This is a genomic window from Collinsella sp. i06-0019-1H4 (assembly GCF_042849575.1).
Taxonomy (GTDB): domain Bacteria; phylum Actinomycetota; class Coriobacteriia; order Coriobacteriales; family Coriobacteriaceae; genus Collinsella.
Window position 1 is genome coordinate 1668256 of the sequence record NZ_BAABYB010000001.1, and the last position, 461373, is coordinate 2129628.

386 protein-coding genes, 10 tRNA genes, 5 pseudogenes and 2 riboswitches (1 of these 403 only partly in view) are annotated in these 461373 nt (G+C 60.0%); of the genes and pseudogenes, 106 read left to right on the forward strand and 295 right to left on the reverse strand.

Annotated features, from left to right (window positions below; translation table 11 throughout):
- Positions 1–204 precede the first annotated feature (204 nt).
- The 3 genes from ACGHEN_RS07405 to ACGHEN_RS07415 all read left to right on the forward strand — a co-directional run bounded on the left by ACGHEN_RS07405 (position 205) and on the right by ACGHEN_RS07415 (position 3222).
- Positions 205–2121: a fructose-1,6-bisphosphatase gene (locus ACGHEN_RS07405; protein WP_390398530.1), complete on the forward strand. Its 1917-nt coding sequence runs from the start codon at positions 205–207 to the stop codon at positions 2119–2121.
- Between the two features lie 78 nt (positions 2122–2199).
- A complete protein-coding gene (locus ACGHEN_RS07410) occupies positions 2200–2595 on the forward strand; it encodes a GtrA family protein (protein ID WP_390398531.1) in 396 nt (131 codons plus the stop codon).
- Positions 2596–2814: 219 nt separating this feature from the next.
- Positions 2815–3222 (forward strand): GtrA family protein, encoded by a 408-nt coding sequence (locus ACGHEN_RS07415; RefSeq protein WP_035137329.1) that lies wholly within the window; start codon positions 2815–2817, stop codon positions 3220–3222.
- Positions 3223–3581: 359 nt separating this feature from the next.
- Here the strand turns inward: ACGHEN_RS07415 and ACGHEN_RS07420 are convergent, their stop codons facing one another.
- The 8 genes from ACGHEN_RS07420 to ACGHEN_RS07455 form a co-directional block, all read right to left on the reverse strand.
- A complete protein-coding gene (locus tag ACGHEN_RS07420) occupies positions 3582–4484 on the reverse strand; it encodes a DUF4430 domain-containing protein (protein WP_390398534.1) in 903 nt (300 codons plus the stop codon).
- On the reverse strand, positions 4474–10422 hold the full coding sequence (locus ACGHEN_RS07425) for a DUF4430 domain-containing protein (RefSeq protein WP_390398536.1): 5949 nt from the start codon (positions 10420–10422) through the stop codon (positions 4474–4476). The genes ACGHEN_RS07420 and ACGHEN_RS07425 overlap by 11 nt, the downstream gene beginning before the upstream one ends.
- Positions 10423–10889: 467 nt before the next feature.
- Positions 10890–12653 (reverse strand): ABC1 kinase family protein, encoded by a 1764-nt coding sequence (locus ACGHEN_RS07430; protein ID WP_390398539.1) that lies wholly within the window; start codon positions 12651–12653, stop codon positions 10890–10892.
- Between the two features lie 8 nt (positions 12654–12661).
- Positions 12662–13078 carry a hypothetical protein gene (locus ACGHEN_RS07435; RefSeq protein WP_035137332.1) on the reverse strand — a complete coding sequence of 139 codons (417 nt, stop codon included), beginning with the start codon at positions 13076–13078 and terminating at the stop codon, positions 12662–12664.
- Between the two features lie 148 nt (positions 13079–13226).
- A complete protein-coding gene (locus ACGHEN_RS07440; RefSeq protein ID WP_390398542.1) occupies positions 13227–14750 on the reverse strand; it encodes a C69 family dipeptidase in 1524 nt (507 codons plus the stop codon).
- Positions 14751–15116: 366 nt separating this feature from the next.
- On the reverse strand, positions 15117–15971 hold the full coding sequence (locus tag ACGHEN_RS07445) for a bifunctional 5,10-methylenetetrahydrofolate dehydrogenase/5,10-methenyltetrahydrofolate cyclohydrolase (RefSeq protein WP_390398544.1): 855 nt from the start codon (positions 15969–15971) through the stop codon (positions 15117–15119).
- A 2-nt stretch (positions 15972–15973) separates the two neighbouring features.
- Entirely contained in the window at positions 15974–16606 is a 633-nt protein-coding gene (locus ACGHEN_RS07450) for a cyclodeaminase/cyclohydrolase family protein (RefSeq protein WP_390398546.1), read from the reverse strand.
- A gap of 185 nt (positions 16607–16791) precedes the next feature.
- Positions 16792–17631 carry a zinc-ribbon domain-containing protein gene (locus ACGHEN_RS07455; protein WP_390398549.1) on the reverse strand — a complete coding sequence of 280 codons (840 nt, stop codon included), beginning with the start codon at positions 17629–17631 and terminating at the stop codon, positions 16792–16794.
- 363 nt (positions 17632–17994) lie between these two features.
- Here ACGHEN_RS07455 and ACGHEN_RS07460 point away from each other — a divergent pair, with 363 nt between their 5' ends.
- The 4 genes from ACGHEN_RS07460 (at position 17995) to ACGHEN_RS07475 (ending at position 22198) form a co-directional block, all read left to right on the forward strand.
- On the forward strand, positions 17995–18600 hold the full coding sequence (locus tag ACGHEN_RS07460) for a hypothetical protein (protein WP_390398551.1): 606 nt from the start codon (positions 17995–17997) through the stop codon (positions 18598–18600).
- A gap of 226 nt (positions 18601–18826) precedes the next feature.
- Entirely contained in the window at positions 18827–19420 is a 594-nt protein-coding gene (locus tag ACGHEN_RS07465) for a hypothetical protein (RefSeq protein ID WP_390398553.1), read from the forward strand.
- Between the two features lie 305 nt (positions 19421–19725).
- Entirely contained in the window at positions 19726–20490 is a 765-nt protein-coding gene (locus tag ACGHEN_RS07470; protein WP_390398556.1) for a hypothetical protein, read from the forward strand.
- Entirely contained in the window at positions 20474–22198 is a 1725-nt protein-coding gene (locus tag ACGHEN_RS07475) for a phosphatidylinositol-specific phospholipase C (RefSeq protein ID WP_390399401.1), read from the forward strand. Before ACGHEN_RS07470 ends, ACGHEN_RS07475 begins: the two co-directional genes overlap by 17 nt.
- A 94-nt stretch (positions 22199–22292) precedes the next feature.
- Here ACGHEN_RS07475 and ACGHEN_RS07480 read toward each other — a convergent pair whose 3' ends face one another.
- On the reverse strand, positions 22293–22562 hold the full coding sequence (locus tag ACGHEN_RS07480) for a hypothetical protein (RefSeq protein WP_390398558.1): 270 nt from the start codon (positions 22560–22562) through the stop codon (positions 22293–22295).
- A 167-nt stretch (positions 22563–22729) separates the two neighbouring features.
- On the opposite strand from ACGHEN_RS07480, the gene ACGHEN_RS07485 reads away from it, so the two are divergent.
- Positions 22730–23779 (forward strand): YhcG family protein, encoded by a 1050-nt coding sequence (locus ACGHEN_RS07485; RefSeq protein ID WP_390398561.1) that lies wholly within the window; start codon positions 22730–22732, stop codon positions 23777–23779.
- A gap of 63 nt (positions 23780–23842) precedes the next feature.
- On the forward strand, positions 23843–24631 hold the full coding sequence (locus tag ACGHEN_RS07490) for an ADP-ribosylglycohydrolase family protein (protein WP_390398563.1): 789 nt from the start codon (positions 23843–23845) through the stop codon (positions 24629–24631).
- A gap of 761 nt (positions 24632–25392) precedes the next feature.
- Here ACGHEN_RS07490 and ACGHEN_RS07495 read toward each other — a convergent pair.
- A complete protein-coding gene (locus ACGHEN_RS07495; protein WP_390398566.1) occupies positions 25393–26730 on the reverse strand; it encodes a hypothetical protein in 1338 nt (445 codons plus the stop codon).
- Positions 26731–26948: 218 nt separating this feature from the next.
- Between ACGHEN_RS07495 and ACGHEN_RS07500 the strand changes: the two genes are divergently transcribed.
- On the forward strand, positions 26949–28130 hold the full coding sequence (locus tag ACGHEN_RS07500) for a cation diffusion facilitator family transporter (RefSeq protein ID WP_271728960.1): 1182 nt from the start codon (positions 26949–26951) through the stop codon (positions 28128–28130).
- 110 nt (positions 28131–28240) lie between these two features.
- Here the strand turns inward: ACGHEN_RS07500 and ACGHEN_RS07505 are convergent, their stop codons facing one another.
- From ACGHEN_RS07505 to ACGHEN_RS07560, 12 genes are all read right to left on the reverse strand, one after another.
- Positions 28241–29230 carry a hypothetical protein gene (locus ACGHEN_RS07505; RefSeq protein ID WP_390398569.1) on the reverse strand — a complete coding sequence of 330 codons (990 nt, stop codon included), beginning with the start codon at positions 29228–29230 and terminating at the stop codon, positions 28241–28243.
- Between the two features lie 178 nt (positions 29231–29408).
- Entirely contained in the window at positions 29409–31076 is a 1668-nt protein-coding gene (locus tag ACGHEN_RS07510; RefSeq protein ID WP_346963872.1) for a formate--tetrahydrofolate ligase, read from the reverse strand.
- Positions 31077–31222: 146 nt separating this feature from the next.
- The gene (gene ruvB, locus ACGHEN_RS07515) at positions 31223–32290 is read right to left on the reverse strand and encodes a Holliday junction branch migration DNA helicase RuvB (protein ID WP_390398572.1); all 1068 of its coding nucleotides are present in this window, start codon (positions 32288–32290) and stop codon (positions 31223–31225) included.
- Positions 32290–32910, reverse strand: coding sequence for a Holliday junction branch migration protein RuvA (gene ruvA / locus ACGHEN_RS07520; protein WP_225093764.1), 621 nt, complete (start codon positions 32908–32910; stop codon positions 32290–32292). Before ruvA ends, ruvB begins: the two co-directional genes overlap by 1 nt.
- Positions 32910–33431 carry a crossover junction endodeoxyribonuclease RuvC gene (gene ruvC, locus ACGHEN_RS07525; RefSeq protein ID WP_117639774.1) on the reverse strand — a complete coding sequence of 174 codons (522 nt, stop codon included), beginning with the start codon at positions 33429–33431 and terminating at the stop codon, positions 32910–32912. Before ruvC ends, ruvA begins: the two co-directional genes overlap by 1 nt.
- 280 nt (positions 33432–33711) lie before the next feature.
- Positions 33712–35685, reverse strand: coding sequence for a hypothetical protein (locus ACGHEN_RS07530; RefSeq protein WP_390398575.1), 1974 nt, complete (start codon positions 35683–35685; stop codon positions 33712–33714).
- Positions 35686–35801: 116 nt separating this feature from the next.
- A complete protein-coding gene (locus ACGHEN_RS07535; protein WP_225093766.1) occupies positions 35802–36164 on the reverse strand; it encodes a desulfoferrodoxin family protein in 363 nt (120 codons plus the stop codon).
- A gap of 150 nt (positions 36165–36314) precedes the next feature.
- Positions 36315–39788 carry an SNF2-related protein gene (locus tag ACGHEN_RS07540; protein ID WP_390398578.1) on the reverse strand — a complete coding sequence of 1158 codons (3474 nt, stop codon included), beginning with the start codon at positions 39786–39788 and terminating at the stop codon, positions 36315–36317.
- A 136-nt stretch (positions 39789–39924) separates the two neighbouring features.
- Entirely contained in the window at positions 39925–43728 is a 3804-nt protein-coding gene (gene dnaE / locus ACGHEN_RS07545; RefSeq protein ID WP_390398580.1) for a DNA polymerase III subunit alpha, read from the reverse strand.
- Positions 43729–43906: 178 nt separating this feature from the next.
- Complete coding sequence (locus tag ACGHEN_RS07550; protein ID WP_390398583.1) at positions 43907–47533, reverse strand: UvrD-helicase domain-containing protein; 3627 nt, start codon at positions 47531–47533, stop codon at positions 43907–43909.
- A 3-nt stretch (positions 47534–47536) separates the two neighbouring features.
- Positions 47537–50686: a PD-(D/E)XK nuclease family protein gene (locus tag ACGHEN_RS07555; protein ID WP_390398586.1), complete on the reverse strand. Its 3150-nt coding sequence runs from the start codon at positions 50684–50686 to the stop codon at positions 47537–47539.
- Between the two features lie 184 nt (positions 50687–50870).
- Positions 50871–51170: a YerC/YecD family TrpR-related protein gene (locus tag ACGHEN_RS07560; RefSeq protein ID WP_022094855.1), complete on the reverse strand. Its 300-nt coding sequence runs from the start codon at positions 51168–51170 to the stop codon at positions 50871–50873.
- Between the two features lie 324 nt (positions 51171–51494).
- Here ACGHEN_RS07560 and ACGHEN_RS07565 point away from each other — a divergent pair, with 324 nt between their 5' ends.
- On the forward strand, positions 51495–51860 hold the full coding sequence (locus ACGHEN_RS07565; protein ID WP_035137358.1) for a phage holin family protein: 366 nt from the start codon (positions 51495–51497) through the stop codon (positions 51858–51860).
- A gap of 141 nt (positions 51861–52001) precedes the next feature.
- On the opposite strand, the gene ACGHEN_RS07570 is transcribed toward ACGHEN_RS07565, so the two are convergent.
- Positions 52002–52430, reverse strand: coding sequence for an Rrf2 family transcriptional regulator (locus ACGHEN_RS07570; RefSeq protein WP_022094857.1), 429 nt, complete (start codon positions 52428–52430; stop codon positions 52002–52004).
- A 252-nt stretch (positions 52431–52682) separates the two neighbouring features.
- Here ACGHEN_RS07570 and cysK point away from each other — a divergent pair, with 252 nt between their 5' ends.
- Both cysK and mnmA read left to right on the forward strand, forming a co-directional pair.
- Positions 52683–53621 carry a cysteine synthase A gene (cysK, locus tag ACGHEN_RS07575; RefSeq protein WP_250787430.1) on the forward strand — a complete coding sequence of 313 codons (939 nt, stop codon included), beginning with the start codon at positions 52683–52685 and terminating at the stop codon, positions 53619–53621.
- A gap of 178 nt (positions 53622–53799) precedes the next feature.
- Positions 53800–54903 (forward strand): annotated as a pseudogene (mnmA, locus tag ACGHEN_RS07580) (tRNA 2-thiouridine(34) synthase MnmA); the annotation flags it as partial.
- Positions 54904–54911: 8 nt separating this feature from the next.
- On the opposite strand, the gene ACGHEN_RS07585 reads toward mnmA, so the two are convergent.
- The 3 genes from ACGHEN_RS07585 to fucO all read right to left on the reverse strand — a co-directional run bounded on the left by ACGHEN_RS07585 (position 54912) and on the right by fucO (position 58884).
- Positions 54912–56285, reverse strand: coding sequence for a DNA-binding protein (locus ACGHEN_RS07585; RefSeq protein ID WP_147349606.1), 1374 nt, complete (start codon positions 56283–56285; stop codon positions 54912–54914).
- A 138-nt stretch (positions 56286–56423) separates the two neighbouring features.
- Entirely contained in the window at positions 56424–57443 is a 1020-nt protein-coding gene (locus tag ACGHEN_RS07590) for a M42 family metallopeptidase (RefSeq protein ID WP_390398590.1), read from the reverse strand.
- Positions 57444–57717: 274 nt separating this feature from the next.
- Complete coding sequence (gene fucO / locus ACGHEN_RS07595; protein WP_022094861.1) at positions 57718–58884, reverse strand: lactaldehyde reductase; 1167 nt, start codon at positions 58882–58884, stop codon at positions 57718–57720.
- A 415-nt stretch (positions 58885–59299) separates the two neighbouring features.
- On the opposite strand from fucO, the gene ACGHEN_RS07600 reads away from it, so the two are divergent.
- Positions 59300–59836 carry a hypothetical protein gene (locus ACGHEN_RS07600; RefSeq protein ID WP_117757906.1) on the forward strand — a complete coding sequence of 179 codons (537 nt, stop codon included), beginning with the start codon at positions 59300–59302 and terminating at the stop codon, positions 59834–59836.
- Between the two features lie 79 nt (positions 59837–59915).
- Here the strand turns inward: ACGHEN_RS07600 and ACGHEN_RS07605 are convergent, their stop codons facing one another.
- Positions 59916–60635, reverse strand: coding sequence for a YoaK family protein (locus ACGHEN_RS07605; protein WP_117757907.1), 720 nt, complete (start codon positions 60633–60635; stop codon positions 59916–59918).
- 253 nt (positions 60636–60888) lie between these two features.
- Here ACGHEN_RS07605 and ACGHEN_RS07610 point away from each other — a divergent pair, with 253 nt between their 5' ends.
- Positions 60889–63027, forward strand: coding sequence for a YgiQ family radical SAM protein (locus tag ACGHEN_RS07610; protein ID WP_390398594.1), 2139 nt, complete (start codon positions 60889–60891; stop codon positions 63025–63027).
- Here the strand turns inward: ACGHEN_RS07610 and ACGHEN_RS07615 are convergent.
- From ACGHEN_RS07615 to ACGHEN_RS07665, 11 genes are all read right to left on the reverse strand, one after another.
- On the reverse strand, positions 63024–63935 hold the full coding sequence (locus ACGHEN_RS07615; protein ID WP_390398597.1) for a CPBP family intramembrane glutamic endopeptidase: 912 nt from the start codon (positions 63933–63935) through the stop codon (positions 63024–63026). The two genes, ACGHEN_RS07610 and ACGHEN_RS07615, sit on opposite strands and share 4 nt — an antisense overlap.
- A gap of 50 nt (positions 63936–63985) precedes the next feature.
- Positions 63986–64207, reverse strand: coding sequence for a type II toxin-antitoxin system RelB/DinJ family antitoxin (locus ACGHEN_RS07620; RefSeq protein ID WP_117757910.1), 222 nt, complete (start codon positions 64205–64207; stop codon positions 63986–63988).
- Between the two features lie 215 nt (positions 64208–64422).
- Positions 64423–65790: an ATP-binding cassette domain-containing protein gene (locus tag ACGHEN_RS07625; protein ID WP_390398599.1), complete on the reverse strand. Its 1368-nt coding sequence runs from the start codon at positions 65788–65790 to the stop codon at positions 64423–64425.
- 3 nt (positions 65791–65793) lie between these two features.
- On the reverse strand, positions 65794–66852 hold the full coding sequence (locus ACGHEN_RS07630) for an ABC transporter substrate-binding protein (RefSeq protein ID WP_390398601.1): 1059 nt from the start codon (positions 66850–66852) through the stop codon (positions 65794–65796).
- 2 nt (positions 66853–66854) lie between these two features.
- Complete coding sequence (locus ACGHEN_RS07635; protein WP_187361854.1) at positions 66855–68609, reverse strand: [FeFe] hydrogenase, group A; 1755 nt, start codon at positions 68607–68609, stop codon at positions 66855–66857.
- A gap of 50 nt (positions 68610–68659) precedes the next feature.
- On the reverse strand, positions 68660–70492 hold the full coding sequence (locus ACGHEN_RS07640) for an NAD(P)-binding protein (RefSeq protein ID WP_117757914.1): 1833 nt from the start codon (positions 70490–70492) through the stop codon (positions 68660–68662).
- 256 nt (positions 70493–70748) lie between these two features.
- The gene (locus ACGHEN_RS07645; RefSeq protein WP_390398604.1) at positions 70749–72131 is read right to left on the reverse strand and encodes a 6-phospho-alpha-glucosidase; all 1383 of its coding nucleotides are present in this window, start codon (positions 72129–72131) and stop codon (positions 70749–70751) included.
- 3 nt (positions 72132–72134) lie between these two features.
- Complete coding sequence (locus ACGHEN_RS07650) at positions 72135–73751, reverse strand: PTS transporter subunit EIIC (protein ID WP_390398607.1); 1617 nt, start codon at positions 73749–73751, stop codon at positions 72135–72137.
- 99 nt (positions 73752–73850) lie between these two features.
- Positions 73851–74705: a PRD domain-containing protein gene (locus ACGHEN_RS07655; protein ID WP_271755783.1), complete on the reverse strand. Its 855-nt coding sequence runs from the start codon at positions 74703–74705 to the stop codon at positions 73851–73853.
- A gap of 18 nt (positions 74706–74723) precedes the next feature.
- Positions 74724–75254, reverse strand: coding sequence for a PTS glucose transporter subunit IIA (locus ACGHEN_RS07660; protein ID WP_390398610.1), 531 nt, complete (start codon positions 75252–75254; stop codon positions 74724–74726).
- A 444-nt stretch (positions 75255–75698) separates the two neighbouring features.
- Positions 75699–77942: a DEAD/DEAH box helicase gene (locus tag ACGHEN_RS07665; protein WP_390398613.1), complete on the reverse strand. Its 2244-nt coding sequence runs from the start codon at positions 77940–77942 to the stop codon at positions 75699–75701.
- 882 nt (positions 77943–78824) lie between these two features.
- Between ACGHEN_RS07665 and ACGHEN_RS07670 the strand changes: the two genes are divergently transcribed.
- The 4 genes from ACGHEN_RS07670 (at position 78825) to ACGHEN_RS07685 (ending at position 82462) form a co-directional block, all read left to right on the forward strand.
- The gene (locus ACGHEN_RS07670; protein WP_390398615.1) at positions 78825–81161 is read left to right on the forward strand and encodes a heavy metal translocating P-type ATPase; all 2337 of its coding nucleotides are present in this window, start codon (positions 78825–78827) and stop codon (positions 81159–81161) included.
- 147 nt (positions 81162–81308) lie between these two features.
- The gene (locus ACGHEN_RS07675) at positions 81309–81530 is read left to right on the forward strand and encodes a heavy-metal-associated domain-containing protein (protein WP_006235338.1); all 222 of its coding nucleotides are present in this window, start codon (positions 81309–81311) and stop codon (positions 81528–81530) included.
- 38 nt (positions 81531–81568) lie between these two features.
- Positions 81569–81841 carry a metal-sensing transcriptional repressor gene (locus ACGHEN_RS07680; RefSeq protein ID WP_055285698.1) on the forward strand — a complete coding sequence of 91 codons (273 nt, stop codon included), beginning with the start codon at positions 81569–81571 and terminating at the stop codon, positions 81839–81841.
- 147 nt (positions 81842–81988) lie between these two features.
- The gene (locus ACGHEN_RS07685; RefSeq protein ID WP_117839697.1) at positions 81989–82462 is read left to right on the forward strand and encodes a hypothetical protein; all 474 of its coding nucleotides are present in this window, start codon (positions 81989–81991) and stop codon (positions 82460–82462) included.
- 133 nt (positions 82463–82595) lie between these two features.
- On the opposite strand, the gene ACGHEN_RS07690 is transcribed toward ACGHEN_RS07685, so the two are convergent.
- The 5 genes from ACGHEN_RS07690 to gltB all read right to left on the reverse strand — a co-directional run bounded on the left by ACGHEN_RS07690 (position 82596) and on the right by gltB (position 93056).
- Positions 82596–83966, reverse strand: a complete 1371-nt coding sequence (locus tag ACGHEN_RS07690) for an amidohydrolase family protein (protein ID WP_390398619.1) — start codon at positions 83964–83966, stop codon at positions 82596–82598.
- Positions 83967–84454: 488 nt separating this feature from the next.
- On the reverse strand, positions 84455–85531 hold the full coding sequence (locus tag ACGHEN_RS07695; protein ID WP_390398621.1) for a hypothetical protein: 1077 nt from the start codon (positions 85529–85531) through the stop codon (positions 84455–84457).
- A 279-nt stretch (positions 85532–85810) separates the two neighbouring features.
- Complete coding sequence (locus ACGHEN_RS07700; RefSeq protein WP_390398623.1) at positions 85811–86518, reverse strand: hypothetical protein; 708 nt, start codon at positions 86516–86518, stop codon at positions 85811–85813.
- 353 nt (positions 86519–86871) lie between these two features.
- Positions 86872–88353 (reverse strand): glutamate synthase subunit beta, encoded by a 1482-nt coding sequence (locus ACGHEN_RS07705; protein WP_390398624.1) that lies wholly within the window; start codon positions 88351–88353, stop codon positions 86872–86874.
- Between the two features lie 5 nt (positions 88354–88358).
- Entirely contained in the window at positions 88359–93056 is a 4698-nt protein-coding gene (gene gltB / locus ACGHEN_RS07710; protein ID WP_124786022.1) for a glutamate synthase large subunit, read from the reverse strand.
- A gap of 521 nt (positions 93057–93577) precedes the next feature.
- On the opposite strand from gltB, the gene ACGHEN_RS07715 reads away from it, so the two are divergent.
- Positions 93578–94834 (forward strand): Nramp family divalent metal transporter, encoded by a 1257-nt coding sequence (locus ACGHEN_RS07715; protein WP_390398628.1) that lies wholly within the window; start codon positions 93578–93580, stop codon positions 94832–94834.
- A 472-nt stretch (positions 94835–95306) separates the two neighbouring features.
- On the opposite strand, the gene ACGHEN_RS07720 is transcribed toward ACGHEN_RS07715, so the two are convergent.
- The 6 genes from ACGHEN_RS07720 to ACGHEN_RS07745 all read right to left on the reverse strand — a co-directional run bounded on the left by ACGHEN_RS07720 (position 95307) and on the right by ACGHEN_RS07745 (position 97889).
- Positions 95307–95450 carry a rubredoxin-like domain-containing protein gene (locus tag ACGHEN_RS07720; RefSeq protein WP_117638060.1) on the reverse strand — a complete coding sequence of 48 codons (144 nt, stop codon included), beginning with the start codon at positions 95448–95450 and terminating at the stop codon, positions 95307–95309.
- Positions 95451–95539: 89 nt separating this feature from the next.
- A complete protein-coding gene (locus ACGHEN_RS07725) occupies positions 95540–96043 on the reverse strand; it encodes a flavin reductase family protein (protein WP_390398631.1) in 504 nt (167 codons plus the stop codon).
- 206 nt (positions 96044–96249) lie between these two features.
- Positions 96250–96720, reverse strand: coding sequence for an SsrA-binding protein SmpB (smpB, locus tag ACGHEN_RS07730; RefSeq protein WP_006235325.1), 471 nt, complete (start codon positions 96718–96720; stop codon positions 96250–96252).
- Positions 96710–97627: a hypothetical protein gene (locus ACGHEN_RS07735; RefSeq protein ID WP_161144814.1), complete on the reverse strand. Its 918-nt coding sequence runs from the start codon at positions 97625–97627 to the stop codon at positions 96710–96712. The genes smpB and ACGHEN_RS07735 overlap by 11 nt, the downstream gene beginning before the upstream one ends.
- 94 nt (positions 97628–97721) lie before the next feature.
- Positions 97722–97798 (reverse strand) — tRNA-Glu (locus tag ACGHEN_RS07740).
- A gap of 17 nt (positions 97799–97815) precedes the next feature.
- Positions 97816–97889 (reverse strand) — tRNA-Gln (locus ACGHEN_RS07745).
- 276 nt (positions 97890–98165) lie between these two features.
- On the opposite strand from ACGHEN_RS07745, the gene ACGHEN_RS07750 reads away from it, so the two are divergent.
- On the forward strand, positions 98166–98576 hold the full coding sequence (locus ACGHEN_RS07750) for a hypothetical protein (RefSeq protein WP_161144815.1): 411 nt from the start codon (positions 98166–98168) through the stop codon (positions 98574–98576).
- A 196-nt stretch (positions 98577–98772) separates the two neighbouring features.
- On the opposite strand, the gene ACGHEN_RS07755 is transcribed toward ACGHEN_RS07750, so the two are convergent.
- The 3 genes from ACGHEN_RS07755 to ACGHEN_RS07765 all read right to left on the reverse strand — a co-directional run bounded on the left by ACGHEN_RS07755 (position 98773) and on the right by ACGHEN_RS07765 (position 101093).
- Positions 98773–99132: an arsenate reductase family protein gene (locus tag ACGHEN_RS07755; protein ID WP_161144816.1), complete on the reverse strand. Its 360-nt coding sequence runs from the start codon at positions 99130–99132 to the stop codon at positions 98773–98775.
- Between the two features lie 92 nt (positions 99133–99224).
- Entirely contained in the window at positions 99225–100277 is a 1053-nt protein-coding gene (locus ACGHEN_RS07760; RefSeq protein ID WP_390398633.1) for a MupG family TIM beta-alpha barrel fold protein, read from the reverse strand.
- Positions 100278–100394: 117 nt separating this feature from the next.
- Positions 100395–101093 carry a PTS transporter subunit EIIC gene (locus tag ACGHEN_RS07765; protein ID WP_390398636.1) on the reverse strand — a complete coding sequence of 233 codons (699 nt, stop codon included), beginning with the start codon at positions 101091–101093 and terminating at the stop codon, positions 100395–100397.
- 171 nt (positions 101094–101264) lie between these two features.
- Here ACGHEN_RS07765 and ACGHEN_RS07770 point away from each other — a divergent pair, with 171 nt between their 5' ends.
- Positions 101265–102638 carry an ISL3 family transposase gene (locus ACGHEN_RS07770; protein WP_066660379.1) on the forward strand — a complete coding sequence of 458 codons (1374 nt, stop codon included), beginning with the start codon at positions 101265–101267 and terminating at the stop codon, positions 102636–102638.
- A 110-nt stretch (positions 102639–102748) separates the two neighbouring features.
- Here ACGHEN_RS07770 and rlmN read toward each other — a convergent pair.
- The 19 genes and pseudogenes from rlmN to ACGHEN_RS07865 all read right to left on the reverse strand — a co-directional run bounded on the left by rlmN (position 102749) and on the right by ACGHEN_RS07865 (position 125934).
- Positions 102749–103728: pseudogene (rlmN, locus tag ACGHEN_RS07775) on the reverse strand (23S rRNA (adenine(2503)-C(2))-methyltransferase RlmN).
- 64 nt (positions 103729–103792) lie between these two features.
- The gene (locus ACGHEN_RS07780; protein ID WP_390398639.1) at positions 103793–103930 is read right to left on the reverse strand and encodes a cysteine-rich KTR domain-containing protein; all 138 of its coding nucleotides are present in this window, start codon (positions 103928–103930) and stop codon (positions 103793–103795) included.
- Positions 103931–103949: 19 nt separating this feature from the next.
- Positions 103950–104681 (reverse strand): PTS transporter subunit EIIB, encoded by a 732-nt coding sequence (locus ACGHEN_RS07785; protein WP_390398641.1) that lies wholly within the window; start codon positions 104679–104681, stop codon positions 103950–103952.
- A gap of 57 nt (positions 104682–104738) precedes the next feature.
- Positions 104739–105662, reverse strand: coding sequence for an N-acetylmuramic acid 6-phosphate etherase (gene murQ, locus ACGHEN_RS07790; RefSeq protein ID WP_373160874.1), 924 nt, complete (start codon positions 105660–105662; stop codon positions 104739–104741).
- A 10-nt stretch (positions 105663–105672) separates the two neighbouring features.
- Complete coding sequence (locus ACGHEN_RS07795) at positions 105673–106524, reverse strand: MurR/RpiR family transcriptional regulator (protein ID WP_117778504.1); 852 nt, start codon at positions 106522–106524, stop codon at positions 105673–105675.
- A 204-nt stretch (positions 106525–106728) separates the two neighbouring features.
- Positions 106729–107310, reverse strand: a complete 582-nt coding sequence (locus ACGHEN_RS07800; RefSeq protein ID WP_390398644.1) for a VanZ family protein — start codon at positions 107308–107310, stop codon at positions 106729–106731.
- Between the two features lie 106 nt (positions 107311–107416).
- Complete coding sequence (locus tag ACGHEN_RS07805) at positions 107417–108022, reverse strand: recombinase family protein (protein WP_117629497.1); 606 nt, start codon at positions 108020–108022, stop codon at positions 107417–107419.
- A 177-nt stretch (positions 108023–108199) separates the two neighbouring features.
- Entirely contained in the window at positions 108200–110335 is a 2136-nt protein-coding gene (locus tag ACGHEN_RS07810; protein WP_390398645.1) for a ribonuclease R family protein, read from the reverse strand.
- Positions 110336–110470: 135 nt separating this feature from the next.
- Positions 110471–111391, reverse strand: coding sequence for a permease-like cell division protein FtsX (gene ftsX, locus ACGHEN_RS07815; protein ID WP_117778507.1), 921 nt, complete (start codon positions 111389–111391; stop codon positions 110471–110473).
- Positions 111378–112598, reverse strand: a complete 1221-nt coding sequence (gene ftsE / locus ACGHEN_RS07820; RefSeq protein ID WP_117775818.1) for a cell division ATP-binding protein FtsE — start codon at positions 112596–112598, stop codon at positions 111378–111380. The genes ftsX and ftsE overlap by 14 nt, the downstream gene beginning before the upstream one ends.
- A gap of 504 nt (positions 112599–113102) precedes the next feature.
- Positions 113103–114044, reverse strand: a complete 942-nt coding sequence (locus tag ACGHEN_RS07825; RefSeq protein WP_390398647.1) for a transketolase family protein — start codon at positions 114042–114044, stop codon at positions 113103–113105.
- 1 nt (position 114045) lies between these two features.
- Positions 114046–114876: a transketolase gene (locus ACGHEN_RS07830; RefSeq protein ID WP_117641059.1), complete on the reverse strand. Its 831-nt coding sequence runs from the start codon at positions 114874–114876 to the stop codon at positions 114046–114048.
- Between the two features lie 207 nt (positions 114877–115083).
- Positions 115084–115974 (reverse strand): YitT family protein, encoded by an 891-nt coding sequence (locus ACGHEN_RS07835; protein ID WP_390398649.1) that lies wholly within the window; start codon positions 115972–115974, stop codon positions 115084–115086.
- A gap of 165 nt (positions 115975–116139) precedes the next feature.
- Entirely contained in the window at positions 116140–117288 is a 1149-nt protein-coding gene (prfB, locus tag ACGHEN_RS07840; RefSeq protein ID WP_271806612.1) for a peptide chain release factor 2, read from the reverse strand.
- A complete protein-coding gene (gene secA / locus ACGHEN_RS07845; RefSeq protein ID WP_117641062.1) occupies positions 117288–120095 on the reverse strand; it encodes a preprotein translocase subunit SecA in 2808 nt (935 codons plus the stop codon). Before secA ends, prfB begins: the two co-directional genes overlap by 1 nt.
- A 308-nt stretch (positions 120096–120403) precedes the next feature.
- Entirely contained in the window at positions 120404–120817 is a 414-nt protein-coding gene (gene rpmE, locus ACGHEN_RS07850) for a 50S ribosomal protein L31 (protein WP_117638071.1), read from the reverse strand.
- A gap of 186 nt (positions 120818–121003) precedes the next feature.
- On the reverse strand, positions 121004–122812 hold the full coding sequence (locus ACGHEN_RS07855; protein ID WP_390398653.1) for an ATP-binding cassette domain-containing protein: 1809 nt from the start codon (positions 122810–122812) through the stop codon (positions 121004–121006).
- Between the two features lie 153 nt (positions 122813–122965).
- Positions 122966–123706: an ATP-binding cassette domain-containing protein gene (locus tag ACGHEN_RS07860; protein WP_117769450.1), complete on the reverse strand. Its 741-nt coding sequence runs from the start codon at positions 123704–123706 to the stop codon at positions 122966–122968.
- Positions 123707–123711: 5 nt separating this feature from the next.
- Positions 123712–125934 (reverse strand): hypothetical protein, encoded by a 2223-nt coding sequence (locus ACGHEN_RS07865; protein ID WP_117773355.1) that lies wholly within the window; start codon positions 125932–125934, stop codon positions 123712–123714.
- Positions 125935–126486: 552 nt separating this feature from the next.
- On the opposite strand from ACGHEN_RS07865, the gene ACGHEN_RS07870 reads away from it, so the two are divergent.
- From ACGHEN_RS07870 to ACGHEN_RS07895, 6 genes are all read left to right on the forward strand, one after another.
- The gene (locus ACGHEN_RS07870) at positions 126487–126999 is read left to right on the forward strand and encodes a DUF2975 domain-containing protein (RefSeq protein ID WP_006235293.1); all 513 of its coding nucleotides are present in this window, start codon (positions 126487–126489) and stop codon (positions 126997–126999) included.
- 9 nt (positions 127000–127008) lie between these two features.
- Positions 127009–127260: a helix-turn-helix transcriptional regulator gene (locus ACGHEN_RS07875; protein WP_006235292.1), complete on the forward strand. Its 252-nt coding sequence runs from the start codon at positions 127009–127011 to the stop codon at positions 127258–127260.
- A gap of 18 nt (positions 127261–127278) precedes the next feature.
- Complete coding sequence (locus ACGHEN_RS07880) at positions 127279–127986, forward strand: site-specific integrase (protein WP_255360342.1); 708 nt, start codon at positions 127279–127281, stop codon at positions 127984–127986.
- A 396-nt stretch (positions 127987–128382) separates the two neighbouring features.
- Complete coding sequence (locus tag ACGHEN_RS07885; protein ID WP_390398657.1) at positions 128383–128670, forward strand: ACT domain-containing protein; 288 nt, start codon at positions 128383–128385, stop codon at positions 128668–128670.
- A gap of 78 nt (positions 128671–128748) precedes the next feature.
- Entirely contained in the window at positions 128749–130167 is a 1419-nt protein-coding gene (locus tag ACGHEN_RS07890; protein ID WP_390398659.1) for a citrate synthase, read from the forward strand.
- A gap of 87 nt (positions 130168–130254) precedes the next feature.
- Positions 130255–131097 carry a Cof-type HAD-IIB family hydrolase gene (locus ACGHEN_RS07895; protein WP_117773361.1) on the forward strand — a complete coding sequence of 281 codons (843 nt, stop codon included), beginning with the start codon at positions 130255–130257 and terminating at the stop codon, positions 131095–131097.
- A gap of 98 nt (positions 131098–131195) precedes the next feature.
- On the opposite strand, the gene ACGHEN_RS07900 is transcribed toward ACGHEN_RS07895, so the two are convergent.
- The 6 genes from ACGHEN_RS07900 to ACGHEN_RS07925 form a co-directional block, all read right to left on the reverse strand.
- Complete coding sequence (locus tag ACGHEN_RS07900; RefSeq protein ID WP_082222915.1) at positions 131196–132101, reverse strand: IS3 family transposase; 906 nt, start codon at positions 132099–132101, stop codon at positions 131196–131198.
- Positions 132044–132619 (reverse strand): transposase, encoded by a 576-nt coding sequence (locus ACGHEN_RS07905; RefSeq protein ID WP_390398660.1) that lies wholly within the window; start codon positions 132617–132619, stop codon positions 132044–132046. Before ACGHEN_RS07905 ends, ACGHEN_RS07900 begins: the two co-directional genes overlap by 58 nt.
- A 21-nt stretch (positions 132620–132640) precedes the next feature.
- Entirely contained in the window at positions 132641–133435 is a 795-nt protein-coding gene (locus tag ACGHEN_RS07910; protein ID WP_390398661.1) for a Cof-type HAD-IIB family hydrolase, read from the reverse strand.
- Between the two features lie 209 nt (positions 133436–133644).
- Positions 133645–135465 (reverse strand): adenine deaminase, encoded by a 1821-nt coding sequence (locus ACGHEN_RS07915; RefSeq protein WP_117773365.1) that lies wholly within the window; start codon positions 135463–135465, stop codon positions 133645–133647.
- Positions 135466–135687: 222 nt separating this feature from the next.
- Entirely contained in the window at positions 135688–136899 is a 1212-nt protein-coding gene (gene tyrS / locus ACGHEN_RS07920) for a tyrosine--tRNA ligase (protein WP_035137437.1), read from the reverse strand.
- Between the two features lie 97 nt (positions 136900–136996).
- Positions 136997–138973 (reverse strand): U32 family peptidase, encoded by a 1977-nt coding sequence (locus ACGHEN_RS07925; RefSeq protein WP_158565399.1) that lies wholly within the window; start codon positions 138971–138973, stop codon positions 136997–136999.
- Between the two features lie 162 nt (positions 138974–139135).
- Between ACGHEN_RS07925 and ACGHEN_RS07930 the strand changes: the two genes are divergently transcribed.
- Positions 139136–141334, forward strand: a complete 2199-nt coding sequence (locus ACGHEN_RS07930) for a transglycosylase domain-containing protein (RefSeq protein ID WP_117773369.1) — start codon at positions 139136–139138, stop codon at positions 141332–141334.
- A gap of 183 nt (positions 141335–141517) precedes the next feature.
- On the opposite strand, the gene ACGHEN_RS07935 is transcribed toward ACGHEN_RS07930, so the two are convergent.
- From ACGHEN_RS07935 to yqeB, 24 genes are all read right to left on the reverse strand, one after another.
- Entirely contained in the window at positions 141518–141955 is a 438-nt protein-coding gene (locus tag ACGHEN_RS07935) for an arginine repressor (protein WP_006235280.1), read from the reverse strand.
- Positions 141956–142087: 132 nt separating this feature from the next.
- Positions 142088–143086 (reverse strand): glycosyltransferase, encoded by a 999-nt coding sequence (locus tag ACGHEN_RS07940; RefSeq protein ID WP_147344016.1) that lies wholly within the window; start codon positions 143084–143086, stop codon positions 142088–142090.
- 203 nt (positions 143087–143289) lie between these two features.
- Positions 143290–144114, reverse strand: a complete 825-nt coding sequence (truA, locus tag ACGHEN_RS07945) for a tRNA pseudouridine(38-40) synthase TruA (protein ID WP_117773373.1) — start codon at positions 144112–144114, stop codon at positions 143290–143292.
- 93 nt (positions 144115–144207) lie between these two features.
- Complete coding sequence (gene rplQ, locus ACGHEN_RS07950) at positions 144208–144675, reverse strand: 50S ribosomal protein L17 (protein WP_006235277.1); 468 nt, start codon at positions 144673–144675, stop codon at positions 144208–144210.
- 30 nt (positions 144676–144705) lie between these two features.
- Complete coding sequence (locus ACGHEN_RS07955; RefSeq protein WP_006235276.1) at positions 144706–145647, reverse strand: DNA-directed RNA polymerase subunit alpha; 942 nt, start codon at positions 145645–145647, stop codon at positions 144706–144708.
- Positions 145648–145679: 32 nt separating this feature from the next.
- The gene (rpsD, locus tag ACGHEN_RS07960; protein WP_006235275.1) at positions 145680–146276 is read right to left on the reverse strand and encodes a 30S ribosomal protein S4; all 597 of its coding nucleotides are present in this window, start codon (positions 146274–146276) and stop codon (positions 145680–145682) included.
- A 19-nt stretch (positions 146277–146295) separates the two neighbouring features.
- On the reverse strand, positions 146296–146700 hold the full coding sequence (gene rpsK / locus ACGHEN_RS07965) for a 30S ribosomal protein S11 (protein ID WP_006235274.1): 405 nt from the start codon (positions 146698–146700) through the stop codon (positions 146296–146298).
- A 14-nt stretch (positions 146701–146714) separates the two neighbouring features.
- Complete coding sequence (rpsM, locus tag ACGHEN_RS07970; protein ID WP_022094275.1) at positions 146715–147089, reverse strand: 30S ribosomal protein S13; 375 nt, start codon at positions 147087–147089, stop codon at positions 146715–146717.
- Between the two features lie 14 nt (positions 147090–147103).
- Positions 147104–147217, reverse strand: a complete 114-nt coding sequence (rpmJ, locus tag ACGHEN_RS07975; RefSeq protein WP_006363204.1) for a 50S ribosomal protein L36 — start codon at positions 147215–147217, stop codon at positions 147104–147106.
- Positions 147218–147367: 150 nt separating this feature from the next.
- The gene (gene infA, locus ACGHEN_RS07980; RefSeq protein WP_035137443.1) at positions 147368–147586 is read right to left on the reverse strand and encodes a translation initiation factor IF-1; all 219 of its coding nucleotides are present in this window, start codon (positions 147584–147586) and stop codon (positions 147368–147370) included.
- Between the two features lie 104 nt (positions 147587–147690).
- Entirely contained in the window at positions 147691–148479 is a 789-nt protein-coding gene (gene map / locus ACGHEN_RS07985) for a type I methionyl aminopeptidase (protein WP_006235270.1), read from the reverse strand.
- Positions 148476–149102, reverse strand: coding sequence for an adenylate kinase (locus ACGHEN_RS07990; protein ID WP_055252238.1), 627 nt, complete (start codon positions 149100–149102; stop codon positions 148476–148478). The genes map (ACGHEN_RS07985) and ACGHEN_RS07990 overlap by 4 nt, the downstream gene beginning before the upstream one ends.
- 18 nt (positions 149103–149120) lie before the next feature.
- On the reverse strand, positions 149121–150407 hold the full coding sequence (gene secY, locus ACGHEN_RS07995; protein ID WP_089573561.1) for a preprotein translocase subunit SecY: 1287 nt from the start codon (positions 150405–150407) through the stop codon (positions 149121–149123).
- A complete protein-coding gene (rplO, locus tag ACGHEN_RS08000) occupies positions 150401–150850 on the reverse strand; it encodes a 50S ribosomal protein L15 (RefSeq protein ID WP_006235267.1) in 450 nt (149 codons plus the stop codon). Before rplO ends, secY begins: the two co-directional genes overlap by 7 nt.
- A 3-nt stretch (positions 150851–150853) precedes the next feature.
- Complete coding sequence (gene rpmD / locus ACGHEN_RS08005; protein ID WP_006235266.1) at positions 150854–151036, reverse strand: 50S ribosomal protein L30; 183 nt, start codon at positions 151034–151036, stop codon at positions 150854–150856.
- Between the two features lie 2 nt (positions 151037–151038).
- Complete coding sequence (rpsE, locus tag ACGHEN_RS08010; protein ID WP_055252236.1) at positions 151039–151563, reverse strand: 30S ribosomal protein S5; 525 nt, start codon at positions 151561–151563, stop codon at positions 151039–151041.
- A 14-nt stretch (positions 151564–151577) separates the two neighbouring features.
- On the reverse strand, positions 151578–151946 hold the full coding sequence (gene rplR, locus ACGHEN_RS08015; RefSeq protein WP_006235264.1) for a 50S ribosomal protein L18: 369 nt from the start codon (positions 151944–151946) through the stop codon (positions 151578–151580).
- A gap of 75 nt (positions 151947–152021) precedes the next feature.
- Complete coding sequence (gene rplF, locus ACGHEN_RS08020) at positions 152022–152558, reverse strand: 50S ribosomal protein L6 (protein WP_006235263.1); 537 nt, start codon at positions 152556–152558, stop codon at positions 152022–152024.
- A 33-nt stretch (positions 152559–152591) separates the two neighbouring features.
- Entirely contained in the window at positions 152592–152990 is a 399-nt protein-coding gene (gene rpsH / locus ACGHEN_RS08025) for a 30S ribosomal protein S8 (RefSeq protein WP_006235262.1), read from the reverse strand.
- A gap of 119 nt (positions 152991–153109) precedes the next feature.
- Positions 153110–153295 carry a type Z 30S ribosomal protein S14 gene (locus ACGHEN_RS08030; RefSeq protein WP_022094280.1) on the reverse strand — a complete coding sequence of 62 codons (186 nt, stop codon included), beginning with the start codon at positions 153293–153295 and terminating at the stop codon, positions 153110–153112.
- A gap of 79 nt (positions 153296–153374) precedes the next feature.
- Positions 153375–153932, reverse strand: coding sequence for a 50S ribosomal protein L5 (gene rplE / locus ACGHEN_RS08035; RefSeq protein ID WP_006235260.1), 558 nt, complete (start codon positions 153930–153932; stop codon positions 153375–153377).
- Positions 153933–154253: 321 nt separating this feature from the next.
- The gene (locus ACGHEN_RS08040) at positions 154254–155567 is read right to left on the reverse strand and encodes a uracil-xanthine permease family protein (protein WP_390398670.1); all 1314 of its coding nucleotides are present in this window, start codon (positions 155565–155567) and stop codon (positions 154254–154256) included.
- 127 nt (positions 155568–155694) lie between these two features.
- Positions 155695–156738: an XdhC family protein gene (locus tag ACGHEN_RS08045; protein ID WP_390398671.1), complete on the reverse strand. Its 1044-nt coding sequence runs from the start codon at positions 156736–156738 to the stop codon at positions 155695–155697.
- 9 nt (positions 156739–156747) lie between these two features.
- Positions 156748–157542, reverse strand: coding sequence for a selenium-dependent molybdenum cofactor biosynthesis protein YqeB (gene yqeB, locus ACGHEN_RS08050; protein WP_089573559.1), 795 nt, complete (start codon positions 157540–157542; stop codon positions 156748–156750).
- 102 nt (positions 157543–157644) lie between these two features.
- Between yqeB and yqeC the strand changes: the two genes are divergently transcribed.
- Positions 157645–158382 carry a selenium cofactor biosynthesis protein YqeC gene (yqeC, locus tag ACGHEN_RS08055; RefSeq protein ID WP_349103053.1) on the forward strand — a complete coding sequence of 246 codons (738 nt, stop codon included), beginning with the start codon at positions 157645–157647 and terminating at the stop codon, positions 158380–158382.
- 79 nt (positions 158383–158461) lie between these two features.
- Here yqeC and hydA read toward each other — a convergent pair whose 3' ends face one another.
- From hydA to dpaL, 6 genes are all read right to left on the reverse strand, one after another.
- Complete coding sequence (hydA, locus tag ACGHEN_RS08060; protein WP_117758830.1) at positions 158462–159829, reverse strand: dihydropyrimidinase; 1368 nt, start codon at positions 159827–159829, stop codon at positions 158462–158464.
- 9 nt (positions 159830–159838) lie between these two features.
- A complete protein-coding gene (locus tag ACGHEN_RS08065; RefSeq protein ID WP_117854464.1) occupies positions 159839–160453 on the reverse strand; it encodes a nucleotidyltransferase family protein in 615 nt (204 codons plus the stop codon).
- A 177-nt stretch (positions 160454–160630) separates the two neighbouring features.
- Positions 160631–161581, reverse strand: coding sequence for a carbamate kinase (gene arcC / locus ACGHEN_RS08070; RefSeq protein WP_390398673.1), 951 nt, complete (start codon positions 161579–161581; stop codon positions 160631–160633).
- 14 nt (positions 161582–161595) lie between these two features.
- Positions 161596–162798: a knotted carbamoyltransferase YgeW gene (ygeW, locus tag ACGHEN_RS08075; RefSeq protein ID WP_055252229.1), complete on the reverse strand. Its 1203-nt coding sequence runs from the start codon at positions 162796–162798 to the stop codon at positions 161596–161598.
- Positions 162799–162999: 201 nt separating this feature from the next.
- Entirely contained in the window at positions 163000–164385 is a 1386-nt protein-coding gene (locus ACGHEN_RS08080; RefSeq protein WP_055252228.1) for a YgeY family selenium metabolism-linked hydrolase, read from the reverse strand.
- Between the two features lie 237 nt (positions 164386–164622).
- Positions 164623–165837 carry a diaminopropionate ammonia-lyase gene (dpaL, locus tag ACGHEN_RS08085; RefSeq protein ID WP_117583046.1) on the reverse strand — a complete coding sequence of 405 codons (1215 nt, stop codon included), beginning with the start codon at positions 165835–165837 and terminating at the stop codon, positions 164623–164625.
- A 277-nt stretch (positions 165838–166114) separates the two neighbouring features.
- Between dpaL and ACGHEN_RS08090 the strand changes: the two genes are divergently transcribed.
- Both ACGHEN_RS08090 and ACGHEN_RS08095 read left to right on the forward strand, forming a co-directional pair.
- A complete protein-coding gene (locus ACGHEN_RS08090; protein WP_117647522.1) occupies positions 166115–166768 on the forward strand; it encodes a transcriptional regulator in 654 nt (217 codons plus the stop codon).
- A 123-nt stretch (positions 166769–166891) separates the two neighbouring features.
- Positions 166892–167878: a hypothetical protein gene (locus ACGHEN_RS08095; protein WP_390398676.1), complete on the forward strand. Its 987-nt coding sequence runs from the start codon at positions 166892–166894 to the stop codon at positions 167876–167878.
- A gap of 37 nt (positions 167879–167915) precedes the next feature.
- Here the strand turns inward: ACGHEN_RS08095 and ACGHEN_RS08100 are convergent, their stop codons facing one another.
- A complete protein-coding gene (locus ACGHEN_RS08100) occupies positions 167916–169238 on the reverse strand; it encodes an ATP-binding protein (protein ID WP_118256646.1) in 1323 nt (440 codons plus the stop codon).
- A gap of 268 nt (positions 169239–169506) precedes the next feature.
- A riboswitch (SAM riboswitch) is annotated at positions 169507–169597 on the forward strand.
- Between the two features lie 8 nt (positions 169598–169605).
- On the opposite strand from ACGHEN_RS08100, the gene ACGHEN_RS08105 reads away from it, so the two are divergent.
- Together ACGHEN_RS08105 and xerA are read left to right on the forward strand one after the other, a co-directional pair.
- A complete protein-coding gene (locus tag ACGHEN_RS08105) occupies positions 169606–170139 on the forward strand; it encodes a hypothetical protein (RefSeq protein WP_118094452.1) in 534 nt (177 codons plus the stop codon).
- 421 nt (positions 170140–170560) lie between these two features.
- Positions 170561–171544: a site-specific tyrosine recombinase/integron integrase gene (gene xerA, locus ACGHEN_RS08110; RefSeq protein WP_118256648.1), complete on the forward strand. Its 984-nt coding sequence runs from the start codon at positions 170561–170563 to the stop codon at positions 171542–171544.
- On the opposite strand, the gene ACGHEN_RS08115 is transcribed toward xerA, so the two are convergent.
- Positions 171513–172064: a restriction endonuclease subunit S gene (locus ACGHEN_RS08115; protein WP_118256649.1), complete on the reverse strand. Its 552-nt coding sequence runs from the start codon at positions 172062–172064 to the stop codon at positions 171513–171515. The two genes, xerA and ACGHEN_RS08115, sit on opposite strands and share 32 nt — an antisense overlap.
- A 130-nt stretch (positions 172065–172194) precedes the next feature.
- Here ACGHEN_RS08115 and ACGHEN_RS08120 point away from each other — a divergent pair, with 130 nt between their 5' ends.
- The 5 genes from ACGHEN_RS08120 to ACGHEN_RS08140 are packed head-to-tail and all read left to right on the forward strand — an operon-like array spanning position 172195 to position 179753.
- On the forward strand, positions 172195–173694 hold the full coding sequence (locus tag ACGHEN_RS08120; protein ID WP_118256650.1) for a class I SAM-dependent DNA methyltransferase: 1500 nt from the start codon (positions 172195–172197) through the stop codon (positions 173692–173694).
- Positions 173684–175174, forward strand: a complete 1491-nt coding sequence (locus tag ACGHEN_RS08125) for a class I SAM-dependent DNA methyltransferase (protein WP_118256651.1) — start codon at positions 173684–173686, stop codon at positions 175172–175174. Before ACGHEN_RS08120 ends, ACGHEN_RS08125 begins: the two co-directional genes overlap by 11 nt.
- Position 175175: 1 nt before the next feature.
- Positions 175176–175715 (forward strand): restriction endonuclease subunit S, encoded by a 540-nt coding sequence (locus ACGHEN_RS08130; RefSeq protein WP_199586795.1) that lies wholly within the window; start codon positions 175176–175178, stop codon positions 175713–175715.
- A complete protein-coding gene (locus tag ACGHEN_RS08135) occupies positions 175712–176848 on the forward strand; it encodes a restriction endonuclease subunit S (protein WP_390398679.1) in 1137 nt (378 codons plus the stop codon). The genes ACGHEN_RS08130 and ACGHEN_RS08135 overlap by 4 nt, the downstream gene beginning before the upstream one ends.
- Positions 176841–179753 (forward strand): type I restriction endonuclease subunit R, encoded by a 2913-nt coding sequence (locus ACGHEN_RS08140; protein WP_118270246.1) that lies wholly within the window; start codon positions 176841–176843, stop codon positions 179751–179753. The genes ACGHEN_RS08135 and ACGHEN_RS08140 overlap by 8 nt, the downstream gene beginning before the upstream one ends.
- A gap of 224 nt (positions 179754–179977) precedes the next feature.
- On the opposite strand, the gene ACGHEN_RS08145 is transcribed toward ACGHEN_RS08140, so the two are convergent.
- Positions 179978–180712 carry a 3'-5' exonuclease gene (locus ACGHEN_RS08145; RefSeq protein ID WP_118256655.1) on the reverse strand — a complete coding sequence of 245 codons (735 nt, stop codon included), beginning with the start codon at positions 180710–180712 and terminating at the stop codon, positions 179978–179980.
- Between the two features lie 258 nt (positions 180713–180970).
- Here ACGHEN_RS08145 and ACGHEN_RS08150 point away from each other — a divergent pair, with 258 nt between their 5' ends.
- A complete protein-coding gene (locus ACGHEN_RS08150) occupies positions 180971–181096 on the forward strand; it encodes a hypothetical protein (RefSeq protein ID WP_255413317.1) in 126 nt (41 codons plus the stop codon).
- Positions 181097–181235: 139 nt separating this feature from the next.
- Here ACGHEN_RS08150 and ACGHEN_RS08155 read toward each other — a convergent pair.
- Positions 181236–181865, reverse strand: a pseudogene (locus tag ACGHEN_RS08155) (DUF4143 domain-containing protein); the annotation flags it as partial.
- A gap of 823 nt (positions 181866–182688) precedes the next feature.
- Between ACGHEN_RS08155 and ACGHEN_RS08160 the strand changes: the two are divergent.
- Positions 182689–183687 carry a hypothetical protein gene (locus ACGHEN_RS08160; protein ID WP_118256657.1) on the forward strand — a complete coding sequence of 333 codons (999 nt, stop codon included), beginning with the start codon at positions 182689–182691 and terminating at the stop codon, positions 183685–183687.
- A 364-nt stretch (positions 183688–184051) separates the two neighbouring features.
- Here ACGHEN_RS08160 and xdh read toward each other — a convergent pair whose 3' ends face one another.
- The 5 genes from xdh to ACGHEN_RS08185 form a co-directional block, all read right to left on the reverse strand.
- A complete protein-coding gene (xdh, locus tag ACGHEN_RS08165; protein WP_390398683.1) occupies positions 184052–186829 on the reverse strand; it encodes a selenium-dependent xanthine dehydrogenase in 2778 nt (925 codons plus the stop codon).
- Positions 186830–186841: 12 nt separating this feature from the next.
- Positions 186842–187321 carry a 4Fe-4S binding protein gene (locus ACGHEN_RS08170; RefSeq protein ID WP_117758825.1) on the reverse strand — a complete coding sequence of 160 codons (480 nt, stop codon included), beginning with the start codon at positions 187319–187321 and terminating at the stop codon, positions 186842–186844.
- Between the two features lie 11 nt (positions 187322–187332).
- Positions 187333–190332 carry a putative selenate reductase subunit YgfK gene (gene ygfK / locus ACGHEN_RS08175; RefSeq protein ID WP_390398685.1) on the reverse strand — a complete coding sequence of 1000 codons (3000 nt, stop codon included), beginning with the start codon at positions 190330–190332 and terminating at the stop codon, positions 187333–187335.
- A 149-nt stretch (positions 190333–190481) separates the two neighbouring features.
- Positions 190482–191837, reverse strand: a complete 1356-nt coding sequence (gene ssnA / locus ACGHEN_RS08180) for a putative aminohydrolase SsnA (RefSeq protein ID WP_195569018.1) — start codon at positions 191835–191837, stop codon at positions 190482–190484.
- Between the two features lie 195 nt (positions 191838–192032).
- On the reverse strand, positions 192033–193427 hold the full coding sequence (locus ACGHEN_RS08185; protein WP_055285183.1) for a uracil-xanthine permease family protein: 1395 nt from the start codon (positions 193425–193427) through the stop codon (positions 192033–192035).
- 352 nt (positions 193428–193779) lie between these two features.
- Between ACGHEN_RS08185 and ACGHEN_RS08190 the strand changes: the two genes are divergently transcribed.
- Positions 193780–194436 (forward strand): transcriptional regulator, encoded by a 657-nt coding sequence (locus ACGHEN_RS08190; RefSeq protein ID WP_233540197.1) that lies wholly within the window; start codon positions 193780–193782, stop codon positions 194434–194436.
- Between the two features lie 122 nt (positions 194437–194558).
- Here the strand turns inward: ACGHEN_RS08190 and ACGHEN_RS08195 are convergent, their stop codons facing one another.
- On the reverse strand, positions 194559–194936 hold the full coding sequence (locus tag ACGHEN_RS08195; protein ID WP_089572469.1) for a RidA family protein: 378 nt from the start codon (positions 194934–194936) through the stop codon (positions 194559–194561).
- Between the two features lie 298 nt (positions 194937–195234).
- Between ACGHEN_RS08195 and ACGHEN_RS08200 the strand changes: the two genes are divergently transcribed.
- Together ACGHEN_RS08200 and ACGHEN_RS08205 are read left to right on the forward strand one after the other, a co-directional pair.
- On the forward strand, positions 195235–197730 hold the full coding sequence (locus ACGHEN_RS08200) for a DUF3656 domain-containing protein (RefSeq protein ID WP_390398690.1): 2496 nt from the start codon (positions 195235–195237) through the stop codon (positions 197728–197730).
- Between the two features lie 15 nt (positions 197731–197745).
- Positions 197746–198405 carry an RluA family pseudouridine synthase gene (locus ACGHEN_RS08205; protein ID WP_233508892.1) on the forward strand — a complete coding sequence of 220 codons (660 nt, stop codon included), beginning with the start codon at positions 197746–197748 and terminating at the stop codon, positions 198403–198405.
- A 361-nt stretch (positions 198406–198766) separates the two neighbouring features.
- On the opposite strand, the gene ACGHEN_RS08210 is transcribed toward ACGHEN_RS08205, so the two are convergent.
- The 29 genes and pseudogenes from ACGHEN_RS08210 to ACGHEN_RS08350 form a co-directional block, all read right to left on the reverse strand.
- Positions 198767–199672, reverse strand: a complete 906-nt coding sequence (locus ACGHEN_RS08210; RefSeq protein ID WP_082222915.1) for an IS3 family transposase — start codon at positions 199670–199672, stop codon at positions 198767–198769.
- Positions 199615–200124, reverse strand: a complete 510-nt coding sequence (locus ACGHEN_RS08215; RefSeq protein ID WP_390396430.1) for a transposase — start codon at positions 200122–200124, stop codon at positions 199615–199617. Before ACGHEN_RS08215 ends, ACGHEN_RS08210 begins: the two co-directional genes overlap by 58 nt.
- Positions 200125–200217: 93 nt before the next feature.
- Complete coding sequence (locus tag ACGHEN_RS08220) at positions 200218–200964, reverse strand: DeoR/GlpR family DNA-binding transcription regulator (RefSeq protein WP_390398692.1); 747 nt, start codon at positions 200962–200964, stop codon at positions 200218–200220.
- Positions 200965–200967: 3 nt separating this feature from the next.
- On the reverse strand, positions 200968–202047 hold the full coding sequence (locus tag ACGHEN_RS08225; RefSeq protein WP_390398694.1) for a Gfo/Idh/MocA family protein: 1080 nt from the start codon (positions 202045–202047) through the stop codon (positions 200968–200970).
- 328 nt (positions 202048–202375) lie between these two features.
- Positions 202376–202681, reverse strand: a complete 306-nt coding sequence (gene rplX, locus ACGHEN_RS08230) for a 50S ribosomal protein L24 (protein WP_006235043.1) — start codon at positions 202679–202681, stop codon at positions 202376–202378.
- Positions 202682–202694: 13 nt separating this feature from the next.
- Positions 202695–203063: a 50S ribosomal protein L14 gene (rplN, locus tag ACGHEN_RS08235; RefSeq protein WP_006235041.1), complete on the reverse strand. Its 369-nt coding sequence runs from the start codon at positions 203061–203063 to the stop codon at positions 202695–202697.
- Positions 203064–203181: 118 nt separating this feature from the next.
- Positions 203182–203442 (reverse strand): 30S ribosomal protein S17, encoded by a 261-nt coding sequence (gene rpsQ / locus ACGHEN_RS08240; protein WP_006235040.1) that lies wholly within the window; start codon positions 203440–203442, stop codon positions 203182–203184.
- 16 nt (positions 203443–203458) lie between these two features.
- A complete protein-coding gene (rpmC, locus tag ACGHEN_RS08245; protein WP_006235039.1) occupies positions 203459–203674 on the reverse strand; it encodes a 50S ribosomal protein L29 in 216 nt (71 codons plus the stop codon).
- Between the two features lie 107 nt (positions 203675–203781).
- A pseudogene (gene rplP / locus ACGHEN_RS08250) lies at positions 203782–204177 on the reverse strand (50S ribosomal protein L16); the annotation flags it as partial.
- On the reverse strand, positions 204177–204887 hold the full coding sequence (gene rpsC / locus ACGHEN_RS08255; protein WP_006235037.1) for a 30S ribosomal protein S3: 711 nt from the start codon (positions 204885–204887) through the stop codon (positions 204177–204179). The pseudogene rplP and the gene rpsC, both read right to left, overlap by 1 nt.
- 6 nt (positions 204888–204893) lie before the next feature.
- The gene (gene rplV / locus ACGHEN_RS08260; protein ID WP_006235036.1) at positions 204894–205265 is read right to left on the reverse strand and encodes a 50S ribosomal protein L22; all 372 of its coding nucleotides are present in this window, start codon (positions 205263–205265) and stop codon (positions 204894–204896) included.
- Positions 205266–205279: 14 nt separating this feature from the next.
- A complete protein-coding gene (gene rpsS, locus ACGHEN_RS08265) occupies positions 205280–205540 on the reverse strand; it encodes a 30S ribosomal protein S19 (RefSeq protein WP_006235035.1) in 261 nt (86 codons plus the stop codon).
- Between the two features lie 32 nt (positions 205541–205572).
- Positions 205573–206403: a 50S ribosomal protein L2 gene (rplB, locus tag ACGHEN_RS08270; RefSeq protein ID WP_117583062.1), complete on the reverse strand. Its 831-nt coding sequence runs from the start codon at positions 206401–206403 to the stop codon at positions 205573–205575.
- Between the two features lie 179 nt (positions 206404–206582).
- Positions 206583–206870 carry a 50S ribosomal protein L23 gene (gene rplW / locus ACGHEN_RS08275; RefSeq protein WP_006235033.1) on the reverse strand — a complete coding sequence of 96 codons (288 nt, stop codon included), beginning with the start codon at positions 206868–206870 and terminating at the stop codon, positions 206583–206585.
- Entirely contained in the window at positions 206871–207497 is a 627-nt protein-coding gene (gene rplD / locus ACGHEN_RS08280) for a 50S ribosomal protein L4 (protein WP_006235032.1), read from the reverse strand.
- Positions 207498–207543: 46 nt separating this feature from the next.
- A complete protein-coding gene (gene rplC, locus ACGHEN_RS08285; protein ID WP_035137484.1) occupies positions 207544–208164 on the reverse strand; it encodes a 50S ribosomal protein L3 in 621 nt (206 codons plus the stop codon).
- A gap of 291 nt (positions 208165–208455) precedes the next feature.
- Positions 208456–209082 carry a histidine phosphatase family protein gene (locus ACGHEN_RS08290; RefSeq protein WP_390398699.1) on the reverse strand — a complete coding sequence of 209 codons (627 nt, stop codon included), beginning with the start codon at positions 209080–209082 and terminating at the stop codon, positions 208456–208458.
- 39 nt (positions 209083–209121) lie between these two features.
- Positions 209122–210276, reverse strand: a complete 1155-nt coding sequence (locus ACGHEN_RS08295; RefSeq protein ID WP_390398701.1) for a cation diffusion facilitator family transporter — start codon at positions 210274–210276, stop codon at positions 209122–209124.
- Positions 210277–210427: 151 nt separating this feature from the next.
- Positions 210428–211642, reverse strand: coding sequence for a hypothetical protein (locus ACGHEN_RS08300; protein WP_390398702.1), 1215 nt, complete (start codon positions 211640–211642; stop codon positions 210428–210430).
- 40 nt (positions 211643–211682) lie between these two features.
- Positions 211683–213407, reverse strand: a complete 1725-nt coding sequence (accD, locus tag ACGHEN_RS08305) for an acetyl-CoA carboxylase, carboxyltransferase subunit beta (RefSeq protein WP_390398704.1) — start codon at positions 213405–213407, stop codon at positions 211683–211685.
- Positions 213394–214737, reverse strand: coding sequence for an acetyl/propionyl/methylcrotonyl-CoA carboxylase subunit alpha (locus ACGHEN_RS08310; RefSeq protein WP_390398706.1), 1344 nt, complete (start codon positions 214735–214737; stop codon positions 213394–213396). Before ACGHEN_RS08310 ends, accD begins: the two co-directional genes overlap by 14 nt.
- 10 nt (positions 214738–214747) lie before the next feature.
- Positions 214748–215170: a 3-hydroxyacyl-ACP dehydratase FabZ gene (gene fabZ / locus ACGHEN_RS08315; RefSeq protein WP_390398708.1), complete on the reverse strand. Its 423-nt coding sequence runs from the start codon at positions 215168–215170 to the stop codon at positions 214748–214750.
- 9 nt (positions 215171–215179) lie between these two features.
- Positions 215180–215623, reverse strand: a complete 444-nt coding sequence (gene accB / locus ACGHEN_RS08320; protein WP_390398711.1) for an acetyl-CoA carboxylase biotin carboxyl carrier protein — start codon at positions 215621–215623, stop codon at positions 215180–215182.
- A gap of 3 nt (positions 215624–215626) precedes the next feature.
- Positions 215627–216874 (reverse strand): beta-ketoacyl-ACP synthase II, encoded by a 1248-nt coding sequence (fabF, locus tag ACGHEN_RS08325; RefSeq protein WP_390398713.1) that lies wholly within the window; start codon positions 216872–216874, stop codon positions 215627–215629.
- A gap of 39 nt (positions 216875–216913) precedes the next feature.
- Positions 216914–217687 carry a 3-oxoacyl-[acyl-carrier-protein] reductase gene (gene fabG, locus ACGHEN_RS08330; protein WP_390398715.1) on the reverse strand — a complete coding sequence of 258 codons (774 nt, stop codon included), beginning with the start codon at positions 217685–217687 and terminating at the stop codon, positions 216914–216916.
- A 30-nt stretch (positions 217688–217717) separates the two neighbouring features.
- Positions 217718–218644: an ACP S-malonyltransferase gene (locus ACGHEN_RS08335; protein WP_390398717.1), complete on the reverse strand. Its 927-nt coding sequence runs from the start codon at positions 218642–218644 to the stop codon at positions 217718–217720.
- Entirely contained in the window at positions 218632–219576 is a 945-nt protein-coding gene (fabK, locus tag ACGHEN_RS08340) for an enoyl-[acyl-carrier-protein] reductase FabK (RefSeq protein WP_390398719.1), read from the reverse strand. Before fabK ends, ACGHEN_RS08335 begins: the two co-directional genes overlap by 13 nt.
- 2 nt (positions 219577–219578) lie before the next feature.
- On the reverse strand, positions 219579–219815 hold the full coding sequence (locus ACGHEN_RS08345; RefSeq protein ID WP_117797419.1) for an acyl carrier protein: 237 nt from the start codon (positions 219813–219815) through the stop codon (positions 219579–219581).
- Positions 219816–219867: 52 nt separating this feature from the next.
- Positions 219868–220827: a 3-oxoacyl-ACP synthase III family protein gene (locus tag ACGHEN_RS08350; protein ID WP_390398720.1), complete on the reverse strand. Its 960-nt coding sequence runs from the start codon at positions 220825–220827 to the stop codon at positions 219868–219870.
- 176 nt (positions 220828–221003) lie between these two features.
- Between ACGHEN_RS08350 and ACGHEN_RS08355 the strand changes: the two genes are divergently transcribed.
- A complete protein-coding gene (locus tag ACGHEN_RS08355) occupies positions 221004–221780 on the forward strand; it encodes a biotin--[acetyl-CoA-carboxylase] ligase (RefSeq protein WP_158565175.1) in 777 nt (258 codons plus the stop codon).
- 115 nt (positions 221781–221895) lie between these two features.
- Here ACGHEN_RS08355 and rpsJ read toward each other — a convergent pair whose 3' ends face one another.
- The 10 genes from rpsJ to ACGHEN_RS08405 form a co-directional block, all read right to left on the reverse strand.
- Positions 221896–222204, reverse strand: a complete 309-nt coding sequence (gene rpsJ, locus ACGHEN_RS08360; protein ID WP_022094184.1) for a 30S ribosomal protein S10 — start codon at positions 222202–222204, stop codon at positions 221896–221898.
- Positions 222205–222264: 60 nt separating this feature from the next.
- Positions 222265–224364: an elongation factor G gene (gene fusA, locus ACGHEN_RS08365; protein ID WP_022094183.1), complete on the reverse strand. Its 2100-nt coding sequence runs from the start codon at positions 224362–224364 to the stop codon at positions 222265–222267.
- A 19-nt stretch (positions 224365–224383) separates the two neighbouring features.
- Positions 224384–224857: a 30S ribosomal protein S7 gene (gene rpsG / locus ACGHEN_RS08370; RefSeq protein ID WP_006235013.1), complete on the reverse strand. Its 474-nt coding sequence runs from the start codon at positions 224855–224857 to the stop codon at positions 224384–224386.
- Between the two features lie 74 nt (positions 224858–224931).
- Complete coding sequence (gene rpsL / locus ACGHEN_RS08375; RefSeq protein ID WP_006235012.1) at positions 224932–225309, reverse strand: 30S ribosomal protein S12; 378 nt, start codon at positions 225307–225309, stop codon at positions 224932–224934.
- Between the two features lie 439 nt (positions 225310–225748).
- Entirely contained in the window at positions 225749–230224 is a 4476-nt protein-coding gene (locus tag ACGHEN_RS08380; RefSeq protein ID WP_390398725.1) for a DNA-directed RNA polymerase subunit beta', read from the reverse strand.
- Between the two features lie 6 nt (positions 230225–230230).
- Positions 230231–233659, reverse strand: coding sequence for a DNA-directed RNA polymerase subunit beta (locus tag ACGHEN_RS08385; protein ID WP_231500742.1), 3429 nt, complete (start codon positions 233657–233659; stop codon positions 230231–230233).
- Between the two features lie 351 nt (positions 233660–234010).
- A complete protein-coding gene (locus ACGHEN_RS08390; protein WP_390398728.1) occupies positions 234011–234919 on the reverse strand; it encodes a UTP--glucose-1-phosphate uridylyltransferase in 909 nt (302 codons plus the stop codon).
- A gap of 313 nt (positions 234920–235232) precedes the next feature.
- Positions 235233–235610, reverse strand: a complete 378-nt coding sequence (gene rplL / locus ACGHEN_RS08395; RefSeq protein ID WP_006235005.1) for a 50S ribosomal protein L7/L12 — start codon at positions 235608–235610, stop codon at positions 235233–235235.
- 102 nt (positions 235611–235712) lie between these two features.
- Complete coding sequence (gene rplJ / locus ACGHEN_RS08400; RefSeq protein ID WP_117646079.1) at positions 235713–236234, reverse strand: 50S ribosomal protein L10; 522 nt, start codon at positions 236232–236234, stop codon at positions 235713–235715.
- A gap of 506 nt (positions 236235–236740) precedes the next feature.
- The gene (locus ACGHEN_RS08405) at positions 236741–237877 is read right to left on the reverse strand and encodes a pyridoxal phosphate-dependent aminotransferase (protein WP_390398732.1); all 1137 of its coding nucleotides are present in this window, start codon (positions 237875–237877) and stop codon (positions 236741–236743) included.
- Between the two features lie 93 nt (positions 237878–237970).
- On the opposite strand from ACGHEN_RS08405, the gene ACGHEN_RS08410 reads away from it, so the two are divergent.
- Positions 237971–238630 carry a hypothetical protein gene (locus tag ACGHEN_RS08410; protein ID WP_390398734.1) on the forward strand — a complete coding sequence of 220 codons (660 nt, stop codon included), beginning with the start codon at positions 237971–237973 and terminating at the stop codon, positions 238628–238630.
- Position 238631: 1 nt separating this feature from the next.
- On the opposite strand, the gene ACGHEN_RS08415 is transcribed toward ACGHEN_RS08410, so the two are convergent.
- The 5 genes from ACGHEN_RS08415 to ACGHEN_RS08435 all read right to left on the reverse strand — a co-directional run bounded on the left by ACGHEN_RS08415 (position 238632) and on the right by ACGHEN_RS08435 (position 245494).
- Positions 238632–239195 carry a uracil-DNA glycosylase family protein gene (locus ACGHEN_RS08415; protein WP_390398737.1) on the reverse strand — a complete coding sequence of 188 codons (564 nt, stop codon included), beginning with the start codon at positions 239193–239195 and terminating at the stop codon, positions 238632–238634.
- Between the two features lie 3 nt (positions 239196–239198).
- On the reverse strand, positions 239199–240575 hold the full coding sequence (locus ACGHEN_RS08420) for an alpha-amylase family glycosyl hydrolase (RefSeq protein WP_390398740.1): 1377 nt from the start codon (positions 240573–240575) through the stop codon (positions 239199–239201).
- A 153-nt stretch (positions 240576–240728) separates the two neighbouring features.
- Positions 240729–241925, reverse strand: coding sequence for an MFS transporter (locus ACGHEN_RS08425; RefSeq protein ID WP_390398742.1), 1197 nt, complete (start codon positions 241923–241925; stop codon positions 240729–240731).
- Positions 241926–242046: 121 nt separating this feature from the next.
- On the reverse strand, positions 242047–244407 hold the full coding sequence (gene feoB, locus ACGHEN_RS08430) for a ferrous iron transport protein B (RefSeq protein ID WP_390398744.1): 2361 nt from the start codon (positions 244405–244407) through the stop codon (positions 242047–242049).
- Between the two features lie 184 nt (positions 244408–244591).
- Positions 244592–245494: an alpha/beta hydrolase gene (locus tag ACGHEN_RS08435; protein WP_390398747.1), complete on the reverse strand. Its 903-nt coding sequence runs from the start codon at positions 245492–245494 to the stop codon at positions 244592–244594.
- A 243-nt stretch (positions 245495–245737) separates the two neighbouring features.
- Here ACGHEN_RS08435 and ACGHEN_RS08440 point away from each other — a divergent pair, with 243 nt between their 5' ends.
- The 11 genes from ACGHEN_RS08440 to ACGHEN_RS08490 all read left to right on the forward strand — a co-directional run bounded on the left by ACGHEN_RS08440 (position 245738) and on the right by ACGHEN_RS08490 (position 257711).
- Positions 245738–246301, forward strand: a complete 564-nt coding sequence (locus ACGHEN_RS08440; protein ID WP_022093882.1) for a PTS glucose transporter subunit IIA — start codon at positions 245738–245740, stop codon at positions 246299–246301.
- 181 nt (positions 246302–246482) lie between these two features.
- Positions 246483–247886 (forward strand): asparagine--tRNA ligase, encoded by a 1404-nt coding sequence (gene asnS / locus ACGHEN_RS08445; protein WP_390398749.1) that lies wholly within the window; start codon positions 246483–246485, stop codon positions 247884–247886.
- Between the two features lie 258 nt (positions 247887–248144).
- The gene (locus ACGHEN_RS08450; protein ID WP_390398751.1) at positions 248145–248927 is read left to right on the forward strand and encodes a hypothetical protein; all 783 of its coding nucleotides are present in this window, start codon (positions 248145–248147) and stop codon (positions 248925–248927) included.
- Between the two features lie 160 nt (positions 248928–249087).
- The gene (locus ACGHEN_RS08455; protein ID WP_390398753.1) at positions 249088–250068 is read left to right on the forward strand and encodes an ABC transporter substrate-binding protein; all 981 of its coding nucleotides are present in this window, start codon (positions 249088–249090) and stop codon (positions 250066–250068) included.
- A 204-nt stretch (positions 250069–250272) separates the two neighbouring features.
- Positions 250273–251196 carry an ABC transporter permease gene (locus tag ACGHEN_RS08460; RefSeq protein WP_390398755.1) on the forward strand — a complete coding sequence of 308 codons (924 nt, stop codon included), beginning with the start codon at positions 250273–250275 and terminating at the stop codon, positions 251194–251196.
- Positions 251189–251983 carry an ABC transporter ATP-binding protein gene (locus ACGHEN_RS08465; protein ID WP_022093887.1) on the forward strand — a complete coding sequence of 265 codons (795 nt, stop codon included), beginning with the start codon at positions 251189–251191 and terminating at the stop codon, positions 251981–251983. The genes ACGHEN_RS08460 and ACGHEN_RS08465 overlap by 8 nt, the downstream gene beginning before the upstream one ends.
- 335 nt (positions 251984–252318) lie before the next feature.
- The gene (locus tag ACGHEN_RS08470) at positions 252319–253086 is read left to right on the forward strand and encodes a mechanosensitive ion channel family protein (protein ID WP_117635370.1); all 768 of its coding nucleotides are present in this window, start codon (positions 252319–252321) and stop codon (positions 253084–253086) included.
- 94 nt (positions 253087–253180) lie between these two features.
- Complete coding sequence (locus tag ACGHEN_RS08475) at positions 253181–255100, forward strand: BMP family ABC transporter substrate-binding protein (protein WP_390398759.1); 1920 nt, start codon at positions 253181–253183, stop codon at positions 255098–255100.
- Entirely contained in the window at positions 255097–255807 is a 711-nt protein-coding gene (locus ACGHEN_RS08480; RefSeq protein WP_117639531.1) for a metallophosphoesterase, read from the forward strand. Before ACGHEN_RS08475 ends, ACGHEN_RS08480 begins: the two co-directional genes overlap by 4 nt.
- A gap of 232 nt (positions 255808–256039) precedes the next feature.
- A complete protein-coding gene (locus ACGHEN_RS08485) occupies positions 256040–256600 on the forward strand; it encodes an RNA polymerase sigma factor (protein WP_117583099.1) in 561 nt (186 codons plus the stop codon).
- Positions 256581–257711 carry a DUF4179 domain-containing protein gene (locus ACGHEN_RS08490; RefSeq protein ID WP_117635373.1) on the forward strand — a complete coding sequence of 377 codons (1131 nt, stop codon included), beginning with the start codon at positions 256581–256583 and terminating at the stop codon, positions 257709–257711. Before ACGHEN_RS08485 ends, ACGHEN_RS08490 begins: the two co-directional genes overlap by 20 nt.
- A 351-nt stretch (positions 257712–258062) precedes the next feature.
- Here ACGHEN_RS08490 and ACGHEN_RS08495 read toward each other — a convergent pair whose 3' ends face one another.
- From ACGHEN_RS08495 to ACGHEN_RS08555, 13 genes and pseudogenes are all read right to left on the reverse strand, one after another.
- Positions 258063–258713 carry an isocitrate/isopropylmalate family dehydrogenase gene (locus ACGHEN_RS08495; RefSeq protein ID WP_390398764.1) on the reverse strand — a complete coding sequence of 217 codons (651 nt, stop codon included), beginning with the start codon at positions 258711–258713 and terminating at the stop codon, positions 258063–258065.
- Positions 258637–259356, reverse strand: a pseudogene (locus ACGHEN_RS08500) (hypothetical protein). Before ACGHEN_RS08500 ends, ACGHEN_RS08495 begins: the two are co-directional and overlap by 77 nt.
- 312 nt (positions 259357–259668) lie before the next feature.
- Entirely contained in the window at positions 259669–260376 is a 708-nt protein-coding gene (rplA, locus tag ACGHEN_RS08505) for a 50S ribosomal protein L1 (RefSeq protein WP_117736544.1), read from the reverse strand.
- Positions 260377–260493: 117 nt separating this feature from the next.
- Positions 260494–260922: a 50S ribosomal protein L11 gene (gene rplK, locus ACGHEN_RS08510; RefSeq protein WP_022093893.1), complete on the reverse strand. Its 429-nt coding sequence runs from the start codon at positions 260920–260922 to the stop codon at positions 260494–260496.
- A gap of 120 nt (positions 260923–261042) precedes the next feature.
- Complete coding sequence (nusG, locus tag ACGHEN_RS08515; protein ID WP_006234984.1) at positions 261043–261579, reverse strand: transcription termination/antitermination protein NusG; 537 nt, start codon at positions 261577–261579, stop codon at positions 261043–261045.
- A gap of 3 nt (positions 261580–261582) precedes the next feature.
- Positions 261583–261921: a preprotein translocase subunit SecE gene (gene secE / locus ACGHEN_RS08520; RefSeq protein WP_117583102.1), complete on the reverse strand. Its 339-nt coding sequence runs from the start codon at positions 261919–261921 to the stop codon at positions 261583–261585.
- A gap of 76 nt (positions 261922–261997) precedes the next feature.
- A tRNA-Trp gene (locus tag ACGHEN_RS08525) sits at positions 261998–262073 on the reverse strand.
- Positions 262074–262086: 13 nt separating this feature from the next.
- Positions 262087–262236, reverse strand: a complete 150-nt coding sequence (rpmG, locus tag ACGHEN_RS08530; protein WP_022093895.1) for a 50S ribosomal protein L33 — start codon at positions 262234–262236, stop codon at positions 262087–262089.
- A gap of 279 nt (positions 262237–262515) precedes the next feature.
- Positions 262516–263706 carry an elongation factor Tu gene (gene tuf / locus ACGHEN_RS08535; RefSeq protein ID WP_117563790.1) on the reverse strand — a complete coding sequence of 397 codons (1191 nt, stop codon included), beginning with the start codon at positions 263704–263706 and terminating at the stop codon, positions 262516–262518.
- Positions 263707–263802: 96 nt separating this feature from the next.
- Positions 263803–263879 (reverse strand) — tRNA-Met (locus tag ACGHEN_RS08540).
- Between the two features lie 3 nt (positions 263880–263882).
- Positions 263883–263958: transfer RNA gene (locus tag ACGHEN_RS08545), tRNA-Thr, on the reverse strand.
- Positions 263959–263968: 10 nt separating this feature from the next.
- A tRNA-Tyr gene (locus ACGHEN_RS08550) sits at positions 263969–264050 on the reverse strand.
- 431 nt (positions 264051–264481) lie between these two features.
- Positions 264482–265315 (reverse strand): MurR/RpiR family transcriptional regulator, encoded by an 834-nt coding sequence (locus ACGHEN_RS08555; RefSeq protein WP_390398770.1) that lies wholly within the window; start codon positions 265313–265315, stop codon positions 264482–264484.
- A gap of 151 nt (positions 265316–265466) precedes the next feature.
- Here ACGHEN_RS08555 and ACGHEN_RS08560 point away from each other — a divergent pair, with 151 nt between their 5' ends.
- Positions 265467–266885, forward strand: a complete 1419-nt coding sequence (locus ACGHEN_RS08560) for a glycoside hydrolase family 1 protein (protein WP_390398772.1) — start codon at positions 265467–265469, stop codon at positions 266883–266885.
- A 9-nt stretch (positions 266886–266894) separates the two neighbouring features.
- Positions 266895–268295, forward strand: a complete 1401-nt coding sequence (locus ACGHEN_RS08565; RefSeq protein WP_117765110.1) for a PTS transporter subunit EIIC — start codon at positions 266895–266897, stop codon at positions 268293–268295.
- 532 nt (positions 268296–268827) lie between these two features.
- Here ACGHEN_RS08565 and ACGHEN_RS08570 read toward each other — a convergent pair.
- Positions 268828–268902 (reverse strand) — tRNA-Thr (locus ACGHEN_RS08570).
- Between the two features lie 223 nt (positions 268903–269125).
- On the opposite strand from ACGHEN_RS08570, the gene ACGHEN_RS08575 reads away from it, so the two are divergent.
- A complete protein-coding gene (locus ACGHEN_RS08575) occupies positions 269126–270466 on the forward strand; it encodes a DNA-binding protein (RefSeq protein ID WP_390398775.1) in 1341 nt (446 codons plus the stop codon).
- A 27-nt stretch (positions 270467–270493) separates the two neighbouring features.
- Here the strand turns inward: ACGHEN_RS08575 and ACGHEN_RS08580 are convergent, their stop codons facing one another.
- The 6 genes from ACGHEN_RS08580 to disA all read right to left on the reverse strand — a co-directional run bounded on the left by ACGHEN_RS08580 (position 270494) and on the right by disA (position 275999).
- A complete protein-coding gene (locus tag ACGHEN_RS08580) occupies positions 270494–271171 on the reverse strand; it encodes an NYN domain-containing protein (RefSeq protein ID WP_055285223.1) in 678 nt (225 codons plus the stop codon).
- A gap of 3 nt (positions 271172–271174) precedes the next feature.
- Entirely contained in the window at positions 271175–272089 is a 915-nt protein-coding gene (gene rlmB, locus ACGHEN_RS08585; protein ID WP_390398778.1) for a 23S rRNA (guanosine(2251)-2'-O)-methyltransferase RlmB, read from the reverse strand.
- A 187-nt stretch (positions 272090–272276) separates the two neighbouring features.
- Entirely contained in the window at positions 272277–273743 is a 1467-nt protein-coding gene (gene cysS / locus ACGHEN_RS08590) for a cysteine--tRNA ligase (RefSeq protein ID WP_390398780.1), read from the reverse strand.
- Positions 273744–273746: 3 nt separating this feature from the next.
- On the reverse strand, positions 273747–274241 hold the full coding sequence (gene ispF, locus ACGHEN_RS08595) for a 2-C-methyl-D-erythritol 2,4-cyclodiphosphate synthase (RefSeq protein ID WP_006234975.1): 495 nt from the start codon (positions 274239–274241) through the stop codon (positions 273747–273749).
- Positions 274231–274959 (reverse strand): 2-C-methyl-D-erythritol 4-phosphate cytidylyltransferase, encoded by a 729-nt coding sequence (gene ispD, locus ACGHEN_RS08600; protein WP_320677888.1) that lies wholly within the window; start codon positions 274957–274959, stop codon positions 274231–274233. Before ispD ends, ispF begins: the two co-directional genes overlap by 11 nt.
- Positions 274959–275999 carry a DNA integrity scanning diadenylate cyclase DisA gene (disA, locus tag ACGHEN_RS08605; RefSeq protein ID WP_369796797.1) on the reverse strand — a complete coding sequence of 347 codons (1041 nt, stop codon included), beginning with the start codon at positions 275997–275999 and terminating at the stop codon, positions 274959–274961. Before disA ends, ispD begins: the two co-directional genes overlap by 1 nt.
- 248 nt (positions 276000–276247) lie before the next feature.
- Between disA and ACGHEN_RS08610 the strand changes: the two genes are divergently transcribed.
- The 3 genes from ACGHEN_RS08610 (at position 276248) to ACGHEN_RS08620 (ending at position 278690) form a co-directional block, all read left to right on the forward strand.
- Positions 276248–276826, forward strand: a complete 579-nt coding sequence (locus ACGHEN_RS08610) for a manganese efflux pump MntP family protein (protein WP_195625126.1) — start codon at positions 276248–276250, stop codon at positions 276824–276826.
- Between the two features lie 172 nt (positions 276827–276998).
- On the forward strand, positions 276999–277385 hold the full coding sequence (locus tag ACGHEN_RS08615) for a multiprotein-bridging factor 1 family protein (RefSeq protein ID WP_390398782.1): 387 nt from the start codon (positions 276999–277001) through the stop codon (positions 277383–277385).
- Positions 277386–278690: a type II toxin-antitoxin system HipA family toxin gene (locus tag ACGHEN_RS08620; RefSeq protein WP_320677890.1), complete on the forward strand. Its 1305-nt coding sequence runs from the start codon at positions 277386–277388 to the stop codon at positions 278688–278690.
- A gap of 128 nt (positions 278691–278818) precedes the next feature.
- On the opposite strand, the gene ACGHEN_RS08625 is transcribed toward ACGHEN_RS08620, so the two are convergent.
- From ACGHEN_RS08625 to ACGHEN_RS08660, 8 genes are all read right to left on the reverse strand, one after another.
- A complete protein-coding gene (locus ACGHEN_RS08625; protein WP_390398785.1) occupies positions 278819–280276 on the reverse strand; it encodes an aminoacyl-histidine dipeptidase in 1458 nt (485 codons plus the stop codon).
- A 148-nt stretch (positions 280277–280424) separates the two neighbouring features.
- Complete coding sequence (locus tag ACGHEN_RS08630) at positions 280425–280946, reverse strand: PIN domain-containing protein (RefSeq protein WP_215694648.1); 522 nt, start codon at positions 280944–280946, stop codon at positions 280425–280427.
- Entirely contained in the window at positions 280943–281302 is a 360-nt protein-coding gene (locus tag ACGHEN_RS08635; RefSeq protein ID WP_390398788.1) for a type II toxin-antitoxin system RelB/DinJ family antitoxin, read from the reverse strand. The genes ACGHEN_RS08630 and ACGHEN_RS08635 overlap by 4 nt, the downstream gene beginning before the upstream one ends.
- Before the next feature lie 105 nt (positions 281303–281407).
- Complete coding sequence (locus tag ACGHEN_RS08640; RefSeq protein ID WP_390398791.1) at positions 281408–284050, reverse strand: ATP-dependent Clp protease ATP-binding subunit; 2643 nt, start codon at positions 284048–284050, stop codon at positions 281408–281410.
- Between the two features lie 192 nt (positions 284051–284242).
- Positions 284243–284932: a TetR/AcrR family transcriptional regulator gene (locus tag ACGHEN_RS08645; protein WP_055285228.1), complete on the reverse strand. Its 690-nt coding sequence runs from the start codon at positions 284930–284932 to the stop codon at positions 284243–284245.
- Positions 284916–289355, reverse strand: coding sequence for an acyl-CoA dehydratase activase (locus tag ACGHEN_RS08650; RefSeq protein ID WP_390398792.1), 4440 nt, complete (start codon positions 289353–289355; stop codon positions 284916–284918). Before ACGHEN_RS08650 ends, ACGHEN_RS08645 begins: the two co-directional genes overlap by 17 nt.
- Before the next feature lie 281 nt (positions 289356–289636).
- Entirely contained in the window at positions 289637–290185 is a 549-nt protein-coding gene (locus tag ACGHEN_RS08655; RefSeq protein WP_390398794.1) for a DUF2798 domain-containing protein, read from the reverse strand.
- Between the two features lie 310 nt (positions 290186–290495).
- Positions 290496–292064 (reverse strand): threonine/serine exporter ThrE family protein, encoded by a 1569-nt coding sequence (locus ACGHEN_RS08660; RefSeq protein WP_390398797.1) that lies wholly within the window; start codon positions 292062–292064, stop codon positions 290496–290498.
- 303 nt (positions 292065–292367) lie between these two features.
- Between ACGHEN_RS08660 and ACGHEN_RS08665 the strand changes: the two genes are divergently transcribed.
- Positions 292368–293489: an IS110 family transposase gene (locus tag ACGHEN_RS08665; protein ID WP_117846440.1), complete on the forward strand. Its 1122-nt coding sequence runs from the start codon at positions 292368–292370 to the stop codon at positions 293487–293489.
- Positions 293490–293915: 426 nt separating this feature from the next.
- On the opposite strand, the gene lysS is transcribed toward ACGHEN_RS08665, so the two are convergent.
- The 14 genes from lysS to ACGHEN_RS08735 all read right to left on the reverse strand — a co-directional run bounded on the left by lysS (position 293916) and on the right by ACGHEN_RS08735 (position 305224).
- The gene (lysS, locus tag ACGHEN_RS08670) at positions 293916–295880 is read right to left on the reverse strand and encodes a lysine--tRNA ligase (protein ID WP_346978581.1); all 1965 of its coding nucleotides are present in this window, start codon (positions 295878–295880) and stop codon (positions 293916–293918) included.
- A 79-nt stretch (positions 295881–295959) separates the two neighbouring features.
- Positions 295960–296430 carry a transcription elongation factor GreA gene (greA, locus tag ACGHEN_RS08675; protein ID WP_006234960.1) on the reverse strand — a complete coding sequence of 157 codons (471 nt, stop codon included), beginning with the start codon at positions 296428–296430 and terminating at the stop codon, positions 295960–295962.
- Between the two features lie 106 nt (positions 296431–296536).
- Positions 296537–296812, reverse strand: a complete 276-nt coding sequence (gene tatA, locus ACGHEN_RS08680; protein ID WP_158554565.1) for a twin-arginine translocase TatA/TatE family subunit — start codon at positions 296810–296812, stop codon at positions 296537–296539.
- Positions 296813–296924: 112 nt separating this feature from the next.
- A tRNA-Pro gene (locus tag ACGHEN_RS08685) sits at positions 296925–297001 on the reverse strand.
- Positions 297002–297050: 49 nt separating this feature from the next.
- On the reverse strand, positions 297051–297947 hold the full coding sequence (gene ispE / locus ACGHEN_RS08690) for a 4-(cytidine 5'-diphospho)-2-C-methyl-D-erythritol kinase (RefSeq protein ID WP_390398801.1): 897 nt from the start codon (positions 297945–297947) through the stop codon (positions 297051–297053).
- A 2-nt stretch (positions 297948–297949) separates the two neighbouring features.
- Entirely contained in the window at positions 297950–298246 is a 297-nt protein-coding gene (locus tag ACGHEN_RS08695) for a Veg family protein (RefSeq protein WP_117799674.1), read from the reverse strand.
- 130 nt (positions 298247–298376) lie between these two features.
- Complete coding sequence (dtd, locus tag ACGHEN_RS08700; protein ID WP_349088621.1) at positions 298377–298823, reverse strand: D-aminoacyl-tRNA deacylase; 447 nt, start codon at positions 298821–298823, stop codon at positions 298377–298379.
- Positions 298824–298826: 3 nt separating this feature from the next.
- Positions 298827–299468: an RdgB/HAM1 family non-canonical purine NTP pyrophosphatase gene (gene rdgB, locus ACGHEN_RS08705; RefSeq protein WP_118081031.1), complete on the reverse strand. Its 642-nt coding sequence runs from the start codon at positions 299466–299468 to the stop codon at positions 298827–298829.
- Between the two features lie 167 nt (positions 299469–299635).
- Positions 299636–300541: an IS3 family transposase gene (locus ACGHEN_RS08710; protein ID WP_082222915.1), complete on the reverse strand. Its 906-nt coding sequence runs from the start codon at positions 300539–300541 to the stop codon at positions 299636–299638.
- Positions 300484–300993 (reverse strand): transposase, encoded by a 510-nt coding sequence (locus ACGHEN_RS08715; RefSeq protein WP_390396430.1) that lies wholly within the window; start codon positions 300991–300993, stop codon positions 300484–300486. Before ACGHEN_RS08715 ends, ACGHEN_RS08710 begins: the two co-directional genes overlap by 58 nt.
- Positions 300994–301080: 87 nt before the next feature.
- Positions 301081–301806 (reverse strand): ribonuclease PH, encoded by a 726-nt coding sequence (gene rph, locus ACGHEN_RS08720; protein ID WP_195624931.1) that lies wholly within the window; start codon positions 301804–301806, stop codon positions 301081–301083.
- A 55-nt stretch (positions 301807–301861) separates the two neighbouring features.
- Entirely contained in the window at positions 301862–302746 is an 885-nt protein-coding gene (gene murI / locus ACGHEN_RS08725; protein ID WP_390398806.1) for a glutamate racemase, read from the reverse strand.
- Positions 302747–302797: 51 nt separating this feature from the next.
- On the reverse strand, positions 302798–303709 hold the full coding sequence (locus ACGHEN_RS08730) for an HAD family hydrolase (RefSeq protein ID WP_349088619.1): 912 nt from the start codon (positions 303707–303709) through the stop codon (positions 302798–302800).
- Positions 303710–303739: 30 nt separating this feature from the next.
- Positions 303740–305224, reverse strand: coding sequence for a Mur ligase family protein (locus ACGHEN_RS08735; RefSeq protein WP_390398809.1), 1485 nt, complete (start codon positions 305222–305224; stop codon positions 303740–303742).
- A gap of 432 nt (positions 305225–305656) precedes the next feature.
- On the opposite strand from ACGHEN_RS08735, the gene asnB reads away from it, so the two are divergent.
- From asnB to ACGHEN_RS08755, 4 genes are all read left to right on the forward strand, one after another.
- Entirely contained in the window at positions 305657–307525 is a 1869-nt protein-coding gene (asnB, locus tag ACGHEN_RS08740; RefSeq protein ID WP_390398811.1) for an asparagine synthase (glutamine-hydrolyzing), read from the forward strand.
- Positions 307526–307582: 57 nt separating this feature from the next.
- Positions 307583–307658: transfer RNA gene (locus ACGHEN_RS08745), tRNA-Val, on the forward strand.
- 119 nt (positions 307659–307777) lie between these two features.
- Positions 307778–308833, forward strand: a complete 1056-nt coding sequence (locus ACGHEN_RS08750; protein WP_390397795.1) for an IS1595 family transposase — start codon at positions 307778–307780, stop codon at positions 308831–308833.
- Positions 308834–308880: 47 nt separating this feature from the next.
- Complete coding sequence (locus ACGHEN_RS08755) at positions 308881–309096, forward strand: type II toxin-antitoxin system RelB/DinJ family antitoxin (protein ID WP_390397797.1); 216 nt, start codon at positions 308881–308883, stop codon at positions 309094–309096.
- Positions 309097–309818: 722 nt separating this feature from the next.
- Here the strand turns inward: ACGHEN_RS08755 and ACGHEN_RS08760 are convergent.
- The 12 genes from ACGHEN_RS08760 to ACGHEN_RS08815 form a co-directional block, all read right to left on the reverse strand.
- The gene (locus ACGHEN_RS08760; RefSeq protein ID WP_390398812.1) at positions 309819–311102 is read right to left on the reverse strand and encodes an aspartate aminotransferase family protein; all 1284 of its coding nucleotides are present in this window, start codon (positions 311100–311102) and stop codon (positions 309819–309821) included.
- 69 nt (positions 311103–311171) lie between these two features.
- Positions 311172–312152: an acetylglutamate kinase gene (argB, locus tag ACGHEN_RS08765; RefSeq protein ID WP_390398813.1), complete on the reverse strand. Its 981-nt coding sequence runs from the start codon at positions 312150–312152 to the stop codon at positions 311172–311174.
- Positions 312153–312232: 80 nt separating this feature from the next.
- Positions 312233–313501: a bifunctional glutamate N-acetyltransferase/amino-acid acetyltransferase ArgJ gene (gene argJ, locus ACGHEN_RS08770; protein WP_390398815.1), complete on the reverse strand. Its 1269-nt coding sequence runs from the start codon at positions 313499–313501 to the stop codon at positions 312233–312235.
- 137 nt (positions 313502–313638) lie between these two features.
- Positions 313639–314709, reverse strand: coding sequence for an N-acetyl-gamma-glutamyl-phosphate reductase (gene argC / locus ACGHEN_RS08775; RefSeq protein WP_196025791.1), 1071 nt, complete (start codon positions 314707–314709; stop codon positions 313639–313641).
- 257 nt (positions 314710–314966) lie between these two features.
- The gene (locus ACGHEN_RS08780) at positions 314967–315377 is read right to left on the reverse strand and encodes a pyridoxamine 5'-phosphate oxidase family protein (protein ID WP_055286773.1); all 411 of its coding nucleotides are present in this window, start codon (positions 315375–315377) and stop codon (positions 314967–314969) included.
- A 54-nt stretch (positions 315378–315431) separates the two neighbouring features.
- Positions 315432–315878, reverse strand: coding sequence for a pyridoxamine 5'-phosphate oxidase family protein (locus ACGHEN_RS08785; protein WP_390398818.1), 447 nt, complete (start codon positions 315876–315878; stop codon positions 315432–315434).
- 30 nt (positions 315879–315908) lie between these two features.
- The gene (locus ACGHEN_RS08790; protein ID WP_390398820.1) at positions 315909–316709 is read right to left on the reverse strand and encodes an energy-coupling factor transporter transmembrane component T family protein; all 801 of its coding nucleotides are present in this window, start codon (positions 316707–316709) and stop codon (positions 315909–315911) included.
- Positions 316709–318613, reverse strand: coding sequence for an energy-coupling factor transporter ATPase (locus tag ACGHEN_RS08795; protein WP_390398823.1), 1905 nt, complete (start codon positions 318611–318613; stop codon positions 316709–316711). Before ACGHEN_RS08795 ends, ACGHEN_RS08790 begins: the two co-directional genes overlap by 1 nt.
- A complete protein-coding gene (locus ACGHEN_RS08800; protein ID WP_055252299.1) occupies positions 318610–319200 on the reverse strand; it encodes an ECF transporter S component in 591 nt (196 codons plus the stop codon). Before ACGHEN_RS08800 ends, ACGHEN_RS08795 begins: the two co-directional genes overlap by 4 nt.
- 5 nt (positions 319201–319205) lie before the next feature.
- A riboswitch (FMN riboswitch) is annotated at positions 319206–319398 on the reverse strand.
- Between the two features lie 369 nt (positions 319399–319767).
- Positions 319768–321405, reverse strand: a complete 1638-nt coding sequence (gene groL, locus ACGHEN_RS08805; protein WP_390398826.1) for a chaperonin GroEL — start codon at positions 321403–321405, stop codon at positions 319768–319770.
- Between the two features lie 96 nt (positions 321406–321501).
- Complete coding sequence (gene groES, locus ACGHEN_RS08810; protein WP_022094351.1) at positions 321502–321795, reverse strand: co-chaperone GroES; 294 nt, start codon at positions 321793–321795, stop codon at positions 321502–321504.
- A 494-nt stretch (positions 321796–322289) separates the two neighbouring features.
- Positions 322290–323933: an amidohydrolase gene (locus tag ACGHEN_RS08815; protein ID WP_390398829.1), complete on the reverse strand. Its 1644-nt coding sequence runs from the start codon at positions 323931–323933 to the stop codon at positions 322290–322292.
- A 162-nt stretch (positions 323934–324095) separates the two neighbouring features.
- Here ACGHEN_RS08815 and ACGHEN_RS08820 point away from each other — a divergent pair, with 162 nt between their 5' ends.
- Positions 324096–325559 carry a M20 family metallopeptidase gene (locus tag ACGHEN_RS08820; RefSeq protein WP_390398831.1) on the forward strand — a complete coding sequence of 488 codons (1464 nt, stop codon included), beginning with the start codon at positions 324096–324098 and terminating at the stop codon, positions 325557–325559.
- Positions 325560–325651: 92 nt separating this feature from the next.
- Here ACGHEN_RS08820 and ACGHEN_RS08825 read toward each other — a convergent pair whose 3' ends face one another.
- The 13 genes from ACGHEN_RS08825 to ACGHEN_RS08885 all read right to left on the reverse strand — a co-directional run bounded on the left by ACGHEN_RS08825 (position 325652) and on the right by ACGHEN_RS08885 (position 337435).
- Positions 325652–326152: a DUF2752 domain-containing protein gene (locus ACGHEN_RS08825; protein ID WP_390398833.1), complete on the reverse strand. Its 501-nt coding sequence runs from the start codon at positions 326150–326152 to the stop codon at positions 325652–325654.
- Complete coding sequence (locus ACGHEN_RS08830) at positions 326145–326753, reverse strand: DUF4234 domain-containing protein (protein WP_390398836.1); 609 nt, start codon at positions 326751–326753, stop codon at positions 326145–326147. Before ACGHEN_RS08830 ends, ACGHEN_RS08825 begins: the two co-directional genes overlap by 8 nt.
- Positions 326754–326948: 195 nt before the next feature.
- The gene (locus ACGHEN_RS08835) at positions 326949–328262 is read right to left on the reverse strand and encodes a zinc-ribbon domain-containing protein (protein ID WP_271740116.1); all 1314 of its coding nucleotides are present in this window, start codon (positions 328260–328262) and stop codon (positions 326949–326951) included.
- A 150-nt stretch (positions 328263–328412) separates the two neighbouring features.
- Positions 328413–329435 carry a YitT family protein gene (locus ACGHEN_RS08840; protein ID WP_390398838.1) on the reverse strand — a complete coding sequence of 341 codons (1023 nt, stop codon included), beginning with the start codon at positions 329433–329435 and terminating at the stop codon, positions 328413–328415.
- Between the two features lie 205 nt (positions 329436–329640).
- Positions 329641–330156, reverse strand: coding sequence for an Asp23/Gls24 family envelope stress response protein (locus tag ACGHEN_RS08845; protein ID WP_271740112.1), 516 nt, complete (start codon positions 330154–330156; stop codon positions 329641–329643).
- A 44-nt stretch (positions 330157–330200) separates the two neighbouring features.
- Positions 330201–330578, reverse strand: a complete 378-nt coding sequence (locus ACGHEN_RS08850) for a DUF2273 domain-containing protein (RefSeq protein ID WP_233504040.1) — start codon at positions 330576–330578, stop codon at positions 330201–330203.
- Entirely contained in the window at positions 330571–331116 is a 546-nt protein-coding gene (locus ACGHEN_RS08855; RefSeq protein ID WP_390398842.1) for a hypothetical protein, read from the reverse strand. Before ACGHEN_RS08855 ends, ACGHEN_RS08850 begins: the two co-directional genes overlap by 8 nt.
- A 166-nt stretch (positions 331117–331282) precedes the next feature.
- On the reverse strand, positions 331283–332089 hold the full coding sequence (locus tag ACGHEN_RS08860) for a YebC/PmpR family DNA-binding transcriptional regulator (protein WP_117734266.1): 807 nt from the start codon (positions 332087–332089) through the stop codon (positions 331283–331285).
- A gap of 171 nt (positions 332090–332260) precedes the next feature.
- Positions 332261–334444: a DUF6020 family protein gene (locus ACGHEN_RS08865; protein ID WP_390398844.1), complete on the reverse strand. Its 2184-nt coding sequence runs from the start codon at positions 334442–334444 to the stop codon at positions 332261–332263.
- A 146-nt stretch (positions 334445–334590) separates the two neighbouring features.
- Positions 334591–335412 (reverse strand): prolipoprotein diacylglyceryl transferase, encoded by an 822-nt coding sequence (gene lgt, locus ACGHEN_RS08870; RefSeq protein ID WP_390398846.1) that lies wholly within the window; start codon positions 335410–335412, stop codon positions 334591–334593.
- Positions 335413–335521: 109 nt separating this feature from the next.
- On the reverse strand, positions 335522–335800 hold the full coding sequence (locus ACGHEN_RS08875; RefSeq protein WP_117847995.1) for a NifU family protein: 279 nt from the start codon (positions 335798–335800) through the stop codon (positions 335522–335524).
- Positions 335801–335976: 176 nt separating this feature from the next.
- The gene (locus tag ACGHEN_RS08880; RefSeq protein WP_390398849.1) at positions 335977–336501 is read right to left on the reverse strand and encodes a deoxycytidylate deaminase; all 525 of its coding nucleotides are present in this window, start codon (positions 336499–336501) and stop codon (positions 335977–335979) included.
- Between the two features lie 82 nt (positions 336502–336583).
- The gene (locus ACGHEN_RS08885) at positions 336584–337435 is read right to left on the reverse strand and encodes a type III pantothenate kinase (RefSeq protein WP_390398851.1); all 852 of its coding nucleotides are present in this window, start codon (positions 337433–337435) and stop codon (positions 336584–336586) included.
- Between the two features lie 202 nt (positions 337436–337637).
- Between ACGHEN_RS08885 and ACGHEN_RS08890 the strand changes: the two genes are divergently transcribed.
- On the forward strand, positions 337638–339341 hold the full coding sequence (locus tag ACGHEN_RS08890) for an OPT/YSL family transporter (RefSeq protein ID WP_390398854.1): 1704 nt from the start codon (positions 337638–337640) through the stop codon (positions 339339–339341).
- A 215-nt stretch (positions 339342–339556) separates the two neighbouring features.
- The gene (locus ACGHEN_RS08895; RefSeq protein WP_390398856.1) at positions 339557–340696 is read left to right on the forward strand and encodes a DUF389 domain-containing protein; all 1140 of its coding nucleotides are present in this window, start codon (positions 339557–339559) and stop codon (positions 340694–340696) included.
- A gap of 125 nt (positions 340697–340821) precedes the next feature.
- Here the strand turns inward: ACGHEN_RS08895 and ACGHEN_RS08900 are convergent, their stop codons facing one another.
- The 12 genes from ACGHEN_RS08900 to ACGHEN_RS08955 all read right to left on the reverse strand — a co-directional run bounded on the left by ACGHEN_RS08900 (position 340822) and on the right by ACGHEN_RS08955 (position 355653).
- On the reverse strand, positions 340822–341271 hold the full coding sequence (locus tag ACGHEN_RS08900) for a hypothetical protein (RefSeq protein WP_147344059.1): 450 nt from the start codon (positions 341269–341271) through the stop codon (positions 340822–340824).
- Positions 341272–341542: 271 nt separating this feature from the next.
- Entirely contained in the window at positions 341543–342502 is a 960-nt protein-coding gene (locus ACGHEN_RS08905; RefSeq protein WP_390398859.1) for a 3-hydroxyacyl-CoA dehydrogenase, read from the reverse strand.
- A 416-nt stretch (positions 342503–342918) separates the two neighbouring features.
- A complete protein-coding gene (locus ACGHEN_RS08910; protein ID WP_390398862.1) occupies positions 342919–347706 on the reverse strand; it encodes an acyl-CoA dehydratase activase-related protein in 4788 nt (1595 codons plus the stop codon).
- Positions 347707–347717: 11 nt separating this feature from the next.
- A complete protein-coding gene (locus tag ACGHEN_RS08915; protein WP_390398864.1) occupies positions 347718–348428 on the reverse strand; it encodes a TetR/AcrR family transcriptional regulator in 711 nt (236 codons plus the stop codon).
- Between the two features lie 285 nt (positions 348429–348713).
- Positions 348714–348839, reverse strand: a complete 126-nt coding sequence (locus tag ACGHEN_RS08920; RefSeq protein WP_022094649.1) for a hypothetical protein — start codon at positions 348837–348839, stop codon at positions 348714–348716.
- Between the two features lie 154 nt (positions 348840–348993).
- Positions 348994–349857, reverse strand: a complete 864-nt coding sequence (locus ACGHEN_RS08925) for an HAD-IIB family hydrolase (RefSeq protein WP_390398866.1) — start codon at positions 349855–349857, stop codon at positions 348994–348996.
- A 109-nt stretch (positions 349858–349966) separates the two neighbouring features.
- Positions 349967–351229: an MFS transporter gene (locus tag ACGHEN_RS08930; protein ID WP_117629937.1), complete on the reverse strand. Its 1263-nt coding sequence runs from the start codon at positions 351227–351229 to the stop codon at positions 349967–349969.
- A 100-nt stretch (positions 351230–351329) separates the two neighbouring features.
- The gene (locus ACGHEN_RS08935; RefSeq protein WP_158551690.1) at positions 351330–351992 is read right to left on the reverse strand and encodes a TetR/AcrR family transcriptional regulator; all 663 of its coding nucleotides are present in this window, start codon (positions 351990–351992) and stop codon (positions 351330–351332) included.
- A 74-nt stretch (positions 351993–352066) separates the two neighbouring features.
- Positions 352067–352405, reverse strand: a complete 339-nt coding sequence (locus tag ACGHEN_RS08940) for a P-II family nitrogen regulator (protein ID WP_099432138.1) — start codon at positions 352403–352405, stop codon at positions 352067–352069.
- A gap of 212 nt (positions 352406–352617) precedes the next feature.
- Positions 352618–353895 (reverse strand): ammonium transporter, encoded by a 1278-nt coding sequence (locus ACGHEN_RS08945; protein WP_390398869.1) that lies wholly within the window; start codon positions 353893–353895, stop codon positions 352618–352620.
- A 198-nt stretch (positions 353896–354093) separates the two neighbouring features.
- Positions 354094–355113, reverse strand: coding sequence for a putative ABC transporter permease (locus ACGHEN_RS08950; RefSeq protein WP_390398872.1), 1020 nt, complete (start codon positions 355111–355113; stop codon positions 354094–354096).
- A 3-nt stretch (positions 355114–355116) separates the two neighbouring features.
- On the reverse strand, positions 355117–355653 hold the full coding sequence (locus tag ACGHEN_RS08955; RefSeq protein ID WP_195445699.1) for an HD domain-containing protein: 537 nt from the start codon (positions 355651–355653) through the stop codon (positions 355117–355119).
- Between the two features lie 228 nt (positions 355654–355881).
- Here ACGHEN_RS08955 and ACGHEN_RS08960 point away from each other — a divergent pair, with 228 nt between their 5' ends.
- The 6 genes from ACGHEN_RS08960 (at position 355882) to ACGHEN_RS08985 (ending at position 362476) form a co-directional block, all read left to right on the forward strand.
- Complete coding sequence (locus tag ACGHEN_RS08960) at positions 355882–357663, forward strand: 1-deoxy-D-xylulose-5-phosphate synthase (protein WP_390398876.1); 1782 nt, start codon at positions 355882–355884, stop codon at positions 357661–357663.
- Positions 357664–358154: 491 nt separating this feature from the next.
- Complete coding sequence (locus tag ACGHEN_RS08965; RefSeq protein ID WP_195445704.1) at positions 358155–359150, forward strand: glutamate ABC transporter substrate-binding protein; 996 nt, start codon at positions 358155–358157, stop codon at positions 359148–359150.
- 138 nt (positions 359151–359288) lie between these two features.
- Positions 359289–359948: an amino acid ABC transporter permease gene (locus ACGHEN_RS08970; RefSeq protein ID WP_390398878.1), complete on the forward strand. Its 660-nt coding sequence runs from the start codon at positions 359289–359291 to the stop codon at positions 359946–359948.
- Positions 359945–360778, forward strand: coding sequence for an amino acid ABC transporter permease (locus ACGHEN_RS08975; RefSeq protein ID WP_195445706.1), 834 nt, complete (start codon positions 359945–359947; stop codon positions 360776–360778). The genes ACGHEN_RS08970 and ACGHEN_RS08975 overlap by 4 nt, the downstream gene beginning before the upstream one ends.
- Positions 360779–360814: 36 nt before the next feature.
- Positions 360815–361579 (forward strand): amino acid ABC transporter ATP-binding protein, encoded by a 765-nt coding sequence (locus tag ACGHEN_RS08980; RefSeq protein ID WP_195445708.1) that lies wholly within the window; start codon positions 360815–360817, stop codon positions 361577–361579.
- Between the two features lie 87 nt (positions 361580–361666).
- Positions 361667–362476, forward strand: coding sequence for a gamma-glutamyl-gamma-aminobutyrate hydrolase family protein (locus tag ACGHEN_RS08985; protein ID WP_390398881.1), 810 nt, complete (start codon positions 361667–361669; stop codon positions 362474–362476).
- Between the two features lie 96 nt (positions 362477–362572).
- Here ACGHEN_RS08985 and ACGHEN_RS08990 read toward each other — a convergent pair whose 3' ends face one another.
- The 11 genes from ACGHEN_RS08990 to ACGHEN_RS09040 form a co-directional block, all read right to left on the reverse strand.
- Positions 362573–364192, reverse strand: coding sequence for an ATP-binding cassette domain-containing protein (locus ACGHEN_RS08990; protein WP_390398884.1), 1620 nt, complete (start codon positions 364190–364192; stop codon positions 362573–362575).
- Complete coding sequence (locus tag ACGHEN_RS08995) at positions 364185–365108, reverse strand: radical SAM protein (RefSeq protein WP_390399406.1); 924 nt, start codon at positions 365106–365108, stop codon at positions 364185–364187. Before ACGHEN_RS08995 ends, ACGHEN_RS08990 begins: the two co-directional genes overlap by 8 nt.
- Positions 365102–365476, reverse strand: coding sequence for a hypothetical protein (locus tag ACGHEN_RS09000; RefSeq protein ID WP_390398887.1), 375 nt, complete (start codon positions 365474–365476; stop codon positions 365102–365104). The genes ACGHEN_RS08995 and ACGHEN_RS09000 overlap by 7 nt, the downstream gene beginning before the upstream one ends.
- Positions 365477–365497: 21 nt before the next feature.
- Positions 365498–366316: a hypothetical protein gene (locus ACGHEN_RS09005; RefSeq protein WP_390398890.1), complete on the reverse strand. Its 819-nt coding sequence runs from the start codon at positions 366314–366316 to the stop codon at positions 365498–365500.
- Positions 366300–367124: a hypothetical protein gene (locus ACGHEN_RS09010; protein ID WP_390398892.1), complete on the reverse strand. Its 825-nt coding sequence runs from the start codon at positions 367122–367124 to the stop codon at positions 366300–366302. The genes ACGHEN_RS09005 and ACGHEN_RS09010 overlap by 17 nt, the downstream gene beginning before the upstream one ends.
- The gene (locus ACGHEN_RS09015) at positions 367121–367846 is read right to left on the reverse strand and encodes an ABC transporter ATP-binding protein (RefSeq protein ID WP_390398895.1); all 726 of its coding nucleotides are present in this window, start codon (positions 367844–367846) and stop codon (positions 367121–367123) included. The genes ACGHEN_RS09010 and ACGHEN_RS09015 overlap by 4 nt, the downstream gene beginning before the upstream one ends.
- Before the next feature lie 341 nt (positions 367847–368187).
- On the reverse strand, positions 368188–368517 hold the full coding sequence (locus ACGHEN_RS09020; RefSeq protein ID WP_161194074.1) for a helix-turn-helix transcriptional regulator: 330 nt from the start codon (positions 368515–368517) through the stop codon (positions 368188–368190).
- An 8-nt stretch (positions 368518–368525) separates the two neighbouring features.
- Complete coding sequence (locus ACGHEN_RS09025) at positions 368526–369023, reverse strand: hypothetical protein (RefSeq protein WP_390398902.1); 498 nt, start codon at positions 369021–369023, stop codon at positions 368526–368528.
- 266 nt (positions 369024–369289) lie between these two features.
- Entirely contained in the window at positions 369290–369646 is a 357-nt protein-coding gene (locus tag ACGHEN_RS09030; RefSeq protein WP_390398905.1) for an Hpt domain-containing protein, read from the reverse strand.
- Between the two features lie 24 nt (positions 369647–369670).
- Positions 369671–371551, reverse strand: coding sequence for a diguanylate cyclase (locus ACGHEN_RS09035; RefSeq protein WP_390398908.1), 1881 nt, complete (start codon positions 371549–371551; stop codon positions 369671–369673).
- A 211-nt stretch (positions 371552–371762) separates the two neighbouring features.
- Complete coding sequence (locus ACGHEN_RS09040; protein ID WP_390398910.1) at positions 371763–372560, reverse strand: alpha/beta fold hydrolase; 798 nt, start codon at positions 372558–372560, stop codon at positions 371763–371765.
- 225 nt (positions 372561–372785) lie between these two features.
- Here ACGHEN_RS09040 and ACGHEN_RS09045 point away from each other — a divergent pair, with 225 nt between their 5' ends.
- The 3 genes from ACGHEN_RS09045 to ACGHEN_RS09055 all read left to right on the forward strand — a co-directional run bounded on the left by ACGHEN_RS09045 (position 372786) and on the right by ACGHEN_RS09055 (position 375679).
- Positions 372786–373562 (forward strand): radical SAM protein, encoded by a 777-nt coding sequence (locus ACGHEN_RS09045; RefSeq protein WP_390398913.1) that lies wholly within the window; start codon positions 372786–372788, stop codon positions 373560–373562.
- Between the two features lie 160 nt (positions 373563–373722).
- The gene (gene map, locus ACGHEN_RS09050) at positions 373723–374610 is read left to right on the forward strand and encodes a type I methionyl aminopeptidase (protein ID WP_390398916.1); all 888 of its coding nucleotides are present in this window, start codon (positions 373723–373725) and stop codon (positions 374608–374610) included.
- A 133-nt stretch (positions 374611–374743) separates the two neighbouring features.
- The gene (locus ACGHEN_RS09055; RefSeq protein ID WP_390398918.1) at positions 374744–375679 is read left to right on the forward strand and encodes a D-2-hydroxyacid dehydrogenase; all 936 of its coding nucleotides are present in this window, start codon (positions 374744–374746) and stop codon (positions 375677–375679) included.
- 31 nt (positions 375680–375710) lie between these two features.
- On the opposite strand, the gene ACGHEN_RS09060 is transcribed toward ACGHEN_RS09055, so the two are convergent.
- The 3 genes from ACGHEN_RS09060 to ACGHEN_RS09070 all read right to left on the reverse strand — a co-directional run bounded on the left by ACGHEN_RS09060 (position 375711) and on the right by ACGHEN_RS09070 (position 378180).
- Complete coding sequence (locus ACGHEN_RS09060) at positions 375711–376205, reverse strand: type II toxin-antitoxin system VapC family toxin (protein WP_390398920.1); 495 nt, start codon at positions 376203–376205, stop codon at positions 375711–375713.
- A complete protein-coding gene (locus tag ACGHEN_RS09065; RefSeq protein ID WP_390398922.1) occupies positions 376198–376578 on the reverse strand; it encodes a hypothetical protein in 381 nt (126 codons plus the stop codon). The genes ACGHEN_RS09060 and ACGHEN_RS09065 overlap by 8 nt, the downstream gene beginning before the upstream one ends.
- 216 nt (positions 376579–376794) lie before the next feature.
- Entirely contained in the window at positions 376795–378180 is a 1386-nt protein-coding gene (locus ACGHEN_RS09070; RefSeq protein ID WP_390398925.1) for a M18 family aminopeptidase, read from the reverse strand.
- A 161-nt stretch (positions 378181–378341) separates the two neighbouring features.
- On the opposite strand from ACGHEN_RS09070, the gene ACGHEN_RS09075 reads away from it, so the two are divergent.
- From ACGHEN_RS09075 to ACGHEN_RS09095, 5 genes are all read left to right on the forward strand, one after another.
- On the forward strand, positions 378342–379427 hold the full coding sequence (locus ACGHEN_RS09075) for a carcinine hydrolase/isopenicillin-N N-acyltransferase family protein (RefSeq protein WP_390398928.1): 1086 nt from the start codon (positions 378342–378344) through the stop codon (positions 379425–379427).
- Between the two features lie 140 nt (positions 379428–379567).
- Positions 379568–380647: a 6-phosphofructokinase gene (locus ACGHEN_RS09080; RefSeq protein WP_006234882.1), complete on the forward strand. Its 1080-nt coding sequence runs from the start codon at positions 379568–379570 to the stop codon at positions 380645–380647.
- A 458-nt stretch (positions 380648–381105) separates the two neighbouring features.
- A complete protein-coding gene (locus ACGHEN_RS09085) occupies positions 381106–382026 on the forward strand; it encodes a helix-turn-helix domain-containing protein (protein WP_390398929.1) in 921 nt (306 codons plus the stop codon).
- A gap of 561 nt (positions 382027–382587) precedes the next feature.
- Positions 382588–383826: an IS110 family transposase gene (locus ACGHEN_RS09090; protein ID WP_373094348.1), complete on the forward strand. Its 1239-nt coding sequence runs from the start codon at positions 382588–382590 to the stop codon at positions 383824–383826.
- A 208-nt stretch (positions 383827–384034) separates the two neighbouring features.
- The gene (locus ACGHEN_RS09095; protein ID WP_390398931.1) at positions 384035–384355 is read left to right on the forward strand and encodes a hypothetical protein; all 321 of its coding nucleotides are present in this window, start codon (positions 384035–384037) and stop codon (positions 384353–384355) included.
- 115 nt (positions 384356–384470) lie between these two features.
- Here ACGHEN_RS09095 and ACGHEN_RS09100 read toward each other — a convergent pair whose 3' ends face one another.
- The 7 genes from ACGHEN_RS09100 to ACGHEN_RS09130 form a co-directional block, all read right to left on the reverse strand.
- Positions 384471–387236: an FtsX-like permease family protein gene (locus tag ACGHEN_RS09100; RefSeq protein ID WP_390398932.1), complete on the reverse strand. Its 2766-nt coding sequence runs from the start codon at positions 387234–387236 to the stop codon at positions 384471–384473.
- A gap of 5 nt (positions 387237–387241) precedes the next feature.
- The gene (locus tag ACGHEN_RS09105) at positions 387242–387943 is read right to left on the reverse strand and encodes an ABC transporter ATP-binding protein (protein WP_138339534.1); all 702 of its coding nucleotides are present in this window, start codon (positions 387941–387943) and stop codon (positions 387242–387244) included.
- 85 nt (positions 387944–388028) lie between these two features.
- Positions 388029–389375 (reverse strand): cell wall metabolism sensor histidine kinase WalK, encoded by a 1347-nt coding sequence (locus ACGHEN_RS09110; RefSeq protein ID WP_147350664.1) that lies wholly within the window; start codon positions 389373–389375, stop codon positions 388029–388031.
- A 23-nt stretch (positions 389376–389398) separates the two neighbouring features.
- On the reverse strand, positions 389399–390088 hold the full coding sequence (locus tag ACGHEN_RS09115) for a response regulator transcription factor (RefSeq protein ID WP_238057755.1): 690 nt from the start codon (positions 390086–390088) through the stop codon (positions 389399–389401).
- 228 nt (positions 390089–390316) lie between these two features.
- Entirely contained in the window at positions 390317–390895 is a 579-nt protein-coding gene (locus ACGHEN_RS09120; RefSeq protein ID WP_238057754.1) for a methylated-DNA--[protein]-cysteine S-methyltransferase, read from the reverse strand.
- Positions 390896–391641: 746 nt separating this feature from the next.
- A complete protein-coding gene (locus ACGHEN_RS09125; RefSeq protein ID WP_390398936.1) occupies positions 391642–392667 on the reverse strand; it encodes an aspartate-semialdehyde dehydrogenase in 1026 nt (341 codons plus the stop codon).
- A 174-nt stretch (positions 392668–392841) separates the two neighbouring features.
- Complete coding sequence (locus tag ACGHEN_RS09130) at positions 392842–394230, reverse strand: aspartate kinase (RefSeq protein WP_390398938.1); 1389 nt, start codon at positions 394228–394230, stop codon at positions 392842–392844.
- 103 nt (positions 394231–394333) lie between these two features.
- On the opposite strand from ACGHEN_RS09130, the gene thrC reads away from it, so the two are divergent.
- Both thrC and thrB read left to right on the forward strand, forming a co-directional pair.
- Positions 394334–395851, forward strand: coding sequence for a threonine synthase (gene thrC / locus ACGHEN_RS09135; protein ID WP_390398939.1), 1518 nt, complete (start codon positions 394334–394336; stop codon positions 395849–395851).
- A 200-nt stretch (positions 395852–396051) separates the two neighbouring features.
- Positions 396052–396933, forward strand: coding sequence for a homoserine kinase (gene thrB / locus ACGHEN_RS09140; RefSeq protein ID WP_118081148.1), 882 nt, complete (start codon positions 396052–396054; stop codon positions 396931–396933).
- A 236-nt stretch (positions 396934–397169) separates the two neighbouring features.
- Here the strand turns inward: thrB and yihA are convergent, their stop codons facing one another.
- The 13 genes from yihA to ACGHEN_RS09205 form a co-directional block, all read right to left on the reverse strand.
- Positions 397170–397760 carry a ribosome biogenesis GTP-binding protein YihA/YsxC gene (yihA, locus tag ACGHEN_RS09145; RefSeq protein ID WP_390398941.1) on the reverse strand — a complete coding sequence of 197 codons (591 nt, stop codon included), beginning with the start codon at positions 397758–397760 and terminating at the stop codon, positions 397170–397172.
- Between the two features lie 37 nt (positions 397761–397797).
- A complete protein-coding gene (mtnN, locus tag ACGHEN_RS09150) occupies positions 397798–398538 on the reverse strand; it encodes a 5'-methylthioadenosine/S-adenosylhomocysteine nucleosidase (protein WP_390398943.1) in 741 nt (246 codons plus the stop codon).
- Positions 398539–398616: 78 nt separating this feature from the next.
- Complete coding sequence (locus ACGHEN_RS09155; RefSeq protein ID WP_390398944.1) at positions 398617–399714, reverse strand: serine hydrolase; 1098 nt, start codon at positions 399712–399714, stop codon at positions 398617–398619.
- Between the two features lie 316 nt (positions 399715–400030).
- Positions 400031–400849, reverse strand: a complete 819-nt coding sequence (gene pflA, locus ACGHEN_RS09160; RefSeq protein ID WP_117821045.1) for a pyruvate formate-lyase-activating protein — start codon at positions 400847–400849, stop codon at positions 400031–400033.
- A 186-nt stretch (positions 400850–401035) separates the two neighbouring features.
- Positions 401036–401890 (reverse strand): DegV family protein, encoded by an 855-nt coding sequence (locus tag ACGHEN_RS09165; protein WP_117821044.1) that lies wholly within the window; start codon positions 401888–401890, stop codon positions 401036–401038.
- 277 nt (positions 401891–402167) lie between these two features.
- Entirely contained in the window at positions 402168–403610 is a 1443-nt protein-coding gene (locus ACGHEN_RS09170; RefSeq protein WP_390398947.1) for a glycoside hydrolase family 32 protein, read from the reverse strand.
- Between the two features lie 101 nt (positions 403611–403711).
- Positions 403712–405163, reverse strand: coding sequence for a PTS transporter subunit EIIC (locus ACGHEN_RS09175; RefSeq protein ID WP_390398949.1), 1452 nt, complete (start codon positions 405161–405163; stop codon positions 403712–403714).
- A gap of 45 nt (positions 405164–405208) precedes the next feature.
- The gene (locus tag ACGHEN_RS09180) at positions 405209–406591 is read right to left on the reverse strand and encodes a family 43 glycosylhydrolase (protein WP_055310708.1); all 1383 of its coding nucleotides are present in this window, start codon (positions 406589–406591) and stop codon (positions 405209–405211) included.
- 184 nt (positions 406592–406775) lie between these two features.
- The gene (locus ACGHEN_RS09185; RefSeq protein WP_390398951.1) at positions 406776–407786 is read right to left on the reverse strand and encodes a LacI family DNA-binding transcriptional regulator; all 1011 of its coding nucleotides are present in this window, start codon (positions 407784–407786) and stop codon (positions 406776–406778) included.
- A gap of 301 nt (positions 407787–408087) precedes the next feature.
- Positions 408088–408339, reverse strand: a complete 252-nt coding sequence (gene grcA3, locus ACGHEN_RS09190) for an autonomous glycyl radical cofactor GrcA3 (protein WP_117583521.1) — start codon at positions 408337–408339, stop codon at positions 408088–408090.
- Positions 408340–408424: 85 nt separating this feature from the next.
- Positions 408425–410476 carry a formate C-acetyltransferase gene (gene pflB, locus ACGHEN_RS09195; RefSeq protein ID WP_022093918.1) on the reverse strand — a complete coding sequence of 684 codons (2052 nt, stop codon included), beginning with the start codon at positions 410474–410476 and terminating at the stop codon, positions 408425–408427.
- A 469-nt stretch (positions 410477–410945) separates the two neighbouring features.
- A complete protein-coding gene (locus ACGHEN_RS09200) occupies positions 410946–411962 on the reverse strand; it encodes a 2-keto-3-deoxygluconate permease (protein WP_390398953.1) in 1017 nt (338 codons plus the stop codon).
- A 108-nt stretch (positions 411963–412070) separates the two neighbouring features.
- The gene (locus tag ACGHEN_RS09205) at positions 412071–412820 is read right to left on the reverse strand and encodes an SDR family NAD(P)-dependent oxidoreductase (RefSeq protein WP_390398956.1); all 750 of its coding nucleotides are present in this window, start codon (positions 412818–412820) and stop codon (positions 412071–412073) included.
- Positions 412821–413109: 289 nt separating this feature from the next.
- Here ACGHEN_RS09205 and ACGHEN_RS09210 point away from each other — a divergent pair, with 289 nt between their 5' ends.
- The 4 genes from ACGHEN_RS09210 (at position 413110) to ACGHEN_RS09225 (ending at position 419386) form a co-directional block, all read left to right on the forward strand.
- Positions 413110–413559, forward strand: a complete 450-nt coding sequence (locus tag ACGHEN_RS09210) for a MarR family winged helix-turn-helix transcriptional regulator (protein WP_390398957.1) — start codon at positions 413110–413112, stop codon at positions 413557–413559.
- Positions 413556–415922, forward strand: a complete 2367-nt coding sequence (locus ACGHEN_RS09215) for an ABC transporter ATP-binding protein (protein ID WP_390398960.1) — start codon at positions 413556–413558, stop codon at positions 415920–415922. Before ACGHEN_RS09210 ends, ACGHEN_RS09215 begins: the two co-directional genes overlap by 4 nt.
- Positions 415922–417778 (forward strand): ABC transporter ATP-binding protein, encoded by a 1857-nt coding sequence (locus ACGHEN_RS09220; protein WP_390398963.1) that lies wholly within the window; start codon positions 415922–415924, stop codon positions 417776–417778. The genes ACGHEN_RS09215 and ACGHEN_RS09220 overlap by 1 nt, the downstream gene beginning before the upstream one ends.
- Before the next feature lie 576 nt (positions 417779–418354).
- A complete protein-coding gene (locus tag ACGHEN_RS09225) occupies positions 418355–419386 on the forward strand; it encodes a 3-deoxy-7-phosphoheptulonate synthase (RefSeq protein WP_390398965.1) in 1032 nt (343 codons plus the stop codon).
- A gap of 184 nt (positions 419387–419570) precedes the next feature.
- Here the strand turns inward: ACGHEN_RS09225 and ACGHEN_RS09230 are convergent, their stop codons facing one another.
- Positions 419571–421775, reverse strand: a complete 2205-nt coding sequence (locus ACGHEN_RS09230) for an FtsX-like permease family protein (protein WP_390398967.1) — start codon at positions 421773–421775, stop codon at positions 419571–419573.
- Positions 421765–422550: an ABC transporter ATP-binding protein gene (locus tag ACGHEN_RS09235; protein ID WP_304999771.1), complete on the reverse strand. Its 786-nt coding sequence runs from the start codon at positions 422548–422550 to the stop codon at positions 421765–421767. Before ACGHEN_RS09235 ends, ACGHEN_RS09230 begins: the two co-directional genes overlap by 11 nt.
- 148 nt (positions 422551–422698) lie before the next feature.
- On the opposite strand from ACGHEN_RS09235, the gene vsr reads away from it, so the two are divergent.
- The 3 genes from vsr to ACGHEN_RS09250 all read left to right on the forward strand — a co-directional run bounded on the left by vsr (position 422699) and on the right by ACGHEN_RS09250 (position 425795).
- Positions 422699–423688: a DNA mismatch endonuclease Vsr gene (gene vsr, locus ACGHEN_RS09240; protein WP_390398968.1), complete on the forward strand. Its 990-nt coding sequence runs from the start codon at positions 422699–422701 to the stop codon at positions 423686–423688.
- A 497-nt stretch (positions 423689–424185) separates the two neighbouring features.
- The gene (locus ACGHEN_RS09245; protein WP_158566328.1) at positions 424186–425115 is read left to right on the forward strand and encodes an AraC family transcriptional regulator; all 930 of its coding nucleotides are present in this window, start codon (positions 424186–424188) and stop codon (positions 425113–425115) included.
- 56 nt (positions 425116–425171) lie between these two features.
- Positions 425172–425795: an HAD family hydrolase gene (locus ACGHEN_RS09250; RefSeq protein ID WP_390398969.1), complete on the forward strand. Its 624-nt coding sequence runs from the start codon at positions 425172–425174 to the stop codon at positions 425793–425795.
- Between the two features lie 221 nt (positions 425796–426016).
- On the opposite strand, the gene ACGHEN_RS09255 is transcribed toward ACGHEN_RS09250, so the two are convergent.
- Positions 426017–426874, reverse strand: a complete 858-nt coding sequence (locus ACGHEN_RS09255; RefSeq protein WP_022095149.1) for a class II fructose-bisphosphate aldolase — start codon at positions 426872–426874, stop codon at positions 426017–426019.
- Between the two features lie 334 nt (positions 426875–427208).
- Between ACGHEN_RS09255 and ACGHEN_RS09260 the strand changes: the two genes are divergently transcribed.
- Entirely contained in the window at positions 427209–428012 is an 804-nt protein-coding gene (locus tag ACGHEN_RS09260) for a DeoR/GlpR family DNA-binding transcription regulator (RefSeq protein ID WP_390398971.1), read from the forward strand.
- Positions 428013–428076: 64 nt separating this feature from the next.
- Here the strand turns inward: ACGHEN_RS09260 and ACGHEN_RS09265 are convergent, their stop codons facing one another.
- The gene (locus ACGHEN_RS09265; protein ID WP_390398974.1) at positions 428077–429237 is read right to left on the reverse strand and encodes an FprA family A-type flavoprotein; all 1161 of its coding nucleotides are present in this window, start codon (positions 429235–429237) and stop codon (positions 428077–428079) included.
- 129 nt (positions 429238–429366) lie between these two features.
- Positions 429367–430353 (reverse strand): LacI family DNA-binding transcriptional regulator, encoded by a 987-nt coding sequence (locus ACGHEN_RS09270; protein ID WP_373204907.1) that lies wholly within the window; start codon positions 430351–430353, stop codon positions 429367–429369.
- 382 nt (positions 430354–430735) lie between these two features.
- On the opposite strand from ACGHEN_RS09270, the gene ACGHEN_RS09275 reads away from it, so the two are divergent.
- On the forward strand, positions 430736–431941 hold the full coding sequence (locus tag ACGHEN_RS09275; RefSeq protein WP_390398977.1) for a galactokinase: 1206 nt from the start codon (positions 430736–430738) through the stop codon (positions 431939–431941).
- Positions 431932–433560 carry a UDP-glucose--hexose-1-phosphate uridylyltransferase gene (locus tag ACGHEN_RS09280; protein ID WP_390398980.1) on the forward strand — a complete coding sequence of 543 codons (1629 nt, stop codon included), beginning with the start codon at positions 431932–431934 and terminating at the stop codon, positions 433558–433560. The genes ACGHEN_RS09275 and ACGHEN_RS09280 overlap by 10 nt, the downstream gene beginning before the upstream one ends.
- Before the next feature lie 242 nt (positions 433561–433802).
- On the opposite strand, the gene ACGHEN_RS09285 is transcribed toward ACGHEN_RS09280, so the two are convergent.
- The 6 genes from ACGHEN_RS09285 to ACGHEN_RS09310 all read right to left on the reverse strand — a co-directional run bounded on the left by ACGHEN_RS09285 (position 433803) and on the right by ACGHEN_RS09310 (position 439258).
- Positions 433803–434738, reverse strand: a complete 936-nt coding sequence (locus ACGHEN_RS09285) for a hexose kinase (protein ID WP_390398982.1) — start codon at positions 434736–434738, stop codon at positions 433803–433805.
- A gap of 341 nt (positions 434739–435079) precedes the next feature.
- Positions 435080–435604 carry a galactose-6-phosphate isomerase subunit LacB gene (lacB, locus tag ACGHEN_RS09290; protein WP_006234831.1) on the reverse strand — a complete coding sequence of 175 codons (525 nt, stop codon included), beginning with the start codon at positions 435602–435604 and terminating at the stop codon, positions 435080–435082.
- Positions 435605–435667: 63 nt separating this feature from the next.
- Positions 435668–436096 (reverse strand): galactose-6-phosphate isomerase subunit LacA, encoded by a 429-nt coding sequence (lacA, locus tag ACGHEN_RS09295; protein ID WP_006234830.1) that lies wholly within the window; start codon positions 436094–436096, stop codon positions 435668–435670.
- 310 nt (positions 436097–436406) lie between these two features.
- Entirely contained in the window at positions 436407–437396 is a 990-nt protein-coding gene (locus ACGHEN_RS09300) for a hypothetical protein (RefSeq protein ID WP_390398984.1), read from the reverse strand.
- Positions 437397–437700: 304 nt separating this feature from the next.
- A complete protein-coding gene (locus ACGHEN_RS09305; protein ID WP_089572387.1) occupies positions 437701–438039 on the reverse strand; it encodes a PTS lactose/cellobiose transporter subunit IIA in 339 nt (112 codons plus the stop codon).
- A 214-nt stretch (positions 438040–438253) separates the two neighbouring features.
- Entirely contained in the window at positions 438254–439258 is a 1005-nt protein-coding gene (locus ACGHEN_RS09310) for a LacI family DNA-binding transcriptional regulator (protein WP_390398986.1), read from the reverse strand.
- A 356-nt stretch (positions 439259–439614) separates the two neighbouring features.
- Between ACGHEN_RS09310 and ACGHEN_RS09315 the strand changes: the two genes are divergently transcribed.
- Positions 439615–441390: a lactose/cellobiose PTS transporter subunit IIB gene (locus ACGHEN_RS09315; protein ID WP_346976859.1), complete on the forward strand. Its 1776-nt coding sequence runs from the start codon at positions 439615–439617 to the stop codon at positions 441388–441390.
- Between the two features lie 66 nt (positions 441391–441456).
- Positions 441457–442896, forward strand: coding sequence for a 6-phospho-beta-galactosidase (gene lacG / locus ACGHEN_RS09320; RefSeq protein WP_390398988.1), 1440 nt, complete (start codon positions 441457–441459; stop codon positions 442894–442896).
- A gap of 266 nt (positions 442897–443162) precedes the next feature.
- Here the strand turns inward: lacG (ACGHEN_RS09320) and ACGHEN_RS09325 are convergent, their stop codons facing one another.
- On the reverse strand, positions 443163–444143 hold the full coding sequence (locus tag ACGHEN_RS09325; RefSeq protein ID WP_390398990.1) for a LacI family DNA-binding transcriptional regulator: 981 nt from the start codon (positions 444141–444143) through the stop codon (positions 443163–443165).
- A 305-nt stretch (positions 444144–444448) separates the two neighbouring features.
- On the opposite strand from ACGHEN_RS09325, the gene ACGHEN_RS09330 reads away from it, so the two are divergent.
- Positions 444449–446227: a PTS lactose transporter subunit IIBC gene (locus tag ACGHEN_RS09330; protein WP_271739414.1), complete on the forward strand. Its 1779-nt coding sequence runs from the start codon at positions 444449–444451 to the stop codon at positions 446225–446227.
- A gap of 75 nt (positions 446228–446302) precedes the next feature.
- Positions 446303–447724, forward strand: coding sequence for a 6-phospho-beta-galactosidase (gene lacG, locus ACGHEN_RS09335; RefSeq protein ID WP_390398991.1), 1422 nt, complete (start codon positions 446303–446305; stop codon positions 447722–447724).
- 505 nt (positions 447725–448229) lie between these two features.
- Here lacG (ACGHEN_RS09335) and ACGHEN_RS09340 read toward each other — a convergent pair.
- Positions 448230–448994 (reverse strand): DeoR/GlpR family DNA-binding transcription regulator, encoded by a 765-nt coding sequence (locus ACGHEN_RS09340; protein ID WP_390398992.1) that lies wholly within the window; start codon positions 448992–448994, stop codon positions 448230–448232.
- Positions 448995–449200: 206 nt separating this feature from the next.
- Between ACGHEN_RS09340 and ACGHEN_RS09345 the strand changes: the two genes are divergently transcribed.
- Positions 449201–450253, forward strand: a complete 1053-nt coding sequence (locus ACGHEN_RS09345) for an aldose epimerase family protein (RefSeq protein WP_390398995.1) — start codon at positions 449201–449203, stop codon at positions 450251–450253.
- Positions 450254–450748: 495 nt separating this feature from the next.
- A complete protein-coding gene (locus ACGHEN_RS09350) occupies positions 450749–451987 on the forward strand; it encodes an IS110 family transposase (RefSeq protein WP_373094348.1) in 1239 nt (412 codons plus the stop codon).
- Between the two features lie 152 nt (positions 451988–452139).
- On the opposite strand, the gene ACGHEN_RS09355 is transcribed toward ACGHEN_RS09350, so the two are convergent.
- Positions 452140–452622: a PTS system mannose/fructose/N-acetylgalactosamine-transporter subunit IIB gene (locus ACGHEN_RS09355; protein WP_390398997.1), complete on the reverse strand. Its 483-nt coding sequence runs from the start codon at positions 452620–452622 to the stop codon at positions 452140–452142.
- Between the two features lie 157 nt (positions 452623–452779).
- On the opposite strand from ACGHEN_RS09355, the gene ACGHEN_RS09360 reads away from it, so the two are divergent.
- Positions 452780–452855: transfer RNA gene (locus tag ACGHEN_RS09360), tRNA-Thr, on the forward strand.
- 192 nt (positions 452856–453047) lie between these two features.
- Here ACGHEN_RS09360 and ACGHEN_RS09365 read toward each other — a convergent pair.
- Complete coding sequence (locus ACGHEN_RS09365) at positions 453048–453653, reverse strand: hypothetical protein (protein WP_225093913.1); 606 nt, start codon at positions 453651–453653, stop codon at positions 453048–453050.
- Between the two features lie 24 nt (positions 453654–453677).
- On the reverse strand, positions 453678–454085 hold the full coding sequence (locus tag ACGHEN_RS09370; RefSeq protein ID WP_390398999.1) for a hypothetical protein: 408 nt from the start codon (positions 454083–454085) through the stop codon (positions 453678–453680).
- A 296-nt stretch (positions 454086–454381) separates the two neighbouring features.
- On the opposite strand from ACGHEN_RS09370, the gene ACGHEN_RS09375 reads away from it, so the two are divergent.
- Positions 454382–454630 (forward strand): hypothetical protein, encoded by a 249-nt coding sequence (locus ACGHEN_RS09375; protein ID WP_195404841.1) that lies wholly within the window; start codon positions 454382–454384, stop codon positions 454628–454630.
- A gap of 36 nt (positions 454631–454666) precedes the next feature.
- On the opposite strand, the gene ACGHEN_RS09380 is transcribed toward ACGHEN_RS09375, so the two are convergent.
- The 4 genes from ACGHEN_RS09380 to ACGHEN_RS09395 form a co-directional block, all read right to left on the reverse strand.
- Positions 454667–456304, reverse strand: a complete 1638-nt coding sequence (locus tag ACGHEN_RS09380; RefSeq protein WP_250787250.1) for an ABC transporter ATP-binding protein — start codon at positions 456302–456304, stop codon at positions 454667–454669.
- Between the two features lie 610 nt (positions 456305–456914).
- Positions 456915–457118: a hypothetical protein gene (locus tag ACGHEN_RS09385; protein WP_195404844.1), complete on the reverse strand. Its 204-nt coding sequence runs from the start codon at positions 457116–457118 to the stop codon at positions 456915–456917.
- Between the two features lie 819 nt (positions 457119–457937).
- On the reverse strand, positions 457938–458207 hold the full coding sequence (locus ACGHEN_RS09390; protein ID WP_390399000.1) for a radical SAM protein: 270 nt from the start codon (positions 458205–458207) through the stop codon (positions 457938–457940).
- A gap of 8 nt (positions 458208–458215) precedes the next feature.
- Positions 458216–459076, reverse strand: coding sequence for a PqqD family protein (locus ACGHEN_RS09395; RefSeq protein WP_390399001.1), 861 nt, complete (start codon positions 459074–459076; stop codon positions 458216–458218).
- Positions 459077–459421: 345 nt separating this feature from the next.
- Here ACGHEN_RS09395 and istB point away from each other — a divergent pair, with 345 nt between their 5' ends.
- Complete coding sequence (gene istB / locus ACGHEN_RS09400; RefSeq protein ID WP_271807471.1) at positions 459422–460216, forward strand: IS21-like element helper ATPase IstB; 795 nt, start codon at positions 459422–459424, stop codon at positions 460214–460216.
- 496 nt (positions 460217–460712) lie between these two features.
- On the opposite strand, the gene ACGHEN_RS09405 is transcribed toward istB, so the two are convergent.
- Positions 460713–461373: the 3' portion of a relaxase/mobilization nuclease domain-containing protein gene (locus ACGHEN_RS09405; protein WP_225093920.1), read on the reverse strand. The gene runs 275 nt beyond the window's last position; the window shows 661 of its 936 coding nt (coding positions 276–936); its start codon lies off the right edge, out of view; the stop codon is at positions 460713–460715.

Sequence of the window (461373 nt, forward strand, 5' to 3'; positions counted from 1 at the left end):
TCTCTATCGATCCCGGAGGTATGCGCCTACAAAAACGACCACATGTCTCCATTCAACCGCCATATCTACCTCGACTAAATCGATTTACCAAACCGTTCGGCCAACAATTTGACCTCACATCTCCAATCGAAACAAAAGCGGCGCATACTGATAAACGTTTGACGCTGTTTTATCAGTTTTACCAACCATATCGGAAGGTGCCTCATGGTCGCATTCGATCGCAATCCGCAAGACTTCAAGTATCTGCGCCTGCTGTCGAGACAGTTTCCCACCGAGCAATCCGCATTCACCGAGATCATCAACCTCTCGGCCATCCTCAACCTGCCCAAGGGCACCGAGCATTTTATGAGCGATGTGCATGGCGAATACGAAGCCTTTATGCACATCCTCAACAACTGCTCGGGTGTTGTGCGCGAGCATGTCGACGAGATCTTTGGCGACACGCTCTCCTTTGACGAAAAGGGCGAGCTGTGCACGCTCATCTACTATCCGCGCGAGAAGATCGATCTTGTCCGCAGCCGGCGCGAGGACTCGCCCACCTGGTACAAGACCATGCTCGACCAGCTCATTGTGGTTGCCCGCTCGCTTTCGAGCCGTTATACCCGCTCCAAGGTGCGTAAGGCCATCCCGCGCGATTACGCCTACATCATCGACGAGTTGCTGCACACGCATCCGGATGAGAACAACTACCGCGTGCGGTATCACGAGCGCATTATCGAATCCATTCTGGAGACCGCCAGCGCCGACGACTTTATCGAGTCGCTTGCTTCACTCATCAAGCGCCTCGCCGTCGACCACCTGCACTTGGTGGGCGACATCTTCGACCGTGGCGGCGGCGCGGCCAAAATTATGGACCGCCTGCTCACCTATCATTCGCTCGATATTCAATGGGGCAACCACGACCTGCTGTGGATGGGCGCCGCTGCCGGCGAGCCCGCCTGCATCGCCACGGTGCTGCGCAACAACCTGCGCTACGACAACTATGAGATTCTCGAGAACGACTATGGCATCTCGCTGCGCGAGCTTGTCGCCTTCGCCGACGCCACCTATACCGCCGGCGAGCCGATAAGCCCGCTGATCAAAGCCATTAATGTCCTGCTCTTTAAGCTCGAGGGCCAGATTATCCAGCGCCACCCCGAGTTCGACATGGCCGACCGCCTGCTGCTCGACAAGATCGATCACGACGCCGGCACAGTCACGCTTGCCGACGGCAGCGTGTGGCCGCTCACGACCAACGACTTCCCCACCGTCGATCCGGCGGACCCCTACACGCTCACGCCCGAGGAGCAGCACATCATCGACAAACTCGTGTCCGAGTTTGTCACCGCCGATCACCTGCATCGCCACATCGATTTCCTCTATACCCACGGCTCCATGTATAAGGTCGCCAACGGCAACCTGCTGTTCCACGGCTGCGTGCCGCTCAACGAAGACGGCACCTTTAGCAGCATGAACTGCCTGGGTACCTGGCACGCCGGTCGCGATTATCTCGATTTTTGCGACCGCATCGCCCGCCGCGCCTGGCGCGTGGGCGACCGCGACGCCCTCGACTGGATGTGGTACCTGTGGATCGGCTTTAACTCACCCGCGAGCGGACGCCTGGTGCGTACCTTTGAGCGCGCCTATATCGCCGATAAGAGCACCTGGGCCGAGCCGATGGACCCGTACTTCACGCTTACCAAGTCGCCCTCGGTCTGCGACGACATCATGCACGAGTTCGGCGTTGCCCCCATGGCTTGCTCGCCGACGGGGCACATCATCAACGGCCATACCCCGGTCAAAACTACCAAGGGCGAGCAGCCCATCCGCGCCAACGGTAAGCTGCTGGTCATCGATGGCGGCTTCTGCCGCGCCTACCATCCCAAGACGGGCATCGCCGGCTACACGCTTATCTCGAGCTCGCGCGGATGCCGTCTTAAGTCGCACCGGGCCTTTACGACGGTTGCCGAGGCGCTCACCCGCAACGTGGACATCGAAAGCGAGACCAACCGCTTTGACGAGGCCGACCGCCGCCGCATGGTCAGCGATACCGACACTGGCGCCAAGATCCGCAGCCAAATCCAGGACCTACGCCAGCTGCTCGATGCATATAGAAACGGTGCTATCGAGGAGCGCGTCTAGCTCCACCCGCGGGGATTGGCTAAACTTGCTGAGTTTGTCATCCCCGCGGCGCTCCGGCGCCACCCTAAGGCAGGTACCATGCAAAAACTCCTTGCGCAGATCATGAAGTTTGGCGTCGTCGGCGTCGTCGCCACGGTCATCGACTTTGGCATCATGAATCTGCTCCACTACGGTTTGGGCCTCAATATCCTGATCGCCAATACCAGCGGCTTTATCGTCTCGCTCATCTTTAACTACGTCGCGAGCATGAAGTACGTGTTTGCGCACAAGGAGGGCATGAGCCGCAACCGCGAGTTCATCATCTTTGTCGTGCTGTCCGTGATCGGCTTGGCGCTCAACGACGGCATCGTGCTGGCGCTCAACGCCGGCCTGGGGCTCGAGGCCAATATCGCCAAGATTTGCGCCACCGCGCTGGTCATGGTCTACAACTTTGTGACCCGAAAGATCTTCCTGGAGGGCGACGAGACCAAGTAGCTCGACCTCCTCGTTGCACTACGGGGCCCACGGACGATGCGCATCGAGTGCTGCGTTGTTCGTGGGCCCTGCTCGTTTGCGGGAAGATTTGCAACGTTTGCGGATTACCTCTTGAATATTTGGCGAGTTCGTATAGTTCTTGCCAAAGACCTTACGTTTCCCTTGCAAAAGCTCTAAAGTATCCTCTGCTCGATTCGTCAACGCATTGGATGTGATTACGTGCGCAAGGCACTGGCACAACCTCATACCAAGCAGTTCCTCAAGTTCGCTGTCGTGGGTCTTATCTCCTTTGGCATCGACTGGGGCATGCTCATTGCACTCGTCGAGCTGTTCCACCTCGACTTTTTGATGAGCACCACGATCTCGTTTATCACGTCCGTCGTGGTCAACTACTGGCTCAGCATGAAGTACGTGTTCGACCATCGCGAGGGCATGAGCCGCAAGCGCGAGTTTACGATCTTCACCATCCTGTCGGTGATTGGCCTGGGTCTCAACGATCTGTACATGTTTGTGGGCGTCACGTTTTTGAGCATCGGCTACCAGGCCATGAAGGCCATCGCCACGTTCCTGGTCACCTGGTATAACTACTTCAGCCGCCGCTTCTTCCTCGAGGGCGCAAGGTCGTAGATTGCCGAACATATGCTTGAACGCAAAGCCGGCTGGAACATCACGTTCCAGCCGGCTTTTTGTTTGCCGAGCTTTCTATAATTGCCGATAAGAGCGCACGAGACGGATCACGATGCCGAAATGGGACACGCTTTCCCATGGGCCTCCCCGGGGAAACCGCATCCCAGAATAGGACCTCAAAACGGGACACAGTTTCCCAATAGAACTCCAACCGGAAAGTGCATCCCAGAATTCAGCTCAAAAGTGGGATGCGCTTTCCGGTTGAGCCTTGATTGGGAAACTCCGTCCCATTCGCATCAAAAAACGGGCGGCCTGGATGTTTGTCCGAGCTGCCCGTTCCGTGCGTTATGTTGAGATCCCTAGCCTGTTACGTAATACCAGACGACGTTGTCGCCGTTGGAGAGAACGTAGTTGCTGCAGGCCGTCATGGGCGTCGAGCCGTTGACAGAGTACATCCAACCGCTCGTGCCGCCATACTGCTTCTCGGCCAAACCGCCGATCGCGGCGACATACGTGCCGTACGATGAGCCGTGTGCGTTGACGGAAAGCCCGAGCGCGCATAGGGCGTCGTAGACGGTGGCACCTTCGTTAAAGGTATAGGTGCCGCCGGCGGACACAGGATTGCCCACGGCACTCGACGTAACCGAGACCGACACAGTAACGTATCCAGACTCCTGCGAGCCACCCTGGCCGCCCGTGGAAGCGCCTCCGCCGTTAGAGGCCGTGGCCCCGCCAGACGACTGGCCACCGCCCGAAGAGGCACCGCCAGACGTGTTGGTCGTATCGGCAGCTCCGGTATTCTGAGAAACCGATGCTTCGCCAGACTTCTTGCCATCCTGCTCTTCGGACTTTTTGCCTTCCGAGTTTTTATCCGAGCTCTTGTTCGAAGACTCGGAATCGCCCTTGGCGTCACCCGAGTCCTTGGACTTATCTTTCGCATCGCCCGAAACCTTGGAATTCTTGGAGTCGGCCTTGCTAGAAGCAGCAGCCGAACCAGGCACCTTGGCATCATTGGCGACGACGCTCTCCCCCGTCACGGTCTGGACGATCCAATCAATGGACCAGGCGCCGCTCTCGGAGGGGTGGACAAAGCCCAGCGATACGACGATCAACGCGATACAAACCGCGGTCAGAGCGCCAAGCATCGCCTTGCGCCGCGGGGCGGACGCCGCCGAAGCGGCGCCCTTTTGCTTTGCATCGTCGAGCTGGATAAACGAGGAGTCGGGCTGCTGCCCGTTGGTCCCCTTGGGCTTATCGGGCATTACCGTCACCCTTGCCGCGCTTGGTCAGCATGAAGACGGCGATGAGCGCGAGGCCGATCACGCCGGCCGCGATGCCGACAATAGCGAGCGGGTTGAGGCCAGACTCCTGCGCGGAAGCCTCAGTGGACTTCTTGGCAGTGGTCGTGGAAGCGGATGCCTTGTCGGACTTGCCGTCCTTCTTGTCAGACTTCTTCTCGTCCTTCTTGTCGGACTTGTCGGAGTCCTTCTTGTCGGACTTGTTGTCCTTGGTCCCGCTCTTGGTCGACACCGTCGTCTTGGTCACCGGCTTCTGACCCGGGGCGACAGCGCCACCCTTCGAGCCGGAGCCAGTGCCCGCGCCGGTACCAGCACCAGTGCCGGAGCCGCTGCCACCGTTAGAGCCAGAACCGCCATTGCCGTCAGGGTTAACGGCGTTCTTGGTCCACTTGGCATACAGCGTCATATCGGCCGTCACCGGCGTGCTGAAGTCATACGCCTCCGTGCAAGCCTCATCGGTGTACCAGCCACCGAAGGTGTAGCCCTCACGCGTCGGATCGGCAGGCTTAACCAGCTTGCCGTCGGCCGTAGTCTGGAAATCGACCTTGGAACCCTCGCCAGTCTCGAACGAGACCTTAACGCCACCATTCAGCTTGAACAACGTGCCGGAATCGTTGATGTAGTAGAGGTTGCCCTTGGCGTCGCAGGCAATCGGCGAGTCGCAGTAGTTGTTGTGTCCCGTTGCGCTAAACGCACCGGTCGCCTGCGCGTCACCCAGCTTGTAGCGATAGACACCGCCGCCCGAGGTGTAGTTCACATAGTCGGAAGTCGCACCGTAGTTAACCGTGAAGTAGACATACGTGCCATCTGCCTGGGCGCTCACGAGCGGTGCACCCTTGATGCCGCCGATGGGAAGCGCGGAGCCATCAGCAGACGAAACCAACGTCGTAGCAAAGTCATTATCAAGGTCGACAATCGCCAGCGCAGAGCCACCGGAAACCTCGCCGCCGACAATCAGCTTGTTGCCATACAGCGTAGGCATGCAGGCGCATCCCGTAAGACCCAGGTCGACGACGCGCTCTTCGGAAATGCGCGAAGCGGCATCCGCATCACGCGAACTACCGTCAGAAATCGCCAAAACGTGCAGCTTGCCATCGCGCGAAATCAGATAAGCATGGCTACCGTCGGCGGAGAGCACACAGGAGGAGTTAACGATAGCCCCAACGGAAACGCTTCCAAGCACAGCGCCCGAAGACTTGCTGAGCATCTCAACGGTACCGGCGCTGGTGGGAACCAGAATAAAGCCGTCACCCACGGTAGCGCCCGTCCAGTAATAACCCTCATCGGCGTTGACGTGCTGCCAGGAAACGGCACCGGTCAGGATATTGATGCGCGTCAGATGGCCGTTGTTATACACGCCCTTACCATAGTCGACATCAACGGTGCCGACATAGAGATAGTTGCCATCGACCGTCAGCTGAGAATTCGACTGAGCAGTTTTGCTCACAGGGTCGGTAACCCAAACCGTCGTGAGCGTATCGGCCGTCAGAGCCTGGACCGCACCGCCATCGAGCGGGACGATGACCAAGCCGTTCGTATAAATCGGACGCGTCGTGTAGCCAATCGCAGTCTTAAGATTCGACTCGGCCAGCACCTTGCCCGACTCGGCATCGATCTTAAGCAGGCGCTTGTTGACGGCGAGATACACATTGCCGTTTACGACAATCGGCTCGCTCGCGTTGGGGTACGTGGCGCCCGAATAGGCCTTCCAATCAAACGTCCAAGAGCTTGCCAGCGCGCCCGTAGGCGTGGACACGTTCTCGACCACCGCATTGGAATTGCCGCTCCAGTCGGCTTTCCAATCGGTCGGGCGCGAAGCGCTCGGATCAACTACGACTTCATCGGGATTAGGAACGGTATCGCCAGCAGCATAAGCCCAGACGATCTTGTCACCCGACTTGAGCACATAGTCGCTATCGAGCTGAGACCCAGGAACGCCGTTGACAAAGAACGACCAAGCACCCGACAGCTCGGTGCCATCAAGCGGAGAGACAAGAGTGTGAACGCCCCAATAACCAAATTGGTCGTACATCTTGGACTTGACGCCAACGGCATCGAAGTAGGCAGCAGAGGCATCCTTGATCGTCGTGCCCTCGACAAACACCTGCATCGAAGGATCAGTCCAGCGCTGAGCCTTATCGTCCTTCTTGCCGATGATCTCCATCGAAACGGAGACCTGACCAGGCATGGTGCCGTCGGAGCCATAGACCCAAGCAATCTCGTCGCTTGCCTTAAGCGTATAGGCGCCCGCACCAACATCAACAGGCTTGCCATTGACAAAGAACTGCCAATATTTCCAGGTGTTTTCGTCAACCTTCTCGCTCGAGAGGGTCACGTTCTTTTCGAACGGCGAGGTCAGCGACTCGAGATACCAGCCAAACGAGCTCTCCCCCGTTTTGGCGCCAATGCCAGACTTTTTAAAGATCTGCTCGGAAAGGTCAGCAGCGGTTGTTCCCTCGTCCACGAGAGCTGTCGTAGGCTGTGCCCACGTCTGCCGGGCGCCCGAAGCATCCTGGCCGATAACGGTGCAGCTTACCGAAAGCTGATCGGCAGGAGCGGGGTCGTTGTACTTCGAGTAGTACCAGACGACGGAGTCGCCGGCCTTGAGCGTGTAGCCGCCGGCGCCGACCATGGAGGACTTGCCGTTGATGAACAGCTGCCAGTACGCTTCGGTCGTCGGGTCGTAGGCGAGCGTGCGGCCGGAGTCGAAGGGCGACGTGATCGAATTGAGCGCCCAGCCCCAGGAGCCGTTGGGGTCGTAGTCCGCCTTGAGGCCGGTCTGCTTGAAGAGCTGCTCGGAGAGGTCGGCCGCGGTCGAGCCCTTCTTCAGCGTAATGCTCTGAGCGGCGGCCCAGGTCTGCTGAGCACCCTTAGCGTCGGTGCCGACGACCGAACACGTCGCGGAAACCTGCGTGGAAACCGTGCCCGTGGGATCCTCGTACACGAGCTCGAGCGTGTCGCCATCGCTCGGGTAGTAGCCCGTGGCATAAGAGTTGGCAGCCTTGCCATTAATATCAAAACGCCAGTACTTATAGCCGGACGCCGTGTTTTCCATCGCGAGCGTCTGGGACTTATCGGGGTTCGTAACCGAATAGGGAACGCCGCCGTCCGTGCTATAGCTATAGCCGGCGTCGTCAAGCACCTTGGCAAAGATGTCCCAGGCAGACATTTTTTGGGTACTCGACCACTCAAACGAGGCCGTCGGCACCCAGTCCACAAGGTCATAGGACTGACCGACATCGTGCTTGCTTACGCCTACAACCCTGACGTTAACGGAAAGAGACTTTTCGTCGGAAGAATTAACGAGCCAAGCGGTGCTCTTGACATCGTTGTTGCCGGCGTTTGCCACGACATAGGCGTATTTGCCCTCAGCCGAGGCGGGAAGCGTGATCGCGCCGGTCGTTTCGTCGGCGCCAAACAGCTCGTGGGCATTTGTGCCCTCAGCGTCATCGGCGAGATACCAGCGGTAATCGACGAGGGAGCCCTCGGGGAGTGCCGTCTCGTAATCGCCCCAATCGCCCGTTGCCATGTAATTGGCAGTAGGGGTAAGCGTTCCGCCGACCTGTGCAAGGTTGCCGCTCGAAGCGACATTAACCGATGTCAGGGTATACGCCTTGGCATCTTCGCCCTTGACGATGGCATAACGCGTGGAGGCATAGTCGGTGTTGTAGCCACCGTCGACGATGCACTTGAGGTACTTGCCGACGTACTTTTGCGAAATTACGAACGACGGCCTGTGCGCGTTCTCATCCGTCAGCGTCGTGAACGGACCCTGGGCGCTATCGGCAATCTGCCACGTATACGTCAGTTGATCAGATGTAAGCTCGGCACCCTTTGTTCCTGCAGACGTCTTCTCGAATGCAGTAACACCGATCTTTTCGCCACTCTTGTAGACAAACTTGGCGTCATCGCTCTGATCGCCGACGATCTTTTTGAGATACGCCAGGAACAGCTCGTGCGAGCCTGCGGCCTTAACGGCCACAGCAGTAGTCGCCTCTACGGTGTTATCGCCCGCAGTGGCCGACACGCTCACCCAGCGCTTGGCGTAGTCATCGGGAATCGTAAAGCTGCTGTCGGTTTTGCCCTCGACCACATGCCAGTCGGTCTTCGCATCAAACGCAGAGGAAGACGGGTCGACAGAGGACCAACGCCACGTGTAGGTAACGCCCTCGGTAACCGGCTCAGACGAGTAATCGACCGCCTTGTAGGCGCACGCCTCAATCGTAGAGCCAGTGTCCTTGGCGCCCTTGCTCGCATTGGTAAATGCAACTGAATCGAGCGCCGTCGCGCCCTTGGGCAGAATGCGGCCCGCCTTGGTCTCACAGCTATCGGAGCCGGGGATACCCTTCTTGGCCTTAGCGACCACCTTGAGGTAGCGGTTCGCGCACTCCTTGGTAACCGTGAAGGTATCACCAGTTGCAACCTGCTCGAACGTGCCGTCAGCAGAATCGGCCACCCACCAAGAAAAATCGACCTTGTCGGAGCCATAGAGGTCAGTCGGCGTGTCGTAGTTAAGGTAGTAGGCGGCAGCCTTAATCGTGTCACCGACGTTAGCGTTGGGGACGTTCTCATAATCGTCGCCAAATTCGGCGCCGTTATAGGCGAGAACGATGTGGCCTAACGCGATCTGGTCACTCGCGGCAACAGGACCCGGCGTATTGTAGCCAACAGACGCGGGCGTCCCGAAAGAGCTGCTCGGACCGTACAGCTCCTGGCCATCGCCGACAACCTTAACGCGAATGTACTTGCCCGCAAGCTGCGAGGCGAGTTCGTCCGTAATCGTTAGCGACTGGCCGGTCTGACCGGGAATCACCTGATAGGCAGAGTCCTCGGCATCGCGCGTATCGGACGCAAGCCACTGATAGGTCCAGCCACCCTGCGCCGCAATACGCTTATTGGGGACCGCTTCGCCGTCGTAGGCATTCGCCCAAAGTGTAGTGCCAGGGTTCAGTATCTCGGCCTTGACGGACGAATACGAGCTCGAATCGTCTGCCGAAGACTGGATGAGGACATAAGACTTTGCATCCAGGGCCGTCTTGGTAGGAACGGGTGCCTTGATGGTGTTCGTCGCCGTCAGCTTTTGGTTGTTGGCGCCCTTGGTCGGGCCGTAGATGACGTTACCGCTTGCATCGGTAATGCGTACGCGCAGGCACTTGCCGTTAAGCTGAGTACGCAGGGCATCGTCCAAAACGATCGATGCGCCCGTCTGGCCCTCGACAGGAACAAATGCGGAATTGTCCGCATCGCTCTTGTTGCTGATGTCGGCAGCAAGCCACTGATAGGTGCAGCCCGAAGCGCTGGCGCGCTTGCTGGACGAAGTCCAAACATTCGCATAGAGCGTAGTATTGCTCTGGATAAAAGCGGTGAAGTTAGAGCCAGCCCAACGAGAAGGCGACTGGCTTTTTCCGACGCTGACACCATTATTCGAGGAAAACGTATCAGCGGCACGAGACGCGGCCTTGGCAACACTGGGCTCGCTGGCCACCGCAGTCGCGTCGCCGGTCTCGGCGGTGGTGTCAGACGCCTCGCTCGCCGGGGTGGCCGAAGCAGGGTCTGACGCAGCGGGGTCGTCCGATGCATCATCGCTCACGTTGTCAGGCGCGGCCGAACCCGTATCCCCAGTTTCGGAGGAGCCACCTGCAGCCGAATCGTTTGCGTCGGCAGCAGCCGCGGTAGTATCTGCAGCACCGTCCGTGGCCTGCGCGCCCTCGCTCGGCGTTGTGGCCTGAGCCACGGCCTCGGCAATGCCCTCGGCGCCATCGGCCCACAGCTGGGCCGGTGTGGTGCCAAAGGCCATCGCGAAGGCCAGGAATGCCACCAGGCCGCGCTTGGCTACGCCGCGCGCGATCGCCCCATGGCGGCGCAACGAGGCGCGCTTGCGCTCGTCCTCAAACATATCCATTTGTCCCCCATTGTCTGTACTTGGAGCGTTGCCCTGAGGCTGCCCCACGTCATCGCGCATGCTGCGCTCGAGTTCCCCCATCGGGGTCCCCCTTCCCTCCAGAGCCCTATGCACACCGGCGGCATACGCCGCAGCCGCATGCAAGATGGGAGGCGATCCGACTTAACCTTAACGGCTCGGGTACGTCGTCCGATCTGCGACGCGAGCATCCCGAGCCAAGAGGAATTACGGTTACTGGTACAGCCGGGGACTTGCACCCCGATTCTCCCAAATGCGCAGGAAAACCACGCATTCGTGCGTCTCCGCACCACCATCTAGGCCATTGATTATTACTGTCAGTATGGTATCACGCAAAAGGGCCCCGTACGCAGGCGAAGCCCAAGGTAAAAGCTATTGTTTGCGATAGATTAGGGCATGGATGGATCGCTGAGCAAAATGATCCGTTTTCCTCCGTCCCCCAGGGGTCATTAACGCTTGCCGCCGTGGCTGTTGCGCCAGATCTCGCGGCCCAGCATCAGCGCCAGCACCAGCGCACTCACGTAGCCCATAAAACCAATGACCGGGATACCGAACACAACCGGCTCGATGCGCGCGTAGTACACCACCGACGAGCCGATAAACAGGCCGGCAATCACAATTGCCATCGACATGCGGTCGATAATTCCACCCAGCTGTCGCAGCGCCTTATCGCTGCTCATGATCTGCGTGTTCACCTTAAGCTGGCCGCGTGTGAGCATGCGCGACGCCAAGCCCAGATACTCGGCCGCCTCGAGCGATCCTTTTGCCGCTCGGTAGCTACTCGCCGCGAAATCGCGACTCATGTCGCGCATGCGTGCGTAGGTACTCTTCTCGTTTTTGATATGCGTCTGGATGATCTGGATCATGTTGACGTTGGGCATATACTCGGTCAGCAAACCCTCGAGCGTCACCATGCCACGCGCGAACATCGTCACCACGCTCGGCAGCTCAACGTCATTCTTACGCGCGAGGTTTAACAGCGAGGTCAAAAACTCGCCGATATCCAGATCCTTCAGGTCAAGGCCCGCAAAGTCAGCCACGATAAAGTCCAAGTCGGACAAAAAGGCCGAATGGTCGAGCTCGGCCGAATCGCCGCGCGTCACGGCAAAGCGCATGAGCGAATCCTTGAGCTTGGGCACGTCGCCCTCGGCCACGGCAAAGATCATGTCCTTGACGATACCGCGGTCGTGGCTCGACATGCGCCCGACCATGCCCAGGTCAATAAAGTAAACGATGCCGTCCTTGAGGATGATGTTTCCCGCATGCGGGTCGGCATGGAAAAAGCCATCGTCGAGCACCTGCGTCGAATAGTCCTCGACGATCGCCGAGCCGATCTTTTCCAGGTCATAGCCCTCGGCCACCAGGCGCTCGGGATCGGCAATGGAGATGCCGTCGATGTAGTCCATGACCACGACGTGTTCGGTGCAAAGGTCCAGGTAGGATTTGGGACACGAAACGCCGTGCACGCTTTTGTGGAAGTCATAGAAATCGTTGAGGTTTTTGGCCTCGGCCAAAAAGTTGGTCTCCTCGCGAAATGAGGTCCACAGCTCTTCGACCACACCGTGCAGGTCAACAAACTGATCGGTGTTGACGAACTTGGAAACGATGCGCACCACCGAACGGATGATGTCGATGTCCTGCGCCATCACCTGCTGCGCACCGGGGCGCTGCACCTTAACGGCCACGTCCTCGCCTGTCACCAGACGGGCACGGTGTACCTGCGCGAGCGACGCGCTTCCGAGCGGGTTGGGGTCGATCGCGTCGAACATCTGCCCCAGGCGCTGGCCGTACTCCTCTTCCAGACAGCGGAGCACTACCTCATACGGCACCGGCTCTACGTCGGAGCGCAGGCGACGCAGCTCGTCGCAAAACCGCTGCGGCAAAATCTCGGACCGGTTGGCCAGGATCTGCCCCATCTTGACGAACATGGGGCCGAGCTCTTCGAGCAGACGACGCAGGCGCACCGGCGTGAGGTTATCCCATACGCGGTACTTTTTGATCAGGCGAACGATCTGCCCAATGCGTTCGCGGCGGCCTGCCGGCGTGAGCTGGTATTCCTCGTCCGGCGCCATCGCGTCGGGCTCTTCGGGAACCATATCGACAGCACGCGGCTTCTTGCGAGCGCCCGAGACGGCGGCATCGACCTCATCGACAACCGCCGCCTCGTCACCCAAGGGATCTAGATTGTTGTAATCGGTGGTGGAATCTGCCATCTGCGCTGCTACTCGGCCTCTTCGGTGTCCTCTGCATCGTCGGGCTCAACGGACTCGACGGGCACCGAAGTCACGTTGTCCTCGACCGAATCGACGATGTCGCGCACATGGGCCAAAAAGGCTGTGCGCTCGGGGGCGGTCATAACGCGGACGCGGGCCAGGATGAGCTCGTCGAGCACGCGCTGCGCCGCAGTCTCACCCTGCATGCCCAGACGCTCGGTCAGGTCGGAAATGGTGCCACCGGCCTGCTCGAACATGTCGGACACGCTGCGGGCGATATCGGGAGTGCCGGCGTCCTTGCGAACCTGCTCGCCTTTGGTATTGAGGTCGTCGAGGACCTTCTTGCCGCCCTCGACGGCAACGGCGGCGGCGCCGAAGCCCACGTTGATGGCACCGTTAACAAGCTGATCGAATTTCATAACCATGGTTGGCTCCAATCGTGAACAACTGCATTGGCCTTCTTGTACCCAAGATTGAGCGAACGACACAAAATCGTTTTGCCGCCAAGATAGAAATCGAGCGGGGCAAAGCCTTTGACGGCGTTTGCCCCGCTCGCTCGCTGCAAGGCCGTCTTTACCTTACGTTATCGTTCATCGCGAAGGAATTCTTCATGGCACAGCTCGTGGTGTAGAGCACCTTGCCCAACAGAGCATCGGTCTCCACGCGCACGAGCTCGGCAAAGGCCTCGTTGGCGCGGGCGAGCTCGGCAGGCACCTCAGTCTCGGGCAGTGCGGCTACGACAGCGTCAACGTCGTGAATCTGCTTGTGGCCCATGCCGCCGACCTTCTCCTGATAATCCTCGACCGCGCGACCACACTCGTGGAAACGAACATCGGCCAAGGCACCGATCAGGCGATTTGCCCAATAGAAATTCTCCGACGTCACGCGGGCCTGCGTGTCGGCATAGTACTCGGGCATGGTCTCGACATTGGCGTACAGCGGCACGAGCGCGTTAAACGAGTTAGAGCCAAAGGCCATCCACTGTACGGCGCGATACGCCGGCCGTGCATAGGGGCGCAGTTGCAGCACGGCGAGCTGACCGTTGCGGTTGATGCCGATGGGACGATAGGCGCCGCGCGTGGCGGGCGTGCCCTTGCTGCCGTAGCAGTCGTACTCCGTACCCTGGTAGTGGCTCGAAAGCACGTACTTGATATCCTCGATGGTCACCTTGCGCTCGGGCACGCGGCTCCAGGGGATATCGTCGCTCTCGGGCGTGTAGTCGGCCTCGGGACCGTCCCACACATCGCTGGGGTTGAGGCAGCGCTGCATATACCAGGCGCGCGGCGTGTTGTAGACGTGGTCGCTGTCGCTGTGCGAGCCAAAGGCCTCGCGCGGGTTAAAGACCGCAGCGGGACCGTCGCCCTCGACGCCCAGCGTCAGGTCCAGATGCCACTCGGCCATCCAGGAGCGCAGGTCGGCGGAGCACATATGGTCGACCTGGGCGCCCTCGGCATCGTCCAGGTCAAAGCTATCGATACCCAGCTGGTTAGGCATGGTCACATAGGCGTCATCGGGCACGCGCTTGGCGATCCAGTGGTGGCCGCCGATGGTCTCGAGCCACCAGATCTCGTCCACGTCACTAAAGGCGATGCCGTTGTTCTCGTAGGTGCCGTAGCGCTCGAGCAGGTCGCCCAGGATACGCACACCGTCGCGGGCGGACTTGGCATACGGCAGCACCAGGGTCACCATGTCCTCCTCGCCCAGACCGCCGGGCTGCGCCGGAACATAGCCGTCCTCGCCCTCGTTGCCCTTGGCGGGCACGTAGTCGACAAGCGGATCGGCGCCGCGGACGCGCTCGTTGGTGGTGAGCGTCTCGGTTGCGGACATGCCAACGTTGAGCTCGTTGAAGCCGGCCTCGGCCCAAATGCCATGACCCGGGACAACATCGGGAACGCTTGTGTAACGCATGGGGTTGACGGGCAGCTCAACGGTCAGGTGGCTCAGGACACTCGTGTAGACGCGCGGCTGCTCGTCGGGATGCACCACGCGCATACGCTTGGGCTCAAACACCCCGTTGGACGAGTCCTCGTTACGCGCGACCAGAGTCGACCCGTCGTAGCTCGCGTTCTTACCAACCAAAATCGTTGTGCACGGCATGCGCATCCTCCTTGAGCGAAGAAATCAAACGGCAACAGTGTATCGCTTCGACGCAAAAAGGGCGAAACCGCGGCCCCTCGAGACCCCCTCGGGACCCCTGTGGTCAAAAAATGCCAAATATGAGTACTGTCACCAATTTAGTAGCAGCAATTTCGCTGGACACAGGTGCCAATAATCTACATTTGTTCAAAAGCTGGACGATGTAATTCCTCATTGGTCCAATAAAATTGGCTCTCTATCGATAATAAATACCGATAGAGAGCCAAAATGACCTAAAATATATGTGACCATCTTTGCAACAGTACTCATATTTGGCATTTTTTGACCACGAGGTATATAACCGGCCCCTCAAACAGCCCAAAACGCCTATTTCGATGCACGCTCCGCCGCCTCAATCACGTGTTTGGCGAGAATCGCCGTCGTCACGGCGCCCACGCCGCCCGGCACGGGTGTGATGGCGTTAACGATCGGTTCCGCAGCATCGAAATCGACATCGCCGACCAGCTTGCCAGCGGCCTCGTCCCAGTTAATGCCCACATCGATAATCGTCTGGCCCTCACGGACCGCATCCGCGCCAATCGTGTGCGCACGTCCAACCGCGGCAACAACAATGTCGGCAGAACGGCACTCGGCAGCCAAGTCGCGCGTATGCGTATGGCACGTCGTCACTGTGGCATTGCGAGCCGTAAGCATGGCGGCAACGGGACGACCAATCACCAGCGATCGACCGACGACCGCGACCTTGGCCCCATCCAGCTCAACGTCGTAATGGCCCAGCAACGACAGCACGGCCTCGGCGGTGCAAGGAGCAAAGCCCTCGCCTCGCCCCGAAAGCGTGGTAAGCAGCGAGGCCGGCGTCATGGAGTCAACGTCCTTGACAGGATCGAGTGCCGCAGCAACTGCATCCTCGTCAAGTCCAGCGGGCAGCGGACGAAACATCAGGCAGCCATGAACAGCAGGGTCGGCATTGATGTCCTTAATAGCCGCCAGCAGCTCATCCTGCGAAACATCGGAGGGAAGCAATACGCGGCGAGCCTCAATACCGACCTTCTCGCAGCGTTTGAGGGCACCGCGCTCGTAGGACAGGTCGTCCTCGCGCTCGCCCACACGAACGATGGCCAGCGTCGGAACAACGCCGCGCTCGCGCAAAGTCATGCAGCGAGCAGCGAGTTCCTCAGTCAACGCGCGGGCAACGGGAGCGCCCTTCAGCAGCTCTGCCATGGCTATCCCCTCTTCCTTGCGGCATCGGCGGCGCGGCGCGCCAGAGCATCGGCGCGCGGCAGCCACGTATCGAGCAACTTGTCACATGCAGCCTCGAGCTCCTCGGCGCGGACACGATCTTTCATAGACGTGGTGTTCGCAAAGAGCGTCAAGCTCGCGCCCTGCATGGCGGCGCGGCAGAACACGGCACCGCATGCCACGTCGGACAGCAGCTGTCGGGAGCCCTTGTCCGCCATATCCTCGAGCAGCGCCAGCGCGCGGCCGCAGGCGTCCATAATGCGGTACGGCGGCATGGCTGCCACGTGCAGCGCATCCTGAATCGCGGCCGGTCGAGCCGAATCCTCGCGCGAAATACCGTATGCCGCAGACACCTGGCCGTACGCACGAACATCCTCGGCGACCAGACCCACAAGTTCCTGTGCCAACTCATCCGCCTGGGCAAACGCGTGCGTCAGATCGTCCGCGCGATCGGCAAGCGCGGGGTTCGCCGCGCCATAGCGAGCAACCATCCCGCACAGCGAGGCACCCAGTGCTCCCACAAACGCGCTCGCGCTACCGCCGCCGGGAACCGGCTCGCGTGCAGCCAACGCCTCGGCAAAACCGCGACAGGTTTTATCCATCATCTCTTGGCTCATCGAAACACCTCTGCCCACCGCGCCGGCCACCAAGGGCCGCACGCATAATAAAAAATGGGACAACGACGCCAGGAAGCGGTTGTCCCATTCATCGATCTTGTCCAAGCCAGTCTAGCCCATAAGACAAAGACTGTCAGGAGCTCTGGCTATCGGCGTTTCCGATTGCCGGCTATAGGCACGGATGCCTAATCCACCTGGAACGTCGGCAGCAGCGTATCGATAATCTTCGACCCCATGTCGCGGTTCGCGGTCGAGTACTCCAAATGCGCCGTGGCAATCGTCAAATCCGTGACGATCGTCTTTTCGTAAATGATCGTATCGTCCTCGCGCCACGAAATCACATACCAGTCGTCGTCTGCCGCAGTATAAAGGTCAGTCTTGCCCGAGGTGTTTTCGTGGGCAAACACCTCGCTCACAGTTTCGTCGTTGACGTTAGCGAAGCCAAACAGGTTGATCACAAAACCCGTCTCCGGATCCTCATACCTGGCGCCACTGCCGCTGGGAGTATCTTCCATCTCAAAGCGATTGGGAATCGACATGCTATAAGGATGCATGTCGTTCGTGTACGTATGCACGTCGGTCAGGTAATCGTCCAAATCAGCCGAACCGTAGTATGCCGACTCGTTCTCGGGAACGGCCTCGTCATCGGACGACGAGGATTCCTTAGACTTGGACTTGTCGCTCTTCTTCTTGGCAGAAGAATCTTTCTCGTCCGAAGACCCGGTATCGATCACCGAGATTTGCGTGTCAGAGCTCTTGGACCCGTTAAGCATCGTGAGCGCAAACACCGTGCCACCCCCAAGGAGTACCACGGCGGCACACGCCACCGCGATGACAACCGGAGCTTTGCTCTTAGACTTTTGAGGCGCGAGCGCGACCGGCGGCATCGACTGGGTCAGGCCCGGGGCAGAGGAAGGACCAGCGCCCGCGGACGTCGGCGCGGAACCGCCAGCCAGCGAAGCCCCACAGTGCGTACAAAACGTCGATCCATCAGGCACTTGCTGTCCGCATTTTTGACAGAACATCGTTCGACCTTTCGTGGTTTAGCTTTTGTCACAGCCAAGTCTATACGCCCCCACCCAGGGCGCTGTTGCGCAACATTGGGAGAATCAACCAAGCCGCACGCTTGCCCAGCGCAAGGCCCACCTTGCGGCAAGCCCGCACACGCAAACATGGGACATATGGCCCACCTTTCGAGACTCCCGGGTAGCACAAGCTGGGGCATATCTATAAGTAAGGAACCCGTTGGGGCACGGCCGCGCAACGGCCACAAGCGATGAACGGAGGCATAAGCCGCACAGTACACAGAGACATCCGCCGCCAGCGCAATCAGTACCCCAACAGCATGCGGCGCCGTGATGTCATCGGCAGACAAGGAGGACGCCACCATGAAGAAAAAGACCCTATCGATCCTTTCCCTGTGCATCGCCCTCTTTGCCGCACTCGCCCTTGTCGGCTGCGGCGAGAGCGGATCGGGCGGGGGCAGCAGCGCATCCAAGAGCGAGGGCAAGGAAAAAGCTCCCGTCGCCAAGAAGACCGACTTTATCTGGTTTAAGATCGAGATGCCCGAGAGCGTTGGCGTAAGCGACTCCGCCGGCAAGAACGCCGACAGGGTCCAGCTCACCTTCCCCGAAGACGAGAACGGTTCGGCCGATCGCTTTATCCCCGTTTGGAAAAAAGCGCTGACGGCAGAGGAATCCCACGCCGACCAGGCAGAAAAGAAAGGTGATACGTTCCAGTGGAAGGATGGCGGGTCCGTCGAGTATAACGGCAGGACGTGGCTCGTCGGAACGTACGCGGACAACAGCGGCGTCTCAACCCTCCTCTTTACCGACGTTGAGCCGGGAAGCGTCTACGTCCTCATCTCGAACTTCGATCTGCATAAGAAAGAAGCCGAGGCGCTCCTCAACTCCATCGAGTTTCCCGATGACATGGCGAAGGCAGTTGCCGAGGCACGCGAAGTCGAGATTTCGAGCATCGAGATCAAGCATTAGGGGATCGCACGCAGCATCGCATGCGCAGTCATTAAATGATCGGACGCCCAGCCAGGGGAGGATCGGATCGGCCGGCCCTCCCCTCTTTTGCGCCCGGACATATTGCCACTTGCCGGCGCAAATCCGGCCCTCAGAATGGGACACATGGCCCACCCTTACGAGCCGCTCGCGCGTACAGTAAAGGCAGGTAATCCATGGACGGTTACAGATCGAGGAGGACACGACCATGAAAAAGAAGGCCTTTGCGATTCTCACCCTCTGCATCAGTCTCTTTGCCGCAGTTGCCTTGGTGGGTTGCGGTGGCAGCGGCGGCGCTACCGGCAGCGGCGGTGGCGGTGGAGCGGAAAAGCCAGCCGTGGATATGAGGACCGACTTCATTTGGTTTAAGGTCGAAGTCCCCGAGGGCGTCGAAATCACGGACGTCGCAGGCGATACCGCCGACAGGGCCCAGTTTAAGTTCACCGAGAGCGAGCATGCCAGCGACCGCTTCATCCCCGTCTTCGATCCTGACAAGAAGGCCGATGAACTGTTTGACTACGAGGCAAAGTGGAAGGCCAACTCCGGATGGACCGAGAGCGATCCCGTTAAGTACAACGGCAAGACCTGGCGCAGCGCCTACTTTACGCACTCGGGCGGCGTGACGACCGAGTACTTCACCGACGTTGACGGCGGCAGCGTGTACGTGCGCATCGACAACGTCGAGGAACACAAGGACGCCGTCGAGACCATGATGGAGTCTCTGGAATTTGCCGACGACATCGCCAAGGCCAAGACCGAGGCCATGGACGTTAAGCTCGAGGATATCGAGACTAAACGCTAAGCGACTGGCGAGCGCAGCGGGAAACACGGGCGCAGCGTAAACAAGCGACGGTATCCCAGCGCTTCGTACCAAGGGAGGGCCGGTAAACCGACCCTCCTTTTCTTATGCCGGTAGCCGACGAACGCGAGGACGCCGGACGCCGGAACCGCCCCAAATGTGGCAACAGTACGAACACGACAAACACCCCAACACGTCCACCCGCCGATTTATTGCGCCGCGCAGACAATTAAACCGGCGTCTTTAAACATCTGGGCAGTATAGTGACCAAAACTATCGCATAACCGCACTCTGCGAATGGAGAAGTTATGACCGAACACCACGCCATTAGCCGTCGAGCATTCACGTTGGGCCTAGGACTCGCAGCATTGTCGCCATTTGTAAGCCTGCCCGAAACCGCGGGATTGGGCCTTCCCGTGCGCGCGGCATTTGCAGAAGACGCACCCACACCGGCGGCCACCCTCGACAAGTTCGTCATTCGCCTTCGCCCCGCGGGCTATTTTCGCACCGCGAGCGTCAACGAAGACGGCAACGTCATCGGCAACGTCTGCCACCTGTTTAATGACGGCACGTCCAGCAAGCTCATCCTTGAGCACGTAGAGACCGATACAGATAATAGAAATTGGTATGCCATCCGCACCCTGCTCAATTTCGAAGAGCACAAGAAGACGGGCTACAGCATTTGGTCGGTCGATGGCGACTCGGACAAAGATGGAAAGGTCATCCACGTATGGAGTGGCGAGCATGACGGCAAGCCCAGTCGCTCTTTTGCGTTCGACCGCCAGTCAAACGGAACCTACATCATCCGAGACCGCACAAACGAGAAAAAAGACATTAATTACCTGGCCATAGAAAAGGACGGCAAAGACCAAGACAACAACAAGATCTGCCACAAGAGGAAGAGTATTCCGTGGGAGCTCGAACTTGTCGGTTACGACAAGGGCGAGATCAATACCACGGTTAGAAGTATCGACTGGATCAAGTATAGCAGCTACGTCGACGGACCATGCTGGATGAAATACGTCGACGGCAACAAATTACCTCGACGAGCTGAGCATCCCGGGCACGCATGATTCAAGCACCTGCAGCGTCGACAACGACACCGAGCCCCAAACCTCGCTTGCAAAGTGCCAGCAGGATTACATCCCCACGCAGCTGCTCGAAGGCATTCGCTATTTTGATATCCGACTTGGAAAGAACAACGAGAACGGCGACCCCGGCATCGACCATGGAATATGCTACCTGCTCAAAAAAGACGGGGGCTTTATACATCTCTCCGATGTCATCGGTTACTTCAAAACATTTTTGAACGAAAACCCGTCAGAAGCGCTCATCATGCTGGTGTCACGAGGCAACGACGAAGCCACCGACGACAGTGTTACGACGGCTTTCGCCAATGTTATGGACAATAACTCCGATCTGTTCTATACGTCGAGCCATGTCCCCACACTGAACGAGGTGCGCGGAAAGATCGTCCTGCTGCGTCGATTTAAACTCGCCGGCGACAGCGTAGACGGCCACACGTGGGGCCTCGACCTCACCGAATGGGACGACAAAATCAAGGCGCATTCCGGAAAGTCCATGTGCCTCGTGAAATACGAGCAAGGCTTTGAGGCTGCGGGCAATACGGGCGACAAAGAGCCCTATAGCACAACGGTATATGCCCAAGACCATTACAACTGCACGGGGTCCAGTAAAATCGACTGGGTCGATATGGCCCTGAAGGCGGCGGCCGAGTTCAAGCGCAGCACCGTAGATATCACCGCCGCGGACGGGACAACGGTGCAGGCAACGGAGCGCTGCTGGTTTATCAACTACACGAGCTGCACGCAAAACAACCCTTTTACCGCAGCGCGAGTGGTCGACGAGCATCTGTACAAGAGCCCGTACATCAATCCCAGCGGCACCGGGGATACAAAGTCAGATTACCTCAAGCACATTGGCATCATCGCATCCGACTTTGTTGATGCGGCGCTGGCCCGGAGCATCTATCAGCGCAATTACGATACGGAGCACAAGCAGACGGCTTCGTACTATCTCCCGTACTATCTCCCGACCCGCATGCGCATGACGTACGGCGACTCGCTGAGCGATGCCTCGCTCCAGGATGGCAAGACCGTTGGCGAGGGTCATTTCCGCCTTGCCGACAGCAGCAAAGCGCTCAACGCGACAGCTTCGGGCGATGCGTTTGACATCAAATATGTGGATGTCGACGCCCTGGGCAACGAGACCGTTACGGGGCTGCAGGGCTCTGTGCCCATCGATATCGATCGACGCGCGCTGACGCCCCATTTTGAGGGACTCGAAGGCCTTAAGGCCGGCGAAGACGTGCGCGCCAAGATTGCGGCATCACTCGAGGGCAAGCTCGAAACCGATGCCTGCACGGCCCAGCTCGAGTTTGCGCACGACGCGAACGGCGCTCCGGGCACGGCAATGGCCGAGGGCGAAACATTTGCCGCAGGGACGTACTGGGTGCGCGCGAAAGGCCTTTTGGGCGACGCGGAACAAAACTACATACTCGCCAGCGATGGAGCCGTAAGCTTTACCGTAGCGGCCTCGGGCAGTGCAGGCGGCACGGACGGTGGCACGGGTTCCAACGCAGGCAGCGCCGACAAGAACGGCAAGGGCAACAAGAGCAAGGGCTCGGGCGGAAAACTCGCCGGCACGGGCGACGGCTCTGGCATCGCCGCCGGGCTCGCCGCTGCCGCCGTGGCGACGACGGTCGCCGGCGCAGCAATGCTTGCCAATGGCCGCGAAAGCGCTGGGGACGACAGCGAATAGGCAAGCCCGCCTTTTAGACACATCGACTCAATCGGGGGCGCAGGACACCGTTCTGTGCCCCCGATTTTTACCTTGGCCCGAACGCCGCCATGGGCTACATCACCATGTTCAGCGCGTTAACAAACTCCTGGGCCTTCGCACGACTGCTCAGACTAAAGACGCAAGCGGTTAACAGTCGATTGCGCAGGAAAACGTCGCGACCCTTGATCCTGTTAACGCCCGTGATGTCCTTAAGGTAGACAATCTCGATATGCTTGCCGCCGAAAGTGCCCTTCTTGAGCACCTCGATGCGGTTGGGGTAGATCCTGACGTCTTTAAACCCGCCCGAACCTTTGTCCTGGAACAGCAAGGTGTTGTTGTCCATGCGCGTCACCCCCATGGGGTTCGTTAAAACTGTCTCTATGGCCACATTTTAACCACCTCAAGGCCCCATGCGAAGATGTCAGACAGCACAGCAATTCGTGTCCGCGCGAGGCTTTAAACTAAATGCGATAAAGATGCATTCCACAAGAGGAAAGTGGGGCGACAGTGATGGGCGAACTGGTAAACCGTGGAGAATCGGCAATCGTGCCCGAAGGTTTTTACAAGCAGGTTTCCTCGATTCTCAACGCCGCTCGCGACAAGGCCTATACCGCCGTTAACTTTGCGATGGTTGAGGCATATTGGGAAATCGGCAAGAGTATTGTTGATGAACAGGGTGGAGAGGAGCGCGCAGCATATGGAGAGGCATTGATTGCGGGCCTCTCCAGAAGGCTTACAGCGGATTTCGGAAGAGGCTTTGGCATCGCAAACCTTCGCAATATGCGTCAGTTCTTTCTTGCGTTTCCAATTCGCGACGCACTGCGTAGCGAATTGAGCTGGACTCATTACCGCAGGCTGATGCGCATTCCCGACCCCGAAGCTCGCGCCTGGTACATGAACGAATGCGCTGACTCTCGCTGGAGCACGCGTCAGCTCGAGCGCCAGATCAACACCATGTTCCGCGAGCGCCTGCTTGCCAGCAAGGACAAGGAGGCCGCCGCCCAAGAAATCCAGAAGAGCGCCCCGGCTCGTCGCCCCGAGGATATCATCCGCGACCCATATGTACTGGAATTTTTAGGTTTCTCGGACGATACTGCGTTTCGCGAGAGCGATCCAGAGCAGGCGCTCATCACACATCTTCAGAAGTTCCTACTGGAGCTTGGCCGTGGCTTCGCTTTCGAGGCGCGCCAAAAGCGCATCACCTTTGATGGGCGCCATTTCTATATTGACCTTGTGTTTTACAACTATCTGATGCGCTGCTTCGTGCTTATCGACCTTAAGACGGACGATCTTGCGCACCAGGACTTGGGCCAGATGCAAATGTATGTGAACTACTACACGCGCGAGCTCATGAACGAAGGCGACAATCCGCCCATAGGCATCGTACTCTGCGCGGACAAAAGCGATTCGATTGTCGAGTACACGCTGCCCGAAGACAACGACCAAGTGTTTGCCGCCAAATACCTGCCGTATCTTCCAAGTAAGGAAGAGCTGGCGCGCGAGCTGAGTGCCGAGTACCGCGCCATCAACGAAGCGACTAATGGCGAAGCACAAGGATAGCAATACGTTGCGACCGACACCACCGATGGCGCTCCACATCACCTGGGATAAGAGGAGCTTTCCATGACAGACAGACCGAAAACAACACTGCGCGACTGCATCTATGGGCTCGCCGTCGGCGACGCACTGGGCGTTCCCTACGAGTTCAGGCCCCGCGGCACGTTCGAATGCACCGACATGATCGGCTACGGCACGCATGGGCAGCCCGCCGGCACCTGGAGCGATGACACGTCCATGACGCTTGCTACCTGCGACTCGATTAGGGAGCTTGGGCACATCGACACCGCGGACATGCGCGACAAGTTCGTAAGTTGGATTGCCCGTGGCGAGTATACGATCGACGGCGTTTTCGATTACGGCGGCACGACCGCCCGCGCTTTGCACACCGGCAAAGGAGGCTCCGGCGAGCGCGACAACGGCAACGGATCGCTCATGCGCATCGCTCCCCTAGCGTTCACCGATGCGACGGACAACGAGATCCGCGAGGTCTCGGCAATCACGCACGCCCACAGAACATCAACCGATGCATGCATCATATTTGTTGAGCCGATGAGGAATGTGATGAACGACGCGCTCCCCTCGTGGGCACTCCATCTGAAAGGCATGCCTGAGCAGGAGATCAAGTCAGGTGGCTTCGTGCGCGACACGCTTAAGGCAGCCACCTGGTGCTTCGTCAACACTAACAGCTACGAAGATTGCGTGCTTGCCGCCGTCAACCTAGGCGACGACACCGATACCACCGCAGCCGTTGCCGGCGCCCTCGCCGGCACGGTATACGGCATCGACGCAATTCCGCAGGAGTGGACCGACGCCTTGCGCGGTAAAGAGCTGATAGAGCAGTGTTTGTTTTAGGGCGCACTTACGATAGAAACTGACCAGGAGGCACCACGGAAAGAAAGATCGCAAATATAGACGAGTTCCAAGTGGACGAAAACGGGATTCCGCTATTTCCAGCAGGACTGAAGGAAGAAGCCAACCTCTATGTTCTCCCCGACGGGCGTTACCTCCCCTGCGGGGTCTACCGAACCGAAGATGGCGGCTCACTCATTTATGAGCCATCCGGGCTCAGCTTCTTCGGGCAGATGCTTGCTCAATTCAAAGAGTGCTAGGGGTTTGATTGCCCGTTAGATCGACACTGTTCCAAACCATGGAATGGGCAGGATGTCTCCCACCGCGGCCTGTGAGGTAAAATCTTGACTGCCGCGGAATCCGCCTGCGGGCAACGCTCCGATCTCCGATTGGGGTGAAGCCTATGAACTTGTTTCTTGAAATCCTGCGCCTCTCGATGTATGTGACCGGCATTGCCCGGAACCTCTACTCGATCTGGCGGGAATATAAGCAGTAACGGATAGCGAAGGGAGTCATAAAAAGGGCCGGTTGCAGCCGGCCCTTTAGACGATAATACCTGCGTTGCCCGCGCTTCCGAAGTGTGACTAGCTGAGGAGCGGGTTCCGCGGCACATCCTGATTCTACCCAGCGAGACGGCTCTTTTGCAGCCGCTCCACCGATTATTTACATCTGGCACCCTCAAACAATCAGACGACAGTCCGCACTCCTGCGAGCTGCCCCGTTCCTCTAGCTATCGGATCGCAGCGCCAACTGACACCACTCCCCTACTTACCAAATAGCGCACCCAGCAGGCCGCGACGTTTGGGCTTTTCTTCTCGGTAGGAACCCTCGGCAACCGCTGCCACCTGACGCGGCTGTTCGCCGTCTCCACGGCGCACGATCTGGTATAGGAAGGGCGATTTAACGTATTTGACCTCGATGGGCGTGGCGTGCACGGTGCTTTCTCCGGACAGATGCAGACTCGGGTTGAGCGGCGCCACCACATGCGTCTCACGCTTGTCGCTAAACACCGCCGCGGCCGCGCGGCCCGTCTGGCCGTTTACGGCAATGCGCACCTGCTCGCCATCGCGGCTGTCCGTCGCCGGGCGATCGACAAAGTAGACCGGCACCATCACCAGGCCGTCCTTATGCTTGCGAGCCTTGCGCGCCCAGGTGCGGATGCTCTTTTTATTGAGCCCCAGCACCGCCTCGGCATCGTTGCCGGCAATGTCGAGCGCCAGCTTATCAATGACCACCTGGTCCTTGGTAGACGCATCGACGGAGACAACGCGGAAGTCGCCTTCCTGCATAGCGGGATCGAACGGCCCAACCTTGGCAAAGTCCCACGGCTCCAAAATGCCCATAAGGCGAACGTCCAGGTAGTTTGCCCGCGGATACGCCCAGTCGAGCACCTCGTAGTACACCAGGGTCTCCTTGCTCAGCCCCTTGCCCGGGAAGGACGCCATCATGCGCAAATCCGCGAGCGCCATGGGGAAGTAGAAGAGCGACATGTCATTTTGAATCGCGTCTTCCACGTCGTGCCCGGCAAAGGCATCGGGATACTGGCGCACCAGCTGCAGCGCGTTGGCACGTGCCTGCTGCGGCGTTATCTCGCAAGGAATACCCTGCTCAGGCACGTACTCGGCACCAACGCCCATGGTCAGACGCTTGCTAAAGGTACCGGGCTTGAGTAGGTCGGCAACGCCGATCTTATTTCCGCAGGACGAGCACTCAAGCACGCGCTGAGTGGACTCGCCTTCAAAGGACGCTCCACAGAAGGGGCAGGGAATGCTCACGTGCGTGGCTTCTTGGAACTCCTGCGCCGTGCCGCGGTCCTCCCACAGCAGATGCTCCAGAACCGACTGATTGCGCCAGTGTGAATTAAAGAAATACCAGTCCGGGTCCTCCGGGCGCTCGAGCTGCGACACGTGGGTGAGCTTAAGCAGTCCATCGACAACCGTCAGTGGCGTATGGCGAATGCCCAGGGCGCTCTTGGGCTCCCCCGCATCGGCCTGCCACGGAACGACCGTGCCGCAATAGGCGCACTCAAAGCTGCGTTTAGCCTGGTGTGAGTACATAGGGCCGCCGCAGTTTTGGCATTTAATGGCAAACATCTCGTCCATAGAAACGTCCTCCTTTGCGCAGGGGCTGTCGACATTAAGTATGTCGGGCAGGCAGGCACATGCCCATACCCATGTGGCCCAAAATGGAGCACCCGGTCGGACAAGAAGGGCCGCTCGTTAGCTCCAGCAGACCATTACTGCATTTTCTGAGCACCGGCGCACGGTGCGCCCATGCGAGCTACACTATCCCCTTAACCATGATTGTGAGGACGATCGCCATGCTATTTGTAAATCGGCTGGTACATACGCTTGTTCCCGGCAGCGAGGGCGAGCCGGTCGATACGACTCGCCGTACCAACGCGGGCTTTGCCGCAAGCCTCATTTGCATTGGCCTCAACATTACCCTGTGTCTGGCCAAGGGCATCGCGGGCCTACTCGCCGGCTCCGTCTCGCTCATCGCCGACGCCTTCAACAATCTCTCCGATGCGTCGAGCAACATCGTGAGCCTGCTCGGATTCCGACTTGCCAGCCGCCCGGCAGACGAAGACCACCCCTATGGCCACGGCCGCTACGAATACCTCGCCGGTCTGGTTGTCGCCGTCCTCGTTTGTGCCGTCGGCATCAACCTGGTGCTCGAGTCCGTTACCAAGATCATCAAGCCCTCCCCCACCGCTTACACACTCGTTTCCCTTGCGGCACTGGCTACATCCATGCTCGTCAAGTTCTGGATGGCGGCGTTCAACCGCACGCTGGGCAATCGCATCGACTCGGAGACGCTCATCGCCACGGCGCAGGATTCCAAAAACGATGTCATCGCCTCGGGCTCGGTCTTGGCGGCGGCGCTCATTTCGCAAACGACCGGCTTTGACCTCGATGGCTGGGCGGGCCTGGGCGTGGGCATCTTCATTTGCATCAGCGGCATGGGCCTGGTGCGCGACGCCATCAGCCCGCTGCTGGGACAAGCGCCCGACCCCAAACTCGTCCAGGAAATCCGCGACAGGATCATGTCGTACCCCCAGGTCCTGGGCACTCATGACCTCATGGTGCACGACTACGGCCCCGGCCGCCAGTTTGCCAGTGCACACGTGGAAATGCCCGGCGAGGGCGATGCCTTTGAGCACCACGAGATTCTGGACACCATCGAACACGATATCAAACGCCAGATGGGCATCGCCATCACGTTGCACTGCGACCCCATTGCAACAACCGGCGATGACTTGCGCGGCTGGGTCAAGCGCGGCGTAGCGCAGATCGACCCCGCGCTTTCCATCCACGACTTGCACGAGCACGACGGCTTTGTTTCGTTTGACCTGGTGCGTCCCGACGGCTTTGACATATCCGACGAGGAGCTGCTGGAGCTCGTCACGCGCATCGTGCACGAGCGCAGGCCCGATGCATCATGCGTCGTCACGTTTGACTCCGGCTTTAGCTCGCCCGAGCGTCCGGCAGAGCAGCTGTAATCGACAGCAAAACGGGACGCAGGACCGCCGACCAGCGCGCCTATGCGCCCGGTCACGCGATCCTGCGCCCCGTTTTTGTTTGCACCGCTAAGGCTCTAGCCGCTCGGCCGCTAGCTTCCCTGTGCGCCCGAAATGCCGTTTTGTAGGGCGTTCCAGGCATCCGTCGCCATGTCTCCCAAGTTCTGCGCGGTATCGCCCAGGTTTTGTGCCGTATCGCCCAGCTCTTGCGCCTTGTCTCCCAATTCCTGCGCCTTATTGCTCAGGTCCTCCAGCGTGTTGGAGCTCGAGCTGTCCGTGGTGCCTTGATCGCCGGACGCATTGCCCGACGAGCCGTCCTTGCGCGTAAGCTGGACCTCCAGGTTGCCGTCAGCGTTGTAGTAGGCAGATGTGACGACCCAGTTGGCATCGACAACAGGCGTCGAGCCGTCGTCAGTCAGAATCACAGCATTCGAAAGATCGGCGCCGCGCGACTTGAGGAGCTTCTTGGCGTTGGACCAGTACTGCCCCGGGATATCGCTCAGATCGACGGTGCTAGACGAGGCGGACTCGGTTTGCTCGGCAGTGGTATCGGCCGTTGAGCTCCCCCGCTTGTTGAGCATGCCCGACACGATGGCAAACACAATCGAGAGGGCAAAGAAGATCGCCAGCACAATGAGGATCTTCTTGATCACACTCGACGAACGCGACGGCGCCTCTTCCTCGTCCTCACCATACTGCGGAATCGACTTGGGGTACTCACGATAAGGCTGGCGCGCATACGGATCGCGCGACTCATAACGAGGCTGGGACTGTGCCGTGCGCGGCATATACGTCGTCTGCTGAGGCTGCGGAATGGGATTTTGCGGCAGGTTATTATAAGCGCCTGCCGCCGCATTGCCATACGGGTCCGGCGTTGCATTGCCATACGGGTCCTGCGGTGCATAATCAAACGGATCCCGCGGTGTATCGCTATAGCCCATAACTCGTGTGGGTTCGGCGGACGCCTGCGTCGCATCGGGGGCAGCATTGCCGGGGTTCGACACAACGCGGGTCGCATCGGCGCTGCCGCCAGCCTGTGCGGAGCCATATCCGCCCATCACAGTCGTCTTGTCCTGGTCCATGCAACGTTTCCTTTCCGTCGCCTGTAAGCATCAAGTTATCCATGCATTCTACCCGCGCAAAAGCCTATGATGGGCAAAGGCCGTCGGTATCTACAAGACATGCGCGTGCCTAAGGATCAAAAAGCCCCGCCGGGCCTTGGGGCACGACGGGGCGGGCAAGCGGCTATAAGCAGCAGGCTTAGAACAGGCCGGTGATGTTGCCGTCGTTGTCGACGTCGATGTTCTCGGCCGCGGGGACCTTGGGCAGGCCCGGCATGGTCAGGACGCTGCCAGTCAGCGCGACCACAAAGTGGGCACCGGCGGAAACCTTGAGCTCGCGCACGGTGATGCGGAAGCCCTCGGGGGCGCCCAGCGCCTTGGCGTTGTCGCTAAAGCTGTACTGGGTCTTGGCGACGCACACCGGCAGGTTGCCAAAGCCGTTCTCGCGCAGCTCGGCGAGCTGACGCTTGGCAGCCGGCGTAAAGTCAACGCCGTCGGCGCGGTAGACCTTGGTGGCGACGGCCTCGAGGGCATCAGCAACATCGGCGCCGTCCTCGTAGGCAAACTTGAACTCGCTCGGCTGCTCAATCAGGCGCATGACCTCATCGGCCAGGTCGAGCGCACCCTCGCCGCCCTTGGCCCAGACCTCGGAAAGCTTAACGTTAACGCCGAGCTTCTGGCACTCGGACTCGATGAGCTCGAGTTCGGCCTCAGTGTCCGTCGGGAAGCGGTTGATGGCGACCACGCAGGGCAGACCGTAGACATTCTGAATGTTGTCGACGTGGCGCAGCAGGTTGGGCATACCGGCCTTGAGGGCCTCGAGGTTCTCGTCGTTAAGGTCGGCCTTGGCAACACCGCCGTTGTACTTAAGCGCACGGGCGGTGGCGACAATCACGACGGCGCTGGGACGAACGCCCGTCATGCGACACTTGATGTCGAGGAACTTCTCGGCACCCAGATCGGCGCCAAAGCCTGCCTCGGTAATGGCGACATCACCAAAGCGCATGGCCATACGCGTGGCCATGATGGAGTTGCAGCCGTGGGCGATATTGGCGAAGGGACCGCCGTGGACAAATGCGGGCGTGCCCTCGAGCGTCTGCACCAAATTGGGCTTGAGCGCATCCTTAAGCAGCGCGGCCATGGCGCCCTGAGCCTTGAGGTCGCGGGCGCGGACGGGCTCGCCGGCATAGCTGTAGCCGACGACAATCTCGCCCAGGCGCTCCTTGAGGTCGTTGATGCTCGTGGATAAGCACAGGATCGCCATGACCTCGGAGGCAACGGTGATATCGAAGCCGTCCTCGCGCGGCACGCCCTGAGCCTTGCCGCCGATGCCGTCGATAACATGGCGCAGCTGGCGGTCGTTCATGTCGACGACGCGCTTCCAGGTGATGCGCTTGACGTCGATACCGAGCTGGTTGCCCTGCTGAATATGGTTGTCGAGCATGGCGGCCAGCAGGTTATTGGCGGCACCGATAGCGTGGAAGTCGCCGGTAAAGTGCAGGTTGATGTCTTCCATGGGGATGACCTGGGCCCAACCGCCGCCGGCGGCGCCGCCCTTGACGCCAAAGACGGGGCCGAGCGAGGGCTCGCGCAGGGCCACAGCGCTCTTGACACCGCGACGGCGCAGGCCATCGGCCAGACCGATGGTCGTGGTGGTCTTGCCCTCGCCAGCGGGCGTGGGGTTGATGGCGGTCACGAGGACGAGCTTGGCCTGGTGATCGGTCGGCTCGTTGAGCAGCGAATAGTCGACCTTAGCCTTGTCGAAGCCGTACGGAATCAGGTGCTTTACGTCGACGCCGGCGTTCTTAGCCACCTCGGTAATGGGCAGCGGCGTGACGGAACGTGCGATTTCGATGTCAGTAGGCATGGGCGGTCCTTTCGTTACCGGATGAGAAAAAGACCAATTCAGCATAGCACGGGCGCGCAATAGTAAAACACCCGTAACCGATGAATGGCGATATGTTTATCCAATGCTCAGCGATAGCCTACAGACTAGCCAAAACAAACCCGACTCTAAACGGCTGGCTCGATACCCAAATGCTCAAAGGTGCGAAGCGTTGCCTGACGGCCCTGGGGCGTGCGAACCATCAAGCCGCACTGCAGCAGATAGGGCTCATAGACATCCTCGAGCGTACCCGGGTCCTCGCCCACCGCGCTGGCAAGGGTCGTCAGGCCCACGGCACGGCCGGAGAACGTCTTGGCGAGCGTCTCCAAGATGCGAATATCCATCCAGTCCAGACCAAGCTCATCAATCTCGAAGAACTCGAGTGCCTGACGGCAAATATCAAGCTCAATAGGACCGTTGCCGCGCACCTGCGCATAGTCGCGCACGCGTTTGAGCAGACGGTTGGCCAGGCGCGGCGTGCCACGCGAACGCGAGCCGATCTCGAGCGCACTCGGATGGTCTATCGTCACGCCCAAGATGGTCGCCGAGCGGGTCACGATCTGGGCAAGCTCCTCGACCGTGTAGTAATCCAGGCGATACGAAATGCCAAAGCGGTCGCGCAGCGGGCCGGTCAGCATGCCCGAGCGAGTCGTTGCCGCCACCAGCGTGAACTTAGGGATATCCAGGCGAATCGAGCGCGCCGCCGGACCCTTACCGATAACGATATCGAGCGCAAAGTCCTCCATCGCGGGATACAGAACTTCCTCGACCGAACGGTTGAGTCGGTGGATCTCGTCGATAAACAGTACGTCACCCGGCTGCAAGTTAGTCAGGATAGCCGCGAGGTCGCCGGTACGCGCAATGGCCGGGCCACTCGTCGTCTTGATCTGAGCGCCCAGCTCGTTGGCGATAACGGTAGCCAGCGTGGTCTTGCCCAGGCCCGGAGGACCCGAGAAGATCACGTGGTCGAGCGTCTCGCCACGGCTCTGCGCCGCCTCGATCAGCACGCGAAGGCTCTGCTTGATATGCTCCTGACCGCAGTAGTCGTCCAGGCGCTGGGGGCGCAAAGTGCGGTCGACATCGAGGTCTTCGGGCGTCAGCTCCGAGCCCACCCTGCGCTCACCGTGCGCCATGGATGCCGCCGGCGAGTTGCCGGGCGTCGCCCACAGGTCCTGAGAGTCATCGGCTTCCCACATCACGCATCCATTCCGAGTCGCTTAAGCGCCGCGCCGAGCAGATCCTCGACACGCATATCCTGCCCATCATACCCGCTCAGGGCAACCTCGGTCTCCTGAGGGCTAAAGCCCATGGAAAGGAGCGCCGCGCGGGCGTCATCGATCGCCGAGGGAGCGGCGGCGGGAACCGGCATCGCAACCTGACCGGGAATTACGTCGACCGGAACAAAGCCCTTGTCCTTGGCAAAGGTACTCTTGAGCTCCAAGATGAGGCGTTGGGCGGTCTTTTTGCCCACACCGGGCACCTTGGCCATGCCCTTGTCATCCTCGGCCATTACCAGGGAATACAGCTGTCCCACGGTATAGGTGGAAAGCACGGCAAGCGCCAGGCGTGGACCGACGCCCGAGACAGAAACGAGCCGATCGAACATCGTGCGCTCGTCCTTGGAAGCAAAGCCAAAAAGCGTCATGGCGTCCTCGCGCACCTGCATGCGGGTATAGAGGCGAACCTCACCGCCGGGCGTAGGCAGCGTGGCGGCAGTGCTGCCCGAAATACCGAGCTCAAAGCCCACGCCCGACACATCGACGACGGCCGAGCTCATCGTGGCCTCGATAAGCGTTCCATGGAGCTGGGAGATCATCAGTATCCGGTTCCTCTCTGTTGATAGAACTCGCCGCCGGTAAGCGCCCGGGTGCGGCTTAGGTTAACGTGACAGATGGCGCAAGCTAGGGCATCGGCGGCATGGTCTGGGTGAGGGTCGTGATCGAGCTGCGTGAGCGTGCGCACCATGTAGGCAACCTGCCGCTTGTCTGCGGCACCCGTGCCCACCACGGCCTGCTTAATCTGCATGGGCGTGTATTCGCCAATCTCGAGCGCGCATTCCGAAAGCGCCACGAGCGCGGCACCGCGGGCATGCGCCGTGGGGATGGCCGAGCGGACGTTAGCGCCAAAGTAGATGCTCTCGATAGCCGCGGTATCGGGACGGTAGCGTTCGACGACGCCCTTGAGGTCGTGGGCGATATGCGACAGGCGCACCGCGAGCGGGCTGCCCGCGCTGGTCTCGATACAACCGTAGGCACGGCAGCGAACCTCGCCACGTCGCTCCTCGATAATCCCCCAGCCCGTATGGGCCAAACCGGGGTCGATACCCAAAATGACCAAGCCAACCTCCCCTCGCCTTTTTTCCAAGCGCAAGGCAAGGCCCCGCGCATCGTTCACGAACGTCTGTTCTAGAATAACACAACGCTAGCCCTATAAGTCAGCCGAGATCGAATTGTAGGTTGAGCATACGCAAGCGAGCGCCCGCCAGAGCGAGCAAGGTGCCTTGAAAGAGGAGGGCATTGACCTGGTGGTCATGCCCGACGATTGAAAGGCAGATTGCCGCTCTGGCGGGCGCGCAGCGTCGACTCGTTACGCGGTTTGGTAAAACCGCGTAACCTTTTTAGTTCTGCGAGAAGAATGGGAACTGTCGGGGGTCTACCGGCGGATGCGGCATCGGACCACCCTGCGGTCCGCCCTGGCCGCCCATCATTTTTTCGATGGCGTCCTGGACCTCGCCCTCAAACCGCTTCATGCCCTCATGCAGACGACGCTGACCGTCCTCGGAGCGCAGCTCTTCCATCTGCTCGGGCGAAATACCCAACAGCTCGCCTAATAAGCCCATCATCTCGCCGCGCATACGGTCACTCGTATCGTCGTCGGCAAAGCGTCGCACCTCAGCGCGTGCCAGCGAATCAACCGTCATGCGCTCCTTGCCGTTGAGCCCCAGATCGGACCACGCAAGCATGTACGGCCAAGCGCGCTCGGCAAACGAACGGGCCGAGACGATCGGCACCGTCGGCAGCATGTGACGAGCAGCCTCACCTTGGCGCACGAGTATCAACAGCAGCGAGCAGGCCTCGGGCTTGCCGGCGGCCATCGGGATGTCGTCGAAAGGTCGATTGCGGTCTACGTGCGACTCAAGCGCACCATCGACCTCGCCCGGCTCAAGCCCGCCAAGCAGCTGCGCCGCGCGGTCGAGCATGTCGACCGGACCGTCAAGCGTCGAGAGCGCTTGCGCCAGCACGCGATCCATGCAATCCTCCACCGCGTTGAGCGTCACGAGCTCTTGGGGCACCACAGCCGAGGCGCGGTTGCGCACGCGCGCCACAAACTCGAGCGTCGATAGATACACGTCGCCAAAGGGCGCAAAGTCGCCCTGGTAGCCGCCGGACAACGCGGGCGCCGCCAGCGCGTACTCGGTCTTGGAAAGCGGGCTCAGCGCCATGGCGCCCAGCTCGAGCGCCGTATCCTCGAGCATCAGGCCCAGCGCACGCGAACGCAGGCGTTCGGCATCGCCCGCCGACACGTCGCGGTCGAGCACGCGCGCTGCATCCGGCGCATCGCGCTCGACGGTGCGAATGTGCAAGCGCTCAGCAATTGAGCGCACGGCAGAACAGCGGGCGGCCTCGGCCTCCTCCTGCGCCGGTGTAAAGATGCGATTGCGCCCCAGCACCAGGCCAATCACATTACGCGGACCCAAGGCATCGACGGCGAGCGCCGCCAATAGGGACGACGGCAGATCGCCCTCGAGCGCCACCACGGCACGCGACGCACCGCGGGCGCGGGCATTGTCGCGCACGGCAAGCACCAGCGCCTGCCACAGCCACTCCTCGGAGCGAAACTGGGGCAGCTCATGGTCCTCCAGGGCATCGAGCATCACGCCGCGCTGAATCTCCTGAACCAGCAGGCTCTCCTCAAAGCACGGCGCCTGGGCCACCACGCGACCGCAATCGTCGAGCACAAACGACCCGCCGGTATACACCGACTCGTCATAGGCACCGACCGGCGCCATGCAGGCAAACCACACACTGCGCTTGGACGCGATCTTGCGGTAGGCACCGCTGCGCACGGCGGCAATGGCGGCAGTCTCACGGTCGGTCATGTCAAACGCGTTGAACTGGAAATAGGCGATGAGGTCGACGCCGGTCGGCAGCATCTCGAGCTCGCGATCTAGGTCAAACACCACGGCGATGCGCACGCCGTCCACGTCAAACACCGGCGGTGCCCAACGCGCGTCGTTGCTCTCGCCACGCTGCAGGGCGATGCTTGCGCGCGCGGGCACCACGCGACCATCCTTAAGCATCATGTAGTCGAGCAGAGGCTGGCCCTCAAACGAAACCGCAGAGGGCACGATGCAGATCATGTCGAGCTCTTGGATGCGCTCGGCAACGCCCGTCAAGCCCGTCAGCATATCGTGCTCAAAATCGGCAGCGCCCACCAGGCTGCCCGGCATGGCGCCCATAAAGAGCGGGGCCGGAACGCACAGCACGCGCGCGCCGCGCTCATGAGCCAGGCGAGCCTGGTCCTCGATGCGGCCGCAAATGCCCTCGATGTCACCCAGGCGCATATCGATCTGTGCAAGTGCGAGCTTCATGGCCCAGCCTTTCCGTCGTAAATCGTCGTTGCCGTAGTAAAAGCGCCGGCCGCATAATGCAGCCGGCGCTCGCATGTGCATATGCTAGCTATGATACCCCGAGCGGGGGCGCGCTCCTAGAACGTCGCGGACCACAGCCCATGCAGGTTGCAGTAGGCATAGACGGTACCAGTCTTGGAGCCGCCAGCGAAAAACGTCGTGGGCTTCATGCCGGGCTCAAGGTAATGGACCTCCAGGCGGCCCTCGGCCTCAAGCGCGATCCACTCGATGTAGTGCTCGGGCAGCATGGGGTGCTCCGTCGAGCCCACGCGCGCGCGAATGACGTGGCCGTCGCGCTCGATCTCGACAACGGGCACATGCTTCTCGTGCGCCGCGTCCTCGGTGTTCGCCGTCAACTCCGTGCAGCCGGCAGGGGTCGCAACGTCGTCGCCAAGGGCAGCAACAAGCTTGCCATCGGAGTCCTTAAAGAATTTCGCCATGATGTTCTCCTTTGCTGATGTGCCAATGTACTTGATCCTTCTTATGCCCAAAGAGCGCCGGGCCATCCATGGCATTGCAAATGAACACATAACGGGCGAGAACGGTGGGGCGGCGCGTACTATCCGCCCTGGCGGCCCCACCCGAGCGGGTTAGCGACCGTCGCCACCGAGCAGCGCCAGAACATCCTCGCGCGTGAACAGCGCCGATGAGATGCCGTCGCCGCCGAGCACGCTGTTGACCAGATCGCGCTTGGACTCCTGCATCTGCATAATGCGTTCCTCGATCGTGTCCTTGGCGATGAGCTTGTACACGGTCACGGTGTGCTGCTGGCCAATGCGGTGGGCGCGGTCGGTCGCCTGGTCCTGCGCCGCCACGTTCCACCACGGGTCGTAGTGGATGACCACGTCGGCAGCCGTCAAATTAAGGCCCACGCCGCCCGCCTTGAGCGAAATCAAGAACACCGGCACCTCGCCCGCTTGGAACTGCGCAACCATCTTGGCGCGACTCTCCTTAGACGATGCGCCCGTAAGCTTAAGAAAGGCGATATCCTCCTTGACCAGGCGCTTGCCAATGATATCGAGCATGCCCGTAAACTGGCTGAACAGCAAGATGCGGTGACCGCCGTCAAGCGCGCCGTGAACGAGCTCCATGCACGTATCGAGCTTGGCGCTTCCCGCCTTGTAGTCCGCATAGTGCAGATGCGGGTCGCAGCAGATCTGACGCAGCTTGGTGAGCTCGGCAAGTACCTTGAGCTTGTCTTTCTTAAACTCCCCGGCCTCGCGGTGCTGCACTTGCTGGGCAATGCGGTCCTGGTTGGCCAGGTAGAGCTTGCGCTGCTCGCCGGTAAGCTGCGCCATCACCGTATCCTCGATCTTCTCGGGCAGATCGGCCACCACCTCTTCCTTGACGCGACGCAGCACAAACGGCGATACGAGCGCCTGCAGACGAGCGGCACTATCGCCCTCAGCATGCTCGACGGGACTCTCAAAGCGCTTGGCAAATGAGTCGCGCGTGCCCAGAAGACCCGGCATCAAAAAGTCGAAGATACTCCAGAGCTCGGACAGGCGGTTTTCGATGGGCGTTCCCGTCAAGGCAAAGCGCACGCCGGCCGGCAGGCGCTTGGCGGCGCGCGCCACCTGGGTGAGCGGGTTTTTAATGTACTGGGCCTCGTCGAGCACCACGCGGGTAAAGTCCTGCTCGATGTATTCGTCGATGTCGCGGCGCATGAGGTCATACGACGTCACGACCACGTTGTGCTCGGCTGCGCCGGCAATTTGCACGCGACGCTGGGCTTTGGCGCCCACGATGGCGCACACATCAAGCGAGGGGGCAAAGCGCTCCAACTCGGCAGCCCAGTTGTACACGAGCGACGCGGGGCATACCACGAGCGTGGGCTTGGTATCCCCCGCCTCCACGCGCGCCAGGATATGTGCGATCATCTGCAGCGTTTTGCCCAAGCCCATATCGTCGGCCAAGATGCCGCCGAGGCCCAAGTGCTCAAGCGAGCCGAGCCACTGATAGCCGTCGACCTGGTAGCCACGCAGCGTAGCCTTGAGCGAGGCGGGCACCGTAAAGTCCATCTTGCCGAGCGTGTCCAGACGCTCGACGGTGCGGCGGAACGCGGCGTCGCGATCGGCCTCGAGCGCCGGCGTGCGCGCGAGCATGCTGTCGACAAAAAGGGTGCTCGAGGCGGGAAGCGACACGCCGTCGAGCAGGTCGACGGCATCGACGCCCAGGTCCTCGGCAAGACCAAACGCGGCACGAGCGCCCTCGTCCAGGCGAACGATGTCACCGGACGTAAGGCGCGCAAACGTCTGGTGGCGCTTATACGAATCGAGATAGATGGCAAGGTCAGCCGCTGAAAGCCCGCTCGCACCCAGCTCGACGTCGAGCAAGTTGCTCTTGACGGTCGCACGCACCGAAAGCTTGGGCGCAGGACGGACCGAGATCTGGCGCAGGCGATCGCTGAGCATGATCTCGCCCAGTTCGGACAGGGCAGACAGGCCCTCGGTCAGCAAGTGGAACAGGCGGGCGTCATCGCGCTCCTCAAATGCCAGGCCGCCCTCGTAGAAATCGAAGTACAGGGCAGCCGTGTCCATAACGCGAAACTCCGCCACCGTATCGCGGGGCGGAACGCCGGGGCGTTGTTCTTCGAAGGGACTGCCCGGAGCACCAAGACTAAAGAGATCTGCCGACCAATCACCGTAGGTCACCGTAATCTTGCAGGTCACAAGACCATCGTCGACGCCAATCGCCATGGCAAAACTCGGCTCGGGTGCCACGGCGTCGAGCGCGGCGGGAGCGGTCAGGTCGGTATAGTCGCGCAAGATAGGCAGCGCCATGCGGCAGAACTCGCCCACCTGGTCGGCGGCGATATGGACCGGCGTGCGGCAGGGCAACAAGTGCGAAAGGAACGACGCCGCATGTTGGGCAAACGCCGTGTCGGTACGGCGCGCGCGGCGCGTATCGACCAGATAGGCTGCGTCGCTCGCGACAAAGCAATGCGTATCGGCCGGCAGGCGCAAGTCGTAGCTGCCTCCCGCCGCCGGTGCAATCTTGGCGGCAAGAAGCGGCGGGCGCTTAGCCGGGACTTCGCTCTCCCCCTGCGGCGACGACTCGACGGCCACCTCGTAGGAGCGATGCGTCGTCGTCCCCCGCGACCGAGCGGGCTCAAAGGACATGGTCCTGCCGCGCAGCAGGTCCAGCACGGACACGACGGAATACTCGGATACCGGCAACTGACGCTCGGCGACAAAGCCGCTGCGGGCAAAGTCATACGATGCCGAGCGCGAGCTCGTAATATCGCCTAGGTAGGCGACCGTCATTGCGATAAAGTCGAGCAGCTTTGTCGACACGTCATCGAAAGCCTCGGGCACATGGACAAACGTAAGCTTCTTGCCATAAGAGAACGTACCGCCGCGCACATAGGCATCGGCCATGCCGTCGATATCCTTAACCACGTAGGACACCGAACCGCAGCGAATGCGAAACTCGAGTGCCCAGTTAAAGCGATCGGCAAACAGCGGATTGTAGTACGGCACCAGCGAGGGCTCCAGCACCGCTTTGGGCGCATCGGGGTCGATGGTGCCGGCGAGCTTGCGACGCATGGCCACGAGCTCGTCCATGCGCGCGTCCGAAAGATCGGAAAGCGCCGCCACAAGGCTCGGGCTCGTGGGGACGGGTGCCGGGAAGGGAAAGTTGGGGTTGACCGCAGATGCGGTGGGCGCGGGGTGTGTGGGCTGCTTTGACTGTGCGGGCGGTGCCGTAAACGTGCGGACCGGCGTACGCAAGCCCTCGACGGGCTCGGCGCCACTGGCATCCAGATACGCCAGCGCCGTGGCGATAGCGTGCTTGCACATGCCGGAATAGCGGAAGGCGGCGGGGCAATCGCAGTCGTAGTCGACAACCTCGTGCTCGTCCATGTCGAGCGCCACGTGCGTCTTGTACAGGTCGCCGCGCGAGCCGCGCACCGTGCCCTCAATAGTCACATTTTTGGAGAAGCGCGAGCCGGAGTCCTCAAACGACAGCACGGCGCCGTTGAGCATGAGCGAGCGCCCCTTCATAAAGGTACTGCTGAGCGCCGCCTCCTTACGAAGCGCCTGCGCAAACGTCCCCTGCTCCATCACTTCCTCCAATCTCGCATGCCAAATAATTTTTTCTGGGACGGGGATGAAAAAATCATTCCCGTCCCAGAAAGACTGGTCTTCCGCCACACGTCACCCAAAATGATTTTTTAATCCCCGTCCCAGAAAAATCATCTTAGATCACCGTCACGCGGCCTTGGTTGCCCACGATGGCCTTTGCCTCTGCCAACAGCGGAATCGAGCGTGCGTTGACCTTGGCAGGCACCTCGGCACGCAGCACGCGCCCGTCCACCTGCTCGATAAAGATCTCCACGCGGTCGCCGCCCGGGTTGGCGGTAAGCACCGTGGCAAGACGCGCCATATTGCCCTGGCTAAAGCGGCTGTTGGGCACCATGACCTCAAACACCTTGGGTTTGTTGTTCTCTTCGTTAAGCTCCAGCGGCACGATCTCCTGCGCGATGATCTGGTCGCCGCGGTCCGAGCGCTCGAGCTTGCCCTTAATGCGCACAAACGCATCGGACAGCTGGGCACCGGTCTCGGGATCGACCTCGCCGTACAGGTACCCCTCGGCCTCCTTGTAGGTCTTGGGGAACACCACGACCGTGGCCTCGCCTTCCATGTCCTCGAGCTGCACAATACCCATGGGGTCGCCGTTTTTGGTCACGCGCTTGGATACGCTCGAGACCATACCGGCCCACCACAGCGCCTTGCCCTCGGGAATCTCCTGGTTGATGGTACCGCCCGTGGGGTTTTGCACCTCGTAGCCGGTGTCGATCTGCGAGAACGAGAAGTCGCGCGCTTTGCTGAGCGCATACTCAAACGGGCGCAGCGGGTGGTCCGAGACGTAGATGCCCAGAACCTCCTTCTCCTGGCTCAGCTTAAGGTGGCGGTCCCACTCCTGGCCGTCCGGATCGGGCACGCTCACCTCAAAGCCCGAGCCCTCGACATCGCCGAACATGTCGAAGAAGGACGTCTGGCCGCTCGCACGATCCTTTTGGCGCTTCACGGCGGCATCGATGATGTTCTCGGGGTTGTTCTTATCCACAAAGTGCATCATCTGGCGGCGCGGATACCCCGTGGAGTCGAAGGCGCCTGCCTTGATGAGCGATTCAATCACGCGACGATTGGCCTGGCTCGAGTCCACGCGCTCGACAAAGTCGTGCAGCGTCTTAAACGGGCCGCCCGCCTCGCGCTCGGCGATAATCGCCTGCGCCACGCCGGTGCCCACGCCGCGGATGCCGGCCAAACCAAAGCGCACGCCCTCCTTGGTAGCCGTGAACTCGGTACCGGACTCGTTGACATCTGGCGACAGCACGGGGATGCCGTCGTGACGGCACGCCGAGACGTAGTGCACGATCTTGTCGGTCTTGCCCGTATAGGACGTCAGAACGGCCGCCATGTACTCGTGCGGATAGTGCGCCTTGAGCCACGCCGTCTGCATAACCAGGATGGCGTAGCCGGCGGAGTGCGACTTGTTAAAAGCGTAAGATGCGAACTCGAGAACATCGTCCCAAATCTTCTGGGCGACCTCGCGCGTGTAGTTGTTCTTGATAGCGCCGTTCATCCAGTGGTCGTAGGTGGTCTCGTCCGAGCCATCCTCCCAGTGGAGCACCGTCGACGTGAGCAGCTTGATCTTCTTCTTAGCCACGGGTTTACGGATACGCGAGTCCGATTCGCCCTTGGAGAAGCCGCACATCTCGACGGAGATGAGCATAACCTGCTCCTGGTAGACCATGGTGCCGTAGGTTTCGCCCAGGATGTCGTCCAGACGGTCGTCGTAGGAGACGGCCGGCTCCTTGCCGTTCATACGGTTGATGTAAGACGAGACCATGCCGGCGCCCAGCGGGCCCGGGCGGTATAGAGCGATCAATGCCACGACGTGCTTGTACTCGGTAGGCTTCATGTTCTTGATCGTGGCCGTCATGCCGGCGGACTCGACCTGGAAGACGCCGGCGGTGTGACCGGAGCCCATGAGCTTAAAGATCTCGGGGTCGTCAAAGGGAATCTCTTCCTCTTTGATGTCGATGCCGAAGTTCTTCTTGATATTTGCCTTGGCCTTGGAGATAACCGTCAGCGTGCGCAGGCCCAGGAAGTCCATCTTGAGCAGGCCCATGTCGGCAACGGTATGGCCCTCGTACTGGGTAATCTCGACGCCGCCCTTGGTGTCGAGCTTGGTGGGCACGTGCTCGTTGACGGGGTCGCGGCAGATCAGAACGGCGCACGCGTGCACGCCCTCGCCACGGGTGAGACCCTCAATCGAGAGCGCCGTGTCGATGATGCGGCGGGCGTCGTCATCCTTTTTATAGGCCTCGGCAAAGTCGGGGTTAAACAGATCCTCTTTGCCGGGTTGTTTTTCGAGTACCTGCTTGAGCTTGACCTTGGGGTCGCTCGAGACCATCTTGGACAGGCGCTGGCCCATGTAGACCGGGTAGTCCAGAACGCGCGCGGCATCGTTGATGGCCTGCTTGGCCTTGATGGTCGAGTAGGTGATAACGTGGGTGACCTTCTCGGGGCCGTAAAGCTGGCGAACGTGCTCCACGACCTCGAGGCGCCGCTCATCGTCGAAGTCCATATCGATATCGGGCATCTCGGTACGCTGCGGGGACAGGAACCTCTCGAACATCAGGCCGTTCTCGAGCGGGTCGAACGCGGTGATGTTCATGGCGTAGGCGACGATAGCGCCGGCGGCCGAGCCACGGCCGGGGCCGACGCCGATGCCGTTGTCCTTGGCCCATTGCACGTACTCGGCGACGATCAAAAAGTAGGCGGCAAAGCCCTTGTCGCAAATGACCTTGTATTCGTACTCAAAGCGCTCTTTGATGTTGACGCCACCGATCTCGCGCGTGGCCCAGTCGTCACCATAGTGCTGGCGCAGGCCCTTCTCGCACTCGCGGCGGAACTGGCTCTCGTGCGTCTCGCCGGGATCGAGCAGTGGGAAGCGCGGCAGGATGATGGAGTCCCAGTCCAGCTCGACGTAGCACTTGTCGGCGATCTCGAGCGTGTTGTCGCAGGCCTCGGGGCAATACGGGAACATCGCCCGCATCTCCTCCTCGGTCTTCATGTAAAACTCCGAGCCGGTCATGCGCATGCGGTTGGGGTCGTCGACCTTGGCGTTCATGCCGATGCACATGATGACGTCCTGCACGGGCGCGTCCTCGCGGCGCAGGTAGTGGAAGTCGTTGGTGGCGATGACCTTGACGCCCACTTGCTTGGCAATATCGATGAGCGTGCGGTCCATCTGCTCGTCGGTCAGGCCGTTGTCGGTGGTAATGCCGTGTTCCTGAATCTCGATATAAAAGTCGCCGGGATCGAAGGTGTCGCGGAAGGTCTCGGCCCACTTGATGGCGCCCTCCATGTCACCGCGGTCGATGTATTTGGGAATGATGCCCGCGATGCAGGCGCTCGTGCAGATCATGCCCTTGGCATGGCGACGCAGGTTGTCGAGCGTCACGCGCGGCTTGTAGTAAAAGCCCTGCACAGCGGCCTCGGAGACCGTCTGCATCAGGTTGACGTAGCCCTCCTGGTCCTTGGCCAGAAGAATCATGTGGTAGAGCTCGGGCTTATGGTCGCGGGCGAGCGTCTCGTCCGGCGTAAAGTAGACCTCGCAGCCAAAGATGGGTTTGATGACCAGGGGCGGCTTGAGCTCGTCGATGTTGCCCTTCTCGTCCCACATGGCCATGTCCTTCACATACTGGGCATGCTCGCGCGGGCTTTCCTCGGGATCGGGCTCCACCAGCTCGTCGCGGCGGTCCTTTTCCAAGAAGGCCTTGTCGTGACTCCAGGTTTTGTACTCGGGCGTGTTGTGGTTAACGGCGTCGCAGGCCAGCGCCAGGTCGGGCACGCCATACATGTAGCCGTGGTCGGTAATGGCGACGGCGGGCATGCCCAGCTCAACGGCACGGTTGACCATATCCTGGATACGGGTTGCGCCGTCGAGCATGGAGAAAACAGTGTGATTGTGCAGATGGACGAATGCCATGTAATGAGCTCCGATGCGGGTTCGTGATCTTAGGGTTACGATTCTACCGCACAGCGCGGACGGCACCCGAACCTAGCCCAAACCCACACGGCTCCTCTTGCAGTTGCGGTGAAATGCGGACTGTTTGGCGGCTTTTTTGACCAAAACAGTCCGTATTCCACCGCAAGTTATCTGAGGACTAGAGGTTGTAGGTGACCACTTGAGGTTCGGCGGGATTGACGAAGATGGTTGGATTCGCCCGCTCCACGCGAACGAACTTGACGGTCACGACCTCAAAGCCCGCCTTGTGCAGAACGTCGGCGTAAACGCGCGCCTGCAAGGCGTGTTTCTCGAGCAGCTGCTCCGGCGTCTCATCCGGCGTGCCGCCCGTCTTGTAGTCGATGACCAGTGCGCGCGACGGATCCGCCGGGTCGGTTGCCAAGGCATCGATGGCGCCCTCGGCATAGGCGCCGTAGCGGGCGATATCCTCGTCCTCGCAGCCCAGCGAGAAGAACGGCACCTCGGCACGGATGCACGGCCACGCGAGCAGCTCGGCACGAACCGACGACTTGAGCCAGCGATCCAGAGCGACATCGAAGCGCTCGCGCTGTTCCGGCGTCAGGCGCCACAAGCGAGCCAGGGCGTCGGCACGCTCAACGGGCAGCGCATCGGCACCCATCTCGATGAGCCACTGGCAAGCGGCGTGGAAGGCCGAGCCCAGCGCCATGGGGTTGCCGGCGGGCTCAACGGCGGCCACGTCTGCATCCGTCATCTCCGAGCCATCCGACTCCGCATCATCGCCGGCCTCGTCCATGGGCACGTGTGCCTCGGCGGCACGATCTTCCGTCTCGGCATGAAGCGCCGCGGCAATTGACGAGTAGCTATACGAGTCACGCACCGGGAACGGACAGATGCCCATGCGCACGCCCACTGCCTGGGGATACACGAGCTCAAACGCATCGGGCTTGGGGTCGGCAGGACCGGGCACAGTTGAGCGCGCAGCATTATCAGCGACATCGACATCGCCGCGAACGAGCCTGCCCTCGGCATCCAGCGAAGCGTTAGCCTCAAACGCCTGCTCACCAAACGTAAAGTCCGCCAGCGAGATGAGCTCGTAGTCGCCCGGCTGGGAGTTGTCGAACACCAGACGGTCGCTATCGAGCTGCGGCATGTCCAGACTATCGGTCGGCAGGATGCGGCGCAGCACGTCGTAGGTCAGATCCGTCTCGACATCGAAGGTCGGCGCCATCACCTTGCCGCGGCTCACACCGGCATCCATCGCCAAGATCACCAGCTCGCCCGCTCGCGTCATGGCAACATAGAGCAAGCGGGCCCGCTCCTCGAGCGAAAGCTGCAGGTCGTCGTTGCGCAGGCGAGCAAATGCCTCGGCGGGAGAACCCGTCGCACAGACGTCCTCCATGAGCTCCGGCGGCAGCCACAGCGACGTACCCTTGCCCTTAAACGCGTGTTCAAACTGCTTTTTGACGTCATCGCCCTTCACGAAGGTTCCGTCGGCAAGCTTAACGCCATCGAAGCGCGCCGGCAGCGCCACGACTTGCGCTCCGCCCTCGACGCGACCCATCTGTGCCGCACCGGACGATTTGCGCACGCCAAAACACTCGGCAACCGCCACGACCGGATACTCCAGGCCCTTGGACGCATGCACGGTCATGATGCGCACCGCGCCGTCGCCCTCCTCGTTGAGGGCGCCCGGGGCCTCCTTGCCCGCCAAGAAGCGGTCGAAGGCGAGCGCGATGGAGCGCGGAGAATTGCCGAGCTCGGCCTCTGCCTCGGCCACGGCGTCGAGCGCCTTGAGCACGTTGGCGGCAATGGCCTTGCCCTCGGGGCCGCGCTGCGCCAGACGCACGAACCAGCCGGAGGCGTTGACCACATCGCGCGCGATGGCGGCGAACGAATCGCGTCCCACGCGACGAAGCGCGTAGCGCAGCACCTCGCGGGCACGCGTCACGAGCGGCAGGTTCTGCAAACCCGGCACATCGGAATCGCTCATGATGCCCACATCGATATTGCGGCGCGACGTCTCGCCCGTCTGCTCGTCGAGCTTGGTCGCCAGCGCCAGGAACTCCTGGGCGCCGAGTGCAAACATCGGCGAGGCCAGCAACGGCATAAGGCCTTGGGCCGTATCGGCCGGATTGGCGAGCGCGCAGACCAGGGCACGCACCGTCTGCACCTCGGCCGCCTGGGCAAAGACCGAGCCGCCTGCGATGACGCAGTCGAGTCCTTGGTCGCGGAAGGCCTGCGCGTAGACGTCGGCATTGGTCATGCGACCCAGCAGCAGCACCATGCCGCCCTGGGGCTGGCCGGCATCGGCAAGCGCATGGAATCGCTCGGCGATCGCACGGGCCTTGGCCTGCGTGCGCTCCTGCATACTGCCGCCGGCAACGAACAGCGCCTGGCGGCGCGAAGCCTTTGCCTTGAGCATGTCCTTGCGTTTGTCGCTCGGTTCAAGATCCAAGAACCCCTGCATCAAACCACCGGTGTCGCCGTCAAAGACGCGCGCCACATAGCGCAGCACCTCGTCGTGGCTGCGGAAGTTGCGCACGAGTTTGACGAGCTCGCCGGCGGGAGCATCGGACGTGGTGACCGTCTCGGACGCCGTCGTCGAACCCACCTTGCGCTCCTGGCGGCGAAACACCTCGACCTCGGCACCACGGAAGCGATAGATCGACTGCTGCGCATCGCCCACCGTGCACAGCGCGCGCTCGCCCGCACCCGTCAAATAGCGAATCAGATCGACCTGCATCTGGTCGGTATCTTGGAACTCGTCGATCATGACCATCTTAAAGCGGCCCTCATAGGCAGCTCGAATAGCCGGGTAGTCGCGCAGCGCCTCGTACGCCATGCGCAGCAGGTCATTGTTATCGAGCGCGGACTGGTCGGCCTTGAGCGCACGGTACTCCGCCTCTACGGCACGGGCAAGCCCCACCAGCGCATCGAGCGCCGGGCCGCCGCAGGCAAGCACGATATTGATAAACGCATCGGCGGCCTCGGCCTTGAGTAGCTCCACCTGCTCCTTAGGAAACGCCTTGCTCGCCCGAGGCATACTGCACGACATCATGAGTCGCGCCGCATCCTCCATGGTTTTGCCGCTCGCCTCAAACGCGTCGATGGCGTCGAGTGCCACCTGCGCTTTCTCGGTCGTGGCCTTGCTTGCGCCCAGCGCCGCACGATAGGCATCGGCAAGCGCCGAGGTGTCGGCCTGGCCGCGCGCCACGCACACATCGTCCATGCCGCCCGGAAGCTGGCTCGATAGCTCCAGCAAGTCGCGCACCAGGCCTTTGATGGTGGTACCGGCGCCAAACGTCCCGCCCTCGCCCGCCATGGGATACCAGGCGTAGAGGGCCTTAAGCGAAGTGGCGAGCTCGGGCGCGGCATCGGGCGCCGTCGCGCGCCCCAGCACATGCTCGACAGCCTGATCCATAAGCTCGTCGGTATCGGTGAGCACCGTGAACTCGGGATCGATGCCCAGCTCCAACGCATGCGCGCGCAGAATGCGCGAACACATGCCGTGAATGGTCGAGATCCAAGCGTCATCGACCGTCAGGGCCTCTTCGTCCATCCCCTCGTCGATAAGCGCACGGCGCACGCGGTCGCGGATCTCGGCCGCGGCGTCTTTGGTAAAGGTAATGGCGAGCACCTGGTCCAGATGCTCGACAAACGGACCGGATTCGGGCGAGAGCGCATAGACGATGCGGCGCGTGAGGGTAAAGGTCTTGCCCGAGCCGGCACCTGCCGAGACAAACAGCGGACGGTCGAGCGTTTTGACGACTTGCAGCTGTTGCGGCATCAAAGTCGAAAGATCCATGGTCTACACGTCCCTCCTTACAAACGTTCCTTCGTGGTTATACGAGCAGCGCGCATGCGCGGCCTGCGCCGACGTCGGATCGACAGCGGCGACGTCGCCCGCCTCGAGCTCGCGCAGGCGCTCGGCAATGCCGGCCTCCACGCGGTCGAGCAGCGCATCGAAGTCCATGTTGCCGCCCTCGCCCGGAAAGCCCTTCTTGAGGCCCGGGATGCGACCGTCGCCGCGCTCTTCCTCGAGCAACTCGGCACTTGCGGCACCACGCAGCGCGGGCTTGCCGCCCTTGGTCGAAAAATAGAGCGCAGCACGGGTATCTAGGCCCAGCGCCCGACGCATGGCCTGGGCGTAGATGAGTGTCTGGGTATGGGGCGGCAGCCAGCGCGGGTCGTCGATGGGGGCCTCGCCCGACTCCTCGTCGCGCACCGTGGGGTCGGCGAGCTTAAACTCCTCGACACCCGAACGATGCTTGTAGTCGATTACCACGGCGCGATTCTCGGCATCCACGTCAACGCGGTCGATGCGCCCACCGAGCGGCCAACCGGCATACTCGACCTGGAGCTCGTTGAACGCAAACTCCAGGTAGCGCGGCGCGAAGGGCGCGAGCGCCTCGGACTCGTAGGCGAGCACGCCCTCCAGTTGCGGCAAGATCTCGGCCGCCTGGCGCTCCTCCACTGGAGAGAGCGGCACCAGCGGGCCCTCGGTACCGCGCTTGCCGGCGTGCTCGGCCAGGGTCTCGGCAAAGACCTCGTGCAGCAGCTCCTTCGCGCGCGGCAGATTCATGGGCGTCACGCGCTCCATGCCCTCCTGCGGAAGACGTGCATGCAAGTGCTCCAGCACGTCATGGACAAAGTTGCCCTTCTCCATGTTGCCAAAGCCCGCATCGATGGACTGAGGTTTGACGCGATACGAGACGAACCAGCACAGCGGGCAGGTGGAATAGGCCTCGATCTGCGAGGCGGACGTCAGGCGCGGCACGAGCGGCGCGTCCTCGCCCTCGCCATCGCGACGACGCAGGACCAAATACGGCACGGCCTCGGCACTCAGATGCTGAGGGGCTTCACAGGTCACGCGCTCGCGCTTGAGACCTTCGCCTGCCGCGGGATCGAAGTCCCTTACGATATCACCCTCACCCACGCACTTCGCCTTGTCGGCGCCAGCGGCTTTAGCGTCACCAGCGGTCTTAGCGTCGTCAGCGATCTTAGCGCCGTCAGCCTCGGCATGCGCCCGCAACTCGGTCCACACGGCAGCCGGATAGCACTCGCGCGCCTGGCGATCGTGGGTCACACGGGCGAGCGTAACCGGGCCGCGTGACGCCTGCATCGCGTGGCCAAAGCGCGCGCGCAGCAAGGCCGCGGGCTCAAGCGTCACGCCCTCGCGACCAAGGCTCGCCGTCAGCGTGGCCAGCGGCCCCTCCTCGTGCGAGAGCGGATAGCTGTCCAGATCGACATCGGCAAACAGTACGGCATCGTAGCTGCCGGGGCGCAGAGCTGCCGCATCGGCAAGCGAAGCAAAACGAACCTGAGCACGTGGCGCACGGTCAACCTCGTAGGTCTCGTAATCGTAGGCGGTGCTACGCTTGTCCACCTTGGTGCGAATGCCATCGAGCACGGGCACGGTCGCGGCCTGCGACACGTCGAGCACGCGGGCGCCATTCATAAGGATGTCGATGGCGTGGCGCAGCAAGGCCACCTCCGCCTGGCGACGAGCCTGACCGTCAAGGCCTCCAAGGGCGCGATCGGGCAACGCCTCGGCAACGGCAAGCATGGCCTTGAGCGCCGTCACGGGCTTGTCACGCCACAGCGCCTGGAACACGTCCGAAACCACACACGGTACGTTCTTAAACCAGTTGTCGTCGCTCGCCGCCTTGCGCGCGCCCCTCACCTGGCCTTGGACACTCTGCAGCAGGCTCTTAACGCTCGCGGTAGTCTTGCTACGCGAGAGACGCATATTCTTATCGAAGGCACGGGCATTGACGGCATCAGCGCCCGAAAGCGGACTGTAGATCCAGTCGGTAAGCTCCGGCGCGGGCCACCACTCGGTCTTTGACGCCGTGCCCTCATCGGCGGTCTTCATGCGCTCGATCAGGCCGGCAAGCGCCGCAAACTGCCTGCCCGCAATGGATTGGGAAAACGCCGTGAACTCAGTTGTCTCGGCAGCGATATGGCGAGCCGCCAGACGAGAGGCGAGCTCACCGAACAGCTGGGGTGCCCGGGCAGAAACGACGAGCACGCGCACGGGGTCGGTGGGCATTGCAGTAGCTTTATCGGCCTTGGACTCCTTGTGCGCTTTCACCAACTTATCGACGGCGTCCGCATAGACATGAGCACGGGCATGGGGACCGGCGACCTCAATAAAGACAGGCTGAGCGGCAGTCCCGCAAGCGACATCAGACGCGACGGCGTCCTCCCCCAGCGGCGCAATCTCAAACAGCACACCGCGGGCATCAAATGCCGCGGCAAGCTCCTCGCGCATCGCCGCCTGCTCGCGGGCAAGCAGCACGACGACCTCTCCCCCATTGTTCGCCACGGCAGACAGCAGCTCGAGCAGACCGTGCGTAAACGACGTGATACCGCGCACGCATACGGCGCGAGTGCACGCCGGCAGGCTATCGGCCAGGACACTGGTCATAATGTCAGCTGCCTCGCAGGGCTCAACCATATCTCGACGGTCCAAACCGCCCGCGTAGGCGCGCAAAAGCTCGAACACACGAGCCTCGGCATCGCTTTTTGGCTCAGGCCGGCAGTTGTCGCCACGGCATCGTTCGGCACCCGTCCCCGCAACGCCCGGCAACACGTCGCGGGCCATGCGCGCGAGCATGCGCACTGTGCCCTGGCTGCGCGAAAGCGGCTGCAGAGCGGCGTCGTCGCGGCGGTCGATCATGTCCGAGAACAGCATCTGGCGCTGAAGGTTGTCCACAAAGCTGCGGCCATCGCCCATAAGCTCCCACAGCGAGCTGAGCCACGATGTGGGCGTCTTGTAGTCGACACCCAGTGAAACCCCGGCTTCCGCCGCATCATGGCGGCACAGGTCGAGCTCGGCAAATGTTGGCGCCAACAGAACAGCGCGCCCGTGGCGGGCAACCAGGTCGGCAAGCAGCGCCGACTCGGCATCGCTCAAATCCGTGCCGGCATTGGTGGTATAGATTCGAACAGGCATGGTCCTCCGCTCAAACCGTTCGCAATAATCAATGCATCCATCCTACCCGCCCAAGCGGACACATTGCCACCGCAGTTCCATCTTTTGGTACAAAGCAACCTGAACCCAACGCACCAGCCGATTGCAGGCATATAAAAACCGCCCCCGGAGGGACGGTTCTTCGTAATTCAATGTTGTCGCTGGCCTACTCGCCATCCTCCAACTTAATGAGGATCTTGCGGTAGCCACCGTACTCGCCGTTCAGCGCCTTTGAAACGCGGCTCACCGTGGTGGACGAAGCGCCGGTACGGGCCTGAACCTCAACATAAGGCTCGCCCTCGTCCAAATAGCGCGCAACCTGCAAACGCTGAGAAAGGTCGCAAATCTCGCGCGGCGTGCAGATATCGGTCAAAAACGCTTGGATATCCTTCTCGTCGTCCAAAAGGCTAAATGCGTGGACCAGCTGCTTGACATCAGGCTTGTCAAACATGTTCTCGATATTCATCGATCACCGCCAAACCCGCCAAAAGGCATCGAAGTTGATACTGACATCGGGCATCGTTCACCCGTTCTATGCAATAGGGCAACGCCTGTGGCTTTTGCCCGTAGCAGTGTAGCACACCACCAAACTAAAGCGACAAGACTCTCTGCCAGCGGCGCGTTTTTCAGGACGAACGCCGTTTAGAAACCATATGCGCACGTAAGCTCCACGAATATTTGAGACAATGGGCGCCCAAACACCGCGGCGCGCCCGCGCAACCATCCAGGTCGCCGCCGTAAGCCGCTTCACGCGACGCCAGCAATCCCGGCGCAAGAAAGGATTCACGCCATGCGCTTTATGCTTAACTGGCTCTTCACCTCGATCGCCATCGCGATCGCCACGTTCCTCGTCCCCGGTATCCAACCCTTCGGCTTTGCCGAGACCTGGGTCTGCTTTGCCTTTGTGGGACTGTTCCTGAACATTGTCGATTCGTTCGTCAAACCGTTCCTCACGGTCATCTCGCTGCCGCTCACGATCATTACGCTGGGCATTTTCCAGCTTGTCGTCAACAGCTTTATGCTTGAGCTCGCGAGTTACCTGTCGGTCAACCTGCTGGGCGTCGGCATCTCCATCGCCAGCTTTGGATCGGCCTTTATGGGCAGCATCCTGGTGTCCATCACGCGCAGCATCCTCGACAGCATCGCCGAGGACTAAAATGGCCATTCCGGCCGTGTCCGTCTCAACAGCCCAAAACGAAGGCCGCCCATCGCAAAAATGGGCGGCCTTCTTATTTGCCAAGTCTCAAAGGGCGAGAAAATCTACCATTTCCACCCCGTCCCCAAATGCAGGTGTGGGTTAGATGACGTAGTCGTAGCCATGGTTGGGAGCGACAAGTTGATCGAGCGTCACACCGTCGAGGTAGTCGTTGATGAGCTTGTCCAGGTTCTTCCACACGTCGAGCGTGGGGCACTCATCCGAACGCGAGCAGCCCTTGCAGTCGCCATCCAGGCAGGCGACCGGCGCCAGACTGCCCTCGGTCAGGCGCAAGATCTCGCCCACCGTGTATTGCTCGGGCGGGCGCGTGAGCACATAGCCGCCGCCCTTGCCGCGCATGCCCGAGAGCATGTTGGCGCGCACGAGCGTAGCCAAAATGTTCTCGAGATATTTCTCGGAAATCCCCTGTCGCGCCGCGATCTCTTTGAGCGGGATGCGACCGGCTGCCTGGTGCTCGGCCAGATCGACCATAACGCGCAGGGCATATCTGCCCTTAGTAGAAACCAACATGTATAGTGCTGCCTTTCGGTCATTTAGTCCGTAGAAATTCTAGCCGAAAAATTGGTTTTGAAAATACCTATTCCCGTCAAGCTGGTTAATCGACTCGTAATAATCTTCTATTTCCTATTGCGTTACTAGGCTTTAGTGCCTACTATGCTTGCCAACAGCAAACGAACAACCTATAAGGTTTGTGGGTTTCGCTGCTACACACACCGTAAAACCACACGGTATCCAGTCATTTGAACACTTTGGAGGTTCACCATGAGCAATGTTTACACGTCCATCGATCAGCTTATCGGCCACACTCCGCTTCTGGAGTTCACTCACTTTGAGGCCGATGAAGACCTCAAGGCCCGCGTGCTCGTCAAGCTGGAATACTTCAACCCCGCCGGGTCCGTCAAAGACCGCGTCGCCAAGAACATGATCGACGAGGCCGAGAAGGCCGGCAAGCTCGTGCGCGGCGGCGACTACACCATCATCGAGCCCACGAGTGGCAACACCGGCGTCGGCATCGCCTCGGTGGCGGCGGCCCGCGGCTACAAGGTGATCATCACCATGCCCGAGACCATGTCCGTCGAGCGCCGCAAACTTATGCAGGCATACGGCGCACAGCTCGTGCTCACCGACGGCTCCAAGGGCATGAAGGGCGCCATCGCCAAGGCCGAGGAACTGCAGAAGGAGACACCCAACAGCATCATCGCCGGCCAGTTTGTAAACCCCGCCAACCCCGCCATCCACAAGGCCACGACCGGCCCCGAGATCTGGGATGACACCGACGGCAAGGTCGACATCTTCGTCGCCGGCGTTGGCACCGGCGGCACCGTGACCGGCGTGGGCGAGTTCCTCAAGGAGCAGAACCCCGAGATTCAGGTTGTCGCCGTCGAGCCCGCCACTTCCCCAGTGCTCTCCAAGGGCCAGGCCGGCCCGCACAAGATCCAGGGTATCGGCGCCGGCTTTGTGCCCGACGTCCTCGACACCCAGGTCTATGACGAGATCATCCCCGTCGAGAACGACGACGCCTTTGCCACCGGCCGCGCCGTGGGCCACAAGGAGGGCGTGCTCGTGGGCATTTCGTCCGGCGCCGCCGTGTGGGCCGCACTGCAGCTGGCCAAGCGCCCCGAGAACGAGGGCAAGACCATCGTGGCGCTGCTTGCCGACACCGGTGAGCGCTACCTGTCCACGGCACTCTTCCAGGACTAGGGCCTCTCGTTCTTAGAACGAGTCCAAGGCACGCCGGCCTCCCCTCTCTTCTGGCAGCCTGAGCTCATCCCAACAGGGTGTCCCACGAGACGTCCGAACTTGATACAATGTCTGCGGCGCGGAACCAGCCTCCCGCGCCGCTTTTCTTTTTTGGCCACATGCCACCAAGGAGAACCTCCCCATGCACAACAAGCGCGTGCTCGTCGCCATGAGTGGCGGCGTCGATTCCAGCGTGACCGCGCATCTGCTCAAGCGCCAGGGCTACGAATGCGTCGGTGCCACCATGCGCCTCACCTGCCCCGCGCCCGATCCTGCAACGGGTATGAGCAAAGTCGACCGCGACATCGCCGATGCAAAGGCCGTCGCCGAGCACCTGGGGATACCCCACCACGTGCTCGACCTGCAGCAGACATTCGACCGCAACGTTATCGAGCGCTTTGTGACTGCCTATCAGAAGGGGCTGACGCCCAACCCGTGCATCATCTGCAACCGCCACATTAAGTTTGGCGCGCTGCTCGATGCGGCGCTGGACATGGGCTGCGACTACATCGCCACAGGTCACTACGCCAAAACGAGCCAGGCGTCCGACGGCACCTGGCAGCTGAACCGCGGCGAAGATCCCAAAAAGGACCAAAGCTACTTTTTGTATTCGCTCACGCAAGAGCGCCTGGCACGCACGATCTTTCCGCTGGCTGGGCTGGACAAAGAGCGCGACGTGCGCCGGATTGCCGCCGAGCAGGGCTTCATCAACGCCAAGAAGGCCGAAAGCGAGGATATCTGCTTTATCGCGGACGGCGACTACGCGGGCTATATCGAGCGCCGCTGCGGACATCCCGCTGCACCGGGCGACATTGTGTGGCGCGACGGCAGCGTGGTCGGACGCCATAACGGCGCGCTGCGCTATACCATCGGCCAGCGCAAGGGTCTGGGCGTCGCGATGGCGCATCCCGTGTACGTAACGGGCGTCGATGCCGCCAACAACACCGTACATCTGGGCGAGGCAGAGGACCTGACGGCCACGGCGCTCACGGCCAACGACTGGATCTGGAGCGCCCCTGCCGACCGCATGGAGGCCGAGCTGGATGCCGGCGGCATCCGCGTGGGCGCCAAGTACCGCTACCGACAGAAAGACCAGGCAGCGATCCTTACGTGCGACGAAGACGGGCAAATGTTGCTGACCTTTGACGAGCCGCAGCGCGCCATCGCCCCCGGCCAGGCTGTCGTTATATACCGCGGCGACATCGTCCTGGGCGGCGGCACCGTGACCGGCGCACTTAAGTAGCCGCGGGTTTATCGCTGCACGTGTCGAAGTACCTCAACAGCGGCACCAACCTCGATTATGCGACGCTCGAGGCCGCGGCGGATGGCCTCGAGTCGACCCTCCGCCGTGGCCCATTCGCTCTGCGAAAGAATCTCGATCGCCTCATCAACAAATCCGTTGAGCCGCGATGAATCGAACCAATCGAGCAAATCCGCAAGCGCCAGCTGGACGGAAGGGTCGGGCCCAAACGGCTTAGCGGAAAACCCAAACTCCCCAGCTGCGAGCACGGCAGTTGGCACGTTGTACCACAGGCAGTTGCCGCTATCGAACAGCGGAGCAGGTTTTATCTCCAGGGTGTCGACATTGCGGATGATGCCGAAGTTTCGCCAATGGCGGTCGCTGTTGGCCAAAAGGGCATCGCAGACAATCATCTGCGACATAGACCTTCTCACAGCGGCCTCATCGGCACCATGCTTGCCAAGGCAGCGACAGTATCGATCGTATGTCGAGTTTCCCCGCTGGCCACCAAGTGCGCCCTTAACGTAAACAGCCGGAACGTATTCCTCGCGGCCGTCAAGAAAATCCTCGCACAGGCACGCGGGGCCATCGAACATCCGCTCAACCGTATAAGGAACAAACTCGCCCTCCGACAGCAAGCGACGATGCAGAGCCGTTGCAACCGCCTCGTTAAAGGGCCGTTGGTCGTCCATGCCGCATCCCTTGACCAGAACGCGAACACCGTTGCGAATCATCCACGATTTAGGGAGCTCGCCCTCGGACGTGTTATCAGGATTTTTAAGACCGATGCCTTCCAGCCAACCCGAACGCTCTTCGGGTGCCGATCGCTCAAATTCGTTCTCAAAGTAATTGATGTTTTGCCATTTGAGTTCGGCGCAATCGGCCGGCCGCAGCCAATAGCAATCCGAAAGCGATAGGCCCAGGCACTGAACCGGCACCTCAATGCCACTGGCAATTCCCAGTTCACGATAGCGCGAGACGAGTCCGGGGCGGACGTCAGGCACCGACCGATGGCTCCACCACACGTTGAGCTCCCGTTTATTCACCGTAGGAGAAGAACTCGAGCACGTGCCAAACGGCATCCTCTGCGCATCGAGCACCTCGGCGATTTCGAAGGGAAACTCACGTGTCGGATCAAATGAGACATGCGCGACCTCATGGTCGGCCGACATCAGCGTAAACTTGCGCCCCACATCGGCCGCAGGACGGCGTCCACGTTTGCGGACCTTTTGATAAGCGAGCGCAGAATCATACTCAACCATCTTCCGTCCGCCCACAATATCGCACGCGAGCGTTCCCGATGCGGCAAGTTGCGATATGCGGGCTTTCGTAACGCCCAACAGGCGGGCGGCATCACCCATAGATAAGTACTCAGATGTATTCATATGCCGCATCACCTCGTTAAGTAATTTACGCGTTTAGTTAACATATTACATACATCATAATACTAAACGACCTAAGGCGAAAAAAGGCCCGAGAAATCGGGCCTTAGCGATTGGTCAGCCGAGTCGCAAACTACTTCCCTAGCGCTGGACGTAGGCGCGAACGAGCTCGTAGGTGTTGCGCACACCGTCGATGTGGCTGCGCTCGTAGTTGTGGCTCGCGTACACGCCGGGGCCGATCAGACCATGGCGAATGTCATAGCCGGCCGAGAGCGTGGCCTCGACGTCGGAGCCGTAGTGCGGGTACACATCGATGGCGTAATCGAGCTCCAGCTCGCGCGCGATGTTGGACAGCGTGGTTACCAGGTCGTAGTTGTACGGACCACCCGAATCCTTGGCGCAAATCGAAACCATGCGCTCGGTGCAGCCAAGGTCGTCGCCCACGCAGCCCATGTCCACGCTGATCATCTCGCGCGTGTCGGCCGGCACGAAGGCACCGCCGTGGCCGACCTCCTCGTACACCGTAAAGAGCAGCGATACCTTGCGCGAAAGCGTCACCTCGCCGCCAGCAACGGCGCGGGCCAAACCCAGCAGAATCGACGCCGACAGCTTGTCGTCAAGGAAGCGACTCTTAATGTAGCCGCTCTCCGTCACCATGGTGCGCGGATCCATAGCGATGATGTCGCCAGTCTGAATACCCAGCTCGAGCACATCGTCCTTGCTGTCAACGTTCTCGTCGAGCAGGATCTCCATGTTCTTCTCGATGGCCTTGACCGGCTCATCGGCCACATGCGCCGAAGGCTCGGTATTGAGGACCACGCCTGTGTAGACCTTGCCGCCACGCGTGTAGACGGTGCAGTTCTCGCCATCGGCCGTGGACCACTGGTGCCCACCGAGCGTCGTCGGACGCAGGCGGCCATTGTCCTTAATGGATCGCACCATGGCGCCAAGCGTGTCGACATGGCTCGCCAACACGAGCGGCTCACCCTCGCCGCCGAGCTCAACCAGCACATTGCCCTTATTGGAGCGCTCGGGCTCAAAGCCCATATCGCGCAGGGTTTCCATCAGATAATCAGTCGCCGCACGAGTAAAGCCCGTAGGCGAGGCAATAGAAGTCAGCGCCTTAAGCTGGTCAGTAATAAAACCAAGCGTAGAATCCATTTGGGACACCATCCACAACTCCAAAGTCAACATCCCGTAATCAGTAAAAGCCCCAACAACGATACCATCACGCACAAATATTTACCCAGCGAGATGACCCATCGAGCTCTTCCGAACAGCGCCCGCCACGACAACGAGCCGGCGGGCCCCGCCCGTTAGCCCCAGAATCTTTCCGCAGGACAGAAGGAGGCCCCGCCGCACGTAGTGCGCAGCGGGGCCTCCGACATGTCCGAGGACGATTCTGGGGCTAACGGGCGGGGCCCGCCGAACCAGGTTAGGCAGCCGGGCAGATCTTCTTGAAGAGCTCGATGACGTCGTCGAGCGTCGCCTCGCGCGGGTTGCCCGGGAAGCAGGCGTCAGCCATGGCGTCCTTGGCCAGGACCTCGATCTCGTCGGCCTTCATGGCCTCGCAGACATGCGGGATGTTCACGTCGGCGGAGAGCTGCTTGACGGCGGCGATAGCGGCGTCGGCAGCCTCGTCGGTACTCATGCCCGTGGTGTCAACACCCATGGCAACGGCAACCTTGGCCAGGCGCTCAGCGCAAACCGGCTTGTTGAACTCCATGGCAATCGGCAGCAGCATGGCGCAAGCGACGCCGTGCGGGGTGTCGTAGTGAGCGGACAGGGTGTGAGCCATGGCATGGTCGATGCCCAGGCCAACGTTGGAGAAGCCCATGCCGGCGACATACTGGCCAAGGGCCATGCCCTCGCGGCCGGAGCCGGGCTGGCCGGACTTGGCCTCGGCGACGGAGTCACGCAGGTTCTCGCTGATCAGCTTAATAGCCTCAAAGTGGAACATGTCGGAGAGCTCCCAAGCGCCCTTGGTGGTGTAGCCCTCGATGGCGTGGGTCAGAGCGTCCATGCCGGTAGAGGCGGTCAGGCCGGCGGGCATGGAAGCCATCATATCGGGGTCGACGACGGCGACCTCGGGGGCGTCGTTGGTGTCGACGCACACGAACTTGCGGACCTTCTCGGGGTCGGTGATGACGTAGTTGATGGTCACCTCGGCGGCGGTACCGGCGGTCGTCGGCACAGCGATGGTGAACACGGCGTGGTTCTTAGTGGGAGCAACACCCTCGAGGCTGCGGACATCGGCGAACTCGGGGTTGTTGATGATGATGCCGATGGCCTTGGCGGTATCCATGGAGGAGCCGCCACCGATGGTCACGATAGCGTCAGCCTCGGCGGCCTTGAAAGCCTCGACGCCGTCCTTGACGTTCTGGATAGTGGGGTTGGGCTTGATCTCGGAGTAGAGGCTCCAAGCAATACCGGCGGCGTCGAGCTCGTCGGTCACCTTAGCGGTAACGCCAAACTTGACCAGATCGGGGTCGGAGCAGACGAAGATCTTCTTGTAGCCGCGACGCTGGAGCTCGCCGGGGATCTCCTTGATGGCGCCGGAACCATGATAAGAAATGGTGTTGAGAACGAAACGATTAGCCATTGATAGCCTCCCATCGTGTGCGGGGCACCCATTACGCCCCGCGCTGCAAGTTCCATCCTAACGCTTTTGAAACAAAAAACGCGTGAGAACGTCAAAAGTGTTAAAGCGTTTCAACATAATAACGGAGCCCCAGTCCTTCCCTCCCGACAGCAGCGAAGGCTAGATTATAGGAGCAATCGCCCAAAGAATACGACCAACTCAGTCTATAAATTGTTTCTGTTTTAGCAATATATGTTTGACAATACGTTTATAAAAGGATACTTTATAGTAAACAAAATGCATGCAGCAAATAGCGTCATTCATTTTGTTAGAAATTGCCCATGCGGTTATTGCAGCTGCATGTGCCGCAACGTACAGCGCAATTCTCCGCACGAAGTAGAAGACGGTTCCAATTCGATCGAGGCGATGACGCGTGATGGCTACTGGTCCTAAATCGAGCAAGACGGCTACAAACGAATATCGAATCTCAATTGAAGGTAATCCTTATCCGCATACTCTGGCTCTCATCAACCCAGCGGGAGACAACCTCAACATCAAAAGACATGGGTTCACGGGTCCACTAGGACAGCTATCGAGTCTTAAATATACCGTTTATGACGATGCGAATGAAAAACTCTTCACTGTCGTCGACGGTGGCTTTAGCAACATGCCCAGGGTTGCGCTCATCATCGAACACAAGGAAGTTGCGGTGTTCGATTATGGTCTAAACAGACTTGAGATGAAGTGCGTAACGAACATACCGAATTACGCAATAAAAGGTAACTTCCTATTTGGAGATTACGATATATTCAGCCAACAGGAAGTGAAGCTATCTTCAGTTATCGTCCTTCAATGTGATAAACAATCGTGCTTTAGCATACAGGTTTTGGATAAAGCCGAATTAGCCGCCGCAATTGGAATACCTACAGCCATTGCCCTTCTTAGGGCTCGGATTGAAGAGCATCTCGAATAAATCGCAAAAAGCAGTTCGTAACAACATTCAGGAGCTAGATAGTTTTTCTGGCTCCTGAATGTTGTTACGAACATGCACCTTAGCGCTTAAGACTCGTGGTCTGCCAGTCAGCTACGATGCGGGCCCATTTCCTGTGCAAGTCGCGTTCGCGATCGATAAACATGATGGCAAACGCGATAAACAGCAGCATGCTCGCCACCGCAATGGCGTGCAGCCCCATGCGCTCGATGCACCAGTTGCCCAGCACGGCGCCAAACACAAAGGTGAAGATCACGCCAAAGTACAGCAGGCCGTTTTCCAAAAAGCCGCGCTTGTGGGTGATGATGTAATCGTCCACGTTTTGCAGGGCGTTGCGCAAGTTGCCGATGCACATGGTCGTAGCGATGCCGTGACCGTGGATCTTGCGGAAGCTCTCGACCTGCATGCCGCAGGCAAACGAGGTGAGGCAGTTGGCGAGCAGGTTGAAATTGCCGCCCGGGATAAAGCTCACGCCCAGCAAGATGACGGCTTCAAAGAACACCGTCACTTGGCGCCAGTGAATCACGCTGCCAAACCGTTCGTGTACCAGGTCGGCAAGCATAATGCCCACGGCAAACGACACCACAGGGAAGAAGTAGCGCCCCGCAAGTGCCCAATTGCCCTCCGAGATGCTCACGCCCACAAGCAGGATGTTGCCCGTCTGCGCGTTTGCGAAAACATGGTCGCGCCCAATGTACGAATACACATCCATAAAGCCGCCGGCGAGCGCCAGGATAATGCCCAGTTCGATGGACTCCGATATCTGTTTGGCACGCTGCATCGTCGTGCATCCTCCTTGTTGACGACCCTCTCGTGCGTTGGCGGAAACATAGCCGCCGTTCATACTGTAACCCATTGACAACATGGCGTGCGCGCGAGACGGCTCCTTCGACACGGGGATACACAGTCTGGAAACAAACGGCACCCGCATCGACGCGCCGATCCGCCAGCTCATGTACTCCACCAGTCTTTTTAGCCCCGTCCCAAAAAGACTGGTTACAATTACGTGCAGCATACTAACAACGGGAGGAATCGTGGCAAAAAAGCCCCAGGACGCTCAGCACAACCAGCACGGCAAGCATGCCCAGCGCGGCCAGCAGCAAAAGCGTGGCGGCAAGGCCCAGGGTGGCCACGCCACTCATGCCCAGGCAGCGCCCTCACGCCCCTGGCGTCCGGGCCGCGACAAGTTCCTCCCCGTCAACCGCGCCGACATGGATGCGCGCGGCTGGGACCAGTGCGACTTTGTCTACATTTGCGGCGACGCCTACGTGGACCACCCTAGCTTTGGTATGGCCATCGTCAGCCGCGTACTCGACGCGCACGGCTACAAAGTGGGCATCATCTGCCAGCCCGACTGGACCGACCCCGCCAGCATCACGGTGCTCGGCGAGCCGCGCCTGGGCTTTCTCGTCAGTGCCGGCAACATGGACTCCATGGTCAACCACTATTCGGTGACCAAGCACCGCCGCCACACCGACGCCTATACCCCCGGTGGCGAGGAGGGGCACCGCCCCAATCGTGCCGTCACGGTCTACGGCAACCTCATCCGCCAGACGTTCAAGGACGCCCCCATCATCATCGGCGGCATCGAGGCGAGTCTGCGCCGCCTGGCCCACTACGACTACTGGCAGGATAAGCTCAAGCGCTCGGTGCTGCTCGATTCGGGCGCCGACATCCTCATCTACGGCATGGGCGAGCACGCGATCGTCGAGATCGCCGATGCGCTCGACGCGGGCCTGCCCATCGATCAGATCACCTATATCAACGGCACCGTCTACCGCACCAGCTCGCTCGACGAGGTCTACGACTACGACCTGCTGCCCAGCTGGGACGACCTTGCCGCCGATAAGCTCAACTACGCGCGCAGCTTTAACGTGCAGCAGCAGAACATGGACCCCATCACCGGGCATCGCCTGGTAGAACCCTACCCCAACAGCGTCTATGTGGTGCAGAACCCGCCGTCCGCGACGCTTACCACCGACGAGATGGACGAGGTGGCCGAACTCCCCTACGCACGCGATTGGCATCCCGATTACGACGCAGCGGGCGGCGTGCCGGCTTTTGCCGAGATCAAGTTTTCAATCAGCTCCAACCGCGGGTGCTTTGGTGAGTGCTCGTTTTGCGCGCTGACCTTCCACCAGGGCCGCGTACTGCAGATGCGCAGCCACGACTCGATCATGCGCGAGGCCGAGCTGCTCACGCGCGATCCCGAGTTTAAGGGCTACATCAACGACGTGGGCGGACCGACGGCTAACTTTAGCCGCCCGGCCTGTGACAAGCAGCTCAAGCACGGCGTGTGCAAGAACAAGCGCTGCCTATGGCCGAGCGTGTGTAAGAACATGGTGGTCGACGAGAGCGGCTACACGCAGCTGCTGCGCGACCTGCGCCAGCTGCCGGGCGTCAAGAAGGTCTTCGTCCGCAGCGGCATCCGTTTTGACTACACCATGGCCGATGCCTCGGACGAGTTTTTGCGCGAGCTGCTGGAGCACCATGTCTCGGGCCAGCTACGCGTGGCGCCCGAGCATGTGAGCGACGCGGTGCTCTCCGTGATGGGCAAGCCGAGCCGCGCCGTCTACGACGCGTTCTGTCGCAAATTTGAGCGCTTGAACCGTGAATACGGACTCAAGCAGTACGTGGTTCCGTACCTGATCTCGAGCCACCCCGGCTCGACGATGAAGGAAGCGGTGGAGCTTGCCGAGGCTGTGCGCGACATGGGCTACATGCCCGAGCAGGTGCAGGACTTCTACCCCACCCCGTCCACCATGTCGACCTGCATGTACTACACCGGCGTGGACCCGCGCACCATGGAGCCGATCTATGTAGCGCGCGACCCGCACGAGAAGGCCATGCAGCGCGCGCTCATCCAGTATCGCAAGCCCGAGAACTACAAGCTCGTGCGCGAGGCGCTGGAAAAAGCCGGGCGTCGTGACCTGATCGGCTACACCAAGCATTGCCTGATCCGTCCCGTACCGCCGCGCCCGGGCGAGACGTCTGCTGGCGGTGGGCATGGCACCGGCAAGAAGGGCGGCAAGCCGCACGGTGACGCCGGCGCTGGCAAGGGGCCTAAGGGCAGCAAGGGTCACGGCGGCATGTCGCGCGCGCAGAACACCGCAGGCCGCAACCGCGCAGCTCAGGGGCGTCAGGGTGCCAACGGAGGCGGTCGCCGCAACTAGCGAAGTGGTGCACTCGCTGCGTCCATCCCACACGCTTGGCGCAGCGAGCGCATTGCCTCCACCAGGATCACGCCGGCGATCGCGACCGTGATTATCACGTCGAGCGGCGTGTTCACAAACCACAGCAGGCCCATGAGGTACGACCCGGCGTTAAAGGCAAAGTGCAGCAGAATCGTGTAGCGGAGCTTTCCGGTGGTCACGAGCACCCAGCCAAAGACCAGACCGGCGGCGCCGGCGTAGCAGCCCTGCACCCAGTTCATATGCATAAAGCCAAAGACCGCCGCCTGCAGCACAATCGCCGCGGCGATGCCTCGCTTGTCCGGCGCCGCCCAGGGCACCATGGCGCCGTCTTGCGCGTTCGCGCGGCGCCGGCGTTTCCAGAGCGGACGGCACTGCGGGTTAAACGCTCGGAGCGAAAACTCAAAAATGATACCGCGCACCAGCAGTTCCTCGCAAAACGGAGCGCCGAGCACCGTGGTCAGGACGGCCAGATAGCTCGTGTCGCCCATGCCCGTCTCCTCGACAAGCTCGCTGTAATCGGCCGCCGCCTCGGGCAACAGCGACAGCACGGCGTCGGTCACGTAGCCAACGACCACCTGCAGGGCAAGGCCGATCACGATAACGCAGGCGATGCGCCTCCATGCTTTGCCTGCTCCCCCGCCAAGCGGGCGCTCGCCCTGCCAGCGCACCATAAACGAGCGCGGCCACAGATAACGCCACCACAGCAGCGCCATCAAAAACGATACCGTCTGCGCGACGGCCTGAAGCAATTGAATGTCGAGGTCATCGATTGAAAAACCCATGAACACCGATGCGACGCCAAGGGCGGAGAACAAAACGACGCTCAGGGCTATATCGGCAGCGACGACGCCAAAACAGGCAAGCGCCCAAATCATCGCATTGAGCATGCCAACCTCCTCTCGACGGGTAGTCATATAAGAACGTCCCCAACGACTAGTCATTGGGGACGTTCTTCAACGACTAGTTGTTGGGGACAGTCTTTGCCGAAGGCCCCGTTGGGCGAGATGTCGAACGGAAAGGTGCCGCAACGATTGAACGCGGCGATAAACATGCGGATGGCGTTGGACGGCGTGGTGCCCACGAGCTGGGTTGCCGCCGCGAAGGCTGCCTTCTCCTCGGGCAAGACCTTCGCGACAACCGGGGTCATGTGTTCTGCCATGGCGCTTCCTTTTTGAAACGACGGTGGTGCGGATAGATGCGGGCCACGCGGCTGGGCGACGGGCTGTGAAGGCAACCCGATTGGCCCGCATCCGGAGTTTGTTTCTGCGGCGTTGGTATTACTTGGTATTCCTAAGTATTACCCCACAGATAGAATACCACACCCGACCCCATGGGGACGGAGGAAAACGGATCATTTTGTTGCTGAGTTAGTATTTAGAGCGTGATGATGTCCGAGATATCGAGGGCCTGAGCGTCGGAGGCGTCGCGTGTGGCGAACAGGAGTGTGCGGCCATCGAGGAGGTCGAGCACGACCTCGGCCGTCGCATCGCGCGCGGCGACATCCAGGCCGGTAAAGAGCTCGTCCAGAATCACCGCACCGCCCGGGCACAGCAGGGCGCGAGCGATTTCGACGCGTCGGCGCTGGCCGCCCGAAAGCTCGGCCGTACAAGCATGCACGTCGATTCCCGGCACCAGCAGGCGCAACAGGGCTGCGGCACTCGAGGCATCCACGCGTGCATCGGCGCACACGAGCACGTTATCCAAGGCAGAAGCGTCCTCGACCAGACGCGCATCCTGGAACATCATGGAGCACGGTGCGCATTCCCCCGCCGCCAGGGCAAGCAGCGTTGTTTTGCCAGCACCCGAGGCGCCCATCACGCAAGCGCGCCCGCCCGCGGGCACGTTGAGCACCAGACCATCCAGCGCCGGCGCCCAGGGCGCGCGATCGCCCACGGCAAGCGCAAGCTCCGCCACGTCGGCAGCGCCCGCACGACCGTGCAAGCCGCGTCCATGCGACCGTACCGCCGCACGCCATGCCACGGGCCCCGAAGCCCGCAGCAGCCACACCAGCACACGCTCGCATGTCCACGATGCCGCCACGACCAACACGGTCCAAGCCAACAGGTCAGCTGTCTCGATGAGCAGCTTTGCCTGATAGATGCACTCGCCTACAGTACCCACCGCCATGCCGATCAGCTCCGCGGCCACGCCGGCCTTCCAGCTCATGCCAATCACTGCCTGCGCGCACGAAAGCACAAACGGTAGAACTTCGCGCCAGGTATGGGCGCAAAACAGGCGCCAACCCCGTACGCCATGCAGGCGAAACATCTGCTCCAGCGGTTTGTTCACTTGCGCCAAGCCCTCGACCAGCGAGAAATACACGCCCGGCAGCGCCATCAAAAAAACAGCGGCGATGCTCACGCGCGCCGATCCCAGCCAAATGAGCAGCAGGACTACCACGCAGGCGACCGGTGTCGCCTTTACAAACGACAGCGCCGGAGCCACCAGGCGCGCAAACGCCCGCGACCGTGACGAAATCCCGGCAAGCACGCCACCACACACCGCGGCAAGCGCCAGCCCGCCCAGTATCCGCGCGCCCGAGCCCGCCAAAATCGCCCAGGTACCGCCATCGCACACCAGGCGCAGCAGCGCCAAGGCAACCGCGCCCGGCCCCGGTAAAATCAACGGCTGCGCCACCAGCGCCGCCGCAAAGATCCACACGGCAAGCCAAAAGGCGGCGACGGCACCCACTGCCGCCACCGCCTTCGCACGCTCAGTCATTTGTCGAGCAAACGCACGCACGGGCTACTCCATGTAGTAGAAATCGTCAGCCGGGAGCTTACCGCCCACGGCGCTCGCGTCCGCATCGGCCAGCACCTGTAGGTACCCACCGAGCGCCGCCTTCATATCTTTCCCCGTCTGACACACGAGCATGCACCCGGGAATCGCCTTTTCGGCAATCGTGGCATTATCCACGATGCCCGCATCGACCACGGCCTGAGCCCAGTCCGCCGGCGCCGCATTTACGGCCTCAACGCTCGCCGCATGGCAGCTCAAGAACTCCGCCACGGCCTCGGGATGCTCCTCGGCAAATGCACGGCGCACCACGGTCACGCCCGTCAGCAAACGGGAGCCCGTGTCACCCGCGAGCTCGTCCCACGCGTCGGTCAGGCTCACCGGTACCGACAGACTGCCCTCGCTCTTGGCGATGGCAGCGGTCTTGAATGGCTCCGGCAGCACGCCCACGGCGGACGGGTCGGCAAGCAGGGCCGACAGCACCTCGGTGGGCTCGCTCTTAAACTCGAGCGTCACTTGACCGGTCAGGCCCGCGCGCTCCAGCAGGTAGTTCATGACGTACTCCGGCGTGGTGCCCTTGCCCGTCATGTAGACGGTACGACCCGCCAGATCGCCAAACGAGGCCACGCCTGCGTCGCCCGTCACAACGTTCAGCACGCCCAGCGTGTTGATGTCGATGACCTGCACCGCACCCTCGGTCTTGTTGTAGAGCACGCTCGCCAAGTTGGCCGGCACCAGGGCAATGTCGATATCGCTCTGAATGACCTTGGGCACAATCTCGTCGGCCGCGGCGCTGATCGCAAAGTCGAACTCATTGTCCGTCTCGCCATCGGCAGCCTGGTCCATAAACCGCACCAGACCGATCGACGTCGGTCCCTTGAGCGAGGCAACGCGCACCTCGACCGACTCAGCGGCAGCGCCACTCGCCGCAGACCCAGCAGCCGAACCCGCAGAAGACCTCGCCCCCGCAGCTCCGCCGCCACAGCCAACCAGCGCAAGCGACAACGCGCCCGCGGCAAGCGCCGAGGCAAATCCCCGGCGCGACATTTCAAAATCAAACGCGCGCATCGCTAGCACGTCCCCTCGTTAGGCATCGTCCATGCGTGATGGTCGGTATGCAGCAATCCCTCGGCCAGCGGCGACAGCGGCGCACCCAAGAACTCGCGATAGCACGCCTGGACATCGGGATTCTCGTGCGAGAAGCGAATCTTGGCGTTCGCATCGAGGCCCCACAGTACCTGGCCGCGCTCGGCTGCCAGCTCACAGCCGTCATGGATGGGCTGACCGCCGCCACCGACGCAGCCGCCCGGGCATGCCATAACCTCAACGAAGTCATAACTCACGCGGCCGTCGCGAATCGCGTCGAGCAGACGGGCAGCGTTTCCCAGCCCGTGTGCCACGGCGACGCGCACCTTGGTGCCATCGATATCGGCCACGGCCTCCTTCCAGCCATCGAGTCCGCGCACGTCGGTAAAGAAATCGGCATCCGGGTTCTTGCCCGTCACCAGGTAATATGCCGAGCGCACGGCGGCCTCCATCACGCCGCCCGTGGCGCCAAAAATCACGCCCGCGCCCGTGCCAAAGCCCAGCGGCGTATCGAGCGGCTCCTCGACCAGCGTGTCGACGCTCACGTGGCTCGCGCGGATCATGCGCACCATCTCGCGCACCGTCAGCGCAACGTCCACGTCGGGCGCGCCGCCCTCGCCCATCATGCTCGGCAGCGCACACTCGGCCTTCTTGGCCGTGCACGGCATCACGGACACCACGAACAGACGCTCGGGCTCCACGCCCAGCACCTTGGCGTAGTAGGTCTTGGCAATAGCGCCGAACATCTGCTGCGGCGACTTGGACGTGGACAGGCTGTCAACAAACTCCGGATAGCGCGCCTTCACAAAGCGCACCCAGCCCGGGCAGCAGCTCGTGAACATGGGCCAGCCGCGGCTGTCGCCCTCGCCCTTGGCGGCCTTACCCAGGCGCTCGAGCAGCTCGGAGCCCTCCTCCATAATGGTGAGGTCGGCCGAGAAATCAGTATCGAACACGTACTCAAAGCCCACACGGCGCAGTGCGCAGGCCAGGCGCTCGACGGTGGCCTCCTCGCGCGGAATGCCGAGCTCCTCGCCCCAAGCGCTACGCACGGCCGGCGCGATCTGCACCAGCACGATCCTGTCGGGATCGGCGAGAGCGTCGAACACGGTCTCGGTGTCGTCACGCTCGCGCAGCGCGCCCGTCGGGCAATGCGTGATGCACTGACCGCATGCGGCGCAATCGGTCTTGCCGATCGGCGCACGCCCGCGGGTGCCCACGGCGGTGTGCGTGGCGCGGTTGGTCAGGTCCCAAATCCCTAAGCCCTGCACGCTCTCGCACACCTTGATGCAGCGCATGCATTTGATGCACTTGTCGTTATCGCGGATGATGGGGAAATCGAAGTCCCAGCCCTCGCGCGCCAGGTGCTGCTCGTACGGCAGATAGAAGATACCCAGGTCGTTGGCGATGGTCTGCAAGTTGCAGTTGCCACTGCGCACGCAGCTCGTGCACTGCGAATCGTGCTGGGACAGCAGCAGCTGCACGTTGGTGCGACGGGCCTCGCGGGCCTTGGGACTGTTGGTGTGGACCACCATGCCGTCGAGCACATAGTTGTTGCAGGCGGCAACCAGCTGGTCGCAGCCTGCAACCTCGACCACGCACACGCGGCAACCGCCGATCTCGTTTAGATCGCGCAGGTAGCACAGGGTGGGAATCTGGATGCCAACGGACTTGGCCGCGTCCAGGATCGTGGTGTGCTCGGGCACCACGACTTCGCAGTTATCGATAATGAGCTTGACCATATTGTGCGCTCCGTTTTCGCTGTTGTCGCTGACGGTGGTTTTGTTGGGTTCTACCATTCCAGGTTCCTCCCTCCGCGGAACGCGCCAAAGCCAAAGTGGTCGCAACGCAGGCAGCGGCTTGCCTCCTGGCGTGCCTCCTGCTCGGTAAGGCCCTGCTCGACCAGATTCCAATCGTGGATGCGCTCGCCCGCCTCGCGCTCGCCCAGCTCGCAGCGGCCGCACTCGTGCTTACCCTTAAACTGCACGGTCGGCAGCTCAACGTCGAGCTTGATCTTGTGGTCAAAGCCCAGGTAGCGGTCGATATTTGCCGAAGCAACGCGGCCGGCGTTGATGGCACGGATGACCGTGGCGGGGCCGGTCTGGCAGTCGCCGCCGCTAAAGAGGCCATCGAAGTTGGGCACGGCGCCGTCCGAATCGGTGACGACGCGACCCCACTTGCAGGCGATACCCATGTCCTCAAACGGCTTGGAATCGATGTCCTGGCCAATGGCCACAAACACGCGCTCGCAGGGAATGACGCGCTCGGGCGTGGCGGCGGCACGCGGGGCCGGACGCCCACGACGGGGCTCGCCGATGATCTGCGGCTGCACGCGCAGGCCACTCACGCGACCTTCCTCGCCCGTCTCGATAGCGAGCGGGGCGGTCAACTCCAGCACCTCGCAGCCCTCGGCCTGGGCGCCGGCGATCTCGGCGTCCTGGGCCGTCATGTCGCAGATGCGACGGCGGTAGACGATACTCACCTTTTCGGCACCGCAACGCACGGCAGAGCGCGCCACGTCCATGGCCACATTGCCGCCGCCGATGACGCACACGCGTTGGCCGCTCAGGTCGGGCAGCTCGTCGTCGCCGATGGCGCGCAGCATCTTGACGGCCGACTCCACGCCGAGCGCCTCTTCGCCCGGAAGGCCGAGCTTCTTGTCGCTGTGGGCGCCAATGGCCAGGTAGACGGCATCGAACTCATCGCGCAGGCGGGCAAGTTCCTCGCCGTTCACGGCGTGGTCGAGTTCCACGTCGATGCCGGCGCTCAAGATCCAGTCGATCTCGGCCTGCAGGCGCTCACGCGGCAGACGATAGCTGGGAATGCCGTAGCGCAGCATGCCGCCCAGGTGGTGACGCTGCTCAAAAATCGTCACCTTGTGGCCCATCACGGCCAGATAATAGGCGCAAGAAAGGCCGGCCGGGCCGCCGCCGATCACGGCGACGCGCTTGCCGGTGTTGTCCACTACATGGGGCTTGTGGTCGTTGAGGTCGCTGTGCTCAACGGCAAAACGCTTGAGAGCGAGGATGTTCATGGGGTCGTCGACCATGCCGCGACGGCAGTGCATCTCGCAGGGGTGCTCGCATACCAGGCCGCAGACGAGCGGCAGCGGGTTGTTTTTGCGGATGACTTTGACGGCGTCGGCATAGCGGCCGGCCTCGACCAGCGAGATGTACCCAGGGATGTCGACATGCGCCGGGCAGCCCGAGACGCACGGGACGCGCGCCTCGCGGTCAAAGCCGCAGGAGTGCTCGCGAATGTGGTGCTCAAAATCGTCGCGGAAGCCACGGATAGCCGTGAGCGCCATGGCGCCGGCCTCGTAACCGATGGCGCAGTCGCTCGAAAGATAGATGGTGCGGGCAGTGCGCTCAATCAAGTTGAGCGTGGACTCGTCGGCGCGGCCCTCGAGCACATCGGCGAGCAGATCGCTCAGCGCGCTCAGGCCCACGCGGCAGGGCGTGCACTTGCCGCAGCTCTGCGTCGAACACAGGTTGACGAGCGCCGCCGTAAACTCAACGGGGCACGGGGCGAGCGAACTCACCGCCAGACGACGTCCAAGCGCATCGTGCAGGTCGTCCATGACGGCCTGAGCGTGGCTGCGTTCCATTACGTGCAGTCGAGCCATAAGATCCCCTCTCACATGGCAGCCCGGAGGCGAGGCCGGGCGAAGTTGCTACACGCACAACACTGACCTATAAAATTGTTTGGCAGCGACACGGTTCGGCAGGCGGTATGAAACGTCGTCCTTAGCGGTGAAAACGAACATTTCCGCAGATAAATGCCATATTTGATAAAACGCGTTACCAAATGACAATGCCCCGCCCACGCAATCACGTGGACGGGGCATTGCTCCAGGTATGCGGTCAGCGACCCTGTTGCTTTTACTTAAGCTCGGGCCAGAAGTCCTTGTTGGCCTCGATCATGTCGTCGAGAACCTCCTTGGCGACCTTCATCGACGGCACGGTCTTGTTGAGCGTAAAGGCCTTGAGCGCCTTCTCGTACGAACCCTCGATCGTGGCCTCGACCACGAGCTTCTCGGAGTTCAGCTGCTGCATCATGAGGCCCTGCTGGAACAGAGGAATGTTGTCGCGGCTGATGACCTCGGGGCCATTCTTGCCAATGTAGGCAGGCAGCTCGACCATAGCGTCGTAGGGCATGTTGGGGATAGCGCCCTTGTTCTCGCAAATGACCAGGAAGCGCTGCTTGGTGTCGTTCTTCAGAGCGATAGCCAGATCGGCAATCCAGTCGCCGTGGCTGCCCGCATAGAACGTGCTCTCGTCGATCTCGCCCGTCTTCTCGTAGTGGTCGATGCCGTCGAAGAGGTTCTTCTCACGCGTCTCCTCAACCTCGTTAGCACGGGTGCGCTCGGGGTTGGAATGCTCGACGAACTCCTTCTGCTGCAGGTAGTAGTTCAGGTACGTGTTGGGCAGGTACTCCGGGAAGCACTCCATGATCTCGTACTCGCCCTTCCAGACGTAGTACCAGCTGCCCTTGGTGTGGCGGTTCTGCTCGGGGTGCTCGTCGGTGGCCTCCTCGGGCTTCTTGGACATCAGCGAGCTCATGCCCTTGAGGTACGAATCGGGCAGCAGAATCTCGTGCTCCTTGATGTACTCGCGCAGCTGCGGGAGCACCTCCTCGCCCTTGTGGCGGATCGAGGTGAACCAACCAAAGTGGTTGAGACCAAAGTAATCGTACTCGACATCCTTCTTGTCGATATCGAGCGCGGCGCAAACCACGTCGATGATCGCGATCGGCATGTCGCAGATGTTGATGATACGAGCGTTGGGGCGCAGGACGCGGCAGCCCTCGGACACGATGGCGGCAGGGTTGGAGTAGTTGAGAATCCAGTAGTCCTTTTTGGCGTACTTCTCAACGTCATCGATCAGCTCGACCATGGGGAAGATGGTGCGCATGCCATAGGCAAGGCCGCCGCAACCGCAGGTCTCCTGACCCACGCAGCCGTGACGCAGCGGAATCTTCTCGTCCTGCTCGCGCATGGCGTAGCCGCCCACGCGCATCTGGGCAAACACGAAGCTCGCATCGGTAAAAGCCGTCTTTTTGTCGGTAGTCACCGTGAGCTTGATGTCCAGGCCGAGGTCCTCGTGCAAAATCCAGTCCACGAGCACGCCAATCTTGCGCTGGCGCTCCTCGTTGATGTCGTACAGACGAATCTCGTCAACGTCGAGCTCGTCCTTGCGCAGGGCGATGGACTTGACGATGCCAGGGGTAAAGGTGGATCCGCCACCACACAGAGTAATGATCATTGTTTACTGCTCCTTCTCAATTGCGTTCTCGACCTTGTCGCGCATCTCGGCGACCTTCATGCCAAAGATGATCTGGATATTATTGCCGTTGCGGTTGATGCCGCTGTTGGGCACGTGGTTGATGAGGTCCTCATCGATGAGGTCCGGGTTCTTAACGTTCACGCGGAGACGCGTAAAGCAGTTCTCGAGCTCCTCGATGTTGTCCTTGCCGCCAAGACCTGCGACCAGGTCGGCAATACCTGCATCGACGCCCTCTGCGGGAGCCGCGGCAACGGCGCCCTGCTTCACTGCGACAGACGCGGCGGCCTCGCCCTCGGCAACGGACTCGGCGAGCTCGGACTCCTCCTCGCGGCCAGGCGTGTGGAGGTTGAGCTTCTTGATAAGGAAGGTGAAGAGGAAGAAGTACAGCGCGGCGTTGACGACTCCAAGCACCAGCATAACCGGCCAGTTGGTCTTATCGACGCCCAGGACCAGGTTGGAGACCACGATGTTGATGATGCCGCCTGCAGTCGAAGCGGGCACGGAGAGGACCTTGAGCAGGACCAGGAAGATGCCGGAAAGAACCGAGTGAACGACAAAGAGCACGGGAGCGGCAAAGACAAAGAGGAAGTCCATGGGCTCGGTCACGCAGGAGAGCACGGCGGTGATGATCAGCGGGATGATAACGGCCTTGGTCTTATCCTTGTTCCCCTTGTAGGCGGTGACGATAAAGGCGAGGCCGATGCCGATGTAGGGCCACAGATTGTTGAAGGTGTAGCTGTTGAAGTAGGTGCTATCGGAGAAGGGCTGACCCGTCATTGCCATCTCGGCAACACGGATGGGATAGGCGCCGGCGATAACCTGACCACCCAGCGTAAGGGTGCCACCCACATCGGAGAACTGGAACGGGGTGTAGATGAGGTGGTGCAGACCGGTGGGAACGAGCAGCTTGTTGAGCATGCCGTAGATAAACAGACCGATGTTGCCCGACTCCTTAATGATGCCGGCAACGGAGGAGATGGCACCCTGAACCGGAGGCCAAACGATGCAGAAGCCAGCGCCCATGATCCAGGAGATGATGATCATGATCAGGAACGGAAAGCGAACGCCCGAGAACATCGAAAGGGCAATGGGGAACTGCTTGTTCGAGTACTTGTTGAACACGGCGCCGGTGATGCAACCGAGAATGATGCCGCCGAACACGCCGGTATCGAGCACCTGGATGCCCATAACGGTGGCCTGGCCGGTTCCGGTAAGGCCGAGCATGCCGCTCGCATCGGCAAGAGAGCCGGTGGCGTTGAGCACGATGTTATTGGCCTGCAGGAACAGGAAGAACGACATCAGGGCGATCAGCGAAGCATGGCCCTTGTTCTTCTTTGCCATGGCGCCGGCGATGCCCACGCAGAACAGAATCGAGAGGTTGTTGATGATAAACATCAGCGACTGGTAGACAACGGCGCCCACAAGCTGGAACGGACCGGAGCCCAGTACGGGGACCACGGCGCAAATGGTCTTGTTGGTCAGAATGATGCCCACAATGAGCAGGATGCCGGCAACCGAGAGATACATCATCGGCTGGACGATCGACTTCGCGAACACCTCCAACGGCGCTTTGAAATTGAACTTCTTTTTTGCGGTCATAGCGGTACTCCCCTTCCTTTTCCGCAAATTAAGACAGATGTGCCCTGGACAAGACCGTGAGCCTTGCCTTATATCAATCGATGTGTGGGCACGTTATGCCTAGAGACCAGGTTCTCCAAGCAGGTTAACAATGTGATATGCGAGATAGCTCTTCTCGGCATCGGTAACGACAACGTTATAGGTAGACGACAAGTGGGCGGCTATGGCGTCCGCGCACGAGAATGCGCACGGATACGCCGTTTCATCGATTCGGAACAGCGCGTCGCCATTGATTTGCCCGGCCGTGGGGTCAAGCGCCCGCTGTGCGAAAAACTGCAGGTGGCGGACGAAACGCTCATAGGGCAACGAGGTGTCATCGAGGGTCGTAGCATAGCGCTCGGAAACAATCGCGAGCACGTCGCGAACAAGCTGGACCGAAACAATCAAACGGTCGGAGCGTTGCGGCATGGTGGCGTTGACGATATGCAAGGTAATGAAACCCTGCTCTTCTTCGCTCATCTGGATGCCCATATACTCCTTGATAATCTGCAGCGCACGGCCCGCAAGTGCATACTCCTTGCGATAGAACTGCTGGATCTCGAGCAGCAACGGATTCTCACAGGAGACGCCCTTGCGCTCGCGCTCCAAAGCAAGGCTGATATGGTCTGCGAGAGCAATGAGAATCTTGTCGTTGATATCAACATTGAGCTCTCGACGGAGCATCTGAACAATGTCCTCGGCAATCACGAGGTTGACGGTGGGGATGGACTCCAAAAGATGTGCCAAGCGGTCAATCGTACGCGAGTCCTGAGAAGTTCCCTCCTGCAACGCGTAGGTCTTTTCGATCGACGCCTCGTCGATGGCATCGCCGGCATGACGGCCAAAGCAGAGGCCTCGACCGATGACGATGAGCTCGGAGCCATCGTCCGAAGTGACCATTGCGACGTTGTTGTTAAAAACTCGCTTGATAACCACGGTACCCACCACAAAAATTTACTCGGAAAGCCAGATGACAGGCTCTTTAGCAGCAACAGGGCCGGAAGCATGCTCACGAAGAGTCGAGTTCTCCGAGCGCTCGCACACGATAACGAAGACCGTGGGATCGAAGCCGGCGGCGCGGACCGCGTCGAAATCGACCTCGACGAGGGGCTGGCCCGCGTCGACATGGTCACCCTGGGCAACAAGCGCGTGGAAGCCCTTGCCCTCAAGCTTAACAGTATCGATTCCGATATGCAGCATCACCTGAGCAGAGCTGTCGTCGGACATGATGCCCAGCGCGTGCTCAGTCGGAAACAGCGCCGCGACGGTGCCGGAAACAGGAGCGCACACCGTTCCCTCTTGGGGAACCACGGCAACGCCATCGCCCACGGCACGGCTGCTAAAAGCAGGGTCATTGGTATTTTCCAGATGAACAAGCTCGCCGGAAACGGGAGCGAGGATTTCGAACTCGGAAGCTGCAGTCTTCTGCTCATCCGAACCGCCCATCAGGCGAGAAAAGAAACCAATGGTGGCATGTCCCTTCATAAATATAGCCCAACCAAAATCAATCGAATGCGCCCCTTGAGACGCACGCGATCAAAGACTTTGGTTAGGCCCACGTCCAAGAGACTCGGTAACCTTCCGCATTTCTTTTCACTGAGGTTATTGTAGACAAGCCCAAAGCCGGAACAATCATTATGACCGGCGAACGGTATTTTTTCTCCGATAAACGGTATTTATGCGGCACTTAGGGACGTTCCTTTTCTGCCGGCACCCAGGGACACTCCTTGCTCTGGCCCCTTTGCACCAATCATGAGTTGCGGTGAAATAGGGGCTGAAAAGCCGCTCAAAAGGCCAAAACAGTCCGTATTCCACCGCAGCTTCAAAACGTTGGTGCATATGAACCTGTCCCCCTTGCACCAAAAAGGGCCCCGAGCAAAACATGCCCGGAGCCCTCTGGTCGCCTCGACTTACCGCGCGACACGTGTGTTACTTGCGCTTGCCGCCGCCGTCGCCGGGACGACGGGAGCTGCCGCCGCGCTTGCCGCCGCCGTCGCCGGGACGACGGGAGCTGCCGCCGCGCTTGCCGCCACGGCTGTTGCCATAGCTGCCACGGTTATCGCGACCGCCGGCGCGGCCGCCACGGGAGCCGGCCTGGTTGCCGCCGCGACCACCACGGTAGCCGCCGCGACGCTCTTCGCGGGTATCGTCGTAGTTGCGCCAGTCATCGCGACGATCGCGGCTGGCACGAGGGTCGCGACGATCGCGCGACTCATTCGAACGACCGGAGCCGCTGCGGCCACCGTTACCGCGGGCGCCTTCACGACGCTCAGTGCCGCGGCTACCGCGCTCACCACGGCCTTCGCCGCCACGGCGCTCATCACGGCCACCGCGCTCGCCATCGCGACCGGAGCGACGACGGTCGCCCGAGCCACGCTTGCCGCCGCGCGAACCGCGACCCTCGTCCTCGCGCTCAACACGACGACGACCGCCACGGTCCTCGTCCTCGCGGCGACGGCGGTGTGCCTCGCCCTGGAACTGCTTGGCACGGCGCTCGGCACGGTTGCCGCGCGGGGCCTGCTCGACGGCAGCAGCACCGCCGCGCTCCTCGGCAGCCACCTCGCGGGCCACGCTCTCAACGGCCTCGTCCACGCGAGCCTGAACGCCCTCGCGCACGCGGGTCTTGCCGCCGCGCTTGGGACGGCTCGGACGCTCGCCGTCGCCGCGACGCTCGTCGCGACCGCGGTTGGAACGACCGGCCACATCGCCGTAGTCATCGCCGTTGCGCTTGCCGTCGCGACGTGCCTGCTCAAGCTTTTTCTTGCTCTTAGACTTGCCGCGCTTGGTCTTCTTCTTCACCTTAAAGGCCGCAGGATCGCGCTCGGGATCAACGGCGGGCGGGTTGGGACCCACATGCAGGTCGCCGGCCTCGTAGATGTCGGCCGTCTTGTCCATGAGCTTCTCGATCTCGTAGAACTCATCGACATCCTGCTCGGTCACGAACGTGATGGCCCAGCCCAGCTCGCCGGCGCGGCCCGTACGGCCAATACGGTGGATGTAGTCGGTCGGCTCGGCCGGCACGTCAAAGTTCACGACATAGCGCACGTCGCTGATGTCGATGCCGCGGGCAAGCACGTCGGTTGCCACCAGCACGTCGACGGTACCGTCGCGAAAGGCCGAGAGCGCGCGCTCGCGCTGGGCCTGGCTGCGGTTGCCGTGGATCGCGGCGGCCTTGATGCCCTTACGCTCCAAGCGACGGCAGCAGCTGTCGGCGCGGTGCTTGGTGCGCATAAAGACGATCGTGCGCTCCGGGCCCTCCTTCTTGAGGAACTCGGGCAGCAAGTTGTTCTTAGCCTCGATGGACACCGGGAACACAAACTGGTCGACGGTGTCGGCGGTCGACGTGGCCGGCGCGATCTCCACGCGAGCCGGGTCGCTCACCAGATCGGTGATCTCGCCCACGGCCTCCTCGTCGAGCGTCGCCGAGAACAGCAGCGTCTGGCGCTCGGCCGGCGTCTCGCGCACAATGCGGCGGACGGCGGGCAAAAAGCCCATGTCGAGCATGCGGTCGGCCTCGTCGAGCACCAGCACCTTGACCTCGTCCAGGTGGCAGGCGCCCTGCTCAATCAGATCGACCAGACGGCCCGGCGTGGCGACCAGGATGTCGCAGCCGTACTTGAGCGCCGCGGTCTGGGGCTTGTAGCTCACGCCGCCCACGACGGTCACGGCAACATGGCCGGTGACGTCGGCGATCTTGCTCGCGACCTCGTCGATCTGCTGGGCGAGCTCGCGCGTGGGGGTGATGACGAGCATCGCGGGGCCGCGGCCGTTGCCCTCGGGCTTTTTAGCACCGCGACGGCGGTTGCGGCCGCTGCGCTCGCGCACAGGCTTGGGCGGAGCGATGTGCTCCAAGTTGTTCATGGTCGGCAGCAAAAAGGCAGCCGTCTTGCCGGTGCCGGTCTGAGCGGCGGCAAGCAGGTCGCGGCCCTCGAGCACCACGGGGATCGAGCCAGCCTGGACAGGTGTGGGCGCCGTGTAGCCCAGGTTCTCGATGGCACGAAGCATCTCGTCCGAAAGTCCCAGTTCGTCAAAGGCGGGCAGGTTCTCGGTCGCGGACTCGACGGTCTCGGCGGCGCTGGCCTCGTCGGCAGCATCGAAGGCAGCCTGGGTCATGGCCTCGCGGGTCTCGTCCAGAATCTCGGCGTCCGTGACGTCGGATACAGAATTACGCATATGTTGTTGTTCCTTATCTGCACGCGCAAGGGGCACGGCATGCGGCCGCGCGGGGCGTGCTTGGTAGTGCGCTAATACATACAAAAACGGGTGCGCACAGAGAGGACGTTGCTCAGCACGCTGGCGATCGCTTTGGCAGCCCTATCACGCGCCGTCCAGACGCAGCAGCACTAAGCGATGGAGCAGATTCGCCGCGGGTTAGTATACCCGTGCTTCGCATGCCCCCACGTAAACCACAGATGACGAGGCGGATGAGGTGGGCCTGGCCGATTGTCTCAATCTGTAACAGTTACGGGGCAAAACCGGTCCTTACTGTTACAGATCGAGACGTTCAGTCAGCCCCTTGGCTAACATCTAGATCTGTAACATCTACAGGCCGAATCTTCCTCTACGTGTTACAGATCGAGACAAACCCCAGCCCCGCGAAACAACATCTCAATCTGTAACAGTAAGGGGTCAAAAACCTCTCTTGATGTTACAGGTCAAGACATTTGAGTTGGCCGCGGGCGGTCTGTCTCGATCTGTAACAGTTAGAGGTCATTTTCCCTGCCAGATGTTACAGATTGAGACATTGAGTTTCCTGCCAACTGTTTGTCTTGATCTGTAACAAATACTCGGTAAAACGGGGTCTAGTTGTTACAGATCGAGACGTTAGTTTTCGGCCGATTTCTATGTCTCGATCTGTAACAGTTAGAGGTCATTTTCCCTGCTAGATGTTGCAGATTGAGATGATTGGTTGGGGCGGGCCATCGGCCAACCAACTACCCTCATCTGTAATGAAAAGTCATACATTCCAACTATTACTGGACACCCCCAGGGGGTATGGGTGTATAGTATCGGTTGGTTAACATTTCCGACACTACGTCACAGAAAGGAGAAGCCATGGCTCAAGATAAATTCGATGTGGACGGCATGACGTGCGCCGCATGCCAAGCGCACGTGGACCGTGCCGTGAGCAAACTCGACGGCGTCCAAAGCGTCGCGGTCAACCTGCTCGCCGGTTCCATGATGGTCGACTACGACCCCGCGCAGGTCTCCCCCGACGACATCTGCACCGCCGTCGACCGCGCAGGGTACTCGGCCTCGCCCGTCGACGCGGGCGACGCCGGCCCAAGCGGCAGCGCACAAGCCAGGACCGGCGCCGCCCATATGGAGTCGCCGACCAAAAAGCTGGAGGCCGCCGCCTCCGCCATGCGCACCCGCCTCATCGTCTCGATCGTATTCCTCATCCCACTGTTCTACATAGGCATGGGGCACATGCTTGGCTGGCCGCTACCCGGCATTTTCACCGACCACACCCACAGCATGACGCTCGCGCTCGCCGAGCTCGTCCTGCTCATTCCCATCGTCTACGTCAACGACGCATACTTTATCAACGGGTTTAAATCGCTTGCGCACGGCGCGCCTACCATGGACGCCCTCATCGCCGTCGGCGCCACCGCGTCCATCGCCTGGTCGCTCTATGCCATGTTCATCATGGCCGACCAGCTGGCCGCCGGGCAAATCCACGAGGCCATGATGACGGGCATGGACAACCTGTATTTTGAGAGCGCCGGTACCATCCTGTCGCTCGTCACCGTGGGCAAATACCTCGAGACGCGCAGCAAGTCCAAGACCGGCGGCGCTATCGAGGCGCTCATCGACCTAGCACCCAAGACCGCGACCGTCGTTGCCGATGACGGCACCGAAACCACCGTCGACGTCGACAGTATCCTTCCCGGCCAGGTCCTGCGCGTGCGCCCCGGCGAGTCCATCCCCGTCGATGGCGTGGTGCTCGAGGGCAGCTCGGCCGTGGACGAGAGCGCGCTCACCGGCGAGTCCATCCCCGTGGAGAAGACCGCCGGCGACACTGTCAACGCGGCCACGGTCAACCGCACGGGCTCGTTTACCTTCCGCGCCACGCGTGTGGGCGCCGACACGTCGCTCGCTAAAATCATCAAGCTCGTCGAGGACGCCAACGCCACCAAGGCGCCCATCGCCCGCATGGCCGATAAGGTCGCTGGCGTATTTGTGCCCGTGGTGTTTGTGATCTCGGCCGTGACCTTTGCGGTGTGGATGGCACTGACTGGCAGCGTGAACGAAGCGCTCACCTCCGCCGTGGCCGTGCTGGTGATCAGCTGTCCGTGTGCACTGGGCCTGGCCACGCCCGTCGCCATTATGGTGGGCACCGGCAAGGGCGCCGAAATGGGCATTCTGTTCAAGAGCGCCGAGGCGCTGGAGAACCTGCGCAGCGTGGGCACCGTGGTGCTCGATAAGACGGGCACGGTCACCCGCGGCAAGCCTGCCGTGACCGATATCGTGGTAGCCACGCGCGCTGACGGCTCGTCCGCCATGAGCGAAAAGGCGCTGCTCAAGCTGGCCGCCGCGCTGGAGCGCTCAAGCGAGCACCCGCTGGCCGAGGCGATTATGGCCGAGTGCGAGACACGCGGAATCGTCGCGCGCATGGTCGAGGACTTTGCTGCCGTGCCCGGTCGTGGCGTTACGGCGCACGAAGGGCGAAACGCCATTGCCGCTGGTAACGTGCGCCTGATGAACGAGTTGGGCGTTACCGTGCCCGCGGGTCTTGCCGAGCAATTTGCCGCCGAAGGCAAGACGCCGCTGTTCTTTGCCAAGAACGGCGAGCTTGCCGGCACCATTGCCGTGGCTGACAAGGTCAAGGAGACAAGCGCCGCAGCCATTTCCGCGCTGCGCTCACTCGGCGTCGACGTGCGCATGCTCACCGGCGACAACCGCGTCACTGCCGAAGCAATCGCCCGCCGCGTGGGGCTGAGCAGCGAACAGGTCATCGCCGACGTCCTTCCCGCCGACAAAGAGCGCCATGTGCGCGAGTTGCAGGACGCAGGCGGCATGGTGGCCATGGTGGGCGACGGCATCAACGACTCTCCCGCCCTGGCGCGCGCCGACGTGGGCCTTGCCATCGGCACCGGTGCCGACATCGCCAAGGAAGGCGCCGACGTGGTGCTCATGCGCAGCGACCTTATGGATGTTGCGCGTGCCATCGAGCTTTCGCGCGCCACGATCCGCAACATCAAGCAGGACCTGTTCTGGGCGCTGTTCTACAACGGCATCGGCATCCCACTCGCCGCAGGCGTGTTCTTCCCCCTCACCGGCTGGCAACTCTCGCCGATGTTTGGTGCCGCCGCGATGAGCCTGTCGAGCGTCTGCGTCGTGACCAACGCTTTGCGCCTGCGAACCTTTAAGCCCAAAGTGGCAAAATAGGCTCACCATTACGTCCATTTATAACGGGTTTTCCAGGTGCCCGAGATTGACCTGAAAGAGGAGCGACGCGTACTTTGGTACGCGAGCGACGGCTTGAAGGTCAAGGTCGGGTGCCTGGGAAAGCCGACACAACAGAGAGGAATACCCATGCGTTACACAATCAAGACTTCCGGCCTCATGTGCGGCCACTGCGACGCCACCGTCGAGACGGCGTTGCTCAACGTTGCCGGCGTGACCGACGCCGACGCCGACCACGAGACCCAGACCGTCCAGGTTGAGTGCGCCGACACCGTGACCGCCGAGCAGCTCGCTGCCGCCGTCGAGGGCGCCGGCGAGAAGTTCCACGCCCTGTCCGTAACCGCCGCGTAACGACTCACGCGCGCCCCGACCAGAAACGAGGACCCGCCATGATGGCAGACCACAAATCGGTGACCCGCATGCTCAAGACGGCACGCGGCCAGATCGACGGAATCTTGCGGATGGTCGATGAGGACCGTTACTGCGTCGATATTTCCACGCAGCTCATGGCCACACAGGCGCTCATTGCGCGCATCAACGCCGACGTGCTCAAGGCGCATATCGAGGGCTGTGTGACTTCGGCAATCGAATCGGGCGACGAAGACCTCAAAGCCGCCAAGCTCGCCGAGATCGAACGCGTCGTCGACAAGCTCTCCAAATAATTGGGGACATTGAGGGCAGACTTCTTTGCACCATCTTGGTGTATCGGGGATAGGTATGTTTGCACCACCTTGGTGTAGATTAACCTGTCCCCCTTGCTCTAAATCGGGTATAAAGACGTGCGGTATATCGAACGAAAGGCAATTCGCATGAATGACTTTATGAAGGGCCGCAACGGCGCCGACGAGCTCACCATCGTGATGGGCTTTACCGGCATCGTCATCGCAATGATCGGATCGCTCGCTCGCATCCAGTGGCTCAGCTGGATCGCCATCGCCGTCATCGTGATCGGCGTGCTGCGCGGCCTGTCCAAGAACATCGACGCGCGTCGCAAGGAGAACGCGGCCTTTGTCGCCGCGACCGCGAACGTCCCTGGCTTGGGCAAATTCGTCGCCAGCTTGGGCGGCGGCGCTGCGGCGGCCAACGCTTCGCGCACAGCCGGAACGAGCAAGGAAGACTTTGAGCGCGCCAAGCGCACGGCCAAGAAGATGTGGAAGGGCCGCAAAACCACGGCATACCTCAAGTGCCCCAACTGCGGCCAGATGCTCTCTGTTCCCAAGGGCAAAGGCAAGATCCGCGTCACCTGCCCCAAGTGCCACGCCAAGATGGAAACCCGCTCCTAGCGCCCGCACGCGGGACAAATTAATCAGGTTTGTTTGTCCCAAATCTTAAGTATTTGTTCGATAAAAAAGCCGAGGCCTCGTGTTGAGACCTCGGCTTTTTGCATGCGGTAATGGAGTTGTCCCTTTGTCACATCTACGCCACGCCGTCGCGGGCAAGCTCCTCAGCCAGCGCTGCGGCAGGCATGGCCATAATCGCGTCGAGCTCGGCATCCACCTCGGGGATGCGCTTCACCTTCAGCTTGCGCACCAGATTGCCGCGGCACATTACGTGTACCGGCTCACGCAGGGCACACAGATCATCGAGCGGATTCTTGCGCGTCACCAGGATATCGGCGGCCTTGCCGCACTCGATCGTACCGGTCTCGCCGCCCAGCCCCAGGAGCTCGGCATTGACCTGCGTGGCCGTATGCAGCGCAAAGGCGTTGCTCACGCCCACGTACTTGGCAAAATAGGCCACCTCGCGCCACATGTCGTACTGCGTCACGAACGGGCAGCTTGAGTCCGTGCCCAAGCCCACCTTAACGCCGGCATTCAGCGCCGCACGAGCACTCTCGATAATGCCCGAGCACACGATGTCGCCGTTCTTCTTTTGCGTATCGGTCGAATGGGTCTTTTCCGGGTCGAGCAATACAAACGGTAGCGCCGGGCTGATCGTGCAGGTAACGCTGGGCGCACGTCCCTCGAGCTGCGTGCCCGCGGCGCCACGGTACAGCTCCAGGATCTCGGGCGTCATCGGGGCACCGTGCTCGATCGTATCGACGCCGGCCTCAAGCGCGGCCTTCACGCCCTCGGTACTCTCGACATGGGCCATAACCGGCAGGCCCACCTCGTGCGCCGCCTTGCACGCCGCCGCGGCGACATCGAGCGGCATGCGCAGCACACCCGGCTCGCCCACCTCGGTCGCATCGAACACACCGCCCGTTACGAACAGCTTAATGACGTCGGCGCCGCGCGCATACAGGTCTCGCACCTGCTCGGCTGCCTCGACGGGGCTGTTGGCCACCTGGGCGAACAAGCCCGCGCCATGGCCGCCCGGCACCGTGACGCCCGTTCCCGGCGCTACCAGGCGCGGACCCTGATACTTGCCGGCGTCGATAGCGTCGCGCACGGCAATGTCGGCAAACAGCGGGTCGCCCGCGCCGCGCACTGTGGTCACGCCGCTTGCCAGCTGCTGCTGGGCACTGCCCTTGAGGATGCGGCGGACGATGGCACGGCCCACGGGATTATCGAGTTTCTTCATCAGCGCTCCCGCATCGCCGGCCGAGACAGGCTTGCCCGAGCCGCACAGGTGCACGTGCATATTGATGAGACCGGGCATGAGATACGCACCACCCAGGTCGATAACCTCGGCACCTGCAGGCGCCTGCGCCACAGCACTCGGCCCCATCCAGGTGATGACGCCGCGCTCAACAGTCACGGCCATATCGGGTTGCGGCTCCATATGCTCCGAACCATCCAGAATGGTCGCATTGATAAACAACGTGGAACGATCGGCAGATGCCATATCGAGCTCCTCCCTCACGATTAACTTGAACATTTGTCCATTATCACCCAGTGCGGCAGGGTTGCTGCGGACATATCGGTTAACGGAGAAAGGATGAGACACGGAGAACGGAATGCATTGCAGTCCCATCCCAGCGACATCCGGGAAATGTCTAGATCTGTAACAGGTAGACCGAGTTTTAGCAGCCAGATGTTACAGATCGAGATCTTTCGGCACCGCGTCCAACCTTTGTCTCGATCTGTAACAGTTAGAGCGGTTTTTGGCCGTTAGATGTTACAGATTAAGATATTCTCCAGCCCTGTCGTCAAACGTCTAAATCTGTAACAGTTAGACAGGTTTTCGGCCTCTAGATGTTACAGATTGAGATCTTTTAGCGGCAGCCAACCTTCTGTCTCGATCTGTAACAGCTACGAGGCCAAACGGCCCCTTGTTGTTACAGATCGAGACAAACTCGGCAGGAACAACCACATTCGCGTCAGTTGCACCCCTTAGCACCCATACCACTGACGCTTCCATCCCTCAGCCAAATCGGCCCGCTGCGAAATACCCGCCAGCCTCATCTTTTCAGCCAGCTTCCCCGGATTCTTGAGCTCATCAAACGTAAACCTCAGTACTTTATGTCCGAGCATCGTCAGATGGGACTCTCGCTGACGTTCTGCCACGAATGGGTCGACCGACTCCCGATCCCCACCATCCTGCAGGGTATACTTTCCCTTCCCGTCGAGCTCGCCGATGACACATGTCCCGTCCTCGAGCCTCCAGAAATAATCAACCCGAAACACCTGGCTCGAATCGAGCGGATCGCGAAACTCCACCTGCAACTCCGGAACCGGAAAACCGTATGCAATAAAGAACGCTCGGAACCGTGACTCGCCGCCGTTTTCGGACAGCCCGTCCGCATACGACGCGATCACCTGCGCCCTGCGATACCCGCGCCTGCCCTCGCAATCGGCGCGGAGGCGCTCGCACAAATCCCCACGTGATACACCTTTCGCCCTCAGTGCAGAATCGGCAATCGCCAACCCGTAGGAGAACGGCGCACGCAGCAAGCAATCCTCCACCGTGCGCCAAAACGACGTCACCCGCACGCCGTCGACTTGTTCAAGTGCGCCCGCCGCTTGCGGACGCAACAGCCGACATCCTGCGCTCAGCGGCACCGAGCAACCTGTCTTAACAAGATATCGTGGCCCAAGCAGATCATTCGGCACCTCCAAGCCCCACAAAAGTGCCGCGTCATAACCCCAAAACGCCCAATCGGGATGAAACTCCGCAAGCCCTTTGATGGTACGCAGCGTTCGCTCCGCCGGCGTCAGTACACCCCAATCATGTTGAAAGCAGAACAGGTACGGCTCGGGCTCCACAATATCATCGGTTCCCACATGACGCCGCAGCCACATGAGCTCAGCATTGTCGTGCGTCGCAAACAGCACGCCTTGTTCAGCCGCCTCCGTGAGCCTGGCAAGTATCCTATTCCGCGCCAAGGTGTTACGTGTTGCATGCCTGTATTTGAAAACGGTATTAGGCACTTCCATCACCACCACGTCAGACAAATGGACCATCGTCACCGTTGTCTCCGTTGACAAATGTCTTGATCTGTAACAGGAGGACCGATTTTTGGCCGCTAGATGTTACAGATTGAGACATTCCCCCAACCAGGTGCCAAACGTCTCGATCTGTAACAGTTAGACGTTCTCCAGGCCCCTAAACGTTACAGATTTAGACAAATCAGCAGCGCCCAAGCATTCGTCTTGATCTGTAACAGGTAGACCGGTTTTTTGTCCCTAAACGTTACAGATCGAGACATAAAGACAGAAGGCAAGGCAGGACAACGCCAGGTCCATCCCCTACTCCCATTCCTGTTCGTAGATGTTGAGCGACTTCACGTACCGCCCCCGGGCGCCCATGATGTCGCGGACCAGACGCAAGAAGAAGCTGATGCACGAGGTGTCAAAGCCGTCCTGCAGATCCTCGGGATGCGCCGCACCCGGCCCGTCGACCGCCGTGTCGTTCAGGCGCGCGATGTCATATAAGTAGAGCTGTCCCGCTGTAAGCCAGACATCGTCGACACAGGCGAGGCGCACCGCAATCGCGCCGTCGTTCCAATGCTCCTTTTGCACGATATGCGGGTCGTAGACATCAAAGCGATGATCGGTGCGTGTGTCCTTCAGCGCGACCATGCCGGACGCAGGATCCTTGTCCAAAATGCCAAAGCGAGAGAAGTACTGCGTGCCGCGCACCTGCTTAAGTCGCCCAAGCGAGGCAGGAGAAATTGACGCTGGCGGCTCATCCACATATAGCTCGAGCAGCGTCTTGCCATGGCGATAGGGGCGCTCAAACAGCAGCCAATCGGTAAACGCCATGTTGTAGGCCATGATTTCGTTTTGAGAAGGTTCCTCGCAATAGCTGAGCCACGGATCGACGATAATCTCGAACTGCTCGCGCGCCGGCTCCAGAAACTGAAACTTCCGCAGCATCCAAAAATGGGCCATGTCGGCAATATCGTTGCCGACGGCTTCAGCCAGCTCTGCTCGGTCAAAAACTTGGTCAGTCATGGCATCCTCCTCAAACTGATGGACCTCAATTTGAGCTTACGAGGAGGGTGGGCAGCCACTGTCGGCACGGGTAAAATAGGCCTCCGGCTGCAAACCAGATGCTAACCAAACACTTGGCGGGACACTTGACCGAATATGCGCGCCGCAAAGAAACGGCAGGTAGACATAGACAGCCGACCCGCCATTTTAAGCCAAACGCCCGCTGCCACCACAGAAACAACAGGTGGCCACAGCCCAAGAAGTCGGCAAATGAGCACCCACACGTCGACAAACGAGCAAATCGCTCGCAAAGAGTGTCCCCAACGACTAGACAAAAAATGACTAGTCATTGGGGACGTTCTTAAATGACTACTTTACAGCTCCAGCGCGTCGGCGACTTCAGCAGCGCAGGCCAGGGCGTCGGCCATAGCGTTCACCACGAGCGAGCTGCCGTTGCGAGCGTCGCCGGCAACATACACCGGCGCGGCATCCGCGGCGACGCCGTCGACACGCGCCGCAAGATGCGAGCCCTCGGCAGCCATCACCGGCAGCGGACGACCAGCGGTGGCAACAGACACGCCAACGGCGTCGAACACACCGTGCTCCGGGCCCGTAAAGCCGCAGGCGATGAGCACCAGCTGCGCCGGCACCTCGTGCTCGGAGCCCGCGATGCGCTCGGGCTTGCCAGCCGACCAATCCAGATCGACCACGCGCAGACCCACAGCCGCACCCTTCTTGTCCAGCAGCACCTCAAGCGTATCCACGCCCCAGGCACGTATCTCGCCACCCATTGCAGCGATAGCCTCCTGCTGGCCGTAGTCGGTCTTCTTCACGTTGGGCCACTGCGGCCAGGGGTTGCTCGCCGCGCGCGCATCAGGCGCCGCCGGCAAGAACTCAAACTGGCGCACGCTGCGCGCGCCCTGACGCACCGCGGTGCCCACGCAGTCGTTACCGGTATCGCCGCCGCCAATGACCACGACGTCCAGGCCGCGTGCATCGATGGCAGGCTCGCCGCCATCGAGCACCGAGACGGTCGAAGCCGTCAGGTAGTCCACGGCGTACACCACGCCCGGGGCATCAATGTTCGCAGCCGAAAGCCCACGCGGAGCACGAGCGCCGACAGCCACCACGACGGCGTCAAAGTCATCGAGCTTGGCGGTAACCTTGGGATCGCTCACGTCAGCACCCAGCTCAAACACAATGCCCAGCTCGCGCATGAGCGCCACGCGACGCTCGACCACAGACTTCTCGAGCTTCATGTTGGGAATGCCGTACATGAGCAGACCGCCCGGGCGGTCGTCGCGCTCAAACACCGTCACGCGGGCGCCGCGACGCGCAAGCTCCCATGCAGCCACCAGACCAGCCGGGCCGGAACCAACCACGGCAACCGTGGGTGCGTCCTCCCCTGCCGGCTCAAAGCGACGCGGGCCGCCGTTTGCCCACTCATGGTCGCTGATCGCGCGCTCGTTGTCGTGAATCGTCGTGGGCTGGCCGTCGACCGAGCCCAGGTTGCACGCGGCCTCGCACAGCGCCGGGCACACGCGGCTCGTGAACTCGGGCATGGGCGAGGTGAGTGACAGACGCTCGGCAGCCTCGTCCCAGCGGCCGCGATACACTAGCTCGTTCCACTCGGGAATCAGATTGTGCAGCGGGCAGCCGCTCGGACGTGCCTTGCCAAAGCTCGCGCCCATCTGGCAAAACGCCACGCCGCACATCATGCAGCGGCTCGCCTGGGCGCGACGTGCGTCGTCGTCGAGCTCCACGTACAGCGGATCGAAATCACGGCTGCGCTCCTCCACGGGGCGAAGCTCGTGGGTCACGCGATCGATATCAAGAAAAGCACCGGGCTTACCCATGGCACTTACGCCTCCTTCTTGGTCGAAGCAACAGAGCTGGCGGCCGCGGACGCAGCACCCGCAGCACCGCCCGCAATATCGAAGCGAGCGACATCCGCGGCGCTCGCGCGACCGGTCACGATGTCAAACGCCAGTTCCTCTGCCTGCGCATGTGTCTTGCCGGCAGCCTCGCTCGCGGCGACAATCGCCAGCACACGCTCGTACTCGGTCGGAATGACCTTCACAAAGTGCTTGCTCATCGTCTCAAAGCTGTAGAGCAGCTTGATGCCGCGCGGGCTCTGTGTCGCGTCCACGTGCTCCTGGATGAGCGCACGGACCTGCTCCAGCTCGCCGGCAGTCGGGGCCTTGAGCTCAACGCTCTCGTGGTTCACGCGGGCATCGAGCGTGCCGTACTGGTCAAAGACATAAGCCACGCCGCCCGTCATGCCAGCAGCGAAGTTCTGTCCGACCTCGCCCAAGATGAGCGCCAGACCGCCCGTCATGTACTCGCAGCCATGGTTGCCGCAGCCCTCGACCACCACGGTGGCACCGGAGTTGCGTACGCCAAAGCGCTGGCCCGCCAAACCGTTAATGAAGCCGCGGCCGCTCGTAGCGCCAAAGAACGCAACGTTGCCCACGATGATGTTTTCGTCGAACTTGTAGGTCGCATGCGGGTTGGGGCGCACCGACACCTCGCCACCCGAAAGGCCCTTGCCAAAGTAATCGTTGGCGTCGCCGCACACGTTGAGCGTAATGCCGCGCGGCAGGAAGGCGCCAAAGCTCTGACCGGCCGAACCATCGCAATCGATGGTGATGGAGCCGGCGGGCAAGCCCTCGGGATGCGCCTTGGTCACCGCGTTGCCCAGGATGGTGCCCACGCAACGGTTGACGTTGGCGATATCGGCGCGGAAGCGAATCGGACGCAGATGTGCGCGGGCGTCGGCCGTGTAGGGCACAAACAGCGTGGAGTCGAGCGTCTTGTCGAGCTCGCTGTCCGCGGCCATCTGGGGCAGGAAGTGACGGCCGTCGGCACCCGGGATGTGGGCACCGAACTCGCAGGTCGCGCTTGCCAGCACGGGCGTCAGATCGAGCAGGTTAGCCTTGCGGTTGCCCGGGACCTCGATCTGGCGCAAGCACTCGGGATGGCCGACCATCTCGTCGACGGTGCGGAAGCCCAGGCTCGCCATGACCTCGCGCAGTTGCTCGGCAACAAAGAGCATAAAGTGCTCGACGTGCTCGGGCTTGCCGCGGAAGCCGCGACGCAAGCGGCAGTTTTGCGTGGCGATGCCGGCGGGGCAGGTATCCTGCTGGCAGTCGCGCTGCATGAGGCAGCCCATCGAGATGAGCGGCATGGTCGCAAAGCCAAACTCCTCGGCGCCCAGCAGGCAGGCGACGGCAACATCGGTGCCGTCCATGAGCTTGCCGTCGGCCTCGAGCACCACGCGCGAGCGCAGGCCGTTTTGCAGCAGCGTCTGCTGGGCCTCGGCAAGGCCAAGCTCCAGCGGCAGACCGGCGTGCCAGATCGAATCGCGAGCAGCGGCACCCGAGCCGCCATTGTGGCCGCTGATCAAGATCTTGTCGGCAGCGCCCTTGGCCACACCGGTGGCGATGGTGCCGACGCCGGCCTCGCTGACCAGCTTGACCGACACGCGCGCGCCAGGATTGGCGTTCTTAAGGTCAAAGATGAGCTCGGCCAGGTCTTCGATGGAGTAGATGTCGTGATGCGGCGGAGGCGAGATCAGGCCGATGCCGGGCGTGGACTGACGGACCTCGGCAATCCAGGGGTAGACCTTCTTGCCGGGCAGGTGGCCACCCTCGCCGGGCTTGGCGCCCTGGGCCATCTTGATCTGAATCTCGAAGGCGCTGCACAGGTAGCGGCTCGTCACGCCAAAGCGCGCACTTGCCACCTGCTTGATCGCGGAGTTCTTGGAATCACCGTTAGCCAGCGGGGTCTCGCGACGCGGATCCTCACCGCCCTCGCCGGAGTTGGAACGGCCGTGCAGGCGGTTCATGGCGATGGCCATGCACTCGTGTGCTTCCTTGCTGATGGAGCCGTACGACATGGCGCCGGTGTTAAAGCGGCGGACGATGTTGAGCGTGGGCTCGACCTCGTCGAGCGAAACCGGCGTGCGGCCGCTGGCATCAAAGTCGAGCAAGTCGCGCAGACGCACGGCACGGCCGGTGCGGTGCAGGCGGGCGCTGTACTCCTTAAAGGTGTCGTAGCTGTCCTCACGGCAGGCGGTCTGCAGCAGGTAGACGGCCTGGGGGTCGATGAGGTGTTCCTCGCCGCCGAGCGGGCGCCACTTGGTCAGGCCCAGCGTGGGCAGCTGATCGGGAGCCGGGCTTTTAAGGATGGCGAGCGCAGCGTCATAGCGCTCGTTTTGCTCGCACTCAACGTCCTCGACACCCATACCGCCCACACGGCTCACCGTGCCGGCGAAGTACGCGTTGACGAACTCCGGAGTAAAGCCGACGGCCTCGAAAATCTGTGCGGAGTGATAGCTCTGCACCGTGGAGATACCCATCTTGGACATGATGGAGACGATACCCGCCGTCGCGGCCTTGTTGTAGTTGTCGATGCCCTGCTCGGCCGTCACGTCCAGGTCGCCGCGTGCTGCCAAGTCGCGGATGCACGCATGCGCATTGTACGGATAGATGCCGCTTGCGGAGTAGCCCACCAGCGCCGCAAAGTCGTGCGGGGACACGGCGTCGCCGCACTCCACCACGATGTCGGCAAAGGTACGCACGCCGGCGCGGATCAGGTGATTGTGCACGCAGCCCACGGCGAGCAGCGACGGCACGGGCACCTCGCCCGCAGCGGCACGATCGCTCAACACCACAATATTCACGCCGTCGCGGACCGCAGCCTCAACGTCCTCTGCAAGCTGCTTGAGCGCAGCCTGCAGCGCGCCCTCGCCGGCGTCGCGGCGGTAGACGGCACGGAAACGGCGGGTCTTAAAGCCCACGCGGTCGATGGCGCAGATGCGGTCGAACTCCTCCTCGCTCAACAGCGGACGCTCCAGGCGCACCAGCTGGCAGGCCGTACGGGAGTCCTCGAGCAGGTTGCCGTGGTTGCCCAGGTAGAGCGTGGTCGAAGTCACCATATGCTCGCGCAGGGCATCGATCGGAGGATTCGTGACCTGAGCGAACAGCTGATAGAAGTAGTCAAAGAACGAGCGCGTCTTCTTGGACAGGCAGGCCAGCGGTGCGTCGATGCCCATCGAGGCGAGCGGGGCCTTGCCCTGCTGGGCCATGGGACGCACGACCTCGTCGACGTCATCCCAGTGGTAGCCGAGCTTGGCCATACGCACGGCGGCGGGCACCTCGGCGTCCTCGGCGGGCGCGGGCGCGGCGGACTCATCGAGCGCGTCGACGGCCAGCGTCTCCTCGGCAATCCAGTCGTGGTAGGGCTTCTCCTTGGCATAGCGGGCGCGCAGCTCGTCGTTGTAGATCACGCGGCCGCGGGCAAAATCGACCTCGAGCATCTGGCCCGGTCCCAGGCAGCCGCTCGTCAGGATGTTCTCGGGGCGCACCTCGATGGTGCCCACTTCGCTTGCCAGCATAAAGCGGCCATCGCGCGTCACGTAGTAGCGGGCGGGGCGCAGGCCGTTACGGTCGAGGGCGGCACCCAGCGTGCGACCGTCGGTAAAGGCGATGGCCGCCGGGCCGTCCCACGGCTCCATGAGCATTGACTGGTAGGCGTCGTAGGCGCGGCGCTCCTCGCTCAGACTGTCGTTGTGGTCCCACGGCTCGGGCAGCAGCATGGATGCGGCACGCGTGAGCGGACGGCCGTTCATGACCAGGAACTCAAGCACATTGTCCAGAATCGCGGAATCGGAGCCCTCGCGGTTGATGATGGGCATCACGCGCTCAAGATCGTGCTGCAGCACGGGGCTGTACAGATTGGGCTCGCGGGCGCGAATCCAGTTGACGTTGCCCTTGAGGGTGTTGATCTCGCCGTTGTGGATGATAAAGCGGTTGGGGTGCGCGCGCTCCCAGCTGGGCGTGGTGTTGGTGGAGTAGCGTGAGTGGACGAGCGCCACGGCCGTCTTGACGGCGGCATCGTTGAGATCGATGAAGAAGCGACGCATCTGCGTGGCGACGAGCATGCCCTTGTACACGATGGTACGCGAGCTCATGGAGCACACGTAGAAGATCTTATCGCGCAGGGCAAACTCGGCGTCGGCCTTCTTTTCGATGGTGCGACGGCACACGTACAGGCGACGCTCAAAGGCATCGCCGGCGGGCGTGTCGTCCGGACGACCCAGGAAGGCCTGCAGGATAGTAGGCATGCAGGCGCGGGCGGTCTCGCCCAGATCGTGTGGGTCGACCGGCACCTCGCGCCAAAAGAGCAGCGGCACGCCGGCCTCGGCGCAGCCCTCCTCAAACACGCGGCGGGCATCCTCTACGCCCTTGTCGTCCTGCGGAAAGAACAGCATGGCCACGCCATAGTCGCCCTCTGCCGGCAGAATCTGGCCGCACTTTTGAGCCTCTTTACGGAAAAAGTGATGCGGAACCTGGAACAGGATGCCAGCGCCGTCGCCGGTGTTCTTCTCGAGTCCCGTGCCGCCGCGGTGCTCCAAGTTGACCAGAATGGACAGTGCATCGTCCAGAATCTGGTGATGGCGCTCACCGTTGATATCGGCAAGCGCGCCGATGCCACATGCATCGTGGTCGAATTCGGGGCGATAAAGGCCCTGCTGCTGAGCGGAATCTGCCTGCATCGCGATCCTCCCCTAGATATTTAGACAGTCAGTTGACTAGGCATACTAGGAGCATCGCCGGCCCGTTGTGTTTCCCGCCCGTTTCGAAACAATCGCGTAACGCGCGCCCTATGAGTGGACACCGCCGACCTCAAGGGCAACAACAAGGGCCCCAGGTTCGGCCTGTGAGCTCGCCGCTTCAAACATCTCAATCTGTAACAGGAAGACCCAATTTCGACGACCTACTGTTACAGATTGAGATATTTTTGAGAGACGGCTCCGAATGTCTCAATCTGTAACACGAAGGGCCGGTTTTGGCGGTCAGCTGTTACAGATCGAGATTTTCCATAGAACCATTTCTTCCTGTCTTGATCTGTAACAGCTAGGCCCAATTTCCATCCCTAGTTGTTACAGATCAAGACATTTCGGCAGCCCCCTTCCTCATCCTATTCAAATACAGCTATTTTGTTAGTCTTGGTTAACTTCGAGCCTAAAACGGGTATCCTTTGCGGCGTCAAGCAAACGGCACGCAGGAGCGCACCATGATTAACCATCTCAAACATCATTTTGGTTCCCGGCGCACCGGCGGTCACGGAGGCCTAGACATTGCACGGCATATCGGCCCCGGACTGCTCGTGACCGTCGGCTTTGTCGACCCGGGCAATTGGGCCTCCAACATGGCCGCCGGCTCGCAGTTTGGCTACGCGCTGCTGTGGATCGTCACGCTGTCCACGATCATGCTCATCGTGCTGCAGCACAACGCGGCGCACCTGGGCATCGCCACGGGCACGTGTCTTGCCGAGGCCACGACACGTTATCTCCCCCGCTTCGTTGGGCGCACGGCGCTCGCCAGTGCCTATCTCGCGACCATCGCCACCGCCATGGCCGAAGTCCTAGGTGGTGCGATTGCCCTTCAGATGCTCTTTGGCCTGCCCGTACGCGCCGGCTGCATCATCGTGGCGGCGGCATCGATTGCCATGCTCATGACAAGCTCCTACAAACGCGCCGAGCGATGGATCATCGCCTTCGTGGGCGTGGTAGGACTTTCGTTTTTAGCCGAGCTTGCGCTGGTCAAGGTCGACTGGCCGCAAGCCGCCGCAAGCTGGATCACACCCAGTATGCCCACCGGCTCGGCCGCGATTATCGTAAGTGTCCTAGGCGCGGTCGTTATGCCCCACAACCTCTTCCTGCACTCCGAGGTCATCCAATCCATGCACTTCGAAGGCCAAGGCGAGCAGGTTATCGAAGAACGTCTGCGCTACGAGCTCTTCGACACGCTCTTTTCGATGGGCGTGGGCTGGGCAATCAACTCGGCCATGGTCATCCTGGCCGCAACGACCTTCTTTGCGCACGGCATTGTCGTTGACGACCTCGCCGTCGCAGCGGCTACACTCTCCCCCATTCTGGGCCCGGCAAGCTCGACCATCTTTGCGGTGGCACTGCTGTTTGCGGGACTATCGAGTAGTGTGACGGCGGGCATGGCGGCGGGAACCATCACCGCGGGCATGTTCGATGAGGAATACGACATCCACGACCGACATTCCTCAATCGGGGTGGCGGCCTGTTTCGTCGGCGCAGTGGCGGCGTGCTTGGTCGTCCCAAATCCTTTTGAGGGTCTCATCTGGAGCCAGGCACTGCTGTCGCTTCAGCTGCCGATTACGGTCTTTGTGCTCATACGACTCACCAGTTCGCCCCGCGTCATGGGCAAATACGCCAACTCGCGCCCGCTCAACGCGTTGCTCGTAGGGATCGGCGCCATCGTGACGATTCTCGATGTCGTGTTGTTGACAGGGATGTAATGGGACGGGGCACCTACTCAGGCAAACGTCTCGATCTGTAACATCTAGACCCGCTTTTGATGTCTAGGTGTTACAGATTGAGATCTTTCCGAGGGACAGCTCCGTTTGTCTCAATCTGTAACACGTAGACCCCGTTTTCACTGTTAGATGTTACAGGTTGAGATCTTCTGCCGGACGGTTTTGGTTTGTCTCAATCTGTAACAAGTGGACCCAATTTCCGCTTCTAGATGTTACAGATCGAGACATTTCTTCAGCTCCAACCTTTTGTCTCAATCTGTAACAGATAGGCCCGTTTTGAGCCGCCACATGTTACAGATTGAGACAAACGGTCGGCCGGACTCACGTCAGACAGGATCGACTAACAGCAGCCGTGATCCCTTGGGGACGGATTAATCAAAAGGGCCCCGGCCGAGAATTTCGACCGAGGCCCTTGGACAGAGCTCTGTGTTGCTGCAAGTCGTGTGTCTACGAGCTACTCCTCGACGAGCTCAAACTGATCGGGACCGACGCCGCAGACCGGGCACACGTAGTCCTCGGGCAGCTCGGGCGTGTCGACCTCAACCTCGTAGCCACAAACGATGCACACGAACTTATACGTCTTCTTCTCCTCAGCCATGATGTTCTCCTCTCGAACGCGACTGGTGATGTACTTCATTTATCAGTATAGATTCTCAATAATATAATGCAAGTATTTTTAAAACATTTCTAGCCTTGATACGAGGACGCCTTCGGAGGCGTCTTGCCCTTCAGGACCTTATGGTAGTAATCGTAGGTGAGCGGCGTCTCGTCACTCAAGCGCTCGGCATCCTCGACCTCGCCGATAAACAGTAGATGTGTGCCAACATCCACAGTGTCGATCAAATGGCAGCTAAACAGGGCCGCCGCGTGCTCGGGCACATAGGGCATGCCCAGAGCCGTCTCGCGGGTCTCGTATTTGGCAAACTTGTCATAATCGCTGCTGGTGCGGAACCCAAAGTTACCGATGTAGAGCATATCGGCGGTCTGATCGATCACGGTCAGCGCGAACGCTTTGGCCGAAGCGATGACGCCCGAGGTGACGTTGTCCTTGTTCACGGCAACCAAAATGCGCGGCGGCATGGACGTCACCTGCACCGCAGTGTTGATGACGCAGCCGGCGCGCAGCCCGTCTGCCGCGGCGCTCACCACGTACAGGCCGCTCGGCATGGTAAAGAACGCAGTTTTGTCCATAACGATCACTCCCCTAGCTCGGGTTGGAACCTCATGGATGTATGTACCCACAAAAAAGGCAGCGCCCATAACGGACGCCGCCTTTGAAACATATGTGTCAGAACAGTAAGAAAGATGAGACACCCGCAGCTGCGGTGAAATAGGGACTGAATAGCCCCTCAAACAGGCAAAACAGTCCGTATTCCACCGCAACTTATATAGAGCGCCTAGCGGTTGCGTTCCTTGAGGGCGCGGTCGATCTCGCGTTGGACATCACGCTTGGCCATGTCCTCGCGCTTGTCGTAGAGCTTCTTGCCGCGACCCAGGCCCAGCAGCAGTTTTACGCGACCGTCGGTATTAAAGTAGAGCTCCAACGGAACCAGCGCATAACCACGGTTGCGAAGTTTGCCGTCAAGAAAGTCGATCTCCTTGCGGTGCAGCAGCAGACGGCGCCGACGGTCGGGATCGCGATTCCACACGCCACCATGGCTATAAGGGTGGATATGTAGGCCGACGAGCCAGCACTCCCCGCCACGAATCAGTGCAAAGGTATCGGTAATCTGGCACGCGCGCTCGCGAATCGACTTGACCTCGGTACCGCTCAGCTCAATACCGCACTCAAACGTCTCATCGATAAAGTACTCGTGATGTGCCGAGCGATTCTTGGAAATGAGTTTGCGCTCGCGCTTACTGGGCATCGCCGGCCCCCTTGGCTCCATCGGCGTTTGAGCCCGCAGTCTCGCGCTTTGCCTTGCGCTCGGCATTGAGCTCGGCATCGCTCTCGCGCACCAGTTTAATAATCGCCGCGCAGGCCTCCTCGCCCACCAAGTCGCGAGCACGCACCGTCAGGCGCGTCGCCTCCTGCTTGTCGCCGTCGCTTGCAGCATCGGTCGCGCACATAATCAGGCAGATGGCAATCTCGGCCGAAGGCGAGGTCGGAACGCCTTGCAGGGCCAGTTCACCCATCACGTGCTCGTCGCTCTCATCGGCGGCATCCGGATAGGTGGTATGGATCTTGTTGAGCAGGCGCGTCGTATGCGCATCGTTGGGCGCCAGGCGCAGCGCCAGACGCGCGCAGCCCACGGCAGCCGAAACGTTCTCGGTCTCGGGCTCCAAGAAGTACTGGCCTAGATTGGCGTAAGCGCGGGCGGCGCACTTGCCATCGCTTGCACGCTCCAGCACCGAGAACGAGAGCGATGCCCATTCCTGCTTGTCCTCGAGTGCGCGGAACAGCTCGGCCAAATCCAAGCGATAGTTGCAGTTCATGGGGTCCCAACGCACAGCCTGCATCAGGGCATTACGAGCGCTCACATAATCCTGCTGGCGAATGTAGGCAAACGCCATATCAGAGTACAGGCGGTCAAACGGCACCTCGACCTGCACGAGCTCGCGCGGATCCTTCTCCACGCGGCGATAGGCCAAGCGCTCAAACTTGCTATCGAAGCTAAAGTATTGACGCTTCTCCTCCGTCTTGCACTCAGCATCAATATACTCCTCGGCGAGCTCCACCAGACGCTCCAGCAGCGGCGTCGCCGTAGCCAGGTCGCCCTGCGCCAGATAGTTCTCGGCATACGTGATGTCTTGCAAGCTGATGGGCAGATCCATGGCTACTCCTCGATCTGAGCGAAACACGGCAGGCGCCGTATATACGGTCAATACACAAAACCCGGGTCTCTTACGAGGCCCGGGCGTTCAATTTTGGTAGCCCGTACCAGATTCGAACTGGTGATCTCCGCCTTGAGAGGGCGGCGTCCTAAACCGCTAGACGAACGGGCCATATGTAGCAAATGCAATGGCTGGGATGGAGGGAGTCGAACCCCCATTGACGGAACCAGAATCCGCTGTCCTGCCATTAGACGACATCCCAATGACTGCATCGCTGCGCTCGGCTGTGCCTTTGCGCAAGAAAGAAATATACGGGAAGTCTCGCCGTGACGCAAGCCCCAATTTTGACTTTTTTGAAATTCAGTCAAATTGGCCTAATTTAGTCCAACCCGTGAAGGACCTGTGAAGCCAACCGCTGTACACGAAGGGCAAAACGCCGTGAGCGGTAGCCGTCAACCGTTGGCAGATTCTACCGTGAAAACGATAGCACCAGGCAACACAATCGAAGTATCAATGATCGCGTAGATATCGAGGCGCCATGGACGAAGAGCTTGATTACCTATGGGAGACCCTGGGCCTCGAGATCACTGCCGACCTTTGGCCCGAACGGGACAAAATTCACCCCACGTTACGCCCCGCCATTACTGTGGTGCAGGCAAAATACCGCCGTGCATCCTTTTTAATCATGCGGATGTCATGGCACGCGGGACTCCCCGACCTTAAGCGAATCCAGGCAAGCCTCGTCGAGCTGTCCGGCATGCCGACCGTCATATCCGAGGCGCACCTGGAGCAGCGCCAGCGCGAGCGACTGCAACAGCAGCGGATTCCCTTTATCTGCCCCGGCATTCAGGCATATCTGCCCTTTATGGACGAAGAGTACTGGAGCGGCAAGCCCAACAAGCACGTAAAGGTCTACGATCCGCACGAATGGGCACAGCTGGCGGACTGACTGGGGCAGGCCCGCCGGCGGAAAGTGCGTCCCAGATTTCAAGCTCAAACTGGTCCCTACTTTCCTGTCGAGCCCTCAACCGGAAACCGTGTCCCGCAATCGAAGCTCAGAATGGGACGTGCTTTCCGCAACCGGCCACTTTGGGAAAGTGCATCCCATTCTGGAAGCGAATTCCGGGTCGCACTTTCCGCAGCCGCTACAGCAACGCCTCGGCCCAAGCCGATTCCCTAAAGCCGGGAATCGCAAAGTCGTCGCCCACCAGCAGCGGACGCTTGACCAGCATGCCGTCGGTCGCCAGCAGCTCGTAGCACTCCCGATCCGTCATGCCCGCATCCAGACGCGCCTTCAGGCCCAGCTCTCGATATTTCATGCCCGACGAATTAAAGAAGCGCCGCACCGGCAGCCCCGAATGAGCAATCCAGGTCGCAAGCTCATCAGCCGTAGGATTGTCCAAAACGATATCGCGGTCGATATACTCAACCCCATGTTCATCCAGCCATGCCTTGGCCTTCTTACAGGTCGAGCACTTGGGATATTCAACAAACAGTACGGTCATGGGAATCCTCCGAATATAGATCGGCCAACGCAGGCACACGCCACACGAGGCGCCTTCGTATGATGGGCCAATTGTAGCCCACGGGTCACACGCTAAACGAACCGTACCCCGAATCCGCGTTTGATGAACGGCAGCAGCTCCATTGCCTCGGGCGTGATATGGCCCGCAACGTTCATGCGCTCGTCACCGGGAAGATCGACCCGCGCAATCTCAAGCTCGCCTTCGTAGCGCCCATATCCGCTATTGCTCACAGCGATCGACCCCGCCTTTCGCGGCAGGCCGGCTCCGGCATCCGTCGACACGGAATCCGGCTTAAGCGTCGTACGTGACTCCTGAGACCTAAAGATGAGGACGCTCGAGTCGGGCCGGTCGTGATGAATCTGCCCGCGCACATAGGCATAACCGGGCTCAAGCTCGCATTGCAGGTCCACGTATCCGGCGGAAACTTGAGCAAACTGCGCCCAGCCCGCATCGGAAAGATCGGGGTCGCCGGCCAACACAATGTCGCAATCGGCGCCATGTGCAAGCTCAAGCATATTGAGAGCAACCTTTGACGCGCGACCGCGCTGTGCCTCGACCGTCGGCAGTCCCTCGAATACCGGCCCGCGAACGTTAGCATCACCCGGCACAAAAGCCATGATTTCGAATCCAAGCGCCGCAAGACGAAGATTCACCCGAGCAATGTCCTCCAGAGCTAAACCGGTATAAGGCTTGGGGTAAAAATTGTGGCAGGCGGCAAAACGAGTCACATCGGCGCCGGCTTCACGCCACGATGCGATTTCATCAGAACTCACTGTCGATGCATTGACCACAATGCGAAATACACCGGACAGCTCCGCGACCCGCTGGGCGCTAAAGCCATAGTCCAAACGAAGGTATTCCAACCCCAGATCGCGCAGGTCCTCGATGCGCTCAAGCCCGAGCAAATCGCACGTGCGAGGCCCCACATCGGCAATGAGCGCAATGCCGCGGGCGGAAAGCAGCGACAGCACATGACGGACCTTATCGGCATACGCCGCTCCCCCATCCTCGGGAATATGCAGCGAGGTGAACGCGTAGCGCGCACCCGCCGCGGCGCCACGCTCAATCGTCCGCTCAATATCCTGCAAAGGGCTGGAAAGATAAATTGAAATACCCGTTTTCACGCTTCAACGCTCCTTTAAAAAAGGCCGGCGGAGCAGTTAGCCCCGCCGGCACAACCATAGCATCAAGAAATCTGCCGCGCGCCGCGAGTTCTGAGCAACACGGCTCGCGATATCAAACTACTCGCCAAAGAACTCGTTGATCTTCTGCTCGTCGACGCCAAAGAACCACGTCAGGACAAAGCCGGCGGCATAGGCAAGCAGCATAGCGGCAACGTAGCCGAGCTGCTGGCCAGGAACGACGATCAGCAGGCCAAACAGACCGGAAACGCCCTGAGAAACCGTGCCGATGTGAAGCAGCGCCGCGAGCGCGCCACCAAATCCGGCACCCAGGCAGGCCGTCACAAACGGGCGAACGAGCGGCAGCGTAACAGCATACATCAGAGGCTCGCCCACACCCAGGATTCCAACGGGAATGGACTCGGCGACGTACTTCTTGAGTTTGGCGTTCTTGGTCTTAAAGTACAGCGCCAGACCGGCACCGACCTGGCCGCCGCCAGCCATCATAAGGATGGGCAGCAGGTAATTGATACCCTTGGTAGCGCCGTCGGGATCGTTGAGCATAGCGTGGATCGGCGTGAGCGCCTGATGCAGGCCGACGGACACCAGCGGCAAGAAGCCTGCCGACAGGATATAGCCGCCCAGGACGCCCAGCTTCTCGAAGATAAAGGTCAAAACGCTAAAGATGGCAGTCGTCAGCCATGCGCCAACCGGCTGGATGACGAGCATCAGAGCAAAGGCGCCGATGATGAGCACCAGCAACGGGGACAGGAACGTGTCGAGTGCGTTGGGCATAACCTTGCGAATCTGACGCTCCATCCAGGCAAAAAATGGCTCTTCGGTGGTTTCTGTGGGAGAGATTCCGGCATAGGCCCAGCTCAGCGGGCGAAAACAACGATCTGGAACTGAAACGGCCCCGGGAGGGGCCGTTTCCGCGTCATCCGCCTATGATTGCTAAGCCAAATTCAGACAACCGAAGAGGTGTGACGCATGAAGAGTCTACTACTTCTCGCCCTCGGTCTGGCCCGCACGGTCGTCCTGGGCGCGCGCATCGAGGCCGAGCGCATCGTCGTGAGCGTCCGGCCCTACAAGCGCGAGCAGCGCCGCTGCCCCGTATGCGGCAGGGCCTGCGACTTCTACGACATGGCGAACCGCGGGGCCCCCAGGCTGTGGAGGGCGATGGACCTGGCGCGCTCGGCCTGCTACCTGGAGTACGCGCCCTGCAGGGTGCGCTGCCCGGAGCACGGCGTGCGCACCGAGGCCGTCCCCTGGGCGCGGCACGGGGCGCGCTTCACGCGCGACTTCGAGGACTGGGTGGCGTGGCTGGCGGTCCGCTGCACCGCCTCGGCGGTCTCCGAGCTCGCCCGCGTCGAGTGGCACAGCGTGGGCGGCGTGTGCAGGCGCGTCTACGCCGAGCTGGAGGCCGCGCGCGGCGCCTCGAGGTTCGACGGCGTGCGCCGCATCGGCATCGACGAGACGTCGTACAAGAAGGGCCACAAGTACGTCACGGTGGTCGTCGACCACGACCGCGGCTGCCTCATCTGGGCGCACGAGGGCACCGGCAAGGACGTGCTCAACCTGTTCCTCGACGAGCTCACGCGCGAGCAGAGGCGCGCCATAGAGGTGGTGACCGCCGACGGCGCGAGGTGGATAAGGCAGCTGGTCAAGCGCCGCTGCCCCAACGCGAGGTGGGTCATGGACCCCTTCCACGTGGTCCAGTGGATGAACGACGCGCTCGACGCCGTGCGCTGCGAGGAGTGGAACGCCGCCAGGGCCGCCGCCAGGGCCGCCAGGCCCAGGCCCGAGGGCAAGCGCGGCAGGCCTGCCAAAGGCGAGCTGCCGCCCGAGGAGGTCAGGGCGCTCGAGGAGGAGGCGGCCTCCATCAAGGGCAGCCGCTACGCGCTCGTGAAGAACCCCGAGGACCTCACCGACGGCCAGAGGGCGAGGCTCGAGGCGCTCAAGAAGAGGGCCGGCTCGCGGCTGGTCAGGGCCTGGGAGCTCAAGGAGGACCTGCGGGCCGTCTTCCGGGCAGCCGACGGCTCCGAGGCCGCCGAGCTGCTCGACGACTGGATGCACAGGGCCGCCTACTGCAAGATCGCCAAGGTCGTCGCCGTGGAGAAGAAGGTGCGCCGCCGGCGCGACGACATCATCGCCGCAGTCGAGCTCGGCATCAGCAACGGGCGCGTAGAGGCCATCAACAACAAGATCAAGGTGACGGTGAGGATGGGCTACGGCTTCCGCAACACCGACAACCTCGTGGCCCTGCTCATGCTCAGGTGCGGCGACTGCCAGCCCCAGCTCCCGGGTCGCCCGGTGAAGGCGAGGAAGAAGGGCGTGAAGGGAGCGAAGAGCGTTGCTGCCTAGGCTAGCCCCTTGTCACACAAACTACCGAAGCCTCTAAAAAAGCCGATAACACATAGGTTTTTTGACCTAATGCGTTATCGGCTCTGCGTCTATGCGTCTGGCACTTTTAATCATTTTTTGAATTTATTATATGTGTTAGCTAACTGTCCACAAGCCGCGTTAATCTCTCTGCCATGAGAAACTCTTATAGTAACTTCAAGTCCTGCTTGCTCTAATTGATGTTTGAATGCAACTATTTCCCGTTTCTGTGGTGCTTTAATTCTTGAATTGCTTGTTGGGTTGTATTGTAACACGTTAATCATAACTTTTTTGCCCCGAAACCATTTTGCAAGTTGTCTTACATCTGAGGGCCGGTCATTTATACCCGGTAAAAGCAAATACGCAAAGACAATTTTGCGATTATGCCTTTCAGAATAGGATAAGGCTTGCTTAACAACATCTTCAATAGCATATATGCGCATGTGAGGAATAATACGATTTCTTGCAGATTGTGTTGCTGCGTGTAAAGATATTGTCAACTGAATTTTAAGATGTTCCTCGCGCAATTTTTTTAATTGATCGACCGGACCAACTGTTGATATGGTAATGCCGTCGGTTGGAAAGTTGAGCCCATATCTATCTCGGAGAATATGGATTGCTTTTATCAAGTTGTCATAATTGAATAAAGGCTCTCCCATACCCATAAAAACGATACGGTTTACTTTTCGACGCAACAATATAATCTGTTGTACGATTTCTGACGATGTTAGATTACGAACAAAGCCATTTCGCCCGGACTCACAAAAAATACAACCAACAGGACAACCGACTTGTGTGCTCACGCAAACAGTTCCACCATCTCGCCGCTTGATAAAAACCGTTTCAATGTATTTGTTGTCTTTCAGTTCGTAAACATACTTTTCAGTATCACTGCTTTTGCAAATATTTTTTACCAACATTGATAGATTTTTTTGCGTGGTAATTGCTTATATAATTCTTCATATAAGGCTTTTGCTTCATTCTCGCCAATAACTTCCGACATTTCTTTGTAAGTAAATCCGTATGGATCATTCCGTACTTCCGCAGGCGTATATTTAGGTAAACGTTTCATTTTTATATCCTTTCTTCTAAATAATAAAAGTTTGTTTTTCTGTATTTTTGATTACAATCTCTAATTATTCTACAACAATGATATGCGTCAATTTGCATTTAGGGCAGAAAAGAGGAAAATCTTTTAATACAGTATTATGAAATACTTGAACTCTCGTCTTTCCGTTACAAATCGGACATTTTATCCAATATTTTTTAAGCATTATATTTCACTCGTCCTTTTTACACAAAAAATGCACCAGCGATGAGAGCCGCGATCATGCCGCCCGCTGCGGGGTTGTACTGCGCATTGGTAAGCGGCAGCAGAATGGCAGTGGCAGGATCGGCCGCGCCAGGCGCAAGCAGGGGCATGGCACTGTTGGCGATACACATCATGCCGGCGATGCCGCCCAGCGCAGCGGAGCCACCAAACTCACGTGCCGCGTTATAGCCCACCAAGATGGGCAGATAGGCAAACAGGGCCCAGCCCATGGAACGAATGCCCTGGTACCACCACTCGCCCGCAAGCGCGCCTGCCGTCGAGACGTTAATGACGTTGCAGATACCGTTGATGAGGCCAGCCGCAATGATGCCGGGAAGCAGGGCGACGAAGACATTGGAAATCTTCTTGAGGAAGGCCTGAACCGGCTTGGACTCGTACTTTGCCTTCTGCGCGGCCTTGTTTGTGGCCGCAGCGTCAACCACGCTCTCGTCAGCAACGCCTTTCGCAAGGCCGGTGAGCTTGGAGAACTCCTCGAGCACCTTATTCACCTTGCCCGGACCCAGCACGATCTGCATCGTGTCGTCCTCGACCAAGCCCATCACGCCGTCGAGTGCCTTAATACCCTCCGTGTCGACGTTGCCCGTGTCTTTGACGGTCACGCGCAGGCGCGTCATGCACGCCGCGTTTGCCAACACGTTGTCTTTACCGCCCAAAAGGTCCAGCAGCTTTTGAGCCAGCTCTTTGTTCGTCATAACTCCTCCTTGTATTGGGTATCTCGTCTGGATGTCATATCAGCTCACGCCGCGCACCTATTGGGCATCGGCATTGCTCTTCTCATGGCCACTCACCGCAGCACGGACATGGCCTCTCGCTCGCTCAAGAGCTACCGCAGCCTGCTCGGCATCGCAGCCCAGCAGTACCGAGACAATAGCGGTTTTTACGTGGCCGCCGGCATCTGCAAGCGCCTGAATAGCGCGCTCGCGCGTGCAGCCGGTCGCCTCCATCACGATGTTCTGGCCGCGCACCACCAACTTCTCGTTCGTCTGCTGCACATCGACCATCAGGTTTTGGTATACCTTGCCGATCTTGACCATGGCACCGGTCGAAATCATGTTGAGAATGAGCTTTTGAACCGTTCCCGCCTTGAGCCTCGTTGAGCCGGTCAGTACCTCGGGACCGGGCACGGGTTCAATGGCAAGATCTGCGCTCTCCCCGATCTTCGACCCTTGGTTGCAGGCAATTGCGATCGTCTTGCACCCAGTTGCCTTGGCGTACACAAGGCCGCCCACCACATAGGGAGTACGACCGCTTGCCGCCAGGCCAACGACAAGATCCTTGTCCGAGAGCCCACGCCCCCGCAGGTCGCTCGCGCCAAGCTCCTCACTGTCTTCGGCACCTTCGACAGCCTTGATAAACGCCGTCTCGCCTCCGGCAATGAGCCCGACAATCAGATCGGGTGACACGCCAAACGTGGGCGGACACTCCGAAGCGTCGAGTACGCCCAGACGACCGCTGGTGCCTGCGCCCATGTAAAAGACGCGCCCGCCGCGCTCGAGTGCCTCAGCAGCCCAGTCGATTGCTGTGGCAACCTGGGGCAACACCTTCGTGACCGACTGGACGGCACGAAGATCCTCATCATTCATCGTCGTGACGATTTGCAGCGATGTCATCGTATCGAGGTCCATAGACCTTTGATTACGCTGTTCGGTCGTGAATTTTGTTAAATCGAGCATTTCATTCACCTCATCTTTCCTGTTTCTCGATGTAGTTTTGCTTAATGACATGCGTCGCCCGTTCGTAGTCGCTGGCAACGTAAGCAGCGTACAGGGCATCGACAACCATAAGCTGGGCCATACGCGAAGCCATGGCACCGCTGCGGACCAAGGGCTCACTCGCAGCGACGCCGAGCACGGCATCGGCCATGGTGGCAAGCTTGGATGATCCATCTACTTTGGTCACGGCCACAACGGGACAGTTGTGACGTTGGGCCTCGGCGGCGCAGTCCAGCACCTCTTGCGTCAAGCCCGAGTAGCTAAAGGCGATTGCCATATCGCCCTCATGCATGTTCTTGGCACACAAGAGCTGATCATGCCAGTCGTCGTACAGATGGCACTCTTTGTCGACACGCATGAGCTTTTGCGCCAGATCGTGCGCGACCAAACGAGAGGCACCGATACCGAACAGATTGACCGCGCGTGCCCGCTTAAGATAGGCCGCACATCGCTCCAAGACGGTGTAATCGAGCGTTCGCGCCGTCGCTTCGATCGTGCGCACGTTGCTTTTCATCACCTTCCCCACGATACGTTCGACGCTGTCATCCATGGAGATGTCCTCGAGGGCAACGTCTTTCTTGTCACCCAAGAGCGCCAGCTCGGCAATCAGTTCGCGCTGGAACTCCTTGTAGCCCGCAAAACCCAAGCGCTTGCAAAAGCGCAAAATGCTCGAGGGCGAGGAGAACGTGGCATCGGCAAGACCGCGGACGGACAGCCCGACCACCTCGTGCGGATGAGCGCTTACATATGCGATGACATTGCGTTCCGCCGGGCTCGCGCTGAGCTCACGCTCGCGAAGCCGCAAAAGCAATCCGTTTGCCATCTCAAACACCTCCGTTGAGAAGAATTAAAGACCAACGAACGATTCGTACCGGATATAAACAGCTTTTACGGTACATTGTGCCGCATCGTGGCGCACAAAGGACGAGCGTTCTACCGCTCGCCCCTCAAATCCGACCGCTCGGAAATACGCGCGACACAAAATAATTCAACAAGATCGCATTATCAAAAACGGGCTTGTTACCGGCTAGCGCCTCGCATGGGCGCCGATCGGCCGAGTCGCATGGCGCACCAACACCGCTGCCAGCAATACCAGCAGCATCGCGGTGACATAGCCCGCAGCATCGAATCCTAAGTCGACAACGTCGAAATGCCTGCCGGGAACAAAGATCTTATGCACCTGATCGCCAACGGAGCAGACGGCACAAAAGAGCAACACGGGCACGCAACGGGAGCATACGCTCCACGGACGCCTGGAAAAGCAAACCACGACCACCGAGGCGAACAATCCGACGAAGAAAAACTCTACGGTATGGGCAACGCGACGGACGTTCGTGCCCACCCACATGCGAATGGAAGCAAGTCGGCCAGACCGGACATTCGAAGCAGCCGAATCGGTGCCCCCGGTCATCCCGTTCTCGGTCTGAGCTTCACCCGCGACATCGGCAGCCTGTACGCCCGTAGCTTGACCCTCCACCACACGCGCGGTGGACTCGCCCAGCAACGACGTCTCCACCGCATTTTGCTCCGTCAGCACCCAGATGCCCACCAGCGTTGCAGTAAACAGAACGATCGCGGTCCATCCGATTATTTGTTTTACGCGCGCCAAGGGCCTACCTCCTTTTTTTTGAATATCAGCGAGTGTAGCCCCAAATGACATCGTCACCGTATCAAAATTTGAATCGCAACAGGAAGCGCCAAAGCGGCGCAAACCCCTACCCCGCCTCGCGCATCCAGCGATCGAACGTCCCCACGCACACGCCCAGGCACTTTGCTGCCTGGCTGCGGGTAATATCGCCTGCCTCATAGCTATCGCGTACCAGCTCAAACTGAGGAGGGCACGGCTTGCGAGGTCGACCGAAACGGACCCCTCGCGCCCGCGCCGCTGCAATCCCCTCCGCTTGGCGCCGATGAATATTCTCGCGCTCCACCTGCGCCACGTAGCTCAGCAGTTGTAGCACAATATCGGCAATCAGGGTATTGGTCACATCCGGCGCGCCGCTGGCCCTGGCGCGCGTGTCAAGCAATGGCATGTCCAACACCACAATGGCAACCCCGAGCTCCTTGGTAATGCGTCGCCATTCCTCAAGAATCTCGGAGTAATTACGGCCAAGTCGGTCGATAGAAAGCACCACCAGCACGTCCCCGTCTCCCAGGATGTGCAGCAGCTCGCGATACCGCGGGCGATCGAAGTCCTTGCCGCTCGCATGGTCGGCATAAATATTCGCCGAGCCCACGCCATAGGCGCCCAGCGCATCCAGCTGCCGATTTAGATTCTGATCGCGCGAACTCACCCGCGCATAACCATACACCGTCGCCATCTCATCCCCGCTTTCTTGTAAACCTGCCAAAAAGGGACAGGTTTATTTTGGTAGGTTTTACCTCTCGAATAGCAGGTAAGCGGGCGGCCGAGCAGACGGCAAGGTAGCCATGATCCAAATGCGGAGGGCGGCCCCGAAAGACCGCCCTCCGCTCTCCCGCCATGAGTCGAGATTTGGCTAATGAATAAGCTTAAAGTCCAAGTGCCCACGCGTGGTATTGACGCGCGAGACCTCGATAATCACACGCTGGCCCAGTTCATAGCGAGTCCCCGTGTCGGCACCTGTGAGCGTGAGCGCATCCTCGTCGAACTCGAACCACTCGTTGCCCAGGCTCTTAATTGAAACCAGGCCCTCGACCTGTGTTAGGTCCAAGCGCACAAAGAGGCCCATCCTGCTAACCCACGAGACGGATCCGGCATAGCGCTCGCCCAGACGGTCCTCATAGTACTGGGCAATCTTGATCTTTTGCGTCGCATGGCTGGCGGCATCGGCCGCACGCTCGGCATCGCTGCATGCGCGGCAAATCTGCGGCAGAATGCGCGGCAGCGACTCGCGCCCCTTGCCGATCAGCCGCGGCGTACGGACCAAGGCGTCCTTGCCGCCGAGCTGCTCATAGGCCAACTGCAGTTTGAGCACGCGGTGCACCACCAGATCGGGGTAGCGACGGATGGGGCTCGTAAAGTGGCAGTAGCACGGCGCGGCGAGCGCAAAGTGGCCCTCGTTGCGCGGCTTGTACAGCGCGCGCTGCATGCTGCGCAGAAGCAGCGTGTTGACGAGCGGTGCGTTGGCCGTACCGGCGGCAGCATCAACTGCAGCCTGCAGCTCATCGGGACTCCCCAGGGCAATACCGGCAGCACGGCGATCGTCGATGATGCCCAGCTGCGCCAGCGCAACGGCGGCACCGTGCAGGCTATCGGGGCTCGGATCCTCATGCACGCGATAGCAGGCCTCGATATCACGGTCTGCCAGCCACTCTGCAACGCACTCGTTGGCGAGCAGCATGGCTTCCTCGATAAGCGACGTGGCACACGAACGCTCGCGCGCCACAATCTGCACGGGTACTCCGTCCTCATCCAATAGAGCGCGAATCTCGGCCGTGTCAAAATCGACTGAGCCGCGGACGCGACGAATACGACGGCGAAGTTCGGCGAGTTCGTTGGCGGCGACAAGGAAATTGCCGAGGTCGACGTTGCAGCCGCGGGCGGCCTTCTCGTACGCAAGACCGCGCTCAAGCGCCTCCTCGCGCGAGGCCTCAGCAGCCGCAACATCCTCGGCCGCACCCTCCAGCACCCCATACTCCACCGCGCCGGCACGCACCAGCAGCGCCTCGGCGCCGTCATAGTCCATACGCACACGCGAGCGAATCACGCTGGGGTACGGATCGTAATGCCGCACGCGACCCTGCGCATCGAGTTCAATGTCAACGGTAAACGCAAGACGGTCCTCGTCAGGGCGAAGCGAACACAGGTCACAGGACAGGCGTTCGGGCAGCATGGGAAGCACGCGATCGGCCAGATACACCGATGTCGTACGATGGCGAGCCTCAAGATCGATATGCCCGTCCCAAGCCACATAGTGAGAAACGTCAGCGATATGCACACCCAGCTTGTAGCCACCCTCGGGCGTGCGCTCAAGCGAAATGGCATCGTCAAAGTCGCGCGCGTCGACCGGGTCGATCGTGATGACAAAGCGGTCGCGCAGATCGCGGCGGAGCGGGTCCTTAAGCGCCGCGGACACATCGAGCGAAAGTCCCTCGGCCTCGTCCAGCGCGGCCTCGGGATAGCTATCGGTATAGCCGTAACGCGCCATCACGTATTGAACGCCCAAATCGGGCGCGTCATCTCCGCCAATGCGGCGTTCGATCGTCACGGTGCCCGATTCCAGGCGCGTCGGGTAGGTCAAAATGCGCGCGACGACGGCATCACCCGGGTGGACGCCCAGACGATCCGTCGAGGTATCCTCGGGCAGAATGAAGAAGTCGGCCTTCAGGCGCGAATCGAGCGGCTCGATCACACCGAGCGGACCAGCGGTCTGGTACGTACCCACCACGCTTATGGCTGCGCGCTCAACCACGCCTTCGATCACGGCGCGCCGCTCACCGTGCGGGCTGTTCTTAATGCTCACGGCAACGGTATCGCCATCCATGATCTCGCGCTTACCGCGGCCCATAACCTTGTAGTCGCCGCTCTCGGTTATGACATAGGCGCCATGCTCATGGAGCTGCACGCGCCCGGTCAGGCTCGGACGGCGTTCGCTGCGCACCGGCCCGCGCTTATTGCGAGCTCCACGCTTATGCTTGTTATTGCGCCCCATGGCGCCTCCTTGCTATCGATGACGAACTCCAAAGAGTCTACCCAAATGATTCGCTTTCCTGCCGTCCCCTAGGGATCAAAAAACGGGCCGCCCCATAAGAGACGACCCGTTGGAAGGGATGAATTCCAGGCATGCCTACACGCGCAGGTAGCGGCGCATGGCTATGGCAGAACCAAAGAGACCGATAATCACACCGACCAGAATCAGCGCAGCATAGGTCACCAGGTAGTACTGCATCGGCAGGGCAAACGACATCCAGCCGATGCTCTCCTGCAGACGCGGAATCATCAGGTTGCGCAGCAGCTCCAGAACGCCGATGGAAAGCAGCGAGCCCAAAATAGCCTGCAGTACGCCCTCGGTGATAAACGGGCCGCGAATGAAGCCGTTGCTGGCGCCGACCAGACGCATAATCGCAATCTCACGACGACGCGCCGTGATGGACAGGCGAATCGTGTTGTTGATGAAGATGAATGCGATAAAGGTCAGAAGGCCAACGAGCACCACGGCGGCGATGCGGATGTAGTTGGTCACCTGGAACAGGCGGCTCACTTCCTCCTGGCCGTACAGCACGCTCGCGTTGACGTCGCCGTCATCCGCGATCTTCTGGAAATCGGCGTTCTTCTTGAGCTTCTCTGCCGTGCTCTCGACCTTGGACGGATCGTCCATCTCAATTGCAAACGAAGCCGGCAGCGGGTTCTGGCCATCGAGCGCGCTCATGGTGGCGTCGGCGTTGCCCGACATCTTGCTCGTATACTCGGCCAGCGCGTCGTCCTTGTCCTTATAGGTCACGGACTTGACGTTATTCCACGTCTTAAGCTCGGCCTCAAAAGCCTGAACATCGGCCTGATCGGCGTCATCGCTAATGAACGCGTTGATGACAACCTGATCCTCGACGGTGCCGATCACGGAGTTCAGCATCGCGGAGCCCATGATGAACAGGCCGATGATAAACAGCGAAAGGAAGATCGTGATGACGGCGCCGAGCGAGGTAGTCCAGTTACGGAAGAAGTGGCTGATTGCCTCTTTGAAGGAGTAGCCCACGTTAGTTGGTGCCATAGTTGCCGTAACCTCCCCTCTCCTGGTCGCGAATAACGTGGCCGCCCTCGAGGGCGATCACGCGACGGTGCATGCTATCGACCATCTCGCGGTCGTGCGTGGCGACGATCACGGTGGTGCCGGTGCGGTTAATACGCTCGAGCAGCTTCATGATGCCCAGCGAGATCGCCGGGTCGAGGTTACCCGTGGGCTCGTCGCAAATCAGCAGCGGCGGACGGTTGACCATAGCGCGGGCGACGGCAACGCGCTGCTGCTCGCCACCGGAAAGCTGGTCGGGCAGCGAGTCCATCTGATCGGCCAGACCGACCAGACGCAGCACCTCGGGCACCTGGCTGCGAATGACGCCCTTGGGCTTGCCGATGCACTGCAGGGCAAACGCCACGTTTTCGTAGGCGGTCTTTTGCGGCAGAAGCTTAAAGTCCTGGAACACGGCGCCAATCTGGCGGCGCAGGAACGGAACCTTGCGGTTCTTGATCTTCATGAGGTCCTGACCGGCAACCAAGATGCGGCCGCTCGTCGGCTTGACGTCGCGGTTGAGCGTCGACAGCAGCGTGGTCTTACCCGAGCCGGAATGACCGACCAGGAAGACGAACTCGCCCGGATAGATCTCGATGTTGATGTCGTCGAGTGCAGGCTTGTTGGGCTGTGCCGGATAGATCTTGGTGACATGCTCCATAAGGATGACGGGCTCGACACCGGCCTGCTTGGCCATCTTCTTGCGGCTGGCCTGCGGATCGATGGGTGCAAACACCGACGTAAAATCGGGGTTGTTGAGCGCGTTATCGAGGCTTGCGACCTCGGCTGCCTGATCGCTCTCGACCACCGGGGCAGCAGGCTGCGTGGGATCGGGAATAGCGGCAAAGAGGCCAGACTGCGCAGGCTGAGGAGCCGGTGTCGCAGGAGCCATGGGGTCGGGAATGCCGGCCATGCTAGGCTGCGGCGCGGCGGCGCCAGCCTGAGGCTGCTCCACGCGAGCGGTCACAGCCTGAACGGGCTCAAAACCCGCCGTGCCGGAAAGCGCAACATCGCTGGTGGGATTGTAGGCAAAGGGATCGGATGCCGGCTGTGCCTGATCTGCCGGCTGAGTGGGGGCCTGAGCAACAGGCTGGCCCTCTGAATCCGGAGTGGCGAAACGACTGCCCTGGACGCCTGTCTGCGTCTTGGGGGCATCATCGCCCGCACCGGAGGTACGGAAGTGGTTACCCACTGGTGCTCCTTATCGTCGTGCGTTTAAACTACATGAGCGCTTTGTATTTTAGCAGCATTAGCTTTGCTGCACATAAGAAGCATGGCGTGCTTAGGGATCCCGTCGGCCGGGCACAGGGTTACTCTCCAAATCGTCCTCGGACATGTCGGAGCCCCCGCTGCGCGCTTCGCGCGGCAGGGGCTCCTCCGTCCTGCGGAAAGATTTGGAGAGTAACCCTGTGTCCGGCCTGCGGTAACTAAGAGGTCGCCGCGTTTCTATTAGGTGCAGCAAATGCATGCTTGGGAGGGTCTGAATTGCACTTTGTTGGGATGGGCCCTTATCCCAATAGAAATCCTGCTTGATACGGCCTCTTTAGAAGTTGCGGTGAAATAGGGACTGTTTTAGCAGTTAAAAGCCCTAATCAGTCCTTATCTCACCGCAACTGAAACAGGGGCGCTCTCCAAGAGAGCGCCCCTGCCGGGTTTCCATAGTACTGGCGAAGCAGTCCTTGAGATCCGTCTTGCCTTATGCCAAGAACTCCTTGGTGGTCGCCACGATGCTGGCGGCGTCCAGGCCGTACTTGTGCAGGAGCTCGGCGCCCGGGCCGGACTCGCCAAAGGTATCGTTGACGCCAATCTTCTTGAGCGGCGTCGGGCACTGCTCACACAGAACGTCGGCAACGGCGCTGCCCAGGCCACCGATCACGGAGTGCTCCTCGACGGTCACGACGTGACCGGTCTTGGTGGCGCTCTTGACGATCAGGTCGGCGTCGATGGGCTTGATGGTGTGCATGTTGATGACCTCGGCATCGATGCCCTCGGCAGCAAGCTGCTCGGCGGCCTCGAGAGCCTCGCCGACCATCAGGCCGCAGGCGATGATGGTCACATCGGCGCCCTCGCGCATGACAATGCCCTTACCCAACTCGAACTTATAGGTCTCGGGGTCGTTGATAACCGGCGAGGCCAGACGGGCAAAGCGCATGTACACGGGGCCGTCGCACTCGTAGGCGGCGCGCGTCACGGCGCGGGCCTCGACATCGTCGGCCGGAACGATCACAGTCATGCCGGGGATGACGCGCATCAGGGCGATATCCTCGCAGCACTGGTGTGTGGCGCCGTCCTCGCCCACCGAGATACCGGCGTGCGTGGCGCCAATCTTAACGTTGAGATGCGGGTAGCCGATGGAGTTACGGACCTGCTCAAAGGCGCGGCCGGCGGCAAACATGGCAAAGGTGCTCGCGAAGGCAACGCGGCCGGTGGTCGCGATACCGGCGGCGACGCCCATCAGGTTGCTCTCGGCAATGCCCACATCGAAGAAACGATCGGGGCAGGCGGCCTTGAACTTGCCGGTCTGCGTGGCGGCGGCCAGGTCGGCGTCGAGGACCACAAAGTCATCGTGCTCGTTGGCGAGCTCGACGAGGGCCTCGCCGTAGCTTACGCGCGTGGCGATTTTCTTGACGTCTGCCATCCTAGAGCTCCTCTCCGGCGGCCGTGAGCTCTGCCATGGCCTGCTCAAACTGTTCATCATTGGGGGCCTTGCCATGCCAACCAACCTGGTTCTCCATAAAGGACACGCCCTTGCCCTTCAGGGTCTCGGCGATAATGGCGGTCGGCTGGCCCTTGGTAGCGCGAGCCTCGGCAAAGGCGGCGCGGATCTGATCGAAATCGTTGCCGTCGGCAAGCTCCACCACGTGGAACTTAAAGGCGCGGAACTTGTCGGCGAGCGGCATGGGGTCGTTGACCTCCTCGACGGGACCGTCAATCTGAAGGCCGTTGTGGTCGACGATCACGCAGAGGTTATCGAGCTGCTGGTTGCCGGCAAACATGGCGGCCTCCCAGACCTGGCCCTCCTCGCTCTCGCCATCACCCAGCAGGGCGTACGTGCGATAAGTATCGCCCCAGTGCTTGGCGGCAACGGCCATGCCCACGGCGGCGGAAATGCCCTGGCCGAGCGAGCCGGTGGACATGTCGACGCCCGGGGTGTCGTTCATGTTGGGGTGACCCTGCAGGTGGCTGCCGATATGGCGCAGCGTCTTGAGGTCCTCTTTGGGGAAGAACCCGCGCTCGGCGAGCACGGCGTACAGGCCCGGAGCGCAATGGCCCTTGGAGAGCACAAAACGGTCGCGATCGGCCTTGCGGGGATCGGACGGGTCGACGTTCATTTCCTCAAAGTACAGATAGGTCATGATGTCGGCAGCACCGAGCGAACCGCCCGGATGGCCGGACTTGGCAGCGTGCACGCCGGTGACGATGCCCTTCCTTACCTCATTGGCAACCTTTTTGAGCTCTTCGTCGCTCATTGTGCCTTCCTTTCATCCTCTTTAGACAAGATGCGCACGGCACCGAAGGTAATCCCAACACAGCCGCAATGCACGTACGTCATTCATTATGCTGGAAACTGATGGCTTTACCAGAGTTTTTATCATTATTTGAACAATTTAGCAGGCAGAACCGCTGATGAAACGGTTTATCAATGTGAACGTCTTTTGGATGGAACGCGGTCGCCCCTACGCGCTAATGTCCTTGAATCCCTCGCCGAAGGCTTCCGTAACGTCAGCGACCGTCACAATGGCGTGAGGATCGCGCTCGCGCACGATCGTCTTGAGGGTATTGAGCTCTCGACGGCTAACGATCACCATGATCACCGGCTTCTCGACGCCCGAATACATACCAGTCGCCTTTAATTTGGTGCAGCCGCGTCCCAGACCATACATGATGTCGGCCGCGATATCGGGAAAACTCTCCGAGATGATGAGTACCATACGGCGTTTGTTGCCACCATCGACCACGGCATCGATCACGTAGCCGCTGATGACCATCGAAAGGCCTGCATATAGTGCATTTTCGATTGAAAAGACCGGAGCCGACAGCGCACATACGGCAACATCGATCGCCATGACGGTCGAGCCCACGGGCAGCGAGGTATTACGCGAGATGATTTGGCCAATCGTGTCCGAGCCGCCGGTGTTGGCGCCGGCGCGCAGCACCATGCCATAACCGATGCCCGTGATGATGCCGCCCCACATAGCGGGCAGCATCAGATCGGCATGTGCCAGCGGCGCCACAAACGGAGCGAACAGGTCGGTGAAAAAGCCCAGCAGCACAAAGCCTGTCGCCGTCTGCACCACGTAGAACATGCCGCCCTCGCGCATAACGACCAGCAGCAGCAAGGCGTTCATCACGATCGTCTGAATACCAACGGGAAGCGATAGACCGCTCGATGCGCCGACCGCCTGGATAATGGTGGCAAGGCCCGTAACGCCACCGGCAGCAAGGCCGTTAGGAATCAAAAACAGGTCGGTCGCAATAGCGGCCAGAGCGCACCCCAACATAATCTGGGGCAGGTCGTGAAAGAAGTTCATCGAAAGAATGCGCTTAATGTCCAGACGATATGCCATGCTGCCTCCCTCAAAAAAGCGCACCCCATCGGATGCGCTTTGAACTTCTTCATGTATTCGATTCTACCGATTCGCCGGACAAAAACCACCCCTGCGCAGGGTTTATTCCGAATACAAACCCGTCCAACCGTTGGGCTTAGCATCGGCTTGAAGCCGCCCGATGTTTTAGATCTCCGAGCCTTCTACATCGGCGTTGCCGGTAGCCCAACGGTGATAGCCAATCACAAACGGATCCAAATCGCCATCGTCAAGAACGGCCTCGACGTTGCTGGTCTCCACGCCCGTACGCAGGTCCTTAACCATCTGGTACGGGTAGAGCACGTAGCTGCGGATCTGGTTGCCAAAACCAATCGTGGTCTTGGGTCCGCGAATCTCGTCCAGGGCCTCGGCACGCTTCTCGAGCTCAATCTCGTACAGGCGAGCCTTGAGGATCTGCATGCACGCGGCCTTGTTCTGGATCTGGCTGCGCTCGTTTTGGCAGGTAACCACAATGCCGCTGGGGAAATGCGTCACGCGCACGGCGGAGTCGGTGGTGTTTACGCCCTGGCCACCCGGGCCACTTGCGTGGTACACGTCGACGCGGATGTCGTCGGGGTTGATCTCGATATCGATATCGTCGGGCAGCACCGGAATGACCTCGACGCCGGCAAACGTGGTCTGGCGGCGCTTCTTGTCGTCGGTGGGGCTAATGCGCACCAGGCGGTGGACACCGGCCTCGGCGCGAAGCATGCCAAAAGCATCCTTGCCTTCGACGGTAAAGGTCGCGCGATCAATGCCAATGACCTCGGCCGCGGGGCAATCGTTGATGGTGACCTTCCAACCGCGGCGCTGGCAGTACTTCATGTACATCTTAAAGAGCATGAAGGTCCAATCCTGGGCCTCCAAACCACCCTGCCCGGGCTTGATGGTCACAATCGCGTCGCCATGGTCGAACTCCCCGGTAAACCAGCTCGCAAGCTCAAGCTCGTCGATGGCGCGGGCCAGGCGTTCTGCCGTAGCGGCAGCCTCCTCGCGCAATGCGACGGCGTCGGGGTCATCCCCCATCTCCTCGGCAAGCTCCAGCGCAGCGCGGGCATCGGAAAGCTCGCCGCGCGCGGTGTCCACGGCAGCGATATCTTCCTTGGTGCGCGCGATCTCCTCCATCGTGGCGCGAGCGGCATCGGCGTCGTCCCAAAAGCCCGGGGCGACGCTTTTGGCCTCGAGCTCCGTTACGCGGGTGCGCTTCTCGTCCAAATGGAGGTACGACTCAACCTCACCGAGCCGGTCCGCAAACGCGTCCAGCTCGGCGGGCGTTACCTCTAGAGCCTCGGCCATTAACGATTCCTGCCGTGGCAGTACTTAAACTTCTTGCCGCTACCGCAGGGGCACGGGTCGTTGCGGCCCACGTTGACGTACGGATCGTCGCTCTCGGACTTGCGATAGGTGGTCACCTTGCCACCGTTGTTGACGGCAGCCGGACCACCCTGGACAGCCGTGCGGGCCTGCACCTGCGCCTGCTTGCGCAGCACCGAGTCGCCGTTGTCACCATCGACCTCGGCAGGACCGGAGAAGTGCGCACCCTCGAGCGCGGGCTCCTCCTTGTGCTCCACGGCACGCGGGGCAGCCTTGATCTCGATGCGCAGAACCGTGCGCAGGTAATCCTCGTACATGGTGTCGACGAGGATCTGGAACGCGCCGTAGGCCTCGGTCTTGTACTCGACCAGCGGGTCGCGCTGGCCAAAGCCGCGCAGGCCGATGCCGGTCTTGAGATAGTCCATCTCCTGCAGGTAGTTCATCCAGCGGGTATCAATGACGCGCAGCATGACCTGGGTGTTGAGCTCGCGCATCAGGTCCTCGCCCAAGCGCTCGGCCTTCATGTTGTAGCACTTCTCTACGTAAGCCAGGACATCGGCAGCCAGAGCCTCATAATCCTCGTCGGGGAACTTCGGCGTATCGATGTGGCCGGTGAGCTCCACAACCCACTTGCGCAGGCCCTCCAGGTCGCGCTCGCCATCGTGACTGTCCTTGGTGCAGAACTCCTGAACGCAGCGGTACACGGTGTCGTGCATGACCTCGGTGATGTGGTCGGTCAGGTCCTTGCCGTCCAGAATCTTGTTGCGCTCGGCGTAGATGACCTGGCGCTGCTTGTTCATGACGTCGTCGTACTCAAGGACGCTCTTGCGCATGGAGAAGTTGATGCTCTCGACCTTGTGCTGGGCGCTCTCGACGGCCTTGGAGATGATCTTGTGCTGGATGGGCATGTCGTCGCCCATGTCGGCCGTGACCATCATCTTGGAGACGCGGTCCATCTTGTCGCCGCCGAACAGGCGCATGAGGTCGTCCTCGAGCGACAGGTAGAACTGGGTCTCGCCCGGATCGCCCTGACGGCCGGAGCGGCCGCGCAGCTGGTTGTCGATACGACGGGACTCGTGGCGCTCGGTGCCGATAACGGTCAGGCCGCCGGCGGCAAGCACGCGCTCGCGCTCGGCCTTGCAGGTCTCCTTGGCCTCGGCGTTAAACTGCTCAAGCTGCTCGGGCGTCACGTCCTCCATGGTCAGGCCCTCGTACTCAAGGCGCTCGCGCACCAGCTCGTCGGGGTTGCCGCCCAACAGGATGTCGGTACCACGACCGGCCATGTTGGTAGCGATGGTCACGGCGCCGTAGCGTCCGGCCTGGGCAACGATATGAGCCTCGCGCTCATGGTGCTTGGCGTTGAGGACCTCGTGCGCGATGCCGCGCTTGGTAAGGGCGGCCGACAGCTTCTCGGAGCTCTCGATGGAGACGGTGCCCACCAGGACCGGCTGGCCCTTGGCGTGACGCTGCTCGACATCGTCGGCGACGGCGTTGTACTTGGCCTGAATGGTACGGTACACCAGGTCCTCGTGGTCAACACGCTGAACGGGTTTGTTGGAGGGGATGACCTCGACGGGCAGCTTGTAGATCTCGCGGAACTCGGCATCCTCGGTGAGTGCCGTACCGGTCATGCCGGAGAGCTTGTCATACAGACGGAAGTAGTTCTGCAAGGTGATAGTGGCCAGCGTCTGGTTCTCCTCGCGTACAAGCACGCCCTCTTTGGCCTCGATGGCCTGGTGCAGGCCCTCGGAGTAACGGCGGCCTTCCATAATGCGGCCGGTGAACTCGTCGACGATCTTGACCTCGCCGTTGGTGACCACATACTGCTTGTCGCGGTGGAACATGTACTGGGCCTTCAGCGCCTGCTGCAAGTGGTTGACCAGCTGGCCGGAGAGATCGGCATAGATGTCATCGATACCCAGGCGGCGCTCGATCTTCTTAAGACCGCGCTCGGTGGCAGCGATGGTGTGCTTAGCCTCGTCCATGACGTAGTCGCCCGTGGGTTCAACGTCCTCGGTGGCGGTAAGCATGTCGTGCGACACGTCCTCGCCGCGCTCAAGGCCACGCACGGCACGCGCGAAGTCCTTGTAGGTACTGGCGGACTTGGTGCCAGCGCCCGAGATGATCAGCGGGGTGCGAGCCTCATCGATCAGGATGGAGTCAACCTCGTCGACGATGGCGTAGTTGTGGCCGCGCTGCACGCGCTGCTCGGGACGGGTAACCATGTTGTCGCGCAGGTAATCAAAGCCGAACTCGGAGTTGGTGCCGTAGGTGACGTCGGCCTGGTAGGCCGGGCGCTTGAGCTCGAGCGGCATGTTGTTCTGGAGCAGACCGACGGTCATGCCCAGGTACTTATAGATGCGGCCCATCCACTCGGAGTCGCGCTTGGCAAGGTAATCATTGACAGTAACGACGTGCACGCCCTTGCCGGCAATAGCGTTGAGATAGCCAGCCAACGTGGAGACGAGGGTCTTACCTTCGCCGGTCTTCATCTCGGCGATGTGGCCCTCGTGCAGTGCCATGGCGCCAATGAGCTGCACGTCAAAGTGGCGCATACCCATGGTGCGCTTGGAAGCCTCACGCACGGTGGCAAAGGCCTCGGGGAGCATGTCATCAAGCGACTCGCCGTTGGCGTAACGCTCGCGGAACTTATCGGTCTGGCCGCGGAGTTCCTCCTCGGTCATCTTCTCAAACTGGGGCTCAAGACCGTTGATCTGGTCGACGATCTTGTAGTAGCGCTTAAGGTCCTTATCGGATCCAAAGGACAGCAGCTTTGACATGAATCCCATGTGGTTTTCCTTTTTGGCCATCGCCCACGCCGTGCAGCTGCGGGCGAGTTAAACACAGATGATTGTACTTTAGCCAAACAAGGCGCGGCCTATACGGTCGACCTCGACCGCCACGTAATAACTATGACCAACCTGCCACAATGGGACAGGTTTATTTTGGCAAGTTTTATCTGAGCAAACGCCGTCTCTCTGCCATTTGGTGCCACGGGGACAGGTCAGCTTGCACCAATAAAAAGAAAAGGGCCGCGCACCCAAATGGATGCACGGCCCTCATGCCATGAATGCGAGCGATTCTCTCGGCGAGCTATTTACTCAGCAGCCTCGGTGGTCTCGGCCTCTGCAGCGGCCTCCTCGACGGGAGCCTCGGCGGCCTGCTTGGCAGCCTCCTCGGCAAACTTAGCGGCACGCTTAGCCTTCTCGGCAGCCTTAGCCTCAGCGGCGGCCTTGCGAGCGGCCTCGGCCTCAGCAGCCTTGGCGGCCTTGGCAGCCTTGGCCTCCTCAGCCTTCTTGAGCTGGGCGGCAGCGGCGCCACCGAACTTGTCGGCGAAGCGCTGGACGCGTCCACCGGTGTCGACGAACTTCTGCTGGCCGGTGTAGAACGGGTGGCACTCGTTGCAAAGCTCGACCTTCATCTCGGACACGGTAGCGTGCGTCTTGAAGGTGTTGCCGCAGGAGCACGTCACCGTGCACTCGACATACTGGGGATGGATACCCTGCTTCATGGTAGGACTCCTTATTGGTCAGGCGCTGGTTACCGATCAGCGCATAAGGCGTCTTGGTTTCCGACCAAGACAACAAACCCGGCTATGGTACCACGGCGCCGAGCGTCCCACAAAAGGTTCACGGTCTTTTCGGCACAACACGAGCTGGCCCTTGAATATCAACTTCATCCGAACACTCCCCCACATTCATCTCTCGTATGTATCGAGGTATTCCTGCTTGAGCGTCTGCGAGGACGACTTGATCTTTTCCACGAGCGTGCCGGCTTCGATGAAGTAGAACGAGTTGGTGAGGTCTGCCAGGTCGTCGAGTAGATGGCTTGAAATGAGCACGCTGCGTCCCCGCGCCACCTCGCTGCGCATCGCGTCGCAGGAGGTTTTCCGTTTTCCCGGATCGAGGCCGTTCAGCGGTTCATCGAGGATGAGGTACGGGCAATCGGTCGCTATCGCCATGGCAAGCTTTACCTGCTGCTTCATTCCCGTCGAGAGTTTACGGGTCGGCTTGTCGAGATATGGGGAGATTCCGAGGGAGCTGCAGAGCGAGTCGATGTCGGCGGCCGATTTCCACGCCTCCCTAACGAAAGCAAGGTGCTCGAGGGCCGATAGCGTGGGATAGAGATCCGCGCCGCCTGAAGAGCTCAGGTAGACGAGTTCTGCGAATTCGGCTGATTGACGTTGGCTGATTCCGTCTGCCACCAGGCTTCCCGAGTGGATACGGGTGGGAAATTGGCCCGACAGCGCTTCAAGAAGGGTGGTTTTCCCCGAGCCGTTGGGAGCAATGAGGCCCGCCGCCGTTCCCGGGCTCAGGAAAAGCGATCCGATTGAAAGTATCGTCGTGCTTCCGTATCCCACGCTCACGTCCAGAAGCTCGAGCCCATGGCGCTTTTTCGCGGGTCCAGGCTGTTTGGGCGAACGTGTCGCAACGGCGCCGACCGCAAAAAAGACCGCGACGTATATCAGGGCCACGGCAAGCATCGATGCACCGCTTGAACCGGAGTCAATGAATTCTGTTGGGAAGCATCCTACGTAACCCGTTGCCTCGATAGGCGAGAACACGGCCAGCGGCAGGAGCTCGAGCGCGGCATTATGCCCCAGTGCCGAATCGGACAATAACGGGAATGCCGGGGCCGCGACAAGCAACGCGGAGGTAAGGGGGCCCGCGAAGACGCGCCTCGTTGCGGTCGATAGGACGACGGAACAAACGGATATCAAGGTTCCACCCGCGAGCAGCGCGAGAAGTATGGTCGTGAAGACGTCTCCCGCGGTCGTGGTAGTGAGCGCGCCGTTATGGAAGAAGGCGATCGGGTACCCGATCTGCCCGAAGCCGTTTAGGGCCAAGGCGTAAATACTCCCGGGCGCAAGGCCGGCGAGGAGCATCGCGGTCCCCGCGCCAATTATCGAAAACACGGTTTGGATAAGGCGCCGGAATTTGGGCACGGGCGCCTTTGCCGCCAGGGTCCCGGGCCTTGTGGCGCCGAGCACGAGTATCGACGAGAGAAGGAAGGGGATGAAGGGAAGGAAGGACGGCGCCTGGGCAATGGCGTAAGGCAGGAAGGAAAGGAATGGCAGGTCGCTTGCGGAGGCCGGGATATCCGTGATGCCGGAGCTGCTCAGGGCACGGCAATATGCGAGCGCCGCGTCATTGGTCTCTCGGTCTCCCACGATGGACCCGGATTGGAAGCCTTCGCCCATGAGCGCGTAGTAGCTCTCGGCAGAATCGAGAAAGGCGGCGTCGGTTTGAGCGGCGAGGGCGGCGTTCGCGTATCTTGCAAGCTCAGCGTCATCTTGCTGCTCTGGCGATAGGTCTGTGCCGCTGGCCTGGGGCGCGCGCGTATTGAATGCGTCGACAAAGCCCTGCATGTCCTGCTTCATAAAGAAGGGGCCGTAGATGGGTGAATTGAACGCAATGGGGACGGAGAAGGCTGCAGCGAGAACGAGCGTGGAAATCCATACGGCCTTGTCTCTTAGGATTAGTTTGAGAAGAAGTCGACAGTACATTCAGAAGCACCTGCATTCCTCAAAGAATCGTTAGATTAAAAGTAACAGACCGAATGAAGATGCGTGCGATGGGGGCGAGGCGAATGGCTGAGCGGTATCGATACGCGGGTTCAACGGCATCATATTGACCACATAGATTTTTAACTTGCATTTCTACCCGCCCTTTTCGTAGAGTCGCCGATACGTGCTTAGCGCACCCTCGGCGCGTCCGGCAGGCTTTGCGAAATGGGATCCAGGAGACTTCGGCGCAGCATCATCTTGCGGAATGCTTCTAATGAGCCTCCCATCCTTCAAAAACAGAATCTCATCGCACAGCCTATCGACCGAATCCAAGATGTGGGATGACATGATGATGCACGTACCAGAATCGGCCAGCTTCCTGAGAATCTCGGAATGCAAGTCCACCCTGCTGGGGTCGAGCGCGTTCATGGGCTCATCTAATAGAAGGTACCGCGCGCCCGTCGCATACGCAATCGCCAGGGTAAGCTGCTGCTTCATGCCCTGGCTCAGAGTGCGGATCCTCATCTTCGCGAACTCGCCTATCTGCGTTTGTTCCACTATCTCTTCGATATCGCGAGCGTGCGGCCACATATCGCAAACCATCTTGAGGTGATCTTCCGCACGCAATCCGGGATACAGCAGCGTCCCCTCACCAGGTGCATAGAAGATCATAGAACGGACCTCTCTCGCACCCGTACCCTGCACCTCATCCAGAACGATGCTCCCGTCCACGCGAGGACCCGGCAAACCTGCCATCGCACGCAGCAACGTCGTCTTTCCATGCCCGTTCGGAGCGACGAGACCGTAGACCGTACCCGGGGCAAACTCAGCGTTCACCGAATCTACGAGCACCTTCTTTCCATAAGAGATCGTCAGCGTTTGAAGGTCAATCATCGAGATCATCCCCTTTCGATCTTTGGAACACTCAGGCGCACCATCAACGGAGATACGGCGCCCAAGACCACCAGCAGAGCGCCCGATGCGCCGACGACCTCTCCAAAAGGCATCGCGTTCGTCCCTCGCCCAAGGAACCCAATCGTCCCCACCTGGGAAGCGGGATCAAACGAGGCGAATGGAGCCAGCAGCGCGACGCCCATGCCCACGCTTTCAACATGAGCGCTCAACGAACCCAACACCAAGAGAACCGCGCAAACCATTCCGGTGACAACGGGGTTGCGGCTAATCGCTGCTGTCAACGCAGCGACGACGGAAATCACGCCGTATGCCATGACCAGCAACGGAATACTGCACAACACCGCCTCCCCCACCATGGACGTTGTCGAAGCTCCCGCCCGAATGAGAGCGACGGGATACTCCGATCCACCCGCACCGTTCTTAATCACGGACACAACGACAGCGGGAACCATCGACACCAAAAGCAGCACCAAGCCAAGCAGGAGAGCCAGCGCAACAGCCGTCAGAAAACGCACATGCGCTGTTGCGGGGATCTGGAGAACCAGAAGGGAACGACACTGCAGGTGGGTGCACGCGAGCGATGTGACAACCACGGGCAACAGCAAAAATAAGGAGGGAAGCGCTGCCTGGAGATACGAAAGGAGGATTAATGGGGGCATCTTCGTACTTAACTCGTAAACCTTGGGTTCCGGCAAGCTCGCGATCGACTCAAGCAGAAGGGCGCGCGCCTCCGCACGAGAAGGAGTCTCCGGCTCGATTCCGATCGATTGCAGGAGAGTCGCATCTGCCGCGCCCAGCTCACCTCGAGCGCGCTCGTACGTCGCAAGGCTTCGAAACCCCTCCGCAGGCATAGGCGCGTACACGAAACCCGAAAGAGCATCCCGCATGTCTTCCAGGGCCGCTTTGCCCTCGACGTCCATATTCGCAGCGTTCTGCTCTAGATACCGATCTATTGAACGGAGCTCCCCATCCCTATACCGAACAGCGGAAACGTTATCAGCGTCAGGAAACATCTCGACCAGAGCCGGGGCCAGCATCGTCGTCGACATTGCAATCGCGCATACGGCGAGGGTAGGAGAACGCAGGAGCAGTTTCCCCATCGTTCTTACGTATGCAACGGCGGAGGCACAAGCGCTCGAACGAGTTGCCGTTCTCGATGCAGTGAAGGAACCTCTCTCAAGACAAATCGGGGATATCGGGCACGCGCAGCCGCTCTTTCCAGCAACGCAAAGCAGGCTAATTGCCAGCACCTCGATCCCGATTGCGCATACGAGGGCAATCGCGCCACGCTCGAAGCAAAGTCCAGGCAGATTCACTATCTGCGTTGTCGGGTACGGGCTATAGGCGCCGACGGTCAACTCAGTGTTCGCATACGTAAGGGGATTCAACAGGGCGAACTCACGTAAAGCGATGGATCTTCCGTAATACCCGGGAACCATCGTCACCCCCATCAGGGCACATACGAACACGATTCCAAGCGTAGGGTTATTGGCAATCTTCACGGCAAGGTGAACGACAAGCGAGATGAACGCTGCCACCAAGAATTGCAAGATGGCCGTCTGCGCGAACACCAGCCAAGCCGGTTTGATAACCGGAGTCGCATATTGAATGTAGCCTATCGGATAGAACGGCGAGCCCGGGCCATTCTTCACAAGCGCGGCGATTATCCCTGGAAGATTGATGGCGAGGACGGCAAGCATTGCAAAAACACTCGCCCATACGCTCGATGCAACAAGTCTACCCAGCTCGCCCATCGGTGCCTGGATGATGAGCTTTTCACGTTTGTTAAGACGCGCGGCAAGGAACGAGACGGCAACGGCCGTTGCGACCCATAGCAAGTACTCCTTCGATCCGTCATAATAGGTGTACTCTCCATCCGATATCTGCAGAAACGGAAGTAGGGGAGAGAGCGGTGCCAAGATAAGACGTCCCGCGGCAAGAGGGTACAGAAGCGCGGGCATGCTTGATGAAGAGGTATAGACACCGTCCTCCCCCGCATTCACAAGCGCATCCGCATAGGATGCTGACAATTCCTGCTCAACACGGGTTATTCCCGACTCGAGGTATTCGACCCGTCCGTCGATGCCAGCCGCGCTCCTGAAGACGGGCAGAGCACAAAGAACCATCAACGCAACAACGACAACACAGAGCGACCTGGAGGAGAGAAGCGACCTAAAGATCGCCTTCGAGATTTTGAGCATATTCATCGCCAACCTTAACCTCATCCAGTCGGAACAGAGGGGCCGAACAAAATGCTCGGCCCTTCCTCGCATCTAGTAGGTGCTATAGACAAATTGCCATTTATCAGTTGTGCCAAGAACACCACAGGAGCACATTGCAGCGAGGCGGGATTCCCTATGATGCGCGGATCGGCGATAGCCATTTCGGTAGGAGATCGTCTTGTAAGAGATGTTGAACATCGAGATGCTGTGCCCGCTTACGCCGCGAGGACAGCTGTAGCTCCAGTAGGTATCGACGACGTCGTCCGTATACCCGAGGGGCTCAACGAGGGCACACTGGCTGCTCTCCTGGGAAGGAGGCATCGGGGTATCCGCAAAAGCGGGGGCTCCCGGCAGCAACAGACAAAGAGCGAGGCCGAGGAAAACCAAGAGCTTACACGACTTAACAGTACTGAACATAATCCTCTCCAATCTAGAGGGGTTTCGGTTGCAGCATGCTGTGATTACTTGCCTGCAAAGTCAATTTAACATAAACTGTTAAAAAGTAACCTGAGTTTTTTAAATTCTTCGGAGGTTATTATGAGTTCCGACAATCGCACTCCCCGGCTTCATTCCTTCCGCATCGCATGTGCGATAGCCTCTGCGACCCTTTGCGCCACCGCCATCGCACAAGTGGCGTTCTCCTTAAAGCCAGCAATCGAAGTGCTCGACAACCCTGTAATTGCAGACTCCCCCGCGTATCCAGCCCTTGCGATCTCGACATTGGTCCCTGCCGTCATCGGTATCGCTACGACCATCCTCAGCGCCGTTCTCGTGTGGACGATCAAGAGCGGAGACCCCTTCAAGAAAGGGTCTGCGACATGCTTGAAGGTGCTCGGCATTCTCTTCGTTGTTCAAGCTGCCACCAGCCTCTACGCCGGCTCACTCAAAACCTCCGTTTCGATGTTTGGCGGCGAGGGGGCCGTCGGCGCCCAAGAGATCGCTTCATCATTCGATTGGACCTCTCTGGTTCTCGGCATCGTCCTGTTCATGCTTTCCCAGCTCTTCTTGTACGCCCGAGAGCTGTACCTCGACTCCGACGAGATTGCGTAAGGAAACGCCATGCCCGTAATTGTTCGCCTCGACAAGATCATGGCCGAGCGAAAGATTTCCTCGAACGAACTTGCCGAAAGGATTGGAACCACGCCCGTGAACCTGTCCCGTATTAAAAAAGGGCATATTCGCGGCATTCGCTTCAACACACTCGAGCAGCTATGCCTCGCCCTTCGTTGCCAACCCGGAGACCTTCTCGAAGTCATGAGCGAAGAGGATGCCCGAAAGGAGTTCGGACTCGATTGGTCCGCCGAGGATTAGAGGGCGGTCGTACTCGCCCTGCACACGGGGATGCGAATCGGCGAGGTCTGCGGCCTTCGGTGGTGCGATGTGGATTTCGAGACGGGCCTGATCTCGATCAGACACTCGGTGGCGTACGCGAAGGGAATGGGTTCGTTCATCAAGGACACCAAGACCCATGACGCCAGGGGTATCCCCATCGACCCGGTCGGCCTACTCCCCTTCCTGAAGGAGACCCACGAGATCGACTGCGGAAAGCTGCGCTTGCGCGGCCTTACCGGGGCGGTCGAGATCGGGGACTGCTACATCCTGTCGGAGCCGGGCGCGACCTTCGCGACGACAAGCTATATCCGCAGGGCGTTCAAGACGTTCTCGGAGACCAACGGCCTCATGGGCACCAACGACGAGCTGATCACGTTCCACGGCCTTCGCCACACGTTCGCAACGCAGTGGATCCGCCAAGGCGGCGATATCAAGGCGCTCCAATCGATCCTCGGCCACAAGGACGCCATGGCGACGCTCAACGTCTACGCCGACATCGAGCCCATCTCCAAAATCCATAACATGCTGCGCGCCACGCCGTGCCTTTGGCGCGGGCACCTCGGGCCGAGGGTCGATCCGGGTCCCATGTTCCAACAGAGGATCCAGGAGTCCATCGAGACGCTCCAGGCGTTCGGCTACGGCATCACCGAGCCGGACGACCGAAATATCGCCATACGCGACGTGAAGACGAACAGTTGGCTCTAGCTCACCGAGTACGCGGCAGTGCTGGGCCCATCCCAACTGAGGTCACGGTGGTCCGATAGGGGCGCCGCCCGCGGCATGCGCCGCGGAGCGGTATCCCCTACCGAAGGGCGGGGATGCCCTCCGCTTCCAGTTCGGAATCAGCCGTCGGAGGCGTTCGGCTGACTGCGGGAACGGCCTGTCCGCTCAATGTGTTCGGCTGAGATCGGAAATCAACCCAACACGAGCCGGACACGCGCCAGACGGCTCTTCCCCGTACGGCCTTCCCCCTTACGCTCATGTTGCAGGCATGTAACGCCGCAGCGAGCGCGCCTTTTTTGCGCCAGACAGGTACAATGATGAACACTGTACCGTAGCGGAGCGCCCCGCGCGCGCCGCAATCACGCGAAAGGGTTTCCCATGGCCGAGATCTCGTCCTCCCGTATCGTCATCACCGTCCTTGGCAAGAACCGCCCCGGCATCGTCGCCGGCGTCACCCGTGTCCTGGGCGAGGCCAACGTCGACATCCGCGACATCACGCAGTCCATTATCGAGGACATCTTCACCATGACCATGCTGGCCGATACCGCCGAGTCCAAGCTCGACTTCGCTGAGCTGCAGGAGGCCCTGGCCGATGCCGGCGAGCTTTCGGGCGTCAACGTGTCCATCCAGCGCGAGGACGTCTTTAACTTTATGTACCGCCTGTAGCGAACAGGCCGTGCAGGAACAGGCCGGCGCATCTGCACTCAAGCACGCCGCCCCCACACGGCCCGGAGAGGAGCGCACATGGCCTACGACGCCAAGAAAATCTATTACCGCTTCGATGACCACTTGAGCCGACTGGTTCTGGATTACGAAGCAAGCCGCCAGATTTCGTCTGAGAGCGAAAGCCTCTACCACGGCCTGCCGACCGACCCTTATGACGAGGGCTTGTTCGAAGAGCACAATGTCAAGCGCGGCCTGCGCAATGCCGACGGCTCGGGCGTGGTCGCGGGCCTCACTCGTATCTCGGATGTGCACGGCTACAACAAGGTCGACGGAAAGGTCGTGCCCGATCAGGGCAAGCTCACGCTTCGCGGCTACAGCATCGAGGATCTGGTCAACGATGCCCAGGCCGAGAATCGCTACGGCTACGAGGAAGTCGCCTATCTGCTTATCACGGGTTCGCTGCCCAACAAGGAAGAGCTCGACGGCTTTTGCGAGCGCCTGGGCGCCTTTAGACACCTGAGTGACGAGTACGTTAAAGAGTTCCCTATGACCACGGTGTCGTCGAGCATCATGAACGTGCTCCAGCGCGCCGTACTGTTGCTCTACGCCTTCGATGCCGAACCAGACGTGATCACGCCCGAGCACGAAATCGACGTCGCCATTTCCATGCTCGCACGTCTCCCGCGCATCGCCGCCTTCGCACACATGGCCTCGGTCGCCAAGCTTCGCGGCTCCGAGGTTCACGTGCCGCACCCCACGCCCGGTCTCTCCACCGCCGAGACCATCCTACAGGTCTTGCGCGGTGGCATGGCGTTCACCCGCGACGAAGCCATGCTGCTCGACGTGATGCTCATGCTGCATGCCGAGCACGGCGGCGGCAACAACTCCACCTTCGCTTGCCGCGTGCTGTCGTCTTCGGCCACCGACCCGTATTCCGCCTACGCCGCGGCTATCGGCTCGCTCAAGGGCCCGCGCCACGGCGGTGCCAACGCCAAGGTCGTGTCCATGCACGAGGACATCCGCGCGCATGTCTCCAACTGGGAGGACGAGGACGAGGTCGCAGCCTACCTGGGCAAGATCCTCGACAAGCAGGCCTTCGACGGCACGGGCCTCATCTACGGTATGGGCCACGCCGTCTATACGCTCAGCGACCCGCGCGCCGAGGTCTGCCGCCGTTACGCGCGCACGCTTGCCGCCAAGAAGGACCTGGGCGATGAGTTCGCGCTCATCGAGCGCATCGAGCGCCTGGCACCCCAGGTCATGCGCGACCACGGCATGACCAAGCCCATCTGCGCCAACATCGACCTGTACACGGGCTTTATCTACAAGATGCTCGGCGTGCCCGAGACGCTTTTTACGCCGTTATTCGCCGTCGCCCGCATGGCCGGCTGGTCGGCACACCGCATGGAAGAGCTCTTCTGCGCGCACCGTATTATTCGCCCGGCCTATCGTCCGGTGATCGAGCCGCTGGAGTACAAGCCGATCGCCGACCGCTAGGACGCGGACCGTTATAGAACTCGAGCGTGGCCAGGGCATCACCGCCCTCGGCCACGCTTTTTATGCCAGTAGAAAGGGCTGCATCGAATGATTGTTTTTTCCGATATGGATGGAACACTGTTGACGAGCGACAAGCAGATGGGCGACGCCACCTGGGCGATGCTCGACGAGCTCGCACGTCGCAGCATTGAGTTTGTACCGTGCACGGGGCGTCCGCTGTCGGGCGTCTTTGAGCCCATCCTCGCCCATCCTGCCGTGCACTACGCGGTCTGCGCCAATGGCGCCAGCGTCTGGCAGCTCGACGACGATGTGCCCAACGATGCCTCGCGCGCCACGCGCATTTTGAGCCGTCCGCTCGATCGCGGCATTGCCCATCGCGTCCATCGCATCGCCGCCGGCCACGATGTGACCTTCGATATCTTCGCGGATGGGCAGTGCTTCCTCCCCCGCTCGCTTTACGGGCGCCTGGATGAGTTCTGCGGCGGTGACCCCCACATCGCGGCTTCGCTCAAGCGCACACGAACACCGATCGACATGGATATCGACAGTAAGATCGACGGGGTCGAGACGCTCGAACGCATCGCCATGTACTGGCACGACCCGGCCGATCGCGACGCCATCGCGGCTGAGCTCGACACGCTCGGAGGCATTGAGGTCACGCGTTCTTACGCCATGAATATCGAGGTCATGGGTGAGGGCGCCACCAAGGGAACGGCCCTCACGTGGCTATGCGAGCACCTGGGCGAGCGTCTCGTCGACGCCTGGGCGTTCGGCGACAACATCAACGACATCCCCATGCTGCAGGCAGCGGGCCACGGCATGGCCATGATCAACGCCGAGCCCGAGGACCGCGACGCCGCCGACGCCATCACCGAGTTCGACAACGACCACGACGGCGTCGCCCGCACCATCATGGCTGCCCTCGCCTAGCAGCAGCAACCCGGCAGGGTAGCTAATTTGGGGACACTCTTCGCGGGGCGCCGCTGAACTGCGTCCCGAATCTTGGCCTTCTTTATTAGAAGCGAACACTAGGACGCTTTCAATAGCCGTTTCCGAAACTCCACCGGGGTGAGGCCGCCGAGCGCCACCTGGCGACGCCTCGTGTTCCAATGCACGACATAGGCGTCGAGGTCCCTCTTGAAGGACTCGAAGTCGGCCCACTCGACGCCCCTGAAGAACTCGTCCTTGAGATGCCCGAACACCTGCTCCGTCGCCCCGTTGTCTAGGCAGTTGCCCTTTCTCGACATGCTCTGCCTGGCGCCGTGCCTCCTGAGCTCGCCGGTCCACCTAGGGTGCTGGTACTGCCATCCCATGTCGCTGTGGACGATCGGCGAGGCCCCGGCCGGCATCCTCGCGAACAGGCGCCTGAGCACCTCCTCCTGCTGGGCCATGTCCGGGCTCGTCGACACCGACCAGGAGACGATCTCCTTCGTGCAGAAGTCGTAGACCGGGGCGAAGTACGCCTTGCCCCAGGGCTGCCTGAATTCCGTGACGTCGGTCCCGAGCTTCTCCCACGGGGCGCCCGCGCGAAAGTCACGCGCTATCAGGTTGTCGAATCTCTCGCCGACCGGACCGCGGTAGGAGTTGTAGCGATGGTAGTCGGTCTCCCGGCGGATGCCGCAGCGGATGCCGAGCTCCCGCATCATCTTGAGGACCGTCTTGTCCGCTATCCTCGCGCCCAGCTCGGCCCTCAGGCACATCGCTATCTGGCGGTGGCCGCACCCGTTCGCCGTCCTCGAGAAGATCTCGCGCACGGCCTCCCGGAGCTCTGGCCGGGTCGCTCTCGGCGGGTGCGCTACGGCATAGTGGTAGCTCGACGGCGCGAGCCGCGCGGCCGCGAGCAGGTCGCATAGGCGGTGGTGCCCTGAAAGGGAGGCTACGACCTGGGCTTTCTCCCAGTTTGAGAGCTCTTCTCCGCTTTCAGGGCTATCGATTTTTTTAGATACGCCACCTGGGCCTCGAGTTTGCGCACGCGCTCCTCGAGCTCCCGCTCGCGCGTCCGCCCCCCGGGGCCCTCCGGCCTGCCGCGGCGTCCCGGCTCGAGCGCCTCCGGCCCGCCGTCGCGGTACAGCCTGCACCAGCGGTCGAGCGATGTGGCGGCGGCGATGCCGAAGCGGGCCATCGCCTCCGACCGCGGCATCCCCTCGTCCACGACGGCCCTCGCGACGGCGAGCTTGGTCTCCATGTCGTAGGTCCTGCGGCTCTCGCCCATCCCGATCAGCCCCTTCCTCCCGGTTGCCCGGTACGCGTAGAGCCATTTTCTCACCGCCGGGGCGGGAACGTCGAGCTTCTTGGCCGCGAGTTCGAAGCCGAGGCCGGCCTCGAACAGGTCGGCGGCGCGTGCCCTCATCTCGCGACCGTATCTTGCCTTCTTCCTGCGGGGCATTTCCGATGCCTCCCTTTTCTCGAACCTTAATTTCAAAGTCCAAGAAATGGGATGCAGTTCACGCAAGGACTGTCCCCATCTGCCGAATTAGGCGAGACTCTCCAGCACGCGACGGAGCTCCTGCTGGACGGCGTGGTCGCGGTTGCACCCCACCACGCGATCGGCGACTGCCTTGAGCGCGGGGCGCGCGTTTTCCATCGCGCAGCCCGTGCCGACAAAGCGAATGATCTCGTAGTCGTTCATCGAGTCGCCAAACGCTATGACCTCGTCGCGATCAATGCCGTAATGCTCCGCGAGCTGCGCGATACCCGAGGCCTTCGATACACCAGGCTGCATGGCATCGATCCACGCGTTGCCCGAAGGCGCAAAAGTAAAGAGCTGACCAAGTTCGCGCTGTAGCACGTACGCACTGTCCATAACCGCACTGTCGTCGCAAAAGATACTCGCTTTGATGATATTTACGCTGGGATCGGGCAGCTCCCAAATACGCTCGGCATTGGGAAGGTCCTTATCGACCTCACGCACGAACTTGCACTCGTCATCGAGCAGGAAGGACTTGGTTCGGTCAAAGAGCGCAAGATGCAGATTGGGAAACGTCCTGACGGCTTGGGCGAGCCTTCGAATCGCCAGGTGGGAATACACCTCACGGTCTACCATCTTACCGTCGGCGTAGACTTGGGCGCCGTTAGCGGCGACAAAGTCCATCTTGTCGCGAACGGGCGCAAAGAACTCGCACAGGCGATCGTAGCGACGACCTGACGATGCGGCGAAATGCACGCCATGCTCGTGTAGCGCCAGAATCAGTTCGTAGGTCTCGGGAGGCACCTGGCCGTTTTCGTCAAGCAGTGTGCCGTCCATATCGGATGCAATCAGTTTAAACATAGAAAAGCTCCCTTCGGGCTTAGTAGTGAAAACAGATGTATATCTGAAAACACCGTACCCAAAGGGAGCTCGAATAAGACCCCGTAGTTATAAACGTTACATGGACCTAGCAAATAGCTCACGCGCGCCAGAGGCCCCACGGTCGCGACGTCAGGCAGCCCGCCAAAGAGTGTCCCCAACGGCTAGTCGTTTAAGAACGTCCCTGATGACTAGTCGGCGTAGGTGAAGGTTGTGACGTCGAACATGCCCTCGGGACGGATGCGGAGCGTCGGGATCACCGGCAGGGGCAGGAAGATGATGCCCATGATGGGGTCGAGCGGCGGCTCGATGCCCATGGCGCGCGCCTTGACCATAAAGTCGTCGTGCTGCGCCGCAACGTCTTCGGCAGCGCCCTCGCTCATCAGGCCGCCGAGCGCCAGCGGAATGCGCGCCACGACCTCGCCGTTGCGCACCAGCACGTGGCCGCCCTGGCCCACGGCCTCAACGGCAGCCATCATATCCGCCGCATTGTCGCCCACCACGCACACGTTGTGCGAGTCGTGGCCGATCGTGGAGGCAATGGCGCCACCGGTGATGGTAAAGCCGCGCACCCAGCCGCGACCGATATGCTTGCCGACCAGGCCCAGGCCAGCGGGGCCGTCGCCGTCGGCGCCCTCGGCCTGCAGCGACACGCCGCGGCCATGGCGCTCAATCAGCATAATGCGGCGCAGGCCCTCGGTGTTCTTGGGGCGAACCATGCCCGTGATGGCCTTGCCCGGCACCACGTCAATCACGGCCTCGCCCGGCTTAAAGGCATAGTCGAATACGTCGAGCGAAAGCTTCGGCAGCTTAACGGAGGCGCGTAGCTCATCGGCAAGGGCCGCGACCTCGGCCATCTCGGGTGCAATCTCGCCCACAAAAGTGCCGTCCTGTGCCACGAGCGCGCCGGCGGCATACACGCGATGCGGAGCCGTGGCAAACGTCAGGTCGTTGAGCACCAGCAGGTCGGCACGCTTGCCCGGGGCAATCGCACCACGCAGCTCGTGTGGGTCGCGGCAACCGTGGTCCAGGCCAAACGCCTCGGCCGTGGAGAGGGACGCCATAGAGATAGCGACCACGGGGTCGATGCCGGCCTCGATAGCCGCGCGGCAGGCATTGTCGATCATGCCGGTCGCAAGCGCATCGGAAGGGGCGCGGTCGTCGGTCGCGAAGCAGCAGCGGCGGGCGCGCGCGGGATTCTCTAGCAGCATCGGCGACAGGTTGGCCAAGTCGTGGCTACACGTACCTTCGCGCAGCATCACATACATGCCGCGGGACAGTTTATCGAGCGCCTCCTCGGGAATCGTCGACTCGTGGTCGGCGATAATACCCGCCGCGGCATAGGCATTGAGGTCCTTGCCGGCAACGAGCGGCGCATGACCGTCGACTTGCTTGGACGGCGTCTGGTTAGCGGCATCGATGCGAGCACAGGTCTCGGGATCGGCCATAAAAACGCCCGGAAGGTTCATCATTTCGCCCAGGCCAAAGACATCGCCCGGATGCTCGGCAAAAAACGCCTGCATATCGGCAGCCGAAATAACGGCACCGGCCTGCTCGTCGGGCAGCGCGGGCACGCACGAAGGCATCATGTACTTGATGGAGATGGGTGCGCGGCGGCCGTCCTCGATCATAAAGCGCAAGCCGTCGAGACCGGCAACATTGGCAATCTCGTGGCTGTCGGCAATGGCGGTGGTAGTACCGCGCGTCGCGGCCATGCGAGCATACTCGGCGGGACGGATGTTCGAGGACTCGATATGCAAATGCCCGTCAATAAAACCGGGAGCGAGATAGCGACCCTGGCAGTCGATGACCTCAGTTGCCTCGTAGGTGCCAGCGGCATCGTCGCGACCATCGTAGAGCACGCCGACGATCACACCGTCCTTGACGGCAACGCTACCGGGCGCCACACGCTGGCCATACACGTCGACGATCTGCGCATTGGTAAACAGCGTGTCGACGGGCACGCGCCCCTCGGCAGCATCGATCACAGACCTCATGACCTCAACGGACATACATACTCCTTTAACCGTAGAAAAAAGCTGCGGAGCGGACAGACCTTCACCGCAGCAAGCCAATAGCCATTGTATGCCAAAAAGAAAGTCCCGCTAACACCCCTTCCGCTTAACGGCACCGCCAAATGATCCCTCCGTCCCCAAGGGATCGTCGCAACCAAAAAGGCCGCAGTCGGGATTCCCGGCTGCGGCCTTATTGCACTTGTGAGGTCAACTCGCTCGTTAGACCAACTTAAAGCCCTTGCGCTTGCCCACGGAGAGGGTGTCGCCCAGCTTGAGGGCGCTCGGATCGATGTTGTAGCTCTTGGGAGCCACAGCCTTGCCGTTGATCTTGACGCCGCCGCCGTCGATGTCGCGGCGGGCCTGACCGGCGCTGGCCGAAAGGCCCAGGTCCTTGAGCAGGCCAGCGAGGTAAATCTGGCCCTCGTCGTTGACGGTCAGCTCAACGTGCTTCTCGGGGAAGTCGGCAAGCTGGCCCTCCTTGAACACACGGTCGAACTCGGCCTGAGCCTCGTCGCCGGCGCCAGCACCGTGGTAGGTGTCGCACAGGTCGCGGCCTAGAGCGCGCTTGAGCTCGTAGGGGTCGGCGGAGCCATCGGCCAGGGCGGCATCGATCTTGTCGACCTCGGCCGGGGTGAGCGAACTGGCCAGACGATAGTACTTGCCGATCATCTCGTCGGGGATGGACATGGTCTTGCCGAACATATCCTTGGGAGCATCGGTCAGGCCGATGTAGTTACCGTAGGACTTGGACATCTTACGGACGCCGTCGGTGCCCTCGAGCAGCGGCATGGTGAGCGCGATCTGCGGTTCCATGCCCATCTTCTCCATGAGCTCGCGGCCGGCGAGCAGGTTAAAGAGCTGGTCGGTGCCGCCCATCTCGACGTCGGCCTTGATCTGCACGGAGTCGAAGGCCTGCATCACAGGGTACAGGAACTCGTGCAGGGCAATCGGCGTCTGGGACTGGTAGCGCTTGGTAAAGTCGTCGCGCTCGAGGATGCGGGCGACGGTGAACTTGGAGCACACCTGCAGCAGGCCGGCCAGGTCCATCGAAAGGATCCAGTCGCCGTTGTGCACGATGGTGGTCTTCTCGGGGTCCAGGATCTTCATGGCCTGGCTCACGTAGGTCTCGGCGTTGGCCTCGATCTGCTCCTGCGAAAGCTGCGGGCGGGTGGAGTTCTTGCCCGAGGGGTCGCCGATCAGCGCAGTGCCGTTGCCGATGATAAGGGTGACGTTGTGGCCCAGGTCCTGGAACTGACGCATCTTGCGCAGGGGCACGGCATGGCCCAGGTGCAGGTCGGGGCTGGTGGGATCGACGCCGAGCTTGATGTTGAGGGGCTCGCCCTTCTCAAGCTTCTTGCGAAGGTCGGCCTCGGGGACGATCTGCGCTGCACCCGAGGTGATGATACGCATTTGCTCGTCAACAGACAGCATTGGGTATCCTCCTTTTGCTATAGCACCCTCACCGGATACGGCGGTGCTGGAAGTTCATAAACCCACTAATAATAACCAAAACAGCGCGACGCGGCACCTACGACAGGAAAATCCTCGTCCTGCCGCACGCGTCGATAACGACCGGCAAACGCGTGCCGTCACGTTCGACCAAAAAGCGCGCCTGCTGACGGCGCGAGCAGTCACGGCAACGGACCTGCCCCGTTGCATCCGTGGCGCAGGCGCCCTCGGCAGTCAGCAAGCAGTGCTCGCACACCATGAGCTCGGGACGGTCGGCATCGACAGGCCCCAAGACACCGGGGCAAGCGGCAAGTTCGGCAACACGCTCCGCATCATTGCCGAGCAACTCGGCCGACAAGCACACCCGCCCCGCACCGAGTCCGCGCAGCCAGGTAAGCGTGGCCCGATTGGCACAGAACACCGGCGCCGCCACGTCAAACGTTGTGCCCAGCTCGCGGGCCATCGCCACTTGTCCCAGATTGCGGCAGACGACGCGCCCGGCACGCTGCATAAGCGCCCGAGTCCGCTCGGCGTCGCCCGCGCGGCACACTTCGTCGAGCACCACCGTTGTATCGGACAGATCTCGCTCATCGCGCGGACCCACATCCATCAGCTCCCAGGCAAAGACCATACGAGCAAAATCCTCGCGCTTTGCCGGCCCCGCCGACCCCACCAACTCCGTCGACGCACCGCCATCCACCGCAGCGCCCTCAAAGGGCAGCACCTCAACGGCACGCGCAACGGGCGCAATCGCATCCGCCTCGGCCCGCATGCGCTCCAACACCGCCGCCGTCTGATCCAACACGCCGGCGCTGCGAATCAGATAGACCTCGCAGCCCGCGTCCACCTTACGTTTGCAATGCACGACGATGCGCTCCCCCGCAGCGGCATCCACGGGGCAAGGCACCTGTGGCCAGCGCTTGGGCACATCGGGACGCGCGTCGGCACCCGGGTAAAATCGGATTTCGAGCGTATCGCCCGCCGCCACGGCGGCATCGAGCTCAACCGTCACCTCTTCGTGACCCACCGCCACCAAGTGGCCCACGCGCACGCCCTGGTTGATCGCGCGCTCAAAGCTCATGAGCTCGGCACCCGAACGACCCCGCAGGTAAGCATCGGTAAACCCACGGTTAAACGACCTTCCCAGCTCGCGTTCAAGCTCTTCCACGGCACCGGAGTCCCACGCGCCGTCGCACAGCATATCGAGTGCCCGACGCCACACCCTCACCACGTTGAATACGTAATCGGGATTCTTCATGCGCCCCTCGATCTTGAGCGATGCCACGCCGGCGGCAACAAGCTCGGGCAGGTGCGCGATACCCAGATAGTCACGCGGACAAAGCAGGCGGTCTCCCTCGACGGCAACAACACTCTGCCCCGCCTCGTCCACTAGGTCGTACGCCAGACGGCACGGCTGCGTGCAGTCGCCGCGCATCGCCGAGCGCCCACGCCGCAAGGCCGAGAACTCGCACGCCCCCGAATAGCCGATGCAAATCGCACCGTGGCAGAATACCTCGATGGGCACGCCCGTGGCACATAGCGCCGCAATCTCGTCGACCGTCAGCTCGCGTGCCGTCGTCACGCGCTCGACCCCCAGCTCATCGGCGGCAAGCCGCACGGCACCCTCGCTATGAGCGCCCGCCTGCGTGGACAGGTGAATCTCGACCCCGGGAATCGCCGCGCGCAGCGCGCAGGCCAACCCGGCATCGGCGACAATCAGAGCACCGGCGCCCAGCTCCAGTGCATGAGCTCCCAACGCCACCGCGTCGGACAACTCATCGTCAAACACGAACACGTTGAGCGTCACGTACACACGCACGCCATGGGCATGCGCCACGGCGCAGCCGCGCGCAAACTCGTCATCCGTAAAGCCATGGGCGCCCACACGGGCGTTAAAGCCGCCCAACCCCGCATAGATGGCATCGGCGCCCGCGGCGATGGCCGCAAGCATCTGGTCGAGTCCGCCCGCCGGCGCCAGCAACTCGGGCAGCGCCGCACCGGCAGCATCCAATCCAGTCTCGTATTGTCCGCTCGGCCCCATCGCCCGAATCGCCATCGGCAAACTCCTTACCAAGGTATGCATTCACTCTGAAAAATGCCGTCTTCCAGCATACACGAGGCCTCGCGCGCCCCGTTTGGTTTATCGTGTAATAACTTATGTCCATCCTGCCCCGACGGCACATCCACCGTCCGGCACGACATACCTGGAGGTCAATATATGGGTCCTCGCCAACGACAGGGACGCAGCCGTTCAAAGACGCATGCTCTGCCCATAATCCTGCTCTCGTTTTTGGGCTTTCTGCTGATTGCGGGCGTGGCATTTGGCATCGGCATGGTCGGCAACGTCAACCGCTGGCTGTCCGATCTGCCCGACTACACCGACGCCAACGCGTATCTGGTGAGCGAGCCCACCGAGATCGTCGACTGCAACGGCAACAAGATCGCGAGCTTCTACACGCAAAACCGCAAGTCTATCACCAAGGACGAGGTCTCCCCCTACGTGCTGCAGGGCACCGTTGACGTCGAGGACGAGCGCTTCTACGAGCACGGCGGTATCGACCTGTGGGGTATCGCGCGTGCTGCGGTGGCAACCCTCGGCGGCGGGCACGAAGGCGCCTCGACGATCACCCAGCAGCTTGTGCGCAACACCATCCTGCAGGAGGAGCAATTCGACTCGACCATTGAGCGTAAGGTGCGCGAGGCCTACATCGCCATCAAGATGGAGGACATGTACTCCAAAGACGAGATCCTCATGATGTACCTCAACACCATCTATTACGGCCACGGCGCCTACGGCATCGAGGCCGCAGCCGAGACCTATCTGTCCAAGAGCGCCGCCGACCTCACCCTGAGCGAGGCCGCGCTACTCATCGGCCTTCCCAACTCGCCTTCGCAGTACGACCCCACGGTCAATCCCGATCTGGCACTGTCTCGCCGCAACAAGGTTCTCGACAACATGCTGCGCCTGGGCCACATCACCCAGGAGGAGCACGATGCCGCACAGGCCGAGCCCATCACCCTCAATGTGACCGAAATCTCGGGCAGCGGCGTCGACGTATACTCGCAGCCCTACTTTGTCTCCTACGTCAAGCAGCTGCTGGAGCAGGAGTTCTCGACCGACGTGCTCTTTAAGGGCGGCCTGACCGTCAAGACCACCATCGACCCCACGATGCAGCAGGTGGCAGAGAATGCCGTCCGCGAGCAGCTCGACACGCTCTCGCTTGACGGCCTGGACATGGGCATGGTCGTCGTCGACCCCAAGACCGGCTACATCAAGTGCATGGTGGGCGGCTACGACTACAACGCCGACGAGAACCACGTAAACCATGCCACGGCCAAGCGTCCCGTCGGCTCCACCTTTAAGGCCTTTACGCTGGCAACTGCCATCCAAAACGGCATGAACCCCAACGTCACCCTCAACTGCAACTCGCCGCTCAAGGCCAAGGGCACCACGACCGAGGTCCAAAATTACGCCAACCAGAGCTACGGCAGCATCACGCTTAAGCAGGCGACGGCATACTCCTCCAACACCGGCTACATCCAGGTGGCGGAAGCCGTCGGCAACAGCAAGATCATCTCGCTCGTCAAAAAGCTCGGCATCGACCCCGCCAAGGACAACATCGAGGACGTTCCCGTCATGACGCTCGGCACCGGCTCGATCTCGCCACTCGAGATGGCCGCCGCCTACGCGACGTTTGCCAACGGCGGCTACTATCGCCAGCCGATCGCCATCACCGAGATTGATTCTCGTACCGGTTCGGTGCTGTACCAGCACACCGACAATCCCTCACAGGTGCTTACCGAGGGCGAGGCCGCCGCGGTCACCGATGTTCTGTCCGGCGTCATGAAGGGCAGCGGTACGGGTGCTGCCGGCGCCCTGAGTGTCAACCAGCCCTATGCCGGCAAGACGGGCACCACCGACAACACCACCAACCTGTGGTTCTGCGGCTATACCCCGCAGCTGGCGTGCGCCCTGTGGACCGGCTATTCCGCGGGCGAGATCCCCATCCAAAAGTACGGCACGGACCTGCTGGGCGACAGCACCAACCTGCCTGTCTTTAAGCGGTTTATGAACACCGTTCTGACCGGTACCGAGCGCGAGGAGTTTGCGACCGGAACGGCGCCCACCTACAAGAACAACAGCGTCTGGAAGTTCTACGGCACCAATAACACCAAGAAGTCGGAGAACGACGACAAGGACAAGGACGAAGAGGAAGAGGAAACCACCACAACGACTACCACGACGACCACGACCACCGAGACCACGGGCGGCGACACCACCGGCGGCACCGGTACGACCGGTGGCTCGACGGGCGGCTCCACTGGTGGTTCGACCGGCGGCGATGGCGGCACGCCTACGCCTACGCCCACTCCCACTCCCGACCCCTCGCCCACGCCTGACGATACGGTCGGCTAAGAAGTACGCGACTAAAGCCAACAAGGCCCCGAGCAGCTTATTGAACTGCTCGGGGCCTTTTAGTTTGAAGCGACTGGGCGGTCGTTATACCAGCAAACAAAAAAAGGGGATACCGACCAACGTCGACACCCCTTACAAGCCACTATGTAAGCGCACGCAGTGCCGAGCGCACGACCCGCACGCCTACTTGCGAGAATTGCTCAGCTTATTGATCAGCGCCTCGAGACGCTCGCCGTCCTCGGCCGTCTGGGCAATAACCAAAATCGTATCGTTGCCGGCAAGCGAGCCAAGCACATCGGGCAACTCTGCCGCATCAACGGCGGCGGCGATGCCGGAAGCCGTGCCAGGCTGAGCCTTGATCATAACCAGATTATCGGTACGCAGAACGCCCGTTACGAGCTCGGAAACCATGCGCTGCAGGTGCAGGTCCTCTGCCAGAACATAGATGCCCTCAGGGAGCTTACGCAGCCCCATATCGGCAATATCGCGAGAGACAGTCGCCTGCGTGCAATCAAAGCCCATAGCACGGAGCTCATCGACCAGCACACGCTGCGTGCGGACGTCCTTATTGCGCACAATATCTCTAATGGCATCCTGGCGCCCATTGCGTTTTTTAGCCATACAAACCCTCACTCCAAAAGATGGCGGAGACAATCAATCAGTGATTGAATAGTTTAACGCTATTTGAAGGCTTTTGTGTATAAGAACGCATTTCGAAACAATTCTATGCAAGTTTGTTTCGTAATGAGCCGTTTAGGCGGTTTTTGCGCCCGTCCGGTTAAGAAAAGCTGCCAGATGCGTACACATCACGCAACGCGCGGGCTTGGCGCTGGCGATCGGCCCAAACAACAGACCGAGCCCCCGATGGTTATCCTTGAGCGCGGCGACCATCTGACGGGTTCGAGGCGCCTCGAGCATATCACGCATGCGGGCGGAACGCTCGATTGACGACACCCCATGCGGGCTCAGACACAAATTCTCGATGCAGGCGACCAGTCCGGCAAAGTAGAACTTTTGGCTTGCCAGCTTGAGCCGGCCACCGCTATCTGCTTCCGAGAGTGAGTCCGCAAGCTCGTCGAGTGCTCGGGTGTCATCGGATACCCTGGCATACATGGTGGGATCAAAGGCATCTGTAAGCTTAGGCGCCACCGCGTGGAAACAAGCGTCGCCGCATCCGGAGACGCGCTGCGCCTGCGAGAGCGCGCATGCCATAAACCCAACTGTGCGAAACGCCTTGTCGCACAAAAGGCATGCCTCAAACAGCGGACGGCTATACATCACGCCAGAGACTTGAGCAACCAAGCCGCCTAAAATCAACTGAGGCAGCCCGGCCACCATCGAAGACTTGTCTTCGATGACAATAGAGGCAGCATCCAAGACACGCGAATGGCGCTCTCGATGTGCATCATAGCGGTCGAGCGACACCGTGGGGAACACTATGTCTGCCGCAGTATCGCACGCGATATCGACCATCTTGGAAAGGGATTGCGGAGCAAACCACTCATCGGCGTTCATGGCGATGATTTGAGAGCCGCGCGAGGCAGCAAAACCGGCACGAAGACACGCGCCGCGCGTCGCGTCCTCGACGTCAATCAAATCAATATGGATGTCCCTGTCGGCAGCAACTTGAAGCGAATGGCGCACACCGGGCGCAGTATCGCGACAGACAACGACAATCTGCAAATCGTAGAGGTCTTGGTTCTGGATACTCTCGAGCGCACGCATCGCATAGCTGGGCGAACCTTCTACCACAAGGATCACCGAAAGTCGCGGATGCGAGCCACGTCGAACCAAATTATCCGTCCTCTCGACAGTAATGAATCAAACCGTGGTTCATGGTACACCCCGGCAATAAAAGCAATGAGACACCGGTTGCATTGCACGCCAAGAACAGATGTTGCACACGCGCAGCCCACAGATGACAGGTGTCGACGCACGACACGTCGAGCCCTCCCCTAGTCGAGCACGACAAGCTCGGCGGGATCGTAATCCACGCCCATAAACGTAAGGCCGCAGGCAGGAGCCGTGGGGCCCGCAGCGGTACGGTCGCAAGCATCGATAACCTCGCGCATCCACTCGGGTTCACGGCGATGCATGCCAATCTCGACAAGCGTGCCCACGATCGTACGGACCATCGAATGCAGAAACGCATTGCCCTCGATGGTGAACGTCAGGATGTCCTCGCCAAACGCAACCTCATGGCCAAATTCGGCACGCATCACGCAGCGATGCGTGGGCTTGCCAACGGCCGAGGCAACCTTGCAAAAGCTCTTAAAGTCCTGCTCGCCCAAAAGCGCAGGGCAGGCGGCCGCCATCGCATCGACGTCGAGGGGATAGCGATGCCACCACACCGCACCGCGCGAGAGCACGGGGCGCGCATCGCGATCGGCAATACGGTACGTATACGTACGGGACCGCGCGTCAAAGCGGGCAGAAAAGCCCCTACGGGCCTTGTAGACCTCGTTTATGGCGATATCTTTGGGCAGGAGGGCATCCATAGCCCTCAGCCACCTACGGCGCGTCAGAGCAAGCTCAGCGTCCGTTACGGGCACGCTAATGTACTGGGCCACCGCATGCACGCCGGCATCGGTACGACCCGCACACGTCAGATCGATCGGGCGGCGCAGCAGCGTCTCGATAGCGCGGCGTAACTCGCCCGCAACGGTCGTCTGGCCCGGCTGCTCGGCAAATCCGCTATAGGACGAGCCATCATAGGCAACACGGAATACAAGCGTGGCATCGAGCTCAGGAATCGAATTGAAATCAGACGGCGCGGTCATGGGCGCTCCCAACAAACAATCAACGGTATCGCGACAAAAAAAAGAGGGGTACGCGAACGTACCCCTCGAATATAGCCTATGCAGACGGATTGTCTACTCAGCGGTCTCCTCAGCAGGAGCCTCCTCGACGGCCTCGACCTTCTTGGGAGCAGCGGCCTTCTTGGGGGCCGGAGCAGCCTTCTTGGCCTTAGGCGTGCAAGGCTCGGTGACGAGCTCCATGATAACGATAGGAGCGTTGTCGCCCTTACGGTTGCCGAGCTTCATGATGCGGGTGTAACCGCCGTTGCGGTCCTGCCACATGCCCTGGGCAGCCTTGTCGAAGATCTCGGCAACGAGCTGCTTATCGCCGAGCTTGGCGATGGCCAGACGACGAGAGTGCAGGTCGCCCTTCTTGGCCCAGGTGATGATCGGATCGACGACCGAACGCAGCGCCTTAGCGCGGGTCTCGGTGGTCTTGATGCGGTCGTTCTCGAAGAGGGCCTTGGCCAGGCTCTTCTTCATGGCCTTGGTGTGGCTCGCATCTGTGCCGAGCTTCAGGCCCTTCTTAACGTTGTGACGCATGGTCTAGTTTCTCCTCAAATATGCGAAGCATTAAGCCTTCAGGCTCAGGCCCATGGACTCAAGCTTGTCCTTCACTTCCTCGATCGACTTAACACCGAAGTTACGGATGTTGAGCAGATCGTTCTCCGAGAACTCAACGAGCTGACGGACCGAGTGAATGCTGGCGCGCTTAAGGCAGTTGTAGGAACGGACGGAAAGGTCCAGATCCTCGATCTGCTTGTCCAGCTCGGCGTTGTCGTTGGTGACCTCGGGAGCGAAGATCGAAGCCTCCTCCTCGACCTCGGGGGTCTCGGCAAGGTTCATAAAGGCAGCCATATGCTGGTTGATGATATTGGCAGCCTGGACCACGGCGTCGCGCGGAGCGATGGAGCCGTTGGTCTCGATCTCGAGGACAAGGCGGTCGTAGTCGGTGTGCTGACCGACACGGCAAGCCTCAACGAGCTTGGCGCAACGGGACACCGGCGAGTACAGCGAGTCGACGTGGATCACACCGATGGGATCGTTGTCGCGCTTGTTAGCCTCGCCAGAGACATAGCCGCGGCCATAGCCGATGCGCATGCTCATGGTGAGATGGCCACCCTCGGTAAGCGTAGCGATGTGCTGCTCGGGGTTGACCAGCTCAAACTCGGACGGAATAAAGAAGTCCGCACCGGTGACCTCGCAGGGGCCGTCAACAGAAATGGTGGCGGTCGCCTCGTCGGTCGTGCCGAGAGCCCTGAAGACAAGACCCTTGACATTCAGGACGATGTCGGTGACATCCTCGACCATGTTAGGGATGGTCATGAACTCGTGCTGTGCACCATCGATCTGAATAGCCTCGACGGCGGCACCCTCGAGCGAGGACAGAAGTACACGACGAAGGGAGTTACCCAGCGTATCGCCGTAGCCACGCTCGAGCGGCTCGACGGAGACACGAGCAGACGTCTCGTTGATCTCTTCGACCTGAACCTGAGGCCTAATGAATTCTGACATGTATTACCTCCAGCCTCAGCAGCCCGGATGGACTACTTAGAGTAGAGCTCGACGATGAGCTGCTCGTTGATATCACCGCTGATCTGCTCACGCGTCGGCAGAGCGAGCACGTTACCAGACAGCTTCTCGATATCGACCTCGAGCCAGCCAGGGACCTCAAAGCGCTCGGAGGAAATCAGGGCCTCCTTGATGGGGAGGAGGTCACGGAACTTCTCGCCGACAGCGACGACGTCGCCGGCCTTGACGCGGTAGGACGGGATGTCCACGCGCTTGCCGTTCACGGTGAAGTGACCGTGACGGACGGACTGACGAGCCTCTTTGCGGGTGCGGGCGAAGCCAAGACGGAAGACGACGTTGTCGAGGCGAGACTCAAGGATGATCATGAGGTTCTCACCGGTGACGCCGTTCATCTTACGGGCCTTGTTGAAGTAGCCGTGGAACTGCTTCTCCAGAACGCCATAGATGAACTTGACCTTCTGCTTCTCGCGCAGCTGCATGCCGTACTCAGATTCCTTGCGACGGCGCTTGGGCTGACGGATAGATTCCTTCTTGCTGCTGTAACCGAGCTCAGCGGGATCGATCCCGAGCTGACGGCAGCGCTTAAGAACAGGAGTCCTGTCGATTGCCATATTGATACGATCCTTTCAGTTACACGCGGCGACGCTTCTTGGGGCGGCAGCCGTTGTGCGGAATGGGGGTCTTGTCCTGGATGCTCGAGACCTCGAGGCCAGCAGCCTGGAGGGAGCGGATGGCGGTCTCACGACCGGAGCCGGGGCCCTTGACGAAGACGGAAACCTTCTTCATACCGTGCTCCATGGCCTGCTTGGCAGCAGCCTCGGCAGCCATCTGGGCAGCGAACGGCGTGGACTTACGGGAGCCCTTGAAGCCCACCTGGCCAGCCGACTTCCAGGAAATGACATTGCCCTGGGGATCGGTGATCGAAACGATCGTGTTGTTGAACGTAGAACGGATGTGAGCCTGGCCCACGGAAATGTTCTTACGGTCCGCGCGCTTCAGACGGGCAGCGCGAACGTTCTTCTTAGCAGTAGCCATCTATCTAGCGCTCCTTATTTCTTCTTCTTAGCACCGATCTGACGCTTCGGGCCCTTGCGGGTACGAGCGTTAGTGTGGGTGCGCTGGCCGCGGACCGGGAGGCCCTTGCGGTGACGAAGGCCGCGGTTGCAGCCGATGTCCATAAGGCGCTTGACGTTCTGGTTGCGCTCACGGCGGAGGTCGCCCTCAACCATGATCTGGTTCTTATCGATATAATCGCGGATGGCGTTAACCTCATCCTCGGTGAGGTCCTTAACGCGCGTATCCACGTTAACGTTGCACTCGACGCAGATCTTCGTCGCAGTGGTGCGGCCGATGCCGTAAATGTAGGTCAGACCGATCTCAACGCGCTTCTCACGCGGGAGGTCGACACCATTAATACGGGCCAACGTAGTCTCCTCTCTTAACCCTGACGCTGCTTATGACGGGGGTTCTCGCAAATGACGAGGACCTTGCCATGGCGCCTAATGATTTTGCACTTATCGCACATCTTCTTGACCGAAGGACGTACCTTCATCGTTCTTCCTTTCGGTAGCGCTCAAACTACTTCCCTACTATCTACTCGCCCAGCCGCAGGCGTTTAAAACTATGGCTGGTCTTCACACACAATCCGACCGTAGGTTGAGCTAAGCCTGCAGCCGGAAATGGAGTGCGTGTATGCGTGCCGCTATTTGTAGCGATAGGTGATGCGGCCGCGGGTCAGGTCGTACGGGGAAAGCTCCACGACAACCCTGTCACCGGGGAGAATACGGATGTAATTCATTCGGATCTTGCCAGAAATGTTGCATAGAACCGAATGACCGTTCTCGAGCTCGACCTTAAACATGGCGTTGGGCAGCGGTTCCTTTACCGTACCCTCGAGCTCAATTGCGTCTTCCTTCTTCACAAGCAATCATCTTTCTCTAGAAAACGACAGCGATTGAGTATTCTACAACACGTATGCACGTATCGTAATAACTTCGTAATGGCTCCACAACTAAGTGGAACTTGTTACATTTCTCCGCCTTGGAGCGAACACCAAGCACCTTGGGCATCCGTGGTGAGAATCACCGGACCGTCATTGGTAATGGCGACGGTGTTCTCGTAGTGCGCGGCGGGCAGGTGGTCGTTGGTCGTGACGATCCAACCGTCGGAGCCCGTGCTCACATGGTTGGAACCCATCGTAACCATCGGCTCGATGGCAATGACCATGCCGGCCTGGAGGCGAACGCCCCTCCCCTTCTTTCCATAGTTAGGAACGTTGGGGTCCTCGTGCATCACGCGGCCAATGCCATGGCCAACATAGTCACGAAGAACGCCATAGCCGTGAGACTCGGCGAGAGACTGAACGGCATAACCGACGTCCCCGATATGGTTACCGGGGACAGCCTGCTCGATGGCAGCCTTAAGGCAATCGCGCGTGACCTCGCACAGGGCCTTGGCCTCGGGCGTAGGGGTGCCGACGAAAAACGTCCAAGCGTTATCGCCGACCCAACCGTCGACAACGGCTCCCGTATCGATGGAGATGATATCGCCATCGCGCAGGATCATGTCGGGGTTGGGAATACCGTGGACCACGGCATCGTTGATCGATGCGCAAATGGTTCCCGGGAACCCGCCGTAACCCTTAAAGGCCGGGGTGCCGCCATGCATGCGGATAATCTGCTCCGCGAGCTGATCGAGCTCAAAAGTCGAAACGCCGGGGCGCACCATGGCTCCAACGTGGCGGAGCGCCATCTTAGATAGCGCTCCTGCCTTCTTCATCTGCTCGATTTGCGTTGCAGACTTAATCTTGATCATAGACCGAGAGCCTCTTTGACATCCCCGTACACGGTCTCGCGAGCCTGGTCACCGTTGACCGACTTGAGCAGACCCTGGCCACGATAGTAGTCGACGAGCGGGCTCGTGGACTTCTCGTAGACGTCGAGACGGTTCTTGATGGTCTCGGGCTTGTCGTCGTCGCGCTGATACATCTCGCCGGCGCACTTGGGGCAGGTAGCATCGGCAGCGGTGCCGGTGTAACCGCAGGCGCGGCAGGTGCGACGCGAAGACAGACGATCGATGATGACCTCGGGGGCAACGTCGACCAGAAGGGCGCAGTCGATCTCGCGACCCATGGCGGAGAGCTCGGAATCGAGCGTCACAGCCTGGGCGGTGTTGCGCGGGAAGCCGTCGAGGATGAAGCCCTGCTGGGCGTCATCGGCGGCAAGGCGCTCCTTGACAAGGTCGATCACGAGCTGGTCGGGAACGAGCTCGCCAGCGTCCATGTACTTCTTAGCCTGAATACCAAGCTCGGTGCCACCCTTGACGGCAGCACGCAGCAGGTCGCCCGTGGAAATGTGAGCGACGCCAAACTCGGCGACGAGCTCCTGTGCGACGGTGCCCTTACCGGCACCCGGAGCTCCGAGCAATACGAGGTTCATGAGCAATCCTCCTCTAGCCTATTTAAAGAATCCATCGTAATCATACATCTTGATCTGGCCTTCGAGCTTATCGACCGTGTCGAGCACGACGCCGACCATGATGAGGATGGACGTTCCGCCAAAAGCCTGGATCAGATGGTTACCCGTGAAGGAGAAGATGATCGAAGGCACGATGGCGATGAGCGCCAAAAAGACAGCGCTGGGAAGCGTGATCTTGTTGAGCGCGTTCTTGATGTAGGCCGCGGTAGCCCTACCCGGACGCACGCCCGGAATAAAGCCGCCCTGCTTCTTAAGGTTGTCGGCCGTGTCATCGGGATTGAACACCATGGAGGTGTAGAAGTACGCGAAGAACACGATGAGGACAACGTTAAGCACCCAGTTGAGCCAACCGGTCGAAAGCGCGGAGGCAACTGCCTGAATCCAGCCGATGCCGGGGAAGAACACGGCAATCTGAGCCGGGAAGTACAGCAGCGCCGAAGCGAAGATGATCGGCACGACGCCCGCGGTGTTGACCTTGATGGGCAGGTAGGTGGTCTGTCCACCCATCATGCGACGGCCCACGACGCGCTTGGCGTAGGAGACCGGAATGCGGCGCTGGCCGCGCTCAAGGAAAACGATCAGCGGGATAACCAGCAGGATGATGGCGCAGATGATCACCATGGTGATGATGCCACCGGCATTGCCCTCGGTGCTGGAGAAGATAGCCTGCGGCAGACCGGCCATGATGTTCGCAAAGATGATCAGCGACATGCCATTGCCGATACCGCGCTGGGTGATGAGCTCACCAATCCACATGATCAGCATGGCGCCCGCAGTGAGCGTGCCGACGACCATGAGGTCGAAGATGATCTCGGGAGCGCCGGCGCCATTAAAGCTGATGCCGAAGCTCTTAAAGAGGAAGAGGTAACCCACGGAGTTGAGGATTGCCAGAGCCAAGGTGAGGTAACGCGAATACTGCGTAATCTTGGTCTGACCGACCTCGCCCTCGCGGGCAAGCTCATGCAGGGAAGGCACGACGGCCTGGAGCATCTGGAGGATGATCGAGCTGGTGATGTAAGGCATGATGCCCAGCGAAAACACCGACACATAGCTCAACGCGCCGCCAGAGAAAAGATTCAGGAGGGCCATAGCACCTGCGGCGACCGAATTGTTATCGGTCGAGAAAAGGCCCAGCATCCCCTGGAAGGGAATGCCGGGCACAGGAACGTGCGCACCAATGCGGTACACGACGAGCATAGCTATGGTAAAAAGAATCTTTTCGCGCAATTCTTTGATGCGGAAAGCATTCTTAAGACCATTTAGCACGGCAGCTCGACCTTTCCGCCGGCGGCCTCGATCTTGGCCTGCGCAGAAGCGCTGACCTTGTCGACCTTGACCGTGAACTTCTTGGTGAGCTCACCATTGCCGAGCACCTTGACGGGCTCGAACTCGCTCTTGGTGATGCGAGCGGCCTTAAGAGCGGCACCGTCGATCACAGCGCCGTCCTCGAACTTACGCTCGAGACGCTCAACGTTAACAGCGGTGTACTCGATACGACGGGGGTTGCGGAAGCCCGGAAGCTTGGGCAGGCGCATAGCCAGCGGAGTCTGGCCACCCTCGAAGCCGGCACCCTTGGTGCCGCCAGAGCGGGAACCCTGGCCCTTCTGGCCGCGGCCAGAAGTGGTGCCGTGACCCGAAGAATTGCCACGGCCGACGCGCTTGCGGTTCTTGGTGGAACCGGGCGCGGGAGTAAGATCGTGAAGCTGCATTTGCTACTCCTCTACAATCTCGACAAGGTGCTTGACCTTGAAGATCATGCCGCGGACGGACTCGTTGTCAGCAATCTCGCGAACCTCGCGGATCCTGTGGAGACCGAGGGCACGGACAGTACGGACCTGGTCCTGCTTGCAACCGTTGGTGCTGCGGACCTGCTTGATCTTGATGGTGTCAGCCATGCTTAGTTCTCCTTACCGACGAACATCTCGGAGACCGTCAGGCCACGGCGAGCCGCGACGTCCTCAGGGCTGGAGAGCTCCTTGAGGCCCTCGACGGCAGCCTTGATGATGTTGAGGCCGTTGTCGGTACCGAGGGACTTGGACAGGACGTTCTTGATGCCAGCAAGCTCGAAGAGGGGACGCACAGCGCCGCCGGCGATAACGCCGGTACCCTCGACAGCGGGCTTGATGATGATGCGGCCGGCACCAAAGTGGCCGAGAACCTCGTGCGGGATGGTGCCCTGCTCGGTCACCGGCACGTGGAACATGTTCTTCTTGGCATCGAGAGACGCCTTGGAGATGGCCAGGGGCACCTCAGCGGACTTGCCCATGCCAACGCCGACGTTGCCCTTGCCGTCGCCAACGACGACGAGAGCGACGAGGCTCATGCGACGACCACCCTTGACGGTCTTCGACACGCGGTTGATGTAAACGACGCGCTCCTCGAACTCGGAGGCCTCGCGCTGCTGCTTCTGATTACGAGCCATGTGCTACATACCTCCTAGAACTCGAGACCGGCGGCACGAGCACCGTCGGCGAGGGCCTTGACGCGGCCATGGTAGATACGGCCACCGCGATCGAAGGCGACCTTGGTGATGCCGGCCTCGATGGCACGCTTGCCAACGAGCTGACCGACCTTCTCCGCAGCCTCCTTGTTCGAGGTGTGGGTGCCCTTGAACTCGGCCTCGAGGGTCGAGGCAGAGACGAGCGTCAGGCTGGAGCCCTTGCTGTCGTCGATGATCTGGGCATAGATGTTGGCGTTAGTACGGGTCACGCGAAGACGCGGACGCTCGGAGGTACCCGAGACCTTGCCGCGAACACGACGCTGACGACGCTTGAGGCCTTCCAGCTTCGCCTTATGCTTGTTCATACGTAAACTCCTAAAAAGGTTGATCTTGCCAGCACCTGACGGGGTGCTGGTCTTATGCGAGTGAGTCGGTTACGACTACTTGGCGGCCTTACCCAGCTTGCGGCGGATGTGCTCGCCAACGTAGTGGATACCCTTGCCCTTGTAAGGCTCGGGAGGACGATGGCCGCGGATCTCAGCGGCGATCTGACCGACCTGCTGCTTGTTGATACCCTTGACGTTCACGTGGGTGTTGTCGGGAACCTCGAAGGTGATGCCCTCGGGAGCCTCGACGATCACGGGGTGCGAGAAGCCCAGGGAGAACTCGAGGTTCTTGCCCTTCTGCTGCACGCGGTAACCGACGCCGGCGAGCTCGAGCTTCTTCTCGAAGCCCTCGGAAACGCCAACCACCATGTTGTGGATGAGGGCGCGGGTGAGGCCGTGGCGGGCACGGGTCTCACGCTCGTCGTCGGGACGGGAAACGGTGAGGACGTTGTCCTCGACGTTGATAGCGAGCTTCTCAAAGACATCGAGCTCGAGCTGGCCCTTGGGGCCCTTGACGACAACGTTGTTGCCGTTGACTGCCACTTCGACTCCGGCGGGAATCTGGACAGGCTTATTACCGATACGAGACACGGTGATCTCCTTTCCTTCTACCTACCGAGCGAATTACCAGACGTAAGCGATGATCTCGCCGCCGACGTTGTGCTTGCGAGCATCGCGGTCGGTCATGACGCCATGGCTGGTGGAAATAATGGCGGTACCAAGGCCACCGCGGACGCGGGGCATGTCGGCAACGCCGGTGTACTTACGCAGGCCCGGCTTGGAAATGCGGCGGATGCCGTTGATGACCTTAGCCTTCTTGGGTCCATACTTAAGCGTGATGTGCAGAGTCTTCTGGGGAACGGTGTCCTCGACATCGTAGCCCTCGATGTAGCCCTCCTCGTGCAGAACACGAGCGATCTCGACGAGCTTCTTGCTGCTCGGCATGGAGACCGTGGCCTTGTTCACAGAGTTAGCGTTACGGATGCGCGTAAGCATATCTGCGATCGGGTCTGTAAGGTTCATACAGATTCTCCTTCGTTCTTGATGAACACGTGCTCTTGGTTCTTCGCCGCCCTTAACGGCAAAGCCTAACTAGCGCGTTTTCCCTGTTCCAAACGGATGCTTGAAACGCTGGTAGTGACTTACCAGCTGGCCTTCTTAACGCCGGGAAGCTCGCCCTTGAGTGCAAGCTCGCGGAAGCAGACACGGCACAGGCCGAACTTGCGGTACACAGAGTGCGGACGGCCGCAGCGCTGGCAGCGCGTGTACTCACGAGTAGAGAACTTCTGCTTGCGATTGCACTTGACGATCATCGATGTCTTAGCCACTTATATCCTCCTCACATAGAGTATTGTTCGCCCCAAGCGCCGCCCCCTTCTGGGAACGGCGCTCATAGGGCAGGTGAACCTATTTCTTGAACGGGAAACCGAAGGCATCCAGAAGGGCCTTGGCCTCCTCATCGGTATTGGCGGTGGTCACGAAAGTGATGTCCATACCACGCTGGTGATCGACGGAGTCGAAGTCGATCTCGGGGAAGATGAGCTGCTCGGTGACGCCCATGGAGAAGTTACCACGGCCGTCGAAGCTCTTGGCGGAGATGCCGCGGAAGTCGCGGATACGGGGAATCGCGACGGAGGTCAGACGATCGAAGAACTCCCACATACGGTCGCCACGCAGGGTAACCTTGCAGCCGATCGGCATACCAGCGCGCAGGCGGAAGGTAGCGATGGACTTGCGGGCACGGGTGATCATCGGCTGCTGGCCGGTGATGGCGCGCAGGTCGCGCACGGCACCGTCGATGGCCTTGGAATCGGTAGCGGCCTCGCCGACGCCCATGTTCACGACGATCTTCTCAAACTTGGGGATCATCATGACGTTCTCGTACTGGAACTTGTCCTGAAGCTGCTGCTTGACCTCGTTGTTGTACTTGGTCTTCAGACGCGGCACATACTTCTCTTCTGCCATTGTTCACTCCTTCTTGGGGTTTTAAGCACGGGGCGTGGCCACGATGGGTTGTCCTCGTGCCTCCTGGCTGCATCCGCGCCGCTCATGGCATTTCGCGGTTTGGACTCGACGCAGCAGGAGCCGACAAAACAATCGGTACTATACGCGCATCGGGAGCGTATTTCCAGAAAAACCTCGTCTGCCTGCACAACTCCACAACTCCCCCGCACAAATTGATCCCTAGGGCACGGAGGAAAACAGCAGTTGCGGTGAGATAGGGACTGTTTGATGGCTTAAAAGGCTTAAACAGTCCCTATTCCACCGCAACTCATATATGGGGCGTTATTTTTGGCGCGGGAGGACCAGGTTGAGGATCACAGCAACGAGCGCGGCGACGGCAATGGAGGATCCGCCAAAGACGGTGCCAACCCATGCGGGGAATCCAGCGCCGGCAAGCGCGCCGGCCGTGCGCTCAATGCCCGTGCCAAAGGCGATAGAGAGACCCATGAGCGTGGTATCGCGCTGAGGCAGGCCGTGGCGGGCAAACATGACCACACCGTTCATACCGATGGTCGCGAACACGCCGATCGTGGCGCCGCCGATTACCGGCTGCGGAATGGACGTGAGTACCGCCGCACACTTGGGCAGCAGGCCCGCGATGAGCAAGATGGCGGCGGCAAGCGTAAAGACCATGCGGTTGACGACCTTGTTCTCGGCGATAATGCCCACATTCTGGCCAAAGGTTGCCGTGGGGACGCCGCCCAAAAAGCCTGACAGCATACCGACCAGGCCGTTGGCGATCAGGCCACCCGAGATCTGGCTATCGGTCGCAGGGATATCGAGCGCAGCGGACGACACGGTGGCAAACTCGCCCATGACCTGCACGGCGTTGACAATGGCGACAACGCCCACGACGGCGCACGCGGCCGGGTCGAACACCAGGCGATGGGCGCCCAGAGCCGGCGGGGCGAACCAGCTGGCAGTCGCGATGGCCGAGAAATCGACCATGCCCAACACCGCAGCCAAAACAAAGCCCGCGCAGATACCGGCCAGGATGCTGCCCAGTCTAAGCGCGCCCTTGCCGTAGTTGCCGGCCATAAAGGTAACGACAAACGTCACGAGCGCGACGGCCCAGTTGGTGACACTGCCAAAATCGGCCGCGCCCTCCCCGCCCGCCATGGAGGCAACCGCCACTGGGCATAGTGACAGGCCAATGACAAAGATGACGGTGCCGAGCACCGGGGCCGGGAACAGAAAGCTCACGCGCCTAAACAGCAGGCCGAAGAGCACGACGAGCGCGCCACCGATTGCCTGGGCGCCCAGCACGGCCTCAAAGCCGAGCTCGAGACCGACCGCCTTGAGCGCCGGCACGAAGGTGAAGCTCGCGCCCATCACGATGGGCAGGCCCGAACCGACGACACCTTTTATGGGGAACTGTTGAAGGAAAATGTCGAGCGCCGAGAGGACGAGCGACGCCTGGATGACAGCGGCTTCCTCTTGAGGGGTAAAGCCACAGACCGACGCGATAATGATGGCGGGCGTGACGATACCCGCGAATGCCGCCAGCACATGCTGCAGTGCATGGGGTAATACCTGCACAAACGAAACTTTTCCCGTACGCTCGAACAGGGCATCCCCTGCTGCCGACTCTGCCATTTGCGCCTCCCATACCCTAGGCAGCGGCCCCATGCCGCTCAACGGTCGGACATTATAGGGCATATGGCACAGGTAGCATTTTGACCCGCATGCGGCAGAGGGCTGGGGCAGCTCATTTGGGATGCGACTAGCGCTTGCGGGGGACGAGTTTGGTGCGACGCAGGTGGATCATCTCGGCGGCGATGGAGATGGCGATCTCCTCGGGGTCCTCGGCCTCGATGGCGACACCAATCGGCAGGTGCAGCTCGTCGATCTGCTCCTGCGTAAAGCCCTCCTGCTCCAGGCGGGCGCGCACAAAGGCGGTCTTGCGGCGCGAGCCCAAGCAGCCCAGATAGGCGGGTTTGGCGCGCATGGCCTGAATCACCACATCGATATCGGACTTGTGACCCGCCGTGGCGACGACCACCAGGTCGCGCGGGCCGATGGGGCACTGCTTGCTCAGGCTCTTGTAGTCGACCAGACGACGGTCGTAGACACCGGGCACCCAATCGGGGGTCAGCGTGCCGGGGCGGTCGTCGCAAGCCACGACGGCAAAGCCCGCCGCCGTGAGCACCCGCGCCGTCGCAGCGCCCACGTGGCCGCAGCCAAAGATATAGGTCAGGCCCTCGGGGCAGAGCGTCTCGATGTGCGCCGTGGGAATCTCGGAGGCGGCGTTGGTGTAGGTGACCTTACTCCCCTCCTCCACCAGCGAAAGCCCGGGGCAGCCCGCAATGGTGCGGCGCGATTCCTCGCCATGGTACTCGGCCACATCGCCCTCGAGCACGCTCGCGATAAACGGCTCAAAGTCGATGACGAAGTCGCCGATGCGCCGATAGGCCAAGATGTCGGCAACCGACTGGAACAACGGCGCCTGCGATACATCCAGGCGCAGATAGCACAGGCAGATGGCTCCGCCGCAGATCATGCCGGTATCGGAGTTCTCGCCGCCCATGGTGTAGCGGACCAGACGCGACTGTCCCGCGCTCAGGAGCTCGCGCGCCTCATCCAGCGCAAAGAGCTCAATCTTGCCGCCGCCGATAGTGCCCGCCTGGCTGCCATCGGCAAAGACGGCCATCCAGGCGCCCACACCGCGCGGGGACGACCCCGCCGTACCGGCCACGACCACCAGCTCGCACGTCTCGCCAGCACGCAGGGCGGCAAGCGCCGCATTCACAACATCGAGCTTTTCCATTGCCGCCTTCTATCCTCTAAAGACATCGGTGAGCATAGCGAGTGCCTCGAGCACGCCGCCGCCGACCGACGTCGCTTTGTCCGAAATGTAGTTGATATAGCTGGCATCGCCGCGCGGGTCGACATCGGCGCATTTAAAGCCCTCAGTCACCTGCACGCCGTTCGCCAAAAGCCCGCGCAGACAGCCATCGATCTGCGTGCACATGGGCGTATCGCCCGCGTAGCCAATCACGTCTCCGGCGCTCACGATGTCGCCGATTGCGCGGTCGGACCGAAACACGCCGGCGGCGGGGCTGTGGATAACACGTTCCTTGCCATAGCCGGCGATAATGCCCGGCACGCCCGTGTTGGGCTGGGGCGAACCTTGGGTAATGACACGGCCGAGAAAATGCCCGCGCATGGTCTCGACCACGGCGTCGCAGTCAACCGGCGCGGTAAAGCCCGGCCCCACAGCGATGACGGCAGGCGCCATGTCGCGCGTGGTGCCCAAGTTGCGCTTAGCCAAAATCGCGTCGACCACAGCCGCGGGTTTCAGCTCGCCGAGCATCTTGGCCTGAGGGTCCACCACAACAGCGACGTCTCCAGCCTCGGTAATCTCAAGCGCCTCAGCCGGCGTCCGTGCCAAGCGAGCGCGAATGCCTTCGACCTCGACCTCGCCCAGGCGAATGGCCTCGCAAAAACAGATTGTGCGGCGGATGCACGTGGGAACCGCGATATCGGCCATAACGACCGAAACGCCGGCGCGCACCAAGCGAGCGGCGACGCCCGTGGCGATATCGCCGGCGCCGCGAACATAAACGAGCATTCCCGGGGCACCTCCCTGTGCTACGGTTTGAGCAGAGCAAAAGCGGTTCGGCCGCTACTCTGATGATTATTTATTATCATAGTATTATACGGCGGTGAACAGATGGAAACGGTTAGCGGCAATCTTGCCTCCGCGCTCAGGATCGAGTCGGGCATTACCGCGATTATCGGCAGTGGCGGCAAGTCGACGCTGCTGAAGACGCTGGGTCTCGAGCTCATGCGCGCTGGCGGCCGCGTGCTCCTCTGTACCACCACGCACATGTTTCCCGTCGCCGGCGTGCCATGGGACGGGTCGAGCCGTCGCCTGGACGCCGCGCCTTGGAAGCCGGGGACCCTACATGTTCCCGGCTGCACCTGCGAGGCATGCGCGGGACTTGTCCGCGGAAGCATCTGCCAGACGGGTGTTTTGGACCCGGAGACAGGCAAGCTCTCCGCCCCCGCTGAGCCGCTCGACCAGCTGGCGCAGCGCTTTGACTATGTGTTGGCCGAGGCAGATGGCAGCAAGCGACTCCCGCTCAAGGCACATGCCGCCTGGGAGCCGGTAATTCCCGCCGCAGCGACAAACGTTGTCTGGGTCGTCGGCGCCTCGGGGCTGGGCAAGCCCGTCGCCGAGGTTGTCCACCGCCCCGAGCTCTTCTGCGAGCGCTGCGGCTGCGAGCCCACCGACGCTGCCACCCCAGAGCGCGTCGCCCAGGTGCTCAATGCCGAGCTGCAGATGCTGAACCTCAACAATGCCCGTATCATGCTCAACCAAGCCGACACGCTTGCCGACCCAACAATGGCAGATCGCTTCGAGGCAGCCCTCAACCGCCCCCTCATCGCCACCAGCCTCCAGGGGTAGCAAATTTGGGACGGGGCTCTTTTTGCTACCCCGTCCCAAAAAATCATCTCCCAAATTAGCTACCCCGGCGGTCTTCCCGTTAGCGGGGCACGTAGCGGCCGGGTTGGGCTCCGGTGGGCTCGCCGTCGCGTGCCGCCAGCACGCCGTTCACAAACACGGCCTTGGCGCGGCCATGTGCCTCAAAGCCCTCGAGCGGCGTGTAGTCCACGGCCTGATGCTGCGTCGCGGCGCTGATCGTCCAACGCGCGCACGGATCCCACACGCACACGTCGGCATCGGCGCCCTCGGCAAGACAGCCCTTGCGCGGATACATGCCAAAAACGCGCGCCGGATTCTCGCTCATCAAGCGGCACAGATCCTCGGGACCCAGCTGTCCCTCAAAGCTCGTGGCAATCGCAACGGGACGATGCTCCACGCCGGGCCCGCCGTTGGGAATCGCGCGGAAATCATCGCGTCCTCGGTCCTTTTGCCCGTGCAGGTTAAAGCTGCAATGATCGGTCGCAATAGTATCGATCTCGCCAGCCACAAGCGCCTCGCGCAGCGCGGCACGGTCACCGGCATGGCGCAGCGGCGGGCTCATCACGTACTTGGCGCCCGCAAAGCCGTCCTCGCCCTGCTCCAGATAGCAGGTGTCGTCGAGCATCAGATACTGAGGGCAGGTCTCGACATAGATGTTCTTCTGCCCGTGCGCTTTGGCAGCGCGAATGGCCTCGAGCCCCAGCTTGGTCGAAAGGTGCACCACGTTGACCGGAGCGTCCCCGGCCAAGTGCGCCAGATACAGCAGGCGGCTCACGGCCTCGGCCTCACACACGTCCGGACGGCTGAGCGCATGGCCCTCGGGCCCGTGGATACCCTGCTCAAACACGCGCTTCTGCAGCGCGTTGACCAACGTGCCGTTCTCGCAATGCACGCACAGGATACCGCCCACGCGCTTGAGCTCCTCCAGCACCTCGAGCGTCTCGGCATCGTCCAGGCGCAGATGGTCGTAGGCAAAGTAGGTCTTAAACGACGACACGCCCGCCTCGCGCATGGCCGAAAGATCGGCGCGGTTGCGCTCATTCCACTCGGCAAGCGCCATATGGAAGGCATAGTTGGCGGTGCAGGTGCCGTCGGCGCGATGATGCCACTCGACCAAGGCATCGGGCATGGTCACGCCGCGATCGGCCGTCGCGTAGTCCACAATGGTCGTCGTGCCGCCGCAGGCAGCCGCGCGCGTGCCGGTCTCAAAGCTATCGGCTGTCCAATCCATGCCGGTCCAGCACTGCATGTGCGTGTGCCCATCGATAAAGCCCGGGAACACCCAGCAGCCCGCAGCATCCTCGACGGTATCGCCCTCGGCCGGCTCAATCGCCGCGGCAATCCGTACGATCTTATCGCCATCCATGGCAAGATCGGCGCGGCGAAGCCCTTGGGGCGTCACGAGTGCGCCGTTTTTGATGATGATCATAATTGCTCCTTATTGATTGATGCAGTTGGCCACGCGATCAAAATACGAGCAGGCGGCGATATGCTCCGAGACGCGGCGCTGGCCCTTGGCGGTGTCGACATCCCACAGCTCGTAGGCACGCGCCTCGACCAGCTGGACATCGGCACGGCCGCGCAGCAGCGACGATCCGCCGTCCTTTCCTTTAAGCCCCATAAGGTTGGGAAAGAAGCTCGCGGGGAACAGCACCGGAGAGGCCGGCTCGCCGTTTAGGGCAAGACGCACGGGCGCGACGCCGCCGTTGGCCTTAAAAGCACCGGCGAGCGCCTCAAAAGAATCCGAACTCACAAGTGGCTGGTCGCCCGGCAAAAAGAGGCAACCTTTCCAGTTGCGTTCGACTCCCCACGAAAGGCCCGCACGGACGCTTTCGCTGCGCAGCTCGCCATCGTGCAGCACGCACGGGCAATGCTTGTCCTCGCAAATATGGGCGACCTCGGGCCAACGCGTCGAAACCACAACATCAAAGCCCCCGGGGACCGAATCGATGGTCCGGGCAATCAGCGGCTCGCCATAGATATCGGCGAGCATCTTGTTAGAGCCAAACCGCTTGCCCTCGCCCGAAGCCATAATGACGCAACCGAGTTTCATCTCCGCAAACCTCCCCTGGCTGCCTTGGACACCATAGTTGCTATACCCACCATAGCAAGCTCACACTCCGTCGGAACAGGCACGCACTCGTTTTCCAGCGAACGCCTCTTGGCTCCCCATAGCACAAAGGAGGGCACCCCGCGACGCAGGGCACCCTCCTCAATGGTGCAGATATGCCTACTCAGCGTCGCCGGTAAACGTGGTACCGGTCTTGCCGGCAAGACCGTCACGCGCCTTCTCGAGCAGCGTGATGAGCGCCGTGCGGCCCGGCTTGCTCTCGGCAAACGTCGAGGCGGCCTGGACCTTGGGCAGCATGGAGCCGCGACCGAACTCGTTGGCCTCGGACAGACGCTTTACGTCAGCCGCGGTCAGCGTGTCGAGCCACTGCTCGTGGTCGGTGCCAAAGCCAATGGCAACCTTCTCCACGGCCGTCAGGATAATCAGGGCATCGGCATCGAGCTGCTCGGCGAGCTTCTCGGCCGCAAAGTCCTTATCGATGACGGCGGCAGCGCCCTTAAGGTGGTTGCCCTGGGCCTTGGTGACGGGAATGCCGCCACCGCCGCAGGAGATCACCACGTGGTTGGACTCGACGAGCGACTTGACGGTGTCGAGCTCGACGATGTTCACGGGCTTGGGCGAAGCCACCACGCGACGGAAGCCCTGCTTCTCGTCGTGGATGAACTGGTAGCCGCGGTCGGCCTCCAGCTCCTTGGCCTCGGCCTCGCTCATCCACGGACCGATCGGCTTGACCGGGTCGGCAAAGGCCGGGTCGTCTGCCGCAACCTCGACCTGGGTGAGCACGGTGGCGACACCCTTGTCGATATTGCGGTCGAGCATTTCCTCGCGCAGCGCATTTTGCAGGTCATAGCCAATGTAGCCCTGGCTCATGGCGCCGCAAACGGACAGCGGGCAGGGAACGTACTTCTGAGGGTTAGAGCGCGTGAGCTCGGCCATCGCGTTGGCGATCATACCCACCTGGGGACCGTTGCCATGCACGACGACAACCTCGTTGCCCTCCTCGATCAGGTCGACGATAGCCTTGGAAGTCGTCTTGACGGCCTCCATCTGCTCGGGAAGGTTGGCGCCGAGGGCGTTTCCACCCAGGGCGACAACAATACGCTTAGCCATTTCTCAGCCCAGCTTTAGGCCTGGAACCAACGGGCGGTGTTGCGCTCGTCGAGGGCCTTAAGGGTAGCGGCGGGATCGGCAACCTTCTGCAGGAACATCATGGCTGCGATGGCGTACGGCTTGTAGCTGGCCTCCTTGTACATGCCCACACGATGCATGTCAAAGACGTCGGCGTTGACCTCGCCGTGCTCGCAGGAGACACCGGAGATGTCGGCGGGCAGCGGATGCATAAAGATGGTGTCCTGGCCGTTGGCGGTCTTCTCCATGAGCTCGGTCGTGGAGCACCAATCCTGATGCGTAGCGTTCTGAGCGAGCAGCTCCTTCTCGAGCGCAGCGATGCCGGCGTCGTCGCCCTCGGCGTACAGGTTGGTACGCTTCTCCATGGCGGCAAACGGAGCCCAGCTCTTGGGGATCACGATGTCGGCGCCCTCGAAGGCCTCAGCCATGGTGTTGACCTGCTTAAAGGTGGTGCCGGACTCGGCGGCATAGCCCTTGGCACGCTCGACGACCTCGGGCATGAGGTCGTAGCCCTCGGGGTGGGCCAGGGTGACGTCCATGCCAAAGCGGGGCAGCAGGCTGATCAGCGACTGCGGGCAGGACAGCGGCTTGCCGTAAGAGGGCGAATAGGCCCAGGTGACGGCAACCTTCTTGCCCTTGAGGTTCTCAAGACCGCCAAACTCGTTGATGAGGTAGAGCATGTCGGCAGAGGACTGCGTGGGGTGATCGGAGTCGGACTGCAGGGAGATGAGCGTGGGACGGTGATCCAGAACGCCGTCCTCGTAGGCCTGCTGGACAGACTCGGAGACCTCGGCCATGTAGGCGTCGCCCTTGCCGATGTACATGTCGTCGCGGATGCCGATGACGTCGGCCATGAAGGAGATCATGGTAGCGGTCTCGCGGACGGTCTCGCCGTGAGCGATCTGGGACTTCTTCTCGTCCAGGTCCTGCAGCTCGAGGCCGAGCAGGTTGGCGGCCTTAGAGAAGGAGAAGCGCGTACGGGTGGAGTTGTCGCGGAACAGGGAGACGGCCAGGCCCGAGTCGAAGATCTTGGACGAAACGTTGTTCTCACGCAGCTCGCGCAGGGCATCGGCGACGATGTAGAGCGCCTTGAGCTCATCGGTGGTCTTATCCCAGGTGTGCAGGAAGTCGCTGCCGTACATGCCCTTAAAATCGAGGCCGTTCAGCTGCTCGACGAGCTCGGTAAACTTGGCATCCATGTAAATATCCTTTCCAAAGATGAAACGATTGCAATGAGTAGATGTGCTCCGGCATGCGCGTGTGGCTAGAACATGCAGAGCGCTATGACGAGGACCCACTACCGTTGAGGAAGCATGGGAGATAACGACCGCGGGCCCCAAGTCAACAGGGGGTGCCGGGGACACGAGCGGCCCCCGGCTCAACAAAATCGAGGAATGGGACTAGTCGATCTTGTTGTTGGTCAGACCGGCGCGGAACACGGTGGCGTCGCCATCGGCCTGGCTCGGATCGTAGAGGTTCAGGGCAGCCACATACATGGCGGCAGCGGTGACCAGGTCGTCCTTGTAGGTGACCTCGTTGGGAGCGTGAGCCTGAGACTCGGCACCCGGGCCAAAGCCGACGCAGGGGATGCCGTAGCGGCCCTGGATGGAAACGCAGTTCGTGGAGAAGGTCCACTTGTCGCACAGCGGGCGACCGGTGCGCTTGTCCATGCTGGGCTCGCAGCCGATGCGCTCGTCACCGAACATGGCCTTGTGGGCGTCGACGAGGGCCTTGACGTGCGGAGCGGTCTCCTTGTTGATCCACGTGGGGAAGTAAGCCTCGGTCTCGTAGACCTCGCCGGTCCAGGACGGACGGTCGTACATGTACATGGAGACCTTCACGTCGTCGCCGTACTTCTTGGCGGCCGGCAGGTTACGGATCTCGTCCAGGCAGGACTCCCAGGTCTCGCCGGCGGTCATGCGACGGTCGATGGAGATGGCGCAGGAGTCAGCGACAGCGCAGCGGCTGGGGCTGGTGTAGAAGATCTGGCTGACGGTGCAGGTGCCGCGGCCCAGAAAGCGGGCGTCCTCGAAGTGCTCGGGGTTGTACTTGGGGTCGAGCATCTTGACGAGGCCCTTGATGTCGGTCGACTCGTCACAGCCGTTGTTGTTGAGGGCGCGGACGTCGGCGATGATGTCGGCCATCTTGTAGATGGCGTTGTCGCCGCGGTCGGGAGCGGAGCCGTGGCAGGAGGTGCCGTGAACGTCGACGCGGATCTCCATGCGGCCGCGGTGACCGCGATAGATGCCGCCGTCGGTGGGCTCGGTGGAAATGACGAACTCGGGCTTAATGCCGTCCTTGTTGTAGATGTACTGCCAGCACATGCCGTCGCAGTCCTCTTCCTGGACGGTGCCGACGACCATGATCTTGTAGCCCTCGGGGATGAGGCCCATGTCCTTCATCATCTTGGCAGCGTAGGTAGCAGAAGCCATGCCACCCTCCTGGTCGGAGCCGCCGCGGCCGTAGATGATCTCGTCGGTCTCGTAGCCCTCATAGGGATCGGCATCCCAGTTCTCGATGTTGCCGATGCCGACGGTGTCGATGTGGGAGTCGATGGCGATGATCTTGTCGCCCTCGCCCATAAAGCCCATGACGTTGCCCAGGCCGTCGACCTTGACCTCGTCATAGCCAAGGCTCTCCATCTCGGCCTTGATGCAAGCGACAACCTCACCCTCCTCGCAGGACTCAGAGGGATGGGAGATCATAGCGCGCAGGAAGCGGGTCATGTCAGCGCGGTGAGACTCAGCAGCAGCCTTGATAGCGTCGAAATCGAGTTCTTTAGCCATAACAGTCAACCTTTCTACAAGGGTTTACCTACAGGTAGATATTTCAGATAGATCACTTGTGCCAAGCGGCGTGAGGTTGAGCACCCCACAAGCAAGTAACCATAGGAGGCGGACGGAGGACTTTGCTCCGTCGCGAGTTCCGCACGAGCCGGAGAGCACTTAATGTGCTCTCCGTGCGAGCAGGACTGTCCGAGCAGGGAGTAAAGTCCTCCGGCTGCCTCCGGACAGGTCAGTCTGCTAGCAGGTCGGATACTCGCCCTCCCAGACGATGCGACGGTACTGATCCGGATCGGTGTCGCCCTCGGTGGAGAAGCAGAGCACGGAGCTCGTCTTGTCCAGGCCGATGAGCTCCTTGAGCTCGGCGTACTCGGGATCGAGCATAAGGGTCTCGACCAGACCGGTGGTCACGGCGCCGGACTCGCCGGAGATAACGCGCGGGTCGCCCTTCTCGGGAGCGCCCAGGGTGCGCATGCCGCGAGCGGTGACCCAGTCGGGGCAGGACACGAAGGCGGTGGTGTGGTTGCGCAGGATATCCCAACCCAGAATGTTGGGCTCGCCGCAGCACAGACCGGCCATGATGGAGGGCATGTCGCCGTCCACGATGCGCGGGTCGCCGTCGCCGGCGGCAGCGCCCTTGTACAGGCAGGCGGCCGGTGCGCACTCGACCACGACGAAGGTGGGCGGGTTATCGGGATACAGGTTGGTGAAGTAGCCCACCACGGCGCCGGCGAGCGAGCCTACGCCAGCCTGGACAAAGACGTGCGTCGGGCGGTTGATGGCCATCTCGCGCAGCTGCTCGGCAGCCTCGGAAGCCATGGTGCCGTAGCCCTCCATGATCCAGGACGGGATCTTCTCGTAGCCCTCCCAGGCGGTGTCCTGAACGATGACGCCGCGCTCACAGGCGTCGGCCTCGGCGGCGGCCATGCGCACGCACTCGTCGTAGTTGACCTCTTCGATGGTCACCGTGGCGCCCTCGGCGGCAATGTTATCGAAGCGGGGCTTGGTGGAACCCTTGGGCATGTGCACGACGGCCTTCTGGCCCAGCTTGTTGGCAGCCCATGCCACGCCGCGGCCATGGTTGCCGTCGGTGGCGGTAAAGAAGGTAGCCTGGCCAAAGTCCTCGGCCAGCTGATCGGAGGTCAGGTAATCGAAGGTGCAGTCGGCAACGTCCTTGCCGGTCTCGTCGGCAATGTAGTTGGCCATGGCAAACGATCCGCCCAGGACCTTAAAGGCGTTGAGGCCAAAGCGGTAGCTCTCGTCCTTAACGCACAGGTTGGACAGGCCCAGGCGCGCAGCCTGACCGTCCAGGCGGGCAAGCGGAGTGACGGTATATTGAGGGAACGACTGGTGGAAGGCGCGGGCCTTCTTCACGTGGTCGAGGCTCATGATTCCCAAGTGCTTATCATCGCTCTTGGGCATCGTGTTGCCCGCCCACTGGATCTTATCGGCCATACGGTGAACTCCTTAAGTCCTCTCTTGCCGGCCCCCGCATACGCGTTTCAGCCCGATCCCATTCACACGGCTGAACTTTTATGTGGATGCCAAACAAAAAGTTTGTTAGCACTGTTCTATCACACTTTTTGATTGGAAAACCTAACAAATTGTTTGTTGCCGTAATCGGTACCTTTTCGCCGCCGAACGGTCACATAACACAGCGACGCTTTCGTTATTTGCGAACAAGTGGGGTTTATGGCACAGTGAGCCCAAACTAATTTTTAGGAAGGCACCCATGACCCCCGCACAGATTGAGTTCTACAAGCGCCTTGCACACGGCCTGGCGCTCCAATTTGGCCCCAACTGCGAAGTCGTCGTCCACGACCTGGAGACCGAGGACGTGGACCGCTCCATCGTAGTGATCGAAAACGGCCACGTCAGCGGGCGCAAACTGGGTGACGGCCCCAGCCATATTGTGCTTGAATCCATGCACGAGGGCACCGCCGACGTGCACGACCGCGAGCCGTACCTCACCAAAACCGCCGATGGCAAGCTGCTCAAGTCCTCGACCATCTTTATCCGCAACGATGAGGGCAAGCCCGTCGGCATTTTGGGCATCAACTTTGACATTACGCTTATGAAGGCTTTTGAGCGTTCGCTCGACGCCTTTACCGGCACCGGCGGCACGGGCTACACCGAGCCCGAGCCCATTACCAAGAACATCGGCGACCTGCTCGAGGACCTGCTGCACGAGTGCGAACAGTTTGTGGGCAAGCCCGCGGCACTCATGACCAAAGACGAGCGCATTCGTGCCATTGGCTACCTCGACCGTCGCGGCGCCTTCCTCATTTCCAAGTCGAGCGAACGCGCCTGCGAGTTCTTTGGCATCTCCAAGTACAGCTTCTATAGCTACCTCAATGAGGCCAAGGCGGCGGCCGACGACAAGTAGGCACTCGCCTAGATTGCCCCTCCCCTTTTGGGCGCGAGTTCTGGAAAGCTCGAATCCAAGACCGAGCCGCTTGGGAAGTTCCATATAATCGATGTCATTAGTATTTCGAAAGGGTGGAACAGAATGGCGTTGAGCAAGGCATCATGCACCGGTCGCGGATTGATTCCGGCAATTGGTGGACATGTGCACCGCATGTTCGATGAGGGTGAAGACGACCTGTTTTCGCTGAGCCTTGACGACGTGATGGATGATCGCCCGTGGACCGCCGACGAACTCATGGGCGGCGGGGCTCGTCCGTCAAGCCCCAATCCCGCACTTGCGCCTAAGCCCGCATCTGCGCCGGCTCCTGCGCAGTCGCCTGTTTCGACGCCCGCGTCTGCGCCCACACCCACTTCGGCGCCCACGCCCACTCCCCGCCCCGCAAGCGACCCGTCCGAGACGGCGGCGTTTCTCGCTGCAGCGACGCAGGGCAAATCGGCCGACAGCACCGTTATGTACAGCGCCCGGCAGTTGCCTGTTCCTGCGGCACGCAAGCCTCCGGTCACAAGGCTCGATGAGCCCGTTGCCCATCAGGTTGCCTACGATTCCTGGGCTGCAGCCGATCTGGATGAGACCTCTACCGGCATGCCGGCGCTCGACGTTCCAGTTAATCCGCTTTTTGCCGCCAACACGAGCGCCGCGGGCTATGAGGGCGGTGCGGCATATTCCGATTATTCCGATGGCTATGCTGACGCCGGTCGCATCGAGACCGAGGATTATGGCACCACATCGAGCGATTATCTCAACGATCCGTACGCCGCCACGCCTGCACCGGAATATGACCCGGAGGCCGCGTCCGCACCGGCGTATACCAAAAGCACGGGCGAAGAGCGCTTCGCCGATTATTACGCCGAGGAAAAGTCGCTGCGTTTTTCGGAATTTCCGCAGGCAGTCAAGGTTGCCTTTATCGCCATTGTCATTGCCCTGCTCGGTGTCATTGCGTTTGAGGGATTCCGGCTGTTCTCCAGCCCCACCCAAGCGGAGTCGGAGACCCAGCAAAAAGAGGACGATAACGAGTACCTGGACATCAACACCCTCAAGGGCGACCCCAACGACGGAGACGACGAGTAGCGAGGGTTAAGGGAGGGCCGGAAGAGCCGGCGGCATGTTACGGCTCCAAAAGCCCTGCCATAAAGATGGGCAGATACAGCACGTCACCATCGCGGTGAAGATTACATTCCGCAAGTACCAGGGCGCGATCGATTCCGTAACCCTTCGTCGCGAGCGCGTTGTCGAGCGCCGCATGGGACTTAAAGCTCTTGCCCGACTTGACCTCGATGGCAAGGACCTCCCCATCGAGCGTCTCCTCCACAAAATCGAGCTCGCCGACTTTTTTAGACGTAAAGTAGCGCAATCTGAATCCGTGGGCTTTGAGCTCTTGGGCAACGAAGCCCTCAAACGCCGCCCCCATGTTCATGCCAAAGGCGTCTTCCGCCTCCCCATCAAAAACGCCTTGGGCGACCCTTTTGGAATACGACGACATGAGCATTCCGGTGTCCAAGTAAAACAGCTTAAATAGATTTCGCTGCTCCCCCAATAAAAGGGGTGCCACGGGCGCCGTTACGTTATACACGGGAAGCGCGACACCCGCCTCCGACAACCAGAGAAAATGATCTGTCACCTGCGAAAAACGTTTGACACCGTTAATCGACGACAGCTTGAATCGCTTGTTTTTGGAGCCGGCCTCGCTGGGAATCAAATCATAGATATCGCGAATAACCAAGCGTAGCTCGGGCGGAGCGTACTTTGCGATGTCATCGCGATACAGGGCGTGAAGATCGCGATGGATGTTTCGAACCTCGTCGACATTGCGCGTCGCCAAGAAGGAATTGACCGCGTCGGGCATGCCTCCCACCACCACATACTGATGGAACAGATCGAACAAGCGGTCATACAGGTAGCCGGGGAGCTCCCCCTCATCCTTTAGACGGTCTCTGAGCATGTCAAACACGCTGGCACCAACGCCATTTGCCCAGCAAAACTCCTCAAAGTCGAGCGGGCACATCTGGACCTGCTCGACATACCCCACCGGCAGGGAATCGATGCCCTCGAGCTCAACGCCAAGGAGCGATCCGGTAAGGATGTATCGAAAGTCGCCGCGCTGGACCAGATATTTGATAAACGTCACCACGTTGGGGCATCGCTGCACCTCGTCGATAACCACAACGGTCTTGTTCGCAACCATCGGCTGCGTTGCAGCAATAGACATGCGCATAAGCAGGTCATCCGCGCTTTTTGCCGCCAAAAACGAATCGCGCACGGACGCGTCGGCGATAAGGTCGAACGTCACGACATTTTCGAACGATTCGCTTGCAAAGACGTTGACCAAATATGACTTTCCCACCTGTCGGGCGCCCTTGACCAAAAGAGCCTTGTTAGGCGACGAGGCAAGCCAAGATTCAAACTGTGCTTTCGCTTTTCTCTGCAGCATAAGCGTACCCCTTATTACGTGCTGTTTTAGCACTAGGATACACTTTTCCGTGGTTGCTAGGTGCTCATTTCGACACTTTTTCGAGGTTTTAAAGTGTGTATCACGACACTTTTCCGTACTTTTACACGGGATATTTCGACATTTTTTCGAATTTAAGCCTAACAGCAGCCGGCGAAATCAAGCGCCGCCCGCGCGTCATTTCGCAAGCGCGCTTGATTTGTGTCCGCGCGCGCTGATAGACTCCACCGTGCCTGCAAGGAGCGGGCACGTTTTATCCAGAGTCGGGGTAGAGAGTTGGCTCCACGACCCCGACGCCAACCGGCCAAGAGGCACGGTGGCCCTGCCAACATCGATGAAAGGAGTCCGTATGGACAATTTCTCCGTGCGCAGTGAGCGCAACTTCCACAACCTGGCAGCCAAGCCAAAACGAATACATCTTCTGGACAAGCCGAGCGGCTACGCCTCGTCCATGGTCAAGAGCAGCCTCTCCCACCAGATGCGCTTTACGGTACAGAAGCTCGAGGAGGAGCTCTGCGTTGCTGGCAATCCGCATGTGTTGCAGATTAAGCTTCTTGGAGATGACTCGCGTGAGCCGTCCAGCTGGAAGCTCTTCGCCGACGGCGCGTGCGTTGCGGACGGATCCGGCGCCTTTGTTATGGATGCTATCGACCAGGGCATGATACAAGCCTGTAAGACATGGGGAGATCACGACGCATTTGCCGACATCGCAGAGGCAATCGTTCTAAGCAAAGCTGCATTTGATATCAAGGAGCGCGCTTATCAGATGCTTTCATATATCGCATGGACAGTTGGTCGGTTCCACGCCCAGCACCTGATCGAGGGCATGGTCGCCGCCGGGGTAGACCCGATGCTGGAAGATCTTCTCAGCGCTCCCGCGTAGATTAATCGAGCGCTCTATCGACAAAGATGCATCTACCATAACGGCATGGGGCGTGCTCGCCTTGTACCGACCCCAACCAATCCCGTCGGCGCGACTGCAGTCTCAAACAACCACCGGCACCATCCATCCGCACACGAGAGGCGATGGGCACAGGCGAACCCCTCAACCTCGCTATTCGTAAACTTCATCAGTGTTTCCACATCCCCATCAAAAGAATCCGAAAGACATCCCCCGTTAATAAAACGCTTCTGAACATCTCACTCTGCAGGCAAAGCCGCACCGGAGTGATGCGGAGGTCTGCGCGGGGTTTCACGGGTTCCCTTGACGCGGCCCAGCGGAAGTGCCACCCGGCATCCCTTCCATAACGCACGGGTAAACAAAGGGAAATAGCGCCACCCACCGTGCAAGGAAGGACGCCACCATGGATCTCACGAAAACGGCTAGAGAAATTACCCGTCTCATGCTCCCCTACCTGACCACGCAGCAGAACCGCCAGCTCAAAAAGGTTTTATCGCACTGCCTTTTCGATGAAAGCCAATTAGCTGAAGACTGCGGCGACGGTGAAAGCGAATCATTCCTGGATCTTTTTCTGTCTGCAAAACGCCTCGAAGGCTGCTCGGATAGGACCATCTCCTACTACGAAACCACCATCAATAAAATGCTTGAATCATTCGATACACCAGCTTGCGACCTGGGAACCGAAGAGATTAGGTCCTATCTTTCCGACTATCAGCAAAAAGCCGGCGTCAGTCGCGTCACCGTCGACAATGTCCGAAGAATCATCTCAAGCTTCTACTCATGGCTCGAAGACGAGGACCATATCATTAAGAGCCCGGTTAGACGCATTAAAAGAGTCAAGGCTCCGCAACCCATAAAGGAAACGTATAGCGATGAAGTCGTTGAGATTCTTTGCGATAACTGCGGGTCGCCCCGAAACCTTGCCCTGATCGACCTGTTGCGCTCCACGGGCATGCGTGTGGGCGAACTTGTCTCGTTGGACAGGAGCTCCATCGACACCATCAATCGTGAGTGCATCGTACACGGCAAGGGAAATAAGGACCGCATCGTATATTTTGACGCAAAGACTAAAGTCCATATTGAGAATTACCTGTCAACCCGAATGGACAGCTCGGAAGCACTCTTCGTATCGAGCAAGGCGCCACACGAGAGGCTACAAATTGGCGGCGTCGAGGCGCTGCTTAGAAAACTGGGGCGCGAGCTTGATTTAGGAAGGGTCCACCCTCATAAGTTCAGAAGAACGCTTGCTACAAAGGCAATCGACAAAGGAATGCCCATCGAACAAGTCCAGGTGCTCCTTGGCCATAAAAAAATAGACACCACATTAAGGTACGCGATGGTCGACCAGCGCAACGTCAAAGCATCCCACCGCAGGTACCTAACTTAAATTTCGATTTGTCGACCTGGGCGACGAAGTCAGCGAACTCCTGCTGGAGGGAAAACGGGGGAACCGGGACCTTCATTTCCTTGAAACTCTTCAAAGTTACGGTTCGTTGGGCGGCGCCTTTTGCGCACCGATCCATATATCTTTGTGCGTCCTCAGAAAGTAAGGCAGCGTGTAGATAATTGCTGTCGATCAAATCATGCCGAGGCTTTAGGTATGCGATATGGCGCTGAAAACAAAATGGCCTATCGTCTTCGACAATCGCAGGATGGCCAAACGAGCCCACGGCAGAAACAAGGACATCACCGACCTCAATCGGAGTTCGACGGATAAGCTGCTCATAGTCTTCTACGGAAATGAACTTATTCGTATCGTAGTTAACAGTATCTGAGGTGATATTGCTGACAAAAAGAAACGGGATTCCCCTGTCAACGAACTTCGGGGGCTGGTGCGTTCCATCAGTAATAATTGAACACACATCCTTGAGAGGCTTCAAGTCCGTGCTATTCAGACGTCCGAACATCTCGACAAATTGTGATTTACAGGCGCAGGATGTCTGAATGGTCGGCGATGCTCAGCTCATTTACCTCGGCAAATATGACGGTATAATCACAAGAGCTGTAATTTGTATTTTTAAGCTCATAGGTACCTGAATGACTGAAGAACCGATAAGTAAATCCGAGCTGGGAAACCACTTACTCGGAGCCTGCGATATCCTGCGTGGCCCCATCAACCAGGACGAGTACAAGAGCTACATCACGCCGTTGCTCTTCTTCAAGCGCATCTCAGACGTCTACGACGAGGAGGCCGCCGAGGCTCTAGAGATGTCGGGCGGAGACGAAGACTACGCCGCCCTGCCTGAAAACCACAGCTTCGCGGTGCCGGACGGCTGCCATTGGCAGGATGTGCGCAACACCGGCGCGAACGTCGGCAAAGCAATCGTTGACGCCATGGTGGGTATCGAGCGCGCTAACCCCGATACCCTCAGCGGCCTCTTCAGCAGCTTCGACGACGCGAGCTGGACGGACAAGGGCAAGCTCTCCGACGAACGCCTGAAAGACCTCATCGAGCATTTCTCTGCAAAGAAGTTCGGCAACAGTAGCTATAACGCCGACATGATGGGCGACGCCTACGAGTACCTGATCAAGAAGTTCGCCGACATGCAGAAGAAGAACGCCGGCGAGTTCTACACCCCGAGGGAGATCGTGAAGATGATGGTCTCCCTGCTCGAGCCAAAGCCCGGAGAGACCGTCTATGACCCCGCATGCGGCACGGGCGGCATGCTCATCGAGGCAGTACGTCAGATGGACAACTCGAGGCTCGCCTACGGCAAGCTCTACGGCCAGGAGAAGAACCTAAGCACGTCTGCCATAGCACGCATGAACCTCTACCTCCACGGTGCGAAGGACTTTCGCATCACCCAGGGGGACACCCTGCGCGACCCCGCCTTCCTTGCCGGGAATGCCCTCAGGACATTCGACTGCGTCCTCGCCAATCCGCCCTTCTCCCTTAAGAACTGGGGATCCGCAGAGTTCTCCTCGGACCCGTGGGGCCGCAACATCTGGGGCGTCCCCACGGACAAGTCGGCGGACTTCGCATGGGTGCAGCATATGGTCTGCTCCATGGACGAGAAGAGCGGTCGCTGCGCTGTAGTGCTGCCCCAGGGCGCACTGTTCCACGGCGGCAAGGAGGGCACCATCCGCAAGGAGTTGCTCAAGTCGGACAAGGTCGAGGCAGTGATCTCGCTCGCGAGCGGCGTCTTCTACAGCACCGGTGTCTCCGCCTGTGTGCTGTTTCTCAGAAACGAAAAACCCGCCGAGCACCAAGGGCGTGTCTGCATCATCGACGGCAGCAAGATCTTCACTGCTCAGCGCGCGCAGAACGTGATCTCGGAAGAGAATGCGCAGGAGATGCTCTCCCTCTATCGCTCCTACGAGCCCGTCGTCGAAAAATGCGCCATAGCAACGCTCGCTGACATCGAACGCGAGGGATACGTGCTCTCGGCGAACAACTACGTCGAAAGAAAACGCGAGAAGGTCGAGCCGCCGACGGAGACAAGAAAACGCTTCTACGACCTCCTCCAGCAAACGAAGGAATCCGAGGAGAGGCTCCTCGATCTGCTAACGAAGGGAGGCTATGTCGATGGAGAGTAGAATCCCCCAGGAAGAGCTAAACAACCATCTATGGAACGCGGCCGTTCTGCTACGCACCTACATCGATGCCGGGTCGTACAAGCAGTACATCTTCCCGCTGCTGTTCTTCAAGCGTCTCTCCGACGTCTACGACGAGGAGACCGCCGAAGCGTTGGAAGCCTCCGGCGGAGATGCGGAGTTCGCAGCCCTTCCCGAGAACCACAGCTTCGCAATCCCGGACGGCGCCCACTGGTGCGATATCCGTGAGGCAACGGAAAACGTCGGTAAGGCGATCGTAGGCGCCTTCCGCGTCATCGAGACGGCCAACGGCTCCAAGCTGCGTGGCATCTTCGGCGACGCCGCCTGGACTAACAAGAAACGACTTCCCGACCGCCTGCTCAAGGACCTCATCGAGCACTTCAGCGCTATAACGCTCTCCATCGCCAATTGTCCCGAGGACGAACTCGGTCAGGGCTACGAGTACCTCATCAAGAAGTTCGCAGACGACTCAGGGCACACGGCACAGGAGTTCTACACCAACCGCACGGTCGTCCATCTGATGACCGAGATCCTCCAACCCAAACCGGGCGAGTCCATCTACGACCCCACCTGCGGCAGCGCCGGCATGCTCATCTCCTCCATCGCCCACCTCAAACAGCACGGAGAGGAATGGCGCAACGTTCACGCCTACGGACAGGAGATCAACCAGCTATCCTCCGCCATCGGACGCATGAACCTATTCCTGCACGGCGTCGAGGACTTCGAGATTGCAAACGACGACACGCTGCGGCACCCAGCCTTCCTCGAGGCGGGAAAGCTACGCACCTTCGATATGGTGCTCGCTAATCCTCCCTATTCGATCAAGCAATGGGACCGCGAGGCGTTCGCGTCGGACCCCTACGGCCGCAACTTCCTCGGCACCCCGCCGCAGGGGCGGGCCGACTATGCCTTCATACAGCATATCCTCAAGAGCATGGACCCGAGGAGTGGAAGGTGCGCCATCCTTCTTCCCCATGGCGTACTCTTCCGCAACGAGGAATCGGAGATGCGCGAAAGGCTCGTGAGAAGCGATCTCGTTGAGGCGGTCATCGGACTCGGCGCAAACCTCTTCTTCAACTCGCCCATGGAGGCCTGCATCCTCATCTGCCGCAGCGAGAAAGCGCCGAATCGAAGCAAGAAAATACTGTTCGTAGACGCCTCTGCCGAGGTAACCCGCAAGAACGCGCAAAGCTACCTTGAGCCTCAACACATCAAGAGAATCGTCGATGCCTACCGATCTGACGAGGACATCGAAGGTTTCTCATCCCACGCATCGTTTAGTGAGCTCGAGGACAACGCTTTCTCGCTCTCCATCCCTCTGTACGTGAAGCCCGCCAATGATGAAAATGCTGACGATAGAAGCATCGAGGAGACGGTAGAAAGCTGGAGAGCCGCCTCCACAGAGGCCGCGTCCCTGCTCGATAATATTGCTGCGAAATTGCATGAAAACGATGGTGAGTAACATGACCCACGTTTGCCTGGGCGATGTGGCCCGCGAAATAAAACAGAAGGTCCCTGCGGGGCAAGAGCTGCCGACGGTCGGCCTTGAGCATCTAGACCCCGGCGAGGTCGAACTCGCCCACTGGGACGAAGGTGTCAGGACCACCTTCACTAAGGCTTTCTCAAAGGGGCAGGTGCTATTCGGGCGTCGTAGGGCCTACCTACGTAAAGCAGCCGTCGCCCCATTCGACGGAATCTGCTCCGGAGACATCACCGTCATCGCCCCCAAGGACAACCTCTCTCCGAGACTGCTCCCGTTCATCATCCAGAATGACGCCCTATTCGAGCACGCCGTCACCAATTCGGCAGGCTCCCTCTCGCCAAGAGTCAAGTGGCAGAGCCTTTCGCAATTTGAGTTCGAGCTCCCCAACATCGCTAAGCAAGAAGAACTTGCCGACATACTCTGGACCGCACAAGAAACGCGGTCTCACTACAGGCAGCTGCTTACAGCCTGCGATGACGTCGTCAAATCACAATTTAGCTGCTGGGGGTGCGCGGCATGACAAGGTATAGATTCGACCAGATAGCCGAGAACAGCACCGCCAAGAAAAAACCCGAGGAAAGCGATCGCAACCGGTACGTTGGACTGGAGCACCTTGATCCGGGCACTCTTGAGGTGACCCGCTGGGGCGCCGAGGTTACTCCCAAGGGCGACAAACTGCTCATGAAGAAAGGCGATGTCCTGTTCGGCCGCCGAAGGGCCTATCAGAAGAAGGTCGGCATAGCACCCTTCGATGGCATCTTCTCGGCTCACGGGATGGTGCTGCGCCCGAAGGCCGATGTCGTCGATCCGATGTTCTTCCCGTTTTTCATCAGCTCCGACATGTTCCTTGACGAGGCAATACGGGTCTCCGTCGGCTCTCTTTCGCCGACGGCAAACTGGAAAGATCTCCGGACCTTGGAATTTGACTTGCCCTCGCCGGGAAAACAACGCGAGCTTGCCGGCATCCTCTCGGAAGCCGAGAGCCTCAAGGGGCATTATCGTAAGCTGCTCACGACCTGCGACGACGTCGTCAAATCACAATTTGTCGAAATTTTTTCCAAGAAAGAGTTTCCGCTGATTCCCCTCTCGCAAGCATGCACGAAAATTACTGATGGCACCCATAAAACGCCCCAATATCAAGAAGCTGGAATTGCATTCATTTCTGCGAAGAATGTCACATCAGATGGCAAGCTAGATTTCAGCGACATCAAGCATATAAGCACGGATGAATATGAGTCCATTCAAAACCGTTGTGAAACCCAAATCGGCGATGTGCTTCTTACAAAAAGTGGATCACTTGGTATGCCGGCTATTGTCGATGTCGATTTTCCAATCGGTCTATTCGAAAGTCTCGCTGTCCTCAAATACCGTCGCGACATTCTTGATGGAGTATTCCTACGAGAACAACTAAAAAGCGCAAGAGTGCAGGACCAATTTACAGGCGGCGTTAAGGGGATTGCTGTAAAACACCTCCATCTAAACGTAATTGGAAGGACGAACATTATAGTTCCCCCGCTCGAACTCCAGGAGGAGTTCACCGACTTCGTGCTTCAGGTCGACAAATCGAAATTTGCCGTACAAAAGGCCCTCGATGAGCTAAACGCCACGACGAAGAAAATCTTGAACCAGGAGTTAGGACTCGGAGATGTTTAACGAGGACAACACCATCGAGCAAATGAGCGTCGAGGCGCTTGCCAGCCTTGGCTGGAGATACGTTGCTGCCGAAGACCTCCCGCGCCGCCATGCCGACGTCATGGTCGAGCCCATGGTCAAGGACGCCCTCATCAGGCTTAACCCGGAGATCGCAGAAGACCCCGATCGCGCCGACGAGATCATCTACCGACTCAGGGCCCTCATTCAGTCCACAAGTCCGCAGAACCTGGTCTCCACCAACGAGCGGTTCAAAAAGCTCGTCATCGAGGAGAACTCATTCCCCTACGGCAAAGACGGCCGCATGGTCCCCATCCGCTTCTTTGGCACGGCGGCGGACGGCGATCTTGACAAAAACGAGTACATCGTCACCAACCAGTGGGTCTACCCCCAGGAGCAGGGCGGCAAGCGCCTCGACCTCGTCCTTCTTGTCAATGGATTTCCGCTCGTCATCGGCGAGTTCAAGACGCCGGTGCGCGATTCGATAACCTGGCTCGACGGCGCTGGCGACATCGCTAAATATGAGAAGAGCATCCCGCAGATGTTCGTCTGTAGCGCCATCAACTTCGCCAGCGAAGGAAAATGCTATCGCTACGGGTCGGTGAACATGCCTCCCGAGATGTGGGGACCCTGGCATGAGGGCGACAAGAAGAGCGAGGGCACACTTGCCGACGTCAAGAGAAGCATGGCGTCCATGCTAACCCCCACGAACGTCATGGACATCTTCCAGTTCTTCACGCTCTTCGCCACCGACAAGAAGCATCGACGCATCAAGCTGATCTGTCGTTACCAACAGTTCGAGGGCGCGAACCTCATCGTGGACCGCGTCCGCGCAGGATACCCGAAGCGTGGCCTCATTTGGCATTTCCAGGGCTCAGGAAAGTCACTGCTCATGGTATTCGCTGCCCAGAAGCTGCGCATGGTCCCCGAACTCAAGAACCCGACCGTCGTCATCGTGGATGACCGAATCGACCTCGAGACCCAGATCACGGGGACCTTCAACGCATCCGACATCCCCAACCTCGCAAGCGCCGGCAGCAAGGAGGAGCTTGAGTCCTTCTTCAAGCAGGACATGAGAAAGATCCTCATCACCACCATCTTCAAATTCAGCGAGGTTGCGGGGACGCTCAACGAGCGCGAGAACATCATCCTCATGGTCGACGAGGCGCACCGCACCCAAGAGGGCGACCTCGGCGAGAAGATGCGACTCGCCTTGCCAAACGCCTTCTTCTTCGGCTTGACCGGCACGCCCATCAACCGAACCGACAAGAACACGTTCCACACCTTCGGTGCCAAAGAGGACAAGTCCGGCTACATGAGCCGCTATTCCTTCGCCGACTCCATCCGCGACCACGCCACATTGCCGCTCCATTTTGAAACCGTTCCCGTCGAGCTCCACGTCAACCAAGAGGTCGTGAACGCCGCCTTTGACGAAATGACCCGAGACCTCAGCAAAGAGGACAAGGCGGAACTCACCAGGCGCGTCAAGATCGAGTCCGTCATGAAGGCCCCCGACCGCATCCACAAGGTATGCGAGCACATCGCCAGGCACTTCAAGTCAAAGGTTGAGCCCGACGGCTTCAAGGCGCAGGTAGTCTGCTACGACCGAGAGTGCTGCCTGCTGTATAAGGAGGAGCTCGACAAGCTCTTGGGCACTGACGCAGTCACCATCGTCATGGACACGAACAACGACAAGGAAGACCGCTACAAGGCATACCGTCGAGATCGCGATGCCGAGGAAAAGCTCCTTGACCGTTTCCGCGACCCGGACGATCCGCTCAAGATTCTCATCGTCACTGCAAAGCTGCTCACGGGGTTCGATGCGCCCATCCTGCAAACTCAGTACCTTGACAAGCCCTTGCGCGACCACACGCTGTTGCAGGCAATCTGTCGAACCAACCGCGTCTACAACGACAAGAAGACATTCGGTCTCATTGTCGACTATATCGGCCTCTTCGACAACGTCGCCAAGTCTCTGCACTTCGACGAGGCCGAGGTGCAGAAGGTTATAACCAACATCGACGAGGTAAAGGCCGAGCTACCCGGGCTTATGCATTGCTGTCTTGAGTACTTCTCAACGGTCAGAGACCGCCGCAGCGCGGATTGGGAGTCACTTCTCGAAGCTCAACAATGCCTGCCAACGACAAAGGTGAAAGACCAGTTTGGGGCCGACTTCTCGGTCTTGAACAGAGCGTGGGAAGCCCTTTCGCCCGACCCATGTCTCAATCCCTACAAGCCCGATTTCATCTGGCTCTCGCAGGTCTACGATTCCGTGAGACCGGTAGACAATCGCGGGAAGCTCATCTGGGCAGCGCTCGGGCCCAAGACAATCGAGCTCGTGCACGAGAACATCACCGTCGAGAGAGTCCGAGACGATGACGACATCCTTGAACTCGACGAGGACATGATCGAGCACTTCATCAACGACAAGAGCAATACCGAGAAGATCACGCGTAAGCTGGAGATAGATCTCGTCGCCCGAATCCGCAGGCACGATAAGAATGGCAAGTTCCAGAAGCTCGGCGAGCGCCTGGAGGACCTGAGGGAACGTCACGAGCAAGGTCTCATCAACAGCGTCGAGTTCCTCAAGATGCTCATCGACCTCGCCAGAGAGGCTCGAGCGGCCGAAAAGGAAGTCGTGCCCGAAGAAGAGGAGGACAAGGGCAAGGCGGCCCTCACAGAACTCTTCAATGGTGTAAAGAATGGGGACACGCCAATCATCGTCGAAAACATCGTCGGCGACATCGACGAAATCGTTAAGATCACCCGATTCGACGGTTGGCAGGCAACCACAGCAGGCGTCAAAGAAGTCAAGAAGCAGCTACGCGCCATTCTTTGGATGCGCTACAAGCTCAAAGACCAGGCTCTTTTTGATAAGGCGTATTCGTATATTGAACTCTACTATTAGGCAACAGAAGACAGGTCTCTAGGGACGCTCCGCATCAACCATTTCATCGGATGCGGAGCGTCCCAATTTGAACGAGCGACGTCTTGCGACGGGTGAACACTGCAACCCCAATGGCCCGCTAACCCTTTCATAATCTGGTGGTTAAGTCTTCACTAGAAGCCATCCACACTTTGTAGTTAATTGATTCCTTCTTCGCAGGCGAAAACGACAATGATGTCCGCCCCCTACCTTCCCTCCGCCTTCAGCTTTAGCAGCAGGTCGCCCAGCTCGGGGCACCTGCTGGAAAGGCGCGTCTGGGCTCGCTCGCCCATCCCCCACCGCTGGCGGATCTCCTGGGCGTGCGGGCTCACACGGTAGTCCCCGTCCATCATCTGCTTGAGCAGCTTGGCGGTTACGCGCGCATCGGCAAGGGCGCTGTGGGCGTGGCCCGTCGACTCGTCAAAATCGATGCCAAACCACGCTGCCGCGTCACTCAAAGAGACGCGCCCGTGGCTGCCCACGTCCATGATCGAGGTGTAAAACGCCTGCAGGTCGGCCCAGTCCGCAGGAAATGCGGAAAGATCGATGTGCTTTGCCTGGCACTCGGTCAAAAGCTGTCGACGGTCCGCCCCGCTCCAACAGACCACCTGGGCGGAGTAGCGACCGATCCAATCGCTGAGCCTTTTGATCACCATGTAGAGCGGATCGGCCATCGCAGTGTCCACGGCCGATATCCCCGTAAGCTCGCGAACGGGGAACGCAACGCCTTCGGCATATTCCGTCTGCACAAACTGCGAGAACTCGCCCATCACGTTGCCGCGGTTATCGAGCTTAACCGCGCCGACCTCGATAATCTCGTTGCGCAACCCGCGGCGCTGGCGCTGCCTTGACACCGGCGCAAACTCGAAGTCGAGCACAATCTGACGCGCAAAGTTCGTCGTATCGATAGCCGAGATACACGGCGTCTTTTTGTCTGGCACGGTGAGGGCCTTTCTCCGTCAACTGCCGCCTGTTTCACAGGCAGCTACATTGCCGTAAGGATAAGTGTCCGTGCGGACATGAAATCGCACAGTGCAGCTTTCCGACATCCTTGCGTAAGGCTGCGCTTTGAAATGGTCACGTCGTTGTTATTATCGAACATATATTCGTATTTATGGCTGCAGTTTGATAGACTGGTTATTGTTGACGGCAGTTCCATGTGCCGGGCAGCGCCCTCCATGCGACGGGAGGTGATGCCCATGACCGATCTGACTGATTTCGTGAAGCTCCTGACCGCTTTGGTCTCGCTCCTCACGGCGCTTATCGGACTTACCGAGGCACTCAAGCAGCGTACGAAGCATAAAAAGAGGGGTCGACGCCGCTAAGGCGATGACCCCTTAATCCAAGCAACGGCGCTGCCCAGCTCTTCACTACTTGGGCTGCCGTCGACCTTATTTTACCCACGGGCGCCGGGTTTACCAAATGGATTTTCGGTAAAGGAAGCACGGCACGCCCGCAAAACCGCTACGCCCCAAGTGCCGCCATGGGAATCACCGCCACGCCGTCGTCGCGTGTGTAGGCAATGCTCCCCTTTCCAACCACGACCGCCAAAAACGCCGGCGCGGCATTCTGGGCGGCAGGATTGGAGAGCACTTTCCTCTCCAGCGCCTTGAGATTTCTCGCTCCATCGTCTGCTTTCGCATCACTCAGCTTGACCTCGATAGCTCCCCAGCGCCCGTCGTGCTCAACGATCAGATCGACCTCAAGGCCCTTCTCATCTCGGAAATAATGGACACTGTTGTCGACACCGCCGTAGGTGGAAAGGAACACGCGCACGTCGCGCAGAACGAGGTCCTCAAAGAGCATCCCCAGCGTTTGCATATCGCCAAGCAGCCGCTCAGGGGTAGCCCCCAGCAACGCCGCCGCAAATGACGGGTCGCAGAAGTAGCGCTTGGGGCGCACGCGAACGCGAGCCTTCGAGCGCATGGGCGGCTCCCATCCGCACAGGTCCTCGGTCAGCTTGAGCCTGTTGAAGAGATCCAGGTGCGCAGCGATGGTCCTCTCGTCGGGGCCCGCCTCACCGTACGAGGCGTCCTTTATGAGCGTCTTGTACGTGACAGCCTGGCTCTCGTTCATGGCAAGAGCTCGCAAAAGGCCGTGTGCAAGCTCGGGCGATCATGCGATATACGAAATTACGCCATTCTCAATGCGGATTTTACGCTACTTCCAATGTAGTTTTTACGCCGTTGCGGATGTAGTTTTTACGCTATGTTCATTGAAGGTTTTACGCTTGGCATCCTTAGCGCGACGCTCGCTCAACCCCTGACCACCGGATTGCCCGAATTCCGGGATGCTGCCTCCGCTCCAAACAAAAGGCCCAGCTCGCGATGAGCTGCCTCCCATTTCTTGAACATTAGAAATGGGAGACTTTCCACCCCATGCCTCTATCGGAAACGGCATCCCGTCCTGAGCATCGAATCCGGGACGTAGTTTCCGCATGCGGCTTCGTTAGGAAAGCATGTTCCACTCTGAGCGCTCATTCCGGGGTGCAATTTCCGCCAGAGACACCGCCGGGAAAGCACATCCCGGTTTGGAGCCGAAATCTGGGATGTAGTTTCCGCTTGAAGGGCGATCCGGAAAGCACATCCCATTCCGAGTGACAATTCCGGGTCACAGTTTCCGCAGATACAAGGCGACAGGCCGCTGCCCTTATCACATGCCTTCAAATATGCGATCCAGAAACACAAAACAGCAGATAGAATGCTCTTTTTCAAAAAAGTACACGTCCCTAAACTTACCAAGGTTTCATATCTAGCTACCGTTCACGGTCGCCGATTACCGCCCACCGATTCGAATGTAAAAATGTCGCCGAAAACAGGCCATCTACCTGCATGGTTAGATTTTGGTCAGCTTTTGGTCAGCTGAGCGGCAAGTTCCAGCTGATACGTTTTTGCTACCCAAAAGGAGGCGGTAGCTCATGACCCATTGCAATGACCAACTCATCGACCAACTGCTCACTCAAGCCGAACAAGAGGGGCGTTGTCTGATTCCCCCAAGCGCGGCGATCCGAAAAGCGCTCCTTCGGCGCATCGGCAGCGCGATCGTCTCGCCCATGCCGGGACTGTTCGCACGCAAAATGCGCTGGGATGAACTCAACCGAGCGCAACGTCATTGCGAGATTATCCGCACCCTTGCGATCATCCACCCCGATTGGACGTTCTGCTCGTTTTCGGCCGCCTGTCTGCTTGGGCTCGAGGTCTCGTGGCGACACCTGAACGTCGTGCATGTTTGCAGCTCGACAAAGCCGTCGGCTCGTCCGGGCGCACATATTCAGCGGCACCAGATTGAGCCGGCCGGAGCAATACGCAGAGCCGGCATATCGGTAACGCCGCCCATCCAAACGGTCACAGATTGCCTGCTGCAAACTGGTTTTGCCGACGGCATGCCCATTGCCGATTCGGCGATCTTAAAGCTCGGCCTTGCACGGGAACAGCTGATGGAGGCCGTTGAGCAACGAGCGACTGCCCGCAATGGTCGCGCGATTCGCACCGCCCTCACAACGCTTCGATATGCCGACGCCCGCGCCGAGAGCGGCGGGGAATCGGTCGCCCGAGCCGTCATGATCGAGACGGGCTTTGCGCCCGACTGGCTTCAATACGAGTTGACGGACCCCTTCGATTCGGCCAAGCCCATACGAACGGACTTTGCCTGGGAGCGCCAGGCGCGGGAGCTCACGCTGGGCGAGCTCGACGGGCTCATCAAATATACCGACCAGACCATGCTGGCCGGACGCACCACCGCCGAGGCGCTCGTTGCCGAACGACAGCGAGAGGCGCACCTATCGCTCTACGGTCACCCTCTGCTGCGCTTTACCATGAACGAGGTCCGCTCGGCAGGAATGCTCGCCAAAAAGCTGCAGACGGCAGGCATCCGGCAGACCGCGCTGCCGACATGGCTCAACGACGTGGAGCTGTAGGAGCTGCTAGGCCGCGCATCGCCGGATCGCATCCCCCCTATCTGGGCCGCGTTTTCCCAACGGCCACGCCAACGGAAAGCGCGTCCCAGCTTGGACGCTCAAAACGGGATGCGCTTTCCAGATGGCATGCCTAGCGGAAACCGTATCCCGGAATCCGGCCTCAGAACGGGTTGTGCTTTCCGGTTGAGTCCTTCAGCGGAAACCGCATCCCATTCTGGGGCACGATTCCGGGACGCAGTTTCCGTATGCGGAGGCGCTCCAAACAAAAGGCCCCGGCTCACGATGGAGCTGGGGCCAAAGGCGCAGCTTATACAGTTGATGGCAAGCGCAGACGGCAGTCAGCAATGGCCGTCCGCGCTCTACTCTACCCGCGGTGACGAGCGCGGCTGTACGGCGTATCCACCATGGGCAGATCCGGACGCAGCTTGCCGTCGAATGCGCGGTAGGCGTTCTGCACGGCGGGCGCCGTGGGGATCGTTGCGATCTCTCCAATGCCCTTGCCGCCGTATGCCACGGGCAGCAGCTCGTCCTTCTCCACGTAGATGGCGTGGATATCCGGAATCTCGGGCGCACGGAACAGCCCGAGCGTGCCGTACCTTGCCTGGGGTACGCAGTCCTTGAGCGGCCAGTCCTCGGTCAGCGCATAGCCCATACCCATGAGCACGCCGCCTTCGATCTGACCCTGGATGGAGATGGGGTTGACCACCTTGCCGGAATCGTGTGCGGCATAGACCTCGCTCACGCGGCCGTCATCATCCAGAATGACCACATGTGTGGCAAAACCGTAGCAGATGTGGCTCTTGGGGTTGGGAACATCGGCGCCCAGCTTGTCGGTCGGCTCCAGATACACGTAGCCAAACTCGCATCCCTCGAGCGCCTTGATGGTGGCCGCAGGGTCCTGAGGATGCATACCCTGGCCGGCGACGAGTTCCTGTGTGCGCAGCTGGTAGGCGCGACCGTCGTCGTACTCGATCTTGACGCCGTCGCCATGCGCGCTCACCGGAGCGGCGGGCGCAGGCTTGCCGGCCTCGATGCCAACCATGGCGTCGCGCAGCAGGAAGGCGGCACCGCGCACGGCCTCGCCGGTCACGACCGTCTGACGCGAACCAGACGTGGTGCCGGAATCGGGAGCGTTCTCGGTGGAGCACTCGCCGTTGGCAATGCAGCGAAGCGGCAGACCGCAGGCCTCGGCAACGTCCTGCAAAAAGACCGTGTTGCAGCCCTGGCCGATGTCGGACGTGGCGGCATAGACCACGGCGCGGCCATCCTCGACGCGAATCTTGCAGCGGCCGGCATCGGGCAGACCCACGCCCACGCCGGCGTTCTTCATGGCGCAGGCAATGCCAGCGTGTCCGGGATGTGCATAGTAGGCATCCTTGACCTCGAGCAGCGTCTCCTTAAGCGCCGTGGAGCAGTCGGCAATCTGGCCGTTGGGCAGAACCTCGCCCGGCTCGATGGCGTTGCGGTAGCGAATCTCCCACGGATCCAAACCGACCTTCTCGGCCAGCAGGTCGATCAGGCTCTCGAGCGCAAACTCGGACTGGCAAACGCCAAAGCCACGGTACGCGCCGGCAGGCGGGTTGTTAGTGTAGTAGCCGAAGCCGCGGATGTCGGTGTTCTGGTACTTGTAGGGACCGACGGCATGCGTGCAGGCACGCTCGAGCACCGGGCCGCACAGCGAAGCGTAGGCGCCGGTATCAAAGTTGATCTCGCAATCCAGGCCGGTAAAGTTGCCTTCGGCATCGCAGCCCAGTGTAAAGGTGCCGTCCATGGCATGACGCTTGGGATGGAACGCGAGCGACTCGGCACGCGTGAGCTTGCACTTCACAGGACGCTGGAGCTTATAGGCAGCAAGCGCGGCCAGGTGCTGGATCGAAACGTCCTCCTTACCGCCAAAGCCGCCGCCCACGAGCATGGTCTCGACGACCACGCGCTCGGGCTCGTTGTCCCAGCCAAACATGTGGGCACACTCTTTACGCGTGTCGTAGGCACCCTGGTCGGTCGACTGCACCTTGACGCCGTTCTTGTACGGGAAGGCAACGGCGCACTCGGGCTCCAAGAAGGCATGCTCGGTAAAGGGCGTGGTAAAGCGCTGCGTCACGGTGAACGCGCTCTCCGCCAGCGCCTTGGCGGCGTCGCCGCGCGTCACGTGACGGCTCTGGCACACGTTGTCCTTGAGCTCCACCGTGTTGCCAAAGGCAAAGAAACTGTCGTGCAGGCGCGGGGCGTCGGCAGCCCTGGCCTCGACAATGTTGCGCACGGGCTCCAGCGGCTCGTAATCAATCTTTACGAGCTTCTTGGCCTTCTCAAGCGTCGCCTCGTCCTCGGCAACCACCAGCACGATGGCATCGCCCACGCAGCGGGTGATATCGCCCGCCGCGATCATGACGTCCCAATCCTGGATAAGGTGGCCGACCTGGTTGACCGGCACGTCCTCAGCGCGCAGGATGCCCACCACACCGGGCAGGGCCTCGGCCTTGGAGGTATCGATGGAGAGCACACGGGCGCGCGGATACTTGGAGCGCACGGCGCTGGCATAGGTCAGACCCGGCTGATCGAGCTCGTCGATGTCGTCGGGGTACTTGCCCTCGCCGAGTACCTTCTTGCGCACGTCGATACGGAAGGCACGCTTGCCCACACCGTAGTCGTCGCCGCGCTCCAAGTCCTCGTCGATCTGCTTTTCGCCGCGGAGCACCGCAGCTGCCAGCGAAATACCCTCGATGATCTTCTTGTAGCCGGTGCAGCGGCAGACGTTGCCACGGATGGCGTACTTGATCTGCTCCTCGGTGGGCTCGGGGTCCTCGGCGATGAGCGCTGCACCCGCCATGACCATACCGGGAATGCAAAAACCGCACTGCACGGCGCCCACGGCGCCAAAGGCGTACACAAAGGCCTCGCGCACGTCCTCGGGCAGGCCCTCGACGGTCACGATGTTGCGGCCGGCGGCAAGAGCGGTGGTCAGTACGCATGCCTTGACGGCCGCGCCGTCTACATGGATGGTGCAGGTACCGCAGGCGCCCTCGGAGCAGCCGTCCTTAGCGGAATGGATATGCAGGTCGTCGCGCAAGTAGCGGAGCAGCGGCTTGTTCTGAGTCGTCGTGCGCTCGACGCCGTTAACGGTAAAAGTGAATTCCTGTGCCATGGTGATTCCCTTCTACACGCCGGCGGCGATGCCGGTGCGGTCGTGGATGGCGCCATGCGGGCAGACGACGGCGCACATGCCGCACGACAGGCAGTCCGCGCCGTCGATATGGGCGCAGTTGTCCTCGATGCGGATAGCGCTGGCAGGGCACTTTTTGGCGCACATGCCGCAACCGATGCAGCTCGTGTCGCAGATCTTGCGCGCAATGGCGCCCTTGTCGGTGTTGTTGCAGCGCACCAGGATGTTCTGGTAGCCGGGAACGAAGGCAATCACGCGCTGTGGACACGCCATGCCGCACAGGCCACAGCCCGTGCACTTGGAGCGATCCACGCGGGCGATGCCATCGACCAGCGCAATGGCACCGTGGGGGCAGGCCGTGACGCAGGCGCCACAGCCAATGCAGCCTTCGCTGCAGCGGGCGTCGCCGCCTGCGGAGGCGCAACCGCTTCCGCAGGCAACGTAGGCCACGTTATGTTGAATGGATTTGGCCATAAGAGACTCGCCTATTTCTTAAGGAGATACGGATAGCTGTCGCGCACGGCCTTGATGGTCAGGCGGACGGCCTCGGGCAGACCGGTGTTGGCGGCATCGACCGAGACGGTGCGGACCGTGCCGGCGACGCGGACTTTAAAGTGGTCCTCGTCCACAGCCAGGAAGCCCTCGTTCTCGGAGTTCTCCATGTCCTGCTCGCTCCAGAACAGGGTGAGCTTGTCCTTGTAGGGACGACCCTCCTGGTAGGGGCAGAATACGGCGCAGTTGCCGCACTCGTTGCACATGCCATCGACGTGGACGACCTGATGTTTGGCCAGGCCCGGCACCTTAATTGCCACGTTGGCGCGGTTGGGACACACGTCGCAGCAGACCTCGCACACCGAGCCGCAGCCCAGGCAGCGGGTCTTGGTGCAGTTGCGCTTGTCGCGGCACAGCGATCCCTTGCGCTCGTAGCAGGTGTCCTCGCGGACGGCCTGCTCGTTGCAGTCGGCGTACTTGTTAAAGTCCACGCCGGCGATGGCACGGGCGACCTCGGCGGCGTCGGCAATAGCCTCGACCACGGTGGCAGGACCGCGGCGGCAGTCGCCCGCAGCCCAGACGCCCTCGACGCCGGTGGAGGTGGCGGCAAGGCGACCGCGACGGTCGTGTTCGACGCCCGCGGCATCGTACAGGCTGGCATCGATGCCCTCGCCCACGGCGCAGATCACCGTGGTGGCGGAAAGCTCGACGGTCTCGCCCGTGGCGACGGGGCTGCGACGGCCGCTTGCATCCGGCTCGCCAAGCTCCATAACATCGCAGGTCAGCACGGCACCGTTGAGCGCCTTGGGCGCCAGCAGCTCGCAGAACTCAACGCCGTCGGCAAGAGCAAGATCGAGCTCTTCCTCGTCGGCGGGCATCTGCTTCTTGGTACGGCGATACACCAGGCGCACGTTCTTCACGCCAGCCAGGCGCTTGGCCACGCGGGCCGCGTCCATGGCGGTATTGCCGGCGCCAATGACCACGACGTCCTTGCCCAGCTCGAGCTTCTCGCCCTTCTTGGCGGCCTCGAGGAACTCCAACACGTCGAGCTCGGCACCCTCGCCCAGGCCCGCAGAGCCGGGCATCCAGGCACCGGTGGCCACGACCACGTCGGTAAAGCCCTGGGCCTTGAGCTCGTCAATGGACTCCACGCGGGCGTTAAGCTGAACCTTGGCACCAAAGGCCAGGCAAAGCTCGGCGTCGTGCGAGATATCGTCGCTGGCGATACGGAACTCGGGGATCACGTGACGGACCACGCCGCCGAGCGAATCGCGGGCCTCAAAGATGGTGACGGGCACGCCGGCGCGCGTCAGGAAGAACGCCGTCGCCAGACCGGCCGGGCCGCCGCCGATAACGGCAACGTTGCGCTCGCCGTCGTTGGCGATGGCCTGGGCGCGCAGCTTGGGCAGCACGGCGGTCATGGCCTCGCGGGCGGCCTTGAGCTTGCTGGCGCGAATCTGGGCACCCTCGGGCTCGTAGAATGCACGCTCGCAGGCACGGCCACAGGGATGCGGGCAGATGGTGCCGGTAATGAACGGCAGGGCGTTGCGCTCGATGATGATGTTGAGCGCGTCCTCGTAGCGGCCCTCGTCAACAGCCGCCAGGTAGGCGGGAATATCCTGCTGGATGGGGCAGCTCGTGCGGCACGGCGTGGTAAAGCAATCGGAAAGTGGGCTCTTGCCGGCAACCTTGCGGTCGGGCAGCGGACGCAGCGGCTTCTTGTAGAGCGGGTTGGTGAGCGAGTCGGTCTGGATCGCAGTCACGGCCTCGAGAGAGACGCCCGCGAACGGCTTGCCATCCAGGTCGGTAAACTCGCCGGCCATCTGGCTAAAGCGCTCGTATCCACCGGGCTTGAGCACGTCGGTCGCCAGGGTAACGGGCCAAATACCGGCATCATACAGGGCGCGGATGTTGTAGACCGTGGCACCACCGGAGTAGCTGATGCGCAGCTTGCCGTCAAACTGCTCGGTAATGCGGCGGGCAGCCTCGATGGTCAGCGAGAACAACGAACGGCCGGACATATACATCTCGGTGGAAGGCGGCTCGTTCCTCGTCACGTCGACGGGGAAGGTGTTGGTGAGCTTGACGCCAAACTCCAGGCCGCGCTCGGCGCACAGGGCAATCAGGCGCTCGAACATGGGCACGGCGTCGACCCACTGCAGGTCCTCGCGGAAGTGTGTGTCATCGAAGACGATATAGTCAAAGCCCAGCTCGTTGAGGCGCTGACGTGCAAACTCATAGCCCAGCAGCGTGGGGTTGCACTTGATGTAGGTGTTGAGGCCCTTCTCGGTGATGAGGTAGGTCGCGATGCGCTCGATCTCCGCCGGCGGGCAGCCGTGCAGGGTAGACTCGGTAATGGAGTTGGAGACGCGTGCCGGGATGGACTCGACAAACGCGGCGTCGACATGCTCAAACTTGTCCAGGTTGGCGAGCGCCCATGCGCGGCACTCGTTCCAGACGTCGGAGCCACTGGCGTCCTTCATGCCCTCGATGTAGGCATCGACCTTGGGGCTCTTAATACCCTCCAGGTCATAGCCCACCGACATGTTGAAGACAAAGCCGTCCGGGCTGCCCAGACCGTACTCGCGAGCGATCAGGTGGCAGGCAAACCATGCCTTCACGTACTCGGCAAAGGCCTGCGGAACCTCGAGCTCGGTCGACCATTCGCAGTTGTAGCACTCGTCCTGAGCCACGATGCAGGGCTTGTTGACGCACTTGGAGAGCTCCTCGCCGTCCATAACCTGGACGGTCTTGAGCTCAAAGAAGCGAGAACCGGCCACATAAGAGGCCACGATGTTCTGGGCCAGCTGCGTATTGGGACCGGCAGCCGGGCCAAACGGAGTCTCGATGCGCTCGTCAAAAATGGGAAGCGCACCCTCCTGGTTGGTCGTGACCATCTTACGCACGCCAAAGATGGCGTCCTGGGTCTTGTGCTCCTCGATGATCCAGTTCATCAGCTGCGAAAACGGGATCGGCCTCATGATGTCGCTCATAGTGAGCTCCTCTCTGTAACGCCCGGCGAGACCGCGCGGCGGGCGCAAATACGGTGTAGCGCTAGCACAGCGCCGGCGACCCCGCGGAGGCCGCCTATGCGCGCGTCGGATGCGGCGAAACATCCGACGCGCGCGAATCTACTTGTGAATTAGTAGGTTCGATCGTTGAGCGTGCTCCAGAGCTTCTTGGACTCGGCCATGGTCCACGCGTTGATCTTGTCCTCATCAATGCCAACGAACTCGCGATCCTTGTACAGGACGCGGCCGTTGATGATGGTGGTGCGGCAGTTTTTGCCCATCATGCCAAAGAGCATGTGGCCGTCGATATTCTCCTCGCTCAGCGGCGTAAAGGGCTTGTAGTCCATGACGATGACATCGGCGGCAGCGCCGGCCTCGAGCACGCCGAGCTTGCGATCGAAGTACTTGCTCGCCATCTTGGCGTTGTTCTCGAACAGCATGGTCATGGCCTCGCACCAGCCCACGTTGGGCATGGCGGCGTTGTGTCGCTGAATGATCAGGAAGACCTTAAGGCTCTCGAGCATATCGTGGGTGTAGGCGTCGGTGCCCATGCACACGGGGATGCCGCGGCGGAAGAACTCGAGCACGGGGGCGCAGCCCACGGCGTTGCCCATATTGGATTCGGGGTTGTTGACGAGCCAGGTACCGGACTCCTTGACGATATCCATCTCGGCGGGCGTCACGTGGATGCAGTGGCCGAGCATGGTGTCGGGACCCAGCAGATTGTGCTGCAGCAGGCGCTCGACGGGGCTGATGCCACCGCGGTTGAGGCGGGAGTCCCACACGTCATTCATGCCCTCGCACACATGGATGTGGAAGCCGGTCAGGCCGTTGTTGGCCTCGGCCATCTTATCCATGGTCTCGTCCGACAGCGTAAAGGTGGCGTGACCGCCAAACATGGCGGCGATCATGTGGTTGTCGTTATCGCGACGCTCCTTGGCGGCCCACTGGGCAAACTCGGCGTTCTCGGCAATGGCCTGGTCGCATTTTTCCTGACCGCGGCGGTCGGAGACCTCGTAGCACAGGCACGAACGCATGCCCAGCTCCTGAGCTGCATCCTTAATGGTAAAGAGGCTTCCCGGGATCTCGCAGAAGCTCGCATGGTGATCGAAGATCGTGGTGACGCCATCGCGGATGGAGTCAAGAATCGTGGCATAGGCGCTGGCCTTGGTGCCGTCGAGCGTCAGGTTGTCATCGATCTTCCACCACTGCTGCTCAAGATTCTCCAGGAAGTTGGTGGGGTTGCAGCCCTTAATGGCAAGGCCGCGGGCCAGACCCGAGTAGATGTGGGTGTGGCAGTTGATGAGTCCGGGCATGATGAGGTTGCCCTGGGCGTCGACGTACTCGGCATCCGGGTACTTGGCCTTGAGCTCGCACTCGGGGCCCACTTCGACGATCGTATCTCCGTCAATGGCGACCGCACCGTTGGGAATAAACGGGGTCTGAGCGTTGCGGGTAAAAACGGAACCGTTAGCGACCAGAAGCATGGATGCTCCCTTCAACATCAGAGGCGGGGTTTGACACCTCTGACATGGCGGAGTGCGAAGCGCCGGCCTACACCGGAAACGGGCCCTCTCCCGTCAACGCTTCACCAAAGGGACAAACCCTTTGAAGTGCGGCTTGGCGCCGCATGGCGTCGGCGGACGAGGCGATGCGCCCGCCGACGAATAGCACCGAATTGGTTACTTCTTGCTCTCGGGCAAGACCAGATCCACGGCAGCGTCCTTGGCAGCATCGATGTGTTGAGCCACGACCGGCGTCTGCGGAAGGATCAGGTTAAGGACAATGGCCATGATGGCGGTGGGGGTTACGGCATTGGAACCGATGACGGTGGACACCCAGGCGGGCATACCCTCGCCGGCAAGGCAACCGCTGGCCATCCAGATACCCAGGCCAAAGACGACGGAGGTGCCGACGATGGTGGTAGTGCGCTGCGTGAGGCCCTCGCGGGTGAACATGCGCACGCCGTTCATGGTGATGGTGCCAAAGACGCCGACGGTCGCGCCGCCGATAACGGGCTGCGGGATAGCGGAAAGGACGGCAGAGAGCTGCGGGAACAGACCGGCGATGGCAAAGACGGCCGCGATGATCACAAAGACCCACTTGTTGACGACCTTGTTGGAGCAGATGATGCCCACGTTCTGGCCAAGGGCGCTGGTGGGAAGACCGCCCAGCAGGCCGCCGACCATAGAGGTGAGGCCCTGGGACACGATAGCGCCGGAGAGCTCGCGCTCGGTAGGCATACGGTCGATGGAGCCCAGGCAAGCGGCGGAGACGTCACCGATAACCTGGATGGCGACCATGGGGAACACGACGGCGAGGGTAATGCAGACTTCGGGATCAAACTCGAGCGCGTAGGGCATGAGCTTGGGAAGGGCGAAGACCTGAGCGGTGGCGACGCTTGAGAAGTCGATCATGCCAAAGGGGATGGAGACGATCATGCCAACGATCATGCCAAAGAACACGGATCCCAGCTTGAGCGTGCCCTTGCCAAAGTTGGCGAGCGCAAAGACCACGGCGAAGGTGATAAGAGCGACGCACCAGGCCTGCGGAGTGCCCCACAGCGGCGTACCCATACCGCCGGCCATATACTTGACGGCCGTGGGATACAGCGAAACGCCGATGGAGAAGATGACCGTACCGGTCACGACGGGCGGGAACAGCCACTTGATCTTGCTGTAGGCCAGACCAAAGAGGACCGCGACGGCGCCGCCGACGATCTCGCCGCCCAGCAGCGCACCAAAGCTAAAGCCCGAGGCACCCATGGCCTGCAGAGCCGGCAGGAACGCGAACGAAACGCCCATGACGATGGGCAGGCCGCCGCCGATGCGACGGAAGGGAGCGAAGGCCTGAAGGGCCGTATCGATCGCCGAAAGAATGAGCGCGACCTGGATGATGTCGGTGCTCTGCTGGCTATTAAAGCCGTAGACGCCGGCCATGATGACCGCCGGGGTAATGATGCCGGCAAACGATGCCAGTACGTGCTGAAGGGCACACGGGATCATTTCCTTAACGGGAGGCATGCCTTCGCGAGTGAACAGGGCTTCAGTGCCGTTCGTAACCGTCTCCTGGGTCATTTGACCACCAATCCTCGAAATAGTTGTTTTCGCATCTAACGCTCTATTGTGACGCAGTGCGGGGTTGAGGTTGTGCCTTCGTTGCATATCGTATTAAAGATGGTTCTCATTCTCAATAATAATTTTTTGTTATCAGACTATTCTTGAGCTGAGACAATGCATTTCCGCAGGTCAGGAAAGTGTCCGGTCAAAATAACATCTAACTTTTCTTTTGGTCAACCGTTTACCGCCAAAATCATACCGCTCGTCTGTATTACGCAATGTACCTGCGAATATGCGAGTCAATAGACACCGTGTTACCATGAGAAAAAATTGTTATGAACATTTCCGATTTCACCCAAAGGAGTTGCCCGTGAACGAGACCGTACGCCGCTTTTTGCCGATGGTCGATTTCCTGGAGCAGATACTCGGTAAGAACAGCGAAATCGTGCTGCACGATTTCTCGGATCCCGACCACGCCATCGTCGATATTCGCAACGGCATCGTGAGCGGCCGCAAGGTCGGCGGTCCTGCCACCGATCTGGCGCTCAAGATCATGCACGACCCCAAGTATCGCGACCTGCCGTTTATTACGGGCTACGAGGGGCGCGGTGCCGGCGGCAAGACGTTGGAGTCCGCGACGTTCTTTATCCGCGAGGATGACGAGATCGTCGGTATGCTCTGCGTCAACACCGACCTCTCGACCGTACGCTCCATCAACGCCATGGCGCAGCAGCTCATGGCGTGCTTCGACGCAGCGCCGACGCGCACGGAGCCCGCCCCTATCGAGGTCGAAAGCCTTTCGGAGTCCACCCAGGAGCTCATCGACCGCAGCATTGCCGAGTTGCTGAGCGCGCGCGGGCTGGATGTAGCGTCGCTTGGTCAGAACGACCGCGTGGACGTCATTCGCCACCTCAACGGCAACGGGGTGTTCATGCTCAAGGGCGCCGTGGCCTGCGCTGCCACCGCGTTGGGCATCTCGGAGCCCAGCGTGTACCGCTACCTGCAAAAAGTCCGCAAGGAGGGCTAAACGTGATCCCTTGGGGACGAAGGGAAACGGATCATTTTTGTCGCATCGCTTGACAAAAGACCCTGCAGTTCACACGCGCTGCAGGGTCTTTTTGCATGTCATGTTTAGTTGTGGCCAACGCCTTAGAGAGCGGCGACGACCTCGATCTCGACCAGACCGCCAGCCGGAAGAGCGGCAACCTGGAAAGCGCTGCGCGCGGGGAACGGGGCCTCGAACTTGGAGGCGTAGATCTCGTTCACGGCGGCAAAGTCGGCGATGTCGGCCAGGTAGACCGTGGTCTTGACGACATCGGCAAACGTGGCGCCGGCAGCGGTCAGCAGAGCCTCGACGTTGGCGAGGGACTGCTTGGCCTGGGCCTCGACACCCTCGGGCAGCTTGCCGGTCGCGGGATCGATGCCCAGCTGGCCGGACAGGAACACCATGTTGCCAGTCTGGATACCGGGGGAATACGGGCCGATGGCTGCGGGTGCATTATCGGAAGACACGACGGTCTTGCTCATGTTTTTCTCCTTACAAGTAAAAGGGAACGGGAGCGCGGCGTTCACACCGGGAGGCACAGTTCGGTCTGAACACCGCGCTTGATTGGGATAGTACTCAAGGTTTCCGCGCGATGCAAGATTATTATCACGCTGCGAGAATATTTTATCGCCCAACGGTTTCCCCGGACCGCTGTACGGTTCTCATGTGGAGCAGCCAGTCCAAGCTGCTGAAGACTTTATCCCGCTTAGAGCACGGGCATCGCCTGCCGCGACGGCACCACTATACTTTTGAGTATCTGAGCATTTTGAAAGGCAGGATATGACCGCAACCGCCAGTCGAACCACCAACCGCAGACCCGAGCTTTTGGCGCCCGCCGGAGGGCCCGAGCCCTTTGCTGCCGCACTCGCCGCCGGGGCAGACGCCATCTACTGCGGCATGGGCAGCTTCAACGCACGCCGCAAGGCCACCAACTTTACCGACGAGGCCTTTGAGCAGGCCTGCCGCGCCGCGCATCTAGCCGGCTCGCGCGTCTACGTCACGGTCAACATCGTCATCAAGCAGTCCGAGATGAGCGATGCGCTGCAGCTCATCCATCGCTGCTCCACGCTGGGCGCCGACGCCTTCATCATCCAGGACTGGGGCCTGTTCTTTGAGGTCAAGCGCACCATGCCCGGCATCGAGACGCATATCTCGACCCAGGCGAACATCCACGACGACCGCGGAACCCTTTGGTGCCGCGAGCAGGGCGCCGACCGCGTGACCCTCTCGCGCGAGCTTTCCATCGACGAGATTGCCGCCATTCACGATGCCGCGCCCGATGTGGACCTTGAGGTCTTTAGCCATGGCGCCATCTGCTTTTGCTACTCTGGCCTGTGTCTGCTTTCGAGCTTTGCCATGGCGGGCCGCTCGGCCAACCGCGGCATGTGCGCTCAACCCTGTCGCCTGCCTTACGAGCTGATCGACGAGAACGGCCGCTCGCTCTCCCCTGCCGGTCGCGAGCGCGCGCTGTGCCCGCGCGACACCAACACTTCGCAGCTTGTTCGCCGTCTGTATGACGCCGGCGCCGCATCGCTCAAGCTCGAGGGCCGCATGAAGGCTCCCGATTACGTGTATTCCATCGTCGACGTGTATCGTCATCAGATTGACGATATGCTGGCCGATGTTTCGACCTCTAAGGACGAGGAAGCCGCCCGTCAGCGCCAGCTCAAGCGCTGCTTTAACCGCGACTTTACGCACGCCTATCAGGACGGCACCTCGGGCGACGAGATGATGAGCTATGAGCGTTCCAACAACCGCGGACAGATCGTGGGCACGGTGCTGGGCAGCCGCCCGGCCAACCGCGATGTGCGCGGCCTCAAGCCCGACGACCGCCGTCGCCGCGCCGCCATCGCCCGCATTGAGCTGTTTGAGCCCGTGGGCAAGGGCGACCTGCTGGAGCTTCGCCACGATAACGAGTTTGACCAGTTCCTGACCACCATTGCCGCCGATGATGCCGCTGCCGGCGATGTTATCGAGTGTCGCGTGCCCCGTAGCATGCCCGAGGGCTGCCGCGTCCGCGTGATTCGCAGCCAGCGTGCCATCGACGCCGCCGGCGCCGCGCTCAAGCGCGATGTGCTGCGCCGCCGCGCTGTTGATGTGTCCGTCGTGGCGCGCCTGGGCAAGCCGTTTACTGTCACACTCACCTGCTGTGACGACCCCGCGCTCACCGCCACCGCCACGGGCTTCACCGTCGAGGCCGCCAAGACCCGTGCGGTCGAGGCGTCCGATCTGGTTGAGCACGTCGGGCGCATGGGCTCCTCTCCCTTTGAGGCCGCGAGCTTTGAGGTGGCGCTCGATGAGGGCTGCGGCATGGGCTTTTCCGCCGTGCACAAGGTGCGCGCCGCCGCTTGTAAGGCGCTGGAAGAGGCCATTCTGGCACCGTATGAGGAGCGCGCGAAAACGCTCGAGCTGCCGGCGATTGTCGCCAGTGATTCCCGCCTCACGCCCGAGCACTACCGCGATGAGCCGCAGATCTGCGCTACCGTCACCTCGCTCGAGGCCGCCGAGGCCGCTCGCGCGGAGGGTGCAACGCGCATCTACATGACCACCGACGCGCTCGATGCGGCCAAGCTCTCCCCCGCCGATACGTTTGAGCAGGGCATCGTACCCGTGCTCGATGAGGTTTGCCGCGCCGTTGACCACGTCCGCGTTGACCCATGGGTTGTTGCTGGCGCCACGGTCGCTATTGGCAACATCTCTGAGCTTGCCCCGGCCGCCCAGGTTGGCGCCACGGCCGAGATTCGCTCTTGCCTGCCGGTGCACAACACGCCCTGCATGGAGGCACTCGCCGAACGCGGAGCCGGCGCGTTTTGGCTCTCGCCCGAGATCACGCTCGACGAGATTGTCTCGCTCGGCGCCGCCGCGCCCGCGGCTCTGGGCATCACCGTCTTTGGCCGCCCGCGCGTCATGACAAGCGAGCATTGCATTCTGCAGGTTGCCAACGGCTGCATCCACGATTGCGCCAACTGCCGCCTGCGTGCCCGCAAGCTCTCGCTCAAGAATATCGACGGAAAGGTCATGCCCGTCCGCACCGACATCCACGGCCGCTCTCGCCTGTACGACGCCTACCCCATCGACCTCACACCGCAGGTTCCACAGCTGCTCGACGCCGGCGTGCGCCGTCTTATGGTCGACGGAACCTTGCTCGAGGCCGATGAGATTGGCCGTGCCGTCGCTCGCGTCCGTCGCGCCGTCGAGGCCGCGCAAGCCGGCCGCAAGCCGGCCGCCCGCCTGCGCGGCGCCACCTCGGGCTGCATGTTTGTGGGAATCAGCTAACCGAAAGGCTTACACGTGAACGAAGAACCTCAAGTCCTCTACTGCGACGCCTGGCTCATGGCCATCGACAAGCCCGCCGGCATGATCGTCCACGGTGACGGCACCGGCGAGCGCACACTTACCGACTACGCCAGCGACCTGCTGCTGGCGATGGGCGACGGCTTTGCCGCGACCGACATGCAGCCGCTCAATCGCCTGGACCGCAACACCACCGGCGTGGTGCTGTTCTCGCTCGACAAGCAGACGCAGCCCGCCTTTGACCAGATGGTCATCGACCACGCATTCGAAAAGCACTATCTGGCGCTCGCCGAGGGCAAAATCGACTGGAACGAGAAGCTCATCGACAAGCCTATCGCCCGCGACCGCCACGATAGCCGCAAGATGCGCGTTGGCGCCAGCGGCAAGCCATCTCAGACGCGCGTCAAGGTACTCAAGCGCCTTAAGAGCCGCCGCGGCCTGCCCACGCGCTCGTATATTGATGTCGAGCTGCTCACCGGCCGCAAGCATCAGATTCGCGTGCACCTGGCAAGCGAGCATCATCCCCTGGTTGGCGACGACCTGTACGGAACGCCGCGCCCCTGCGGCCTCATGCTCCATGCCCACAGCGTGTCCTTTACGCATCCCGTAACCGGCGAGCACATCCACATCGAAGCCCCTTGCCCCTGGGAGCCCTAAACCACCACAAAGGGGACAGGCACCTTCGTGGTGGTTTAACCGCGATGGCTCTGCCGCGGTCCCAAAACGTCTCGATCTGTAACAGTTAGAACCCATTTTCCGGTCTATCTGTTACAGATTGAGACAAAGGGACGGCGCGGTTCGTAAGTATCTCGATCTGTAACACTTAGCCCACTTTTAACGGTCCAGTTGTTACAGACTTAGACAAACCGGCAGACAACGAAAGCGGCGACGCCCGTGATGGACGTTGCCGCTTTTCTATCGAGAAAACTACTCGGTTTTCGTTACTAACCACCACAATGGGGACAGGCACCTTTTGAACTGCGTCCCGAATCTTGGCCTTCTTTATTAGAAGCGAACACTAGGACGCTTTCAATAGCCGTTTCCGAAACTCCACCGGGGTGAGGCCGCCGAGCGCCACCTGGCGACGCCTCGTGTTCCAATGCACGACATAGGCGTCGAGGTCCCTCTTGAAGGACTCGAAGTCGGCCCACTCGACGCCCCTGAAGAACTCGTCCTTGAGATGCCCGAACACCTGCTCCGTCGCCCCGTTGTCTAGGCAGTTGCCCTTTCTCGACATGCTCTGCCTGGCGCCGTGCCTCCTGAGCTCGCCGGTCCACCTAGGGTGCTGGTACTGCCATCCCATGTCGCTGTGGACGATCGGCGAGGCCCCGGCCGGCATCCTCGCGAACAGGCGCCTGAGCACCTCCTCCTGCTGGGCCATGTCCGGGCTCGTCGACACCGACCAGGAGACGATCTCCTTCGTGCAGAAGTCGTAGACCGGGGCGAAGTACGCCTTGCCCCAGGGCTGCCTGAATTCCGTGACGTCGGTCCCGAGCTTCTCCCACGGGGCGCCCGCGCGAAAGTCACGCGCTATCAGGTTGTCGAATCTCTCGCCGACCGGACCGCGGTAGGAGTTGTAGCGATGGTAGTCGGTCTCCCGGCGGATGCCGCAGCGGATGCCGAGCTCCCGCATCATCTTGAGGACCGTCTTGTCCGCTATCCTCGCGCCCAGCTCGGCCCTCAGGCACATCGCTATCTGGCGGTGGCCGCACCCGTTCGCCGTCCTCGAGAAGATCTCGCGCACGGCCTCCCGGAGCTCTGGCCGGGTCGCTCTCGGCGGGTGCGCTACGGCATAGTGGTAGCTCGACGGCGCGAGCCGCGCGGCCGCGAGCAGGTCGCATAGGCGGTGGTGCCCTGAAAGGGAGGCTACGACCTGGGCTTTCTCCCAGTTTGAGAGCTCTTCTCCGCTTTCAGGGCTATCGATTTTTTTAGATACGCCACCTGGGCCTCGAGTTTGCGCACGCGCTCCTCGAGCTCCCGCTCGCGCGTCCGCCCCCCGGGGCCCTCCGGCCTGCCGCGGCGTCCCGGCTCGAGCGCCTCCGGCCCGCCGTCGCGGTACAGCCTGCACCAGCGGTCGAGCGATGTGGCGGCGGCGATGCCGAAGCGGGCCATCGCCTCCGACCGCGGCATCCCCTCGTCCACGACGGCCCTCGCGACGGCGAGCTTGGTCTCCATGTCGTAGGTCCTGCGGCTCTCGCCCATCCCGATCAGCCCCTTCCTCCCGGTTGCCCGGTACGCGTAGAGCCATTTTCTCACCGCCGGGGCGGGAACGTCGAGCTTCTTGGCCGCGAGTTCGAAGCCGAGGCCGGCCTCGAACAGGTCGGCGGCGCGTGCCCTCATCTCGCGACCGTATCTTGCCTTCTTCCTGCGGGGCATTTCCGATGCCTCCCTTTTCTCGAACCTTAATTTCAAAGTCCAAGAAATGGGATGCAGTTCATTTATGGTGGTTTTGGCCTTAGCCCCCTGCTGTTAGACCGTGATAACGTTGTCCATTGCCCGGTACTTGGCGGGGACCTCGCCTGCGGTAATAATCGTTGCGTCGCGGAAGTCCGCGAACTTAACGGGCGCCACCATGCCAAATTTACTGGCGTCCGAGATTACGAAGCGTTTGGCCGTATGGCGCATCGAGATACGCTTTACTTGCGCTTCCTCGATATCGGGCGCCGTGAAGCCCTGCTCGGTGGCAATGCCGTTAGAACCCCAAAAGCCACAATTGAAGTTGTAGCGGTCTAGGGTTGCCAGGGCATCGGGGCCAACGAGCGCCTCGGTCTCGGGTTTGAGCTCGCCGCCCAGCACTACGGTGCGCATGCCGCGCAAAGCGAGGCGCTGAGCATGGAGCACGGAATCGGTCACATAGGTGACACCTTCAAGGTGTGGAAGATGCTCGATGAGCTTGAGCGTCGTCGAGCCCGAGTCGATGTATACAAAGCTCTCGGGCTCCACAAGCGCCGCCGCACGGGCGCAGATACGCTCCTTGTCGTCGTTATGGAGATCGCTGCGCTCGTTGAGCGTTAGGTCACGCGTCACGTGCGCGCGCTCAAGACTCGTCGCTCCGCCGTGGACCTTGGCGATGCGGTGTGCGCGATCGAGCGTCTGCAGGTCGCGCCGAATGGTGGACGCCGTCACGCCCAAGGCCTCAGCAAGCTCTGGCACAGTAACCGAGCCAGCCTGCTGCACCATCGACACAATCGCATTGAGCCTATCTTCCGCTAGCATCGTTTACCCCTCCTCGGGGTACACGACTCCCCAGTCGGCGCGAAGCTTGGTCATAAGTTCCATAACATCAGAAGCATAATCCAGCAGTTCGCGCTTGGAGTCGTCGCCGGCAACGGCCTTCTCGAGGTCGGCCATCTCGTAGCAAAGGGCGTAAGCTTCGGTGCCGGCGTGGACCTCCTCGCGGTGGCCGTCCGCAGTCCACACGATGGTCGCATGATCGGCACGCGGGTACTCGTTGACCTCGATATAGCACTTGTCAAAGCTGATGACCGAGCGCTTTGGCTGCTTGGAGTGAAGCGTAAGGCTCACAACACCCAGCTGTTGCTCGGCATTACGGCAGACGATGCCGCCCGCAACGTCGACACCGGTCTCACAGGTGTTACCCAGCGAAACGACCTCAGCGGGCTGGCTTGCCATAAAGAGGCGCATAACGGAAAGCGCATAGACGCCAATGTCGAGCATAGCGCCGCCGGCGAGGTTGCGGTTATAGAAACGGTTGGTCAGATCGCCGTACTCCTTATAGCTGCCAAAGTTGAGTTGGGCGAGGTTCATGCGGCCAAACTCGCCGGCATCCATGCGGCGGCGCAGCTCTTGATACAGGGGCATGTGGAGCACCGTAGTGGCGTCCATAAGGACCACGTTATGCTCGTCGGCAATGGCACGGGCCTCATCGAGCTCGGCGGAGTTGAGGGTAATGGCCTTCTCGCAGAGCACGTGCTTGCCTGCTGCCAGAGCGGCGCGCAGGTAGGTGACATGCGTGTTATGCGGCGTGGTGATATAGATCGCGTCGATGTTAGGGTCGGCATAGAGGTCCTCGGCCGTTTCATAGACCTTCTCGATGCCATACTGCTCGGCAAAAGCTTGAGCCTTTGACAGCGTGCGGTTGGCGACGCCCGCAAGCTTGCGGCCAGCAAGAGCGAGAGACTGGGCCATCTGGTTGGCGATAACGCCGCACCCGATCACAGCCCAACGAAGCTCGGGTGCCGTAAAGATATCATCGGGGAACGGCTTGTTCTGGACCGAAGCGAACGCTGCCTTTGCGGCTGCCGCGGAGTCGAGTGGAGCCTGCTTGGAATCTGCCATATGTGCCTCCTGCGTCGTGAAAAGTCTTTCATTTCTGACAGCTCTATATTCGCACAAATACGCGTGTATGTGCGTGCTTCTGCGTGTATTACCGCTAAATGGTCAAAATTCAGCAGCAGACGGTGCATATACAAGCATAGTCACGCAATCCTACGCACACAACTACGCACAAATGTGCATCACCTGATCCCTTAGGGACGGAGGAAAAGGGATCAACGGCACCCTTGCGGACGGTAATGATCCGTTTTCCTCCGTCCCCAAGGGATCAAAAAAGGCCCGGGTGCCGTGGCATCCGGGCCTTTGCTAGCAACTTGATGTTGCGGGCAGCTTAGAACTTGTGGCCGCACTTCTTGCAGACGCGCAGCTTGTTCTTGCCGTCCTTCTCGTGACCGACGCGGGTAACCTTACCGCACTCGGGGCAAACGAGATTGACGTTGGAGGCGTCGATGGGAGCCTCCTGCGAAACGATGCCGCCCTGCTGGTTGGCAGCGTTGGGCTTGACGGCCTTCTTGACGACCGAAACGCCCTCGACAACGACCTTGTTCTCGGCGGGGAGAGCACGCAGGACAACGCCCTGCTTGCCGCGATCCTTACCAGAGAGAACCTGGACCTTATCGCCCTTCTTGATATACATATATCTCCCCTAACTACAGGGTCTCGGGAGCGAGCGAGACGATCTTCATGTACTTCTTGTCACGAAGCTCGCGAGCGACGGGCCCGAAGATACGGGTGCCGACGGGCGAACCATCGTTGTTGATGACAACGCAGGCGTTCTCATCAAAGCGAATGTAGGAGCCATCCTTGCGGCGGATCTCCTTAACGGTGCGAACGACGACGCAACGGACAACGTCCTTCTTCTTGACGTTGGCGCCAGGGGTAGCCTCCTGGACAGCACCGATGAACACATCGCCGATGCCTGCATAACGACGCTTGGAACCGCCAAGCACCTTGATGCAGCGAATCTTGCGAGCGCCGGAGTTGTCGGCGACGTTCAGCATGGTTTGCATCTGAATCATGGTAGATGTTCCTCCGAACTAAGAACCGAAGAGAGGTGCGCAGCCTTTATGCGGCCCGTGGTATGCAAGCCAGGCATACGCACATCTTCGGAAACGTACAAGTCGTAAGAGCGACTGCTTATTTAGCGCGCTCGACGACCTCGATGAGGCGCCAACGCTTCATCTTGGACATAGGACGGGTCTCCATAACGCGGACGGTGTCGCCCACGCCAGCCGTGCACTCCTCGTCGTGAGCGTGCAGCTTCTTGGAGCTGGTCATCATCTTGCCGTACTTGGGGTGACGCTTGCGCTCGGTGATGGTGACAACAATGGTCTTGGCACCGGAGACGGAGGTAACGACACCCGTACGGACCTTACGCGAGTTACGCGAATCAGTCATGTTCTCTCCTTAGGTCCTACTCGGCGACAGCGGACTTCTCCGCTGCGATCTCGCGGGCGCGCTGCTCCGTGAGGACGCGAGCGATGTCCTTCTTCACGGTGTTGACGCGAGCGGTGTTGTCCAGCTGGCTGGTGGCCATCTGGAAACGAAGGTTAAAGAGCTCGGCGCGCATTTCCTTCAGCTTCTCAACGAGCTGAGCGTCCGAGAGCTCACGAATCTCTGCGGGCTTCATTAGTTCTCCTCCTTGGCGGCGGCGGCGTCCTCAGCAGCCCACTTGGCCTCGAGAGCGGCCTCCTCAGCCATCTCCTTCTCGATGCGCTGCTCAGCGTTCTTGGCAGCAACAATCTTGGTCTTGATGGGAAGCTTGTGCTGTGCAAGACGCAGAGCCTCGCGAGCGACCTCCTCGGGCACGCCCTTGACCTCGAACATGATACGGCCGGGCTTGACGACGGCCACCCACTCCTCGGGGTTACCCTTACCAGAACCCATGCGAGTCTCGGCAGGCTTCTTGGTGATGGGCTTATCGGGGAAGATCGTGATGTAGACACGACCGCCACGCTTCATGTAGCGGGTCATGGCAATACGAGCGGCCTCGATCTGACGGTTGGTGATCCAATGAGCCTCGAGAGCCTGGATACCAAACTCGCCGAAATGCAGCTCGGTATTACCCTTGGCCTGGCCCTTCATGGAGCCACGCTGCACCTTGCGGTGAAGAATACGCTTAGGGGCAAGCACTACTGACCCCTCCTCTCGGAGTTACGACGACGAGGACGGGAAGAGCCCTCGAGTGCAGGGTTGGGAACAGGCTGGCCCGGGAGCTTCTCGCCCAGGTAGATCCAGACCTTCACGCCGCAAGCGCCCATGGTGGTGCTGGCGACAGCCGTGCCGTAGTCGATCTTGGCGCGGAGGGTGTGCAGAGGCACGCGACCCTCACGGTACCACTCACGACGGCCCATCTCGGCACCGCCGAGACGACCGGAGCACTGGATACGGATGCCCTTGGCGCCGGCCTTGCGGGCGGACTGGACAGCCTTGCGCATAGCGCGACGGAAGGCAACGCGGCCCTCGAGCTGCTCAGCGATGGACTGAGCAACGAGGTTGGCGTCAAGCTCGGGGCGCTTGATCTCGACAACGTCGACGGAGAGCTGGCCCTTGGAGACGCCAGCAACCTTCTCGAGCTCGGTGCGGAGGGTATCGATCTCGGCACCCTTCTTACCGATGACAACGCCGGGGCGAGCGGTGAGGATGATGACCTTCACCTTGTCGCCAGCGCGCTCGATCTCGACGCGGGAGACAGCTGCGCGGGAAAGACGCTTCTCGAGGTACTTGCGGATCTCGAGATCGTTACCGAGGGTCTTAGCGTAATCCTTCTCTGCGAACCAGCGGGAGCGCCAGTTCTCGGTGATGCCAAGACGGAAGCCGGTGGGGTAGACTTTCTGACCCATACAGCTTTACGCCTCCTTTCGAGGAGCAACGACGACGGTGATGTGGGAAGTACGCTTCAGAATACGAGAAGCGGAACCCTTGGCGCGGGGACGGATGCGCTTAAGCGTCGGACCCTCGTCAACATAGGCAGCGGCGACAACCAGGTTGTCGGCACGCAGACCGTTGTTGTTCTCGGCGTTCGCAACGGCGGAACGGAGAACCTTCTCGACATCCACGGCGACAGCGCGGTCGCAGAAGTGGAGGATGTCGAAGGCCTGAGCGACAGGCTTGCGGCGGATCAGATCGACCACCAGGCGGGCCTTGCTGGGGGAAACACGCACGTACTTAGCGACGGCGCGAACCTCGGTGGCCTCAGTTTCAATAGACTTAGTTGCCATTTACGGTTAACCCCCTATTTGGCCTTGTGGCCACGGAACGTACGAGTCGGCGCGAACTCGCCGAGCTTGTGACCAACCATGGACTCGGTAACATACACGGGCACATGCTTGCGGCCGTCGTGGACGGCGATGGTGTGACCAACCATCTCGGGGAAGATGGTGGACGCGCGGGACCAGGTCTTCACGACGTCCTTCTTGCCAGCCTCGTTCATCGCGGTGATACGCGAGAGAAGGCGAGTCTCCACGAACGGGCCCTTTTTGAGACTTCTGCTCATAAGTGCTTTCTCCTAAAACTCGGTATCCGAAATTACTTCTTACGGCGACGAATGATGTGCTGGTTCGAGACCTTCTTCTTCTTGCGCGTACGAAGGCCCTTCGTCGGCTTACCCCAGGGGGTAACAGAGGGACGACCAGAGGTGTGGTTCTTGCCCTCGCCACCGCCGTGCGGGTGGTCGACAGGGTTCATGACGGTACCGCGGACGGTCGGGCGCACGTTCATGTGACGCTTACGGCCGGCCTTGCCGATGACGATGTTGGCGTGATCGGCGTTGCCGACCTCACCGACGGTGGCGCGGCAGGTAACGAGGATGCGGCGCATCTCGGAGGAAGGCATACGGACGATAGCGTACTTGCCCTCCTTACCCATCAGCTGGCAGGAGTTACCGGCGGAACGGGCGATAGCAGCGCCCTTGCCCGGCTGGAACTCGACGGCGTGGATGAGCGTACCGACGGGGATGTCGGCGAGGGGCAGAGCGTTGCCCGGCTTGATGTCGGCGTCAGAACCGGACATGACGGTCTGACCGACCTCGAGGCCCTTGGGGGCCAGGATGTAGCGCTTCTCACCGTCAGCGTAGTGCAGCAGAGCGATGCGAGCGGAACGGTTCGGATCGTACTCGATCGTGGCAACCTTGGCGGGCACGCCGTCCTTGTTGCGCTTGAAGTCGATCACGCGGTAACGACGCTTCACGCCGCCGCCCTGGTGGCGGGTGGTGATGCGGCCGTTGTTGTTACGACCGGCCTTCTTGGGCAGGGGCTCGAGAAGAGACTTCTCGGGCTTGGTGCAGGTGATCTCGGAGAAATCGGAGATCGTCTGCCAACGCCTACCAGCGGAGGTCGGCTTAAGGTGCTTTACAGCCATTACAATCCCTTTCAATAGGAATCCGTTAGCCATCGCAGACAGGGATTCGAGGTTCTGCCTCGGGTGCGATGACACCGGACGTATACACGGTTCCGGGCGTGTCCATTTTATACGCCCAAAACCTTGAGCTCTCGCCTCCCCTATTTGGGAGGCATGAGCTCACTCAACAGCAGCGAGTCTTAGGCCTGGTTGCCAAAGACCTCGATGGTGTCGCCCTCGGCCAGCGTGACGATGGCCTTCTTCCAAGAACGGGTCTTGCCGGCGACATAGCGCACGCGCTTGGTCTTGGGCTTGACCGTCAGGGTGTTCACGCGAACGACCTTGACGCCGAAGATCTCCTCGACAGCGTCCTTGATCTGATACTTGTTAGCATCCTTGGCGACCTCGAACGTGTACTTGTTCTGCTCCATGCCGGAGAAGGAACGCTCGGACACGATCGGACGGATGATGATCTCGTGGGCGGTCATTTATGCAAGCACCTCCCCGAAGTGAGCGGCGATGTCGGCGGGCATCAGCACGGCGTTGTTGTTGACGAGATCGTAGGTGTTGGCCTCGTCGGCAGTGATGATGAACGTCTTGGGAATGTTGCGGAACGACAGGTAAGCATTGACGTCCTCATCGCGAACGATGATGGTCAGACGCTTGCCCTCAAGGCCGAGAGCCTTGAGCATGGCGACGGCAGCCTTGGTGGAAGGCTTCTCGAAGCCGTAGTCGTCGACGAGCACGAGCTCGCCATCGGCCAGCTTGGCGGACAGCGCGGAGCGCATAGCCAGCTTGACCTCCTTGTTGTTCATACGCTTAGCGTAGGAACGGGGCTTGGGGGCGAAGACGACGCCACCGTGACGCCACTGGGCAGCACGGATGGAACCCTGGCGGGCACGGCCGGTGCCCTTCTGACGCCAAGGCTTCTTGCCGCCACCGGAAACCTCAGAGCGGCCCTTAGCGGACTGGGTGCCCTGACGCCAAGAGGCCATCTGGCACTTGACGATGTGGTGCATAACGTGGATGTTCGGCTCGATGCCGTACACCTCAGCGGCGAGCTCGGCCTCGGCGACCTTCTTGCCCTCGCTGTTCTTTACTTCAAACTTTGCCATTTAAGTGTTCTCCTTGGTATGACGCTGGGCTAAATGGGCTGGGCCCTTAGGCCATACGGATGGCGACGAGACCATTCTTGGCACCCGGGACAGCGCCCTTGACCAAGATGAGGTTCTGCTCGGCATCGATGCGGACAACGGAAAGGTTCTTGACGGTAACGCGCTCGTTACCCATGTGACCGGCCATCTTGACGCCCTTGAGGACGCGCGCAGGATAGGCGCACTGACCGATAGAACCGGGGTGACGCTGGAAGTGAGAACCATGCGTCATAGGACCGCGGCGCTGACCCCAGCGCTTGATGCGACCCTGGAAGCCCTTACCCTTGGAGGTACCGATGACGTCGACCTTCTCGACATCAGCGAAATCAGCGACGGTGACGACCTCGCCGACCTTGTGCTCCTCGCCGTTCTCGACGCGGACCTCACGAAGGAAACGGACAGGCTCGACGCCAGCCTTGGCGAAGTGACCAGCCATGGGCTTGTTCACGTTCTTGGCCTTGATGTCGCCGAAACCGATCTGGACGGCGTCATAGCCGTCGGTTGCCTGAGTTTTAACCTGCGAGACAGCGCAGGGGCCAGCCTGGATGACCGTGACGGGAACGACGTTGTCGTCCTCGTCCCAAACCTGGGTCATGCCAATCTTGCGGCCGAGAATCATGCTGATCAAGATATGATCCCAACTCTCGCGTGGTCTTGGGACAATGCGTACACCACCGAGCGTACGCCCCTAGAGGACCACTACTTACACGACGTGCTCCCCAGTCTTGTATTGCGTCCGGACTACCTGACAACCCTATTAAGCAGGCATTTTGTCCAGCCAGAATACTCCCCTGGTTACACACAGCTGTTTAGTATACACGGCTGCGGGCGTATCCATCGAGATTCATATTTCACTCACATTGTTTACGCAGGTAAAGTGCGTGGCACGTTGATGTCTGCTAAACCTTGCTCGCTCAGGCTAATGACTTTGTTGGGGGTCCACTATTTGCTGGAGGGTGAACTTGCATTGCATTGGCTCGCCTTCTGCTTGTGGCTTTGCCTCTTCGAAATCGAAGATCATGATGGCGCAGTTGGGGAGTTTTGCTGGGAGCTCGAAGCCCTCTGGGGCTGCAGCCTTGATGAATTGGCGGCTGGCGCTGCCGTGGCTTACTGCTAGGAGGGTTTCGATATCCTCGGCGCCCATGATATTGGTGAGGGTGTCTACCATGCGCTCCTGCAGGGCATGGCTTCCTTCTCCGCCAAATGGAATCAGGTCCTCGCCGGTGTCCCAGACGTCGGTGGGCAGGGCGTCGTGGGGGCCTTCTTCGAAGGTGCCGTAGCTGCGCTCGATGATGCCTTCGCAGGGCTCGACTGCTGCATCCGGACCGAGGAGTTCGCATGCGACGAGACTTGCCGTGTCCATGGCTCGGCCTAAGGGCGATGAGACCACTTTGTCGGGGACGACGCCATGGACCTTGAGCCATGCGGCGGCTGTCTGCGCCTGTTGACGACCCAAATTGGTGAGCGGTGAATCGCAGCGACCCTGGACGAGTTTTTTGACGTTGAATTCCGTCTGGCCGTGGCGGAGCAGATACAGCTTCTTCATAGTCTCCCCTTCTGTATAACTTGCTTTGCCGGCACAGCCCTACTCGTGGGTATGCCCTACGTAGTCTTCGTCGATCGTAATCTTTGCAATCGACTTGGGGTATTCCGACTCGACCCGTTTCGCCAACTCGTGCTTTAGGTCCTCGGCGCTCATTCGCAGATCCGAGGGTCGCACGCAGTCAAAGATCACGTTAGTGTGCGTAGGACCCGGCACACAGCGCAAATCGTGAATTGAAAGGCGACCATCGATCTCCTGGGCCATGGCGTTGATGCGCAGACGCATGCTTGCCACCTTTGGATCGTCGGTCACGATGGGATCGTAATGGAGTGTGACGATCATGCCGTCTTCGACCCTAAACGACTGCTCGATGTTATCGAGCGTGTCGTGACTTTCCAGCGGGCTGGCCTCGGCCGCCATCTCGGCGTGCGCACTTGCGAACTTCCTGCCCGGGCCATAGTCGTGAACCATTAGGTCATGAACACCCAAAACGCCGGGGTAGCTCATGATCTTGTCTCGGATGTGCTTGACCAGCTTGGGATCGGGTGCCTGGCCCAAAAGGGGGCTCACCGTATCTTGGATAAGCTCAAAGCCGCTCCAGCCAATATAGACGCCAACGGCAAGGCCGACCCAAGCATCAAGATTGACATGCGTCACCTGGGAAACAATCGCGCACGCCAGCACAGCGCCCGTGGCCAGGACATCGTTCTTTGAGTCCTGAGCCGTCGCATGCAGCGTATCGGACTCAATACGGTCACCGAGCTTTTGGTTGAGGGCCGCCATCCAGAGCTTTACGACCATCGAAAGCACTAGAACCGTCACCAGGGCAAGCGAGAACTCGACAGGTTCGGGGTGGATGACGCGCTCAACCGAGGACTTGATAAGCTCAAGGCCGATCAGCAGTACGAGCGCCGCCACGACCAGACCCGAGAGATACTCGTAGCGACCGTGACCGTAAGGATGCTCGGGGTCGGCCGGCTTGCTCGCCAGCTTAAAGCCCAGCACGCTCACGATATTCGAGCTGGCATCGGACAGGTTGTTCATGGCATCCGCCACGATCGAAACCGATCCCGAAACCACGCCAATTGCGCCCTTCGCAGCACATAGTGCCACATTGGCGAGAATACACACAACGCCCGTCAACGTGCCCACGCGCGCACGGTCGCCCTGCGCACGCTTAACAATCCACTCGACCATCTACATCCGCCCCCACGGTACTACCTATATATCTATTGCTCAAACGGATTGTAGTGTAGCCACTTTGTCCCCCAGATACAAAAAAGGCCGCAACCCACACGGGCCACGGCCTTGGAATATGGCAAAGGAATCGTCCTTGTGTCGCACAGGTTTACGCGCTTACTTCGGCCACGCTCTTCGAGGTTTCGGGTGAATCGGCTCCGTCCCCCGTCGCTCGCCCCTTCGTCGGCACCACGCCAAAGCAGTAGCTCAGCGCCGCAGACGCCGCAAATGCCGTGCCGCCGGCAACGCAGCACCACAGCAGGTTCGAAATACCGCCCGTGGCAAAGCCAATGACCATGAGGACATTCGTCATGCCGATGGTATAAGCCGTAACGTGGCCCACGGCTGCAACAAGGCCTCCGACGGCGCCGCCAATGGCCATGCACGTCAGGCACCTGCCATATTTAAAACCGCAGCCGTACAGCGCCGGCTCGCTTACGCCGCCAAGCACGCCCGAGATTGAATAGCCCAGCATGAGCGCCTTCTCATCCTTATCCGCAACGCGGAGCGACGCACCAAAGGGCATGCCCCAAACGGCGAACGTCGCCATTGTCGCGGCAATGAGAATGCACGAATCCGTTCCCACGCTCATAAACTGCGCGTACGCAAGCGATAGGACAACGTTGCTGACGCCCGCAATCTTAAGAAACTCCCAACCCGCGGCAAGCCCCATGAGCGTGAGCAGCGACACGATGCCACCGGAATTGCCAAGCATAAACATAAGTTGGCCCAACAGCATGCCCAGATAGCTGCCCGCCGGCGCCGTAATACACAGCGAAACCGGAACCATAACGAGCATGGTCGCAAACGGAACGAACGAAAACGCCACGGCCTGAGGGATAACGCGCTGAAAGAAACACTCCACTCGCCATAGCACGGGCACCGAGATGAGAACCGGAATAACAGTCGTCGTGTAATCGTTGACCGGCGCGGGAAACAGACCATACACGGAAGTCATCGATGCCGCCGTCGTCGATGCGACATCGACGAGCTTAAGCAGATCGGGCGCAATCAATACGCCGCCCAGCATCATGCCCAGCTGCTCCGAGCAACCGAGCTGGCGGGCGGCCGCCCAACCAAGATAAATGGGCAAAAAGTAGTAGCCGGCGTTATAGAGCCAACTGTAGAACAGGCGATAGATATCGGAATCTGCAGACCACAGACCCAGCATGCCTTCGCCCATAATGACGGCGACGGTGCGGAACAACGCCGCGCAGACAATAAACGGCAGCGCCGACATCATGCTTTTGGACAGATAGTCCACCACGGCCATGGCGTTTGATGAAACCGTCGTTGCAAACGTGGTGTTGGAAACTTGTGACACAGGAACCCTTTCCCAATGTGACATGCGAGCTTTCCCTTTGTCACATCGTGCGGTACTGACCGATTGCGCGGTACTTTTCGTAGCGGAGGTTTGTGAGGGTCGCGTCGTCGAGCTGCCCAAGCGTATCGAAGGCATCAAATGCCGAGGACATGACGGCACCGGCGATCTCCTCATGCGACAGGCCCCTATCGTCAACAATGCCGTCGATGATGCCGAGCGCCAACAGATCGGGGGCCGTGAGCTTAAGCGCCTCGGCGGCCTCATTCGCGCGCTCGGTATCCTTCCACAGGATCGACGCACAGGCCTCGGGGCTCACGACCGAATAGGCCGAGCTCGAGAGCATCAGGATGCGGTCGGCCACGGACAGCGCCAGCGCGCCACCAGAGCCGCCCTCGCCTGTCACCACCGAGACAATCGGCGTCTTGAGGCCGCTCATCTCCATGAGATTCTGGGCAATCGCCTCGCCCTGGCCGCGCTCCTCGGCACCGATGCCGCAAAACGCGCCCGAAGTATCAACCAGGCACAGAACCGGTCGACCAAACTTTTCGGCCTGGCGCATCAGGCGGCGCGCTTTGCGATAGCCCTCGGGATGCGCCATGCCAAAGTTGCGGCGCATACGCTCTTTGGTCGTGGTGCCGCGCTCGATGGCGATGACCGTTACGGGGCGTCCGTTTTTCCAGCCAATACCGGCCACCACAGCGGCGTCGTCTCCAAAGTAACGGTCGCCGTGCAGCTCCACAAATCCATCCAGGCCCAGTGAGATCATCTCACCCGCCGTGGCGCGATCTGCCGAGCGGGTCTGCTTGACAATCTCGAGCGCGGTTTTTGGTGCCGTCGAGCGCTTAAACAAGTGTCCCAGCTTTTTGCCGCGGCGACCCGTATGCACGATCTCGTGCGGTGCCCCCAGACCGGGCGCGTGTCCTTCGTGCAGCGCCAGCAGCTCTCCCACTGTGAGCGCAATCTCGCCACGCGGAACAACGGCATCGCAAAAGCCGTGCTCCAGCAAAAACTCGGAGCGCTGGAATCCCTTGGGCAGGCGCTTGTGCATGTTCTGCTCGATCACGCGCGGGCCGGCAAATGCCGTCAGGGCATCGGGCTCGGCCAGGATAATGTCGCCCTCCATGGCAAAGCTCGCGGTTACGCCGCCAGTCGTGGGATCGGTGAGCACCGTGATATACAGGCCGCCCGCCTCGCTATGCTTTCTCACGGCAGCAGAGATCTTGGCCATCTGCATAAGCGATGTCACGCCCTCTTGCATGCGCGCACCGCCCGAAACGGTAAAGCCGACAACTGGCAATCCCAGCTCGGTCGCATGCTCAAATGTGCGACAGATCTTCTCGCCCACCACGGAACCCATCGAGCCCATCATAAAGTTGGCGTCCATAAAGAAGAGCGCCGTATCGCAACCGCAGATTTTGCCCTTGCCGCACACAACGGCATCGCGCTCGCCCGAATGCTCGACCGCGCTCTTGAGCTTGTCGGCATAACCGGGAAACGAGAGGAAGTCCTCCGACGCCAGATTGGCATCCCATTCCTCAAACGTGCCCTCGTCGACCGTCATGCGCATACGCGCGCGACCGCTCACGCGAAAGTGTTTGCCGCAACGAGGGCAGACCTCGAGGTTGTCGTGCAGACGTGTTTCATCGATCACACGGCGGCACTCCGGACACTTGATAAACACGTGGCGCGCGGGAAACTCGGCGCACGACTCGGTCATCGGCCCCTCGAGGACGTTGACCGTCTTCGCTTTTCTATTCACCAGCATAGAGATGCCCCATCAGATCGGTGTGATACATGCCCGACAAGAACTCGTCGTTTGCCAGCACGTCGAGCTGAAGCTCGCTGTTCTCGCTCACGCCCTCAATCACGAGCTCGCCCAGGGCCGAGCGCATCTTGCGAATGGCGCCGTCGCGCGTGGGCGCACACACGATGAGCTTGCCGAGCATGGAGTCGTAGTACGGCGGAACGTTCGCACCGGTAAACATGGCGGAATCCCAGCGCACGCGCGGACCACCCGGCACACGCAACGCGGTGACCGTTCCGCATGACGGCAGAAAGTCCGGCGTTTCGGCATTGATGCGGCACTCCATGGCGTGGTTGCGGACCGGAACGTCCTCCTGCTCAAAGGGCAGAAGCTGGCCGGCCGCCACGCGCAGCTGCCACTTGACCAAGTCGGTATCGGTCACAAACTCCGTAACCGGATGCTCCACCTGCAAGCGCGTGTTCATTTCCATAAAGTAGAAATTGCCGTCGTCCGAATACAGGAACTCGATGGTACCGGCTCCTTCGTAGCCGACGGCACGAGCCAGGTCGCGCGCGGCCTTGTGCATACGGGCACGAATGTCGTCGTGTCCGTCGAGGCACGGCGCGGGGCTCTCCTCGATCAGCTTTTGGTTGCGGCGCTGCACCGAGCACTCGCGCTCGCCGAGCGAAAACACATGGCCCTGCTTATCGGCCATAATCTGCACCTCAACGTGGTGCGCCGGCGCGACGAACTTCTCCATGTAGCACTCGCCATCGCCAAAAACGGCCTCTCCCTCGGCACGCGCCTCGATGAACGCCTTTGCCGCATCTTCCACGCACTCGACCTTACGAATGCCGCGACCGCCACCGCCTGCACGCGCCTTAATAAGCACGGGGCAGCCGATGCGCTCGGCCTCGGCCGTCGCCTCCTCGGGGCTTTTGAGCAAATCGCAGCCCGGCACGATGGGCACGCCCGCCGCGGCAGCCGTTCGACGTGCGGCGTCCTTGTCGCCCATGTTGTCGATCACCTCGGCCGAGGGGCCGACAAACGCCAGGCCATACTTGTCGCAGTCGCGCACGAAGCTCGCCTTCTCGGAGAAAAAGCCATAGCCGGGATGAATTGCCTTAGCTCCCGACTTTACGGCACAGGTGAGCACGGCATCGTCGTTGAGGTAGCTCTCGGCAAGACGCGGGCCGCCGATACAATACGCCTCGTCGGCAAGTTGCACGTGCAGCGCGTCCGCATCGGCCGTGGAGTAGACGGCGACGGTCTTGATGCCCATATCACGGCACGCGCGGATAACACGGACCGCGACTTCGCCGCGGTTGGCGATGAGCACTTTGTCGAACATGAAGACTTCCTTAACTTTCGTGCATGAGTGCAAAGGACATATCGGCGCGGCAGCAAACCTCACCGTTGACGCTCGCAGTACCCGTCGCAAAGCGGAACGGCCCGCGCGCTCGCGTGATGGAGCACACCAGGTCCACCGTGTCGCCCGGGCGCACCGGACGCTTAAAGCGCACCTTGTCCAGACTCGTGTAGAACGGCGTCGCGCCGCGCGCCTCCTCATCGCCCATCAGCAGCACGCAGCAGTTCTGGGCGAGCATCTCGCATTGGATCACGCCGGGGACCACCGGGTTTCCCGGAAAATGCCCCTGCAAAAAGTACTCGTCGCCCGTAATCGTGATCTTGCCGTGGGCCTCGTCGCCCACCAGCTCGGCTTTGTCGAGCAAAAGCATCGGCTCTCGATGCGGCAACAGCTTCTTGAGCTCTTCTTTGTTCATGGATATCACCTATCCGATCCTCATGAGGCAGCTGCCAAACTCTACGAGGTCGCCGTCGGCCACGCAGATCTCGAGCACCTCGCCATCCGCCTCTGCCGTCACCTCGTTGAGAACCTTCATGGCCTCGATGATGCAGAGCGTCTCGCCGGCCTTGACCTTGGAGCCCACGTGCACAAACGGCTCGTCGCCCGGCGCCGGGGCAGCATAGAAAACGCCGACCATGGGAGCGGTCACCTCGGTGCCCTTGGGCTCCGGTGCGGCGGCAGGCATGGCGACAGGAGCCACCGCCGGAGCAGTCACGGCACCCGGCATAGGCATGGGCACGGCAACCGGCTGCGCGGCGCTCGCGCGCTCGAGTTCGACCGCGGTGCCATCGGGCTCCTCAACGCGTACGCGCGTGAGGCCGCGGTCCTCCATCACATCGGCTATCTCGGCAAGTCTTTTGGAATCCATGCTCTAGCTCCTTGCATATCTACGCAGCGCGATGGCGGCATTGTGTCCGCCAAAGCCCAGATTGGTCGAAAGCGCCCAGGTAAGGTCGGCGCGAACCGCGCGATTGGGCGTGTAGTCAAGATCGCAGGCGGGATCGGGCGTGTGGTAGTTAATGGTCGGCGGCACCACACCCTGCTCGAGCGCCATGGCACAGGCCATGACCTCGATGGCGCCCGTGGCACCGATCATGTGGCCGGTCATCGACTTGGTCGACGAGACATGTGCGGCGCGCGCCGCGTCCTCGCCGAGCGCTCGTTTGATGCCCGCCGTCTCGGACGAATCGTTGAGCTTGGTCGAGGTGCCGTGGGCGTTGATGTAGAGGCCCTCGGAAGGCTTAACGTCGCCCTCGGCCACTGCCAGCGATATCGCACGGGCGATACCTGCCGCATCCGGGTCGGGACTCGTGATGTGGTAGGCGTCATCGGTGTTGCCGTAGCCCACGACCTCGGCGTAAATGTGCGCACCGCGGGCCTGTGCGTGCTCCATACCCTCGAGCACGAGCACGCAGGCGCCCTCGCCCATCACAAAGCCGTCGCGGTCTGCATCGAACGGGCGGCAGGCCGTCGCGGGATCGGGGTTGGTGGTCAATGCACGGCAGGACGTAAAGCCCGCAACGGCATCGGGGATAATTGCGGCCTCGGCGCCGCCCGCGAGAATCGCGTCGGCATAGCCGTGCTTGATGGCGCGGAACGCCTCGCCCACCGCATGGGCAGAAGTCGCGCAGGCAGTCACGACGGGTAGGGTCGGGCCCTTTGCCTTGTGGCGAATCGCGATGTTGCCCGAAGCCATGTTGGGGATCATCATCGCAATCATATAGGGTGATGCACGGCGAGGCCCTCGATCGGCAATCGTGTGGACGTTGTCGACGAGTGTCTGCATGCCGCCCACGCCTGAACCCACGTAGACGCCCAGGCGCTCGCGATCGATGGCATCTTCGACATCAAGGCCCGCATCGTGCATGGCCTCGTCCGACGCCGCCAGTGCAAACTGAACGCAGGGGTCGAGGTGCTTGGCATCGTGCTTACCAAAGTACTCGTTGCCGTCAAAGCCCTTGACCTCGGCCGCCACCTTGACAGCAAACGCATCCGTATCGAAGTGCGTGATCGGGCCGATACCGCACGTGCCGGCGCACATAGCCGCCCAAGTGGCAAGCGCCGTGTTGCCGAGCGGCGATACGGCACCGATGCCGGTGATTGCAACTCTCTGTTCCATCTTGGTCTCCTCATTTAAGCCGTTGATCGGCCCTGGTTTCTACATCGCCATTCCGCCGTCGACGCGCACGACCTCGCCCGTAATGTAGGCCGCCGCATCGCTCGCCAAAAAGCGCACCACGCCGGCCACTTCCTCGGGGCGCGCCATGCGCTTTAGGGGAATCTGTTCCTCGTACGCCGCACGCACCTTATCCGATAGCTTTGCCGTCATATCGGTCTCGACAAATCCGGGGGCGACCGAGTTCACTCGTACGCCGCGGGGCGCAAGCTCGTGCGCCACCGCCTTGGTAAGCCCTATCACGCCCGCCTTGGAGGCAGCGTAGTTGGCCTGCCCGGCATTGCCCATCAGGCCCACAACCGAGCTCATGTTGATGACGCAACCGCCGCGCTGGCGCATAAAGGTCTTGGTGAGCGCGCGCGTCGTATTGAACGTGCCCTTGAGATTGACATCGAGCACGCGATCGAAGGCATCGTCGCCCATACGCATGAGCAGGCCGTCGCGCGTGATGCCGGCGTTGTTGACGAGCGCCCAAATGGAGCCAAAGTCGTTGAGGACCGTCTCCACGCACGTGTTGACGGCGGCGGGATCGGCCACGTCACATTGATATGCGCGCGCCGTGGCGCCAGCCGCCTCGCAGGCCTCGCACGCCTCGCGCGCCGCATCGACGCTGCCGGCATAAACGACGGCGATATCGTAGCCATCCTCCGCCAGGCCCACGGCACAAGCGCGACCGATGCCGCGTGAGCCGCCCGTGACCAGCGCCACGCGGCGCGATCCGTCGCGCTCGAGCGCGCCGTTGTTCAAGTTGCCCATGTCATTCCTTTCGGGTTACAGCCCTGTGAACTATGCGAGCTCGTCGGCAATAGCTGCGACCTGTTCGGCCGTTTCGCACGAATACACGCGAACGTCGCTCAGCGTACGCTTGACCAGGCCCGACAGCGTTTTGCCGGGGCCGACCTCAATAAACGTGTCGATGTCTTGATCCTGCAGAGCATGCAGCGCATCGACCCAGCGCACGGCATGACTCACCTGGTTGGCCAGCACCTCCGATGCCGCCTGCGGGTCGGCCGGATAGGGAGCCGCCGTCATATTTGCCATGACCGGAATCAGCAAAGGGGACGGGGCGTGCCCGGCTTGGATATACGTCGCCAGCCCCTCAGTCGCCTCGGCCATATAGGGGCTATGGAATGCACCCGACACCGCGACCTTCATGGCGCGACCGCCAGCCTCTTTTACCAGGGCGTCAAGGTTCTGCAACGCATCGGGCGCTCCGGCCACAACCGTCTGCTGGGGACTGTTGTAGTTGACCGGCCAGCAGTTCTCGCCGGCCTGTTTTGCCAGGCCCTCGACTTGCGCTGCATCGAGCTTGATGACGGCGCGCATGCCGCCGGGGTGACGCTCAGCCGCCGTGGCCATCAATGCCGCGCGCTCACACACGAGCTCAAAACCCGCTCGTGTATCGAATGCCCCCGCAAAGGTGAGTGCAGCGACCTCGCCCAGCGAGAATCCCGCACAGGCGGCAGGCACCACGCCGCGCTCGCGCAGGGCGACGGCAACAGCCAAGTCGTGCACGAACACGCACGGCTGCGTGTTCTCGGTCTGCGAGAGCTCCTCCTTCGAGGCGCTCCGGCACTGCTCGCTGGTCCCCGGGCGCACCTCGTCGGCAATGGCGAACACCTCGGCGGCCGCCGGCGATACCTCGATCAGATCGACGCCCATCGCGGGGTGTTGGGCGCCCTGGCCGGCAAATAGAAACGCTACGCTACCCATGCAAACACACCCTTCAGGACGCGCTCGGCACCATCGACCAGGTCGTCAACGATTTCACGTGCGCTTTGGCACTCGTTGACCATGCCGGCAATCTGTCCACACAAAAACGAGCCCTCTTCGTAATTGCCGTCCTTGGCGGCCTTGCGAAGGGCGCCCGTGCCCATGGCCCCGAGCTCCTCGACACTTACGCCCGCCGCCTCGCTCTTGGCGTAGGCGTTGGTGAAAGGGCTCTTGAGGGCACGCACCGGGTGTCCCGTCGAGCGGCCGGTCGCACGCGTCGAGGTGTCATTGGCCTTCAGGACCATCTCCTTGTACTCCTCCGATACGGTGCACTCGTCTGCGACCAGAAAGCGCGTACCCACTTGCACGCCTACGGCGCCCAGCATAAAGGCGGCCGCCACGCCGCGGCCGTCGGCAATACCGCCGGCAGCCACGACGGGAATGTCGACCGCATCGACGACCTGCGGCACCAGTGCCATCGTCGAGGTCTCGCCAATATGGCCGCCCGATTCGGTGCCCTCGGCAACAACCGCCGTGGCTCCACGACGCGCCACGAGGCGCGCCAGCGCCACCGAGGCAACGACCGGGATGACCTTGATGCCCGCCTCGTTCCACGCCTTCATGTACTTGGCGGGATTGCCGGCGCCCGTCACGACGACCGGCACTCGCTCGTCAATCACGACCTGCGCGACCTCGTCGGCAAATGGGCTCATGAGCATGACGTTGACGCCAAAGGGCTTATCCGTCTTGGTGCGCAGCTCGTGAATCTGATCGCGCAACCAGTTTGCGTCGGCATTCATGGCCGCGATAATCCCTAAGCCGCCTGCCTCGGACACGGCAGATGCCAGCGAGGCATCGGCAATCCAGGCCATGCCGCCCTGGAACACGGGCTTTTCGATGCCGAGCAGCTCGCAGAGAGGAGTCTTGAGCATCTCTACTTCTCCAATGCCGCCTCAACCGTATCGACGAACTCGCCGACCGTCTTAGGGTTCTCCTCGGTATCGAGCTGAATATCGAACTCGTCCTCGACGGCCACGAGAATCTCGACGGTACCCAGACTGTCGAGGCCGATCTCCTCGAGCGTGGACTCGGGCTTCATCTCGACGTCGTCAAGGCCGGCGGTCTCGCGGATAACGTCGCAAACGCGCTCGAAGGTCTTCTGATCTGCCATGGTAGTTCTCCTTTGTTTGTGCCCTAGGGGCGTTTTTATTTCCTATGTGCGACTACTTCCAACGAAGCAGATAGCCACCTATATCCAGGCCGGCGCCAAATCCAACGAGGGCGATGGTGTCGCCCGCATTCAGTGCGTCGGTACGTGCCAGCCGGTCAAGCGCAAAGGGAATGCAGGCGCTCGAAATGTTGCCGGTCTCGCGCAACGTGCGAACCACGCGCTCGTCCGGCACGCCCAGGCGCTTGATCGCCTGGTTCAAAATTCGCTCGTTGGCCTGATGGAATACAAAATGGTCGATGTCCTCGACCGCGATACTCGCGTCGCAGGCGAGCTTATGGACCGTGTCGCAGATGGCGTTGACGCCGAACTTGAACACGCGGCGGCCATTCATGGACAGCACGCTCTCGCTATCTGCGGAGGCCTTAAACGGCGAGGTACCGACCAGACCGGGAACGCGCAACGTCTCGACATCGGGTGCGGTCGAAAGCTCAACAGCGAGGGGATTCTCTCCCCCAGCCTCTATGACCACAGCACCCGCGCCATCGCCAAAGAGCACGCACGTGGCACGGTCGGTCCAATCGAGCGCGCGCGTCATCTGCTCGGCGGCAATGACCAGCACATGCTCGGCGCGACCGCGGGCGATATAGCCCTCGGCGACATCGAGCGCAAATACGAAGCCGGCACAAGCCGCCGAGACATCGAAGGCAGGGCACGTCGCGCCTAGTCGCTCAGCAACGGCACACGCCTCAGCGGGAACAAGGTGATCACCTGTCGTCGTCGAGCAGACGATCAGATCCAGCTGGCTCGCGTCGATTCCGGACACCCGGAGTGCCCACTCGCTCGCCGCTACGGTAAGGTCGTCAAGTGACTCGGTGGTGCAGACGTGGCGGCTCTTGATACCTGTGCGGGTAAAAATCCACTCATCCGAGGTATCGAGGAACTCGGACAGCTCGTCATTGGAAACACTGCGCTCAGGAAGCGCCGAGCCTGTTCCAAGAATCGTGAAACCCATCACTAACCTCCTTTGAGTTGTTGACGTGTTTACATCGACCAAGAGAGGATAGCGCAATTTTGTCGTTGTTGACGTGTTAACATTAAATTGTCCAAATGCGACAAAGGCTTCACATTGTGTCTATCTCTCGAGACCATTGCGTTATTCACTTATTCATTAAGGAGGTGGCAGCCATAATGGATGCCAAATTAACGATAGTCGACGTAACCGGATCGACCAACGATGACCTGCTCGAAGCAGGAAAACAGGGAGCGCCGCACGGCACAGGACTTGCCGCCCGGGCTCAAACAGCAGGACGTGGCCGGCGCGGGCACAAGTGGGACTCAACCGTCGGCAACTTATTGCTTTCGATTGTCCTGCGCCCATGCGTTAATCCTGCAAAGTTCTCTGGTCTTGCCGCCGTCAGCGGCCTAGCGGTGCTCGAGGCGCTCGAAAAACAGGGTCTTGCAAACGAAATTGGCCTCAAATGGCCCAACGACCTGGTCGCGCGTGAACGCAAACTCGGCGGCATTCTGGTCGAGGCCGCACGCGATAACGAAGGCAAACCTTTCGCCGTATGTGGCATTGGCGTCAATGTGAACTATGCGCCCCAAGAGGTGCCCGATGGCGGCTTGCCGGCAATCGATCTCTCGGACCTTAACGAGAACGTTCCTGCCGTCGACATGCTCCTCGATGAGGTCTATCACGCAGTTATAGACGCTGTAGATGCCTGGGCAGAGCGCCTCAACGCCAAGGAAAAAGACGCCGGTCCGCTCGCGCCCGTCCACGACGAATATATCGCTCACCTCAATTGGATTGGGAAGCACGTTATCGCCCGCTCACCCGCTGGAGACGAGCTGGCACGCGGCATCTTTAAAACCGTTGATGCCTTTGGTCGCGCGTGCATCGAAACGGAAGACGACTTGCGATCCTTCCATTTTGAGGAGGCATCGCTGCGTCCCGTGAGCGAATAGGGCGCCGCAGCCACCTACTCGTCAGCATTGTCCGACAGTCCAAACCACCATTCAAAACAAAAGGGCCCCGCTACCGTAACGGCAGCGGGGCCCTTTAAGCTATGAGCGATATCGCTTAGAGCTTGATGTCGATGTCGACGCCAGCGGGGAGGTCGAGACGCATGAGCGAATCAACGGTGCCCGAGGTGGGGTCGAGGATGTCGATGAGGCGCTTGTGGGTGCGCATCTCGAACTGCTCACGGGAGTCCTTGTTCACGTGCGGCGAGCGGATAACCGTGTACAGGTTGCGCTCGGTGGGCAGGGGGACAGGACCGGAAACGCGAGCGCCGGTCTTCTGAGCGGTCTCGACGATGAGCTTCGCGGACTGATCGACGACCTCGTGATCATAGCCCTTGAGGCGAATGCGGATCTTCTGGGTAGCCAACTTAAACCTCCAAAGAGTGCGAGAGATGTTCTCGCGGATTACGTAACAGGGAGCTCAAACTTAGGCGTTCTTGCTCATGACCTCGTCCACGATGGACTTAGGCGCGGGCTCATAAGAGTCGAACTGCATCGTGTAGGATGCACGGCCCTGGGTCTGGGAGCGAAGGTCGGTAGCGTAACCGAACATCTCGCCCAGCGGCACCTTGGCACGGATGAGCTTGCTGTTCTTGCGATCCTCCATGCCCTCGATCTTGCCGCGGCGACCGGAGAGGTTGCCCATAACGTCGCCCATGTACTGCTCGGGGGTCTCGACCTCGACAGCCATGATCGGCTCGAGCAGCTGCGGATCGGACTTCTTGAGGGCGTCCTTGATAGCCATGGAGCCGGCGATCTTGAAGGCGGCCTCGGAGGAGTCGACCTCGTGGTAAGAACCGTCGAACAGGGTGACCTTAACGTCGAGGACCGGGAAGCCGGCGATAACACCGGTGTTCAGGGCCTCCTGGATGCCCTTGTCGATGGACGGGATGTACTCCTTGGGCACGACGCCGCCGACGATAGCGTTGACGAACTCGTAGCCGAAGCCCTCCTCCATCTTCTCGAGCTTGATGACAGCGTGGCCGTACTGACCGCGACCGCCGGACTGACGGACGAACTTGCCCTCAGCCTTCTCGACGTCGTGACCAGCGGTCTCGCGGTAGGCAACCTGGGGCTTACCGACGTTAGCGTCAACCTTGAACTCGCGGAGCAGACGGTCGACGATGATCTCGAGGTGCAGCTCGCCCATGCCGGCGATGATGGTCTGGCCGGTCTCGTGGTTGGTGGACACCTGGAAGGTCGGGTCCTCCTCGGCGAGCTTGGTCAGAGCCAGGGACATCTTGTCCTGCTCGGCCTTGGTCTTGGGCTCGATGGCAACGTCGATAACGGGCTTAGCGAACTCGATCTTCTCGAGGACGATCTCCTTGCCCTCGGCGCACAGGGTGTCACCGGTGGTGGAGTTCTTGAAGCCGACGCAAGCGACGATGTCGCCGGCGGCAGCGTCGTCACGGTCGATACGCTCGGCGGCGTTCATCTCGAGGATGCGGCCGAGGCGCTCGCGCTGACCGTTGGAAGCGTTGACCACGTAGGAGCCGGACTCGGCGCGGCCGGAGTAAACGCGGACATAGGTGAGCTTACCGACGAACGGGTCGGTCATAATCTTGAAGACCAGGCCGGAGAAGGGCTCGTCGAAGGAAGGATGACGCTGGATCTCCTCGCCGGTATCCGGATCGGTACCGGTGACGGCCTCAACGTCGAGCGGGCTGGGCAGGTAGTCGACGACAGCGTCGAGCAGCTCCTGAACGCCCTTGTTCTTGTAGGCGGAACCCACGAAGACGAGGTTGAGCTCGTTGGCCAGAACGCCCTTGCGCAGAGCAGCCTTGAGCTCCTCGACGGTGAAGTCCTCCTCCATGAGGATCTTCTCCATGAGCTCGTCGTCAAAGCTGGCAGCAGCGTCAAGGAGCTCCTCGCGCTTGGTGGCAGCGATGTCGGCAAACTCAGCCGGGATCTCGTCCATCGGCTCGGGGTAGGTCATACCCTTCTCGTCGGCCTTGAAGTCCCATGCAGTCATGGTGACCAGGTCGATGACGCCCCAGAAGTTGTCCTCGGCGCCCATCGGGACCTGAGCGGCCACGGCGTTAGCGTCGAGACGATCCTTCATGGTCTCGATAGCGTTGAAGAAGTCAGCGCCCACGCGGTCATACTTGTTGATGAAGGCGATGCGGGGGACGTTGAAGGTGGAAGCCTGACGCCAAACGGTCTCAGACTGGGGCTGAACGCCGGCAACGGCGTCGAAGACGGCGACAGCGCCATCGAGGACGCGCAGGCAGCGCTCGACCTCGGCGGTGAAGTCAACGTGGCCCGGAGTGTCGATGATCTGGATGCGGTAGTCCTTACCGTCCTTGTTCCAGAAGCACGTGGTAGCAGCGGAGGTAATGGTTACGCCGCGCTCCTGCTCCTGAACCATCCAGTCCATGGTGGCAGCACCCTCATGGACCTCACCGATCTTGTGGGTCTTACCGGTGTAGTAAAGAATACGCTCGGTCGTGGTGGTCTTACCGGCATCGATGTGAGCCATGATGCCGATGTTACGGGTATCGGAAAGCTTGTACTTAGGCTTAGCCATGTTAGTTCCTTACCTTAACTTACCAACGATAGTGAGAGAACGCGCGGTTGGCCTCGGCCATCTTGAAGACGTCCTCACGCTTCTTGACGGAAGCGCCCAGGCCGTTGGAGGCGTCGAGGATCTCGTTGGCGAGACGCTCGGCCATGGTCTTCTCCTTGCGAGCGCGGGAGAAGTTGACGATCCAACGGATACCCAGAGCGGTGGAACGACGGGAGTTGACCTCCATCGGGACCTGATAGGTAGCGCCACCGACACGCTTGGGCTTAACCTCGAGCGTGGGCTTGACGTTGTCCATAGCCTTCTTGAAGGTAGCAAGAGCGTCGCCACCCTCGGACTTCTCGGCAACGATCTCGAAAGCGGTGTAAACGATGCGCTCAGCGGTGGCCTTCTTGCCGTCAAGAAGGACCTTGTTGATGAGCTGAGTCACCAGGCGGTTGTTGTAAACGGCGTCAGGCTGAACCTCACGACGATTAGCTGCTGCACGACGCGGCATGTGAAATCTCCTTAAGTGTCTACCGTGCGGCGCTCAAGACGGCACACGGCGAAAGTATCAAAACGTTATCTAGCTTATTTAGCCTTGGGGCGCTTAGCACCGTACTTGGAACGGGCCTGCATACGGTTCTGGACCGGAGCAGCGTCGTAGGCGCCACGGATGACGTGATAACGGACACCAGGGAGGTCACGGACACGACCGCCGCGGACGAGCACGATGGAGTGCTCCTGCAGGTTGTGGCCCTCACCCGGGATGTAAGCAGTAACTTCGATGCCGTTGACAAGGCGAACACGGGCAACCTTACGAAGAGCCGAGTTCGGCTTCTTGGGGCTCGTGGTGAAGACGCGGGTGCACACGCCGCGCTTCTGGGAGTTGTGCTGCAGAGCAGCGTTCTTGGACTTCTTGGGCACGGAACGACGGCCCTGGCGAACCAGCTGGTTAATAGTAGGCAAAGCGTACTCCTTCTCGAATGATTCCAGCTCTCTGTAAAGTGCAACGGCTTGAATCGAGGGGTCAGCATCCCCCTACGAAACACGCAGTTCGATAGGATACGTGGCGTTAGCTGTGCCGTCAACAGACCACGCCGCCGGGCGTATCCCAAAATGAGCACATTTCCGCAAAGCCTACACAAAAGGAATCTCCTCCTGTGCGCGGGGGGCGGATTCCCGGGCCGGGCGGCACAGGGGTTAAGTTTGCTGCTCTACAGTCCTGGCTCGCACGGAGGCCACATTAAGTGGCCTCCGGCTCATGCGGAACTCGCGACAAACTTAAACAGCGGGCGGCCCGTTCCGGGAATCCGACGCGCTCGTCGGGGCAACGTTCCTCATCAAAAAAGACCCGCTTCCCTACTGGGAAACGGGTCTTTGGAAGGACGGTTAACGTACTTGGAAGTTACTCCTCGTCGTTGTCCTTGGCCTCTTCGGCGTCGTCGGTGTCCACGAGCTGGTTGAGCAGCTCATCGAGAGAAGCCATGTCCTCGTTGATGACACCGTTGGCGGGAGCCTTCTTGTCGTCGATCGGGGCGCCCAGGAGCTCCTCGTCGGCGTCGGCGTGATGCGTCGGAGCGGAGGTACCCAGCAGAATATCGTCCGGACCGTCGGGGCTAAAGACCATCTGTAGCAGCTGCGAGAGGTCTTCCTCGTCGGCAACGTCGTCGTTGTTCTCGAGGATGTAGAGCAGGTCGTGGGCCTCCAGGCCGTCACGGAGCTCCTCGATCGCCTTGGCACCGATGCCATCGATGCGCAGCAGATCTTCCTCGGACTTGCCGACCAGGTCGCCGACCGTCTCGATGCCGACCTCGCTGAACTTGTTGGTCCAGCGCTGCGACACGCCCAGGTCGTCGAACAGGTACAGGCGAGCCTTCTCGGCGGAGATGGTGTGGCCGTTGCGGGTGAACGAACCGTCAGCACCGCCGAACTCGTCGTAGCCGGCCCAGTCGAGCTGCTGCGGGAGCTGCTCGTCCAGGTCCTTGAGCTCCACAGGAGCCCACTCAGGCAGCGACTTGGCGTTGGGCGAAGCCGGGCCATCGATGTCCACGTAGCCATCGGCCGTGCGATACGTCAGCTTGGCGTTGGCGTACGGCTTGAGGCCGGTACCGGCAGGAATCTTCTTACCAACGATGACGTTGGACTTAAGGTCGAGCAGGTGGTCGACCTTGCCCTCAATGGCAGCCTCGGTAAGGACGCCGGCGGTACGGATGAACGAAGCGCTCGACAGCCAGGAGTCGATGTTGGACGCGACCTTGAGCGTACCCAGGATGACGGGCTCGGCCACAGGAGCCTGACCGCCCAGACGGGCAACGCGCTCGACCTCGTCAGCAAACTCGTAGCGGTCGACGTACTGACCAAGCAGGTACTTGGAGTCACCGGGGTTGGTGATCTGAACGCGACGCAGCATCTGACGTGCGAGCACCTCGATGTGCTTGTCGTTCAGGTCGACGCCCTGGCTGGTGTAGACGTCCTTGACGCTCTCGACGAAGGTGTGCATCGTCGACTCGATGTCGGTCAGCTTGCGCAGGTTGCGGAAGTTGACGAAGCCCTTGGTGATCTGGTCGCCGGCGCGAACCTCGCAGCCGTCCTCGATCTCGGGCATAAAGCGCACCGAAGCGGGGACGCGACGCTCGTCGAGAACACGGGTGTGGTCCTCGGAGTCGGTGAGCGTCAGCACGTACTCGGACTTCTCGGGCTTAATCGAGAGGTGACCGGAGTACGGAGCCAGCTCGGCCTCGCGACCCAGGATCTTCTCGTTGACGTTGCCGACGATATCGAACATACGGCTGACCGTAGGCAGGCCCTGCGTAATATCGTCGACGCCAGCGACGCCGCCGGAGTGAATGGTACGCATCGTAAGCTGCGTACCGGGCTCACCGATGGACTGGGCGGCAATAATGCCGACCGCGGTACCGATGGCGACCGGACGACGGGTGGAAAGATCCCAGCCGTAGCACTTCTGGCACACGCCGTACTTGGAGCGGCAGGTGAGCAGCGCGCGAAGCTTGACCTTCTTGAGGCCCGCATCGACCATCTTCTGGATGTCGGCGACCTTCTCGATGTAGCCGTCCTGCTCAAAGAGCACGGTGCCATCGGGAGCCACGACGTCCTCAATGAAGCAACGGCCGACGAGGTCGGTGTTGAGGTCGGTGGTGCCGGGGATGATGAGGTTGTAGGTGACGCCCTCGTGCGTACCGCAGTCCTCCTCGCGGACGATGACGTCCTGGGCCACGTCGACCAGACGACGGGTCAGGTAACCAGAGTCCGAGGTGTGGGATGCGGTATCGACCAGGCCCTTACGGGCGCCGTAGGTCGAAATGAAGTACTCGAGCGGCAGCAGGCCCTCGCGGAAGTTCGCCTTAATGGGAAGGTCGATCGTCTCGCCGGACATGTCTGCCATCAGGCCACGCATGCCGCCGAGCTGACGCAGCTGGGTCTTAGAACCACGGGCGCCGGAGTCGGCCATCATATAGAGCGGGTTCTCCTCGTCGAACAAGTCGAGCATGAGCGCTGCAACCTTGTCGGTACAAGCGGTCCACTCGTTAACGACTTCGATGTGGCGCTCCGTCTCGTTGATGAAGCCCTCCTCGAAGTACTCGTTGATCTGGTCGACGTTGGCCTGGGCGCGATCGAGCAGCTCCTGCTTCTCGGCAGGGATGAGAGCGTCCCACACCGAGATGGTGAGGCCGGCGCGGGTAGCGTAGTGGAAGCCGGAGTACTTGATGGCGTCGAGGATCGGGCCGACCTTGGCCTCGGGGTAACGATCGCAGCAGTCGGCAACCAGCTTGGCCACATCGCCCTTGACCATCTTGTAGTTCATGAACTCATAGTCTTCGGGCAGGCACTGGCGGTTGAAGATGATGCGGCCGATAGAGGTCTCGAAGCGCGCGGTCTTGTTGCCGGTAACGTCGTAGTCGACGAACTCGTTCTTGCCGTTCTTGACGCGGAAGATACGGGTGCCGTCCTCGTTGATGACGTTGGCATCGGCAGCGGACACGCGAACCTGGATCTTGGCCTGCATGTCGACCTCGGAGCGGCAGTCATAGGCGTGCAGCGCGTCGTCGAAGCTGGCGAACACGTGGTTCTCGCCGGGCAGGCCGTCGCGGACCTGGGTGAGGTAGTACACACCAATGATCATGTCCTGCGAAGGGATGTTAACCGGCTTGCCGGATGCCGGCGAGCGCAGGTTGTTCGCAGAGAGCATGAGCACGCGAGCCTCGGCCTGAGCCTGGCTGGACAGCGGCACGTGGACAGACATCTGGTCGCCGTCGAAGTCGGCGTTGAAGGGCGAGCAGACCAGCGGGTGCAGGTGGATAGCCTTGCCCTCGACCAGCACCGGCTCAAAGGCCTGGATGGACAGACGGTGCAGGGTCGGTGCACGGTTGAGCAGCACGACGCGACCGTCGATGACCTCTTCGAGGATATCCCACACAAAGGTGGCACCGCGGTCGATAGCGCGCTTGGCGCCCTTGATGTTCTCGACCTTGCCGAGCTCGACCAGGCGCTTCATGACGAAGGGCTTGAAGAGCTCCAGCGCCATGGTCTTGGGCAGACCGCACTGGTGCAGCAGCAGCTTGGGGTCGGTAACGATTACCGAACGGCCGGAGTAGTCGACACGCTTGCCCAGCAGGTTCTGACGGAAACGACCCTGCTTGCCCTTGAGGGCCTCGGCGAGCGACTTGAGCGGGCGACCGCCACGGCCAGAGACCGGGCGACCACGACGGCCGTTGTCGAACAGGGCATCCACGGACTCCTGGAGCATGCGCTTCTCGTTGTTCACGATGATCGCAGGGGCGTCCAGGTCGAGCAGGCGCTTGAGTCGGTTGTTACGGTTGATCACGCGACGATACAGGTCGTTGAGGTCGGACGCGGCGAAGCGGCCGCCGTCGAGCTGGACCATCGGGCGCAGATCGGGCGGAATGACCGGGATGACATCCAGGATCATGTTCGCGGGGCTGTTGCCGCCCTTCAGGAAGGCGTCAACGACCTCGAGGCGCTTAACGGCCTTCTCGCGCTTCTGCTTCTGGGAATCCTCGTCGGCGATGATGGCCTTGAGCTTCTCGGCCTCGGAGGGGAGGTCGATGGCAGCGAGCAGGTCGCGGACGGCCTCGGCACCCATACCACCCTTGAAGTACATGGAGTAGTAACGGGTCATCTCGCGGAACAGCGGCTCATCGGAGATGAGGTCGCGCTCGGTGAGCTTCATGAAGGCGTTGAAGGCGTCCGTGCGGAGCTGCTTCTCGTCCTTGCACTCTTCCTCGATGTCGACGATGCCAGAGGCGATCTCCTCGGGGGTCAGCGGCTCCTCGTCGGAGAACTCGTCAAAGTTCTCGGGGTTGCCCTGCTCCTTGAGGGACTCGATCTGGCGGGCGCACTCGGCATCGATCTCTTCCAGATCGGCGGCGAGCTCCTCGCGCAGGTCGTCAGCGTCGGCCTCGCGAGCCTCGTAGTCGACCTCGGTGATGATGTAGCTGGCAAAGTACAGAACCTTCTCGAGGTCCTTGGACTTGATGTCGAGCATACGGCTCATCGGGAAGCTCGTGGGGCTCTTGAAGTACCAGATGTGGGACACGGGAGCGGCGAGCTCGATGTGACCCATGCGCTCGCGACGAACCTTGGCCGAGGTGACCTCGACGCCGCAGCGCTCGCAGACGATGCCCTTAAAGCGGATGCCCTTGTACTTGCCGCAGGAGCACTCCCAGTCCTTGGCGGGACCGAAGATCTTCTCGCAGAACAGGCCGTCCTTCTCGGGCTTGAGGGTACGGTAATTGATGGTCTCCGGCTTCTTGACCTCACCGTGCGACCAGGAACGGATCTGGTCGGCGGAGGCAAGGGAGATCTTTACCGAGTCAAAATCAGTAGCTTCGAAATCTGCCACAGTCAACTACTCCTTATCAGTGGTCGTGGCGGCGACAGCCTCGGGTGCCTCGGCGGTCTCGGCATCCTGGGCCTCGACGTCGGTGTCAACGCCGGCGAGCGCAGCCAGGTCGTCGAGAGCAGAGGTCTCCTCGGCGGTCACAGGGGCGGAGGCGTCCTCGTCGGCATCGTGCATGGGCTCGATGTCCAGTGCGAGGGAACGGATCTCCTTGACGAGAACCTTGAAGGACTCGGGGATACCCGGAACCGGGACGTTCTCGCCCTTGACGATGGACTCGTAGGTCTTGACGCGGCCCACGGTATCGTCGGACTTGACGGTCAGGATCTCCTGCAGGACGTTGGCAGCACCGTATGCGTACAGTGCCCAAACTTCCATCTCGCCGAAGCGCTGGCCGCCGAACTGAGCCTTGCCGCCCAGCGGTTGCTGGGTAACCAGGCTGTAAGGGCCGGTCGAACGGGCGTGGATCTTGTCGTCGACCATGTGGCCGAGCTTGAGGATGTAGGACGTACCCACGGTAATGGGCTCGCGGAACTCCTCGCCGGTGCGGCCGTCGAACAGGCGGGTCTTGCCGCGCTCGTCAAGCTGGGTGACAAACTCGGGGCGCATGTGATCGCCAAAGGCAGCGGTGGCCTTGTTGAGCATGTTCTTGTTGGCGCGACGGATGACCTCGGCGATCTCGTCCTCCTTGGCGCCGTCGAAGACGGGCGTCGAGACGAAGAACGGACCGGGGACATACTTGTCGGAGTCGGCATCCTCGGTATCCCAACCGCAGGCAGCAGCCCAGCCAAGGTGGCACTCGAGCAGCTGACCGACGTTCATACGCGAAGGAACGCCCAGCGGGTTGAGGATAACGTCGATCGGGGTACCGTCAGCCATGTAGGGCATGTCCTCGACCGGCAGAACGTTACAGATAACGCCCTTGTTGCCGTGGCGACCGGCGATCTTATCGCCCTGCTGGATCTTACGACGCTGGGCGACGTAGACGCGCACCTGCTCGTTGACGCCGGGGGCCAGGTCGTCGCCGTTCTCGCGGCTAAAGCGGACGACGTCGATGACGCGGCCATAAGCGCCGTGAGGCATCTTAAGGGAGGTGTCGCGAACATCGTGAGCCTTGGCACCGAAGATGGCGCGCAGCAGGCGCTCCTCGGCGGTCAGAGCGCTCTCGCCCTTAGGCGTGACCTTGCCGACCAGGATGTCGCCAGGGCCGACCTCGGCGCCGATGCGGATGATGCCGTCCTCGTCGAGGTTGGCAAGCATGTCCTCGGAGAGGTTCGGGATCTCGCGAGTGATCTCCTCGGGGCCGAGCTTGGTGTCGCGGGCGTCGATCTCGTGACGGGTGATATTGATGGTCGTCAGCAGGTCCTCGGCCACCAGGCGCTCGGACACGACGATACCGTCCTCGTAGTTGAAGCCTTCCCACGGCATGTATGCCACGGTGAGGTTCTGGCCCAGTGCGAGCTCGCCATGATCGGTCGAAGGACCGTCGGCCAGAGGCTCGCCCTGCTCAACGGTGTCACCGACGCGCACGAGCGGACGGTGGTTGATGCAGGTGGACTGGTTGGAGCGCTGGTACTTGGCCAGGTGATACTCGTCCATGCCGCCGGCGTGCTTGACGATAATCTTGGAGGCGTCGGCATAGATGACTTCGCCGGCGTTCTTGGCCAGGGTAACCTCGCCAGAGTCCAGGGCGGCGCGACGCTCCATGCCGGTACCGACATAGGGAGCGGCGGGGTGAACCAGCGGCACGGCCTGACGCTGCATGTTGGCGCCCATGAGCGTACGCTTGGCGTCGTCGTGCTCGAGGAACGGAATCAGCGTGGCTGCGACGGAGAGCATCTGACGCGGCGAGACGTCCATGTAGTCGACGTCCTCGACAGGCACGTCGGCGGGAGCGCCGAAGGAGCCGTCGAAGTCGCGGGTACGGGCGATCACGGTATGCGGACGGACGATCTTGCCCTCGGCATCGGTCGTGATGAACTCGTTGGTCTTGGGATCGAGCGGCGTGTTGGCCGGCGCGATGACGTGCTTCTCTTCCTCGTCAGCGGTCATCCAGTCGATCTGATCGGTGGCAACGCCGTTCTCGACACGACGGAACGGGGCCTCGATGAAGCCATACTCGTTGACGCGGGCGTAGAGGGCGAGCGAGCCGATCAGGCCGATGTTGGGGCCTTCGGGGGTCTCGATCGGGCACATGCGGCTGTAGTGCGAGTTGTGAACGTCGCGGACGGCCGTCGGCACGTTGGTGCGGCGGCTGGAGCCCGACTTGTGGCCGGCAAGACCGCCGGGGCCGAGTGCGGACAGACGGCGCTTGTGGGTCAGACCGGTCAGGGGGTTTGCCTGGTCCATGAACTGCGAGAGCTGCGAGGAACCGAAGAACTCCTTGATAGAGGCCACGATCGGACGGATGTTGATGAGCGACTGCGGGGTGATCTCGTCGATGTCCTGGGAGCTCATGCGCTCACGGACGACGCGCTCCATACGGCTCATACCGATACGGAACTGGTTGGCGACGAGCTCGCCGACGGTGCGAATGCGGCGGTTGCCAAAGTGGTCGATGTCGTCGACCTTGAAGCCCTGCTCGCCAGCAGCGAGGGACAGCAGGTAGCGCAGCGTAGCGACGATATCCTCGTCGGTGAGCACCGTGACCTCTTCCTCGGTGGTGAGGTTGAGCTTCTTGTTGACCTTGTAGCGACCGACGCGGGCCAGATCGTAGCGCTGCGGGTTGAAGAGCAGGCCCTCGAGCAGGCTGCGGGAAGCATCCACGGTGGGAGGCTCGCCCGGGCGCAGGCGACGGTAGATCTCGATAAGAGCATCCTCGCGGGTAAGGGCGGTATCGCGCTCGAGGGTGCGCTTGATCACATCGGAGTTGCCGAGCAGCTCGATGATATCGTCGTTGGTGACGGCGATGCCAAGGGCGCGCAGGAACATCGTGGCGCTCTGCTTGCGCTTACGGTCGATGGAGACCATGAGCTGGTCGCGCTTGTCGACCTCAAACTCAAGCCAGGCACCGCGGGACGGGATGATCTGGGCCTTGTAGATCTGCTTGCCCGAATCCATCTCGGAGCTGTAGTACACGCCCGGGGAGCGGACGAGCTGCGAGACGACGATACGCTCGGTACCGTTGATGATGAAGGTGCCCTGATCGGTCATCATGGGGAAGTCGCCCATAAAGACGAGCTGCTCCTTGATCTCGCCGGTCTCCTTGTTGGTGAGACGGACGTCAGTCAGAAGCGGGGCCTGATAGGTCATGTCCTTCTCGCGGCACTCCTCGACGGTGTGCGCGGGATCGCCAAACTGATGCTCGCCGAAGGTAACCTCGAGAACATGGTTCTGACTCTGGATGGGGCTGGATTCCTTGAACGCCTCACGAAGGCCCTCGTCCTTAAAACGCTCAAAGGATTCCCTTTGAACAGAGATAAGGTTGGGGAGCTCCATGGCCTCCGGGATTTTCCCGAAGCTGACGCGCTTGCGCTCAGTGGCAGTGTATGCGTAGGTCACCAGGTTTTTCCTCCTTCACGGAAATGCTCGGTGGATTGGCGAGGCATAGCTTCGCCAGTTATCGCAACCTAATAGTTTATCAGGTACCGACCGTTGAGCAAGAAAAGCCTTGACGTGATTGAGTTTTTGGAGTAGCAAAGTTTTTCGACAGAAAACATGCAGGTAGATGGATGTGCATCGAACACCTGTTCATATATTTTCTGTGAACAGAGGGTTAGCAATCGCAGCTCTTATAAAAAAACGGGCGCAAACCGAAGTCCGCACCCGTAAATGTCGATGCCCGAAGGCTTACTTACGCATCAAACCGCCGCGCTCGTCGATGGCATCCCAGAAGGCGCCGGCAAAGCGAGGATCGCTTGCAGCCATGAGGGCGTTGGTGGCCATCCAGCCAGACGGGGTACCGGTATCGTAGCCCGACAGCGGGTCGATGACGACGGCGTACATGGCCTCGCGGTCGAGCGAGCGGGCCATGGCGTCGGTCAGCTGGATCTCGCCGCCCTTACCGGCCTGCTGATCGGCCAGCAGGTCCATGACCAACGGGCTCAGCAGGTAGCGACCGACGATGTACAGGTTGGACGGAGCCGCCTCGGGAGCGGGCTTCTCGACCAGGCCGCCGATGCGCCAAACGGCACCGGGCTCGTCGTCGGCGGCATTCTCGAAGCCCTCGAGAGCGCCCACGCGATCGCCGGCGATAACGCCATAGCGGCTGACTTCCTCGGGAGCGCACGCGGCAACGGCGATAACAGAAGCGCCACCGTGCTCCTTGGAGACGGCAAGCATCTTGTCGCAGATGTCGCGGTTGGGCACAACGTAGTCGCCCAGAAGAACCAGGAAGTTCTCCCCCGCCACAGCGTCAGCGGCAGAGCGAATGGCGTGACCGAGGCCCTTGGGCTCGTACTGATAGCGGAAGTCGACCGGCATACCGCCCGCATGGGCGACGGCGTCGGCATAAGCATCCTTGCCGCGCTCGCGCAGCAGGTTCTCGAGCGAACGATCGGGCTGGAAGTAGCTCAGCAACTCGGGCTTGCCGGGAGAGGTGACGATAATGGCGTCGTCGACCTCCTCGGGGTCGAGCGCCTCCTCGACGACGTACTGGATGACCGGCTTGTCGAGCACCGGCAGCATCTCTTTAGGCGTGCACTTGGTGCCAGGCAGAAAACGCGTGCCAAGACCGGCGGCGGGGATGATTGCCTTCATAGTATTCAGGGATCCTTTCGCAGGCGCAGGATGCGCCCTGTGCGTGCGGCACGGCGGCCGCAGACCAAATTGCGATACCGGTTTATCTTACCGCCGTTAATTAACGTTAATGTAGGCAAGCGCCATTCTTCAGCAGGTCAACGCAAATTATTGCTCGAATGGTGCAATTTTATCGCCCAACGGTAGCGACCCCAAAGCACCGCAAGCGGCAGCAATTTGTATGCCGAGCCAACAAAATAGAAGGATCAAAACGAAAAAGACGGGGCTCGCAATGCGAACCCCGTCTGCAAAGAAATCTGGCGAGAAAGCCTGATTACTTGAGGGTGACAGCAGCGCCAGCAGCCTCGAGCTTCTCCTTGGCAGCCTCGGCGTCCTCCTTCTTGGCACCCTCGAGAACAGCCTTGGGAGCGCCCTCGACGACCTCCTTGGCCTCCTTCAGGCCAAGGTTGGTGAGCTCACGGACGGCCTTGATGACCTGGATCTTGTTGTCGCCGAAGCCCTCGAGCACGACGTCAAACTCGGTCTTCTCCTCGGCCTCAGCAGCGCCAGCGGCGGGAGCGGCGACAACAGCGGCAGGAGCAGCGGCGGAAACGCCGAAGGTGTCCTCGATAGCCTTAACGAGCTCGGAAGCCTCGAGAAGGGTCATTTCCTTAAGAGCATCGATGATCTCATCGGTGGTAAGCTTAGCCATTTCTAAGTCCTTTCGGTTTCCGTGTCTGTGCACGGAGATCAGTTAAAACACGGCGCGAATGCGCCAGGGGTGCGGCGTTGCCGCCGCGGGTGAAAACAGCGACTAGGCTGCCTTCTGCTCGGAGACCTGCTGGATCGAACGAGCGAGACCAGAGGAAACGCCGTTGACGCAGACAGCGATGTCGCGAGCGAAACCGGAGATGAGACCGGCAATCTGGCCGAGAAGCTGGTCCTTGGTGGGCAGCTCGGCGATAGCCTTAACATCATCAGCGGAAACGGCCTTGCCGTCGGAGATACCGCCCTTGATCTCAAGGACGCCCTTGGACTTAGCGGAGAAGTCCTTAAGGGTCTTAGCGGCCTCGACCGGCTCGGTCTCGTAGAACACATAAGCGACGGGGCCGGCGAGGATCTCGTCGAGCTCGGGCTGCTCCTGGTTCTTGAGAGCGATCTTGACCAGGTTGTTCTTGTAGACCTTCATCTCGGCGCCGCACTCGCGAAGCTGATGACGCAGCTCCTGAGCCTGCTTAACCGTCAGACCGTTGTAGTTGACGACGAACAGACCGGCGTTCTCGGCGATACGGGACTCAATCTCTGCAACCTTGTCGATTTTGTACTGCTGGGGCATGAATTACACCTCCTCGAATTCTTTCCGGGCACGGTCCGCCACAAGGACGTGACGGGGGCATGTCCAAAAAGAAAGCCCCCGCGCTGCATGAGCGACGGGGGCGAGAAGACATATCTACTCGACCACCTCGGCTGGCGGGATATCCCATTAAGCTCGCGGGCAATGCCCGTTTGCACCGGCTGTCTCTGGCAGCGGATTCGTGCGTGAACCGAAATTATTATGGCGGGGACCCCGGCGTCGGTCAACGGAAATCCGGGCTGCACACAATTCCACCATTCCGACCGCGCCGCCGAAGGCCGGGCGCAAGGTTTTCGCTCGGTCAGGTCCTGGGCTCGCTCGGAAAGCACATTAAGTGCTTTCCGGCTCGTGCGGAATCTACGAAAACCTTGCGCCCGGCCTTCGGCGGCGCGGCCTGCGGTGACTTTGGGGCAGCCCGGTTTTCCGTTGAGCGACGCCCCCACGCATAACCCTTATGTCGGTGGGCTGATGTGTTGCGTCCCCGATGGCTACAAGGTTGAAATGAAGGTGGACAGGCGATTTAGGCCTTCGCCCAGATCTTGGTCGGATACGCAGTAGCTTAGGCGGATGTGGCCTTCGGTGCCGAAGCAGTCTCCCGGGACTAGGGCTACGTTTGCCTCTTTGATGGCTTTGATGCAGAAATCTTCGCTTGTTAGGCCGTACTGTTTGATGTTGGGGAAAGCGTAGAAGGCGCCTGCCGGTTCCACTACGTCGAGGCCCATGGCGTCTAAGGCCGCGAGCGCGCGTTCGCGGCGGGCTCGGTAGACTTTGAGCATGGGGGTTGGGTCGACGGTCAGGGCTCGGGCCGCGGCGTCCATCTCAAAGGAGACGGCGCTCGATACTAGGTATTGGTGGGCCTTTGCGATCTCGGCGATGACGGGGGTTGCCGCTGCGAGCCAACCTAAACGCCAGCCGGTCATGGCCCAGGGCTTGGAGAAGCTCTCGATGACCACCGTCTGCTCGCGTAGCTCCGGGTGGCGCTGGGCAAATCGCTCGTAGCCGTCCACGTAGACCAGGCGGTTATATACGTCGTCGCAGACCACGTAGATGCCCGCCTGCTCCGCCACGTGTGCCACGGCGTCGAGCGATGCCGCGTCGAGGATGCAACCCGTGGGATTGTTGGGCGAGCAGATGACGATGGCCTTAGTCGCCGGCGTCACACAGGCACGAAGCGCCTCCTCATCAATCTGGAATTGCGCAGGCTCTGTATCCAAAAAGACCGCTTTGGCGTGATTGGCCACGACGATGCTCTCGTACAGGCCAAAGGCCGGCGTGGGGATAATGACCTCGTCGCCGGGGTTGAGCATAGCCATGAATGTTGCCGACAGGGCCTCGGTCGCGCCGTCGGTCAGGATGACCTCGTCGGCGGAAAACGCCAGGCCCGCGCCACCCATGTAGGCAGACAGCGCTTCGCGCAGAGCGGGGCGACCGTTGTTGGGCGGATAGTGCGTGTCGCCGCGGTCCAACGAAGCGGTCACCTCGGCGCTAATCATATCGGGCGTGGAAAAATCGGGCTCGCCGAGCGCGAGCGCAATGCATCCTGGGTACTGGGCAGCGAGCGCGTTAATCCGACGGATGCCGGAGGGCTTGAGCGTGGCAAGCGAGGTGTTCATGGGCAGACGCATGGCGTTCCTTTCGTAAGGGTTGCACTAGGATAGCGCGGCGAGGCACCGCCAGACGGTGTAACCTAAACGGAAACCAACCGGAAAGGAGGCGGCATGGAGACGACCACACGCGGCGATGTGCCAAAAACGTTGCGAACCATTGCGTATATCAGCATTCCCGATAGCGCCGATCTTGAGTTTTTGCTCTGGGACCTGCAGGATGCCATCGCCGCCTATGCTCAGCTTTCCGACACCGCGCTCCCCCGCCCGATCGATTTGGAAGCGGATGATGCCGGTGCAGTCGATGGCATCGTGCTAGCCATTGAAGATGTGGCTGACGATGAGACGTTGACAGCTATCGAGCAGGCGCTTGAACGCTTTGGCGGTACGGGAACGCGCGTCTATGCCGCGATTCGAGCCGCACAAGAGGGCGCTAAGCAGGCGCGCGGGACCGCCGTTCGTCTGCACAAGGCATGTGAGCGCCATGACCAATTGTGGTGTGGCGGCGTTGTCGTCTGTGCCGGCAGCGGTATTGCGGCGCTTCGCCACTCCCCGCGTATGGGCCTCTTGCGCCGGCCATTTTCCGAAGCGATGGACAAGCTCGTAGGCGCCGTTCGCATGGGCTGCTCCGTCGAGCATGCGCAGCGACTTGGCGGCGGCAATGCCGTCAACGCCAACGTCGACGGCATGGTTTGCGCCGAGCCAGCCGTGCCCGCGCCGATCTGGCGAGGCGTTCTGAAACGCCTCGGCGCCCGCGCCCAATCAGATATCTAAATTAGAGAGCGGCCCAGTCAACGGCTTCGTGCCAACGCTCAACAAGACGCTCCAGACGCCAGGCGGCATTGGCGGGACTCGTCGAGGGCAGGACGATGGCGGGCAGCCCGGTGCGTTCTTGTAGATAGCGCTTGTAGAGCCGGCCAGCTGTACCTCCGTTGCATATCACCTGCTCAATGGGAGCTGCGCCGGTAATGCGCTCGATATGTGCCGGCACAACGTTGCGAATGCTCGCGTCACTCGAGCCCTTAATGTCACAGCTCTCGATCACGTCCCACAGGGCCACGCCGCCGTTCAGCAGCATGGAGCGCTTGGCGACAATCGAGGCGTCGAGCGTCGCAGGCTCACCGCTTGCCAAAGGGTCGCCCTCGTTGGGCGGCACGGGCACACCGAGGCATGCGGCCATCACGCGCCAAAAGCGATTCTGAGGGTTACCGTAATAAAAGGCATTGGCACGCGAAAGCACCGAGGGAAACGACCCGAGCACCAAAACGCGCGAGCGCTCGTCAAACACGGGTTCAAACCTATGCTCAATATGTTGATAGCCCTCGTCCGGCGCGGCCACGAGCTAGGCCCTCAGCAGATAGCGCACCTCGTAGGGTGCAAGCTCAAGGGTACCCGTCAGCTCGACCGTGGGAGCATCGTCGGCAAGCAGGTCGACGAAGGAGCCGTTGAGTTCGCCGGCTCCAAAGGTATAGGGCTCGTTCACGGCATTGACCGCCACAAGCACCGTCGCGTCGTCGCAGGCGCGCTCGAACAGCAGCTGCTTGTTCTGGATCACCACGTTGCGATAGGCACCGTAGTTGAGAGCACGGGCCGCCGCGTCGTCGGCCGAGCGCAGGTGCGTGAGCTGCTTGATGAAGGCCGTCAGCTCGTTGGGCGCAGGCTCATCGAGCGCAGGTCGCAGCGCCCAGTCGCCATCGGGGCCGCCCTTTTCGCCAGCAATTCCCCACTCGCTACCGTAATAGACGCACGGAATGCCTGGCATGCCAAACAGCATGCCATAGGCGGGGCGTAGGCAAGACTTGTCGGTAAGGATGCTCGCCAGGCGCGGCACATCGTGGTTGTCGACAAACGACAGCAGGTGTTTGCCGCGGTAGATGCACCACGGATCGCCGCCAAACTGGCGATGCAACGAATGGGCAATCTCGAACATGTTGACCGAATTAAAGCTGGAGTAAAGGCCCTTGTAGCACTCGTAGTTGGTGCAGGAGTCGAGCATCTCGTCGTTGACAATCTGGTTGTAGTCGCCGTGGAGCGTCTCACCGATCAGCACAAAGTCGGACTTGAGCTCACGGGTAAAAGTATGCAGGCGGCGCATAAAATCGCGATCGAGCATATAGGCGACGTCCAGGCGCAGACCGTCGACGCCAAAGACTTCGGCCCAGCGGCGCACGGACTCAAGCAGGTAATCGACCACAGCGGGATTTTGCAGGTTGAGCTTCACAAGCTCAAGATGGCCTTCCCAACCCTCGTACCAAAAGCCGTCACCATAGCAGGAGTCGCCGTCAAAGCTAATGTGGAACCAGTCCTTGTACGGCGAGTCCCACTTACGCTCCTGCACATCGCGGAAGGCCCAAAAGCCGCGACCGACGTGGTTGAAGACGGCGTCGAGCACCACGCGGATGCCGTGGGCGTGCAGCGTCTCGCATACGGCGGCAAAGTCGGCATCCCCACCCAGGCGGCGGTCGATATGGCGCAGGCTGCGCGTATCGTAGCCGTGGCTATCAGACTCGAGCGGCGGGTTGATCAGCACAGCGCCAATACCGAGCTCTTGCAGGTAGTCGGCCCATTGGGCGATTTTCATGATGGGCGCATCGGGGTTGGGCGCGGCGTTGGCAGCCTGGGCGAGCTCATCCTCGGCAACGGGTGCAGCGTTTTCGCGCGGAGCCCCGCAAAAGCCCAGCGGATAGATCTGATAGAACGTCGTCTCGTATGCCCACATAGCACCCTCCCGGTAAGCGCAACACAACGACATCCATTGTATGCCCGGCTTGGATCCTCTTCCCCAAAATAAGTTGCGGTGGAATAGTTCCTGCTTGGGCCTTCAGAAGCCTTAAACAGGAACTATTCCACCGCAATTGATGAGGGAACGTGATTAGGCGACGGGCTTGGCGCGGCGTATGGCTGGGAATAGCACCGTGATGGCGAGGATGACGCCTACGACGGCGATCGCCCCGCCCACGAAGCCGATCCAGGCGATACCGGGGCCCGACACCACGGCGCCACCAATCGCCGTGCCCGTGCCGATACCCAGATTGAACAGGCCCGAGAAGATCGACATGGCAACGGCCGACGAATCCGCCGGCGTGTACTTGATGAGCTCAGCCTGGAACGCCACATTGAAGGCCGTGGCGCAGCAGCCCCATAGCGCGCAGACGGCAAGCACCAACACGAGCGCCGAGGCTGCAGGAGCCATAAGCAGCAGAGCCGCCGGCACGCCGGAGAGCGTAATAGCCAAGAACGGGAAGCGATGCCCATCGAACAGGCGGCCAAACAGCCAGCTTCCGAGCAGACCAGAGCAGCCAAACGCCGTCAGCGTCATGGTGATAGCGCCCGCGTCGACGTGCGCGACCTGTGCCAGGAAGGGCTCGATATAGCTGTAAGCCGCGTAGTAGCCGGTCGCCATAAAAACCGTGACCGCGTAGAGCGCGATCAGGAGCGGGTTCTTGAGCAGCTCGGGCAACTGTTTGACGGTAAAGCGCTCGCCCGCCGGCATGGCCGGGAACACGGTCGCCTGGTAGACGACCGCGATGGCCGAGAGGACCCCGACCACGGCAAACGTCATGCGCCAGCCCACGGCCAAGCCAATAGCGCGACCGAGGGGCAGACCAAAGATCTGCGCGATGGACGAGCCCGTAGCGATCATGCTGATGGCGAGCGCCCCGTGGCGCGTGTCGACCAGGCGCGAGGCCATAATCGAAGCGACCGACCAGAACACGGCATGTGTGCAAGCGACCACCAGGCGCGCACAGACCAGGATGGGATAAGTCGGCGCCACAGCGGACAGGAACTGACCGAGCGAGAACACGGCAAGCACGCCCAGCAGCATCCGCTTAAACTCGAAACGCGAAGCGAACACCATGAGCGGCAACGACAGCAGCATGACGCCCCAGGCATAGACCGAGATCATGATGCCGGCTTGGGACTCGGTGAGCGAGAACGACGCGGCGATGTCAGTCAAAAGACCGATGGGCATAAACTCCGACGTGTTGAACACGAAGGCGCAGCAGGTGAGTCCGATGAGCGGGAGCCACTGCTTGAGCGTGATGCCGTCTTGCCTTGCCTGAGTCATATATAACGTCTCCAATCGTTTTGAGCGGAGGCGATTATATAGCAACGGCCCCGCATCCGTCAGCAACAGATGCGGGGCCGAAAACAATTCGATACACAGAGGTTGCGCCGTCAATAAATAACTAAGCCAACCCCAGCAATATACCTGCCGAATGCACGACAAACGCCACGATCCAGGCGACCGTCACCTGAAACGCGAACACGGCAACGGCATAGCGCGCGCCCAGCTCGCTCTTGACGGCGCCGATGGACGCCACGCACGGCGGGTACAGCAGCGTAAAGACCAAGAACACGTAGGCGGTAAACGGCGAAAACATGGCTGACAGTGCCACGGGAGAGGTTGCGCCCAAAAGCACCGTGAGCGTCGAGATGACGCTCTCCTTGGCAATGAGTCCCGTGACGAGTGCCGTCGAGGCGCGCCAGTCGCCAAAACCGAGCGGGGCCAACACCGGCGCGATAATGCTACCCAAACCGGCAAGTAGACTCTGCGACTGATCGGCGACCACATTAAAGCGAATGTCGAACGTCTGAAGGAACCAGATGACCACGGTAGCAGCAAAGATAATGGTAAAGGCTTTGGTAATAAAGTCTTTGGCCTTATCCCATGCCAGCATCACCGTCGTCTTGACGCTCGGCAGGCGGTAATTGGGGAGCTCCATGATAAACGGCACCGGGTCGCCCTTAAATGCCGTGCGGTTGAGCACCAGGGCGGCAATGCAGCCGACCACGATGCCGATCAGATAGAGCGAAACCATGGCGGGAACTGTCGCCTGCGGGAAAAACGCTCCGCACAGCAGACCGTAGACCGGCAACTTGGCCGAACAACTCATGAACGGCGTGAGCATGACCGTCATCTTGCGGTCGTGCTCGGATGGGAGCGTACGGGTCGACATGATAGCCGGCACGGTGCAGCCAAAACCGACGAGCATGGGCACGAAGCTGCGGCCCGACAGACCAAAGCGACGCAATACCTTATCCATGACAAAGGCCACGCGCGCCATGTAGCCGGAGTCTTCCAGAATGGAGAGGAACAAGAAGAGCACGACGATAATCGGCAGGAAGGTCAGCACGCTGCCCACGCCCGTAAGCACGCCGTCGACAGCCAACGAGCGCACCACGTCGTTGGTGCCGAACGCTTTGAGACCCGCATCGGCCGAGGCGATGATGGCAGCAATGCCGTCCTCCATAAGTCCCTGCAACGCCGCGCCGATCACGCCAAACGTCAGCCAAAAGACAAGGCCCATGATCACCAGAAACGCCGGAATGGCTGTGTAACGACCTGTCAGGATGCGGTCGATCTTGACGGAGCGCACGTGCTCGCGGCTCTCGTGCGGCTTGACGACGCAGCGCCCGCACACGTCGCCGATAAAGCTAAAGCGCATGTCGGCCAGCGCGGACAGGCGGTCGGTGCCGGCCTCGCCCTCCATCTGGGTAATGATGTGTTCGATGGCGTCGAGCTCGTTGCGATCCAGGTGAAGCGCCTCGGTCACCAGCTCGTCGCCCTCAACCAGCTTGGTCGCCGCAAAACGCACGGGAATGTGCGCCGTCGCGGCATGGTCCTCGATAAGGTTGGCGATGCCGTGAATGCAGCGATGCAGCGCGCCGCCGTCCGGACCATCGGGCGCGCAGAAGTCCAGGCGACCGGGGCGCTCGCGGAACCGCGCCACGTGCAAGGCATGATCCACCAACTCGCCAATGCCCTCGTTGCGGGCAGCACTAATGGGAACAACAGGCACGCCCAGCAGGCTCTCGAGCAGGTTGACGTCCACGGCGCCGCCGTTGGCCGTCACCTCGTCCATCATGTTGAGCGCGATGACCATGGGTCGATCGAGCTCCATAAGCTGCAGTGTCAGGTACAGGTTACGCTCGATGTTGGTGGCGTCGATGATATCGATGATGGCGTCGGGGTGCTCATCCAGGATAAACTGGCGGCTTACGATCTCCTCGCCCGTGTACGGCGACAGAGAATAAATGCCGGGCAGGTCGGTAACGCTTGCCTCGGGGTGGTTGCGGATGGTGCCATCTTTGCGGTCGACCGTCACGCCAGGAAAGTTACCGACATGCTGGTTGGAGCCCGTCAGCTGGTTGAACAGCGTGGTCTTGCCGCAGTTTTGGTTGCCGGCGAGGGCAAAATGCAGCGGTGCGCCCTCGGGCACGGCCGTCTTTGCCGCGCGGGGCGAATACGTCCCCTCGCCCAGGGCCGGATGCTCCGTCGTGCCGATTGCGGCGTTAGCGCGCGGACCCGTATCGGTGTCGTGAATGCCCACGAGCTCGATGCGAGCGGCATCGTCCTTGCGCAGCGTCAACTCATAGCCACGCAGGCGAATCTCGAGCGGGTCGCCCATAGGGGCGTACTTCATCATGGTGACTTCGGTGCCCGGCGTTAGGCCCATGTCCAAAATATGCTGTCGGAGTGCCTGATCGTCCGATGCCACCGATGCGACAACGGCATCCTTTCCAATCTCGAGTGTATCGAGCCTCACGTCCGCGTTCCTCCCCCGGCGCCCACAGGGCGTTGCATTTTGTTTATCTTGGCTAACCGTTTGCCATGGCTAACCATTTAACCACGCATGATAGCGCGAACACATAGTGACGTTCAATTAACAGATTGCCGCCCTGGCGGGCTCGCAGCGTCAAGTGGTTACGCGGTTTGGTAAAACGCCGTAACTAAAACCCGTGGCGCTCCAGGAAGCGGAAGGCCAGGCGGATCCAGGGACGGACTGCCACCTGCTTGTCCTCGTTGTCGACCGCGGTGTTGGCGTTGCCGAGCGAAAGGCCGTGACCGCCCTGGTCAAAGACGTGCATCTCGCAAGCGACGCCCTCCTCGGCCATGCGCTGCGCAAACGGATAGACCTGCGCGATCGGCGCCGTCTTGTCGTCGGACACGCCCCACACAAAGGTCGGCGGCATCTGACGCGAAACATGCGTGGTGGGGCAGATGTCGGCCAGATGCTCGTCAGTCGCCTCGCCACCCGTCACCATCGACAAATAGTCGTTGAGCAAATCGCGCCCCGTCTTGCCGCCCGTCTTTGGCACGCGCAGGTCGATGCGCGGGTCGCGCGTCTGCATGTCGCGCACATAGGCAAAGTCGAGCAGCGGATAGCCCAGCACCACGGCATCGGGACGAATGTCGTCCGGACGCGCCCCGGCAAGTGCCGCGAAGGGGCCGGTCTTCCACTGTGTTGCCAGCGAGGCGCAGATCATACCGCCCGCCGAGAATCCCACGACGCACACGCGCTTAGGATCGACATGCCACTCGTCGGCGTTGGCGCGCACCGTGGCGACCATCTTGGCAAGATCTGCCTGGGGGTGCGGAAAGCTCACGTCACCCGTAGAACTCGTGACATAGTTGAGCACAAAGGCCTGGTGGCCGTGATCCAAAAACGCAAAAGCCACGGGATCCTGCTCATGCGGAGCGATATGCGTAAACGCACCTCCGCCACAGATAATCACGGCAGGGCGGCGACCATTCGGTTTATCGGGCAGCGGCTCGGCACCCAAATACGTAAACGTCGCCGGATATTCCTCGGTCGGCTCCTCGCCCCACAGGGCATGGTTCTCGACAATCATATGTGCTCCCTTCGCGCAAATTATGTGCCCTTGTTTTTCGCCTTCAAGCGTACCCCACTTGAACCCGTGGCGCAGAAACACTCCGACAATAAGTTTCCCTTCAACTGATATATCACATAATCCCAGTTCAGAGGTATCGTTGAGCAGCGTAAAATAGGGGCGTTGACCAAGCCGCGAAACACATGCGAAACGTTTCCGGCAAACCAAACGCGCGATATGCGCCTATTTAAGTTGGAGGCAACTATGGGTCTGCTCGATTCGCTTAAGTCCACCTTCACCTCGACCGGCGAGGCGTCCGTTCCGCCCGCAGCAAGCTTCGCCACCCGCGAAGGCGTCATCTATGCCCCCGTCAATGGCGTGCTCGTCAACCTGGACGAGGTTCCCGACGAGACGATCGCCTCGGGCATGCTTGGCCAGGGCTATGGCATCGAGCCCATTACCGGCACCATCTATGCGCCCGCCAACGGCCGCATCGGCGCCACCACCGTCACCAACCACTCCATTGGCATGATCACCGAGGACGGTCTTCGCGTGTTCATCCATGTTGGCCTGGGCACCGTGGAAATGAACGGCAAGGGTTTTGCCCGCTTTGTCGAGATGGGCGATGTGGTCAAGGCAGGCCAGCCGCTCATCAGCTTCGACCGCGAGGCCATTAAGGCCGCTGGCCACGAGGACATCGTGACCGTCATCGTCTCCGAGCTCGATCGCCTTAAGAGCATCGACCATGTCGGCGAGTCTGGAACGCTTATCGGCGGCAACCCGCTCGTCAAGCTGGGCGACCCGCTGCTGGTAGCCAAGACCAAGTAGCCAGGCCCCGCGCCACACAGCCAAAAGACACCTCGTCAAGCGCCCGCGACCATTTGGCCGCGGGCGCTTTTCGTTTGAAAAACCATCCCGCCAATGCCTTATCTGTATAGCCCAAATGAGCCGAGCTGCTAGAATATCGAACTGTATGGATAACTATCATTCAACCGTTATGGGAGGATACGTGAACCGCACCAAAATCGCGCAGCTCTATGCCGATGCCGAGTCGCTCGGCGGCCAGACCGTCACCGTCGCCGGCTGGGTCAAGTCCGTCCGCGACATGAAGAACTTTGGCTTTGTTACGCTCAACGACGGCAGCTGCTTCCGCGACCTGCAGGTCGTCATGAACCGCGAGGCACTCGACAACTACGACGAGATCGCCCATCAAAACGTCTCGGCCGCACTCATCTGCACCGGCACCGTCAAGCTGACCCCCGATGCGCCCCAGCCTTTCGAGCTTTCTGCCACTTCCATCGAGGTCGAGGGCACGAGCGCCCCGGATTACCCGCTGCAGAAGAAGCGTGCAACCGTCGAGTTCCTGCGCACCCAGCAGCACCTGCGCCCGCGCACCAACCTGTTCCGCGCCGTGTTCCGCATCCGCTCTGTCGCGGCTGCCGCCATCCACCGCTTCTTCCAGGAGCAGGGCTTTGTCTACGTCAACACCCCTATCATCACCACGAGTGACTGCGAGGGCGCCGGCGAGATGTTCCGCGTGACCACGCTCGACCCCAAAAATCCGCCCCTCACCGAGTCCGGCGAGGTCGACTGGAGCCAGGACTTCTTTGGCAAGCACGCGAGCCTCACCGTGTCCGGTCAGCTCAATGCCGAGAACTTTGCCATGGCCTTTGGCGACGTGTACACCTTTGGCCCCACCTTCCGCGCCGAGAACTCCAACACCACGCGCCATGCCGCCGAGTTTTGGATGATCGAGCCCGAGATGGCCTTTGCCGATCTGAACGACTACATGGATAACGCCGAGGCCATGCTCAAGTACGTCCTTAAGGACGTTATGGCCACCTGTCCCGACGAGCTCAACATGCTCAACAAGTTTGTGGACAAGGGCCTGATCGAGCGCCTGGACCATGTCGCCAACTCCGACTTTGCCCGCGTCACCTATACCGAGGCCGTCGAAATCCTGGAACAGGCCGTCGCCGCCGGCCACAAGTTTGACTACCCCGTGAGCTGGGGCATCGACCTGCAAACCGAGCACGAGCGTTTCCTGACCGAGGAGCACTTTAAGCGCCCGACCTTCGTGACCGACTACCCGGCAGAGATCAAGGCCTTCTACATGCGCATGAACGACGACGGTAAGACCGTCGCCGCCGCCGACTGCCTGGTGCCGGGTATCGGCGAGATTATCGGCGGCTCCCAGCGCGAGGAGCGCCTGGATCTGCTCGAGGCCCGCATCAAGGACCTGGGCATGAATCCCGAGCAGTACAAGTACTACCTTGACCTGCGCCGCTACGGTTCCTGCAAGCACGCCGGCTACGGTCTGGGCTTCGAGCGCTTGGTCATGTATCTGACCGGCGTGGGCAACATCCGCGACGTCCTGCCGCACCCGCGCACCGTGGGCAACGCCGACTTCTAATCGTCGGACGTTAGCTCGCGTCGCCACACGCCAACGCTCATCGCACAAGCGTCTCTCGACATCGGTCGAGAGACGCTTTTTTCAACAGCATCCGTCAAGCTTTTGGCAAGTTTTTGGTCAGTTGAGCAGGGCTGTTGAAAACTCGACCCGCCGTTTGCCGACGACTACCGACCGCCCAGAGCGCCCTGCGCCCCTGGGAAAGCCCCGCGTCCTAGGCTCCATACCGTCGCCACCCAAAACGGAAAGGACGTGGGCACGATGACCGAAGCCGCTGTTGAAACCTACGACACCACGACGAGAGGCGCCGCCTCGATGGCAGCCTATCGCGCCGTTCGCATCCTGCAGCTCTTGGGCGAAAACACCGGCGAAGACAAGGCCATGCTTTCCGATGAGCTGATCCGGCGCCTCGCCCATCCCGACGACCCCGCCCGCATGCCCATCTCGGCGGCGCGGCGCAGCATCTACACTGCCATCTCCGCGCTTCGCCATGCCGGATACGAAATTGAGTACAAACGCGGCGTGGGGTATCGGCTCTTGACCCGTCCGCTCACCGACGAAGAGATCATCCGGCTCCACGGCATGGTCATGCGCAACCGCTCTACGCCCATTGCCATTCGAAAAAGCATGGCTCAGCACTTGGTCGCCATGGCGAGTGCCGACGTTCGCGGCTACCTCGATGCACCCGAGCCTGCTCCAAGCGCCGGTGGCAAATCCACCAAGGCCACGCGCACGCCCGTCAAGCGCATCGACACCTGCGAGCTCATCGAGCAGGCCATCGACCACGGAACCACGGTGAGTTTTGATATTTCGAGCGTCACGACACGTGGCGAAACCGAAGTAGCACGGATGACACTCCGCCCCTTTGCCATCAAGCAACGAGACGGCATCTCGTATTTGCTGGGAACGGTCTATGACGCCCGAGGCGCCGATGACACGCTGCGTACCGTAGAGATTGGCCGGATGAGAAACGTCACCACGCGTCTCCTCGACGGCAAGAAGCTCTTCGCCGCCCTGGAGGAGGACGACGCCTCCGCCGCATAAGAACCTCCGCCGTCCATTCGACTACCCGTACCGCCCATCCGGTTCTGTATTAAAAAACCCGCCAGGTTATTGTAAAAATGGACATCCGCGCTACTATAGTTCCACTTGCACTTTGCTTGAGTGCAGTGTTTCCAGCCATTTCTATACTGGGGGTAACGATATGAAGGACATCACCATCAGCCGCAGGAGCCTTCTGGTCTCTGCCGGCCTGCTCGCGCTCGCTCCGCTCGCCGGATGCGGCGGCAACTCTGGTTCCGGCTCTGCTGCCGCCGGTTCCGACTACACCGTCGGCATTCTGCAGCTCACCGAGCACTCCGCACTCGACGCCGCCAACGACGGCTTCGTCAAGGCCATCAAGAAGAGCGGTCTAAAGGTCAAGATCGATCAGAAGAACGCCCAGAACGACCAGTCCACGTGTAAGTCCATCGCCGACAAGTTCGTGGGCGATGGCGTCGACCTGATCTATGCCATCGCTACGCCCGCCGCGCAGGCCGCCGCTGGCGCCACCGCCGATATCCCCATCGTGGGTTGCGCCATCACCGACTACGCCGCCTCGGGCCTGGTCCAGGACAACGATAAGCCCGGCACCAACGTCACTGGCGCCTCCGACCTCACCCCGGTCGCCGAGCAGCTCGAGATGATGCAGAAGGTCCTGCCCGACGTTAAAAAGGTCGGCTTGCTCTACTGCACCGCCGAGTCCAACTCCGACGTCCAGATCAAGGCCGCCAAGAAAGAGCTCGACAAGCTGGACCTGGAGTACACCGACTTTACCGTCTCGAGCTCCAACGAGATCCAGTCCGTCGTCGAATCTGCCGTGGGCAAGGTCGACGCGCTGTACTCCCCCACTGACAACACCATCGCCGCGGGCGCCTCGCAGGTCGGCCAGATTTGCAAGGAGAACAAGCTTCCCTACGTGACCGGCGAGGAGGGTATGTGCATGGCTGGCGGCCTGTTCACCCTCTCCATCAACTACGAGGATCTGGGCTACGCCGCGGGCGAGATGGCCGTCAAGATCCTGAAGGGTGAGGCTAAGCCCGAGGACATGCCGATCAAACACCTCTCGAGCAAGGACCTGGTCGTCGTCAAGAACGACGAGATGGCCGAGGCCCTGGGCATCGACCTCTCCGCTCTGGACGCGTAGCGTCATGCGCGGCAATGCATCTAGAGCCCGCGCTCGCGCCATAGCCGCGTTATTCAATATCTGAGCCACGTGGGCGGACGTCGTAGACCGACGTCCGCCCTGCTTGTTACGGATGAGACAAAACATCCGACCGCAGCTCTTTCATACATTGTTACCGCTATCATGGTGACTCACGTGTCCACCCTATCCTAGGAGGTATGAAGCATGCTCATTGCATTGCAGGGCGCCATTTCGCAGGGCGTCCTCTGGGGCATTATGGTGCTTGGCGTGTTTATCACGTTCCGCCTGCTCGACATCCCCGATATGACCTGCGACGGCAGCTTTGCCCTCGGCGGCTGCGTCTGCGCCGTACTCATCGTCAATAACAACGTCGACCCGCTGCTCGCCGTGCTGGCCGGCATGTGCGCCGGCGCCATCGCGGGCGCGGTCACGGGCATTTTGACCACGGTCTTTGAGATTCCCGCGATCCTCGCCGGAATCCTCACCCAGATCAGCCTGTGGTCCATCAACCTGCGCATCATGGGCAAATCCAATACGCCCATCCTTGCCAAGGGCACTATCTTCTCGTCTGTCAGCAACATGACGGGCCTGCCGCAGTCCACCGTCGCCATCATCCTGGGCATCTTGCTCGCTGTGGCTATCGTTGCCATCCTGTATTGGTTCTTTGGCACCGAGATCGGCTCGGCGCTTCGCGCCACCGGCAACAACGAGTACATGATTCGCGCTCTGGGCGTCAACACCAACTCCACCAAGATGATCGCCCTCGTGCTCTCCAACGCCCTCATCGGCCTTTCGGGCGCGCTCATCTGCCAGAGCCAGAAGTACGCCGACATTGGCATGGGCACCGGTGCCATCGTTATCGGTCTTGCCGCCATTGTTATCGGCGAGGTGCTCGGCCGCCTGCTGCCCGGCGGCCTCACGCAGTTTAGCGTCCGTCTTGCCTCCGCCGTCTTTGGCTCCGTGGTGTACTTCCTCATCCGCGCCATCGTGCTGCAGTTGGGCATGGACGCCAACGACATGAAGCTGCTTTCCGCTGTGATCGTCACCGTGGCCCTGTGCGTGCCCGTGGTTTGGGAGCGCTATAAGCTCCGCAGCTCCTACACGAAGGGGGATGAGGCAGATGCTTAAGCTCTCACACGTCAAGAAGACCTTTAACAAGGGCACCGTCACCGAGAAGCGCGCGCTCACCGGCGTCGACCTCACCCTTAACGACGGCGACTTTGTAACCGTGATTGGCGGCAACGGCGCCGGCAAGTCCACGCTGCTCAACATGATCGCCGGCGTGTACCCGCTCGATTCGGGCGTTATTGAGCTCGACGGCACCGACATCTCGCGCCTGAGCGAGTCGCAGCGCGCCAAGTACCTGGGCCGTGTGTTCCAGGACCCCATGCGCGGCACCGCAGCCGACATGCAAATTGCCGAAAACCTGGCCCTCGCCAAGCGCCGCGGCCAGCGTCGCGGTCTTTCGTGGGGCGTCACCAAGGCCGAGAAGGACGAGTACGTTGAACTGCTCAAGCGCCTGGACCTCGGTCTGGACACGCGTCTCAACGCCAAGGTCGGCCTGCTCTCGGGCGGCCAGCGCCAGGCACTCACCCTGCTGATGGCCACGCTCACCAAGCCGCGCCTGCTGCTGCTCGACGAGCACACGGCGGCCCTCGACCCCAAGACGGCCTCTAAGGTGCTCAACCTGACCGAGGAGATTGTCGACGAAAACCATCTGACCACGCTCATGGTTACGCACAACATGAATGACGCCATCCGTCTGGGCAACCGTCTGATCATGATGCACGAGGGCCATGTGATCTACGACGTGGCCGGCGACGAGAAGAAGTCGCTCACCGTAGCCGACCTGCTGCAGAAGTTCGAGGAGGTCTCGGGCGGCGAGCTCGCCAACGACCGCATGCTGCTGAGCTAAAACCTGCCAATAAGGGACAGGTTTATTTTGGCAGGTTTTATCTGCGCAAACGTCAAAACCGCCGCAAAGGAACAGATACCTTTGCGACGGTTTTCGCATATCATGTCGATAATCCAGCGTCAGCAGGAACCACTGGTTAAGAACTAAGGAAACTGCCATGAGAAGACTCCTTCCCCGTCTTGCTTGACCGCCGCACTCCTTGCCGGCGTGCTCGCCGGCGGCCCAGCTTACGCCACCGCGGCCACCCCATCTCAAGTTATCGGCCCGTCCGATGTGATCGGACGGGCTTTTTGGTGGGTATCATGGTTGAATGATCATTAGGAGGTTTTCCCTACATGGAATTGTTTGAACCGATTCTTCATTTCTTTGAGCAGCGCTGGGTCCACAACATCATCTGGGCCGTCATCTTGGTAATAGTCACCGCCATCGCCGCCAAGGTGGCATCCAAGACCCTGCGCCACCTACTCAACCGAGACGACAACCCGCTTCCCGCATCGAGCATCTTCATCAACATCGCGCGTGCCGTCATTTGGATGATCGGCGGCAGCTTTATCCTCGACAACTGCTTTGGCATTAACGCAAACGCGCTCGTCGCCGCTCTTGGCGTCGGCGGCATCGCCATCTCGCTCGGCTTTCAGGACACGCTATCAAACCTTATCGGCGGCATGCAAGTGACCTTTATGGGCATCATCAAGCCCGGCGACAATATCGAGGTCGGCGGCGTGTCGGGCGTGGTCCAGGACATCACTTGGCGCCACACGACCATCGAGGACGCCTGCGGACAGACCATCATCGTCCCCAACTCCAACATCTCCAAGAACACACTCGTGCACCTCATGCCCTTTGGACGCGTTGTCGTTCCCGTCGCGGTGAAGGACACGTCAAAGTGGGACTCGCTCGATGCGCTGGCAGACGAGCTCGCCTGTGCCACCAAGGTCGCCGTTTCACCCATCTCGGGCTTTGACAAGGAACCCTACGTGCTCTTTAGCGAGATCGGCGACTTTGGCATTAAGGGTAAGATCATCTTTATCGTCAGTGACGACAGCACCACCTTTACGGCAGCCGACGCCTGCATCCGCGCCATCGCCCCCATCATCGCCTAAAACCACCGCAAAGGGGACAGGCACCTTTGTGGTGGTTTCGCATCGTGGTACCATGGTTCATATCGTTGTTTAAACGACTAAGGGAGTAGACACCATGGAAGAGGCCTATCGTCAAGCGCGCAAGCGCGGCGAACAGGGACGCCGTCGCGCCATCAGCCAAAGCGAGCATCCATATCTTACGGACCTCGACAGCTTGGTCGCCCAGCTTCCCTGCGGGCAGCGCGAGAACATCGGCCTGCGGGACATTCCGCTCGAAATGGTCGTCGGCACGGTTACCAAAGGTCGCCAGTCCGCCTTTTCGTGTAACTTTATGCCGCTGCTCCCCTGGAATACCGAATTCGCCCGCAAATGGTCCAACCTCTACGATATCCAAATCTCCGAGGGCTACCGCGACCCCATCATCGTCACCGAGTTCATGCACCGCTTTTACGTCCAAGAGGGCAACAAGCGTGTCAGCGTCCTCAAATTCCTTGACGCTCCGACGGTTTCGGCCAAGGTGACGCGTCTGTACCCCGGTAAGTGGGATTCCGTCGAGAGCCGCCTGTACGGTGAGTTTTGCGCCTTTTGGTACGTATGCCCCCTGTACGAGATTGAGTTTTCGCGCGAGGGCAGCTACGAGATGCTTGCCAAAATGCTCGGCCAAGATCTTGTCGAAAAATGGCCTCAAAAGAAGGTCGACTACCTACGTCACACCTTCCTGCTCTTTAAGCGCGCCTATCTTCGCGCGGGCGGCGACCACTTGGACATTACGCCTGCCGATGCCATGCTCGTCTACCTCAACGTCTACAACCAGGACCGTCTGCTGGATACGCCGACGGATATCGTCGTCAACCGTCTGTGCAAGATTTGGCGCGAGCTTGTCATTGCCGGCAAAAGCGACGAGGACAAAGTCGATTTTGTCGAAGCGCCGCAGCCCAACGAGAAAGAGGGCGCACCGACAAAAGCTACCTCGGGCGTGCTCAACTTCTTTATGAGCAAGACCGTCTACTCCACTGCCAATCCCATGCGAATCGCCTTTATCCACGAGTTTCCCTGTGCCACGTCGAGCTGGGACAGCCTACACGACCAGGGCCGCCGGTATCTTGATGAGCACTTTGGCGGCATCGTGCGCACCGAGGCGTTCGAGGACTGCCACGATTCGGACGTGTTCTACGCCGCCGTCGAGACAGCCGTAAAGCACGGGGCGAACGTCATCTTCTCGACCTCACACCGGCTCATGGAATACACGCTCAGGGCGTCAGTCGAGTATCCCCAGGTGCGGTTCCTTAACTGCTCAATCGGCCTTCCCCACCAAAGCGTCCGCTCGTACTTTGGAAAGATGTACGAGGCCAAGTTCCTACTGGGCGCCCTTGCCGCCAGCATGGCCGACAACCACCGTATTGGCTACCATGCGTCGGTCTTCGCCTCGGGCGCGCTGAGCGAAATCAACGCCTTCGCTATCGGTGCCTCGCTGCTCGACCCTCGTGCGCAGATTATCCTCACTTGGGGAGATGTTCCCGCCGGCGGTCTTGCCGAAGCCATGTGTCGCGAGGGCGTGAGCGTCATGACCGGCGCTGACATGTCAAAGTCGCTCGAAGACCCCACGGCCTACGGACTCCACCGCCTGGTCGATGGCAAGGTCACCGGCATCGCCATGCCGGTATGGAACTGGGGCCGATACTACGAGCTTATCGTGCGAAGTCTGCTGCACGGCACCTGGGATGAGACCAGTGACGACAGCCAGGTTCGTGCCGTCAACTACTGGTATGGTATGAGCTCGGGCGTCATCGACATTCGCTACGCTCCGGGCCTGCCCTATCAGACGCGTAAGCTTGTTCAGCTGCTCCGCAATGGCATCGTCGAGGGCTCCATCAACCCCTTTGGCGGCGAGCTCCATAGCCAGGACGGCGTGGTTCAGATTGAGGGCTTCCCTCCCCTGCCGAGTACGCAGATTGTCGAGATGAACTGGCTGGCTGACAACGTTATAGGCTCGATTCCGCAGCTCGATAACGAGCCGGAGGTCCGTGCCCTATGAATATCCTAGCCATTGCCGATGTAGAGGAGCGCTGCCTGTGGGAATGTTTTCGCAAGGAGCGCTTTGAGGACGTTGACCTGATTCTATCCGCAGGCGACCTGGATCCGGACTATCTTGAGTTTTTGGTCACTGTCATCAACAAACCGCTTGTGTACGTTCGTGGCAACCACGACGACCGCTACGCGCGCCATGCACCGGGCGGGTGCATTTGTGTTGAGGACAGCGTATATGTGTACCGAGGTATTCGCATTGCGGGTCTGGGCGGTTCCATGCGCTACCGCGACGGCGCGAACATGTATACCGAGCGCGAGATGGCAAAACGCATGCGCAAGCTATCGCGAAAAATCGCACTGGTAGACGGATGCGATATTCTACTTACCCATGCACCCGTCGCAGGCATGGGCGACCTGGACGACCTGCCGCATCGAGGATTCGAGTGCTTTAATGCGGCTCTTGAGTCTTGGGGTCCCGACTATATGATTCACGGGCATGTGCACCAAAGCTACGGCCCCAACTTTCAACGCGAGCGCCAACACCCATGCGGAACGAAGATTGTCAACGCCTGCGGCTATACCAAGATCGAAATTGACGAGGCGCGCTACCCCACGCGCGGTTGGAAGGCCGCTTGGCTCAACTCGCAAACCATGCGCCGCGAGCTCAAACGCCACGAAGCAATCGAGTCTTCAACCGCCAGAACCCCCTGGTAACTGCCAACAACCACCACGAAGGGGATAGGCACCTTTATGGTGGTTTTGCTGACTCGTCCGACCTGTCCATCACGGTGCTTGTGTAATTAACGAGAACACTCATTGTTTTGTAAGGACGGCGCTCACGTGCCGTCTTTTTTTGTCAACTTATGCAGTCTCGACCGTGTTGTATGTAGAGGGACCTCGCGAGACGCCTTCCCTATATCCACCACGACCAATTGGAGGTGACACTATGCCTGCACGCCGTAACCGCAATAGCACGCTCCGATGCGATGCCGATCAGATCGAGCGGGAAGCAAAGCGCTTGGTCGACACGTATTCCGACCTCATCCTTCGATTGTGCTATTCGGCCCTTGGATCCGCTGACGACGCTCAAGACATCTGCCAGGACACGCTGATCAAGATTCTCCAACGCACTCAACCGTTCGACTCGCTCGAACACGAACGTGCTTGGGTGATCCGAGTCGCACTGAACGCATGTCGCGATATCGGCCGTACGCACGCGAATCACCCGGTTGTCGACCTCGATTCGCTCCCCGATTTCTGCGCACCCGTAACACATACCGAGCAAGAATTCGCGCAACGCGACTGCGCCATTCTTTCCGCTGTCACGGCCCTGCCTCAAGCACAGCGCATCGCCATCTTTTTGCACTACTACGCAGGCATGAGCATCAGGGAAATCGCAGACGCCGTTCACGCGACGCCAGCTGCAACCGCCCAGCACCTTAGCCGCGGACGTGCGTCACTTCGGCTTTCCTTGAAAGGAGACCACAATGACTACGAATTCGAATGACTATCGCCACGCCCTGGAGCACATTTCGTTTACCGATAATGCGAAGCAGCACATGGCAAACTCGATTGCTCAGTCCGTCGCCTCAAGCGATGCGGCGACCGCTCAAAGCAACTTTAATGGCACGCGACGCAAGCCGCGCATCGCCCGCCATCCCGTAAGAACAGTCGCTCGCATTGCCGCTGTAACGGCAGTCCTCGCTATCGTCATTGGAGGCGCTGGCACGGCTATGGCAACAGGCGTCCTGCCGCTTCCTTCTGACATGCTTTCCGACATCTTTGACGGACCTGCTTCTCAAACCGAGATCATCGACCGTATTGGCCGGCCCGTCGGTGCTAGCTGCTCCAACAACGGAGTCACCGTGACCGCCGACGCCATCATGGGCGACAAGGATATGGTTACCATCGCCTATACGCTTACGTTCGACGATCCCGCTGCCCTGAAAAAGCTTTCCGAGCCGGGCGAGAACGGAACTATCGCCGGAAGTGTCGATGGAAACGTATACGTTGATGGCGAGCATGGCGGCCAAGGCCAATCATGGCTCATTGACAAGAACCCCAATGACTCCAGCATTCAATACTTTGCACAGTTCAGCGTTGAATCACCCGGCCTTATGGGCAGGACCGTCCGCACGCATATCAACTCTCTCGTTGTGCCACGTGCTGGCAAAGAGCTTCCCGAGTATAAGAAAATACTTACGGGCCCATGGGATCTTAAGTTCCAGCTGAATTACGAAGATACATCCGTTACGATTCCCGCGCCCAAATCGGTCAACTTTAACGGCACCAAGGCGACGATTCAAGAGGCCACCGTATCCTGCGTTGGCGTTTCAGTCCGCTACAACATAGATCGTTCCATCGAACACGACAACAACAGCGGCAAGATGTCTCAAAACATGGAGGAGTCTATGGATGCCGTTGGCAACATACCCCTCATCGTGACGTTCAAAGACGGTCATGTTGAGGACGCAACCAGCCACAGCGGCTATTTCGCAAATAAACTGGATAACGGCACCACTGATGTCCACAAGACCTGGCCGTTCTCGCAAGTTTGTGACACAGACAAGATTGCAAGCGTACAAATTGGCGATACGGTCATTCCCATGAATTCGTAACGCTACGCGGCTCGTATATGCACCCGGTTCCGCACTTCGCGTCTAAAGATGCGCTGTCATCGAGCAGCGTGAGCGCAAGGCCGCCCGTATGGTCGGCTGGGAACACCTCGTTGCGCTAAAAACCACCACGAAGGGGACCGGCACCTTTGTGGTGGTTTTGCTGACTCGTCCGACCTGTCCCAACGGTTTGTCTCAATCTGTAACAGGTAGGGCCCAAATAATCGGTTAGCTGTTACAGATCGAGACAGACCACGGATGCTCGGCCGAAAATCTCAATCTGTAACAGGTAGGAACGATTTTGCCCCTTAGATGTTACAGATTGAGATATTTGACAGCTTGAATCGGCATCGCCTACAGCGCGGCGACGACCTTGTCGCCCATCGTCGTGGTGCCGAGGATCTTATCTGCCGGGGTGTTGACATCGGCGATGTCACGGGTGCGCCAGCCCTCGTCGAGCACGCGCGCCACGGCGCTCTCGATCCACGCGGCTTGCTCGCCCATGTCGAGCGCGTAGGTCAGCAGCATCGCCACCGACAAGATTTGAGCCAGCGGATTGGCCACGCCGAGCCCCGCGATGTCAGGAGCGCTGCCAGCGCTCGGCCCAAACAGCGATACGCCATCATCCAGCGAGGCAGAGGCAAGCAAACCGAGCGATCCGGTAATCTGAGCCGCCTCATCGGACAGGATGTCGCCGAACATGTTCTCCGTCACCACGACGTCAAAGTCTGCCGGTCGACTGATGAGCTGCATGGCGGCGTTGTCGACGAGCAGGTCCTCAAGCTCCACGTCGGAGTACTCCTCGTCTTGCACGCGATGCACGATCTCGCGCCACATGCGGCTCGTCTCCAGCACGTTGCGCTTATCAACGCTCGTCACCTTGCCGCGACGTTTGCGCGCCGCCTCAAATGCCTGGCGCGCAATGCGCTCAATCTCGTACTCGCGATACTCCATCACGTCGACCGCACGCTGACCGGCCGCACCCGCAGCGCCCGCGCAGGTCACGGATGCGGGCGCCAAAGTCCCACGGCATGTTGTAGCCCATCGTATCGGGGATGTTCACGACCGTGGCACCGGCCTTTACGGCCGCCTCGATAATGCGCACCAGAAACTCCTGATCGGAGCGGCCGGCATCCTCGGCATAAAACTCAACATCGTCAACGAACTTGCGAGCATGTTTGACGGCATGGATCGCTCACTCAATTGCCCTTTCCTCAGTCATATGGAGCTTGTCGCGCAGGTGACTGGTGCTCACACCCAGCCCTGTATGGATACGGGGCCTCTGGGCCGTTTTGAGCGCCTCTGCAGCCACTTCGATATCCCTGTCGACAGCGCGCGTCAGGCCGCATACCGTGCATCGGTCGCCCGCAATCTTGCCAATCTCCTGTACGGAGCGAAAGTCACCAGGACTCGAGATGGGAAAGCCCGCCTCGATAACGTCCACGTTCATGCGCACCAGCTGGCGGGCGATGAAGAGCTTTTCCTCGGTATTCATGCTGGCGCCCGGCGACTGCTCACCGTCGCACAGGGTGGCGTCAAAGATTGTGATTTTGCGGCTTATATGTTCCTCCTGATTGACCGTTTTATGACAGATGGCTTTCAGGAGAGAGAGAAGGCCTAGAGATAGAAAAATACCCGTGTCGTTCATCACGCCTGAAAGCGGCAGACGATAGCGCACCCGGGTACAACAAATCGTTATAGCGAGATTACAACCCTAGCGCGCTATCCAATCTAGTAGCGCTAGGCCTAGGAGCTGTTGCGTGTTCTTAAACATGTTGGGCTCCCTTCGGCCTCGGGTAGTACTACATCGCGCTAAAGTACAACACAAGTAAAACCACCACAAGGGTGCCTGTCCCCTTCGTGGTGGTTTCGTTGACTCAAAAGCAAGAGACCCGGTCCTGCACGAGGCAGAACCGGGTCTCTTTAGCAATGCTTGCTTTGCTCAGGCAGTAACTGTTAGTTACTCAGCCAGGAAGTCGCGCTGGATAGCGGGATCGACCTTGACGCCAGGGCCCATGGTGGAAGACACGGAGATGGACTTGACGTACTTGCCCTTAGCAGAAGAGGGCTTGACGCGCAGGATCTCGGTGTACAGGGCAGCGTAGTTCTCGACGAGCTGCTGCTCGGTGAAGGACTTCTTGCCCAGGGGCACGTGGCAGATGCCGTAGCGGTCGGCGCGGTACTCAACGCGGCCAGCCTTGAGCTCGGAGACCATCTTGGCGACGTCCATGGTCACGGTGCCGAGCTTGGGGTTCGGCATGAGGCCACGGGGACCAAGGATCTTACCGATGCGGCCAACCTTGGCCATCATGTTCGGCGTAGCGATAGCGGCGTCGAAGTTGATCTCGCCCTTCTGGATCTGGGCGACGAGCTCGTCGGAACCGATGATGTCGGCGCCGGCAGCCTCGGCCTCGCGGGCCTTCTCGCCCTCGGCGAAGACGGCAACACGAACGGTCTTGCCGGTGCCGTGGGGCAGGGAGATGGAACCACGGATGTTCTGGTCAGCCTTACGAGTATCGATGCCCAGACGGAAGTGGGCCTCGACGGTCTCGTCGAACTTGGCGGTGTCGAGCTCCTTAATGAGCTTGGCAGCCTGAAGGGGGGTGTAGAGCGTGGCGCGATCGATCTTCTCGGCAGCGGCGTTATAGCTCTTACCATGCTTAGCCATGTGCATTACCTCCTGTGGTTAAACGGGCGTGAGCCCTCCCACATCGTATCGTGTGCCCTATTGCACACATTTAACGGGCGCCCAGGTCGGAGCACCCGTCGTTACCATAAGAAATCGCTACTCAGCGATGGTGACGCCCATGGAACGGGCGGTACCGGCGATGATCTTCTTGGCGGCGTCAATGTCGTTGGCATTGAGGTCCGGCATCTTGATCTCGGCGATCTTGGTGAGCTGCTCCTGGGAGAGCTGACCAACCTTGTCGGCCTGGGGCTTAGCGGAACCAGACTTGAGGTTCAGCTCCTTCTTGATGAGGTGAGCCGCCGGCGGGGTCTTGGTGATGAAGGAGAAGGACTTATCCTCGTAGACAGAGATCTCAACGGGGATGATGTCGCCCTTCTTGTCCTGCGTCTCGGCGTTAAAGGCCTGGCAGAACTGCATGATGTTCACGCCAGCAGCGCCCAGAGCGGGGCCGACGGGAGGAGCGGGGTTAGCTGCACCAGCAGGAATCTGGAGCTTAATGACGTTGGCGACCTTCTTCTCAGCCATGGTCATTCCTTTCGAATCACGAGTGTGAAGTACTTGCTATATCGTAAGCACGCACGTGTTAGAAGCACTCCTGAGATGAGCAGTCACAGAAGAAGCACGCTCGCGCGAACGGACGAAAACTTAAGCGATGACAGCGACCTGGTTAAAGTCGAGCTCGACCGGCGTCTCGCGGCCAAAGATCATCAGCGTGACCTTGAGCTTGCCAGCCTCGGTGTTAACCTCGGAGACCTTGCCATCAAAGTCGGTAAGCGGGCCATCGGTGACGCGGACGGACGTGCCGACCTGAATATCAACCGAGGTGCGCTTGGGCGAATCGCCCTTACCGGGACGACGAGTCATCTTGTTATACTCGTCGCGAGAAAGCGGAGCGGGCTTGCCGTTGCCGCCTAGGAAACCGGTGACGCCGGGCGTGTTGCGAACACACGTCCAAGCATCGTCATCCATCTCCATGCGGACCAGGACATAACCCGGGAAGATCTTGGAATCCTTGGTCTCGCGCTTGCCACCCTCTTTGATCTCGGTGACGCGCTCCATAGGAATCTCGATATCAAAGATACGGTCCTGCATGCCCATGGTCTCGATGCGATGCTCGAGATCGGACTTAACGCGGTTCTCGTATCCAGAGTAAGTGTGAACGACGTACCAACGCTTAGACATGGTTTAGCCCCTCAATCCAGAGAACAGAGCAAGAGCCTCGCCAAAGCCAGCATCGAGCAGAGCGATGACGACGCCGACGACGATCAGAGAAGCGCAAACGACGACCGAGTAGTTCACAAGCTCCTTCTTATCGGGCCACGTGACACGCTTCATCTCGGACTTCACCGAAGCGAAATACTTCTTGGTGCGGGCGAAGAAACCAGGCTTCTCGTTCTTCTTGGACTTCGCAGCCTTCTCGTTCTTCTTGGCAACGGCCTTCTTGGCCTCAACCTTGGAGTTGGCGGCAGCGTTGTTGGCAGGTGCCGGCTGCTGAGCCTTCTTCTTGTTCTTCTTGTTGGCCATTTGGGTTACCTCCGCGCAATGCGCTTATACATGAGTAAACCGTAAGCCCCCAATTGGGAGCTTACGGAATAATGACTGGCACGCCAGGAAGGACTCGAACCCTCAACACTCGGTTTTGGAGACCGATGCTCTACCAATTGAACTACTGGCGTATGTGACTAGAGACTAGCGAGTCTCTTTGTGCAGCGTGTGGTGACGGCACCAGGGGCAATACTTCTTGATCTCCATACGATCAGGCATGGTCGACTTGTTCTTGGTGGTCGTATAGTTGCGGCGCTTGCACTCAGTGCACGCAAGAGTAACTAGAGTACGCATGTATCCTGAACCTTTCATTTCCGCCCCGTACGGGCACGAGTTGTTACTTTATCAGCTCCACGTAAGTGCTGTCAATGAAAACCTCGAGTCAATTGGTTCTCGGTGGATCCATTCATATTTGGAACACATCAATGAAGCCATCGAGATCTAATCGACGGTGCATCCAGGACCATTATCGATCCTCTCGACACCAGCAACGGCTGAATATCCATTGCAGAAAAGAACCCGGCACCCATATAAGTGCCGGGTTCTCTAAGTCAGCTATATCAAAGAGCTAATTTACTCAATGATCGTGGAGACGATGCCCGAACCGACGGTGTGGCCACCCTCGCGGATAGCGAAGCGCAGGCCCTCCTCCATGGCGATCGGGTGGATGAGGTCGCCCTCGATGGTGATGTGGTCACCAGGCATAGCCATCTCGGTGCCCTCGGGGAGCTTGACCGTACCGGTAACGTCGGTGGTACGGAAGTAGAACTGAGGACGATAACCATCGAAGAACGGGGTGTGACGGCCGCCCTCCTCCTTGGTCAGAACGTAGATCTCACCGGTGAACTTGGTGTGCGGGGTAACCGAACCGGGCTTGCAGAGAACCTGGCCGCGCTCGATGTCCTCGCGCTTGATGCCGCGGAGCAGCAGACCGACGTTGTCGCCAGCCTCGCAGAAGTCCATGGACTTACGGAACATCTCGATACCGGTAACGACGGTGTTCTGGGTATCCTTGATGCCGACAATCTCGACGGGCTCGTTGAGCTTGAGCTCACCGCGCTCGACACGGCCGGTAGCAACAGTACCACGGCCGGAGATGGTCATAACGTCCTCAACGGCCATCAGGAACGGGAGGTCGTTGTTACGAGCAGGCGTCGGGATGTACTCGTCGACGGCGTTCATGAGCTCGCGGATAGCGTCCATCCACTTGGCGTCGCCCTCGAGAGCGCCCAGAGCGGAACCACGGATGACGGGGATGTCGTCGCCGGGGAAATCGTACTCGGAGAGGAGCTCACGGGTCTCCATCTCGACGAGGTCGATGAGCTCGTCATCGTCAACCATGTCGCACTTGTTCAGGAAGACGACGATGTAAGGAACGCCAACCTGACGGGCGAGCAGGATGTGCTCGCGGGTCTGAGCCATGGGGCCGTCGGTAGCGGCGATGACCAGGATAGCGCCGTCCATCTGAGCAGCACCGGAGATCATGTTCTTGACGTAGTCAGCGTGGCCCGGGCAGTCAACGTGAGCGTAGTGACGGGCAGCAGTCTCGTACTCGACGTGGGAGACGGAGATCGTAATGCCGCGCTCGCGCTCCTCGGGAGCCTTGTCGATGTTCTCGAACGCAGTGAAGTCAGCCTTGCAGCCCTCGGTCTCGGAGAGAACCTTGGTGATGGCGGCGGTCAGCGTGGTCTTGCCGTGGTCGACGTGACCAATGGTGCCGATGTTAACATGCGGCTTAGTGCGCTCAAACTTCTCTTTGGCCATAAAGCCCTCCTCTAAACAGGTCGTCCCCGGACGGGACTTTGCCTTTAAACCATAGTGGCCTCTCAACATACTATTGAGAAGCCACCGTGTTACCTATGGTAGCGGTGACTGGATTCGAACCAGTGACGCCACGGGTATGAACCGTGTGCTCTAACCAACTGAGCTACACCGCCGGATGGAGCCTGCAACCAGACTTGAACTGGTGACCTCTTCGTTACCAACGAAGTGCTCTACCGACTGAGCTATACAGGCACTTGACGGGTGGGAGCTATAGGATTCGAACCTATGTAGGCAGAGCCAACGGGTTTACAGCCCGTCCCCATTAACCACTCGGGCAAACTCCCAATCGTTCAAGTATCCGCAGGTCCTTTGGTCTTTTGGACCGCCGCCCCCGCGAACGAAAAAGATAATACGATGCAACCTTGGGGGCTGTCAACGAAAACCTCTAGATACACGGTGCCGGGCGTATCTATATAGCTTTGACCTGCGGTTTTATTGAGTTTGGATATGAAGAACGGTGGATTTGGGTGTAGTGGTGACGTTTACCAAGGAAACACTTTGGCACGGTGGAGTACGCCTACAGCATTGAACATAGATAACGTCTCGCTTGCGCTATTTAATAAGTTGAGATCGGACTTTTCCGGCACGATCGAGCGTGGATTTTCTCCCGTTTGAAATCGAGCGTGGACTTTCTCCCGCTTTTAGCGCGGCTCTAAGGCCAAAGTGGCAGATTATCCACGCTCGTTCTCCAGGCGGGAGAACTATAGAGCCGCAACTACTCGGGCCAGGCCAAAGTAGACCCATAGAGCGGCTCCCCCTTGGTGCAGGGGTAGCGACTCAAGTAACACGACGATAGCAAGTCGAAGAAATAAGTCATGGCATATTTCGAATAAACGCCGAGTCGGTCAATTCCGTTTCCCGCATTACCAAGACGATATACACGGTCAAAAGACCTCGATTTGTCATCGTTGCTAAACGCAGTAATTAGAATCTTCCTGCCCGAACGGCAATCAAGATACTCACGCGCCTGTGACGCAAATAGCCCGGAGACCGATACGAGAATTATCAATGACTGCGAAGCGTCTCCCATGTTTTTCAATTCCGCGACGTTAGCCCCAGCAACTATGCGAACTATCTTGCCCGCATAAAACATTTCCTGCTGAAATCGTACGAGATTGGCGCTTACATTATTGGTGCACCAGATTTCAACGTTTTTATGGCCATCAATTTCGTCGGCAAGGTGCTTAATAGCGATATCGGACACGCCGCTTTCGACCTCAGCGAACATCTCGATCATGCGAACGTCGAGCTCTGCCCTGTACTCCTCGTAGCCAAATTCCTCCTCTCGATGGCTTAAGTCGCTTGGAAAGACTGATTGAGTAAATGATTCTTTCAAATCGCTAAGAGACTGGTAGCCCAATCGATTGCAGAAACGACGAACAGCGGAACGGGTCACGAATGCATCGCGGGTTATTGCGGCAACATTGATTTCGCTCGAACGCCTAATGTGAGCGATGAGATATCGAGCGATGGCGGCATCGTTTGACCCAAACTCGCTGTTGATGATGGAGTTAATGCGATTGAGCACATCGAAGTCATTGATATTCACGTGATCCCTCTTTCCGCTCTCCTCGATATTATGGTTCATTTATTGAATCAAACAGCTTTGGTCGTTCTCCTATGATTCAAATCAGTTGACGTCATCTTAATCGTAATTCCGTCACACGTATCCACCGTGTTGAATGATGGAAAGGGGATTCATGGGCAACGTGAACAACATGCCGTTTCTCTGGGGTTCCGCCACGGCGTCTTATCAGTGCGAGGGTGCCTGGAACGAAGACGGCAAAGGCCTCGGCGAGTGGGATTTCTTTAACCACACAAGCAATAAGAACATCAACCATGTTGACGGTGATGTATCTTGCGACTTCTACCATCGCTATGAAGAAGATATCCGCATGATGAAAGAAGGCGGACAAAACACCTATCGCTTCTCTCTTTCATGGAGTCGAATCATCCCCACGGGTATCGGCGAAGTGAATGAAGAGGGTATCGATTTTTATAATCGAGTCATTGATTGCTGCCTCGAAAATGGCATAGAGCCCAACGTTACGCTGTTCCATTACGATCTGCCATTCACGCTTGCTTGCAAAGGCGGATGGCTGAACAACGACATGGCAGAGTGGTTCTGCAAATACGCCAAGATTTGCTTTGAGCGCTTTGGAGACCGCGTCAAAATCTGGGCTACCGTTAACGAGCCGCATTTCTACAGCTACTGCGTAAACATGTTGGGCAACTATCCCCCCAATCGATCGCTCGACGTTCAGTCGTACATGCAGTTTCAATACAACCTGATGCGCGCAAGCGCACTCGCAGTCCGAGCATATCGTCAAATGGGCTACGACGGCATCATCGGCGCCGTCCACGATGGCGGCGTTGTCGAACTCGACCCGGCAACCGAGCACCCTGATGACGTATTTCGATACGCAGACTTTTTCGCCAATCGCATGATTCTGGCACCAGCGCTTCAGGGTCAACTGCCGCCAGAAATGGACGAAATCCTTGAAAAACTTGGCGTCTCGCTCTATCGATCCCCAAATGACGTAGAAGAATTCAGAGACGGTAAAGTCGATTTTATTGGACTCAACGTGTATTGCCGAGAGTATGTAACCGACTGGCACGGTGGAGAGCTTGCCGTTTCGGCGAACAATAAGGGCGGTTCGAGCAAAAAAGTCGAAGGAAAATGCATTGCGCCCTTGTTTGAAAGCGCCCGCGACAGCAATGTTCCCCGCAATAAATGGGGCCGCGAAATACTCCCAAGTTGCATGTATTCAACCATCATGGATGTCCACGAGCGCTATGGCGCGCCCCGCATCTTTATTACGGAAAACGGACATGGCGCCTATGAGCAACCAGACGCAGACGGAATGATCCACGATGATGACCGCATCGAGCTTCTGGGCCAGTTCATCGAGCACATGATGAGGGCTAAGCGCGACGGCGCGCGCGTTGAGGGCTACTACCTCTGGTCGACGATGGATCTGTATAGCTGGATCAACGGCTACGAAAAACGATACGGACTTGTCCATATCGACTTCGAGAACAATTTAGAGCGCACCCCCAAAAAGAGCTGGTATTGGTACCGAGACCTTATCTCGAAATATCAGGAGCAGGAAGGCTAGGAGAAAGAGATGAAATATCAGGCAATGTCCGAAACAGTCCTAAAGGCTGTTGGCGGCAAAGAGAACATTACATCGGTAACTCATTGTGCGACGCGCCTTCGCATCGACGCACGAGACACCTCGATCATCGATCTCCAGCTCGCCAAATCGGCCGACCAGGCGCTCGGAGCAGTAGTCAGCGGTGGCCAGCTTCAGGTGATCATCGGCCCCAACGTCACCGAGGCTTACAACGACTTCCTCGACTTCGCGGGAATCGAAGTCGGCGGCGGCGCGGTTGCCGACGATGCCCAAACCGCCAAGGATCTTGCAGAGGGCATCAAAAGCGGCAACACTGCCATGAGCCTGGTTGAGAAATTCGGAAATGTCTCCGCACAGGTATTCATGCCCATCGTCCCAGCGCTCATCGTTGGCGGACTCATTCTTTCGATCAAGAATCTCCTGGTCAATTATTGTGGATTGAGCACCGATAGCGGAACTGCTCAGGTTCTGCTGGCGATCTTCAGCGCCTCATTTAGCTTCCTGCCCGTTTACCTAGGCTACCAGCTCGCCGCTGTCATGAAGATGCAGCCTATCATGGGCGCGCTGCTGGGCGCAATCATGATTAGCTCGTCTATTAGCGGTGCTGAGGGTCTCGACTTTCTTGGCATCCCCATCCCAACGAATGACTACTCGAGCACGGTGGTGCCAATCGTACTGGGCGTTGTGTTCATGTACTTTGTTGATCGCGGTCTTCAGAAAATCATCCCGGACGTTACCAAACTGTTCTTGAAGCCGCTACTCACCATGTTTATCGTCGTGCCTGTTGAGCTGATTATCCTCGGCCCCGCCGGCAGCATGATGGGCTACGCGCTGAGTGATGCCGTCACGTGGCTCATGGATAACGTGGCATTTATCGCTACTCCAATCCTTGCAGCCCTTAACCCCTATTTTGTCATGCTCGGTCTTGATAAGGCCTACATCGCAATCGAAGTTACGAGCTTGGCGCAGCTCGGCTGGGCGCCCATCATCTTTGGCTTCATCTCAAACCTCTGCATTGGCGGCACGAGTCTCGCCTTGGCAACTGCAATGAAAGGCAACAAGGAGAAGAGGGGTATGGTCACCACGGTTGCCGTCACCGCACTCTGCGGCGTAACTGAGCCCGCGTTCTACGGCTGCCTCATCGAGCGTCCCCGCCTGCTTGTCGGCACGGCAATCGGCGCCCTCTGCGCGGGACTCCCCGCAGGTATCTTCGTCCTGAAGGAGTATGTTGCGGGAGCATGCCCCGGCCTTCTTTCGGCGCTGATTTTTATCGCTCCCGATGGATCCATGGGCAACTTCGTACTGGCGTGCGTTGTCGCCGTCATCGCCATCGTCGTCTCGTTCATCGCTGCACGCGTGATCATCAAGAAGAACCCCAACTATATTGAGTAAATGCCCGCTGTTTGCATTGGGGACATCCTCGGCAGACCATTAGCAAGAACCCAAGAAGTCCCTTAGGAGCTCGATTAATCCATTCGGATTCCTGAGGCACAAACGACCCCGATTCCACAATGAAATCGGGGTCGTTGTTTCTAAAGCCGTCGATAGACAATCGGTGTTTACCTTAGCTCCCTATCCAAGTTAATTATCCACGCTCGTTCTCCGGTCGGGAGATTTTCTTCTCTCTCGTGTCCAGAAATCCACGCTCGAGCAGGACATCCAGGACCGTACCTGCCCTTGTCTCGATCTGTAACAGCAGGAGACCTATTCCGCTTCTACATGTTACAGATCAAGATATTCCTAAAACACCCTAAGTTTCATCTCAATCTGTAACAGTTAGATGCCAAATATCGGTCTTGGTGTTACAGATTTAGACAAACTGGAGGACGAGACAAACCAAAAACGGGATGGGCGCTAACCCAATGGCGCACCACCTAAATAGAAACGGGCCCTGTCCCACAAGGAACAGAGCCCGAAACTCTCATGGAGCCAGTGACAGGAATCGAACCTGCAACCCACTGATTACAAATCAGTTGCGCTACCGTTGCGCCACACTGGCACACTTGGCGCTTTCGCGCGAAGCCAATTAAGAATAAAGGAATTGCGGACGAGGCGCAACAGGCCGCGCGGCGTTATATAAATATGCAAAATCCAGCAACAACACGTACCAAGCCCGTTCATTTCTGTCAGTTCGCCCTCAATCTTAAAACTCTTCGCCAGAACGAATAGTTTTAATTACAATTGGCTATATAAAACTATTCGTTCTGGCGAAGGGTTTCGCGATGTTGACTACAAAGGAAGCAGCCGAACTGCTCGGCATCACCCCGCGCAGGGTGCAGGAGCTCATTAAGAACGGCGCGCTGACCGCCCGCAAGGCTTCTGGCGTGTGGCTTATCGACAAAGACAGCGTAGACACGCGACTCCGCTCCGCAACCAAAAGAGGGGGACGGCCTCGTCGCGGGCATGGGAAAAGCGAAATCGCATTTACCCTCATGAACCGCACGCACGAAGTGGCCCAGCTGGTCTACAGCAGATCACGGAAAGACTTCACCCACATCGGCGCCGACGTCGATCGTGCCCACGCCCCTATTGGAGTTTTTGCTCCCAGCAAACCTGTATCGCTCGACTCCTTCCGCATCTGGTGGCGCGGCCGCGGTATCCCGCTCGCACGCATTGGGCTAGCCTCCCTGCTTGCAGAAGCCGCAGTCGATGTTCCCGACGAACTCATCCAGCGAAATCTTGGCCTCTCCTTATCCGACCAGTATTGGATTAGACCCCAAGGCTCCGGTCTCGCGTGGGAAGATATCAATTTCTTCAATAATGCTTTTGACGACGTCTCTCTGTCCATCGCACCCTTCGCCCCAGAGGGCAAAGCAGCCGCCGCAAAGCCCGATAACACCTCGGACGGCAATCTTCAAAAGTACTGGACATGCGAGGATGACCGTCGAATACTCCACAAGGCAGGTGCGCACCTGAACCAGGAACCCTATAACGAGATGGTGGCGACCGCACTTCACCGTCGCATCCTAAACGCTTGCGATTATGTACCCTATTCGCTCGAAGGCACAGGTACTTCTGCCTTGAGCACATGCAATGTCTTCTTAACTGACGAAGAAGAATATGTCCCTGCGTTCTATGTAAACCAGCATGCAAATGCAGACGAGCGACTAACCGATTACGAACGGTATGTAGCAAACTGTGAGGAGCTTGGAGCGACAGATATAAAAGACGCCCTTGACCGCATGATCGTATGTGACGACATCATTGCCAACTACGATCGTCATTGGCGCAACTTCGGCCTCGTGCGAAACGTCAACTCACTGGTCTGCAGACCAGCCCCCATCTTCGATTCGGGCTCATCACTCTGGTGCAACATATCACTAGAGGAGCTTAGGGCGGGAGAGCACAGTTTTACCAGCGCACAATTTCATTCAAGCCCCGCCAAACAAATGTTGCTCGTCGAGGACATGGGCTGGTTTGACGGCGACAAACTCGAAGGCTTCGTTGACGAGGCAATCGAGATTCTGTCCAGAAACAACGCGCTCACGGCAAGGCTGCCATATCTAAAAGAGGCGCTTACATGGCGCCTCCGTAGAATGATCGACATCGCTGAATGGAGTTAGCGAGACAGCGTCGCGCCGTCAGCTCCCCTACCTCCCGCGCAGGGCCTTGAGTTTGGCCAGCGCCTCGGGGCTCAGGCGGCTGCCCAGAGTCATCTTGATCTGCGGAGCTTCCTCTGCCTCGTGAACGTCGTTATCGATCTGTTTGATCTCGTCCACCAGCATACGGCTCGAGATGCGCGTGACGCCCTTGCCCATGACGACAGCCTGGATCGTGCCGTCACTCGATACCACGGAGCACGCGCGGCCTTCCTCGCGTGCCTCGATGCAGAGCTTCTGCACCACGGTATCGGCAGAGACGCCCGTCGGCGAAAACTCGATGCGCACGCCGCGGGCCGGCAGATTGGGGCGCTCGCTGGAGATATTGCCCGCGCCGTCAAACACGATTACGGCCTCGTAGCGGCCCTGGGCAAAGGCGGCGACGTCGTTGATGAGGGCGGTGCGCGCCATATCGTGAACGTCGCTGGAATACGGATCGTCGGAATGGTCGTACACGAGCTTTTCGTAGCGCGGCGTGCAGTGGATCACGTTGTAACCGTCGACCACCAGCAGCTCGGGCTTGTTGGAGTGCACCGTCGAGACCGGGTCGGCGATGGCCTGCGCAAACGCATTGCCGCCCACGCCATAGGTCGCGGCCGAAACAATCGGCTTGGCCGAGCCCTCGCCAAAGCGCTTGGCCTTGGACTTGGCGCGGTTCTTTTTGGACATGCGCTACTCCTCCCCCATGAGCTCGCCGGCGTTGCGGCGCAGCCACTCAAAGCACAGCGCCGTGGTCGCCTGGGCAACATTGAGGCTCTCGGTCATGCCGCGCTGGGGAAGCTTGGTCAAAAAGTCGCATTTCTCGAGCACCAGGCGCGAGATGCCGTCGCCCTCGGAGCCCATGACGAGCGCCACGCGGCCCTCGAAGGGAGCATCCCAGCAACTGCCTTCGGCGTGCTCGGAGGCACCGCCCACCCAAAAGCCAGCGGCCTTAAGATCGTCGAGCGCACGGGCGATGTTGGGCACCTGCGCGATAGGCAGGTGCATGACGGCGCCGGCTGAAGTCTTGTAGCTGCCCACGGTCACGCCGGCGGCGCGCTTGTTGGCAATGATGACGCCGGCCGCGCCCACAACCTCGGCGGAACGCACGATGGCACCAAAGTTGCCGTCGTCAGTCACATGGTCGAGCACTACGACAAGTGCCGGGCCCTCACCTGCGCGGTCGAGAATATCGGCGACATCGGCATAGGGGAAGTTGCCAACCTCGAGCGCAATGCCCTGGTGGGCGCCATGGCTCGACAGCGCATCGAGCTGCGCGCGCGGCACATACTTAATGCGGACACCCGCGGCGTTGAGGTCGTCGACCAGGCGCGACAAGGCGGCATCGCGCTCCCCGCCCTCGGCAATGAGCGCGCACTTGATGGGAAAACCAGTGCGTAGCGCCTCGGCGGCTGCACGACGACCTTCGATAAACTCGCCCTTGGGAGCCTGAACGTTGTCGCGGTTGCGATCGCGCTGCGGACGTGCGGCCTGGGTGCGATCGCGCTGGCCCTTGGGAGCGGCAGCGCGGTCATTACGGCGAATCGGACGCGAGCCAGAAGCAGCCTGCTTGCCGCCACGAGGCGCACGCTTGCGATTGTCGGCCATAAAACGGCCTCCTTTAAAACACTTTTCAAACAAGACAAAAGAATCGACCGCCCATAAATATTAATTCGGGCGGTCGGTACGGGTTTTCCAAGTGCCCGAGATTGCCGTAAAAGAGGAGCGACGCGTACTTGAGTACGCGAGCGACGGTTTGAACGGCAAGGTCGGGTGCTCGGGAAACCCGCGGGGATTAGAGAGTCTTAATACGGGTGCCGGCGGCGGTATCTTCAATCGTCAGGCCCAGGTCCTTGAGCTGGTCGCGGATGGCGTCGGCCAGATCCCAGTTCTTGGCGGCACGGGCCTCGGCGCGGGCCTCGAGAATCTTGGCAGCAGCCTCGTCCACGTCGTCGCCCGTATAGGCAACCAGACCGGCGGCAACGCCCAGCAGACCCAGCGGCAGCTCGACCTTGGGCTCGGGAAGCTCAACACCAAACGTATCGAGCAGCTCGACCAGCGTATCGGCGGCGGCCAGGGCAGCGGCCTTGTCGGCAGCGTCGCCCGCCTGCTCCAGGTACTGGTTGCACTCGGTCACAAAGCCAAAGACGGCACCCATGGCACCAGCGGTGTTAAAGTCGTCGTCCATGCACTCCTTAAAGGTGGCACGGGTCTCGGCGGCCTTGGCGGCAAACGCCTCGGATGCTGCCTCATCGGCATCGGCCGTCGCATGGTTCGCGGCCCAACGCAGGTTCTCGACCGTACCGGCGATACGCGTGAGCGAATTCTCGGCACCCTCCAGGCGCTCCCAAGAAAAGTCGAGCGGCGAGCGATAGCTCGTCTGCAGCATCAGCAGGCGCAGGGCGGCAGCGGAGTGCTGCTCGAGGACCTCGGCCAGCGTAAAGAAGTTGCCGAGCGACTTGGACATCTTCTCGCCGTCTACCAGCAGCATGCCCGTGTGCATCCAGGTGTTGGAGAAGCCCTGGTGCCAGGCGCAGGTGGCCTGAGCGCACTCGTTCTCGTGATGCGGGAAGGCAAGGTCGGAGCCGCCGCCGTGGATGTCGATCGGAGTACCCAGGTAGCGATGCACCATGGCGGCGCACTCGGTGTGCCAACCGGGACGGCCCTCGCCCCAGGGGCTCGGCCAGCTGGGCTCGCCGGGCTTGGCGGCCTTCCACAGGGCAAAGTCGAGCGGGTCGTTCTTGTCCTCGTTCTCCTCGATGCGCGCGCCAACCATAAGGTCGTCGATGTTGCGGCCCGAGACCTGACCATAGTTGGGATCGCTGCGCACGGCAAAGTACACATCGCCGTTATCGGCTGCGTAAGCGTGGCCCTGCTCGATAAGCGTCTTGATCATGGCGATCATGGGGCCGATCTCCTTGGTGGCGCGGGGGCGCACATCGGGATCGAGCACGTTGGCGGCGCGCATGACGCCGATGAACTTGTCCGAGAACTCCGTCGCGACCTCGGCGGCCGTGCGGCCCTGCTCGTTGGCGCGCTTGATGATCTTGTCATCAACATCGGTGAGGTTCTGGGCAAACGTGACCTCGTAGCCGCTCGCGATAAGCCAGCGACGAATCACGTCAAAGCTGATGAACGTGCGGGCATTGCCGATGTGGATGTTGTCGTAGACCGTGGGGCCGCACACGTACATGCGGACCTTGCCAGACTCGATGGGCTGGAACTCTTCCTTTTTTTGGGTAGCGCTGTTGTAGATACGCATTCGTTACTCCTTAACGGTTTTCTGTAGCAGGCAGACGGCCCAGGCGCCAATTCCCTCGCCCTGGCCTTCCCAGCCGAGCTTTTCGGTCGTAGTGGCGGCGACGCCCACGTTTTCGACGTCAACGCCCAGGGCATGGGCAAGGTTGGCGCGCATGGCATCGCGGTGCGGGGTGATCTTGGGTTGCTGACAGGCAATGGTGCAATCGGCATCGACAAACTCAAAGCCTAGCTCGCGTGCATAGTCCATCACGCGAGCGAGCAGCACCATCGAGTCGGCGCCCTCATAGGCGGGATCGGTGTCGGGGAATAGCTTGCCGATGTCTCCCCCGCGGCAGGCGCCCAGAATGGCGTCGGCCAAGGCGTGCGCGAGCACATCAGCATCCGAGTGGCCCAGCAGGCCGCGCTCGTAGGGAATGTCGACACCGCCGATGATACATCGACGCCCCTCCACCAGACGGTGGACGTCGTAGCCATGGCCAATGCGCAGGTTACTGAACATGGGGAAGGTCCTCTCCCTCGGCCATGCGGCCAAGCAGAATCGCGGTTACGGGACGCAAGTCCTCGGGCACCGTCACCTTAAGGTTATCGCGCGGGCTCTGGACGCAGCGGACGCGCCCACCCATGCGCTCGACCAGCGACGAATCATCGGTGCCGATAAAGCCCTCGGCAATGGCTACAGCGTGGGCGCGCTTCATAGCATCGACGCTAAAGATCTGCGGCGTCTGCGCGGCCCAATAGAGCTCACGCGGCGGCGTCTCGACGATATTATCGCCGTCGACGATCTTGAGCGTGTCGATCGCGGGCTGACCGCACACGACACCGTCGAGGGCGCGGTCGCCCACAAGCACGTCGATCGCGTGGTCGATGGCCTCGGTCGTAATGAGCGGACGAGCACCATCGTGAATGGCAACGTATTCAAAGCCCGCCGGAACCGCATGCACGCCGGCACGGGTGGAATCCTGGCGGGTATCGCCGGCATCGGCAAAGCTGATGGGCGTGTCATAGTCAAACGGGTCGATGGCCAGGCGGCGCATCTCGGCACGGCGCTCGGCAGGACACACCACCACGATGTGGCCGACCTTGTCGCTCCGGTCGAACGCGCGGATGGACCAGCTCATAAGCGGACGGCCCGCCACGTTAACGAGCTGCTTGCCACCGGGGTTACCAAAGCGCTGGCCGCTGCCGCCGGCAACGACCACGGCGCATACGGGCGCCATTATGCGTTCCCCTGTTTGGTGCCCTTCATGCGGTACAGCGAGTCCGCAAGAATGGCAGGGTTGTTGACGCCAAAGTCGCCCAAGCGCTCCGGATCCTCGCTGATGTCGTCCATGAGCTCCTGCAGCGAGCCATACTCGTCGACGATCTTCTCGGCCACGCCGTCGCGCACGACGGACACGCGCGAAAGCGTGCGCAGGCCCAGCGGCGTCATGACGGAGTCCTCGTCCAAGTCGTCATAGCCCAGAACTGCCGCCACGTGCTGCGGGTCGGACAGGTCCTTAGGCGTCATGCGGCTCAGCTCGGCGCGGATCTTTTCGGCGTTGGCCTCGGAGGAATCGCTCGCGTAGTCGCGAATCATCAGGTCGTACTCGGTATCCATGCTGGAGCCGGCGAGCTGCTCGAGCTGCATCTGCACGAGCTTGCCCTGGTTGCCCAGCTTGACAATGCAATCCTTAAGCTCGGTCTTTGCCTGCTGCATGATCTCGAAGCTCGAAAAGATGCCGGTGATGTCGGCGAGCGTGACGTAGTCGTCGAGCTCAAGGGCTGTCAGGCGCAGCAGGGAGCGATCGAGCGACTGACGGGTAGTCTGGAGCGTGGCGACGAGCTGGTTGACCGAGCTCATGATGGTAGTGACGGGCTGGATCTCGTAACTCTTGCCGTGGACGTACACGTTGACGACGGCGCGACGGGCCGAGACCGAGATCACGATGGCGTCGGTGAGCACCGACATGCGAGCGGCGGTGCGGTGACGCATGCCCGTCTCGCTCGTGGCGAGCGAGGGATCGGGATTGAGGTGGAAGTTGGCGCGCAGGATCTGGGTGAGGTCGCCGTCGATGACGATGGCACCGTCCATCTTGGAGAGCTCGAACAGACGGTTCGAGGTGAACGAAATGTTGAGCGGGAAGCCGTCGTTACCGGCAGCGAGCACGTTTTCGGTGTCGCCGACGCAGATAAGGGCGCCCAGGTGACCGGCGATGATCATGTCGAGGGCGGTGCGGATCGGCTGACCAGGTGCCGTCAGGCGGATGGCCTGTTCCATACGCTTTTGCAGCTCGTTCTTATCCAAGGCATCGCTCCCATCGTATACGCTCCATAAACGTCAATAAGTTTCTCACGGTTTGCCCCTGCGGCGCTTGCGAAATCCGATGCTTACAGAATGAGCGAACACCGCTTAGGTAGCTCATTTGGGACGGGGTTCTTTTGACTGCCCGTGTGGTAGCATCGGGTCTCATATAAATGAGGGAGTAGTCGCGTAATCGGGCTCGCCCGCAGAGAGGGAGCCAGACTATGGGACTCGCAGAGCTCGTGCTGCTCGCCGTTGGCCTTTCGATGGACGCCTTTGCCGTTTCCATCTGCAAGGGTCTCGGCATGAAAAAGATCAACCTTAAGGTCGCCGTAGTGCTCGGCCTGTTCTTTGGCGGCTTCCAGGCCGGCATGCCCGTGATCGGATGGGCGCTTGGCAGCCAGTTTATGGGCATCATCGGCCCCATCGACCACTGGATCGCCTTTATCCTGCTCGCCTTCATCGGCGGCAAAATGCTGTGGGAGGCCTATACCGAGGACGAGGATGAAGGCGACGACAAGGATGCCGAAAAGATTGACCTGGGCGAGTACCTGATCCTCGCCATCGCCACCTCAATTGACGCGCTCGCCGTGGGCATCTCGTTTGCCGCGCTCTCGGTCGACATCGTTCCCGCCGTGTCGCTTATCGGCATCACGACGTTTATCTTCTCCGTCGCCGGCGTAGCAATCGGCCACACCTTTGGCGCGCGCTACGAAAAGCCTGCCACCGTCGTGGGTGGCGTCGTGCTCATCCTCATTGGGCTTAAGATTTTGCTTGAGCATCTGGGGATTTTGGCGCTGTAACGCCAAACATAATCGCTCAAAACTCAACGCCAGCACAAGGCCTCATGCAGAGTTTTGCATAATGCCTTTTCGTGCAGACTTTTGCATGTCATACTGATATGCAAAAGTCTGCACGTTAGGAGATCGCCGTGGATACCTTTCCCATCACCACACCGCGCAAGCCGGCATCTACGTGCGTCAGGCGCGCGAGGCGCAGGGGATCACCCGTGCGGCCCTCGCTAAAAAAGCCGGTGTTTCGGAGCGCCTGCTCGCATCGCTCGAGCTGGGAGACGCCACGGGCATTCGACTCGACAAGTTGCTGACCGTCTTTAACGCACTCGGCATAGGTCTCTTCGCGCAAAGCGATAACGACTCCATCGCATCGCCCTCCGAACATCCGGCGACGATAGTGAACCTCCCTATCGCGAACTCGAATACCCTGCCAAAGCCAAGCGTAGGCAGACGACCCACTCGACAAGGAACGCCATCTTCCTATGGTGCCTTGCTGGCCCAAATCGCAGCCGAGCAAGGCCTTTCCGGCACTTCAAACCTCTCCTTTGGCTGCAAGGTTGTGAAATAAATGGCAGAGATGGAGCTCACGACCCTCATTTGTGGCGAAATCGCCGGCACTCTCCGGCAAGACGAGCATGGACTCTGCAGCTTTGCATACGCCCCAACCTATCGCGGAGCACCGTTATCGCTAACAATGCCGCTTTCCAATCGCACGTATGGCCATAACATCGTCCGCCCGTTCCTATTTGGCCTTTTGCCCGACAGTCAAGAGCAGCGTCGCGCTATTGCCACCGAGCATGATGTTGCATCCAACAACCCCGTCGCCCTCTTGTGCCATATCGGTCTTGACTGCGCGGGGGCCGTTCAGTTTTGTCGAGCCGATCAATTAGACGCCGCCCGCGGCAGGGTCTCGGCATACCGCCCGCTTACCAATTCTCAAATCGCTCACAAGCTCAAAGCAATTCGCGATGACGAAAGAGAGACATGGATGGGCTCCAACGAAAGCTGGTCCCTGGGCGGCAATCAAGGCAAATTTGCACTAGCTTGGCATGATGGCCAATGGTGCGAATGTCTAGGGTCATCCCCCACTACCCATATCTTCAAAAATGGTGTCGTTGGGTTCAAACATCAGGCCTTAAACGAATTCGTCTGCATGAAAACGGCTCGGCGTGTTGGCATTCCAACTGCCAACGTCTCCCATTACACATTTGAAGACGAAGCCGCGCTCGTCGTTGAACGGTACGACAGAATGGTCAATAGCAGCGGAAATATCGAAAGGCTGCATCAGGAGGACTTTTGCCAGGCGCTCGGTGTATTGCCAAGCCAGAAATACACCGCCGACGGAGGACCAACTACACGAGACATCCAAGAACGACTGATTAACACAGTCCCCCACCACATGAATCTTGTGCTTTTTACCTATATGTTGTTCTATAACGCCATTATCGGAGCGCCTGACGCACACGCTAAAAACTACTCGCTCATCCTTGGCAAAGGCACAAACGCGGCACTCGCACCCATGTACGATGTCGCATCGGGCTTAGCATACGAACGTATGCGGCGAAAAGCGCGCCTTGCCATGAGCGTTGGCGGCGAAAATCGTGTGGGGCGCATCGGTCCAGGCGCTATCCGCCGATACCACGGTATGGGAGACCCCGCGCTGGAGGCGACGCTCACCGATGCCGGGCCATCCGAGAAGTTTTGCTTTGCGACCATGATGGACCTCGCCTACGAGGTGCCCATTTGCATGGAAGAGGTCATGGACGAATACGCCGACCTGCCCGGCATGGCGGACCTGCGCGAGCATATGCTCGGCCCCGTCCGCGAAAACTGCCAGCGCACCCTCGACCTCATCAGGGCAGAAATGGACTAGACACCAGACTATTTCCCATTTTTCAAACAAAAGAGAGGGGGCACCCGTCGCAAAAGCTCGGGTGCCCCCTCACGTAATGTCATTTGCAATCCGCTAGCACGTGGCTCGGACTGCTGCTAGCGCAACCTTTACGCGGCAAGGCGCTTGAGGACGTCGATGAGCAGCTCGTAGAAGCGCTCGGCAGAAGCGAGCTCCATGCTCTCGTCCGGGGTGTGGACATCGGAGAGCGTCGGGCCCACGGCGATGGCGTCCAGGCCGTGCAGGGCCTCGGCAAACAGGCCGCACTCAAGGCCGGCGTGAATGGACTCGATGCGCAGCTCGGAGCCAAAGAGCTCGCGATAGCTCTCGACAAAGACGTCGCGGACCGGCGAATGCTCGGCATAGCTCCAGCCGGGATACTCGAACTCAAACTTGGCGTCGAAGCCCAGGACATCGGCCAGCGTCTGCAGGCGGTCCTTGAACTCGTTCTGCAGCGAGGTGATCGAGGAGCGCGGGGACAACATGATCTTGACCTCGTCATCAGAAGTGGCAACCACACCGATGTTGGAGGAAACCTCCACGGAGCCGTCGGTGGCGACGTTGCGACGAATCACACCGTTGGGGGCAAGACGCAGGGCGCGGATGAGGGCAAGCGCGGACTTCTGGTCCATGGCCTCGACCTCGGCGTCGTCGGCAATCTCGACGGTGCAGGTAAAGCCGGGGTCGAAGACCTCAAGCTCGGCGGTGACGTCGGCGATGATGCCCCTTGCGATCTGGGCCGCGGCCTCGGCGGCAGCGTGGTCGGCGTAAACCAGCTCGGCCTTGCACTCACGGTTGATGGCGTTGTCCTTAGTGCCGCCGTTAAAGCTGACGATGGCGGGCTCGCCGGCGACCATCAGGCGGTCGATGATGCGGGCCATGATAAGGTTGCCGTTGCCGCGCTCCAGGTTGATGTCGGAGCCGGAGTGACCGCCCAGCAGGCCGGAGATGTCGAGCGTGAGGGTGCTACCGGTCTTGTGCTCGCGCGCGATCGGGCACGTGTAGGTAACGACGACGCCGCCGGCGCAGCTGACGGTGGCAACGCCCTCTTCCTCGGAGTCAAGGTTAATCATGGTGCGGGCGCTAATCTGGGACTTGTCGAGCGTCTCGGCGCCGACCAGGCCGGTCTCCTCGTCGGTGGTGAATACGCACTCGAGGGCCGGATGGGTAATCGAATCGTCGTTGAGCACGGTAAGCATAAGCGCGACGGCAATGCCGTTGTCGGCACCCAGGGTGGTGCCGTTGGCGGTAAGGACACCATCCTTGACGACCAGGTCGATACCATCGGTCGTAAAGTCGTGCTCGACGGAGCCCAACTTGTCGCACACCATGTCGATATGGCCCTGCAGCATTACGGTCGGGGCATTCTCGGCACCGGCAGATGCGGGCTTGCGAATGATGACGTTGTAGACCTCGTCCTGATACACATCGAGACCGCGCTCCTTGGCAAACGCGACCAGGAAATCGCTGATGCCCTTCTCGTTGCCAGAACCACGGGGGATCGCGCTGACCTCCTCAAAGAAATGGAACAGCTGGGCGGGCTCGTAGCCGGTAATCTTGTAGTCCATGGTGCCTCCTTGGCGCAACTGGTTAGACAGTAAGACATGCGCCTTGTATATTCCCAGACTTTGCGTGCATAAACCAGTCGAAAACGCCGAGCGCCCCCGCATCATCGGCTAACGGCGGGGAAACACCACTTTATCAAGATAAAGCATGTTAGACGGGCCGCGCCGAAGGGACGCTGGACCCTTCAACCAACCTCAACGCCTGATCAACGTTTATGCATACACCATTGGTATGCTTAATGAGATTTTTGTCCTCCGTCACGACGTAATCGACGTCGATGCGATTGGCAACGCCCAGCATCAGGTCATCCTCAAAGTCATTGTGATGATACTTGAACACAAAGGAGTCGAAGACCTCGTCTGCACCGACCGGCGCGATGAGGGCGAGCTCGCGCATCTGCCGAACGCATGCCCAGGCCGTTTCGTCCGCCGCCGCAATGGCGTTATCGCTCAGCGAACCATTCTTCCTTCGGCACTCCCTCTTAATCGCCGCCGAGACAAGATACGAGACATCTTTGACTGAAAGAGACGAGGCAAACAGGGCAATCTGCTCCGAGACATCGGCAATCTCGAATAGACGGACAACATCCGCTGTCCGGTCCGACCTTCCAGAAAAGTAATCCATCCATACGTTGGTGTCGATGAGCAACTTGAGAATGCCGTCTGCACTCATAGCTCCACCCACTCGGGATAGCGCTCCGCCATTGCTTCCTCATAGAGGTCATCGTAGTCACCCAAGAGGTCGGGAACAGGGATGCCATATTTGAGGCACGCATCGCGCACGATGTGGCTGCCTTGCGTAACCCTTGATTCCACCGACGCAGTCGCTGGCACGTTAGAGCTCGGTACCGCAATCCCCGATCTCGAGGGCATGCATCCGTTGACGACCAGATATTCCCAAAGTGTCCGCACCGCTTGAGACGGCGTCATGCCGATATGCGCCAGCACGGCGTCCCCAGCCTCTTTGAGTTGGCGATCCATGCGTACATTCATCTGGACCGGCCGTGAGTCGAGTACCGATATAGGCATGCTAGCTCCTTCTGCTATACATATTTGTATTTTGAGTATAGCACCATTTACTCATAAAAAGGGGCGCCCCGACAGGAGTGCCCCTTCGCAAAGCTATGTTAATCCCTACAGCGCGCCGGAACCGGCTTGCATCATGCCGCCGGGACCCGAGCTCACGCCACTGCTCACAGGCGCGGCGTTGCCGGTGTGCGGCGCCGCCGGAGCGGTATCGCCACCGAGCGTGCCCGCCGGACGCGGTGCCGGGATCTCGCCCGTGCCATGGCTAAAGACAAACTTGCCGTCGGCCACATCGCACAGGACGGTATCGCCCTCGCCCCACTCGCCGGCCAGCAGCTCCTCGGACAGCGGATCCTCGATGAGCTTTTGGATGGCACGACGCAGCGGACGCGCACCGTTGGTGAGGTCGGTGCCCTCGGCCACGATCTTGTCGTAGGCCGCATCGGTGAGCTTGATGTTCATGCCGTTGGCAATCAGACGCTGACGCAGGTCGTCCACCAGCAGGTGCGCGATCTTGGTCAGGTTCTCGCCCGAAAGCTTCTGGAACACCACGATGTCGTCGATACGGTTGAGCAGCTCGGGGCGGAACAGGCGCTTGAGCTCGCCCATCGCACGGCCCTTAATCTCGCTCGAGGTAAGGCCCTGCTCGCCGGTGGTGCCGAAGCCAACGCTCGCATCCTGCGCAATCTCGCGGGCGCCCACGTTGGACGTCATGATGATCACGGTATTACGGAAGTCGACCGTCTTGCCCTGGCTATCGGTCAGGCGGCCCTCCTCCAGCACCTGCAGCAGAATGTTGAAGATATCGGGGTGCGCCTTCTCGATCTCGTCGAACAGCACGACCGAATACGGGTGACGACGAACGGCCTTGGTGAGCTGACCGCCCTCGTCATGGCCAACGTAGCCCGGGGGGCTACCGATAAGCTTGGAGACCTCGAACTCGCTGCCGAACTCCGACATGTCGAAGCTGATGAGCGCGTCCTTGCTGCCAAAGAGATACTCGGCGAGCGTCTTGGCGAGCTCGGTCTTGCCCGTGCCGGTGGGGCCCAGGAAGATAAAGCTGCCGCCGGGGCGACGCGGATCCTTGAGCGGCGAGCGACTGCGGCGCACGGCCTTGGCAACGGCCTCGACGGCCTCGTCCTGGCCGATAATGCGGGTCTTGAGCACGCTTTCGGCCTGTAGCAGGCGACGGCTCTCGCTCTCGGTAAGCGAGGACACCGGCACGCCCGAGGTCACGGACACGATATCGGCGATCTGACTCACATCGATGGTGAGCGGGCTGGCGTCGAGCTCGGCGGTCCAGGCGGCCTTGGCCTCGGCGAGCTCAATCTCGGCGGCCTTCTGCCGCTCGGTAATCTCGGCGGCCTTGTTCATGTCGTCGCTCTCGGTGGCCTCCTGCGCGGCGGCCTTGAGCTCCTCTATGCGATGCTCGGCCTCGCGCACCGGCTCGGGCGCGCGATTCGCGGCGATGCGAGCGCGGGCACCGGCCTCGTCAATGAGGTCGATGGCCTTATCGGGCAGGAAGCGATCCTGGATGTAGCGGTTGGAAAGGTTCGCGGCGGCCTCGATAGCACCCTGCGTATAGCGCACATGGTGGTGCTCCTCGTAGCGCGGCTTGAGCGCGGTCAGGATCTTGACCGTGTCCTCGACGCTCGGCTCCTCGACATCGATGGTCTGGAAGCGACGCTCGAAGGCCGGGTCCTTGGTGAGGTACTTGCGGAATTCCTCGGCCGTGGTGGCGCCGATAATCTGGAAGGCACCGCGCGCGAGCACGGGCTTGAGCATAGAGCTCGCGTCGATGGAGCCCTCAGCAGAACCGGCACCGATGATGGTGTGCATCTCGTCGATAAACAGGATGACGTCGTCGGCTTCGGTGGCCTCTTGGATCACGTTCTTGAGGCGCTCCTCAAACTCGCCGCGATACTTGGCACCCGCCACGAGGCCCGGCAGGTCGAGCGTCCAGATATTCTGGTTCATGAGGTTCTCGGGCACGTTGCCGGCTGCAATCTGCTGAGCCAGGCCCTCGACGATGGCCGTCTTGCCCACGCCGGGGTCGCCCAGAATGAGCGGGTTGTTCTTGGTGCGGCGCGAAAGAATTTCCATCATACGCTGGACTTCCTTTTCGCGACCAATTACAGGGTCGAGCTCGCCATCGCGCGCCTTCTGCGTGAGGTTGGTCGCGAACTGCTTAAGCGTATCGGTGCCACTCCCCTTTTGCTGAGAGGCATCCGAGCCGCTAAAGAACGGCAGGCCCGCACCGGGACGCCCGGCACCGGCGCCGGCGAGCGGACGCTTCTTGTCCTGGTCCTTGGCAGTGAGTTTCTCGATAGCCTTTTTGATAGAGGCGGACGACACACCCAGGCGCATGAGGATGTCCATGGCCATGCCGTTGCCCTCTTCGACGATGCCGATCAGCAAGTGCTCGGTCGACACGTAGGTCTGGTTATTCTCACGCGCCACGCGGAATGAACGCTCCATAACGCTAATGACGAGCGGCGTAAAGGCGAGCTTAGCCGCCTCGGTCTCCTCACTGGGCTCGGGAACCGTGGTCTGGACCTCCTTGAGGGTGTCCATGATGTCGTCGTAGGAGATATCAAGCGAGCGCAGTGCCTCGGCGGCAATGCCCTCGTCCTCCTTGGCAAGCGCGAGCAGCAGGTGCTCGGTGCCCACCTTATTTGAATGAAGATCGAGCGCCTCCTGTTTGGCCATCGACATGACCTTGCGCGCTCGATCGGTAAATCTATCTAACATGCTCGTTTCCTTACATGAGTTCATCGAAATCAAAACGCCCGCCCGTCGGCGGCGCTTTTGTCTCTTTACCCACAGGTTGTCTATGTTAACAGCTGGAGGAATATCTATAAACCCGGCTCACATGAATGCAGGTTATGACCGCATCGCGGGACTCACCGCGCGATGCGCGACAGGCGCCCCGCAAGAGAAACCCTAGGCGTCTTTCACCACGTCGGGACTCGTCGCACGCGATGCGCGATAGGCATCGGCCTCCTTGGAGACGCGTTCGAGCAGCTCGGATGTATCGACGCCCTCGACTTGCGCGACCGTTTCCACCGTCTGCATGGCGACCGCCCTCAGGTACGCGCACGCGCTGTCCCCCAGCTGCTCGAGGTCTATCTCCTCGCCGCCCTCCCGGGCAAAGCCGACCGCCATCACAAAGTCCATGATGCCCGAGACCAGAAAGCCCACCGCAAAGCTCGAATCCGCCTTGAGCTCTTCTCCGTCGGGGTGGACGATCTCTCTCACGCGGTCGATGATGATCGTATGGATGCCCTGTACGACCTGCTCGGCGGCACCCGCCCTCATGGTGATGACGATGCGCCGCAGCAGGCAGCGGACGTCGCGCCGGTCGAACGCCGAAAGGTCGCCCTCGCTCGAAAAATGCCAGAGGGCATCGGTGATGAGCTCGTTATCCTGTAGCAGTTGGGCTATGGCGATGGCGACGAGTTCATCGAAATCGTGAAAATAGTAGTAAAACGTTCCGCGATTGCACCGGGCGGCGCGGGTCACCTCGCCAACCGACAGCTCGAAGATGCTGTTGTTCTCGATGAGCTCCCAAAACGCCTCGATGATACGGGTGCGTGCATCGGGCGCATCGGCGTCCTTACGCGGTCTCGCCATGCGCCTCACCGCACCCCTGCGCCTTGGCGTTCATGATGAGCATCTGAAGACGGTTCTCCACGTTGGCGAAGCTCACGTCGGGATCGTAGTCGAGCGGCAGGAACTGCGCCGTGGGATACTGCTCCTTGAGCGCATGGATGAGCCCGCGCCCCACGACATGGTTGGGCAGACACCCGAACGGCTGCAGGATCACGAAGTTGCGGCAGCCGCGCTTGGCGTGCTCGAGGATCTCCGCCGGAATCAGCACGCCCTCGCCCGCATCGAACGTATGGTGCAGGATCTTATCGCTCGCGCGCACGAGCTCGGGCATGCGCGTCGGCGACTCGTAGAGCGGGCTCGCCGCGCCCAGGCGGTCGCAACGGTCGTGCGCGAGCTCGAACAGGTTGTCCGCCGTGGCGTACCAGGCCTTTTCGGGCAGCGACAGGTCGACGTGGAACTCGCGCGACTGCGCATGCTTGTAGAAATAGGTCTTGCGGATCACGTCGGTCATGCGCGCCTCGATGACCTCGAGCCCGTTGTCCTCGAGGTAGCGCTCGATCTCGTGGTTGGCGCCGAGATGGAAATTGAGCAGGTACTCGCCCACGATGAGAACGGTCGGATGCGGGTTCGAGCGGTCGTACGGAACGGCGTCCATGATCGCAAGCGCGCGTTTGAAGCCCGTCGCCTGGCCTCTCAGCCCGGAGCGCTCCATGCCCTCGATAACCTCATCGAGCGCGCGGTCGAACGCAGCGTCCGCCGCGCCCTTCTCGAGCTCGTAGGGACGGATGCGCCTAAGCATGGCCTCGAGGGCATCGATCATGGGAAGACCGTAGGCGATCTGGATGCTCGGGCCAAGGCCGAGCTTGAAGCCCGGATGCGCATTGTGGGCATCGACGTCGTCGTTGGTGAGCACCGGGACATAGTCGTATCCCGCGTCGTCGAGCGCGCGGCGCAGCAGGGGCATGTAGTGCGTCAGGCGGCAGTCGCCGATATACTTGCCAGTCACCACGGCGACGTCGTGCGGGTCGTACTTACCGCTCTCGAGTGCCGCGAGCGCCTCGCCGATCACGATTTGCGCGGGGAAGCAGATGTCGTTGTGCACATAGCGTTTGCCCAGGCGGATGGCATCCTCGCGCCCGATATCAAGGGCCTCGGCGCGCACGCCCTGATTGCGCATCGCCGCGGTCATGAGCCTGCAGAACGCATGGGAGGTGTTGGGGACCAGCGCGATCTTGTCGTGCCGGTCGCGCTTGGTGTACTTGACCTTATACGGGTCGTCGAGCGGATGGACCGCGTGCACCCGGGCGCCCTCGGCACGCTCCTCCGCGCGACGACGGTTGACCGACTCGATAAACGAACGCACGCGAATGCCCATGGGACCGGCGACGTCGCTCTCATCGAGCTTGATCATCATCGGAACCTTGGAGCCCATCTCGCCCATCATGCGCGCGATCTCGTCGGTGAGATACGCATCGTGGCCGCAGCCGAAGCTGCCCATCTGCACGAGCTCGAGCTCGGGCGTCGATGCGACGATGACCGCGCACGACAGCATGCGCGCATGGTAGTTGTTCACGATGTCGATGCGGCTGTTGGAAAGATCGACGTTGTAGACCCCCGGCACCGCATCGGGCGTCAGCACGGGGATGCCGCGCTCAGAGAAGAGCTTGGGCAGCCCGTGGTTGACCAGCGGGTCGTTGTGGTACGGGCGCGAAGCGATCACCACCGCGTAGCCGCCGTCCTCGCGCACGTTCTCGAGCACCTGCCTGCCGCGCAGCTGCAGCTGGTTCTCAAACGTCTGCTGCGCGCGGTCCGCCTGCTCGGTCGCCTTGGCAACCAGGTCGGCATCGATATCGAAGGTCTCCTTGCACCACGCCTTGAGCTGGCGGTTTCGGTCGCCCTCGTCGTACCAGTGGAACAGCGGCGTATCGAACGGAACGCCGAAACGCTCCTCCGGGTTATCGGAATTGCGCATCACGTAGGGGTATCCCTTTACGACGGCGCACATCCACTCGCTGGTAGAGGCGGTGTTTTCGGTGGGCACCGTCGTGATGATGGGCATGAAGATGCGGTCGACGCCGGCGTCGACGAGATTGCGGATGTGCCCGTGGACGAGCTTGGCCGGGAAGCACACGGTGTCGGATGTGACGTGCGCCAGACCGCGCTCGTACATCGCCTTGGTGCTGCGTCCCGAGACGCGCACCTTAAAGCCGAGCGTGCTGAAGAACGTCGACCAGAACGGCATGGTGTCCCAGAACTCGAGCACACGGGGAATGCCGATCGTGACATCGCGCCCCCCGCAGACGGGAACCGTGGGGTACGACTCGAACAGCAGCTTCTCGCGGTCGACAAAGAGATTGGGGGCAGCCGCGGTCCGGTCGCGCCCCGTGCCGGGTGCCTGTGCCTCGCAAGTACCCTGCGGACGCAGCTCCTCCGCCGCGGGAACCTCGCGCACGAGCTCATCCCATGAGATGGCGCCGCCGCGCGGGCAGCGATTGCCCGTGACGTAAAGCGAGCCGTCGCCAAATGCCACGACCGCGCGCTGGCAGCGGTTGTTGCACCGACGGCAGGTAACGCCGCCGAACTCGCGATGCTCGAAGCGCTCCACGGCATCGAGCCCGATAAACGACGTGCCGGCGTCGCCCTTGCGGCATTCCTCGCGCGCGAGCAGGGCGATACCGATAGCGCCCATCAGCCCCGGGTGGGGCGCACGCGTGACGGGTTTGCCCAGATACTGCTCGAATGCGCGCAGCACCGCGTCGTTTCGGAACGTGCCGCCCTGGACGACGACTTTGTCGCCCAGACGGTTGAGATTTGAAACGCGAATGACCTTGGTGAACACGTTCTCGATAATCGAACGGCAGAGACCGGCCATGATGTCGCCCGGACCCTTACCGCGCCGCTGCTCGGAAACGACGCTGCTGTTCATGAACACCGTGCAGCGGCTGCCGAGAACGGCGGGGGCTTTGGACGAAAATGCCTCGGTCGCGATATCCTCAACGGCTATTCCGAGGTTTTTGGCAAAACCCTCGAGGAACGAGCCGCAGCCCGCAGAGCACGCCTCGTTGACGACGATATCGGTCAGCACGCCGTGGTTGAGCCAGATGGCCTTCATATCCTGTCCGCCGATGTCGAGCACGAAGGTCGCATCGGGAACGCATGTGCACGCGGCGCGGGCGTGCGCGACCGTCTCGACCGTATGGTAGTCGGCGTGGAACGCGCGCGCGAAAAGCTCCTCGCCGTATCCCGTGGTGCCCACGGCATCGATCGCAAGCGTGACTCCCGCTGTCTCCCAGCGGTTCTTCAAGCTGACAAGACCCTGTTGGGCGACGTCGAGCGGTCTGCCGTTATTAGACGCGTAGAACGAATCGACAAGCTCACCCGCCTCATCGACCAGGACGAACTTGGTCGTCGTGCTCCCCGAATCGATACCGAGCGCCACACGCACCGTCTCTCCGGGCGCATACGCATCCGGACCCTTTGCCGGCGTCTCTTTGCCATGGCGTGCCGTAAAATCCGCCTGCTCGGCAGGTGTGGCAAAAAAGGGCTGGGCAAGACGTCCCTCCCCGCTTGCGGGCGCGACCGTCTCGAGCTTATCCAGCCGGACAAAAGCGTCGGGAAGGTCGATCGGTTGGGACGATGCGAACATGTCGGTCAGCGACAGGGCGGCACCGCGCGCGACCATGATCTGCGGATCGCGCGGGACGATAACCTGATCGTCCGATAGATTCAGTTGCTCCCGGAACACGCGGACCAGCGTGGGGTTGTAGGCGAGCGTACCGCCCTCGAAGATTACCGGCGGCTCGATGTCGATACCCTGGGCCAGACCGCCGATCGTTTGGCGGGCGACCGCGTGAAGCGCCGAAAGCGCCAGGTCGGTGGTAGGAATGCCCTCGTTGAGCAGCGGATGGATATCGGTCTTTGCGTACACGCCGCAGCGGCCCGAGACCTCGTGGACGGTCGTTCCCCGGCTTGCGAGCTGCTCGAACTCGCCCGATTCGGTGCCGACCCCCATGAGCTTTGCCATCTCGTCGATAAATGCACCGGTACCGCCTGCGCACGAACCGTTCATGCGCATGTCGGCAACCTCGATGTCTCCCTTATCGTTGGTGCGGAAGAAGATCATCTTGGCGTCTTGGCCGCCCAGCTCGATGGCGCAGCGCGTCTGCGGATAGAACCTGCTGATCGCGAGCGCGTTGGCGACCACCTCCTGAACGTACGAGGCGCCCAGCGCGGTCGCGATATCGCGCGCACCCGAGCCGGTCACCGCAACGCGCAGCGACTCATGGGGAAAGCGCTCGGCGAGCTCGCCGAGCATGGCGCGCACGCTCGCTGTCTGACACGCCCCATGGCGGCGATATCCCCACCACGCCTCGGTCATATCCTCGTGCATCGCGTAAACTTTGGTCGTCGTCGACCCTACGTCCAGTCCTACTAGCAACGCCATAATGCTCCGTCTCTCGCATTTTTCCTGCTAGAGATATACCACTCTACGTAATACAACAGACTGTTGTATTTAAACTCCGTATAAAAAGCGGCTACCGAAACGCTTCAGCAGCCGCCGAATGCACCAACAGATTCTTCTGCGCGCTAGCACGTCGGGCAACGGAGCAGCACGGGCCCTCCGGTCATGCGCACCGCTCACGCCCGCGATGTCGCCGAGAGAGCTATCCACGCTTAGGGCTCCAACCAAGCAAGTCGCCCGCGCTCAGCAGATCCCTAAGCGAGCTACTCGCACTCAGGAGCCATAGCCTGCTCCAAGAGCTCGGCATGCTCCTCCTTGAAAACCGTCCCCACAGGGAAGGCGCGACGGAAGACGAAGTGGGAAATCGGACCGGCTACCAAAAGGTTCCACGGCAGCGCCATCACAAAATTATGCGGAATGTTGACGAGCCACATCATCGGCAGCGCCTGCAGATTGGCAAGCGGGCCGCCGGGCATATGGAACAGGCCTTCGCACGCGCCGTAGAGCGACATGATGATGACCATGGGAACGACCATGCAGGAGCTGACGGCGAGCGTCATGGCGAGCGGCGAGCTCTTGCCCGGAGTGACCAAGTACTTAAAGGCGAAACCCTTGGCAAGCGGGCTGGCGACGAACCGGTCGCAGTACACGGCAAAGATATAGGCAACGGGGAAGCCGAGCCACGCAGCGGCAACGACCTCGCCGTTGATGGCCCCGTGCTGCAGGGCAACGTTGTAGATGCTCATCCAGAGCACCATGCAAAAGCACATGATAAAGGTGAACAGCAGGCTCTCTCGTTTGTTGATAGGCATAAAGGGCATGGTCCTTTCTGTGTTGCGCCGCGGCGCACAACAAAAACGGGCGGGCGAGATGGAGCTGTTGGGACTTCATCTCGCCCGCCCGTGGTACGCGCGTCTGCGACTACTTATGTGGTGGAACCAGCCTAGCACGAAACGCATGCGCTTCGTAAGCGTTGAGTTTATGAAGATGCAGGGCACCGATAATCCCCCGACCCCATAAGTTGCGGTGGAATACGGACTGTTTTGACCCTTTAAGCAGCAATTCAGTCCCTATTTCACCGCAACTCATTTGGTGCAAAGTAACCTGTCCCCCTTGTACCAATTAGCTGGTGTGGCGCCAGCGAGGGTCGGTGAGCGTACGCGCCACACCCAGACCAACGGGCAAAAACGCCACGATGAGCACTGCACGCACAAACCAGCCGAGCATATTGACCGTATCGAAGGTGCACATGTAATACATCGAGCGATACAGATACAAGCCAGGCACCATAATGACAATTGATGGCACCGTGAGGGCGATACGCGGGTAGGTGAGCTTGATTTCGGCTAAGCTCGCGAGCAGCCCCGATACCAGTGCGCCGATAAACGCAGCTGCCTCGGGAGGCATACCTGCGCTCAGGCCCAGGAAAGGAAGTATCGTCGGCGCATCGACGAGCGTAAGGCGCAAGGTATTAGACACGGCGCCGATGAGCCCTGCCGCCGCTGCCATCTTTACCGGACTGTTGAACATAACCGAGAAGCCAAATACGCCGATAAAGCTCATCAGAATGCGCAAGAGCGTAAGAGCCAACGGTGAGAGGCCGAGCGGGGCGAAGTCATCCGGCGCCAGTCCCACACATTCGGCAACCATCCAACCTACGAGGGTCGCCATCACAATAATTGACACAGCATACGAAAGACGCTCGATGCCGCTTCGCATGTCGAGCTTAGCGATGTCGAGGCCTGCCGTAATGAGGGGAAAGCCGGGAATCACAAAGAGCATGGCGCCGATATAGCCTTCTTGGTGCGACATTGCCCCTGGAATGACCTGGCTAAGGCCGAGCAATGCCAGCAGATACGAAACGCAAGCGAGCGCAACGCCAGTCGTCAGCGCGCTAAACTGGCCAAGACCCTGCTTGAGAATATGGGAGCGAGCAAAGTTGCCGACACCGGCGCCTACGAATGCGCAGGCCATCTCGATAGGACCGCCGCCGAGCAAAAAGACGAAGGCGCCGCAAGCACAGGCTGCCGCAAGGCCCTGTTGCCAGGGAGCGTAATCGGGCTTTGAGCTCTCAACGGTCTTGAGCATCTCGTGGTACTCGTGCACGGTAAACCGGCGCCCGTAAATCTCGATTTCCTTTAAGAAGCTCTCCATCATCCAAATGCGATGAGTATTGACCCCCGTTGTGGGTAGGCTGACGACCTCGTTAAAGCAGTGGCCATCTTCGATGCAGGTGCACTCAAACGACAGAAGACTCAGGTCGACGTGAATCGTGACGCCGAGTACGGCAGCAACACGATTCATGGTATCGCGCACGCGCCAGGCACCTGTTCCGCTTGCCAGCATGAGCATGCCGGTGCGGCAGATAATGGATGACTTATCGGTGAGCGGCGCATCGACGGCAAGTTCATCGCCTGCCGTCACGATCTGGTGCCAGTCAGTTTTCATATGGAGTGCGCCGGCACGAGCGCCGTGGTGCATAGGGACTCTCGAAAGCAGCGAGTCCAGGCGCGAAGACTGTGGGGGCTCTGCTGATTCGACCTCGTCCTCGTCGGGCTCTTCACCAACAAGGTCGAAGGCATCGAGCGACGCCGGCTCGCGACGATCGATCAGCTCCTCGTCCTCATCATCAAAGTAGTTGAACTGATCGAGCATGTCCTCTTCGATTGCACGCTCGCTCGCGTCGTCCATATAGACGCTCCCTTCCTGCCGACTAACTCCCATCCTAGGCAGCGACGGCTAAAGGAAACATAAAAGAGACGACTGTCATGCGAGCCATGTGCGCAATAGCCGTTGAGTAGTCGTTTAAGAATGCCCCCGATGACTATTGACGGCCAAGGCAACGCCGATGCCCTGGCAACGACAGACACTATGACCCAATCCGAGGGCACTAAAAAGATAGGAGCCCCCGCTCGTGACCGCGGGTCGGGGCTGCGACAATGATGTTGAAGTGCCATAGGCGCAGCCGCGCCGCAACGAGGTTGGGAGGCTCCCATGCCAAAGTATTCTACCGCGTTCGGGATGGACGTCCACCTGAGGTCGACCACCGTCTGCGCCCTCGACGCGGACACCGGCGAGGCCGTGACGAGGAGGTTCCCCGGCAACCCCTGGGGCGAGATCGCCGGGTGGATGGACGGGTTCCCCGGGCCGTCGCTCGCGGCCTACGAGAGCGGCTACCTCGGCTTCGCCCCGCAGAGGGAGCTCGCCGGGCTCGGCGTCGAGTGCGTCGTCGCCGCGGTCTCGAAGATCCCCAGGTCGGCCGCCGACTCGGCCTCCAAGAACGACAGGAACGACGCCGCCAGGATGGCCAAGGCGATACTCGCCCACGACATCTCCCCCGTATGGGTCCCCTCCCCCGAGGTCGAAGGCATCAGGGACCTCGCCGGCGCCTACGACGGGGCGACCGCGCGCCTGGCGACCGCCAAGCAGCGGCTGCTCGCCTTCCTCGCGAAGCGAGGGTTCGCCTACGGCGGCACCACGCCCGCCGGCAACCCGAGGAAGTACTGGACCTACGACTTCCTGAGGTGGCTCGACAAGGTCAGGCCGGAGGACGATGGCGGGGTTCGGACGCTCGCCGCCCTGAGGAACGAGGTCGAGGCCGCGGCGGAGGCCCGGGCGGACCTGCTCTCCGAGTACAGGGCGGCCGTGGATGCCAGCCCGATCGCCGCGGAGGTGGCCGCCCTCCAGTCGATCAAGGGCTGCGCCTTCGCGCTGGCCGCGGCCTTCTCGGCCGAGGTCGGCGACTTCACGAGGTTCCGTTCCGGAAGGCAGGTCACGGCCTACTTCGGCCTCGCGCCGAGTCAGAGGTCGAGCGGCGACTCCGTGCGGCTCGGAGGCATCAGCGGCGCGGGCAACGCGCTCGTGAGGAAGCTGGCCGTTGAGGGCTCATGGTGCTACGCCGCGGCACGGCACCAGCCGAAGCTCATGCCGAGGGACACGGGCGTGCCCCTCGAGATAAGAATGCACGGGAGGAAGGGGTCCGAGCGACTCCTGCGGCGGCGCGAGGAGATGCTCGCCCGCGGCATGCCCGCGGCGAAGGCCAACGCGGCCACCGCGGCCGAGCTCGTGAGGTGGCTCTGGGCCCTCGGCATGATGTGCCGGGAGGGCGCGGAATAGACATAGCCCCCGTCCCGGCGAGCCGGGCGGCCTTCGGGGACACCCCCTATTTCGCTGTGCGCGCGGAGCCCTCCGCATGCGCCCCGACAGACTTGGGGAACCCCGCCGAAGGAATGGAGTGCGGGCCGACAGAACGGTATCCGCGGATATGAGACTGAGCCGAAGGCGTCGACGACATGCCGGGGGCGGACCGGGACGGGTTAACGGCAGGCCCCGCCGACCGATTGCAAGCGGTCGGCGGGGCCATTGTGGCTCTTGACAGCGGATTGGGTCATATGAGCGAAAGCCCGCCAGAGCGAGCAAGGTGCCTTGAAACAAGGCGGCATTGACCTTTTGGTCATGCCGCCGAAGTTGAAAGGCAGATTGCCGCTCTGGCGGGCTTGCAGCGTCAACTGGTTACGCGGGTTGGTAAACCCGCGTAACCCCCTAGTACATCTTTGCGCCGGCGGGGATGGAAGCGTCGAGTTGGATCAGGTTGAGGCGCTCCTCGCCCTCCTCCTCGTGGATGGCGCTGATCAGCATACCGCAGCTGGGAATACCCATCATCTTGCGCGGAGGCAGATTGGTGATGGCGAGCAAGGTCTTGCCGACCAGGTCCTCGGGCTCATAGTAGCCATGGATGCCGGAGAGGATGGTGCGGTCGGTGCCGGTGCCGTCGTCGAGCGTAAAGTTCAGCAGCTTCTTGGACTTCTTGACGGCCTCGCATGCCTTGACCTTCACAGCGCGGAAATCGCTCTTGGAGAAGGTATCAAAGTCGACGAATTCCTCGAACAGCGGCTCAACGGCGATCTTGGAGTAATCGAGCGTGGGCTTGAGCGGCTTGACGAACGGGCTTGCGGCGTTGCCGGCCTCGGCAGCCTTGGCAGCGGCGGCACCGGACTGGAAACCCTTTTCGGGCTTCATGTGCGGGAACAGCAGGACGTCGCGAATGGAAGCCTGGTTGGTGAGCAGCATGACCACGCGATCGATACCGATGCCGATGCCGCCCGCGGGAGGCATACCGTACTCGAGGGCGCGCACGTAGTCCTCGTCGTACTCCATAGCCTCGTCGTCGCCGCCGGCCTTCTCAGCCATCTGGGCAGCAAAGCGCTCGGCCTGGTCGACCGGGTCGTTGAGCTCGGAGAATGCGTTGGCGTACTCGTGGCCGGCGATGACCAGCTCAAAGCGGTGCGTCAGGCGCGGATCGTCCTCAAAACGCTTGGCAAGCGGGCTGACCTCGATGGGGTAATCGCATACGAAGGTCGGGTTGACGATGGTGTCCTCGCCCAGCTCATCGTAAATCTCGGCGATGATCTTGCCAGCAGTCCACTCGGGCTTAATCTCCAGGCCCTTCTCGCGTGCGGCGGCGGCAAGCTCCTCGACCGGCGTGTCGATGGTGACCTGCTTGCCGAGCACGTCGGAGACGATGTCGGTCATGGGACGGCTTGCCCACTCACCGGAAAGATCGATGGTCTGACCCTGGTACTCAATGACCTCGGGGTTGCCGATGGCCTTGTTGGCAGCCTTGATGACACCCTGGGCGAGCGCCTTCATACCCTCGAGGTCGGAGAAGGCACGGTAGGCCTCCATCGTGGTGAACTCGGGGTTGTGGGTAAGGTCCATGCCCTCGTTACGGAAGATGCGGCCAATCTCGAAGACACGCTCAAAGCCACCGACGATGCAGCGCTTGAGGTGCAGCTCGGTAGCAATGCGCAGGTAGCACTCTTGATCGAGCGCGTTGAAGTGCGTGATGAACGGCTTAGCCGTAGCGCCACCCTGGATAGTCTGCAGAATGGGGGTCTCAACCTCCATGTAGCCGTCGGACTCCATAAAGCGGCGGAAGGTGGAAAGAATCTGCGAGCGCTTGCGGAAGGTCTCGCGAACATCGTCGTTGGCAATCAGGTCGACATAGCGCTGACGATAGCGGGTCTCCTTGTCGGAGAGGCCATGGAACTTCTCGGGCAGCGGGCGAACGGCCTTGGAGAGCAGCGTCGCGCTCTTGGGGGCGACGGAAAGCTGGCCACGCTTGGTGCGCACGACCACGCCGGTCACGCCCAGGATATCGCCCAAGTCGAGGGCCTTAAGCGTGCTCCAGGCCGCCTCGTCCATGTCGTTAATACGGCAGAACAGCTGAATCTCGGCGGTAGCGTCGCGCACGACGATAAACATGATCTTGCCCTGGCCACGCTTGGCGACCACGCGGCCGCCGATCTTCACGACGTCCTCAGTATCCTCGCCATCGGCAAGATCGGCATATTTGGCCTCAATGTCGACGACATAGTCCTCGATCTCGGAGTGCTCGGGATAGGGGTTCTGGCCCGCCTCGAACAGGGCGGCGCGCTTTGCCAGACGCGTGGCGCGCTCGTCGTTGAGCGTCGAGGCCTGATCAGCGACGTTCTGGTTCTCTGCCATAAGTTAGCTCCTCAAACTAAAACGCTCCCCAGGATTCGGTCCCAGGGAGCGAAAACATACCTTTACGCGGGACCGTGGTCTAGCGTGCGATCTTGGCGATGGTGTAGACGCGGGTCTTGCCAGAAGGCGTAACGACCTCAACGGAGTCGCCCTCGCCGTGACCGATGATGGCGTGACCGACCGGAGACTCGTTGGAGATCTTGTGCTCGAGCGAGTTGGTCTCGGTGGTACCGACGAGCGTGACTTCCATGACCTCACCGTTGGGATCGATCAGAGAAACGGTGGAACCGATGGAGACGGTCAGATCGCCCGTGGTGGCAGCAACCTGAGCGTTGGCGAGGATGGCCTGAATCTCGGCAATGCGAGCAGCATTCTGGGCCTGCTTGTCCTTGGCGGCATCGTACTCGGAGTTCTCCGAAAGGTCGCCGAACGCGCGGGCTTCCTTGATGTCCTCGACGATCTCCTTGGCGTAATCGCCCTCACGCCAAGCGAGCTCCTCGACGAGCTTCTGGCGGCCCTCAGCGGTCAGTACGATCTGGCTTGCGTCCATACGGATATCTCCCCAACTATGATGTAACGATCAACTGTCAACAAAACGAAAAAGACCGGCTAGCCTGCGGGCAAGCCGGTCAGGTGCTCACCCCAAAGGGATGGGACTACTCTGCGTCCGCGTCGCTGTCCTCTGCCTGCTTTTTCTTGGCAGCAGCGAGCTTGGCCTCGAGCTCTGCGATCTCCTTGTCCTCCTTGGACTCCTCGACCACAACGTCCTCGGCCTGCTTGGTTTCGCCCTTATCGTCGCCCTCCATGCCCTCGCGGATATTCTTGACGGTAGAGCCGAGAGACTTGCCGAGCTTCGGCAGGTTCTTAGGCCCGAAGATGATCAAGACAACGACGAGAATAATGATGAGCTCAGGAGCCCTCAGTCCAAACATGTAGACCTCCACAATACAGCGAGACAAGCTCGAATGAGTATACCGCGGGTGCCGCGGTATCACAACAATAGCTAAAAAAAGGGACCGCAAGAAGCGGTCCCTTCTCATGCTCTGGTCGGGTTGACTGGATTTGAACCAGCGACCCCTGCGTCCCGAACGCAGTGCTCTACCAAACTGAGCCACAACCCGTTAGCTCGACTATAGTAACAAAGATTTTCGTCGCGTGCTAGAGAAATTTTTATTTCTTTGGCGCGTCGATTTGAACCGTGTTGGGAATAAGCTCAGTCGCGCAGGCCCACCAGCCATTTTGCTGGGCAGCTCCCGCAAGATGGGCTGCTGCAGCGACGGTATCGCAAATGGCAAACGAGCAAGCACCCGAACCACACACGTCCACGGCAACGGTTCCCTCCTGTGCGCGCAGCCAGTCGAGAACTGCCTGAATCCGCGGCTCCATCTGCGCGGATATGACGCCCAGATTGTTATGAACGAGCGCATATGCCGCCTCGGCATCGCCGGCGCGTAAGACAGAAGCAATCGCATCGGGTTTTTCCGCGGGCACCGGGCTCTCATCAAATCGTCGATACGCTTCAACCGTTGAAATGCTCGTCTCGTGCGGTTTGACCAATACGACAGGTGTCGCCGGAAGCACAGGATACTCAGTGGCCAGCACATCTCCCCCGCCAACGTAGAATGCGGGACTCGTGTGCAAAAAGAACGGCACGTCGGCGCCGATACCGCGAGCGATGTCATCGAGCGCGGGGTCGGCGCGGTCGATACCCCACAGCTCGGCCAAGGCAACGATGACCGCAGCGGCATCCGTCGAGGGGCCTCCCAGGCCGGCGCACAGCGGGATACGCTTTTCGATCGTCACGCACACGTTGGCATCGCGACCGTAACGCTCGGCCATAGCGATTGCCGCCCGATAGGCCGTATTTTTTTGCATGGGAAAATCGGATGCCGGAACCGTCTGGACGGTCAACGCCTGCGCCGGCGTGACCGTCACGGTATCGGCTAGACCGACGGCTGCCATCAGGGAATCGACCCTGTGATAGCCGCGGGCGTCGCGCTCGGTATGAACCCCCAGATAGAGGTTAATCTTTGCCGGCGCGGTAAGGATGAGGGACCGATCGGTCACCGTTAGTGCTCCTCGAGCTGGTTGCCGAGCGGGGTAAAGATATGTTCGCCGCTCTCGGGGTCGAACAGTTCGACCTGGCCGGTAAGGACATCGATGTACTGGTAGGACTGACGCGATTTGCGGCCGCGACGCTCGTCAACCTCAACGATAAAGACAGCGGGGTGGACGCTCTTGATGGTGCCCATGCGCTCGATGACGCGGGTACGGCCCATGTTGGCCTTAACCTTGACGCGATCGCCCACCATATCGGTCAGCTTCTCGTGGATGTCGTCGACGTGATTGACTTCCATCTCTTCCATGAATAGGGCCTCCAGAGGGTGCAATTCAAAAAGGGGATAATACCCCTAAGATAGACAAAACTCTAATACTATAGCACCCTGTTGCAGCCATACGCAAGCAGCTAAAAAAGCCCGGTCCCAAATTGACTACTTACAGACTATCGGTGTCGAGGACGATGGTGAACGGACCGTCGTTGACCAGGTCGACCTTCATATCGGCGCCAAAGATACCGTGCGCCACATGCTCAACGTCCTGAGCGACGAGTGTCAAAAAGTACTCGTAAAGTTCGTTAGCGACATCGGGCGCGCCGGCGTCCGTAAACGACGGACGGCGGCCGTGGCGGCAGTCGGCAAACAGCGTGAACTGCGACACCACGAGCACCTCGCCGTCGACATCCGCCAGCGCCAAGTTGGTCTTGCCGTTCTCGTCCTCGTTGATACGCAGCCCGCGGAGCTTGCCCCACAGCTTGTCGGCTTCGGCGCGTGTGTCGCCGTGGCCCACGCCCAGCAGCACCAAGTAGCCGCGTCCAATACGGCCCACGCACTCGTCGTCGACTGTCACGCTGGCGTTGAGCACGCGCTGCACCACCGCACGCACGGTCTACTCCTCGCCCGTCAGCTTGGCGGACAGATGCTCGAGCGCATGGAAACGATGGCTGATGGCGTTCTTCTCGTCCGCCGTGAGCTCGGCCATGGTCTTGCCCGGCGTATCGACCGGCAGGAACAGCGGGTCGTAGCCAAAACCGTGTTCGCCGCGGCCCTCGTGCGCGATAACGCCTTCGCAGGCGCCCTCGCCATAGGTGACCAGACCGTCCGTATCGATAAGCGCGACGACGCTCATAAAGCGCGCGGTACGGTCCTCGTCTGCCACGCCTTCCAGGTTAACGAGAAGCTTGGCGTTGTTGGCGGCATCGTCGCCATGCACGCCCGCATAGCGCGCGCTATACACGCCCGGCTCGCCGTCCAACGCATCGACGACCAAGCCGGAGTCGTCGGCGATGGCCATAAGGCCCGTCTCCTCGACCGCAGCCTGCGCCTTGATGATGGCGTTCTCCAAAAACGTCGTGCCGTTTTCCTCGGGGTCCTCAAAATCGCCCAGCTGGCCGAGCGCCACAAAGCGCACCTCGGGCATGACCTTGCCCAAAATGGCCTCGATCTCGGTGAGCTTATGGGCGTTGCCGGTTGCCACGACGATGGTCGCCGCCGGGTCGAGGGTGTCGATGTCAATCTTCTCAAGTGCCATAGCTGGCCTCCTTTGTCTCTACAGCAATGCCGAGTTGAGGACGACGAGGACTTCGGCCTCTCTCCCGTCTCAATCAACGGCAGTCTTATACTTCGACGTTTTCCCAGATAAAACCTGCCAAAATGAACTGCGTCCCGAATCTTGGCCTTCTTTATTAGAAGCGAACACTAGGACGCTTTCAATAGCCGTTTCCGAAACTCCACCGGGGTGAGGCCGCCGAGCGCCACCTGGCGACGCCTCGTGTTCCAATGCACGACATAGGCGTCGAGGTCCCTCTTGAAGGACTCGAAGTCGGCCCACTCGACGCCCCTGAAGAACTCGTCCTTGAGATGCCCGAACACCTGCTCCGTCGCCCCGTTGTCTAGGCAGTTGCCCTTTCTCGACATGCTCTGCCTGGCGCCGTGCCTCCTGAGCTCGCCGGTCCACCTAGGGTGCTGGTACTGCCATCCCATGTCGCTGTGGACGATCGGCGAGGCCCCGGCCGGCATCCTCGCGAACAGGCGCCTGAGCACCTCCTCCTGCTGGGCCATGTCCGGGCTCGTCGACACCGACCAGGAGACGATCTCCTTCGTGCAGAAGTCGTAGACCGGGGCGAAGTACGCCTTGCCCCAGGGCTGCCTGAATTCCGTGACGTCGGTCCCGAGCTTCTCCCACGGGGCGCCCGCGCGAAAGTCACGCGCTATCAGGTTGTCGAATCTCTCGCCGACCGGACCGCGGTAGGAGTTGTAGCGATGGTAGTCGGTCTCCCGGCGGATGCCGCAGCGGATGCCGAGCTCCCGCATCATCTTGAGGACCGTCTTGTCCGCTATCCTCGCGCCCAGCTCGGCCCTCAGGCACATCGCTATCTGGCGGTGGCCGCACCCGTTCGCCGTCCTCGAGAAGATCTCGCGCACGGCCTCCCGGAGCTCTGGCCGGGTCGCTCTCGGCGGGTGCGCTACGGCATAGTGGTAGCTCGACGGCGCGAGCCGCGCGGCCGCGAGCAGGTCGCATAGGCGGTGGTGCCCTGAAAGGGAGGCTACGACCTGGGCTTTCTCCCAGTTTGAGAGCTCTTCTCCGCTTTCAGGGCTATCGATTTTTTTAGATACGCCACCTGGGCCTCGAGTTTGCGCACGCGCTCCTCGAGCTCCCGCTCGCGCGTCCGCCCCCCGGGGCCCTCCGGCCTGCCGCGGCGTCCCGGCTCGAGCGCCTCCGGCCCGCCGTCGCGGTACAGCCTGCACCAGCGGTCGAGCGATGTGGCGGCGGCGATGCCGAAGCGGGCCATCGCCTCCGACCGCGGCATCCCCTCGTCCACGACGGCCCTCGCGACGGCGAGCTTGGTCTCCATGTCGTAGGTCCTGCGGCTCTCGCCCATCCCGATCAGCCCCTTCCTCCCGGTTGCCCGGTACGCGTAGAGCCATTTTCTCACCGCCGGGGCGGGAACGTCGAGCTTCTTGGCCGCGAGTTCGAAGCCGAGGCCGGCCTCGAACAGGTCGGCGGCGCGTGCCCTCATCTCGCGACCGTATCTTGCCTTCTTCCTGCGGGGCATTTCCGATGCCTCCCTTTTCTCGAACCTTAATTTCAAAGTCCAAGAAATGGGATGCAGTTCAAAATAAACCTGTCCCTTTTTGGCAGGTTAGGCGAGGGCTTGGCGCTGAAGCTCGATGAGCTCGGCGATGCCCTTGTCGCCCAAATCGAGCAGGGCATTGAGGCGCTTGCGGTCGAAAGGTGCCTGCTCGCCGGTACCCTGGAGCTCGATCATCTCACCGGTATCGGTGGCAACGAGGTTCATGTCGACCTCGGCGTGGCTGTCCTCGGAATAATCGAGGTCGAGCAGGGTGTTGCCGTCGACAACGCCCATTGAGATGGCAGCGACCTGGCCCGTGAGCGGAATGCGCTCGAGTTTGCCCGCCTCGACCCACATGGCAAGGGCATCATGCAGCGCCACCCAGGCGCCGGTAATGCTCGCCGTACGCGTGCCGCCATCGGCCTGGATCACATCGCAGTCGACGGTGACGGTGTACTCGCCGAGCGCCTTCATGTTGACGACGGTACGCAGGCTGCGGCCGATGAGGCGCTCGATCTCCATGGAGCGGCCCTTACGATTGGCGTACTCGCGCTTGCAGCGCTTACCGGTCGATGCCGGCAGCATGGCATACTCTGCGGTTACCCAACCGGCCTTGGCGCCCTTGCGCCAGCCCGGCACGCCCTCCTCGATGGTGGCGGCACACAGCACGCGCGTGTCACCGAACTCAGCCAGGCACGAGCCGTGGGCATGCTTCATAACACCACGGGTGAGCTTGACGGGGCGCAGCTCGTTGGCGGCACGGCCGTTGGCGCGGTTGACCTGCATGTACTCCATAGAAATATCCTTTCGGCAAAAGAAGGGGGCAAGTCTTTGGACGATAACCCTGCATCTATTTCAGTTCGTCGATATCGATATGTTCGATGCTCTTGAGCGGCTGGCCAAAGATAAAGCTACCCGCCACCGCAAACTCGGCAATGTTGTCAGACGTGGTGGCAAAGCGATGCTGTGGCTCGGCGGTATCGCCCGCCAGCTGCTCACGGCGCGTGAGGATATCGGTCAGCTCGCGGGTGGTCTCCTCGGCGGAGCTCACCACGCGCACCCCGGGTCCCAGCGCATGGCGGATGGGATCCACCAGCAGCGGGAAGTGCGTACAGCCGAGCACCACGGTATCGATGCCGCGATCGTGCAGCGGCTCGACTGTGGCGCCGACCAGCGCGCGAACGGCTGGCGTATCAAAAATATCCTCGTTCTCGAGCCACTGCTCCTGCAGGTGCGCGCCCGAGGCGAGCTCGTGCTCGACGACCTCGACAAAGCTCGAGGCCGGGCAGCCATACACATCGACACCAGCATCCAAGTCCTGAATGGCGCGCGTGTAGGCACCCGAGCGAATGGTGAGGTTGGTGGCGAGCACGCCCACGCGACGCGTACGCGTGCTGTTGATGGCAGCACGTGCGCCCGGAGCGATCACGCCGATCACGGGAACGTCAAGCACTTGCTGAGCCAGACGCAAGGCCGCGGCGGTCGCCGTGTTACAGGCGATGACCATGATCTTAACGTCGTGCCTCGATAGCCAGCGGCCCGCCTGCAGCGCAAACGAGCGAACCTCGTCCTCGGTGCGGGTGCCATAAGGGCAGCGCTTAGTGTCACCGAAATAGTAGACGGACTCGTGCGGAAGCGCCGTTGCAATCGCGCGCGCGACCGTTAAGCCGCCCAGGCCCGAGTCGAACACGCCGATCGGACGCGTGTCCCCGGCCAGATTATCGATATCGGACATTACCTCACCAGATTCTCTCTCGAAAAATGCGACCATGCGTGATGCGTCGCGCTACGAACGGGCCGCGACCAACAGCTCGGCCGTTGCCACCCAACCGTCGACAATCTTGCCGCGCGTAATATAGGCATTGTCGCAGGCATCCAAGAACTCCGGGGCACCGGCGCTCGTCAGACCGTTCTCGACCAGGCAGAACATGCCAACATGGTCGGCCATGTAGAAGTCGGACTCGGAGTCGCCGAGCGCAAGCGTCTCCTCGCGCTCGATCCCCAGGTGCTCGCAGAAGCGCGCAATGGCAACGCCTTTGTTGAGACCCGCCGGATTGATGTTGAAGGCGCGGCCGTCCTCGACGCGATTAAGCTCGAGCGTCGTCGGCTTGGACAGGTGAGTCAGATGGCCGTTGCAAGCCCAGACCAGACCGCAGCCGGCCTCGTCCAGGATGGCCTGGACCTCATCGTCGGGCACATCGCCGCGCATGCCGACGGTGACCTCACGGTACTTGTAGCCGGTCGACATGTCGTTGTGGTATTCGATCTTGTGCGGCCAGCGGGCAAGGATCTTCTCGCACACGCCGGTCTGCTCGATCACCTGGTGCGGCGTGAGACCGCAGGCGGGGTCGTAGGGCATGTCGCCCGTCAGGTACTCCCAGTCGTTGGCCTTGAGGTCGTACATGACCAGGCCGCCCATCTCGCCAATGTAGGAGTTGAGGCCGAGCACGCGGGCGTCCTCATGGATCATGGTGCGATTGCGACCCGAGGTGGGGACCACCTGGATGCCGGCACGAGCGAGCGCGACAACCGCCTCGACGAGCTTGGTCGAGGGATTGCCGTCGTTATCGCGCAGTACACACGAGCCGGGGGCGAGCATCGTGGCGTCCAGATCGGTAAAGACATACTTGACCTTGGCAAGGCGCTCGCGCACCTCGCCCGAAAGCTCGGCAACGGTCGGCAGGATGTTGTGGGACATGGTCACTCCGTTTACATAGAAGGGGCTGGTCTAGGCGTCGTACGCCGCAAGGGTGCGCTTGAGAATCGAACCGTCGCGCTCACAAGGCTCGGGTCCGTTCTTGCGCAGCATACACTCTTCCTCGCCCTTACCGGTCACGATGACCACGGCAGGACGGACAGTTTCGCGCACGGCAGTCTCGATAGCGGCAACGCGATCAGTCACGATTTGCCAGTTATCATTTCCCTGCGCTTGAACGTTGCGCGCGATCTCGGCGCAGATGTCCTCGACATCCTCGGGGCCGGGGTCATCCTCGGTAATCACGATTCGGTCGGCATACTTGCCAGCGGCGATGCCCATCGTGGTGCGTCGATCGACACCCTTACCGCCCGTAGCGCCAAATACAACCGCCAGCTCGCGCTCGGGATAGTTCTCGCGCAAGTCGCGCAGGAGTGTCTCGAGGCTCATGCCGTTATGTGCAAAATCGACGATGCCCAGGATTTTGCCCGATACGGACGGATAGAGCTCCATACGACCGGGAACGAAGACGCCCTCAAAGCCATGGACGATACCCTCTTCGGAAATGCCCAGGGCCTCGGCGCAGGCAATAGCGGCAAGCGCGTTGGACACATTGAACTTAACCGGCGTGGGAATCACAATGTCACGCGTAAAACGGGGCGTGCGCACCGTTGCCACCACGCCGCAGTCGCCATTGCGAATCGTCAGCGCAAGCACGTCGGCACGCTCGTCGGTCAGGGAGAACGTCACCGTACGTTCGCAACGAGATGCCGCCTCGAGCACGCGATCGACCTTATCCATATCGAGATTGACCACGGCAAAACGGCTCTGCGAGAAGATTTTGAGCTTGCTGGCAAAGTAATCCTCGAGCGTCGGATGCTCAATCGGCGAAATGTGATCCTCGCCGATATTGGTAAAGGCGCCGACTTCAAAGTCAATCTTGCCCGTGCGCTCGTATTTGAGGCCCTGACTCGATGCCTCCATAACCAGCCACGGGGCACCCGCCTCCGCAGCATGTGCGATGCGAGACTGCAGCAGGAAGGATTCGGGGGTCGTCAGCTTGGAAGGGCCCGTCTCGATGCCGTCGTCGAACTCAATGCCCGTATTAAGAGCGGGTCGATGACAGCCCGTAAGCTTGGCCTCGTTGGCGAGGATGCCGCGCAGATAAAAGCTGCAGGTCGACTTGCCCTTGGTGCCTGTAAAGGCGCAGACCTTCACCTTACCCGACGGGTGCCCATAAAAGGCATCTGCCACCACGGCGAGCGTGCGACGAATATCGCTCACAATCACCGCGGGAAGATCAACATCGTAATCGACCTCGGAAACGTAGGCCACGGCGCCATCGGCGATTGCCGAAAGCAGGTACTCGCGCTTAAACGCACGGCCTTTGCAGACAAACAACGTGCCCGGACGCACCTGGCGCGAGTCATCAGTCGCAAACTCAATGCGCTGGTCGCACGAAGCGCTCGGTCTGGAAACAACAAGGTCATCTTCCTCGAGCAACTCTATATAGCGCATCAGAGTTAGCTTCTCTTGTGTCGGACTCGACATACAAAGACCTCTCTCGCTAAATTCAGCCTTAAAGGGCAGAAGACGTCCCGCGGCAGAAACGATGAAACATTCTGTATTATCAACCATCCTAATATGCCACCTGACCTTGCGCGCATCACAGCCTTCTAAAAAATTGCATGGACTGTGCCGTGGTCTAATAAATGGCAACGGTGTTCACCCCGTGTAAAACCAAGGAAATCTGGGTGCTGTTCTTTAGCATAGCGTTCGCAACCACGTCCCGCCGCTTCGCCTGAAGATCGGGACGTGGTTTTTTCGGTTCGCTCGGCGCTTATGCCCTATCACGAAACAAAAGATTGGCATGATAGTAAAGATTATTTGACATCAGCTGCCGCAATCCTTGCGGCAGTACACCTGAGCCGTCAGCAGAAAGGATCTTGCATGTGCGGTTTTGTCGGTTTTACCGGTACAGATGAACAGAGTGAGCTGGTTCTCACGGCCATGATGAATCGCATCATCCACCGTGGTCCCGATATGGGCGGCCAGCATATCGTCGACAACGTTGCCCTTGGCTTCCGTCGTCTTTCGATTCTCGATCTTTCCGAAGCTGGAGCCCAGCCCATGTCGAGCGACGACGGCAAGGTCACGATTGTCTTCAACGGAGAGATCTACAACTTCCAGGAGCTTCGCGCCGAGCTGGAGGCGGCCGGCTACGCCTTCCACTGCAACGCTGATACCGAAGTCCTGGTACACGGTTACGAGGAGTGGGGCGAGGACCTGGTCAACCGTCTGCGCGGCATGTACGCGTTCGTGATTCACGACCAGAACAAGAACAAACTCTTTGGTGCTCGTGACATCTTTGGTATCAAGCCGTTCTATTACTACCAGGCATCCGATGGCTCGCTGCTGTTTGGCTCCGAGATCAAGAGCTTCCTGGACCATCCCAAGTTTGAGAAGGCTGTCAACCACGACGCGCTGCGCCCCTACCTGACGCTGCAATTCCCCGCCACGGAGGAGACCTTCTTTAAGGGCGTGTTCAAGCTTGCCCCGGCGCATTGCTTTACGTATGACCTGACGACCAACACCATGGACATCAAGCGTTACTGGAGCTGTGACTTCACCGACGACAACTCCAAGACCTTCGAGGAGTACGTGGACGAGTGCGACAAGGTCGTGCACGAAAGCGTCGCTGCGCACCGAATCGCCGATGTTAAGGTGGGCTCGTTCCTTTCTGGCGGTGTGGACTCCAGCTACATTGCCGCCTGTCTCATGCCCGACACCACGTATTCTGTCGGCTTCGATTACAAGAACTTCAACGAGACCAACTACGCCGCCGAGCTTTCCGACAAGCTGGGCATCAAGAACGTGCGCAAGATGATTACCGCCGACGAGTTCTTTGATGCACTGCCCGATATCCAGTACCACATGGACGAGCCGCAATCGAACCTGTCCAGCGTGCCGCTGTACTATCTGGCGCAGATGGCTTCCAAGGAGGTCACCGTCGTCCTTTCGGGCGAGGGTGCCGACGAGCTGTTTGCCGGCTATGAGTGGTACGAGGACACCCCCGAGATGCGCACTTTTAAGAAGCGCGTGCCGCTCGGCATACGTCGCGCCCTGGGCTCACTCGTTCAGCATCTCCCCTACTTTAAGGGTCACAACTTCCTGACGAAATGCGCCGAGGTTCCCGAGCGCTGGTATGTGGGTCAGGCAAAGGTGTTCGATCCCTCCGAAGTCGACGAGGTGCTCAAGCCCGCTTATGACACCGGCAAGAACGCCGCCGAGATGTGCGCCGAGTACTACAAGCAGGTTCCCAACTGCTGCGAGCTTTCCAAGAAACAGTATCTGGATATGAACATGTGGCTACCGGGCGACATTCTGCTCAAGGCCGACAAGATGTGCATGGCGCATTCTCTGGAGCTTCGCGTCCCGTTTCTGGACAAGAAGGTCATGGAGTTTGCCGAGCACATTCCCGCCAACTACCGTGTTAACGAAGAAGGCTGCAAGCTCGTTCTGCGTCACGCTGCCAACCGCACGCTGCCCGACGAGTGGGCAACGCGCAAGAAGGTGGGCTTCCCCGTACCGGTCAAGTTCTGGCTGCGCGAGCAAAAGTACTACGACTACGTAAAGGAATACTTCACCGCACCGTGGGCTGCTGATTTCTTTGACACCGATGCGCTCATGAAACTGCTCGACGATCACTTTGAGGGTCGCGCGCTCAACCAGCGCAAGATCTATACCACGCTGACGTTCCTCATCTGGTACAAGCGTTTCTTTATCGACGAGAACAAGGGCACCGAAGTCGCCGCTTAGATTTCGTTATGAATTAGCGGTGAACAGCACGGGGTTTCCGCTATACTCAGTCCCTGCGGGCGATTGGCGCAACGGTTAGCGCAGGTGCTTTACACGCACAAGGCTGGGGGTTCGAATCCCTCATCGCCCACCATTGAATTGTTAGGCCTCCAGCGATGGAGGCCTTTCTTTTTGGCTCTGTTAGACCAAGGTTGACATAAAAACGATGTCACCGCGAGGCGGTACCCTTCAATTAACGTCGAAGGAGCGCCCATGGATGCAGACGACCTGGTCATCACCCTCAAGAAGAGCCTGGCGAAGCTCAGCAGGACCGAGCGCCGTAAAGCCGTCGAGTTGGTCGGGGACGTCGTCCGCGCCGCCATGTTCGACGATGCGGCGGGAGATGGCCATGAGGTAGAGCGCTGCCCCCGTTGCGGCTCGGTCGCTATCGTCAAGAAGGGCAAGTCCAGGAACGGCGAGCAGCGCTACCTCTGCCGCGACTGCGGCAGGACGTTCTCCGGCTCCACCGACCGGATCCTCGGCGCGAGCAAGTTGCCCCGCGAGACCTGGATGGCCTACGCCGAGTGCTTCGCCCTCATGCTCCCTCTCCGCGAGTGCGCCGGCCGCTGCGGTGTCTGCCTCAAGACCGCCTGGACCATGCGCCACAGGCTCATCGAGTGCCTGAGGGAATACTCGCCCACGTTCCATGTGGGGCAGGGGCAGGCTTGCGAGCTCGACGAGACGTACTTCCCCGAGTCCTTCAAGGGCAACCATTCAAAGGGCTCCTTCACCCTGCCGAGGAAGGCTCGCCACCGCGGCAAGCAGGTCCATAGGCGCGGCCTCTCCCGCGAGCAGATCTGCGTCATGACGGGCGTCAGCGACACGGACGCCACCTTCTTCGAGGTCTCGGGCCGCGGCGTTGTCTCGCGCAGGCGTGCGGCGGAGGCCCTTCGCGACCGCATCGGCGCGGGCGCGGTCGTCGCCACGGACAAGGCGGCCGCATACATCGACGTGCTGCGCGACCTGAAGGTCGCCTCGCATGAATCCTATGATTCCAAGGACCGTTCGGAGGGCACCATCAACCGCATCAACGCCGTCCATTCGCTCCTCGGCTCGTTCATGGCCCGCTTCAGGGGAGTGTCCACCAAGCACCTGGGGGCCTACCTCGACTGGTTCCGCTGGTGCCGCACCTTCATGGCGGCGGGCTCGCGCGCGGCGGAGTCCACGGTCGCCCGCCAGCTCGCCAACGGCTCCTGCTCGACCCGCGTCCGCGGCATGTTCGGCCTCGAGCCTCCCCTCATGGACTACTGGGACGGGCGGGCGGCCTAGCGAATTAAAATGGTGGCCACGGAGCAGCGACCGCGGAAGGAGCGGCAATGACATCGAACGTCCCGGCCACCACGATAAGAATCGATCCCGAGGTCAAAAGGGAGGCCGTGGCCGTGCTCGACGAGCTCGGGCTCTCCATGTCGGGCGCCATGAACATATTCCTCAGGGCGGTGGTCCGCGAGGGCGGCCTGCCCTTCGACGTCAGGCTGGGATCTTCGGGGAAGGCTGACGGGGAGGGCGCGGACCGCGATGGGCGGGGATAGCCCGATTATTTTCCGGTTCGGCGAACAGCCGATCGTGTCAAATTTGGTCTAACAGAGCCTTCTTTTTTGGGCCCGGTGCATGGGATTCGAACCCGCAAGGGTGCGGAGCTGAGGAAACGCGAAGCGTTTTCCAGCGCAGCACGCGAGGAGCGAAGCGACGAAGCGGGGCTCGGGCGGCGCCAGCCGCACGCGGACATCCCTCATCGCCCACCACTGAATTGTTAGGCCTCCAGCGATGGAGGCCTTTCTTTTTTGGGCCCGGTGCATGGGATTCGAACCCGCAAGGGTGCGGAGCTGAGGAAACGCGAAGCGTTTTCCAGCGCAGCACGCGAGGAGCGAAGCGACGAAGCGGGGCTCGGGCGGCGAAATGGACCCTTGGCGAATACCCGTGTGCAAAAAATGCCAAATATGAGTACTGCTACCTTTTTAGTAGCAGCGTTTTCGAAGTCATAAAAGGCAAATCCGGCATTAGAACGACGATCGATAGTCCAGTTAAGCCAATTTGCCAACTACAAAACTGGACATATGTGGCCCAACTCATCTAAAAGTGCCTAATTTATATGTTACGAAGTTAGTGCCCGTACTCATATTTGCCACTTTTTGCACACGGCCTATCCCAGCCATGGTAAATCGATAGCAAAACGGGCTCCAGTTCGCCCAATCGTGCGCCAAACGGCACGTGACAGCCTGAAACCCGCTCCAAATTGCTATGTCTGATGGCGCTAAGCCAAAACGTCCGACAGAATCTCGATCAGGTTGTCCACGTCGGCCTCTTCGCACACGAGCGGCGGAAGGAAGCGCAGCGTATGTGCGCCTGTAGCGTTGATCACGGCACCAGCCCCCAATGCACGGGCTACAACGTCGTGTGCATCACCCGCGGCATCATCCAAATCGCAGCCGAGCATCAGGCCGCGACCGCGCACCTCTACCACATGCGGAAGCTTAGCCAGCGCCTGCTCCATATAGGCGCCAACCTTGGCAGCATGCTCGGCATAATCGCCGTGCACAAGCGCGGAGAGCGTCGCGGCACATGCCGCGATGGCCAAGCAGCTACCGCCAAAGGTCGAGCCGTGGTCACCCGGCTTAAACACGTCGGCGATCTCCTTCTTTGCCACCACGGCACCCATGGGCACGCCATCGGCAATGCCCTTGGCAAGGCTCATAATGTCGGGCTCCACGCCATAGGTCTGGAATGCAAACGGCTTGCCGGAGCGGAAGATGCCACACTGGACCTCGTCGGCGATAAGAACGGCGCCCACCTCGTGTGCCAAGTCGCGCGCCGCCGCCATAAACTCCTCGGTCATGGGGTGCACGCCGCTCTCGCCCTGAATCGGCTCGAGCATGACGGCGCAGACCTCGCTTCCCAGCTGCTTAAAGATCGAACGCAGTTCGTCGACATCGTTGGGCGTACAGGCCACAAAGCCACCCGGCAGCGGACGGAAACTGTCCTGTAGCCGATCCTGCATGGTGGCGGCAATGGTCTCGAGCGTACGGCCGTGGAAGCCGCCACGCATGCATACGATGGTGTTGCCGCCGTTACTAGCACGCTTGGCGTACAGACGCGCGAGCTTCATCGAGCCCTCGTTGGCTTCGGCACCAGAATTGGCAAAGAACGTCTCCCACACCTGCTCGTCCGCAGCCGGGGCACCGAGCGCAGCGGCCGTGGTCTCATCGCCGGCGGCAATGGCATCGGCCAGCACGCACGCACCATCTACGTCGTCGTTGGCAAGCTTGGACAGCAGCGCCGCGACCTGTCCACGCTGCTCGATGTAGAAGTAGTTAGACACATGCAGAAGCTTTTTGGTCTGAGCCTCGAGCGCCGAGAGCACTGCCGGATTGCCGTGGCCAAGGCTGCACACACCGATACCAGCGAGAAAGTCGAGATACTCACGACCATCGTCACCGATGAGCTTCATACCGTGACCTTCGACAAACTCTACCGGCGAGCGACCAAAGGTATGCATAACGTAATGGGATTCGAGTGATTGCTGAGTTGCAAGTGACATGAGATGCCTTTCGTTGGGCGCCGTACGGCGCAGGGCTATGGGTGCAGGGACGCGACGACCGCGGGTCGGCTAGACCGTCTGGAGCTTCTCGACCTCGTCGAGGTTCTCGGTCAGACGCGCCGCAAACGTCGAAAGCGGATGCGGATGCGTATCGAACTCGTAGGCCGTCTCGGTGGAGTGGATCACGGTACCGACGCCAGCATCGGTCAGCAACTCCAGCAGCAGCGAGTGCGGCGTCGTGCCGTTGATGATGTGGGCTCGGAACACGCCAGCAGCAAGCGCATCAACGGCGGCGCGCAGCTTGGGAATCATACCCTTGTCGACTTCTCCGCCGTAGAGCATCTCGTTGACCTCGTCGAGCGTCAGGTTGGAGATAAGCGAGTCCTTGTCGCTAAAATCCTTGTACAGGCCGTCGACATCGGTCAAAAAAATCGCCTTATGCGCGTGAAGCGCCGCCGCAACGGCACCGGCAGCGGTGTCGGCATTGATGTTGAAGAATCCGCCGTCCTCCCCTGCCGCGACGGTAGCGATGACGGGGATGTACTCGCTATCGAGCAAGCGCTCGATATAGTCGGTGTTGACGTGCGTCACTTTGCCCACGCGACCGAGCTCGGGGTCGAGCGGCTCGGCGATGAGCGTGCCAGCATCGCTACCCGACACGCCTACGGCCAAATTGCCGTGGTGGTTGATGGCAGCGACCAGCTCCTGGTTAACCTTGCCGCCCAGCACCTCGCGCACGATATCCAAGGTCGCCGGCGTAGTCACGCGCTGGCCGTTCTTAAACTCGACGGGAATATCGTAATGGCTCAACGCCTCGTTGATGGCCTTGCCGCCGCCATGCACGATGACGGGGCGCGTGCCGATAATCTTGAGCAAAACGATGTCGCTCATCACGTCGCGGCGCAGTTGCTCATCGACCATGGCGGCTCCGCCATATTTGATAACGACCGTCTTGCCGGTCAGGTTTTTAATCCACGGCAGCGCTTCGAACAGCAGCTGCGCGGTTGCTTCGTTGGATTCGCTCGAACGACAGTCGCGTGCGAATTTCATAATCTGCCTCATCTTTCGTATCGTTATCACGCCGTGCTTCGCTGTCCGCAATGCGGCAAGATGCGCAGCGTGCCTGGAATCTAGGAACGGTAGTCGCCGTTGATGGAGATGTACTCGTGCGTGAGGTCGCAGGTCCACACGGTCGTTGCCGCATCGCCTGCGCCCAGGTCGGCCGAGATCACGATCTCGGGCGCCTCAAAACGTCGCAGAGCCTCGTCCTCGTCAAAGGGAACGGTCAGACCATCGCGACAGACGGGCATGCCCATCATGTCGATGGAAACGTCTTCCTGATTAAACTTCACGCCGCACTTGCCAAGCGCCATGGCGACGCGGCCCCAGTTGCAGTCGTGGCCGGCGATGCAGGTCTTGACGAGCGGCGAATTGGCGACGGCGCGGGCGGCGATATCGGCTTCCTCGTCGTTGGCGGCACCGGCAACGTTAACCGTCACGAGCTTTGACGCACCCTCGCCATCGGCCGCGATGTTGCGCGCCAGGCTCTCGCACACCTCGTGCACGGCAAAGGCCAACTCGTCAAAGGCGTCAGTGCCCTCGGCGATGGCCTCGGCATCTGCGGCAGCAGCGCCGGAAGCGAGCATAATGCAGGTGTCGTTGGTCGAGGTATCGGAATCGACCGTCACCTTATTAAAGGTCTGCTTAACGGTCGAGAGCAACAGGGTGTGGAGCGCCGCCGGCTCGACGGGAGCATCGGTAGTAATGACCGCGATCATGGTGGCCATATTGGGCATGATCATGCCCGAGCCCTTGCACATGCCGCCCACCGTATAGGCGTTGCCCGCATGGCCCGCAGCCTCACTGCGGTAGCGAACGGCATACTCCTTGGAGTGTGTATCGGTCGTCATGATGGCACGGGCTGCATCGGCACCGCCATGGGCAGAGAGCGCCTCGTAGGCGGACGGAACGGCCGTCTCAAACGTATCGATCGGCAGAATCTGTCCAATCACACCCGTGGAGGCAACCAGGATCTGCTGGGGTTCACAGCCGATGACCTGCGACGCGATGTTGCACGTCTCGCGCGCACAGGCCAGGCCGGTCTCGCCCGTGGCGGCGTTCGCGTTGCCGGAGTTGATTGAAACACCGGCGACGATTCCATAGCCCTTGTCCGCACCGCCCAGGTTGGCACGACTCACCTGCACGGGCGCCGCGCAAAAGCGGTTGGTCGTAAACACGCCGGCGCCGGGACAGGGCTTATCGGGCACGACGAGCGCATAGTCCAAGCGCTCGGGATTCTTCCGGAATCCCGCATGAATGCCTGCGGCCTTAAAGCCGGCAGCCGCCGTAACGCCACCCTCGACGGCGCGAATCTTGATATCAATCAGGTCGGTATTCATCGTCCCCTACGACTCCTTATATCAGACAAAAAAAGCGGGCATCGGCTGGCACGCCATACCGGTCGAAACTACTAGACCAGCTTAAAAGTGGCGCCCAACTCGATACCCGACTACCAAATCGCTAACAATCGAATGTGCTACACCGGGCACGCCACTGTGGGCAAGCCTCGTCGCTCGTCAAAGCCAAAAACGATGTTGGCGCACTGGACCGCCTGTCCCGCAGCACCCTTGCACAGATTGTCGATAGCACCCGTCGCCACCAGCACGCCCGCGCGCTTGTTGAGCGCAAGACCGATCTGGGCAGCATTGGTGCCGACGACCGAAGCCGTCTTGGGCTGCTGGCCGGCATCGAGCACGCGCACAAAGGTGCGACCGGCGTAGAACTTCTTGTAATGGTCGACGACGTCCTCAAGGGCCAACGCGTCGAGAGCCTGCGGCGCGAGCGGCATCGTCACCGTGGAAAGCAGGCCGCGCTTGAGCGGTGCCAAGTGCGGAGTAAAGACGACGCGATCGGTCAGGTCCAGGATCTGCTCAATCTCGGGCGTATGGCGATGTTTGCCTACGCCATAGGCCTCCAGGTTCTCGTCCGCGCTACAAAAATGGGTGCGAGCGTTGCAGGACTTACCGGCGCCCGTCACGCCACTAATGGCATCGACGATTACGGGGCCGTTCTCTGCCACCCAGCCCGCACGCACGGCAGGAGCGGCAGCAAGGCTCGTTGCGGTGGGATAGCAACCGGCGCAGGCGACCAGCACGGGTTTGCCGTCGGCATGGTCGGATGCGGCGGTCTCCAAGTCCCGGCAGAATAGCTCGGGCAGGCCAAAGGCACGGGTCTTGAGCAGCTCGGGGCTCGTATGCTCGGCGGCATACCACGTCTCAAAGACGGACGCGTCGTTCAGGCGGTAGTCGGCCGAAAGATCAAAGCAGGAGACGCCCGATGCAAGCAGCGCGGGCACCTGTGCCATGGCAGCCGTGTGCGGCACGGCAAGAAAAACCGCATCGCAGCTCTTGAGCTCGGGGGCGTCATGCGTGGTGAAAACCAGATCGCTCACGCCAGCAAAGCTCGGATACACCGCGGACAGCGGCTGGCCGGCATCGGCGTTGGACGTAATGGCAACAAGTTCAAACTCGGGATGGCCGAGTACGAGGCGAATGAGCTCGGCTCCGGCATATCCAGCCGCGCCGACGATTCCAACCTTCAAAGACATATCAGACTCCTTGTCTGCGATTTATGCACCGATGCGCATTTCGCAGCGGTCGTTATGAATTAGGTTGAAACTTTAGCACCAAAAGATGCATGAATACGTAAATAGCTTGCATGTTCATGCATTGAAACATTCCCGACATATTCGCTTGAAGGAATTGACAAATAGAGCGGGTCCCGTGTTGCCCGGCACCGTAAGGAGTGCCGGTCAACACGGGACCCGCCCATGCGAAAACTAAGTTGTTAGGATGAGCCAGCTGGCTAGAGCTCGACCGGCACCCATTCGTCGTGATTGCAGATAAAAGCCTCGGGATCCTCGACGCTAAAGAAGACGAGCGTGGGGTCGTTAGGCCCCTCATAGTGCTCGCTCAAGCGCTCAAGGTGTTTCCATCCGGCCTCGCGCATTTCGCTCGAAGCCCGGTCTTCCAGTCCCGCACGCCCGCGCAGGATCAACCAACCATGGCCCGGCCACCAACTCGTGGCCTCAAAGCGCTGGTTTTGCAGCAGCTCCTGCCACACATCTTTGGTGCGCGCCGTCACAAACCACAGCTTGCCGTCCTGAATCTGTGCAAACGAGAACGGACGCACATGCGGCTGCCCGTCCACGCTCGTCGCCAGATACCACGCCGGCACCGACGTCAGATACTCCAGCACCGTATTCAATCCGTCCACGTTTCCTCCTGTCACCTGACCAGTCTTTTTGGAATGGGTAGTCAATTTGGGGAATTAGAGCTCGAGGCGCTCTTCGCTGCCGTCGATATCGCAGAACCGCGCGGCGATGTTGCGGACCGAGAAGAACGCAAGGCGGCCGTCGTTGGCACTATCGTGTTGCTCGCCAATGCCCACCATGTGCTTAAAGCCCGCCTGGCGCACCTTGTCGCTCACGACTGCATCGTCCTCGAGCGCGGCCTCACCGGTTAACACGATCCAGCACTCCCCCGGCTTCCAGCCCGATACCTCAAACTTGGGATTCGCGCTCAACTCCGCCCACACGTCCTTGTCGCGCGACGTGCAAAACCACAGCTTGCCGTCATCGACCATGGCAAACGAAAACGGCCTCACGCGAGGCTGATGCCCGTCGCTCGTATCGGTCGTGGCAAGATACCACGCCGGAATGCGCCTGAGATACGAGCAGACGCGCTCGAGCTGAGCCGTGCGATCGATGTCGGTCATAGAGACCCCTTTTTTGCGCTCGAATCGAGCTTAGACGAGTTGAAGATTGATAACGACAACGCATATCACCAGCAGCGCCATCGCCACCGCGGCCAGTGCATCCCCGCGGCCAAACGTAAGCGCATGCAGACGCGTGCGCCCCCGCTCACCGTGATAACAGCGCGCATCCATGGCGGCCGAAAGCGTCTCGGCATGACGGAACACGCCGGTGAACAGCGGAATCGCCACACTGCCGAGCATGCGCACGCCGCCGAGCGGACCGCCCGTCACGCGCGCGCCGCGACTTGCCTGTGCATCGGCCGTCTGTTTCATCTCGGTGGCAAATTGCGGCATAAACCGCAGCGCGATACCCATAATCATGCCGAGCTCGTGCGCCGGAAGCCCCACGCGCGCAAATGGTGCGAGCAGGCGCTCAAAACCCGCGGTGAGGTCGAGCGTCGGCGTGGTGAGTGTAATGGCGCTCATGCCGGCCATCATCAGGGTCAGACGGCACGCCATAAACGCCGCAGAACGCAGCGAGCCCTCGCTCACCTGCAAAAAGCCAAGCTGCCACAGGGTGCGGCCACTCTGGTCGGAAAACAGGTTGAGTACCGCGACCACTACGACAATCGCCAGCAGTGGTGCCATCGATGATAGGACCCGGCGCAACGGCACTCGGGCTGCGACATAGACCAGCACGACAAACATTGCGACCGGAACCAACCCGCGGAAGATTCCGACAGTGAGCACGGTGATCAGAAATGCGAAACCTAGGAGCAGCTTAGTGCGCGGATCCAGGCGATGCACCGCGCTATCCCCGGGATAGTAGCTGCCAAATGAGAACGCCTCCATTAGCAGCCCTCCTCTCGCGTGGGCGCCGTGGAACCGGCCTGACACGGAACCCTCAAAGGCACGTCCGCGCAGCCCAGCAGCAAGCCGGCCAGCTCGTCGGCCAGCGCCTCAACCGTATAAAGCTTGTCGCAGCAGAGCGGCACACCGGCTTGCGCGAGCGCCAGCGCCATGCGCTGGGCGGCAGGAACGCCCAGGCCGATCGACTTGAGCTCGTTCGCGTGCGCAAAAACCTGCACGGGCGTTCCCTCGGCAAACACCGCGCCCTCGTTCATCACAACAATACGGTCACAACAATTTGCCAGGTCATCCATGCTGTGCGAAACCATGACAACGGTCAGGCCCTCGCGATGGAGTCGACTGATGAGCCCAAGAAAATCCCTGCGCGCAACCGGATCGAGCCCCGCCATGGGCTCGTCGAGCACCAGCACCTCGGGCTCCATGGCGAGCACGCCGGCAAACGCCACGCGGCGCTGCTGGCCGCCCGAAAGCTCAAAGGGGCTCTTGTCGCCTATTGCGGCAAGGTCAAGTCCCACGCGCACAAGCGATGACGCGACACGGCGCGCAACCTCGTCTTGCGGCAGGCCAAGGTTGCGCGGGCCAAACGCCACGTCCTGCGCCACGGTCTCTGCAAATAGCTGACGCTCGGGATACTGAAACACCACGCCGACCTTGGCCTTAACCGCGGCGGCGTGTTTCTTGTTTGATAGGTCGAGCCCCAGCGCGCAAACGCTTCCCTCCTGCGGACGAATCAACCCGTTGAGATGCTGAACCAACGTCGATTTACCCGAGCCGGTATGACCCGCCAGGCCCAGAAACTCGCCGCGGCGCACCGTCAGCGAAACATCACGTAGCGCCCAGGGGCTGTTTGGATCGTTGCCCCAAAGAGCCTGTTTGCTCGATGCGTCCGCAGTGGTCGAGCGCTTGCGCCATCGACGGCGCTCGCGGGCGCTCAGCGAGTAACTATGCGAGAGGTGCGAAATCTCGATAACGAGCTCCGACGCGGCTATCCCGTCGGCCGCAGAGGATCCATTGTCAAGCACATGGGAATCGGATGCGGAAGGCTGCCCTGCGATGTTCGTCCCGCTCCGCTCGGCATAAGCCTGTGCAATCTCGGCGACCATATCTGCCTCGCGCACCTGCGCGCAAACGGAAACGCCCTTCTCACGAAGTGCCCTACCTAGGCAGCACGACGCCGGCATATCCAGGTTGAGCTGCGCAAGTTCGTCCGCCCGCGTCAAGATTTCCTCGGGCGTACCGAGCATGGCAACGCGGCCCGCTTGGAAGACAGCAACGCGATCGGCCTCGGCGGCCTCTTCCATAAAGTGCGTAATCATCACGATGGTCATGCCGCGATCGTGCAACGCGCGGCAAGCCTTCATGAGGCCCTTGCGTCCACGCGGATCGAGCATCGAGGAAGCCTCGTCCAATATGAGCACGCGCGGCTCCATGGCGAGCACGCCGGCAAGCGCCACGCGCTGCTTTTGGCCGCCCGAAAGCGCATGGGTCTCGTGACGCTCAAAGCCCACCAGGCCCACACCCTTCAGCGCCTCGCGTACGCGCTGCGCAATTTGTGCCGACGGCACGCCAAGGTTTTCGGGACCAAACGCAACGTCATCTTCGACAAGCGTTGCCACCAGCTGGTCATCGGGATTCTGGAATACCATGCCCGCAGTCGAGCGGATGTCGTAGACCAGCTCGGGGTCGGACGCATCCATGCCGTTGACGCATACCGTACCCGCATCGGGCCGCAACAGTGCATTCAGATGCTTGGCAAACGTCGACTTGCCCGACCCATTGCCACCGAGGATGCAGAAAAACTCGCCATCCTCGATGTTCAGATCGACGCCGTCGAGTGCCGGTGCGGCACCGTCATAGCTAAAGGAAACGCCCCGACACTCAATCATGCGCGACCTTTGACCTGGTCCTTTTTAGGCGTGATGAGGTTGGAGACCGCCTTGTACACCGCAAGCGTCAACACCGAGTTGAGCACGGTCTTGATGAGGTTGAACGGCAGCACCGCAGGAATCATGAGCGGGGCGATCACATCGACCGAGCCATACCAGAACCATACGCCAATGGTAAGATTTGCGACCATAGACAACGCCGTAGCGGCAATAACGCCGAGCACCAGGCCAATCACGGCACCCTTATAGGTATGCATCTTCTGGTAGACGATAGCCGCGGGCAGAATGTAGCCCAGCGTGGCAACCAGATTCATAAGCGCGCCGACCCAGTCACCCGTAGTGAGCGCATGGATAACGATCGCCATGGCTGCAACAGCGGTACCAGCACCGGGGCCATACGCAAATCCGCACACCATCGCCGGCACCAGCGACGGGTCATACGTCAAAAATGGCGCCGAAGGAAGAATGGGCAGCTGCACGTACATAAACAGGGCGCCCAAGGCGCACATCAACGCCATGGTAACGAGCTGTTTGGTGCTCCACCTATTCGTGTTCTCAAAATGGATATGCTGCGACTGTTCAGACATAAGATCACCTGCCTCTTTCATCCGGACTCTAACCGTTGGTACTGGGATCTCACCAGTTCAGCCGGCATGCGAACCAACGCATGCACGGGTCGCGGACTCATCGGCTCGGTCGCAGACGCCTCGTCTGCGCCACGGCACCCCTTTGGCACCGCCCGATTTACCGCCAGTGGGGAATTTCACCCCGCCCTGAAACAGCAATTGCAAGTGTAGCACGGGCAGGTTTTCGCGCAAGTATGCCGAGGGTAATTTATGGTGGGGATCAGTTGCCGCAACAACCACGTTCCCCACCCATCCCAAAGTAGCGCGCCTTTCGCGGCAAAGCCGCGAAACAGCGACCGGGACATGTATCCCCATCAGCCACGATCTCCGTCCACGCCGACCTCAAGGCCGTAAACACAGGGGATCCGGGGGCGTGACGGGGCTTCTCTCCGGAACATTCCGCAGGACGCAAAGAGGCTCCGCAGCGCGAAGCGCGAAGCGGAGCCTCTTTGCATGTCCGAGGACGTTCCGGAGAGAAGCCCCGTCACGCCCCCGGATTCCCGGTGGGAGTTCTAGACCTTGTCGGCCTTAGTACATACCGCCGCCCTGCTGACCAGCGGTGGCAGCAGCGATAGCGTCCTCAAGCTGAGTATTCTTGGGCACATCGGAGACGGTAGCCTCGGTGATGAGGATCAGGCTGGCGACGGAAGCAGCGTTCTGCAGGGTGACGCGGCTGACCTTGACGGGGTCGAGGACGCCCATCTCGATCATGTCGCCCCACTCGCCGTTGGCAGAGTTGAGACCCTGGCCGGCGGGCAGCTCGGCAACCTTGTCGACCACGACAGCGCCCTCAAAGCCAGCGTTCTTGGCGATGGTAGCGACCGGAGCGGTCAGAGCCTTCTTGACGATGTCGACGCCGATCTTCTCCTCGGGGTCGTCGATCTCGACAGCATCGAGCGCAGGAACAGCGTCCATGAAGGCGACGCCGCCACCGGCGACAATGCCCTCCTCGACAGCAGCTCGGGTTGCCTGCAGGGCATCCTCGACGCGATGCTTGATCTCCTTGAGCTCGGACTCGGTAGCAGCGCCAACCTTGATGACGGCAACGCCACCGGAGAGCTTGGCCAGGCGCTCCTGGAGCTTCTCGCGGTCGAAGTCAGAGGTGGTGTTCTCCATCTCGCCCTTGATCTGAGCGATGCGGGCGTCGATGGCCTCCTTGGAACCAGCGCCGCCAACGACGACGGTGTTGTCCTTGGAGATGGTGACGGACTTAGCGGTACCGAGCATATCGGCGGTGATGTCAGCGACCTTCACGCCCAGCTCGTCCAGAGCGGCCTGGCCACCGGTAAGGACGGCGATGTCCTCGAGGATGCGCTTGCGGCGATCGCCGTAGCCCGGAGCCTTGACGGCGCAGACGCTGAGAGCGCCACGGATCTTGTTGAGGACCAGGGTGGGCAGGGCCTCGCCGTCGATGTCCTCAGCGATGATGAGCAGGCCACGGCCGGCGCGCTGGACAGCCTCGAGAACAGGCATGATGTCCTGAACGCTGGAGATCTTCTGGTCGGTGATGAGGATGTACGGATCCTTCATCACGGCCTCCATGCGGTCGTTATCCGTGACGAAGTAAGCGGAGACATAGCCCTTGTCGAACTGCATGCCCTCGACGGTGTCGATGGTGATGTCGAACGTCTGGGAATCCTCGACGGTGATGACGCCGTCCTTGCCCACGACCTCCATGGCCTCGGCGATCTTCTCGCCGACCTCGGGGTCACCGGCGGAGATGGTACCGACGGAAGCAATCTGCTCCTTGGTCTCGACCGGCTTGGCCTGCTTCTTCATCTCGGCGACGGCGGCGTTGACGGCCTTGTCGATGCCGCGACGGATGGCCAGCGGGTTGGCGCCAGCGGCGACGTTGCGCAGACCGTCGTTGACGATGGCCTGAGCGAGCAGGGTTGCGGTGGTGGTGCCGTCACCCACGGTGTCGTTGGTCTTGGTGGCGACCTCCTTCACCAGCTGGGCGCCCATGTTCTCGATGTTGTCCTCGAGCTCGATCTCCTTAGCGACGGAAACGCCGTCGTTGGTGATGGTCGGGGCACCGAACGTGCGCTGCAGCGCAACGTAGCGGCCCTTGGGGCCCATGGTGACGGTAACGGCGTCGGCCAGGGTGTTGACGCCCTTGGCGAGCTTAGCGCGGGCATCGGTGTTGAACGTAATGTTCTTTGCCATAGTGGGTAATCCTCCAAAAGAAATGTGACTCGCGTCGCCGCTTCCGAGTCCTATGCGACGAGCGCGTTCAAAGACGAATCAGAGATTCTGACGAGACTAGGCCTCGACGACAGCGTAGATGTCATCGGCGCGCATGAGCAGATACTTCTCGCCGTCGACCTTAACCTCGTTGCCACCGAACTTACCGTAGATGACAACGTCACCGACCTTGACGTCCATGGGAATGCGCTCACCCTTGTCGTTGACCTTGCCGGCGCCAACGGCAACAATGGTGCCGCGCTGCGGCTTCTCCTGAGCGTTGCTGGCGATATACAGACCAGAAGCGGTCTTCTGCTCGGCCTCGTCGGGCTTGACCAGAACACGATCTGCAAGCGGCTTCAAAGACGACATGCTTGTCTCCTCCTTTTTGGGCCGCGCGGTTATACCACGCGAATTAACCCTTTTTGTTTGCGTACGCGTTGAATGGTACCCACGAATGGCGGGTTATACAACACGGAGTCAAAAAATCTTATTTTTTGGCACTTAGATTTTCTGAATGCCGGGGGATAACTTAACGGTGGCTCCCGGGGCGGACCGGAGGGCATGAAGTTTGCTGCTCTACAGTCCTGCGCAAGACGGAAAGCACATTAAGTGCTTTCCTTTGCGTGCGGAACTCGCGACAAACTTCATGCCCTCCGGTCCGCCCTGGGAGCCAGGTTGACTAACTAGGGCCCGGCATTCAGAAAAGTCAGTGCAGCAAAATGGCGATGCGGATGGAATGCACAAGATAGGGGGCACGTTGTTGGGACGCGCTCTTTTAAGTTGCGGTGGAATAGTTCCTGTTTTTGGGCTTGAAGGCCGATTTTAGGGACTATTTCACCGCAACTGAGGGGTGGGATGTGGGGTTAGCGCTCGTAAATCAAGTTGCCTGCCAGGTAGGTGGCTTGGACTTTGGTGGCTTGAAGTTCTTGGGGATCAACGGTGAGCGGGTTTTGGTCCAGGACTACCAGGTCGGCGTACTTGCCAGGCTCCAAGCTACCGAGGTTTTGCTCGTCGCCCGCTGCATAGGCGCTGCCCAAGGTGTAGTTGCGCAGAGCCGTTGCTGCATCGATGCGCTCGCTCGGCAACCAGCCGCCCTCGGGCCAGTGGCTTTTGGGGTCCTGGCGCGTGATAGCCGTGTAGAGCACGTTCATGCTGGTAACGGGCGTGATAGGGCTGTCGGTACCGAAGGCTTGGCGAATGCCGCGCTGCTTATAGGTTGCGAACGGCCACATGATGCGGCTGCGCTCCAGGCCCAGATCGCGCTCCGGTCCACCCGGGTCGAGTGTAATGTGGCAGGGCTGGCTCGAAGCAACCACGTTGAGCTTGCGCAGGCGGTCGATGTCCTCGGGCAGAAGGTTCTCCAGGTGCTCGAGCGTGTTATGGCCGTGCTGGGGCAGGCCGTACAGGTCGGCTGCTTCCTCGAAGATATCCAGCGCGGCATGAATCGCACCGTCACCAATAACGTGGATGCGCACGGTGTGACCGCGCTCCGCAGCCGCCAGAACCAATTTTCGCATGCGCTCAGCCGGGACTGTCAGACGGCCCTGGTCGCCCGGGAAGCGCGGATTGGTATAGGGCTCGGTGAGATATGCCGTGTGTTCACTCGACACGCCATCGAAAAACTGCTTAAAACCCGGCGCCGAAAGCAGCGCGTTGTTCGCATAACGTACCTGGAGCTCTTCTAGACGCGACTGGTCATCCAACAGCGTGGGGAACAGATGGGCACGAATGCCCAGCTTGCCGGCTGTCTGCAGTTTGTCGTAGACGTCGTCGCGGATAAAATCGCAGCCTGGCATGGGCATGAGCGACATATCGCAGATCGAGGTGATGCCCTGCTCGGCCATGCGCCTCATTTGATCGGCGTAAGCGCTTGCGATGCGATCTTCGCCCAGCCACTCAAGGCAGCGCGGCAACAACTGCATGGCAGCCGCTTCGTGAGCAATGCCCGTAAGCTCGCCGCTTGCGTCCTTGTCGTAGCTGCCGCCCGCTGGCGGCTCGCTGTCGCGCGTGACGCCGAGCGCCTCGAGTGCGCGGCTGTTGAGCCAAAGCGTGTGCCCGTCGCCCGAATACATAACGCAGGGACGATCGGGGAATGCCGCATCGAGCGACGCCTTGGTAGGATGCTCGGGCGGGTCCCAACGGTAGTCGCGCCAGCCCTGCGTCACAACCCAGGCGTCATCGGGCAGGTCCTGGGAAAACTCGAGCGCATGTTGTACCAGTGCCGCCTCGGACGTGCCCATATCCATGAGCATGTACGGCGAGGAGCCGACCGAGGTATGGAAGAAGTGCAGATGCGCATCATGGAAACCGGGGCAGACAAACTGCTCGCCGTAATCGACCACCGGCGTGGCGGCAGGTGCGGCGGCAATTACGTCATCGGGCGCACCGACTGCGACGATGCGGTCGCCCGCGATGGCAATCGCCAGCTCGCGGGCGGAATCGATGCCGTCTTGCGCGGTAAAGACGTTCTTGGAGCGAATAATCCGATCGATATGTTGCATGGGCATCCCCATCTCTGGCAGGAAATTCAACACCCCCGAGTGTACTCCCCCGCCTCGGTTACAAAATGCCAAGCGGCAAACGGCAGCTTTACCAGCCCTAGCGGCAGGTGGCATACTGGAGAGAGCCTGTACGATTTTGCGATCGAGCCAACAAGGAGCAAATCGACCATGACGAAGACCAAGGCACAGCAGATTATGGCGGCAACCGAGGTTCGCGCGGCAGACGACGTCACCGCGGCCATCCAGGATATCGCCGCCGAGTTTGAACCCTACATCATCAAGCAGCGCCGGCACTTCCATAAGCACCCGGAGCTGAGCCTTGCCGAGGAGCGCACGACTTCCGACATCGCCAACCAGCTCGACGCCATGAATATCCCCTACGAGCGTCCCCTTAAGACGGGCCTGGTGGCGACCCTTCGCGGCACCGCGCCCGACGCCTATCGCGAGGACGGCACGCCGCGCCGCCGCATCCTGCTGCGTGCGGATATCGACGCCCTGCCCGTCACCGAGCAGACCGGCGAGGATTTCTCCAGCGTCAACGAGGGCTGCATGCACGCCTGCGGCCACGACTGCCACATCGCCATGATGCTCGGCACGCTGCAGATCCTGCGCCATATGACAGACGACATCCACGGCGAGGTCCGCATCGTCTTCCAGCCCAGTGAGGAAAACGGCCAAGGCGCCAAACTCATGATCGGCACGGGCGTGCTCGACGGCGTCGATGGCGCCTACGCCGCGCACATCTGGAGCGAGGTCGACGCCGGCACCGTAAGCTGCGAGCCCGGCCCGCGCATGGCCAATACCGACTGGTTCCGCATCGATGTCCGCGGTACCTCGTGCCACGGCGCCATGCCCCAGCGCGGCCACGACGCCGTTATGGTTGCCGCCGAGATTGTCAACGCCCTGCAGACCATCGTCTCGCGCGAGATCAGCCCCTACGAGCCGGCCGTCATCACCGTCGGCGAGCTGCACGGCGGCACCGCGCGCAACGTTATCGCCGGCACGGCCTACCTCGCCGGCACGGTGCGCACCTACGGCGATTCGACCCACGAGGAAATGCCGGAGCTCATGCGCCGCATCGTGGAGCATACCGCGGCCGCCTTGGGCGCCGAGGCAGAGCTCACCGACTACACCATCGCCAACTACAAGGTCGAAAACGACGCCGCCTCGAGCGAGCGCTGCCGTCAGGCTGTAATCAAGTGCCTGGGCCCCACCGGCCAAGGCCATTATCGCGGCACGCTTTCGGGCGAGGATTTTTCGGAGTACCTGCGTCGCGTACCGGGCGTGCTCGCCTTTGTAGGTACGCGCAACCCCAAGATTGGCGCCACGTACGCCCAACATTCCTGCTTCTACAAGATCGACGAGACCGTGCTGGCAAAGGGCTCCATGGTGGCCGCCCAGTATGCTATCGACTTTTTGGCCGAGCCCACGCAAGAGGAGCTCGACGGCCCCGCGATTACCGCGGTCGCCGAAACCAACCCCGATCTGGCCGCCAAACTGCGTTCTGCCAAGGCAACGGCCGCTGAGGCGCGCGACGCCATGCACGATGCCCGCACCGCCCGCCATGCTGCGATTAAGGGCATCCATGATGCACGGGCTGCCGCTCGCAACGAAGAAAAGCATAACGCGTAACCTGCACGATTCTTTAAACACCCATTCAAAATAATGAGAGGGCGGATGTTGGAACGAGCATCCGCCCTCTCATTATTTGTCAAACGCTATTTCTACCATTTCAACCCTGCCCCCAAATGGCAGAGCCAGCGTGGGGGTTCGAGGTGGATGATATCGGTGGGAACTCCGGCGGGAGCGTGACCACCAAAGAGCAGGCCCGCGTCTGCCGGGCTGATAAGGCGCACGATCCATACGGCGACGACCAGCACGCACAACATGGTGACCGCAATGTCGATACCACGCTTTAGCTTGCTCGATGCCACCTCCTCGCGCACGAACGCGAGCACGAACGCAAACGGTACCACCCAAAACAGCGGATGGTAGGCAAAGGCCGCCGCAAAATCGAGGCGCAGTGCCGCCAGCCACGCCCTCGTCATACCGCATCCCGGACAAGGAATGCCCGTCATCAATCGAAAAATGCAGCCGATGTCGAGCAGGTAGAGCGCGAGCCAGGCAACAAAGAGCGCGCCGGTGCAAGAAAGGGCGCGGCGAAGGAGCTCCGCCGTGCCCTTATGTCCCTGGGAGCTGTTCACGCCGCCCTTATTGTTAGGCATGAGCGCCAAGACGGATGTTGTAAGCCGTTGCCATGGCATTGGTATTCTTGATGATGATGTTCATGGCAAAGATGGGGCCAAGGCCGCACAGCAGCACGCCGATGATCTGCCACAGAAGAACGGTGGTGCCGTTTTCCTGGAACACCAGGCCGTAGCGAGGAGCGTTGGCCTGCAGGCGGTTGCCAATCTTGTAATACCAGTAGTACGCGTAGAAGCCGCAGGTCACAAACGACAGCAGGATGAATGCCGCCAGACCCGGCGTGGAATCGCCGTCATCCTGGCACATGACATTGATGTCGCGGGCCAAGCAATACAGGAAGTAGAACGAATAGATACCGCAGGTCACAAGAGAGAGCAGCAGCCAGCCGATCAGGCTGCGGTCAGCCTTGACGGGGCCATAGTCCATCGGAGCGGATGCGGACTGTTGGGCGTATTGACCGGTGTACTGCTGCTGAGGCTGGGGCGCGGGCTGAATAGCCTGGGCCGGAGCGGGCTGGGGCTGCGGGGCCGCAGCGGCAGAAGCGGCACCAACGGCGGATCCGCAAACAGGGCAGAATTTGGCATCATCCGAAATGGGAGAACCACAAGTGGGACAGAACATGAGCCTCTCCTTTTCCTAAGGCGTCGCACGCCTTCAAACCTTACACGTCTACGTTCTCAACAATAGCCGCGACGTTGTTGCGCAACATTGACCAATTTCCGAGAAAATTTGCTGCAACCGTTTTCCCAGGCATTTTCTTGCTTTCGCAGTAGAAAAAGGCACCCCGGGCTCAGTTGCCCAGGGCGCCTCGACCGGCTATTCGGTTTGATTGTTTTCGGCAGCAGGATTATCGCCCGGCTCATCCGCCGGCGTGGCAACGGCATCCCAATCGGGCTCCGCAGGCGTCGCCTCGGACGCCGGTGCGGGGACAGGAGCAGGTGCCGGGGCAGGGGCAGGCGCGGGTGCCGGGGCAGGTGCAGGCGCGGGCGCCGGGGCAGGCGCAGCACCAGTGGCTGCCGTGGGATTGAATCCCGCAGGAGCAGGCTTCTTCTCACCCGGGAGCACAAAAGTCAAAACGTCGTCCTTGTCCTCATCGGCCCATTCGCTTGCATAACGTGCAGCCCAATAGCCAACGGCACGGTGCTTGAGCATCTTGCCAAAGACCGTAAGGAACACCGTGACGAATGCAATCAGCACCAGGAACAATACGAGCGTGACACCACCGGCGGTAACAATCGCCTCGATACCCGTGGGGCGATAGTAATAGCCGTACGCGCCAATTCCGGCGATGGCACCAAAGACAGCTGTCAAGATCCACGTAATGGCGTTGGAAACCAGGCCCGTCAAAAACTCGGGAAGGAACGAAGCACAGAACAGCTTGGTCTTGTTGTGCTTAAAGGCCGCCCAGACCTTATCGAGCGAAAACGCGCTCTCGACGCGCCCGGTCACCGCAAAGTGCATCACGGCAATGTCGGCGAACATCTTAAAGAAGACACCCAGAATCGCCGAGGCAATTAGCGCCAGGACAAGCAGGCCAAGCGAGCCAAACAGCGCAGCCTCGAGCGCATAAGAGCCGTAATAAGAATACGAGCCCGCGGCGCCAATTACCACGCCCTCCGCCAGCGAAAGCACTACACCGATAATGGGAATGGCAGCGATAACCTCGAGCACGACCGAAATAACGCTCGAAAAGATTCCGAGACCAAACGACGTGGAACGCATCAACGGACGACCCATGCCGTCATCGATCTTAAGCGACAGGTCGCGACCCCACTCGATGCCAAAGCCCGAACCGCACACGCTCGCCACGTAGGCAGCCAAAAAGCCGATGGCAGCCGCAATACCGCCGATAACGGGGATGAACAGCACGAGTACCGACACGACACAGATAAGCGCCGGCAAAAAGGCAATCTGGCACACGCGCTGCAGCACGCCCGGAGTCTTGGTCATATCCTCAAACGCCTGAGCCGTGCAGCCCTTGGACGCGTTCGCGACAGGTTGAGGAACAAACTGCTGAGGCTGAGGCTGACCCTGAGGGGCGGAAGCTGCAGCACCGGCATTGGGGGCACCACACACGCCGCAGAACTTGTCGTTATCGCCCATGGGGGCGCCACACTGCGAACAGAACATCGAAATCATCCCTTCGTATCTAGAGCGAATCACCTGGATCGCAAACGGTGTCTTTGGCATCATTATCGCCCAATGTGAGGACAAATACCCCAAGATGACCGATTTGCAACGCAGGTGGCTTTATTCAATGATTCGAAGGGTACGCCCGGGCTAGTTCGTGCCGCGGAAGCCCTTGCCGACGATTTCGGAGCTATCGACGATCGTGATAAAGGCACCCGGATCGACTTCGCGCGCATAGCGGCGCAGTTGCACGGCCTCGCGACGGCTCAGCACGCTCATGATCACCGTCACACACTTGCCCGAGAAGGCACCGTAGCCCCGGCTGATGGTCGCCGTGCGGTTGAGATGCTTGACGATAAACTCCTCGACCTTAAGGGGCTCGGAGCAAATGATCGTGCAGACCTTACGCAGGTGAATGCTCTCGATAGCCTTGTCGACCACAAGCGTCTTGGCAAACAGGCCGAGCACGCAGTACAGACCGACGCGCGGGCCATACAGGAAAGCCGCGATGGTCACGATGCCGATATCGACCAGCAACAGGGCACGGCCGATCTCGAGCGTCGTGCGGCGCTTGAGGATCATGGCAAGGATGTCGGTGCCGCCCGTCGAGGCGCCAATGTCAAAGACAATGGCACTGCCCAGCGCCGGCAAGATGACGGCAAAACACAGGTCGAGCCACATATCGCCCGTCATCGAAACATCCGACGGAATGAAGAGCTCAAACAGCGAGACGTAGGCCGAAAGCGCAAACGAGGCGAAGACGCTCCACAGGATTGCCTTGCGTTCCAAAAAGATAAAGCCCAAGACGACGAGAACCGCGTTGATAATCCACATAAAGACACCGACGGGCAGGGTCGGGAACAGCGTGGACAGAATGACCGACACGCCCGAGGTGCCGCCGAAGGCAAAGTGATTGGGGGTTTTAAAGGCCACGATGGCGAACGCCGTGAGGATCAGGCCCAGATTGAGCTCGGCAAAAAAGCGCGGAAAGCCTGGCTCCTGGCTGCGCTTGCGGCCGGCGCGCTCGCCGCGCTCGATATCGGTGCGATCGACCACGCGCTCCATCGGCACCACGGGAGGACGATGTAGCTCCTCGGCAGCTCGCGATGCCGCCTCTGCCGCGGCGGCCTCAATCGCCCATGCCTTGCTTTCTGTTTCGCGCTCGTCAGCCATTACGGCAACCCCTCGTTAACAATTTGGAAACAATGCGCCCATTAGGGTAACGCGGAACGCGACGATTGCAACCCCTAGTTAGACGAGTGGTATGCCTACATCGGGGGCATACAAATAACGGCCGGCCGCACATACATCCGTGCGACCGGCCGTTTGACGTTTTCGCAGATAAAATCTGCCAAAATAAACATCCCTTTTTGGTAGGTTACTCGTGCTGGTTGGTGCGGTGCTCGTACTCCTCGGGGGTGATAACATCCTCGATGCGCAGGTTGACGCCTGCCACCTCAAGGCCGGTCATCGCAGCCAGACGCTCGGTCACGCGCGCCTTAACGTCGTCGAAAATCGCGGGCGCATAGGCGCCGTACTCGATAATGACGGAAATGTTAACGACCACGCGGTTGTCATCGGTGACCTCGACTGTCACGCCCTTGGTCAGATTCTCGGCACCAAACTGCTCCTGCACAAAGTGCATGAGGTTGCCCTTCATGCCCAGGACGTGCGGTACCTCGCGGGTGGCCATGGCGACGATCTTCTCGATCACACCGTTGGAATAGGTCAGCGAGTCCTCGGACTCGTCCGCTTCCTCGTCGTCCTCATCAGCATCGGACTCGGCCTCGACGAGCGCCTCATCCTCGAGCGTCACATCCTCGGCCTCGGCGGTGACGGTCTCGTCTGCCTCGAGCTCGGTATCGGCTACATCGACCTTCGTATTAAAAGCCATGGTTCCTCCTTATGCCTGCCGCGGATGCGACAGTCGAATACATATTAGCGACCGCTAAACAGACGACCGAAGAAGTTGACGATCCCGTTCTCGCCGTCACGAATCTGGCCAATCACTGCGCCGATCAGCACGAAGAATGCAATGACGAGCGTGTCCCACAGGCCCAACGTGAGCACCAACACGGCGAGCACAAAACCAGCGACGGCTCCGAGCGTGGTATTGGGATGACGGACGGCATAGCTCCAGATAGCCGCCCCCGTACCCTTGATGAGACCCATAGCCTCGTCAAAATCCGCGGCTGCTGCGTCTTGCAACTCGGTTGCCTCTGCTTTGGAATCAACAGGTTCGCTCGCCGGCGTGGCGCTCTGGTCAATCGTCAGGCGCGGCGTACGAGCGGTCTTATCTTGATTGGTATCACTCACCGGAAACCTCCACGGTCTGGACGGTAGTCTTGGACGGCAAAAAACGGACGCGCGTGGTCGTACCCGGCGTGCCGAGCATGGTGTCGCAAGCTTCCTCGATGCGCTGCTGCATCGCGGTAGCCAGAGATGCCACGTCCTTATCGTCAAGCGCGATAGCCTCGACCTTAAATCGGACGTGCGAATCGTCGGGGCCTTGGACGCGGGCCTCGACATGCTCGACCATCACGCGGTCGTCGCGCTCGGCAGCAGCCCTGGCACACGAAGAAAGCGCCGCAAGGGTAACCTCGATATTGCGCTCCCCCGCCGGATGCACGCAGGACGGCTCGCGACGAGCAAACATCAGGCGGAAGAAACCCACGAGCACGCCGAGCGCCACGACACCGCCGCACGCCGTAACAACGATGCGAGGCAGCGGATCGCGCATCAGCAGCATAAAGCGATACGTATACGGCCCCCAAAACTGGCAGACAAGCGTACCCAGCGCCACGATGGCGGCGGCAAGATACACAATCGCTAGGGCTCGTTTGAGTACGCGCACGCGGCGCTCCCTTCAAATCTCGGCTCTCGAAATGCAAAACGGTTCGCATCATTATAAAAGAGCCGGGTCCGGTGCTCTACGCACGCGGATCCGGCTCATCTATTCCACGAGGCTTGCATGCTCGCTTCATTATGCCCAGATATGCACGGCTCAATCCGTGCGGGCGCTACTCCTCCTCGAGGGCAGCGATGACCTCGTCGGTCATGTCCATGGTGCTGTAAACATCCTGGACGTCGTCGAGTTCCTCAAGACGGTCGATGAGGCGCTGAACCTTCTTGGCGTCGGCACCGGAGACCTCGGTCGGAGTGGTCGGGACCATGGTGGTCTCGGAGCCCTTGACCTGGACGCCCTGCTCCTCGAGTGCCTTGGAGACAGCCATGACGTCGTTGGCAGCGGTCCAGACGATCCACTCCTCGCCGGCGTCCTCGTAGTCCTCACCACCGGCCTCGGCGATCGCCATCATGAACTCATCCTCGTCACCGGCAGCACCGTTGGCGATCATGGTCTCCTTCTTGGCGTTCTCGTCCAGGATCTCCTTGGCGACGACGATCTGGCCCTTGCGCTCAAACTGGAAGGCGACGGAGCCCGAGGTGCCCAGGTTGCCACCAGCGTGGGAGAAGGCGGAACGGACGTCGGCGGCAGTGCGGTTGCGGTTGTCGGTCAGGCAGTCGACGTAGACGGCAACACCGGCGGGACCGTAGCCCTCGTACACGATGTTCTCGTAGACGGCGGCGTCGGCACCCGAACCAAAGGCCTTATCGATAGCGGACTTGATCTTGTCCTTAGGCATGGACTGAGCCTTAGCCTTGGCAACGGCAGCGGCGAGGCTGGCGTTGTTCTCGGGCAGCGGGTCGCCGCCGAGACGGGCAGCAACGGTGATGTTGCGGCTGAGCTTGGAGAAGAGGGCGGAACGCTTGGCGTCCTGCGCGCCCTTACGATGCTTGGTTGTGGCCCACTTAGAGTGTCCGGACATACGTGTCTCCTATCGGTTTCGACCTAAAGCCCAGCGCGAATGCTCGGGCAATATAAACAAACGTCGTTATGATATACCTACCGGCCTGCAAGATAAACCCCAAAATGAAGGCGTCGTGATGATGCAGCCCCTTGGCACAAAGCAGCCTGACCCCAATGCGCCAATCTTTGGTTAGGTCCACAGGCGGTCGCTGCGGGTGATCGTGGCGCCGATGGCGAAAGGCATGCATGCAATGACCGGGTACAGATAGCGCATGTAGGTCGACCCGTTACATGGACCAATCAGGCACACAGCGAGCACACCCAGTAGCGGTATCCAGATGGCCAGCGCGCGCCACGAATGGCGGCGCAACAGGTAGACCACCACGATGATCATGATCCACACGTAGGTGGCCGAGCTCATGGTGAGCGAGATAATCGGAATGCGCTGCACCGCCACGCGGTACAGGTTAATCAGGTGGTCGCACCAGCGCACGGCTTTGCTGTCGACCGGATGGAAGTCAAAGTACTTGAGGTTATCGGGCTTCGCCATGATCTCGGCACTGCGCGCCGTGCTGTAGACCCACGCATCGCGAGCGCTCGGATAGAAGTACCCGTAGTAGTTATTGACGAGCGCCGAGATATAGCACTCGGGGTCCTTTTTGAACATCTGGGCCCACACCTTAAAATAGGCCTTGATGTCCTCCTGCGAGGCGTACTCATTGAAGCAGTTTTTGACGGCATCCGATTTGTCGGGGTTGTAGCGACGACCCAGGTTCTCGTACTTAAGCACGCGATCAATCACAGCGTGCTCCTCATCGGTCACCAAGCCGTCGCAGGGAGCTTCCTCAATCGTGCCATCGTCTTTGACCTTGGGGTTAACGCCCGAATTAAGGCCGTCGTGCTTTTGGACGAAGCGCGCCGTCTGCTGAAACGGAATCGAGAGGATCTCGCGCTTGGAGCCCGGCGTGATATCGTGCGCCGGCATAAAGACCTTGGTGAAATACATGTTGGAGACAAGGCAGAGCGCAAGCACTGCGAGCACGCCGACCCAGCGGAAGCGTGGCGTGGCGTACGAGGGCGTGACGCCAGACTGTTTGGCCACGCGACGGGCCACATGCGCGTCCCAAGCGCAAAACGCCGCCGCAATCACGCAGGCCGCCAACGGAAAGACCAGGCCGCCATTGCGCAAAAACGTGGAACCCATGGCACCCAGCACGAGCAACAGCCAGTCGTAGCGTGCAAAGAGCACAGGCGCCTGTTCGCCCGCGCGCTTGGCATTGGCATCGCGACGGGGCAGGCCACATGCCACGAGCTTGACGGTCTGAACGAGCAGCACCAAAAACGCATCGGCAAACAGCACGTCTTTGGTCAGCAGCGCCGCATAGTTGGAGAACATCGGCATAAACGCAAAGAACAGCAAGGTGACGCCACGGACCGGCAGGCTCACGCCCAGCTTGCGCAGCGACGATATGGAATAGGCCATGCAGGCGGCCGTGATGACAAATTGGGCACAGGTGTAGATGGCAAGGCCCGCATTGGCGCTATTGAACAGCGAAAGCCCCAGTTGCACGCACGAGCCGATGATGGCCGTGTGCACCACCGGATGATGGCCGTTGAGCAGCACGTTGGGGTTAAGCAGGCGCAGGTAATCGCTCGTGCCGTTGGGGTAGTTGAACCATTGGCGGATCTGCGCGCCCGTATCTCCCATAAAGAGGCCGGGCAGCGAGGCGATAAGCGTGGGCGCCCAGGCAATCATGAGCACAAGAAACGGCCCGACAAAGGGATGGACCGAGAGCACGGCGTGGGCAACACGCCACACGCGACCAAAGTGGGTCTCCGAAAACGGAATGCGGCGGGAGCTCAACCAATCCAAAAACTCAAAAGCCAGATAGAAGGCCACAATCGCCAGAAGCATCCAGCCCGCGCCGCCAATCCAGGCGCAGATAACGCGTGCCTTGTCGCCCAGCACAATCTCTGCCGAATCGGTAAGGTCGTAGCTACGGCCGAACACCATGCAAACGGCAAAGAACAGCGATGGCAGCACGACCGACGGGCGCCAAGCGTCACCGCGGCCAAAGAATACGTAGCGAAACGGCAGCGTAAGCAGGCAGGCAAGCGCAAGCAGCATGACCGCGTCGGTATGGCCGGCAAACGAGAGGAGCACCTCGTAGCACACGTACAGCATGCCCGAGGCTTTGGGGTCAATTGCCAAGACTGCGTTGCTCGACACCGGGGCGGAATCGATGGAAAACGCCGTGGTCGCCAACAGCGCGAGCAAAAATGCGATGAGCGTCTGCTTGGCGGGATAGCGCTTAAACCAAACGATGCGGGCGGCGTCGCGCGCAGCCGTTGCGGAGAGGTCGGAATCCTTCACAGTCCGAATAGCCTTTCTAGAAACCTGCCAAAAAGGGACAGGTTTATTTTGGCAGGTTTTATCTGGGGAAACGTTACGGTTCTGTCATCGTTGCCCGGCAAAACCACCACAAAGGTGCCTGTCCCCCTTGTGGTGACATGTGGTGGCTAGGCGTCGAGGTAGATGCGCTGGGGGCGATTGCGGTGTCGGGCGAAGATGATGAGCGCCAGGCCTGCGATTACGAGCGGCAGGCTCAGCAGCTGACCCATGGTGATGACGCCGCCCAGCAGATAGCCCAGCTGGGCATCGGGCACGCGCACAAACTCAATGAGGAAGCGGACGATGCCGTAACCCATCACAAACACGCCCATAAACGTACCCTGGGGCAGCAGCGGTTTTTTGCGGCTGAACACCTGCAGAATGCAGAAGAGCACAATGCCCTCGAGAAATGCCTCGTAGAGCTGGGAGGGGTGACGTGGAATATCGCCCGCGGTACCGCCGAAGACCACGCCCCAGGGCAGATCGGTCGGCTTGCCCCACAGCTCGCCGTTGACAAAGTTGGCGCAGCGCCCCAGGCACAGGGCCAGCGGAGCACCGATGACCGCGAGGTCTGCCAAAGTCCACGCATCGAGCTTGTACATGCGGCACACGATGATGCCGCCCAAGATGCCGCCGACCAGGCCACCGTGGAAGCTCATGCCGCCCTCGTTGGTGGCAAAGATTTCGAGCGGGTGGGTCCAATAGTAGCCATCGCCGTAAAAGACGACGTAAAACAGGCGCGCGCCGATAATAAGGCCAAAGACCGCGCCGACCACGACGCTCGTCAGGTCATCAATCGTAATGTCGAAGCCCCAACGGCGCTGCGTGCGGTACATGACGACCGCCGTGAACAGAGCTCCGACCACATAGGCCAAGCCGTACCAGTAGATGGTGATGGGCCCCGCCGAAATGGCGACGGGATCAAGCATATGGTAGAAGTCGTTGAGCATGTCGACCCTCCTACTCCCTACATACAAATGCGGCCGCGGTCCTTTCGCTCGCAGCCGCATATTTGGGCGTAACGTCTATGCGGAGTACGCCGCCCGCAGCTTTCGCTTCTTAGAACGGCGCGTACTCGTCGTACAGGTCCTCGGTCTCGCCGGAGGCATTGACCTGCTCGACACGGGTAACGCCGGGTACGTGCTCCTTGAGAATACGCTCGATACCCATGGACAGGGTCAGGGCGCTCATGGGGCAACCGGCGCAGGCGCCCTGAAGCTCAAGCTGGACGACGCCCTCGTCGTCGACGCCCACATACTCCATATCGCCGCCGTCAGCCTGCAGGTTGGGGCGGATCTCCTCAAGAACCTTCTTAAGCAGCTCTTCGTTAACAGCCACAGGGGCTCCTTTCTCACAATAACGCGGGCGCGCCCGCGGACAGAGCTATGTTACTACAGCCATGTACCCGCTCACGAGCCGTCCATGCGCGCGGACACGACTTTCACGAGCAGTCAATTTGGGACGGGGCTTTTTTAGCTGCTTTTGCCGACGCCCGGCGCTAGCACACGCTGCCGCTACTGCCGAGTTTGTTCCCCGGTGCCGATGTGGACATCGACGATGACCTGGCGGTAGCTGATGCCGCAGGAGTCGAGAATGCGACGGCTGATGCGGCCGTCGTCGGTGTCGGCGTACTTATTGTCCAGGTAGACAACCTCGCCCACACCTACCTGCGCCAGGATCTTGGCGCAGTCATGACACGGGAACAGCGTGACGTAGACCGTGGAACCCTCAAGGTCTTTGAGCGAGCCGCGGTAGTTGAGCACGGCGTTGGCCTCGGCATGGACTACGTAGTTGTGCTTGTCCTGTAGCGGGTCATCGCTCGTGCCCCACGGGAAAAAGTCGTCGTTGAGTGCCGAGGGCGTACCGTTGTAGCCCACCGAAAGGATGCGGTGGTTGGTGCTGGCGATGCACGCGCCCACCTGCGTGTTGGGGTCCTTACTGCGGCGCTGCGCGGCGATGGCCACGCTCATAAAGAACTCGTCCCAGCTAATAACGTCGCGGCGCTTGCCCGACGTGGTTTGATGAAGATCGTCCGACATGGCAGACACCTCCGAAATCGCAATAGTTTGACCCATTGTAGCAGGTGAAAGGTGGGGGCGCTTATCCCACCAGCCCCTCGCCCTACGCGCGACGAGGCTTTTGGTTGATGCGGTACAGCTCGGCGAGACCCCGCAGCGTCAGTGCGTCGTCTACCGTCAGGCTGTGGCCGACCAACGCAGCGAGCGCCTCGGCATCGTCGCCGGTAATGACGATGGGCACGATACCCTCCCCCGCCGCCTTGGTCGAGCGCATCTCGGCAAGCACCATGTCGAGCATGCCGTCGATGCGGGCAACCTCGCCCAAGACCACGCCCGAACGCATGGCCTCGCGCGTGTTGCGACCGATCACATGCGTGGGTGCCGAGGGCTCGACCTGCGGCAGGCGCGCCGCAGCGGCCGAAAGCGAGCGGGCGCCAAGTGCCAAGCCCGGCGCGATGACGCCGCCGACAAAGGTTCCGTGCGCATCGATGACCTCGATATTGGTCGTAGTGCCCAGGTCGATCACGATGCACGGAGAGCCGTAGACGGCACGGGCCGCCACGGCGTCGGCGATGCGGTCGGGACCGATCTCTGCTGGATCATCGTAGTGCACGGGCATGCCGGTCTTGAGACCCGGCCCCACGGTGAGCACGCGCCCCGTGCAGGTGCGGGAAAGCGCCGCCTTCCACGGGCGCTCGAGCGCCGGCACTACGCAGCTCAGCACGGCCGCCGTGGGCACGAGCGCGCCGGGCATGCCCGCATCGGCCGCCAGCGCGGCCATGACTTGAGCGAGACGCATACGCGCTTCGTCGGCCGTAATGCTCGACGGCGTCGTGATCTCGCACGTCGCAAGCGGGCATTCCTGCGCCGCGGCCGAATCCTCGGCAAACAGGCCAAAGCGAATGAATGTGTTGCCCACGTCGACCGTCAATATATATGCGCACCCATTAAGCATCGTCGGCGCTCCTTTCGTCTGCCCAGCAGTATATCGCCTACCCAAACCAGCTAAAAAGCCCCATCCCAAATTGACTACCTTGCGGCTATACTGATGCGCGGTCGTACGCGAGCTCACGCGTCGGCCCTTGGTAACCCGACTTCCCGCGCCGTATCCGTAGCGGCGCTCCCGGGGGAAGCGGATATACGCAAAGGAGTTCTATATGAGCAATCCCTCGAACCGCACCTCGATGCGCGGTCAACTCACGCTGCGCGGCGTCGTCATCGGCGTCCTTGGCTGCGTGATCATCACGGCAAGCTCGGCCTATACCGCCCTCAAGATGGGTGCGCTCCCCTGGCCAATCATTTTCGCTGCCGTCATTTCGCTGTTCTTCCTGAAGCTCATGGGCAACGCCAGCCTCAACGAGGCCAACGTCACCCACACCATCATGTCTGCGGGCGCCATGGTCGCCGGCGGCCTGGCGTTTACCATCCCGGGCGCCTGGATGCTGGGCTATGCCGACCAGATCAGCTGGCTTGACATGTTTATCGTGGCGCTTGCCGGCACCATCTTGGGCCTTCTGGCGACAGCGCTCATCCACCGTCACTTTATCGTGGACGCCGCGCTGGAGTTCCCCACCGGCAACGCTGCAGCTCAGACCCTGCGCGCCACCGAGGCCGGCGGCGAGACCGGCAAGCAGCTCTTTGGCTCCATGGCCATCGCAGGCATCTACAGCGTGCTGCGCGACGCCCTGGGCGTAGTGCCCAGCATGCTGTGCACGCTCAACATTCCCGGCGTGACCTTTGGTATCTACAACTCGCCCATGCTGCTCTCCGTCGGCTTCCTCGTGGGCTTCGCCCCGGTCGCCTTCTGGTTTGCCGGCGCCCTGCTGGGCAACTTTGGCATCATCGTGGGCGGCACCGCTGCCGGTCTGTTCGATGTTGTGACCGCGCAGGGCATCGTCAAGTCCCTGGGCATGGGCCTCATGATGGGCTTTGGCGTCGCCGTCGTCCTCAAGGACATCCTGCCGCAGGTCGCCGGTATCGTCCGCGGTCTTGCCGCCGACAGCTCCACCGACACCGACGAGCAGTCGCTCATCTCGGGCTCCCTTAAGCTCGACGCCGGCATCATCGGCCTGGGCGCTGCCGCCATCGCCGTGATCGTCGCCATCGCGCTCGACCTTGGTCCCGTCCCGGCCGTCATCGTGACGCTGTTCACCTTTGTCACCACCATCATGAGCGCGCAGAGCTGCGGCCAGACGGGCATCGACCCCATGGAGATCTTTGGCCTCATCGTCATGCTCATCGTGGCAGCCTTCGCACAGATCGCTCAGGTCAAGCTGTTCTTTATCGCCGGCATCGTAGCCGTGGCGTGCGGCCTTGCAGGCGACGTCATGAACGACTTTAAGGCCGGCGCTGTGCTGGGCACCAACCCGCGTGCGCAGTGGATTGGCCAGGCCATTGGCGGCATCGTGGGCGCCCTGGTCGCCGCAGCCGTCATGGTCGCGCTCGTCACCGCCTATGGCCCGGACGCCTTTGGCCCCGACAAGAGCTTTGTTGCCGCGCAGGCAAGCGTTGTCGCCACCATGGTCTCGGGCATCCCGAGCGTGCCGTGGTTCGTTGGCGGCTTTATCGCCGGCATCGTCATGTACTGGCTCGGCATTCCGGCCATGATGATCGGCCTGGGCGTGTACCTGCCGTTCTACATGTCACTCACGGCATTCCTGGGCTCCTGCGTCAAGCTCGCCTACGACAAGTGGTCCGCCCACCGCGACGCCACCGCTGGTCTTTCTGACGAGGAGAGGGCTGCCAAGGACGCCGCCTTCCAGGAACAGGGCCTGGTTGTCGCCAGCGGCCTGCTCGGCGGCGAGTCCATCGTCGGCGTTATCCTAGCGTTTGTCTCCGTGGGCCTGAGCCTGCTGGGGTAGGCCGAACAACAACGTGTCCGTGCAGAGCGCGGGGTCGGAGACCATCCGGCCCCGCGCTTTTTTGTATCTGCCGAAACCCTCAGCAGCGCCCGCATGTGGCGTGTCTTTCTTTGCCCGCTCGCCTAAGTTTTATGTCAAGATGACCGCCCCGCCCGTCACGGTGTAGAGTACATGCTGCGAACGCACCCGCGTTCCTGCGGTAATACGAGGTGGACATGGAACTCGACAAACAGCAGCTCAAGCGACTGCGCGAGCGCCATCATCGGCGCCATGGCATACGCCCCGCACACAGCGAGGCCATGGAGAATGCCACCCGTTTCCTTAAGCAGGCATTCAACATTCGCGAGGGACGCGCGCCCTATCACGTGATTCGCAAACGCTTTGTAAACGGGGCGCGCCTGACTGGCTCGCACTTATGCATCCTGATCATTGCTATGTTGATCGCGAGCATCGGCCTCGATATCGACTCGGATATCGCCATTGTAGGTGCCATGCTCATCTGCCCGCTTATGGGATCGGTCCTTGCCATGGCATATGGCATCGCCACGCTCGACCGCGAGATTACCGTCGAAGCCGTCGCGGGCTTGGCTCTACAGATGGCCTTTTGCCTGGTCACGTCCACGTTGTACTTTAAGCTCTCGCCCCTTGGCACCACCACGGCCGCCATCATCGACAATTCGACACCGACTGTGTGGGACCTTGCCGTCGCGCTCGCGGGCGGCTTTGCGGGTGGCCTGGGCAACTCGCGCGATCAGGAACCTGCCACGCTCATCGCCGGCGTGGCCGTGGCGACCGCGCTCATGCCGCCCCTGTGCGCGGCGGGCTATGGCATCGCCATCGCAAGCGGGTCGCTGTTTCTCTCGGCCCTCTACGAGTTTGGCATCAACGTCGTCTTTATCGCGCTGGCGGCCGAAGCCGTTCTGCTTCTTTTGCGCGTGCCGCTCAAGCGCGACCTGAACGGCGACGGTATTGTGACTGCTGAAGAAAACGCCGAGGTCGACGAGCTATCGCGCAAGGTGCGCCGCCGCATCATTGTGGGCACGGTAGTCTTTGCCATCCCCTGCATCGTTATGACGACGGGGTCTATTGGCTCGGCGCAGGCCGGCGTGCAGGACGGCTACGGCGTCACCGAAACCACGCGCGAGCTTGCCGCGGTACTGCCAGGCTTTAAGGATTACACCGTCGCCGTCGAGACCTCGGCCACCGAAGGCGAGGAGGAGGGTATCGTCGAGCGCGAGATTGTCGCCCATGTGACGACAAGCGAGACGCTTGGGGCGCACGACCGCCGCGTTGCCCGCAAGCTCATCGACCTCAACGTGCCCGAACTCGATCGCGTGGAGTTCGATGTGAAGTGATGCCGGAGCGGGACGAATGCTCGCACGGACGCAAGCTACGACGAGGCGCAGACGCGATACGGACACGAGCAAATTGCGGGGTGCAGTTCATACCTGCGCCCCGCTCGCTGTTTTATTGCCGTGAATCAACTGTCCGCATCGACATCGCCAGACTCCACTGTAAACGCCGGACCGGTACTCACCAGATAAAAACGGGTCACCCTGGTATCTCTAAATAGGTAGAGCAAGCCCTGATCGCGTCGGCGTGACAAGTACGCCACGTGGACCGTACCGAATTCTTCACCGTTTTCCTTCTTTAATATCAGGATGTTGGGGTCATCCGTACGCTTAAACTGCCCGTCTGTGCAGATTCCGTCTTGGTCGACCAGCTGCCATCGACAGTTGTCCTCCTCAAGAAAAGCCAGGGTTTCCCGACTCGTTTTGTCATCCCGATAGTAACCATCAATGACAAAGCCTTCGGAAGCACATTCCTGCATATAGGATGTTTCTCGACTTATAGCAAACAGCCCCGTAGCGCCCAGGAGCACAGCCAGGCAGACCACTGCAAGGGTTATCGAAATAGCACGGCGACCCATGTTAGCCCAACCGATAGTTATTTAACGGAGCGCGAAACATACCTGGAACCTCCGATATCAGGGGGAACGTCACCTATGGCCTGCCGGCAATCATATGTTTCCGACATCAAACCATATGGCAACCACTCGCGAGAGGAGTATCGGCGAACGGTGCATTTTTGCGCTCCATTGGTCAAACGTCAACGCGCGCTACAGCTCTTGCTCGACCTATTCAGATCTTGTCGCATACTACCGTAGATCCTCAACGCTTCCGTCCCCGAGGGATCATTTTTTAGTACTTGAAGAAGCCCTCGCCCGAGCTTTCGCCCAGCTTACCTTCGTCGAGCATCTGCTTGAGGACGGATGCCATGGCCTTATAGTTGTAGGGCATCATCATCTTTTTGAGCAGCGGGCTCACCAGGCCCGGCACCTTCTGGTACTGCATAACGATGTTGTAGGCCGTCTGGATACCCACCGTGTCGAATACGCGGAACGGGCCCTTGGGGGCGCCGGTGCCCCGCGTCCATGCAAGGTCGATGCTCTTGGGGTCACTCACACCCGAAACATACAGGTCAAGGCCTGAAAGCAGCCATGGCACCAGCATGGAGTTGAGCAGGTAGCCGTTCTTTTCCTTGTTGACGGGCAGGGCAAGCATGCGGATGTCGTTGGCAAAGTCGACGAGCTCGTCGAAGTAGCGCTTGTCGGTTTGGTCCTGTGCCATGACCTCGGTCATGTTGTTCTTCCAGATGGAGTTGGCAAAGTGCAGCGACAGGTACTTCTCGGGGCGACCAGTGTACTTGGCAAAGGTGCTCGGCAGCAGCGTAGAGGAGTTCGTCACGACGACGGTCTTTTGCGGGAGAACCGGGGCGAGCTTTTTGTAGAAGTCAATCTTTGCCTGGGTGTCCTCGGCCATAGACTCGATGACCAGGTCGGCGTCGGCTACGGCCTTGGCAAGATCGAGCTCCAGCTTGAGCGTGGAGTAGGCACGCTCGACGGCAGCGAGTGCCGCCTCCTTGTCGAAGGGCTGGCCGCTATCGGCGATACCGGCGCACCACTCGCCTGTGCCATCCGCCATGCCCTCGATTGCCGCGATGTACTCCTCGCGCACATGATCGATCTTGGGCTGAGTGCGGCCGATGCTGCCCTCGCTGCGCAGCCAGATCGTCACATCAAAGCCGCAGTAGGCAGCCTGAAAGGCAATCTGGCTTCCCAACACGCCGCCGCCGGCAACACAAACGGTCTTGTAGCTCATGGGACGGTCCTCTCTTACGTAATTCCATAGATGTGTATTTATTCAACCGTAAGGATGACGCGCGTTGGGGGTGGGTTCTATAAACGGGCGGTATTTCGCGGCAAACGGCTACATATGTTCATTATCTCAGGGTTCCGAGGGCAGTTTTTGGTGCCACCGAGACGTCATTTTCGGAAGTATGCGGCAAATTCCGGAACTCTTGAGCACATCCTGGTTTTTCACCAATAAAACCGCAGGTACAAAGCTTGGGCATATCCAGTGTGCTCGGCCTATTCAGATTTTGCCGCATACTTCCGAAATCTAAATTCGCAAGGGGTGATAGCTGGGTCATTTGCGCAACATATGTCCAGCAAAAACGGGTGGTAACCGGTACGGCTACCACCCGCTTGTCTCATATCTAGCCCATAGCGGGCAAGCTACTTCTTAATGCCGCGTCCCAGACGCTTGGCGACCGATGTGACGGCCTCCTCGCTGGCCGGCCCGCAGCTCACGCAGCCGTCATGGGCACGCATCTGGCCGGTGACCTCGTCCATCGCGAGCGGCGCCACCTTCTCGAGCTTAAAGCCCTTACCGGCGCGCATGTTCTCCTTGGCCACACTGATCATGAGCTTAATACGGTTGAGCTGGTTGACCTCGGACGCACCGGGGTCGTAGTCCACCGCAACGATGTTGCTCTCGGGATGCTGGCGGCGCAGCTCCTTAATCACGGCCTTGCCCACCACGTGATTGGGCAGGCACGCGAAGGGCTGCGTGCAGATGATGTTGGGCGCGCCGTGGTCGATCAGGTCGAGCATCTCGGCCGTGAGCAACCAGCCCTCGCCCATGTTGTTGCACACCGAAAGCACCGTACAGGCCTTGTCAGCCATGGTGCCGATGCGCTCGGGCGCCTCGAAGCGGCGGGACTTCTCGAGCATCTCCTCCACCGGCGTGCGCATCCAGTCCACCAGCTTAATGAGCGCCTGCATACCAGCGCGCGTAGTGGCAGAGCTTCCCAGCTCGTCTTTCTGCAGCTCGGCGTTGCTCATGGAGTACAGGAAGAAGTCGAGCAGGCCCGGCACCACGGCCTCGCAGCCCTCGCGCTCGATGACATCGACCACGTGGTTGTTGGCCGTGGGATGGAACTTGACCAAGATCTCACCGACCACGCCCACGCGCGGCTTGGTGCCCTCGCCCACGAGCGGCATGGTGTCGAACGCGCGGATGGCCTCGCGGCACAGCTTGGTGTAGTTGTGGCGGTTAAACTTGGGCGCCAGCTTGCGGGCACGCGCCATGTACTGCTCGTAGAGCGCGTTGGCGGCACCGTGCGTGGCCTCGTACGGGCGGCAGCGGTAGAGCATCTGCATCATCACGTCACCAAAGAGCACCGCGTACACGGCCTGCTTAAGCAGCGCCGGCGTAATCTTAAAGCCGGGGTTGTCCTCGCCGAGCGCCACAGCCGAAAGCGAGATCACCGGAATCTCGGGGTGGCCGCTCTCGCGCAGGGCCTTGCGGATGAGCGCGATGTAGTTGGTGGCACGGCAGCCGCCGCCAGTCTGGCTGATAACCACGGCCGTCTTGGACAGGTCGTACCGGCCGCTCTCGATGGCCTCCATAATCTGGCCCGTCACCAAGATCGACGGGTAGCAAATGTCATTGTTCACATAGCGCAGACCGGCCTCGACGGCATCGTGATCGGTCGAGGGCAGCAGCTCCAGGTTATAGCCAGCACCGCGGAACACCTCTTTGACCAGGTCGAAGTGGATCGGCGCCATCTGCGGGCACAGGATGGTATAGCCCTCGTCGCGCATTTGCTCGGTAAAGGGCACCTTGGGCCACGCGGTCGAAGCACTCTCGCGCTGAGCCTCGAACGTGTACTTGCGGCTCGCGAACGCGGGGGCATCCGTGGAGGGCGCCACCGGCGCGGCGTCACCCTGCTCGTAGGCCTCGCCCGCGGCCGTGGCCTCGGCCAAGCGCTCGGCCTCCTGGTCCTTAAGCGCGGCCATGAGCGAGCGAATACGGATACGTGCGGCGCCCAGGTTGGATACCTCGTCGATCTTGAGCACGGTGTAGATCTTGCCACTGGCCTCCAGGATCTCCTGCACCTGGTCGGTGGTCAGAGCGTCCAGGCCGCAGCCGAAAGAGTTGAGCTGGATCAGGTCCAGGTCGTTGCGCATCGTCACAAAACGGGCGACGGCGTACAGGCGGCTGTGGTACATCCACTGGTCGACGACGCGGATGGGGCGCTCGGGCTTCACGAGATGCGCAAGCGAATCCTCGGTAAAGACCGCAAAGCCAAAGCTCGAGATAAGCTCGGGCAGGGCATGGTTGATCTCGGGGTCGTTATGGTAGGGGCGGCCGGCGAGCACAATGCCATGGCCACCGTGGTCCTCGACCCACTTAAGGGCCTCCTCGCCCATGGTCTGGATGTCCTCGTGGAAACGCGCATCGGCCTCAAAGGCGGCGTTGACGGCGGCATCGACCTCGGAGCGCGTGATCTTGGGACCGCGCACACGACCGCGACCGGCCTCAGCATCGGCCACGCGGTCGACGGCGAGCACCTGGTACAGGCGGCGCTTGAGCTCGGTCTTGTCATGATAGGGCACAAACGGGTACAGGAACTCGATGTTCTGCTCGCGGATCTCATCGATATTGAGCGCCAACGCCGTGGGGTAGCTCATGACGATGGGGCAGTTGTAACAGTTGCCGGCGGTCGGATCCTCCTTGCGCTCCCAGCGCACGCACGGCATCCAAATGAAGTCGACATCGCGGTCGATAAGGTTCATCACATGGCCGTGGCTCATCTTGGCCGGATAGCACACGCTCTCGGACGGCATGGACTCGATGCCCGCCTGGTAGGTCTTCTTGCTCGACTGGTCGGACAGCTGCACGCTAAAGCCCAGACGCGTAAAGAACGCGTGCCAGAAGGGGTAGTTCTCGTACATGTTGAGCGCGCGCGGAATGCCCACGGTGCCGCGCGGGGCCTCGTCGGGGCTCAGCACCTCGCGGTTAAACAGCAACTCGTTTTTCTTTTTGAAGAGGTTGGGGGCCTCGGTCTTCTGCTTTTTGTGGCCGGCGCCCTTCTCGCAGCGGTTGCCGGTGATAAAGCGCCTGCCGCCGCCAAAGTCGTTGACGGTAAGCTGGCAGTTGTTGGAGCAGCGGCCGCAACGAACATGCTTTTGCGTCACGGTGAGGTGCGCGATGTCCTCGGCCGAAAGGATGGTCGAGGTGCCGTCGGCGCCGGCGCGATCGCGGGCGAGCAGGGCCGCACCGTAGGCGCCCATGCAGCCGGCGATGTCGGGACGCACGGCATGAACGCCCGTGAGCTGCTCAAACGCGCGCAGCGTGGCATCGGACATAAAGGTGCCGCCCTGGACGATCACCTGGCTGCCGATCTCCTTGGGGTCGCGCAGCTTAATGACCTTGAACAGGGCATTCTTAATGACGGAATAGGACAGGCCGGCCGCGATGTCGCCCACCGTGGCGCCTTCCTTTTGCGCCTGCTTGACGCGCGAGTTCATAAAGACCGTGCAGCGGCTGCCCAGGTCGACAGGGGCCTTGGCATGGATGGCGGCACCGGCGAACGCGCGCACGTCCATGTTCATAGACACGGCGAAGCTCTCGATAAAGCTGCCGCAGCCCGACGAGCAGGCCTCGTTGAGCATGATGTGTTCGATGACGCCGTCCTTGACGCGCAGGCACTTCATGTCCTGGCCGCCGATGTCCAGGATGAACTCGACGCCAGGCAGGAACGCCTTGGCGCCGCGCAGATGCGCGACGGTCTCGATCTCGCCCGAGTCGGCCTTGAGGGCCTCGATGAGCAGCGCCTCGCCATAGCCCGTGGTGGTCACGTGGCCGATGGTGCAGCCGGCGGGGATGTGGTTGTAGAAATCGGCCATGATGACCTTGGCCGTGCCCAGGATGTCGCCGTTGTTGTTGCCATACCAAGTGTGCAGCAGCTGACCGTCCTCGCCTACGAGCGCGGCCTTCATGGTCGTGGAACCGGCGTCGATGCCGATGAACACGCGTCCGGTGTAGCCGTCGAGCTTGCCCTTGGGGACGACCTCGGTGTCGTGGCGGGTTTTGAACTCGGCAAAGTCCTCGTCGGTGGCAAAGAGCGGATCCAGGCGCTCGACCTCGGCACCTTGCGTATCACCCAGGGCATCGATGGCATCGATGAGCTGCGGAAACGTGCTGAGCTTATTGGACTCGTGCGCCATGGCGGCGCCGCTCGCCACAAACAGGTGAGCGTTTTGGGGCACAATGCGGTGCTCCTCGTCCAGGTTGAGCGTGAGGTAGAAGCGGTGGCGCAGCTCGGAGAGGTACTGCAGCGGGCCGCCCAGGAAGGCGACGTTGCCGCGGATGGGACGGCCGCACGCCAGACCCGAGATGGTCTGGGTCACGACGGCTTGGAAGATGGAAGCGGCTACGTCCTCGGGACGGGCGCCTTCGTTGAGCAGCGGCTGGACGTCGGTCTTGGCAAAGACGCCGCAGCGGCTGGCGATGGGATAGATGGTGGTGGCGTTGGCCGCGAGCTCGTTAAGGCCGCTGGCATCGGTGTGCAGCAGGGTTGCCATCTGGTCGATGAACGCGCCTGTACCGCCGGCGCAGGTACCGTTCATGCGCTGCTCGATGCCGTTGTCGAAGTAGATGATCTTGGCGTCCTCGCCGCCCAGCTCGATAGCAACGTCGGTGGCCGGGATAAGGGTCTCGACGGCACGTTTGCTGGCAATGACCTCCTGGACAAACTCCAGGTCGAGCCACTGGGACAGCAGCAGGCCGCCCGAGCCGGTAATGGCGCAAGTCATCTGGGCCGTCGGCAGCACGGTCGCAGCGCCCTCGAACAGGTCACGGGCGCAGGCACGGACGTCGGTGTGGTGGCGCTGGTACTTGGCGTAAACGATCTGGTTGTCGTCGTTGAGCACGGCGAGCTTAACGGTGGTGGAGCCCACGTCGATGCCCAGATGCAGGTTGCCGCGAGCATTCTCAGGGTTGAAGATCGCGCCTTCGGGGGCGTGGGTGGCGGTGGCGGCTAGGGGCTCAGCGGCGGTGGCGGGCTCGCTAGCGACGAACGTCTCCCCTGCCGCGTTCTTGGCATCGGCAACTGCCTCGGCAACTTTCTCGGCAGCTGCGGTCGCGGCCTTCTGCGCGGCGTCCACCACGGCGGGCGCCGCCTCACGCGCGGCAGCGACCATACGGTCCCTAATGCCCTCGACGAGTTTGCTCATTGTCTCTCCTCTTAGTTGTTGGACTCGACGGTTGCGGTGGTGTCGACCGCGTCCTCGAGCTGCAGATTCAATAGCTTCATGCCGTATTCCGGCACGTTGATATCGATGGGTTGGCCATACAAGTCGCCAGGGCGCACAAAAGCGAGCACCGTCATAATGCGCGCCATGGCCTCGGGCGATTCGGTGAGCCCACGCTCAAACCAGCGCTGAATCATGCCGACCTCGGCACTCACGACGTAGGTAACGTAGTAGTCAAAGAACGTGCCCAGCGCCAGGCCCAAAATGCCCGTCTGTGCGCGCGGCACCACAGCCTCACGCGCGGTGTCGATAATCTTCTTAATGAAAGCCTGGTCGCCGCCCGGGCCCAGCAGCGCACCGATTAAGTCGCGATTGGCCGCAAGATAACGCAGCAGCTCAACCGAACCGGGTGCCGGCTCGAGCTCATCGATGTTGTGATAAAGATCAGGCAGCTGAGCTACGGTGATGAGCTCAATGCGCTCACGGATCTCGGCCAGCAAGCCGTCCTCGATTTGATTGATAAAGTCGGGAATATCGCGGTAGTGCGAATAGAACGTGCGGCGCGTAAGGCCAGCACGCTCGGTGAGCGACGCGACGTTAATGCGCGAAAGGTCGCCGCTTTCGGCAAGCTCGCTGGCAAGCGCCTGGCGAAGGGCACGCTGTGAGCGAAGGGACCGGCGGTCGCATTTCTCGAGCTGGGACAAGCGTCCTCCTTGTTACTCAGCCTGTGCGCTATTGCACAGTGCGAGTATTATTGCACACCGTGTGCATCAACACGTAAAGGCAATATTTGGAATGTGACGAAGGGACGGTCCCTTTGTCACATTCAGCGACCGCCTAGGTTGGCCTAGGTTGTGCCAGTTGTGCCTGGCTTTTGAAGCAGCATTGCCGATTGTTCAAAATGTCATTCGTGGGTAGAATAGTGTCGACGGCAGCCCAAGTTCTGGAAAGCTGGGCAGCGCCGTTGTTTGCATTAGGGGGTCAACGCCTTAGCGGCGGCGACCCCTTCTGTTGCGCTTCGAACGCTGCTTGAGTGCCTCGGAAAGGCCGACAAGTGCCGTGAAGAACGAGACCAAAGCGGTCAGAAGTCTCACGAAATCAATCAAATCGGTCATGGGCATCACCTCCCATCAGATGGAGGGCGCTGCCCGGCACATGGAACTGCCGTCAACAATACCGATTCTACCAGAGCCTAGTTATATATACGAATATATGTTCGTATTCCAAGAACACAGGCCCCCGTGACAAAGGGGCTGTCCCTTTGTCACATTATTCGATAACGGTGTGGGAATTCTGCTTATGCATGGTGGCGAGCATGTGTTTGGGGACGGCGTGGACCATGCAGCTGCCGATAGTTGCGCTCGCGGCGACCTTGGCTGCATCGCTAGCGTTTTTGGTCGCGTAGCTGTGGCGGAAACGCTTGAGCATGGCGATGTCGTTTCCGCCGTCGCCATAAACCGCGACCTCGTCCTCGGCAATGCCGTAGTAGCCCGCCAGCCAGGCCACACTCTCGCCCTTGTTACACGCCACGTCCGTGATCTCGAACATCACCGGATCGAACGGCGCGTTGACCACACGGTCCGAGCGCTCGGCAAGATACGCCTTAAGGTCGCGCTCCAGCTCGGGCGAGGTCACGCGACAATTGATCTTGCATACATCGTGGCGCAGGATGTCACCGATCGACTGGTCGAAATACTGCTCCTCGTGATACCCGCCGCGCGCACGCATGCCGCGCATCACGATGCGCTTGATGGGACTGTCCTTTTTAAAGCCCGCCTGATGCATCTCGAACGAACCGCTCGAGTACATGCCATCGGGCGTGGAACAATCAAAGCAAATGTCCGGGAACGCCTTGAGCAGTTCCTCAGTGACCTGCGGATCGATGGTCCAAGTCTTGAGCACCTCGCCATGGCTGTCGCGCACGATGGATCCATTGGAGCAGCAGGCGTCAAGCGCCAAGCCCGTAAAGCCATGCTCGCCGATCGGCAACGTCGAGCGTCCAGTCGCGGGAACCACGTGCAGGCCAGCCTCAGTCAGCTCGCGAATGGCGCGGCGGATGGTCCCATCCGCCTCGTGCAGGGCGTTCAGCAGCGTTCCGTCTAAGTCACTCGCGAACATCTTGATCATGGACATGCCTCTCCTTCGTCTGCCCGATATTGTAGACGAAGGAGAGGCATGTCCAAACAATGCCGTCCCGGCGCGGCGTACCACCGCCTTCACAAATTCACGGTGCCCCAGCGCGTTAAGACAATCGCCGCAATCGATTTTTCAGCCGATAAAACAGAGCCGTCGTCAACGTCAGCACCGCCAACATGGCTGCGAATACAATCGCCGGTGTCCATCGATCATATGCAACCCCGTACGTCAATTGGCCGATAGGTATTGCGCAGGAAAGGACCATGTAAACGACCGAAAGCACTTTTCCGCAGAGCTCAGTCGGCGCTGCCCGCTGAACAAACGCGATAATTTCAACCGACGCAATGCTCGCCCACACCATGACCCATGCCGAACCAACCACAAACACGGTGAGCATGCATGCATCTGCGCCGAACAGTAGCGTGACAATGATCGGTGCGACTCCAAAACAGATCATCGCAACATATCGACATATGCCATTGAAAGAAAAACGATGCGGCCAAATGCCGACCAAGCCACTGCCGGCAAGACCACCCAAGCCCATAGCCACCTCAACTATCCCAACGCAGGACGATTGCATGCCGAGATGCTTTGTAACAATAATGGGAGCGCCAATCATTAGCCCAACCAACGCAAGGTTCAAAACTGCCGCAAGCAAAATCACAGCGACCAATAATGCATTTTGCAACAGATACCGAATCGACTCCCGAAAATCGTTTCGGCATGTCGTACGAGTCGCGCCGTCTCCCATCGTTTCAAATGAGGCATTTTGCTTGAGCGCGCCCCCAAACAAGAGAGCTGAAATCGCAAACGCCACCGACGCGGTTGTGCAAAGAGCATCGATGCCAAAGTACCCATAGACTGCCGTCCCGACCACAGGGCCCAAGATATTGCTCACCATGGTCATCTGCGAAACCAATGCAGTGGCCCGCTCAACCTTCTCTTCACCCGCCATGCGCACCGTCTCAATTTGGAGCATTGGCTTCAGCAGCGATTGAGAACCATATTGAACACAAAGTATCGCTACTACGACGACCGCAAGAGGCAATGAGTGCTTCATGGGGATAGACAGCAGTGATGCAGTCATCAGAGCAATGCCGAGGGACACGAGGACCTCGCGATGTCTTCCCCTATCCGCCAAGATTCCGCCAACCGGAGTTGCAAGTACGCCGGGTATGAACGCTATCGCCGCGACGACGCCATATAACGTTGACGATCCACTGCGATCGAACAAGTAAAGTGGATACGCAAAGCACAGCGCCGACAGCATCGAATACGTGCACAGCTGCGCAACCAGAAGTTCCGCGAGCCTGATTGACCGCACTGTTTTTGATTTCAACGAGACACCGACGTCTCTCAGCCCAGCCATAAGCCCACCCCCTATACATACCACTAGTATGTATTTAATGACTTGAAAAGGGCAGCCGTGGCTACCCTCACAAATCAATTACATACCGTTGGTATCTATATTACCACCCGGCGCGGTCCCATACGCCCCAAATCTGCGCCGTTGTCTGAAGCACTTCATTACCCAAATCGAGCCCCACCGCGGCAGCCATCTGCGCCAAACATTGTGCGCGAGCGAGCATTCGCTCCTTGGGCTCGAGCGGACGGAACAATGGCAGCAGCCAAAGATTCGCCAACAACGATACGGCCTCCGCCGCTTCGCGCGGGCATTCGCACGCAATGGAGCCGTCGGCGATGCCCTCCTCGATCACTGGCAAGAGACAGCCATCGGCCGACTCGTCAAATGAGCCCTGGTACTGCATCGCCAGTAGGCGCGAGCTTTTTACCGGATCTGCTGCAGGACGCATACGTGCCCATAGCTCAATTTGTGGAACAACGGACTCGGGAGCGTACAGTCGCTTGAGCTTTTGGGCTCCGGTCATATTACCGACGCCAAGCATCGAGCGGCGGTGCTCAACAATCGGAGTCATCGCCCGATCAAACGCGGCGTTGAAAATCTCTTCTTTGCTCTTGAAGTGATGATAGACAGCGCCCTTGGTCATGCCGTCGAGACGGTCAACGATATCTTGAATACTCGTCCCCTCATAACCCTGTGCGCAGAATAGCTCCAGTGCCGCGTCGAGAATCTTCGCGACCGTCTCCTCGGGATATTTATTGCGACCCATAATCCGCCCATCCGCAACGCAAGCCTTGTGCCTCATTGCAGCATTTTAACGTTGCGGATGGCAGACGGTCGATTCTACACCGCGGCGGGGCCATGTTCGCCGGTGCGAATGCGGATGACTTCCTCGACCGGCTCGACCCAGATCTTGCCGTCGCCGACGGCGCCGGTGCGGGCGGCATTGCAGATGATGTCGACAATTCCGTCGACATGTTCATCGGCGCAGATGAGGGTGAACTGCACCTTAGGGATCGTGTTGACAAGCAACTCGTTGCCGCGCACGTATTCCTTCCAGCCATGCTGCGCGCCGCAGCCCTGCACCTGGTTGATGGTCATGCCGCGAACATCGGCAGCAAACAGCGCATCTTTAAGAACCTCAAGCTTCTCCTGGCGCACGATAGCCGTAATTTTCTTCATAGTGAATTCCTCTCTTCAATAAAAGAAATGAATTGTCCTTCACATGGCACGGGTTTTCCAGGTGCCGCAAACCAACCTCAGAGATCAATAAGTTCAACTGACTGGTCTTAGCAGGTTTCCCAAGTGCCGCAGATTGCCGTGAAAGAGGAGCGAAGCGTACTTAAGTACGTGAGCGACGATTGAACGGCAAGGTGCGGTGCTTGGGGAAGCTGCTAATCGAGTCCGGAGAAAGAAGGATAGGCGCTCTCGCCGTGCTGACTGGCATCCAGGCCCAGTGCCTCGTCGGCCTCGTCCACGCGCAGGCTACCGTGGAACAGCGCCTTGACCACCGCGGCGATCACCAAGTCGAGCATCAGCACAATAACGACCGTCACCACAATGCCCAGAACCTGCGAGACAAGCAGCGACACGTCGCCCGTGTAGAACAGGCCGCCCTTACCGGTCCACGAGAGCTCCGGCACGCAGAACAGGCCCGTGAGCACACCGCCCAAGATGCCGCCGATACCGTGGCAACCGAACGCGTCGAGCGCATCGTCGTAGCCGAACTTGGTCTTAAGATGGCTGATGGCCAGATAGCAGACGGGCGATACGATCAGGCCCATGACCAGCGCCGCCCACGGCTCGACAAAGCCCGCACCCGGCGTAACCACCACAAGGGCCGCAACCAAACCGGTGCTAGCACCCACCAGCGTGGGACGACCGGTGTGCACGCGCTCGACGACAAGCCACGAGACCATGCCCGCCGCGCTGGCCGTCACGGTGTTGAGGATGGCGAGTGCCGCCACGGCGTCGGCCTTAAACTCGCTGCCGCCGTTAAAGCCAAACCAACCAAACCAAAGTAGACCGGCGCCCAGCGCCACAAACGGCACGTTATGCGGACGGTAGCTCACCATGCCAAAGCCGCGACGACGGCCGAGCATTAAGCAGAGAATCAGGCCCGTGAGACCGGACGAAATGTGTACCACGTCGCCGCCGGCAAAGTCGAGCGCGCCGATGATGTCGCCGATAAAGGAACCATCGCCGCCCCAAACCATGTGGGCGAGCGGCGCATAGACCACGAGCAGCCAAATGCCCAGGAAGGCCGTCATGGCACCAAACTTAACGCGGCCTGCCAGACTGCCCGTAACGATAGCGGCGGTGATCATGGCAAACGCCATCTGGAAGGCGATGTTGATGATCTGAGGGTAGACGGCACCATCCGCAGCATTGCCCTCGGCCGCCTGCAGCACCTGGTTGAGCACCGGCAGGCACAGCAACTGGTCAAAGCCGCCAATAAACGGGCTAGAACCGTCGCCACCGTAGGCCAGCGACCAGCCGGCAACAATCCACAGCACACCAACCAGGCCAATGGCGCCAAAGCACATAAGCATGGTGTTGATGACATTTTTGCGCCTGGACAGGCCGCCATAGAAAAACGCCAGACCCGGTGTCATTAAAAACACGAGCATGGTGCAGATGAGCATAAACGTTGTCGATCCCGTATCGTACATTCGCTCCCCCTTGGTCGCATGAACGTTGTCGGCGCTCATGATGCGGCCGAGGGGCAACTGGTGTAGACCAGATACGGCGTTGTTAAACGCTGCGTTGTCGAATGGAAACGGCACCGCAATCTTGGAAACGGCGCGGCAACGGACGCGAAACGAACGGGAAACGTGCGAACGAGAAGGGCGCGCTTGGCTCCGCTCTGGCTAGCGCCGGAACAGCTCGCGGGCTCGGTCGCGGAGGTCGGTAGCTCGAATGACACCCTCGTAACGATTGATGCGCAGACGCGGGAAGGCGTTAAAGAAGCGTAGGTCGCGGCGGCTGAGTGACACGCTCGGTACCGGGCGGCTCATGCGCTTGCCGGCAAGGCGACGACCGAGCGACGGACGCGGCATACTCGGCGCGGCATCGGCCACGCGGCGGGCAGCGAGCGCCAGGCCGCGAGCACCATCCGAGATAAACGTCGGCATCGAAGTCTTCTCGCGCAGGGCATCGAGCGCCGCGTCGCCCAGCTCGGCCAGCCAAGCGTTAACGGCGCGACCGCGGATATGCGTCTGCGCCACCGAGTCAATCGCCGAATCGGGAATACGTTCGAGCATAGAGTCGGAGGCGTCGGCAAGCGACTCGTTAATGCGGTCGGCAAGGTCGGCCCGGACGCGCTCCAGCTGATCAGACAGACGCCGCCAACTCGCCAACGAGCACACCGCGTCGACCATCATCGCGACCGCGACGATAAAGGCGGACAGCCGCACAATCAGCACCGGCAGATGGCCAAGCAGCCCCAGCAATGCCGGCTCCACTAAACGGCAAATACACAACGCACCCAAGCCAAACGCGCAGGCCCAGTACAGACAGATGCGTCCGTGCAGGTTAAACGGCAGGTGCGAGTAATCCCAAAAGCGAGCGCCCGTTGTTTTTTCCAACAGCACGCCTACGCTGTACTCGATCACGCTGCATACGAGCGCTGCAGCGACAAACTGGCTCGAGGCATCCGGAATCCCGCGCAACAGCAGCCAGCAGGCAATGCCGCCCACACCATAGATAGGACAACACGGCCCCAGCAAAAAGCCACTGTTGGCAAATCGTCCGTGATTGAGCATGGCGCATACTGTCGACTCCCATGCCCAACCGCAAAACCCGTAAAAGGCAAACGAGAGCACCAGTGCCGAGAGTGGGCAGGCGGCAAGCGTCGCACCGCCAAACGCCATATCAATCGCGGTCCCCACCGTCTACCCTCTCCTCTTTTCGCTCGATGCTTTACTCACGCTATCGTCTGTCTCGTCCTTGCGCCGCAGACGACCGGCGACCGTCTCACGCAGAGCACACCATTTATCCGCCAGGCACACAATCCATGCCTCACGACACGTCGGCGGCACCGGCACCAGCGGAAACATATGGCGTACGATAATATTCCGCTCACGAGACGTCAGCTCAAAATCTTCCTCGGCACGCGCCAGGGCAAAAAACGGATGCCGAAATCCGTGCAGGCGATGGCTCGGATCGGGATCGTGCCAGTCATAGAGAAAGTAATCGTGTAACAAGGCTCCGCGCAGCAGCGAGGCACGGTCGATCGAAATGCCAGCACGGCCCAAGTGCTCGGCAAAGGACAGACTTGCCCGTGCCACCGAGGTCACATGTGCATAGACCGTCACGTCGCCATGCTGGATAAACTCGCGCGTCAGGTCCAGACGGCCCGCCTGCGCCAGTTGACGGGCAGCATGGTCTACTTCGCACGCGATTTTCTCGGCACGAACGGCATCGGACATGCTGCCTCCTTCCAGCGGCTCACGGCGGCAAGCCACGGCCTGTGCACAATCGATAAAAACATCATGGAACACATCAGTATGGCATCGGACAAAACGTTTTGCCCCACCAGTTGGCGAATTACCGCGCCGCCGTCACATATCAAACGCCAAAATGTGCGAGACTGTCTTGTGCAATTGTGTCGGCCGAGGGAGCGCCGGCGCTCGATTCGCATGGAGTAACCCACAACGATGCTGCTTACGCAAACGACAACGCCCGAGGACGTCAAGGCTCTCGACCGCGCCGAGCTTCCGCTGCTCTGCGGCGAGATTCGCCACGCCATCCTCGAAAGCTCCGCCGCTGTCGGCGGACACGTTGCCCCCAACCTGGGCGTCGTTGAGCTTACGGTTGCGCTTCATCGCGTGTTTAACTCCCCTATCGACAAGATTGTCTTTGACGTTTCGCACCAGACCTACGCCCACAAGGCGCTGACCGGGCGCGCGTACACTTATATCGATCCGGAGCGTTATGGTGAGGCTTCTGGCTTTGCCAATCCCGACGAGTCCGAGCACGACCTGTTTGCCATGGGGCATACCTCGACCTCGGTGAGCTTGGGCTGCGGCCTTGCCCACGCGCGCGACCTGGCGGGTGACACGTATAACGTCATTACCGTTATTGGCGACGGTTCGCTTTCGGGCGGCCTGGCGTTTGAGGGCTTTAACAATGCCGCCGAGCTCGACAGCAACCTGATCATCATCGTCAACGATAACGACCAGTCCATCGCCGAAAACCACGGTGGCCTCTATCGCAATCTGGCCGAGCTGCGCGCCAGCAACGGCACCTGTGAGCGCAACGTTTTCCGCGCGCTGGGGCTCGACTATCGCTACCTGGACGCCGGTAACGATGTCCAAGCGCTGGTCGATACGCTGCAGGAGCTGCGCGATATCGATCATCCCATCGTGCTGCATGTCTCCACCGCCAAGGGCAAGGGCTTTGAGCCAGCCCAGAGCGACCCCGAGCACTGGCATCATGTGGGGCCCTTCGATATGGCAACCGGCCGCAAACTTTGCCCGGGCCACCCGAGCGAGCCCGCACCGCGCACCTATGCCGATATTACGGGCGAGGCGCTCAGCGCCGCCATCGAGCGCGATCCGCAGGTCGTGGGCATCACGGCCGCCACGCCCTACATCATGGGCTTTACACCCGAGCTTCGCGCCGCGGCAGGCAAGCAGTTTGTCGACGTGGGCATTGCCGAGGAGCACGCCGTGACCTTTGCCACCGCGCTTGCACGCTCGGGCGCCAAGCCAGTCTTTGGTGTGTACGGCACGTTTTTGCAGCGCGCCTACGACGAGCTGTGGCACGACCTGTGCCTCAACGACGCCTCTGCAACCATCCTGGTGTTTGGCGCGTCGATCTTTGGCACCACGTCCGAGACGCACCTTTCGTTCTTTGATATTTCCATGCTGGGCGGACTTCCCAACATGCGCTACCTAGCGCCGGCCTGCATGGAGGAATACCTGTCCATGCTGAGCTGGTCGCTCAACCACCGCGAGCATCCCGTGGCAATCCGCGTACCGGGCATCGGCTTGGTAAGCCGCCCCGATCTGGCGCCCGCCGAGGGCACCGGCTACAGCGTCGTTCGCTACAACGTGATGCGCCAGGGTCGCGACGTTGCCGTACTCGCGCTCGGCGATTTCTTTGAGCTGGGCGAGCGCGTGGCAAACCGTCTGACTGCCGAGTACGGTATCGAGGCCACACTCGTCAACCCGCGCTTTGCAACCGAGCTCGACCGCGAGTTCCTCGACAGCCTTGCCGCCGAGCATCGCGTTGTCATCACCCTCGAGGACGGCATCTTGGACGGCGGCTGGGGTGAGCGCGTGGCATGTTATCTAGCATGCACGCCGTTGCGCACGCGCACCTTCGGCATCGCCAAGGGCTTCCCCGACCGCTACGACCCCAACGAACTGCTCGCGCAGAACGGCATGACGGTCGAGAACATGGCCGCCGAAGCCGCAAGGCTTCTCAACGAGTAAAAAACCTCCGCAAGGGAAGCACCCCTGCGAAGGTTTTTATTTTCGCGGCGCGATTATCTCAATCTGTAACATCTAGAGGATAAATCCTCGTCCAGATGTTACAGATCTAGATAAGACATCTTAGTCCCAGACCTTTGTCTCAATCTGTAACAGCTAGAGACCTTTTGTCCGTCCAGATGTTACAGATCGAGACATTCGAATCCCCCTGAAGAGATAATCTCGATCTGTAACAGCTAGAACCCATTTCCTCGTCTACCTGTTACAGATTGAGACAAAACAACGAGACCGGCCGCCCGCAAAACGCTTTCTTAGCTGTAATAATCAACGTTTGCCCAGATAAAGCCTACCAAAATAAACCTGTCCCTTTTTGGTAGGTAGAATTACCAATAAGACAAGTATGTTTCTGAGTTATTTCGTGTTGACCCATTTGAGCCGGATAGGGTATAACTCTACTCAACCGCTAGGGATTTTATTGAGAAAGGTGTTCTACCATGAGCAAGAACCTCTCCCAGCAGGTCGTTCTCGACCGCCGCGGCTTCGTTGCCGCCACCTTCGCAACCGTCGCCGGCCTTGGTCTTGCCGGCTGCTCCGACACCAGCGCCGAGGCCGACAAGGGTTCCGCCGCCGGCTCCTCCAAGAGCTCCAAGGATACCGAAGTTTCCGCCACGCTCGACGCCAAGGCATTCGACAAGCTCGTCGACAACGGCCCCAAGGCCGATGACGACGCCATCGCCGCCAGCACCTGGGCCACGGCCGTTAAGGACGCCGGCGTCTTTAAGATCGGTGGCGTTCAGACCTCCACGCTCTTCTCCCTCCTCAACGAGAAAGACGGTCAGACCCGCGGCTTCGACGCCGGTATCGCACAGCTCCTGTCCAACTACATTCTGGGCGAGAACAAGGTCGAGATCACCCAGGTGACCTCGGACACGCGCGAGTCTGTCCTGCAGAACGGCCAGGTCGACGCTGTCTTTGCCACCTACACCATTACCGACGAGCGCAAGAAGCTCGTCTCCTTCGCCGGCCCCTACTACTACACCCAGCAGGCCATCCTGGTGCTCGCCGATAACGACGACATCAAGAGCGTCGACGACCTGGCCGACAAGAACGTCGCCGTCCAGTCCGGCTCCAACGGCCCTGCCATCCTGGAGGAGTTCGCCCCCAAGGCCAGCCAGCAGGAGTTCAAGACCGACGAGGAGGCCCGCCAGGCACTCCAGCAGGGTCGTGTTGACGCCTACGTCATCGACAACAACATGCAGCAGAGCGCCCTGGTCCGCGAGCCCGGCAAGTACAAGATTGCCGGCAAGCCCTTCGGCAGCAAGGAGCCCTATGGCATCGGTCTGCCGCTCGATTCCGACGGCGTCGCCTTCGTTAACGACTTCCTTAAGAAGATCGAGGACGACGGCACCTGGACCGAGCTGTGGCAGATCTGCATCGGCGACCGTACGGGCGACACCAATGTTCCCGAGCTGCCCGAGATCGGCGCCTAGGCAGCGAGCCTGGTAACGGCCGCTGCGAAACCATACGGAAACGCATGATGCGCTTTATTGCGGTAAACTGTTTCCTCACTGAGTTGTCGGGGCTTCCGTACACACGGGAGCCCCTTTCCTTATCGGCGGGAGGTCCGCATGAGTCTCTCCGAGCTCTGGTCGCTCTATGGCCAGAACTATATCGACGCGCTGCTAGCAACCTGGGGCATGACGCTTGAGTCGTTTGCCATCGCCATGGTGCTGGCCGTCGCCGTCACCGTGATGCGCGTGTCGCCGCTCAAGCCGCTGCGCGTCTTTGGCGACCTGTATGTCCAGGTCTTCCGTAACATCCCCGGCATCGCACTGCTCATCATCGTCGTCTATGCGCTGCCGCCGCTCAAGGTCGTCCTACCCTACCGCACCTGCGTTATCGTCGCCACGGTTCTTTTGGGCTCGGCCTTTGGCTCCGAGAACTTTATGAGCGGCATCAACACCGTCGGCGTCGGTCAGGTCGAAGCCGCACGTTCGCTCGGCATGAGCTTCAGCCGTATCCTCGCCAAGATCGTGATTCCGCAGGCGCTGCGCTCGAGCGTGTTGCCCATGACCAACCTCTTTATCGCCGTCATGCTCACCACCGCGCTCGGCAGTCAGGTGCCGTTGCAACCGCAGGAGCTCACCGGCGTGGTGAGCTACATCAACACGCGCTCGCTCGGCGGCGTCGCCGCGTTCTTTATCTCGGCGCTCGGCTACCTGGGCACGGCCTTTGTGGTGTGCCACATTGGCAACTACATCGATAAGAAGGTGAGGATCCTCCGATGAGCAAGCACTCCACCTCCGCGCTCACCATGCGCGATGCGCTCTACGAGGCTCCCGGCCCCAAGATGCGCGCCAAGATTCGCATCGGCACCGCCATCTCGCTTGTTGCCGTCGCCGTGCTCGTCGCCCTCGTGTTGCAGCGCTTTTATGTGACCGGCCAGCTTTCGGTTCACTATTGGTTTTTCTTTACGCACCTCACCACCTGGAAGTTCCTGCTTGCCGGCTTTGAGGGCACCGTTAAAGTCGCACTCACCGCTGGCGCCATCGCGCTGGTGCTGGGCTTAGCCCTTATGCTCGGCCGTACCAGCGACATTAAGCCGCTGCAGCTGGTCTGCCGCGTGCTCACCGATTTCTTCCGCGGCGTACCGAGCCTGTTGTTCATCTACTTCTTCTTTTTGGTGCTGCCCCAGTACAAGATCGCGCTGCCGTCGTTTTGGATGCTCACGCTTCCCGTCGCGCTCGCTGCAGCTGGCGTACTTGCCGAGATCTTCCGTGCCGGCGTCAACGCCGTGCCGCGCGGCCAGGTCGAGGCCGCCCAGGCACTCGGTCTCTCCAAAGCTAAAATCACCTTTAAAATCGTGTTGCCGCAGGCTATCCGGTTTATCATTCCGTCGTTGATTTCGCAGCTCGTGGTCGTAGTCAAAGACACCACCGTGGCCTACGTGGTGAGCTACCCCGACCTCATGCAAAACGCCCGCGTGCTCATTACCAACTACGACGCCCTCGTGTCGGTCTACCTGGTTATCGCGGTCATCTACATCCTCATCAACGTCGCGATCAACAAGGCCGCTGTCTATGTTTCGCACAAGACCGGCGCGACCATCATCCGCTAACGCTTTACCATTTCGAGTCATAAGGAGCCGAGCACCATGGCACAGAGCACCTCTTCCACCGGCAATCAGCCGCTGATCGAGCTCAGGCACGTCGATAAGCACTACGGCGATCTGCACGTTCTCAACGACATCAATCTCTCGGTCGACCGCGGCGAGGTCGTCGTTGTGATCGGACCCTCGGGCTCGGGCAAGTCGACCATGTGCCGAACCATCAATCGCCTGGAAACCATCGACTCAGGCGAGATCCTCATCGAGGGCGAGCCCCTGCCACAGGAAGGCAAGGATCTTGCCCGCATGCGTGCCGAGTTGGGCATGGTATTTCAGCAGTTCAACCTGTTTGCACATATGACCGTACTGCAGAACGTCATGCTGGGACCGGTCGATGTGCTGGGCGTCTCCAAGGAGGAAGCTCGTGAGCGCGCCATGGACCTGCTGGGCCGCGTGGGCGTTGCCGAGCAGGCCGATAAGGTGCCCGCACAGCTCTCGGGCGGCCAGCAACAGCGTGTAGCCATCGCACGTTCGCTTGCCATGCAACCCAAGGCCATGCTTTTTGACGAGCCCACGAGCGCCCTTGACCCCGAAATGATCAACGAGGTGCTCGAGGTCATGGTCCGTCTGGCCCAGCAGGGCATGACGATGATCGTCATCACGCACGAGATGAACTTCGCCCGCCGCGTGGCCGACCGCGTCGTGTTTATGGCCGACGGCCAGATCGTGGAAACCGGCACACCCGACGAGTTCTTCGACCACCCCAAGACCAAGCGCGCCCAGGACTTCCTCAACTCCATTAAGGGCCACTAGCCCAATTGCCACGCGGGCAAATTCATCAGTAACGTTTGTCCCGCGCCACCCCTGTGCCATGTCCACCCGGATTCGAAAGCCGCACCCATGATCGGAACCCGCACCTCATCGTCCTACACTCCGCACGTCGACGTCGATCCCGCTGACCGCCCGCTTATCCTGGTAGCACCACGCTGGGAAGAAGCGAAGCCCTATTTGAGCGAGACGCTCTCCCCCAACGAGGAGATTGCGAGCGTATTTGTCGACGCCATTCTTGCCGCCGGCGGTCTGCCGCTGCAGATGTCCATCACCGAGGACATTGAGGTCATCCGTCATTACGTCGATATCGCCGACGGCATCGCCATTCCCGGCGGCCCCGATGTCAATCCCAAACGTTGGGGCGATGATCGACCCTACGACCCCACCCTCTGCTGCGAGATCCGCGATAGTTTTGAGTTTAAGCTGGTCAGCGAGGTGCTCCGTGCCAAAAAGCCGCTCTTTACCACCTGCCGCGGCACGCAACTGCTCAACGTCGCCACCGGCGGCACCCTGTGCATGGACGTGCCGAGCCTGGGCGCGCGCGAGGGCCGCACGCAGTGGCGCCATACCCACGTGCTCAACGACCCTGTGCATCCTGTCGAGGTCGTGCCGGGCTCGCTGCTGGAGCGCGCGGTTGGCGGGCACAGGCTGATCCAGACCAACTCCGCACATCACTGCTGCGTCGATCGTCTGGGTAAGAGCACGCGCTTGGTCGCCAAGGCAACCGACGGCGTTCCCGAGTGCATCGAAGTCGAAGGCCAGCCGTTCTGTCTGGGTGTGCAATGGCATCCCGAGTACACCTGGCAGACGCTCGAGACCGACTTTAACCTGTGGAAGTCGTTTGTCGAGGCGGCGGCCAAGGTAAAGCAGGCTCGCTAGCTCGCAAAGCACAGAGGCTAAATCATTCCATGTCAGGGGGCGGACACCAGCTACGGTGCCCGCCCCTGAATTTGATATGCTCGGTCCACTAACCCGTCAGGCAATTTCAATCACTTCATCGCATGCCGAAATGAGCACAGGGTCGTGCGTAGCGATGACTGTGATATGTCGCCCCTTTCTTTCCTTAAGGATTTCGATAAACGCCTGCTTGCTTTGGCTGTCGAGTGCAGATGTCGGCTCATCAAACATCATCACGTCCGGGTTTTTCAGCAATTGGCGAATAATCGCTATTTTTTGCTTCTCTCCTCCTGAAATGTTGTTCTGCTTATCGTCCAGCTCGACATCAAGTCCACCACTTGAATCGACCATCTTTTTAAGCCCCATTCTCTCAATGAGGCTCTCAAGGTCACGCTCTTCAGTGCTTCTGCAGCAAAGAATTAAATTGTCCCGTATCGACCCCTCGGTCAGGGGCGGCTCCTGCTCCGTAATCCCGATATTGCGCTTCCGCAGCGCATAGCGGTCCAGAGAGCCCAAGGGCTTGTTGTTAATCCAAATATCCCCCTTGCAGTTTTCTGGATCGCAACCGCTTATCACATCCAGCAGCGTGCTCTTACCGGAACCGTTCGGCCCAACGATTCCGTATACCTTTCCTTTTTCTAAAGAAGCCCGAATGTCCCTGAACGCGGTCTTTACAGACCCCGGATAGCTATATGACAGCTCGGAACAGTTCACCTCGTAAACATCAGAGAGGATAATGGTCCCGTTTGAGTCCTCGGGCATGTCCAGCAACCGACGCAAACGCTCGTAGGATACCCTTGACGTTTGATAGTCCTTGCCCAACGCAAGGAAGAATTCAATAGCCGAAGAATAATAGGAGTAATAGCTTAGCGCCGTCATAAGATAGCCGGGCAGCAAATTGCCGTCGAGAACTTCCTTTGCACCCAGAATCAAGATTCCACCCTGCGCCAAAGACGTGACGACAGCATTGGCAAACGTAAAGGTCGCATTAATTTGCTGGTTCTGATAAACGCAACGATATAGCTCTGCAAAAGAGTGCTCGAGCCTTTGCTTAAAAAATTCGAATAGAACATGCCTGCGGATAAATTGTGCGCTGCTAAGCTGCTTCTCCAGATCGGAAAAGAATCGAGCCTCCTGCTCTTGAGCCTCAAAACTTCTTGCGAACAAACACTTTTTGAAAAGCGAATAGACCGCGCCACTTATTATGCCAAGAGCCATGCACAGCATTGCCAGGTGACCGTTTATGGTCGCCAGGACAACAAACACCACAAGCAACGTCACTATATTGCTCACACTTTGGACACTTGCGTTTATAACAAATATCACCAAATCGTTAGCGTCATGATTAATCTGCTGATTGTAATATGAGGCATCGAAATTAATAAAGAAGGACCGAGGTAGCCTTTGAACGTGACTTATCACCTCTTCATTCAATGCAAATCCCACATGTGTCTGTAAGTCGACATAGACCAGTTCGCTGGCGCAATTCAAACCGGCTCGTACGATACCCAGCGCTGCTATCTCAGCGCCGATGGCGATTGCGCTTTCCCCATCTCGCGCGACACCGACAAAGTTGTTGACCAGTTGTCCCGTCAGAAAAGGAATTGCGAGACCAACCACAAGCGAGAGCAGGCACATTAGAAGATAGGTTATATACTTTGGATTCTTAATTATTGTTCTTGCGCAGAGATTAAACATGAGCTGAATCCAGTTCCGAAAGCAATCGCTGAGCCTTCTCGGTCAAAATCATTCGTTGGCGCACCTGATACCTTTGAGATACGCACTGTTTTGACCCTCCATGAAGAGCGTGATTAGGGCAACCTCCCATGCATGAGGGATAGGCAAAACACTCTTCACACTCATGATCGCTCGGCTCATAGTTTAGCCATTGGACCAGCTGAGCATTCATCCTCGGCCCTTCGGCAAGCGTGCCGACGCAGCGTTCACGCATCCCGATTTCGTCCCAACATTTATAAAGATAGCCCTCCGGATCCACTACAAACGACCCTGCACAAACGGCGCCACATATAGCCGGATTAAAGCGCACCGTCAGGTCAACATAGAACCCCCTATCAACTGCATGACTATAAAAGTCCAGCTCTTCCTGAGAAAACGCCTCCATCGAAAAACAACTACTGTCACTTGGGCACGTATCGTTAATATTGTCGACAGGCGCCAGATAGAATCCAACCTTGTTTTTAAGGCCCTTTTCCTCGAGTGCATCCAGCAAATCGCCAGCACCGACAATGTTATGGGCATCGACATTGCACCTGATGGAAATATCCAACAGATGCGTGACTTTAGAAACGTTGTCTAGAATCGCATCGTACGTCGGCTGTCCGTTCCGCAAGAACCGCCGAGAATCGTGGTCCTTTCGAGACCCGTCCAAGGTTATTTGAGCCATCTTGACGTCACAAGCCGCGAGAGTCTCGGCCACTTCTGGCGTCAGAAGATATCCATTTGTAACGATGGATGCCGAATAGGAGCACTCTGGATTAAGGATCGCCTTTATACGCTCTGTAAGCCGCTGAATTCTATCGACTTGCAACAACGGCTCTCCACCATACCAACCGATCTCAAGCTCGCTCAGCCCCCGTGAACGCTCCTTTACGATGAGACAAGCCGGTCTTCAACCTCCGGAGTCATTGTCGTTTTGCGTTGTCCTTTTTCATAACAGTATGGGCAACAGAAGTTGCACTCCAATGTCGGGGCTATCGTCAAGCCTAGAGAGCGATTGGAAAATCGAGCAAGATGGCCCATCGCCTTCATTTCCTCTTTTTCGTCACGATCATCTTCTAACAGCATTCCTCCTTGAAGCAACGCTTCGCGCAATTCATCTGGCTCACATTCGGTTCCCGATACCATGCGGCACATACTTTCTGCATGTTGTTTATCCAACGAAAGGATTGCGCCAGTCTTTGAATTCATCACCAGCGTTCTTTCGCTGTGGTTTTCAATCAAGTTGTATTGAGACGGCTTCATATGATTATCCCTCACAAACAATCAAAGAAATTTCGACCGTAATCGGTCGACGGTAAAGCAAATGGCAAAAACGCTTGCTACGTTTATTAGGCAGTCAATTAAAATCGAGATGCATTGACCATTCCCCAACGGGGTCACGCCGCAAATCCACATGAGCATCGAGGCTGGAAGCGGAAGCATGGAATTGGCCCCGAGCTGTATGTAGATCGCTACGACGTTGACAAGTAACAGCATGCCAATCGGACCGAAGCCGGACCCAAAATAGGAAACAACGATTACACAAGAAACCACGCATGCAAGGCAGGCAGCGGCAGCAAGAACAAGTCGATAGCAAAATACATACAGGTTGAAATACTGCTGAGCATCCAAAACGATCGCGCAGTTAAGACAGTACAAAACGACACTCGACAGGATAAACGCGCCCAAAAGGGCAAAAGAAGACAGCACCACTCGCGCAACGATAGCGCACGCCCGCTTCCCTCCTCGTGCCTCCGACAGCCCCCATGGTTCCTCGACAAAGCCCGAGCTGACAAAGCGCGGCACAATGCAAGCCGCGATGAACGGAAAGAACAATGCATGAGCCAACGGGGCTACGTTGAACAGCAGGCCGCGAAAAACCTCTGCATTACCAAATAGAAGGACATCCTCTGCCGATAGCCGAAGCGTCGGGTCTGGGAAAAAGCCCAAGAAACTGTTCTCACGGAGGCTACAGAACCACATCGGGAAAGAATTAATCTGCAATACCACCATGCACGCATAAATTACCAGGATTAAGGCGTACGTCCATTTGCTCGCATGCTTCAATTCTGAATGAAGGAATCTTCTAGTCTGACGAGCCATTGAGCACACCCCCAGCACGAAAGTTCACGAGAGCGTAAATCAATACCGATAGACAGCTGGCTGCCGCGCCATATCCCAGAAGCGTCAGCTGCCCCATATCGCTATACCCAAGGGCACATCCGACTCCAAGGTACGGCCCCGGAAGAAAGAAGATCCATCGCAAGGACGGTATGGGCGTCTGAAGGTAAGTTCCGTAGAGCGTCAAGCTCATGACAAATCCAACTATCACCACGGCCCCGCTCAATACAGCGCTGCCCGTAATCCGATAGATGGTCACCGTCTCCAGCGCAACCGATATCACCAATACGGCGTTGACTATCATTGCAGGCAAAAATGCAGCCAGCATGCCATGCACGTAGTTTTGCCCTCCACGTGTTACGGCTATGGCAAAAAGAAGAAGGCAAAGCGCACTATATGCTGCGCCAATTATGAAAGCAGACGAAAATGCATGTGCTAGAGCGCCATTAAAGCGGGCGAGACCTCTTGCCATAGAAATTCGGTATCCCTCTTCATAGCCGCGCTCCTGCAAAATCACCAGACAAACGATGAGTGGAACGAACAGGGATGTGCCGGCAAAAGCGCTGCGCACAAGGGATTCATCGGGTGCAGAAGGATCGATTACATTCCAGCAGAAGCCAATATCCTCCCCAAAAACGCTATTGCCAAAGGCGAGCAACGTTGTTCCGTTTTTTAGAAAGACACCGAAGAGAAGGCCGAACGCCAGCATAAGCGCAAGACCAAACTTCGCCGGAAACATCCTGTGCAGACGCATCATATCTGCCTTTATGGGATGAATCGCCCGCTTCATAGCGAGACCGCCTTCATCAAGCGCCTGTAATACTCTTTTAGGGACGACGCCTCATCCCTTATGACATCCATCGATTCCTTTTTCAGCAGTTCACCGTCATGAATAAACACGCAACTTGTTGCAACCGATGCCAACTCATCCAAATCATGGCTAGAGATGAGCATGGTCTTACCCTGTTCTCGATTCAATCGGCCGATAAGGGCCCATATACTCTCGATGCCCAGCGGGTCCAATCCATTTGCCGGCTCATCGAAAATTAGTACGTCAGTGTCACCCAACAAAGCCGTAGCTATATCCAGCCGCCGTTTCATTCCCAAAGAAAAACTGCTTACGCTCTTTTTTTCATCGACGTCCAGCCCGACTAAGCTCAAAACGCGAGGAATCTCACGATTCCCATCAAGCCCCCATTCCGCACATCGAATTTGAAGATTCTCAATCGCGCTGAGAGATTGGTATGCTCCGCTGGAATCTGGCACATAGCCGACACGCGTCCGCATCAGACCAAGCTCTTTTTTCGACTTGCCTCCAAAGAGCTCCACGCTCCCCGACGATGGCTCACAGAGGCCCAGCACTATTTTGATAAGCGTGCTTTTGCCCGCCCCGTTTGCACCAACAAGGGCGCAAAGCTCAGATTGATTCACCTCGAAGGAAACGTCATGCAACACACGCCGTTTTCCATAGCGCTTTGACACCTTTGATAGTTTTATCGCTGATGCGTTCATTGGCCTCCCGTTCTGCTTGGTAGCAAAACCGCTGTTGCCAGACTCTCGCCTGGCAACAGCCACAACTGCTAGAAATAAACAACGCAGTTGTTTTTACTGCAGTTCTTAGTGCAGACGCGTGCTCCACAGAATTTCTTGCAGTAACCGTTGCACCCACCACCGGGGTCCACATAACTTGGTTTGACAATCCAGCTCATATCGTTCCTCCTTTCTTTTATCGTTTTCCATTCTTATTATTGTTTTTCGATAACTCATATTTGTCAAGATAATCTAAAAGACGGAATCCGTGTTAGACACGGGTTCCTTCACGCTGATATTTCGTTTTAGTTGTTCGCCTTAAGCTACTCGTCGCTCAAATCGACAGCGAAGACCGATGTCGGAAGCGACGCCTCATTGCCTCTGCCATCCCGCATCTGCCTCACGGCATTCTTCGCGCGCTCGACAATAAGTTCCTCGAGCTCTTTCTCGCTCACGCGCTGAATAATATCTCCCGGTTGACAATCAAGCTCATCACAGATTTCAAGAAGCGTCTTAAGACGAATAGCTTTAATTTTTCCGTTTCTTAGCTTAGAAATATTAGCCGGAGTATGCCCCGTGGCACGAATCAGATCAGAGCTGGTCTTTCCGGTCTTAAGCAGCTGCGTCTCAAGCTCGATGATGAGATAGCTCATGTTTCCTCCTACACAAGCTCGTCAGACTGCTCTTGGAGCAGCGAGGCATAACTCCAGATCGCCGAGATAAACAGACAGACAACTGCGCCGATAAACGACCCCGCATCAAAGGTAGCGCCTTGGCAAATCTCAATAACGAAGGAATGAGGCACGATGTAAAGCTCCAGTCCGCCAATGGTGAGATTGACCGATTCATAGGCACCAACAAACGAAACCACGGCGTTAACAGCAAAGGCAAGTGCAAGAACACGGATAAGCCGCACATGCGCCTTGGTAAAGGGCGAGACGCCCCGAGAGATGTTATGGCTGATTCCGCACAAAACGATAAGCGAAACACCCACGACGAGTGCCAGGCACAGCCCGCTTGGGATAACGATGCTCCCGCCATCGAGAAGCGTCACGACACCGAAAGAATCGACAGAAACAACGTTTGCAACCGTATACCAGATCACGTAAACAACCAACGCGGCAAAAGCGATGAGCATTCCCGCAAAAACGACCGCCATGCAAAAGCCAAGCTTCCTTACAGTCTCGCCCGCCTTGGCCATACGCTGAACGCTGTTGGACATACACTCACCCTCATCGAATCTATCGTTATCGGAATAGTTTATCGAACAACGATATGGATTGCATGCGGAAAGCCCCGCCAGTGCGCGAGAGTGAATTTTTGGACACTTACCGAACGAGAGTGGATAATCTCCCACTTTGAGGCCGCCACCGGGCCTAAAACGGGGGATTATCCACTCTCATAGTCATCAAAGCTTGCAAGCTCTTATGCAGCCGCCTCGCGCAGGGCCGACATCGTGGCCGCATATTGCTGCTGCAGCGCATGCATTCCTTCGCGAGCGCCGTCAACAGTATCGGCACCGCGCAGCGCTTCGGTCACCACGACCGCCGGCTCGTACAGATTATCGAATCCCAAGTTCTGGCTCACGCCCTTGAGCGTGTGCGCCGCCATAAACGCTGCCTTGGCGTCTCCTGCCGCCATGGCAGCCTCCAGCTTGTCCATACTCTCGTCATCCAAAAACTTGAGGGCAAAACGGGCAAGCATCTCCTCGCCCATCAGCCGAGTGCAAGCGTCATCATAATTGGCGCCGATCTTCTCATACGCCTCACGCATGGAAATCATGGGTTAAAAACTCCTTTGGTCAAACTAAATCGTGGGAAACGCAACGACGTCAGCGGGGCGTGCCAACGTCTCGGCAATTTGGTCTTGCACCTCGAGCAAGCAATCGAGCAGCAGCGGGTTAAAGGTACCGCACTTACCGTCCAGAATCATCTGGATCGCCTCCTTGTGCGGGATAGCGTCCTTGTACACGCGCACGCTCGTCAGCGCATCGTACACGTCAGCCACCGACACCACCTGTGCGGCGATGGGAATATCGCTGCCCTTAAGGCCGTCGGGATAACCTTTGCCGTCCCAGCGCTCGTGATGCCAGCGCGCAATCTGGTACGCATATTCTATAAGCGCATTGCCGGCGTGATGGCGGCCCAGCTCATGCAGCATGTCGGCGCCGATCGTGGTATGCGTCTTCATAATCTCGAACTCCTCGGGCGTGAGGCGCCCGGGCTTGTTGAGAATCGCATCGTCAATCGACATCTTGCCGATATCGTGCAGTGCCGAAGCCAGGGCGATCGTGGAGCGCTCCTCGTTGCCGAGGGAGATGCTGTCGCTACGGTGGACCAGGCAGCCAAGCAGCAGCTCGGTCAGCTTCTCGATGTTCGTAACGTGCCTGCCGCTCTCGCCATTGCGGAGCTCCATGACGCCGGCCATGATGTCGATGAGCATGCGACTGTTCTTGACGCGCTCGTTGTACTGCTGGGACAGCAGGTTCGTCAGGCGGCGCTGCTTGGCGTATAGGCGGATGGTATTGCTTACACGGCGGCGCACGACACGGGAGTCAAACGGACGGCTGATATAGTCCGAGGCGCCCAGCTCGTACGCGCGCAGAACCATATCATCGGAATCTTCGCTCGAAATCATGATGACAGGCAGATTGTCGACACCCGATCGGCGCGACAGGTCGGCCAGCACCTCAACGCCGCTTATGCCCGGCATCACAATATCCAGCAGCACGAGCAACAACTTATCGCCATAGCGGTCGACCATATTGAGCGCCGTACGACCGTTATCGGCCTCGAGGATGCAATACTCGTCCTTGAGCATCTCGTTGAGAATGGCTCGGTTCATCTCGGAGTCATCGACGATAAGCACCAATGGCTTTTCGCTTTGGAAGGCCTCGATGGAATCGGAATCGGTCACGACCGTACCGGGCTTTGCCTTAGCGCGGCTCAGTAACTGGACAGCGCGGCCAACGCCCTCGTCGACCGTCTCGCCATGAATGCGAACGCCACCGACACATGCCGTCAAGCTCACGTACTCATGCCCCGGAATAACCGTGGCATGAACGGCCTCGGATACCTGATGCAGGCGGCGGGCGAAGTCATCGGAGGGAATATTGGGCATGACGGTCACAAACTTGTCGCAGCCATAGCGCACAAGCTCGTCAGTCGAACGAATTCCGCTGCGTATGGCTGTCGCCACAGCACCGAGTGCAAGGTCGCCAGCATGATGGCCACACGTATCGTTGAAGACCCTAAAATCATCAAGGTCGATTACCGCAACGCCGGCCTTCATGCGCGCGCTACGGAGCTTTTCCTCGTAATATCGGCGATTGCACGCACTCGTCAGCACGTCGGTGTAGACAAGGTCCTCTTCTGCGGCCTCTTGCCCATCAATCGGACGCACCATCAGCAGGACGTGAGGCTCGCCCTCGACCTTTAGAGGGCGCAGACGGGCGCGGTACTCAATACCATCATTGAGCAGCTGCTCCGACACCTCATCGGAGTCTGCCAAGGCCTCAAGACTCGACTGACGCAGACAAGGGCAGCGATCGCCAGCGAGCAAGCAGTTAGGCTCGCTCTTAATCTGATCGGCCGACAGCAAACGCACCACGGGGTAGGTCTTCGCGACGCGGGCGACCTCGGCGGCAGCCTCCTCGTCGGTTAGATTGACCTCGTGATTATTGAGCATATGGGGCCCTTTCTATCGTTACGCACGGCAACGGCGCATATCAAATGGTACAAGGGTAACATCTGACAACTACAGGCAAACGCGCGATTATCGTTACATTTTTATGACCTGGCAAATAGCGGTAATGGAGCCGCGAGCGCACGGTTATGGGCGCATTCGTTAACAATGACGAAACGCTAGCAGTCCTCCTCCCCGCAGGTCATCGAGCGTGCTAACGCTCCAAGACATCGCGAACGGCGTTTGCCGCCGTAACGGGGCGATCGCGCAGACCGTTATGCGCGCCCGGGATCGTCACGAGAGGACAATCGAGATATTCGGCAGTCGCTCGCGTACCAGCCTCGCGGGGCGTACCGACCGAAAGCTCACCCAAAAACACGGCCGACACCGCCTTTGACGCGCGGGCGCGATCCCAGTCGGGAGCATATGTCATATTTGTTCCATATTCGTTCGCCATAAAGCAACGACCATTGCGCAGAGCATGTTTGGCTTCCGCCTCGGTCGTCCCAGGAGCCTCGGGGTCCAAGTCGCCGAGGGCTCCCAAGAAAAGACGGAGCGCCCTTGAAACCTTTCCAGCTGCAATCATATCGAGCAAAACCGGAGCCGCGCCCATGCCGACGCCTTCGGCCGACACAGCCGGCTCATGCAGAATCGCGCGGGCGACGAGATGGGGTTCGGCGCGAAGAAGCTCCAGCGCCACCAACGTACCGGCGCTGTGCGCAAGCACATTTGTCGGAGCGCCAACGTGTTCGATCACGGCCTGCAGGTCGGCGGCCTGAGCGGCAAGATCATAGCTGCCGTCTGCCGCTTCGCCGCTGTCACCACAGCCGCGACGGTCGTAGGCAATGACGCGGTAGTTGCGGCTGAGCTCACAAGCGATTCCGTCGAAAAATGTGCCGTCGACACAAGCGCCGTGCACGCACACCAAGGCAGGAGTATCAGGCGACACATCCGGGCCGGCATATTCGCGACAGGCAATCGTGGTGCCCGCATTCTCGACCGTAAAATCCATGTTGTGCCCCCGTCATCAATGCTCATCCAGTTGCACGTCAGTGCGGTTGGATGGACCCGCATTGCCTTACGCCTTGTTAACAGATTAACTGTACCCGACCCGAGGCTTTTCATGGGACGGCATCATGGGCGACGTGAAAAAACGAAACTTGTAAAGCAAGAGCCCGCACCTTGCTTTGGAGCCGATGCTATGCTTAGGCACAATTGTCTTGAGGAGCATATGCCTATGTCTACGTTTTTGAATGCCAGCCCCATCTTTGGGCCTGTTCGCAGCCGTCGCCTTGGCCTCTCGCTCGGCGTCAACATGATGCCGGCCAGCGGTAAGATCTGCACGTTCGACTGCATTTACTGCGAAAACGGCCTCAACGCCGAGCGCCCCTGCCATGAGCCGTACAACACAGCTGCCATGGTACTCGACACGCTCGAGGCAAAGCTGCGCGAGATGGCAGCCGAGGGCGAACTCCCCGATGTGATCACCTTCGCAGGCAACGGCGAGCCCACCGCCGCACCGGAGTTTCCGCAGGCCATTGCCGGCGCCGTCGCGCTGCGCGACGAGCTTGCCCCAAACTCCAAGATCGCCGTGCTCTCCAACGGTACGCGCGCCGACCGCCCCGAGGTGCACGACGCGCTCATGATGGTCGACGACAACATTCTTAAGCTCGATACCGTCGACCCGGCATTTATCCAGCTGCTCGACCAGCCCGTTGGCCCCTACGATGTAGAGCACCAGATCGAAACGTTCGCGAGCTTTGACGGTCACGTTATTATCCAAACGATGTTTTTGAGCGGCGAGTACCGGGGCAAGTCTCTCGATAACACCGGCGAGGAGTACGTCGGCCCTTGGCTCGCGGCGCTCGAGCGCATTCGCCCGCAGGAGACGACCATCTACACGGTGGCGCGCGAGACACCGGTCGCCGGCCTTGCCAAAGCAGCGCCCGAGGCACTCGACACGATCGCCGCACGCGTGCGCGCCCTCGGCATCCCCTGCCAGGTGAGCTACTAGCAAAACCACGCAGCAGCCAGTGCCCGCCATCCCGCCCCATCAGTTGCGGTGATATAGTTCCTATTTGTGCTGTTAAACCGCTTAAATCGGAACTATATCACCGCAACTTTTATAGACGCGTGGGTGGGCTATACTAGCTGCGGATGAAAGGAAGTTAGCCATGTTTGACAAAGGACCCGTGCCCGGCCGCAACGACGCTTGCTGGTGCGGCAGCGGCAAAAAATATAAGAAATGCCATAGCACCTTCGATGAGCGCCTCGAGCGCTTGTGGGAAGAGGGCTGGGAGGTTCTGCCCCGCACGCTCTACAAGACGCCCGCCGATATCGAGGGCATCAAGCGCTCGGCCGCCATCAACGTGGGCGTGCTCGATTATGTGGGCGAGCATATCGCCGCAGGCATGACCACCAACCAGATCGACCAGATGATCTACGACTACACCGTCGAGCACGGCGGCACGCCGGCCGACCTCAACTACGAGGGCTACCCCAAGAGCGTATGCACCTCGATCAACGACGTCGTCTGCCACGGTATCCCTTGCGATGCGGATGTGCTGCACGAGGGCGACATCATCAACGTGGACTGCTCCACGATCTTGGACGGTTACTTTAGTGATTCGAGCCGCATGTTCTGCATCGGCGAGGTCTCGGCCGAGCGCCAGCGCCTGGTCGACGTCACCCGTGCCAGCGTGGAGGCGGGTCTGGCAGCCGTCAAGCCATGGCTACCGCTCTCCGTTATGGCCGAGGCCGTGCAAAAGACCGTCGAGGACGCCGGCTTTAGCGTGGTGCGTGAGTACGGCGGACACGGCATCGGTAAGGAGTTCCACGAGGACCCGTTTGTGGGCTTTACCACCGAGGCGCCCGACGTAGACACCATCATGGTGCCGGGCATGGTCTTTACCATCGAGCCCATGGTCAACGCCGGAGCGCCCGACATCAAGATCAGCAAGGGTGACGGCTGGTGCGTGCGCACCAAGGACGGCAGCGATTCGGCCCAGTGCGAGGTACAGCTCGTGGTGACCGAGGACGGCTACGAGTTGCTGAGCTGGTAGCCGTGGATGCGCCGGGCTTCACGATGGATATGTTAACCATCGCGAAGCCCGGCGTTTTTATAGCGTTTTGCCTGATAAAACCTGCCAAAATAAACCTGTCCCTTTTTGGTAGGTCGAGCGGAGAGGACTGCTTGTGAACATCCTGGTTTTGTTGCCCGTCAACGATCGTCACCGCGCGATCCTCGAGTCGAGCGCTCCGGGCGAGGACTTTATCTACACGAGCGCCGACGCCGCCACGCACGAGCAGGTCGCCGATGCCGACGTGATCCTGGGCAACATCGACCCTGACATGCTCACGGCATGCGAGCATCTTCAGCTGTTGCAATTGCAGACCGCCGGCTATGACGACTACCTTGCTGCTGGCACCGTGCCGGCTGACGCCAAGCTGTCTTGCTCGATCGGCGCCTACGGTCAGGCCGTAAGCGAGCACATGTTTGCCATGGTGCTGTCAATGATGAAGCGCCTGCCCGGCTACCAGGACCTGCAGAGCGAGCATCGCTGGGAGGACTTGGGCCCGGTCACCTCGCTCAAAAATGCCAACGTGCTGGTGCTGGGCGCGGGCGATATCGGCGGCCACTTTGCCACGCTCTGCCGCAGCATGGGCGCACACGTCCGCGGCATCAAGCGCCATCCGCTCGTCTACCCCATTGTGTTTGAGGACATGGACGGCATGGATGCCCTGTCTGAGCGCCTGGCCGAGGCCGACATCGTCGCATCCTTTATGCCCAGCACACCCGAGACCCGCGGCCTGGCGAACGCCGAGTTCTTCGCCGCGATGAAACCGGGCACCTTCTTTGCCAACGGCGGCCGTGGCGATCTTGTGGTTGCCGACGACTTGGTTGCCGCTCTGGAGTCGGGACATCTCGCCGGCGCCGCGGTCGACGTCACCGATCCCGAGCCCCTGCCCGCGACAAACCCGCTGTGGGACGCGCCCAACATGCTCATCACGCCGCACGTGTCCGGCTGGTTCCACCTAGCCGCCACGCTCAACAACGTCGTCGACATCGCCGCGGAGAACCTGCGTCATCTGCAAGCCGGCGAGACGCTCCGCTGCTGGATCGAACACTAGGGTTCCGGCGTTCTACCTGCGGGGTCTAGAGCTATTTGAGCGTTGCCAAGTAGTTTCTTGCGTTTTCGACGTTCATTACTGCGACGGGCGCGTGTGAGCAGAGCTTGACATCGTTGGTGACCAGAAGGTCTGCCTTTGCGCGCATCGCTGCCGCGATGATTAAATCGTCTTCGTAATCGCTATGGAGCTCACGCTGCTTGCTCGCCATCCATATGTCGCTCAGGTCACAGGGCACTGGCGTGGCAAGCTGTGACAGCACGCTGAGACAATCCCATGCAAGCGATGTCGCCGCCGTAGCGGCATCCTGGGAAAGCGAACCGTGCTCTCGCCGATACCATGCCTTATGCTCACTTGAAATTAAATAGAACAGGTCTTTGGACGATGTCGCCGCATACAGTAAATCTACCTGCGCCGTGCATGCATCGCGTAAAAAATCAATCGCCACCGAACGACCACGTCGTGAGGGAATGAAGTAATCGAGCCACACGTTGGTGTCAACCAAGATGCGCTTTGGAGCCTCACTCATAGAGCCAGCTCATCTCCTCGCCATAGCGATCCGCATAGGCGTTTCGTTTGAGTTCTTCATCGCCCGAGGGCTGCACCTTAGCCAAGTCAATTTCCGATTCACGGCAAGCAGCAGCGAACAGTTGCGAACCCCGGTCGATGAGTTCGAGCTTGTGCTTGGCGACTTTCTCCCGCTCGCGCTGTTCCGCCCGGACACGACTGGGCGAAAGGAGGTCCTGGAGCGCGCCGGGGCGATCAGCCAGAGATGCCGCAAGTTGCCAGAGCGCACGCACCGCTTGGCTCGGTGTCATGCCAGCGCTAGAGAGCGCGGCGTCCCCACTCCTTTTAAGATCGGCATCGAGGCGTACGTTGATCTGAGCGGCTGTTGTGGTCATGACCCCTCCTTAATACTTCAAACCTATCATAAAACTCTATGGTAGATACGTAAAGCATGTATAGCATTTATAAGCATTAGCCGTACTCTGTACACAAAAAGCCGCCGAGGCACACTGCACCTCGGCGGCTACGTATCACAGATCTAGTTCGGTTTCACCCTTTGCATTTGCCCAGATAAAACCTGCCAAAATGGACCTGTCCCTTTTTGGTCGATTTTAGAGCTTCACGCTTTCGGCTCCGTTGATGGTTAGGTTGCGCTCGTAGAAAGCAGTGAGGGCGCGGATGGCGTACATCACGTCGCGCACGCCGCCGGTCTCGTAGCTCGAGTGCATGGCAAGCTGCGGCAGGCCCACGTCCACGGCATGCATGCTCGCCTGCATATTGGACAGATTGCCGAGCGTGGAGCCGCCGGCCATGTCGCTCTTGTTGGCGAAGGCCTGCGTGGGCACGTCGGCGTCATCGCAGATGGCCTGGAACACCGCGCGGCTAAAGGCATCGGTGCAGTAGTGCTGGTTGGCGGCTTCCTTGATGACGATGCCGCCGTTGAGTACCACCTGATTGCGGGCATCGCACTTCTCGGCATGGTTGGGGTGCACGGCATGTACATTGTCGCAGCTTACAAGCATCGAGGCGGCAAGTGCGCGGTGGTACGACTCGTCGTCAAAGCCCAACGATCCGTTAATGCGGCGCAGCGCGTCGGCCAAGAACGTCGACATGGCGCCCTGCTTGGTCTCGGAGCCAACCTCCTCATTATCAAAGCAGCAGAAGACCGAAACGTCGTGCGCGTTCTCGGCACCCAAAAATGCCTGCAGTGAGGTGTAGGCGCAGGCCAGGTCGTCGAGCTTGGGCGTCGAGATGAACTCGTCGGCCCAGCCCCAAATGCGCGCATCCTGACGATTGACCAGGAACAGATCGCGACCTAGGATCTGCTCGGGCTCAACGTCCAACTCGTCAGCGATCAGTGCGTCAAAATCTCCCTGTTTAAGCTCGCCGGCGCTGATGAGCGGGCACAGGTCGACGGCTCGGTTGGGAGCAAAGCCCTCGTTAACGCCGCGGTTCATGTGGATGGCAAGGCTCGGAATGATAGCGACCTCGCGCTCGGTAGCAAGCAGGCGGCTCTCGATACGGTCGCCCTCGCGCACCAGTACGCGGCCCGCGAGCGCCAGCGGGCGGTCGAACCAAGTGTAGTCGATCATGCCGCCGTAGGCCTCGATGTTCAGACGCAGCGTCTCGCCCGCACCGTCGAGTTCGGGCACGGCCTTGACCTTAAACGTCGGCGAATCGCTGTGCGACGCCGTGAGCTGAAAATGATAGTCACCGGCAACACCGTCCTCGCCCCACGTCGCGGCCAGGTCCTCGCCCACCTTAAAGGCAACAACGCTCGAGGTGTTGCGCTGCGTGTAATAACGCCCGCCCGGTTCGATGTCCCACGCCGCATTCTCGGGCAGGTAGGTAAAGCCCGCCTCGTCGAGCTCGGCCATAATGGTCGCCGCCGTATGGAACATGCTGGGGCATGCCTCGATAAAGTCGATAAGGTCGTTGGCGGCCTCGATATCATCGGCCGTCACATGCGCGCGCTCGGGCGTTTCCTGATCCGTCATGCTCTCCCCTTTCGCTGGGTTGATGATCCCCTCCAGCATACCCCGCCACGCCAGCGCCGCACTCTTCATTCCGTGCTTAATTCCGCGCCACTCACCAAGTTGAGCCATCATGCCCGCGCTCCTTTTGCGACAATTGCGCTAACAGGACGAGAGGAGTCGTCATGAAGCCACGTAACATTGCCATCACCTGCGGTGTCGCGGGAGTCGCCGTCGGCCTTGCCGCTGCCACCGGTATCGTTTATCACAAGCAAATCAAATCCGCCGCGTCGCTCAAACGCTTGACCGGCTACGCGGATGGCTATGACCTGTACGCAATCGACATCACCTACGACTACGATCTCGATCGCATCATCGCCGCTGGCGTGCGCGACGACCAGGCCTACATCGATGCCGTGGTGGCGCAGGTGCTGCCCGGTGTGCCGGCACATGTCCAGGCGCCCCAGTTTGCCTGCAGTGCTTTTGTCGCCGTAGATGCCGAAGGCCGCGTGCGCACCGGTCGCAATTACGACTTTAAGGACGACACCTCGGCGCTGCTGGTGCGCAATCACCCACGCGGCGGCTATGCTTCCATCGGGCTTGCCGCCCTTAACAACCTGGGCGATAACACTCCGCTTGACTCCGTCGCCGGACGCGCCGCGGCACTCATGGGCCCGTTTGCCCAGCTCGACGGTGTTAACGAATGCGGCGTGTCCATTGCCGTACTCACCCTGGATTCCAAGCCCTGTGACCAGGACACGCAACGGCCCGTCATCAACACCTCGCTCGTCATCCGTCTGGTGCTCGACCGTGCCGCCACCACGCAAGAAGCTGTCGACCTGCTTTTCGCCTACGACATGCACGCCATGGCAGGACGCGATTACCACTTCTTTATCAACGACGCCGCCGGTGACGCGCGCGTAGTAGAATGGGACCCACGCGATCCGGACCGCGCTTTCAAAGCGACTCCTGTACGCCAGGTTACGAACTTCTACGCCTGCTATGACGACGAAGTGCTGCCCAACCAAAAGAATGGCGAGCTGGGCCATGGTAAAGAGCGCGCCGTCGCAATCGCCGATGTTCTTGACGCCCATGTCGGTGCCCAGGACGAAACGATTGTCTGGGAAGCCCTGCGTGCCGCAGCGCAAGAACCCAATCCGGAAGACATCACCAGCAATACGCAATGGTCGGTCGTCTTTGACAATACCGAACCCGCCGCCGCTATTACGCTGCGCCGCCACTGGGGCGACGTCGACGCCTTCGCACTGTAAGGAGCCAGGCCCGTCAACCTTACGCCCGCCTGACGTTGTTTACATTTCCATACGCTTGAGCTAACACGTTTTACCCCCGCGTCAACAGTGTGCGGGGGTAAACTTATGCGCATGTTATAACTTGCCCGGAAGGATTCATCATGCTTAGGATCGGTCTTCTTACCAGTGGCGGCGACTGCCAGGCGCTCAACGCCACTATGCGCGGCATCGTCAAAACGCTTATGACAAATAGCGAAGAACCTATCGAGATCTATGGTTTTGAGGACGGCTACCAGGGCCTTATCTACAGCAGATTCCGCGTCATGACGCCCGCCGATTTTAGCGGCATCCTCACCCGCGGCGGCACCATCCTGGGCACGAGCCGCACGCCGTTCAAGCGCTTGGACATTCCCGAAGCCGATGGCGTCGAGAAGGTGCCCGCGATGGTCCACACCTATCACAAGCTGCAGCTCGACTGCCTGTTTATGCTGGGCGGCAACGGATCCACCAAGACCGCCAACCGCCTGCGCGAAGAGGGCCTCAACGTTATCGCCCTACCCAAAACCATCGATAACGACACCTGGGGCACCGAGTTGACGTTTGGCTTTACGAGCGCCATCGACGTCGCTACCAAGTGCATCGACGACATCCACACCACCGCGTCGAGTCACGGGCGCGTGTTCGTTATCGAGATCATGGGCCACAAGGTTGGCTGGATCCCGCTGTATGCCGGCGTCGCGGGCGGCGCAGATGTCATCTTGATTCCCGAGATTCCCTACGACATGGATAACGTCATCAAGACCATTGAGCATCGCATGGAGACCGGCAGCCGCTTTACCATCGTGGCCGTCGCCGAGGGCGCCATCTCCAAAGAGGACGCGGCACTGTCCAAGAAGGAGTACAAGAAGAAGCTCGCCGAGCGCACGAGCCCGTCAATCGTGTACGACATCGCCAAGGAGATCGAAGCCAAGACCGGTCGCGAGACCCGCGTCGCCATCCCCGGTCACACGCAGCGCGGTGGCCAGCCCGACGCTCAGGACCGCATCTTTGCGACCCAGTGCGGCGTCGAGGCCGCGCTTGGCTGCCTGCGTGGCGAGTTTGGCTACATGATTGCCCTGCGCGACGGCAAAATGTGCCACATGCCGCTCGAGGATGTCGCCGGCAAGCTCAAGTTTGTCGACCCCCAGAGTGATCTGGTGCGCGAGGCCAAGGCGCTGGGCATCAGCTTCGGCGACGAATAGCCTCGGCTGGAACCGCCCCCATCGGAGCCCCCAGGGCTTACCTCCCAAATCGTCCTCGGACATGTCAGGACCCCGCCGTGCGCTTCGCGCGGCGGGGTCCTTCCGTCCTGCGGAAAGATTTGGGAGGTAAGCCCTGGGGCCTCCTGCGGTAACTAGGGAGGCCGAGGCTATTCGTCTTCTTGCTGCGGATGCCTGACCTGAAATTCAGTTGCGGTGAAATAGTTCCTGCTTAGTCCGCAAATGGCTGAATTTAGGAACTACTCCACCGCAATTTACTGAGTGGGAGCTCTTGGCTGCTACTTGCATTGACATTTGTCCTAAAATGGCTGGTCGTTAGGGGTTGCTACCGGTAGTTGCGGTAGGGTTTGAGCAGATTCTAACTAGAAATGGTGGTCGCTACCGGTTGTTCTCGGCATACTCGGCTCATTCGATTCGACCATCAAACGAAAGGAACCACCATGGATCTTGCGATGGCACAGCGCCTCGTCGATCGCCGTAAAGCTGCCGGGCTTTCTCAGGAGGCGCTTGCTGCCCAGCTGGGCGTAAGCCGCCAGGCTGTTAGTAAATGGGAGCGCAGCGAGTCCTCACCCGATACCGATAACCTCATTGCGCTCGCCGCGCTGTATGGCGTGTCGTTGGACAAGCTGCTATATGGGGAGGCGGCCAACGCTGCCGACGGCCCGGAGGACGGTAGTGCCGACACCGAGACGGCGGATGTGGCTGACGAGGCTGAGGATTCTGCCGAGCACGCCGATTGCGGTGACAAACCACTTGTCGATATTTCCCTCGCGCGCGGTATCCACGTCATTGATCCCAATAAAGGCGAGGAAGTCCATGTTGGTTGGAGCGGCATCCATGTGACCAACGAGCGCAAGGGCGAAGAGGTGCATGTGGGGCCGGGCGGCGTGCATATCGATACGCTTGAGGACGATGGACATAGCGTGCGTACCAATGACGACGGCACCGTCACCATCGACGGCGAGACGTTTTCCAGCTGGAAGGAAGCACACGACAAGCTCGACCATCATGGCAAGCATTTCCACACCAAGGTCGGACGTGCATGGAACAAATTCCCCTTCCCCGCACTTGTCACTCTCGCCTATCTGGTGCTCGGCATTGTCTACGGCACATGGGGCATGGGGCTTTTCCTCGTCTTTTTGGTTCCCGTCTACTACGCGATTGGTGACTTTATCGATCGACGCCATTTGTCAAAGCTCACTGAATGCGTCTATCCAGCAGCCGCCATCGCTTGGTTCCTCTACATGTGGCTCTGTTTGGGACAGCCCCATCCTGCATGGATCATCCTCATCACGATTCCCATCGTAAAGGCGCTCATGCGCTGGTGTCGCAAACAATGGAAGTGCCGCAAACAGGCCTAAACCGCCCCAACCAGCCAGCGCCACTCATCCGACACCGCCCGCCCCTTCCAAGTTGCGGTGATATAGGGACTGTTTTGAGGCTCCAAAGCGTCAAACAGTCCCTATATCACCGCAACTTACAAACAACTGGGCCAGTTCCGGCACGGAGATTAGCATTGAGCTGACCACGCGCCAAGAAAAGGGCCTATTTACTACGTTTAACTCGAGAGAGCCGACCATGCCTGCCTTTTTTGAAAATCGACAGGCCTTCTACCTGCACTGATAATTGTTCTCGGGGGAAGCGGGCACTGCGGGGCGCGGCAACGGCGCGCGATTTCCGCGTCGCAGCGCTACCCTGATGCTGAATGCCGGGACGATGACCCACTGACCTGCTGACGCCTCTTCGGCCGTCCTCAAATCCGACCTGTCTCGCCCCGGCATCCGCGTCCCGGAGTCCTGCCATGACCTAATAGGAGCATGAGCGCGGACAATCGGACAAGCCAATTGGATTGTAGCGCTCCCGTCAGTGCAATGTCTGGGAGACCCGGGCGCGGAGCAGGCGGCAGACCGAGGGGAGCGAAAATGGAAGGCGAAACGGTCATCGCGGGCGTCGACACGCACAAGGACGTGCATGTCCTGTGCCTGCTCGACGGCCTCGGGAGGAAGATCTGGAGCGGGAGCTTCGGGGCCGACCCCGAGGGCTACGACAGGCTGGCGGAGGCGATAGGCGACCCGGGGAGCTGCATGGTCGTCGGCGTCGAGGGCACGGCATCGTACGGGGCCGGGCTGACGAGGAGGCTCGTGGAGCTCGGGTACAACGTCGTCGAGGTGCTCAGGCCCAAGAGGGACAAGGTGAGGCCCGGCGAGGGGAAGAGCGACCCGCTGGACGCCGAGCGCGCGGCGCGCAAGGCGGCGTCCGGGAGGGGCTGCTCCGTGCCGAAGTCGCAGGACGGCTGGGTCGAGGCGGTGCGCCAGCTCTACGTCGCGCGCAGGCTGGCCGTCGCGACGTCCACGTCCTGCGTGGCCTGCGCGAAGTCGATGCTCACGACGGCCCCGAGCGCCCTGAGGGAGCGGTTCAGGGGCCGCGAGCGGCCGAAGGACCTCATGCCGCTGCTCGCGCGCGGGAGGAAGGCGGGCGACGCGCTCGAGGAGAGCGTGCTGGCCTCGCTGCGGTCCGTCGCGGCGGTCTGGAAGGAGGCCCGCAGCCAGGTCGAGTCCCTCGACGAGCGCATCCGCGCGCTGCTGGAGGCGAACGCGCCCGCGCTGCTCGGCGTCGAGGGCTGCGGCACCACGACCGCCGCCGCCCTGGTCGTGGCCGCCGGCGACAACCCCGGCAGGCTGAAGGGCGAGGCGGCGTTCTCGATGATGTGCGGCGCCTCGCCGATCCCCGCGTCGAGCGGGAAGACGGACCGGCACAGGCTCAACCGCGGCGGCAACCGGCAGGCGAACTGGGCGCTCTACGAGATCGCGATCAAGCGCATGGCGTACGACGAGAGGACGAGGAGGTACGTGGCGAGGCGGACCTCCGAGGGGAAGTCCCGGCGGGAGGCGGTCCGCTGCCTGAAGCGCTACATAGCGCGGGAGGTGTACCACGTGCTCATGGACCCGAACCCCGACGGCGCCGCGCCGGAAGGCCCCGAGCTCGCGAAGATGCGCAAGGCGATGCGGGTGACTCAGAAGAAAGCCGCCGCGGAGCTCGGCCTGTCCGCAGCCACACTCGGGCACTTGGAACGGGGGAAACGGCGGTCGACGAAACTGGAGAGGAGGTATTACGAGCTCCTGTGCGAATTGGAGAGAACGCTCCCGCAAACTGCCTCTTGACAACTTATAGGAGCGTCGGTTTTATTTTTCGTTTCCCCGGCATGATTGAGAGTATCCAATTAAACGTAGTAGATAGGCCCGTTTTGTGGCATACGACCCATTCAAGCCCAATCTCGAAGGCTAAAGAGAGCCTCTCATCCACGCCTGCGAGCGAAAACCAAATAGAATGAAAGGCAAATGGAAAGCCCGTTTGACGAGCGGAGGACATATGCGCGACGTAGCCGAAAGCGACTGGAAGCTGTTTAAGAAAATGCTTCCTCAATGGCAAGAACGTTATATGGAAAAGCTCATCGGCCAGTACGTTGAGATGCTGAACGGCGACAGCGAAGCGTCCAGTAGATTTTGGGCACTAGAAGAGCACCTCAATAGAGACAAGCTGTCCTCAGGCGTAATTGCAAACGACATTCGCCGCAGCACAATGCACCGCGAGATAGCCAATTTGCTTATCGACAGCGTGATCACCCTTGACGACCTTGACGGTTTTACCGAGGACATTAAGAGCTATGCGCAACACTGGATTGGCCAGTAAGAGCACTGAACGACAGACATCCCCAGCAAAACGGGGCAAACGCCGGATCGCCCGTAGGTGTCCGGCGTTTGCCCAGATAAAACCTGCCAAAATAAACCTGTCCCTTTTTGGCAGGTTACTCGGCACTCTTGAGGGCGCCGACCATGTCGATCTTGTTGAGGGTACGATTGGTGGCGAGGTTGACGATAAACGTAAAGCCAAAGGAAAGCACCACGGCAAGCACGTAGCTCAGCGGCTCGACTTCGACGTCAAAGTACAGCGACGGCATCTGCAAAATGTACGTAAAACTCTCGGCCAGCAAGCCGCCCAGCGGCACGCCCAGCGCAGCGCCAATCGCCGTGAGGATCAACGTCTCCTTGTTGACGTAATGGTGCACCTCACCGCGACGGAAGCCCAACACCTTAATGGTCGCCAGCTCGCGCTCGCGCTCGGAGATATTCGTGTTGGACAGCGTAAACACCACCACAAACGATAGGCACGCCGCCATGAAGGTCACGAGCACCACGACCGAATTGATAATCGTAAAGTTCGCCTCATAGTTTTCCCAATGCTCGGCCGTACTCGAAATCGTAAGCCAACCGTCACTCTTAAGATTCTTGCTAAACGCAATCTGGTCGGCCGACGAGCCCTTAAGCAGCACAAAGACGCCGTTAAGACGTGCGCTTCGACCGAACGCACGTTCATAGGTGCCCTGCGTCATGTAAAGCGTGTTGCCCAGATAGTTAAGCGAAATGTCGCTGACTTTGACCTTGGCAACATTGAGCGACGAATCCTGGACGTGAGCCGTATCGCCCGGCTGAATCCCCAGCACCAGCTGTGAACTTTTGCTCAGATACACGTCTCCGTCACGCAAAGGCAGCGGTTCTTTGGACTCATCCTCCAGACGCACGTAATCGCCCAAGTCACTCGTGCGGTTATCGGGCACCACGATCAGCTGCACGGTCTCGCTCTTGCCGCCAAACGTAAAGGTGACGTTGTCGGTCATAATCGGCAGGGTCGAGGTCACGGTCACGTTGAAATCATTGGCCGCGCTGCGCTCATCCAATGCCGCGCACGTCTGCGAAAAATCGTCGGGATTGGCGACCGCCAGCAGGTCGTAGCGCGTGATATGCCCGTACTGTTTGGGCGAAAGCGCCACCGACGTGTCGCGAATGCCCATACCGCAGATCACGAGCGCCGTGCAGCCGGCGATACCGAAGATGGTCATAAAGGCGCGCTTTTTGTAGCGGAACAGGTTACGTGCTGCCACCTTGTTCAAAAAGCCCATGCGGCGCCAGATAAAGCCGATGCGCTCAAGCAAGATGCGAGAGCCGGCGCGTGGGGCCTTGGGACGCATGAGCGAGGCCGGGGTCTCGGCCATCTCGTGGCGGCAGGCGATAATCGTAGCGCCCACCACGCCCACGGCAAACAGCGCCACCGACACGAGTGAAGACACGATATCGTACGAAAGCAGCATCTGGGGCAGCGAGTACATGTCGTCGAACACCGTAAACAAGAACAGTGGCAGGCCCACAAAGCCGATGATGTTGCCGAGCACGCCGCCGATCAGACATGCCCACAGCGCATAGTCCACGTATTTGGACAGGATGCGCTCGCGTGAATAGCCAAGCGCCTTGTACAGGCCAATAAGCGTGCGCTCCTCCTCGACCATGCGCGTGGCGGTGGTGAGGCTGATGAGCACGGCGACGATAAAGAAGATAAACGGGAACACCGTGGCGATGGCCTCGATCGAAGAACTGTCGCTCTCGACGCTCGAGTAGCTTGCGATGTTACCGCGGTCCTGAATGTACCAGGTGCATTCGCCCAGATCGGAAAGCTCGGCGCGGGCATCGGCAAAATGCTGGTCGGCGGCGGCGCGGCGCTGGTCCAACTCGGCCTGAGCCTGGACGCGCTCCTCGCTGCCCTCGGCCATACGGTTGATGTTATCCTGCTCGATCCCAAAGAGCATGGCGGCCTGACGCTCGGCCGTATCCAAGCTTGACGGCGTGTCAACCGTCAACTCCTGGACGCGCGCCTTCTCACGCTCCTCGCGGATCTTCTCGATGTTGCCTTTGACCTCGTTGATCTTTGTCGTGTAGGCATCTGAATAGGAGTTAAGACTCTTGGCTCCCTCGACGATCACGTGGACTGCGGAGTAGGAAGAAGATGTCGCGGCATCCTCGCTCACGTAGAACTTGTAATCCGCGGCCGAGGCAGCGCGAAAGGCGTTGACTGTCGAGTCGGAGCTCACGTCGGTAGGATCGAGGACCTCGGCCGTAATGGTGTAATCGCCCGCGGCAAACTGATCCTTGGCACTTTGGTTGGACGAGCTCGCGTCATTGGCGGCAAAACTCACCGTATCGCCGAGCTTTTTGCCCGAAGCCTTCAGGAACTTCGAAGTCACCGCGACCTCATCGGCGCTCTCGGGCAAATCGCCGTTCACGAGCACTGGCTGATCGATGTTCTCCTTGGAGAGACTTTGCACGACCACGCGCTCGCGCGTTGTGCCCACGGCGGTGTAGGCGGTCTCGGTGTAGATGCCCTCGGCCGTCTCGACGCCGTCGACCTCTTGGATAGCCGCAAGATCGTCACGCGTAAGGCCATAGGTCGACTGCACGTTAATGTCATAGACATTCTGCTGGTCAAAATAGGCGTCGACCGAATCGCACAAATCCTCGCAGCCCGCCTTAAGGCCGCACATCACGCTCACGCCAAGCGCAGTGATGACCACGATAGATAGGAAGCGCTTAAGACTGCCCCGAATCGTGCGGTAGATGCCACGGCGAAAAACCGTCGGCACCATATCGTTTGAGCTTTGAGCGGTACGGTAGGTCGCGAACTCCCGGTCGCGGCCCGCGTGCTCCGTATCGTGGTTTTGGCTGTTTTGGCAATCTTGGTCCATGGGCGCTACCACTCGATCGTCTCGATAGGCACGGGATTTTGCTGGACCGTCTCGCTCTCCACGCGACCGTTCTTAAAGCGAATCAAGCGATCGGCCATGGGCGCCAGCGCGGAGTTGTGGGTGATGATAATGACCGTGATGCCTTGCTTGCGGCAGGTATCCTGCAGCAACTGCAAGATCTGCTTGCCGGTTTTGTAGTCGAGCGCACCCGTGGGCTCGTCGCACAGAAGCAGCTTGGGATTCTTGGCCAGCGCGCGGGCGATGGACACGCGCTGCTGCTCGCCGCCCGAAAGCTGCGCGGGGAAGTTGGCAAGGCGCTCGCCCAGGCCAACCTGGCAAAGCGTTTGCTCGGCATCGAGCGAATCGGGGCAGATTTGCGCCGCGAGCTCGACGTTTTCGAGCGCCGTCAGGTTGGGAACCAAATTGTAGAACTGGAAGACAAAGCCGACGTCGGCGCGGCGGTATTCCACGAGCTGCGCCTCGTTGGCAGAGCTCACGTCGCGCCCGTCCACCGTCACGGTGCCGGAGGTCGCCGTATCCATGCCGCCCAGAATGTTGAGCGCCGTGGTCTTGCCGGCACCCGAAGCACCCAGAATGATGGCGAGCTCGCCGCGCTCGACCGTAAAGCTCGCGCCGTCGAGCGCATGAATGCGGGCGTCGCCCTCGCCGTATGCTTTGATGACGTCTTTGAATTCGATATAGGCCATCGATTAATTCCCATCTGGTCGGATAACTCTTTAGTATTACCCATTTCCCACCGACCAAAAAGGGACAGGTTTATTTTGGCAGGTTTTAGAAGCGGACGATGAAGGTAATCTGGTTGCTGTGGCCGCAGACAGAAGCACTCCCGCCATGGGCCTCGGCGATGGCTCGCACCACAGATAGGCCCACGCCCGAGCCGCCCGTCTTGGAGTTACGCGAGACATCTGCGCGGTAGAAGCGGTCAAACAGCCGGTCCAGGTCACCCTCGGGCAGCTCATCAACAGCATTCGATACGACAAGCTCGGCCGAGCCTTTGCCCGCACCGCGCGAGTCTGCGCGCAGGCTTAGCTCAATCACGCTGCCCTCGCTTGCGTAGCGTGTGGCGTTGTCCAGCAGCAACTCAACCACCTGCGCTACCGCCGCAGCATCGGCATGGGCCCGCACGCCACTCGCAATCGACGTCGACAGACGCTTGCCGCGCGAAACCGCCACCGACTCAAACGGCGCCGCCGCCTTGTCCACGGCCTCCGAAAGATCGATCGATGTCATGGTAAAGCCGGCCGAACCCTCGTCCATACGCGCCAGGAACACCAGACGCTCCGTCAGCGCCGTCAGCCGCGCGACCTGCTCGTGAATGCTCTGCGTCCATTCGCTCTCGCCGCTCTCGATTTCCTGCACCTCGTTGGCGGCGTCGATCACAGCTAGCGGCGTCTTGATCTCGTGGCTTGCATCGGTAATAAAGCGCTTTTGCTTGCTGTAGCTCTCGACCATCGGCCGAATCACCGCACCCGAGGCGCCCGCCACAATTGCCAGCACTGCCAACCAGCCAATGCAACTGATTGCCACGCTCGCGCTCAAAAACGAATGAAAGCTTGCAAGCTCACGCGAGCAGTCCACGAACACATAGGTGGTCTCACCGTCTTGAACGTCAGTCGTATAGCGATAATTGCCAGAAAAACCCGAGACCCAACCCTTGGAATGCAACTTTGCGGCAATACTGGCGGCGCGCTTGGCACCCACCGCGGCAATGCGGGCCGTGTTGACATCGGCAACCTGTCCGGCGGCAATCGTCACCGTAAAGTAGCGCGTGTCAAAGGGAGCTTCCGCCGTCATGCCTTCAAAACGCCCGTCGCGAACAGCCGCCCGGTTACCAGTAGCAACCTTGCCGGCAACCGCATCCTGGCCGGGATCGGCTTTAGGCTCGTTCCCCCAATCGATACCGTCCTTGCCCGCCAGGATATAGTCCAGGCGAGCGTCGGCCATCTTGCAGACATGCGAATAATTGACGATGTTGATGCCGGCGATGATGAGCGTGAGCACCACGGTCACGGCGCCCATGGCAACCAGGATGAACTTGCGACGCAGGCGGCGGCCCAATGCGTCAGCAGAATTTGCCCGCCCCGTACTACTCGAGGCGGCGTGAAACCGCTCCGTCATGCGTTTACACCACGTGCGCACGCTCACGCCTGCTCGCCTTCCTCGACAACCTCAAGCGAATATCCCTGGTTGCGCGACGCGCGGATGGCCACATTGGCACCCAGCGCCGCCAGCTTTTTGCGCAGGTACGAGATGTAGACCCACACCACGTTGGCGCCTTCGGGCGCGTCCTCACCCCAAACCTCGAGCATCAGACGCTCGGTGGGCATGCGCGTGCCAGCGTTGCGCATAAAGAGTTCCATAAGCTGAAACTCGCGATTGGCTAGGTGTTCCTCGCCCAAGGGACCCACAAGCGTGCAAGCCGCCGTATCGAGGCGCACGTTGCCCACACTGAGCGTCGTGGCATCGATCGCAGTCGCGGCGCGCGTCATGGCGCGAATGCGCGCGAGCAGCTCCTTGGCGGCAAACGGCTTGGTCAGATAGTCATTGGCGCCGGCGTCCAGGCCCTCAACCTTATCGGACACCTCGCTTTTGGCCGTGAGCATGATGATGGGCAGTCGCTTACCGGCGGCGCGTGTGCGCTTGAGCACCTCAATGCCATCCATGCCGGGCACCATGATGTCCAGGATTGCGGCGTCATAGTCGTTGGCGAGCAGATATTCGAGCGCCGTCAGACCGTCGAGGGCGGCATCGACCTCGTAGTCGCTATGTTGAAGAATCGCGGTAAGGGCACGGGAGAGGCCGGGTTCGTCCTCGGCAAGCATCAGCTTCATAGTTGTTCCTTTGGCGCACGGCTATACAGGTTTCGATACCGCCGATGATAGCGCACCGCCAGCCGTCTTAGCGCAGCCTTAGCTGCTCAACCTGCACGTTTTCAAATACGCAGGATATGGCTTAACCAAACTTAAGGCTCAGATGCCGAGCGCTTGGACGCATGCCGGTCGCGAAAAGACGGCGACTCGTTCTTTCACGGCGTCTTGGCTATGCAAAGTGTCCTGACGTTACTCCTCGTACGCACCCTCGAGCCGCAGCAGCCACTCCTTGCGGTCAAGGCCGCCGGCATATCCGTTGAGCGATCCGTCGGCCGCCACCACGCGATGGCACGGCACGATAATCGAAATGGGATTACGTGCGACCGCAGCCCCCACCGCACGAGGAGACACAACGGGCGCCTCGTTTCCCGGTACACGATGTCGAGCCGCAACACGCCGGGCGATCTCGCCATACGTGGCAACCTCGCCACGCGGAATGGAAAGCAGCTCAAACCAAACCTCGCGCTGAAACGCCGTGCCGATCATATGTAACGGCGGCGTAAACCGAGGTTCCTGCCCTGCAAAATAAGCATTCAGCCAAGCCCAGGAACGTTCAAGCACCGAAGAGGCTACACCATTTGCGGGACTCACCGACGACATGCCGCCAGCACCAGAAACCGCATCGGCACCTTCAACGTACTCCGCATCTTCTTTGAGAAGCGTGGAGCCAAAGTGCTCCTGCCCCTCAAACCAAAGCCCCGTCAGACCGCGGCCATCAGCGGCAAGCAAGATTTCGCCCAAAGGCGAAGCAAACGTCGTCGTGACCACCAGCGGCTCCTTTCAAAACTCCGCTCCATAATACCGCGAATTGTGCAGACAACTCCCGCAGATGCGTCCGGACAGACTCGATTGTCCAAGAGAGGGCGTTTTCCCTCTCAATATCGGCCGATACCGAGTCGCAACGCCCAAAACGATGTCCGGCAAAAACGAAGGTGAATGGTTTTCCGAGAAGTGGACGAGTAAAACTAGGGCCCCGAAGCATCCGCATTTTTTAATTGCAAAACAGCAGGATTCATGCGATAAAACCGCAGGAAATGGCGGCCAAAATATGCCGATGCTTCAAGGGTCCAAAATAGGTCGTTCACTTCCCGGAAAACCATTCACCTTCGATTCGCATCAACCCCTAAGCCCTCACAAGCAACAAACACAGGCGCGCCAAAGTTACCGCCTCAACCCCAAAGTTCCCGCAGGCAGCAGGCGCAACAGCGCCGCAGCTGCCGGCGGCGCTCCACAGTCCCAAAAGGCGGCAGGCGCGAAGCGCCGGGGTCGCCGCCGGGACTAGGGCCCGCAACAACCACGTGCCCCCACATCAGCCCAGCGGCCCCAACCAACAACGACCCCATCGCAGGCCGCTTACAGCAGCGTCACCGCAGGCGGGGGCCGGGCTTAGTTTTCAGAACACTCCGCAGACCAGTGTGGCACCTTGTCCGCGGCTCCGAAGGAGCAGGACAAGGCGCCACACATGGTCGAGGACGTTCTGAAAACTAAGCCCGGCCCCCGCCGGACAGGTCACACTACTCGCAGAGCAGCTTAGCGATCTGGACGGCGTTGGTTGCCGCGCCCTTACGGATTTGGTCACCGCAGCACCAGAAGGTGATGCCGCGCGCGGCATCAGGGTTCGAGATGTCGCGGCGCACGCGACCGACCCAAATCAAATCCTGGTCGGACGTATCCATCGGCATGGGGAAGCGGTCGTGCGCATCCTCGGCAGCCATATCGTCAACCAGCTTGACGCCGGGAGCGGCAGCCAGCGCAGCACGGGCCTCGTCAACCGTAATGTCGCGCTCAAACTCAAGCGTAATGCTCTCGGAGTGCGAGCGCAGCACGGGCACGCGCACGCAGGTGCAGTTCACGCGCAGCTCGGGCAGGTGCATGATCTTGCGGCCCTCGTTCTGCAGCTTCATCTCCTCGGAGGTAAAGCCCTCCTCCTTGACGCCGCCAATTTGCGGAATCAGGTTACTCGCCAGCTGGGCAGCAAACGCGCGCGGCTCGGGAATCTCCTCGCCACGGCCCAGGGCGGCCAGCTGAGCCTCGAGCTCGGCCATACCGGGGGCGCCAGCACCCGAAGCCGCCTGGTACGTCGAGACGATCATGCGCTTTACGCCGGCAAGCTGATGCAGCGGCCACGTGGGAACCAGGCCGATGATGGTCGCGCAGTTGGGGTTGGCGATAAGACCATGATGCCACTTGATATCGTCGGCATTGATCTCGGGCACGACCAGCGGCACCTCGGGATCCATGCGGAAGGCATGGCTGTTGTCGACTACGACGGCGCCGCGCTTGACGGCCTCGGGCAGCAGCTCCTTCGCGATATCGTCGCCGGCGGCTCCGAGCACAATATCACAGCCCTCAAAGGCCTCGGGGCAAGCCTCTTCGATCACGATCTGCTCGCCGCGGAACTCAACGGTCTTGCCCGCGGAGCGTGCACTTGCCAACAGCTTGAGCTTGCCGACCGGGAACTCCTGCTCGTTGAGGCACTCGAGCATCTGGGTGCCCACGGCTCCCGTCGCGCCCAAAATAGCAACCGTGTACTGTTTCATGCTTCCCCCTTTAAAGGTTTTGGCTTTTGCCCGCACGCCGAGCAGGCTGATTATTGTTGCCAGTGTATACAAGAACGGGGCAGGCACGAAACCCGCCCCGTCGAAACGAAACCGAAACGAAACGCCCCGCGCTAGATTTTTGGCACTTGTCCCAAAAATCCACCGGGATAGCAGCTACTTGTGGAGCGCTGCCAAGGTGGGATCGGCCGGCGCAGGAGCCTCCAGGTCGGAGACCTTCACAATGCCGTTCTCATCGGAGAAGGCACGGTAAATGGTCTGAATCGCCAGGTCGAAGTCCTTCTCCTCGACACCGATAATGATGTTGATCTCGTCGCAGCTCTGCGAAATCATACGCACGCTCACGCCGGCCTGGCCAAGCATGCCAAACAGATGGCCCGAGATGCCGGCACGACCACGCAGGTTGCGACCGACGGTCGCGATAAGCGCCAGGCCCTCGACAACCTCGATCTCGAGCGGCTCGACCTCCTGCTGAATGTCGCTCACAAGCGAGTACAGCGAGTCGTGAACGTCCTGCTCCTGCACCACGGCGCCAAAGCGGTCGACACCGGTGGGCATGTGCTCGACGGAAACGTCATAGCGCTCGAACACCGAAAGCGCGCGGCGCATAAAGCCGACGCGGGGCTTGGTACGGTCGCGAGCCACGTTGATGGCGACAAAGCCGCGCTTGCCGGTCACGCCGGTAATGATGGGCTCCGCCTCGCCCTCGTCAGCCGTCTCGCTAATGATGGTGCCGGGGTCCTGCGGCGCATTGGTGTTCTTGATGACCAGCGGAATGCCTGCCTCGCGCACGGGGAAAACGGCCTCCTCGTGCAGGACGCTTGCGCCCATGTACGAAAGCTCGCGCAGCTCCTCGTAGGTAACGCGCGCAATGGGCTGAGCCTCGGGAACAATACGCGGATCGGCAGAATAGAAGCCCGAAACGTCGGTCCAGTTCTCGTACAGATCGGCGCCAAGGCACTTGGCCAGAATCGAGCCCGAGATATCGCCACCGCCTCGATCGAGCAGCTTGATCTGGCCCTCACGCGTCGCGCCGTAGAAACCAGGCATAACAAAGCCGCCCTGCTGGCCGTACTCCTGCACCAACTCGGAGGTGCGGTTCATGCTGAGCGTACCGTCGTGATGGAACGCCACAACCGTCGCGGCGTCCAGGAACGGCAGACCCAGGTACTCGGCCATCAGGCGAGCGGTGAAGTACTCGCCGCGGCTCACGAGCTCCTCGGTAGAGTAGCCGCCCGAGCGGGCGCGCTCGGCAAAGGCCGCGAACTCCTCGCGGATGGGATAGGTGAGCTCCAGCTCGTCAGCGATATCAAAATAGCGCTGGCCGATGTCCTCGAGTAGTTCCTCGCACGACACGTGATACTTAACGTGCGCGTTAACCAGGTAGAGCAGGTCGGTCACCTTGGTGTCGCCCTTAAAGCGGCGACCGCAGGCAGAAACCACCACAAAACGGCGGGCAGGGTCGGCATCGACGATGGCCTTGATCTTCTTAAAGTGTTCGGCGTCGGCGACCGACGAGCCGCCAAACTTGGCAATCTTAATCATGGGCTTGAGGTTACCTTTCTAAAAGCCTCTGCAAACCTGTTTTGCGCGCTCTGATACCATGGTTTCACCGATTGGGACCAAGGCATCCGAGGAGCAGTGTTATATGGGAACTTATCATAGTACACGAGGACGCACTTTATCGTGCTCAAGTAAGGTGGCAATCCGCACCGGCATCGCTCCCGACGGGGGTTTGTTTGTCTCGGACGAGCTCGGCACCCAGCAGGTCGATATCAGCTCGCTTGCAGATAAATCGTACTTTGAAATCGCTCAAGATGTGTTGGGAATGTTACTGAATGATTACACGGCCGAAGAAATTTCGGCGTGTGTCGACGAGGCATACCGCGGCACGTTTGCGAGTGAAGAGGTTACGCCGCTCGTCAAACTCGACGCTGCGCCGGGCGCTGATGCCCCTCAGACCTATGTGATGGAGCTCTTTGGCGGCCCCACGAGCGCCTTCAAGGACGTCGCCCTGCAGATGCTCCCCCGTCTGATGGCCCGCACTTCCGCCAAGGACGGCGGCGCCGAGCGCATCATGATCGTCACCGCCACGTCGGGCGACACGGGCAAGGCCGCGCTCGCCGGTTTTGCCGACACTCCGGGCACGGGCATCACCGTTTTTTATCCCGAGGGCAAGGTCAGCCGCGTCCAGAACCTGCAGATGTCCACGCAGGAGGGCGATAACGTCGCCGTCTGCGGCATCCGCGGCAACTTTGACGACGCCCAGAGCGCCGTCAAGCGCATCTTTGCCGATAAGGAGCTTGCCGAGCGTCTGGAGGCCGCAGGCACGGTGCTTTCGAGCGCCAACTCCATCAACGTCGGCCGTCTGGTACCGCAGGTCGTCTACTACTTTGCCGCCTATGCGCAGCTGTTGCGCGCCGGCGCCATCGAGGCCGGCGACGCCGTGGAGTTCTGCGTACCGACCGGCAACTTTGGCGATATCCTGGCCGGTTACTATGCCAAGCGCATGGGTCTGCCCGTCGCCAAGCTCATCGTCGCGAGCGACAAGAACAACGTGCTGGCTGACTTCCTGAGCACCGGCGTCTACGACCGCAACCGCCCGTTCTTCACGACCATCTCGCCTTCGATGGACATCCTCATCAGCTCTAACCTGGAGCGCATGCTCTACTTCCTGTCCGATGGCGACTGTGAGCTCGTTGCCGGCCTTATGGAGCAGCTGGCGCGGACTGGTCGCTACGAAGTTCCCGCCGACCTGCTGGCAAAGATTCAGAGCGTCTTTGGCTGCGGTTGGGCCAGCGAGGACGAGGTACGCACTGCCATCAAGAGCTGCTGGGACGCGAACGGCTACGTGATCGACCCGCACACCGCCTGCGGCTATCACGTCTTTGAGCAGGTCGCTCCCGCCGAGGGCGCCAAGGCCCGCGTGCTGCTTTCGACCGCCAGCCCCTACAAGTTCCCGCGCGCCTGCTGCGACGCCCTGGGCCTCGACGTTCCCGAGGACGACTTTGAGGCCATGCGCGTGCTCGAGCAGGCAACCAACACGGTTGCCCCGGTCCAGCTCGCCGAGCTCGAGTCCAAGCCCGTCCGCTTCGAAGACGTCTGCGACGTAGCCGACATGGCCAACTACGTAGAGCAGGCTGCAAAAAAGATGGCTACCAACTAAACCCTTACTAGGCGCCGGCGAAAGCCGGCGCACCTTCTTTTATCAGATACTCACCGGGATAATGACGAGCTGACATGCGGGTCTGCCTGTTTAGTTCGTCGCGAGTTCCGCACGAGCCGGAAAGCACTTAATGTGCTTTCCGAGCGAGCCAGGACTGCCCGAGCAGCGAACTAAACAGTCAGACCGCCCAGGAGATTCCCATGATCAAAATCACCGTCCCCGCCACCAGCGCCAACCTAGGCATCGGCTACGACACCCTCGGCATGGCCGTCAGCCTCTACTCGCACTTCACCTTCGAGCGCGCCGACAAGCTCACCATCACGGGCTGCCCCGAGGAATTCCAAAACGAGAACAACCTGGTCTACGTTAGCTTTGTCGATGCACTGGCCGCATGGGGCGAGCCGGCCTTCCCCGTCGCCATCGACATTCAGACTGACGTTCCCGTCGCCCGCGGCCTGGGTTCCAGCTCCACCTGCGTCGTCGCTGGCATCATGGCGGCCGCCGCGCTGACGGGCCACACCGTCGACCGCGCCGAGCTCGTCCGCATTGCCACCGAGGTCGAGGGCCATCCCGATAACGTCGCCCCCGCTATCCTGGGCGGCGCCGTCTGCTCCTTTACGCCGACCGATTCGCTCCCCCAGTGCCTGCGCTACGAGGTGAGCGATCGCCTGCGTTTTATTACCGTGATTCCTCCCTACGAGGTGCATACGAGCGAGGCGCGCAAGGTCGTGCCGCAGGAGGTTCCGCTCTCCACCGCCGTATGGCAGATGGGCCGCATCGCCGGCATGACGCGCGGTCTTGAGTCCGGCAACCTCGACCTGATTGCCGCCGCCAATGACGACCGCATCCAGGAACCCTATCGTCGCCGTCTGATTCCCGACTACAACGCCGTGCGCGACACCTGCCTTAACGGCGGCGCCAAGACCATCTGGATCAGCGGATCGGGCTCGACCCTTATGGCTGTGACCGACGACACCATCGTGGCAAAGTTCCTGCAGGTCAAGCTGCGCGAGCAGTTCCCTAAGTGTGATACGCATATTCTGACGTGCGACACGGAAGGCGCCCAGATCGAATACCTGTAGTCGCCGTCCCGTATACCCGCCGGGGAGGCCAGGGGCTTTGCCCCCAAATCGTCCTCGGACATGGCAGGACCCCCGCTGCGCACTTCGTGCGGCGGGGGTCCTGCCGTCCTGCGGAAAGATTTGGGGGCAAAGCCCCTGGCCTCCCCTATGTTAACTTCGCCGGCGGCGGCTACAGGGACCTACGCTCTGGAAAGTCGCCGGGCTGATGTTCTGCATTTTATTGATAGGGGCACTTACTAGAGGCAAGCCTCGGCGATGCGGCGCTTGAGTTCGTCGATGCCGGTGCCGGTCTGGGAGCTTGTGATGATCACGTTCTCGGCCGGGACGTTGAGTTGCTTTTTGATGGCAGCTGCCTGGCGGGCCTGCTGGGTGCGGCTGAGCTTGTCGGCCTTGGTGAGGCAGACGATAAAGTTGAACTCGTTGCCCTGCAGGTAGTCGATCATGTCATGGTCGAGCTTACTGGGGTCATGGCGAATGTCCACTAGCGACACAACCAAGTTAAAGCTGCGCTCGGAGTCGAAGAAGTCGCCGATGAGCTCGGCCCAGCGGTCGCGCTCGGCCTTGGAACGACGGGCGAAACCATAGCCCGGCAGGTCCACAAAGTGCACGTCGTCGACCTCGAAGAAATTGATGTTGCTCGTCTTGCCCGGCGTGCTCGAAACCTTCACCAGGTTCTTGCGGCCAAAGAGCTTGTTCATGATGGACGACTTGCCCACATTTGAGCGGCCAACGAAGCTCACCTCGGGACAGGTGGACTCGGGGATCTGCGAAACCTTGCCGTAGCTGGCGACGAACTTGGCAAGCTGGTAGTTAATGGAATCGGCCATGGACACTCCTTGGTCGTAGGATCTTGCAAAAAACGCGCTATTGCGCAGCGGCAATGCGTCGAACGATATCGAGCGTGATATCGCTTGCGGCACGCGCATACTCGAACAAATCGAACTCGCGGTCGCAAATCGCATCATACGCCTCGTCACAATTATCGCTGATAGCACGCAGCACCAGGCAATCGACACCATTTTTGGTTGCGACATGGGCAATTGCCGCGCCCTCCATGCCGACACAATCGGCATGCGTCGCCTCGATGGCATCATTGCGCATAGCGGCGCCCGTCACAAAGCGGTTACCCGTGGCAATCGTGCCGACCAGGAACTGCTTTGCGCCCTCGTTCGAAGCGGTCGCATTTGTCGAAGCATCAACAAAGCCACGCTCAGAAAGCACATCGGCGGCAATATCGACCAGCGCAGGCGTCGAGACAAACTCCTCGAGCCCCGGTGCAGACTCGGCGATAAGCGCGGTATCGGTATCTAGATAGCGCAGGCATTTGCCAATGACGACATCGTCGATATGGAGCTTGGGATTCAGGCCACCTGCGATACCAGAAAACACAACTGCCTGTGGAGCATACTTGCTAATGAGGTGCTGTGTTGCGGCGGCAGCGTTTACCGTGCCCATACCCGCCGTCGTGGCGACAATCGACAGGCCGTCGAGCCCGCCGGTCACAACGTTCAAGCCCGCCTCCTGTACCATGCAAACGTTGCTCAACTCTTCCTTAATCTGCATGATCTCTTTTTCGAGCGCACCGATAATCGCGATGGTAGCCATGCCATTCCCCAAACCTATACGAAATTCTCAACCACGGTATGGTACCAGCATTTTGTTTGACCTCGTCAAACGAACACGTTAGGCCAGCGCAGCTCGGGTATCAAAGAATGTCTTAGCAATCGCAGCCACCAGCTCGCTCGAGCGATCGCTCCATGGCATCGATGTCATGATACTCATAATGTAGGTGTCGCCATCGACATCGATGAGGCACGCATCGCATGTCGAATAGCAACCATCCTCGCTAATCCAGCCTGCCTTGTTGCGTACCAAGGCTTGGTCGTCCGCAATGCCATTACGAATAAACGATCGAGTCGTAGAGGCCAGAAGATCCGATAGCCATTGCGACGTCTCGGTATCACGGCTCAAATACTCGCTCATCTCGCGCCACAATTTGGCCGAGGTGCGCGGGCAATAGGTGGGAAAATCACTCATCGGATCGAGTGCGGTATCGTAATCGATGCCAAGACTGGCAATCCAATCCTCGTAACCGACACTGTCAAACGCCGCGCGTAACGCAATAAACGAATCGTTGTCCGAATTAACGACCGCGGCATCGATCAGGTCGCGCACCGTCTGCCAACCCATGTTGTAGCCACCATAGGTGCCAAGGGAATCATCGAGTGAAACCTGACCCGTCTCGACCAGAGATTCGCAGATGTACAACGCATAGAGCGCCTTGTAGCTACTCGCGCCGTAAACCTCGACATCGGGGTTATACGTCACGCCCTTGCCGCTTGACAGGTCGTAGAACACCACGCCCACATCGCCTAGCTCCTGCGCCCGACTCAGGGCATCCTGGAGCAAGGCAAGGCTCTCATCCTCCAAGGTAGGAGTCTTGTTATCCACCAACGAGAAGGCCTGAACGGTATCACCCGAAGGGATATCGTTGAAGTCCGCCTTCGAAAGTCTCGTCTTGAGATCTGCCGACGCTTTGGACTTTGAAACCTTCTCGTTTTGCGTCTGTACCGTTGACGCATCTGAGTGTGCCATTCGCTCCGACGCGTAGGTTTTGGCGGTAATTCCGAGGATAATAATCGCCAACGTTAGCATCCCAATGGCGGCAATCTTCGTCACGCGGACGCGAGCGTCGGCAAGGCCACGCGAAGATGTGCCCTTCGTCTCATATCTGCTGCTATGCTGCGGCATATACTGATCGTGCGATGCGTTATTTCGCACGTGGTCTCCTGACTGCTACCGTTCATATACGAGCAGCATAATACCGAGCAGGCATTTCTTTCCAAAGATATTCAGCGGCGTTTAAGGCGTCTTTAAAGAAACCACAAGCGTATTTATCCAAATGGCGCGATTCTGTTGCGCATCTCCGCCCAAAACGCAGTTGCGGTGGAATAGTTCCTATTTGGGCGGCATAAGCCGAAAAACAAGAACTATTCCACCGCAACTTGACGGAGCTCTTTGGCAATCAACTTGGTGCCCAGGGGCACTCATTTAAGTCTGTCCCCAATGAGTGCCTTTGGGGAGCGAAAATGGCTCGCTAGCCGATAGCGTTTTTGAGTTCCGCGCGACGCTTTTTCATGCCCGTCATGACGGCGTTGCGCAGCTCGGGCATGCGCGCGGTATCCATCTGTGGAACGCCCTCGAGCTTATAGGGAATGCCCAATTGCTCGTACTTGACGACACCCATCGTGTGATACGGCAGCATTTCCAGGCCCACCACGTTGTGCCATGGAGCGATGAGGCGGCCGAGCGCCTCGCACTCCTCAACCGTATCGGTAATGCCGGGCACCACCACGTGGCGGATAACGACCTTAATCTTGCGACGGGCAAGCTCATCACCAAACGCCAGAATGCGTGCGGGATCGCAACCGGTCAGCTTTTTATGCTCGACGGGATCGGCATGCTTGATGTCGAGCAGCACCATGTCGGTCTCGTTGAGAACAGTATCGAACTTCTCGGGATGGTTGGGGTCAAACGCATAGCCGCAGCTGTCGAGGCAGGTATGCACGCGGCCATCGGGGTTGTTGTGCATTGCACGGAACAGGTCGGCTAAAAACGCGGGCTGCAAGAGCGGCTCGCCGCCGGACACCGTAATACCGCCGCTGCGGTAAAACTCATGGTTGCTCTGGAACTCGTCCATCAGGTGCTCGACGGTCACCATGGTGCCGCCGCTAACCGACCAGGTATCGGGGTTGTGGCAATACGCACAGCGCATGGGGCAGCCCTGAACAAACACCACAAAGCGGATGCCGGGTCCATCGACCGTTCCCATCGTCTCAATCGAATGTACGCGGCCCAGGGCAAACGCAGAGTCCTCGGGACGAGCGTCCACACCCTCGAGCGTCATCTCAGCCATTCCCGCTACCTTGCCTCTCATTGGTTTTAGCTACATAAATGCCAGAATCATTCTAGCCCATACGCATGATGGCGAAACGGTTTAGCGGTCAATTGGGTTGTCCTATTTGGCCCTACGCAAGAGCGGCGGGAAGGTTATCGCAACCCGCCCGCCGCTGAGGCAATAGAAATCGATAGACGCCAGACCTTACGCCTTAAGCGTGAGCACCGCACCGAAGGCGGTCGGGCCGCAATGGCTCGAGATGACACCGCCGACCTGAGTCCAGGTAACGTCCTTAAAGCCCAGGTCGTGCGCATAGACTTCCATGTCGTCGCGCAGCTCCTGGGAAAGGCCTACCGAATACGCCAGGCCAATATGCGAGTAGTCAATCTCGCCCTTCGCAACCATGTGGTCAATAAAGGCGCGGGCGCACTTGAGCATAGAGCCGCGGAACTTCTTGGTTGCCACGAACTTGCCGCCCGTTACCTCAATGCAGGGCTTAATCTTGAGCAGATGGGCACCGAGGAATGCCACGTTGGATAGACGACCGCCCGCCTTAAGGAAGGCTAGGTCGGTAGGAACAAAGCCCAGCAGCACACGGTCCATGACGGAATTCGTAAATGCAAAGATTTCGTCGACGGTGGCATCGGGGTGAGCCTCGATGTATTTGGCGGTCTCGACGGCAACAAGCGACTGGCCCACCGAGACAAAACGCGTGTCCATGGAGTAGACGTAGTCGCGACCCTTGGCGGCAATCTTAGAAGACTGGTGTGAGCAGGTCGTGGCCTCGGAATACGCAAGGTGCAGAATAGTCGCATCGGGCTGCTCGGCATGGATGCGATCGTACACGTGCGCAAAATCTGCCGGCGCGCAGCCGCTGGTCTTGGGCATCACGCCAAACTCGTTGCAGCGCGAATAAATCTCGAGCGGATCGATCGAGCCGTCCTCGACGGTCTCGTCACCAATCGTGACATGCATAGGTACGCGCACGATACCGTAGCGTTCGCAGAGCTCCGGCGTCACATCCGAACCAGACTCAACCACGATTACGTACTTGCCCATTATCATCACGACCCATCTCAACATTGGCTTTTCAACACATGGCACGCGCCGCCGCACTGTTGCACAACGGCGGCAGAGCGCCAAAGAGACGCCGCCCCTTGCACACAACAAAGGACAGCGTCTCCCTGGAAAAACTCCGTGCTAATCTGAGATTCTACACGGTTTATTACTAAGTGTTACTTACTCCGCAAACGGTCGCTATACGCGATAAACGGTAGTTCGCTGCGGCAACTGCGACACATTCCGCCCAGCAAGTCCAATCGTGCTCCACACACGGTTAATGCGCGAGGCGGTAGAAATTCATCGATGCCGCGCCCTCGGCGTGCAGCTCCATCGCCGGAACCGCCGGCGAATAGGTACGGCTCGTAAGTGCCGCCTCGCCGCCATTTGCAAAAATCTCGACCATCGTAGTGTCCGAAAGCACGCGCAGGTCGCGAAGCTCGCTGAGCTCAATCGACCTCTGGTCGCGCCCATAGCCTTCGTCACCCATGTCGAGGGTAAGCATCCCGTCTGCATAGCGCACAAAGACACCCTTGCGGATTTCGAGCTCGACCATCTTGGCGCCCTCGCAGGAAACCACAAGATCAAACAGGCGGCCCGGCTCCTCAACGGTTTCACCGCCTATCGCGCGAACGCAGTCACCGCGCATCCTCTCAATCTCGTGCGCCGGCCGCTGGCAGAGCTTACCATCGCGTATGCTCAGCTCTCGCGGCACCGTCAACGCGCACTGCCACCCGCGCGCCACCGTCGGGTTTTCTGCCGTCGCGTCGGGGCAACCCGACCATCCGATCATCAAACGCCGGCCTGCAGTATCCTCAAAGGACTGCGGAGCATAGAAATCAAAACCGGCATCGACCATCGGGGGCATGCCCTGCCCGACGATTTTAAAGCTCAGCGCCTCCCAATCGGCCTCGATGGAGAACCACACGCACTGATGCGGATTGCGGTAATGCCAACCATCGGCAGGCACACCCTGCGGACAGCAAACGAGAATAAGCTCGCCATCGAGCTCAAACAGATCGGGGCACTCCCACATAAAGCCAAACTTCTCGTCCAACTCAATGCGCGTCGCATAGCTCCAGTCCTCAAGATTGCGCGAGGTATAGACAAGCACGCACCCGCGATCGTCTTTCGTACGAGCGCCGAGAACCATGTAGTAGATACCGTCGTGTTCAAGGATCTTGGGGTCGCGCACGTGCGTACCGATATCGTCGGGGTAATCGACCGGCCCAACAGCTATGCGCTTCTCGCCCAATTCGTCGGGATTCTCGGCAACCATATGAATCTGGTTTTGCTCACGGCCCGTCAACACGTAGTCGTAATCATCGCGGTCAAAATGCTTAACGTTGCCGGTATAGAAGTAGTGAATCTTGCCATCACGTACAAAGGCAGAACCAGAATACGCTCCACTCGAATCCAAATCGGAATCGGGGAACAACACGGGGCCGCGATTCTCGTACGTCACAAAATCCTTTGTCGTCAGATGGTTCCAAAGCACTGGACCGCCATGCGCAGCATCGAACGGATCGTATTGATGATAGATGTGATACGTATCACCAATCTGAACCAAACCGTTGGGGTCGTTGAGCCAGCCAAGCTCAGGCTCCACATGGAACAAAAGCCTATCGGGGTCGGACGCGATGCGAGCCGCCGTCTCATCCTGTCCAGCTCGCCACTGCTCATAGTCCGCACGCATCACCTTGTTTTTTTGATTAAACATCGCCATTGACCTTCTCGTCTATGGGAAAGGACGCTCGACTCACACGAGCCGAACGCCCTTCCTCAAATGGACTTATCCTCAGATTACGCTGAACGGCTCAACTAGAAGCTGACATCGAAGCCAGCGCCAGCGCCCTCTTCATCAGTGGTCGGCACGCCCTTTGCCTTGTTGTAGGCAAAGATCAAGACGATCGGCACGATAAAGGCGATGAGATTGCCAGCCACATACCACATGAGCGTCTCGGGCGTGACGATGAGCAGGCCAAGCACGCCGGTCAGACCCTGACCGATGGCGCGCACCTCAAAGAGCTTCACGAAGGCACCGCCGCAGCCTGCACCGATGCAAGCGCAGATGAACGGGATGATCGAGTAGCGCATGTTTGCAGCGAAGATAGCGGGCTCGGAGATTCCGACCAGCGTCGGGATAAAGGACGACATGCAGATATTGCGCTCTTTGGAATGCTTCTTATGAATGAGGTACATGCCGATGGCGCCGCCGCCCTGGGCGATAATGGAAACCGACCAGATGGCCTGGATGTAGTTGAAGCCAGTCGTGGCGACGAGGTTTGCCTCGATACCCTGGATGAACTGATGCGTACCGGTAACGACAAGCGGCTGCAGGAACGCGGCGAAGACAAAGGCACCAAAGACGCCCATCCTGTTGTACAGGATATCGATTACGCCGCCGAGGACGTCGCCGATCAGGTTGCCGAGCGGGCCGAACACGGTGAACAGGGCGACGTTAGCAAGAATCAGGGTAACGGTCGGGACAAAGACGAACGAAACGACCTCGGGGATGTACTTCTGGGCAATCTTTTCGACCTTGGCCATAAACCAGGCAGTCAGGATTGCAGGGAACACGCCGCCCTGGAAAGCAACCATGGGAATGGATAGCGGACCAAAGTTCCAGTACTCAGCACCCGTCGGGTCCATAACGAACGTGTTGCGGTTCATAAGGCTCGGGTGAACCATGACGATACCGACGAGGATGCCCAGGATCGGGTTACCGCCAAAACGCTTGACCGCGCTGTACATAACCAGGACAGGCAGGTAGTCGAACGTGGTGGCTATAATGGCAAAGAAGCTTGCGAGGTTCTTGAGGAACTCGCTGTGATCGGCGAGGCTGCCTTCCATGCCAAAGAGGCCGTTGGCAACGATCAGCGACTTAAGGCCGATGATGATTGCAGCGCCGACGAAGGCAGGAATGATGGGGATAAAGATATCCGAGAATACCTTGAGGACCGAGAAGAACTTGCCCTTCTTGTCCGCCTCGGTGCCCTTGACCTCGGAAGCACTGATCTCCTTAACGCCCGTCAGAGCCATAAACTCATCGTAAACCTTGTTGACGGTACCGGTACCGAAGATGATCATGAGCTGGCCGCTGTTGTACAGCACGCCCTTGACGCCATCGATGTTCTCGAGCTCGGCCTTGTTGTATTTGCTCGTATCCTTGAGCACCAGACGCAGACGGGTCACGCAATGCGTGGCGCCCTCGATGTTCTCCAGTCCGCCGACGTTGTCGACGACTTGCTGGGACACTGCCTTGTAGTCCATGTTCCTCTCCATTCCTTTTCTAAATCATAAAACGGTTCGTTGCCGCTACAGAGACGCGATCGTTGCGTTTGCGCACTTGAGCGCACCGTCGGTGACGGTAAGCGCCACACCCTGGCCCTGCTTGTTGCAGAAGCGAGCGTTGAGCGCAACATCATCGACAAAGATGGTCGCGATGTCGTCGTCGACGACCAGACGCACATGGTGAGTGCCCTCGCCCTTAAAGAACAACGGACGCTCGAGGCCCATGTTGTTGACCTGGAACCACGGATACTGGGGGGCCGCCGTAAACTCGAGTTTGCCCTCACGCAGGTTGGCGCGGAACTCATAGGCAAGACCGGACTCGGCGTCCTCGGCAAGCTTCACCGAGAAGCCGGCAGCGTCACCGGCGAGCTCGATGTCGGCGTCGAGCATATAGGTAGAACCGGCATCCGCGGCGAGCACCTGCTCGACCTTGCCCGACTCGCACGAAAGCTCAAAGGCCTCGACTGCCTTAGCCTCGCCAAAGGCGCCAAGCATGCTGTCGGGAAGCTTGGTGCCGAGCGTTCCGTCGGCACGCTGAACGATCTCGAGAGGCATAAAAGTGCCACCCCACAGGTAAGAGCTGGGGTCGCCGCCCTCGTCGCGCGTAGGAACCCAACCAAAGAGAACGCGGCGCTCGCCGTCAAATGCGGTACGTGCAGCATAGTACGCGCGGCCATCGAAGGAATCGTCCGCAGGAGTGATCCAAGGACCGTTGATAGAGCGAGACATGCGGTAACGGGTCTTGTTGCCATCACTGTACTCAGAGAACACCAGATACCACCAGTCGCCCATCTTAAAGAGATCAGGCATCTCGAACATGGTGTACAGGCCCGGATTCCACCAGTCGCCCTGGAACTCCCAGGTATCCAGGTCCTTGGAGGTGAACTTGACCAGACGACCGGTCATCAGACGCTTGTCCTCGCCCACACGCGTGCCGAGGATGAGCATGTACTCTTCGTTCTCCTCATCCCAAAGAACAAAGGGATCGCGCCAGTTGCGGTCATCGTAACCCTCCTGGGGCGGAAGCAGCGTCTCGGCGATGTTCTTCTCCCACTTGACGGCGTCGTCACTCGTTGCGTGAAGAAGAACCTGCTTCATCAAGCGCGCGCGGACCTTATCGCGATTGCAACCAGTGTAGAGCGCATGGTACTTGTCGCCCACCTTAAACACTGTGCCGGCATAAACATACTGGTCGACTTCCTCGTCGCCGCCACGCTCAAGGCTCTCGCCAAAGTCCTTGTAGTTGACGAAATCCTTGGTCGTCGCGAGTGCCCAGCCAAACGGCTCTCCGAAAGGTCCGGGGTTACGCGTGTCACGCTGATGATAGAGATAGAACGTGCCGTCCTCGCCGTACGGCATGATGTCGCCTACCCAAATTCCCTCAGGCTGGTAATACACCTTGTGCATCCGAGACTTCCTTTCCCACAAGATACTAACTCGGTACAACTGCAAGATATGTCAACCGTTTTCATATGTCAAACGTTTTCACATCAATACGTCTTTTCGCAGTTCCAGTCGTCGGCAAACGGTTGACATATGCCGGCGAACGGTCATCAGAGGCGTTTGAGGAATTCTTTTGGCACGAGATGAACTACGCGGTTTTGCCCTCAATGAGTTCAACGGGGAGCTTGATATTCGATTCAGGATTATCGCCGTTAACAAGAGCGATGATGGATTGCGCCGCGAGCTCTCCGATGCGATCGATATCTTGGCGTACGGTTGTTAAGTCAGGCATAAACGTCATAGTGCGGCGGGCACCATCCGCGCCCACGACCTTAATATCGTCCGGAGCGCTCAAGCCGCGCTGCTTCATAATGTTGAGACAGATGGCCGCCATCGTGTCGTCTCCCGCAAAGATGCCGTCAATATCGGGGTTCTCATCGAGGATCTTCGCAACGACCGCGCTCTTTTCGTCATCGGGCTTAACGAACTCGACCTCACGGACAAGCGCGGGCAAACCGGCCTGCTCAACAACATCGAGGCAGGCATCGGTACGCTTATTGGCAGGCATGCGCATGCGGCTATTGCTGCGCAGGCACAGGATGCGTGAACACCCGTCATCGATCAGGCGACGCGTGGCAAGTTCGCCGATGCTATAGCTGTCGCTCGCAATCTGAACAGAGGCCTCGCCAAGGTCGCAGTCGATACCAACCAGGCTCAAGCCCATCTCGGCATATGCCTCAGCACCGATATTGAGGGAGTTGACGATGACGCCGTCGACCATATTGCGGCGGAGCATGTCAATATAGGAACGCTCAAGATCGGGTCGATTGGCGCTGTTGCACAGCAACATCTTAAAGCCGTTTTCCGCCAACGTGCGCTCGACCGCCTGCACAACCTGAGCATGGAACGGGCTGCTCACAAAGGGAACGATCATGCCGATAAGGTTCAGGCGACCGTTGAGCATGGCACGGGCGATATCGTTGGGCGTATAGTTGATGCGCTCCATCGCGGCATGGACCTTATCGCGGGTTTCTTGGCTAATATAGCCGCGATTATTAAGCACGCGAGATACCGTAGTGGGCGAAACCCCCGCCACCGCTGCAACTTCCTTGATGCCAGGCTTAGCAGAATCCTTAGAACGAGCGCCCTCGCGAGCCATAGCACCCTCCCCCATCAACATGTCATACGTTTACATACGAACAAAGCATACCCCAACAACAGCGGGAAGACGGTAACAGTACAAGTAAGTAAACGACTCATCCAAATAATTAGGAGAGTTTCGCCTAAAGGGTGACTACACAGGACCCCGCCGGGGCTGCTTGGGCTATCTCCCAAAATATTCCGCAGGACGCAAGAAGCCCTCGCCGCACGAAGTGCGCAGCGAGGGTTTCTTGCATGTCCGAGGACGTTTTGGGAGGTAACCCAAACAGCCCCGGCGATCCTGCGGGAGTTAAATCCCTTTAGAACTTGTCGTGGAAGGTACGCGAAATGACCTCGTCCTGCTGCTCCTTGGTGAGCGTGTGGAAGTTCACGGCATAGCCGGAAACGCGGATGGTCAGCTGCGGGTACTTCTCGGGGTGAGCCTGAGCGTCGAGCAGCGTCTCACGGTTGAAGACGTTGATGTTCAGGTGGTGGCCACCCTTCTCGGCGTAAGCGTCGAGCATGTGGACCAGGTTATCGGCCTGAGTCTCGGAAACTTCAGAAACCTTCATAATGTGTCTCCTTCGATTGATAGGCGCCGGCCGAAACCGGCGCACTAATCAGTAATCGTTATTGTTAGTATAGCACTAACAATAGTTACTCGCCCAGCTGATCAAGGTCGATATCGCCAAAGAACACCTGATCCTCCTTGCCGAGCGCACTCGGAATGATGGAGAAGGTGTTGGAGATGCCGTCCTGAGCATCGCGGAACGGGAGCTTGGAAACCGAAGACAGCGAAGCGATGGCGCCGTGGCTATCGCGCTTGTGCATGGGGTTAGCACCCGGGGCGAACGGCTGGCCAGCCTTGCGGCCGTCGGGCGTGGAGCCGGTCTTCTTACCGTACACGACGTTGGAGGTAATGGTCAGAACCGAGGTCGTGGGCACGGAGTTGCGGTAGGTGTCGTTCATGCGGATGTACTCCATGAACTGGTGCACAACGTCGTGAGCGATCTGGTCGACGCGGTCGTCGTCGTTACCGTACTTGGGGAAATCGCCCTCGGTCTCGAAGTCGACGATAATGCCGTTCTCGTCACGGACGGGGTGGACCTTGGCGTACTTGATGGCAGACAGGGAGTCAGCCACGACGGAAAGGCCAGCGATACCCGTAGCGAACCAGCGATGCACGTGCTTGTCGTGCAGAGCCATCTGGATGCGCTCGTAGCAATACTTGTCGTGCATGTAGTGAATGATGTTCAGCGAGTTAACGTACACGCCAGCGAGCCACTTCATCATGTCGTTGTACTTGGCCACAACGTCGTCGTAATCGAGCGTATCGCCCTCGACGGCGCGATACTTGGGGCCGACCTGCTTCTTGGAGACCTCGTCAACACCGCCGTTGAGTGCATACAGCAGGCACTTGGCCAGGTTGGCACGGGCGCCGAAGAACTGCATCTCCTTGCCAATGCGCATGGAGGACACGCAGCAGGCAATGCCGTAGTCGTCGCCGTGGTAAACGCGCATGAGATCGTCGTTCTCGTACTGGATCGAGGAGCTGGCGACAGAAGTCTTGGCGCAGAACTTCTTGAAGTTCTCGGGCAGACGGGTCGACCACAGAACGGTCATGTTGGGCTCGGGGCTGGTGCCCATGTTCTCGAGCGTGTGCAGATAGCGGTAGCTCATCTTGGTAACGAGCGTACGGCCGTCAACACCCATGCCGCCGATGGACTCGGTGACCCACTGCGGATCGCCGGTGAACAGAGCCTGGTACTCGGGGGTACGGGCAAACTTGACCATGCGGAGCTTCATGATGAAGTGATCCACGAACTCCTGGATCTGCTCCTCGGTGAAGGTACCGTTGGCAAGGTCGCGCTCAGCGTAGATGTCGATGAACGTGGAGGTACGGCCGATGGACATAGCGGCGCCGTTCTGCTCCTTAACGGCAGCGAGGTAGGCGAAGTACATCCACTGGATGGCCTCCTGCGTGTTGGTAGCAGGGTTGGAAATATCGAAACCATAGGTCTCGGCCATCATCTTGAGCTCGCCGAGGGCGCGGATCTGCTCCTGCAGCTCCTCGCGATCGCGGATGTTGTCGGCGGTCATGACCGTCGGGGTGGAAGCCTTCTGGGCCTCCTTGTCCTTGATCAGGTAGTCGACGCCGTACAGGGCGACACGACGGTAGTCGCCGATGATGCGGCCGCGGCCATAGCCATCGGGCAGACCGGTGATGATGTGGGCCGAGCGGCAAGCGCGCATCTCGGGGGTGTAGACATCGAAGACGCCGGCGTTGTGGGTCTTGCGCTCGAAGGTGTAGCGCTCGACAACGTTCTCGTCGACCTTATAGCCGTGCTGGCTGGCAGCCTGGCAAGCGATGCGGATACCACCGTTGACGTGCAGCGCGCGCTTGAGCGGCTTGTCGGTCTGGAGACCGACGATCGTCTCCTTCTCGCGATGGGCGTTATCGATGTAGCCAGCGGGGTGGCTCACGATACCCGTGACGGTCTTGGTGTCCATATCGAGGACGCCGCCCTGCTCGCGCTCCTTGAGCAGCAGGTCGAGAACCTCGCCCCACAGCTCCTTGGTACGCTCGGTCGGACCGGCGAGGAACGATTCGTCGCCCTCGTAGGGGGTGTAGTTCTTCTGGATGAAGTCTCGGACGTCAACCTCTCCCGTCCAGATGCCTTCCTTGAAGCCTTCCCATGCCTCCTGCATTGTGTAACCACGCTCCTAGTTACGTGTAATGCGGCGCTCTCTCACACCGCTGCTTATTGAATTCTTGAATGTTCGACCTGCATGACCGGCTTCATCCGCCTTCCGTCGCGCGTGAGCACGAGGGAAAACGTTTATTCACCTTGGTCTTGCAACCCTAAACCCAAGATTTCACCCGTCTGTGAAGGATAACATAGCCACCCCTCTCATCAGGGCTGTTATATGTTCCTTTTTTTATACCATTAGGGCGTTTTTAACAAATCCGCAGGAAATGCGAGCGCGAACAACTACCGTTCACCGATTTGTTTGGTATTTTTCCTTGCCTTTGTACGACGTTCACTCTAGCTGTTATGCCAGTTTTAGCAGGGTAAAGTGCCCCAGAGACCCTTCAGAAACTGAAGGGCGGCCACGGGATTTCCCCCGTGGCCGCCCTGTGGCATGACTGTTTTTTAGCTTTGATCGCCGCTTGGCATTAGGCGGCTGCGGAGGCCTTGTCGGTCGTTGCCTTGCTGTTGCTCTGCTGGCCCTCAAAATGCTTGTGGCACCAGCTGGTAACCAGCGGGGTCAAAATGGCCGTCACGATAGCGCACGCTGCAACCTGTGCCGTAGCCGTCGCGAGCACGGCGCCGCCGTACATGGCCTCGTTGACGCTTGCCATGGCGGCAGGCGTGGCCACATTGGCTCCGGCGCAGCTCGAAATGGCCGCGCCTGCGACACCCGTACCGCCCGTGAGCTTATCGACCGCGATGACGGGAATTGCAAAGACCACCGAGCAGATCACACCGAGCAGAATACCGGGAAGACCGCCATTAATGAGCTGGCCAAAGGTCATGGTCGAACCCATGGCAAAGAAGACGAGCACGATGATGGCGGAAAGTGCCGGAGCCATCATCTCCTTAAAGCTGGGGAACAGGTTGCCCAGGATAATGCCGACGACGATCGGCAGGATGGCGCCCACGAGCGACCAGCCAATCGGAGCCTGACCGGCGGCGCCGAGCACGATCATCGTGACCGGAGGGCCGACAACGAGCGTAGTGATGGCGACGGCGCCACGCTCGGCCTCGTTGCCCATGGTGCCCATCAGTCCAGCGTACATAGCGTTGTTGGCACCCGTGCAAGCGGCCAGCATTACCATGGCCGAGATGCCAAACAGGTTGTCGTTGAACACATAAAGGATGAGCAGCGACACGGCAACGACCACGATCTGCTTGACGGCGATGATGATGGCACCGCGGGCAGCAGCGGCAGGAGCACTCTTAAACGAAATCGTCGTGCCGACGATGAGCAAAAAAGCGCCCACGAGCGGGCCTGCACCCTGCTGGGTCATGCCGAGCGTAAAGCTGCCGAGCGTTTTAAACAGGTCGGGGAATAGCGTGTTGAGCAGACAGCCCAGCAAAAGCGGCACCAAAATATTGGCACCCGGGATGGAGGACATCTTAAAGAACGGCTCCTTTGCCGCCGGCGCCTCCACCGCAGTCGATTCACTCATAAATATCTCCTTTGGATGCATGCGAATCGTAGCCGCACGCGCCTATGTCAGAAAGAAGGCGACAACCCCGAGTCGCCAGGGTCGCCGCCAAACGATCACCGCGGGGTATTACCCGTCCAGGACGATGCCGCCGTCGCAGTCACCGATCTCGCCGTTCACGAAGCTGGCGAGGTCGGAAGCGAAGAACAGCACCATCTGCGCAGGCTCACTGGCCTGGGCGGCGCGGCCCAGAGGGATACCGTTGATGATGCGCTGAGAGTTCTCGTCAGAGAGAATCGAGGTCATATCGGTAAGGGTGAGCGACGGGCACACGGCGTTGCAGCGGATGCCGAACTTGCCACCTTCCTTGGCGACCGCCTTGGTTAGGCCGTTGACGCCGGCCTTGGAGCTTGCGTAGGCAGCAGTGCCGAGCAGGCCGCCGCCGATCTTGCCGGCCACGGAGCTCACGTTGACGATGGTGCCGGCATGTGCCGCCTTAAAGTGCGGGTACACGGCGTTCATCATGGTAAAGGTGCCGTTGAGGTTGATGTCGATGGTGCGGCGCCACTCGGCGTCGTCGATCTCGTCAAACTTCTTGGTGCTGATGACACCGGCGCAGTTGATCAAGATATTGGTTTGCGGCAGGTCCGTAAAAATCTGCTCGACGGTCTCGCGCGCCTTGGGCGCATCGGCGACATCGAGCTGATAGAACTTGTTGCCCTCGCCAAGCTCGGCCACAGCGGCCTCGCCCTTAGCAGCGTTCCTTGCGATGAGCGCGACGTGTCCGCCGCCCGCAACGATGCCCTTGGCGATCTCGAGGCCAATGCCCTGAGTGCCACCGGTAACGATCGCGGTTTTACCCGTGAAGTCAAATGCCATGACTCCAGCCCCCTTGATTCAGGTGTCTCCTTGCGGGAAGTTGGAGCATCGCACGTGGCGATAAATGAGTCCCAGTCGTCATGGTGGTGACAACCCCTCGCCTAACCGCGTGCATAATAGTTCTTTGAAACGCTTCAGCAATTGAATGATTTTAAGTCTTTATGCGCTCTTTATATTGCCTAGCGGCCAAGTAGTTTTTTTGGGACATGTCCCAAAATCTACCGTATAGGGTGCGCGTGCAAGGGTATCATCTTTCACCGAAAATAGTTTCTAGTGTTAGGGGTTTTCGGTGGAAGATACCGATTTCCATGAGCTTGGACGTCAGCTCCTTACTGAGTTTGGCGGCATTCACCAGCGCGTTTCGCGCTTTGTGGACAAAGCTCTCAGCGGCGAGATGGCCGTCATGCGCGCCCTCATGCTCGCTGGCGGTTCGCTCACGCCGAGCGAACTCGCCGATCGTGCCTGGGTCTCGAGCGCCCGCATCGCCAATATCTTGCGCGCCCTCGAGGCCAAGGGTTGGATTGAGCGCGAGCACTCAAAGACCGACCGTCGTCGCGTACACGTCATAGTGACCGACAAGGGATTCCAGGATCTCGAAATCAAACGCCGGGAATTCGAGGAGCGCACCGCGGCTTTCCTCGAGCAGCTCGGCGAAACAGATACCCAAGAGATGGTGCGCCTTCTTAGACGTGCCAACGAAATTATCGACCGCAATCAAGAAAGGAGAGATGCCGAGTGAGGATTCTCAAGCTCTTTAAAAAGCATGTCCTGGCACTGTTCGCAGCTATCGTACTTATCGTAATCAGCTGCAACGCCGATCTGGCACTGCCTACCTACATGAGCGATATCGTCGACGTGGGCGTGCAGCAAGGCGGCATCGCCTCGCCCGTGCCCGACACCATTCGCGCCGAATCGCTCGACGACCTCGAACTCTTTATGAGCGCCAAAGACGCCAAGACGGTAGAGGCTGCGTTTGGCAAGGCTGACAAAAACGGCATTCGAACGTACAAGGGCACCGAGGAAGAGCGTGCCGATGGAGGCAAAATTACCGACATTATGAGCCTGCCCGAGACCGTCGTCCTTTCGCTCAACCAGGGCATCGACGCCGACTCCATGGGAGACATGACCGGCACGTCCAGCGAGAAAGACAGCGACGCCGCTCAGGCCATGCCCACGCCCGAGCAAATGGCAGCGATGACGCCCGAGCAGCTCGCCGAGATGCAGCAGAAGGCCGCAGCGGCGCAGAATATGCAAAAGCAGATCGACGCCGACGGCGGTAAGATCACCATGAAGGGTCTGCGTCTAGGCGTTGAAGGCGGCCTAATCGACCAGGGCAAGCTCGTCGAGGGCGCCAACGATATGGCGGACAAAATGGGCTCCATGTCGGGCTCCATCGTGACCCAACGCGCCGTGAGCTATGTGCAGGACGAGTACAAGGCACAGGGCATCGACCCCGCCGACGTGCAGAACGCCTACCTGGGCCGCATGGCGACCACGATGTTTGGGCTGTGTCTGGTGTCGCTGGTCGCCACCATCCTGACCGGTGCCGTTGCTTCGCGCACTGCCTGCTCCATCGCCCGCGACCTGCGCCGCGAGACCTTCAACAAGGTTATGCACTTCTCGCCGGCCGAGGTGGGCAAGTTTAGCCAGGCCTCGCTCATCACCCGCTGCACCAATGACATTCAGCAGATCCAGATGGCCGCAACCCTGTTTATCCGCATGTGTCTGATGGCCCCCGTCATGGGCATCGTCGCCGTCATGCGCGTCCTGGCCAACCATACCGGCCTGGAGTGGACCATCGCCGTTGCCATCATCGCGGTCTCGGCCGTCGTCGGCGTGCTCATGGGCCTCACCATGCCCAAGTTCAAAAAGATGCAAAGTTACGTGGACCGCGTGAACCTTACCGCCCGCGAGCTGCTCGACGGCCTTATGCCTATCCGCTCGTTCAACCGCGAGGAGCATGAGCTCGAGCGTTTTGACAAGGCTTCGCTCGACCTGATGACCACGCAGCTCTACACCAACCGAGCCATGAGCTTTATGATGCCGCTCATGATGCTCGTCATGAACTGCGTCACTGTGCTTATCGTCTGGTTTGGCGCGCAGGGCGTGTCCGACGGCGTGATGCAGGTCGGCAACATGATGGCGTTCATCTCCTACACCATGCAGATCGTCATGGCGTTTATGATCCTCACCATGGTTTCGGTCATCCTGCCCCGCGCCGAGGTCGCAGCCGAGCGCGTGGAAGAGGTCATCACCTGTCCCACGAGCATCAACGACCCTGTCTCACCCAAATTGCCTGCTGCCAGCGCGCCGCGCGGTGAGCTCACCTTCCGTGACGTGAGCTTCCAGTATCCCGATGCCCGCGCCGACGTCATTAGCGGCGTAAACTTCACCACGCACGCCGGCCAGATGCTCGGCATCATTGGTTCCACGGGCTCGGGCAAGTCCACGCTTGTACAGTTGATTCCGCGCCTGTACGACGTCACGGGCGGCAGCATTTCGCTCGACGGCATCGACGTGCGCGACATGACCCTCTCTGAGCTGCGCCGCCGCATCGGTTATATTCCGCAGCAGGGTCGTCTGTTCTCGGGTACCGTCGAGAGCAACCTCAAGTTTGCCGGCGACATGGTGAGTGACGAGGATATGCGCCAGGCAGCACACGTCGCCCAGGCGGAGGACTTTATCGCCGAGCGCGAGGACGGATACGACTCCCCCATTAGCCAGGGCGGCTCCAATGTCTCGGGCGGTCAGCGCCAGCGTCTGGCCATCGCCCGCGCGTTGGCCAAAAAGCCCGAGGTCGTGGTGTTCGATGATTCGTTTAGCGCCCTCGACTACAAGACCGACGCGCGCCTGCGCGAAGAGCTGGCCAAAAACGTCACCGACGCCGCGCTCGTGGTCGTGGCCCAGCGCATCGCGACCATCATGCACGCCGACCAGATCATCGTGCTCGACGACGGCCACGTGGTGGGCACCGGTACGCACGAGGAGCTGCTGCGCAGCTGCCCGGCGTACCTGGAGATCGCACAGTCGCAGCTTTCCGCCGAGGAGCTGGGGCTTACCCAAGAAGAAATTGCAGCCGTCACGGAAGGAGGCGAGCGCTAATGGCAGACGAGACCAAGACCCAAATTCCCAAGCCCACCCGTCAGCGTGGACCCATGGGCCGCATGGGTGGCATGCGCCGTGGCGAAAAGGCCAAGGACTTTAAGGGCACCATGAGGCAGCTGCTCGGCTATATCGGCCAGCACAAGATTGCCGTGTTTGCCGCCGTCGCCTTTGCCGTGTGCTCGGTCATCTTTAACATTGTGGGGCCCAAGGTGCTCGGCCAGGTTACGACCAAGCTGTTCGAAGGCCTGGTCGCCAAGGTCAACGGCACCGGCGACGTTGACTTTGACTGGATCGCCAAGACGCTCGGCTTTTTGCTCTGCCTGTATCTGGCGAGCTCTGTCTGCAGCCTGGTCCAGGGCTGGCTCATGACCGGCGTCACGCAAAAGATCTGCTACCGCATGCGCAAGGAAATCGCCGCCAAGATTGCCGTCGTGCCGATGAGCTACTTCAACGGTCACAGCAAGGGCGATGTGCTCAGCCGCATCACCAACGACGTCGATACACTCGGCCAGTCGCTCAACCAGAGCGTGACGCAGCTTATTACGTCCGTCACGCAGATTATCGGCGTGCTCGTCATGATGCTGTCGATCAGCCTGCCGCTCACCGGCGTCACCGTGCTCACGCTGCCGGCAGCCGCAATTATCTTGATGGTGATGATTCACTTCTCGCAGCCGTACTTCCGCGAGCAGCAGCAGGTCCTGGGCGCCGTCAACGGCATTATCGAGGAAGACTTTGCCGGCCAGAATGTCATTCAGGTGTTCGACCGCGCCGAGGCCTCGATCGAGGAGTTCGACCGTCAAAACGACCGCCTCTTTATTAGTGGCTGGCGCTCGCAGTTCCTGTCGGGCCTGATGATGCCGCTTATGAGCCTGGTGGGCAACATGGGCTACGTGGGCGTCGTCGTGGTGGGCGCACAGCTCGCGCTGACCGGCAATGCCACGCCCGGCGACATCCAGAGCTTTATCCAGTACGTTCGCAACTTTACGCAACCCGTGCAGCAGCTGGGCAACGTGAGCAACACGATGCAGTCGATGGCCGCTGCCACCGAGCGCGTCTTTGAGTTCTTGGCCGCGCCCGAGGAGGAGCAGAAGGCCGACGCGCAGATTCCCGAGAGGCGTCCCGGCCACGTGGAGTTCGACCATGTCAAGTTTGGCTACACACCCGACAAGACCATCATCCACGACTTTAGCTGCGAGGCGCAGCCCGGCCAGACCATCGCCATCGTCGGCCCCACCGGCGCCGGCAAGACCACGCTCATTAAGCTGCTGCAGCGCTTTTACGACGTGGACGGCGGTTCGCTGCGCGTCGAGGGCGTCGACGTGCGCGATTGGGACCGCGCGGCACTTCGCGGCGAGTTTGCCATGGTGCTGCAGGATACTTGGCTGTTTAACGGCACGATCCGCGAGAACATCCGTTACGGACGCCCCGACGCGAGCGATGCCGAGGTCGAAGCCGCAGCACGCGCCGCACGCTGCGACCACTTTATCCATACACTCGCCGGCGGTTACGACTTTATGATTAACGAGGAGGGCACTAACCTGTCGCAGGGTCAGCGCCAGCTCGTGACCATCGCCCGCGCCATTTTGGCCGACCGCCCGGCGCTGATTTTGGACGAGGCAACTTCCAACGTCGATACCCGTACCGAGGAACTCATTCAGCGTGCCATGGATGCGCTGATGCAGGGCCGCACGAGCTTTGTCATCGCGCACCGCCTGTCCACGATCCGCAACGCCGACGTGATCTTGGTGATCCGCGACGGCGACATCGTCGAGAAGGGCACACACGACGAGCTGCTCGCCCAGGGCGGCTTCTACGCGGACCTGTACAATTCGCAGTTCGACGAGGCGGCGTAAATTCTGCCGCAGGGAACGAATAACGCCCGAGAACGGGGGCGCAGGACAACCTGCGCCCCCGTTTTGTTTTGCAGCCCTCGAAACGCCTTCCCTGAGACCTCATTGACGGCGCTTTCCAGACCCTGTGGGCAAAAAATGGCAAATATGAGTACTGTTACTTTTTTAGTATCAGCCAAAACAGCCTCAAACGACCTCCTTGCGGCCTCTATACGCCTTCAAATTAATCAAAACGCCCGTTAGCGGGCTTCTGCGTGGCAATGTTAATGAACATATTTTTCACTTTGTCTATTATCTTGCTAGACCGATATGCTACTAGATTAGCAACCGTACTCATATTTGGCATTTTTTGCCCACAGGGTGTTTCCTGGGGAACCGACAATAGCCTTAGGGTCCCGCGCGACGCCACTCCCTCCCGGTATCCGCCGACGTTCCCCCATATAAAACCTGCCAAAATAAACCTGTCCCTTTTGGCAGGTTTCGGGGCGGCGAGGGGTTGCACTTTAGCGTGCGACAGCGGATAATGCCGAGCATTCGACAATACGCTTATTGCTCTTTCTGTAGATTGAGGAGGCCCCTATGGCCATGGAATTCAAACGCAAGTTGCCAATCCCCATGGAGATCCGCGAGGAAATGCCGCTTTCTGCCGAGCTTACCACCAAAAAGCAGGCATTTGACGCCGAGGTCGCCAAAGTCTTTACCGGCGAGGACGCACGTAAGGTGCTCATCATCGGCCCGTGCTCTGCCGACCGCGAGGATTCGGTGCTTGAGTACATGAACCGACTGGCCAAGACCGCCGAGGAGGTCAAGGACAAGCTCATCATCATTCCGCGCGTCTACACCAACAAGCCGCGCACCAAGGGCACCGGCTACAAGGGCCTGCTGCACAACCCCGACCCCGAGGCGCCCGATGACCTGCTCGAAGGCGTTAAGGCCATTCGCCATATGCACCTGCGCGTCATCGAGGAGACCGGTTTCTTTACCGCCGACGAGATGCTCTACCCGTCCAACTACCAGTACCTCGTTGACCTGCTGAGCTATGTTGCCGTGGGCGCGCGCTCGGTCGAAAACCAGGAGCATCGCCTGGTGTCGAGCGGCATTTCGGTGCCCGTCGGCATGAAAAATCCCACCGCTGGTTCCACCACCGTCATGCTCAACTCCATCTACGCTGCCCAGGCACATCAGAGCTTTATCTTCCGCAACTGGGAAGTTGAGTGCGACGGCAATCCGCTCGCGCATGCTGTCATGCGCGGCTACATCGGCCTCGACGGCCGCACCTACCCCAACTACCACTACGAGCACCTGGAGCGTCTGGCCGAGCGCTATACCGAGCACGCCGGCTACGCCAACCCGGCGGCGGTCATCGACTGCAACCACGACAACTCGGGCAAACGTCCGCTGGAGCAGTACCGCATTTGCAAGGAGGTACTCGACAGCTGCCGCCGCAACGAGTCCATCTCCAAGCTGGTCAAGGGCTTTATGATCGAGTCTTACCTTGAGGACGGCAACCAGCCGGTCGATGGCGGCGTCTTTGGCAAGTCCATCACCGATCCGTGCCTGGGCTGGGAAAAGACCGATTACCTCATCCACGAGATCGCGGAGCGTATTTAGAGTTACGCGGTTTTGCCAAACCGCGTAACGGCTCGACACTGCAAGCGCCCCTAGGCGGCAAGGTGACGTTCAATCGTCGGTCGCGTACCAAAGTACGCTTCCCTCCTCTTTCACGTCACCTTGATCGCTTAGGGGCGCTTTTGCTGACTTATGCTCAACCTGCAATTGTTTTGCTTTAGGTCGCCTATTCGCTGTAGCGGGTGGCTATGGCAGCTTGCACCATGCCGGCGCTCATGAGGTACGTCACCAGGAAGTAGCCACCATAGGCTGCCAGGAAGATCGCACAGGTGAGGCCCACGGTGCCGCCGATGCTCATATTTCCGAATATGCTCACCAGCTCGATGATCACCTTAAGTGCCACAAAGGAGTGCGCTAGGCCCACTGCCAGCGGGAACAGGAAGAATACCGCTTGCTGCGCCATCACCGAATGGCGAATCTGGCGGTCGTCGCAGCCGATCTGTGCCAGCACACGATAGCTGCGGCTGCCATCGGCCACGTTGGAGAGTTGCTGGATCGACAGAATCGCCGCGCATGCAACGACCAATACAAAGCCGATGTAGATGGCTAGGTAGCTAATAAGACCGTTCATTTGCGCTGCTTGCGTGTACATCTCGGAGCGTGTGATGAAGGTTCCCCACGACCCCGGCTTCTTGCCGTCAACGAGCAGATCGTCGAGCAGAGTGTATTTAATGCTCTCGTCTGCCTCGGTCGTATCCATCCCCTGTTTGTAGTTAACGAGCAGGCTACTGGAATACGGCTGCAGATTAAGTTGGGACAACAGCTCGTCGGCAACGACGACGGTACCCGGATTACTGCCCATCGCCGAGTTGGCGATGGCCGCCGTATCTTCGTCCGACTTATCGGTTGCGGGCTTGAGCGTATGCCCGCCCAAGGTAAGGGCATGGCCACCAGCCATATACTTGGTGTACAGGTCGACCAGCTCGCCGCCCATATCACACGTGAGCAGATACTGGTCGTGACCGATGTGCACCGGCTCCTCACCCATCATCTGACGCAGTTTGTTGTACTGGCTCGCCGGCGTCACAAACAGACCCATCGTATCGGCATTGCTACCCCCGAACGCCTTGGGAAGCTTTTCGCCCATGATCTTGCACATCTCACTTGGGGTCACCGAAGGATTCGAGCTGCCAAACGGGTAACTCAGATACGAATCGATCTGCACATGCTCACCGGCAACATCGGCGATATCGACCTTCTTGCCGGTCTCGTCGTTGTTGTCCGCCGAACTGTCCCTGCCGTGCCATGCGGGGTACAAATCGACCGTTGTATCGGCCGGCACCATGCGATCGGCTTCATCAGACGGATTGACGTACTCTTTGTAGTAGTCGAACGTATCGGGCGTGTAATAGACATACGTCTGAGACACGTCTACAGGGTTATAGCGCCCCAGGTTTTCGTTCATCACGTTGGCAATCGACATACCGCACGTCACCGAGGTGATGGCCAAAAACAGGAGCATCGCGATGACGCCCATCGAAAAGCACACCGTGTTGACCTTGGCCGCAAGCTGGCGCACGGTAAACATGTTGAGGCCGCGCCAATACACGCCGCGCAGGCTCTGCAGCAGCTTGATGAGCATGCCCGAGAGTCCCCAGAACAGGGCAAAGGTGCCCACGGTAACCATAGCGGTCGTAATACCAAACTGGTTCATGGCCTCTTGCAGCTTGCTGTCCGTCGCGGTTAGCGGGAACCCATCACGTAGCAGACGGTAATAGGCCACGCCCACAAGCGCCACGCCCACGGCAAAGATGGCAATCGCTATCCAGGGGTTGCGTGTCTTGATGCTCTCGTTGCGACGCTCGGCACCCATAAGCTCGATGAGTTTGGTGCGACGCACGGCGCGAAGGTTCAGCAGTAGCGTGAGCACAAACATTACGAGCATGCAGACAAGGGTCAGATTGAACGCATGCATCGAGAAAAAGAAGTGGAAATTGGCGATCTGTGTCTTAAAGAGCGAGGCCGTAAAGAACGTCATGAGCTGGGAGAGTCCCAAACCCAGCACAATGCCGGCGACAAAGGCCACCACCGAGACAATCACCGTCTCGAGCGCCATGATCGTGGCGACGCGCCCGCGCCCCATGCCGAGCACCTGGTACAGGCCAAACTCCTTCTTGCGGCGTTTCATGATGAAGTTATTGGCATACACCATTAAAAAGGCCATGACACCGGCCAAAAAGTACGTCAGGTCGCCGAGCATGCTGCCCATAACCTGCGCCAAGCCCTCTTCATCGATTCCGGCGATGTCGACCTGCATCGAGATGGTGTTAAAAGCATAGAAGACCGTGACGCCCAGGGTGAGCGTCAAAAGGTAGACGAGGTAGTCGCGGCCGGCGCGGCGGACGTTGCCCCAAGCGAGTTTACAGAGCATCGGAGCCCTCACCGCCCATCATGGCAACGACCTCCATAATGCGGTCGAAGAACTCTCGGCGGTCGGTGTCGCCGCGGCGCAGCTCGGTGAAGATCTTGCCGTCGCGAATAAACAGCACACGGCTCGTGTAACTGGCGGCAAAGCTGTCGTGCGTGACCATGAGCACGGTGGCACGTAGGCGGCGGTTAAGGGCCTCTAGGCTCTCGAGCAGCAGGCGAGCGCTCTTGGAATCGAGGGCGCCGGTGGGCTCGTCGGCCATAATCATGGTGGGGTCGGTGACGAGCGCGCGAGCCGCGGCAACGCGCTGCTGCTGACCGCCGGACATCTGGTAGGGATACTTGTCGAGCACCTGACTGATGGACAGGCGCGCTGCCACATCCTGCACGCGGGTCGAGATCTCCGCCGAGTTCATGCGGGCGATGGTGAGCGGCAGGGCGATGTTCTCGCGTGCTGTGAGCGTATCGAGCAGGTTGGAGTCCTGGAAGATAAAGCCGAGCTCCTCGCGGCGGAACTGCGAGAGCTTGGCCTGCTTCATGCGCGTAACGTCCTGCCCGTTGATGCGGATGGTGCCGCTCGTGGCGCTATCGATGGTCGAGACGCAGTTGAGCAACGTCGACTTGCCCGAGCCCGAGGCGCCCATGATGCCAACAAATTCGCCGCGGTTGACGGTAAAGCTGACGTCGTTGAGCGCGCGGGTCACGTTGCCCAGCGCTCCGTATACCTTTTCGAGATGCGCGACCTCCAGTACCGGGGTCGCCATGTGCGTGGTTTGCATACCGAGTCCTTTCTTGCGATTAGTCTACGGCATCTATAGTCGCAAGAAGCCGAGTCGGCTACCATCGATATGGCTTACGCTTGCCTTACCGTTGTGTAAGGTAGGGGTAGCTAGCCTGCCACGTGTTGATGTTGAGAGAGGACTCCTGTTGAAGACTGTTCATGTTGCCGCTGGGATCATTCGCAAGGATGGATCTGACGAGCTGCTTGCCGTGCAGCGCGGCTATGGCGACATGCAGGGACTTTGGGAGTTCCCCGGCGGCAAGCTCATGCGCGGCGAGACGCCCGAGGACGCCGTACGCCGCGAACTCATGGAGGAGCTGCAGGTCAAAGTCATCAACCTGCGTGATTTCTACACCGTTGAGTATGACTACCCCGATTTCCATCTCTCGATGGAGTGCTACTACTGCTCGCTGGCTAAAGAGTCCGACGAGCCCCAGAAGCACGACCGCCAGCTCGATATCCGCTGGATTCCGCGCACTTCGCTTGCCACGGTGGAATGGATGCCCGCCGATAAGGGGCTTATCGATGCTCTGATTGAGTTGAAGGAAGATCGGCTTGAGGCCAACGGCACTGCCAACGACGCCGAGGCCACCACGACCGACGAGCCCGCCACCAAACCCAAGCGCGCACCGAAGCGCCGCAGCAAAAAGCGTCCCAAGCCTGGCCTGCTGGACGGCATCGACACCTCGGACCTTTCCGCCGACGAACGTGAACTCGTGCGCCGTCGCGCCGCTATAAAAAAGTCCATGAAGGGCAACAAGCGCGCCAACACCAAGCCCGAGCTGCTCGTTCGCCAGCGCCTGCGCGCCGCAGGCCTTACGGGATACCGTCTGGAATGGAAGGTGCCCGGAAAGCCCGACATCGCCTTCCCCGGGCGCAAAATCGCCATCTTCGTCAACGGCTGCTTTTGGCACCGCTGCCCCAAGTGCAACCCCAGCCAGCCCAAGCGCAACGTTGAGTTTTGGGAGGCAAAGTTCCGTCGCAACGTCGAGCGCGACCGCGCTGCCGTGGCAGCACTCACTCAAATGGGCTGGACGCCCATAACCATCTGGGAATGCGAACTCAAGAAAGACCGCATCGATGCCACCATGGAAAAGGTCATCGAGCAGGTGCGCGCCGCAGAGCCGCAGCGCTAACAGCGAGCATTCACACGCTCCGCACGTCCGCGCCACGTCTACGTCACAAACCTTAGAAAGCCCTTAAGCCCAAAACCTTTCAAGAGTGTTACTCAATAGCCTTGACCTGCGGTTTCATCGTAACACCAAACCAGGTTAAGCCTTTCTTTAGCGCTTCTTTGCAGCAACCGCGGCATAATACTGCCAGCGCACGGGACCTAGCAGCACACCCCGTGCGCAATCTTTTGGTGGACATCGAGGAGGCCGCATAAGCATGCATTCTTCCAACGGCGCAGCACAGCAGCCATCCCTAAATCATGCAAACCTTTTCTCCTTCCCCCCGACACAGAGAAACGGCCTCCTCGACTCCCCCACCACAAAAGCCAAACGCTCAACCGACCAGAGCCACAACTTGCGAGCATCGTTCGAAAGGCTCCAAGTATCCCTAGACAAGGCGTTCCCCGAACAGGCAAGAGCAATCTAAGCCCATCGCGCTTTATACTGATGCCATGCGAAACATGGATCACATAGAATTGCACCGCGGAGGACGCGAGGAAGCGTTTCCCGAGACCGCCGAAGACTGGCCCTATATTGCCGAACGCGCAGAATTCGCTCGCTATCCGGGCAATTCCGTCCCCTGGCACTGGCATTCCGAAGTTGAGCTTTTCTACATGGAGCAGGGAGCGATTGACTATCGAACGCGCGCGGCTCATGAGCACGTACGCTTTGAGGAAGGGTCCGCCGGCTTTATCAACGGCGGCGTTTTGCACAGCACGCTGCAATCACCCAATTCGGCACCAGCCATTCAAATGTTGCATATCTTTCAGCCGTCGATGCTCGGCGATCCCGCGGGACGCCTTCAAAAGCGCTATATCAATCCTTTGCTGCAATGTCGAGGCGTCGATGTGCTCAAATGGTCGCCCACCAACCCCGACGATATGCCCTTTATCGATTTGCTAAAGAGTTCCTTTAACCACGACCTTCAACGGCCGCAGAACGAGATGGCGCTTCGGAATAGCTTGTCAGAGCTCTGGATTCAGATTTACGCCAAGGCCGAACCGCTCTTTTCCTCCGACAACGCCTCTTGGATGACCAACCGCGACGTACAGTTCAAGGCAATCCTGGACTATATCCGCGCAAACTATGCAGCCGCTATAGATGTGCCCCAGATGGCATCTGCAGCCGGCGTAAGCGAAAGAGAGTGTTACCGCATTATCGAAGCTTGCGCAGGAACGACCCCGGCGGCATATCTGCGCGCATACCGCGTAAACCGTGCTTGCGAACTTTTGGCACACACCACGCGAACGGTCCAGACAGTCGCGCGCCAATGCGGCTTTGCGACAGCAAGCCATCTTGGCCAGGTATTTAAAGAACAAATGGGATGCACTCCTTCAAGCTATCGAGCAGCGAGGCAGAATCTCGATAGCACCAGGCAGAAATCCCGCTAGCCCTTCTTCTGTCACTGCATCAAACTTGCAGGCAAACAACAGAGAGGAGCAATCATATGAAGCACTTTGACCATATCGTATTTGACGTTGATGGGACATTGGCAGATACAGAAGAAAGCGTTCTGTCATCGCTTGTCCAGATTGTCCAAGAAGAGACCAGCAAAACGCTCCCCCGACACGAGCTTGATTTTGCCCTCGGCATACCCGGCAAGGATGCCCTTGAGAAACTTGGGATCTACTCGCAGGCAACGCTGGATCGCTGGTGCCAAGTTGCCGCCAGCTTTAAAAGCACCATCAGCGTGTTTCCAGGTTTGCTTGAAGTCATCGCAACACTCGCCGATAGCGGCTGCAAACTTGGCATCGTCTCCTCACGTGCGCGCGACGAATACACAAAAGAAATTGCACCCCTTGGTTTTGATAAGTATTTTGAGCACATCATCCTTGTCGAAGACACAATCGAACATAAACCCGCACCCGCACCCATGCTCGAATATCTCCGGCGTACGGGCGCGAATCCTGGCAACGTCGTCTACGTTGGCGACACCGTCTACGACGAACAATGCGCAACTTCGGCAGGGGTCAGTTTTGCCAGAGCGGCATGGGGATCACACCAAGACATCCCAAACGCCACCTACAACCTCAAAACCCCCAACGACCTGCTAACCCTAACAACCAAGTAACCCCCGCGCCCCACCCTTTCAGCCCCAACGCCACAAGGGCGACGACCTCGAGTAGGTCAACCTGGGAGGGACGAGGGCTTAGTTCCCCAATCTTTCCGCAGGGGGCAAAAAGCCTCGCCGCACGAAGTGCGCAGCGAGGCTTTTTGCATGCCCGAGGACGATTGGGGAACTAAGCCCTCGTCCCTCCACGGGATATGTAGCGAGTCGGAGTACCCTTGCTGTTACTCTGCTTTGCCCACGGAGTTGAGGTTGGTCATGCGGATCTTAACCAGCTCGGTGATCTCACGCATGCCCTCCTTGGCCGGCTTCTTGGGATCGAAGCAGGCAGGGTTCTCGGCCATGTAGGCCATGAAGCCCTTGGTGTAGGCCTGACGCAGCTCGGTGGCGTAGTTGACCTTGCAGATGCCGTTCTTCACGGCCTCGGCGACCTGCTCATCGGGCACACCGGAAGTGCCGTGCAGAACCAGCGGCACGTCGACGGCGTCGCGGATGGCCTTGACCACGGACTGCTCGATGTGAGGATCGCTCGTGTACACGCCGTGGCTGGTGCCAACGCCAATGGCCAGCGAGGTGCAGCCGGTGCGCTCGACGAACTCCTTGGCCTCGGCCGGATCGGTGTAGGGGCTCTCGCCCTCAACCGCGGGACCGTCGTCCTCCTTGCCGCCAACCTTGCCAAGCTCGGCCTCGACGGGCACACCCATGGCGCGGCCAGCGTCGGCGACGGACTTGGTCAGGGCGATGTTGTCCTCGAAGGACTCGTGCGAACCGTCGATCATGACAGAGGTGTAGCCAGTGCGGAAAGCCTGCATGCAGCGGTCATAGCCATCGCCATGATCGAGGTGCAGGGCGACGGGCACGGAAGCGCGCTCGGCGGCAGCCTTGACCATGCCGTAGAAGTAGTCCAGACCAGCGGTCTTGATGGTGCCCGGGGTGGTCTGCATGATGACGGGGGACTTGGTCTCCTCGGCAGCGGCCAGAACGGCCATAACAAACTCGAGGTTCTCGACGTTGAACGCGCCGACGGCGTAGTGGCCGGCCTGAGCGTCCTTGAGCATCTTTTCGGTGGTAACAAGTGCCATGAGCGTTTGCTCCTCTCCCTCGCCCGCATCTGGACATCGGGCGTACGTGTCCGCAAGGCGTTTTACCTTGCGTTTTGCTGCTTCCATTGTATGAAATTCAGCGGCTTTGCATGTGCGAGATATTGAGCCCATGCAGGTCAATACAGTCGTTTTTGAAAAGTAAACGGAAGGAATTGGAGCCGAGTGGGCGTATTCGATATTGAATTTTGGGCGTTCAGCGTCTTTCTTTTATAGAAAAGATAAGTAATCGAAAGGCGTTTTCTTACTCAAAAAGAAAATGAACGAAAATAGACTCAACACAATTCCTACAAATTTAGCCGAGAATGGAGCAAACATGGCCCACGCAACAACCCGAGCTTTCGCCGATGAGCGTCGTTCCGCCATCATGGAAATGCTCGAACATAACGCCTCGGTGCAAGTGGCAGAAATCGCCCAGACCTTTGGCGTGTCCTCCGTTACCGCCCGCGCCGACCTGGACGCGCTCGCCGAGTCCGGCAAGTTGCGCCGCACGCATGGTGGCGCCGTGTCTCTCCAGAAGCGACTGACCGTATCCACCCAGGATCGCCGCATCAACGTCAATGTCGCCGCCAAGCAGGCCATCGCGCAAAGCGCCATCGAGCTCGTCGGCAATGGCGACACGCTGCTTGTCGACTCGGGCACCACGGCGCTCGAGTTTGTCCGGCTCCTCGATCAGCGCGACGGCATCACCGTCATCACGGCCGACATTACCATCGCCGATTACATCGACGAGAGCATGCCCTCGGTCGATGTCGTCATGCTGGGTGGGGCACTGCGCAAAGGTCATCGCTATCTGTACGGTCCACTTACCATGCAGGCGCTCCAAATGGTCCACGCCGACCTTGCCGTCATGTGCCCCGGCGCTTTTGTCCCCCGCTGCGGCTTTACGACCGACTTTCCGCAGATGGCCGAGACCAAAGCGGCTATGGTCGGCGCCGCCCGTCAAAGCGTCGCCCTCATGGACGCCAGCAAGGTTAACGGACGTGGCATGTACCGCTTTGCCGAGCTGGCAGATGTCGACACCATCGTGATGGACCGTGACCCCGATCATGCCGTTGCCACCTCAATCGCCGAGATCGTCGACGACGCCCGCCCAAATCTCCTCATCGCTGACGCTTAAACAAAAACCACCACAAAGGTGCCTGTCCCCTTTGTGGTGGTTGAGCGTCAAAAGCGAAATATCGCTACTTGGAAAGCTCGTCGGCGAGGGCCTCGATCTGGGCGCGCGATGCGTCGTTGAGCGAACCCATGACGGTCACTTTGTTCTGCGTCAGGGCGATGTCCTTCATGCCCTCGAGCTCCTTGGTCATAACCTTGGCAGCGGCAGGCGCCCAGGAACCGGCCTCGACGAGCGCAACCGTGCGGTTCTGATAGGCGTGCTCGGCAAGCGTGTGGATGAAGGTGCTCATAAACGGGAAGATCTCGCCCTGATAGGTGATAGAGGCGAGCACCAGACGGTCATAGCGGAACGCATCCTCAACAGCCTCGGCCATATCGTCGCGAGCCAAGTCAAAGACGGAAACCTTCTGGCCGCGGGCCTCGAGCGCAGATGCGAGCTCTTCAACGGCAGCCTTCAGATGCCCATACACACTCGCATAGGCAATCGTGATGCCCTCGTCCTCGGGCTGATAGCTCGACCAGGTGTTGTAGGTGTCGAGGTAATAGCCCAGGTTCTCGGTCAGCACGGGGCCGTGAAGCGGGCAAATGATCTGGATGTCCAGATTGGCGGCCTTCTTGAGCACGGCCTGCACAAACTTGCCGAACTTGCCCACGATGCCAAAGTAGTAACGGCGCGCTTCGCAAGCCCAGCCCTCGGGATCCTCGATGTCGTTGGCGCCAAACTTGCCAAAGCCGTCGGCACTAAAGAGCACCTTGTCGGTGGCCTCGTAGGAGAACAACACCTCGGGCCAGTGAACATTGGGGGCACCGACAAACGTCAGGCTGTGACCGCCCAGATCGAGCACGTCGCCATCTTTGACGACCATCTTACGCTCGGGGAAGTCGGTGCCAAAGTAGTTGACCATCATGCGGAAAGCACCCATGCTAGCCACAATCTGCGCCTGGGGATAGCGCTCCATAAAGGCGGCGATACCGGCGGAGTGATCGGGCTCCATGTGATGGACGACCAGGTAGTCGGGCGTACGGCCATCGAGCGCGGCCTCGAGGTTGCCGAGCCATTCGTCGACAAAGCCAGCGTCAACCGAATCGGCGACAGCGATTTTATCGCCCAAGATAACATAGCTGTTGTATGCCATGCCGTTCTCGGACACGTCGTACTGGCCCTCGAACAGGTCAATGTCGTGATCGTCGACACCGATGTAGCGGATATCCTTGGTGATCTCCATCAGGCAAAGCCTCCTAGATAGACAAAAGAACCCGTCTATCATAACACTCGCCTTTAGAGCCACAGCTATCTACCGGCATCCTTATCGATTGTTATTGATGCGGAATATACCGCTTTTGACCTGCAAAAACTATGCGCGAGGCTCTGCCGTGCTATGTCGAACGATGAGCTGACCGGGGATGCGAATGGCGACGGTTTTGTCCGTTGCCCCCGCCTTGGGAACCGCGTGCTCGAATACCTCGCGCCCACGCTGATGCAAATCGAATCGAACGGTCGTGAGCTCGTTATGCGCGACAAAGTCGTCGAGCGAGTCATCGACGCCCACCACGCTCACGTCCTCGGGCACGCGCAAGCCGCTATCGCGCAGCGCTGCAATGACGCCATTTGCCATCTGATCGTTTGCCGCATAGATCGCCGTCATGGTGCGATCGTGTTCGGCCAGGTACCTACCGGCCTCGTAACCGCTGTTGGCAGACCAGTCGCCCTCAAGCGGCTCTACCGGCTCGATGTGCTTACGCTCGAGCGCATCCTGCCAACCGGCGCGACGGAACTGCTCGTCGACCGAAAAGGACGGGCCGCCGATATAACGAATCTGCTCGTGTCCCAGCTCAAACAGATGATCCATGAGCAACAGCGAGCAGCCGTAATGATCGGAGTCGACTGTGGTCACCCGCGGGTGCGCATACATGGTAACGATGACCGTGCCAATACCCGGCAACGGATCGAACGTCTCAAAATCGGGAGCCATACGGCTCATGCCGATAATGATGCCGTCCACGGGCAGCGCGGCCATACGACGTGTTGCCTCGGCAAGAGAGAATTCCTCGGTCTTGGACATCTCGACCAGTGTGATGGCGCAATTATGCTCGCGAGCAGCGCTGGCGATGCCGTCGATCATTGAGAGGTTGCCAAACTTGGTGACATCGTTGACGCACAGGCCGACCGAATGGTAACGGCCGTCACGCAACGAACGGCCGGCATAGCTCGGACGGAAGCCGAGCTCTTGCATAGCGGCTTGCACGCGCTGGCGCGTCTGTTCGTTAACGTTGGGCAATCCGTTGGCAACGCGCGAAACCGTCTGTTGCGAAACACCGGCAGCGCGGGCAACGTCGGCCATGGATACCGGACGCGTACCCGTATCGTTGGAAGGGCGCCTTGCCACAAAATCACCTTCGCTCTCGCAGGATCTGAATAGTGCGAATGTCGGCCCGGGCAGAAACACACCCCGCGCCGAAGTCCGCTATCGTCGGACGCATGTTAACGTACTCTACTTTTTCTATCAGCGGTTCTTTTGCTCCATATGTCCATACGGCCACACCGTTCACGGCCGAAAATCTACCGATTACCAGATTCTCAAAAATAGATATGCGTTGTGTTATGAGTACGTTAACATACCCATTAACGTGCGGCGCCGCGACGTCTGGTTTGTGGTGCTCAAAATTGTTAACGTACTCATAATGACACGGACCAATCTCTCCGGCGTCAAGGAAAGGACCCATATGACCGCCCCCGACGAAAAGACACTCGCCACCCTCACCAAGCTGTTTGAGGAGGAGTTTGGCCCCATCGGCGACCGCCAGGTGCTCTACGTGCACGCGCCCGGGCGTTCCGAGATCAGCGGCAATCACACCGATCACGAGGGCGGCCACGTTATCGCCGGCTCGCTCGATGTCGCCGTTGACGGCATCGCCGTGGCAACCGACTCCAACAAGGTCCGCGTCGCCGACGAGGGCTACCCCACGTTTGAGATTACGCTCGACACGCTGGATGTTCAGGAGTCCGAGAAGGGCACGTCCGCAAGCCTCGTGCGCGGTATGGCCCACGAGGTCGTAGCACTTGGTGTTGAGCCCAAGGGCTTCGACTTCGCCTTTACCTGCTCCGTTCCCTCGGGTGGCGGACTTTCGAGCTCCGCCGCCGTCGAGGCCGCGTACGGTCGTGCCATGGAAACCCTCTGGGGCGCACCCGCCATCGAGCCCGTCGCGCTCGCCCAGATGAGCCAGCGCACCGAGAACAACTATTACGGCAAGCCCTGCGGTCTGATGGACCAGGCCGCTGTGTGCCTGGGCGGCCTTGCCTACATGGACTTTGAGGATCAAGCCCAGCCTAAGACCCAGAAGCTCGAACTCAACTTTGAGGATCACGGCTACGCGCTCGTGCTCGTTAAGGTCGGTGCCGACCACGTGGCCGCCACCGATGACTACGCCGCCGTTCCGCGCGAGATGCAGGACGTCGCCGCCGAGTTTGGCAAGGCACGCCTGTGCGAGGTAAACGTGGCGGACTTTGACGCCAAGCTCCCCGAGCTGCGCGCCAAGCTGGGCGACCGTGCCTGCCTGCGCGCCGTTCACTACTGGTACGAAAACGGCCTGGTCGACAAGCGCTGGGCAGCCCTGAACGCCGGCGACATCGATCAGTTCCTGGTCCTGACGCGCGAGTCCGGCGCCAGCTCTGCCATGTACCTGCAGAATGTCGTTGCCAAGCTGGGCTCCGAGCAGCCTTCCATGTATGCCCTGGCGCTGGCCGAGCACGTGCTCGACGGCCGCGGCGCCGTTCGTATCCACGGTGGCGGCTTTGGTGGCACCATCCAGGCCTTCGTGCCGCTCGACCTGGTCGACACCTTCATCGCCAAGATGAACGGCTGGCTGGGCGAAGGCTCTGCCCGTCACTACGCCATCTCTGACAAGGGGGCTTACGCGGCATGGCTGTAATGACTGATGTGCGCGAGGCCGCGCAGGGCCTGATTGAGTATGCCATCCATCGATCGATGATCGGACAGGACGATCGCATCTGGGCCTACAACACCATTTTGGAGTGCATCGGCGCCACGGGCCCCGCACTCGATATGGCCTGGGCGCTCCAGGTTGAGAAACTCTCGCTCTTGCACCCCGATACCTTGCCCGACTTTGACCTTGAAGGCACGCTTGCCGCGCTTTCCGAGACCGCCGTTGCCAACGGCGCCGCCGAGGACACGGCGTCGGGCCGCGACCGCATCGCCATGCGCATCATGGGCGCGCTCATGCCGAGGCCTTCGGTTGTAAACGAGGAATTCAACGGCCGCATGGGCGTCAACGAGCCCCGCGCCGCGACCGACTGGTTCTACGGCCTGTGCTGTGACACCGGTTACGTGCGCCGCGCCGCCATCGCGCGCAATATCAAATGGAGCACCCCCACCAACTGGGGCGACCTCGAGATCACCATCAACCTGTCCAAGCCCGAAAAGGACCCGCGCGATATCGCCGCGGCCGGTGCGGCCAAGAACACGGGTGAGAGGTATCCAGCCTGCCAGCTGTGCATCGAAAACGAAGGCTACCCTGGACGCTCCGCCGCAACCGACGGCGGCGCCCACCCCGCCCGTCAGAACCTGCGCGTTATCCCCATCCAGCTCGACGGCGAGCGCTGGGGCTTCCAGTACAGCCCGTATGCGTACTTTAACGAGCACTGCATTGCCATGAGCTCCAAGCATCGCCCGATGCACGTGGATCGCAAGAGCCTGACCTGCCTGCTCGACTTTGTCGACCTGTTCCCGCACTACTTTATTGGCTCCAACGCCGACCTGCCCATCGTGGGCGGCTCGATTCTGTCGCACGACCACTTCCAGGGCGGCGCACACGAGTTCCCCATGATGCATGCCACCGAAGTCTCGCAGTTTAGCGTGCCCGGCTTTGACCAGGTCAGCGGTACCGTGTTGCAGTGGCCGCTTTCGGTGCTGCGACTGCGCTCGCACGACCGCGCCCAGTTGCTCGACGCTGCCGAGAAGATTATCCTCGCCTGGCGCGAGTGGACCGATGAGTCGGTTGGCGTTATCGCACACACGACCGACGGCGTAGCGCACAACACCGTGACGCCCGTCATCCGCCGCGTCGACTCCCGCGGCAATGCCGGCGGCGAGATTTACGAGGCCTACCTGGCGCTTCGCTGCAATATCACGACCGACGAGCATCCGCTGGGCGTTTTCCACCCGCATGCCGAGTATCACCACATTAAGAAGGAGAACATCGGCCTGATCGAGGTCATGGGCCTGGCTATTTTGCCGCCGCGCTTGGTTCCTGAGCTCGGTGCTGTCCGCGAGCACCTGCTGGCGGCCAAAGCCGATGTCAGCTACGACCTTGCCGGCGCGCTCGAGGGCGATGATCTTTGCCGCAGCCATGCCGCGTGGGCCGAGGATGTCTATGCCCGCCGTGCCGACGAGCTTACGGCGGATAACGCCATCGATATCCTGCACGAGGAGGTCGGCGTGGTGTTCGGCCACGTGCTCGACAACGCCGGCGTCTTTAAGTGGGACGAAGCCGGCCGCGCCGCCCAGCAGCGCTTTATCGACTCGCTGTAATGATCCCTTGGGGACGGAGGAAAACGGATCATTTCGTCTTCAAGACAACGGCGCCCGCCGGCAACATCGCCGGCGGGCGCCGTTTTTTGAGTGTAGTCATTGGGGATGTTCTTAAACGACTGGTCATTAAAGAACGTCCCCGACGACTAATGACTCGAGCGTGGAAAATCTCCCACTTTGAGCTCGTATGGGCACCAAAAGCGGGAGATTATCCACGCTCGTTCTATTAGGAGTCGCAACCGCTACAACTCTACGACCTCAACGCCGTTGTAAATCTCGTCCCAGCGGTCCATGACCAGGTGGCCGGTCTTGGGATCCATGGCGTTGAGCTTGCCGCAGGTATTGGCGGTCTTGAGCACCGTGACGTCGTCGGCACCAGCAGCAATGGCATGCGCAAAGCCGGCGATGGTCGAGTCGCCGGAACCCGTCGCGTTCACAGCCGCAATCGCGGGCGTCTTGGCGCGGAACGCGCGGCCCTCGTGGAAGCCCACCGAACCGGCAGCGCCCATCGAAACGACGACCCAGGGAATACCGGCAAAGCGGCCATCGGCGGCAAGCGCCTCGCGCAGGGCATCGACATCATCGGTCGTAAAGGACGTACCCAGCAGGCCGTTAATCTCGGTCAGGTTGGGCTTTACGAGCTCAGGCTTAGCGTCGGACTCCAGCGCGGCCTCCAGCGATGCGCCCGAGGTGTCGAGCAGCACCTTGGCGCCCGCCTCTTCGGCGATCTTGACGAGCTCGGCATAGTAGCCGGCATCGACGCCACGCGGCAGCGAGCCCGAAAGCGTCACAACGTCAGCCTTCGCTGCAAGCTCGGCGAACTTGGCCGTAAAGGCCTCGAGCTCGGCTGGGACGATCTGTGGGCCGCTCTCCAGCAGCTCGGTCTGATTACCCTCGTGCAGAATATTCAGGCAAATGCGCGTCTCACCGGCGATGGGCACAAAGTCATTCTTGACACCATCGGCATCCATGAGCTCGGCCATATAGGCACCCATGTGCCCGCCAAGCAAGCCGGTTGCAAGTACGTCGTCGCCCAGCTGCAACAGCACGCGGCTCACGTTGAGGCCCTTGCCGCCAGCGGTCTTTTCGGGCGTCACGCGGTTAACATCGTCGATGATCAGCTTGTCGAGCTGATAGCGCGTATCGATCGACGGGTTCATGGTAACGGTCAGAATCATGTTGGACTCCTGTTTAGAAAACCGGCCCGCGCCCCCTCACAGAAACGCGAGCCGTCAATTGAAAAGCTGCAGAATGCCGGGTACCGCCAAGAGCGAAGCACTCAAGCCAAGCAAGCAAACGTGTTATCGGAGCAACTTGCCAAACCAAAAGACTTCGCCGCAACAGAGGTAACCCCGCAGGTCACCTCAACGTCAGCGAGAAGCCAGCTGGTGAGGCAAGGTGCCGTGAAGCGAGGCGGCGTTGACCTTCTGGTCATGCCGTCGAAGCTGAACGGCAGATTGCCCACCAGATGGCTTCGCAGCGTCGGCCGGTCCGGCGTTCGGTAGAACGCCGGAACCCCTTAGTCATGGTATTCGCCGCGGTCCCACTTCTCGAGGAACTCGTCAAAGAAGTGCGGGTCGGCCTGAGCCTCGGCGTCGGCCTTGTTGCAGGCGTCGATCTTAGCGATCAGGGCATCGTGCTCGGGAGTCTTCTCGTAGGGCTCCTCCAGGAAGGCAAGCATGATGTCGGCCATCAGGAACTCGCCGGTGATCTTGCCACCAAAGCCCACGATGTTGGCGTTGAGCTCACGACGGGCATACAGGGCAGAGGTCATGTCGCGGACCAGGGCGCAACGGGCGCCGGGGACCTTGTTGACGGCGTTGGTGATGCCAATGCCGGTGCCGCACAGGGCCACACCAAAGTCGGCCTTGCCGCTGGCAACAGCCTCGCCCACGGCCTTACCGTAGATGGGATAGTGCGTACGGGTGTGGCTGTAGGTGCCGCAGTCGAGCACCTTGTAGCCAGCCTGCTCCAGGCGGTCGGCCAGATAGATCTTCTCGTCCGTAACGATATGGTCGCAACCGATTGCGATGGTCTTCTTCATCAGAACGTCCTTTCGTCTGAATTCACAAGTTGAGGTAGAAGTTCGAGTTCTCGGTGGCTCTCGTTAGGCCATCTTGTTGAGCATGTCGACACGGATCTGGTGACGGCCGCCGGCGTACTGGGCGCGCAGGAACTCGCGGGCGATCTTCTTGGCGACCTCGGTGCCCACAACGCCCGGGCCCATGGTGACCATGCGCGAGCCGTTGTGCTCGCGGGTCATGTAAGCAGAACGTTCGTCGGAAATGTTGGCGACGACCATGCCCTTGATCTTGACGGCGGCCATATAGGAGCCGACGCCGTACTTATCGAATGCGAAGCCCTGGGAGTCCTTGTGCTCCAGCAGGTCCTTGGCAACGGCGGTCGCGGAATCGACAAAGTCCGCGGCAGGGGTCTCGGAATAGTCGACGACCTCGTGACCGTCGGCGATGAGCATCTCCTTGATGGACTCCTTCATCGACATACCGTCGGCATCGGAAGCGATTACAACCCTCATGACATCCTCCTTGAGAGATACGCAGGTGCGTAGTTTCTGTTTGGAAGTGTTGAATCGCGTTCAGGTCCGGGCATCTGAATGTGCGGTTCTTCACTGTTCATGTTTATTTGAACACATTCGAACAGCGACTGCAACCATTATTTGTTTATCTTTGTTCTTTTTTTGAACAAATACCGTTCACGGATGATTGGCGACCGTTTGAGCCCGGCGCAGACGTAGCGACCATGTGTTCAGCAAACACAAAAGGGCGGCCGAGAACGTGTCTCGGCCGCCCTTCTTACGGTTGATCTTCCAAAGATCGCTTTGCCGCCTACTCAGACTGCCCGCTCTTCTTGGCATGTTTGGACGGAGCGCTCAGAAAACGGCCCGTCAAATAGTTCGCCGGGCCAGAGATATCGATCCCCAGCAGCACGTGTCCTAGCCATAGGAACGCCACGAGCACCAGTAGAGGAATCACGCACGAGGTCACGATCATCACGATGGCGCCTTCGATGAGGTCGGTCACCTGCTGCACGATCTTGTCGGTCATCTGCTTGGCACCGCTGGTCACCGAAGTGACCAGGCTCGAGGCCCCGTCAGTCAACTGCTCGAGCACGTTTTTGGACTCCGTGGTCTCGGACTTTTTCTTGCTCGATTTTGTGCTGGTCTCGGTCGACTTCTCCGCGGTATCGGTCTTTTCCGCAGCGTCCGCTGCCTTTTGCTCAGCTTGCTCAATACTTACGCGATACGTTTCATCGACCTTCTGCGACACCCATACGCTTGCGGGCACAAGCGCCATGCCGATCACGGCAACCACCAACACGCGCGTCGCCACGCGGCGCAGGACGGCGCTCGTGCTCCAGCGCCCGTGTATGCCGAGCGACACCGCAAAGAGCACCAGCGCAAACGGGATTAAGATGCCCAAGCCAACCGACCACAATATCGTGAGCAAGTATTTCTCGAGATAGAGCACAGCAAGCACGATTCCCAGGTTGCCCGAAAGCTGTGCGAGCTGCTCGGCAACCGGCGTTCCCGTATCACCCGGCAGCGCGGTAATGCCCGCAGACAGTGCCACGCACGAGGTCGTGAGCGCCAGTACGTTACCTTTCTTTTGATCGATGACCTCGATGGCGGAGTCCCAAGTTTTGGTATCGGCGAAATGCGGACGAGCTACAAAGCCCGACAGCAGCGCCAGTACCACGAGCGCAACGATGAAGCCAATCTGCAGCTTTTTGTTTGCGCACACGACATCGGACAGGCTGGGCTGTAGCTCGGTTACCGTCGTGTGCTCGGTTATCTGGACAGGACGCCCATGAGCCATCTCGTGCGCGTCTCTTTTTTGTATTGACCCGTTATCCGGCATTTGGATACCTCCTCAGTCCGGTCTGTATTGCGGATGGAAGTATACCCACCCAGTAAAAAACTGAACGGGAGGACGAACGGAGCGCAACAAGACTGTCCCCAATGACTATCTCGGGATGAGTTGCGGTGGAATAGGGATTGTTTTGCGCCCGCCGGCTCCTATTCAGTCCCTATTTCACCGCAACCAAGACAGATGGGATACAGAAAAGCTCTGCCGCAGGTAGCGGCAGGGCTTTTGGAAGGGGACGAGTTGTGCAGGCTCGTTAGGCGAGCTTAGCCTCGAGTGCGGCGATGCGCTTATAGGCATCGATGGTAAAGCGGGTCTGCTTCTCCAGGATCATGGTGGTCATGAGAGTATCCTGAGCATGGGCCATGATGAAGGTCATCTCCATCTCGCCGCCGCCGGCCTCCTGCGAAAGCAGCTTGGTCTGCGTGTCGTGGGCACCGATGAGCGCATCGCTGGCATCCTTGTGCAGCTGCTCGGCCTTCTCAAAATCACCCTCGCGAGCAGCATCGAGCGCTGCAAGCAGATCGGTCTGGGCGTCACCTGCGTATGCGACGATCTCGAATCCAACCATCGAGATTTCTTCTTTGGTTGCCATATTGCGTTCCTTTCACATATGAACCAATGGAGAGCATCGCGTCCGGGCATACGCGCTGCGTTCTGTATGGCAGAAACATTAACATTCAAACAAAAAAGAACAACGCAAAACATAATATCAAGCTATGAACGGTCAATTTTCGCCCGTGAACGGTTTCCAAACCATTTCGAACAATATCAAACATGATTAACGGAAACCCAATCAGGACCGCACCCTAACGCAAATCGCGCACCGTATCGCCCTCTACGAGCACGCCGGGGATCAGCATGTGTTCCACGCCAGACACAACGCCCTCGGCGCCGGCAATCTTATCGACTGCCCACATGCCGACACGCTTGTTGTCAAAGCGCACGGTGGCCAGGCGACGATCGGGCACGATGTCGCCCAGACTGTCATCAACACCCACCACGCTCACGTCCTCGGGCACGTGCTTTCCGCGCGACTCGAGTCCGCGAATGCAGCCGTAGGCCATGGCGTCGTTGGAAGCATAAATGGCCGTACAGGTCGGATCGTCCGCCAGAGCCTGACCGGCAGCATACCCGCTCCGTGCCGTCCAATCGCCACGAACGAGTCGCGGTGGCTCAATGCCATGCGCGCGCAATGTCTCGCGCCACCCCTCCTCGCGCTGCATGCCCGAAAGCGAGCGCTCGGGACACGAGATAAAGTGCACGGTCTTGTGTCCCTGCCCCAGCAAGTACTCGACAACCTGGCGTGAGCAATCGAGCTGATCGTTATCGACCGTCGAGCACAGCGGGTGCTCCAGCATGGTAACGAGCACTGTCTGCATGCCGGGCAGTGGCTCGAAGGTGCCAAAGTCCGCCGGCATGCGATTCATGATCACGACCATGCCATCCACCGGCAGTGCGCTCATGCGCGACGATGCGCTCTCGAGGGTATACGGATGCCCATCTACTTTCGTGAGGGTAATGGCGTAGCCGTGCTTATCGGCGGCGGCAGCAAAGCCCTCCATACGGTCGAGGTTGCCGGTACCGGTAATGTTGAACATGGCGACGCCGACGGTCTTAAACTTGCCGCGGCGCAGCGATCGACCGGCAAAATTGGGGCGATACCCCAGCTCGCGCATGGCGGCACGCACGCGCTCCTTGGTCTCGGGGCGCACGCTGGGCGAATCGTGCACCGTACGCGAGACTGTCTGCTCCGAGACGCCCGCGAGACGCGCCACATCCTTAACGGATACCGATTTTTTAACAGCGGCCATAGGTCGATCTTTCTATGTCAACGATGCCATTGGTGGCACCTTGTGCAGTCATTTTTAACACCTTCAAGTATATCCAACGCCTTCCCCACCATACGCTCACCACCCAAAACCTACCGTTCACCGACATTTTTGCTTCCCCGAACGGCTTTTGTCGACCAAATGTTAACGTTGCCATTGTGCAAACATAGAGCCACCGGGCGGCTCAATCGTTTACGCGCAAGGAATCGACGGTCCACAGGCACAGGGACCACCGGTTCGCTTCTTTTTTGTGTCACAAAATGGCAACGTCAACATTTTGGCAACCGAAAGTCAAAAGCTACCATCGTTGCTAACCCACCGACTCTTAGGAGCATTGCATGGAGCAACTCATCGCCATCATCGAAAAGGGCCAGCCCTTTTTCAACGCGATCGCCCGCAACAAGTACCTCAAGGCGATCCGCGACGGCTTTATCTCCGTCATCCCCATCATCATCTTCTCGTCCATCTTCTGCCTGGTAGCCTCGGTCCCCAACATCTGGGGTTTCTACTGGCCCGATGACATCAACAATGCCCTGTGGAAGTGCTACAACTACTCCATGGGCATCCTGGCCATCGCCTGCGCCGCCACCACCGCCAAGCACTTCGCCGACGCCCAGAACCGCGATCTGCCCAAGAATAACCAGATCAACTTTATCTCGTGCATGTGCGCGGCCATCATCGGCTTCTTGCTCCTTTCGAGCGACACGATCGCCACGGACGCCGCCAGTGGCTTCAACACCACCTACCTTGGTTCCAAGGGCCTGTTGACCGCCTTCATCGCTGCGTTTGTGACCGGCATCATCTACAAGTTCTTTATCAAGCGTAACATCACCGTCAAGATGCCCGAGCAGGTTCCGCCCAACATCTCGCAGACCTTTAAGGACATCATCCCCTTCTCCGTCTGCATCACCGTCTTTTGGGTCTTCGACATCGTCTTCCGCGCTGCCTTTGGCTTCTGCTTTGCCCAGGGTGTCATCCAGGTGTTCCAGCCCCTGTTCACCGCTGCCGACGGCTACATCGGCCTTGCTGTGATCTACGGCGCCATGAGCCTGTTCTGGTTCGTCGGCGTCCACGGCCCCTCGATCGTCGAGCCCGCCATCGCCGCCGCCCTCGTTGCCAACATGACCGACAACCTGGCTGCGTTCCAGGCCGGCCAGCACGCTTCCGCTGTCTTGACCCAGGGTGCCCAGTACTTCGTCGTCTGCATGGGCGGCACCGGCGCCACGCTCGTCCTGGTCTTTATGTTCTGCTTCCTGGCCAAGTCCCAGGAGATGCGCGCCGTCGGTAAGGCCGCCATCGTCCCCGTGTGCTTTGCCGTTAACGAGCCGCTGCTGTTCGCCGCACCTATCGTGCTCAATCCCGTCTTCTTTGTCCCGTTTGTCTTTGCCCCGATCGCCAACATCTGGATCCTCAAGATCTTTATCGACTTCTTGGGCATGAACGGCTTTATGTACACCCTGCCTTGGACCGTCCCCGGCCCCATCGGCACCATCATGGGCCTGGGCTTCCAGCCGCTCGCCTTTGTGATGCTCGCCCTTATCCTGGTCGTCGACTTCGTTCTGTACTATCCGTTCTTCCGTGCCTATGACGCCCAGAAGTGCGCCGAGGAGGCCGAGATTTCCGAGGAGGAGCTCGCCGCCAAGAACGCCGAGAAGGCCGCTAAGCTCAACGATGCCTTCCAGGGCAAGGCTGACGCCAAGAGCGTTGCCGCCGGCGCTGCTGCCGAGGCCGTGAAGGCCGACTCCCCCGCCGCTTCTGCAGCATCCGCTGCCGAGGCAACGACCGCCAGCGACCTCAACGGCAAGCGCGTGCTCGTGCTCTGCCAGGGCGGCGGAACCTCGGGCCTGCTCGCCAACGCGCTGGCCAAGGCTGCCAAGGAGCGCGGCATCAATCTTGAAACCGCTGCTGAGGCCTATGGCAACCACGTTGACATGCTCCCCGACTTTGACCTGGTCGTCCTGGCCCCGCAGGCCGCCAGCTACCTGGCCGACCTGCAGAAGGACTGCGAGCGTGTGGGCAACAAGTGCGTCGCCTGCCGTGGTAAGCAGTACATCGAGCTCTCCCAGAACGGCGATAAGTCTCTCGCCTTCGTAAGCGAGCAACTTTCGAAGTAAGTAACGCCCAAGGCCAGCCGACCATCCAAGACCGGCTGGCCCTTCGATTTAGACGATTGGATCATCATGTCCGTTAACCCTGCTAGCGTCACCAACCCGCCTGCGCAGTTTCCCGAGGACTTTGTCTTTGGCGGTGCTACCGCTGCCTACCAGGTAGAGGGTGAGACCCGCACTCACGGTAAGGGCAAGGTTGCCTGGGACGACTTCCTGGAGGCCCAGGGGCGCTTTTCCCCCGATCCCGCTTCGGACTTCTACAACCAGTACCCCGTCGATCTGGAACTGTGCGAGGAGTTTGGCATCAACGGCATCCGCCTCTCCATCGCCTGGAGCCGCATCTTCCCCAACGGCACCGGCGAGATCAACCCCGAGGGCGTCCAGTTCTACCACGACCTCTTCGCCGAATGCCATAAGCACCATGTTGAGCCGTTCGTCACGCTGCATCACTTTGACACGCCGCTGCCCCTCTTTGAGAAGGGCGACTTCCTCAACCGCGAGACCATCGACGCCTTTGTGGACTTTGCCACCTTCTGCTTTAAGGAGTACGCCGACCAGGTTACCTACTGGTTCACCTTTAACGAAATCTGGGCCGACGCCTCCAACACCTACATCGAGGGCACCTTCCCCGGCGGCGTCAAAGCTCATCTGGCCGAGGCCTTCCAGTGCGAGCACAACATGATGCTCGCCCACGCCAAGGCCGTGCTGGCCTTCCACAACGGCGGCTTTAGGGGCAAGATCGGCGTCATCCAGTCGTTGGAGTTTAAGTATCCGCTCAACGAGAACGACCCCGCCGACATCAAAGCCGCCAACAACGAGCACGTGCTGCAAAACCAGTTCTTGCTCGACGCGACGTTCCGCGGCGACTACGCGCCCGACACCCTCGAGTGCGCCAACCGCCTGGCGGCCATCTCGGGCGGCACCATCGAGATCCCGGACGAGGATCTGAAAATCATGCGCGAGGCCGCGCTCTACAACGACTACCTGGGCGTTAACAACTACCAGTGCCGCTTTTTGAAGGCTTACGACGGCGAGAACGACCTGCACCACAACGGTACGGGTGAGAAGGGCACCGGCCGCTGGCGCGTCAAGGGTATTGGCGAGCACGTGAACAAGCCCGGCATCCCCACCACCGACTGGGACTGGATCATCTATCCCGAGGGCCTGTTCGACCTGCTCGTCTACATCAAGCAGCGCTACCCCAACTACAAGCAGATCTTCATTACCGAAAACGGCATGGGCTACAAGGACCCCTACAAGGACGGTTTTGTGGACGACCAGCCGCGCATCGACTACATCGAGCAGCACCTGCGCTGGCTGCTCAAGGCCATGGAGGTGGGTGTCAACGTGGGCGGTTATTTCCTGTGGAGCCTGCAGGATCAGTTCTCCTGGACCAATGGCTACAACAAGCGTTATGGCTTCTTCTACGTTGACTTTGAAACCCAGAAGCGCACGCCCAAGGCAAGCGCCTACTGGTACAAGCACGTGGCGCAGACCCGTCGTCTGGACTAGCGGCTTGCGGGGTTGTCTGCCCACATAACCTGTCCCCATTTCTCAGCCGGGGGCGGCACGTCACACGACGCGCCGCCCCCGGCCTTTTTTGGGCAGACCGTACCGCACGTTTGTCTCAATCTGTAACATCTAGCCGAGTTTTTCGCTCCAAGCTGTTACAGATCGAGACAAACAGAACGCCCGAGCAGAAAGATCTCAATCTGTAACATCTAGCTGAGATTTTCGGCCCTACCTGTTACGGGTTGAGATGAACGAGCCGAGCACGTCTACGCCCGCAGGTCTTTCACGCTGGAACGCTCGACCAACACGCCCGAGACGAGCGTACGGCTTCTGGAGCTCGGGGCTTCCAGACCTGCGACGACCTCGTTAAGCGCACGGATGCCCAGCTCGCGGTGGCGAAACTTCACCGACGTCAGAATCGAGTTGGGAATCGTCTTATAGAGCTCATCGTCGAAGCCGATCACGGACACATCATTGGGCACACTGAGCCCTTTGTCACGTAGAGCCATCATCACGCCGTTTGCCATGCAGTCGTTAGCAGCGAGGACCGCCGTGCAATCGGGTTTATCGGCAAGCACAAGGCCCGCGGCATAGCCACTATCCGCATTCCAATCGCCTTGCAGAGGCTCGGGCGGCTCAATGCCACGCGCCTCGAGTGCCGCACGCCAACCTTTCATACGGCACTGGCTCGACAGCGACTCTTTCTTACCCGAAACGAAATACACGTTCTTGTGACCATGATCCAAGAAGTACTCGCACGCCATGCGCGCGCCACCCTCTTGATCGTCACTAACGGTAGAGCAGGTAGGATGCTCCATCGGCGTGATAATCACCGTCTTGAGGTCTTTCGGTGCCTCAAAAGTATCAAAGTCATCGACCATCTGACGCAGGTTGAAGATCATGCCATCAACAGGCAGCTGCGACATCCTACGCGCCGCTTCGGCAAGGGTCATCTTCTCCCCCGCCCGCTTTTTGATCATCGTGAGCGCAAAGCCGCGTTCTTCGGCGGCATCTGCGATACCGTCAATCATGTCCACGGCACCGCCCGACAAGTGGAACAGCACCACGCCGATGCACCCGTAACGGCCCAACTTGAGCGAACGCGCGGCAAAGTTGGTTCGAAACCCGAGCGCTTCCATTGCGGAATGGACCTTATCGCGTGTCGACTCTCGCACGCTACCGGGCTCGTTAATCACACGCGAAACCGTCTTGAGAGAAACACCCGCGGCAACTGCCACATCATTCATTGAGACATTTTTCTTGTCCATCGTTGCCACTGCTTCTCCGCTCGGTTCTCTATCGCTTGTTTTTTGCGTTCTAGCATACACTACCTGCCTGACTGATAAATCAACCATTCACCGGACAATATCGACCGCTCGCCCGTATATCCTTGTTGCTCTTCCAGAAATGTCTTACGTTGTCATTAACGAAATGACAACGTTGTCATTTCGCAATGCCTTCCTTAAGCAGGAAGGTTTCCGGGCAGTCCTGACCATCCATCGACGACCAGTTCCATCCACATGCATCGCGCATCGAGCAGCAAAGGAGCTCTATGGACGCCATCGTAAAGATGCTCGAAAAGCATCAACCGTTCTTTGAGAAGATCTCGAGGAACATCTACCTCCAGGCCATCAAGGACGGATTCCTTGGGTGCATGCCCATCGTCCTCACCTCTTCGATCTTCCTGTTGATCGCCACCCTTCCCGGCGTAGTCGGCATCACGCTGCCCCAACCGCTCATCGACTGGTGCAACAAGCTGTACAACTTCACCATGGGCGTTATGGGCATCATGGTCGCCGGCACCACTGCCAAGAACTTCACGGCATCCATGAACCGTCGCATGCCCGCCGGCAAGGTGCTCAACGACGGCTCCACCATGGTGGCCGCCCAGTGCAGCATGCTGCTGCTCGCTGTTACGCAGTTCACCACCAAGTTCAACGGCTCCGAGCTTTCGGTCTTCGATTGCACCAGCATGGGTACGCGCGGTCTGTTCTCGGCCTATATCGCCGCGTTCATTACCGTGTGGGTCTACAAATTCTGCGTCTCGCGCGATCTGACCATTAAGCTGCCCAAGGAGGTTCCGGGCGCCATCGCTCAGAACTTCCGCGACATCATCCCCTTTGGCGGCGCCGTCATCATCTGCGGCATTATCGATGTCGTCGTGCGCAACCTCATGGGCGTTCCGTTCTCCGAGCTGCTTATCAAACTGCTCTCCCCGCTCTTTACCGCTGCAGAAACCTATCCTGGCCTTATCCTTATCCAGGCAGCCACCGCGTTCTTCTGGTTCATCGGCGTCCACGGCCCCTCGATCGTCCAGCCGGGCATCGACCCCATCCGTCTTGCCAACCAGGCCGAGAACCTGCAGGTTCTGCTGGCCGGTGGTCACCCCGCCCATTCCCTCACCTTCAACATGTCGCTCGTGGGTGAGTTCGGCGGCACCGGCGCCACGTTCATCGTGCCGCTTCTGCTGATTCTCTTTATGAAGTCCAAGCAGCTCAAAGCCGTCGGTAAGGCCTCGATTGTTCCTGTTGCCTTCGCTGTCAACGAACCGCTGCTCTTTGGCGCGCCGATGATCCTTAACCCCTACATGCTCATCCCCTTTGTTGCCGCCGGCTGCGTCAACGTGAGTGTTGCCAAGTTCTTTATCGACAACGTGGGCATGAACGGCTTCTCCTTCGTGGTGCCTTGGGCTACCCCTGCCCCCATCGGCATCTTCATCACCACGAACTTCCAGCTTATCGCCCTGGTATTTGTCGCGATCATCATCTTGCTGGACGCCATCATCTACCTACCGTTCTTGAAGGCATACGATAAGCTGCTCTGCGACCAGGAGGCCGAGCGCGCCGCCGAGCTGGGTCTCGAGTCCGATGGTGCTGCCACCATCGCCGCCAACGCCTCTGCGCCCGCTATCGAGCAGACTACCGTCTCCGTCGAGCCGACCGCCGCTGCCGCCGACAGCAAGCCTGTCGCCGATCAGCCCGAGCCCGCCGCCGACGCATCCGCTAAGAAAGATGTCGACGGTCTGAAGGTCCTCGTCCTGTGCGCCGGCGCCGGCACCTCTGCCATGCTTGCCAACGCCATCAAGGAAGGTGCTGCGCAGACCGGAGAGAACATCGCTTCCTCCGCAGGCGCCTATGGCCAGCATACTGCCATCATGGATCAGTACGACGTCATCGTGCTCGCCCCGCAGGTTCGTAGCTACTACAACGACATGAAGGCCGACACCGATCGTCTGGGCATTAAGCTGCTCGCTCCCCGCGGCAAGGAATATATCGACCTTACCCGCGACCCCGCTGGCGCCATCAAGTGGCTCCGCGAGAACCTCGACTAGTTTCCTCCCTCTGTTGGTGCCCGGATCCCCAGTTCGGGCACCCTCCCTATTCGTATCCCACAGAAAGGATGACTCATGACCAACCCCATGCAGTTCCCCGACGGCTTTGTGTTTGGCGGCGCCACCGCTGCTTACCAGGTTGAGGGCGAGACCCGCACGCACGGCAAGGGCAAAGTGCCCTGGGACGATTTCCTGGCTGCTCAGGGTCGCTTCTCCCCCGACCCCGCAAGCGATTTCTACAACAAGTATCCGGTCGATATCGACCTGTGCCAGCGCTTCGGCATCAACGGTATCCGCGTCTCCATCGCTTGGAGCCGCATCTTCCCCAACGGCACTGGCGAGATCAACCCCGAGGGTGTTGCCTTCTATCACGAGCTCTTTGCCACCTGCAACAAAGCCGGCGTTATCCCCTATGTCACGCTCGATCACTTTGATACGCCCGAGGCCTTTTACCAGGACGGCGGCGAGGGCTTCCTGACGCGCACGACGATTGACGCCTTTGTCGAGTACGCCAAGTTCTGCTTTGCCGAGTTCACCGAGGTCAAGCACTGGTTTACCTTTAACGAGATTCCCGCGACCGCCGAGGGCAGCTTCATCGTCGGCAACTGGCCGCACGGCGAGAAGTACCGCCTGGACAAGGCCTTCCAGCTCATGCACAACATGATGGTGGCCCACGCCAAGGCTGTCGTCGCCTTCCATGAGGGCGGCTTTGAGGGCGAGATCGGCATTGTCCAGAACCTGGAGCCCAAGTATCCCCTCGACCCCAACAACGCCGCCGACTGCGAGGCCGCCCGCATGGCCGACGTCATCAACAACCGGTGGGTACTCGACGCCACCTTCCGCGGCCACTATGCAGCCGACACCATGGAGGCTGCGACCAAGCTGGCCCATATCGCCGGCGGCGAGCTCGACGTCCGCGACGAGGACATCGCCGCGCTGACCGCCGCGCTCCCTTACAACGATTGCCTGGGCGTCAATACCTACAAGTGCCAGTTCCTGCGTGCCGCCGAGGGCGAAAACGACATCAACCACAATGGCACCGGTGACAAGGGCTCCTCGCGCTGGTTCCTCAAGGGCGTTGGTGAGGCATGCGTGCGCGAAGGCGTACCCACCACCGATTGGGACTGGATTATCTATCCCGAGGGCCTCTACGACCTGCTGCTCCGCATTAAGAACGATTACCCCAACTACAAGAAGATTTACATCACCGAGAACGGCATGGGTTATAAGGACGACTTCGAGGACGGCTTTATCGACGACGCCCCTCGCATCGACTACATGCGTCAGCATCTCGCATGGATCCTCAAGGCGATTGACGGCGGCGTGAACGTCGACGGCTACTTTGTGTGGTCGCTGCAGGACCAGTTCTCCTGGACCAACGGCTATAACAAGCGCTATGGCCTGTTCTACATCGACTTTGAGACCCAGAAGCGCTATCCCAAGGCGAGCGCGTACTGGTACAAGAACGTCGCGGAGACCGGCCTGCTCATGGCCTAACTTCAGCCGCGTATCCCCTGTCGGCCGCATGCGAATCCCCCACGGGTTCGCATGCGGCCTTTTTTGTTTTTGGTGAGCCCGAGCAGGCCGTTTATCTCGATCTGTAACATCTAGCAGGGATTTTCGGCCCCAATTGTTACAGATTGAGATGAACGGGGGCACCCGGTTCGAAATATCTAGATCTGTAACATCTGACTCGCTTTTAGCCGTCTAACTGTTACAGATCGAGACAAAGATGATGGCTGGGTAGACAAAATCTCGATCTGTAACATCTAGTCGAGTTTTTGGGTCCTAGCTGTTACAGATTGAGACAAATGCACAGGACAATCCCCCAATCTGTAACATCTGGTTGGTGATTTCACCCCTACCTGTCACAGGTTGAGACAATTTGATAGTGGAGTCCTCATTTACGCGTCATATCGCGTAGCGCTCACGCGTTGATTCCCCACAATGACAGGAGGTAAAAGTCCTCCCGCATCGCCTGTTGGCAATCCCATAGCGTTAGCTAGCAGATGACCTGCGTGTGTTCCTCGATGGCGGCACGATTCTCGGCGGCGATACCCGGTTCGCACACCACGGCATCCAGGCTGTCCAAGCGACAGAAGGTGTAGAAGTCGCGCTTGCCGATCTTGCTGGAATCGGCGATCAGATAGCGTGAGTCGGCCTTGCTAAAGGCGAGCTGCTGGATACGGCCCTCGTCCATGTTGGACGTAGATACGTCGCCATCCAGAATGCCGTTGGCGCCGATAAACGCCGCGTCGATGCCCAACGCACGCAGGGTATCCTCGGCCGTTGGTCCCACAAAAGCGGCGGTGCGGCGACGGTACATACCGCCCACGAGGCACAGGTCGCAGTCCTCGCGCGCCTCGAGCAGGTTAAACACCGAAAGCGAGTTGGTCACAATGCGCAGGCGACACGCCGGCAGCATCGAGGCCATCTTTTCCACCGTAGTGCCCGTACCCAAAAAGATGGTCGAGCCCTCCTCGATAAGCTCCACAGCACGGCGCGCAATCTGCAGCTTTTCCTCGGCATGCTTAGTGCGCTTTTCGCTGTGCGAATACTCATGGCGCAACATAGCATGTGGACGGCCCTGCGCGCTACGGGCTCCACCGTGCACGCGCTCAATCTCACCTAGGCTCGCAAGCTCCTCAAGATCGCGGCGGATCGTCATATCCGAGACGCCCAGTGCGTCCGAGATCTCCTTGACCGAGACCGTGCCCTGTTCCTCGAGCAGCTGACGAACCTTATCCTGTCGCTCCGCCTTAATCACGATGAATCCTCGCCGTTCTTTGCGCACATATCATTCAAACAGTAACGAACAAATTGTATCAGACTCGTGCGCGTCAAAAATCAACGCCAGCACAGCTCCAATCATCACTTTTTTGAGAAAAATACCCCCTGCTTTAGTGGGGTGTAGTGATAATCCCGCCTGTTCGCGCTACAGTTTGTCGGAAATACCTCGATGTTAGGAACCAAATGATCACTTCCGAGCTTTTCGGCACCGCGCCGTGCGGTACCCCCGTTCATCGTTACACCCTCAACGGTCCCGAGATCTGCGTTCGCATTATGGACTATGGCGCCACCGTGCTGGGTATCGATGTGCCCGACATTCCCGGCAACGTGCGCGATGTGGTGCTGGGCTTCGATAAGCTCGAGGATTACTTTGACAACCCCGCCTGCTTTGGCGCGACCATCGGCCCCGTGGCAAACCGCACCGCGGGCGCCACGATCACCATCGACGGCACGGACTGGCATATGCCGGCCAACGAAGGCGTCAACAACCTGCACAGCGATCTTGAGCACGGTCTGCATAAACGCGTGTGGGATGTTGAGCTCGACGAGGTCCACAATGCCGTGCGCATGACCACCTCGCTTGAGGATGGCGAGCTGGGCCTGCCCGGCAACCGCACCTTTACGGCCGTGTTTACCGTTACACGCACCGGCGTCTTTCGCATCGAGTATGGCTGCGAGAGCGACCGCGCCACCTACGTGTCCATGACCAACCACACGTACTTTAACCTTGCAGGCCATAACGCCGGCATGGACTGTGAGCACTTCTTTATCGCCAACGCTGCCCACTACCTGCCCATCGACGACCAGAACATTCCTACCGGCGAGATCGCTCCCGTCGAGGGCACGCCGTTTGACTTTCGCGAGCTTCGCCCCGTCGCACCCGGCATGGAGGCCGACGACCCGCAGATCAAGCAGGTCCGTGGCTACGATCACTGCCTGTGCATCGATGGCTATCAGTACGGCCGCAACCTGCGTCGCGCCCTACATATCGAGGAGATGTGGACCGGTCGTGAGCTGGACTACTACACCACCGCCCCGGGCGTGCAGCTCTACACCGGCAACTGGCTGGGCGACGAGCACGCCAAGGACGATGCCAACTATGGCTGGGGCGCCGGCTTTGCCCTCGAGGCCGAGATGTACCCCGACACGCCGCACCAGCCGCTGTTCCCGCAGGGCATTGTGGGTCCGGGTCACCCCTACAGCAATATGATCGAATACCACTTTATGAGGCACTAGGCCCACAACGCGACATCTCGCACAGCAACGCCCGCCGGCACCACCGCCAACGGGCGCTGCTTCATGCCTAAATCCTTCTTTTCGATGCCACCGAATTGGTGACATAACAAAACTATGCCGAATTACTACGATGAACCCACTATGTCCGACCACGCGCTGGTTTATAAAAAATTAGCAACTCGTCTACCTGCACTGATAATTGTTCTCGGGGGAAGCGGGCACTGCGGGGCGCGGCAACGGCGCGCGATTTCCGCGTCGCAGCGCTACCCTGATGCTGAATGCCGGGACGATGACCCACTGACCTGCTGACGCCTCTTCGGCCGTCCTCAAATCCGACCTGTCTCGCCCCGGCATCCGCGTCCCGGAGTCCTGCCATGACCTAATAGGAGCATGAGCGCGGACAATCGGACAAGCCAATTGGATTGTAGCGCTCCCGTCAGTGCAATGTCTGGGAGACCCGGGCGCGGAGCAGGCGGCAGACCGAGGGGAGCGAAAATGGAAGGCGAAACGGTCATCGCGGGCGTCGACACGCACAAGGACGTGCATGTCCTGTGCCTGCTCGACGGCCTCGGGAGGAAGATCTGGAGCGGGAGCTTCGGGGCCGACCCCGAGGGCTACGACAGGCTGGCGGAGGCGATAGGCGACCCGGGGAGCTGCATGGTCGTCGGCGTCGAGGGCACGGCATCGTACGGGGCCGGGCTGACGAGGAGGCTCGTGGAGCTCGGGTACAACGTCGTCGAGGTGCTCAGGCCCAAGAGGGACAAGGTGAGGCCCGGCGAGGGGAAGAGCGACCCGCTGGACGCCGAGCGCGCGGCGCGCAAGGCGGCGTCCGGGAGGGGCTGCTCCGTGCCGAAGTCGCAGGACGGCTGGGTCGAGGCGGTGCGCCAGCTCTACGTCGCGCGCAGGCTGGCCGTCGCGACGTCCACGTCCTGCGTGGCCTGCGCGAAGTCGATGCTCACGACGGCCCCGAGCGCCCTGAGGGAGCGGTTCAGGGGCCGCGAGCGGCCGAAGGACCTCATGCCGCTGCTCGCGCGCGGGAGGAAGGCGGGCGACGCGCTCGAGGAGAGCGTGCTGGCCTCGCTGCGGTCCGTCGCGGCGGTCTGGAAGGAGGCCCGCAGCCAGGTCGAGTCCCTCGACGAGCGCATCCGCGCGCTGCTGGAGGCGAACGCGCCCGCGCTGCTCGGCGTCGAGGGCTGCGGCACCACGACCGCCGCCGCCCTGGTCGTGGCCGCCGGCGACAACCCCGGCAGGCTGAAGGGCGAGGCGGCGTTCTCGATGATGTGCGGCGCCTCGCCGATCCCCGCGTCGAGCGGGAAGACGGACCGGCACAGGCTCAACCGCGGCGGCAACCGGCAGGCGAACTGGGCGCTCTACGAGATCGCGATCAAGCGCATGGCGTACGACGAGAGGACGAGGAGGTACGTGGCGAGGCGGACCTCCGAGGGGAAGTCCCGGCGGGAGGCGGTCCGCTGCCTGAAGCGCTACATAGCGCGGGAGGTGTACCACGTGCTCATGGACCCGAACCCCGACGGCGCCGCGCCGGAAGGCCCCGAGCTCGCGAAGATGCGCAAGGCGATGCGGGTGACTCAGAAGAAAGCCGCCGCGGAGCTCGGCCTGTCCGCAGCCACACTCGGGCACTTGGAACGGGGGAAACGGCGGTCGACGAAACTGGAGAGGAGGTATTACGAGCTCCTGTGCGAATTGGAGAGAACGCTCCCGCAAACTGCCTCTTGACAACTTATAGGAGCGTCGGTTTTATTCTCTGCAAATTTGACATGCTCGGCGATAAGCAATTCATCGTAGTAAACCGGCATAGTTTTGGCGGACAGCGCCACACAGATCCCCTACGAAGGCAAAATGATCCGTTTTCCTCCGTCCCCAAGGGATCAGTTGAACAGATTGCCGATGGGGTCGGGGGCGGAACTGGGGAGATAGCGGATTTCTAGTTCTATGCCGAGCTTTTGCAGCTCTCTGAGAACAGCGACGTCTGTGTCGTCTACGGCAACTGCGGGCGTTGCGGGACGCTTGCCCTCCCCTGCCTGCATATGACCAATGCTGATCTTGGTGATCGGCACACCGCCCTTAACCAGCGCGAGCGCATCGGAGGGTGAGGCCACCATGATCAGAATCAATTGGCGAGGCGTTGCGGTATGAATGACGTCGATGGTCCTTTGCACCGAGAAAAAGCGCGTCCAAACGCCTTCTGGCGTCGCCACCCTCATAGGGGCCCACTTGCGAGCGTCCGCCGCGATCTCATCGTTGACGATTAAGACAAGGTTGGAACCCACGGCTTCGTTCCACAGCTCAACGTCTTGACCATAAATGAAACGGTCATCGATACGCGTGAGTAGGATCTTGGGTTGAGCCATGGCTGCCCCATTCTGTTTGAGACCCGTAAGAGCGAGACATCACGTCTCCAATATTAGTGCATTTAACGTGAGAAAAGTCATCAGAACACTTGCGCGGATTTGCGATGTCCCGTATCATAGACAGCCGTTGACGCCTCAGTTGTGTCATCACATGGCCGCCAGCGTAGCTCAGTTGGTAGAGCACCGCTCTCGTAAAGCGGGGGTCACCGGTTCGAGCCCGGTCGCTGGCTCCATTGCATTAGTGCAGCTCAGAAGCGTAATTGCTTCTGAGCTTTTTTGTTTTCGCGTCTCTTTCCTCCTTCTCCGAGGAGTGAAAAAGGGGTGAAAAACTTTTTTAACTGTTTTCCATAAATAGTTAGCATCATCCAACGTTCACATTAGATCGAACAACAATCCTGTTACGCATAGCCTAATTCCGCTGAGTATCAGAGAAGAACGTCCGGATTATATGCATCCAGCTTCGCTTCTCCAGTCGCCAGTGACTCCTCCAGCCGGTCAGCATATTCAACAATAGAGCCGTAGAATATGGGAGTAAATCCGAACTTTTCGATAAAGAGGGGTTCCGCTACGTCAATCCTCTTCTTGGCAACCGCGGCCTCATCCTTTTCATAGTACCCAGTGCCAGGAATCCGCTCGTTTGCCTGCGGCAAGCACTTAAGCTGCCTACACAAGCGCGCCGACCCCTTTGAAAGACCCATAAAGGTGATAGCACCAGAGATTACGCCACCGACGCCCACAACAACCTTGCCAGCGGCATTCCCCACCGTCTGCTTTGTTATCTTGATACCCATGAAGCTCAAGAGCTTCTTCAGGATCGGATACCAACTGGTCTTGGTTAGCGACTGGCGAGCGACCTTTTTCGCGACCGCCTCTTGGGCGTTTTTGGCGATTACGGTTAGCATCGAATTCGCGCTGCCTACACCCATCATCACACCGAGCAACACTGCCATTTCGTAGAGAGTCTCGTCATCAACGTCGTCACATTCTTCAAAAAAGGTCTGCCAGCCATACAGGTATGCCAGTTTCTGCATAATCCTGAATGCGTGCACGTAGTATTACGTAATATCGGCAGGAATGGTGCCCACCATCGCGACACCTCCGGGAAGACCCGCTGCAAAGGAAAAGGCGGTTGACTTCTTTGCCTCATAATCAATTACTTCTCTAGCAATTCTATCGATCAGGCCCACATCGATTCCGGCGGTAACGGGGGTCGTTTCCACGGCAAACTCGACGACATCTTTATGGACACCCTTCCTCCTCAGCTCCGAGCGGAGGAAATGGGGCCGATCAATTCTCACTCCCTTTAGCCGAGCAACTTTTTTCATAAAGTCAATCAAAAATCTCTGGGCCTCCGCCAACTGCTCATCGCTCTTGTCTTTTAACTCTGCAAAAGCCGAATCAACGAGAACAGCGACCCCAAGGCCCTCGCCCTCGTTTTTCTTTCCAAGCAGCCTGACGTCCATACAGCCTTCCAATCAATGCGCCGCGCGGGCTATCGCGTTCTGCGACAGGCCGGACGCACGGAGCCTGAGGGCCTCCCTGGCCCTTATCCTTCTCGCCATGCTGTACCTCCTTGGTCTCGGCTGCATGGACAGCCGGAACGTACCAGGGGGACGGTGCCGACGGGAATATCGGCGGTGCCGAACGGCAATATTCGGGATGTGAGCGGACGGTGTGTAAGCGCAATATCGCCGGTGTCAAAGAGGACAATTACTCAAACAGGTGAAGGAGGGCATCGAGGAGGATAAGGAGATTTACGGTGGCAATTAAGAAGCCAACTCGCCGCGTCATGCCCGTTGGAGAGGCGAGCATGACCCTCATGGGTAATCAAGACACACGAAACAAAGGGGATTCGACAAGTCGCAAGAAAGGGGAGTGCATCACCTTTTGGGTTACGGAAGAGCAGAAGCAAGAGATGAGCACCTACGCGGCGGAACACAACACCACGGTATCAAGGATCATCATCGAAGGCCTTGAGATACGCATGGGTAAAGGGCAATCATTATAGCTTAGCCTTCTGCAATTGCTGCGACTCGATGCGGTCCTATCGATTTGCGCAACGGTGTGACGCGTTATCTAGACTGACGATCGTTTCCGCTGCATTTGCCAGCTCATTATCATGTGAAACAATGATAATGAGCTGTTTCAATTTGTTGTTTCTGACATACGAAGCGAGTTCGGCTCGGCTTGTTTCATCCAATCCAGTTGTAGGCTCATCGAGCACCAAGACTGATGGATTACGGGAAATTGCCGACCACAAGTATACACGGCGCAGCTCACCACCCGAAAGTTCAGGACAACGTTTCTCAAGCAAGCCCTCTATGCTGGTTGTCAACGACGGTAGCTCATTCATATGCTGGTGCTTTGTAAAAAATGGGGTGTTGAAATAATCCAACAGGTCCCGAACCGTCTCATCTGGAGCGAAGCACGGTTGGGGGCAGCACGATATCGTGTCTGAACGTATGTAATCCAAATTGCATTTTTCAATCGGCATGTCGTTGTATGTTACTTTGCCTGCCGATGGATACAGCCCAAGGAGCAGGTAAAGGAGCGACGTTTTTCCTCTTCCATTTTCTCCGGTTATGCAGTATGTTCCAGGGCCGGAGAAATCGAAGGAAAATCCGTCAAGAACCTTTCGGGGAGATCCGTCTGGAAGGGGTACCGTAAAATCCAACTTGGAAACAGAAATGCGATTTATTGTGTCAATCTTGACTAAACCTGTCTGATCTTGCTCTGGTTCCGGTCCTACCTTTCCCATGGCGCTCATCCTGTCCCACGAAGCCTTGGCATCCTGATAGGACTTGAACAGGTTCATCGTGTTTTTCAAGGTTTTAAATAGGACGGCAAAATATGCACCGACGATGGTGTATTCGCCTATCGTCATGGTTCCATTGATGATTCGCACTCCGGATACGATGAGTATTATCGCTTGAAACACGGCAGCAAAAAGGCTGTCAATCGATGTTAGTGAGAATGAGAGCTTTCCCGAGTGCAAGACCTTTGGAAAATACTTTTCAAATCCGGTGTCAAGTGCTAGCTCGCTTTTATTGTATGAAGACGTTAACTGAATGTTGAGAATCTGATTCAACTGCGATGCTATTACGGCATAGAAAGCGCTATCTGCCTCCTTCTTCTCGTACATGACTTTATATAGAAGCTTTCGCAATCCGGTAATAACGAAGAGATATGCCACAAGAAGGAGGATGGAGAATAGTGCGAGGAGTGGATCAACCGACCATATGACGAGCAACACGAAAGGAATGGCGACAACAGACAGGGGAGCGCTGATAAAGTTTGTTAGAACGAAAGAAGAAACAACACCTGAGTCAGTGAAAATCCTTTGCGTCGTATAGGCTGAGTCGGTTGTTCGGTTCGTCAGAAAATTAACTCGCTCAAAGCGCAAGACGGTTTCCCTGAGTAGGTCAAAAGAAAGCTTTGTGGATATACGGATAGATAACGTTCCTGCAAAATATGAAAATAAGGCAGAAAAGACCCCTATTGAAGCTACGAAGAGCGCAAAAAGCACAGCATCCTTCTCGCTGCGATTGGCAAGAAGGAAATCTAAGAACTTTCCGTTCACATATGGTGCGGCATAGGAAAGGGCGATTCCAATCGTCGTGATGGCAATGAACGTGAAAGCACCCTTTGTTTTACTAAACTTCGATAAGACGTACCGAATCAAGAATGGCCCCAATCTATCAGGTATGAAATACCAACTGATGACACCTTACACCGCGGTTCGGTGGAAACGAAGCGGCGACTAATCGGCACGAGCGCTTCCATAGAGAGTCTTTGCGAGCTGGATCCTCATAGAAACGGGAATTTTATGTTCGATCAATAGGCCGCGCACGGCAGTCGGACGGCTGAAAAATAAAACAGCCGTCCGACTAAAGCTGTAAATTTTTTCATTGTTTGTTGGGCATGCGCCTGAAGTTTCATGCAATAGGAAATCCATTATGACCATGGTCGAAATGTGAACACTACGATCGTTAGCAAGGAGACGCCAAGACCGGCAAAGATTATGATGAGCGGCAGAATGAAAGCCGCCGATGCCGATAATGGGATTTGGGACGCAAAGGCAATGATGCCCGCGAGAACGAGACCGGCTCCCGTCAACGCTATTCCGAGTCCGACCAATCTGGCAACAAGAGGAATCTTCTCGCTTGGAATATGAGCGATATGGTAACTGTGAATCAGGCCGGGATTGCCGGTCTTTACCATTAACACCCCGACAACGAGAAAGCAGATTCCTCCTACCATGCCGCCAATGGATGATCTTAGCGCTTCAGGACTCATTGCTCGTCTTGGCCACCTTGCTCGCTGAGGGGAAGTGCTGCGGCAAAAGTGATGAGGACCAGTTCATAGGCTCCAACTGCGGTGACTCCGACCGCCACATTTGCTCCCCACACGATGTAATACATGTCGAACCAAGTTTCCGTTCCAAGAGTCGATGCTCTGGTCGGATTCATGTTGTCTACTACGGGCTTCTCGTACATTTAACCCAACATCTCCTTCAACGATGAGTTCAACAGTTCATCCGCGGTATCATCAATCAGGTCAACGTGTAGATCACCTCCCATATCTATATCGCAAATTGTGTCGGACATACGCTCCATGTCGTCAATGGTCCACATGTGGTTACAGAGGTCTTGAACCAGTTTTGTGGACCAAATTGAGCTAAGTCCGTTGTTCCAGTAATCCTCAAGAGGGTGGTTTCTGATGTTGCCAACCACTAACGGGATATACGGAGAAACGACGATGTCGCCGTTTGCGTGCACTGAAACCTGATCTAATAGATATCGGTTATCAGAGAAGCGAATTAGATGGTCGACGGGGTCGCCCCATTGCGGTCGGACATTCGGGTGCTTCCGAAGGAAGTCGTCCTCTTGAATGGCGTGAATCAACGTACGGTATTGGGAATAGTCCGGTCTAATAAATGTGTTCTTTCGCGCACGGCCCAAAACCATGAGGGGTTGGACACGTAGTTCGATAAAGTCACCCGGCGTCCTCTTCGGCCTGTTAGATTCGGTGAAAATCTCATCTAATAGTGAGATGACATCGGGAAACTGTTCGGTGTTGAACGACGTGGGCGTAAATGCGATAGCAAGGTGCAAATCGGAATGGTTGAGTACGGTGGCAACTGCTTCTTCGACGATTTCGAAGGCTCCCTCATGTCCCCTCAGCCTATCGTGAGCTGACCCAATGCCGTCTAGGCTAAATTGGATGCTTTTGAGTCCGGAATCTTCTAAATCTCGGAGAAGGGATTCCGTGAGGAGAAGCCCGTTGGTTACCAGGCTCGCTGCAACATTCCCATCTCACAATATGGGAAGGCAGCGCAAGATATCTTTACTGCGCAACAAGGTTTCTCCTCCACAGAAACACATGCTGTAAAGCGACATGTCTGCCATTTCCTTTGCGAAAACAAAAAGTTCATCTGAGGTCAACTCGTCGTGCATGACCTCATTCTCGCCGCTGCTGTTATAGCAGTGCAGACATCTCAAGTTGCACTTGTTTGTTATGTCAAGGGCGACGTGATGTGGCGCTCTGAGAACGTTGGTGTACTTGTTTTCCGAAACTCGTCCCATGGTTCCTCTTAACAGACTTCTGAAAAACAGTATACATTCATGCAGTCGCCGTCGCTGCACTCACCTGGAAAAGTGCCAGCGCAAGTGAATTCTGGCTCATTGATAAGATTTCGAATTCCTTCGTTTGATGCAATTTCCTTGCTGGTTAGGTTCAGGTGGAAAAAATTGGGAACATCGCAAAAATCTTGACGATAGAAGCTGGCCGCAGCGGCAATACATTGAACGGCGATGCTTGCGGGGCACAAAAGAAGACAGATGTCTGCGTATCTGAGTAAGGGATTGCTGGAGGGGGCGAGGCCGAGTAGACCGGTTGGTCTCCCTGACTCATATACAATGAAAAATTCCTTGCTCAGATTGAACAATCCGTTTCGCACCTCTAGCGGTCGTTCATACTGCTCGACGGAAAGAGGCCAACCGTAGACAATTGTGGGACTTTCTGGTTCTGATGAGCTCGCCTGGCTTGCCAGGGAGCAAATCAGGCGAATATCGTTTTCTTGGGCAAGCCGTATATGGGTCCCATTGTCCACGCAAATCTCATCGGCAATGGGTGTGCCATTTTCGGTCGGAGTTTTGACCCATCCTATTAGTCTCGATACGCTGAAACCTCTCATTGCCGAGGCTAAGTCAGATTTGAGCATGTCCGGATTGGCGTCTGGAAACTTGTCGCACATCCGATTAAGGATTGTTTCGACGGTGTTTTTACCATCGCACAGAGAGACGATGTAGCTCCCGCTTCCGTTCAACATGATATAGTTCAGCTCATCGCGTCCGGTTAGAACAGAGCGGTACCCGTTCTTTTCCTCTCTTGAGTATGGGAGAGAAATCGATTTCGGGATAAATCCCCTTATTTCGTCAAAGCTCCATTCCATAATTAATCCCTCCTTGTGTCTGTTTGAATATGAGCCGATTTTAGGCTCTTCGGTAGTTTCTGTGGGCGAGACATCAATTTTTCCGCAGGTGGATGCAAAAAAGTTCCGCATATAAGGGAAACGGCCCCGAGAGGGGGCCGTTTCCGCGCCGGGCAGGGTAGGATTTCGCTTGCTACATCAACCTACCGGAAAGGCCCTGACGCATGAACAGGATACTAAGCCGCGCGCTCGCGCTGGTCCACACCGTGATCGAGTACGCCAGCATCGACGGCGGCAGGATAATCGTCGGCGTCAGGCCGTGGACGAGTTTCGGGCTGCGGTGCCCCGTCTGCGGGAGGGCAGCGAATGCTACGACAGGTCGCCAAGGCCGCGGCTGTGGCACGCGATGGACCTGGCGAGGTCGACCTCTCCGCGCTCGGGCTGCACGAGATGGCGGCGTCCCTGCCCGACTACGTGAGGATGGTCGCCGCGGGCGAGCGGGGCTTCGCCTCCGCCTTCGAGGAGATGACGCGCGTCGAGGTCGCCGCCCGGGAGGTCAGGATCACCAACCAGCGCATTCGGTCGTCGGGGTTCCCCTACGTCAAGGGGCTGGCGGACTTCGACTGGGACTTCCAGCCGTCGGTCCCTCGCGCCGAGATCGAGGAGCTCGCGACCCTCAGGTTCGTGGAGCGGGCCGAGAACGTCCTGTTCGTGGGAAGCCCCGGCGTGGGCAAGACGCATCTCGCCGTCGCGCTGGGCATCGAGGCAGTCAGGGCGGGGCGCGAGGTCAGGTTCGTGGACTGCGCCCGGCTCGTCGAGGACCTTGAGGACGCCTCGTCGCGCGGCATCCTCAAGAAGAGGCTCAAGTACTACGCCCACTCGAGGCTGCTGATCATCGACGAGCTCGGCTACCTCGACGTCGGCAGCGTGGGCGCGGACCTGTTGTTCCAGCTGATATTGACGCGCTACGAGCAGCGCTCGACGATCATCACCGCCGACGTGGGGATCGGCGGCTGGGGCAGGGTGTTCGGGGACGACGTGGCGGCGAGCGCGATCGCGGACAGGGTGTGCCACCACTGCCACCACTGCCACCTGGTCAAGATAGCCGGCAGGTCCTACAGGCTGAAGGACCTGCCGAGGGACGGACCCGTCAAGGCGTGACCGGAATCGGTGAAAATACGTTAGCGCAAGCGGTGAAGCCGCCTTTGCGCGAACGGCGCGTTTGATTAGTGAAACTGGTGAAAATTAGATTGACGCTAACAGGGGCGTGCCCGTCGCGGCGTTTCACGGGGATGTCTCGCGCCATCCCCGGACCCCTTCGCGCCAAAGGGACGAGTCCCCTTGGAACCCCGGGCCGCCGCCGGCGGGCCGTGAACGGCGGGACAATCACTCGGCTTCAACTCGCGATCGCCCCGCCGGCTCTCGCTCCGGCTCCGTTCGATGGCTCCCCTGGGTCGCCATCACTGCGCCTCCGCTCACCTGTCCCGTTGCACTCCGGTCGATTCGGCCTACGCTTCTCGGGGCATGCAAGATATGTATTCCGTGCAACGGAATATCTTGCCCGGCCGAAGCCGGGATGTGCGAACCGCTCCAAAGTCGCTCCCGCAGAACCGTGCAACAGGCTTACCGGCTGTTGCACGGACCTCAGATATGAAAGTCAGTCCCGGCCTCTTTCGTCATCCACACCCTCGCGAGCCAGCTCCCACGCGGCCCGTATGGCAAGGTCGATTCCCCTTGCCGTGAACCTCATAATCCGCCCGGTCGAGCGGTTGACGGCGTAGCCGAGCCTCGCGCCGTTGATCTTCCTCGTCTTGCCGAGGGACTCCGAGTGATAGCGGTATTGCAGCGCCCCCCGCTTGGATCGGGCGATCTCGATCCCATCCGATTCCAACCGCCTTGCAAACTCTCCGAAGCGGTCGGGGCAGCTCTTGAGCCTCCCGACCTCCTCTGCCCTCTGGGCGACAATCGCTCGGACCCTTGCGTTCTCGGATTTGTCGGATCTCCCCTTCTTTGCCATCTCGCGCTCCTCGCGACCGGGCTGGCGCGCGTGCACCTTCGAGTTCGAGAGGCCCCTTTCGAGCTGGCTCAGGCCGTACTTCGTATCGAGCTCCTTCACCGTTCTCACGCGGGATTTCGCCGCCGCCCTCGCCGGCCCGTCGTTCAGACGCCGCCCAGTCTCGAGGTCCGTCCTATTGATGGCGAGGTGAGCGGCGAATCGGGCCGATCCATCCGACCTGCACCTCTCCTCATGCAGCACAATCACGATCTCCTGGTTGGGATAGCGCTTGGCGATGTAGTCCCTCGCGTACTCCATGCAA

Bases quoted from the DNA above. Each gene is read 5' to 3' on its own strand.
- ACGHEN_RS07405 (WP_390398530.1), top strand. From the start codon at position 205: ATGGTCGCATTCGATCGCAATCCGCAAGACTTCAAGTATCTGCGCCTG.
- ACGHEN_RS07410 (WP_390398531.1), top strand. From the start codon at position 2,200: ATGCAAAAACTCCTTGCGCAGATCATGAAGTTTGGCGTCGTCGGCGTC.
- ACGHEN_RS07420 (WP_390398534.1), bottom strand. From the start codon at position 4,484: ATGCCCGATAAGCCCAAGGGGACCAACGGGCAGCAGCCCGACTCCTCG.
- ACGHEN_RS07425 (WP_390398536.1), bottom strand. From the start codon at position 10,422: ATGGATATGTTTGAGGACGAGCGCAAGCGCGCCTCGTTGCGCCGCCAT.
- ACGHEN_RS07430 (WP_390398539.1), bottom strand. From the start codon at position 12,653: ATGGCAGATTCCACCACCGATTACAACAATCTAGATCCCTTGGGTGAC.
- ACGHEN_RS07435 (WP_035137332.1), bottom strand. From the start codon at position 13,078: ATGGTTATGAAATTCGATCAGCTTGTTAACGGTGCCATCAACGTGGGC.
- ACGHEN_RS07440 (WP_390398542.1), bottom strand. From the start codon at position 14,750: ATGCCGTGCACAACGATTTTGGTTGGTAAGAACGCGAGCTACGACGGG.
- ACGHEN_RS07445 (WP_390398544.1), bottom strand. From the start codon at position 15,971: ATGGCAGAGCTGCTGAAGGGCGCTCCCGTTGCCCGCGCGTTGACTGAG.
- ACGHEN_RS07450 (WP_390398546.1), bottom strand. From the start codon at position 16,606: ATGAGCCAAGAGATGATGGATAAAACCTGTCGCGGTTTTGCCGAGGCG.
- ACGHEN_RS07455 (WP_390398549.1), bottom strand. From the start codon at position 17,631: ATGTTCTGTCAAAAATGCGGACAGCAAGTGCCTGATGGATCGACGTTT.
- ACGHEN_RS07460 (WP_390398551.1), top strand. From the start codon at position 17,995: ATGAAGAAAAAGACCCTATCGATCCTTTCCCTGTGCATCGCCCTCTTT.
- ACGHEN_RS07465 (WP_390398553.1), top strand. From the start codon at position 18,827: ATGAAAAAGAAGGCCTTTGCGATTCTCACCCTCTGCATCAGTCTCTTT.
- ACGHEN_RS07470 (WP_390398556.1), top strand. From the start codon at position 19,726: ATGACCGAACACCACGCCATTAGCCGTCGAGCATTCACGTTGGGCCTA.
- ACGHEN_RS07480 (WP_390398558.1), bottom strand. From the start codon at position 22,562: ATGGACAACAACACCTTGCTGTTCCAGGACAAAGGTTCGGGCGGGTTT.
- ACGHEN_RS07485 (WP_390398561.1), top strand. From the start codon at position 22,730: ATGGGCGAACTGGTAAACCGTGGAGAATCGGCAATCGTGCCCGAAGGT.
- ACGHEN_RS07490 (WP_390398563.1), top strand. From the start codon at position 23,843: ATGACAGACAGACCGAAAACAACACTGCGCGACTGCATCTATGGGCTC.
- ACGHEN_RS07495 (WP_390398566.1), bottom strand. From the start codon at position 26,730: ATGGACGAGATGTTTGCCATTAAATGCCAAAACTGCGGCGGCCCTATG.
- ACGHEN_RS07500 (WP_271728960.1), top strand. From the start codon at position 26,949: ATGCTATTTGTAAATCGGCTGGTACATACGCTTGTTCCCGGCAGCGAG.
- ACGHEN_RS07505 (WP_390398569.1), bottom strand. From the start codon at position 29,230: ATGGACCAGGACAAGACGACTGTGATGGGCGGATATGGCTCCGCACAG.
- ACGHEN_RS07510 (WP_346963872.1), bottom strand. From the start codon at position 31,076: ATGCCTACTGACATCGAAATCGCACGTTCCGTCACGCCGCTGCCCATT.
- ruvB (WP_390398572.1), bottom strand. From the start codon at position 32,290: ATGTGGGAAGCCGATGACTCTCAGGACCTGTGGGCGACGCCCGGCAAC.
- ruvA (WP_225093764.1), bottom strand. From the start codon at position 32,910: ATGATCTCCCAGCTCCATGGAACGCTTATCGAGGCCACGATGAGCTCG.
- ACGHEN_RS07530 (WP_390398575.1), bottom strand. From the start codon at position 35,685: ATGAAGCTCGCACTTGCACAGATCGATATGCGCCTGGGTGACATCGAG.
- ACGHEN_RS07535 (WP_225093766.1), bottom strand. From the start codon at position 36,164: ATGGCGAAATTCTTTAAGGACTCCGATGGCAAGCTTGTTGCTGCCCTT.
- ACGHEN_RS07540 (WP_390398578.1), bottom strand. From the start codon at position 39,788: ATGGAGCAGGGGACGTTTGCGCAGGCGCTTCGTAAGGAGGCGGCGCTC.
- dnaE (WP_390398580.1), bottom strand. From the start codon at position 43,728: ATGGCATTCGTCCATCTGCACAATCACACTGTTTTCTCCATGCTCGAC.
- ACGHEN_RS07550 (WP_390398583.1), bottom strand. From the start codon at position 47,533: ATGGATCTTTCGACTTTGATGCCGCAACAGCTGCAAGTCGTCAAAACG.
- ACGHEN_RS07555 (WP_390398586.1), bottom strand. From the start codon at position 50,686: ATGCCTGTTCGAATCTATACCACCAATGCCGGCACGGATTTGAGCGAT.
- ACGHEN_RS07560 (WP_022094855.1), bottom strand. From the start codon at position 51,170: ATGAATATCGAGAACATGTTTGACAAGCCTGATGTCAAGCAGCTGGTC.
- ACGHEN_RS07565 (WP_035137358.1), top strand. From the start codon at position 51,495: ATGCGCTTTATGCTTAACTGGCTCTTCACCTCGATCGCCATCGCGATC.
- ACGHEN_RS07570 (WP_022094857.1), bottom strand. From the start codon at position 52,430: ATGTTGGTTTCTACTAAGGGCAGATATGCCCTGCGCGTTATGGTCGAT.
- cysK (WP_250787430.1), top strand. From the start codon at position 52,683: ATGAGCAATGTTTACACGTCCATCGATCAGCTTATCGGCCACACTCCG.
- ACGHEN_RS07585 (WP_147349606.1), bottom strand. From the start codon at position 56,285: ATGAATACATCTGAGTACTTATCTATGGGTGATGCCGCCCGCCTGTTG.
- ACGHEN_RS07590 (WP_390398590.1), bottom strand. From the start codon at position 57,443: ATGGATTCTACGCTTGGTTTTATTACTGACCAGCTTAAGGCGCTGACT.
- fucO (WP_022094861.1), bottom strand. From the start codon at position 58,884: ATGGCTAATCGTTTCGTTCTCAACACCATTTCTTATCATGGTTCCGGC.
- ACGHEN_RS07600 (WP_117757906.1), top strand. From the start codon at position 59,300: ATGGCTACTGGTCCTAAATCGAGCAAGACGGCTACAAACGAATATCGA.
- ACGHEN_RS07605 (WP_117757907.1), bottom strand. From the start codon at position 60,635: ATGCAGCGTGCCAAACAGATATCGGAGTCCATCGAACTGGGCATTATC.
- ACGHEN_RS07615 (WP_390398597.1), bottom strand. From the start codon at position 63,935: ATGCTCAATGCGATGATTTGGGCGCTTGCCTGTTTTGGCGTCGTCGCT.
- ACGHEN_RS07620 (WP_117757910.1), bottom strand. From the start codon at position 64,207: ATGGCAGAACACATGACCCCGGTTGTCGCGAAGGTCTTGCCCGAGGAG.
- ACGHEN_RS07630 (WP_390398601.1), bottom strand. From the start codon at position 66,852: ATGCGCGCGTTTGATTTTGAAATGTCGCGCCGGGGATTTGCCTCGGCG.
- ACGHEN_RS07635 (WP_187361854.1), bottom strand. From the start codon at position 68,609: ATGGTCAAGCTCATTATCGATAACTGCGAAGTCGTGGTGCCCGAGCAC.
- ACGHEN_RS07640 (WP_117757914.1), bottom strand. From the start codon at position 70,492: ATGGCTCGACTGCACGTAATGGAACGCAGCCACGCTCAGGCCGTCATG.
- ACGHEN_RS07645 (WP_390398604.1), bottom strand. From the start codon at position 72,131: ATGATCATTACTCTGTGTGGTGGCGGATCCACCTTTACCCCTGGCATC.
- ACGHEN_RS07650 (WP_390398607.1), bottom strand. From the start codon at position 73,751: ATGACCGCAAAAAAGAAGTTCAATTTCAAAGCGCCGTTGGAGGTGTTC.
- ACGHEN_RS07660 (WP_390398610.1), bottom strand. From the start codon at position 75,254: ATGAAGGGACATGCCACCATTGGTTTCTTTTCTCGCCTGATGGGCGGT.
- ACGHEN_RS07665 (WP_390398613.1), bottom strand. From the start codon at position 77,942: ATGCGTAATTCTGTATCCGACGTCACGGACGCCGAGATTCTGGACGAG.
- ACGHEN_RS07670 (WP_390398615.1), top strand. From the start codon at position 78,825: ATGGCTCAAGATAAATTCGATGTGGACGGCATGACGTGCGCCGCATGC.
- ACGHEN_RS07675 (WP_006235338.1), top strand. From the start codon at position 81,309: ATGCGTTACACAATCAAGACTTCCGGCCTCATGTGCGGCCACTGCGAC.
- ACGHEN_RS07680 (WP_055285698.1), top strand. From the start codon at position 81,569: ATGATGGCAGACCACAAATCGGTGACCCGCATGCTCAAGACGGCACGC.
- ACGHEN_RS07685 (WP_117839697.1), top strand. From the start codon at position 81,989: ATGAATGACTTTATGAAGGGCCGCAACGGCGCCGACGAGCTCACCATC.
- ACGHEN_RS07690 (WP_390398619.1), bottom strand. From the start codon at position 83,966: ATGGCATCTGCCGATCGTTCCACGTTGTTTATCAATGCGACCATTCTG.
- ACGHEN_RS07700 (WP_390398623.1), bottom strand. From the start codon at position 86,518: ATGACTGACCAAGTTTTTGACCGAGCAGAGCTGGCTGAAGCCGTCGGC.
- ACGHEN_RS07705 (WP_390398624.1), bottom strand. From the start codon at position 88,353: ATGGGTAAGCCCGGTGCTTTTCTTGATATCGATCGCGTGACCCACGAG.
- gltB (WP_124786022.1), bottom strand. From the start codon at position 93,056: ATGCAGGCAGATTCCGCTCAGCAGCAGGGCCTTTATCGCCCCGAATTC.
- ACGHEN_RS07715 (WP_390398628.1), top strand. From the start codon at position 93,578: ATGATTAACCATCTCAAACATCATTTTGGTTCCCGGCGCACCGGCGGT.
- ACGHEN_RS07720 (WP_117638060.1), bottom strand. From the start codon at position 95,450: ATGGCTGAGGAGAAGAAGACGTATAAGTTCGTGTGCATCGTTTGTGGC.
- ACGHEN_RS07725 (WP_390398631.1), bottom strand. From the start codon at position 96,043: ATGGACAAAACTGCGTTCTTTACCATGCCGAGCGGCCTGTACGTGGTG.
- smpB (WP_006235325.1), bottom strand. From the start codon at position 96,720: ATGCCCAGTAAGCGCGAGCGCAAACTCATTTCCAAGAATCGCTCGGCA.
- ACGHEN_RS07735 (WP_161144814.1), bottom strand. From the start codon at position 97,627: ATGGATCTGCCCATCAGCTTGCAAGACATCACGTATGCCGAGAACTAT.
- ACGHEN_RS07750 (WP_161144815.1), top strand. From the start codon at position 98,166: ATGGACGAAGAGCTTGATTACCTATGGGAGACCCTGGGCCTCGAGATC.
- ACGHEN_RS07755 (WP_161144816.1), bottom strand. From the start codon at position 99,132: ATGACCGTACTGTTTGTTGAATATCCCAAGTGCTCGACCTGTAAGAAG.
- ACGHEN_RS07765 (WP_390398636.1), bottom strand. From the start codon at position 101,093: ATGGAGCGTCAGATTCGCAAGGTTATGCCCAACGCACTCGACACGTTC.
- ACGHEN_RS07770 (WP_066660379.1), top strand. From the start codon at position 101,265: ATGAAGAGTCTACTACTTCTCGCCCTCGGTCTGGCCCGCACGGTCGTC.
- ACGHEN_RS07780 (WP_390398639.1), bottom strand. From the start codon at position 103,930: ATGCTTAAAAAATATTGGATAAAATGTCCGATTTGTAACGGAAAGACG.
- ACGHEN_RS07785 (WP_390398641.1), bottom strand. From the start codon at position 104,681: ATGACGAACAAAGAGCTGGCTCAAAAGCTGCTGGACCTTTTGGGCGGT.
- murQ (WP_373160874.1), bottom strand. From the start codon at position 105,662: ATGCTCGATTTAACAAAATTCACGACCGAACAGCGTAATCAAAGGTCT.
- ACGHEN_RS07795 (WP_117778504.1), bottom strand. From the start codon at position 106,524: ATGGCAAACGGATTGCTTTTGCGGCTTCGCGAGCGTGAGCTCAGCGCG.
- ACGHEN_RS07805 (WP_117629497.1), bottom strand. From the start codon at position 108,022: ATGGCGACGGTGTATGGTTATGCGCGGGTGAGTTCGCGCGATCAGAAT.
- ACGHEN_RS07810 (WP_390398645.1), bottom strand. From the start codon at position 110,335: ATGGGGCGCAATAACAAGCATAAGCGTGGAGCTCGCAATAAGCGCGGG.
- ftsX (WP_117778507.1), bottom strand. From the start codon at position 111,391: ATGGCACCAACTAACGTGGGCTACTCCTTCAAAGAGGCAATCAGCCAC.
- ACGHEN_RS07825 (WP_390398647.1), bottom strand. From the start codon at position 114,044: ATGGCAGACGTCAAGAAAATCGCCACGCGCGTAAGCTACGGCGAGGCC.
- ACGHEN_RS07830 (WP_117641059.1), bottom strand. From the start codon at position 114,876: ATGAGCGACGAAGAGCTCAAAAAGGTTGCCAATGAGGTAAGGAAGGGC.
- ACGHEN_RS07835 (WP_390398649.1), bottom strand. From the start codon at position 115,974: ATGGCATATCGTCTGGACATTAAGCGCATTCTTTCGATGAACTTCTTT.
- prfB (WP_271806612.1), bottom strand. From the start codon at position 117,288: ATGGCCGAGGCTCTAGAGGTAACGCCCGCCGAGCTGGACGCGTTTGCG.
- secA (WP_117641062.1), bottom strand. From the start codon at position 120,095: ATGGGATTCATGTCAAAGCTGCTGTCCTTTGGATCCGATAAGGACCTT.
- rpmE (WP_117638071.1), bottom strand. From the start codon at position 120,817: ATGAAGCAGGGTATCCATCCCCAGTATGTCGAGTGCACGGTGACGTGC.
- ACGHEN_RS07855 (WP_390398653.1), bottom strand. From the start codon at position 122,812: ATGTACTGTCGACTTCTTCTCAAACTAATCCTAAGAGACAAGGCCGTA.
- ACGHEN_RS07860 (WP_117769450.1), bottom strand. From the start codon at position 123,706: ATGATTGACCTTCAAACGCTGACGATCTCTTATGGAAAGAAGGTGCTC.
- ACGHEN_RS07865 (WP_117773355.1), bottom strand. From the start codon at position 125,934: ATGAATATGCTCAAAATCTCGAAGGCGATCTTTAGGTCGCTTCTCTCC.
- ACGHEN_RS07870 (WP_006235293.1), top strand. From the start codon at position 126,487: ATGAGTTCCGACAATCGCACTCCCCGGCTTCATTCCTTCCGCATCGCA.
- ACGHEN_RS07875 (WP_006235292.1), top strand. From the start codon at position 127,009: ATGCCCGTAATTGTTCGCCTCGACAAGATCATGGCCGAGCGAAAGATT.
- ACGHEN_RS07885 (WP_390398657.1), top strand. From the start codon at position 128,383: ATGGCCGAGATCTCGTCCTCCCGTATCGTCATCACCGTCCTTGGCAAG.
- ACGHEN_RS07890 (WP_390398659.1), top strand. From the start codon at position 128,749: ATGGCCTACGACGCCAAGAAAATCTATTACCGCTTCGATGACCACTTG.
- ACGHEN_RS07895 (WP_117773361.1), top strand. From the start codon at position 130,255: ATGATTGTTTTTTCCGATATGGATGGAACACTGTTGACGAGCGACAAG.
- ACGHEN_RS07910 (WP_390398661.1), bottom strand. From the start codon at position 133,435: ATGTTTAAACTGATTGCATCCGATATGGACGGCACACTGCTTGACGAA.
- ACGHEN_RS07915 (WP_117773365.1), bottom strand. From the start codon at position 135,465: ATGTCCGTTGAGGTCATGAGGTCTGTGATCGATGCTGCCGAGGGGCGC.
- tyrS (WP_035137437.1), bottom strand. From the start codon at position 136,899: ATGCTGTCTGTTGACGAGCAAATGCGTATCATCACCTCGGGTGCAGCG.
- ACGHEN_RS07925 (WP_158565399.1), bottom strand. From the start codon at position 138,973: ATGGCGATTCGGGCGATGGGGCCGAGCGGACAATACGAGACTGGATTG.
- ACGHEN_RS07930 (WP_117773369.1), top strand. From the start codon at position 139,136: ATGGGTCCTCGCCAACGACAGGGACGCAGCCGTTCAAAGACGCATGCT.
- ACGHEN_RS07935 (WP_006235280.1), bottom strand. From the start codon at position 141,955: ATGGCTAAAAAACGCAATGGGCGCCAGGATGCCATTAGAGATATTGTG.
- truA (WP_117773373.1), bottom strand. From the start codon at position 144,114: ATGACCGCGCCGTCTGATTTCAATTCGATTCCTGAGCTCGATGCCACG.
- rplQ (WP_006235277.1), bottom strand. From the start codon at position 144,675: ATGCGTCACAACGTTAAGAAGGGCCTGAAGCTCGGCACAGATGCGAGC.
- ACGHEN_RS07955 (WP_006235276.1), bottom strand. From the start codon at position 145,647: ATGTCAGAATTCATTAGGCCTCAGGTTCAGGTCGAAGAGATCAACGAG.
- rpsD (WP_006235275.1), bottom strand. From the start codon at position 146,276: ATGGCAATCGACAGGACTCCTGTTCTTAAGCGCTGCCGTCAGCTCGGG.
- rpsK (WP_006235274.1), bottom strand. From the start codon at position 146,700: ATGGCTACTGCTAAGAAGAACGTTCGCGCTGCCCGTCTGAAGCGCGCG.
- rpmJ (WP_006363204.1), bottom strand. From the start codon at position 147,217: ATGAAGGTACGTCCTTCGGTCAAGAAGATGTGCGATAAGTGCAAAATC.
- map (WP_006235270.1), bottom strand. From the start codon at position 148,479: ATGATCAAGATTAAGTCTGCAACGCAAATCGAGCAGATGAAGAAGGCA.
- ACGHEN_RS07990 (WP_055252238.1), bottom strand. From the start codon at position 149,102: ATGAACCTCGTATTGCTCGGAGCTCCGGGTGCCGGTAAGGGCACCGTC.
- rplO (WP_006235267.1), bottom strand. From the start codon at position 150,850: ATGCAGCTTCACGATCTTACTCCCGCGCCCGGTTCCACCAAGAACCGC.
- rpmD (WP_006235266.1), bottom strand. From the start codon at position 151,036: ATGGCTGACACCATCAAGATCAAGCAGGTCCGCAGCACCAACGGTTGC.
- rpsE (WP_055252236.1), bottom strand. From the start codon at position 151,563: ATGGCTCGTAATCAGAAGCAGCAGCGCGAGGCCTCCGAGTTCGAGGAG.
- rplR (WP_006235264.1), bottom strand. From the start codon at position 151,946: ATGAACAAGCATAAGGCGAAGCTGGAAGGCCTCAAGCGTCGTCAGCGT.
- rpsH (WP_006235262.1), bottom strand. From the start codon at position 152,990: ATGAACCTTACAGACCCGATCGCAGATATGCTTACGCGCATCCGTAAC.
- rplE (WP_006235260.1), bottom strand. From the start codon at position 153,932: ATGGCAGAAGAGAAGTATGTGCCGCGTCTGAAGACCAAGTACAACAAC.
- ACGHEN_RS08040 (WP_390398670.1), bottom strand. From the start codon at position 155,567: ATGGCAGAGTCGGCAGCAGGGGATGCCCTGTTCGAGCGTACGGGAAAA.
- ACGHEN_RS08045 (WP_390398671.1), bottom strand. From the start codon at position 156,738: ATGGAAAAGCTCGATGTTGTGAATGCGGCGCTTGCCGCCCTGCGTGCT.
- yqeB (WP_089573559.1), bottom strand. From the start codon at position 157,542: ATGCTCGTTTATGTTCGCGGCGCCGGCGATATCGCCACGGGCGTCGCC.
- yqeC (WP_349103053.1), top strand. From the start codon at position 157,645: ATGGAAACGGTTAGCGGCAATCTTGCCTCCGCGCTCAGGATCGAGTCG.
- hydA (WP_117758830.1), bottom strand. From the start codon at position 159,829: ATGATCATCATCAAAAACGGCGCACTCGTGACGCCCCAAGGGCTTCGC.
- ACGHEN_RS08065 (WP_117854464.1), bottom strand. From the start codon at position 160,453: ATGAAACTCGGTTGCGTCATTATGGCTTCGGGCGAGGGCAAGCGGTTT.
- arcC (WP_390398673.1), bottom strand. From the start codon at position 161,581: ATGGCTAAGCGTATTGTTGTCGCCCTGGGTGGAAACGCCCTCGGCGCC.
- ygeW (WP_055252229.1), bottom strand. From the start codon at position 162,798: ATGGATGCCAAGTTTACCGAGCTCGTCGAGCAGCTGAACGGCCTCGAT.
- ACGHEN_RS08080 (WP_055252228.1), bottom strand. From the start codon at position 164,385: ATGGCTAAAGAACTCGATTTCGACGCTATCAAGGCTGCTGCTGAGTCT.
- dpaL (WP_117583046.1), bottom strand. From the start codon at position 165,837: ATGGCCGATAAGATCCAGTGGGCGGGCAACACGATGCCCAAGAGCGAT.
- ACGHEN_RS08090 (WP_117647522.1), top strand. From the start codon at position 166,115: ATGACCCCCGCACAGATTGAGTTCTACAAGCGCCTTGCACACGGCCTG.
- ACGHEN_RS08095 (WP_390398676.1), top strand. From the start codon at position 166,892: ATGGCGTTGAGCAAGGCATCATGCACCGGTCGCGGATTGATTCCGGCA.
- ACGHEN_RS08100 (WP_118256646.1), bottom strand. From the start codon at position 169,238: ATGCTGCAGAGAAAAGCGAAAGCACAGTTTGAATCTTGGCTTGCCTCG.
- ACGHEN_RS08105 (WP_118094452.1), top strand. From the start codon at position 169,606: ATGGACAATTTCTCCGTGCGCAGTGAGCGCAACTTCCACAACCTGGCA.
- xerA (WP_118256648.1), top strand. From the start codon at position 170,561: ATGGATCTCACGAAAACGGCTAGAGAAATTACCCGTCTCATGCTCCCC.
- ACGHEN_RS08115 (WP_118256649.1), bottom strand. From the start codon at position 172,064: ATGTTCGGACGTCTGAATAGCACGGACTTGAAGCCTCTCAAGGATGTG.
- ACGHEN_RS08120 (WP_118256650.1), top strand. From the start codon at position 172,195: ATGACTGAAGAACCGATAAGTAAATCCGAGCTGGGAAACCACTTACTC.
- ACGHEN_RS08125 (WP_118256651.1), top strand. From the start codon at position 173,684: ATGGAGAGTAGAATCCCCCAGGAAGAGCTAAACAACCATCTATGGAAC.
- ACGHEN_RS08130 (WP_199586795.1), top strand. From the start codon at position 175,176: ATGACCCACGTTTGCCTGGGCGATGTGGCCCGCGAAATAAAACAGAAG.
- ACGHEN_RS08135 (WP_390398679.1), top strand. From the start codon at position 175,712: ATGACAAGGTATAGATTCGACCAGATAGCCGAGAACAGCACCGCCAAG.
- ACGHEN_RS08140 (WP_118270246.1), top strand. From the start codon at position 176,841: ATGTTTAACGAGGACAACACCATCGAGCAAATGAGCGTCGAGGCGCTT.
- ACGHEN_RS08150 (WP_255413317.1), top strand. From the start codon at position 180,971: ATGACCGATCTGACTGATTTCGTGAAGCTCCTGACCGCTTTGGTCTCG.
- ACGHEN_RS08160 (WP_118256657.1), top strand. From the start codon at position 182,689: ATGACCCATTGCAATGACCAACTCATCGACCAACTGCTCACTCAAGCC.
- xdh (WP_390398683.1), bottom strand. From the start codon at position 186,829: ATGGCACAGGAATTCACTTTTACCGTTAACGGCGTCGAGCGCACGACG.
- ACGHEN_RS08170 (WP_117758825.1), bottom strand. From the start codon at position 187,321: ATGGCCAAATCCATTCAACATAACGTGGCCTACGTTGCCTGCGGAAGC.
- ygfK (WP_390398685.1), bottom strand. From the start codon at position 190,332: ATGAGCGACATCATGAGGCCGATCCCGTTTTCGCAGCTGATGAACTGG.
- ssnA (WP_195569018.1), bottom strand. From the start codon at position 191,837: ATGCTTCTGGTCGCTAACGGTTCCGTTTTTACCCGCAACGCTCAGACC.
- ACGHEN_RS08185 (WP_055285183.1), bottom strand. From the start codon at position 193,427: ATGACCCAGGAGACGGTTACGAACGGCACTGAAGCCCTGTTCACTCGC.
- ACGHEN_RS08195 (WP_089572469.1), bottom strand. From the start codon at position 194,936: ATGAGCAAGACCGTCGTGTCTTCCGATAATGCACCCGCAGCCATCGGC.
- ACGHEN_RS08200 (WP_390398690.1), top strand. From the start codon at position 195,235: ATGACCGCAACCGCCAGTCGAACCACCAACCGCAGACCCGAGCTTTTG.
- ACGHEN_RS08215 (WP_390396430.1), bottom strand. From the start codon at position 200,124: ATGCCCCGCAGGAAGAAGGCAAGATACGGTCGCGAGATGAGGGCACGC.
- ACGHEN_RS08220 (WP_390398692.1), bottom strand. From the start codon at position 200,964: ATGCTAGCGGAAGATAGGCTCAATGCGATTGTGTCGATGGTGCAGCAG.
- ACGHEN_RS08225 (WP_390398694.1), bottom strand. From the start codon at position 202,047: ATGGCAGATTCCAAGCAGGCTCCACTCGACTCCGCGGCAGCCGCAAAG.
- rplX (WP_006235043.1), bottom strand. From the start codon at position 202,681: ATGTATATCAAGAAGGGCGATAAGGTCCAGGTTCTCTCTGGTAAGGAT.
- rplN (WP_006235041.1), bottom strand. From the start codon at position 203,063: ATGATTCAGATGCAAACCATGCTGAACGTCGCCGACAACTCCGGCGCT.
- rpsQ (WP_006235040.1), bottom strand. From the start codon at position 203,442: ATGACTGATTCGCGTAACTCGCGTAAGGTCCGTACGGGTGTCGTTACC.
- rpmC (WP_006235039.1), bottom strand. From the start codon at position 203,674: ATGAAGCCCGCAGAGATTCGTGAGCTCTCGGACGCTCAGCTCGTTGAG.
- rpsC (WP_006235037.1), bottom strand. From the start codon at position 204,887: ATGGGTCAGAAAGTCTACCCCACCGGCTTCCGTCTTGGCATCACCGAG.
- rplV (WP_006235036.1), bottom strand. From the start codon at position 205,265: ATGGCAACTAAGTCTATTGAAACTGAGGCCACCGAGGTTCGCGCCGTC.
- rpsS (WP_006235035.1), bottom strand. From the start codon at position 205,540: ATGAGCAGAAGTCTCAAAAAGGGCCCGTTCGTGGAGACTCGCCTTCTC.
- rplB (WP_117583062.1), bottom strand. From the start codon at position 206,403: ATGGCTGTAAAGCACCTTAAGCCGACCTCCGCTGGTAGGCGTTGGCAG.
- rplW (WP_006235033.1), bottom strand. From the start codon at position 206,870: ATGACCGCCCACGAGATCATCATCCGTCCGATCGTGTCCGAGCGTTCC.
- rplD (WP_006235032.1), bottom strand. From the start codon at position 207,497: ATGGCAAAGTTTGAAGTAAAGAACAGCGAGGGCAAGAAGGTCGCCGAG.
- ACGHEN_RS08290 (WP_390398699.1), bottom strand. From the start codon at position 209,082: ATGAAGAAGCTGTATCTGCTCCGCCACGGCCAGACGGAATTCAACGTC.
- ACGHEN_RS08295 (WP_390398701.1), bottom strand. From the start codon at position 210,276: ATGGTCGAGTGGATTGTTAAGCGTGCGCAGGGCGACCGTGCGCGCGTG.
- accD (WP_390398704.1), bottom strand. From the start codon at position 213,407: ATGCTGGTGAATAGAAAAGCGAAGACGGTCAACGTCCTCGAGGGGCCG.
- ACGHEN_RS08310 (WP_390398706.1), bottom strand. From the start codon at position 214,737: ATGTTCGACAAAGTGCTCATCGCCAACCGCGGCGAAGTCGCGGTCCGT.
- fabZ (WP_390398708.1), bottom strand. From the start codon at position 215,170: ATGAACAAAGAAGAGCTCAAGAAGCTGTTGCCGCATCGAGAGCCGATG.
- accB (WP_390398711.1), bottom strand. From the start codon at position 215,623: ATGGATTCCAAAAGACTTGCCGAGATAGCCGATGTGATGGAGGACCGC.
- fabF (WP_390398713.1), bottom strand. From the start codon at position 216,874: ATGGAACAGAGAGTTGCAATCACCGGCATCGGTGCCGTATCGCCGCTC.
- fabG (WP_390398715.1), bottom strand. From the start codon at position 217,687: ATGGGCAACTTGAACAACGGCGCGCTCGAGCGCGACGGATCGCGCCGC.
- ACGHEN_RS08335 (WP_390398717.1), bottom strand. From the start codon at position 218,644: ATGGGTAGCGTAGCGTTTCTATTTGCCGGCCAGGGCGCCCAACACCCC.
- fabK (WP_390398719.1), bottom strand. From the start codon at position 219,576: ATGCTCAAGACTCCTCTCTGCGAGCTGCTCGGCATCGAAAAGCCCGTG.
- ACGHEN_RS08345 (WP_117797419.1), bottom strand. From the start codon at position 219,815: ATGGCAGATCAGAAGACCTTCGAGCGCGTTTGCGACGTTATCCGCGAG.
- ACGHEN_RS08350 (WP_390398720.1), bottom strand. From the start codon at position 220,827: ATGGGTTTCACGATTCTTGGAACAGGCTCGGCGCTTCCTGAGCGCAGT.
- ACGHEN_RS08355 (WP_158565175.1), top strand. From the start codon at position 221,004: ATGGATGCCAAATTAACGATAGTCGACGTAACCGGATCGACCAACGAT.
- fusA (WP_022094183.1), bottom strand. From the start codon at position 224,364: ATGGCTAAGCCTAAGTACAAGCTTTCCGATACCCGTAACATCGGCATC.
- rpsG (WP_006235013.1), bottom strand. From the start codon at position 224,857: ATGCCGCGTCGTGCAGCAGCTAATCGTCGTGAGGTTCAGCCTGACGCC.
- ACGHEN_RS08385 (WP_231500742.1), bottom strand. From the start codon at position 233,659: ATGGAGCTCCCCAACCTTATCTCTGTTCAAAGGGAATCCTTTGAGCGT.
- ACGHEN_RS08390 (WP_390398728.1), bottom strand. From the start codon at position 234,919: ATGAAGGCAATCATCCCCGCCGCCGGTCTTGGCACGCGTTTTCTGCCT.
- rplL (WP_006235005.1), bottom strand. From the start codon at position 235,610: ATGGCTAAGCTTACCACCGATGAGATCATCGATGCTCTTAAGGAAATG.
- rplJ (WP_117646079.1), bottom strand. From the start codon at position 236,234: ATGCCCCAGCAGTACAAAATCGACAAGGTTGCAGAGATTGAGTCCCGT.
- ACGHEN_RS08405 (WP_390398732.1), bottom strand. From the start codon at position 237,877: ATGCGTCTGCCCATGAACACCTCGCTTGCCACGCTCAAGCCCTCCGGC.
- ACGHEN_RS08410 (WP_390398734.1), top strand. From the start codon at position 237,971: ATGGAGACGACCACACGCGGCGATGTGCCAAAAACGTTGCGAACCATT.
- ACGHEN_RS08420 (WP_390398740.1), bottom strand. From the start codon at position 240,575: ATGTGGGCATACGAGACGACGTTCTATCAGATCTATCCGCTGGGCTTT.
- ACGHEN_RS08425 (WP_390398742.1), bottom strand. From the start codon at position 241,925: ATGACTCAGGCAAGGCAAGACGGCATCACGCTCAAGCAGTGGCTCCCG.
- ACGHEN_RS08435 (WP_390398747.1), bottom strand. From the start codon at position 245,494: ATGATTGTCGAGAACCATGCCCTGTGGGGCGAGGAGCCGACCGAGGAA.
- ACGHEN_RS08440 (WP_022093882.1), top strand. From the start codon at position 245,738: ATGGGTCTGCTCGATTCGCTTAAGTCCACCTTCACCTCGACCGGCGAG.
- ACGHEN_RS08450 (WP_390398751.1), top strand. From the start codon at position 248,145: ATGACCGAAGCCGCTGTTGAAACCTACGACACCACGACGAGAGGCGCC.
- ACGHEN_RS08455 (WP_390398753.1), top strand. From the start codon at position 249,088: ATGAAGGACATCACCATCAGCCGCAGGAGCCTTCTGGTCTCTGCCGGC.
- ACGHEN_RS08460 (WP_390398755.1), top strand. From the start codon at position 250,273: ATGCTCATTGCATTGCAGGGCGCCATTTCGCAGGGCGTCCTCTGGGGC.
- ACGHEN_RS08465 (WP_022093887.1), top strand. From the start codon at position 251,189: ATGCTTAAGCTCTCACACGTCAAGAAGACCTTTAACAAGGGCACCGTC.
- ACGHEN_RS08470 (WP_117635370.1), top strand. From the start codon at position 252,319: ATGGAATTGTTTGAACCGATTCTTCATTTCTTTGAGCAGCGCTGGGTC.
- ACGHEN_RS08475 (WP_390398759.1), top strand. From the start codon at position 253,181: ATGGAAGAGGCCTATCGTCAAGCGCGCAAGCGCGGCGAACAGGGACGC.
- ACGHEN_RS08480 (WP_117639531.1), top strand. From the start codon at position 255,097: ATGAATATCCTAGCCATTGCCGATGTAGAGGAGCGCTGCCTGTGGGAA.
- ACGHEN_RS08485 (WP_117583099.1), top strand. From the start codon at position 256,040: ATGCCTGCACGCCGTAACCGCAATAGCACGCTCCGATGCGATGCCGAT.
- ACGHEN_RS08490 (WP_117635373.1), top strand. From the start codon at position 256,581: ATGACTACGAATTCGAATGACTATCGCCACGCCCTGGAGCACATTTCG.
- rplA (WP_117736544.1), bottom strand. From the start codon at position 260,376: ATGGCTAAGCATGGTAAGAGCTATAACGCCGCTGCCGAGAAGATCGAT.
- rplK (WP_022093893.1), bottom strand. From the start codon at position 260,922: ATGGCTGAGAAGAAGGTCGCCAACGTCATTAAGCTCCAGATTCCTGCT.
- nusG (WP_006234984.1), bottom strand. From the start codon at position 261,579: ATGTCTAAGCGTTGGTACGTCGTTCACACTTACTCTGGATACGAGAAC.
- secE (WP_117583102.1), bottom strand. From the start codon at position 261,921: ATGGCCAACAAGAAGAACAAGAAGAAGGCTCAGCAGCCGGCACCTGCC.
- rpmG (WP_022093895.1), bottom strand. From the start codon at position 262,236: ATGCGTACTCTAGTTACTCTTGCGTGCACTGAGTGCAAGCGCCGCAAC.
- tuf (WP_117563790.1), bottom strand. From the start codon at position 263,706: ATGGCCAAAGAGAAGTTTGAGCGCACTAAGCCGCATGTTAACATCGGC.
- ACGHEN_RS08560 (WP_390398772.1), top strand. From the start codon at position 265,467: ATGGGCAACGTGAACAACATGCCGTTTCTCTGGGGTTCCGCCACGGCG.
- ACGHEN_RS08565 (WP_117765110.1), top strand. From the start codon at position 266,895: ATGAAATATCAGGCAATGTCCGAAACAGTCCTAAAGGCTGTTGGCGGC.
- ACGHEN_RS08575 (WP_390398775.1), top strand. From the start codon at position 269,126: ATGTTGACTACAAAGGAAGCAGCCGAACTGCTCGGCATCACCCCGCGC.
- ACGHEN_RS08580 (WP_055285223.1), bottom strand. From the start codon at position 271,171: ATGTCCAAAAAGAACCGCGCCAAGTCCAAGGCCAAGCGCTTTGGCGAG.
- rlmB (WP_390398778.1), bottom strand. From the start codon at position 272,089: ATGGCCGACAATCGCAAGCGTGCGCCTCGTGGCGGCAAGCAGGCTGCT.
- cysS (WP_390398780.1), bottom strand. From the start codon at position 273,743: ATGCGTATCTACAACAGCGCTACCCAAAAAAAGGAAGAGTTCCAGCCC.
- ispF (WP_006234975.1), bottom strand. From the start codon at position 274,241: ATGTTCAGTAACCTGCGCATTGGCCATGGCTACGACGTCCACCGTCTG.
- ispD (WP_320677888.1), bottom strand. From the start codon at position 274,959: ATGGCGCCCGTATGCGCCGTGGTCGTTGCCGGCGGCAGCGGCCAGCGC.
- disA (WP_369796797.1), bottom strand. From the start codon at position 275,999: ATGGAACAGGCCATCCGCCTGACGGCACCTGGTCAGCCGATCCGCACC.
- ACGHEN_RS08610 (WP_195625126.1), top strand. From the start codon at position 276,248: ATGGGACTCGCAGAGCTCGTGCTGCTCGCCGTTGGCCTTTCGATGGAC.
- ACGHEN_RS08620 (WP_320677890.1), top strand. From the start codon at position 277,386: ATGGCAGAGATGGAGCTCACGACCCTCATTTGTGGCGAAATCGCCGGC.
- ACGHEN_RS08625 (WP_390398785.1), bottom strand. From the start codon at position 280,276: ATGGACTACAAGATTACCGGCTACGAGCCCGCCCAGCTGTTCCATTTC.
- ACGHEN_RS08630 (WP_215694648.1), bottom strand. From the start codon at position 280,946: ATGAGTGCAGACGGCATTCTCAAGTTGCTCATCGACACCAACGTATGG.
- ACGHEN_RS08635 (WP_390398788.1), bottom strand. From the start codon at position 281,302: ATGCCTATATCGGTACTCGACTCACGGCCGGTCCAGATGAATGTACGC.
- ACGHEN_RS08640 (WP_390398791.1), bottom strand. From the start codon at position 284,050: ATGTTAGATAGATTTACCGATCGAGCGCGCAAGGTCATGTCGATGGCC.
- ACGHEN_RS08645 (WP_055285228.1), bottom strand. From the start codon at position 284,932: ATGGCGAGACCGCGTAAGGACGCCGATGCGCCCGATGCACGCACCCGT.
- ACGHEN_RS08650 (WP_390398792.1), bottom strand. From the start codon at position 289,355: ATGGCGTTGCTAGTAGGACTGGACGTAGGGTCGACGACGACCAAAGTT.
- ACGHEN_RS08655 (WP_390398794.1), bottom strand. From the start codon at position 290,185: ATGCCTATCAACAAACGAGAGAGCCTGCTGTTCACCTTTATCATGTGC.
- ACGHEN_RS08660 (WP_390398797.1), bottom strand. From the start codon at position 292,064: ATGGACGACGCGAGCGAGCGTGCAATCGAAGAGGACATGCTCGATCAG.
- ACGHEN_RS08665 (WP_117846440.1), top strand. From the start codon at position 292,368: ATGCCAAAGTATTCTACCGCGTTCGGGATGGACGTCCACCTGAGGTCG.
- lysS (WP_346978581.1), bottom strand. From the start codon at position 295,880: ATGGCAGAGAACCAGAACGTCGCTGATCAGGCCTCGACGCTCAACGAC.
- greA (WP_006234960.1), bottom strand. From the start codon at position 296,430: ATGGACGCAAGCCAGATCGTACTGACCGCTGAGGGCCGCCAGAAGCTC.
- tatA (WP_158554565.1), bottom strand. From the start codon at position 296,812: ATGTTTGGACTGAGGGCTCCTGAGCTCATCATTATTCTCGTCGTTGTC.
- ACGHEN_RS08695 (WP_117799674.1), bottom strand. From the start codon at position 298,246: ATGGAAGAGATGGAAGTCAATCACGTCGACGACATCCACGAGAAGCTG.
- rdgB (WP_118081031.1), bottom strand. From the start codon at position 299,468: ATGGCACTTGAGAAGATTGACATCGACACCCTCGACCCGGCGGCGACC.
- ACGHEN_RS08715 (WP_390396430.1), bottom strand. From the start codon at position 300,993: ATGCCCCGCAGGAAGAAGGCAAGATACGGTCGCGAGATGAGGGCACGC.
- rph (WP_195624931.1), bottom strand. From the start codon at position 301,806: ATGGAGTACATGCAGGTCAACCGCGCCAACGGCCGTGCCGCCAACGAG.
- murI (WP_390398806.1), bottom strand. From the start codon at position 302,746: ATGTCCGATATCGATAATCTGGCCGGGGACACGCGTCCGATCGGCGTG.
- ACGHEN_RS08730 (WP_349088619.1), bottom strand. From the start codon at position 303,709: ATGTCCCACAACATCCTGCCGACCGTTGCCGAGCTTTCGGGCGAGGTG.
- ACGHEN_RS08735 (WP_390398809.1), bottom strand. From the start codon at position 305,224: ATGCGCTATATAGAGTTGCTCGAGGAAGATGACCTTGTTGTTTCCAGA.
- asnB (WP_390398811.1), top strand. From the start codon at position 305,657: ATGTGCGGTTTTGTCGGTTTTACCGGTACAGATGAACAGAGTGAGCTG.
- ACGHEN_RS08750 (WP_390397795.1), top strand. From the start codon at position 307,778: ATGGATGCAGACGACCTGGTCATCACCCTCAAGAAGAGCCTGGCGAAG.
- ACGHEN_RS08755 (WP_390397797.1), top strand. From the start codon at position 308,881: ATGACATCGAACGTCCCGGCCACCACGATAAGAATCGATCCCGAGGTC.
- ACGHEN_RS08760 (WP_390398812.1), bottom strand. From the start codon at position 311,102: ATGTCACTTGCAACTCAGCAATCACTCGAATCCCATTACGTTATGCAT.
- argB (WP_390398813.1), bottom strand. From the start codon at position 312,152: ATGAAATTCGCACGCGACTGTCGTTCGAGCGAATCCAACGAAGCAACC.
- argJ (WP_390398815.1), bottom strand. From the start codon at position 313,501: ATGAATACCGACCTGATTGATATCAAGATTCGCGCCGTCGAGGGTGGC.
- argC (WP_196025791.1), bottom strand. From the start codon at position 314,709: ATGTCTTTGAAGGTTGGAATCGTCGGCGCGGCTGGATATGCCGGAGCC.
- ACGHEN_RS08785 (WP_390398818.1), bottom strand. From the start codon at position 315,878: ATGACCGACATCGATCGCACGGCTCAGCTCGAGCGCGTCTGCTCGTAT.
- ACGHEN_RS08790 (WP_390398820.1), bottom strand. From the start codon at position 316,709: ATGGAGGCGTTCTCATTTGGCAGCTACTATCCCGGGGATAGCGCGGTG.
- ACGHEN_RS08795 (WP_390398823.1), bottom strand. From the start codon at position 318,613: ATGATTGAGTGTCGGGGCGTTTCCTTTAGCTATGACGGTGCCGCACCG.
- ACGHEN_RS08800 (WP_055252299.1), bottom strand. From the start codon at position 319,200: ATGTCTGAACAGTCGCAGCATATCCATTTTGAGAACACGAATAGGTGG.
- groL (WP_390398826.1), bottom strand. From the start codon at position 321,405: ATGGCAAAGAACATTACGTTCAACACCGATGCCCGCGCTAAGCTCGCC.
- groES (WP_022094351.1), bottom strand. From the start codon at position 321,795: ATGTCGTCTTTGAAGCCGCTTGCAGATCGTGTTCTGGTCAAGCCCGAC.
- ACGHEN_RS08815 (WP_390398829.1), bottom strand. From the start codon at position 323,933: ATGCCCATGCAACATATCGATCGGATTATTCGCTCCAAGAACGTCTTT.
- ACGHEN_RS08820 (WP_390398831.1), top strand. From the start codon at position 324,096: ATGACGAAGACCAAGGCACAGCAGATTATGGCGGCAACCGAGGTTCGC.
- ACGHEN_RS08825 (WP_390398833.1), bottom strand. From the start codon at position 326,152: ATGCCTAACAATAAGGGCGGCGTGAACAGCTCCCAGGGACATAAGGGC.
- ACGHEN_RS08830 (WP_390398836.1), bottom strand. From the start codon at position 326,753: ATGTTCTGTCCCACTTGTGGTTCTCCCATTTCGGATGATGCCAAATTC.
- ACGHEN_RS08835 (WP_271740116.1), bottom strand. From the start codon at position 328,262: ATGTTCTGTTCGCAGTGTGGCGCCCCCATGGGCGATAACGACAAGTTC.
- ACGHEN_RS08840 (WP_390398838.1), bottom strand. From the start codon at position 329,435: ATGGCTGACGAGCGCGAAACAGAAAGCAAGGCATGGGCGATTGAGGCC.
- ACGHEN_RS08845 (WP_271740112.1), bottom strand. From the start codon at position 330,156: ATGGCTTTTAATACGAAGGTCGATGTAGCCGATACCGAGCTCGAGGCA.
- ACGHEN_RS08860 (WP_117734266.1), bottom strand. From the start codon at position 332,089: ATGTCCGGACACTCTAAGTGGGCCACAACCAAGCATCGTAAGGGCGCG.
- lgt (WP_390398846.1), bottom strand. From the start codon at position 335,412: ATGCTCAACGACTTCTACCATATGCTTGATCCCGTCGCCATTTCGGCG.
- ACGHEN_RS08880 (WP_390398849.1), bottom strand. From the start codon at position 336,501: ATGTCGGACGATCTTCATCAAACCACGTCGGGCAAGCGCCGCGACGTT.
- ACGHEN_RS08885 (WP_390398851.1), bottom strand. From the start codon at position 337,435: ATGCTTAATGGGTGCGCATATATATTGACGGTCGACGTGGGCAACACA.
- ACGHEN_RS08890 (WP_390398854.1), top strand. From the start codon at position 337,638: ATGAGCAATCCCTCGAACCGCACCTCGATGCGCGGTCAACTCACGCTG.
- ACGHEN_RS08895 (WP_390398856.1), top strand. From the start codon at position 339,557: ATGGAACTCGACAAACAGCAGCTCAAGCGACTGCGCGAGCGCCATCAT.
- ACGHEN_RS08900 (WP_147344059.1), bottom strand. From the start codon at position 341,271: ATGGGTCGCCGTGCTATTTCGATAACCCTTGCAGTGGTCTGCCTGGCT.
- ACGHEN_RS08905 (WP_390398859.1), bottom strand. From the start codon at position 342,502: ATGAGCTACAAGACCGTTTGTGTTGCCGGCGGCGGCGTGTTGGGAAGC.
- ACGHEN_RS08910 (WP_390398862.1), bottom strand. From the start codon at position 347,706: ATGAGCAAACTCGTCGAGGGCATTAGGGACCGTATGGTCGCTGCCGCG.
- ACGHEN_RS08920 (WP_022094649.1), bottom strand. From the start codon at position 348,839: ATGACCGATTTGATTGATTTCGTGAGACTTCTGACCGCTTTGGTCTCG.
- ACGHEN_RS08925 (WP_390398866.1), bottom strand. From the start codon at position 349,857: ATGTCCATGATCAAGATGTTCGCGAGTGACTTAGACGGAACGCTGCTG.
- ACGHEN_RS08930 (WP_117629937.1), bottom strand. From the start codon at position 351,229: ATGGCTGGGCTGAGAGACGTCGGTGTCTCGTTGAAATCAAAAACAGTG.
- ACGHEN_RS08935 (WP_158551690.1), bottom strand. From the start codon at position 351,992: ATGGGTCGCAATAAATATCCCGAGGAGACGGTCGCGAAGATTCTCGAC.
- ACGHEN_RS08940 (WP_099432138.1), bottom strand. From the start codon at position 352,405: ATGAAGAAAATTACGGCTATCGTGCGCCAGGAGAAGCTTGAGGTTCTT.
- ACGHEN_RS08945 (WP_390398869.1), bottom strand. From the start codon at position 353,895: ATGTACGATACGGGATCGACAACGTTTATGCTCATCTGCACCATGCTC.
- ACGHEN_RS08955 (WP_195445699.1), bottom strand. From the start codon at position 355,653: ATGTCCGATGCCGTTCGTGCCGAGAAAATCGCGTGCGAAGTAGACCAT.
- ACGHEN_RS08960 (WP_390398876.1), top strand. From the start codon at position 355,882: ATGCTGCTTACGCAAACGACAACGCCCGAGGACGTCAAGGCTCTCGAC.
- ACGHEN_RS08965 (WP_195445704.1), top strand. From the start codon at position 358,155: ATGAGCAAGAACCTCTCCCAGCAGGTCGTTCTCGACCGCCGCGGCTTC.
- ACGHEN_RS08970 (WP_390398878.1), top strand. From the start codon at position 359,289: ATGAGTCTCTCCGAGCTCTGGTCGCTCTATGGCCAGAACTATATCGAC.
- ACGHEN_RS08975 (WP_195445706.1), top strand. From the start codon at position 359,945: ATGAGCAAGCACTCCACCTCCGCGCTCACCATGCGCGATGCGCTCTAC.
- ACGHEN_RS08980 (WP_195445708.1), top strand. From the start codon at position 360,815: ATGGCACAGAGCACCTCTTCCACCGGCAATCAGCCGCTGATCGAGCTC.
- ACGHEN_RS08985 (WP_390398881.1), top strand. From the start codon at position 361,667: ATGATCGGAACCCGCACCTCATCGTCCTACACTCCGCACGTCGACGTC.
- ACGHEN_RS08990 (WP_390398884.1), bottom strand. From the start codon at position 364,192: ATGTTTAATCTCTGCGCAAGAACAATAATTAAGAATCCAAAGTATATA.
- ACGHEN_RS09000 (WP_390398887.1), bottom strand. From the start codon at position 365,476: ATGAAGCCGTCTCAATACAACTTGATTGAAAACCACAGCGAAAGAACG.
- ACGHEN_RS09005 (WP_390398890.1), bottom strand. From the start codon at position 366,316: ATGGCTCGTCAGACTAGAAGATTCCTTCATTCAGAATTGAAGCATGCG.
- ACGHEN_RS09010 (WP_390398892.1), bottom strand. From the start codon at position 367,124: ATGAAGCGGGCGATTCATCCCATAAAGGCAGATATGATGCGTCTGCAC.
- ACGHEN_RS09015 (WP_390398895.1), bottom strand. From the start codon at position 367,846: ATGAACGCATCAGCGATAAAACTATCAAAGGTGTCAAAGCGCTATGGA.
- ACGHEN_RS09020 (WP_161194074.1), bottom strand. From the start codon at position 368,517: ATGAGCTATCTCATCATCGAGCTTGAGACGCAGCTGCTTAAGACCGGA.
- ACGHEN_RS09025 (WP_390398902.1), bottom strand. From the start codon at position 369,023: ATGGCGGTCGTTTTTGCGGGAATGCTCATCGCTTTTGCCGCGTTGGTT.
- ACGHEN_RS09030 (WP_390398905.1), bottom strand. From the start codon at position 369,646: ATGATTTCCATGCGTGAGGCGTATGAGAAGATCGGCGCCAATTATGAT.
- ACGHEN_RS09035 (WP_390398908.1), bottom strand. From the start codon at position 371,551: ATGCTCAATAATCACGAGGTCAATCTAACCGACGAGGAGGCTGCCGCC.
- ACGHEN_RS09040 (WP_390398910.1), bottom strand. From the start codon at position 372,560: ATGGATTTTACGGTCGAGAATGCGGGCACCACGATTGCCTGTCGCGAA.
- ACGHEN_RS09045 (WP_390398913.1), top strand. From the start codon at position 372,786: ATGTCTACGTTTTTGAATGCCAGCCCCATCTTTGGGCCTGTTCGCAGC.
- map (WP_390398916.1), top strand. From the start codon at position 373,723: ATGTTTGACAAAGGACCCGTGCCCGGCCGCAACGACGCTTGCTGGTGC.
- ACGHEN_RS09060 (WP_390398920.1), bottom strand. From the start codon at position 376,205: ATGAGTGAGGCTCCAAAGCGCATCTTGGTTGACACCAACGTGTGGCTC.
- ACGHEN_RS09065 (WP_390398922.1), bottom strand. From the start codon at position 376,578: ATGACCACAACAGCCGCTCAGATCAACGTACGCCTCGATGCCGATCTT.
- ACGHEN_RS09070 (WP_390398925.1), bottom strand. From the start codon at position 378,180: ATGACGGATCAGGAAACGCCCGAGCGCGCGCATGTGACGGCCGATGAT.
- ACGHEN_RS09075 (WP_390398928.1), top strand. From the start codon at position 378,342: ATGAAGCCACGTAACATTGCCATCACCTGCGGTGTCGCGGGAGTCGCC.
- ACGHEN_RS09080 (WP_006234882.1), top strand. From the start codon at position 379,568: ATGCTTAGGATCGGTCTTCTTACCAGTGGCGGCGACTGCCAGGCGCTC.
- ACGHEN_RS09085 (WP_390398929.1), top strand. From the start codon at position 381,106: ATGGATCTTGCGATGGCACAGCGCCTCGTCGATCGCCGTAAAGCTGCC.
- ACGHEN_RS09090 (WP_373094348.1), top strand. From the start codon at position 382,588: ATGGAAGGCGAAACGGTCATCGCGGGCGTCGACACGCACAAGGACGTG.
- ACGHEN_RS09095 (WP_390398931.1), top strand. From the start codon at position 384,035: ATGCGCGACGTAGCCGAAAGCGACTGGAAGCTGTTTAAGAAAATGCTT.
- ACGHEN_RS09100 (WP_390398932.1), bottom strand. From the start codon at position 387,236: ATGGACCAAGATTGCCAAAACAGCCAAAACCACGATACGGAGCACGCG.
- ACGHEN_RS09105 (WP_138339534.1), bottom strand. From the start codon at position 387,943: ATGGCCTATATCGAATTCAAAGACGTCATCAAAGCATACGGCGAGGGC.
- ACGHEN_RS09110 (WP_147350664.1), bottom strand. From the start codon at position 389,375: ATGACGGAGCGGTTTCACGCCGCCTCGAGTAGTACGGGGCGGGCAAAT.
- ACGHEN_RS09115 (WP_238057755.1), bottom strand. From the start codon at position 390,088: ATGAAGCTGATGCTTGCCGAGGACGAACCCGGCCTCTCCCGTGCCCTT.
- ACGHEN_RS09125 (WP_390398936.1), bottom strand. From the start codon at position 392,667: ATGAAACAGTACACGGTTGCTATTTTGGGCGCGACGGGAGCCGTGGGC.
- ACGHEN_RS09130 (WP_390398938.1), bottom strand. From the start codon at position 394,230: ATGATTAAGATTGCCAAGTTTGGCGGCTCGTCGGTCGCCGACGCCGAA.
- thrC (WP_390398939.1), top strand. From the start codon at position 394,334: ATGGGAACTTATCATAGTACACGAGGACGCACTTTATCGTGCTCAAGT.
- thrB (WP_118081148.1), top strand. From the start codon at position 396,052: ATGATCAAAATCACCGTCCCCGCCACCAGCGCCAACCTAGGCATCGGC.
- yihA (WP_390398941.1), bottom strand. From the start codon at position 397,760: ATGGCCGATTCCATTAACTACCAGCTTGCCAAGTTCGTCGCCAGCTAC.
- mtnN (WP_390398943.1), bottom strand. From the start codon at position 398,538: ATGGCTACCATCGCGATTATCGGTGCGCTCGAAAAAGAGATCATGCAG.
- pflA (WP_117821045.1), bottom strand. From the start codon at position 400,849: ATGGCTGAGATGACGCTCGAGGGTGTGGACGCTCGTCCCGAGGACTCT.
- ACGHEN_RS09165 (WP_117821044.1), bottom strand. From the start codon at position 401,890: ATGGGCAAGTACGTAATCGTGGTTGAGTCTGGTTCGGATGTGACGCCG.
- ACGHEN_RS09170 (WP_390398947.1), bottom strand. From the start codon at position 403,610: ATGTTTAATCAAAAAAACAAGGTGATGCGTGCGGACTATGAGCAGTGG.
- ACGHEN_RS09175 (WP_390398949.1), bottom strand. From the start codon at position 405,163: ATGGACTACAAGGCAGTGTCCCAGCAAGTCGTCGACAACGTCGGCGGA.
- ACGHEN_RS09180 (WP_055310708.1), bottom strand. From the start codon at position 406,591: ATGCACAAGGTGTATTACCAGCCTGAGGGAATTTGGGTAGGCGACATC.
- ACGHEN_RS09185 (WP_390398951.1), bottom strand. From the start codon at position 407,786: ATGGCTCGCGAGGGCGCTCGTTCTAAGGATTCTGCTAAGCCTGGCATC.
- grcA3 (WP_117583521.1), bottom strand. From the start codon at position 408,339: ATGAAGGTTTCTGAAGTTTCCGAGACTCAGGCCGATAACCTGGTCCAC.
- pflB (WP_022093918.1), bottom strand. From the start codon at position 410,476: ATGCAGGAGGCATGGGAAGGCTTCAAGGAAGGCATCTGGACGGGAGAG.
- ACGHEN_RS09200 (WP_390398953.1), bottom strand. From the start codon at position 411,962: ATGAGTGAATCGACTGCGGTGGAGGCGCCGGCGGCAAAGGAGCCGTTC.
- ACGHEN_RS09205 (WP_390398956.1), bottom strand. From the start codon at position 412,820: ATGGCATTTGACTTCACGGGTAAAACCGCGATCGTTACCGGTGGCACT.
- ACGHEN_RS09220 (WP_390398963.1), top strand. From the start codon at position 415,922: ATGGCAGACGAGACCAAGACCCAAATTCCCAAGCCCACCCGTCAGCGT.
- ACGHEN_RS09225 (WP_390398965.1), top strand. From the start codon at position 418,355: ATGGCCATGGAATTCAAACGCAAGTTGCCAATCCCCATGGAGATCCGC.
- ACGHEN_RS09230 (WP_390398967.1), bottom strand. From the start codon at position 421,775: ATGCTCTGTAAACTCGCTTGGGGCAACGTCCGCCGCGCCGGCCGCGAC.
- ACGHEN_RS09235 (WP_304999771.1), bottom strand. From the start codon at position 422,550: ATGCAAACCACGCACATGGCGACCCCGGTACTGGAGGTCGCGCATCTC.
- ACGHEN_RS09245 (WP_158566328.1), top strand. From the start codon at position 424,186: ATGGATCACATAGAATTGCACCGCGGAGGACGCGAGGAAGCGTTTCCC.
- ACGHEN_RS09250 (WP_390398969.1), top strand. From the start codon at position 425,172: ATGAAGCACTTTGACCATATCGTATTTGACGTTGATGGGACATTGGCA.
- ACGHEN_RS09255 (WP_022095149.1), bottom strand. From the start codon at position 426,874: ATGGCACTTGTTACCACCGAAAAGATGCTCAAGGACGCTCAGGCCGGC.
- ACGHEN_RS09260 (WP_390398971.1), top strand. From the start codon at position 427,209: ATGGCCCACGCAACAACCCGAGCTTTCGCCGATGAGCGTCGTTCCGCC.
- ACGHEN_RS09265 (WP_390398974.1), bottom strand. From the start codon at position 429,237: ATGGAGATCACCAAGGATATCCGCTACATCGGTGTCGACGATCACGAC.
- ACGHEN_RS09270 (WP_373204907.1), bottom strand. From the start codon at position 430,353: ATGGCCGACGTTGCCCGCGCTGCCGGTGTTTCGCAACAGACGGTTTCG.
- ACGHEN_RS09275 (WP_390398977.1), top strand. From the start codon at position 430,736: ATGACCGCCCCCGACGAAAAGACACTCGCCACCCTCACCAAGCTGTTT.
- ACGHEN_RS09280 (WP_390398980.1), top strand. From the start codon at position 431,932: ATGGCTGTAATGACTGATGTGCGCGAGGCCGCGCAGGGCCTGATTGAG.
- ACGHEN_RS09285 (WP_390398982.1), bottom strand. From the start codon at position 434,738: ATGATTCTGACCGTTACCATGAACCCGTCGATCGATACGCGCTATCAG.
- lacB (WP_006234831.1), bottom strand. From the start codon at position 435,604: ATGAAGAAGACCATCGCAATCGGTTGCGACCATATCGTTACGGACGAG.
- lacA (WP_006234830.1), bottom strand. From the start codon at position 436,096: ATGAGGGTTGTAATCGCTTCCGATGCCGACGGTATGTCGATGAAGGAG.
- ACGHEN_RS09300 (WP_390398984.1), bottom strand. From the start codon at position 437,396: ATGGCTCATGGGCGTCCTGTCCAGATAACCGAGCACACGACGGTAACC.
- ACGHEN_RS09305 (WP_089572387.1), bottom strand. From the start codon at position 438,039: ATGGCAACCAAAGAAGAAATCTCGATGGTTGGATTCGAGATCGTCGCA.
- ACGHEN_RS09310 (WP_390398986.1), bottom strand. From the start codon at position 439,258: ATGGCCGCTGTTAAAAAATCGGTATCCGTTAAGGATGTGGCGCGTCTC.
- ACGHEN_RS09315 (WP_346976859.1), top strand. From the start codon at position 439,615: ATGGAGCAACTCATCGCCATCATCGAAAAGGGCCAGCCCTTTTTCAAC.
- lacG (WP_390398988.1), top strand. From the start codon at position 441,457: ATGTCCGTTAACCCTGCTAGCGTCACCAACCCGCCTGCGCAGTTTCCC.
- ACGHEN_RS09325 (WP_390398990.1), bottom strand. From the start codon at position 444,143: ATGAATGATGTGGCAGTTGCCGCGGGTGTTTCTCTCAAGACGGTTTCG.
- ACGHEN_RS09330 (WP_271739414.1), top strand. From the start codon at position 444,449: ATGGACGCCATCGTAAAGATGCTCGAAAAGCATCAACCGTTCTTTGAG.
- lacG (WP_390398991.1), top strand. From the start codon at position 446,303: ATGACCAACCCCATGCAGTTCCCCGACGGCTTTGTGTTTGGCGGCGCC.
- ACGHEN_RS09345 (WP_390398995.1), top strand. From the start codon at position 449,201: ATGATCACTTCCGAGCTTTTCGGCACCGCGCCGTGCGGTACCCCCGTT.
- ACGHEN_RS09350 (WP_373094348.1), top strand. From the start codon at position 450,749: ATGGAAGGCGAAACGGTCATCGCGGGCGTCGACACGCACAAGGACGTG.
- ACGHEN_RS09355 (WP_390398997.1), bottom strand. From the start codon at position 452,622: ATGGCTCAACCCAAGATCCTACTCACGCGTATCGATGACCGTTTCATT.
- ACGHEN_RS09365 (WP_225093913.1), bottom strand. From the start codon at position 453,653: ATGCAGAAACTGGCATACCTGTATGGCTGGCAGACCTTTTTTGAAGAA.
- ACGHEN_RS09370 (WP_390398999.1), bottom strand. From the start codon at position 454,085: ATGGACGTCAGGCTGCTTGGAAAGAAAAACGAGGGCGAGGGCCTTGGG.
- ACGHEN_RS09385 (WP_195404844.1), bottom strand. From the start codon at position 457,118: ATGTACGAGAAGCCCGTAGTAGACAACATGAATCCGACCAGAGCATCG.
- ACGHEN_RS09390 (WP_390399000.1), bottom strand. From the start codon at position 458,207: ATGGGACGAGTTTCGGAAAACAAGTACACCAACGTTCTCAGAGCGCCA.
- ACGHEN_RS09395 (WP_390399001.1), bottom strand. From the start codon at position 459,076: ATGGAATGGAGCTTTGACGAAATAAGGGGATTTATCCCGAAATCGATT.
- istB (WP_271807471.1), top strand. From the start codon at position 459,422: ATGCTACGACAGGTCGCCAAGGCCGCGGCTGTGGCACGCGATGGACCT.